Source organism: Lentzea sp. NPDC020367 (genome assembly GCF_044387305.1).
Lineage (GTDB): Bacteria > Actinomycetota > Actinomycetes > Mycobacteriales > Pseudonocardiaceae > Lentzea.
Map to the genome: position 1 here is coordinate 567,449 of NZ_JBIRVV010000002.1, position 461,373 is coordinate 1,028,821.

Below are 461,373 nucleotides of genomic sequence, written 5' to 3' on the forward strand. Positions count from 1 at the left end.
AACCCGACAGCTCGCACCCAGGGTTTCAACAGCTTTCAGCCGAAGACGCTGCCGCAGGTGATGTTGACCTGCGATCCGGTGAGGGTGCGTCCCCAGTCCGAGGCCACGAACACCGCCGTCCGCCCGACGTCCTCCAGGGTCGCGGCCCTGCCGAGCAGCGTGTCGCCGACGATGTCCTGCTCGATCGGCGCCCGGTGCTCCGGCGGAACCGACTCGGGGATGCCGCCGGTCTGCAGCGTCACCACCCGGACACCCCGCGGACCGAGCTCGGCCGCGAGCTGGCGGCGCATGGACTCGACCGCGTCGAACGCCGCGAGCAGGCCGCCGAGCTGCCACTTCCGGTGCGCCGACGGCTCGCCGGTGCCGCCGAAGAACAGGATGACGCCCTCGCCCTGCCTGGTCATGTGCCGGGCCGCCGCCCGCGCGGTGAGGAACTTCGACCGGACCGCCGACACGACCGGGCTGAGGTAGTCCTCGACGCTCATCTCGATCATGGGCGTGCCCTGGACGTCGTTGTCGGTGGTGACGTTGACGGAGATGTCGATCCGGTCGAACGTGGCGGCGTGCCGGTCCACGGCCTCCTCGTCCAGCGCGTCGACCACGGCGTAGTGGGCGTGGAGCTCGTCGGCCTTCGCCTTGAGCGTCGCCTCGGTGCGGCCGGCCAGGTGCACGTCGGCACCGGCCTGTTTGAACGCCGCCGCGATCGCGCCGCCCACGTTGCCCGCGCCGCCGTAGATGACTGCGGTCTTCCCGTTGAGGTTCATCGGTTCGCCGGTCATGGCGTCGAGGATAGTGGTGTGGCTCGAAACGTTGCCGTGCGAATTCGCGGTCAGGCGGGTGCATCGCGGCGCCGCCCCCACGCCCCCATACTGGATGTATGGGGGCGTGGGGGCGGCGCCGCGAGGTGCCCTGCTGAGCGTGAATTCACCGCCAACGTTTCGAGCCACACCACTAGCTCCGGAGAGCTGTGACCGCCTCTTGCGCGACCGCCTCGGCCACGGCGTTCAGCGCCGGCGAGTCGAGCTTCCACTGCTGCCAGTACAGCGGCACGGAGATGGTGCGGCCCGGCGCGAGGTCGACCAGGCCGTCCTGAAGCTGTTGCGGCGGCACCATTCCCCAGCCGATGCCCGCCACGATCGTCCGCACGTACACCTCGGACGACGGCACGAAGTGGCGGTGCTCCGAGGCGCCGCGGCCGCGGGTCAGCGTGCGCACGAACCGGTCCTGCAGTTCGTCGTTGCGGTCGAACACGACCACCGGCGCGTCCGGCAGCCACGACTTCAGCGGTCCGTCCTCGTGCCTGTCCACGTACGGCCGCGATGCCATTGCCGCGTAACGGATCTCCCCCAGCTTCGTGACCGAGCACCCCGCGACCGGCTCGCGCGAGGACGTCACCGCCGCCATCACCAGCCCCTGCCGCAGCAACGCCGTCGTGTGGTCCTGGTCCTCGCGGTGCAGGTCGAAGGAGATCCTGAGCGACGGCGAAACCCGTTGCAGGGCAGGCAGGAACCACGTGGCGAGCGAGTCGGCGTTCACCGCGATCGGCACCCGCACGACGGCGTCCTCGCCCAGCGCCGCGTCCAGGTCCTGGTCCAGCGCGAGCAGTTGCCGACCGTAGCGCACGATCACCTCACCGGACGGCGTCAGCCGCACCGGCCGCGCCCGCACCAGCAACACGCGTCCGGTTCGTTGTTCGAGGGCCTTGATGCGTTGCGAGACAGCGGAAGGCGTGACGTGCAACGCGGCGGCGGCAGCGTCGAACGTGCCCGCGTCCACGACGGCGAGCAGCGTGCGCACCAGGTCCAGATCCATCACGTCCGCTAATGATACGTAAGAATCTGTAGCTGGTCTCATCAAGAAGGCGACAATAGCGTGGACCGCGTGACTGACCTGCTGCTCGGCTTCGGCACCATGATGACCCTGATCGTCGCGATCGGCGCGCAGAACGCTTTCGTGCTGCGCCAAGGCCTTCGCAAGCACGCGGTCGCCAAGGTCGTCGCCGTCTGCGCCCTCTCGGACGCGATCCTGGTCGCGGCAGGAGTCGCCGGGTTCGGCGCGATCGTGAAGAAGTTCCCTCAGGCGATCACGGTCGCGGCGATCGCGGGCGGCCTTTTCCTGCTGGGCTACGGATTCCTGGCGGCGCGCCGGGCCTTCCACCCCTCAGCGCTTCGGGCGGGCGAGGACACGAACACCCGCCCCGTCCTGACCGCGCTGGCGCTGACGTGGCTCAACCCGCACGTCTACCTCGACACGCTCCTGCTGCTCGGCTCGATCGCGGCCGGCCGCTGGCTGTTCGGCGTCGGCGCGGTCACCGCGAGCATCACGTGGTTCGTCGCGCTCGGGTACGGCGCGCGCCTGCTGGGCCCGTTGTTCGCGAAGCCCCGCGCGTGGCGGGTGCTGGACGGCCTGATCGCGGCCGTGATGATCACCCTCGGGGTGACCCTGATCGCCGGGTCGTGATCAGGACCCGAGCTTCACGGCCTTCGGGAGGCCTGCCTGGTCCCCCACCGGCCACGCCAGCGGATCCGGCCCCAGCTTCACCAGTTCGGCGACCTGTAGCCGCGACCACGGCGAGACCGCGCGCGTCCCGTCCAGCACACCGGACGCGTAGTCCGCCCACGCCACCCGTTCGGTCGAGTCGACCTCGTCCGGGTTCGGCACCGGCTCGTCGTCGGAGAGCACGCGGAACACCGGGCACATCTCGTTCTCGACGACGCCGTCCATCTCCGCGCGGTAGCGGAAGGCCGGCAACAGGAGCTCGGGCTCGGGCGTCTTCATGCCGAGTTCGTCCCACAGGCGGCGCAACACGGCCTGGGCCATGTCCTCTTCCGGCAGGGGGTGGCCGCAGCAGGTGTTGGTCCACAGGCCCGGGAAGGTCTTCTTGTGCAGGGCACGGCGGGTGAGGATCGTGTTGCCCGCCGAGTCGAAGACGTAGCTGGAGAACGCCAGGTGCAGCGGGGTGGCCGCGTGGTGCACCACCGCCTTGTCCTCGACGCCGATGGCCGAACCGTCCTCGGCCAGGAGGACCACCTGTTCCACAGTCACGGGCACCACGTAATCACACGCGGGCCAAGATCGGGAACCACGCGGACGAGTGAGCTTGAGCGTAGAGATAGCCGGACCATAGGTGTCCCAGGTCACCCTGGGGGCATGACTTCCCCGTTCGCTCAGGCTCACACCATGTTCCTGGTGCTGGTCAGCCCGGCGGGCCAGTACTCGATCTGGCCCGCGGTGCTGCAGGTGCCCGCAGGGTGGCAGGTCGTCCACGGAGTCGCCTGCCGCCAGTCCTGCGAGGACTACGTCCAGGCTCTCCGCAACGACCTTCCCCTGGCTGCCTAGCAAGTCAGCCGGGCGTCACCCCACACAGCGTTGTCGAGGCTCGTGCCGTCGCCGCCGTCGGTCACCCGCAGCGTCAACGCCTTCACCCCACCGACATCCACGCTGATGGGCAGCGCCGGGTCCACCGACCGGCGCAGCGGGCTCGCGTGCAGCACGCGGCCGTCGCCCAGCACCTCGAACGTCACCGTGCCGCCAACGCCGGCCGCGCGGTCCACCCGGCCGTCCACCTCGTCGTCCACGCCCACGGTCGCGTCGAACCGGGAGCACGTCCCGAGTTCGACGGTCCTGTCCGCGGGCGTCGTGCCGATGCCCTTGCCGAACCGCACGCCGCCGGTGGTCAGCGTCCTGCCCTCGACGGAACGGTCGTTGCCGGCCACGTAGATCTGTCCGGCGGGCAACGGTTTCCACACGTGTGCGCGCGTCGCCTTCTCTGCCTCGGCACCGGCGAACCGCGCCACCAACGGCACGTCTGTCAGGCCCACAACAGGATTCGCGCCGACACGGACGGTCCACCTACCGTGCACCGACTCCCCCGGCGCGACCCGCAACGCCCTCACCGCCGAGGAAGCACTCCACCCGGACGGCACGCGCGGCGCGAACGTCACGCCGTACAACGGCCGGTCCGAGGTGTTGGTGAACGTGCCGATCATCTCGAACGCCTCCCCCGGCCGCACCGACACCTCCGCAGGCGTGACAGCGACGGAAGTCGACGGGACGCCGTGAACAGGCCGTGCGCAGGTGTCGCGTGCAGGACGGCAGACCAGCGCGACGAACCCGCCGTCCCGCGCCACCGGAATGGTCAGCTTCCCCGAAGTGACGTGGGTTTCCTCGACCAGCCCGGCGGCACCGTCGCGCACGACCTCGACCAGCCACCGACCCGACCCCAACGCGGGCAGGTCCAGGACACGGGCCTCCCCCGCCACCGTCCCGCCGACGAACCACCGGTCACCCGAACGCCGCGCCATCACCACGCTTTCCGTCGGACGCCCGGACAACAGCCGCGTCTCGTCCCACGCCGCCGGCGCCTGCTCCAGGAACCAGCGCGCCAACGGGCGGGCGTCGTAGGAGTCCGGGCGCCCGGCCAGGTTCTGGACGCCCGACTCGTACAGCACCGACAACGCCAGTTCGCCACCATCGGTGTTGGCACGAGTCCGATGGAAGCCGCCGGGCGTGTAGTCCATGCCGCCGACGACGTTGCGGGTGAACGGCAGTGCGGTGAGGTGAGAAGTGGTGAGGCCGCTGGACTTCTCGGCGCCGTGCACGGCCTCGGTCGTCATGACGTGCGGCCAGGTGCGGTGGATGCCGTGCGGCAGCGTGGCGCCGTGGAAGTTGACCAGGAAGTGCATTCGGGCGGTCTCGGGCAGGATCTCGTCGTACCAGCGGTAGCGCTCCTGGCCGTCGGAGTCCATGAAGTCGATCTTCAGGCCCCGTACACCCCACCGGTGCAGCCACGGCAGGTAGTCCGCGCGCTTCTCGGCGGTGTCGACGCTGCTGAACCGCACCCACGTGTGGATGCCGACGCCCCGCGCCGACGCGTACCGGACGAGTTCGGGGATGAAGCTGGTCTGGCGCCAGTTCGGGTCGTCGTACCAGCCCGCGTCGACCACGACGTACGGCCAGCCGCGCGCGGCCGCGTAGTCCACGAACTCCTTCTGCCGCACCAGGTCCTGTTGCACGGGACGGCCACCGGCGAGCCAGGACCACACCGCGGGGCCTGGCTCGATCCACGACGTGTCGCGCACCCGCGAGGCCGGCGCGAGGTCGTCCACCAGCGTCGACTCCACCACGGTGGCCAGCGAACCGACGATCATCGTGCGCCACGGCGTCTTCAGCGCGCCGGTCACCGCGACGGCGGAGTCCCACAGCTTGACCTGGTACCGGCCGCCGCCGACGTGCACGAGGTGACCGCCGGAGTAGCGTCCGTCCACATCGGACTCGGTGATCAGCGCGTACGAACCGCCGACCTCGAACAGCGCCGGGTGCATGTACTCGGTCTGCTCGGCGGAACCGGCGGTGGTCTGGAGGAACGGGTTCTCGTAGTCACGCCGGAACTTCGCGAGCCACGCCACCGAATCGGCGGGCAGCACGAAGGCGGAGGCCTCACCGGTGACCGCGCCGAAGTTCCGCGGCAGCTCGTACCGGTACGCGACGCCGTCGGGAGATTCGCGCACCACGAAGCCGAGCTCACCAGCGGAGGACGTGAACCGGTAGGTGGTCTCGGTGGCGCGCACGACCCGGTCCCGCTTCTTGCCGGACGTCGTGCGGTAGCGCTCGAAGATCGCCCGGCGTGACTTGCCGGTCAACGCAAGGCCGGAGGTGAAATCAGCGCGCTCGGTCGTGATCCCGACCGGCGACGGCCGCACGACGGTCCTGCCCCGATGCGTCACGGCCAGCGTGACGGCCCCACCGGCAACGTCGACAACGGCCCGCGGGCCCTCAACACCCGCCTGAGCAGGTGGTACGACCAGCCCCACGCCAGCGCGACGACAGCAAGCGTTCTCACCGCCACGGACACTCCCCTCGTGAACCGGGGCGGCGGTCACCGGAGGTACATCCCTCGACCCGGACGTTATGCCGGGCATTTCGACCGAGTCAAGGGATGTAACAACCATGACAAGCGTTGACTAGAGCAGAGTGATGTACCCGTGCGAAGAGGCCCCACCGTGCTCGTTGTCGCCCGCGTACGAGGCCGTGAAGCCCTGCAGCAGGGTGGACAGGCCGACCAGCAACGCCACGTTCGCGTCGCAGGTGGCCTTGCCGGACGAGTTGGTCGTCGCGGTGCAGAGCGGGTTGCCCTTCACCGTGCGGAAGACGACCGACCGGCCGGCGATCGGCGCCCCGGTGTGCTTGTCGGTCAGCGTCGCGTCGAGCGAGCGGACCGTGAACCCGAGGAGCCGCAGTTGCAACTGCGCGGAGCCGGACACGAGCTTCGACGCGGCGGGCGGCACGAAGTTGATCGCGATGCCCACCGGGCGCTGGCCCACGGCGATGGTGCCGGTGACCGTGTTGGACGCCGTGTCGATGACCGACACCGTGTTGCTGTTGAAGTTCGTCACGTAGGCCGAGGCCCCGTCCGGCGTGAGGGCCACGCTGATCGGGCGGTCACCGACGAAGATCTTCTGCAGCTCGGTCATCGTCGTGAGGTCCACGACGGACACCGAGTCGAACTCGCTGTTCGTCACGTACGCGCGGGTTCCGTTGGGCGCCAACGCGATGCCGTGCGGCGTGAAGCCGACGGACGCGGTGCCGACGACGGTGCGCGAGGCCACGTCGATGGCGGAGACGCTGTCCGAACCCTTGTTCACCACGTACATCCGCGTGCCGTCCGCCGACGCCGCGATGGCGGTCGCCGCGTTGCCGACGGCGATAGTGGTGACGACCGCGTTGGACGTCGTGTCGATGACCGAGACCTTGCCCGGCCCGGGAACGTCGTGCGTGACGTAGACGGACTTGCCGTCCTTCGTGACGACGACGCCGTCGGCGTTCGAGCCGACCGTGACGGTCGCGGTGACCGTCAGCGTGGCCGTGTCGACCACGGACACCGTGCCGTCCAGATAGTTGGTGACGTAGACGAAGCCGCCACCGGGGGCGACCGCGACACCCGCCGGGTGGGACCCGACGGGGATGGACTTGTCGACCGTGTTGGTCGGCGTGTCGATGACCGTGAGCGTGTTCTGCACGGAGTTCGTGACGTAGCCACGGGTTCCGTCGAACGCGACCGCTGCCATGTAGGGCGAGTTACCGCCGCTGTCGGCGATCGTCGTGGACACCGCGTTCGTGGCCGTGTCGATCACCGACACCCCGCCGCCGTTGTTGGCGACGTATCCGAGCACCCGGCCGGCGGGAGCCGCCGAGGCCGGGGTCACCACCAGTGCCGTGGTGATGGCAGCCGCCATCACCAGTGGACGCAACCGCATGTTCAATGCCTCCTGGCGCGAGTCATCCCGACCCTTCAGGACATCGCGACCGGATGAGCGGACGTTAGCCTCTTCTCGAACCAGTGGTCGGAGTATTCGGCTGCGTTGTACGGAGCAATCTCGACGAACCCGTGCTTGGCGTACAGGCTCCTTGCCTCCACGAGATCTTTGCGGGTGTCGAGCCGCAACGACGTGATGCCGCGCTTGATCGCTTCGGCCTCCATCGCGACGAGCAACGCCGACGCGGCGCCCTGTCCGCGGAACGGCGTGCGCACGAACATGCGCGTCAGCTCGCCGACACCGTTGTCGAGGAAGCGCATGCCCAGACAGCCGACATCGTTGCCATCGCGGGACACCACGAGGAAGACGGGCACGTCGTGGTCCTGCTCGTCACGTTCGTAGGCGTCGATCTCGGCGTCGTTCGTCGGACGGCCCCAGTAGCGGCTGATCATCTCGGCGTTGTACTCGCGGTTGAGCGGCGAGCGCGCGGCGTCGACGGCCGTCACGGTCCAGTTGGTCATGTCACCATCATCGAAAGCCCGTCCACTGTGATTCAGGTCACTGCAACACTGGACCCGCGAGAAGCCAACTGGGGGCGTGATGTTCGCGGAGCTGTTCGACGAGCACGCCCAACCGTTACACAGATATCTGGCGCGACGGGTGGGCACGGACGTGGCTGACGACCTCGTCAGCGAGACGTTCCTCGCCGCCATGCGCGGCGAGGAGAGCTACGACCCGGAGAAGGGCAGCGTCGTCGGCTGGCTCTACGGCATCGCCACGAACCTGTTGCGCGGCCACGCCAAACGCGAGACCCGCCTGTTGCGCACCGCCGAACGGTATGGCGTCGACCTCGGTGTCGCCGAGTCGCTGGAGCACACCGTGGTCACCCGCGTCGACGCCCGCTCGCACCTGCGGCGGATCGCCCGCGAGCTGGCGCGGATGTCCCAGGACGACCGCGACCTGGTGCTGCTCGTGTCGCTGGCCGGGCTGACCGTGCAGGAGACGGCGGAAGCCCTCGGCCTCAACCCCGGAACCGCCCGGTCCCGTCTGCACCGGCTGCGCGCGAAGCTGAAGGAAGTGGAACATGCGTGACCTGCTGGACGACGACCTCGCCGAGCTGTACCCGGTGCGGGGCGACGACGACGTGCGGCTGGCCCGGTTGCGCGAACGGCTCTTCGCCGAGAAGCCGGAACGCCGTTCGCGACGCTGGGCCGGCATCGCGGCGGCCTCCGTCACGGTGGTGCTGATCGCCGGGCTGGTAGTGCTGCTGCGGCCCGCCTCGCGCGACTCGGCCGCGACGATGCCGGTCGCGCCCGCCACCTCGCTGGCGGAGGCCGCGGCACTGCTGGAGCGGGCCGAGCAGCCGTCCGCGAAGTACCGGCACGTCAGGTACGCGGTGTGGCAGACGATGTCCATCGGGGGCGAGTCCACCTCGTTCGGCGCCACCGCCCTCGAGTACCAGATCGACGCGTGGGTGCCCGCCGCGAAGGGCGAGATGGTCGTCATCTACCGCCGGTTCACCGGGAACAAGCGCGCGGTCACCGGCGTCCAGGAGCCGCTCGACCGCCTCACGGCCATCGAGTACAAGGGCCCTCAGCTGTGGAGCACGTTCTGCACCTCCACGCCCTGCAAGGAGTCGAGCCTCGGACTGCCGCTGCCGGTCGACCCCACGCAGAAGCTGGAGGGCGCCTCGTCGCGCCTGCTGTCGCCGTACACGACCAACGAGGAGAAGGCCGCGACCTACCGGGAGCTCGCCGCCTCCCCGGAGGTCCACTGGAACGACGGGGCGCTGTCGGTCGACGGCGGCCTGACCTCGTTCCGCATCGACCCGGAGACGGGTGAGGTCGCCGGCACGGAGGTGGCGGCGCCCGCAGGCAGCAAGCTGCCGCCGGGCACGCCGATCCTGACGGTCTCCCTGACCTACGAGTGGACCGATCAGCGCCCGTCGTAGCTGCGCGGCAGGTACCAGGCCAGGGCGGCGCGCAGCTCGGCGACGTCGCGCTCGCGCCGCCGCCTGGTGCGCTCGTGGGCGATCGGGAACACCCGCACACCGCCGTGGTGCGCGCCGAAGAAGCGACGCGGCGCAGGATCCTTCAGCCAGACGACGACCCACGGCCGTTTCTTGTGCGGCACCACGCGCACCCGTGCGAGCTCGTACCACCAGTACTGGTGGAACTTGCCGTTGCGCGTGGTGGCGATGCCCTCGCGGCTGATCTCGATGACGACCTTGCGGCGGGCGGCGGCGCTGAAGTACCGCACCGCGCGCACGACGAGCACGCAGAACGCGGCCAGGGCCAGCAGCTGCGTGGCGCCGTTGGCCTGCGCGGCCGGGTCGGCGATCGCGGCGGCGAGCAGGGCCACGGCGAGGTTCAGCCCGCCCCACGCCATCGGCACGAACCGCGACGTCGAGAACGTCGCGGCGGCGGGCGTCATCGGCGCGGGGAGCTTGCTGGTCGGTGCCTTCGGCGTCACGACCTGGCTGAGCAGGCGCGTCACCTCGGCCGGTTCGGGACGCTTGGCCGGGTCGCGGTGCATGCACTTCTGCACCAACGGACGCAACGGCTTGGGCACGCCGTCGATGTCCGGCTCGCCGTGCGCCGCCTTGTAGAGCAACGTGGCCGTCGGGCCCTCACCGAACGGGCCCTTGCCCGTCGCCGCGTACACGAGCACGGCACCAAGGGCGAACACGTCCGAAGGTGACGCGACCTCCTGGCCGGTGATCTGCTCGGGCGAGAGGAAGCCGGGCGTGCCGAAGACCATGCCGGTCTCGGTCAGCGCGGTGTGCTCCATCGCGCGCGAGATGCCGAAGTCGATGACACGAGGACCGTCGGCGCCCAGCAGCACGTTGGACGGCTTGAGGTCGCGGTGCACGAGGCCGGCCCGGTGGATCGCGGTGAGCGCCTCGGCCAGACCTTCCGCGAGGCGTCTCAAATGGTGCTCCGGCAACGGACCGTGCCGTTCGATGGCCTCTTGCAGCGTCGGCCCGGGCACGTACTCCGTCGCCATCCACGGCCGGGGCGCGCGCGTGTCGGCGTCCACGACGGCCGCCGTGCCGGCGCTGCCGACCGCTCGGGCCATCTGGACCTCGCGGCGGAACCGCTCGCGGAAGCGCGGGTCGTCGGCGAGCTCCGCGCGGGCCACCTTGACGGCGACCTGGCGTCCGTCGCTGCCTTGTCCCAGGTAGACCGTTCCCATGGCACCACGACCAAGCCTGCCCAAGAGCAGGTAGTCCCCAATGCGCTGTGGTTGGTCCACCTTCACCGGATCGAGGGTAGCGGGAACTCGGGCCGAAACCTCACATCTGAGTAGATCTACGTATCGTTGTCGCCCATGGGTAGGACCCGCTTGTACCGCAACGGCGAACTCGTGGACAGGGACTTCCCGGTCTCCGAGATCGCGGAGCACGTCAAAGATCACTCCGCCGTCGTGTGGTTCGACCTCTGCGCGCCGTCTCAGGACGAGATAGGTCTGTTGCGCGACGAACTGGGCTTGCACGAGCTCGCGATCGAGGACGCGTTCACCGAGCGGCAACGCCCGAAGGTCGACCGCTACCCCACCCACCTGTTCATGAGCGTCTACGCGGTCGAGTACGTCGAACACGAGATCAAGGCGTGCGAGGTCGACGTGTTCGTGGGCAAGAACGTGCTCGTGACGGTGCGCGAGAGTGAGGACTACTCCCTCGCCGGCGTGGAGCGCAGATGGGACAGCGCGCCGACGCTGGCCACCTCGGGCGTCGGGTTCCTGCTGCACGGCCTGCTCGACGACGTCGTGGACGGCCACTACGCGGCGGCCCAGAAGCTCGACGACGACATCGAGGCCCTGGAAGACCGCATCTACCAGGAGAAGCCGCACGTCGGACGCAAGGCGTTGCAGCTGCGGCGCGCGTTGGTGCAGCTCAGGCGGGTCGCGTTGCCGATGCGTGAGGTGCTGGGGTCGCTGTTGCACCGCGAGCACGACCTCGTGGACGACGCGATGATGCCGTACTACCTGGACGTGAAGGACCACACGCTGTTCACGGCCGAGCTGACCGAGTCGATGCGGGAGCTCGTCACGAACCTGCGCGAGGCCGAGGTCGCGGTGCAGGGCAACCGCCTCAACTCGATCATGAAGAAGGTCACCAGCTGGGCGGCGATCATCGCCGTGCCGACGGCGATATCCGGCTATTACGGCATGAACGTCCCTTACCCCGGGTTTGAGCAGAAATGGGGCTTTTGGGTGGCCACGCTGGGTATCTTCGGCCTCTCCTACTTCCTGTACCTGATGTTCAAGCGCCGCGATTGGCTGTGAGCCTGTGAAGATCCACCTGACCCGCCGTGACGAGCTCGCGATCATCACGATCGACGCGCCGCCGCTCAACCTGTACTCCCTCGACCTCGACGCCGAGTTCCACGAGGCCCTGGACGAACTGGGTGACGCGCGGGCGTTGCTGGTCAACGCCACGGGAAAGGTCGTGTCGGGCGGTGTCGACGTGTCGCTGTTCGCCGCGCAGGAGTACCGCGACGAGGCGCAGCAGCTGTTCGACCGCATGCTGGTCCTGCCGCAACGCCTCGCCGCGCTGCCGATCCCGACCGTCTTCGCCGCGCACGCGTTGTGTCTGACCTGGGCTTTCGAGCTGGCGGTGGCGTGCGACCTGATCCTGGCGTCCGAGCGTGCCCGGTTCGGGCTGGTCGAGAAGGTCGTGGGCCTGACGCCGACGATGGGCGGCACGCAGCGGCTGGCGGCGCGTGCGGGCGTGGGTCGCGCGAAGGAGTTCGTGATGACCGGCGACCTTTACGACGCCGCCACGCTGGAACGGTGGAATGTCGTTAACCGGGTGTTCCCCGACGAAGGTTTCGCTTTGGCGGCGGAGCAGTTCGCACTGAGTCTCGCGACCGGTCCGACGCAGGCACACTTTGCGACCAAACAGGTCCTCGCGCATTTCGAGAACGGGGGCGTCCCGGAGGCCGACGCTCACGTCACGACGATCGCGTCGGCGTTGTTCGAGACCGAGGACCTGCCACGCGCTGTGCACAGCTTCCTCACGGACGGTCCCGGTCGCGCGACATTCACGGGTCGCTGATCTCACACATCAAGGAATCATATGGCTCGGTGATAAAACCGTGATCTACCTGCTCACACGGATGGAGCATTCCCCACCAGGCGGAAGATGATGTTGCGCCGCAAGGAGATCCGCTTGACTCCTCCGGTTCTGCCGTGCAGTGTGCTGACCGTTCAACGGCCCCGTACGAAACTTCGTCGCACGAGTTTTGTACACATTCCGCAACGGCCGACGACACAATCAGCGAGTTCACGGTCCCCCGTCGTGAGCGCGCGTGGAGGTAGAACCAGCCGTGAGACCCAGATTGGCCCTGCTGCTGACCGGTGGTGTCATCGTGTTGGCCGCCTGTTCCCCGACGAAGGCGGCCCAGCCGACACCCGTGGCGGAAAGCTCCAGTGCCACCTCGACCAGCATTCCCAGCAGTTCCTCGGAGGCCCCGAGTAGCAGTTCGGCGGCCCCCAGCTCGACGACCACCAAGTCCGCCACCAACGGCCCCGTGAAGCCCCCGGCGAACTCCCCCGCCCCGGCAGGCTCCCCTGGCTGGAAGCTCACCCAGGCCAACACGGGCCTCGCCGCCCACGGCCTGAACTGCGACTCGCTGCCGCTCTACACCGGTCCCGGCGCCCCCGCCGCGGGCACCGTGATCTCCGGCAAGCGCGTCGAACAGGCCCTGACGCTGTTCGCGGGCAACATCACCATCGAGAAGTCCTGCATCCGCCCGAAGAACCTCGGTGAGACCGCCCCGCTGATCACCACGAACGGCCCGTGCGGCAGCAACTCCTGCCAGGTCACCGGCGCCCCCGTGACGATCCGCGACTCGAACATCGACGGCTCCGCCCTGTCGGCCAAGACCATCGCGGGCTCCTGCGCGTTCCTCGGCGTCGGCACCCTGCAGCGCAACTACATCAGCGGCATGGGCTCCGGCATCTGCTTCTACAACACCGGCAGCTCCCTGAGCGGCCTCGCCGAGGGCAACTACGTCCGCGGCCTGCGCTCGGACGGCGAGTCCCACAACGACGGCGCCACCGTCCGCGACTTCCCGCTCGACAAGAACGCGGGCCGCACCCTGACGTTCCGCAACAACCGCATCGACTGCTCGACCGGCAACGACACCGGCGCCCTGTTCATCCAGACCTACGGCGGCGACATCGACAACGTCACCGTCGAGGGCAACCTGCTGGAGGGCGGCGGCTACCAGCTCGGCCTGGAGTCGGGCTTCGACAACCTCTACGGCCGCAACATGAAGTCCATCAACAACCGCTTCAGCGGCACCGGATGGGGCGCGGCCTACGTGAGCCAGAAGGGCGCCTCGTACAAGTGGGCGGTGTGGCAGGACAACTACCTGCACGACGCCAACGCGCCGGACGCCAAGGGCAAGCCCGCGGGCACCCCGTAGTCCACCGATCGCCTTCGCCGCCGAGCCCCCGCCGGCGGCGAAGGCGGTGCGTGGGCTCGGTCAGGCGGTGCCGGAACGGCGCTCGGCCTCGGCGAGGCGTTCCTCGAGGGCCCGGATGCGGTCGTAGAGATCGACCAGGGTCACGCCGTCGGCCACCACGCCGGGGCGCTGCCAATGCCTGCGCACGAAGTCCTCCCGGCTCTCCTGCGGCGACTGCTGGAACCCGGAGAAAGGCGCGGCACCGGGTTCCGGCGCCGGAGTGGAAGCGCCCAGCGCGCGGAACAAGGACTTCTGCAGCTTCATGATGATGAACCCGACGAGCACGATCCCCACGAGAGCGGTGACGGGGATCAGCAAACCCCAAGCGTCCGACATGAGAAACCCCCTGATCCTCGGACAGCGGAGATCGACACTACCGGCCGCGGCACCCGCTCAGCCGTTGTCGCGGAACTTCAGCCAGCGCCCGCTGAGCGAGTCCCAGATCTCCTGGTAGCGCTCGAACATCTCCCGCACCCGCTCGGGGTCCACTTCGGCGGCCGGTGTGGACGCCACGTAGTAGGCGAGGTCGTCCTCCAGCCGGTGGAACTTGTAGCTGGCCTCCTCCATCAGCACCCAGAGCGAGCGCCACGCGAAGAACGGCTCCAAAGCGGACACCACGGTCACCACCGCCACCAGCGAGAACGCCGTTCCCGTCCAGGGGTCCAGGTTCTGCAGGCCGAGGATGATCGTCGACACCGCCGAAAGCACCAAAGTGGTCAGTCGGACAGTTACGGACTTCCACCTGAACCGCTGCTTGCGGGAACGGGCGTACGCGTGCCCGCGTTCGATCTGCCCGAGCAGGTGCTGTGCTAGTTCGTGCGGCTTCAGGCCGGACGGCAAGTCGGTCACCGGCAAGACAATAGTTTCGGGGTAACTTCCCCGCGTGCAGTTCGATGGACCGAGAACCTTGCTGGCCGTCCACGCTCACCCCGACGACGAGTCGCGGTCGACCGGAGGAATCCTGGCCCACTACGCCCGTCAGGGTGTCCGGATCGTCCTCGTCACCTGTACCAGTGGCGAGCTGGGTGACATGCCCGGCGGCATCAAGCCCGGCGAGCTGAACCACCACCCGCAGGCGGTGGCGGCGCGCAGACGGGCGCAGCTCAACGCCGCGTGCGATGTGCTCGGCATCACAGACCTGGAACTGTTGGGGTATCACGACTCCGGCGAGACCGGTGAGGTACCGCCCGGCGCGTTCTGCTCGATCCCGGTCGAGACCGCCGCGGGACGGGTGGCCGCGCTCATCGAACACTTCCGGCCGCAGGTGGTCGTGACGCACGACCACCACAATCCACATCAGCACCGCGATCACGTCCACGCCGCGCGGGTCGCGCAGCACGCGGTCAAGGAGACCGGGATCCCGGCGAAGCTGTACCTGGAGGCCCACGACAGCCTCGCCACGACCACAGTCGACACTTCCGCGGTCGCCGACGTGAAGCGCAAGGCGCTGTACTGCTACGAGAGCCAGTCGCTCATCGGGAAGCTGACGGCGCAGCAACGGTTCGCGGCCGAGTCGTACATCCGCGCGATCGACACGACCGGCGCGCCGCTGCCGGAGACCGATCTGTTCGCCGGCATCACGCACCACGGGCCGGATCTGCCGCGCTGGTGAAATGCCGAGGGGCGTTCGCCGTGAAGACGAACGCCCCTTCGAGACTAGAGCGGGAGTGCGGACAGCAGGCTGCTCGCGAGGTCGCTCGCCTGAGCCAGCAGGCCAGAAGCCTGGTGCACGATTCCGTTGACCATGTCCATGAGTCCAGCCACGGCGAGAACCTCCCCGACCAACCCCGGTGGGCCAGTCCCACCGGGTGTTGCCGGGAATCAAAGCGCTAGCACGACAAGCTCGCTCGCCCTGTCACACCATTGAGCTAAATGGACAGTCTCAAGTGGACTAGCGGCGCCCCAGTGACGTGCAGGTCAGGCCGGCACGGCGAAGAACGTCCGGGTCCAGCAGGTTCCGCGTGTCGACGACGACGGGCTGCCGCACGGTCTCGGCCAGACGCGCCCAGTCCAAGGACCTGAACTCCGGCCACTCGGTCAGCACGACCAGGGCGTCGACGTCCTTCGCCGCCAGGTACGGATCGTCCACAACGGACACCGGGCCGAGGTCCGTGCCGCCGGCCAGAGCGGGGTCGTAGCCGACGAGCTCGGCTCCCGCCTGCTTCAGCAACGCCGCCACCGCGAGGGCCGGGGAGTCGCGCAGGTCGTCCGTGCCTGCCTTGAACGTCAGGCCCAGCAGGCCCAGCCGCACGTGCGACAGCGAGCCGCCGCGCTTGCCGGTGACGGCGAGGCGAACCTTCTCGACCATCCGCTGGCGCTGGCGCTCGTTGGTGTCGATCGTGGCGCGCAGCAGGCGGAACTCGAAGTCGGCGGCGTCCGCGACCTGGAGCATCGCGTGCGTGTCCTTGGGCAGGCACGAGCCGCCCCAGCCGGGGCCGGGGTTGAGGAACGCCTGACCGATGCGCTTGTCGTAGCCCATGCCCTCGGTGACGTCGGTGATGTTCGCGCCGAGCCGCTCGCACAGCTCCGCGACCGCGTTGACGTACGAGAGCTTCATCGCCAGGAAGCAGTTCGCCGCGTACTTGACCATCTCGGCCGAGGCCGCGTCGGTCAGCACCGTGGGCGCGCCGAGGCGTGCGTACAGGGCGGCCACGCGCTCGGCCGCGTCCTGCTGGTCGCAGCCGACGACGATGCGGTCGGGGTTCAGGAAGTCGTGCACGGCCGAGCCCTCGCGCAGGAACTCGGGGTTCGAGACGACGGCGACGTCGTCGCGGCGCAGCAGTTCGGCGGTGCGGATCGAGGTTCCGACCGGCACCGTGGACTTGTTGACGATCACCGTTCCGGACGGCAGCAGGTCGCGCGTCTCGTCCACAACGGACTCGACCGCGGCCAGGTCCGCGATGCCGCCGACACCCATGGGCGTCGGCACGCACAGGAACACGACCTCGGCGTCGGCCACCGCGGCCGACGCGCCCAGTACGAACGTGAGGCGACCGGAAGCCAAACCCTCGGCGACCAGCTCGGCGAGGCGCGGTTCGAGGATGTCGACCTCACCGCGCGAAAGCCGCTCGACCTTCGAGGCGTCGACGTCCGCGCACACCACGCGGTGACCCAGCGAGGCGAGACAGGCACCCGTGGTCAGACCGACGTAGCCGGTGCCGACGACAGCGATCCTTCTGACGAACATCATTCTCCCGTTCGGGTCACGGCGAACGCGCGGAGCACGGCGTCGTCGCTCACGTCGATCATCTTGTTGCCCCACTGGTCAGTGCCGGCACCGAGCTCGGGCCTGCCGTCGGGGAACGGGCCGCGCGAGGCGAAGCCGGTGAGCCCGTCGAACACGGCCACGTAGTTCTCGGCCTGCGGGCGCCAGTCGAGCACGGCCTCACAGCGGCGACGGCCCTCGAAGCCGAGGCGCGCACGGCGTTCCGCGTCGTCGAGCAGGTCGAGCAGCGACGTCGTGAACGCCTCGACGTCACCCGGTTCGACCAGCACGGCGCACTCGCCGGCGGACACCACGGTCTCCTGCAACCGGTACGTGACGACCGGCAGCGCGTAGGCCATGTACTCCATGGTCTTGTTCATAGTGGACACGTCGTTCAAAGGCGACAACGGATCCGGGCCCAGTCCGACGGACGAAGTCGACAGGTAACGGGTGATCTGTTCGGGCCCAACCCGTCCGGTGAACTCCACGTACGGATCGAGTCCCCAGGCCGTGGCCTGCTTCTTCAGGTCTTCGAGGCAGTCGCCGAAGCCCAGCAGCGCGAAGCGGACGTCGGTGCGCCCGCGGTCGAAAACAACTCTCCGTGCGACTTCCAGGACGCCGTCGACGCCGTCCTGCGGTCCCATGATTCCGAGATAGGCAACCAAGTGTTTGCCGCCGCGTCGGAGTTCGTCCACGCCCTCGACAGGCCGCATCACGGTGGTGTCCGGGCCGGAGCGCACGACGGTGGTGTGCTCGGGCGGCACGTTGCCCCGCGTCCACGCGATCTTCTGGTACGAGGTGTTGGTCGACGTCACCCGGTTGGCCGTGCGGAACGTCCGGCGCTCCAGCCACTTCAGGATCCGGTACTGCAGCTTGCCCGCGAAACCCTTGGGCTCACCGAAACGAGACAGGAACACCTCGGGGTTGAGGTCGTGGTGGTCGAAGACGAACTTCACGCCACCGAGCCGCCACAGCAGCGCGAGCGCCCAGTACGTGTCCGGCGGGTTGCACGCCTGCATGACGTCGAACCGCCTGCGGGCACGCACCTTCACGCTCAGCAACGCCGTGCGCACCCAGCAGTACAGGAACTCCCACGCGTAGCCCAGCGCGCCTTCGGCCTGGGGCGGCGGAGCGTACTTGTACAGGTGCACTCCGTCGAGGAGTTGGTAGGCGGGGTCACCCGGACCCTTGGGGCAGATCACCGAAACCTCGTACCCGGCGGCGGTCAGGGCGCGGCATTCCAGCCACACCCGCCGGTCCAGCGGCACGGGGAGGTTCTGCACGATGATCAACACGTGAGGCGATGACGTCACGCTCTGGTTCTCGTTTTGGAGGGCAAAACGGTTACACATGGCGCGAATCTCGTAACGGAGGTTGCAAAACACTCGATGTAGCGCGCAGAGGCCCCAAAGCGAGGAGCGGTTGTGGAGCGGTCACCTGTCGCGGTGGTCATCGTCACGTACCAGAGCGAACAGGTCATCGAGGGATGCCTGAACTCGTTGCCCGACGGTGTGAAAGTGATCGTCGTCGACAACGCTTCCACCGACGGCACTGTGGCCTCCGCCACTCGGCCAGGCGTGCAAATCGTGCGAAACCCGGTTAATGCGGGATTCGCGGCCGGTGTGAATGCGGGCATCAAAGCCGCCGAGGGTTACGACGTTCTCGTCCTGAACGCCGACATCCGGTTGCACCCCGGAGCCGTGGAGACACTCCGCGCCGCCGACCGGCCGATCGTCGTGCCGCGCCTGGTGGACGATTCCGGTGAGCTTTCCCACTCGCTGCGCCGCAAGCCGCGCGCCGCCGGAGCGTTCGCGGAAGCCCTCATCGGTGGCGGCCGCGCCGGGCGGATCGGCCTGGGCGAGACGGTCACCAACACCGTGGCGTACCAGGGCGCGCACGCCGCCGACTGGGCGACGGGCTGCGCGTGGCTGATCAAGCGGGAAGTCATCGAGCGACACGGCCTTTTGGACGAACGCTACTTCCTCTATTCGGAGGAAACCGACTACATGCTGCGCGCCGGCGGCGTCTGGTTCGAGCCGCGCGCGACGGCCACCCACATCGGCGGCGAGGTCTCCACGAACGCCCGGCTGTGGTCGATGCTCACGCAGAACAAGGTCCGCCTGCACCGCGAGCTGCACGGCCGGTTCGCCGCGCTGTTCATGTGGCTCGCCATGGTCGTGAACGAAGGGCTTCGCGCGCGTTCGCCGAAGCACCGCACCGCGTTGAAGGGGCTTTTCCGCATGCGCCGCTGGCCGGAGGAAGTGGCCTCCGAGGGCCCGAGCTACCTGTGCTTCTCGGCGCAGGACTGGTGGTACCACAACCGCGCCCACTCGGACTTCCAGCTGCTGCGCCGCGTCGCGAAGCACCGCAAGGTGTTGCTGGTCAACAGCATCGGCCTGCGGATGCCGTCGCCCGGCAAGAGCACGCAGTTCCTGCGCCGGATCTTCCGTAAGGCCAAGAGCGTCGCGATGCTGGTCCGCCAGCCGATCCCCGAGACGCCGAACTTCTACGTGATGACGCCCGCTCCCCTGCCGTTCTACGGCAAGCCGTGGCTGCGCAAGCTGAACTCGGTCCTCGTCCGCGCGCAGGTCAAGGCCGTGTGCTTCTTCCTCCGGATGGGCACGCCCGTCGTGGTCGCCACGATCCCCACCGCGTGGGACGTCGTGAAGCCCATGAAGACCAAGGGCCTGGTGTTCAACCGCTCCGACCGGCACTCGGCGTTCCCCGAGGCCGACCAGGGCACCATCGCCGGGCTGGAGAACCAGCTGCTGTCCAATTCGGACTCCGTGCTCTACGTGTCGCGAGCCCTCCAGGAGGAGGAGTCCGCGCTGACCGGTGACCGGGCGCACTTCCTCGACCACGGCGTGGACGTCGACCACTTCACCCGCCGCACCGAACTGCCCGCGGACATCGCGAGCGTTCCCGGGCCGCGCATCGGGTTCTTCGGCAGCCTCGACGACTACCTCGTCGACTTCGACCTGATCGAGAAGGTCGCGCAGGAGTTCCCCGAGGCGTCGGTCGTGCTGATCGGTGACGCGACCTGCTCGATGGAGCGCTACGACAAGTACCCGAACGTTCACTGGCTGGACTTCCGGTCCTACGACCAGATCCCCGGCTACGGCTCGGGCTTCGACGTGGCGCTGATGCCGTGGCTGGACAACGACTGGATCAAGCACGCGAACCCGATCAAGATGAAGGAGTACCTGGCCCTGGGCCTGGCCGTCGTGTCGACGGACTTCCCCGAGGTCGAGCGGTACGGCGACGTCATCCGGATCGCCCAGGGCGAGGCCGACTTCATCGACCAGATCCGGCTCACGCTCAAGGACGGCGGCCTGAAGACCCCCGCCGAACGCCGTGCGGCCGTGCTCACCGCCTCCTGGGACTCCCGTGCCCGCGAGCTCATGCAGATCTCTGAAAAATCCTTTTCTGGGGAGCGCTAGACGTGTGCGGTATCGCAGGCATCAGACGGTTCGACGGCGCTCCCGTCTCCCGTGAGCTGCTCGCCGAGATGGCGAAGCGGCTGCACCACCGCGGCCCCGACGACAGCGGCTTCTGGTCGGACGGCTCGATCGGCTTCGCGCACACCCGGTTGTCGATCATCGACCTGGCCGGCTCGCCGCAGCCGATGGCGGGCGCGTCCGGCACCACGCAGATCGCGTTCAACGGCGAGATCCTGAACTACCGGCAGCTGCGCGAGACCCTGAGCTACCCGTTCCGCACGAACGGCGACACCGAGGTCCTGCTGGCGCTGTACGAGCAGCACGGACCGGCCGCCGTCGCCCAGCTGCGCGGCCAGTTCGCCTACGCGATCCACGACGCCCACACCGGCGACACGCACCTGTTCCGCGACCGGCTCGGCATCCTGCCGCTGTACTACTACGCGGACTCGAAGATGTTCGCGTTCGCGTCCGAGATCAAGGCGCTGCTGCCCGCGATCGGCGCGGCCGAGGTCGACCACGAGTCGCTGCACGACTACCTGGCGCACCGCTCGGTGCCCGCGCCGTACACGCTGGTCCGCGGCGTCCGGAAAGTGCCGCAGGGCCACCACCTGGTCGTGAAGGCGAACGGCGAGGTGCGGACCGAGGCGTACTGGGAACTGCCGCGCGAGTCGGAGATCAGGCAGGTCACCCCCGAGGAGGCCGTGCGGCTCGTGGACGAGGCGCTGACGGCGTCCGTGCGCGACGCTCTGGTCGCGGACGTGCCGGTCGGCGCCTACCTGTCCGGCGGCGTGGATTCCTCGCTCATCACGGCTCTGGTGGCGCGGGAACGGGGTGACGCGGAGCTGCACACGTTCTCCGCGGGCTTCGGCGACCCGCGCGTGGACGAGATCCACCACGCCGAGAAGGTCGCCAAGCTCGTCGGCAGCCGCCACCACAACGTGATCGTCACGGCCGACGACTTCCGCGACAGCTGGGCCAAGCTCTCCTGGCACCGCGACGCGCCGCTGTCCGAACCGGCCGACGTGGCCGTGTTTCGGCTGGCCGAACTGGCCCGCAGGGACGTGAAGGTCGTGCTGTCCGGCGAGGGCAGCGACGAACTGTTCGGCGGCTACCCGAAGTACCGCTTCGCCCAGGCCACCCGCCTGGCCGCCGCCGCGCCGTCGTTCGCGCTGAAGCGCCTGGAGAAGGTGCTGCCGGCCTCCAAGGCACGGCTGGGCATCGCCCTGCGCGCCATCGCCGAGCCCTCCTACGCCGAACGCATGCGCGGCTGGTTCGCGCCCTTCACGGTGTCCGAACGGGCAGCGTTGCTGGGCGGTCCCGCCACCCGGTCCGTGCTGGCCCCGTACGAGAACGGGCGCGGGGACGCGTTGCGGCGCATGCTGTACGCCGACTCGCACACCTGGCTCGCGGACAACCTCCTCGAGCGCGGCGACCGCATGTCGATGGCCGCCTCGCTGGAGCTCAGGCCTCCGTTCCTCGACCACCGCGTCGCCGAGCTGGCGTTCTCGCTGCCCAGCAACGTGAAGGTGCGCGGCGGCACGACCAAGTGGGTCGTGAAGGAGGTGGCGCGCCAGCACCTGCCGGCCGACATCGTCGACCGGCCGAAGTCGGGCTTCAAGGTGCCGCTCGACGCCTGGTTCCGCGACGGCCTGCGGGACATGGCCTACGACCTGCTGACCGGGCCCACGTCCTTCGTGGGCAAGACCTTCGACCGAGCGGCCGTGCGCTCACTGCTCGACGACCACGATTCCGGTGACCGCAACGAGCAGCCGCGCATCTGGACGCTGCTGTCCCTCGAGGTGTGGCACCAAACGCTCAGCTGGTAGGACGGTCCATGAACAGGGATTTCGTTTCCGGGGCAGGTGGGTGACCCGATGTACGTCGCCTCCTCCCGTCCGTCCAAGACGGACTTCCGCAAGCGGTTGCCGGGCACGGTGTTCGCGCTCGGCACGGTCAGCCTGCTGACCGACGTCTCCGCCGAGATGATCACCGCGTTCCTGCCGGTGTACCTGCTCTTCACGCTGCACCTCGGCTACGCGCAGTTCGGCCTGCTGGACGGCATCTACACCGGTGCCACGGCCCTGCTGCGCCTCGTCGGCGGCAGCGTCTCGGACAAGTTCCGCAGACCCAAGGCCGTCGCGGCCGCGGGCTACGGGCTCTCGGCGCTCACCAAGGTGTTCTTCCCGCTGGTCGGCGCCTCCCCGTTCGGGATCGGCGCGTTGATGGCGGCGGACCGGGCGGGCAAGGGCATCCGGACCGCGCCGCGCGACGCGATGATCTCCCTGGCCACGCCGGAGGATCGGCTCGGCGCGGCGTTCGGCGTGCACCGGAGCATGGACACGTTCGGCGCGCTTCTGGGCCCGCTCATCACGTTCCTGCTGCTCACACAGATCGGGATGGTGCCGGGGCCGATCTTCGCGGTGTCCGCGGCGTTCGCGGTCATCGGCCTGATCGTGCTCGTCTCGTTCGTGCGGGAGAAGCCGGCCACCGAGAAGCCGAAGGGGCCGCGGCCGTCGTTCCGGGCGGGGCTCAACCTGCTCACCGACAAGCACTTCCGCCGCACGACCATCTCGGCCGGGATGCTGGGCCTCGCGACGGTGTCGGACGCGTTCGTCTACGTCCTGGTGCAGAAGGCCACGAACATCTCGCTCGGCTACTTGCCGCTGCTGCCGCTCGGCACCGCCGTCGTGTTCCTGGCCGCCGCCGCGCCGCTCGGCAGGCTGTCCGACAAGATCGGGCGCTGGCGGATGTTCCTCGCCGGCCACGGACTGCTGCTCGGCGTGTACGCGCTGCTGTTCATCCCCGAGGGCGGCATGGGGGTCGCGATCGCGGCTCTGCTGCTGCACGGCCTGTTCTACGCGGCCACGGACGGCGTGCTGTCGGCCAAGGTGAGCGAGTCGGCGCCGGAGTCACTGCGGGCCTCCGGGCTTTCCGTCGTGCAGACCGGGCAGGCGCTGGGCCGTCTCGTTTCGTCCGTCGCGTTCGGACTGCTGCTGCAGTACTCCAGCTTCGGAACGAGCATCACGGTGGCGCTAGGAGCACTCACCGTGACGCTCATCGCTGCTTACGGAATCAACCGCGAGCAGCCAGCTTCTGCTTGATCTTCTCGAAGCCACCCTTGCCGAGCACCTTCATGGCCGCGTTCTTCGCGGCCACGCGTCCGGAGTCGCGCATGAACCGCACCGGCTGGTCCACCAGCCGGTCCTGCGCCACGGCGAGCGAGCCCGGCGCCGCCACGTCGTCCAGCGAGTCCCCGAACGACGCCTTGTACGGCTCGGGCGAGACCAGCCGGCCGCGTGTGCGGTTCGACACGTTGCCGCCGTGCACGACCTGCAGCCAGCCCGGCGCCCCGTCCAGTTCCACGACGGGGAAGTGCAGGTGCATGTGGTTGTGCCAGTGCGCCCAGCACGTGACCGGCTCGTCCCAGGACTCCCGCACCGAGACGAACGCGTTGTGCCGGTCGACCCGGTGGTACAGGCCGCCCGGCGACTTGATCAGGCCGTTGACCAGGTAGTACGCGGCGGTCGTGGTGGGGCGGGGAGCGGCGCAGAGGCGTTCCACGAAGTCGACGGCGAGACCGTCGTCGTTGTCGAGGTTCGTGGTGATGAGCTCGGAGCCGACCTGACCGTAAAGCGACCGGATGTCCGATCTCAGTTCTTCCCGCGACACTTCCGGACGGTAGACGGGCGTGTACGCGTCACCGTGTGAGGCGATTTTGTCCTTGAGCCATTGCGGTGATTCGGGGTCGAAATAGATGAGCCAACGCGTCCGTTCGTCCGTCTGCGCGAGCACCGATGGCAGGCAGTAGCGCTCGAACAGCGCAACGCGTTCGGTCAGCCACCCTTCCTTTGCCCGGACGTAACTTTCGGCACCCTTTGAAGGCAGGTTGAAGCGCGTCAGGATGACGTGGTCGGCCATGACTCCCCTTACTCCGGTCATCCCTACATCGCCTGATGGGCCCAAAACGTTGCGGGGCTAACGAATGCGCATCCACACCGATAGTGAGGTTGTGCCAACGCTTCCCACAGTGGACGTCGTGATCCCCTGTTACAACTACGCCCACTTCCTACCGGCCTGCGTCCGCAGCGTCCTGGACCAGCCAGGCGTGGACGTGCGGGTGCTTGTGATCGACGACACGTCATCGGACAACACCCCCGAGGTGATGGCCGAGCTGATGGCCGCCGACAAGCGCGTCGAGGGCTACCGGCACGAGGTGAACAAGGGACACATCGCCACCTACAACGAGGGTCTGCTGGACTGGGCGAGCGCCGACTACACGGTGCTGCTGTCCGCGGACGACCTGCTGGCGCCGGGAGCACTCCAGCGCGCCGCCGAGGTCTTCGAGCAGAACCCCGAAGTGGGCATGGTCTACGGCCGCGTCGTCTACTACAGCGACCACGACGCGTTGCCGAGGGTCACTCAGCTTCCGACCAGCTCGAAGGTCTGGCGCGGCGAGGACTGGATCGAGAACCGCTTCCGCAGCAGCCGCAACGTGATCTCCTCGCCGGAGGTCGTGGTGCGCACCAAGATCCAGCAGAAGGTCGGCGGCTACCGCTCGGACCTCCCCCACGCGGGTGATCTGGAGATGTGGCTGCGCATCGCCGCGGTGTCCGACATCGGGTACGTCAGCGGCAAGCCCGGCGCGTACTACCGGGTGCACGAGAACTCCATGATGCGCACGACGTTCAAGTCGGTGTTCGCCGACCTGGAGCAACGCCGTGACGTGTTCGACCTGGTGCTGGAGCAGAACCCGAGCCTGCCGGCGCGACTGAAGACGCTGGCGCACAAAGCGATCGCGGCCGACGCGCTGTGGCGCGCGGTCCGGCTGCACGACCGCGACCAGCTCGACGGCACCGAGCAGGAACTCCTCGACTTCGCCCGCGAGACCTACCCGCGGCTCGAAGAGTTGCCGGAGTACAAAGCGTTGCAGCGGCGCAAGAAGTTCAGCCCGCGTTTCCTGAGCCGCACTCAGTTGTTCCTCGCACCCCACGCCGTCAAGCGCGCGAAGCTGTGGATCGGCACGCAGCGCTGGAAGTGGCGGGGCGAGTGGTGAGCACGGACACCGGCCGGCTCGAAGGCAAGGTCTCCTCGGCGATCCGCTGGAGCGCCATCAACTCACTGCTGCAACGACTCGCCGCGGTCGGCATCAGCGTCCTGCTCGCGCGCCTGATCGCGCCCGAGCAGTTCGGTGTCTTCGCGGTCGCCCTGGTCGTGCTCAACATCGTGCTGAGCGTGTCCGAACTCGGTGTCAGCGCCGCCCTGGTCCGTCACAACGGCCCCATCGACGAGATGGCGCCGACCGTCACGACCCTGTCGCTCGCGTCCGGCACGCTGCTGGCGTTGATCTGCGCGGTCGGCGCGCCGTGGTTCTCCAACGCCATGGACGCGCCGGAGGCCGCCGGGGTCATCCAGCTCATGTCGATCGCCCTGATCGTCGCGGGCGCGACCGCGGTGCCCGGCGCGATGATGCAGCGCAACTTCCGGCAGGACCACAAGTTCTACGCCGACACCGCCGCGTTCGTGGCGGGCACGGCCGTCGCGGTCGTGCTGGCGCTCATGGGCTTCGGCGCGTGGAGCCTCGCGTGGCAGCGGATCGCGCAGAACGTCTCCGCGGCGATCATCATGTTCTGGCTCACCAAGGAGCGGTTCCGGCCCGGCTGGAATCCGGTCCAGGCCAAGGAACTGCTCGCGTTCGGCCTGCCGCTGGCCGGATCGAGCCTGCTGATCTTCGGCGTGATGAACGTCGACTACATCGTCGCCGGCGCGATGCTCGGCACCGTCCAGCTCGGCTTCTACCTGCTGGCGTTCAACCTCGCGAGCTGGCCGGTGGCGGCGTTCAGCGCCCCGGTCAGAAGCGTGTCGCTGGCCGCCTTCTCCAAGGTCCGCGAGGATCCCGAGCTGTTCCAGAAGGCGTTCGGCCGCGCGCTGGGCCTGCTGGCGCTCGTCACGGTACCCGCGTGCGTGCTGCTGGCCGCCCTGGCCGAACCGCTGATCCGCGTCGTCTACGGCGAGCGCTGGTCCCCCGCGGCGACGGCGCTCGCGTTGCTGGTGCTGCTCGGCGCGGTCAGGGTCGCCCTCGAACTCGGCTACGACTTCCTCGCCTCGGCCGGCCGCTCGCGAGCGATCCTCGTGATCCACGTCGTCTGGCTGGGCGCGCTGGTGCCGCTGCTGGCGCTGGGCGCGCACCTCGACGGCATCCGGGGCGTCGCGGCGGCCCACGTGATCGTCGCGGTCCTGATCATCACGCCCGCGTACCTCGTCACGTTCAAGCCCTACGGCATCCGGGCCGGCGCGCTCGGCACCAGGCTGCTGCGGCCGTTCCTCGGCGGTGTGCTGATGGTCGCGGTCGTGCTCGTTGTCCGGAACATGATCGACAGCGAACTGCTGCAGATCCTCGTCGGCGGCGCGCTGTCGTGCCTCGCCTACCTGCTCGTGGTGTTCCCGATGAGACACGAGATCCTTGCGGTGCTGAAGAAGAGGGCCGACGCGTGAGGCGACTGAGGCAGGTCACGAAGATCGTCCGCGAGCAGGGCGCGAAGCAGCTCGGCGTCCGCCTGCTCACCGCCGCGACCCGCAGACTCGGTGCCGAGGGCGAAGAACTGCCCGTGCGCCTGGACGACGTCCGCAGGGCCGACGTCGAGCAGCGCAAGCCCGTGGTGATCCCGCCGATCCCCCAGGACGGCAAGCTCGTGATCAACTGGGTCACCACTCCCCCGTCCAGGGGCTCCGGCGGCCACACCACCATGTTCCGGCTCATCCGGCACCTGGAGTCGCTCGGGCACGAGTGCCGGCTCTACCTGTACGACACGTTCGGCAACACCGTCGCCGACCTCGAACCCGGTGTCAGGGAAGCGTTCCCGTTCTTCCGGGGCTCGATCCACGACGTGACGGACGGCATGGCCGACGCGCACGCCGTCTTCTCGACGGCGTGGATCACCGCGTACCCGGCGTTCAACGATCCTTGCGCGGGCAAGAGGTTCTACCTCGTGCAGGACTACGAACCGTGGTTCTACCCGTCCGGCGGCCTTTACGCGCTGGCGGAGAACACGTACCGGATGGGCATGCACGGCTTCACCGCCGGACGCTTCCTCGCCGACAAGGTCCGCGACGAGCACGGCATGCCGGCGGACTACTTCGACTTCGGCTGCGACGCCGACCGGTACAGGCTCGGCGACGAGAAGCGCGACGGCATCGTCTTCTACGCCCGGCGCAAGGCACCGCGCAGGGCGTTCGAGCTCGGCGTGCTCGCGCTGGAGGTCTTCGCCGAGAAGCACCCGGACCTCAAGATCCACGTCTACGGCGAGAAGATCGGGCAGCTCGGGCCGCAGTTCCACGACCACGGCCTGGTCACGCCCGACGACCTCAACGCCATCTACAACCGTTGTTTCGCCGGGTTGTCGCTGTCGATGACCAACGTGTCCCTCGTGCCGCACGAGATGCTCGCGGCCGGATGCATCCCCGTGGTGAACGACGCGCACTTCAACCGCGTAGTCCTGGACAACGACCACGTCCGGTACGCGACACCCACCCCGCACTCACTGGCGCGTGCTTTGTCCGAAGTGGTCACATCGCCGGACTTCGACGCGGTCGCCCGTGCGGCCGCGTCCAGTGTGGAGGGACGTTCTTGGGATGCGGCAGGACATGAGCTGGAAAAGGTGCTCCGCCGCGAACTCGCTACGTGACGGGAGACGGCGACGTGGCGTCCTGGATGAGCACCCTGGCGTCCTGCGATCCGTCGGCGGGCACCACGTGAACCGCGGGCAGCTTGGCGTCCTTGGGCACCGCGGCGAACGCGAGTTCCGTGCCGGTGAGCCACGTCGCCTGGTCGTCGATGCCGGCCGTGCCGGGCAGCCGCTTCTCGGTGTTCGTCGCGAGGTCGAGCACCGCGAGGTCCCACGGCCCGAGGCGGCCGATGCGCTTCTTGTACGCGACCTTCGTACCGTCCGGCGACAGCGACGGGCATTCCGCGTCACGGCGCAACGACGTCACGGACTTGCTCACCAGATCGCCCTTCACCAGCCACGTGTAACCGCCGCTGGCGAGCGTCGCGTAGAAGGTCAGGTCGTTGGACCCCACCGTCAGACCCCAGTAGTTGACGTCACTCGCGGTGAGCGGAGCACCCTCCACAGTGGCGGCGAAGTGTTCGAGCGACTCGACGGTCTCGCCGGTGCGCACGTCGAAGTAGCCGGTGCGGGTCGAGAAGCCGCCGGGCACCGAGTACGAGTCGCCGGTGACGAAACTCGTCCAGGACACCACGTTCCCGGACTGCGAGACCTTCGCGCGGCTCGGGATGCCCGGCAGCGGAACGGTCTTGATCGGCTTGCCGTCGCGGCTCACCTCGGCCGCGTAGGTCGGGCCGGGACCGGAGAGCTTGAGGCACACGCTGGTACCCGCTGCGGCGTAAAACCGCTGGCAGGCGAGTTCCGTCTGGGTGCGGGCGCCGCCGTCGGCGAGCTTCTCGACCCGGTTCTGGCCGCCGGCGAGATCGACGAAGAGAAGATCACCGACCTTGGCCTGAGTCACCTGTTCGGTACCACCCGACTGCTTGGCGTCGGTGGCCGCGGTGACGACGTAAGCCGTTGTCCCGCCGATGACCACGAGAATGGCCGCGACGGTCACGGTCAGACGTCCTGCACGCATGCTGCCTCCTGGTTTCCACCTGTTCATCGCCGATCAGCTACGGCCTGTAACAGTTGGCAGCTCACCCCGATTTTCAAAGCAGGCGATACCCTACGAACATTGCGTTCGCAATACCGAGCCGCGGATCGGGGATTTTGATGGACTTCTGGGGAACCGTACGAGTGCTGCGGCGGCGGTGGTACATCGCCCTCCCCGCAGTGCTGCTCACGGGCATCCTCGCGCTGTACGTCTACATCTCCGTGCCCACCCGCTACGAGTCGAGCGGCGTGCTGGTCCTCACCTCCCCCGCGGCAGGTGGCCGGTACACGGCGAACACCAAGCCCGAGGACGTCGTCAGGGTCAACCCGCTGCTGCAGTTCGACGGCAGCCTCACGACCACCGCGCAGATCCTCACCCAGGTCCTCGGCGATCCGAAGACGGCGGAGGAACTGGCGGGCAAGGGCTCGACGTCCGTCTACACCGCGAACACCGGCCCGGTCGGCGGCCCGCTGCTGTTCATCACGACCGAGTCGGACTCGGCCGAGTCGGCGGAAGGCCTCGTCGGCAAGGTGCTCGAGAAGACCGTCGCCGAGCTCGCGGCGCAGCAGAAGGCGTTGAACGCGCCCGAACAGACGTTCATCACCGCGCAGATCCTCGTGAAGCCGACGACGGCGTCGGCCAAGATCGGCGGCAAGGTCCGGTACGTCGGCGCGGCCACCGTCGTGTTGCTGCTGCTGACGCTCGCCTCGACGTTCGCCGCCGACTCGATCATGCTGAAGGCCAAGCGCCGCAAGGACAAAGAGGCCAAGGACGGCAAGGACGCGAAGGACCCGGCACCGTCCGAAAAGGAGACGACGCCGCAGCCCGTTCCGCCGGTCCGGCCGAATCCGCATCCGCAGAGCAACGGCAACGGAGCCCCGCCGCAGCGGCCAATGCCCCAGGGCGTGCCGAACGCGCACCAGAAGACCGTCATCATCGCCGCACCCAAGCCAGACCCCGCATGGCCGACGAAAGACGACTGACCGCCCAGCGAGCCGACGGCGCCACTCTGCTCATCTTCTACATGGTGGCGCTGCTCGTCGTCCCCGCCCGGTTCACCATCGCGTTCGTCCCGATCACGCTGCCGCCGGCGTTGTTCGTGGCGATGTGCCTGGCCGTCGTGTGGTTCGCCGCGCACCTCGTCGACCACCTCGGCATGGCCAAGGGCCGCAACGCCGTCCGCACGATCCTCGCGATCTACGTGATGCTGCACCTGATGACGTACGCCCTCGCGACGCGGCGCTACCTGCCGATCGACGAGCTGTCGGTGTCGGACTCGGCGCTGATCCGGGTCGTGTCGATGGCGGCGCTCGCGGTGTTCGTGTGCGACGCGGTCCGCAGCGGTGAACGCCTGAGCCGCGCGCTGCGGGTGATGGTGGCCTGCCTGACGGTCAGCGCGTTCGTCGGCCTGTTCCAGTTCGGCCTGGGCCTCGACCTCGCCTCGTACATCACGCTGCCGGGCCTGCGCGTGCAGGACAACGGCTACTCGGCGCTGGAGTCCCGGTCGATCTTCTTCCGCCCGGCCGGCACCGTGAACCACCCGATCGAGTTCGGTCTGGTCTGCGTGCTGGGCGTGCCGTTCGCGGCGCACTTCGTGTTCCGGGCCAAGGACAAGGGCGAACCCGTCGGCCGCTGGTGGATGGCGCTGTCGCTGCTGGCGCTGATGGCGATCCTGTCGCTGTCCCGCACGGCGATCATCGGCCTCGTCGTGACGGGCATCGTGATGGCGATCCTGCTCCCCCGCGAACGAGGGCTGCCGCTTCTGGGCGTCGGCGCGGTGTTCCTCGGCGGCGCCTCCGTCGTCGTGCCGGGCCTGTTCGGCACGGTCACCTCGATGTTCTCCAACATCGAGGACGACCCGTCGTTCCAGGGCCGCACCAAGGACTACGACGGCGCGTGGCTGGAGATCGCCAAACACCCGTTCCTGGGCCGAGGATTCGGCACGTTCCTGCCCTCGAAGTACACGATCCTCGACAACCAGTACCTGCTGACGATGATCGAGAACGGCTACCTGGGCCTGATCGCGTTCGTGCTGCTGTTCCTCGGCGGCATCTTCGCGGCGCTGCGGGCCCGCGCGCTGTCCCGCGACGAGGGCGTGCGCGGCATCGCCATGTGCCTGGTGGCCGCGATGCTGACGTCCGCGCTGGGCGCCGCCACGTTCGACGAACTCGCGTTCAGCGTCGCCACCGGCATGACGTTCATGCTGATCGGCGTGTCCGGGGCGTTGCTGCGCATAGCCAGACAGGAGGCCGCCGAACGCAAGGCGGCCGAGGTCAGCCCAGCCAGCTGAGCAGGCTCTGCCAGGCAGGGGCGGAGAACGCGAGGACGTCGCCGCTCGCGTTCTTCGAGTCCCGCACCAACGCGTCCTGGGTCAGCGAGACCTCGACGCAGTTGCTGTCGGTCGTGTTGCCGCTGTAGCTGCTCTTACGCCAAGTCTGTTCCGTGGCCATGAAGATCCTCTCGAAGACCGCTGACGTACGCCGCCAGCATGCTCCGAGATTCTTCCGCATTCAGGGCTACCGCATCCAACCGCTCGAACAGCTTCCTGCTCTCCGTGATGGCGGCGGCATCCTGCGCGAACACGTTGGCCAGGTCGGTCTCCGTGTATGCAAGAGGCGATGCCTTGCCGAACTCGAACAGGCTGAGCGGCTTCTTGAGCGCGAAGCTGACAGCGTTCGCCGGCACGATCCGGACGAAATCCGCGTTGAAGAGCAGGCGCAGGTACTGGTCTTCCATCGTCCGCGCATCGCCGACCTGCAACCGTAGCGCCAGTTCGTGCACGTAGAACACGCACTCGGGGCGGTAAGGCCGCCGCCAGATGCACTGCCGCTCCATCCGCTTCTCGACGCCTTTCTCGATGGCTTCGAGCGTTTCGAGGCCTGCATCCATGAACAAGGCGCGCGCGTAGGTCTCCGTCTGCAACAGTCCGGGGATCAACAAGATCTCGTAGGCGAAGATCTTCGTCGCCATGTTCTCGACCATGGTGAGCGTGCGCAGGTTGTTGCTCGGGGCCTGGGCGAAGTACAGATCGAAAGCGTGCCGGTACCGATCGGTGAAGTCCTGCAGAAATTCGATGCCCTTCCCGCACGTCGCCAGGTACTGGGCCAGGTCGACCTCGGTGGGGCGGGCCTTGCCGGTCTCGATGTTCGACACCTTGCTCGGGTCCCAGCCGAGCTGGACGGCCATGGATCGGCCTCCGAAACTGGTGTTGTCCTCGCGCAACCTGCGGAGTTCGTCGCCCAGATCCCGGCTGTACGCGGTGGAAAGGAATGCAGTCATGCCCTTGGACCGTAACTGTTGAAGTAACTCCAAAGAACGGCTCGTTCGGGTGAAAACGGACAGCTCTAAACGGCGATGACGTGCTTGCCCAGCACGCCTCCGCGTTCGAAGGCCTCGTGCGCGGCCGCGATGTCGGTCAGCGGGTACACGCCGTGCACCACCGGGCGGAGCGCGCCGGACGTGACGTGGTCGGCGAGGTCGTCCAGCACGGCGTAACCGGGGTTGGCGCTGAACGTGCGGATGCGGCGGGAGCCGTGGACGCTCGACATCGCGATCGCGGCCAGGGCGGGGCCGGAGAGCGCGATGGTGACCATGCGGCCGCCCTTGGCGAGCCTGCGGCGATAGCGCGGCAACTCGGAGCCCACGGTGTCGACGATGACGTCGAACGGACCGATCTGATCCGGGGTGGTGGTGCTGTGGTCCAGGACCACGTCGGCCCCCAGGCCGCGGAGTGCGTCGGCGTGCCGGTCGCGGGCCAGTGCGGTGACGTGGCCGCCCATCGCGTGGGCCAGTTGCACGGCCGCGGTGCCCACGCCACCGGCCGCGCCCCGGACCAGTACCCGCTCGCCCTCGGCCAGTTCCACGCTGTCGCGCAACGCGATCAGCGCCGTGCTGCCCGCGACGACCAGGGACGCCGCCTCGACCGCCGACACACCCGCCGGGGCGGGACTGACGCGGTCGGCGGCGACCACGACGTACTCGGCCGCTCCCGCGACGGTGTGTCGTTGGCGGGGATGCACCATGCCCCACACACGGTCCTCGGCGCGGTAGCTCTCGACGCCGGAGCCGGTCGTGACGACGACGCCGGTGAAGTCGAGGCCGACACCGATCGGGAAAGCGCGGCCCGACACCATCTTCAGCCCGCCCGACCGCACGATCGCGTCGTGTCCGTTCACGCTGGCGGCCTCGACCCGCACCAGGATCTCGCCGGCGCCGGGAGAGGGCCGGTCGACCTCGACGACCCGCAGGACGTCCGGTGCTCCGAAGCTCGTGATCTGTGCGGCCTTCATGTCGAGTTCCTCCTGTGATCGGCTGATGTCACCGATCCTGGGCTCCCCTCGCGTGATCTCGGTCGTTCGCCTTGTCCTGGGTCTGGCGGACCCACCCTCGCCGGTCGGACCGTGGGCATACTGGGCCGATGACCGACGATCCCCGCCGTGAGCTGGCCGAGTTCCTGCGGACCCGGCGAACCAGGGTGCGGCCGCAGGACGTCGGGCTGGAGCCGGGTCCGCGGCGGCGCGTCGCGGGGCTGCGCCGGGAGGAACTGGCCCTGCTGGCCGGGGTGAGCCCGGACTACTACCAGCGCATGGAGCAGGGCCGTGACGTGCGGCCGTCCGACCAGGTGCTCGACGCGATCGCCGGGGCGCTGAACTTCTCCGCGGAGGAGTCCCGGCACCTGCACAGCCTCGCGGCCGCCGCGCGCACCCCCGCCAGGGCTCGCCGGTACCCGCCGGAGGAGGTGCCGCCGACCACCCTGCGGCTGATGAACGCCACGACCTCGCCCGCGCTGGTCGTGGGGCGCTTCCTCGACGTGCTGGCCTGGAACCCGCTGGCCGGCGCCCTGCTCGGAGCGTTCGCCGAGGCGCCTCAACGGAACCTGCTCGCCCTGCTGCTGCACCCGGACTCAGACCAGGCGTGCCCGGACCGCGCGGCCACGGTCGCCGAACTGACCGGGATGCTGCGGGCCCAGGTCTCCGCCGAGCCGGGACACCCGCGCGCGACGGAGCTGGTGGCGGACCTGGAGGCGCGCAGCGGCGAGTTCGCGGCGCTGTGGTCCCGTCACGACGTCGAGGGCACGACCCGCGGCCGCATGCGCGTCGACCACCCGCTGGTCGGCGAGCTGAACCTGGACTGGGACGCCTACCCGATCCCCGGCGCGCCGGGCCCCGTGCTCATCGTCTACACCGCCGAGCCGGGCAGCCGGGACGACGACCGCCTCCGCCTGCTCGCCGCGGAAAATGAGTGTGCGCCCACCCCGGCACGGTGATAGACAGCGCCCGTGCACAACAACCTGGCGTTCCCCGACCTTCTGCGACTGATCGAGGAGCGGACCGCCGCCTTCACCACCGCCATCGCCGCCGCCCCCGATCTGGACGCACCGGTGCCGTCGTGCCCCGGCTGGACGCTGTACGACCTGGTCCAGCACCTGGGCGACGGCCGCCGCAAGTGGGCGGAGATCGTCGCCGCCGGCCCGTCCGACGCTCCCCCGGTCCGCACGCCCGTCGAGGCACCGCGCGAGGACCTCGTGGCGTGGATGACCGAGTCGTCGCGGCTGCTGGTCGACGCGCTGAAGGAGTCCGGCCCCGACCGCGAGTGCTGGGCGTGGTGGAGCGACTTCCAGTCGCCGCGCAACACCGGTACCGCGGCCCGCCACCAGCTCCAGGAGATCGCGGTCCACACCTACGACGCCCAGCTCACCATCGGTGCCCCGCAGCCGTTGCCGACCGAGGTCGCGCTCGACGGCGTGGAGGAGTTCCAGACGACCTGCGTCGCGACGAGGTCCCGGTGGCCGCACGAGCCCGTGCTCGTCGACTACCACGCCTCCGAGGGCCGTTCCTGGCGCGTGACGCTCGACGGCGACGGCGCCCGGCTCGGTGACGTCCCTGGCACGGCCGACGCGTCGTTCAGCGGCACGGCGAGCGACCTGGTGTTGTCCTTCTACGGCCGCAAGACCGCGGACGCGCTGAAGGGCGAGGGCGACTACCTGCGCACCTTCGACCGCCTCGTGGCCTGGGAGCCCGAATAAGCACTCAGGCGGTTCCGTGCTCCAGTCCCACGGTGAAGAGCATGTCCTCGAAGTCGCCGGAGTAGTAGGTGACCATGCCCGCGCCGTTGTGGTGCCCGACGGTTTCGAGGCCGCCCACGGGCCAGGGACGCCACCAGTACACGCGTGAGCTGAGCTGGTAGGCGCTGTTCGCGTGGCACTCGGCGGTGAGCCGCCCGACCTCGTCCAGCGCCGCCAGCACGCCCGCGGTGTCCTGGTCCCGGATGACGGAGAAGACGAACTGGTCGCGGGCGGGCATCGCGACCAGTGCGCCGTGCGGCGCGTCGGCCACCCCGGTCACGGCCTCGATCACCCACGGGATGATCAGCACCAGGGAGCCGACGTAGTCCGAGCCCTGCAGGTAGTAGACGCCGTCGGCCTCGAGGAACCGGTCCGGCAGTTCCCTCGCCAGGTTCTCGGCGCCGGCGTCGCAGAGCTGGTCGTACCCGTGCCGGAGCACGTCCTCGTCCTTCATGACCACGATGGAGTCGGGCCGGTCGAAGGCGAGCACCCTGAGCAGGCCGGGCGTGATCTCCTCCGCGTAGGACGCGACCTCCGAAACGCCGCTGTCCGAGGTGGCCAGGCGCAGGTAGGTGCTCTGGAGCACGACGTCGGCCGGCCCTTCGAGGTCGGCACCGTCCGCCGTGCCGAGAGCGATGGCCCGCCGGAAGTGCTCGTCGACCAGGTCCGGCCAGTCGCCGGACGGAGTGCCCGCCAGTGCCGCTGACAGCGACTCGAAGCCGAGTTCGAGCGGCTCCGGATGGCTGATCTCGACGTGGTCGGTGTGGACGACGATCCGCATGCCGATGAACGCCGGGCTGCGACGGGCCAGGTGCCGCATCCGGTCCTGTTGCGCGGTGGTGAGCAAATGCACCGCCGGGACGCTACAAGGCCCGCGGCGGCACGTCCGGGTTTTGCGCGAAAGGCCGCCGAAGCACTTGCTCCGGCGGCCTCGAACGCTTGCTCAGACGGCTTTCAGGCCGTCCGGGGTCTCCTCGTGCCGGATGCCGCACTCGGGACACGAGAGATCGTCTGAGAGCCGCACGCCGCACGCGCAGACCCAGCCCTTCACGACCGCCGGGTTGCCCGCCACGAAAGCGTGCGCGGGCACCGACTTCGTGATGACCGCACCGGCCGCGGCGAACGCGTGCTCGCCGATCTCGGTGCCGCACACGACGATCGCACCGGCGCCGAGCGTCGCGCCCCGGCGCACCAGGGTGGTCTCCAGCGCGTCGCCGGTCTTCTTGACGTGGGCGCGCGGGCGGAGGTCGTTGGTGAAGAGCACGTTCGGGCCGAGGAACACGTCGTCCTCGCACGTGACGCCGTCGAAGACCAACGTGCCGTTCTTGACCGTCACGTTGTTGCCCAGCACCGCGCGTGACTCGACGAACGCGCCGTCGCAGATGTTGCAGTCACGGCCGATGCGCGCGCCCGGCAGCACGTGCGCGAACGCCCACACGCGCGTGCCGTCGCCCACGTCCTCGGACTCGCACAAACCCTTGGGGTGCACACGAACGCCGGTCATCGCAGCGCCTCCTTCAGTGCCTCGGCCACGCGGGTCTGCTGGGCCTCGGTGATCTCCGGGAACAGCGGCAGCGACAGCAGTTCCGCGGCGGAGGTCTCCGCGATCGGGAACGAGCCGTCCAGGTGCGCGAACGCGCCCGTCTTGTGCAGCGGCGTCGGGTAGTGGATGCCGGCGCCGATTCCCGCGGCGTGCAGAGCGGACAGCACGCGGTCGCGGTCCGGCACGCGGACGACGTAGAGGTGCCAGACGGGCAGGTTGCCGTCGAGCACGACCGGCACGCGCACCCGTTCGACGTCGGCGAGCAGTTCGGTGTAGCGCTGGGCGGCGGCGCGGCGGGCCTGGTTCCAGCCCTCCAGGCGGCGCAGCTTCGCGGACAGCACGACGGCCTGCAGCGTGTCGAGGCGGCTGTTGAAGCCGAGCACCGGGTGCTCGTACTTGCGCGGCGAACCGTGCTCGCGCAACAGCTTCACCGACTCGGCGATCGCGTCGGACGTCGTCAGCACCGCGCCGCCGTCGCCGTACGCGCCGAGGTTCTTGCCGGGGTAGAACGAGGTCGCGGCGGCGACACCGAGGCCACCGACCGCGACGCCGTTGCGGCGCGCGCCCTGGGCCTGCGCGGCGTCCTCGACGACCGGAAGTCCGAGCGGCAGCAGTTCGACCGGCGCGGCCTGGCCGTAGAGGTGAACGGGCACAACGGCCTTGGTGCGCGAAGTGACCACAGAGGACACCTGGTCGACGTCGATCAGCAGCGTGTCGTCCACGCAGTCCACGAGCACGGGCGTCGCACCGGCCCGGGCGACGGCCTCGGCGGTGGCGATGAAGGTGTTGGCGGGCAGCACGACCTCGTCGCCGTGACCGACGCCCAGCGCGCGCAACGCCAGTTCGATGGCGTCGGTGCCGTTGCCGACACCGATGGCGTGCGCGACTTCCTGGTAGGCGGCGAACTCCGACTCGAACCGGGCGACCTGGGGGCCGTTGATGAAGGCCGTCGTCTTGAGCACCTCGGCCCAGCCGTCGGCCACCTCGTCGGCCACCTGCTCGTGCTGGGCACGCAGGTCCACCAGTGGAATCTCGATCACGCGCTCTCCCCACGCAACGGGCGGGCCGGCACACCGGCCCACGTCTCTCCTGCGGGAACGTCCCGCAGGACAACGGCTCCCATGCCGATGACGGCACCGGCGCCGATCTTCACGCCCTCGCGCACCAGGGCTCCCTGTCCCAGGTACGCGGCCTCCCCGACGTGCACAGAACCCGCGAGCGACGCGCGGCCGGCGAACGTGACGCCGTCCGAGACCTCGTCGTCGTGGGTGATCAGCACCTGGGGCATGGCCACCACGTGCCGGCCGATCGACAGCGGGGTCGTGATGACGACACCCGCGAGCAGAATCGTTCCGGCGCCCACAGAAGCACCGGAGGTGACAGCCGCCGGGTGCACGATGGTCGCCCACCGCTCGTCCGGCAGATCGAGCCTCCTGGCCACGTCCAGCCGGACCAGCGACCGCCGCGCACTCGCGATGCAGAGCACGACGGCCGCGTCCGGATGATCGGCCAGGGTGTCGAGCCCGCCCAGCACGGGCACCCCGTCCATCAGGGTGCCGTGCAGGGCGGTGGAGTCGTCGAGAGCCCCGATCGGGTCCCACGTCTCCGGGAGGAGGCGGACCGCCGCGAGAGTCTCGCGAGTCAGTCCACCTGCCCCGAGGAACAGCAGTGGCCGAGCAGTCACAGGCGCATCACTGGAACATCACGTCCACCCAGTAGTTGCCACCGTTGTAGGTCGAGGTCGGGAACCCGGACCCGGCGGTGAACACACCGGCGGACGGCGTGGCACCCAGCGGCGGCGACGTCACCGTGCCGAAGTAGCCCTCGTTCACCGCGTAGCGACCGACGGTGGTCGTGTACGAGGCGGTGTACGTGGTGTTGGCGGTGATCGACACCGGCGACGAGAACGTCAGCGTCTGCCAGCCCGACTCGGTCTCGTTCGAGAACGTGCCGGTGGCCAGGCGCTGGCCGTCCGCGGACCAGAGCGACCCGGTGTGGGTGCCCGTGTTGCCCGTGCCCTTGTAGAACTTCACGCCGGTGATCTGCCCGTTCGTGCTCGACGTGAACTTGACGCCCAGCTCGTACGCGCCGTTGTCATCAGCCGAAGTTACCGTCGGAACGGTCGCCGCGCTGAACAACGAACACGGGCAGGTCTGCGTCGTCGTCGTGGTGAACGACCACGTGACCGGGTTGGCCATCATGTTGCCGAACGTGTCCGCGGCCTTCACGGTCACCGAGTACACAGTGGACGCCGCGAACCTGGCGGCAGGCGTGAACGTGATCATCCTGCTGTCCGGCGAGAGCGCCCGCGTGCCGGCGATCTTCGCGCCACCGGGGTCGGTGACGTCGAACTGCGCCGAGTTGAGATCCACGGGCTCGTCGAACGACACGGTGACCGTCGAGTTCAGGGCCACGTCACTCGCGCCGGTCAGCGGCGTGTGCGACTGCGGCACCGGAGCGACGTTGTCGGCGTTGGGCTGGTACAGCACGTCGACCCAGTAGTTGCCGGAACCGTAGGTCATGGTCGGGAACCCGTTGCCGGGCACGAACACGCCGTTGGTCTCCTGCGGTGCCGACAGCGGACCGGAGTTGACCGGACCCGTGCCGAAGTACCCGGCGTTCACCGCGTAGTGCCCGGTGGTCGTCGTGTACGAGGCGGTGTAGGTCTGGCCGGAGCTCACGACCACCGGCTGCGAGAACGTCAGCGTCTGCCAGCCCGTCGCGGTCTCACCCGTGAAGGTGCCCGTCGCGAGGCGCTGACCGTTGGCGTTCCAGAGGCTGCCGGTGTGCGTGCCGGTGTTGCCGGTCCCCTTGTAGAAGCGGACGCCGGTGATCTGCCCCGACTGGGTCGGGGTGAGCCGGACACCGAGCTCGTACGCGCCGGAGTCGTCGGCCGACGTCTCCGTCGGCACCGTCGCCGTGCTGAACAGCGAACACGGACAGGTCGCGGTGGTCGTGGTCGTGAAGGTCCACTCCGCGGCCGCCGGCATCGCGATGCCGTTGACGTCCGCGATGCCCACGTGCGCCTTGTACTGCGTGCCGGACACGAGCTTGCCGGACGGCGTCCAGGTGACCGTCTTCTGGTCGCCGGACAGCGACACCGAGCCGGACAGCTTGGCGCCCTTCGGGTCCGTCAGCCAGATCTGCGCCGACGCGGGGTCGACCGCCTCGCTGAACGTCGCCGTCAACGCGCTCTGCAGGCCCACGTTCGTCGCGTTCACGGCCGGTGTGCGGGTCGTGATCGTCGGCGGCGTGGTGTCACCGTTGAGACCGTTGCGGTAGATGACGTCGACCCAGTAGTTCGTGGCGTTGTACGACGAGTTCGGGAACCCGCCACCACTTCCGTACTTGTAGACGCCGTTGCCGCCGTCGGTGCCGTTCTGCAACGCGTGCAGCGACTGGTAGCTCGCCTCCTGGCCGTTGAAGTAGCCGGAGCTGACCGAGTACCGGCCGTTCGGGGCGTAGTACGAGACGACGTAGGTCGTGTTCGCCTGCACCTGGACCGGCGAGTTGAACATCAGCTTCTGCCAGCCGGACGTGGTCTCCGCGGTGAACGTGCCAGTCGCGAGCAGCAGACCCGTGGAGGTCCACAGCGAGCCGGTGTGCGTGCCCGTGTTGCCGGTGCCCTTGTAGAAGCGGACGCCGAGCACCTCGCCCTTGCCGTCGAAGCGGACCTTGGTGCCGACCTCGACCTGGCTGGTGTCACCGGCATCGATCACGGCCGGTGCCGCGAAGTCGTCCCAGATCGTGCACGGGCAGGCAGCCGGGCGCGGCGAGCCTGTCGTGAACGTCCAGTTCGACTGCGTGGACAGGTTTCCCGCCGCGTCCGCCGCCCTCATCGTGACGGTGTAGGCGGTTGCCGCCGCCAGTGGAGCGGACGGCGTGAACGTGATCGTGCGGGCGTCGTTCGAGATCGTCTTGGTGCCCGTGACCGCACCCGCCGGGCCGGTCACCGTGACCTGCGCCGAGTTGAGGGTCACGTTCTCGTCGAACGTGCCGGACACCGTGGTGTTGAGCGCGACCGAACCGGCGTTGGTCACCGGCGAGTTCGCGTTCTGGATCGGCGCGCGGGTGTCGGGACCGGGGTCCGTCGCCCACACCACGTCGACCCAGTAGTTCGTGTTGTCGAACGTCTGGTTCGGGAAGCCGGCGCCGAAGCGGAAGATCCCGTTCGGTCCGTCCACACCGGACTGCAGGCCGGTGATCGGCTGCATGTACGCCTGTTGCTGGTAGAACCCGCCGGTGTCGTAGGCGAAGTGCCCCGTCGGCGTGTAGTACGACACGATGTAGGTCGTGTTCGCGTTCACCGCGATCGGCGACGGGAAGAGCAGCGTCTGCCAGCCCGTGGCGCTCTCGTTGACGAACGTGCCGGTGGCGAGCAGGTCACCGGTGGAGGACCACAGGCTGCCGGTGTGCGTGCCGGTGTTGCCGGTGCCCTTGTAGAACTTCACGCCCCGGACGTAGCCGTTGCTCGCGGCCTTCCACTTCACGCCGAGCTCCAGCTGCGAGCTGTCGTCGGCGGACGTGACCTTCGGGACCTCCGTGCCGGCGAACATGCCGCACGGGCAGGTCTTGGCGGTGACGTTCGGCGTCGCGCTCACCGGTGCGGAGAGGTTCAGCGAGTCGTCGACCGCGCGGACCCTGATCTGCGCCGTACCGGACTGGTTCGGCGTGTAGGTGTAACTCCACGACGTCTGGCCGGCTTGCCAGGTCGCGTAGTGCCAGCGGTTGCCGCCGTCGGTCGAGACCTCGACGCCCGCGACCTTGCCCGCGGCGTCGATCACGGTGCCGCTGAAGGTGTAGGCCTGGCCGACCGTGGACTGCGCGGGCAGCGTCGTGATCTGCACGCCGGGTGCCGCGTTGTCGTTGATGGCACCGGAGATCGTCAGCTGGTCCGCGCCCCACAGCTGGTAGGGCTGCACGCCCATGTCCGCGAGGAAGTTGACCGTCGCCTGCTTGATCCGCTTGTCCGACGTCGGCGTGTTGGTCGGGAACGCGTGTTCGTCATCGACGCCCCACGCCCACTGCACCGTGCCGGCACCGAACACCAGCGCACCGGAAGGCGCGCGGTAGTAAGTGATCGCGTGCGTCTCGGGACCGCCTCCGTACTCGTCGCCGTAGTTCTTCAGGCCGTAGTAGCCCTCGAGGTTCACCGTCGTGCGGGACATCTGCGCGACACCGGCGGGCTGGAAGCCGTTGTCGTAGACGGTGTTCCACTCGTAGCCCAGCGTGCCGGGCTGGAACGTGTACGTCGTGCCCGCGGCGAGGTTCACCAGGTCGGTGTTGCGCCAGAGCCGCATCTTGCCGTACGCGGCCGGGACCTGCAGCGCGTCGTCACGCCGGCCGTTGACGGTGAACATGTTGCCGAGCAACGCGTTCTCGGGTCTGCCGCCATCCTGGGGTGGACTGTAGCGAGGGTCTCGCCAGGTGCCGGTCCAGGTGTTCGTGCCGTCGTTCTGGGTGCCCTTCGTCTCCTTGAAGCAGACGATGGTGCGCCAGTCGGTCTGGGAGGAGTCCATGCTCTTCTCCCACTTGGTCTTCCAGAAGATCTCGTTGCCGGTCAGGAACGCCATGTGCACGCCCGCGTCACGGGCGGCCATCACGTTGTTCCACTGCTCGTTCGACCAGTACTCGTCGTGGCCGACCGCCATGAAGACCTTGTGGTTCTTGATCAGGTTGCCGCGGCGCGCGGAGTCGACGTCGGTCGTGTAGCTCATGTCGTACCCGTTGCGCTCCATGAATCTGAGCATCGGGTACTCGGCGTTGAAGATGAAGTTCTCGTCGCCGTCGCCGCCGGTGTACGGGCGGTTGTAGCTGACCTTGTACGAGCTGCCGCCCTGACCGGGGCCGTCACCGAAGTAGAGGCTGTTGCCGCCGTAGCGGTTGTAGGCGACCCAGGTGGCGTCGGAGGTCTGGAAGAACACCTTCGAGGTGGAGGCGTCGTCGCGGACGACGAACGCCATCTCGTTCTCGGCACCGGTGTCGTTGCGCGTCATGCGCACGTAGTAGATGCCGGAGACCGCGGTGGAGGGGATGTTCCAGGTGACCGACACGGCCCAGTTGCCGCAGTCGATGAGCGCGGTCGGCGCGTCCCGCAGACATGGTGGCTGGTTCTGCGGGGTGTTGCGGTTGACCGTGCCCATGTACCGGGCGCCCTTGCCGCCGTACCAGCCCATCCGGTAGATGTCGAGCTTGTACGAGGAGGCCGACGTCAGCATCTTGAAGCTGACGGTCTGGCCGATGTTGTAGCTGATGTCCGTTGTGTACCCGAGGATCGTGTCGTCCCGGTACTGCGCCTGCCAGTCATCAGCACCGGTCTGCGTGTTCTCGCACGCGACCTTGTTGGTGACCGGGAAGTCACACGGAGCAGCGTTGGCGTTGGGGGCGTTGAAGACCCCCATCACGAACATCGTCGATGCGATTAATGCCGTGATCACAAGCACCCGCACGAGACGCGACTGCTGAGCCACCATTGGGTTTCACCTCTCGGACGGAGTTACCGTGTGTGATCCGCGCACTACGCTGGACAGCACAGGGCTGCTACTCCGAACGTCGGCGATCTCGTTAGAACTGTTACGTGTCAACACAAAAATGTTCCGCTGCTGGCTCAATCTTTATTTTTCAACCACGTACGGTCAGCTGGAATGTGTGGAGAGTTTCCGACAACGCTGACACGACCGTGTCCTGTTCGGACTCCGTCATGTCGTGGAAGAGCGGAAGGATCAGCGTCCTGGCCGTGAAGGCCTCCGTCACCGGCAACGCGACGCCGGGATGACCCTCGTAGGCGGGTTCGAGGTGTGACGCCATGATTCCGCGCCGTGCACTCACGCCGCGTTCGGCAAGGCCCGCAAGGACTTCCTGACGGTCCGCGCCTTCCGGCAGCCAGACCCAGAACGACTGGTAGTTCGTCGTTCCGTACTCAGGGTCACGAACGGTCTCGACGACGCCGTCGAGCAGCTGGTGGTAGCGGGCGGCCAGCTCACGGCGACGGGCGATGATCGCGTCCAGTTTGGACAGCTGCACCAGGCCGACCGCGGCCTGGATGTCGGTCATCCGGTAGTTGAACGCCGTCTCCAGGTACTGCTCGATGACGGCGCTTCCGCCGTTGTGGCGGTCGGCCGCGGAGACGCTCATCCCGTGCTCGCGCAGACGCTTGAGCCGGACGGCCCACTCGGGGTCGTCGGTGGTGACCATGCCGCCCTCACCGGTGGTGAGGAGCTTGCGCGGGTGGAACGACCAGGCGGCCAGCAGCGCGTCCGTGCCGACCGGCTTGCCCTTGTAGGTGGAACCCGCCGCGCAGGCCGCGTCCTCGATGACCGCGATGCCGCGCGGTTCGCACAACGCCTTGAGGGCGTCGACGTCCGCAGGCACGCCGGCCTGGTGCACGACCATGACCGCGCGTGTTCGTTCGGTGAGCACGGGTTCCACTGTGGACGCGCTCAGGTTGCCGGTCTCCACCTCGACGTCGGCGAAGACGGGGGTGGCGCCGGTGTAGCGCACGGCGTTGGCGGTGGCGATGAACGACAGCGACGGCACGACTACCTCGTCGCCGGGGCCGATGCCCAGCACGTGCACGGCGAGGTGCAGACCCGTTGTGCAGGAGGACACCGCGACACCGTGCTGCGCGCCGACCGAGGCGGCGAACGCTTCTTCGAACTCCCGGACGCGAGGACCCTGGGCCACCCAGCCGGACCGGACGGCCTCGGCGGCGGCGAGCGCCTCTTCTTCGCCGAGCAACGGCCGCATAACCGGAATCAAAGCTCTACCTCTTCGCTGGCGGAGTTGGTGTCCGCGGCCGTCGCTCTGCTCGACGGCGGGTGGAGCAGAGCGACGACCGCGGAAGGGGTGCGGACGCGGCGGACCTGGGGGTGTCGGCCGCGCCCGCGGTCTGTGTTGTTGTGGTGCGGGCTCGTCCGCGGCGCTTTCCTGCTCGGGCACCGGCGAACGTTCGTGCGGAGTGCGGGCGCGGCGGGCCTGACCGGCTGCCGTGTTCGCGGTCTTGCGGGTGCGGGCGCGGCATCCAGGAGAGGCCGCCGCGCCCGCGGTCCGAGTGGATCAGGCGTTCTCGGCCGCGTTCTGCTCGGCGGCGGCCTTCTCGGCACGCCACCACGCGACGAGGTCGCGCAGACCGCCGTCCATCCCGATCTCGGGCTTCCACCCGAGTTCGGTGGCCGCGAGGCTGATGTCGGCGAGCCGGCGCGTCACGCCGTTCACCTTGCGCTCGGGGCCGTGCTCCAGCGGCAGGTCGGAGTCCATCGCGGCAAGCAACGCGAGGGCGAGCTCCTTGAGCGATGTCTCCTGGGAGGACGCGATGTTGTACACCGTGTCCGTGACCGGCGCCTTGGCCGCGAGGATGTTGGCGCGTGCGATGTCGTGCACGTGCACGAAGTCCATCGTCTGGGCGCCGTCACCGAAGATGAGCGGCGACTTGCCGTCGACGATGCGCTCCATCCAGCGGATGAGCACCTCGGTGTACAGACCGTGGACGTCCATCCGCGGGCCGTACACGTTGAAGTAGCGCAGCGCCACGTAGTCGAGGTCGTACATGGCCTTGAAGCTGCGCAGCATGCCTTCGTTGAACGCCTTCGCGGCGCCGTAGAAGGTGTCGTTGTTGTACGGGTGGTGCCGTTCGTTGGTGGGGAACGACTCCGCGAGCCCGTAGATCGACGCCGACGACGACGCGATGACCTTCTTCACCCCGGCGGCCGCGGCGGCCTCCAGGATCGTGAACGTCCCGTCGACCAGGCACTCCAGCGCGAGCCGCGGTTCCTCGGCGCACTGGGTGATGCGGATGGCGGCGAGGTGGAAGACGAGGTCCATGCCCTCGGTCAGCTCGCGCACCAGCGCCTTGTCGTTGATGTCGCCCTCGACGACGCGGACGACACCGGACTCCAGCGCGGCAGCCAGGTTCTCGCGGCGGCCGCGCACGAAGTTGTCCAGCACGACGATCTCGGCCGCACCGGCCTCGACGAGCTGGTCCACCACCGAGGATCCGATCGTGCCCGCACCACCGGTGACGAGAGCGCGCTGCCCCGAAATGGGCTGTGCGGACATTCAGGACACCTTGCCTTCAACTTGTTGAACAGGAACGAAAACTCCGCCGGTGCGCAGCGACTCCGACGCCGCCTCCAGCACCGCCAGCACGCGCAGACCCGCGCGGCCGTCGGTCAGGGGCGCCCGCTTCTCGGTGATGGACGCGGCGAACTCCGCCATCATCGTGCGCAACGCCTCGCGTTCCACCAACGCCGGCGCGACCATGTCGCCGGTGCGGTAGGAGATCTTCTGCTGCTCCGGGGACTTGTCGACGCCCCGGTCGTAAATGGACAGTCGCTGTGCGGGATTGTTGTCGTCCCACACGACCGTGCGCTGCGAACCGCCGATGACCATCGTGCGAATCTTCGTCGGCGACAGCCAGTTCACGTGCACGTGCGTGATTGCCCCGTTGGACAGCCGCACCGTGAGGTGGCCGACGCACGCGACGCCCGCGCCGATCGGGTCGGAGCCGTGGGCCGCGACCTCCACCGGGTGGACGTCGTCGGGCAGGATCGCCTCGAAGATCGACAGGTCGTGCGGCGCGAGGTCCCACAGCACGTCGACGTCCGGCTGCACCAGACCGAGGTTGATGCGCACCGAGTCGATGTACTGGATGTCACCGAGCTCGCCACCGCGGATGATCTTGCGCAGGTGCTGCACCGACGAGGTGTACGCGAAGGTGTGGTCCAGCATCAGCGTGAGGCCGCGCTGTTCGGCGGTCTCCACGAGCTTGAGGCCGTCCTCGAAGTTGGCCGCGAGCGGCTTCTCCACGAGGACGTGCTTGCCGGCCTCCAGCGCCGCCAGTGCGACGGGCAGGTGGGTGGCGGCGGGGGTGGCGATGGCGACCGCGTGGACATCGGGGTCGGCGAGGACCTCGTCCAGCGACGCCGTGGCGCGCACGGTCGAGTACTGGCCCAGCACGCGCTGGGCCTTCTCAACGTCGAGGTCGCACAGGTAACGCAGGTGGAGCTCGGGAGTGGCCTGGGCGTTGCGAACGAGGTTCGGCCCCCAGTACCCGGCTCCGATGACAGCAAGGCCAATCACGTCTTGGTTCCCCATCAGTAGGCCCCCTGGCCGCCGAAGACGGCGCGGAAGGTCTTCCACATGATCACGAGGTCGAGGGCGAGCGACCAGTCCTCGACGTAGCGCAGGTCGAGCCGGATCGACTCCTCCCACGAGAGATCGCTCCGTCCGCTCACCTGCCACAGGCCGGTCAGTCCGGGCTTCACCAACAGGCGGCGCCGCACGTCCGAGGAGTACTTCGCGGTCTCCTCCGGCAGCGGCGGGCGCGGGCCGACGAGCGACATGCTGCCCGCGAGGACGTTGAACAGCTGCGGAAGCTCGTCGATCGAGTACCGGCGCAGGAACGTGCCGACCTTGGTGATGCGCGGGTCCTTCTTCATCTTGAACAGCACGCCGTTGCCTTCGTCGACACTGGCGAGCCTGGCGCGCAACGCGTCGGCGTTGGTCACCATCGTGCGGAACTTGATGATCGTGAACGGCACGCCGGTCTTGCCGACCCGCTTCTGGCGGTAGAAGACGGGACCACGGCTGTCGATCATCACGAACGCGGCGACGGCGAACATGAGCGGTGCCAGCAGGACGAGGATGAGGAACGCTCCGACGCGATCCACGACTTCCTTGACCAGACGGCGGAATCCGCTCAGTGCCGGTTCGCTCACGCGCAGCAGCGGCATGCCGAGCACGGCGCTCATGTGCAGTCGCGGGCCGGCGACCTCCATGAGACCGGGCGACACGACCATTTCGGCACCGGAGCCCTCGAGTGCCCACGCGAGCTGCTGGAGACGGCGAGGTGTCCAGTAGGCGTCGGGCGTGACGGCGACGATGCGGTACCCACCGCGACGGACGTGCTCGGCGAGCTCGCGCAGCTGGCCGACGACGGGAACGCCGTCGACGTCGGTGCCGGAGCGGCCGCGGCCGTCGATCGTGCAGATCGCGTCCACGCGCCAGCCGAGGTGGGCGACGCGCTTGGTGCGGAGGATGAGGTCCTCGACGGTGTCGAGGTTGCCGGCGGCGAGGACCGAGAGCAGGAAACGTCCTTCACTGCGGCCGCGGTGCAGCGGGCGGCGCAGGAGGTAACGCATGGGAAACGCGACCAGGGCGATCGCGGGAACCACGACGAAGATCCACAGGCGGGCGCCGGGGATGTCGACGGCGAGCGCTCCGAGTCCGAGCGCCACGACGGCACCGAACAAACCCCGGCCGAGTCTTCGGAACTCCTCAGCTCCTTGACCCAGAACGGTCGGCGTCCACACGCGGTTGATCGCGAGCGAACCGACGACGAGGACTACTGTGAGTATGTCCAGCAGTGCAAGGGAAAGCGGGCCGAAAGCGGCGTGTCTGATGCTCATGACGGCACCGACGGCGACGACGACCAGGGCAACGGTCACCACGTCGGCGGTGATCACGGCATAGCGGTAGCGGCTTTCCCAGCGGGCAACGGGTGGGTGCGTCTGTCTGTGTTCTGACAGAGGATTGAGCGTGGAGCGCACCCCGTCGACGTCACGGGCAGCGACGTCACGGGCAGCGCGGACCTGCTCACTCATCGTTCTGATCTCCCCGGCTCAGCGGCGATTCGGACGTACACGAACGCAGGTCACCCCGAGGACCTTGGAATCTGGCGGACTTCGCGATCTTCGGCCACGCCGCAAACTGGATCGGCAGCCGAAGCTCGCAACCGGTGATTCGTATGTTCTGGCATCCGCGTTACAGACCCTGGAAAAAAGTTTCCCGGAGTCCGAATACCGGACGTGACGCGCGTCTCACCACGTTGAAAACCGTGGCGACGTAACACGTTTCCAGATGTCCACAAGGGACATAAAGAGCACGTATGGCGCGAGGTAATGGCCCAGAACAGGTCTTCAGGCCCTAGTCTGATCGTCTGCGAATGTGCATGCACTTACCGCTGAACGGAGTAATGGGCTACGGCCGAACAGAAATGCGCACTTCGTCACTCTCGACGACCACCACGTCACCGTGCCGCAACTGTGCGCCACGCCTCAGCTCCACAGCGCCGTTGACGTGGACTTCCCCGTCCTCGATGAGCTCCTTGGCGTGTCCGCCGTCCTGAGCCAGCTGCGCCAGCTTGAGGAACTGTCCTAGCCTGATCGGCTCTTCGGAGATCTCGACCGTCCGCATGAGTCCCATCATCCCAGTAGGGCGTTCCCCACTGCTCGCTCGGGGGCTCACACCAGCGCGTTCGAGTGAACGCGTTGACAGGCTTGAAGTATGAAAACTTCTTGGGGGTACGCCGCCTGGTTGGCGGTGTCGGGATTCGTCTGCGTCGCGATAACGATCTTCGCCGCGAGCGCGTACGTGACTTTGGACATGGATCAAGCGAGACCGCCGTTGCACGGACCGGTCCACTACGGGCTCCTGGTGGCCCACATCTTCACCGGAACGGTCGCGGTCCTGGCGGGTGTCTCTCAGTTCTGGCCGCGGCTGCGCGGCCGGCACCCGAGGGTTCACCGGGTCATGGGGCGCGTCTACTTCGCGGCGGTCCTGCCGTCGTCGTTGCTCGGCGTCGTGTGCGCCCAGCTGTCGCTCGCGGGGCTGGCCTCGTCCGCGCCGCTGACGGTGCTGTCGGTGCTCTGGTTCGTGACGGCGCTCTACGGCCTGAAGACGGCACGGCGGCGCCAGTTCGGCGAGCACCGCATCTGGATGATCCGCGGTTTCGCACTCACTGGCGCCGCCGTGACGGGTCGCCTTTGGGGGCTTGCTCTCGGCGCTGTGATGCCCGACGGGGACGGGCTGCTCATCTTCGCCACCGCGAACTGGCTGTCGTTCGTGGTGAACCTGCTGGTGGCCGAGTGGTGGATCCAGTCGCGGGGTTACACCCGGACCTTGCCCTCCGTGGCGCTCAAGCCGAGCATTTCCAGCAGGTCAGCGCAGTCGAGCGCGTCCGTGGCGTGACAGGCCACGGTGCGTGCCGCCTTGCTGTTCTGAATCGTGCTGTGCTCCTTCTCCAGAGCCTTGGCCTCGGCGAAGGTGCCGGTTTCGGGCTCGGCGATCGCGGGACGCGCCCAAGTCATCTCGTGCCTGCTTCCGCATCGGGGGATGTGGTCATCATGGCAACTGGGTGACGGAAACACCAGAACCGGTGCTTACCGTAATCGATCACCCACGCTGCGTGTTAACCGTGGGAGCGCTTTCTTCGAACCAGCCCCTGATCATTTCTGCCAGGATTCGACATTACCTGCCGTACCTGAGCACCGATTCCACTTCGGTCACAAATGCGACCAGCCGTTCGTCGTCCACATCGTCCGGCGTGGGGCCGTCCACCGCGAGTCGTTGCAGCGCAACGGAAGTGGTGGCGCTCTCCCGCGCCAGGCGGCGGAACCCGAACGTCGCCTCGTACAGCGACAGCGCGGTGCCCAGCGCGGCGAGAACCGTTGCCACGAAACCCCACATGGCCCTGCGCGGCCCGTCCGCCATGCCCACGGCCGCGGCGGCCGCGGCGGCGATGAAGAACGCGGCCGCGAGCGCGACCGTCCACGTGCGAGCGCGGGAGTAGCGCTTGCGGGCGCGTTCGAAGTGGTCGAGGCGGTCCTGGAAGCGGTGGCGCAGATAGGCTTCCACGAACTGGGCCTGGCGCTGCTTGTCGCTCATGTCCGTACCACCTCGTGCTTGCGGTTGCTGACCGCGGCTTCCAGATCCGCCACCTTGTCCAGGCGCTCTTCCTCCGTGGCCGGGGCGACGGAGGCGAGGTGCGCGAAGTACAGCGCCCGCAGGCGTTCCGCGCGCGACCGGGCGGTGAGGTACTTGTCGAGCGACTCCCGCTTGCGCGCCACGATCGTGATGGCCGCTGCGAACGCGCCACCCGCCACGACGAGCACTCCCGGCCACGGCGTGTCCTTGAGCCAGGTCTGCAGCCCGGCGAACACCGTCGTGGTGAGGCCGCCCGCGATCGCGAGCACGGCCGTGAGCCGGTAGCGGTTCTGCTCGACCTCGGCCTCGGCGTCGAGCTCCTGGAACGCCGGCGCGACGACCTGGTTCGCGTCGTGGATGGCGTCGGCGAGCGTCGGATAGGCCACGACGAAGCCGGGGTCGACGAGCGGGCGCGGTTCCGGCGCCCGGTACCGGACCTTGGGCAGGATCCGCGGCGGCTTGACGGGCTTCTCCTTGCCCAGCAGCCGTTCCAGCGCGGTGACGGCCTTACCGGCACCCTCGTCCACGTGGATGATGAAGATCTTGCCGCTGCGCACGAGCACCGCGAGGTCGCCGGTGAGGTCGCCCGTCGCGATGCGGTCCGCGAGGCCACCGGTGCCGGCGAGCACCAGCAACGGGTTGTCCCCGCTGAGGTGGTCGATCACCTCCCGCTCGTTCTCGCCTCCGACGACGAGAGCGACCACGGGCTTCTTGTTGCGCACCGCGTCGATCGTGCGGAACAGCACCGGTGTCGAGTCCGTCCACTCCGAACCGGGCACGATGACGGCGATGCTGTGGTTGGGTTCCAGCGCGACCTGACCGTTGGTGGAGCTCTCGGTGAGGTCGTGCACCTTGCTGCTGGGCGCGACACCGATCACGACGGGCCAGCGTTGCTCGCACGCCTGCAAAGCCATGCCCAGCAAGTGGACAACGCCTCTGTCGGTGCCTTCGGTGACGAACACGGCGCCGTTGCGCGCCGCCGTCACGACCACGGATCTGAGCACCGGCAACAACTTCGCGGCGAGATCCGTCTCAATGTCCTGGGTAGAGCCGAAGACCGAGATCACCGTGCGGCCTCGGGGAAGTCCGAGGGCCTTCGGTTTGATGTCGGCGTCCGGCTGGGACAGCCGTTTGACTGTCGGGCCGCCTGCTGTGGGCATGCCGCGCACCATAACGCCGTGATCGACCGTCGGCCAGGGCCGTTCAGACCCGTCTCAGGTGGCCCACACGCTCCTGGCCAGCCGCGACAGGTCGCTCAGGTCGTCGATCACGATCTGGGCTCCAGCTTGGTGGAGATCCTGTCTCGAACTGCGCCCGGTGGCCACGGCGACGAGCCGCACGCCCGCTTTCGTCGCCGCGTAGACGTCGTGCGGGGTGTCGCCGATGAGCACCACCTCGTCGTGTGTGAACGGCCGGATCCGTTGTGCGCGTTCACGGGCGAACGTCACGAGCTCGGCGCGGTCGGCGTGGTCGTCGCCGAACGCGCTCGCGTCCCAGTCGACGAGGTGCGCCAGCCCGAACTCCTCCAGCTTGATCCTCGCCACGCTGCGGAGGTTCGCGGTCAGAACGCCCTGGTGCACCCGCGGGTCGTCCGCGAAGTGTTCGAGCGCCTGGAGCGCGCCGGGCAGGACCTCGCCGTGGCCCGGAAGTTCGGCGCGGCGCGTCTCGAAGGAGTCCGCCAGCGCGTCGGCCAGCAGTTGCGACGCCTCCTCGGTGTGCTCGATGCCGTGCTGCCGCAGGGTCTCCTCGATGATGTCCAGCTCGGTGCGCCCGCCGAGGTCGACGGGGCCCTCCAGCTCCCGGCCGAACGCGGTCCGGAACGCCTCGCGGTACATCAGTCCGCCGAAACCGCGCGCCGCGATCAGCGTGTTGTCGATGTCCCACAGCACCAGCAGTTCGGGCCCGGTCATCCCGAGCACCCCCTCACCCCGTAAAATGCCTGCTCATGACCTCGATCGACCCCGCAGAGCTGGAAGTCTGCCTGCGCGTGCTTGCCCAGGTCGAGGACCTGCCGGCGGAACACGACGACGCCGTGCGCGTCCGCCGGGCCACCGCGAAGATCTTCAAGGCCGCGAAGAAGTTCCGGAAGACCGAGCGCAAGGCCGCCATCACGGCCAACGACCGCGCTGTGACGGCGCTGACGGCCACCGGGTCGCCGGACCGCATCGACGACGAGACGCAGGGCCTCCCCCTCGTGTCGAACGCCGTCGGCGCTTCCGCCGGCACGTTGCTGCGCGCGCGTTCCTGCTACACGTGCCGCAAGAGGTTCGTCGAGGTGGACGCCTTCTACCACAACCTCTGCCCCGAGTGCGCCGCGTTCAACCACGGCAAGCGCGACGCCCGCACGGACCTGACCGGCCGCAACGCGCTGCTGACCGGCGGCCGCGCGAAGATCGGCATGTACATCGCGCTGCGCCTGCTGCGTGACGGCGCGCACACCACGATCACCACCCGGTTCCCCAAGGACGCCGCCCGCCGGTTCGCCACGATGCCGGACGCCGCCGACTGGATCGACCGGCTCAAGATCGTCGGCATCGACCTGCGCGACCCGTCCCAGGTGCTGGCGCTGGCCGACGAGGTGGCGTCGCGCGGCCCGCTGGACGTGCTGATCAACAACGCCGCCCAGACCGTGCGCCGTTCCGCCAACGCCTACACGCCGCTCGCGCACGCCGAGCACGAGGAGCTGACCGGGGACGCCCGCCGTCCCGAGCTGATCTCGTTCGGCGGGCACGGCCAGCTGGCGTTGCCCGGCACCGCCGTGCCCGAGGCGCACTCGGTGACGACGCTGGCGTTGATGGCGGGGTCCAAGGACATCGACGCGGGCGGCCTCGTGCCGGACACCGCGCCGGTCAACTCGTGGATCCAGAACGTCGACGAGGTCGACCCGGTGGAGCTGCTGGAGGTGCAGCTCTGCAACTCGACGGCGCCGTTCCTGCTGATCTCGCGGCTGCGGTCGTCGATGGCGAAGTCCTCGTACCGCCGCAAGTACGTGGTGAACGTGTCGGCGATGGAGGGCCAGTTCTCCCGCGCCTACAAGGGTTCCGGGCACCCGCACACGAACATGGCGAAGGCCGCGCTGAACATGTTGACGCGCACCAGCGCCGAGGAGATGCTGCAGGCCGACGGCATCCTGATGACCGCCGTCGACACGGGCTGGATCACCGACGAGCGGCCGCACCCGATGAAGCTGCGGCTCGCGGAGGAGGGCTTCCACGCCCCGCTGGACCTGGTCGACGGCGCGGCGCGGGTGTACGACCCGATCGTGCGCGGCGAGGCCGGCGAGGACCTGTACGGCTGCTTCCTCAAGGACTACGCGCCTTCGCCCTGGTAGGCCTTCGGAGTGACTTTCGTCGGAAACACGCGTCCGAGGCACCTGTCGGACGCGTCCGAACGAGGCCTTTCATCAGGCGTTATGCTTAGTTGAACACCTGTTCGAGTACTCATTTGTCATGAGAACTGTGTGGCGGGGAGCACTTCGGTTCGGGATGTCGACGATGACGGTGCGGCTGGTGTCGGCCGCCACCGAACATCGCAGCAAGGTGCACCTGGTGCACCGCGAGGACAGCGGCCGCGTCCGCCACCAACAGGTGTGCGGCGAGTGCTCGCTGCGGCTGACGCCGGAGGACATCGGGCGCGGCTACGAGCTCGACGACGGCCGGATCGTGCAGATCGATCCGGGCGACCTGCCGGCGCCGGAGGACGGCGTGATCGACGTGCAGCAGTTCGCGCCGCAGGTCGACCTGGACCCGGTCGCGTTGCACCGCAGCTACTACGTGGAGCCGGACGACCTGGCCGTGCGGTCGTACGTGCTGCTGCGGGAGACGCTGGAGCGCACCAAGGCCGCGGCGATCGTGAAGTTCGCCTTGCGGGGCAAGGAAACGCTGGCGGCGCTGCGCCCACAGCACGGCGTCCTGGTGCTGCACACGCTGCTGTGGCCGGACGAGGTGCGGGAGCCGCACTTCGCGTTCCTGCACCGGGACACCGAGGTGCGGACCGGCGAACTGGCCGCGGCGGCGGCGTTGGTGCGGGCGCAGACGCGTCCGTTCCGGCCGCACGACTACCCGAACACGCACCACGAGGCCCTGCTGCACCTGGTGGAGGCGAACGTCTGACCGGGCTCCTGATGGTGCGGGTGCGCGACCCGCGAGTCGGGGATGAACGCGGGTCGCGCGCCCGTTCTGTCAGGGGTCGGCACTAGCATCGGCAGCCATGCTCGCCAGCCCGTCCGATCTCGTCGACCTGCTCGAATGCGAGCACCGCAGCTTCCTCGCTCGTGACGAACGGCGTGGCGACCCCTCCGAACTGCACCGCCGGGCCGCCCAGACGGCTGCCGAGATGCGTTCGGGAGCGGACCTGGTCGAGGACGCGGTCTTCTTCGACGGCGTGTTCCACTGCTCGGCGCAGACCCTCGTGCGCACTCCCGAGGGCTACGAGCCGTGCGACGAGGCGACGGACGCCACTCCCCTGGCCGTGTTGTCGCTGGTCGCGGCTGCCGAGGCGCTGGGGGCCGCGCGGGCGCACCTGATCGTCGACGGGCGGCGGACCTCGTTCCGCGTCGCCGACTTCCTGCCGTTGCTGGGGCGGCTGCGGACCCGGCTCGCGAAGCCGTCACCCGCGCCGAAGCGGTCGTGGGGTGATGTGCGGGCGGCCTGCGTCGGGTGCCGGTTCGCTCGTCACTGCGTTTCTGGTCGTGAGGAGGCGCGGGACCTGTCGCTGGTGGCCGGGCTGCGCACCGATCAGCGGCGGAAGCTGGTTTCAGCCGGCATTGACACGATCGACGCGCTTGCGGCGACCGAGGAGCGGCCCGCCACGCTGTCGCCGGCGAGTTTCACCGCGTTGACCGCGCAGGCCCGGCTTCAGGTGCGGCAGGAACGCACCGGCGTGATCACCTACGAGGTGGTGGCGCCCGAGGCGTTGGCGAACCTGCCGGAGCCTGCCGAGGACGACGTGTTCCTGGAGGTCGACGGCGACACGTTCCGCACGCCGGGGTGGGAGGGGACGTTCGCGGAGTTCGTGGACCGCACGCCGGAGGGCACGGTCTACCACTTCACGCCGCACGACCTCGCCGGGCGGGCCGCGCGGACGGCCACCAGGGAGTCCGAAGTGGACGAACTGGTGCGCAGGTGCGTCGATCTGGGCGCGTTGACGCGGCGGGTGTTGCGGGTGTCCACGAGGGAGTACACGCTGCCGGCGTTGAAGCCGTTGCTGGACGACGAGATTCCGACTCGTGGGCTGCGGGATCTGTTGCACGCCATCAAACTTGAGCGCGAGATCGAGACCGCGCCGCCGCAGGAGCAGGACGAGGCGGCTCGCGAGAAGGCGGCCGAGCGGGCGCGCCGGATTGCGGCGCTGACCGAGCCGTTGCTCGCCGAGGGGCACGACCTGTTCGCGGCGACCGTCGGCTACCACCGGCGTGAGTCGAGCCCGGCGTGGGGCGACTTCTTCCGGCAGGCCCTCGCGCCCATTTCCGACCTGGAGACCGATTCCCACTGCGCGGTGCCGATCACGCTCAGGGCCGAGGACTGGGTGCCGCCGGCCGGACGGGTCCGGACGCACAAGCGGCAGGTGCACGCGCGGATCGACCCGGAGCGGCCGCACCCGTTCGGCGCGAACGAGTCCGTCCGGCTGCTGTATCCCGGCAACGTGACGCGCAACGCGGTCGTGGCGGACGACAACCCGTACGAGCTGGTGCTGACCGAGAGCAACTCGCAGGAGCATTCCGAGCTGCCGATCGCGGTGCTGCCGGGCAGTCCGGTGCCCGCGTCGCCGAAGGACGAGGCCGTCGCGGAGCTCGCCGAGCAGGCCGTCGGCCTGTTGCCGCTGCTCCCCCGCAACCCCGGCATCGACCTGTTGCTGCGCACACCGCCCGCGCAACCGTTGCCGCAGCACGACGACGTGGTGCAGGCCGTGATCAAGGCCGTCGACCAGCTCGACGGCGGCACGCTCGCAGTGCAGGGACCGCCCGGCGCCGGCAAGACGTACCTCGCGACCAAGCTCGTGCGGCACCTGATCGACCAGGGCAAGACCGTCGCGGTCACCTCGACGTCGCACAAGGCCGTGGAGAACGTGCTGTCGAGCGTCGATCCGGACATCCCGATGGCCAAGCGCCCCAAGGAGAAGAAGCCCGAGGAGGGCCTGCCGTGGGACCAGCCGAAGACCAACGGCGCGCTGGCCCAGTGGCGTGAGGAGCACCCGCAGGGCCACCTGGTCGGCGGCACGGCTTGGACCTTCTCCAACGCCGTGATCAAGGCGCAGCCGTTCGACGTGATGATCATCGACGAGGCCGGGCAGTTCGCCCTGGCCGACGCGGTGGCGGTGGCGACGGCGGCGCGCAACCTCGTGCTGCTGGGCGATCCCCAGCAGCTGCCGCAGGTCGTGCAGGGCGTGCACCCGCCCGGTTCGGACGCCTCCGCGCTGGGCCATCTGCTCGGCGACGCGGACGTGATCCCCGCGCATCTGGGCTACTTCCTCGCCGAGACGAGGCGAATGCATCCGGCGGTGTGCCGTCCGGTGTCCGAACTGTCGTACGCGGGACTGCTCCATTCGCACGAAACGGCCGCGCATCGCGCTATCGCGGGCATCGAGCCCGGCATCTACCTGCACGAGGTCGACCACCGCCACAACATCACGTCGTCGACCGAGGAAGCCGACGCCGTGGTGGACACAGTGCGCGCGATCGTCGGTCGTACGTGGACGGACAACGGCAAAACGCGCGAACTGACCGATGCGGACATTCTCGTGGTGGCGCCCTACAACCTGCAGGTGCGGGTGATCCGCCGGCGGCTGGCCGATGCGGGATTCGGCGAAACTCGGGTGGGCACTGTGGACCGCTTCCAAGGCCAGGAGGCACCCGCCGTCATCATGTCCATGACGTCGTCGTCCACCGTGGACCTGCCGCGTGGCCTGGACTTTCTTTTGTCACGCAACAGGTTGAACGTGGCCCTGTCGCGTGCCCAGACGCTCGCCGTGATGATCTGCTCGCCCCGGCTGCTGGACGCCGACGTGCGCGGCGTGGAGCAGATGCGGTTGGTCGCGGGCATGATCGGCCTAACAGAAAACATGAGGATCTATCCGTGGTGACACCGTAGCGTTGTCATACGGTGACCTTCCGACCCCGCTCGGTTGCTAGCGTGGCCCGGTTCACCCGGTCGGGTGATTCAGATCATGAATGTGTGCTCGACCCCGCCACGCATCAAGCAAGAGCAGGAGAGATTCGTTGGCACGTAGAGTTCTCGGCGCGTTCGCGGTGACCGCCACCGCTGTACTCGCCACGTTGGCGCTGTCGACGCCTGCCAGCGCCCACACCCCGAAGTGGACCGCGTCCTGCGACAAGGGCGCCAAGGTCACCAAGGTCTCGGTCAACCTGACCCAGTACAACAAGAAGGCCAAGAACACCGTCACCGTCCTGGACGGTGAGACGAAGCTGCCGATCGACAAGCCCGAGTTCCAGGAGTCCTTCTCGAAGGAGTGGACCAACCTCGACGCTTCGGTCAAGCACGTGTTCAAGCTCGTCGTGACCGCGTCGGACGGTTACAACTACGAGGACACGAAGACGGTCGAGGCGTGCGTGGACAAGGCGCCGCCGACCAAGCCGACCAAGCCGACGGAGACCAAGCCCACCGAGCCGACCTCGTCGGCTCCGGAGGTGCCCTCGTCCTCCGCCGAGGTCCCGCCGTCGTCCACCCCGGCCGCTCCTGGTGGAAGCGCTCCCGAGCCGCCCCTCGCGGCCACCGGTGCGTCCCCGCTGTGGCTGCTGCTCTCGGGTCTGGGCCTCGTGGGCGCCGGTGCCGGCACCCTGCTGTTCCTGCGCCGCCGTCAGAGCGCCTGAGTCAGCTGATCCAAAAGAAGAGCGGGGCGGTCCGAAATGGACCGCCCCGCTCTTTTCGTTGCTAGAGGTCCAGTTCGGTCGCCAGCCCGTGGCCCTCGCGGATGAACCACTCCGTGGCGAACGCGTGCGCGAACGTGGGTTCGTCCAGCGACAGGAAGAACGACTGCTCGGGGATCTGCGAGGCGTGCGCGCGCATCGCCTTTCGCTTGACCTCCAGGTACTTCGTGACGTCGACACCGACGTTGATCTCCGACTCGGGCACCGCGCCCTCGCCCAGCGGCGGCGGTTCCTCGATCCCGGCCATCCGGAACGCCTCGCGGAACTCCGACTCCCGCACCATCCCCTGGTAGACGGCCGGCGTGCCCGCGAGCTCCGCGGCCCGCATGCCCACCCGGTGCGCCTGGATGTGGTCGGGGTGGCCGTAGCCGCCGAAGCTGTCGTAGGTGGTGAACACCTTCGCGTCCTCTTCGACGAGGATCGCCGCGAGCTTCTGGGCGGCCTCCTCGACGTCCGCGGTCCAGAACGACCCGGGCTGCCCGTTGAGCTCGTCGCCCATCATCCCGGAGTCGCGGTACCCCAGGAACTCCACGCGCGCGACCCCCAGCAGGTCCGCGGACGCGTGCGTCTCCACGACGCGGCGCTGCCAGAGTTCCTCGCCCTCCGCCAGGTCGTCCGGGATCTCTCCGGCCTCTCCGCGCGTCGCGACGACGAGCACGACCCGGTGTCCCTCCTCGAACGCCTTGCGCATCACGCCACCCGTGACGATGCACTCGTCGTCGGGGTGGGCGTGGAACGTCACCAATGTCGCCATGACCGCGACGTTACCTGTGAATGGAACTTCGCCATTCCCCCACGCCCCCGCCTCTCCCTAAGGTGGGGAACAAACCCTCGGCCGCGGGGAGGACGCCGTGCGCGTGCTGTGCACAGTCGCGTTCTCGGCCGCTCACGCCAGGGCCACCCTGCCGCTGGTCGCGATGCTCACCTCGCTCGGCCACGAGGTGCTGGTGGCGGGCCCTCCGTCGGTGCTGCGCGGCTTCGCGGACGAGCCGGTGCGCGTCGCCGCCGTGTTCCCCGAGGTCGCCGACCAGCTCGCGGACCTGTTGCAGGGCGAGGTCCTGACGCTCCCGCCGGACTACGACCCGTTCTCCGACGAGATGATCGTCGAGTTCGCGGCGGGCCCGCACATCGCCGCGGCCGTCCAGGCGCTGTTACCGGTCGCCACCGAGTTCCGGCCCGAAATCGTGCTGCGCGGCGGGATCGAGTTCGCGGGCCTGCTCGTCGCCGAGCACCTGGGCGTGCCGCACGTGACCACGCCGACCGGTGTCGGCCAGTACATGGACCGCCTGACGCTGCTGAACGCCCTGAACGAACGCCGCTCGGAACTGCGCACGCCGCTGCACGAGTCCCTCGACTCGGCGCACCGGTACGGCCGGTTGGACGCGGTCCCGCCGGGCTACTCGTTCGCCCGCCAGCCGATGCCTCCCGCGTTCGCCTTCCAGCAGCCTCCGCACCACAGCGCCGGGGAACGGCTGCCGCAGTGGCTCGCGGACCTGGACCCGACGCGGCCGCTGGTGGTGGCGTCGACCTCCACCTCCGGCGGGGTGTTCGAGTCCGAGTCGTCGCTGGAGCTGTTCGACTTCGACGCGTTGCCCGCGCAGGCCCTGGACCGCTCGCCGCTGGCCCACCTGGAGGCGATGGTGGCCGGACTGTCCTCCGTGGACTGCGAGGCGGTGGTGCTGACGGGCGGGTTGCCGGTGGAGGCCCCGGCGGCGCACGTGCACCTGGTCGAGTCGCTGCCTCAGGCGTTGTTGTTGCAGAGCGCGGACCTGCTGGTGTCGCACGGCGGGTACAACTCGGTTCGCGAGGCGATGCGGGCCGGCGTGCCGTCGGCCGTGCTGCCGGTTCTGCACGATCAGATGCACAACGCTCATCGGGTCAGCGATCTCCAACTGGGCGTGCGGGTGCAGGACTTCTGCGGCGACGCGGTCGCGCAGGCGTGTGAGCGCGCGCTGGCGGACGACGGGATCCGGGCGGGTGTGCGGCGGGCTCAGCGGCACGTGCTCGGGCTGCCGTCGATCCGCGACGTCGCCGACTACCTGGAACGGATCGTGCACCGCAACCGGAAGCTCGTGCGCATGTGAAAAGGGCGGCGCCTCCCCCAGGACTCCGGGATGGAAGGCACCGCCCCTCGGCGAACTCGTGGAGCTATCGCAGGGTCAGGTTCCAGGAGTTGATGTACCCGGTGTCACCGGAGTACACGTCCTGGACCCGCAGCTTCCACGTGCCCGCCGCGACCTCGGACGAGGCGTTGACCGTGTAGGTCGCCACCACGTTGGCGGTGCTGTCCGAAGTGGACGAGTTCTTCAGCCGGTAGGCGGTGCCGTCCGGCGCGATCAGGTCGATCACCAGGTCACCGCGGTAGCTGTGGACGATGTCCACACCGACCTTGGTGGCGGAGGAGGCGTTGCCCGTCACAGTGGAGGTGATGGACGAGGTGACCGCGGCACCGCGGTCCGGGATGGCGACGTCGGTCGTGTTCTCCAGGCCACCGGACGGCGGCGGAGTCGTGTCGACGGCGTTCACGGTCTTGGTGGCGTCCGCGAGGCCCGCGCCACAGCCACCGGAGCAGGTGCCGGGAAGCGGCCGGGCGTTGGTCTTGATCAGGTCCTTGACCTGCGCCGGCGTGAGCGACGGCTTCTTCGCGACCAGCAGCGCCGCGAGGCCCGCGATGTGCGGGGCGGCCATCGACGTGCCCTGGTAGGGCTTGTAGTTCTCGGCACCGGGGGTGGTGGCGCCCGCGTTCAGCGTCGACCAGATGCCGTTCTCCGGCGTGGTGATGGTGCCGGGGGTGTCGGTGCCGCGACGGGTCTCGCCGCCGGGCGCCGCGATGTCGATGCGGGTGCCGAAGTTCGAGTAGAACGCCTTGTTGCCCTCACGGCCGGTCGCCGCGACGGTGATGACACCGGAGCAGTTGGCCGGGGTGAAGTTGGCGGCGTTCGCGTTCGAGTTGCCGGCCGCGACGACGACCGTGGTGCCGCGGTTGATGGCACCGTTGATCGCGTTCTGGTAGGTCGTCGAGCAGGACGACTGACCACCCAGCGACATGTTGATGACCTTGGCGACGTTCTGGTTCGCGGGAACGCCGCTCACCGTGCCGCCGGACGCCCAGGTGATCGCGTCGGCGATGTCCGAGGTGGCGCCACCGCACTTGGCGAGCACGCGCAACGGCTGGATCTTGGCGTCGTAGGCGATGCCCGCGACACCCTTGCCGTTGTTGGTGGCCGCGGCGATGGTGCCGGCGACGTGCGTGCCGTGCCAGGACGAACCCTGGTCGGCGGGCGGAACCGGCTGGCCGTTGGCGTCCGTGCCGCACTCACCGCGTGCGGTCCAGTCGCCCTCGTCGGCCGGGTTGGAGTCACGGCCGTTGTTGTCACGGGCACGAGCGGAATCGGAAACGAAGTCGTACCCCGCGACGACCTTGGATGCCAGATCGCTGTGCGCGACGTAGCCGGTGTCGATGACCGCGACGGTCACACCGGCGCCGGTGCTGCTGGACCACGCACCGGGCACGTTCATGCCCGCGGTGGCCTCGAAGAGGTCCCACTGCCGGGAGTACTCGGTGTCGTTCGGGTCGGCGAACGGCTGCATCAGCAGGTCCGGCTCGACGTAGGCGACCTTCGGGTCGCTCTTGAACGCCTGGATCGTGCTGTCGGCGTTCGTGGTCTTCGAACCGAGGTCGACGACGACCGCGCCACTCGCCGTGCGGCGGTGCAGGGACTTGCCCTTCTTGCGGGCGTCGTCCGAGGCAGCGGTGTCGGACGAGGCTTCGGCGGTGCCGGGCTTGTAGCCGACGATCAGCCGCTCGAACGGTCGGTTCACCTGAGTCGAGTCCGGCTGGGACTGGATCTGGCTTGGAGCGGCGTTGACGGGTGAGGCAACGCTGAACACGGCGGCGGAAACTGCCGCGGCGCACAGGGTCGTGCGTCGCAATCCGTTCACGTGAGGTCCTTCCACGCAGGGCCTTCGCGTGCCGTTGAGGGCGTCAGTGTTCTGAACCGGCTGCGGAGGTGGAGGGACCGTAAGCCGGGTCACAGCTGCGAAAACAGGTCTAGCGGAGGCCGTTTGACGACACTGGCGTGTTCACGACAGGGGTACTGCGCTGAATGGCGCACAATGTGGCCGTGTTGGGACACCTGGGCGTCAACGCGGAACAGACCGCTGTTTACGAGCTTCTGGTAACGGGCGGCAGCCGCACGACCGACGAGATCGGCGCGTCCACCGCCCTGCTGGAGTCGATGCGGGAGCTCGGCATGGTCCGGCACCTGCCCGGCGACGTGTGGCAGGCCGTCCCGCCCGACCTCGCCGTGGAGGCCCTGATCGCGGCCCGCGAGGAGGCCAACCGCCGGGCCCGCGCGGACGTCGGCCCGTTGATGGAGCTGTACCTGCGCAACCGCGACGAGGAGCTGGCGGACAACGCGTTCGTCGAGGTCGTGTCCGGAAAGGACGCAGTGCGCGATCTGTGGCGCACGCTGCTGGGCGGCGCCCGCGAGGAGGTCTGCGTCCTCGACCAGCCGCCGTACCTGTCTCCGCAGGAGGAGCACGCCGAGCTGGAGGACTCGACGCGGCAGCGGGACGTGCAGTGGCGCGTGGTCTACGACAGGTCCGCCGTCGACCTGCCGGGCCGCGTCACCGAGATCATCGAACTGGTCGCGGCCGGCGAACGGGCCCGCGTCACGCCGACGCTGCCGTTCAAGCTCGCCGTGATCGACGCGCACGCGGCGGTGCTGCCGGTGGCGTCCGGCGACGTGATCGACAAGGTGCTGCTGATCCGGCCGTCCGCGTTGCTGGACGTGCTGCGCTCGACGTTCGAGCTGTACTGGGACAAGGGAATCCCGTTCAGCCCCGGCGGCATCTACGCGGCGGCGTCCGATGTGGACCCGAACCTGCTCGGGCTGCTCGCCGCCGGGCTGACCGACGAGTCGATCGCGCGGCAGCTCGGGCTCGCGCCGCGCACGGTGCAGCGGCGGGTGCGGCAGCTGATGGACCGGTGCGGGGCGCAGACGCGGTTCCAGGCTGGTGTGCAGGCGATGCGGCGGGGCTGGCTCTAGGAACGATCTTGAATGCAACCTCCGGTGATCTTGCGGCGTCTTCTTCTTCGCAAGCGAACGATCACCAGGGGGATTCATGCGCATGCGCAACGTGATGGCGGCTGCCCTGACGGGCCTCGCACTGCTCGGTCTCGCGGGCACGGCGTCCGCTCAGACCGGCCTGACGTGGCCGCCGAAGGACGTCACGCCGGTCCACAAGACCAAGGCGGAACTGCAGAAGCAGGCGGACGCGTTCTCCGCCCAGCAGCAGCGGACCTACCCGCGGGCCTTCCGCGGCGCGCAGAACGTCTCGCCCGGCAACTGGGGTGGCGAGGCCGAGGGCGTGTTCGACGACATGCAGTACATGGGCAACACGGTGACGTTCTCCTACCAGGGTCAGAACGTCCGGACGTACACGCAGGTCAACGCTCCTGGCCAGCACGCGTGGTCGCCGGAGGAGTACTGCGAGCAGCCGTGGGCGCACTGCACCGGCCAGGTCAGCGACCACCGGGGCGGCGTGACCGTGTTCTCGAAGAACGAGCAGTTCGGCATCACGGAGGCCCGCAACTTCCGCCGCAACGGTGAGGTGGTCTGGGTCCAGGCCTGGACTCCGGGCACCGAGGCGCAGCTGGCGGTTCTGGCCTCCGACCGCGCGCTCACCTTCACGAGGTAGTTCCTGAGAGAGCGGGCGCTTCCGGTCATGGAGTCACCGGAAGCGCCCGCTCGATCAGCTGGCGACCTTGCGCGCGGCCACCAGCTGCCCGTCCGCGAAGCCCTCGACGCGCACCTCGCGCCCGGTCGCGGTCAACGTCGCGGTGTGCGCGCCGTCGGTCACGTCCAGCGAGGTCATCGGGCGGCCGTCGACGTAGACGTCCACCCGGTCGAGGTTCACGGTGTCCAGGGAGACGGTCGTTCCCTCGACCGCCACTCCGAGCCGCCGCACCGGCAGCGCCTTCAACAGCTCCCCCGCCCGGGCGAGCAGATCCACGTTGCCCTGCAACAGGTCCGCGCGCGTGACCTTGTGCTGGTGCGTCGGACGCACCCCCAGGTCCTCCACCGGCGTGCCGGCGAGCTTGCCGACGCGCAACGTGCGGCGGATCGACACGCGCATGTTCGCCTTGTTGGGCAACGCCTTGTACGGCGACTCGGCGTCGCCCGGCGCCGGGATCGTCAGCAACGTCTTCAGCAGCCCGTGCGTCCACACGTTCGCGCCGCCCGCGCCGGTGTTGTCGTCCACGCCGAGGATCGGGCCCAGTTCGTGGTCGGCCCAGCCCGCCGCGAAGATGTCCGTGGCCGAGTAGCAGCGCGCGTCGGTGATCAGCAGGACCGGGCCGTGATACGTCTGGCCCACCGCGTTCGCGCCGTCGACCGGCGTGATCGTGTGCGAGCAGGAGAACGCCTGGCCGGTCTCCGTCGAGCTGTCGAGCGACGGGAACCACGGGCCGAGGTCGATCTGCCCGGTCGGGTCCTCCGCGTGCCGGCGGCAGATCCGCAGGTTCAGCGGCGTGCTCAGGAACTGCACGGGCTCCGGCTGCACGGGCCGCGGCGTCATCGTCTGCAGCAGGAACTCCGAGGCGAAGATGTGACCGCCGCCGTTGTCCCGGACGTCGACGATGAGTCCGTTCTGCGGCAACAGGTTCGCGAGCCGGACGAACTCGGCGAGGAACGCGTCCGGGTCGTCGACGCTGAACGTGAAGATCCGCAGGTGCCCGAACGTGCCGGACGGCGTGGTGACCGGACGCGCCCGGAACACGCCGGGCATCGTCGTCGCCACGTCCTGCGACGCCATCGCGACCGCGCCGCCGGCGGCCTCGGCCTGCACGACCTTGGGCGCGTGCAACAACTTCTTGGCGCGCGCCTTCTCGTCGGAGTCCAGGTCGACGCCCTGGGCGGCCGCGGCCGGACTCAGCGCGTCGACGTCGGTCATCGGGGGAAGGTTCTCCGTGACCTGCCACTCGACGCGGATGTCGTCGGCGGCGCCGGTCTCGTCGCGGTAGCTGACGACGACCCAGTCCTCGTCGGGCGGGAGCTGGATCACCAAGGGGCGCAACGTGAGCGACTCGAGGCCGCGGGCCAGGTTCGCGGCGGTGTTGCTGCCGGCGAAGATCGCGCCGTTCAGCGCGACCGCGCGGGCGATCGGCGTGCCGTTCCAGTGCGTCACCTCGGCGCCGACCGCGAGGCCGTTGAAGTTCGCGACCGTGCGGGCGACGAGGTACTGCTCGGTGCCGTCGGCGGCGAAGCAACGCTCCAGCTGGAACGGCAGGAAGGCGATCTTGCCCGCGAACGGCGCGGGCAACAGGTAGTTCGTGTGCAGGTCGCGCACCGAGTGGAAGGTGCTCGACAGCTCGCGGTGGAACTGCCACTCCGGCTCGGCGGTGGCATCGGTCTGCCGTTCGAGTCTGGCTCGGAGAACTCTGAGTCTTTGCACAGGATTCACCGCGTGCATGGCGACCTTGAGTGGGAGGTGCGCGTAGTTCTGCTCCAGCAGGATCAGCGCCTGGTCGACGATGAGCTTGCGCTGCGCCAGGGTGAGGGTGCCCGCCGTCGCGTGGAACTCGGCGAGTCCGACGGAGTTTGCGACGTTCGGGTGAGCGGTTGTGGTCATGGTGGGGCCTCCTTGTCCAGTAGAGGCTTTCCAGGGCGTCTGGATACACCTGTTTCACCCGTTCGGCCGCTAACTGGAGCAGTTTCCTGGACGACAACTGGAGTAAAGGGGAGGCCGGTCATGCACCCACGGGTCCTGGAACTGCGCATCCACGGGGTCAACAACACACCCCCTGACGCGATGCTGGCCCTTCCCGAGCACGCCGTCGAACAGTTCCGCGGCGACCGGTTCGGCAGCTTCTGGCGGCCGAAGCCGGACAAGCTCGCCGAGCTGCCACCGGATCACCCCGGACAGGTGCCCGCGGCCGCGCGGCGCGAGGCGTACTCGTGGGGCGGCATGGCGCGCAGCAGTCCTGGCGTGCCGGGCAGCGGGGTGCCGTCGGTGCTCGCGAACGTGCTGGGACGCATCGGCTGGGCGCTGCTGCTGCCGTTCGGGCTGGCGAACGTCGCCTACTGGTCCCGGAAGCTCCCCGACGACTCGACGCCGACGACGAAGCACATGGCCTGGTGGAACGCCGGGCGCGGCGCGGCGTCGACGCGGCTCTTCGGGCTGGGGCTGACGGTGTTGCTGGTGCTCGCGGTGTGCGAGGTCGCGATCGACGTCTACGCGATCCAGTGCTCGCTGCCCGGCACCACGTGCAAGCGGCTGCCGGACTTCCTGGACGTGCTCGGCGATCCCGCGCGGCACGTCCGGGTGCTCGCCGCGTCCGTCGTGCCGGTGTTGCTGTTGCTCGGGCTGGTGGCGCTGACCTCGTTGTCGCGCAGCAGGTACGAGCAGGCGGCGATGCGGCGCAAGCCCGTGCGGCGGCCGGGCGTGATGCTCAGCAGGGCGTCGATGTGGGAGGGCAGCCCGCGGATCCGCCGGCTCACCCGCCTGCACATCTCGGCGGGGTGCTGCGTGGTCGTGCTCGTGACGAGCGTGGAGTTGTGGCGGCACGCGTTCTTCCTGGTGCTGACCGTGCTCGCGGCCGGGGTGCTGGCGGTCGTGATGGCGCGCGTGGTGGTGACGGCGACCGACTGCCCGGACGTGCCGTCGACCGAGAAGGGCGGCCTGTGGTCGTGGCTGCTGATGATCTCGGCGGTGCTCGTGCTGGTGGCGCACGGGTTCGGCCTGTACGCGATCGAGCCGGTGTTCGACGGGCCGTTGTGGCTGACGTCGTGGGGGCCGCCGGTCGTCACGGTCGCGCTGCTCGGGTCCGTGCTGGCGGCGTGGTCGTGGCGGCGCAACGACGCCAAGGGTCCGTTGGTCCTGCTCGTGCTGTTCGTCGCGTTCATGGTTGCCACGTACTGGGTTCCGCTCGCCTGGATCGGCGCGGTCGTGGCCGGCGGGGCGCTGGCGTGGCGGGCCCGGCCGCGTGATGGTGACCAGTGGCAGGCCTGGCGGGGCGCCGGTCCCGGTGTGCTGCTGGGGTTGTCGCTGACGTCGTCGGTGACGATGGCGACCGTGCTGGTGCTGACGTTCCGGGGCTGGGTCGGCACCGGGCTCCAGGCGCCGCCGTTCTACTCGTGGTTCAGCGCCGCGTTCGCCGTCGCGCTGGTCCCGCTGGTGCTGCTGGTGCTCGCGCAGGCCGTCGTGCTGCTGTCGCGGGTGGCCAGGCCCGCCGTGCTCGACGACGAGGCTGAGGTGCTCGTCGTGCGGGTGCGGCACGTGGTCGCGGTGACGCACCGGGCGGAGAACGTGGCGGGCGTGCTGTCGACGCTGGGCGTGCTCGCGTTGCTGCTGACCTGCTACCTGGCGTTCGCCTCGCCCTCGTGGTCGCAGTGGTGGGGTGTGACGTGGGTGGTGGGCAAGGGCGACTGGGTCACCGGGCTCGCCGGGGTCGCGGTGATCGGGTCGTTCGTCGGAGCCGGGATGCTGACCAACCGGCGCCCGCTCGGCCTGGTGTGGGACCTGATGTGCTTCCTGCCGCGCACCGCCCACCCGTTCGCGCCGCCCTGCTACGCGGAACGCGCGGTGCCGGAGATCGCGGACAGGTCTCGCGAGTTCCTGGACGAGTCGCCTGATCACCGGGTGGTGGTGTCCGCGCACAGCCTGGGTGCCGTGCTAGCGGTGGCGGCGCTGTTCGCGTTGCCGGAGGGCTATCTCCAGCGCGTGCGGCTGCTCACCTACGGCGTGCAGCTGCGGCCGTACTTCGGGCGGATCTTCCCCGAACTGCTGGGTCCTTCGGTCCTGGGCACGCCGGAAGTTCGTGCGGGCGCGATGTTCTCGTGCGATCCGTGGCGCCGAAACCCCGGCGACACACCGGAACGCGGGCTCACCAGGTTGATGGGCAAGAACTGGATCAACCTGTGGCGCCGCACCGACTACCTGGGTTTCCCCGTGCACGGCTGGGAACCGAACGACCTCGACCGCCGCGCGGGCGAGACGAACGGGTCACCGGACAAAGTGGAGACTCACGGCGACTATCACCTGTGCACGGCCTATCGAGACGCGCTCACGGAGCTCGTCGCACGCTGATCTGAACCAGTCACCCGATCGTGGACGTGAAGGGGATGGGAACCTGGAACGCAGCTGACTCAAGGAGAAACATGCGCACGACTGTGGCGACCCTCGCGGGAGCCGTACTGCTCACCGGAGGGCTGACCGCCTGTTCGAGCGAGCCCGCGCCCGCACCGCAGGCCCAGGCCGTGCAACTGGTAGCGGAGACCGACGTGGCGGCGCCTGTGGCGTCCGGCGACCAACCGAAGGGCATCACCTACGACGTGGCGCGGATCCCGTTGGGCGCCAAGCTCTCCACCGGCTCGTCCATCGCGAATGGACAGACGACGGTGGAGCTGAAGGTGTCCGGCCTGCTGCCGAACACGAAGTACGGCTCGCACGTGCACACCAAGCCGTGCGGCGCCAAACCGGCCGACTCGGGCCCGCACTACCAGAACGAGAAGGACCCGGTGTCGCCGAGCGTCGACCCGAAGTACGCCAACGCGCAGAACGAGATCTGGCTGGACTTCACCACCGACGCGCAGGGTGCCGCGACCGGCACGGCGACGGTCGGCTGGGAGTTCCGCAAGGGCGAGGCGAACGCCGTCATCGTGCACGCCACGCACTCCAGCACCGAGCACGGCAAGGCGGGCACCGCCGGTGACCGCCTCGCGTGCCTGACCGCCGCGTTCTAGCAGGGTCCGGTCAGGGCCACCCCTCCCGCGAGGTGTGGTCCTGACACCGGTTCCAGCACCGCCGCCCGCACGAGGTTCAGCACCTCGTGCCGGGGTCCGATGCGACGAACGAGCCCGCGCACGCACAGTTCCCGCAGGGACCGGCCGTGCCCGGCGTCCTCCCCCTCCGCCATGCGCACCAGCAGCTCCCGCCCCTCGTCGTCCAATGTGGACAGCGAGCGGCGCAGGGAGTCGCGCAGGTGTGCCGAGGTCGGGTCGAGCGGGTTGGTCCGCAGCCGGTCCAGCAGGTGCTGCGGCGAGTAGACCATGAACCACCCGGCCGCGAACTCCAGCGCGGACGGCAGGCCGTCCAGTTCGTGCACGAGTCCCATGAGCGCGGCCTGGTTGGCCGGCTCCGGCTTGAACGCGGGCCGCACCCGGTGCACGTGCGTGAGCAGCACCCGCATCGCGGCGTCGTCGGCCAGCGCTCCCAGCGGGAACACGTGCTCGTCGGCCAGGCCGGTCGGCGCGAGTGCCGTGACGACGATCCGCAGCCTCGGGTGGGCCTCCAGCAGGCGCGGGTCCGGCAGGTGGTCGGTGACGAGGACGGTGTCCTGGCCGTCGACGACGGACGGGCTCGCCTGCGTGGGATGCCACAGGACCGACCAGCCGTGCCGGAAGTGCAGCTCTCCCGCGACCTCCAGGGCGAGCCGGGTCTTGCCGACGCCGCTCACGCCGGTGATGGTGACCAGCCGCCGCGACTCGTAGCCGCCCGCCTCCGGGCGTCCCTCCGTCAGCAACGCGGCCAGCGCCGCCGCCTCCGCCTCCCGTCCCACGATCAGCCCCGCGGGCCCGGCCGGTGCGGGCGGTGCCACGGCGGTGCGGCCCGCGGACCGGCCTCCCGCCTGTTGCAGGTCCGCGCGGCTGCCGTCGTCGAGCCGCAGCCCGTCGGCGAGCAGGCGCACCGTCTCGGCCCGCGGTGAGCGGGTGCGGCCGCATTCCAGGTCGCGGATGGCCCGCACGCTCACCATCGCGAAGTCAGCCAGCTGTTGCTGGGTGAGGCCCGCGCCGATGCGGTGCGTGCGCAGCAGTTCTCCGAACTCCCTCATCCCGTTCCCCTCCCTCGGACATCGAGTCTCGGGTGAATCGGCCGCCGAAACATGGGTGGCGATCCCCCATATTCACGACCGCCCGCAAATCTGGGGGGTTGGTCCCCATGTGCCGCCCGCCCGCGCGTGCGAGGTTGGCCCGGTGACCTCCGCGGCCGAGACCAGCACCGGCGAGAGCTGGACAGCGGCTTTCGCGCACGCCCTGCGCCCGCTGATCGACGCGTCCCGCACGGAGGTCGCGCCGCCGTTCGACGCGGCGTTCGCCGAACAGCTCGGCCGCCGGCTGGTGGCCATCGCGGCGCGGACGCTCGTGCTGGAGCTGCACACCGCCCGGGACACCCTGACCGCGCCCAGCAGCTCCGAGCGGTTCACCGAGTTCACCCGGACCCTGAGCCTGTCATCGGTCTTCAACCGCTACCCGGTGCTGGCGCGACTGCTCGCGCAGGCCTGCGAGCAGGCCGTTTCGACTCACCACGAGCTGTCGTCGCGGTTCACCCGCGACCGCGGGGAGATCATCCGGACGATCTTCGAGAACGACGATCCCGGCGCGTTGATCTCCATCGAGATGGGCCAGGGCGACGCTCATCGGCAGGGCCGGACCGTGGCGATCCTGACCTTCGAAACCGGCCGACGGCTGATCTACCGGCCTCGGCCGGTCGGGCTGCACGCGCGGTTCCAGGAACAGCTCGACTGGCTTTCCCGGCGAACCGGAATGGAGTTCCGCACCCCGCGACTCCTCCCCCGCGACGGCTACGGCTGGCTGGAACACATCCCGTACGTGCCGTGCGCGGACGTGGCCGGGGTCGCCGAGTTCTACAAGAGGCTCGGCGCGCTGCTCGCGTTGCTCTACGCGGTCGACGGCACCGACATGCACTACGAGAACCTCATCGCGTGCGGCGACCAGCCGGTGCTCGTGGACGTCGAGACGCTGTTCCACCCCACGCTCACGCCGGACACCGATCCCGCGACGCTCGCACTGGTGCGTTCAGTGCACCGCACGGCCCTGCTCCCCCACGTGCTGCTGGGCGACAACGGGGTCGCGGACGTCTCCGGGGTCGGCGGCGATCACGGCGTGCTGTCGCCGTTGGACGCGGTCGACTGGGCCGACGCGGGAACCGACCGGATGCGGCTGGTCCGGCGCCCCAAGACGTCGTCGGGGGCGCTGAACCGGCCCCTGCTGCACGGCGAACCCGCCGAACCGGCCGACTACCAGGACTCGCTTCTGGCCGGGTTCCGCGCGGGCTACGACGCGATCGTGGCGCATCGCGACGAGCTGCTGCGGCTCGTGCGAGCGTGCGTCAACGAAGAAGTGCGGTTCGTGGCACGCGCGACACGGCAGTACGCGCGGTTGCTGGACGAGTCGACGCATCCGTCCGTGCTGGCCGACGCGCTCGACCGCGACCTGGCGTTCGGCGTGCTGGTGGTCGACGATCCGCTGCTCGACCGGCTGGTGCCGTTCGAGGTCTCCGATCTGTGGCGCGGTGACGTGCCGCTGTTCACGTGCCGGCCCGGGTCTACCGACCTGTGGACCGCGTCCGGGCTCCGGCTTCCGGGGATGCTGCCGGAGCCCGGACTGCACGCCGTGACGCGCAAGATCCTGGCGATGAGCGAGGTCGACCGGCACGACCAACAGTGGGTGATCACGGCCCTGCTGGCGTCGCGGCCGCGGCCGGTGTCGCACCACAGCGGCGTCGCGGTGTCCGGGCACGTCGCCCCGGTCGATCCGGATCCGGCACGGCTGCTGGTCGCCGCGTGCGGGCTCGCCGACCAGATCCTCGCGCACGCCGTCACCGGCAGGGACCGCGTCAACTGGCTCGGGCTCGAACTGGTCGACGACCGGCACTGGACGGTGCAGCCGCTCGGCGCCGGTTTGTCGAACGGCTACACGGGCGTGGCGCTGTTCCTGGCCGAACTGGGCGCGCTGACCGGGGCCGCGCGCTACGAGGAGTTCGCGCGCGACGCCCTGCGGCCGTTGCCCGCGCTGCTGGAGATGTTCGCAGAGGAGCCGGAGCTCGTCACCGCGGTCGGCGGCGGAGTCCACGGCCTGGGCGGCATTTGCTACGGCCTCGCGCGTCTCACTTCGTTGCTCGGCCTCGATCCTCAACTGTTGACGCAGGCCGTGCGACTGATGCCTCGAGAAGATTCGTCGCTCACCGTCGTGGACGGAGTAGCGGGCTCGTTGGCCGCCATGCTCGCCGTGGGCACGCCGGAATCACTCGCGCTGGCCGAGCACTACGCATCTACTCTGCGTGGTGCTATTTGCCCCGCGAATGGTTTCGCCCGTGGCCATGCGGGAATCGGATGGGCGCTGAAGCGTTACGCGGCAACGTTTCATGACAGGTTGTCCGACGTGACCGCACGATCGTTCCTGGAGAGCGACGCCATCGACCCGACCGACACCGGCTGGTGCACCGGTCTGGCCGGTGCCGCGCTCGCCCGTGACGACGAGCGCCTGGCCGGCCTGCTGGCGTCCAGGAAACCGTTGCGGGACATGAGTCTCTGCCACGGTGAACTGGGCGTCGTCGAAGCACTGGCCGCGCACCACCCCAGCGCGGCGACCCGTCGCACGGCGTTGTTGCTGGGAGCACTGGAGGAACACGGCGCGCACTGCGCCACCCCGGGCGGAGTGCCGTCACCAGGCCTGTTCACAGGCCTGGCCGGCATCGGTCACGGCCTGCTGCGCCAAGGGTTCCCGATCCCGTCAGTCCTGCTGCTGGAACCGTCACCTGACCAAGAGGAGTGCACCTGATGAACGAGTCCCTGCACCGCACCGCCGACCAGCCCGAACCGGCCGAGCACGCGATCGGGGAGATGGAGCTCGCACCGAGGACCTTCGCGGGTGCGCGGGCGCGGGCGTTGATGGGCGTGACCATGGCGATGAGCGCGTTCGTGGCCATCACACCCGCGATCTCGGACACCACGGTGAGCGACAAGTAGGAAACTTTCACCCCTAATACGCCTGGGCAGCCGATACGGAGAACTGCACAGGACCGTTAGGGTCCAGACATGCAGACCCGAGCGCCTCACGTGGTCGGCCGTGATCGCGAGGTCACGGCCATCACGGGGGCACTCGAACACACGCGCGAGTCCCGTGGCGGCGCCGTCTTCCTCACCGGGGAGGCGGGGATCGGCAAGTCCAGGCTCGCCCGGTACGCGGCGGGGCACGCGTACGACGAGGGCATGCGGGTGCTCAAAGGACGCGGCACGACGATCGGGCCGATGGTGCCGTTTCGTCCAATCGCGGAAGCACTTCTGGGTCTGTTCCGCGGCGAACCGCCGGACGACTCCGCTCTGGGACCGTACAAACCCGTGCTGGGCACGCTGATCCCGGAGTGGCACGACCACCGGTCCACGACGGAATCCGTCGTGGTTCTGGCAGAGGCGGTGCTCCGGCTGCTCGCGTCCGTCGCGCGCAAGACGCCGTGCCTGCTCGTGCTCGAAGACCTGCACGAGGCGGACGCGGAGACGCTCGCCGTCGTGGAATACCTCGCGGACAACCTGGAGGACCAGCCGGTCCTGCTGCTCGCCACGATCCGCACCGAACCCGGTCACGCGCTGGAACTCGTGCACCGGATGGGGCGACGCGGGTCCGGCAGTCTGGTGGAGCTGCAGCGGCTCTCGCAGGACGAGGTCGGGCAGATGACGGCCGCCTGTCTGGAGAGCGAGCTGGTACCGGCGGAGCTCGTCGATCGCTTGTGGACGGACAGCGCCGGAAACCCGTTCGTCATCGAGGAACTGCTGCACGGCATGGTCAGCGGCGGCCTGCTCGTCGCGGGGGCGCACGGCTGGCAGGTGCTGGGCGAGCTGAAACTGCCGGTGCCGGCGGCGTTCGTGCGCAGCGTCGCGCACCGCACGGACAGGCTGGGACCGCAGGGCCGCGAGGTGTTGTCCATCGCGGCGGTGCTGGGCCACCGGTTCCCGCTCTCGGTGGTGCAGAAGGTGACCGGTACCGACGACCGCGCGTTGCTGAGTCACCTGCACGCCGGGGTGGCCGCGCAGCTCGTGACGCCGGACGAGCCCGCGCCGGACTGGTACGCGTTCCGGCACCCGCTCACCGCGGACGCGTTGCTGGCCCACCTGACCCCGGCCGAACGCGTGAACCTGTCGTGGCGCACGGCCGACGCGATCGAGGACCTGCACGCGGGCCTGCCCGGCGACTGGTGCCCGCTCGTCGCGCAGCTGCGCTTCGACGCCGGATCGCCCACCAGGGCAGGACTTCTGTTCGCCGAGGCGGGCAAACGGGCGCTGGCGGGTGGTGCCGCGGAGTCGGCCGTTACGTTGCTCGACCGCGCGCAGGGCCTGCTCACCGACGAGGCGGCCGCCCGCGCCGACGTGCTGGACACGCTGCTGCCGGCGCTGGCCGAGACGGGCGACTTCGAACGCGCCTTCGCCCTGGAGATGAACGACCTCCAGGGGCTGGACGGCGCCCGGCGCGCGAAGCTCCACACGCGACTGGCGCGCGTCGCCTATCTCGCAGGCTGGTTCACCGAAGGCGTGGAACAGGTGCGCGTCGCGAGGACCTTGCTCGGGCCGGACGCGCCCGACGAACTGGTCGCGCAGCTGGACGTCAACTCCGCCTACCTCACGCTGAACATCCCGAGCGCCGACCGGATCTCCTCGGCCGCGGGTCTCGCCCGCCAGGCGGCACTGGCGGCCGACCGGGCGCAGCTGCCGATGGTGGCGTGCGAGGCTTGGCAGCTGCTCGGGATCATCGCGCGCGAGCAGGACATCGACGAGGCGAACACCTGTTTCAGCAAGGCACTCGCGCTCGCGGACGCGCACCAGATGCCGATCCAGCACGTCTACGCGCTGGTTCGCCTGGCGGGCAACGACTGGCTGCAACACGGCGCCACCGCGTCGCTCGGCCGCACGCACGCCGAGGCGTGCCGGGCGGGCGCGATCACCGTGGCGCACAACGTGGACGCGATCCTGGCGTTGCAGTCCGTGCTGACCGGGGACTACGCGGTGGCGGCCGAGGAGATCGCCCGCTGTCTGCGCACGACGACCCGCCTGCGCTTCCACGCGCTGACCCGCTATCTGTTGATGGCGAAGGCGACGCTGGCCGCGCACCGGGGCGACCGCGCCGGGACGGACGACGCCATCAGCGAGTTCGAGGCGGTCGCGAAGAACGGGGCGCAGGAGTACCCGCTGTGCTTCGGGCTCGCCCGCGCGTTCTGCGCCCTGCTGGAGGAGAACCACCCGCTGGCGATGGCGGAGCTCGACCGCGCGCTCGCGCTGGAATCGCAGAACCCCACCACGTTCCACCTTTCCGGCACACACGGAATGCGGGTGCTGCTCGGCGTGCTCGACGGCCGGTTCGGCTGGTCCGACTACTGGGAGCTGACCGCGGCCTCCGCCTCGGGAATGCGGTGGAACCGGCAGTTCACCGAACTGGCACACGCCGTGCTCCTCGGTCGCGACAACCGGTTCGCCGAGGCGCTGGAGGCGTTCCAGCTCGCCCAGAAAGCCTCGGAGCTGTATCCGCTGGCGCGGCATCTGGGCCGGCGGCTGATCGCGGCGGAGGCGGCTTCGTGGGGCGATCCGGTGTCCTGGCTACGTTCGGCCGAGGAGTACTTCCACCAGGCCACGATTCCTGCGGTGGCGTCGGCGTGCCGCGGCCTGCTGCGCCAGGCCGGTGCGCCGGTCCAGCAACGCCGCAACGGCACGGAACAGGTGCCTCGGCAGTTGCGCGGGCACGGCGTGACGGTGCGCGAGTTCGAGGTGTTCGTGCTGCTGGCCGACCGAATGGGCAACAAGGCGATCGGGACCCGGCTGCACATCTCGCCGCGTACGGTGGAAAAGCACGTCGCCTCGCTGATCGCGAAGACCGGCCAGCCGGACCGTGAAGCGCTTTCCACCTACGCGGCCGCGTTGAGCCGCTAGTTTCGATCTGGGCCGAAACGTCGAGGGGCATCGGCCGAAAGACTGATGCAACCTCCGGGACCTATCGGGTGTCCTTATCGGTAGGTTGGTCGAAACGACATGGGGGACGTTCGTGCGCAAAATTGTTCTCGCGCCGCTGTGCGCGCTGGTCACGGTGAGCGTGGCTGCGTGCAGTCCGTCAGGTCCGGACCAGACCAATCCGGAGCTGGCACCGCGCGGCACGGCGATGACCAAGGTCAAGCCCACCAGGCAGGACCTGACCACCAAGATCAGCATCACCGGCAAGGTCGAGATGAACCCGACGTTCGGGCTCGTCGCGCCGGTCGCGGGTGAGGTGCGGTACTTCGACGTCCCGGCGCCGAACGGCACGCCGACCAGGCCCATCCGGGTCGCCACGGTGTGGAAGGACCAGACGCCGAACTACGTCGAGGCGCCTCCGGGTTCCACGTTCAGCGGCCGGCTCGTCGACGACAAGGCGACGGTGACGGCGGGCATGCCGATCGCGTCGGCCAAGCACGTCGGTTACGCGATCGTCGGCGACATCGACGGCCAGCAGGCGTACAAGATCAACGGCGCGCTCACCGACGTGGTGGTGCAGATCAAGAACGGCCCCGGCCCGTTCCCGTGCACGGTGCTCGGCACGATCGCCGCGCTGCCGCAGGGCACGATCCCGGAGAAGCCGCCGGTCACGCCGGACACCAAGGACGACAAGAAGGACCAGCCGCAGCAGACCCAGCCCAAGGACCAGCCGCAGCAGCCGAGCACCTCAACCGGCCTGCGCATCGTGTGCACCGCGCCGGCGGACGTGCAGATGATCAACGGCGCCAGCGCGTCGATCGAGGTCACCACCGGCAAGTCGGCGCAGGCACTGGTCGTTCCGGTCGAGGCCGTCGCGGGTGCGCAGGGCAAGGGCAAGGTCGACGTCATCGCGGGTGACGGTTCGCGCCGCACCACCGACGTGACGCTGGGGCTGACCGACGGCAAGGTCATCGAGGTCAAGTCGGGTCTCACCGGCGACGAGGAACTGGCCGTGCCGGGCCCGAACCTGCCAGAGGGTCAGCAGCAGGGCGGCGACCAGACCAAGCCGACGGGTCCGTGATGACGCAGTCATTCGATCAACCCACGGTTCAGGTGCAGGCACCGCTGCTGCAGCTCAACGGCATCACCAAGGTCCTGAAGGGGCAAGGGGAACCGCGCACGATCCTGTCCGGCGTGGACTTCACCGTCCATCCTGGACAGAGCGTGGCGATCCTCGGCCGGTCCGGCTCCGGCAAGTCGACGCTGCTGTCGCTGATCGGGCTGTTCGACCGCGCCGACGAGGGCCAGTACTTCCTGCACGGCAACGACATCACGAAGCTGCCCGAGCGCAGGGCCGCGGCGTTGCGCAGCGCGGAGTTCGGGTTCGTGTTCCAGCGCTTCTTCCTGCTCAAGCACCTCACCGCGGCGCAGAACGTGGCGATGGCGCTGGTCAACGGCCAGGGCTGGTCGGCGCGGCGCAAGCGCAGGCAGCAGGTGATGGAGGCGCTGGAGCAGGTCGGCATCGCGCACCTCGCGAAGTCCAAGCCCACCAGGCTTTCCGGTGGTGAGCAGCAGCGCGTGGCGATCGCCCGCGCACTCGTGCGGCAGCCGCGGATCATCCTCGCCGACGAGCCCACGGGCGCGCTCGACACCGAGACGGGCAACCTCGTCGTCGAGGTGCTGCTCAACACGACCAGGCAGGGCTGTGGCCTCGTGCTGGTGACGCACGACCACGACCACGCGCGCAAGATGGGCCGCGTGATGGAGCTCCGCGACGGGCGGTTCAACTGATGCTTTCCGGCAAGTTCCGGTCCGCCCTGGTCATCGGCGGACAGGGCATCCGCGCCCGAAAACTGCGCACGTTCCTCTCGATGGTCTCGCTGTTCCTGGGTGTTCTCGCCGTCGTCGCCGTGCAGGCGGGGTCCGAGATCGCCGAACGCGCGATGCTCACCGACGTCGAACTGCAGTCGGGCAAGGACGGCACGATCCGGGGTTACGTCCCCGGCGAGAAGGGCGCGCCGGGCATCGTCGAGTCGACGTTCAAGGGCCGCACCGACGCCGTCGCGATGATCAGCTCGCAGGCGATCATCGGCGAGCCGGGCGTGCGGCCGATCAACGAGGGCGGCGCGCCGTTCGAGTACGCCGGCCAGGGCAGGGGCTACTACGGCCCGAGGATGATCTGCGACTCCAACGGCACGTGCCAGGAGCAGAAGGAGCCGGAGAAGAAGCCGGACGGCCAGGCCATCGAGGTCAGCATGGTCGCGCTGACCGGCGACATCCGCCCGTTCAAGCCGTTCCGCCCGGTCTCGGGCAGCTGGCTCGACTTCGGGACCGCGCCGTCGCTCGCTCCCCGGATCGTGCTGAACGAGGAGGCCGCCAAGGGCCTGCGGCAGTACCGCATCCCCGGCGAGATGACGATCGAGGGCGCCACCCACCACGTGACGCCGCAGATCATCGGGGTGGTGCAGGACGGCGACATGCAGCCGCGCATCTACATGCGGCTCGACGAGCTGCGCACGTGGATGCCGGCGGCCTCCGAGACCAGCAACGCCAACCAGTTCCGCGGCGGCGGCACGAGCCTCGAGCTGTTCATGCAGCCGGGCACGGACGACCTGCAGCAGATGCTCAAGGCGAAGCTCGTCGGCGCGGGCCTGCCTCAGGAGCAGATGCAGTTCCAGGCGGTGAAGTCCAAGGAGCGCATGGAGTCCGAGCTCCGGATCATGCGACTGATCTTCCTCGGCATGGCGTTCCTGGTGCTGCTGATCGGTGTCGCGGGCATCCTGAACGTCGGCCTCGCCACGGTCGGCGAGCGCGTCGAGGAGTTCGCACTGCGCCGCGCGGTCGGCATGTCCCGGCTGCTGCTCGCGGGCATCGTGCTCGCGGAGACGTTGCTGACCGGTCTGCTGACCGCCGCGCTCGCGATCGGCGCGGGCGCCGCCGGGTTGCAGATCGCGCTGATGATGTTCGGCAGCCGCTTCCCGTCGCTGCAGGGCACCGCCTTCCCGTGGGAGGCGGGTGTCGCCGGTGTGATCGCGGGCCTCGTCGCCGGTGTGCTGGGTGGACTCATCCCGGCCATCCGGGCGGCGCGGATCCCGATCGCCACAGTCATGCGGGCCTGAGGCGGCCCGTTGCCGACGAAGCCCCGGACCGCGATCATGCGGGCCGGGGCTTCGTATTTCGTCAACTAGTTGAGCTCGTCCGGGTTCGGGCCGATGCGGCCGCCACGGTCCAGAGTGGACAGCGCCTCGATCTCGGCGTCCGGCAGCTCGAAGCCGAACACGTCGAAGTTCTCCCGGATCCGGGACGGCGTCACGGACTTCGGGATCACGACGTTGCCGATCTGCAGGTGCCAGCGCAGCACGATCTGCGCGGCGGACTTGCCGTGCGCCAGCGCGATCTTCTGCACGACCGGGTCGCTCAGCAGCTCGCCGCCCTGGCCGAGCGGCGACCAGGCCTCGGTCTGGATGCCGTGCTCGGCGTTGAACGCGCGCACGTCGGCCTGCTGGAAGTACGGGTGCACCTCGATCTGGTTGACCGCCGGCACGACGCCGGTCTCGTCGATCAGCCTGCGCAGGTGCTCGGGCTGGAAGTTGGAGACGCCGATCGCGCGGACCCGGCCCTCCTTCTGCAGCTCGACGAACGCCTTCCAGGTGTCGACGTAGTTGTCGCGGGCCGGGGTCGGCCAGTGGATCAGGTACAGGTCGAGGACGTCCAGGCCGAGCTTGCCCAGCGACACGTCGAACGCGCGCTTCGCCGAGTCGTAGCCGTGGTCGGCGTTCCAGAGCTTGGTGGTGACGAAGACGTCGTCACGGTCCACACCGGACTGGGCGATGGCGGCACCCGTGCCGGCCTCGTTGCCGTAGGCCGCGGCCGTGTCGATGCTGCGGTACCCGGCCTTCAGGGCCTCCGCGACGGCGGGGGTGGCCTCCGCGTCCGGCACCTGCCAGACGCCGAAACCGAGCTGGGGCATGGTGACGCCGTTGTTGAGCTTCACGGTGTTCAAAGCGGAATCCTCACGTGGTTACGACTGTGTTCGATCAAGGGAGCAGCGTCGGAGCGGTGCCGCCGTCGACGCGCAACGCGGCTCCGGTCGTCGCGGACGACAGGTCCGACGCGACGTAGGTGATGAGGTTCGCGACCTCGTGGGGGCGGATCAGGCGGCCCAGCAACAGGGTGGGGCGTTCGGTGCGGACGAACTCCGCCTCGCCGCCGTCGCCGACGCGTTCGCGGATGAACTCCTCGACGCCGGGCGTGAGAGTCGGGCCGGGCAGCACCGAGTTCACGGTGACGCCGGTGCCCTTGACCTCCTGGGCCATGCCGCGCGAGATGGCGATCTGCGCGGTCTTGGTCATGCCGTAATGCACCATCTCGGTCGGCGTGAAGACGCCGGACTCGCTGCTCACGAAGATGACCCGGCCCCAGCCGCGTTCGACCATGCGGGGCGTGTAGTGCCGCGCGAGCCGGACGCCGGACATGACGTTGGTGTCGAAGAACCGCTGCCACTCGGCGTCGTCGATCTCGAAGACCGGCTTCGCGCCGTAGATGCCCAGGTTGTTGACGAGCACGTCCACGTCGGGCACTTGGCCGGTCAGTTCGGCCGCGCCCTCGGCGGTCGCGAGGTCCGCCGCGACACCGCGCACGTCACCGTGGGCGCTGAGCTTGCCGACCGCCTCGGCCACGCGGTCCTCGGCGCGGCCGGTGATGACGACGGCGGCACCTGCCTTGAGCAGGCCTTCCGCGGTGGCGAAGCCGATGCCCGCGGTGGAGCCCGTCACAAGTGCCGTGCGTCCCGACAGATCCATGTCTCTCCCCGGTAGACTTGTTGAAGACGATTACAAGCGTACGCAATAGTTGCACACGCTGTCTATTCGAGAAGGGTTGACCTATGTCACTGGACGACGACGCCGTCCAGGCGCGCGCGCAGGGCTGGCGCACGCTCGCGGCGCTGCACGCGCGCATCGAGGACCGCCTCGAGAGAGCGCTGCAGAAGGCGCACGGTCTCTCCGTCAGCGAGTACACCGTTCTGGACGTCCTCAATCGCCAGGACGGTTTCCACCTTCGGATGAACCAGCTCTCCAACGCCGTGGTGCTCAGCCAGTCAGCCACAACGCGCCTGGTCACGCGACTCGAGGACCGCGGCCTGCTCGCGCGCTACCTCTGCCCCACCGACCGGCGCGGCATCTACACCGAGGTCACCGAGAAGGGCCACGAGCTGCTCGCGCTCGCTCGTCCCACGCACGACGAGGTGCTGTCCGAGTCGCTGTCGGAAGCCGGGGACGTTCCCGAGCTGAAGCCACTCGTTGAGGCGCTCGCCAAGCTGTAACCGCTGGAGCAAGATCGCGCGCATGGATCTCCACGCCCTGATCCGCGCCGAGGCGCCGGTGGCCGAGCAGCAGCGCGCCCTCACCGACCCGGTGCTGGCCGCGCTCGTCGACCACGGCGTGCACCGCCTGATCGCCCCGAAGCGCTACGGCGGCGCCGAACTCGGCCTGCCGCAGTGGAGCCGGGAGGTCCAGGAGCTGTCGCGGTCCGACGCCTCGACCGGCTGGACCGCGATGACGACCACCATCTCGTCGTCGCTGGCCTGGTACCTGCCTGTCGACGCCGCCGACGAGGTGTTCGGCGACCCGCGCGCGTTGATCGCGGGCACCGCCGCGCCGTTGGGCAAGGCCGTGGAGACCGACGGCGGCTATCGCGTGACCGGCCGTTGGGGCTGGGGTAGCGCTGTCACTCATTCCTCGTGGGTCATCGGTGGCACTCTCACGCCCGTGGGCCCGCGTCTGGCCGTGTACCCGCGTGAGGACGTGACGATCCACGACACGTGGCACGCCGCCGGCCTGCGCGCGACCAGTTCGCACGAGTTCTCTCTCACGGACGCCTTCCTGCCGTCACGCCGTGCGGTGTGGCCGATCGGCATCACCCCCGGCATCGAGGGCCCGATCACGGTGTTCCCCTACTTCAGCTTCCTGGCCGTGGGTGTCGCGTCCGTGTGCCTGGGCGTGGCCCGCCGCGCGATCGACGAGATCGAGGCGCTGGCCGTCGAGAAGGTGCCGCAGTACGCGACGTCCCGCCTCGCGGAGCAGACCGGCGTGCAGATCGAGCTCGCGACGATGGAGGCACGGCTGTCGGCGGCGACCGCGTTCCTGCACGAGGCGTTGAGCGCGGCCTGGGACCACGCGGTCAGCGGCTCGCAGACACCCGATCCGGTGAAGGCGCGGCTGCGGCTGGCCTGCTCGTTCGCCTCGGGCGAGGCGACGGACGTGACGCAGAAGGCGTTCGCGGCGGGTGGCGGCAGTTCGGTGTTCGAGTCTTCTCCGCTGCAACGCTGCCTGCGCGACGTGCACGTCGCCGCGCAGCACACGGTGGTGTCGCGCCGGATGCTGGAGACGTACTCGATGCTCAAGCTGGGGCTCGCGCCGGACATGACGAGGTTCTGATGGACGCGCTCGAGGCGATCATGACGACGCGGGCGATCCGCCGGTTCACCGACGAGCCCGTCTCCGAGGACGACGTGTGGACGTGTCTGCGCGCGGCCCAGCAGGGACCGTCCGGCGGCAACGTCCAGCCCACGCGGTACCTGGTCGTCACCGATCCGGACGTGCGCGCCGAGGTGGGCAGGCTGTACCGCAGCGCGTTCACCCGCTACGCCGAGATGGCGCCGGACCGCACGGACGCCGTCGGCCTGCGCATCGGCCGGTCCGCGAACCACCTCGCCGACACCCTCGCGTCAGTGCCGGTGATCGTGTTCTTCCTCATGCCGCGCCTGCCGTCGCTGGTGAAGGGCATCGACATCGGACCGGTGCACGCGTCGGTCTACCCGGCCGTGCAGAACTTCTGCCTGGCCGCACGCGCGTTGGGGCTCGGCACCACGCTGACCACGGTGATCAGGGTGCATCAGACCGAGGCGCTGGACCTGCTCGGCGTGCCGGACAGGTGGGAGATCGCCGCGATGGTGCCGCTCGGCCACCCCGCCGAGCAGTTCTTCGTCGCCGTGCGACGCGACGTGGCGGAGGTGACGTCGTTCGACCGCTGGAGTTAGTTAGGGTGCATTCATGCCCGACACGCAGTACGAAGACCTGCTCCGCCACGTCCTGAAAGAGGGCGTGCGCAAGGAGGACCGCACCGGCACCGGCACGCGGTCGATCTTCGGCCACCAGCTGCGCTACCCGCTCGCCGCCGGCTTTCCGCTGATCACGACGAAGCGCGTGCACTTCAAGTCGATCGCGTACGAGCTGCTGTGGTTCCTGCGCGGCGACAGCAACGTTCGCTGGCTCCAGGAACACGGTGTGTCCATCTGGGACGAGTGGGCCTCCCCCGAGGGCGAGCTGGGCCCGGTCTACGGCGTGCAGTGGCGGTCGTGGCCGACCCCCGACGGCGGGCACGTCGACCAGATCGCCGAAGTGCTGAAGACGTTGAGGACGAACCCGGACTCGCGCCGGATCATCGTCTCCGCCTGGAACGTCGGCGAGATCCCGAACATGGCGCTGCCGCCGTGCCACGCGTTCTTCCAGTTCTACGTGGCGGACGGCAAGCTCTCCTGCCAGCTCTACCAGCGCAGCGCGGACCTGTTCCTCGGCGTGCCGTTCAACATCGCCTCCTACGCGCTGCTGACGCACATGATCGCCGCGCAGACCGGCCTCGGCGTCGGCGACTTCATCTGGACCGGCGGTGACTGCCACATCTACGACAACCACGTCGAGCAGGTCGAGCTGCAGCTCAGCCGGGACGCGCGCGAGTTCCCGACGCTGAAGGTGGCGGACTCCCCCAGTCTGTTCGATTACAAGTACGAGGACTTCACGATCGAGGGCTACGACCCGCATCCCGGCATCAAGGCCCCGGTGGCGGTGTGATCGGGCTGATCTGGGCCCAGGCCGCGAACGGCGTGATCGGCCGCGACAACGCGATCCCCTGGCGCATCCCCGAGGACATGAAGCACTTCCGGGAGATCACCGCGGGCTCGGCCGTCCTCATGGGACGCCGCACGTGGGAGTCGCTGCCGTCGCGCTTCCGGCCGCTGCCTGGGCGCCGCAACCTGGTGCTGTCGCGCACCGGACAAGAAGGCGCGGAGACGTTCGACAGCCTGGAGAAGGCCCTGGCCGACGTCACCGGCGACCTGTGGGTGATCGGCGGGTCCGCGGTGTACGCCGCGACGCTGCCGTTCGCGGACCGCGTCGAGGTGACCGAGATCCGCGAGACGTTCGAGGGCGACACCTTCGCACCGGCCGTGGAGCGGGAGCCGGTCAGCGTCGGTGAGTGGCTGGAGTCCGGCTCAGGCCTGCACTACAGGTTCATCAGCTACTAATCGACAGCCCAGACTGTTCAGTCTAGGCTGTCTATTGTGACCGAACCCGCCGCCATCAACCAGCAGCTGCGCGTCTTCGTCGGACGACTGAGGCGCAAGCTGCAGGACGAGTCGTCGGTGGACGACCTGAGCGCACCGCAGGCCTCCGCACTGGCCCGGTTGCTGCTGCTCGACGAGCCGTCGACCGCCAGCCAGCTCGCGGGCGCGGAACGCGTGAAGCCGCAGTCCATGGCCAAGACGCTGACTTCTCTGCACGAGCAGGGCCTGATCGAACGCGCGGCCGACCCCGCCGACGGACGCCGTCAGCTGATCACGCTCACCGCCGAGGGCCGCGCGGCCGCCCAGGGCGCGCGGGCGACCCGCATCGAGTGGCTGACCGAGGCGTTGACCCGGCAGTTCACCGAGTCCGAGCGGCAGGTGATCGCCGAGGCGCTGACGCTGCTGGAGCGCGTGGTGGACGAATGACCACCGCCACCGGGTTCGACCGACGCCTGATCACCCCACTGGTGGCCGGCGCGGTGCTGAACCCGATCAACACCACGATCCTGTCCGTCGCGCTGGTGCCGATCGGGGCGTCGTTCGGCGAACCGCCCTCGGCGACGGCGTGGCTGATCACCTCGCTGTACGTGGCCACCGCGATCGGGCAACCGGTGGCGGGCCGCCTGATCGACACCTACGGGCCGCGCAGGCTGTTCCTCCCCGCCACCGCACTCGTCGGGATCGCGGGCGTGCTGGGTGCCCTCGCACCGAACCTGGCCGTGCTCGTCGTGGCACGCGTGCTGCTCGGCCTCGGCACGTGCGCCGGCTACCCCGCCGCGATGCGCCTGCTCCGGGACGAGGCCGACCGCACGGGCGAGGACAGCCCCGGCGGCATCCTCACGATCCTGGCGATCGCCACCCAGACCGTCTCCGTGATCGGCCCGCCGCTGGGCGGCCTGCTCGTCGACTTCGGCGGCTGGCGCACGACCCTCGCGATCAACGTCCCGCTCGCCCTGGCCGCGTTCGCGCTGGGGTGGCGCTACTTCCCGCGTGCGCGGCCGGAAGCCGGGGAACGCAGGCCCCTGTTCGACCTCAGCGGCCTGAACACGCCGTTGATGATCACCTACGGCCGCGCGCTGCTCGCGTACCTGGTGTCGTACAGCTTCGTCTACGGCTTCACGCAGTGGCTGGAGGCGGGGCGCGGGCTCAGCGCGGGCCAGGCGGGCCTCGTGATGCTGCCGATGTTCGGCGTCGGCATCGTCGTGTCGGCGATCACCGGACGCAGCCAGGCGTTGCGCGGCAAGCTGATCGTCGCGTCGATCGCCCAGATCGCGGCCTGCGTGCTGCTGCTCCTGCTGCACCCTTCGAGTCCACTGTGGATTCTCGTGGTGGTCGTCGTGATCACCGGTGTGCCCCAGGGCCTCAACAGCCTGGCGCTGCAGAACGCCGTGTACCGCCAGGCGGATCCTGCCGCCGTCGGCGCCTCGGCCGGACTGCTGCGCACGTTCGGCTACCTCGGCGCCATCGTCTCGTCCACCGTGCAGGGACTCGTGTTCGGCGACACCGCCGACACCGACGGCCTGCACGAGCTCGCGGTGTTCCTCGTCGTCGCGGGAGTCGTGTACCTGCTCGTCAACGTGTTCGACCGCTCCCTGAAAGGCACGACATGACCACCGCACTGCTCGTCATGGACTTCCAGACCGGCATCGTCGGCCGCATCCCCGGCGCGGAGGCGTTGCTGGGCAACGTCGCCACCGCCGTCGACACCGTGCGCGGCCAGGGTGGTCACGTCGGGTGGGTGCGTGTGGCGTTCGAGGACGCCGACTTCGCCGCGATCCCGTCCACGAGCGTCATGGCCGGCATGGTGACGTCCGAGCTGCGTGACGCGATGCACGCCGACTCCCCCGCCACCCAGATCCACGCCCAGCTGACTCCGCTCGCGGACGACATCGTGGTGCGCAAGACCCGCGTCGGAGCGTTCACCACCACTGACCTCGATGCGCAACTGACCGACCGTGGCGTCACCAAGCTCGTCCTGGCCGGTATCAGCACCAGCGGCGTCGTGCTCAGCACCGTGCGCGAGGCGATGGACCGCGACTACGCGATCACCGTGCTCGCCGACGCGTGCGCCGACCCGGATCCGGCCACCCACGAGTTCCTCATCGGCACGCTGTTCCCCCGGCACACGACCGTGAGCAGCGTCCGGGACCTCTAACGCCGGCCGCCGGGCTCCCACTCGTGCACCTCGACGGCGTCGTAGCGGTCCGCGGTCAGGACTGAGGCCGGGTCGGCCGACCTGACCAGCGCCGCCGTCCCCAGCCACGCCGTGCCGTCGTCGGACAGCAACGGCCCGTACGCGATCAGCTCCTCGGGGCGTGCGGGCACGAGGTCCGCAGCCTCTCCGGAACCGAACCCGAGCACCAGGTGACCACTGCCCCGGGGCGAGTCCCACATCGTGCGACCGAGCACGTTGCGCCACCGGCGCACCAGCACGTCCCGGTAGCCACCGGCCTGGTAGACGGGCTCGTCGAACGCGAACGCACGGGCCGCCGCCGCGTCCGGCACGTCGACGACGTGCACGCTGCCGGTGAGCACACCGTCCGCGAACGTCGGGCCGCGGGCGATGAGCTCGAAGCCGTCCATGTAGGACCAGTGCTCCTCGATCAGGGCCGAGCGCAACGGCATCGAGCCGGGCCGGTCCCGGTGGTAGCAGAGGAACTCCACCTAGAGCCCGACCTCCGTGGCCCACACGGGAAGGACGTACCCCTCGGCCGTCTCCGGCCGGACGTTCGCGAGGTAGGCACCGACGACGTCCTCCAGCTTCGCGTCCGGATCGATCTTCGAACCGAACGGCAGCGCGTCCTTCTTCGCCGAGGTCGTCGAACACCTCAGGTGTCCTGCCTGCACGTCGAACCAGACGTAGAACGTCGCGGTCCGCTCCATCAGCGTCACGCGCTCACCGAGGCGTCGCGCGGTGTCCTCGAACGCGGCGACCACCTCCGCCGCCACGGGTGTCTCGTCCCTGGCCTGACCCAGCGACCAGGTGTTCTCCTCGGCCTGGGCCTGGAGGTCACCCGTCAGCTGCAACGGCTCGTCCGCGACCTCGCGGATCCACTTCGTCAGCGTCACCGGCGCCGTGCCCTCGCGTGCCACGCTTCCACGATCAACTCCTCCAGCTCCCCCACGTCGATGTGCTCCAGCCGCACCAGGATCGCGGGATACCCGTTGAAGTGCGGCGTCGTGAAGTAGACCGAGTGGTCCGAGGCGAGCAACGCCTCCTTGGCCCCCAGGTCCGGCACGCGGGCGGCCAGGATCGGTCCGGACGGGGCCGCCGCGCCCAGCGCTGAAAGATCGGTCTTGCGCAGCGGCCGTTCCCAGACGAACAGCTTGTCCTTGACCCTCCAGTCGACGACGCCCTCGCGCACCCGCTCCGTGACATCGGGCATGGAGGTGGCGATCCGGTGCACGTCGTCCCAGGTGGCCATCACAAGCTCCTACAGGTGGTCCGGCGGACGCTGCTGCTCGGCCAGGAACCGTTCGAACTCGGCCCCCAGTTCGTCCGCGCTGGGGAGGTCGGTGGTGCCCACAGTCTGGATGAACGCGTCGTACTGCCGCTCGAGCGCTTCCACCACCTGGGCGACCTCCTCGGACTCCGCGACCTGCCGGTGGATCTCGGCGTCGGCGGCCTGCGCGGCCTCGACCAGCGAGCCGATGGGCAGCGCGAGGCCCGTGGCGCGGGCGAGGGCGTCGAGCAGGGTCACGGCGGCGGTCGGGTACTGCGACTGCGCCAGGTAGTGCGGCACCTGGGCGGCGAAGCCCATCGCGTCGTGACCGGCCTGGCCGAGGCGGAACTCCAGCAGCCCGGACACGTTGCCGGGCACCTGCACGCGGTTGAAGAACGGCTGGTACTCCGACACGAGCTCAGGGCGCGTGGCGTGGCCGATGACGTTCAACGGCCGTGTGTGCGGCACGCCCATCGGGATGCCGTGGAAGCCCACGGTCAGACGCACGCCCCAGCGGTCGATCAGCGAGCGCACGGCCTGGATGAACGCCTCCCAGCCGCGGTCCGGCTCGGGGCCGGTGAGCAGCAGGAACGGGTGGCCCGCACTGTCCCACAGCAGGTGCACGACCAGTTCCGGGGCGGCGTAGTCCTCCCAGTGGTCGGTCGCGTAGGTCATCAGCGGGCGGCGCGACCGGTAGTCGATCAGGCCGTCGATGTCGAAGCGCGCGACGACACGGCTTTCGAGGGTCTCCAGCAGGTGCTCGGTGAGCAGGCGGCCCGCGGCACCGGCGTCCATGAAGCCCTCGAAGTGGTGCAGCAGCACCGCACCCGTGAGGTCCGGGACCTCCGAGTCCACCTCGTACAGGTTCTCCGGGTCCACCGCACGCCTCCTGAACTGTCGCTCTCGTCTCGTCCAAGCCAACCACGTGGACACGGAACTGATTCCGCTCGGGTCGATTAGCCCATACGGACCGTGTGCGCGCATCACCTCACGGGTACTCCATCGCGGTGTATAGGCGCTGGGTGACGCGTGGAGCATTGGTCGCGGCCGTCCTCATTCTCCTCGGAGCGGCGGTCTTCGGCTTCGCACAAATAAAACCTTTCGGTGACGAATCGATCGATCGCAGCCAGCCCGCGATGCTGAAGTCGGTGCGGGACCTGAGCCAGTACCACGCCGCTGCGGGCGAGTTCCAGGTCGTGCTGGACATCGAGAACGACGTGAAGTGGGTGCCGGACGCGCTGGCGGGCGAACGCACGTTGTTCGTCGCGGCCGGGTCGGTCAACGCCTTCGTGGACCTGGGGACTTTGAAGGACGACGGGCTGATCCTGTCCCCTGACGGCAAGACCGTCGAGCTGCGCGTGCCGAAACCGCAGCTGGACAAACCGAACCTGCACCACGACAGGTCGTACGTGTTCAGCCAGGAACGCGGCCTGATCAACGACCTGCAGGCGCTGGCGGGACCTCCTGACCAGCAACGGTTCTACGTCGCCGCGGAGGCCAAGCTCACCGAGGCCGCGCAGAAGTCCGAGATCCTCCGGCGCGCCGAGGACAACACCAGGGTGATGCTGACGGGAATGTTGCAGGCACTGGGATTCCAGGTGAAGGTCGTCGGCGACTGAGGCGAACCTCAGGTGCCTTTCCGGACGAACGTTCAGCGGTGACCCACTCGCTCCGGGATAGGATCCGCCGGTGGAAGACGATCTGATGGCCTGGGCGCCCGCGCAGGGTGCTGCGCAGGCGCCGGAGATCGCGTTGCCCGGCTACAGCGGCTTCCGCGTGATCGCGCAGGGCGGCGAGGGCACGATCTACCGCGCACGTCAGGACGGCCTGGGCCGCGACGTCGCGGTCAAGGTGCTGCAGGTGACGGACCCGGCCACGGTGACGCGGTTCCGCCGCGAACTGGCCATCACCGTCGAGCTCGGCCGCCAGCACCCGCACATCGTCACGGTGCTGGACACGGGCACGCTCCCGGACGGCCGCCCGTGCATCGTCATGGAGTTCTACGAACGCGGCTCGCTACACGACCGGTTGCGCGCCATGGGCCCGTTGCCCGTGCAGGACGTGGTGGCGGCGGGCATCGCGGTGGCGGACGCGCTGGCGTTCGCGCACGGCCAGAGCATCCTGCACCGGGACGTGAAGCCGCAGAACGTCCTGGTGCTCCCGACTTCGTACGTGCTGGCCGATTTCGGCATCGCGCGCGGCGCTGACGCGGGACATTCCGCGTCACTGCAGATGGTCAGCTACCGGCACGCCGCGCCGCAGATGCTGGAGGGCGCCGCGCCGTCGTTCGCCGACGACATCTGGTCGCTCGGCTCGACGCTGTTCACGTTGCTGGAGGGCAAACCGCCGTTTGCCTCGGACAACCCGGACGAGGACACGCTGCTCTCCTACGTCGGCCGGGTCGGCAGCGGCGAACCGCGGTCGCTCACCCGGTTCGACGTGCCGGCGTCGCTCATCGCCGTGATCGGGCGCTGCCTGCGCAAGGACCGGGCCGAGCGCTTCGGATCGGCGCTGGAGCTGCGCGACGCGTTGATGGCGGTGCACTCCGGCACCTCGCTGTCCACTGTGGACCCCGATGCGACCGCGATGCTGGGCGAACGCCCCGACTACTACCCGGAGGGCCCGACCGAGGCGCCCGGCTTCGGCCCGCGCGGCTTCAGGCCAGAGCCGGAACCGGAACCCGAACCGGAACAAGAGCGCGACGACTCGTGGCAGGGCCGGCTCGAGGACCTGACCTACCGGCAGCACGACTTCATCCCGCCGCCACCTCCCCGCCCCCAGCCGGTCGCGGTGCTACCGACAGTAGATCTGCCTCCCGTCGAACCGATGACCGCGCCGGTCCGCAAGAGCAAACGCGGTGCGGTGCTGGCGTTGCTGGCCGTGATCGCGGTGACCGGCGGGCTCGCCGCTGGCATCTTCCTGAACCGGGGCGACGACCGTCAGCAGGCCCAACCACCTGTGACGACAACGACACCGCCCGTGCCGACGTCGGACTCCGCCGACGCGGGACCGTCGCCGAACACCGACCCGAGGTTCGTCCCGGTCCTCAAGCGCGCCGAGTACCAGGGCAGGGCGATCGAGCTGGAGTGGAGCGATCCCAGCGACGGCAAGGCCGAGTTCGTGGTGGTCGACGTGACCGGCGCCAAGCCGAACGCCGTGACGCGGGTGACGGGCGGTGGCACGAAGTACGTCATCGAGGACGGTGGCGGCGACCGCCGGTGCTTCCAGATCGCGGCCTTCGGCTACAACGGCGAACGGGGCAGCTCCGCAAAGGTCTGTGCCAACAAGAACTAACTGTTTCACGACCGTTGTTGTTGCGCGTACACGTACTGGCGTAGGTTGCCCCGGTGCAAAGCGCTCGTTATGCCGGCCCACCGATGTTCGCTCGACAACGAAAACGCCGCATTCTCATTGTGTGGGCGGTCATTCCACTCGTGGTCGGCATCGGGATCGGCATGCTGATCGGTGGCAACCTCCAGCCGGAGTCCCACCAGAACACCGGTGCGTCGCCCACTTCTCCGGCTGTGCCCGATCAGCTCGAATACACGGACATGCCGTGCGACCCGGGCTCGTCCGTCCTCGTGCTGCACTCGCTGGAAGGCGCGATGCCGCAGTCCGAAGTCCAGGTGCTGCTGGACTACGAGACGATGTGGGTGAAGCATCGTGAGAGCGCGAACCCGGCACTGCGCGGCCAAACCGCGCTGCTGACCAGACGCGACGACGTGTGCCCTGTCATCGTCCCGGACGACCCGCGGTTCACGCAGTTCATCTGGCTCGGCCCGTTCCCGTCCGACACGGCGCCAGGGCTGTGCGAGGCGCTGTTCAAGGTCATCGGGAAGAACTGCATTCCCGCCCAGGTGGTGCGCTGATCCGTCAGTGCAGGAACAACGTCAGCGCCGGAACAACGGCCGCGGGTCGATCGCCCACACCACCCGGCGCCACCAGGAAGCCTTGCGCCGCACCGCTTTCTTCACCTGACGGGCCAGCCGCCAGCTGTTCTCGCCCACGACCGGCTGCGGTGCGAACGCGGCCTGGTCGACCAGGACCGCGAGCTGCGCGCCCGCTTCTCCCCACTCCCTCGCGACGTCCGGGACGGTCCGGCTCGGCTTCGGCCGCAGTCCCGCGAGTTGCAGCGCGTCGAGCACCTCGTGCCACGCTCCCACCGGCCCGGCCGCGCGCAGCCGGACGCGCCGCGAAGTCCGTGCCACGTACAGGCCGACGAGCAGCAGCACTGGCGTGAACACCCAGAACGGGAATCCCTTCGGGGCCTCGGGCGCGGCCACCTGGTCGCCCTGCACCGCGGTCGGCTGCACCAGCGGCGGCACCGACGGCAACGAGGTCGGCGTCGGCTTCGCGGTGGTCGACGCGAGCCGGTTCAGCACCTCGCGCTTCGACGCGGCGCTGGGCCCGCTTCCGTTGCCGGACACGGGATCGAACGCGACCCAGCCCCACCCGCTGAAGTACACCTCGGGCCACGCGGTCGCGTCGGCGGCGCGCACGATCCGTTCACCGTTCTGTTCGGGCACCGGCTGGAACCCGACCACCACCCGCGTCGGAAGACCGACGGCCCGCGCGAGCACCGCGTAGGCCGACGCGAACTGCTCCGCCGTCCCCGCTCCCGCGCCGGACTCGCCCGGCGCGCCGAACAGGAACGTCTCCAGCCGCGCGTAGGACGACCCGACCGGCGCCTCGGCGTCCGGTCTGCGGTTGAGCCGCACGACCTGTTCCAGGGCGACGGCCTTCTCGTACGGCGTGCGCGCGTTCTGCGTCGCCTGCCGCGCGTAGTCCGCGAGCGTGAACGGCAGCCGCGGCAACGCCGTGTACTTCGTTGCGCTGGAAGGAACCTGGGCCTCGGCGAGATCGGTGTCGGCCGGCGTCTCGACGACGCCGCGCACCGTGTAGCTCAGCCCGGTCTTGAGTCCTTCGGCCACGACCAGAGACCCGGTGTCCGGATCCACCATGGCGTCGCTCAGGGACACCGCCTGCGGCTTCCCGACGCCCGGCAGCCACTCCCCCTTCAGCCCGGTGATCTGCAGATCGACGCTGGCGTCCTGGAACTTCCCGCCGGTCGGCAGATCCGGCGCGTCCACCACGCCGAGCGGCCCGTAGGTCGACGCGGCCTCCCACGACGCTCCCGAGTACCGGCTCAGCGTCACGAGTCGCACCGGCACCTCGGGCCCGCGCATGCGGAACAGCTCCGTCTCCCCCTGCGCGGCCCACGAGGCGAGCTGCGGCAACGGGTTCGAGAGGGCGAGGTCGGTGACGGGTGGCGTGACGAGCTTGCGCGGCTCGAACCCGTTGGTGGGCAACACGAAAGTCAGCAACGTCAGCGCGGCCAGCGTGGTGGCGAGCACCGCGGGCGGTACCACGGGCCCGCGCCGGTCGATGATCAGCCATCCCAGCGCGAGCACCACGACCAGCGTCAGCGCCACCAGCCCGTAGCGGTCCGCACGGCCGGTGGTGAGCAGCGCCGCCGACACGTACAGGGTGGCTGCGCCGAGGGCCGGCACGAACAACGCCGTGCCGCGCTTGGTCACCGACAGCACCATTCCCGTGGAGACGCCGACGATCAGCAGCAGTCCGGGCACGAGCAGTTCGGGCGTCGCCGGTGCGGGCCGGGCGGCGGTGAGCAGCCTCGGCACGGTGTCGAGCAGCACCCACGCCGGGTCGCGGTCCGGGGACGCGCCGCGGGCCAGGAAGAACCCGCCCGTCATCGCGAGCACCATCACCGCGAGGGCGGCGAGGCCTGCCGGGACGAGTCGTTTCAGGGCCAGGGCGAGGAATCCGGCGAACGCGGCGAGTCCGAAGTAGACGAACGCGCCGTCCCACGCCTGGGCGAGCTGGAGCGACCCGACCAGCAGAACGGCGGCGACCCACGCGAACTTCATCGGGCCACCACCGCGTTCCACGAGTCGACCAGGTCCTCCGCACGTGCCCCGCTGATCACCAGCACCGAACCCGCCGCGCCGACCGGCCGCTTCTCGTCCACCACGAGCACCGCGCCGAACGCGGCCCGCCCGGCCTCCAGCACCAGCGCCGGAACGGACCTGCCGCTGATCACGGCGACCACGTCGAGGTCGCGCACCGGCACGGTCGGACGGCCGTCGACGTCCCGCAGTTCCAGGTCCGCCAAGGCGGACAGGATCGGCGCCGAGTCCTGCTGTTCCTCCATGTCGGTGCCACCCGACGACGTGAGCAGCCGCACCGGGTGTCCCTGCTCCAGGGCCGACGTTACGAGCGACGCCGCCACCTCGACGGCCTCCTCGAAGCGCTGTTCCTCGGCGTACGAGGAGGCGTTGTCGTCCAGCAGCACCGCCAGGTGCGGGCGGGCCGGGTCGGCGTCCTCGCGGATCATCAGCGTGCCGGTGCGCGCGGACGTCGCCCAGTGCAGGCGCCGCAGGTCGTCCCCCGGTACGTACTCGCGCAGTCCCACCAGGTCCGTGCCGCCGCGCTCGACGCGTTCGTCGGCGCCGACCTGACCTCGGCGGGCACCGGACGGGAGACCGCGAATCGGCAGCACGCGGGGCACGACCCGCACCTGGACGACCTCGCCCAGCACGGTGCGCGCCTGCGCCAGGCCGGCCAGACCCTTGCGCCGCAACGTCAACGGGCCCACGTCGAACACGCCGCGGCGTTCGGTGGGGATCGCGTAGTCGACGGCCTCGACCGCGCCGGGTGCCAGCAGCGGCACGTCGACGTCCATCGGCGAGCCCGCCACCATGTCGACGGCGTCCAGCGCCACCGGCCAGCGCCCGGTCGCGGACAGCTCCAGGCGACCGTTGCACCGGGCCAGGCGGGGCACGGTGCGCGGGCGGACGGTGCGCGAGACCGACAGCGGCGAGGCGACCAGCACGGAGACGATCGAGGCGATGACCAGCGCGGTCAGCGCCAGGCCGAACGCCGCCATCCCCGCGTACCGCCACCACAGCCCGACACCGAGCATCAGCAGGCCCAGCACCGCTGTCCCGGTGCCGCGCACGGTGAGTCTCATTGCGCCGCGGGCTTGGGCACCGCCACGCGCGACAGCACGTCGGACAGCACCTCGGCCGTCGTCACGCCCGACAGGACGCTCTCCCGCGTCAGCACCAGGCGGTGGGCCAGCACCGGCTCGGCGATGTCCTGAACGTCCTGCGGCACGACGAAATGCCGCCCCTTCGACGCCGCGTAGACCTGCGCGCAGCGCACGAGGGTCCGCAGACCACGCGTCGAGGTGCCGAGCCGCAACCGTTCGTCGGTACGGGTACCGGTGCCCACCGACGAGATGTACTGCAGGATCGGGTCGGCGACGTGCAGCAGCTGCAACCGTCCGCTGAACGAGCTGATCTCGCGCGGCGACGACACCGTGCGCACGTCGGCGATCCGGCCCGCGCCGCTGCCGGGACGCAGCACGTCCAGCTCGTCCTCGACCGACGGGTAGCCGATCGAGGTGCGCAGCATGAACCTGTCGAGCTGCGCCTCGGGCAGCCGGTAGGTGCCGTCGAGGTCGATCGGGTTCTGCGTCGCCACCACGAGGAACGGGTCCGGCACCGCGTGCCCGATGCCGTCGATCGTGACGGTGCGCTCCTCCATGACCTCGAGCAGCGCGGACTGCGTCTTGGCGGCCGCGCGGTTGATCTCGTCGGCCAGCACGATGTTCGCGAACACCGGACCCGGCCGGAACCGGATCTGGCCCGTCTGCGGGTCGTAGACCGAGGTGCCCGTGACGTCGGACGGCAGCAGGTCGGGCGTGAACTGCACGCGCCGCGACAGACCACCCAACGCGCCGGCGACGGCACGCGCCAGCGTCGTCTTCCCCGTACCGGGCACGTCCTCCAGCAGCACGTGGCCGCCCGCGAACATCGCCACCAGCACCAGGTCGATCACGTCGCGCTTGCCGCGCACCGCGCTCTCGACCGCGTCGCCGAGGCGGGTGTGCAGGTCGCGGAAGGCGGAAACCTCACCGGTGTCGATCACTTTTCCTCATCTCCACGACGAACACCGATGCGCAGCAGGAACGCACACGCCAGCAGACCCAGACCGCCCGCACCCATCGGGGCGGTGCCGGCTCCCGCCGGTGCCATCCGCGGGACGCAGCCGGGCTTGCCCCCGCACTCGTCCAGGATCAGCGTCGCGTTCTTGCCCGCCGACTCGACCTGGCCACCCCCGGTCGCCGCGTAAGCGCGCACGACGATGCGGTTCGGACCTTCCTCCAGCGAGATGCGGACACTGGTGGCGCTGCACGCGATGCCGACGGCGTACTCCCACGTCGTGTTGACGACCTCGCAGCGACCGTTGTGGCTCGCCCAGTCCGCCGGCGGCGCCATGTTCACCGTGCGCGACGGAATCCGCGGACCGCCGGTGATGGAGGTGATCACCACGGCACCCGCGGTCGGCAACGACGGCGGAGGCGGAGGTGGCGGCGGCGTGGTGGTGGTCGTGGTCGGCGGCGGGGTGTTGGGCGGAGGCGTGTTCGGGGGCGGGGTGTTCGGCGGGGGCGTGTTGGGCGGCGGGGTGTTCGCGGGCGGCGTCACGGTGAACGCGGCCATGCCCGCGGCACCGGCCGTCGACGCCGTCGAGGCCCGCACCGTCACGTCGAGCCTGCCGCTCGTGCAGAACGTGGAACCCGTGCACGGCACAGACAGATCAGTGGACGTACCAGCCGACTGAGCCGACACCGAGCCACCGCTGAACGAGCCGGAACCCGACACGGTGTACCCCACGACCGGATCGGTCGACGCGGCGGCGGTCCAGCTCACCGTCACGACGAGCGCGGAGGAGTTGCGCGACTTCTCCCGCACGGTCACCCCGGCGGGCGCGGCCGGAGCCGTGCCACCGGCCGACGGCGGGGTGGAAACAGGGGTCGACGGCGGAGGCTGCACCTCGGTCGTCGGACCGTTGTTCAGGCCGGGGTTGCGCGGCGGCTTCGTCGGCTCGTTCGGGTTCGGCGGCGGAGGCGGCGGCACGGACGGCGGCGGCGAGCGGTCCGGGTCCTTCACCGGGACCTCGGGACTGCGGATCGTCAGCGACCGCGTCGCGCCGTCCGCGTCGACCAGCACACCCGTGGACGAACCGGGCACGTTGACGAACAACCGGCCGTCGTCGAACACGAGCTCGGGGTCGGAACCGCCGGACGTGCGCACGTCGTCGCCACCGCGGTTGCCGCCGCGGTCGAGGATGATGACCTTGCCGGATCCCTTGCAGGGCACGTAGACCTTGTCGCGGAACACCGCGGGCCGTCCGGGGTTCGGGCACCCCATCGCGCCGACGTCGACGCGGAGGACCTCACGGCCGACGACCAGCACCACGACCGAGGACGACGGCACCGACGCGGGCACCAGGTCCAGCGGCGAGGTCTGCGCGGCGATCACCTCGGCGTCCGAGCGGTCGGTGGACGAGTCCACGTCCTCACCCGTGCCGTCGCGCACCACGACACCGCCGTCGAGGCCGATGAGGGTGACGCCCTGGTCGTGCGGCACCAGCACGGTGCGGGGCCCGGCACCGGTGACCTGGCGCTGCGAGCGCTCCTGGAACCGCTCCTCGTCGTCCGACCAGTCCAGGGACCGCAACGTGCCACCGTGATCGACCAGCCACAGCACCCCGCGCTCGTCCACGACGGCGTCGGCCAGGGGCTGCCCTGCCTGCCAGGTCTGCCCGATGTCGGCCAGCGACAACGGGTCGGCGGTGTGCACGGTGCCGGCCGCGCGGTCGACGACGAACACGAGCCCGTTCGCCACCAGCACCTTGCTCGTCGCGCCGGGCGGCGCCTGCCGGCGGCCGGAGGCGAGCAGCGTCGCGAGGTCGATGACGGTGATCTCGCCGGTGCGCCGGTTCAGGACGATCAGCCGGCCGTCCTCCTGCGCGATCTCGAGCTGCGAGTCGGGACCGCTGATCTGCAACCGCGTCTGCGGCTTGCCCGACACCGGGTTGACCTGCACGACCTCGCCGCGCTGGTCATCGCCCAGCCAGGTGAGCCCGTCCGACACCGCGACCGACGTGCGCGAGATGCCCTGCCCGAGCGCGGCGCCCGCGAGCACCAGAACACCCAGCAGTGCCGCGACGAAACTCGCCGATTCCCGCCCTCCACCGGAGATAATGCGTCTGATCCGGTGCCACCAAGACATAACGCGCCCTCCCTCGCCCGCCGGGGATGCTAACCCCCGGCTCTGACAACTTCGGGCGGCGCATGGTTCCCGGTTCGCCTGGTCAGCCGACTGGCAGACATCGGGAATGGTGATGGATGCCGACCGGCAGTTTTGAAAACCGAATGGCGTTACCCCGAATCGACCAACGCGTAAGGCAGAGTGGACGCATGGAAATCCCCGGCATGGGACTTGCCAAGCAGGCGCTCAACACCGCCCTCGACACGACAGTGGCCGTCGCGGCCGTTCCGGCCCGCGTGCTGAGCCTGATCGGCGAGGTCGAACAGCTCGTCCGCAAGGTCAACGGCACGATCGACGCCGTCGACGGCATCGTCGCCAAAGCTGGCGACCTGGTCGACCGCACGGCCAATGTCGTGGCCGACGCGGAGAAGGCCGTCGACGAGGTCCGCGCGATCACGGCGAGCGCGAGCGACGTCGCCGAACGGGCCGGGCTGGTCGTCACGACGGCGGGCCACACCGCGCACACGGCCAACGAGCTGATCGGCATGTTCGAGCCGATCGCCAAGAAGGCCCAGCCGCTCGCGCAGCGGTTCGTGGACGAGCTCTCGCCGCACGAGGTCGAGGCCGCGATCAAGCTCGTGGACGAGCTGCCGGTGCTGACGGAGCACCTGACCAGCGACATCCTGCCGATCCTCGCGACCCTCGACAAGGTCGGTCCCGAGGTGCACCAGCTGCTGGAGGTCACCAGCGACATGCGCCAGGCGATCCTCGGCATCCCCGGCTTCGGGTTCATGCGCCGCCGCGGCGAGAAAAAAGAAGAGGAAGAAGGTGTGAGGGAGCTCGAAAACGGGTAGCCCACCCGCATGAGCGCTCTCACACGTGAAGATCAACTGACCTGGTGGCTGCTGACCAGCGTGTTCGGCCTGCTCGCGGCGATCAACGTCGCACTGGCCGTGACGGAGAGAACGACCTGGCCCTACGCGCTCGCGGCGTTACTTCTCGCCGCGAGCGCGTGGAGTGCCAGACAGGCGGTCAGGCCTTCCCCGTCGTCTGGTGCGTCAGGTTCGACGGTGACCCGAACCGGAACGCCCGCACCCGATAGGTCGCGGTTTTCTCGTCTGGAAGTGTGATCACCCCGTACGAGGTGGTGTCCGGGTCGAGCTGCACGGCGACGCGGTAGTCCGCCGCGCCCGCCGGCCTGACCTCGATCAGGTACCCGTCCTCGTCGGACGCGCGGTCCTCCCAGGTGAACAGGATCCCGTTGGCGTGCTTCACCTCCGCCTTCAGGCCCGTCGCCGCCGCCTCGGGTGAGGTCACGGGTTTCGCGCCCCCGCCCTTGCGCACCGGCGCGGTCCAGTCCGGCCCCTCGATCTCCGGCACGTCGTCACCAGGGGGCAGCGCGACGTCCACAGTGGCCGAAGCGGGTCCGACGAACGGCCGGACCCGGTAGTAGAACTGGGTTTCCGGGATCAGGTCAGGATGCGTGTAGGTGTCCTTCGCCGGTGGCGCGAACTCCAGGATCGTGTACTCGCCGTCGGCCGCGTTCGCGTACTCGACGACCTGCCCGGCCGACCCCGCCTCCGGACGCCACTTCAGCGTCACGTCGATCGGCGAGGTCAGCTCGGACGTCAGCACGGGGTCCTGCTGTTCCTGGCCACAGGCAGCCAAGAACAGCAGGAGCACCAAAGCAGTCGTGCGTCGGATCACTTGCGCCAGAACTTGATGTTGCTCCAGACGACCGTGGCAGGTCCTTGACCGCTGGACGTCCTGTACGCGCCGAACTTGTCGTAGAAGCTCGTACCCGAACTCGCGTAGGTGTGCGCACGCGAGCCGTTGATGTACGTGCGGTGTTCCGTGGCCGTGTTGTGCACGGTGTTCACGCGCACGGTCGCCCCCACGGTCGCGCCGGTGGCGATGGTGTCGCCCCCGTGCACGGCGTAAAGCCGGCCGCCGCGTTCCACGGCGAGCATCCAGAACGGTCCGGCGCTGGGAGCTTCCCGGAACGTCTGCTTGAGACTGATGCGGGTGCCGCCGAGACTCGTGATCCGGAAGCTCCCCTCGAACTGGCGCGTGCCGCCGGTGTAAGTGGCGTAACGCCGCTCGGCACGCTGGTCACCGCTCGCGGTCGAGCAGGTGAGCTGGAACGTGAGGTTGTTGACGTTGCCGCAGCCGCGTTCCTGAACGGTGAACGACGGCGAGTAGCTGGTCCAGGGACCCGTCTCGACCTGTGCCCGCGCCGGTGAGACCGACACGAGCAGACCGGCTGCCAGCGCGATCCCCGCGACGGTGCGGAGTCGTTTGGACATACCGATACCTCCTCAAAGCGTGCTGAGGACAGCACGTTTTCTCAGGGGGCGGTATCGCGAGAGTAGCCGATACTGATCGAATGTTCGACCTCCATCGTCTGCGACTGCTGCGTGAACTTTCCCAAAGGGGGACGCTCGCCGCCGTCGCGCAGGCGCTGAACTACAGCCCGTCGTCGGTGTCGCAGCAGCTCTCCCTGCTGGAATCCGAGGTCGGCGTGCCCCTGCTGGAACCGGTCGGCAGGCGGGTGAAGCTCACGCCGCAGGCCGAGATCCTGGTTCGGCACACCGAAGAGGTGCTCGCGCGGCTGGACCAGGCCGAGTCCGAGGTGGCCGCGTCGCTGCACGAGATCACCGGCACGCTGCGGGTCGCGACGTTCCAGACCGCGGCACTGGCGCTGATCCCGGCGACGTTGGCACGCATGAGAGACGAGCATCCGTCACTTCGGATCGAGTTCCAGGTGCTCGACCCCGCGGAAGCGCTTTCCGCGTTGAACGCCAGGGACTTCGACCTCGTCTTCGTGGAGGAGTGGCCGGACCAGCCGGAGGCCCGGTTCACCGGCCTCGAGTACCGGGAACTGTGCCGGGACCCGATCCGGCTGGCCGTCCCACGTGGACTGCCGGTCGACGAGATCGGCTCCTACCCGTGGATCATGGAGACCGAGGGCTTCCCGCAACGGATCTTCAACGTGAACTGGTGTCGCCACAACGGCTTCGAGCCGGACGTCCGCTTCTCCTCCACCGACGTGCTGGTGAAGCTGCGGTTCGTGGAACGGGGTCTGGCGGTCGCGTTGCTGCCGGACCTCATCTGGTACGACCGCGAGGTCGCCGTCGACCTGCACGAACTGCCGGTGCCGATGTCTCGGCTGCTGTTCACTGCGGCACGGGCAGGACGAGGTCAGCATCCGGCCGTTCGGGCGTTCCGGGAGGCGCTGGCGCTTTCCGTAGCGCCGCTCCAACACCTGCCGTGATCACCAGGGCGATGCCGCACAACGAGATCACGCTCAGGTGCTGGCCGAGCAGCAACGCGCCTGCCAGCGCGGCCGCGGCGGGTTCGAGCGCGAGCACCACGCCGAACGTGCTGGGCTGCAACGTCTTGAGCGCCCTGATCTCCAGGGTGTACGGGATAGCGGACGCGAGCAGTGCCACCAGCGTGCCGAGCAGCAGGATCTTGGGCTCGAACAACGTGGCGCCGGCCGTCGACAGCCCGTACGGCAGGGTGAGCGCCGCCGCGATCAGGCTCGCCCCCGCGAGACCGCCGGTGCCGAGCCCTGCCGTCGCGAGCTTGCGGCCGGCCAGCACGTAGCAGGCCCAGAACGCGGCCGCGAACAACGCGAGCACCACGCCGATGAGGTCAAGCTTCGCGCCCGTGTACTCGTGCACGCCCAGGACGACGACACCGGCGAGCGCCAGCACGACCCACACGAAGTCCCTGGGGCGCCGGCTCAGCGCCGCCGCGAGCCCGAGCGGTCCGAGGAACTCGATCGTCACCGCGACGCCGAGCGGAATCCGGTCGATCGCGAGGTAGAACGTGCCGTTCATGCCGGCCATGGTCATCCCGAGCACGAGCGTCTCCTGGCGGAACTTCGGCCGCACGACCACGGCCAGCATCAACGCCGCGATGCCGAGCCGCAGGGCCGTGGCGCCGGGAGCGCCGATCTGGCCGAAGAGCTGGTTCGCGAACGCCGCGCCGAACTGCAGTGAGACGACCGAGCCGAGGACGAGGAAGACCGACATGTGTTCAGTCTTGTTTCCGCCGTCCCTTCAGTACAGCGAATGTTTGCGAGCGATATCGTTCGGTTTTCCCGAACATTTAGACTGGCCGGTGCGATGAGACGCAAACCCTCCTCCCCTCTCCCCCAGCGCAACGGCCTGGACGCGGCGCGGTTGAAGCTGCCGCCGGAAGGCCCTTGGCTGTCCCTGCGCGAACACCTCGTGGAACGTCTGCCGCGGGTGGCGGTCGAGCGCATCGACGAGATGCTGGCCGAGGAACGGATCTGGAGCGTCTCCGGCCCGTTGGGAGTGGACGCGCCGTTCGTGCCCGACTCCTACATCTGGTTCCACCGCGACCTGCCCGTCGAGGTGCCGGTGCCGTTCGAGGTCGGCGTCGTCCACCAGGACGACGACATCGTGGTGGCGGACAAGCCGCACTTCCTCGCGACGATCCCGCGCGGTCAGCACATCATGCAGACCGCGCTGGTGAAGCTGCGCGACTCGCTGGGCCTGCCGGAGCTCTCGCCCGCGCACCGGCTGGACCGCGTCACGGCCGGGCTCGTGCTGTTCGTGGTGCGCCGGGAGCTGCGCGGCAAGTACCAGACGATGTTCCGCGATCGCGTGGTGCGCAAGGAGTACGAGGCGATCGCCCCGTACGACCCGGCGCTGGAGCTGCCCCGCGTGGTGCGGTCGCGGATCATCAAGGAACGCGGCATCATCACCGCGTTCGAGGAGGACGGCGAGCCGAACGCCGAGACCCACGTGTCCCTTGTGGAGCATCGCGGTTCCCTCGGCCGCTACCACCTCAAGCCGGTGACCGGCCGCACCCACCAGCTGCGGCTGCACATGTCCGGGCTCGGCGTGCCGATCGTGAACGACGACTTCTACCCCGTGTTGCAAGAACGTCCGCTGGACGACTTCTCGTCACCCCTTCAACTCCTCGCCCGCACGTTGTCCTTTGTGGATCCCGTTTCGGGCGTCGACCGGTCGTTCACCTCGGGGCTGAAGCTGTCCGCCTGGTCATGAGATGTGCGTGCGGCGGGCGTCGATCGGCTGCGGCTCCCAGACCTGGCCCATCCGGTCGAGCAACCGCTGCGCGAGCGCACTCGTCTCCGGGTGGGTCTCGGTGAACGTCGCCACGACCTTCGCCCGGAACATCAGCCGGCCGCGCGCCGTGGTGCTGTACCAGAACCAGTCCTCGTCGACGACCCTGGCGAGGTGGTCGGTGCCGTCCCGCTCGGCGCGCTGCACCAGCGCGTCGCCGTTGACGAGCCACCGCACGCACGCGTCTTCGAGCCCGGCGGTGAAGCCGCGTTCCTCGAAGTAGGCCTGCTCGGCGGCCTCCCGCAGCTCCCGGGGCGTCTCGCTGACGGTCGCGCAGGTCGGGAAGCCGATGCGGAGGTAGACGACCTCGGTCAGCCCGTCCCCCAGCGCCGCGCCCTCGAAGTCGACGAACCTCGCGCCCCGCGGTGAGTACATGTCGTTGCCGGGGCACGGGTCGCCGTGCAGCAGGTCGAACTTCCCGGAGTCCTCGAACACCAGCTCGTTCTCGGCGCCCCCGATCTCGACCTCCAGCGCCCGCACGAACCGCAGGAACGGGGCGGGGTCCGGGACCGCCTGGCGGGGCAGCAGCCCGGCGTGCTCCGGTCCGGTGGCCCTGTGGAGGCGGGCGAGGCCGCGGGCGTAGTCGATCACCCAGTCCTCCCCGAACGGGTCGGAGCGCAAGCGTTCGAGCACCACGGTCCGCTCCTCGTGGTCGACGTCGAGGACGCGCGGCACCACGCCGGTGTGCTCGGCGAGCCTGAGCGCGGTGACCTCGCGCTCGAACGCCACCTGGTCGCCGACCACCTGCTTGACGATCCGGTCCCCGTCCGCCCAGACGCGGGACCGGACACCGCTCTTGAGTCGCTCCACATGCGAATCCTATTCCCTGCCCATAACGAATACATTGCCGTTCACTGGGCGACTCAGAGTAGAATTGTTCCGCTGTTCGGACCACCGTGTAACAACGCTCCAAAAGGCCGCGAATCCACCGGCGTGCAGAACCACGGGGCGGCAGAGAATCTGGGGCGATTGCCTTCGCTGACCGGGATGAGATTCATCGCGGCGTTCATCGTGTTCGGATTCCACATCAGCACGGCAGGGTTGTGGCCGTATCTGGACGTGCCCTTCCGCCAGGGTGCGACGGGGGTCAGTTTCTTCTTCATCCTGTCCGGATTCGTGCTCACCTGGTCCGCCAGGCCGGGCACCGCGCCGGCGACCGTCTGGCGGCGCCGAGCGGCGAAGATCTTCCCCAACCACGTCGCGACCTGGCTCGTCGTGCTGGTCGCCGCCGCCGCGGTGACCCCTGCGACGGCACTGGCGAACCTGTCGCTGATCCAGGCGTGGTTTCCCGCCGAGAGCGTCTACTTCAGCCTCAACACCCCGGCATGGTCATTGTCGTGCGAATTGGCGTTCTATCTGGCGTTCCCGCTGCTGATCAAATGGCGGATGCGCAAGCCGTGGCTGATCGCAAGTGCGGCGGTGTTCACAATTTTGACAGTTCCGATCGTCGCACTGTCAATGCCGGGCCACGTCGAATACTGGTTCGTATTCGTCTTCCCGCCGGTGCGCGCATTGGAGTTCGTGCTCGGCATGGCGATGGCGCGGGTCGTGCAGCAGGGGAAGTGGATCGGTCTCGGGTTGTGGCCCGCGAGCGCGCTGTTCGTGGCCGCGTACGTCGGGTCGTGGTACCTGCCGGCGTCGTTCCCGTACGTCGCGGGCACCGTCATCCCGCTCGCGCTGTTGATCCCGGCCGCGGCGGTCGCCGACCTCACCGGCAAGTCATCGCCGTGGCGCTCGAAGCCGATGGTGTGGCTGGGGACCGTGTCGTTCGCGTTCTACATGGTCCACCAGATCGTCATCCGGATCAGCGAGAAGCTCCTCGACGTCCACGCGTTCCCGCTGGTGGCGGCACTCGGGATGTTCGTGGTGTCGATGCTCGCCGCCTGGCTGCTGTACCGGCTGGTCGAGGTGCCCGCGGAACGGTTCATCAAGCGGGCACCCCGGCCAGCACTGGTCACGCCAGCGTCAGCGCGTACAGCTCCACCCGCGGATCGTCGGGCAGCGTGACCGAACGGACCGTCTTCGCGGCGTCCAGCCTCAGCGACTGACCGAACAACCGGACCGGCGGCCCGTCGACGCCCTGCCCCGCCTTGATGCGGTGCGGCATCTCCAGCACGGTCGGGCCGCCGCCCGCCCAGTCCGCCACCGAGGCCACGACCTCGGCCGAGGTGCCGTCGGTGTACCAGACGGTGAAGGCGGTCGACACCGGTCCGTTGTGCGACGAGCCCACGACGTGCAGCCACGAGAACTGGCCGGTGGGCAGCAGGAGCCCCTGCCCGCGTGCCTCCACGAAGTTCGGCTTCGTCCCGGTGGGGTCAGGCGCCTGGTAGGTGATGCCGCCCCACGTGACGGGCCCGGCCGGGGGCAGCAGGGCCGCGTCGTAGCTCCAGCCGCCGCCGTCGAAGTTCCCGGACGCGGAGTCGGCGACCGTCGCCGTGCCGTCGTGGTTGAGCTCCGGCGTCACGTCCACCGAACACGTCGAGAACGCGCACAGCGCGGCCGGTTTGACCTCCACCACCACCTTCAGCGCCACGGACTCCACCTGCACCGGGACCTCGTACGAGCCAGGAGCCACCCCGGCGGGCACGGTCAGCGTCAACGGCACCGTCTTCTGCGTCGGCAGGTGCCGCGACACGATCACGAACGGCTTGGCACCGCTCACCTTCCAGCCCGCGGGCACGGTGGCGACCGGCCGCACGGTCGTGGCCCCCGGCGACTGGGCCAGCACGTCGAGCTGCACCGTCAAAGACTGCGCGGACTCCGAAGTCGGCAGCACGATCTCGGAGTTGCGCAACGACGCGGACAGCGCACGACGCGAGTCCTCGTTGCCGTCGTTGAGCGAAGGCGGTTCGTCACCCCGTCCGGTTCCCCACGACGAGGGCTTCGACGACACCTGGTGGGCGAGCTTTCCGCCGCGCTGCAACGAAGACCAGGACAGCCAGGTCTTGCGGACGTCACGACCACCGAACGACACGCTCTTGACGTACCGGTTGGTGTCCGAGACCCCTGGCGCCGTCACGGTCAGCGTCCCGCCCTGCGAACCGTACTGTCCGATTCGGACGGTCGCGGACTCGAACTGCGGCGAGGACAACGCGACGAAGTCCGCGCCGTTGAACGTCGGGTAGATGCCCAGCGACGAGAAGACGTACCAGGCCGACATCGTGCCCAGGTCGTCGTTGCCCGTCATGCCGTCCGGGCCGGTGGTGAACAACGTCATCGCCGCCCGCACGACCGTCGCGGTCTTCGACGGCGTGCCCGACCACAGGTACATGTACGGCGCGAGCAGGTCCGGTTCGTTGTTCGGGTTGTAGGTGGGCTTGCCGTAGTAGTCGTACGGCTCGGTGATCCAGTCGTGCCGTGCGGTGCCGGCCGGGTCGGCGAGCAGCTTCTCGTAGGCGAAGAACGAGTCGAGCCGCTTCTCGGTCTCCTTGCGCCCGCCCATCAGCGACACCAGTCCGGCCGGGTCCTGCGGCACCAGCCACTGGTACTGGTAGGCGCCGCCCTCGTGGAACTGGTGCGAGGCGTCGACCGGGTTGTACGGCGTCAGCCACGTGCCCGCGGCGGTGCGCGGCCGGAACTGGCCGATCGAGGCGTCCCACAAATTGCGGTACCACTGGCCGCGGTCGGCGAACAGGCGCGCGTCGGCCTTCTTGCCCAGCCCCTTGGCCATCAACGCGAGTGACGCGTCGGCGGCCGAGTACTCCAGGGTCGCGGAGGCCGGGTGCACGCAGTCGTTGTCGCCGCCCTTGTGCGCGCAGTCCTTGCCCAGCTCCAGGCCGGACGGGATGTAACCGCGGTCGTTGTAGTAGGTGACACCCGATCGCCCGTTGTACGGCGATTCGGCCGGAGGCAACGACGTGGCGTTGGCGCGCAACAGCTTGTACGTCTCCTCCTCGTAGCCCTTCAGCAGTCCCTTCGACCAGGCCTCGACGAGGAACGGCGTCACCGGGTCACCGGTCATGATGTTGGTCTCGGACGACGCCAGAGCCCAGCGCGGCAACCATCCGCCATCCCGTCCACTGGCCACGACGGACAGTGCGACGTCACGGGCGACCTTCGGTTCCAGGATCTGCAGGAGCTGGTTCTGTGGTCTGTACGTGTCCCACAGCGAGAAGTTCTGGTACGGCGTGTAGCCCGAGGCCGTCCGCACCTTGCCGTCGAAGCCCATGTACTTGCCGTCGACGTCACCGGCGAGGTTCGGGTGCAGCACCGAGTGGTAGAGCGCGGTGTAGAACGCGACCTGCCGGTCCCGTGGCCCACCGGAGATCCGCACCGCGTCCAGCTGCTTCTTCCAGACGTCCTTGGCGGCCGCGACCGCGCCGTCGAAGTCGCTGGAAGGAGCCTCCGCCGCGAGGTTCTTCCGCGCGCCCTCGATGCCGGTGTAGGACAGGCCGAGCTTCAGCACGACGTCCCGGTCGGCGGTGGCGTCGAACGTGACCCAGGCGCCGTTGCCACCGGTGCCGGTCGCGTCCCGGACGCCCGGCGTGGGAGCGCTCCCCCGCCACGCGCCGAAGGACGCGAACGGGCGGTCGAACGTGGCCGTGAAGTACACGGTGTGCTCGTCCTTGCCCGCGCAGAACCGGCCGTTGCGCACCCGGCCCTCGATCGTCCGGTCACCGACGACGTGGATCTCCGAGTCCAGCACCGTCTGGTTGGACCGTCCGGTGTTGAACAGGACGTTCGCCGCGCCACTCGAAGGGAACGTGTAGCGCTGCCACCCGGTCCGCTGCGTGGCCGTGAGCTCGGCGTTCACTCCGTAGCGAGGCAGCCGGACGCGGTAGTACCCGGGCTGCGCGGTCTCGTCCGAATGACTGAAATCGGACTTGTAAGCGTTGATGTCAACGTTGTCAACGGACCCGACCGTCGGCATGACCGGCAGCTCGCCCATGACGCCGCAGCCCACGCCCGACAGGTGTGTCTGCGAGAAGCCGTAGATGGAGGTGGCCTTGTAGTCGTACCCGCCCTGACCTCCCGTATCAGGGCTGACCTGCACCATCCCGAACGGCACCGAGGCACCCGGGAAGGTGTTGCCGAAGTTCTGCGTGCCCACGAAGGGATTCACCAACGACGAAGGATCCTCGTCCGCCTGTGCCGCTTGAGCAGGGACTGTTAACCCCAGTAACAGCCCGACTACAACCAGTGTCCGCATGGGAGGCAGTATTGTCTGATCGTCGCCGCCCCGACACCCATCGGAGGTCGGCGATGCGCGCATTGGCCGCAACGCTGCTGCTTCTTGTCGCGTTTTGTCATCCGGCGCAGGCCGCGCCCACTCTCGACACGGTCACCACGGCGAGCGTCTACGGGTGCCTGCGCACCAACGGCGCGGGCGTGTACGACGCCACGGCCGGCAAGACGTTCGTGACGTACTCGGGGTCCAAGCACGACATCTACGTCAAGGCGTTCGACCACGCCGCGAACTCGTGGTCGGCGGCGGTCAAGGTCGCCACGCTGAACCTGACGCACGACAACGCCTATCACGACTACCCGGTGCTCACGCAGCTCGGCGACGGCAGGCTCGCGATCTTCCGGGCCACGCACACGACGTCGATGCAGCTCTACACCGCACCCACGCCGCGGTCGATCACGGGCACGTGGACCGCGCGGACGATCAGCACGGACAAGAACACCTACCCCGAACCGATCGTCACCGGGAACACGATCCACCTGTTCTACAGCCACAACACGGATCTGTCGTACCCGTACCGCACGTACAAGGTGATCAAGTCGACGGACAACGGCAAGACGTGGTCCGCACCGCGCACGATCATCGACTCCGGGCGCACGGCCGACAAGTACGCCGAGGTGTACGCGTTCGGCGTGACGCACCGCAACGGCCGCGTGTACCTGACCTGGTCGCTGCACGGCGGACCCAAGGGCCACAACGGCGGCGGCAAGAACATCTACGTCGCCTACTTCGACACGGCGTCCGGCAACCTGTTCACGGTCGGCGGCGCGTCGCTCGGCACGGTGATCGACTCCTCGGACACCGACAAGGCCAGGGTCGTCACGACGAACCCGACCGATCTCCCCGGCGGCAAGGACCTTCCCGAGGAGAACCCGGTGACGGTGCCGTTGAACGACGGCTCGCTCGTGCTGGGCTACGGCGTGCACACCAGCACCAGCGCCAAGATCGTGCTCGCGCGTTTCGCCGGTGGCGCCTGGACTTCCACGACGGTCGACACCTCGACGTCGTTGTTCAAGGACCTCGCCGCGACCGGCAACGGCGTCGACTTCTCCTACGCCAGCGCGGATCGCAAGCGGTTGCTGGTGAAGTCGTGGACGCCGGGCGGGTCTGTGACGGCGAAGCACGACCTGACGGTGCCGTACTCGGCCGGTGCCGACACGACGTTCTACGCGAACTTCGTGGAGAACCGGCCGAGCGACCTGGTGGCCAACACCATCGACTACGAGACCCGCAAGACCAACCACACGGGCACGTGGCCGGTGTTCTCGATTCGCGGCTAGTCAGCAGCGCTTGCTGGAGAACGCGGTGAAGTTGTCGTCCTGCTGGACGCTGACCATGCCGTAGGCGGCAGTGCACTGGGACAGGGTGGAGGCCGGCTTGCCCCACAGCTCGACGGGGGCGAACTGGCTGCTGTTGCCGCCCTTGTAGGAGTTCGGCGTGCTGTCGCCGGCACTGCTGTAGACGGCGATCGCGGTCTGCGTTCCCCAGTAACGACCGGTGGCGCGGAAGCTTTCCCAGACGTAGACGTAGGAGTAGTTCGACCCGCACCCGGCGAACTGCTTCACGGACGCGATGTTGTTGCCACGCCACTTGATGTACCCGGTCGACCCGATCTGCGCGGCGCTGGCGCAACCGGGCGGCGTCTCCGCGTTGGCGACACCGGGAGAGACGAAACCGAGCAGCACGAACGCGGCGGCGATGATGGCCCTCTTCATGCGGGTGATCATCGCCGTTCGCGCTGACAACTCCCTGACACCCGAGTAAGCAGGAGGCATGCCCGTACAGCTCAACCACACCATCGTCCACGTCAGCGACCAGAACGTCTCCGCCCGGTTCCTCACCGAACTGCTCGGCCTGCCCGACCCGGTGCGCTACGGCCCGTTCCTCGTCGTCGAGGTCGCGAACGGCGTCTCGCTCGACTACATGACCGTGTCCGGCCCGATCACCGGGCAGCACTACGCGTTCCTGGTGACCGAGGAGGAGTTCGACCAGATCTTCGGCCGCGTCCAGGAACGCGGCCTCGAGTACTGGGCCGACCCGTTCCACTCCCAGCCCCAGCAGATCAACCGCAACGACGGCGGGCGCGGCGTCTACTGGAACGACCCGGACGGCCACGCGCTGGAGATCATCACCAGGCCCTACGGCTCCGGTTCCTGACGAACCGGTTCACGTATCTAAAAGGTATAGACCACCTCTTGTGCTCGGAGTTCTTGCCTGCCACCGTGAGAGCGGTAACACGCAGTGGCCGCCCTGACACTCCGAGGAGTTGGTCCCATGCTCAGGACCCGCGCCGCCGCCCTGTTCGTCGCGCTGATCGGCGTCTTCACGTTCGTTCAGCCGGCGACGGCAGCGCAGTTCATCATCACCGAGACGCAGTTCAAGAACATGTTCCCGACCCCGCAACGCGACGCCTTCTACACCTACAGCGGCCTGAAGAACGCGATGGCCACGTTCGGCTCGTTCGCGAACCAGGGCAGCGACACGGTGAAGAAGCAGGAGCTCGCGGCGTTCCTGGCCAACGTCTCGCACGAGACCGGAGGTCTCCACTACATCCGCGAGATCAACCAGAACGGCGACTACTGCGACGAGACCCGGCCCTACGGCTGTCCCTCGCCCCAGAAGTACTACGGCCGCGGCCCGATCCAGCTGTCGTGGAACTTCAACTACAAGGCGGCCGGCGACTACCTCGGCATCAACCTGCTCAACAACCCCGAGCGGGTGGCCACGGACGCGACCGTCTCCTGGCGGACCGCGATCTGGTACTGGATGACGCAGAACGGGCCTGGCACCATGACCCCGCACAACGCGATGGTCAACTCGCGCGGCTTCGGCCAGACGATCCGCAGCATCAACGGATCCCTGGAGTGCGACGGCCGCAACCCCGGCACGGTGGAGAGCCGCGTCTCGAAGTACCGCTCCTTCACCTCGATCATCGGTGTCGCAACGGGATCGAACCTGTACTGCTAGTGACAAAACAGGTCTAGACCCTTGACTGGTCTGGACCATTGGTGCCAATCTCAGCGCTGTTCACATACCTGATCCTCCGGGCGCAAGACTCCAGGAGTGAGTGACCTTGCTGAGAAAACGAATTCTGGCGTCTCTCGCGGCGGTGGTGATGGCGGCGACCGTGGCCGTCATCGCACCGACCGCGTCATCCCAGGCGGAAGTGTCCGCACAGGCCTGCACGGCCACCGACTGGGTTGCCGGCAAGCAGTACTACACCGGCAACATCGTGCGCTTCAACGGTTCCTACTACATCGCCGAGCACGACAACCCCGGCTACGACCCGACCATCTCCACCTGGTTCTGGGACCCGACCAGCTGTGACGGCGGTGGAGGTGGCGGCGGTACCTGCACCAGCGCCACGGACTGGGTCGCGGGCCGGCAGTACTACACGGGCAACATCGTGCGGTTCAACGGTTCCTACTACATCGCCGAGCACGACAACCCCGGCTACGACCCGACCATCTCCACGTGGTTCTGGGAACCCCACAACTGCAATGGTGGCGGGGGCGGTGGTGGCGGCAGCTTCGTCGTCAGCGAAGCCCAGTTCAACCAGATGTTCCAAGGCACCCGCGACCCGTTCTACACCTACGGCGGTCTCGTCGAGGCCATGAGCGCGTACCCCGCCTTCGCGAAGACCGGTGGCGACACGGTCTCGAAGCAGGAAGCGGCGGCGTTCCTCGCGAACGTCTCGCACGAGACCGGCGGCCTCAGGTACATCAGGGAGATCACGCCGGGCGTCTACTGCGACTGGGGCAGGCCCTACGGCTGCCCTGCGGGCGAACGGAACTACTACGGCCGCGGCCCGATCCAGCTGTCGTGGAACTTCAACTACAAGGCGGCCGGCGACGCGCTCGGTCTCGACCTGCTGACCCACCCGGAATGGGTCGAGCAGCAGGCGCCGATCGCGTGGAAGACGGGCCTCTGGTACTGGAACACGCAGTCCGGTCCCGGCTCGATGACCGGACACGCGGCCATGACCAACGGCTCCGGGTTCGGACAGTCGATCCGCAGCATCAACGGTTCACTGGAGTGCGACGGCCGCAACCCGGCGCAGGTCCAGAGCCGCGTCGACAGCTACACGCGGTTCACGCAGATCCTCGGTGTGCCGACGGGCGGCGGCCTCTACTGCTAGTGGTCGCCCTGACTAGGACTTGAGTGGTCCTGGTTCGGTCGTAGCTTCAATGAATGACCATGGAGCTCAACGACCTGTTGCACGAGCTGAACGATCAGCGCAGGACCTTCCGCGTCACAGTGCAGGGTCTCACCGCCGAAGAAGCGGTGAAGCGCACGACCGTCAGCGAGCTCACGCTGGGTGGGTTGCTCAAGCATCTCACCTGGTGTGAGCGCGGCTGGACCCACATCCTGACCGAACAGCCCGGCACTCCGCCCGGCATGCTCGACTGGGATCAGTACACCTGGACCGGCGACGACCTCGACGCGTTGCTGGAGTCCTACGACGAAGCGGTGCGCACGACCGATGAGGCCGTGCGCACCGCTTCGCTCGACAAGCTGGTGCCGCTGCCGTCCGCACCCTGGGACCAGAACCCGCAGCCGATGTCCATCAGGCGAATCGTGCTGCACCTGATCCGGGAGACCGCGCAGCACGCGGGCCACGCGGACATCATCCGGGAGACGCTCGACGGTCAGTCGACCACCGCGTTCCTCTACGAGTAGTTACGCGGCGAGCTGTTCCTTCACCTGCGCCAGCGACGGGTTCGTGAGCGCCGCGCCGTTCGGGAAGTGGACGGTCGGCACCGTGCGGTTGCCGCCGTTCACCTCCATCACGAAGTCGGCCGCGCCCGGCGTCTCCTCGATGTTGATCTCGACGTACTCGATGCCTTCGCGGTCGAGCGAGCTCTTCAGGATCCGGCAGTAGCCGCACCATGAGGTCGAGTAGACGGTCAGCTGGTCGGGAGCCATCAGGCGCACTCCTCGTCGAGGTTGGACTGTGTCGTCAGTGTCAACGCTCGGCCGGGAGCGCTTCTTCCCGGGGTGCCGCTGTGCCGCGCGCCACTCGGACGGCGCAGCCACCGGCGATCGTCAGACAATCGTCAGGTCAATTCCCTGCACGGTGAGTGAACATAGTTCGCGCACGGCCGAAGATTTCGGTCGTGCAATTCGTCGTGAATTCATCCTGGCATTGACGATCAATTCAGTCACCCATTCGGCGGCCCGTCACCACGCAGGGTTTCCGATATCGTCTGAATTCCGCCGCCGCTACCGCAGTCATGTTTGGAAAGGCTGACCATGCTGAAAACGGTGGCGGCTGCTGCCCTCGCGCTGTCCGCGGTCCTGACCGCGCCGGTCGCGAACGCAGCACCCGATGTTCCTGATTTCGTGACGATCGACGTCGTCACCGTGAACGGTTCCGGCTGTCCCGCCGGCACCGCCGCCGTCGCGGCCGCGGACGACCGCACGGCTTTCACGGTCACGTACAGCCAGTACCTGGCCCAGGCCGGACAGGGCTCAGGCCCCACCGACTTCCGGAAGAACTGCCAGCTCAACATCAGAGTGAGCTACCCGCAGGGCTTCACGTTCGGCATCGCCCAGGCCGACTACCGCGGATTCGCCAACCTGCAGCAGGGCGCCACGGGCACGGAGAAGGGGAACTACTACTTCCAGGGCATGTCGCAGACCGCGAGCCGCACCCACACGTTCACCGGCCCGAAGAGCGACAACTGGCAGGCCACCGACCGCGCGACGGTGTCGGAAATCATCTACGCGCCGTGCGGGGAAGTCCGCCACCTGAACATCAACACCGAACTGCGCGTGAACGCCGGAACCGCGTCGAAGTTGAACAGCTTCATGACGATGGATTCCACGGACAGCAGTGTGAGCACGAAGTACCAGTTCTCCTGGAAGCGTTGCTGATCCAGGCACCGATTGCCGCCGCCCGTTCATTTCGTTGAACCCCAGACGGAAAGGTGCCCCATGCTCACCACACTCGCCGCGGCCGCGCTCGCGATGTCGACGATCATCATTCCCCCCGGTGGCGCCCCCGGCGACACGCCCCCGCCGGAGAACATCACCATCGACGTCGTGACCATCAACGGTTCAGGCTGCCGGGCGGGAACGGCCGCCGTCGCCGTGAGCCCGGACAACAAGGCGTTCACCGTCACCTACAGCGAGTTCATGGCGCAGGTCGGCCCTCAGGCCCTGCCCACCGACTTCCGCAAGAACTGCCAGCTGAACCTGCGCGTCAACGTGCCGTCCGGCTTCACCTACGGCATCGCGTCCACCGACTACCGCGGCTTCGCGCACCTCGAACGCGGCGCCACGGCCCTGGAGAAGGCCAACTACTACTTCCAGGGCATGTCGCAGACCGAGTACAAGCAGCACAACTACAAGGGCCCGCTCAGCGACGACTGGCAGGCGACGGACACGACCGACGTGGCCGCCATCGTCTACCACCCCTGTGGCGAGAAGCGGAACTTCAACATCAACACGGAGCTGCGGGTCATGGCGGGCACGTCCGACCCGAAGAAGGTCACCAGCTTCATCGCGATGGACTCGACCGACGGGTCCATCGAGACGACCTACCACTTCGCCTGGAAGGTCTGTCCGCCCAAGCCGTAGTACCCGACCAGGTGCCGGGCATTCCGCGAACCGGGGTGCCCGGCACGCCCCTGTCCTGAGAGGATCGTCCCCTGCCGACGTCTGGGGGGACGAAGATGCACGCAGGAACGGAAGCGGAGCTCGGTCCGGAGTTCCGCGCGATGGTGAACGCGATCGCCGGCACGGCACCGCATACAGGCCGGACGCTGCTTCCGGCAGACCTGGAGAACTCCACCGCGCGACTGGATCTGGTGCGGCTGGCCGTGGTCGTGGCGCTGGAACGGGCGGGCGAACAGGTCGAGGTCCTTCCCACAGCTCCGCGCAGGGGATGGCTGGCCAGGCTCAAGAAAGCTGTTTCCCAGAAACGTCAGCCTGGACGCCCGGTGACCATCGCGGAGGACGGCGACGGGCTCGTGCGCGTCACGATCGGCGAGGAGCGGTTCGAGTTCCGGCCACCGTCCGAACAGGAGTGCCGGCGGTTGCTGGAGCCCGGGGCACGCGGCACCGTGCTGCGGTTCCCGGTCTTCCCCAGCCAGAAACCGTTCCTCCTCGCGCGTGGTCACCGGCCTGACGAGGTGGTGCTGTGGGAGCCTGACGCACCGATGACCAAGGTCCGGCTCCCCGGCCCCGTGCTCGCCGCAACCTACGTGTCCAGAACGGGCCTGCACGCGCTCATCGAGGTCGACGGCGAACTGTTCGTGCACTACGAGGACGACCACGACACGATCATGCGCAACCTGCGCGTTCCGATCGACTTCAGCGTGGCCGACGAGGCCGGGCGCGATCTGTCGCCGCTCTACCTCCACGCGGTGGAGTGCTGGGACTACCGCGTCTACTTCCGCCGCGCCGGACTGTGGTGGCGGTTCAGCTGGTCTCCCGGCCACGTGACACTCGAACCGTCGACCTCCAAGGTGCACCAGCCCGAGAGCTATCCCTTCCACACCGTTCTCGACGCCGCGGGCGTGTCGCTGTTCGCACCGAGCCGCAACACCGCCGCGCGACGCGACAGCGGCTGGGTGACGTGGGGGTTCGGGCGGGACGGCGAGATCATCTCCGTGCCACCGGCCGAGGAGGTCCTCGGGCTGACCGAGTTCGACGATCGACCGGCGCTGCTGACCCGCGAGGGCGCCGTCGTCCGGGCGCGGACGCTGGAGGACGTGCGCACGGTCGTCGAGTTCGACGGTCCCGTGCTCCGCCACCACGGACTGCCGTGGGTGGCGGTCCAGCGCTCGGCCTACCTGGTCGAGATCATCGACGTCGCGACCGGCGCCGTGCTGCACCGCGTGAGCACGGCCTAGATCAGGAAGCGGTACGCCGTCGACCCCGGCTCCACGTGCTGGATCTTGAGCGGGGACTCCTTCATCCGCCCCCACAGCAGGTCGTAGTCCTCGCGGCGACTCAGTTCGATGCACACCAGCGCGGCCCCGGTCTCCCGGTTGTCCCGCTTCATGTACTCGAACTGGACGATGTCGTCGTCCTTGCCGAGCACGTCGTCGAGGAACCGGCGCAGCGCGCCCGGCTCCTGCGGGAACTCGACCAGGAACCAGTGCTTCAAGCCGCGGTGGATCATGGACCGCTCGACGATCTCGGCGTAGCGCGAGACGTCGTTGTTGCCGCCCGAGAGCAGGCACACGACCGTGGAGTCCGGCGCGACGGAGATCTCCTCCAGCAGCGCGGCCGAGGCCAGCGCGCCCGCGGGCTCCGCGACGATGCCGTCGATCTGGTACAGCTCCAGCATCTCCGTGCAGACCGCGCCCTCGGACACGGTGAGGAGCTCGGCGCCGCTGTCGCGCACCATCGGGAACGTCACCTCACCGGCGCGGCGGACCGCGGCGCCGTCGACGAACGAGTCCACCTCGGGCAGCGTCACGGGGCCGCCTGCCTGGATCGCGGCGATCATGCTCGCGGCACCGGCCGGCTCCACGCCGATGATCCGGGTGCGCGGGAAGCGCTCCCTGAACCACGTGCCGACGCCGGAGAGCAGGCCACCGCCGCCGACGGGCACCACGATCACGTCGGGCGCGCCGCCGAGCTGCTGGACGATCTCCAGGCCGACGGTGCCCTGGCCCGCGACCGTGCGGCGGTCGTCGAAGGCCGGGACGAGGGTCGCGCCGGTCTGCTGCGCGTACTCCTTCGCCAGCGCGGCCGCGTCGTCGTAGGTGTCGCCGTCCACGACCAGCTGGACCATGCCCTGCCCGAGGGCGTGGATGCGGTCGCGTTTCTGGCGCGGCGTGGTCCGCGGGACGTGCACGCGGCCCTCGATGCCGAGGCGGCGGCAGGCGTACGCCATGCCCTGGCCGTGGTTGCCGGCCGACGCGCAGACCGCTCCACCGAACGCGAACTCGGTCTGGCAGAGCAGGTTGAAGGCGCCACGCAGCTTGTAGGAGCGGCCGACCTGAAGGTCCTCGCGCTTGAACCACACGCGCGCCCCGGTCCTCTCGGACAACCGCTGGTTGACCTCGAGCGGCGTCGTGCGTGCGACACCGCCGAGCCGGGCTGCGGCCGCGGACACCTCATCAGCGAAGGACATGTCAATACATCTTCCGTGAACGACTCGGGTCTGGCACGCGTACCCCTAGAAGGAAGGGGAGGTGCCTGTGTTTCGCCTTTTGGGCGTGCTATCGCTGCTCATGATGCTCTCCGTGGTTCCCGCGCACGCCCATGGCGCGCCCACTGACCCCGCGAGCAGGGCTTTCCTGTGTTCGCCAGGTCAGCCCACAGCATCATCCCCGCTCTGCCGCAGCGCCATCGCGGCGGGGTTGCCGTCCAAGGAGTGGGACAACATCCGGCTCCCGAACGTGCGCGGCCAGGACGAGGCCAAGGTTCCCGACGGCAAGCTGTGCAGCGCCGGGCTCGCGAAGTACGGCGGGCTGGACACGCCGTCCGCGGACTGGCCGGTGACGAAGCTGAAGAGCACGGGCTTCACGTACAAGGCGACGATCCCGCACCAGGGCTCGTTCCGGTTCTACGTGACCCGCGACGGCTACTCCCCCGCCGCGCCGCTGCGGTGGGCGGACCTCGACCAGTTCCTGAACGTGCCCTCTCCCCCGTTGGTCAACGGCTCCTACGAGTTCAAGGTGCAGCTGCCGAAGGACCGGACCGGGCGTCACCTCATCTACACGGTCTGGCAGAACACGGACACGCCCGACACCTACTACTCGTGCACGGACGTCGAGATCGCCGCGGCCGTGAAGCCCGCGCCACCGGCGGCCCAGCCCGCACCCGCACCCGCCGCCGCACCCCCGGTGCGGGCCACACCCCCGAGCTCCGCGGCGCCGTCCACCAAGCCGTCCGCGCCGAAGTCGAGCATCCCCCGGCCCGTTCCCGTTGCGTCGAGTGCCGAACAACCTCCTTCCAACGCAACGAGGTTCGGCATATCGGCCGTGGTGGCCGCGCTCGGAGGGCTCGCGGTACTCGGCGGGATCATGTTGTGGCGCAAAAGAATTCTGTGAACGTCCCGGTCCCCAACAGGTCTAGACCTTCTCTACGATGATCTTCGGGCGCGCAACCCCTGCTACACGAAGGTGTGTACCCGAATGGCTCGAAAACTGTTGGCGTTGCTGGCAATGCTCGCCGCCACCCTCGTCCCGGTTTCGCTCTCGGCAACGAGCACGGCACAAGCGGCCCCGTTCAAGGTCCTGGCTTTCTACAACGGAACCTGGGACGCGGCGCACATCGCGTTCGTGAACGAGGCGAACCCGTGGCTGACCCGCGCGGGGCAGGAGAACGGCTTCACCTACGAGTCGACCCGTGACTGGAACCGGCTCAACACCCTCACCCCGGCCCAGGCGCAGGTCGTGATCTTCCTCGACGACGCGCCCACCGGGGCGGCCGCGCGCACCGGCTTCCAGCGCTACATCGAGGCCGGTGGCGGGTTCTTCGGCTTCCACGTCAGCGCGTTCACCCAGAACGCGAGCGAATGGCCGTGGTACCACAACACGTTCCTGGCCAAGGGGAACTTCGTCAGCAACACCTGGGGCCCGACGACCGCGGTGCTGAAGGTCGAGACCCGCACGCACCCGTCGACCCTGCGGTTGCCGGAGAAGTTCACCTCCGCGGTCAGCGAGTGGTACAGCTGGGACAAGGACCTGCGCCAGAACCCGAACATCCAGATCCTGGCGAGCGTCGACCCGTCGAGCTTCCCGCTCGGCACCGACCCGAACCAGCAGTGGCGCAGCGGCTACTACCCGATCATGTGGACCAACAAGAACTACAAGATGATCTACGCGAACTTCGGCCACAACGCCATGGACTACGCGGCGAACAAGCCGCTGTCGTCCACGTTCGCGAGCGCCACCCAGAACAACTTCCTCATCGACAGCCTGCTGTGGCTGGGCGGTGGCGGCACCCCGCCGTCGCAGGGTGAGTGGAAGACGGTCGTCAACCGCGGCAACGGCAAGTGCGTCGACGCCGCGGCCGCCGGTCTCAACAACGGCACCGTCATCCAGCAGTACGCGTGCAACGGCACCACCGCGCAGAACTACCGCGTGGTGGCGACGACCGACGACTACTCGCGCGTGGAGTACCGCAACGACTCGACCAAGGCGCTGGACGTGAGCAACGTGTCCACCGCCGACAACGCGGGCATCCACCTCTGGACCTACGGTGGCGGCACCAACCAGCAGTGGCGGGTCACCACCGGCTCCGACGGCTACTCGACGCTGACGGCACGCCACTCCGGCAAGTGCCTGTCCGCGCCGGCCGGGTCCGCTGACGGCGTTCAGCTGATCCAGGCGACCTGCAACGGGTCGGCGGCGCAGAGCTTCAAGATCGGTTAGTTCCCAGAGTGCGAAACACGTTCAACCGGCCGGGTCCCGGCCGGTTGGATGTGCACATGACGACACGACGCGGAACCGTGGCCTGGCTCGTCGGGGCCCTCATGCTGGGTCTCACCTCGGCGAGCGCCGCCGGCACGGAGGCCGCCTCCCCCGGTGAGCAGTACAAGCGCACGGAGCTCTACTTCGGCGGCAACCTGCAGAACGGCACGCCCATCACCCCGGCGCAGTTCGAGACGTTCCTGGACCGGGAGGTGACCCCGGCCTTCCCCGACGGGCTGACGTGGTTGCAGGCGCACGGCCAGTGGAAGGGCGGCAAGGAGGACTCCTACGTCCTGATCCTGCTGTACCCGCTCTCCGACCGCGGCGCGAACCGCGAGATCGAGGAGATCCGCCGCGACTACAAGTCCCAGTTCGGCCAGGAGTCGGTGCTGCGCGCCGACAGCACGGACAAGGTGTCGTTCTGATCGGCTAGGACGACCGTGAGCGGTTCTGGTCGTCGAGGCGGCCGGAACCACTCACGACCACCCGTTCCCCTGGCAGCGGGTCCGTCGGGTGAGGTGCCCCGAGAAACCCGTACATGTCGTTGAGCTGGTGCAACGCCTGCACGGCGTCCCGCCACACCGGGCAGGGCCACGCGCGGTGCCGTCCGTACCAGGCGTGACACGACTTGCACCGGTGCCGCTCGTTCGGCTCGTGCATCCGCAGCAGGCCCCGCCACCAGGGCAGGGCAGCGCGAAGCTGCTCCCGCAGTTCGAACACCTCGTTGGGCGAGTCCGTCTGCGCGAGCTGGTTCATGGTCTTGTAGACGACGTCGATCACCGAGCGGTGAAACGACCCTTGTCGTTCAGCAAGCGCCATGTCCGGAGAACCTCCGCGAAGTGGCGATCGGGTGGGCTGACATGACTGTCCCGGACCGCGCGGACACCCTCCGCAGTTGAGGCAGACACGGGGGGAGTCTATGTTGGGTGTCGGAGGGCTTTCAACTGGTGAAAATCCCGTCACCCAGATAGCCCTTTCCATGGGTGGAGAAACTCACTGCGCGCGACGGGGGAGGCGGCATGGCGGTGCAACGGTCCCTGGCGGACAAGCTCAACCACCTCTTCGCCCGGCACACCGCCAGGTCAGGCCAGGAGTACAGCAACGAGCAGGTCGCGGCGGCCATCGCCGACACCGGCGTGACCATCTCCCAGAGCTACATCTGGCAGCTGCGCAAGGCCAAGAAGGACAACCCGACGTTCAAGCACTTGCAGGCACTGGCAGGCTTCTTCGGTGTGCCCGTGAGCTACTTCTTCGACGACGAGGTGACCGACCGCGTCGACGAGCAGCTGAAGTCGTTGCAGGACGAGCAGTCGCGCCTCAACGAGATCGCCTCGGGCAGCGACGCGCAGCTCATGGCGATGCGCGCGGGGGAACTGTCGCCGGACCGCCGCCGCCTGGTCATGGAACTGCTCGACGTCGTCTACCGACAGGAACAGGCCGAGCGCGGCGAAGGATGACTCGTGGCCGAACGAGATTTGCGCAAGCGGTGCCGCCGCCTGCTGAACGAGCTGGACATCCAGCCCCCGCTCGACGTCGGCGAGCTCTGCCGCCGGGTCGGTGACCAGCGCGGCAAGCCCATCCGGCTGATCGCGCACCCGATCCCGGTGCCCGGCCCGTACGGCGTGTGGATCGCCACCGCCAAGGCCGACTACATCCTGTACCAGCAGGAGACGTCGAAGGCGCACCAGAACCACATCATCCTGCACGAGCTCGGCCACCTGCTGGCCGGTCACACCAGCGACGAGCAGGACGACGACCTGCTCGCGGGCCTGTACCCCGACCTCGAACCGGACGCGGTGCGGCGCGCGTTGCGGCGCACGTCCTACGACTCGGCGCACGAACGCGAGGCCGAGACGGTCGCGACGATCATCCTGGAGTGGGCGTCGGTGCTGGACAAGGTGGCGCCGCGGGCGTCGGAGGGTCCCGCCCGCCGCATGTCGAAGTCGCTCGCGGACCGCCTGGGGTGGTTGTAGGTGGAGTACCTCAAGGAGACCCAGGGCATCGTCGCGTTCTCGGCGCTCGCGGTGGTGCTGTACCTGCTGGTGCGGCGCCCGCACGACCCGCGACTGCGTTCGGTGACGGGCCTGGTGGCCGGCTGGGCGATCGGCTACCCGTTCGGGCGGGCGGCGGCCGGCGGGCGGTGGTTCCTCGGCCTCGACCCGATGGTCTGCCAGCTGATCCAGCACTCGATGCTGCAGGTCGGCGTGTACGGCCTGATCTGCTTCTTCATCTTCTCGGCGCTGGACGACGAGAAAGCGCGCAAGCACGCTCTCCTGCAGCTGGTCCCGCTCGCCCTGTGCATCAGCTTCATGACGTGGGCGGTGCTCGCGATCCCGGACGACCTGCGGGTGGCGGCGGCCCGCGTGCCGAACTCGCTCGGCGGCGGCCCCACCGGCGTCCTCGCCATCACGGTGTTCTACGCGCTGGGCAACGGCTACCTGCTCTACGGCTTCGCGGCGATGTTCGTGTGGGCCCGCCGTTACGCCCGCGGCGCCGAACCCAGGCTGCGGCGCGGCCTGCGGATCACCTCGACGGGCCTCGCGCTGCTGGTGCCCGCGGACGCGATCTTCGTGTCGTCGAACGTCTCCCGCTACTTCGGTGAGCCGCTCCCCCGCTGGCTGCTGACGGTGGCCGTGTGGTTCCTGCTGCCCGGTGTGCTGCTGTGCGTGGTCGGCGTGATCTACCCGATCGCCGCGATGCGGTTCGCGGCGACTCGTCTGTGGCTGCGGCACTTGCGCGCGTACCACCGGCTCTCTCCACTGTGGACGTTGCTGAACCAGTCGTTCCCCGAGGACGCCCTGCACCGCGTGCCGTCCAGGCGCGACTCGTTGTCGTTGCGGGGCGTGCACCGGCGCTACTACCGGCGGGTGATCGAGTGCCGCGACGGGCTGGTGCGGATCAGCCCGTACGTCGCCGAGACGCCGGACGAGCTGCCGTTGTCCGAACGGCTGCGGGCCGGGCTGGAGACGCGCAGGTCGGGGGCGGTCACGATGCGGCGGCCGATCGCGCTCGCGATCCCGGAGGACGACGGCATGGACGCGGACGTGCGGGAGCTCGAAAAGCTCGCGGTGGCGTTGCGCTGAGCTTATGGTCCCCTGGTGGACCTGCCCGTGATGCCGCCGGTGAAGCCGATGCTCGCGAAGTCCGTTCCCGCGCTCCCACGCGGGGACGGACTCGCGTACGAGCCGAAGTGGGACGGCTTCCGCTGCATCGTGTTCCGCGACGGCGACGAGGTCGAGCTGGGGTCGCGCAACGACAAGCCGCTGACCCGGTACTTCCCCGAGGTCGTCGAGCTGCTGCGGGAGGCGCTGCCGCCGCGGTGCGTGGTGGACGGCGAGATCGTGCTGGTCACGCCGGACGGGCTGAGCTTCGACACGCTCCAGCTGCGGCTGCACCCGGCGGCGTCGCGCGTCCGCAAGCTGTCGGTGGAGACGCCGGCGAGCTTCGTGGCGTTCGACCTGCTGGCGTGCGGGGACTCCGATGTCACCGGACTGTCGCTGGCCGAGCGGCGCGCGATGCTGGAGGAGATCGTCACCGAGGTGCCCGGCGTCTACCTGACACCGTCCACAGCGGACCCGGACGTGGCGCAGGACTGGTTCACCCGGTTCGAGGGCGCGGGGTTCGACGGTGTGATGGTGAAGGCTCTGGACGGCGTCTACGAGCCGGACAAGCGCGTGATGTTCAAGGTGAAGCACGAACGGACCGCCGACTGCGTGGTCGCGGGCTACCGGTGGCACAAGGACGGCGAGACGGTCGGGTCGCTGGTGCTCGGGCTCTACCAGGACGGCGAGCTGCACAACGTCGGCGTGGCCAGCAGTTTCACCGCGGCGCGGCGGCGGGAGCTGGTCGAGGAGCTCAAGCCGTTGCTGGGTCCCGCCGAGCATCCGTGGAGCGCGTGGGCGACGTACGAGGGTCCTGGCATGAACAGCCGGTGGAACCCCGAGAAGCAGCTTCAGATCGTGCTGCTCGAACCGACGCGGGTCGCCGAGGTGCGGTACGAGCACGTGCAGGGTGGACGGTTCCGGCACACCGCGCGGTTGGTGCGGTTCCGCGAGGACAAGACGCCCGCGGAGTGCACGTACGAGCAGCTCGAAGAGGTGGCGCCGGCCGAGCTGGACGCCCTGTTCGGTGAGGCCGAACAACGCAGGCGGACAATCGAACCGTGAAGGTGATCAAGCGGGACGGCACGCACGAGATCGAGATCCAACGGTCGCGGTTCCTGTGCCACGTCGCCCGCGTCACCTCCGATGCCGCGGCTTCTGAGTTCTTCGCGCGCATCCGCAAGGAGCACTGGCAGGCCTCGCACAACTGCACGGCTTTTCGCACTGTGGACACCCAACGGTCCTCTGATGACGGCGAACCCGCGGGCACCGCCGGTGTGCCGATGCTGGAAGTGCTGACGCGCCGGGATCTCGTGGACACCGCTGTCGTCGTCACCCGCTACTACGGCGGGATCAAGCTCGGTGCCGGCGGCCTGGTCCGGGCGTACGGACGGGCCGTGTCGGAGGCCATCGACTCGTTGGGCACTCTCACCCGTGAACGGCACGAGAGCGTGCTTCTGGCCGTGGACCACGATCAGGCGGGGAAGCTGGAGAACGGGTTGCGCGCGGCCGGGTACCACGTCGCGGACACCGAATACGGTCATGACGTCACCTTCACCGTTCTCACGAAGGACCCGGACGACTTCGAGGTCTGGCTCGCCGCTCAGACCGGCGGTTCCGTGACCGCGATCAGGGGCGAGCCCGTGGACCTCGACAGTTAGAACTCGCCCAGATCAGAACTTCGCGGCCCAGTTCAGGGCGTAGTCGGCGACCTCTTCCCAGCCCTGCACGCCCAGGACGAAGTGCGGGCGGTTCGGGAACTCCTTGATCTCGGTGATCGCGGGGCCCTTGTAGCGGCGGGCGTTCTCGCGGTTCATCGACGCGGGCACGACGTTGTCACCCTCGCTCGCGATGAACAGCAGCGGCGCGCGGTTCGGGTTCTTCAGGTCGACCTTGGTCGCATTGTGGGTGGTGAAGTTCGCGGTCGCGGCCTGCCACAGCGGGCGTCCGGGCGCGGTGATGGCGAACTGCTGCCGCAGCGACTCGGCCTCGTCCTTCGGCAGGGTGTTGGTGAAGGCGAAGTGCCACTCCTCCGGCGACAGCTCGACGTTGCCCTTGACGTTCGCCGGGTTCTTGAGCACCGGGAACGCGGCCTTGAGCGCCGAGAACGGCAGGCCGAGCGTGCCCTTGGCGGGCGCCGAGTGGAACGCGACACCGGCCTTGCCCAGGCCCCGGTCCAGCAGCTTCTGCGTGATCAGGCCGCCGAACGAGTGGCCCATGATGATCGCGTCCTCCGCGTGGTGCTCGCGGATGAACTTCTCGACGTGGTCGGTGATCTCGACGACGCCCAGGCCGTTCGCGACCTCGGGGTGCGCCCGCATCTGCGCGACCTCGCCGTAGCCGGGCCAGGTCGGGGTGAGCACCTCGTGGCCGGCCGCCTCGAACCGCTCGGCGACGTTCTTCCAGCTGGCGGAGGTGAGCCACAGTCCGTGAACCAGCACGATCTTCGACATTTCCGTCTCCCTCGGTGGCGGAGAACGCTCGTTCTCCGGTGTGTTTGCTACAGTAGAGAACGAGCGTTCTCCACGGCAAGGGGTAGACAAGGTGACTGCGACCACATCAGGGGACACAGAGACCCGAGAGAGGGTTCTGCAGGCTGCTGACCGGCTGTTCTACGCGAAAAGCGCGCACGCGGTCGGCATGGACGAGCTGCGCGCTGAAGCCGGTGTCTCGTTGAAGAAGCTCTACAGCCTCTTCGACGGCAAGGAGGCGCTGGTCGAGGAGGTGCTGCGCCGGCGGGAGGAGGCCATCACCGCCGAGACCATGAAGTACGTGCTGCGCGCGTCGACGCCCGAGGAGCAGATCCTGGCGGTCTTCGACTGGATGGCGGACTCGTCCGGCACGACGGACTTCCGCGGGTGCGCGTTCATCAACTCCTACGCGGAGCTGGGGCCGTCCTCGGATCGTGTGACGGCGGTGGTGCGCCACCAGAAGACCGGCGTGCGGGGCGCGATCGCGGCGATGGTCGCGGCGACCGGGCGGCCGGAGTGGGTGGCGGACTCGATCTTCCTGCTGTTCGAGGGCGCGATGACGAACACGGCGATCACGGTGTCGTCGGAACCGGCCCGACAGGCGCGGAAAGCGGCGCGCTTCCTGCTGGACAAGACAGCCTGAAGCGCGCCGCGTTCTACCCGTTAGTGCTTACGTACAAGGCAAAGCGTCTGGATCGGCGCCCGCCTTGGGCACCCACCGGATGTTCGCGAACGAGGCCTGGAACGCGCCGTCGGTGTAGACGAGGAACGGCGTGTTGACGCTCTCCAGGTCCAGTCCCTTGTTGGAGAAGCAGGAGACCGGGATCTTGACGGTCGCCTTCTGTCCGATGGGGAGGTTGCGGAACGCCTGCGTGGCATCGATCTCCGCCATGCACGGGTACTGGCAGTGCGAGCTGATGACCGTGCGGTTGGCCGGGGCCTGGTGCACGATCACGTCGAACTGGATGGCCGCGTTGGCGTTGCCGTAGCCGCGGAGGTCGCTGACCGCCGCGCTCTGCAGGTACACCTGGCCGGGGCCGGTGCCGGTCCACGTCGTCTTGAGCGCGTCCTGCTGGACGTTGACGTCGGACTGCACGACGTTGAGCTCGGCGTGCGAGGCCTGGCCGTCGGGGCCGATCACGGTGCCGCCCCAGTTCTCGGCGGACCCGATCATCGACTGGTACGGCGCGATGTCCGTGCGGTTGAAGATCTCCAGGTCCTCGGTCGCCGTGCCACCGCCACCACCGGAGCACAGGACGCCGGGGCTGGTCTCGTCGAGCGTGCCGACGCGGCCGGTCTCCCAGTCGCGCAGGCCGTAGCCGAGCTTGAACAGCGGCTTCTTGGCGGGCTCACCGGGCAGCGCCGGGCAGGCCTCGCCGGGCCACGAGTAGGACAGCTTGCCGCTGAACCCGTTGTGCCGGCCCCTGATCAGCAGGTCGGCGATGCCGCCGCCCTCGGTGCCGGGCAGCCAGGCGGCCACGAACGCGTCGGAGCGGTTGATCTCCTTGTTCATGTACAGCGCGCGGCCGCCGACGTAGACGGTGATGACCGGCTTGCCCTTGCCGGACACCTTGTCCAGCACGGCGAGGTCCTGCGGCTGCAGGCGCGCGGACTCGAACGACCGCTTGCCGAGGTCGCCCACGCCCTCCGCGTACGGCGTCTCACCGATCACGGCGATGACGGCGTCGAACTGCGCCGGGTCGACGCCGTCCGCGGTCTCGGAGAACGTGACGTTGGCCGTGCCCAGGGTGTCCTGGATGCCCTTGAGGATGCTGGTGGCGTTCGGGAAGTCGGCGTTGGTGTTGCCGGTGCCCTGCCAGGACAGCGTCCAGCCACCGGTCTGGTTGCCGATGTTGTCGGCGGTCTTGCCGACGACGAGAACCTTGCTGCGCTTGGACAACGGCAGCACGCGCTTCTCGTTCTTCAGCAGCACGGCGGACTCGCGCACGGCCTCGCGGGCGAGTTCCTTGTGCTGCAACGCCTTCGCGTCACCGGCGTGCTCACGCAGCGACGGCTTCTTGGCCTCGAACACACCGGCGCGCAGCTTGACGCGCAGGATGCGGGTGACCGCGTCGTCGATCCGCGCGATCGGGATCTCACCGGCGTTGACCTGGGCGATCGTGTTGGTGATGAGCGCCTTCCAGTCGTTCGGCACCATGAGGATGTCCAGGCCGGCGTTGATCGCCGCCGCACAGCTGCCGTTCGTGCAGCCCGGAACCTGGCCGTGGCCGTTCCAGTCGCCGACGAGCAGGCCGTCGAAACCCATCTTCTCCTTGAGGATGCCGGTCTGCACGTACTTGGACCCGTGCACCTTGCCCTCGTTGATGACGTCGTTCGTCCAGCTGTTGAACGAGATCATCACGGTCTGGGCACCGGCGGCGAGAGCGCCGTAGTAGCCCTGGCCGTGCAGGTTGATCATGTCCTTCTCGGAGAAGGCGTTGACGCCCTGGTCCTTGCCGCCGGTCGTACCGCCGTCACCGAGGAAGTGCTTGGCGGTGGCGATCACGCCGTCGGAGCTGATGCGCTTCTTGGCGTTGTCCTGAAGGCCACGCACGGCTTCGTAACCGTAGGCGCGCGTGATGCGCGGGTCCTCGGAGAAGCCCTCGTACGTGCGGCCCCACCGGTCGTCCTGCACGACGGCGAGCGTCGGCGAGAACGCCCAGTCCTGGCCGGTCGCGCGGATCTGCTCGGCCGTGGCCTCGTTGATGTCGCGGATGAGGCACGGGTCCTGCGTCGCGCCGAGACCGATGTTGTGCGGGAAGACGGTCGCACCGAAGACGTTGTTGTTGCCGTGCACCGCGTCGATGCCCCAGATGGCGGGGATCTTGGTGCGCGACTGCTTCGAGGCCTCGAAGAACGTGTCGGCGAGCGCCAGCCACTCCTGCGGCGTGGCGTTCTTCTTGGCGCCGGGCCAGCTGCCACCACCGTTGAGGATGGAGCCGAACCCGTAGTTCGTGACGTCCGCTGCCGTGATCGCGTTGATCTCGGGCTGCGTCATCTGACCGACCTTCTCGGCCAGCGTCATGTCCTTGAGGATCGCCTTGATCCGAGCCTCGTCCTTGCGATCGCCGTCGAGCTGGCTCTCGACCTTCGGCCAGTCCTTGAGCGTCGGCAGGGACTTCTCGATGCGAGCACAACCGTGCTCCGTCTTCGGCTGCCCGATGACCGTCTGCTTCGGCGGCCAGTGCTGCGCGTCCTGCGCGCCGGCCGCCGAGGTCGCGCTGGCGGCGAGCGTCAGCCCCAGCACTGCGGCGAGAGTGCTTCTCCAATGCATGCCGCGATCCTCAACGGCGTGTTACGTCCACGTCAATGGGAACGCTCTCACGACTTTGTTCCGGAAACTTTCAGGACGAAGTTCCCATACCGGGCCGGGAGTTCGTTCAGAGGACGCGAAGGTCCCGCCGGGACGTGTTCCAGGCGACCCGATCGGCCGCCGCGGGAGCGGTGAAGGCCAGCACCGATTCGTCAAGCCGATGGAACTCCAGCCCGCCCGTTCCCGTCTCGTGCAGCTCGCCCGCCATCAACAACAACGGCCGTCCACCGACCACCAGGAGCACCTCGGCGAGCACGTCGTGCTCGGCGTACGCGGTCACCTCGTCTATCGATCCGACCGGCAACTCGCTCAACGCACGCCAGCGGGTGCAGTCACCGGGCTCGTCCCACAGACCCGAGTCCTGCAGCTTGGCCTCGAATCCCTCGTGCCGGTTGCGCCACAACCCGCTCACGGTTTCCTCGTCGAACGTGCAGATGCTGAACAGCCCGTCACCGAGCACCGCCTGCAGTCCCCACAGCTGCAGGCAGGGCACCTCCGGGTCGTGGAACTGGGGCCCGCTGCCCGGCACGTCCTCACGCAGCGCCCACTCCACACCGACCCACGACTCGACACGACGGCCACGCAACGCCGTGAACTCACGAGCGCACGCAGCCAGTTCACTCTCCCCCGTCATGCCAGCAGTATGTGGGCGGACACGACGGATCTCCGCCCGATCAAGCGAACGGCCCCCGATTCCCGTAGGAACCAGGGGCCGTCGAGCGCCTGTCAGCCGGCCAGCGCGCGCACCCGGCGCAGCACCTCGTCCGCACCCAGCGTGCGGGCCACGGCGTGCAGGTCCGGGCTCGCCTTCGACCCCGTCAGCGCCACGCGGATGAGCTGCGCGGCCTCGCGGATCGAGCCGGGGTACGCGTCCGGGTTCTTCTTGAGCTCCTTGGGGTTCGGCGCGAACCCGTGCTTCGCGGCGAGCTCGCGGATCTGGCCGAACCACTCCTGGCCGTCCTCGAGGTCCGCGTAGCCGTCGGCGAAGTCCGCGGCGAACGCGGAGATCAGCTCGGGCGACAGGCCCCCGAGGCGCTCGTCGGTCCGGTCGGACACCAGCGGGAACAACGACGGGAAGAAGAAGCCGTAGGCGGTGCGGAAGTCCGCCCACTTGCGGAGGTCCTTGCGCGGGTTCGCGACCTCCGGGCCGCGCTCGACCTTCAGAGCCGCCAGCGCCGCGTCACGCTCGGAGGCCAGCACCGTGACCAACTCGGGGTCGTAGGTGGCCGCCCACTCGGACACCAGCGAGATGATCTCCTCGCCGGAGAGGGTGGCCACGTGGTCGGCGCAGATGTCGTCGAGCTTCACCAGGTCGACCAACGGGCCCGCGACGCCGCACTCGGCCAGCGAGATCGGGGTCTGCAGGGCCTCGGCCAGCGGCAGCTCGGCCAGGCGGGCGTTGACCAGGCCGCGCAGGTAGTACTGGACGGCCGGGGCCGGGAAGCCCGCCTCGATGAAGAACTCGACGGACGCCTCGGGGTCCTTGCGCTTCGAGAGCTTGCGGCGGGAGCCGCCCTGCTGCTTCATCAGCGGCGCGATGTGGGCGTACTCGACGCGGTCGAAGCCCAGGGCGTCGAACAGCTGCAGGTGGGTCGGGACCGAGGAGATCCACTCCTCGCCGCGGATCACCAGGTTCACGCGCATCAGGTGGTCGTCGACGGCGTGCGCGAAGTGGTACGTGGGCAGGCGCGGCGACTGGTCGGACGCCTTGAGGATCACCACGTCGTTGCGGTTCGCGTCGTGCTCCAGCGGGCCCCGGATCGCGTCGACGAACGACGTCCGCTCCCCCGCCTTGCCCGGCGAACGGAAGCGCACGACGTACGGGCGACCGGCCTCCAGCGCCTCGGCGACGTCCTCGGCGGTCTTGTCGCGCCAGATCGCCCAGCGGCCGTAGTAGCCGGTCGGCAGCTTGGTGGCCTGCTGGCGGGCGGTGATGTCCGCGAGCTCTTCCTTCGTCGCGAAGCACAGGTACGCGTGACCGGAACGCACCAGCTCACGCACGTACGTCAGGTAGACCTGCTCGCGCTGCGACTGGTGGTACGGGCCGTACGCGCCCACGGCGTCGGCCTCGTCGGGCTCGATGCCGAAGTACTTGAACGCCTGGTTGAACTGCTCGACGGCGCCGGCGACCTCACGCGCCTGGTCGGTGTCCTCGACGCGCACGATGTACGAGCCACCGGAGTGGGACGCGAGGTCGCGGTCGATCATGCCGACGTACAGGCCGCCGATGTGCAGGAACCCGGTCGGTGACGGCCCCAGTCGGGTGACCTTCGCGCCTTCGCCCAGCCCGCGGGGCGGGTACTGCTCCTCCCAGTGGGCCGGCTCGGGCAGGTCCGAGGGGAACAGGGCGTCGACGACGGCACGGTCGAGCATCGCTAGGGGTCTCCAAACCAGGGAAAGAAGTAGCCCCAGGTTAGCAACGTGCGCGAGCCGAAATGCTGGCCCCTCGGTGATCGGCCTAAGCTCACCGGCCATGGCCAAGTACCTCGACGTCCACCCGGTCAACCCGCAGAAGCGCGCCATCGACCAGGCCGTGAAGATCCTGCGGGAGGACGGCCTGATCGCCTACCCGACCGACTCCTGCTACGCGCTGGGCTGCCGGCTGGGCAACAAGGACGGCATCGACCGCATCCGCGAGATCCGCAAGCTCGACGACAAGCACCACTTCACGCTGATGTGCGAGAACTTCGCCCAGCTCGGCCAGTTCGTGGTCGTGGACAACGCGGTGTTCCGCGCGATCAAGTCCTCCACGCCGGGCAACTACACGTTCATCCTGCCCGCGACGAAGGAGGTGCCGCGCCGCATGATGCACGCGAAGAAGAAGACGGTCGGCGCGCGCATCCCGGACCACGTCGTGACGCAGGCCCTGCTGGAGGCGATGGGCGAGCCGCTGCTCACCAGCACCCTGCTGCTGCCGGACGAGGCCGAGCCGCTGGTGCAGGGCTGGGAGATCAAGGAACGCCTCGACCACGTGGTGGACGCGGTGATCGACTCCGGGGAGTGCGGCACCACGCCCACCACGGTGGTGGACTTCTCGAGCGGCGAGGCCGAGATCATCCGCTACGGCGCGGGTGACGCGACCAGGTTCGAATAACTACGACACGACCAGCGCGTAGTCGGCGTCGGTCGCGGCCGTCTCGACGTGACCGTCCACGTTGACCGAGGTCGCGATCACCTCGACCGTCCAGTTGCCCACGGCGGGCGTCTGGACCAGGACGTTCTCCACGGTGTCGACGGTGTTCGCGACGCCGCCGGACGTGGACCAGTTGCCGGCCAGCAGGCCGTTGTTGCCCCAGTAGACGGTGCCGTCGGGGGCGGTGACCTTCAGCGTCAGGTCGTTGACGGTCGCCTTGGCCGCGGTCGGCGAACCGGCCGGGTCGGTGTAGGCCAGCGTCGCGCGCAGCGGCGTCTGGCCGTTGGACGCCACGGTGTACTTGCGCGACTGACCGGTGGCCAGCAGATCGGTCTCGTTCACCAGCACCGGCAGCTTCCAGCCGCCCGCCTTCGCGCGGTCGTAGAGGTTGCGGACCGACGCCGTGCCCCAGCCCTGGTGCGTGCGGGTCTGGTCGTGGGTGGTGCCGGAGAACGTGAACTGGTTGGCGGTGTTGATCAGCAGCGCCTTGGCGGTCGCCGCGTGCGGGCGGGACGTGAACACGTCACGGCCCTTGCCGGGCGCGCCGTCGAACACGCCGTCGGCCCACATCTGGAACAGCAGACCGGCGTTGCCGCAGGTGATCGGCGTCGCGCCGGACGTGCCGCCGAACGACGTCGTGTAGGCGGTGTCGCTGGTGGACGTCGTGGTGTCGATGCGGTCGTAGTAGTTCGAGATCTCCGGCTTGATGCGGCCGTCGGCGGCGGGGCCGATCGACGCTCCGCCGTTCCACTTGTCGTCCGCGCGGTCGAGGGTGTTGTAGTGGTACTGGCCGCCGACCGACAGCACGTTCTTCGCCCACGCCTGCGGACGCGAGCTTCTGGTGCCCGCGTTGCTCTGCGACTGGCAGATCAGCAGGTCGGTGTCGAACACGATCCGGTCCATCTGCTGCGAGATCGCCGTGTAGGACGTGGTGAGCGAGTCACCCCAGCTGTTGGACTGGAAGACCGCCCGGTACTGGCCTGCCGGGTCGACGAGCTGCTTGGTGTGCGCGTAGCGGTCGCCGGTGTTGTAGACGGCCGTGATGCCCTGGGCCTCCGGCAGCAGGCCGCGGTGCGCGGACGAGACGCCGGACGCGAAGATCTGCCCGTACGTCGAGGTGCCGTGCGAGGTGTTCGTGGTGTTGGCGGTGTGCTGCAACGCCGGCCGGGCGCGGAACTCCTGGTGCGTCAGGCGGAACCCGCCGTCCATCACCTCGCCGCGCACGCCCTGGCCCTTGTAGCCGCCGACGCTCTCGATGTAGTTGGCACCGGACGACTCGCGCGAGATCGCCATGTCGGTCTCCGGCGCGGACACCGGGTCGATCGCGATCACGGCCGGCAGCTTCGCGAGCTGCGCGGCCTGCCCGGCGTCCAAGGTGGCCATGATGTGCTCACGGCTCGCGGAGATGACGTTCACCTTGCCGCCCAAGGACTTCACCTTGGCGGCGACGGCTTTCTGGTCGCGCTCGTCCTGCTCGACGAGCGTGATCAGGTAGTCGGAAGCACCGCCCAGCGCCATGATCTGCGGCTGGGCCTGGAACGGGCGCACGTCGGCCACGTAGCTCAGCCGCGAGACGCGCGCGGTGCTCGTCATGCGGGCGAGGTAGGTGCCGTCCTGGACGAACGCGCCGAGCCGCACGCCGAGGCCCTGGAGCTGGTGGCGCTGGCCGTCGTTCAGGGTGGTGCGGAACTGCAGCAGGTAGGCGCTCTCAGCCGGTGCAGCAACGGCAGGAACGCCGCTGACCAGCGAGAACACGGCGGCGACGGACAATATTGTGCGCAGCACGAAGACAACCTCCATCGGCAGGGGTGGCGGCGACCGGAGGGAGTCACCGCCCGTGACCAGCACGTTACCGCTCAGGACCAGGTCAGGACATCAGTCGTTCGGCGGTGATCATCTAGCGGGACGATGTAGAAGAATCCGTTCGGCCGCCCGCATTCGTTCACCCGGATGGTGCATCCGGAGTAACGTCCGATCGGGTAAGCCCGACATGCCCGGCAAAGCATTTCCGCGCGGAGGACGGATGCCAGTCTCACCTGAGCAGCTGATGGAAGAACTGCGCACCCTGTGCCGTGGGCGCGGTGTGCAGACTCCCGGTATCGACTTGCACGTCGGACCGGCTCTTCGGCAGGTGTGCGGCATCGTCGAGACGGACGGCGCGGAAGCCGTGCGGACGAAACTGCGCGACTGGGTCCTGAACGCGACGCGCGGTTTCCCGGTCGAGGTCCGCAACGCCGTTCTGGCGCCGCTCGGACTGCACGACGACGCGCAGTTCCGGTTCCTCAACGAACGCATCGAGTGGCTCGCGAAGCAACAGGACCGCGGGGCGCGCACGGTGCGCAGACGGATGGACGCCGGACTGCAGCGCCTGGTGGAGGTGGCGCTGCAGCCGGCTCCTTCGACGACGCACGTGGCGCCGTCGGAACTGTGGCACGTCAAGGAGTTCGACGCGCTGCTGAAGCTGGACGGTCCGACGCCCGCGTGCACGGAGCGCCGGACCGTGGTGGCCGACACCGATGGTGTCAATGAGATCGCGTGGTCGATCACGATCCCCTCCCCCACGCCCGAAGGTGCTCCAGGTGACCTGGACGTGGAGGTGTTGCACGGGGTCGAGCTCATCGGCCACGAACGTCCGTCCCCGCGACGCTTCCTGATGAAGCTGCGGTTGCCCCGACCCCTCAACGCGGGACAAACACATCAGTTCGCGCTCGAAGTGCGCGTGCCGCGGGGACAATCGATGCGTCCGACCTACGTGTTCTGGCCGGAGCGGATGTGCGAGTCGTTCCGGTTGCGGGTGCGGTTCGACCGGGACGACCTGCCTGATGCGGTGTGGCGCGTCGAAGAGGCTCTGGCACGCGACACCGACGACCTGACGCCTTGGCCGCAGGCGCTGCCGCTGGACGAGATCGGGGAGATCGACGTGCAGTTCCCCCATCCCCGCCAGGGCCGCGGCTACGGCGTGCAGTGGACGCCACGCTAGAAGCCGTGCGGGTTCAGATCATGTCGATGCAGAAGTGCGGTTCCACGGCTGACACCTCCCTTTGATGGCCAGGGAGAACCGCAGTCCGAAACGAAGTCAGATCACCGTTGCGATGAAGACGCTTCCTGCCATGAATCCAAGGAAAAGGCAGACAGCGGCAACCTTCATGACGGTGGCGAGTGAGCAGATCATTCTCATCGAAGAATTCACCTTCTCATTCTGACTGGCTTTCGGGCTGTTGTTCTCGCCGATGCACCAAGAGTGGCTTTTCGCCAGTCGAATGAGAACGGGTTTCCTGTTTCCAGCGAAATGAGGAAACCCTGGGGAATGCTATTTCTGGGTCGTGCGGCGCAACGCCATCACGAGCAGCGCGTGCGAACTGCCGGCGTGCGGGAGCATGCCCTGCCGGACGAGGTCGAGCGCGTGGCAGAACGGCATCGTCCGCACGCGCAGGTCCGCCTCACCGGGCTCGAGCGCCGCCTCGCCCTGGGTGAGGTCGGTGGCGAGGAAGATGTGGTCGACGTGGTTGCTCAGGCTGTCCGCGCCGTGGATCTGGCCGAGCCGTTCCCACTTCGCCGCCCGCAGCCCGGTCTCCTCCGCGAGCTCACGACGTGCCGCGGCCAGCGGATCAGCGTCCGAGTCGTCGACGGCGCCGCCGGGCAGCCGCCACTCGGTGCCGCCGTGCGTGTAGATCCACTGCCGGGTCAGCACGACCTCGTCGTCGTCCTGGATCGCGAGGATCGTGACCGATCCCGGCGCCACGACGTGCGTGTAGGTGCCATGTCCGCCATCGGGTCTGACGACGCTGTCAGAGCGCACCTCGAACCACTGCGACCGGTGGACCACGTTGGTCGCCAAGCGCTGCCAGACCATCACCACACCAGCCGCCTCGTCGAGCCGCGTCATCACCATGACTCACATGGAACCATCGCCGACCGTTCCAGATAGCCCCAGTTGATCGTCAATCAACGGCCAATAAGTGGACATTCGGCATTCGGGTGTTTGGCGACGTACACACTTCCGGGGGGAGGGGGGTGAAGCCGTTGTCGCCCACGTTCGCCCAGGAGGTTCGCCGCCTGCGCAACGAGCGCGGGCTCTCACTCAGTCAGATGACCGGCCTCGTACCGTACAGCAAGGGACACCTCAGCAAGATCGAGAACGGCCAGGTTCACCCGAACCCCGAAATGGCCAGGCTCTTCGACAACGTCCTTCAGGCTGACGGTCACCTGATCGAACTAGCGGACGCGCCGGCCCGCCCGATTCCCAGTGACCACACCACTCTTCTCACCTTCGACTCGATGTTCGACCACCACCGCGCGCTGGGCCACCGGCTGAGCCCCGAGGTGGTGTTGTCCAGTCTCCGCCCCCAGGTGGACGCGCTGAGTTCGATGGCCCGCTCGGCCGACGACCCCGGTCTCGGCCGCGGCCTCTGGTTGCTGGCCGCGCGCTACGCCGAGTACGCGGGCTGGATGGAACAGGAACGCGGCGACGACGCCTCGGCGGCCGAACTCACCCGGCGCGCCGTCCAGTACGCCGCGCGAGGCGGTGACCCGGACCTGGAGGCCTACGCCTACGTCAGGGCCTCGGAGTTCGCCCTGTACCGCGGCGACGCCCACGCCACCGTCAACTTCGCCCGCAAAGCGGGCAAATCCCGTTCCACCGCGGTGAAAGCCGTGGCCGCCCAACGCGAAGCCCAGGGCTACGCGCTGGCAGGTGCCGCGGACCGCTGCCAGGCCGCCCTCGACCGCGCCGCGGAACTCCAGGGAGCGCTGGGTGAAACCCGTTACGGCACAACGAGCCTCGTCGACCAGGTAGCCATCGCCCGCGCCTGGTCGTTCCACGACCTGGGCCGCCACGCCGAGGCCGCCGTCATCCTCGACGACCAGATGCCGCTGATCGCCCCCACCGCCCTGCGCGCCCGCACCCGCTTCGGCCTGCGCCGGGCCCTGGCCCACGCCGCGGCGGGCGACGTCGACCACGCCTGCGACCTGGTGGTCGACCTGCTCGACGACATCCGGCAGGTGCAGTCCGCGACCGTCCACATCGACCTGACCGCGTTCAGCAAGTTGTTGTCCCGCTTGAGACCCGCGGCGGGGCGCGAGGTGGCGGGCGAGATCGGCGAGATCCTGTTCGAGTCCTAGACGGCGGCCCGGTCCTCGCGTTCCAGCGCCTCGGCCATCTCCACCCAGGCCTCCGCGACCCCGCGAGCCATGTCCGCCACCAGTTCCCGGCAGTGCGAAGGCACCCCGGACACCACGGTGGCCCACTCCCCCGACGACACCGCGTGCGCCTCCAGCCACCGCAGCACCAGCCGCCCGTGCTCGTTGAACCGCAACGACGGGTCCCGCCGCAGAATCGGCAGGGTGGCGTCGGGATCGCGGACGTCGGCACGTCCGGCGGGCAGCGCCTCGCCGGCCCGCTCGGAGGCGCGCATCCGTTCGGGCACCGGATCCAGCCCCGCGCTGAGCCGGCGGCGGACGTCCCGGACGGTGCCCGGCGACACCCCGGAGGCACGGGCGATGTCGCGCAACGAGGCGTCGGGCCGTTCGGTCACCAGCCGCCCGGCGAGCCTGCGCCCGGCGGCCGAGTTGACCGGCCTGACCTTGCCGTCGCGCCCCACCCGCACCGGGGCCTGACCGCCCACGGCGCGCCGCAGCACGCCGACGGACTTGGCGGCGAGGCCGGTGGAGGCCGCGATCGCGCGGTCCGAGCACTGCGGGTGCGACCGCAGCAGGCGCCGGGCCGCGGCCTCGCGGTCCGCGGTCGACAGCGTCGCCAGGTTCAGCGACACCGACAGCCCGAACAGGTCCTCGACGGGTCCGTCGACGTACTCGACCTCGACGGAACGGCAGCCGCGCAGCACGGCGGCCTTCAGGCGGTGGGTGCCGTCGACGACCCTCATCGTCGGGCGGTGCACCACGATCGGTGGCAGTGAGGCGCCGGACGACGCCAGCGAACGAACGAAGTCGTCGCTGCAGCCGCGAAGCCGCGGCGATTCGGCGGACCGCAACGCGGTGATGTCGACGAGCATGCGAAATCAAGCCCCCCAGGCTGATTGTCTCCAGAACCCCCAGGTGTCCGGACGACCAGGCCAGGTTAGCTAGTCGTTCAACGGGAGCGCCACTCGATCGCGGGACACACGTCCATCACCATGCGCAGGCCGGCCTCGCGAGCGCGCGCGTACGCCGCGTCGTCCACCACGCCGAGCTGGAACCACACGGCCTTGGCGCCGATCTCCGCGGCCTCGTCCGCGAACTGGCCGGCGTCCTCCGAGCGGCGGAACACGTCCACGACGTCGACCGCGAACGGGATGTCCGCCAGGGTCGCGTAGCCCTGCTCACCGTGCACGGTCTCGGCGGACGGGTGCACCGGCACGATCTTCTTGCCGCGCTGCTGGAGGAAGCGGGCGACGCCGTGGGCCGCGCGGGACGGGTTGTCCGAGAGCCCGACGATGGCCCAGACCTGGCAGTTCTCGAGGATCCAGTCGACGTCTTCGCGCATGCTTCCCACAGTAACCCTGTGACGCCGGTCACAATTGGTGGAAGCCGGTCGAAACGGCGGGGTCCCCGATCGACGCCTGGGTAGAAACGCACCAGACACCAGGCAGAGGAGACCCGAGATGCGCTTCATGGTCATCGTCAAGTCCACCCCGGAGACCGAGCAGGGCGTGATGCCGACGTCCGAGGAGCTCGCCGCCATGGGCAACTTCAACGAGGAGCTCGTCAAGGCCGGCGTGATGCTCGCGGGCGACGGCCTCTACTCGAGCGACAAGGGCGCGCGGGTCCGGTTCGACGGCAAGGGCGCGACGACGGTCATCGACGGTCCGTTCACCGAGTCCAAGGAGCTGATCGCGGGCTTCTGGATCTGGGAGCTGCCGAGCCTGCAGGACGCCGTCGAGTGGCTGAAGAAGGCGCCGTTCCAGGAGGGCGAGGTCGAGATCCGCCAGGTCCACGGCGACGAGGTGTTCGGTGACGCGCTGACGCCCGAGATCAAGGCGCAGGAGGACCGGCTGCGCGAGCAGATCGCGGCTCAGACCGGTCAGTGAGTGCGCGGAAGCGGCACTTCCGGCGCTGAGTGCGCGGTCAGCGCGACGCTCAGGGTCAGCAACGCACGCGGCGAGGTCGGACGGCAGCCCGTGAGCCGTTCGATCAGCCGCAGGCGGTGGTCGAGCGTGCTGCGGTGGATGTCCAGCCGCCGCGCCGCCGCCGCACGGTTGCCGTCCTCGTCGATGAACGCCCGCAACGCGTCCAGCAACGGCTGTTGAGCCACCACGGGTTCGATTACGCGAACCAGCCGTTCGGCGACGTGCGGCTGGCGCAGCACCGCGAAGTCCGCGAGGACGTTGCGCAGCTCGTAGACGCCCGGCGCGCGGCGGGAAGCGATCCGCAGGACGTCCTCCGCCGTCGCGCGGGCGGCCGCGAGGTCGCGCCGGGGCGCCCAGGCGACGCCCATCCACACGTCGGCGCCGAGCCGTTCGTACAGGTCACGAGCCAACGCGAGCTGGCCGTCCTGGGCGCACGGCAGCAGCACGTATCCGCCCTGGACGCCGTCGAGCACCAGGGCGTCGGGGTTGTCCCGCAACGACTCCAGCACGCGAGCGGCATCGTCCTCAGTGGACGCGCAGAACGCGATCACCGCGTACGCGAGCGCCAGTCCGTCGAAGGAACCGTTGTCACGGCCGGAGAGCAGGGTTCTGGCGAGCTGCCGGCGGGTCGCCACGTCCTCGACCGGGGGAAGGCCGAACGGACGGAGGATGTCACGCAGCACGTCTCCCAGCAGCCTGCTGTCCAGCACGGTGGTCACGCGTCGCCTCCTTGAGGTGGCCTGCGGTGTCGCACCGAACGGTAGGGAACTGTCGACAGTTGGCACAGACGGCTTGAGGGAGGCTTGACGTTCACCCCGGCGAGCTGAATCCGTTCAGCCCCAGGCGTTCGCGCGGCTCATCCCGATCGCCGTGCCCAGAACCGCGAGGTCACGCGGGTTGACGGGGCTCAGCCCGGTGAGCTCCTCGATCTGCCACAACCGGTAGTCGATGGTGCTGCGGTGGATGAACAGCTTCCTGACAGCTACCGCCCGGTTGCCGTCGGCTTCCAGCAGCGCCAGCACGGTCTCCACCAGAACGGGGTTCGCCAGCAGCGGCGCGACGACCTTGTCCAGTTCGTCGCGGACCTCCGGCGTCTGGACCATCGCGCTCTCGAACAGCACGTCGTCGATCCGGTAGACACCGGGCGGCCGGCCGAGCGACGACACGAGCGCGTCGATCTCGTCCACCTCCCTGCGCGCCAGGGGAACGCGCGCGGCGGGCCGTTCCGCGACGCACAGCCACATCTCGCCGCCGAGCTCCAGGCACACCTCCCGGCACAACGCCAGCGCGGCCCCTTCGGAGACCGGCAACAGCAGATGACCGGACGACGCGCACAGCACGGTCCCACGTCGACGGAAAGCGTTTACCACGCGGTCCACCAACGCACCGCGCACCGAGACGACGGTGTAGAACGCGGCGGCACCATCGGGTGCGCCACCGCCGAGCACCGCGTCCGCCAGCCCGTCGTCGGCGGCGCAGAACGACGCCATCAGCTCGGCGGCCAGCGCGGTTCCGGCGGCGGCCAGCGCGCGGGCGTCACCGCCGTCGTCCAGCATGGCCTCGGTCAGCAGCCTGTCCGTGGACCGCAGGGCCACGACCACGTGCGCAACCGGGACCTTCGCCGAACGCAGCCGTGAGCCGACGCGGTGCGCCACCGTCACGGCGGCGTCCTCCCAGCCGTCGGCGTCAGCGGCGGCGGCCCGGTAGACGGCGAGGAACTCCTCGTGCAGCAGGCGACCGACGTCGAAGAGCACGGGTCCCTCCCATCTTTCGCACCGCTGAAGGATTTCAGCGCGGGCAGTGGGGAAACCCCCAGCGTTCTCCAGCGGTACGCCAGTGCCCGCGACCCTAACGTCGGGTGCATGGCACCTCAGCTGCTCGCCCCGGCGCGGCCGCCGATCCTCACGCCTTCGCAGGAGGCCTGGCGCCAGTTCGCGCAGGCCCTCGCCCCCGTCGAGTTCGGCCGCGGCGACGTGCTGCTACGGCTCGGTGTCCCCGCCGACGACCTGATCGTCATCCGGTCGGGCAAGGCGAAGACGTGCTGCACCTCCACCGACGGCCGCGAGCTGGTGCTGGACTTCCACTGCGCCGGCGATCTCCTGGTGGAGCCGACGCTGTTCGACGCGGCGCCGTCGGTGTCGACGACGGTCGCGATCACCGACGTGCGGGCGGGCCGGATCTCACGGGCGGACCTGACGCAGTGGCTCGCGCTGTGCCCGGAGATCACCGAACGGCTGCTCGGCCAGATCGCCCGCCGGCAGCGCGAGTCGCACCAGATGCGGATGGACCTGGTGCAGATGGACGCCCCCGCACGCCTCGCGAAGGCGTTGCTGCGCCTGGCAGGACGGTTCGGCACCGACCGCCGCGGCGGGTTGCTGATGATCGAGGACCTCACCCAGGAAGAACTCGGCCAGTACGTCGGGTCGCGCCGCGACACCGTCAACAAGACGCTCTCGGACTTCGCCCAGCGCGGCTGGATCTCGATCGAGCGCAAGAGCATCTTCCTCACCGACCCGGCCCAGCTGTCCCGCCGGGTCCGCGTGGGCATGCCCGCCGTGCCCGCGCAGCGCTGATCCGACAACGCAGGGAGATCCTCAGGTGACAACAGAAACCAAGGCCGGCACGGGCAAGGTCGTGCTGGGAGTCGTGGCCGCGATCGTGGTGGCGTCGATCGGCAACGCCGTCGTGTCGTACCTGGCGCAGGCGCTCGGCGCCGACCCGAACGCCGTCGAGGGCCTGAAACCCCAGGGCTACGTCGTGCTGACCGCGCTGGGCGTGATCATCGCCGCGATCGCGTGGGCGACGATCCGCAAGCGCGCCAAGGATCCCGCGCGCACGCTCGGCAAACTCGTCCCGATCGTGGTCGTGGTGTCGTTCCTCGCCGACGTCCCGGTCTTCTTCCTGCCGGGCGCCAGCGTCGTCGGCGTGCTCGCGCTGATGGTCATGCACGTCGTCGTGGCCGCGGTGTCCGTGCCGATCTTCCGCCGCGTGCTTCCGGTTTAGCAACAGGAAGAACGGCCGGGAGGTGCGTCCTCCCGGCCGTTCTCGCGTTCACTCAGACAGATCGAGCTCCGGCCACACCAGCGTCGTGGCTCCCCACGTGAGGCCGCCGCCGAACGCCGTGAGCAGTACCTTCTGCCCCGCCGCCAGCTCCCCCGACCGCACGCCGTGCGCGAGCGCCAGCGGGATCGAGGCGGCGGAGGTGTTGCCGACGTCGGTGATGTTGGAGACGAACTTGTCGCGTGGCACCCCGAGCTCCGCCGACACCGCGTCCAGGATCCGGGTGTTGGCCTGGTGGGCGATGACCCTGTCCACATCGGACGCGACCCAGCCCTGCCGCTTGATCGCGTTGCGCGACGCGGCGGACATGCGCGCGACCGCGTTCGCGAAGACCTCGCGGCCCTCCATCTGGAAGAACTTGTCGCCGTGCGGCACGATGTCGCGCGACGACCGCTGCCGCGACCCACCGGCCGGGACGGTGATCAGGTCGGACAGCTCGCCGTCCGAACCGAGGTCGAACGGCCCGAGCGCGCCCGGCTCGTCCGGGGATCCCGCCCGCAGCACCACCGCTCCCGCGCCGTCGCCGAAGATGACGGACGTGGTGCGGTCCTGCGGGTTGAGGATCGTCGAGTAGGCGTCTCCGCCGATCATGATGAGGCTGTCCACGATGCCGGCCGTGATCAGCCCGGCGCCGACGCCCAGCCCGTACACGAATCCCGTGCACACGGCCGCGATGTCGAACGCGGGGACGTCGATCAGTCCCAGCCGCGACGCGATCTCCGGAGCCGTTGCGGGACAGGGCCTGTCGGGTGTCGTCGTCGCGAGGATCACCGCTCCCGCGCCCGGCACGCCCGCCGAGCGCAGTGCCCGCCGCGCCGCCTCGACCGACAGGTCCGAGGTCGCCATACCGGGTTCGACCACATGTCGTGTGGCGACCCCGATCCGCGACCGGATCCACTCGTCGGTCGTGTCCAGCCTGGCTGTCAGTTCGTCGTTGGTGACCACTCGCGGCGGGAGCCATGACCCGAGTCCCGCGACCACCGCTGCGCGCATTCTCCGACCTTCCTCACCGTTCGTCAGCCAGGACTTCCGGGAGGAAGTGGCTGGGAAACCCTTGGAACACCACGGGACGCTGGAACCGTTCGACGGCTCGTACGCCCACCGAGGTGTGGAACGGCGACGTGGTCGCGGGCCAGGGACCGCCGTGGTGCATGGCCGGGGTCGTCGCGATGTCGTTGGGCCACTGGTTCCACACGATCCGCCCGGCACGCCCGGTCAGTTCGCTGACCAGCTCGGGCAGAAGGTCGTCGTCCTCGCCGTGCACGGTCGCCGTCAGCTGTCCCGGCAACGCGGCGGCGAGCTCCAGCAGTTCGTTGCTGTCGCGGTAGGTCACCACGACGGACACGGGCCCGAAGCACTCGCTGAGCACGTCGTCGTGGCCGTTCAGGACGTCGGCGGCGGTGGTGCGCAACAACGTGGGCGCGTGCCCGCCCGCGCCGGAGCCGCCCTCGACGAGCACGTCGAGGAACTCCGTCAACGCCTCCACGCCGGTCTCGAACCGCTTGGCCACGAGCTTGTTGAACAACGGCTCCGCCCGCAACGCGCGCACCTCGGCGGCGACGTCGTCGGCGAAAGCCTCTGGTACGACGAGAAGTCCGGGCTTCGTGCAGAGCTGCCCGCTCTGCTGAGCCAGTGCCTGAGCGAATCCGCGCGCGATCTCCTGGCCGCGCCTGCGAACGGCCCGAGCGGTCACGAACACCGGGTTCACGCTGCCGAACCCGCCGTAGAACGGGATCGGCTCGGGCCGGGTCGAGGCGAGGTGGTGCAGTTCGCGGCCCACGCGGCTGCTGCCGATGAACGCGACGGCCTTGATCCGCGGGTCGAGCACGAGCTGACGGGCCCGGCGCTGCCCGTGCACGAGCGCGAACACGCCCTTGGGCAGCACCGCCTCGACGATCTCGGCCGTGCGGTCGGCGAGGTCGGGATAGCTGTGGCTCGCCTTGACCACGACCGGGCACCCGGCGGCCAGCGCCGACGCGGTGTCGCTGCCGGCCACGGAGAACGCGAACGGGTACGAGGTGGAGCCGAAGACGGCGACCGGTCCGAGCGGGACCAGCACGCGGCGCAGGTCCGGCCTCGGCCCGGCGGGCCACGCCGGGTCCTCGCGGTCGACGACGACCCCGTTGACCGCGCCCGAGCGCAGGTACTCGGCGAACGAGCGCAGCTGGAAGGTCGTGCGGGCGACCTCCGCGCGCAGGCCCTCGCCGGGGAGCCTGCACTCCCACTCGGCCAGCGCGACCAGGTCTTCGGTCTCGTGGTCGAGCGCCTCGGCGACGGCGTCCAGTGCCGCCGCCCGCTCGTCCGGCCGGGTCGTGCCCCACTCACGGGCGGCGTCGGTCGCCCGGTCGAGGATCTCCTCCACGACGGCCTACTTGATGTAGTCGGCGGAGACCCGGGGCGGCCAGCTGGCGACGCTGAGCACGCCGAGGCTGTAGGCGCGCGAGACGAGGGCGGCGCGGTTGGGGGCCTTGAGCTTCTTGAGCATCGTGCCGACGTGGTACTCGACGCCCTGGCGCGACAGGAACAGCCGCGACGCGAGGCGCACGGTCGACTCGCCGGTGGCGATGCCCTCGAGGATGCGGGCGTCGAGCTCGGTGAGGATGCGGTTGCGGTCGACCACGACGGCGTTGGGCTGCTCGCCCTTCTCCGGGTTCACGACGACGACGAACTGCACCAGGCCGCCGTGCACGTCGTGGACGGCGATGCCGGTGATGTCGCCGGTGAAGACGGCGTGCCGCGGGCCGATGCCGGCGAGGTGCTCCACGAAGCGCTGGCGGCGTCCCTCGACGAGGCGGTCGAACTGCTTGCGCATCGGGCCGTGCACGCCGGGGTGCAGCAGCTCGTAGAAGCTGCGGCCGAGCAGTGACTCGCGGGAGTGACCGAACTGGGTCACGAAGTCGTCGTTGGCCTCGACCACGCGCAGCTGCAGGTCGAGACGGGCGAGGCAGAGACCGGAGCGTTCGAGCAGTGAGCGGAACACGTCCGCGTCCGGAACGGCGATCTGGTCGGTTGCGAGAGAACCAGCGGCAACAGTGTGCATCAGAGAGAATCCCTCTCGTGCAGAAGTGAAACTTGAGGCGGCCACAAGGCGATCTAGAACTATTTCCCGATTCTCACCTTGACACGTTGAATCGTAGGAAGATCTGCCGAACCCGGTCAACGAGGTGTGAGGGGTGGCCCCTAATGTTGTGGTAGGGGTGGGCCGGGGGTTCGGGGAGGCGTCCGCGTATTTCGGTAGGCCGTTTCGGCTGCGTCTCACCTGATGGCGCGTTACGGCCCTGAACTGCGAGGATGCCCGCGCGACCGATCGAGACGCCACCGCGCGGTAACTGAGGCACAGCTCAACTGTGCGGCACATGCGCACAAGAAATTCGTAGATGTGTCGCCGGTGTTACGCGTGGGGCGGGTAGGCCCTGGCGAGTGCGCCGGGCAGTTCCGTGCGCCGGCGGATGCCGAGCTTGCGAAACGAGTTCGTGAGGTGCTTTTCGATCGCCCGCGAGGTCACGGCGAGTTCGTCCGCTATTTCCGCGTTGGTGAGACCGCGGACCACGAGTCCGGCGACTTTGAACTCGGCGCGGGTCAGCGCCACGACGATGCCGGGTGAATTACCGTCGAGTTCCTTCGCGATTCTTTGAGCCAGTCTTTCGGCACCGCTGTCCACCGCGAGCTGATACGCGTCGCTGAGACGGCGTTGCGCCTGAGGGTCGCCGTCGGCGCGTTCGCGCGCGCCGAGGTGCAGCAGCGTCTTGGCCCGTTCGAACGGGTTGGCGTGCAGGACCTCCACGGCCTCACGCAGCATTTCGAGGCCCTGACCGCCGGGCGTGTAGCGGCCGAGCACGGTGAGGGCCCGCCCGATGCCGAGCGGCGCGCCCCACTCGACCGCGCGGTCCCAGCCGGCCATCGCGGCTTCTCTCGCGGCCGCGAAGTCGCCGAGCTGGGCATGCAGCCGTGCGACGTGCACGCACCAGGGCAGCAGCACGGGATTGCGCCACCCCGCGGCGTCGAACACGCGACCGCAGTCCTGGAGGCGTTCGAGCGCCTGCGCGTGCTCCCCCGCCAACGCCTCGCCCATCGCGTGCAGCATGCGGTATACGGCCTCCACACCGGCGGGCTCGTCGCGATCGGGCCGGGAAGCGAGGAGTTTCGCGATCAGGGCGGGGTCACGCAGGTCCACGGCGACGGCGATGAGCCCGATCGCGGCGGTCGTGGTGTCGCCGCGCCAGTCCAGCACGGCGAGGTCGACGGCGTGTTCGGCGGCCGCCCGCGCCTCCCCCGGTTTGCCCAGGTGCATGAGGACGAACGACTGCTGGGCGCGGATCAGGGCCTGCTCGACGGTGGTCGTCGCCTGCCCGAACGCCTGGTCGAGCCACGGCACGGCCTCGTGCGCGGCGTCGGCGGCGGCGAGGACCTTGATGAGCAACGGCAGGGCGGTGTGCACGTGCGTGGGGTGCGGCGGTTCCTGTCTCAGCACGGTCCGTGCGATGGCCGCGACCTCGTGCGCGGGCAGGCGGGCCGTGAGCATGGCGGCGTCGAGCAGCACGATCTGCAGTTCACGTTCGCCGGGGGTGGCACCGCTGATCTGCTGGAGGCGTTGCGCGGAGTCGGCGAGCAACGCGGGATCGGCGTGCCACGCATACCGTTGCCGAGCCTCGAGCCGGTACGCGAGCTCCTGGTTGTGGGCGAGGCCGGCGGCGACGTGGTCGATGAGGTCGCGCACGGGCCGGGGCGCGGAGCCGAGGGCGGTCGGCGCGATCCGCACGAGCGCGGCCGCCCGTTCCTCGACCTCGCGGAACAACGGCACCGCGTAGGAGATGTGCCGGACCGACGCGGCGGGGTCGAAGAGGCGTTCGGCGGTGGCGAGGTCGACGAGCAGCCGGGCGCGTTGCTCGGAGTCCCTTGCCACGTACCGCAACGCGCGGCGCAGGTAGCGGGCGGCGACCTCGGGCGCGCCCCTGCGCAACGCGGTCGCGGCCGCCTCGCCGAGCGCCTCGATCGCCCACGGCCCCTGCGCGGCGGTGACGGTGAGCAGCCGGGCCGCGACCTGTTCGGCGGGCCTGCCGTTGTCGTGCAACAGCTTCACGGCCTTCGCCTGCCAGTCGTCGCGTTCGCCGACGGGCATCGACTCCTCGATCGCGTCCCTGATCACCGGTCTGCCGAGGACGAGACCGGCCTGGTCGAGGACGCGCTGGGCCTCGACCGCCTGCCGGTCGGTGAGCCCGGCGAGCCTGCCGACGAGCTCGTCCTCCCCGAGCACGGCCGCGGCCTTGGCGAAGTCCTGGGCGAAGAACGGCTGGGTGGCGAGGTCGCGCACGAGCCGTTCCCGCAGCCGCGCTGGCCGCAGCTCCCGGACGTGCGGGACCTGGTCTGCGGTGGGGCTGGTGACGTGGTGCAGCACCGCGCACAGGAACATCGGGTTGCCGCCGGTCACGGCGTGGCACGCGGCGACGAAGTCCTCGTCGGGGCGCAGGCCGGTGCGGTGTTCGACGAGTTCCGCGACCGCCCGCGGCGACAGCGGTTCCGGGCGGATCTCGGTGCTCCCGGGCAGTCCGCGCGTGCTGTCCCTGGTGGCCGCGACGAGCAGCACCGGCTCGTTCTCCAACACCGCGGCGACCGTCACCAGCCAGTGCAGCGACGGGTCGTCGGCCCACTGGAGGTCGTCGATCAGCAGCAGCACCGGCTGCTCCGCGCCGATCGCCCGCAGCAGCGCGGTGAGTCCGCTGATCGCCGCCTCCTGCACGGCGAACACCGAGTCGACCGGCGTGTCCTCCTCGAACACCGGTCTCGCGAGGCCCGCCGGGCCGCTGAGCAGGCGAGCGCCGTCCTGAGCCAGCACGGGGTCCAGCAGTTGGCGGGCGACGCCGAACGCGAAGTCCCGCTCCAGCGCGGAACAGGTGGCCGTGAGCACGCGGAAGCCGGTGGCCCGCGCCCGCAGCGCGTCCAGCAGCGCGGACTTGCCGCAGCCGAGCGGTCCGGTGACGACGATCCGGCCGCCGCTTCCCCGGCGGGCGCGGTCCAGCGCCTCGGTCAGCCGGCGCAGTTCGCCGGTGCGTTCGAGCAGGATCATCACGAGGCCAGGTAGTCCGCCAGCTCCGCACGGCTGGAGATCCCGAGTTTGCGGTAGGCGCGGGTCAGGTGCACCTCGACGGTCCGCAGCGTGACGAACAGGTGGTCGGCGATCTCCCGGTTCGTGACGCCGGCCGCCGCCAGGTCCACGACCTTGCGCTCGCTGGCCGTCAGCACCGCCAGGCCGTCCACAGTGGACGGCGCGCGCATCCGTCCGCCGACGCCGAGCAGCAACGTCCTGGCCGAGTCCGCGAGCGCCCTGCTGCCGGCCCGCAACGCCAGCCCGACGGCGGCCCGCAGGTGCGCCCGCGCCTGCCGGGGATCGCCCGCGCCGGACCACCGCTGACCCAGCAGCAGTTCGGTCCGCGCCTGCTGGATGAGCGACGGCACCGCGGCGAACCCGTCCGCGGCGGCCCTGGCCATGTCCATCGCGCCGGGCCCGATCGTCGTGTAGGCGCGTGCCAGCAACGAGAACGCGGCCGACTCCCTGGTCGGCCAGGTCCTGGCCAGCCGGTCCGCCTCCCGCGTGGCGACGGTGGCGTCCCGTCCGGCCAGGGTCATCACCTGCACGACGTCGATCCACGTGGGCAGGGCGCCGGGGTCGCTGAGCCCGACCGCGGACATCACCGCCTGGCAGGCCGCCATCCGTTCGGCCGCCAGCGGGACGTCGTCCTGCACGAAGGCGAGCCAGCCGGACGCGCGCAGGTACTCGCGGTGCACGGGGGTGAGGTGCCGGACGTCGTCCTCGTCGACCTCGTCGAGCAGCTTCTCCGCGAGCGGGGTGTTGCCGGTCTGCAACGAAAGCCAGGCCAGCAGGACGATCGCGCGCGGCAGCCGCCAGCCGCCGTCGCGCATCGCGTGGACCGCCGTCGCCGCGTCCTGGGTGGCACGCGGGAGATCGCCCAGCGACATGTGGACGAGCGCGCGCTGCACGAGCGATCGGCAGCGGGCGAGCGAGTCCCCGTTGCCCGCGAAGGCGTCCACGGCCCGGTCGAGCACGGAAAGCGCTTCCCCAGCATGGCCCGCCACGCGCAGAACCGTTGCGGCGGACAGCATCGACCAGTCGGTGAGCGCCTCGGAGTCGACGAGGGCGGCCCGCGCGTACCCGACGGCGGCGTCCATCGCTCCCCCGCCGCGCATGACGGCCTCCGCGACGACGCCGAGCAGACAGCGTTGTGCCGTCGTGTCTCCCGCCGGAGGTGGCGTGGCCCTGGCGACGGCCGTCGCGACCACGCGGGCGTCGTCGAGGTCGATCGACAGCTGCACGGCGTCGAGCAGCGTCACCAGGTCCGCGGACAGCGCGGGATCCCTGGCCAGCCGCAGGAACGTGCGGGTGCGCCCGGTCAGCGCGTGCTTCACGGCGAGCGCGGCCCGCAGCTCCGGGTCGGTGGTGCGGTGGAACGCGGCGGCGAGGTGTTCGCACGCCTGCGTTGGGTCGTGCCGGGACAGCTCGGTCGCGAGGTTGACCCGCAGCTCGACGTCGTCGGGGCTGAGCTCGACGAGACGGCGCAGGTAGCGGGACGCGTCCCGGGGCTGCCCGCCCGCGGCCGCCTCGTGCAGCACCTGCGACATCCAGGGCGCGTCGACGGCGGGCAGGTGGACGAGCTGGTCGGCCACGGCGCCCGCGTCGTGCCCGAACTCGTCCAGCACGACGGCCGCGCGGTGCCGCAGTTCGGCGGCCTCGGCCGGGCCGAGCACGTCGAGCACGCCCGCCCGGTACCACGCGCGGACGTGGTCGGGCAGGCCCTCGCCGAGCAGGTGGTGACGGCGCAGCGCGGAGATCCCGTTCTCGGCCACCCGCGCGGACACCCCGGCGAGCGGCCCGACGAGTTCCTCCCGGTCGACGACCACGAGCGCGGTGGCGATGGCGCGCAGGTGTTCCGGCTCGTCGCGCAGCCGGCGCGCCGCGACGAGTTCGACGGACTCCTGCCGCAACGCCCGCGCGGCGCGGATGTCCGCGAGCACGGTCGTGAGGTGGCTCGGCACGCCACCGGACAGGCGCAGGCACAGGTTCGTGAACACCGCGTCCGGCGGGAAGTGCAGGGTCGTGGAGATCATGTCGGCGACCTGCGGCGTGGTGAGCGGCTGCAGGTCGACCACGTGCGCACGGGCCAGATCGACGTGCAGCGGCGAGTTCTGCGACAGCACCAGGCTGACCGGTTCGGCGCCGAGCCTGCGCAGTACGAAGTCCACCCAGCGCACGGTCGCGTCGTCGCACGCGTCGAGGTCGTCGAGGACGAGACAGACGGGCGACTGCCGCGCCAGCGCCACGACATCACGCCACATGCACCGGTACACGCGGTAGAGGGAGGCGGCGGACGTGTCCGGCAGTTCCGGAACTCCTATACCTGCCTGAGCGAGCATCCGGCGGGCGACGGTGAGCGGCAGGCGTTCACCACGTCCGCCCGCGCTCAGCACCGTCGTCCCGGCACGGGTCTCGGTCCCGGTGGCCAGGCGCAGGACGGCGGACTTGCCGGAGCCACGGCCGCCGCGCACGAGCACGGCCTGCGCGCCCCTGCCACGACGGGCCTCGGTCGTGTGGTGCGCCACCGCGGTGAGCACGCTCTCACGACCGAAGAGCTCCGACTGGTCGTCCACCGCCTACCGCCTCAGGCTCGAAGAGTGACCCTGCGCTGAGGATAATTGCCCCAGGTGACCGGACCGCAAACTCCGCGAGGCAAGTGTCAAAGTCTGGCACGGTGATTCCGCATTGTGCGGGTGGCGAATCCACCGCCGGTTCCAGTCAGTGAACTAATACGCCACAACGCGGCCGGGCACAACCCGGTAGAGGCTCGGTTTCTCCGGGAGGAACGCGAGCCCGAAGCGGGTGAGGAACTCGCCGAAGGCCGCGTCCACGAAGTCGTCGTCCGGCAGGCCGTCCCACGTCTCGGCGGCGGCCCGCGCGACGTCGACGGCGGTGCTGTCGTAGACGACGAGGTCCGGCAGGTCGCCCGCGAAGTAGCCGCGTGCCAGCGAGATCGGCGACGAGCTGTCGTCGAGGAACCCCACCACGTCCCACCTGCCCTCGGTCGCCTCGCTCAGCGCGAGACGGGCGGCGACCTCGGACGAGGTGGCGTAGGTGACGCGGTAGCCGCGGCGCACCAGTTCCTCGATCACCGCGAGCGCCGGTAGTGCCTGGCCCTGCGCGGGGTTGGCGAAGATCGCCACGTGCCGCCGTCGGGTGCCGACCTCCTCGGCCATCGTTGATGACCACCTCTCTGCGAACGACGTGCTGCCTGATGCCGTTGTACGGCATTCAATGCCAGGGGAATGCCTCACTTTCCTTTGTTCCCGAGCCGGAATCCGCTGCCCGTTTTCTGCCCGAGGTGACCGGAGGCGACGAGCCGCCGCAGTTCCTCCGCGGGCGCGGGTTCTCCGGTGGGAGAGGCCGCGCTCAGCGTCTCCAGAATGGCGAGCGAGATGTCGAGCCCAATGGTGTCGAGGAGGGTGAAGGGGCCCATCGGGTGGTGGAACGCGGTCACGATCGCGGTGTCGATCTCGTCGACCGTGACGTCGGTGCGGCCGAGCATGCGAATGGCGTCGTTCAGGTACGGGAACAGCACGTGGTTCACGATGAACCCGACGCGGTCCGCGCAGTCCACTCCGGTCTTGCGCAGCCACTTCACCAGTGCGTGGGCGGTGGCGTGCACGTCGTCGGCGGTGTGGCTGGTGCGGACGATCTCGACGAGCTTCATGACCGGTGCGGGGTTGAAGAAGTGCAGCCCGATGACGTCCCGCGGGCGGCTTGTCGCGTTCGCGCAGTCGGTGACGGAAAGGCTCGACGTGGTGGTGGCGATGATGGCACCGGGTTTGACGGCGGCGTCGATGCCTTGCAGCACAGCGCTTTTCACGGCCATGTCCTCGGCGACGGCCTCGATCACGATGTCCGCGTCGGCCAGGGCCTCGTAGCCCGTGCCGGCGGTGAGCCTCGCGAGGACGTCCTCACGGTCCTGTTCGGACATCCTGCCCTTCTGCACGAGTCTGGTCAGGGACGAGCAGATCTGCTGCCGCGCTGCCTCGGCCTTGTCCGGGGTGCGCGCGACGAGCGTGGTGGGAATGCCCGCCACGATCAGGACTTCCGCGATGCCGCGGCCCATCAGTCCGGCGCCGACGACACCGGCACGGCGGATCTCGCGTGGTTCGCCGTCGCTGACGCGGTTGCGGGGCGGGGGCTGGATCTCGCCGCGGCCGTCGTACCGGTGGAAGCCCCTGCCCGTTTTCCGCCCGAGGTGCCCTTCCTCGACCTTGCGGTCCAGCAGCGGGGACGGGACGTAGTCGGCGGAGCCGGTGCTGTCGTGGAGGTGGTGGAGAGCGTTGCGGACGGTGTCCAGTCCGATCAGGTCGAGCAGGTGCAACGGGCCGAACTTGAGGCCGCAGCCCAGTTTCAGGGCGGCGTCGAGGTCCTCGACGGTCGCGTAGCCCTCGTCGGCGAGGTTCATCGTGCGGTTCATGCACGCGTACAACAGCGCGGTGGCGGCCTCGACGGGCCGGCAGCCGAGACTCACGATCTCGGTGCCCGCCAGCCGGACTGCCTTGCGTGCCAGGTGGAACGCCTCCGGGGAGACCATGGACGTGCCGATCAGGCTCGCGTGCCGCCCGTACGGCGGCGGGATGGAGTAGCGCAGCCCGACGACGCGGTCCGGTGCGCCGGACGCGATGGCGAGTTTCGCCACGGACAGCGTCGACGTGGCGGTGAGGAAGACCGTGCCCGGCGCGCACTGGTCGGCGAGCTGCCGCAGCACGGTCTCCTTGACGCCGAAGTCCTCCGGCAGCGCCTCGATGACGAGGTCGGCCCGCTTGAGGTCGACCAGTTCCGTCGCGAGGCCCAGCCGGGGACCGCCGAGCCTGTCCTGGACGCGCGCCAGCACCTCGAGATCGCTGTCCACGCCGATCACCTCGGCCCCGTTCGCGAGCAGGACCTGCGCGAGGCCCTCCCCGAGGCTGCCGAGCCCCACCACACCGATCACGAGCATGTCCGTCTCCTAGCCTAGAGACCGAGTTCTTCGTCGAGCATCGCGAACATCTCGTCGTCCGAAGCCGACTCGAAGTCCTTCTCGGTGCTGGTGTTCTTGGCCCACTTGGTGCGCAGCACGTCGAGTCGTCCGGCGATCTGCTGGTGCAGCGCGGGATCCACGCTGGCCGCGGCGAGTGCCTTCTCGAACGCGTCGAGGTCGGCGAGCACGCTCGGCAGCCCGGCGGCCGGCGCGTCGGCCAGCAGCTCGGTCCTGAGGTGTGCCACCAGGTCGTTCGGCGTCGGGTAGTCGAACACCAGCGTGGCGGGCAGCCGCAGCCCCGTCGCGCCGCCGAGCCGGTTGCGCAGTTCGACCGCGGTGAGCGAGTCGAAGCCGAGCTCCTGGAACTGGCGGTCGCCCTCGATCTGCTCGTTCTCGCCGTGGCCGAGCACCTCGGCGACCTGGCCTCGCACCAGGTCCAGCAACGCGTCGGTGCGTCCCTGGTCGGTGAGCGCGGTCAGGCGGGTGATCAGCGAGTCCGCCGTTTCCTGGCCTGCCACGGCCTTCTTCGACCTGGTGCGCACGAGTCCGCGCAGCAGCGGTGCGACCTCGTGGTTGCGCAGGACCGCGAAGTCCAGCTTGACCGGAAGTGTTGCAGCGGCACCGGTTTCGAGCGCCTCGTCGAAGAGGGTGACGCCGAGTTCCTTCGTGATCGCCGGCATGCCGGAGCGGGCCATGCGTTCGGCGTCCTGGGCGCTGAGCATGCCGGTGTCCCAGGCACCCCAGGCCATGCTCGTCGCCTTCTTGTTGTGCGCCTTGCGAAGCGCGGCGAGAGCGTCGAGGAAGGCGTTGGCCGCCGCGTAGTTGGCCTGACCCGCGTTGCCGAACGTGCCGGCGACGCTGCTGAACAGGATCAGGGTGGCGTCCGGTGCCAGTTCGTGCAGGTACCAGGCGGCGTCGACCTTCGGCTGGAGCACCGGGTCGATGCGGTCCAGCGTCAGGGAGTCGATGGTGGCGTCGTCGAGAACGCCCGCCGCGTGGACGATCGTCGCCGGGTTGTGCGCCTTGAGCAGCGCGGCGAGATCGTCGCGGTCACTGACGTCGCAGGCGGCCACCGTGACGTTCGCCTCGAGGTCACTGACGTCTGCCTGGCCGGTGCGGCTCGCGAGGACGAGGGCCTGGACGCCGTGGTTCTCGACGAGGTGCTTCGCGATGATCCGGCCGAGACCGCCCGTGCCACCGGTGATGAGCACCTTGCCGTGGTCGATGGTCGTCTCGCCGCGTTCCGCCCTGGCGAGACGGCCGCCGAGGATCTCGCCGTCGCGGACGACGATCTGCGGTTCCTCGGCCTGGATCGCCTGCCGCAGCACGGCGAGGCTGGAGCGCTGGTCGTCGATGTCGAGCAGCCCGAACGTGCCGGGGTGCTCGGACTGCGCGGCCCTGACGAGTCCCCAGACCGCCGCCGCGACGGGATCCGGTGCTTCGCCGGTGGTCGCCGCGATGGCGTTCTTCGTGACGAACCAGAGCCTTCCGGGCCTGTTCGCCGTGATCCACTGCTGGACGTTGACCAGGGCGTCGCTCACGGCGGCGTGCGTGGACTCCACGACGTCGTCCGAGAGCGCCTTGACCTCGGTGAGGACGACCTCGGCGTCGGCGGTCCCGATGGTGTCGTAGACGCGTCCGGCGACGAAGTGGTCGACCAGTTCGAAGTGGTCCTCGCCCGCGATGGCCACGGTGGCGTTGACGGGTTCGGTGGCGTTGATCGGCGTCCAGCCGAGCGTGAACAGGGCGTCGCGGGTGGTGTTCTCGTTGAGCTGCCCCGTGGTGACGGCGCGGACCACGAGCGACCGGACCTCGGCGACCGGGTTGCCCTGCGGGTCGGCGACGACGATGTGCATCGCACCGCTGTCGTTCCTGGTCATCCTGACCCGGACCGCTGCCGCACCGGTGGCGTGGATCTTCACGCCCTCCCAGCTGAACGGCAGCCCCGCTCCCCCGTCGCCTTCCTGCAGCAGCGCGGTGTGCAGCGTGGCGTCGAGCAGCGCCGGGTGGAGCCCGAACGCGCCGGGTTCGACGCCGTCGGGCAGCGCGACCTCCGCGAGGACGGCACCTTCGTGGCGCCACGCGTTCCTGAGGCCCTGGAACGTGTCCCCGTAGGCGAACCCGATCTCGGCGAACTTGTCGTAGACGCCGTCCAGTTCGATCGGCTCCCCTTGCGGCCACTCGGTCAGCGCGGTGCCTCGACTCTCGCTGGTGCTGAGGGTGCCGCCGGCGTTCTCGGTCCACGGCAGGTCCGTGTCCTCGGGCCTGCTGTAGATCGTGACCGCGCGCCTGTCGTTCTCCTCGGCGCCGATCGCGACCTGGATCTGCACGCCGCCCTGCTCGGGCAGCAACAGCGGTGCCGCGATCGTGAGCTCCTCCAGCGTGTCGAGCCCGAGTTCCTCACCGGCCTTGAGCGCGACCTCGACCAGCGCCGCACCGGGCACGAGCGCCCGTCCCATGATCACGTGGTCGGCGAGCCAGGCGTGCGTCCGCAGCGAGATCCGGCTGGTGAACAGGTGCCCGTCCTGCCCGGCGAGCTGCACCGCCGCGCCGAGCAACGGGTGCCCGACACTGCCCAGGCCAGCCGCCTTCACATCGCTCGCGCCCTCCACGACCTTCGGCCAGTACGACTGCCGGCGGAACGCGTAGGTGGGCAGGTCGATCTTCTTGGCCTGGCCGAGCAACGGCGTCCAGTCGACCTTGACGCCCTCGACGTGAGCCTGGCCGAGCGCGGTGAGGAACCGCGTGACCTCGTTCTCGTTCCGCCTGATCGTCGGAATCGCTCCGTCGACCAGCGGGGTGAGCGCCGCGTCGGGCCCGATCTCCAGGAACGTCTTGTCGCCCAGCGCGGTCACGTTGTCGTGGAACCGCACGGCGTCCCGGACGTGGCCGACCCAGTAGTCGATCGTCGTCGGGTCACCGCTGGTCTGGAACGCGATCGCCGGTTCGCTGAAGGTGATCTCGCCGATCGCCTCCCGGAAGTCCGGCAGCATCGGCTCCATCAACGGCGAGTGGAACGCGTGACTCACCTTGAGCTGCTTGTACTTCCACTGCTTGGCGATCTTGAGGACCTCGTCCTCCTCGCCCGCCAGCACCACGGTCCGCGGCCCGTTGACGGCCGCGATCGACACGTTGCCCGTCAGGTACGGCGTCACCTCCTCCTCCGAGGCGATGACTGACACCATCGCGCCGCCCTGAGGCAACGCCTGCATGAGCGCGGCCCGCGCCGTGATGAGCTGACAAGCGTCTTCCAGGCTCAGCACCCCGGCGACGTGCGCCGCCGCGACCTCACCGATCGAGTGCCCGGCAACGTGATCCGGCCTGACCCCGAACGACTCGACCAGCCGGTACAGCGCGACCTCGACGGCGAACAGCGCCGGCTGCGCGAACCCGGTCTGGTTCAACGCCTCCTGGTCCTCACCCCACATGACTTCTTTCAGTGCGGGATCGAGGTGCTGCAACGCGTCGTCGAGCGCCTCAGCGAACACGGGATACGCCTCGTACAGCTCACTCCCCATGCCGATCCGCTGCGAGCCCTGCCCGCTGAACAGGAACGCCACCGGCTTCCTGCTCGCCGCCCCACGAGCGACGACCTCACCGCCGAGCACCACGGCCCGATGGTCGAACAACGTCCTGGCCGTCAGCAACGAGTAGGCGACGTCCTCGGCAGCTCCTCGGGCCTGCCTGATCCGCTCGACCTGGCCGTCCAGCGCCGCCTCGCTCCGAGCCGAGACGATCCACGGCACCAGGCTGCCTCCAAGGGCCGAATCGCCCCCGAGCGCCGAGTTGTCCACAGCCGCCGAGTTGTCCACAGATTCCCGCGCGGCCCCCTGACCAGCATTTTCATCGCGTACGCTGGAAATTGGGGGGATCCCCAAGCCTCCCGGCGCTTCCAAGATCACGTGCGCGTTCGTGCCGCTGATGCCGAACGACGACACCGCCGCCCGCCGCGCCCGCTCCACCGCAGGCCACACGGTGTTCTCCTGCACCAGCTCGACCGCGCCCTCGCTCCAGTCGACGTGCGACGAAGGCGTCGAAGCGTGCAACGTCCGCGGCAGCACCCCGTGCCGCATCGCCTGCACCATCTTGATGATGCCCGCGACACCGGCCGCCGCCTGCGTGTGCCCGATGTTCGACTTGATGCCACCGAGCAGCAGCGGCACGTCCCGATCCTGCCCGTACGTCGCCATCAGCGCCTGCGCCTCGATGGGGTCGCCCAAAGAAGTACCGGTGCCATGCGCCTCGACGGCATCGACATCTGCAGCAGACAACCCGGCAGACGCCAACGCCTGCCGAATCACCCTCTGCTGCGACGGCCCGTTAGGCGCCGTCAAACCGTTGGACGCACCGTCCTGGTTGATCGCAGAACCACGCACGACCGCAAGAACCGTGTGCCCCAAACGCACCGCGTCAGACTGACGCTCCAACACGAGCAGACCAACACCCTCAGACCAACCAACGCCATCAGCCGTGTCCGAGAACGCCTTGCACCGCCCGTCCTCCGACAGACCACGCTGACGGGAGAACCCGACGAACGACCCAGGCGTCGACATCACGGTCACACCACCGGCCAACGCCAACGAGCACTCACCGGCCCGAAGAGCCTGCATGGCCCAGTGCAGCGCCACCAACGACGACGAGCACGCGGTGTCGATCGACACCGACGGCCCCTCAAGCCCCAGCGCATAGGACACACGCCCAGAGATCACCGAAGGCGACGCACCGGTCGAACCGAACCCCTCGGTGTCCGCACCGCCGATGAGCTGCGTGTAGTCGTTGTACATGACACCGGCGAACACACCGGTGGAGCTGCCACGCAACGATGCCGGCGCAATCCCGGAACGCTCCAACGCCTCCCACGCGGTCTCCAGCATGAGCCGCTGCTGCGAGTCCGTAGCGACGGCCTCACGCGGTGACATCCCGAAGAACTCCGGATCGAACTGATCCGCGTCGTGCAGGAAGCCACCGGCCCGCACGTACGACGTGCCGGGGTGGTCGGGGTCCGGGTGGAACAGCGTGTCCAGATCCCAGCCGCGGTTCGTCGGGAACGGCGTGATCGCGTCGACACCGGAAGCCACCAGATCCCACAGGTCCTCCGGCGACGACACTCCACCGGGGTAACGGCAGGCCATGCCGACGATCACGATCGGATCGTCCGAAGTGGACACCAGCGCGGGCAGGTCCGAGACGTCCGTGACCGCTCCGAGCAGTTCGTCCTTCAGATACCCGGCCAGTTGCGCGGACGACGGGTAGTCGAACACCACGGTCGCCGGCAGCTTGAGCCCGGTGACCGCCGTGAGCCGGTTGCGCAGTTCGACCGCGGTCAGCGAGTCGAACCCGAGCTCCTGGAACGCCCGCGCCGGGTCGACCGCCGCGATCGTGTCGTAGCCGAGCACGGCCGCGACCTCGCCACGAACCAGGTCCACCAGCGCTTCGCCCCGTCCAGCTTCGTCCAGAACGGACAGTCGCTGCACCAGCCCGGACGCCGTCTCCGACCCGGCGACCTTGCGCCGCGCCTTGACCCGGATCAGTCCTCGCAGCAACGGTTTCACGTCGCCGTTCTGCTTCAACGCCGCCAGGTCGAGCCGCACCGGAACCACCGCGGGTTCCGCTCCGGCGACCGCCGCGTCGAACAACCGCAGCCCCAGCTCGGACGAGATGGCCGGCATGCCGGAGCGCTGCATCCGTTCGGCGTCCTCGCCAGACACCATGCCGGTGTCCCAGGAGCCCCACGCCAGCGACACACCGGGCAGCCCGTTGAGCCGCCGGTGCGCGGCCAAAGCGTCGAGGAACGCGTTGCCGGCGGCGTAGTTGCCCTGCCCGGCGTTGCCGAACACTCCGGCAGCCGACGAGAACACCACGAACTTCGACGCCTCACCGGCGAGATCGTGCAGGTTCAGCGCCGCATCCACCTTGGCGCGCAACACGGAATCAACCCGCTCCGGCGTGAGCGACTCGATCACACCGTCGTCCAGCACACCGGCCGCGTGCACGACACCGCGAACCTTGTGCTGCTTCAGCACCTCCCACAACGCGGCCCGGTCAGCGGCGTCACAGGCGACAACAGAAACCCTCGCACCCAACGCTTCCAGCTCACTCACGTCGCCAGAACCGCTGCGACTCACCAGCACCAGCTCGGTGACCCCGTGCGTCTCCACCAGGTGCCGGGCCACGATCCGCCCGAGCCCGCCAGTGCCACCCGTGATCAGCACCGGGCTCTCCCAGCCGGCGTCCTCAGTCCCGCCCGCGACCCGTCCAAGACGCGCCGCCCGAGCCTCACCGTCCCGCACGACCAGTTGCGGCTCGTCCAGGTCCAGCACCCCGAGCAGCGTCGTGAGCGACGACTCCTCGGCGTCCAGGTCGATCAGCCCGAACCGGTCAGGGTGCTCGGTCTGCGCGGTCCGCAGCAGTCCCCACACCGCCGCACCGGCCAGGTCATCACCCTCGACCGCACCGCGCGTGACGAACACCAGCCGCCCGTCGCGGTCCTCGCGAATCCATTCTTGGACCAGCTCCAACGCCCGGTGCGTCACCGCCCGCACCGACTCCGCGTTCTGCTCCCCCGCGACCGGCACGAGCACGACGTCCGTGTCCGCCAGGGAAAGCAGGCCCTCGACCCGTCCGACGGACAGCCCGAGCACGTCCGGCCCGAGCACGCTGACCGTCTTGCCCGCCTCGGCCGGCGGCACCGCGACAGGCGTCCACCGCACCGCGAACAACGCGTCCAGCTCAGCCGGCTGCTCGGCCGCGACGGCCCGCATCACCAGCGACTCAACGGACGCCACCGGGTTGCCGGCGGGGTCGGCGAGCGCGATCCGCAACCCGTTGCCGTCGCGCGTCATCTTGACCCGCAACGCCGTCGCGGCCGTCGCGTGCAGCGACACGTTCTCCCACGCGAACGGCAGCCCGGCCGACCCGCTCTCGTCGAGCAGCGAGGCGTGCAACGCGGCGTCGAGCAACGCCGGGTGCAACCCGAACGGCTTGACGTTGACGTCGTCCGGCAACGCCACCTCGGCGTACGTGGTGTCGCCGTCCCGCCAGGCCGCCCGCAACCCCTGGAACATCCCGCCGTAAGCGAACCCGGCCTCCGCGAACTTCTCGTAACATCCTTCCACGTCTACGACTTCAGCCTTCGGCGGCCACACCGAGGCGTCGAACTCGACGCGCTGCTCACCCTTGGCCAGCACACCGCTGACCACCTGGGTCCACGGCGCGTCGGCCACCTCGTCAGGCCGCGCGTGGATGGTGAACGTCCGTCGGTCATCGCCTGCCGACACCTTCATCTGCAACGCGAGCCCGCCGTGCTCCGGCAGGACCACCGGCGCCGACAACGTCAGTTCCTCCAGCCGGTCCAGCCCGACCTCGTCCCCGGCCCGCATCGCGAGCTCGACGAGCGCCGCACCCGGCACCATCACGCGTCCCATGATCGTGTGGTGGCGAATCCACGGATGCGTGCGCGCCGCCAGCCTGCTCGTGAACAGGAACCCTTCCCCGTCAGCGAGTTCCGCCGACGCGATCAGCAAGGGGTGCCCGACCGCGACCATGCCGATGCCGGACGCGTCGTCCCCGCCGATCCGCACCGCGGGCCAGTACCGCTGGTGGTCGAACGCGTAGGTGGGCAGGTCGATCTTCCTGCCGCCGACGTGGAACCCACTCCAGTCGACCTTCACCCCTTCAACGTGCAGACGGGCCAACGCCGTCACGGCCGCAACGCGCTCATCCTTGTCCTTGCGCAGCAGGGGAATCGCGTCCTCGACCAGAGCACTGAGCACCCCGTCCGGCCCGACCTCGACGAACGTGGTCGCGCCACCATCCCTAAGGCGTTGCACATTGTCCGTGAACCGAACCGCGTCCCGGACATGGTTCACCCAGTAGTCAACGGTGGTGACGTCCCCACTGGCCACCACAGGAATGCCAGGCTGGTGAAGCGTGATCTCCGCGAGCGACTCCCGGAAGTCGTCCAGCATCGGCTCCATCAACGGCGAGTGGAACGCGTGCGACACCTTGAGCCGCTTGCTCTTCCACCGCTCAGCGATCGCCAGCACGTCCTCTTCCGCACCCGCGATCACCACAGACCGGGGCCCGTTGACCGCCGCGATCGACACGCGAGCCGTGAGATGCGGCAGAACCTCGTCCTCAGAGGCCTGAACCGACACCATCGCGCCGCCCTCAGGCAATGCCTGCATGAGCGCAGACCGAGCCGTGACGAGCAGACACGCGTCCTCAACGCTCAACACACCGGCAACGTGCGCCGCCGCGATCTCGCCGATCGAATGCCCGGCAACCTGGTCGGCCTTGACACCCCAAGACTCCAGCAACCGGTACAGCGCCACCTCAACGGCGAACAACGCCGGCTGCGCCACCCCGGTCTGGTTCAACGCCTCCTGGTCATCGCCCCACATCACGTCCCGAACGGCAGGGTCGAGGTACATCAACACCGCGTCGAGCGCCTCCGCGAACACCGGGAACGCCTCGTACAACTCACGCCCCATACCAACCCGCTGCGACCCCTGCCCGGAGAACAACACCGCGACCGACCGCTGCGACAACGCGACCCCGGACGCCAGCACCTCACCCCCGAGCACCACGGCCCGGTGGTCAAACCGCGCCCGAGTGCTCAACAACGAGTACGCCACGTCCTCAGGCGCTCCCACAGCAGTCCTGGCCCGCTCAACCTGCCCAGGCAACGCCTCCGCAGTCCTGGCCGACACCACGAACGGCACCAGCCCGCCCCCGAGCGCCGAGTCGCCCGCGAACACCGAGTTGTCCACAGCCGCCGAGTTATCCACAGATTCCTGTGCGGCCCCCTGACCAGCATTTTCATCGCGTACGCTGGAAATTGGGGGGATCCCCAACGCTCCCGGCGCTTCCAAGATCACGTGCGCGTTGGTGCCTGAGAGCCCGAACGACGAAACGCCGGCTCGGCGCGGTCGCGACACCGCAGGCCACGGCGTCGCCTCGGTGACGAGCTCGACCGCCCCCTCACTCCAGTCGACGTGCGACGAAGGCGAAGTCACGTGCAGGGTCGGCGGCACAACACCGTTCCGCATGGCCTGCACCATCTTGATCACGCCCGCCACACCCGCGGCCGCCTGCGTGTGCCCGATGTTCGACTTGATGCCGCCCAGCAGCAGCGGCACCTCCCGATCCTGCCCGTAGGTCGCCAGCAACGCCTGCGCCTCGATCGGGTCACCCAAAGTCGTACCCGTGCCGTGCGCCTCAACCGTGTCGACATCAGCAACAGACAACCCCGCAGACGCCAACGCCTGCCGAATCACCCTCTGCTGCGACGGCCCGTTAGGCGCCGTCAGCCCGTTAGACGCACCATCCTGGTTGATCGCAGAACCACGCACGACCGCCAGAACCGTGTGGCCAAGTCGCACCGCATCCGACTGACGCTCCAACACGAGCAGACCAACACCCTCGGACCACCCGACACCATCAGCGGAATCGGAGAACGCCTTGCACCGCCCGTCCTCCGACAATCCGCGCTGACGCGAGAACCCGACGAACGCACCCGGCGTCGACATCACCGTCACACCACCGGCCAACGCCAACGAGCACTCACCGGCCCGAAGTGCCTGCGCCGCAAGGTGCATCGCGACCAGCGACGACGAGCACGCGGTGTCGATCGACACCGACGGCCCCTCGAACCCGAACGTGTAGGACACCCGGCCCGACACCACCGAGGGCGACGTCCCGGCCCCCTGGTGCCCTTCGGAATCGGACTCCAGGATCTGCGCGTAGTCCGAGTACATGACACCGGCGAACACACCGGTCCGGCTGCCGCGCAACGACTGCGGGTCGATCCCGGCCCGTTCCAGCGCCTCCCAGGTCGTCTCCAGCAGGATGCGCTGCTGCCCGTCCGTGCCGAGCGCCTCCCGCGGCGACATCCCGAAGAACGCCGGATCGAACTGGTCCGCGTCGTGCAGGAAGCCACCGGCACGCGCATAGGACGTGCCGAGGTGGTCGGGGTCCGGGTGGAACAGCGAGTCCAGGTCCCAGCCGCGGTTCGCCGGGAACGGCGTGATCGCGTCCGTGCCCGACGCCACCAGGTCCCACAACGTCTCCGGCGACGTCACGCCACCGGGGAACCGGCAGGCCATGCCGACGATCACGATCGGATCATCCGAAGTGGACACCAGCGCGGGCAGATCCGCCACCACGTCGGCCGAACCGAACAGCTCGGCGTGCAGGTGGTCGGCCAGCGCGATCGCCGTCGGGTAGTCGAACACCAGCGTCGCCGGCAGCCGGAGCCCGGTCGCCTCGGTCAGCTGGTTGCGCAGCTCGACCGCCGTCAGCGAGTCGAATCCGAGATCCTGGAACGCCCGCGTCGCGTCCACCGCGTCGATCGAGGCATGGCCCAGCACCGAGGACACCTGCGTGCGCACCAGGTCGATGAGAGCCGAGTGCCGGTCGGCGACGTCCATCGCGCCGAGCTTCTGCACCAGCCCGGAAGCGGTGGCGGATCCCGCCGCCGCACGCCGCGCCCTGACCCGGATCAGCCCCTGCAGCAACGGCGCCACCGCGCCCCGTGCCCGCAGCGTCGCGAGGTCGAGCCGCACCGGAACGGTCAGCGCCGCCCCGCTCGTCACGGCCGCGTCGAACAGCTCCAGCCCCTGCTCGACCGTGATCGGCGGCATGCCGGCGGCGGTCATCCGCGCGGCCTCGGCCTCGGTCAGCTCGCCGGTCATCCCGCTGACACCGGCCCACACACCCCACGCCATCGACGTCGCGGGAAGCCCAGATGCCCTGCGGTGCGCGGAAAGCGCGTCGAGGAACGCGTTGCCCGCCGCGTAGTTCGCCTGCCCGGCGTTGCCGAACACACCAGCGGCCGACGAGAACACCACGAACGCCGTGAGGTCCTTGGCCAACTCATGCAGGTGCCAGGCGGCATCAGCCTTGGGCTTGAGCACGTTCGTGACGCGCTCCGGCGTCATCGACTCGATCACGCCGTCGTCCAGCACACCCGCGGCGTGCACGACACCTCGGATCTCGTGCTGGGCAAGGAGTTCCGCCACAGCAACCCGATCGGTCACGTCACACGCGGCGACGGTGACCTGTGCTCCCAACGCTTCCAACTCCGCAGTGTCGGCCTGACCACGACGGCTCACGAGCAGCAGCTCCCGAACACCGTGCGCCTCAACGAGATGCTTCGCCACGACCGCACCCAGTCCACCGGTACCGCCGGTGACCAGGACCTTGCCTTCCCACCGGACCTCGGACTCACCGGTGACCCGCGCCAGCCGCGCGGCCAGCACCTCGCCGTCACGCACCACCAGCTGCGGCTCGTCGACCCCGAACGCCACTGAAACCATTGCGGTGGAGAGGTTGTTGCCGCACAGGTCGATCAGCCCGAACCGCTCCGGGTGCTCGGACTGCGCCGACCGCACCAGTCCCCAGACCGCCGCGGCTCCCATGTCCTCGCCGGTGGTCGCACCGCGCGTGACGAACGTGAGCCTGCCGTCCTGGCCGCTGCTGATCCACTCCTGCACCAGCCCCAGCACGCGCGACGTGTTGCGATGCGTGCTGCCGAGCACGTCCTCCGATCCCACGATCGGCACCAGCACAAGCCCCGCGTCGGTCTCGGCGATCGTGTCGGCGACCGGGAATCCGAGGTCGAGCACGTCCGGCCCGAGCACCACGACCGACGCGGGCGCGGCGACGTCCTCCTGCGTGACCGGCACCCACTCGAGCCCGAACAGCTCGCTCTGCCTGGCCTCCCCGAGCTGCTCGACGTTCACGGCCCGCACGATCACGGCCTCGACCGTGGCGACCGGCGCACCCGTGACGTCGGCCAGCGCGATCGTCCTGCGCATCCCGCTCTCGTCGCGGGTCAGCTTGACGCGCAGTTCGCTCGCCCCGGTGGCGTGCAGCGACACGCCCTCCCACGAGAACGGCAGACCCGCGTCGAGCGTCTCGTCCAGCAACGCGGCGTGCAGCGCCGAGTCGAGCAACGCCGGATGCAGCCCGTACGCGGCACCGTCGACGTCCTCCGGCAACGCGAGCTCGGCGTAGATCTCCCCGCCGACCCGCCAGGCCGCCTTGAGGTTCTGGAACGCGTGCCCGTAGGCGAACCCGGCACTCGCGAACCGTTCGTAGCACTCCTCGTAGTCCATCGCCACGGCCCCGGCAGGCGGCCAGACGGCGGCGTCGAAGTCGCTACCGCTCGTGCCACTGGCCAGGAAACCGGTCGCGTGCTGCGTCCACGGCAAGTCCGGCGCGTCCTCAGGCCGTGAGTGGATCGCGTACTGCCGACGACCGTTGCTCTCCGCACCGACCTTCAACTGCACCTGCACGGCGCCGCGCTCCGGCAGAACGAGCGGCGCGGCCAGCGTGAGGTCGTCGACCCGGTCGAGTCCGACCTCGTCCCCCGCCCGCATCGCGAGCTCGATCAGGACGGCGGCCGGCACCAGGGTGCGCCCCATGATCACGTGGTCCGCGAGCCACGGGTGCGTGCTCAGCGACACCCGGCTGGTGAACACGACGCCTTCGCCCTCGGCCAGCTCCACCGACGCGCCGAGCAACGGGTGCCCGACGCTGACCAGCCCGAGCCCGGACGCGTCCGACGCCTTCCCGGCACTCGCCGGCCAGTAACGCTGCCGGTTGAACGGGTAGGTGGGCAGCTCGACGCGCTTGCCACCACCGTAGAACCGCGTCCAATCAACATTGATTCCGTCAACATGTACTTGACTGAGTGCAGTCAACATTGACTCAACATCAGACTTGACCCGCGTCAACGTCGGAATCAACCCGTCAACCATCGCCGTCAACTGCGCATCCGGCCCGACCTCGACCAGCGCCACGTCACCCAACGCCGTCACGTTGTCGTGGAAGCGCACCGCGTCCCGAACGTGGTTCACCCAGTAGTCGACGGTCGTGACATCGCCGGATGTCGACATTCCTACAACCGGCGCATGGAACGTCAGCCCACTGATCGCCTCCCGGAAGTCGTCCAGCATCGGCTCCATGAGCGGCGAGTGGAACGCGTGCGACACCTTCAGCCGCTTGCTCTTCCACCGCTCCGCGACTGCCAGCACCTCCGCCTCAACACCGGCGATCACCACAGACCGCGGCCCGTTGACAGCGGCAATGGACACACCGTCCGTCAGGTGCTCACGCACCTCGTCCTCGGACGCGATGACGGACACCATCGCGCCACCGGCCGGCAACGCCTGCATGAGCGCGGAACGCGCCGTCACCAGCAGGCACGCGTCGTTCAGGCTCAGCACACCCGCGACGTGCGCGGCGGCGATCTCCCCGATCGAATGCCCGGCGAGCTGCGAGGGCCGCACCCCGAACGACTCCAGCAACCGGAACAACGCCACCTCGACCGCGAAGATCGCAGGCTGCGCGTACCCGGTCTGGTTGAGAGCCTCCTGGTCGTCGCCCCACATGACCTCGCGCAACGCGGGGTCGAGGTTGACCAATGCGGCGTCCAACGCCTCGGCGAACACCGGGAACGCGTCGTACAGCTCACGCCCCATGCCAACGCGCTGCGCCCCCTGCCCGGAGAACACGAACGCGAGCGGCCGGTTCCGCACCACACCACTGGCAAGCTCGACGCCGTTCCACACCACCGCCCGGTGGTCGAACAACGCCCGCGTGGTCACCAACGAGAACCCGGCGTCCACAGCGGACACACCACTCGCCACGAGCGCGCCGACCTGCTCGACCTGCGCCCGCAACGACGCCGCCGACTTGGCCGACACCGCCAGCGGCGCCCCCACGACCTGAATCGATCCCGGCTGGCCGGCCCCCAGGGGGCTCGAAGCCCCCATCTCAATCATCTCAGGCAGGTCTGACAATTCCTGAGCGTCCGGAGCTTCCAAGATCACGTGTGCGTTAGTGCCGGAAACACCGAACGACGACACGGCGGCGCGACGGGCACGAGAGACCTCGGGCCACGAGGCGTTGCCGGTCAGCAGCTGGACCGACCCCGCCTCCCAGTCCACGTGGGACGACGGCGCGTCAATGTGCAGCGTCTGCGGCACGACACCGTGCCGCAGCGCCTGCACCATCTTGATCACGCCGGCGACACCGGCCGCGGCCTGGGTGTGACCGATGTTGGACTTGATCGAACCGAGCAGCAGCGGCGACGGACGGTCCTGCCCGTAGGTCGCGAGCAACGCCTGCGCCTCGATCGGGTCACCCAGAGACGTGCCGGTGCCGTGCGCTTCGACCACGTCGACGTCCGCAGTGGACAGACCGGCGGACGCCAGCGCCTGCCGGATCACCCGCTGCTGCGACGGACCGTTGGGTGCGGTCAAGCCGTTGGAAGCGCCGTCCTGGTTGACCGCCGAGCCGCGCACGACAGCCAACACGTTGTGGCCGTTGCGAACGGCGTCAGACAGCCGCTCCAGCACCACCACACCGACCCCCTCGGACCAGCCGACGCCATCGGCGGAGTCGGAGAACGCCTTGCAGCGGCCGTCCGGCGACAGCCCGCGCTGCCGCGAGAATCCGATGAACGCGCCAGGAGAAGCCAGCACGGTCACACCGCCGGCCAGCGCCAGCGAGCACTCACCGGCACGAAGAGCCTGCATCGCCCAGTGCATCGCGACCAACGACGACGAGCACGCCGTGTCGAGCGTGACCGCGGGCCCCTCGAAGCCGAACGTGTAGGAGACACGGCCCGACACTACCGAAGGCGAACCGCCGGTCGTCTGGTAGCCCTCGGAATCGCCTTCGAGCAGCAGCGAGTAGTCGTTGTACATGACACCGGCGAACACACCGGTCGGGCTGCCCTTCAGCGCGACGGGGTCGATCCCCGACCGCTCCAAGGCCTCCCACGACGCCTCGAGCAGCAGACGTTGCTGCGCGTCGGTCGACACCGCCTCCCGCGGCGACATGCCGAAGAACTCGGGGTCGAACTGGTCGGCGTCGTGCAGGAAGCCACCGGACTTCGTGTACGAGGTGCCGACGTGGTCGGGGTCCGGGTGGTAGAGCGAGTCGAGGTCCCAGCCGCGGTTGGACGGGAACTCCGTGATGGCGTCGCGGCCGTCGACCACGAGGTCCCACAACTGTTCCGGCGAGGCGACGCCGCCGGGGTAGCGGCAGGCCATGCCGACGATCACGATCGGATCGTCCGAAGTGGACGTCAGCGCGGGCAGCTCCGGCAGCGCGTCCGAGGCGCCGAACAGTTCGTCGCGCAGGAAACCGGCGAGCACCGCGGACGTCGGGTAGTCGAAGATCAGCGTGCTCGGCAGGCGCAGGCCGGTGACACCGGTCAGGCGGTTGCGCAGGTCGACCGCGGTCAGCGAGTCGAAACCGAGGTCCTGGAACGCCTTCGCCGGGTCCACCGCGGCGATGCCGTCGTGGCCGAGCACCGCGGCGACCTCGGTGCGCACCAGGTCGAGCAGGGCGGTGAGCCGCGCCTCCGGTGCCATCGCGGTGAGGCGCTGCACCAGTCCTGAGTCGGCCTGGGCCGCCGCGCGCCGGGCCTTCGTGCGGATCAGTCCGCGCAGCAGCGGGCGGATCTCGTGGTGGCCGCGCAACGTCGCGAGGTCCAGGCGCAACGGCAGCAGCACCGCGTCCTCACCGGCGATCGCCGCGTCGAACAGCGCGAGCCCCTGCTCCACCGACAGCGGCGGAGTTCCGCCCCGTGCCATGCGTTCGGCGTCGGCCTCGGACAGCATGCCGGTCTGGTCCCAAGCGCCCCACGCCAGCGACACCGCTGGCAGCCCGGCCGAACGCCGCTGCTGCGCCAGCGCGTCGAGGAACGCGTTGCCCGCCGCGTAGTTCGCCTGCCCCGCCGCGCCGAACGTGCCGGCGGCGCTGGAGAAGAGGACGAAGTTGTCGAGGTTCTTGATGAGCTCGTGCAGGTTCCAGGCGGCGTCGACCTTGGGCTTGAGCACGGCCGACAGCCGCTCCGGCGTGAGTGACTCGATCACACCGTCGTCCAGCACGCCGGCGGTGTGCACGACGCTGCGGACCTTGTGCTTCTTCAACACTTTCTGCAACGCCCTGCGATCACTGACATCGCACGCGACAACAGTCACCTTCGCGTCCAAATCGGACACATCCGCCTTGCCGGTGCGGCTGGCCAGGACCAGTTCCTGGACGCCGTACCGTTCGACGAGATGCTTCGCGATCACCCGTCCCAGCCCGCCGGTACCGCCGGTGATCAGCACCGGCCCGGTGAACTCACCCGGCTCCGCCGCCTCGGCCCGCGCGAGCCGTGCCACGGACACCTGACCGTCGCGCACCCGCAGTTGTGGTTCGTCGATCGCGAGAATCTGCTCGGACACCTCGGCATCGGTGTCGATGAGAGTGAACCGGCCGGGGTGCTCGTTCTGCGCGGCACGGACCAGACCATGCACCGCGCTCGCGGCCAGATCGTCCTGGCGCGTCACGAACACGAGCCGTTCAGCGCGCTCCTCGGCGATCCAGCGCTGCACCAACTCCAGCGCACGGGCAGCGAGAGCGTGCGTCTGCGCGACGACGTCCCCGTCGCCAACGAACTCCTCCACACACACGGCGGCCGCACCGGCTTTGGGCAGCGACACCGGCACCCAGTCGAGCCGGAACAACGAGTCGCGATCCACCGCGCTCACCTGCTGCCCGGACACCGCCCGCGTCACCAGCGACCCGATCGTCGCGACCGGAGCGCCCGTCGTGTCGGCGACCGCGATCACCCACGCGTCCCCGTCGCGCCGCAGCCTCACCCGGACCGACGCCGCGCCGGTGGCGTGCAGCGACACGCCTTCCCACGAGAACGGCAGCCCCGCCTCGGCCCCGTCGAAGAACCCGCCGGCGTGCAGCGTGGCGTCGAGCAGCGCCGGGTGCAGCCCGAACGCCGCCCCGTCCACGTACTCGGGCAACGCGACCTCGGCGAACACCTCGCCATCCCGGCGCCACACCGCTCGCAGTCCCTGGAACACCGGCCCGTACTCGAAGCCGTTCTCCGCGAACCGCTCGTAAGCTCCTTCGACGTCAACGCTCTCCGCGTCCGGCGGCCAGGCGGTCGCATCGAAGTCACTGGCAGTCGTGCCACTCGCCAGGAAACCGGTGGCGTGCTGCGTCCACGGCGCGTTCTCGCCATCCGGCCGTGAGAAGACTCCGACCGTGCGACGCCCGTTCTCCTCCTCGCCCACCGCGACCTGAACCCGCACCGCACCCTGCTCGGGCAGCACGAGCGGCGCGGCCAGCGTCAACTCGTCGACGCGATCGAGCCCGACCTCATCACCCGCGCGAACCGCGAGTTCCAGGAACGCGGTGCCCGGCAACAACACCTGCCCGAACACGCGGTGATCCGCGAGCCACGGGTGCGAGCCCAGCGACAACCGGCTCGTGAACAGCACTCCGTCCGCACCGGCGACGTCGACCGCCGCCCCGAGCAACGGGTGCTCCACCCGCGTGAGTCCGAGCGCACCGACGTCACCGGCCCTGCGCACCGCCTTCGGCCAGAACATCTGGTGCTCGAACGCGTAAGTGGGCAGGTCGACCTTCCGTCCACCTGTGTACAGCGACGTCCAGTCAACATTGATTCCGTCAACATGTACTTGACCGAGTGCAGTCAACATTGACGCGACTTCACCGCGGTCACGCCTCAACACGGCCGTCGCGCCGTCCACCATCGCGCTCAACTGGGCGTCCGGCCCGACCTCGACCAGCGTGACGTCACCCAGCCGGGTGACGTTCTCGTGGAACCGCACCGCGTCCCGAACGTGGTTCACCCAGTAGTCGACGGTCGTGACATCACCGGATGTCGACATTCCGACAACGGGCTCGCGGAACTCGATCCCGCCGATCGCCTCACGGAAGTCGTCCAGCATCGGCTCCATCAACGGCGAGTGGAACGCGTGCGACACCTTCAGCCGCTTGCTCTTCCACTCGGCCGCGACAGCCAGCACCTCGTCTTCAACACCGGCGATCACGACCGTGCGCGGCCCGTTGACCGCCGCGATCGACACGCCGGCGGTGAGGTGCGGGGTGACCTCGGCTTCAGAGGCGATGACGGACACCATCGCGCCACCAGCCGGCAACGCCTGCATGAGAGCCGCCCGCGCCGTCACCAACAAGCACGCGTCCTCGAGGCTCAACACACCCGCGACGTGCGCCGCCGCGATCTCCCCGACCGAGTGCCCGACCAGGTGGTCCGGCCGCACCCCGAACGACTCGATCAACCGGTACAGCGCCACCTCGACGGCGAACAACGCCGGCTGCGCGACCCCGGTCTGGTTCAGCGCCTCCTGGTCGTCGCCCCACATGACCTCGCGCAGCGCGGGGTCGAGGTTGACCAGCGCGGCGTCCAATGCCTCCGCGAACACCGGGAACGCCTCGTACAGCTCACGCCCGACCCCGATCCGCTGCGCCCCCTGCCCGGAGAACAGGAACGCCAACGGCCTGCCCGCCGCCACACCTTCCGCGACGACCTCACCGCCGAGCACCACGGCCCGATGGTCGAACAACGCCCGCGTGGTAGCCAGCGAGAACCCGACGTCCACAGCGGACACACCACTGCCCACCAACGCCGTGATCCGCTCAACCTGCGCCCGCAACGCCGCCGCCGACTTGGCCGACACCACCAACGGCACCGCTTCGAACAACGGCACAGCGCCGACCCGCGGAATCGATTCGGACTGGCCGGCCCCCAGGGGGTCGCGAGCCCCCATCCCAATCATCTCAGGCAGGTCTGACAATTCCGGAGCGTCAGGAGCCTCCAAGATCACGTGCGCATTGGTGCCAGAAACGCCGAACGACGAAACGCCAGCGCGACGTGCGCGCGACACCGAAGGCCACGTGCGGGACGAGGTCAGCACCTCGACGGCGCCGGACTCCCAGTCCACCTGCGTGGTCGGCGTGCCGACGTGCAGCGTCTCGGGCAGCACGCCGTGGCGCAGCGCCTGCACCATCTTGATCACGCCCGCGACACCGGCGGCCGCCTGCGTGTGGCCGATGTTCGACTTGATCGAGCCCAGGTAGAGCGGCTCGGCGCGGTCCTGCCCGTACACCGCCAGCAGCGCCTGCGCCTCGATCGGGTCGCCGAGTTTGGTAGCGGTGCCATGCGCCTCGACCGCGTCGACGTCCGCCGGCGACAACCCGGCCGAAGCCAGCGCGGAACGGATCACGCGTTGCTGCGACGGACCGTTCGGCGCGGTCAAGCCGTTGGACGCGCCGTCCTGGTTGACCGCCGAGCCGCGCACGACCGCCAGCACCGTGTGGCCGTTGCGAACAGCATCAGACTGACGTTCCAGCACCAGCAGACCGACGCCCTCGCCCCAGCCGGTGCCGTCAGCGTCGTCGGAGAACGCCTTGCACCGTCCGTCCACGGAAAGCCCGCGCTGACGGGAGAACTCGACGTAGGTGGTCGGCGTCGACATCACCGTCACGCCGCCGGCCACGGCCAGCGAGCACTCCCCCGAGCGCAGCGCCTGCGAAGCCAGATGCAGTGCCACCAAAGACGAAGAGCACGCGGTGTCGACGGTGACGGCCGGGCCCTCGAAACCGAACGTGTAGGAGACGCGACCCGAAGCGATCGAACCCGCGCTGCCCTGGCCCTGGTGTCCCTCGAACTCGCCACCGTCCAGAATGGACGCGTAGTCGTTGTACATGACACCGGTGAACACGCCGGTCGCACTGCCGCGCAACGAGGCCGGGTCGATCCCGGAACGCTCCAGCGCCTCCCAGGTGGTCTCGAGCAGCAGGCGCTGCTGCGAGTCCGTGGCCAGGGCCTCGCGCGGCGACATCCCGAAGAACGCCGGGTCGAACGCCCCCGCCTCGTGCAGGAAGCCACCGGCGATCGAGTAGGTCGTACCCGCGTGGTCGGGGTCCGGGTGGTAGATGCCGTCGACGTCCCAGCCGCGGTTGACCGGGAACTCCGTGATCGCGTCGACGCCCTCGGCCACGAGCCGCCACAGGTCCTCCGGCGACGACACGCCTCCGGGATAGCGGCAGGACATGCCGACGATCACGATCGGATCGTCCGAAGTGGACACCAGAGCGGGCAGAGACGACGCCTCGTCCGAGGCCCCGAACAGCTCGTCCTTCAGGAAACCGGCAAGCACGGCGGCGGTCGGGTAGTCGAACGTCAGCGTCGCGGGCAGGCGCAGCCCGGTGACCTCACCGAGGCGATTGCGCAGTTCGACCGCGGTCAACGAGTCGAAGCCCAGCGACTGGAAGGCGCGCGACGGGTCGATCGTTTCGCCGCCGCTGTGTCCGAGCACCGCGCCGACCTCGGCCCGGACCAGGTCCAGCAACGCCTCCAGACGGCCGGTGTCCTCGAGGCCGGTCAGCTTCCGCACCAGCGACGACGAGGTGCCGGACGCCGCCACCCGACGAGCGCGGACCTTCACCAGCCCCTGCAGCACGGCCGGAACCTCGCCGCGCGCACGGAACACCGGCAGATCCAGCCGCAGCGGCAACACGAGCGCGGCACCCGAAGACAGTGCGGCGTCGAAGAGTTCGACGCCTTCCGCGGGCGTGATCGGCGGCATGCCCGACTTGGCGAGCCGCTCGGCATCAGCGCCGGACAACATGCCCGTCTCCGCCCACGCGCCCCACGCCAGCGACACGCCCGGCAGGCCCAGCGAACGCCGGTGCTCGACCAACGCGTCGAGGAACGTGTTGCCCGCCGCGTAGTTGCCCTGGCCCGACGAACCGAAGATGCCCGCACCGGACGAGTAGACGACGAACGCCGAAACATCGCCGGCAAGCTCGTGCAGGTTCCACGCGGCATCTACCTTGGGGCGCAACACGTTTGACAGACGCTCTGGCGTCAGCGTCTCGATGACGCCGTCGTCCAGGACGCCCGCGGTGTGCACGATGGAACGGATTCGATGCCCCGCAAGGAGGTTCGCGACGGCGTGCCGGTCAGCGACGTCGCAGGCCGCGACCGTGACCGACGCGTCCAGCTCCGCCACCCAGTCCGGCGTCTCACCGCGACGGCTGACCAGCACCAGTTCACGAACACCATGTGCGGCCACGAGATGCCGCGCCACGACCTGGCCGAGCCCACCGGTACCGCCGGTGATCAGCACAGGTCCTTCCAGCACAACGTTCTCGCCGGCGGTGACACGAGCGACGCGCGGCACGAACACCTCGCCGCCCCGCACCCGCAACTGCGGCTCGGCACTCGCGAGCGCCGCGTCCGGCAGGTCACCGTCGGTCTCGATCAACGCGAACCGGCCGGGGTGCTCCGACTGCGCGGCCCGCACGAGCCCCCAGACCGCCGACGTGCCCAAATCACCTTGCCGTGTCACGAAAACGAGCTTCTCGGCACGTTCGGCCGCGATCCACTCCTGGATCTTCGCGAGCGCCTGAGCCGTCACCGCGTGCGCGGCCTCGACCGGAGACCCTTCCGTCTCGACGCGTTCGACGACGTGGGCCGCCGGAACCGCCTCGGTGAGCGTGATCGGCACCCAGTCCAGCCCGAACAACGCGTCCTGCGCGGCGCTGAGCCGCGGTGCCGACACGGCCCGCGTGACGAGCGAGCCGACCGTCGCGACCGGCGTACCGGCGGCGTCGGCGAGGGCGATCTCCATGGAGCTGGCGCTCGTGGTCCGCAGCCGCACCCGCAGCGACGTGGCGCCGACCGCGTGCAGCGCGACGCCTTCCCACGAGAACGGCACCGCGCCCTCGGTCCGCTGGTCGGCGAACGCGACCGCGTGCAGCGCCGCGTCCAGCAGCGCCGGGTGGATGCCGAAGCCGGTGGCGGTGACGTCCTCGGGAAGCGCGACCTCGGCGAACACCTGGTCGCCCAGCTTCCACGCGGCCCGCAGACCCTGGAACGCGTGCCCGTAGTCGAACCCGAGCTCCGCGAACCGCTCGTACGCGCCGTCGATCTGCACGGCCTCCGCGCCCGTAGGCGGCCACGTCGAGGTGTCGAAGTCCACGGTCGTGGCGCCGGACGTCAGGAAGCCGGACGCGTGCTCGGTCCACGGCAGGTCGCTGTCCTCTGGACGGCTGTGGATCGCCACCGCCCGCCGGCCACCGTCCCCGCCGACCCGGATCTGCACCTGAACGGCACCGGACTCTGGCAGCACGAGCGGCGCCGCGATCGTCAGCTCGTCCACTCGATCGAGGCCCACCTCGTCCGCAGCCCGCAGCGCGAGTTCGACGAGTGCCGCGCCGGGCACGAGGACCGTGCCGTGCAGCGAGTGGTCCCGCAGCCACGGGTGGGTGCGCAGCGACAGCCTGCTCGTGAACAGCAGACCTTCTCCCCCGGCGAGCTCGACGGCGGCACCGAGCAGCGGGTGCTCCACCGCGCCGAGACCGGCCGACCGGACATCCGAGCGCGTGGACACCTCCGGCCAGAACGTTCGCTGCTCGAACGCATAGGTCGGCAGGTCGATCTTCCGGCCATGTTGACAGAACCGGTTCCAATCAACATTGACGCCGTCAACATTGATTCGACTCAATGCCGTCAACATTGACTTGACCTCGTCAACGTTGCGCCGCACCGCGGGCACGCAGCCGTCCACCATCGCGGACAGCACGCCGTCCGGCCCGATCTCCACGAACTTCACATCACCCAACGCGGTGACGTTGTCGTGGAAGCGGACCGTGTCGCGGACGTGGTTCACCCAGTAGTCGACGGTGGCGACATCGCCGGATGTCGACATTCCTACAACCGGCTGGTGGAACGTCAGCCCGCTGATGGCCTCGCGGAAGTCGTCCAGCATCGGCTCCATCAACGGCGAGTGGAACGCGTGACTGACCTTCAGCCGCTTGTTCTTCCACTTCTGCGCGATGGCGAGCACTTCTTCTTCGACGCCGGCGATCACCACGGACCGAGGCCCGTTGACCACCGCGATGGACACGCCATCGGTCAGGTATTCGCGCACCTTCTTCTCGGAGGCGACCACGGACACCATGGCGCCACCGGCGGGCAACGCCTGCATGAGCGACGCACGCGCCGTCACGAGCTGACAGGCGTCTTCGAGGCTGAACACGCCAGCGACGTGCGCGGCGGCGATCTCGCCGATGGAGTGGCCCGCGATGTGGCGCGGCTTCACGCCGTAGAACTCGAACAGCCGATACAGCGCGACCTGGAACGCGAACAGCGCAGGCTGCGCGACCCCTGTCTGGTTGAGCGCGGCCTGGTCGTCGCCCCACATGACCTCGCGGACGGCCGGGTCGAGGTTGGCCAGCACCGCGTCGAGCGCCTCGGCGAACACGGGGAACGCCTCGTACAGCTCACGCCCCATGCCGATCCGCTGCGACCCCTGCCCGCTGAACAGGAACGCCATCTCGCCAGCCTTGGCGACGCCAGTCGCCAGCACCTCGCCGTCCAGCACCACGGCCCGGTGGTCGAACAACGCGCGCGTGGTCAGCAACGAGAACGCGATGTCCGCCGCGTCCCCCGGCCACGCCTTGATCCGCTCGACCTGCCCGGCCAACGCGTCCGCCGAGCGCGCCGACACCACGTAGGGCACAAGGCCCTGCTGAATCGATCCCGGTTGACTGGCCCCCAGGGGGCCGCGAGCCCCCATCTCAATCATCTCAGGCAGGTCTGACAGTTCCGGCGCACTCGGCGCTTCCAAGATCACGTGCGCGTTCGTGCCCGAGACGCCGAACGACGAGACGCCGGCGCGACGCGGGCGGGAGACGGAAGGCCACGTCGTCGCGGCCGTGACCAGGGAGACCTCGCCCGCGGTCCAGTCGATGTGGGTCGACGGCTGGTCGACGTGCAGCGTCGCGGGCACGACGCCGTGGCGCATCGCGTGGACCATCTTGATGATGCCGGCGACACCGGCGGCGGCCTGGGTGTGGCCGATGTTCGACTTGATGGAGCCGAGCAACAGCGGCGACGGCCGGTCCTGGCCGTACACGGCGAGCAGCGCCTGCGCCTCGATCGGGTCGCCCAGAGTCGTGCCCGTGCCGTGCGCTTCGACGACGTCGACGTCGGTCACGGAGAGCCCGGCCGAAGCCAGCGCGGAGCGGATCACGCGTTGCTGCGACGGGCCGTTCGGCGCGGTCAAGCCGTTCGAGGCGCCGTCCTGGTTGACCGCCGAGCCGCGCACGACCGCCAACACGGTGTGGCCGTTCCTGACAGCGTCGGACTGGCGTTCCAGCACCAGCAGACCGACGCCCTCGCCCCAGCCGGTGCCGTCGGCGGCGTCGGCGAAGGACTTGCAGCGGCCGTCCATCGCGAGGCCGCGCTGCTTCGAGAAGGCGACGAACGAACCCGGCGTCGACATCACGGTCACGCCGCCGGCGAGTGCCAGCGAGCATTCGCCGTTGCGCAGAGCCGAAGACGCGAGGTGCAGTGCCACCAAAGAGGAAGAGCAAGCCGTGTCGACGGTGACGGCAGGGCCTTCGAGTCCGAAGGTGTAGGCGACGCGGCCGGACAGCACGCTCTGCGCGGTGCCGGTGCCCTGGTAGCCCTCGAAGATGTCGTCGGACACCAAAGTCGAGTAGTCGTTGGACATCACACCCGCGAACACGCCCGTTTTGGAGCCACGAACGGAAGCCGGGTCGATGCCCGCACGCTCGAAGGCCTCCCACGCGGTCCGCAGCAGCAGCCGGTGCTGCACGTCCGTGGCGAGCGCCTCGCGCGGGGACATGCCGAAGAAGTCCGGGTCGAACGACGGGGCGTCGTGCAGGAACCCGCCCTGCATCACGTGGGTCTTGCCGGCGGCGTCCGGGTCCGGGTCGAAGAGCCCGTCGAGGTCCCAGCCGCGGTTCGACGGGAAGCCCGTGACGCCGTCGCGTTCCTCGAACACCAGGCGCCACAGGTCTTCCGGCGACGCCACGCCGCCCGGATAGTGGCAGGCCATGCCGACGATCACGATCGGGTCGTCGGAAACGGCTCCAGCGACCACTTCCGGCACGAAGACGTCCGCGCCGAACAGCTCGTCCACCAGGTAGGAGGCGAGAGCGCCTGCGGTCGGGTAGTCGAAGATCAGGGCCGCGGGCAGGCGGATGCCGGTCGACGCGGTCAGGCGGTTGCGCAGCTCGACGGCGGTCAGCGAGTCGAACCCGAGTCCCTGGAACGTACGGGTGCGGTCCACTTCGGACGCGCTGCCGTGGCCGAGCACGGCGGCGACCTCGGTGGCGACCAGTCCCAGCACCGCTTCCAGCCGGGCGTCGGAACCGAGCCTCGACAGTTCGGCGACAAGCCCTTCCGCGGCAACGGACTGGGCGGCTGCGCGGCGCTTCGGGGTCCTGATCAGGCCGCGCAGCAACGGCGGCGGCGTGCCCTGGGCGCGCAACGCGGGAAGATCCAGGCGAAGCGGCAGCAGGAAAGCGTCCGATCCTGCCGCACCGGCGTCGAACAAGGCCAGGCCCTCCGCGACCTTCAGCGGAGGCATACCGGACCGGGCGATGCGCTGCATGTCGGCGTCCGACATCGTGGCGGTCATGCCCGAGGTCTGTTCCCAAGCACCCCATGCCAGCGCGACGGCGTGTTGCCCGGATGCGCGGCGGACACGAGCGAGAGCATCGACGAACGCGTTGGCAGCGGCGTAGTTCGCCTGTCCGGCGCCACCGAACGTGCCCGCGGCCGACGAGAACAGCACGAAAGGCACGTCGGGCAGCAGTTCGTGCAGGTGCAGAGCCGCGTCCGCCTTCGGGCCCAGGACAACGGCGATGCGCTCCGGCGTCAACGATTCAACGACACCGTCGTCCAGCACCGCGGCCGTGTGCACTACGCCGCCGACGGAGTGCCGCGCCAGCAACGATTCCAGCGCCGAACGGTCGGAGACGTCACACGCCTCGACGATCACGTCCGCGCCCAGCTCCCGCAACGCCGAGACGTCAGCGGAGCCGCTGCGCGAGACCAGCAACAGCTCACGAACACCGTGCTCCGCAACGAGATGCCGCGCCACCAGCTGACCGAGTCCGCCGGTGCCACCGGTGATGAGCACGCGACCCGACCAGGACAGCTGCGAGGTGGGCAGCGCGGCACGGGCGAGGCGGGCGGCCAGAACGACACCGTCGCGGATCGCCAGCACCGGCTCGTCAGTCGTCAACGCGTGCAGCACCGCACCCACGGAGGCGTCGGAGAAGTCCAGGTCCACCAGCACGAACCGGCCGGGGTGCTCGGACTGCGCCGACCGCACCAGTCCACGGGCGGCGGCCGCGGCGAGATCGTCGCCGTCCACCGCGCCGCGCGTCACGAACGCAAGCCTGCCCTCAGGCCGCGTCACGAACTCCTGGATCAGCGCCAACACCCGCGCGCACGTCTCGCGAACATCCGTGCCGACCACAGGAACCAGCGTCAGGTCGGCATCGGTCAACTCGGAGACGACCGGACCGGCGGCCAGCGACAGCACGTCCGGCCCGAGCACCGCGACGGTCTGCTCCGCGAACCCGGCCGGCAACTCGACAGGCGCCCACTCGATGCGGAACAACGAGTCGCGCTCGACCCCGGACCCCAGCTCGTCAACGGGAACCGGCCGCGTCTGCAGAGCCTCCACGGACGCGACAGGAGCGCCGGTCGCGTCGGCGACAGCGATCTCCATCGAGCCGTCCTCGCCGCGCGACAGCCGCACCCGCACAGCGGAAGCGCCCGACGCGTGCAGCGATACGCCCTGCCAGGAGAACGGCAGTCCACCGCGGCTGATCGAGCCGAGGTCACCGAACCCGGCGGCGTGCATGCCGGCGTCCAGCAACGCCGGATGCAGCCCGAACGCGCCGCCATCAACGCCCTCGGGCAGCGACACCTCGGCGTAGACGACGCCGTCGCCGCCACGCCAGACCGCTTGCAGGCCCTGGAAAACCGGGCCGTAGTCGAAGCCCATGTCGGTGAAGCGCTCGTACGACCCGGCGATGTCGACGGACTCGGCACCGGCGGGCGGCCACACCGAGGCGTCGAACGACACCGCGTTGGGGCCCGAGCCGAGCACGCCGGAAGCGTGCTGAAGCCAAGGCGTGTCAACGGAACCCTCGGTTCGCGAGAAGATCGCGACGCTGCGCTTGCCCTCGGCGCCGACCGCGCCGACGGAGACCTGCACCTGGGCGGCGGTTCCCGGCGTCAGCACGAGGGGCGCGGCGAGCGTGAGTTCCTCCACGCGGTCGCAGCCGACCTCGTCCGCCGCGCGAACAGCGAGCTCCAGGAATGCGGTGCCGGCGAACAGAACCCGGCCCATCACGACGTGATCCGCGAGCCACGGGTGCGTCGCCAGCGACAACCGGGACGTGAACAGGTGCCCCGACGAGCCGGCCAGTTCGACGGCCGCGCCGAGCAGCGGGTGACCGACCGAGCCGAGGCCCGCGCCCCGTACGTCGCCGGACTGCGTCTTCGGGCGCGGCCAGAACCGCTGCCGCTGGAACGCGTACGTCGGCAGGTCCGCCTTCTGCGCCCCGGAACCCTCGAACAGCCGGGTCCAGTCCACCGGAACACCCGCGACGTGCAGCCGCGCCAGCGCCGTCACGAACGCCAGCTCCTCGCCGCGGTCCTTGCGCGCGGTCGGGATCGCGTCGTCGACCATCGCGGCGAGCACGCCGTCCGGGCCGACCTCGACGAACGTCTTGTCGCCCAGCGCGGTCACGGTGTCGTGGAACCGCACGGCGTCGCGCACGTGCCGAACCCAGTACTCAGGTTGTTCAACAATCCCACGACCCAACAAAGGAATTGAGGGATTGTTGAACGAAATGCCGGAGATCGCCGCGCGGAAGTCGTCCAGCATCGGCTCCATCAGCGGCGAGTGGAACGCGTGGCTGACCTGCAGCTGCTTGACCTTGCGCGGCGCGGCGCCGGACGTAGGATCGTTGAGTTGTTCAACAATCCTACGTGCCTCTTGTTCAACACCGGCGATGACCAGCGACGCCGGGCCGTTGATCGCGGCGATCGAGACGCCGTCGGTGAGGAGCGGGAGGACCTCGTCCTCCGTGGCCTGCACGGCGATCATCACGCCACCGGCCGGCAGCGCCTGCATGAGCGAGGCGCGCGCGGTCACCAGCGCGCAGGCGTCCTCCAGCGAGAACACCCCGGCGACGTGCGCGGCTGCGATCTCACCGATCGAGTGGCCGGCCACCTGCTCCGGCACGAGTCCGAACGACTCCAGCAACCGGAACATGGCGACTTCGAAGACGAACAACGCGGGCTGCGTGTAGCGGGTCTGCTCCAGCGCGGCGGCGTCATCGCCCCACATCACCGAACGCAGAGCAGGGTCGAGGTGTTCGAGAGCGGCGTCGAACGCGGCGGCGAACACGGGGAACCGGGCGTGCAGCTCACGTCCCATGCCGAGGCGCTGCGATCCCTGTCCGGAGAACAGGAACGCGAGCGTGGTCTCGTCGGCGGCCACGCCACGGGCGAGCTCGGTGCCGTCCGGCAGCACCACGGCACGCTGTTCGAACGACGCCCGCGCCGTCGCCAGCGTGAACGCGATGTCCAGCGGCGACAGGGAGTCCACGACCGCTTGCAGCCGATCCCGTTGCGCGTCCAGGGCGGCCGCGGTGCGACCGGACAGAACCCACGGCAGCACAGCGGGAGCGGACACGACCGGAGCGCCCTCGACGACCAGCGCAGGAGCCTGCTCGAGGATCACGTGCGCGTTCGTGCCCGACACACCGAACGCGGACACACCGGCGCGCAGCGGGCGGTCGACCGAGGGCCACGGCCGGGCGTCGTGCAGCAGCGACACGTTGCCCTTGGTCCAGTCGACCTGGGTCGAGGGCGTGCCGAGGTGCAAAGACTTGGGCAGCAGTCCGTTCTGCAGCGCCATGACGACCTTGATCACACCGGCGACACCCGCGGCGCCCTGGGGGTGACCGATGTTGGACTTGATCGACCCGAGGTAGAGCGGCTCGGCGCGGTCCTGCCCGTACACCGAGAGGATGGCCTGCGCCTCGATCGGGTCGCCAAGGGTGGTTCCGGTGCCGTGCGCCTCGACGGCGTCCACATCGGACGGTGCGAGGCCGCCGTTCTGCAGTGCCTGACGGATGACGCGCTGCTGCGAGGGCCCGTTCGGCGCGGTCAGGCCGTTGGAGGCGCCGTCCTGGTTGACGGCGGAACCGCGCACCACGGCGAGGATCTTGTCGCCGGCACGCTGCGCGTCGGACAGACGCTTGAGCACCAGCACGCCGACGCCCTCGGACCAGCCGGTGCCGTCCGCGTCGTCCGAGAACGCCTTGCAGCGCCCGTTTCCGGCGAGCCCACCCTGCGAGGTGAAGGCGGCGAACCCGGCGGGCGTCGTCATGACCGCGACACCACCGGCCAACGCCAGGTCGCACTCACCGGCGCGCAGCGCGGACGAAGCCAGGTGCAGTGCCACCAAAGAAGAAGAGCAGGCGGTGTCGACGGTGACGGCGGGACCTTCCAGTCCCAGCAGGTAGGAGATGCGGCCGGAGAGGACGGAAGCAGCGAACGCGGTCGTGGCGTACAGGCCGACGTCCTCGCCCGAGCGCGAGAGCAGGTCGGCGTAGTCCTGCGAGGTCGTGCCCATGAACACGCCGGTCTTGGTGCCGCGCAACGACTGCGCGTTCACGCCCGCGCGTTCCAGGGCCTCCCAGGCGGTTTCGAGCAGTAGGCGCTGCTGCGGGTCCATGACGACGGCTTCGCGGGGCGAGATGCCGAAGAACCCGGCGTCGAACGACGCCGGGTCTTCGAGGAAACCACCTTCGATGGTGGCGGAGTTGAGGTCGGTGACGTCCCAGCCACGATCGGCGGGGAATCCGCCGATCACGTCCCTGCCTTCCGCGACGACCTGCCAGAGCTCCTCGGGCGAGGCCACCCCGCCTGGGTACCGGCAGCCGATGCCCACGATCGCGATCGGTTCCACCGCTGCGGCGATCAGCTGCTGGTTCTGCTTGCGCAGCCGGTCGATCTCCTTCAGTGACGACCGCAGAGCCTCGACGTACTGGTTAGCAGAGGTGGTCATCGCGCTTCCTTCTCGGATCGCCCGCTAGTCCATGGCGTCCCCGATCGCCAGACGCAGGAGGGCTTCGCCGTCCATGTCGTCGATCGATTCCGCCTCGGCTGCAAGCACAACATCTCCGGCGCTGTTGTTTTCCCCACTGTCCTGAGCAAGTTGGAGCACCAGGTCCAGCAGTCCCGCCTGCCGCAGACGGCTGATCGGGATGGCCGCGAGCGCGTCCCTGATCGGCGCGTCGGGGTCGTTGGCGGTGGTCGCGGCCTCACCGAGCAGTTCCGTGCGGATGAACTGGGCCAGCGCGGCGGGGGTCGGGTAGTCGAACACCAGCGTCGCGGGCAGCGCCACGCCGGTGACCACCTTGAGCCGGTTGCGCAGATCGACCGCCGTCACCGAGTCGAAGCCGACGTCGCGGAACGCCCTGGTCGGCCCGAACGCCTCCGCGCCGTCGAAGCCCAGTGTCGCCGCGGCCTCCGTGCGGACGAGGTCGAGCAGTGTGCGTGCGCGTTCCGCCTCGGGCAACGCCAGCAGCCGTTCCCTGAGCCCTGAGTCCGTCGTTTCGGGCTCTTCCAGGGCTTCCCGGACCGTCGGGATGCCCATCAGCAACGGGCTCGGCCTCGACGCCGTGAAGCTCGGCGCGAACTTCTCCCAGTCCATGTTGGTGATCGTCAGCGACGTGTGGCCGTCCTCGACCGCCTGCCGCAGCGCGGTGATCGCGAGTTCGGGTTTCATCGTGTGCACACCGCGGCGGCGCAGCTGTTCGGCGCCTTCCTCGTTCTCCGACGCCATTCCGGAGTCCGCCCAGGCACCCCACGCGATCGACGTCGCCTTGAGGCCCTGGGACGCCCGGAAGTGCGCGAGGCCGTCGAGGTAGGCGTTCGAGGCGGCGTACGCGGGTTGCGCGCCGCTGCCCCAGCTCGCCGCACCGGACGAGAACAGGATGAACGCGTCCAGGTCGCTCGTCAGTTCGTGCAGCAGCCAGGCCGACGTCATCTTGGCCTTGAGCAAGCGATCCAGCTGATCGATGCCCACCGCGTCGGTGGTCGCGTTGCCTTCGACGATGCCGGCCGCGTGCACCACGGCTCGCAGGTCGGGCACCGAGTCGATCACCGACTTCAAGCTCTGCCGATCCGACGCGTCGCAGGCCGCGATGGTGACGCGCGCTCCCAGCGCTTCCAGTTCCTCGCGCAGTTCCGCGGCCCCTGGTGCCTGATCACCGCGACGGCTGGTGAGCAGCACGTGCTCGGCGCCGCGCTCGGCGACCCAGCGGGCGACGTGGCCGCCCAGCGAGCCGGTGCCGCCGGTGATCAGGACCGTGCCGCGCGGGATCCACTCCGTGGACCGGGGCGCGCGCTGGGCCGGGATGAGCCTGCGGCCGTAGACGCCGGTGTCGCGGACCGCCAGCTGGTCCTCGCCGCCGCCGTTCGTGATGGCGGCGACCAGGCCCTGTTCGATCTGGCCGTCGATGATCTCCGGCAGGTCGACCAGGCCACCCCAGTGCCGCGGCAGGTCGAGCGCCGCGACCCTGCCGAGGCCCCACAACGCCACCTGCTCGGGGTGGTGCACGGGATCGGTCGCGCCGGTCGAGATCGCCTGCTTCGTGACCGCCCAGAACGGCGCGGTGCTGCCGGCGTCACCGAGTGCCTGCAGGAGCAGGACGTTCAGCGCGAGACCGAGCGGTGTCGCGGTGAACTCGTGGTGCGGCGCGTTCTCCGTGCCGAGCAACGAGATCACGCCGACCGGTTCGATGCCGATCAGCTCGGTGGCGAGCAGCGCGCGTTCGGCGTTGGCGCGGACCGTGATCCGCACGAGGTCGCTGCCGAACGCCCGCAGCACCGCCTCGGTCCACTCGTCGACGTGCTCGGGAACGGCCGCGAGCCAGGTGCCGTTGATGCCGGTGGCCTGGACGCCGCGCAGGAGCTGCCACGAGTCGCGGTAACGCCAGCCGTCCACAGTGGACTGCGTCTGCTGCTTCGCACGCCATTCCCTGAGCGCGGGCAGCACGTTCTCCGCGTCGACGCCGAGAGCGCCGGTGAGCTCGCCGTTGTCGACGAGCTGCCAGAACGCGCTGTCCTCGGCGTTGACGACCTTGGCACCGGCCTTGGGCCAGAACCTGCTGCGGCTGAACGGATACGTCGGCAGGTCGATCCTGCGGCCGTCGCACTTCCACCGCACGTCGAGGCCCGCGACCCACGCCTCGGCGAGCGACGTGGTGAACCGGTGGCCGCCGCCCTGGTCGCGGCGCAACGAGCCGACCGTGACCAGTTCCGCGCCGTCCGCTTCGGCCGTGGCCTGCGCGGACATCGTGAGCACCGGATGCGGGCTCGCCTCGACGACCACGCGGTAGCCGTCCTCGATCAGCTTCCTGGTGACCGCGACGAACTCGATGGGGCGGCGCGCGTTCTCGTACCAGTAGTCGGCGTCGAGGGTCGCGGTGTCGACGCGTTCGGCTTTGACCGTCGAGTAGAACGCGATGTCGGTCGCGCGTGGCGTGATCGTGCCGAGGAGGCTCATCAGTTTCTCGCGCAACGGTTCGACCTGCGGACCGTGCGAGGCCACCGTCGACGCGACGACCCGTGCCCGGATCTCCCTGGCCTGGCACAGTTCCACGAACTCGTCGAGCTCCCGCAGGGCACCGGCGACCGTGCAGGCGTTGGGGCTGTTGATGCCCGCGATGGACAGCACCGGCCACTGCTCGATGAGCTGGCGCGCTTCCTCGACCGGCAACGCGACGCTTGCCACCGCGCCGTTTCCGACGAGCTCGTCGGCGAACAGCTGCGACCGCAACACGACGATCTTGGCCGCTTCGTCGAGGCTGAGCGCCCCGGCGACGTAGGCGGCGGCGATCTCTCCCTGCGAGTGGCCGACGACCGCGGCGGGCTCGACGCCGTTCGCGCGCCAGGTCTGGGCGAGCGACACCATGACCGCGAACAGCGTCGGCTGGAGCACCTCGATGCGTTCGAGGAGTGCGGCCTCACCGCGCAGCACGTCGATCACCGACCAGCCGACGAGCCTGCCGATCGCCGCGTCGCATTCGGTGATCCAGTGCGCGAACGTCTCGTCCTCGTCCAGCAGCGCGACCGCCATGCCGTGCCACTGACTGCCCTGTCCGGGGAAGATGAACACCGGCGCACTCTCTTGCGCGACGCCCTGGACCACTTCGTCCCCGATGAGCACCGCACGGTGGTCGAACACCGACCTGGTCGTCAGTAACGAGAACGCCAGATCCTGCGCATCGCTTTCCAGCGCGCGCACTTGCTCGATGCGCGCCTTCAACGAGGCCGGCGACTTCGCCGACACGACCAGCGGCACCACGCCGCGCTGCTGAATCGATCCCGGCTGGCCGGCCCCCAGGGGGCTTTCATCCCCCATCCCAATCATCTCAGGCAGGTCTGACAATTCCGGCCGACTGGCCTGAGCTGGGGCTTCTTCGAGGATCATGTGTGCGTTGGTGCCGGAGATGCCGAACGCGGAGACGCCCGCGCGGCGCGGGTGGCCGTTGGTCTCCCACTCGCGGGCCGACGTCAGCAGCTCGACCGTGCCCTCGGACCAGTCGACGTGCGAGGACGGCGCGGCGACGTGCAGCGTTTGCGGGAGAAGGTTGTGGCGCAGCGCCAGCACCATCTTGATCACGCCCGCGACACCCGCGGCCGCCTGCGTGTGGCCGATGTTCGACTTCACCGAACCCAGCCACAGCGGCGACGACCGGTCCGCGCCGTAGGTGTTGATCAGGGCCTGGGCCTCGATCGGGTCGCCCAGAGCCGTACCGGTGCCGTGCGCCTCGACGACGTCGACATCGCCCACGGACAGACCGGCGTTCGCGAGAGCAGCACGGATCACACGCTGCTGCGAGGGGCCGTTGGGCGCGGTCAGGCCGTTGGACGCGCCGTCCTGGTTGACCGCCGAACCGCGGATCACCGCGAGCACCTGATGCCCGTTGCGCACCGCGTCGGACAGCCGCTCCATCACGACCATGCCGACGCCCTCGGACCAACCGGCCCCATCGGCGTCGTCGGAGAACGCCTTGGACCTGCCGTTCGCCGCGAGAGCACCCTGCCGGGTCAGCTCGGCGAAGGCGAACGGCGTGGTCATGATCGTCGCACCGCCGGACACGGCCAACGAACACTCACCGCCGCGTAGCGCCTGCACCGCGAGATGCATCGCGACGAGAGAAGCGGAACATGCCGTGTCGACGGTGACCGCCGGCCCCTCGAAGCCGAACGTGTAGGACAGGCGACCCGAGATCACCGATGCCGCGAGACCCGTGGCCGCGTGCCCCTCGGTGTCCTCGGCCGACGACGTCAGCAACGTCGCGTAGTCCTGGCCGTTCGTGCCGACGAAGACACCGGTCTGCGACCCCCGCAACGACAGCGGATCGACGCCGACCCGTTCCAGCGCCTCCCACGTGGTCTCCAGCAGGAACCGCTGCTGCGGATCCATCGCCATCGCCTCACGCGGCGAGATCCCGAAGAACGCCGGGTCGAAGTCCGCGGTCCCGGCGAGGAATCCGGCCTCGCGCGTCACCGACGTGGACAGCACCGACTCCACGTCCCAGTCGCGGTCGACCGGGAACGCGCCCATGCCGTCCCGCCCGTCGACCAGCAGCTGCCACAGCTGTTCCGGCGTGGTGACGTCGCCGGGGAAGCGGCAGGCCATGCCGACGATCGCGATCGGTTCGTCGCCCCGCACAACGACGTTCTCCTGCGACTCGGCCGCTCCCCCGCGCAGGTGGTCGGCGAGCCGGCGCGGCGTCGGGTAGTCGTAGACGAGCGACGCGGGCAACGTCCGGCCGGTCGCCGCCGACAGCTGGTTGCGCAGCTCGACCGCGGTCAGCGAGTCGAACCCGAGGTCGCGGAACTCCTTGTCCACGCCCACCGCGTGCGGTCCGGCATAGCCGAGCACCGACGCGACGGCCGTGCGGACGACCTCAAGCACGTCACCGCTGACCTCGATCTTCTTGCGTGCCTTGGGTTTCTTGTCCGGCAGGATCGCGATGGCGACGGTCGGCGCGTCCTCCGCGACGGCCCGCCACATCGACTCCACCGCCAGGTCGGGCCGCATCGTGATCGCGCTCAGGTCGGCGCCGACCCCGTCCGCCATCCCGGAACCCGCCCACGCGCCCCACGCGATCGACGTCGCTTTGAGCCCCTGCGCGCGCCGGTCCCGTGCGATGGCGTCGAGCACGGCGTTGGCGGCCGCGTAGTTGGCCTGACCGGGGTTGCCGAGAGCGCCCGCGACCGACGAGAACAGCACGAACGCGTCCAGTTCACGATCACGCGTCAGCTCGTCGAGCACCAGGGCCGAGGCGACCTTCGACCGGAACACGTCCGCGAACCGTTCCGGCGCAAGGCCTTCCAGCACGCCGTCGCTCAAAACGCCGGCGGTGTGCACGATGGCGTTCGGCGAGTAGGTGTTCAGCAGGTCGGCAACGGCCGTTCGGTCCGCGACGTCGCACGCGACGATCTCCGCGCCCAGTTCCTCCTGGAGTTGCGCAGCTCCCGGTGCGTCGAGACCGCGCCTGCTGACCAGCACGATCTTCTCGACCCCGCGCTGCTTGAGGTCACGGGCGACGTGCGTGCCGAGCGCGCCCGTGCCACCGGTGACGATGACGGTGCCGTGCGGCTCCCACATCGCATCGGTGGGCTGTGCCGCGTCGTACCGCCTCGCGAACACACCGTCCGCCCGGATCTCGACCTCGGCCTCGTCGCCGGCGAGCACCGCTGCCAGCTCGGCGACGTCGCCGGTGACGTCGACCAGACCGCCCCACTGAGCGGGCAACTCCAGCGCGGCGACTCGCCCGAGGCCCCAGACCGCGCTCTGCGTCGCGCTGGTCGCGGCACCTCGCGTGACCGCCCAGACCGGAGCGCTCACACCCTTGCGCGCCAACGACTGGATCAGGTCCATCGTCGCGATCACGCCGCGCGGCACGCCGTTCTCGTCGGCCTCGCCGTCCAACGCGAGCAGCGACACGATCCCGTCGAACGGCATCTCCGGTAGTTCCTGCACCACCGTGCCGTTGACGGCCGACGCGACCTCGCGAGCGAAGTCGTCCTCAGCGCCGAGCACCAGCCACGTCCCGGAGACGTGGCCACGCGGGTTGATCCGCTCCCACGACTCGCGGTGCCGCCACGAATCCACAGTGGACTTGGTGCGGTCGACCGGTGCGGTGTTGAGCACGGTCGGCCAGTAGCGCTCGTGCTGGAACGCGTACGTCGGCAGGGCGACCCGTCGCGCGCCGGTGCCCTCGAACAACGCGCTCCAGTTCACGGTCGCGCCGCTGACGTGCAGACGGGCAAGTCCGGCGACGAACGACTGTTCCTCGCCGCGGTCCTTGCGCATCAACGGGATTCCGCTGACCATCGCCGACAGCACGCCGTCCGGTCCGATCTCCAGGAACGTGCTGCCGTCGAGCGCGCGCACCGTGTCATGGAAGCGCACGGTCTCCCGCACGTGCCGCACCCAGTACTCAGATTGTTGAACAATTCCACCAGTCAACAACGGGATCGTCGGATTGTTGAACGAAATCCCGGCGATGGCGGCGCGGAAGTCGTCCAGCATCGGCTCCATCAGCGGCGAGTGGAACGCATGACTGACCTGCAGCTGCTTGACCTTGCGCGGCCCAGTGCCAGACGCGGCACCGGACGTAGAATCGTTGAGTTGTTCAACAATCCTACGTGCCTCTTGTTCAACACCCGCGATGACCACGGCGTTCGGGCCGTTCACGGCGGCGATCGACACGCCCTCGGTGAGCAGCGGAGCGATCTCCTCCTCGCCGGCCTCGATCGCGAACATCGCGCCACCGGTCGGCAGCGCCTGCATCAGCGAGGCGCGCGCGGAGATCAGCGTGCACGCGTCTTCGATGCTGAACACGCCGGCGACGTGCGCGGCCGCGATCTCGCCGATCGAGTGCCCCGCGAGCCGGTCGGCCTTGATGCCGAACGACTCCGCGAGCCGGTACAGCGCCACTTCCAGCGCGAAGATCGCGGGCTGGGCGTTGCCGGTCTGGTTCAGCGCGTCCGCGTCGTCGCCCCACATGATCGATCGCAGCGCGGGGTCGAGGTGCGCGAGCACGGCGTCGAAGGCGTCCGCGAACACCGGGAACCGCTCGTACAGGTCCCGGCCCATGCCGAGTCGCTGAGAACCCTGTCCCGTGAACAGCAACGCCAGATCGCGCTCGCCCGCCTCTCCCCTGGCGATCTCCACGCCGTCCACCAGCACGACCCGGTGCTCGAAGGCACTGCGCGACACCGCCAGCGAATAGGCCAGGTCGAGTTGCGAGGCTTCGACTGAGCCGAGGCCCGCGAGCTGATCGGCCAGCGCCTCCTCGGACCGTCCCGACACCACGAGCGGCACCACCGAAGCGGTCGCCGTGACCTCGGGAACCGCGGACGCGAACTCCGGCGCCTCTTCGATGATCACGTGCGCGTTCGTGCCGGAGACACCGAACGACGAGACACCGGCACGGCGCGCGTGGCCGTTCGCGGGCCAATCCCGGCGTTCCGTGAGCAGCTCGACGTTGCCGGTCTGCCATTCGACGTTGGACGACGGCGCGTCGACGTGCAGCGTCTGAGGCAGCACACCGTTGCGCAGCGCCATGATCATCTTGATCACACCGGCAACACCGCCGGCGGACTGCGGGTGGCCGAGGTTCGACTTGATGGAGCCGAGCAGCAGCGGGGTCTCCCGGTTCTGCCCGTACGTCGCGAGCACGGCCTGCGCCTCGATCGGGTCGCCCAGGGTCGTACCCGTGCCGTGTGCTTCGACGGCGTCCACTTCGGACGGTTCCAGTCCGGCGTTCGCCAGCGCCTGGCGGATCACGCGCTGCTGCGACGGTCCGTTCGGCGCGGTCAGGCCGTTCGAGGCGCCGTCCTGGTTGACCGCCGAGCCACGCAGCACGGCGAGCACCTCGTGACCGTGGCGGCGCGCGTCCGACAAGCGTTCCAGCAACACCACACCGGCGCCTTCGGACCAACCGGTGCCGTCGGCGGACTCGGCGAACGCCTTGCAGCGGCCGTCCGGCGCGAGTCCACCGGCCGCCGTGAACGCCGAGTAGGCGTTCGGCGTGGTCATCACCGCGACGCCACCGGCCAGTGCCAGGTCGCATTCGCCGTTGCGCAGAGCCTGCGCGGCCCAGTGCATCGCGACCAGTGACGACGAGCAGGCCGTGTCGATCGTGACGGCCGGACCCTCGAGGCCGAGCAGGTAGGAGATGCGGCCGGACAGCACCGACGCGGAGAACGCCGTCGTCGCGTACGGGCCGGTCTCCTCCAGCGAGCGGTTGAGCAGCGACTCGTAGTCCTGGCCGGTGGTGCCGACGAAGACGCCGGTCAGGCTGCCCTTCAACGACGTCGGGTCGATGCCCGCTCGTTCCAACGCCTCCCACGAGGTCTCCAGGAGCAGGCGCTGCTGCGGGTCCATCACGACGGCCTCGCGCGGCGAGATGCCGAAGAAGCCCGCGTCGAAGTCGGCGACGGCGTCGAGGAAACCGCCCTCGAACGTCGAGCTGGCCAGTCGTTCCAGGTCCCAGCCTCGATCGGTGGGGAACCGCGAGATCACGTCCCGTCCCTCGAAGACCAGTTCCCACAACGCTTCCGGCGTCGTCACGCCGCCGGGATACCGGCAACCGATGCCGACGACCGCGATCGGGTCGTCGGTGGCGATCGTGGCCGCGCGGACCTCGATCTGTTGCGCGCCGCCGAACAGTTCGTCGCGCAGGTGCTGGGAGAGCGTCGTCGCGGTCGGGTAGTCGAAGACGAGCGTCGCGGGCAGGGCGAGTCCGGTCGCGGTCTTCAGCCGGTTGCGCATCTCGACCGCGGTGACCGAGTCGAAGCCGAGCTCCCGGAACGCGCGGGCCACCGGAACCTGGTCGCTTTCCTGGTAGCCCAACGTCTTCGCGGCCTCAGCGCGCACGAGGTCGAGCAGTGCGCGGTCGCGTTCGGCCTCGGTCAACCGGGTGAGGCGCTGCTTGAGCTCCGACTCCTCCACGACCTCGTCGGCCAGCGCCGCGCGCACCTCGGCGATGCCGCTGAGCAGCGGGCTCGGGCGTTCGGCGGTGAAGCTCGGCGCGAACCTGGCCCAGTCGATGTTGGTGACGGTGAGCTGGGTCTGGTCGTCGGCGACGGCTTGGCGCAGCACCTTCATCGCGAGTTCCGGGGGCATCGCGCCGATGCCGATCCGTTGCAGCGCCTCGTACATGCCGTGATCGGCCGCCATGCCGGCGTCCGCCCACGCGCCCCACGCGATCGACGTCGCCGGGATGCCCTGCGACCGGCGCAAGTGCGCGAGCCCGTCGAGGTAGGCGTTGGCCGAGCCGTACGCGGGCTGGCCACCGCTGCCCCAGCTCGCAGCACCCGACGAGAACAGGATGAAACGGGCCTGTGGCGCGAGTTCGTGCAGGTGACGGGCCGCGGTGATCTTCGTGTCGAGCAGCGCGGTGACGTCCTCGTACCGAATCTCGTCGATCGGGGCGTCGCCGGTGCCGATGCCCGCGGCGTGCACGACCGTCGTGAGGTCGTCGATGTCCGCGAGCAGGGCTGCCAGTGCGTCCCGGTCCGCCGCGTCGCAGGCCGCGATCGTGACGCGGGTGGTCGTTTCGAGTTCCGCCTTGAGTTCGGCCGCACCGGGTGCGTCGAGGCCGCGGCGGCTGGTGAGCACCAGTTGCTCGGCGCCGGCCTCGGCCATCCAACGGGCGACGTGGCCACCGAGCGCGCCCGTGCCGCCGGTGATCAGCACCGTGCCGGACGCTTGGAAGTCCGGGCTGTGGTGGGCGTTCGTGCGGACGAGCCGGCGGGCGAACACGCCGTTGTCGCGGATCGCGACCTGGTCCTCGCCGCCGGTCAACACGGCCGCGAACCGTTGCGCGGCCTTGTCGTCCAGCGTGCCGGGCAGGTCGATCAGGCCGCCCCAGCGGCGGGGCAGGTCGAGCGCGGCGACACGGCCGAGGCCCCAGATCGCGGTCTGCGCCGGGTCGACCTCCTCGCCGCCGACGGCGACGGCGTTGCGGGTGACGGCCCAGATCGGCGCGCTGACACCGGCTTCCGCCAGTGCCTGGACCAGCGTGATCGTCGCCTGCAGGCCGGTCATCGCGATGACGCCGTCGATCGTCTCGGGCAGGCGCGCGGTGAGGTCCGCGTGGGTGATCTGCTCGTCGACGTCGAGGTGAACGGCGTTGAGCGCGTCGATCACGTCCTGAGCAGCTGTGCCGGACGTGACGACCAGCCAGGAACCAGCCGGGGTTCCGCTGACGGTGACCGGCGTCCACTGGTCACGATACCGCCAGGTGTCCATTGTGGATTCGGACTTGCGCCGGTTGCGCCACTGCGCGAGCGTGTGCGCGACGCCCTGCCCGACGCCCATGTCCTCCAGGCCGCCGTTGTCGACGAGTTCCCAGAACTCGGCGTCGACCGGGTCGGAGGTGTCCTTGACGAGCGGTTCGGGCCAGAACCTCTGGTGGTCGAACGGGTAGGTCGGCAGCGCGACGCTCCGGCCGCCGGGGTACTGCCACCGGACGTCGAGGCCCGCGACCCACGCCTCGGCGAGCGAGGTCGTGAACCGGTGACTGCCTCCCTGGTCGCGGCGCAGCGAGCCGATCGCGGCAATCTCGGTGCCGATCGCCTCCGCGGTCTGCTGCGCGGGCAGCATCAGCACCGGGTGCGCGCTCGACTCGATCAGCACGCGGTGGCCGTCCGCGACTAGCTTCTCGACCACCTTCGCGAAGCTGACGGGCTGCCGGGCGTTCTGGAACCAGTACTCGGCGTCGAGGGTGGTGGTGTCGATGCGCTCGGCGGTGACGGTCGAGTAGAACGGCACGGCGCCGGGCTGCGGCGTGATGTCCGCGAACAGGTCCAGGATCTGGTCGCGAAGACGGTCGACCTGCGCGCAGTGCGAGGCGACGGTCGAACCGATCACGCGGGCCCGGATGTCCTGGGCCACACAGCTTTCCACGAACTTCTCGAGCGCGGGAACGGCGCCGGCGACCGTGCAGGCGTGCGGGCTGTTGACGCCCGCGATCGCCAGCTCCGGCGGCAGCAGCTTCTCGACTTCCGGTGCGGGCAACGCGATGCTCGCGACGGCGCCGTTGCCGACGAGTTCGTCCGCGAACAGCTGCGACCGCTTGACCACGATCTGCGCGGCCTGGTCGAGGGTGAGCGCACCGGCGATGTAGGCGGCGGCGATCTCCCCCTGCGAGTGGCCGACGACCGCGGCGGGTTCGACGCCGTTCGCGCGCCACGTCTGGGCGAGCGAGATCATGATCGCGAACAGGGCGGGCTGCAGGACCTCGATGCGCTGAAGCAGCTCGGCGTCGCCGCGCAGCACGTCGATGACCGACCAGCCGACGTGTCCGGCGATCGCCCGGTCGGCCTCGGCCATCCACCGCGCGAACGTCTCGTCCTCGTCGAGCAGCGCGACCGCCATGCCGTGCCACTGGCTGCCCTGGCCGGGGAACACGAACACCGGCCCCGGACCGGCATCCGCGACCGCGCCTTCGACGACCTCATCGCCGAGGATCACCGCACGCTGGTCGAATCGGCTGCGCGCGGCCAGCGAGAACCCGACGTCGATCGGCTCCTGGCCACCGGCCACGAGCGCCTTGATCCGCTCGACCTGCGCCCGCAGCGAACCCGCCGACTTCGCCGACACCGCGAGCGGCACCGCGCCGACCTGCCGAATCGATCCCGCCTGGCCGGCCCCCAGGGGGCTGCGAGCCCCCATCCCAATCATCTCAGGGAGGTCTGACAATTCCGGAGCCTCGAGGATGACGTGGGCGTTCGTGCCGCTGATGCCGAACGACGACACACCGCCGCGACGCGGCCGGTCGACCTCGGGCCAGTCGCGGGACGAGGTGAGCAGCTCGACGGCGCCCGCGTCCCACTCGATGTGCGACGACGGCGCGGACACGTGCAGCGTCTGAGGCAGCACGCCGTGGCGCAGCGCCATGATCATCTTGATCACGCCGGCGACACCGGCCGCCGACTGGGTGTGGCCGATGTTCGACTTGATCGAACCCAGGTAGAGGGGCTCGGCGCGGTCCTGCCCGTAGACGGCGAGCAGCGCCTGCGCCTCGATCGGGTCGCCCAGCGAGGTGCCCGTGCCGTGCGCTTCGACGGCATCGACGTCCAGCGGGGTCAAGCCCGCGGACGTGAGCGCCGCGCGGATCACCCGCTGCTGCGACGGGCCGTTCGGCGCGGTCAGGCCGTTGGACGCACCGTCCTGGTTGACGGCGGTGCCCTTCAAGACCGCGAGGACGTTGTGGCCGTTGCGCAGAGCGTCTGACTGGCGTTCCAGCACGAGCAGGCCGACGCCCTCGGAGAACCCGGTGCCGTCCGCGCCCTCGGAGAACGCCTTGCAGCGGCCGTCCGACGAGACGCCGCGCTGCCGAGAGATCTCGATGAACGTCGCCGGCGTCGACATCACCGCGACACCACCGGCGAGCGCCAGCGACGACTCCCCCGTCCGCAGCGACTGCGCCGCGAGATGCATTGCGACCAAAGAGGAAGAGCACGCTGTGTCGATCGTGACGGCCGGGCCTTCCAGACCGAGCACATAGGACACTCGGCCGGACGCGACCGACGGCGAGGAGCCGGTGCCGTGGTGGCCCTCGAACTCACCGCCGAGCAGCTGCGCGTAGTCGTTGTACATGACACCCGCGAACACTCCGGTGTCACTGCCGCGCAACGAGACCGGGTCGATTCCAGCGCGTTCGAACGCCTCCCACGCGGTCTCCAGCAGCAGGCGCTGCTGCGAGTCCGTCGCGAGGGCTTCTCGCGGTGACATGCCGAAGAACGCCGGGTCGAACTCGCCCGCGTCGTGCAGGAAGCCGCCGAGCCGCGTCGAGGAGGTGCCGATGTCGTTGCCGGAGAACAGGGTGTCGAGGTCCCAGCCGCGGTCGGACGGGAACTCGGAGATCGCGTCCGTGCCGTCCAGCACGAGCCGCCACAGGTCCTCGGGCGTGCTGACCCCGCCGGGGAACCGGCAGGCCATGCCGACGACGACGATCGGGTCGTCGTCCGACACCGTGCGCGTCGCGACGACATCGCCGCCGTCCGCGCCGAACAGCTCGTCCCGCAGGAACGTCGCGAGCACGTGCGCGGTCGGGTAGTCGAACACCAGGGTCGCGGGCAGCCGCAGCCCGGTGACCGCGGTGAGGCGGTTGCGCAGGTCGACGGCGGTCAGCGAGTCGAACCCGAGGTCGCGGAACGCCCGCGAGGCGTCGAAGTTCTCCAACGCCAGCACAGCGCTGACCTGCGCGCGGATCAGATCGAGCAACGCGTCGAGGCGCTCGGCGTCGCCCAGCGGGCGCAGCTTCGCGGCCAGACCGGTCGCCGCGTCCGAACCGGCGACCGTGCGGCGGGCGCGCGTCCGGATCAGGCCGCGCAGCAACGAGGGAACCTCGCCCTGTGCCCGCAACGTCGCGAAGTCGAGGCGTGCGGGCAGCAGCACCGCCTCTCCTGAAGCGATCGCCGCGTCGAACAACGCGGTGCCCTGCGCCGGCGTGATCGGCGGCATTCCGGCGCGCACCAGGCGTTCCCGGTCGGCGTCGGTCAGCGAACCGGTGAGGCCGACCGTCGCCTCCCACGTGCCCCAGGCCAGCGAGACGGCGTTGCCGCGGTGCTCGGCGAGCGCGTCGAGGAACGCGTTGCCCGCCGCGTAGTTGCCCTGGCCCGCGCCGCCGAGAATGCCTGCGGCGGAGGAGAAGAACACGATCCTGGCGTCGGGCAACAGCTCGTGCAGGTGCCACGCGGCGTCGACCTTGGGCCGCAACACCGTGTCGAACTGCTCGGGCGTGAGCGACTCGATCACGCCGTCGTCCAGCACGCCGGCGGTGTGCACGACCGACCTGACCGTGTGCTTCTTCAGCAGCCGCTGCAACGCCTTGCGGTCACTGACATCGCATTTGACGACCTTGACGGCCGCGTCGACCTCCCAGTCGGGCTTGCGGCCGCTCCTGCTGGCCAGGATCAGCTCCGTGACGCCGTGTTCGGCGACGAGGTGCTGGGCGATCACGCCACCGAGCCCGCCCGCGCCGGTGATCAGAACCGGGCTCTCCCAGACGGTCTCCTCGGTCGCCGCGGCGCGCTGCAGCCGTGGCGCGAAGAGCTGCCCCCGCCGGATGCGCACCTGCGGTTCGTCCGCGGCAAGCGCTTGCGGCAGAACGGCTTCGTCGTCGACGTCGGCCAGCACGAACCGGCTGGGGTGCTCGGTCTGCGCCGACCGCACCAGGCCCCACACAGCCTGCCCGGCCAGATCCCCTTCGCGGGTCACGAACGCCAGGCGCTCGGTGCGTTCGCCGGAGATCCACTCCTGGAGCTTGGCGAGCACGCGGGTCGTCAGCGTGCGCGTCGACTCGATGACGTTGCCGTCGCCTGCGACGTGCTCGATGACGACGTTCTCGGCCGCGTCGGACGGCAACGCGACGGGGGTCCACTCGACACGGAACAGCGAGTCGCGGTCGACCTCGTTGCGCGGCAACGCGACGGGCCGCACGACGAGCGACTCGACCGTGGCGACGGGCTGACCGGTGGTGTCGGCGAGCGCGATTTCCATCGCGTCACCGTGGGAACGTAGCCGGACCCGCAGCTCCGTTGCGCCGGTGGCGTGCAGTGACACGCCTTCCCACGAGAACGGCAGTCCGGCGCCGTCCTTCGCGAGCAACGCGGCGTGCAGCGCGGAGTCCAGCAACGCCGGGTGCAGGCCGAAGCCTGCGGTCTCCTCCGACGTGGTGACCTCGGCGTACACGTCGTCGCCGGAGCGCCACACCGCCCGCAGGCCCTGGAACGCGGGCCCGTACTCGAAGCCCATGTCCGCGAAGCGCTCGTAAGCTCCTTCGACGTCAACACTTTCGGCTTGAGGCGGCCACGCGGTCGCGTCGAAGTCGCTGGTAGCGCTGCCGGTCGACACCGTGCCGGACGCGTGCTGGGTCCACGGCGCGTCGTTGTCGGTGCGCGAGTAGATCGCGATCTGGCGATGTCCGCTCGCGTCCTCGGCCTTCACCGCGACCTGCAGCTGCACTGGTCCGTCGAGGACGAGCGGCGCGGAGATGGTGAGCTCGTCGAGGCTCTCGCAGCCGACCTCGTCGCCGGCGCGGACCGCGAGTTCGACGAAAGCCGTCCCGGGCAACAGAACCGTGCCGCGGACGGCATGATCCGCGAGCCACGGGTGGGAATGCGCCGACAGCCTCGACGTGAACAGCACGTCCTCGCTGCCCGCGACGCTGACCGCCGCGCCGAGCAGCGGATGTTCGCCGTGCCGTGCCTGCCCGGACGGCCAGAACCGCCGTCGCTGGAACGCGTACGTGGGCAGGTCGATCAGCTTGCCGCCGGGGAAGTCCCACCGGACGTCGAGCCCTCGCACGTGAGCCTGCGCAAGCGCGGTGAGCAGATGCCCGCCTTCGTTGCGCCGCAACGTTCCGAGCACCACAGCCTCAGCGTCGAACTGCTCGACGGTCTGCTCGACGCCGAACGTCAGCACCGGGTGAGCGCTCGGCTCGACGAAGAACCGGAACCCGTCGCGCAGCAGGGCGCTGGTGGCGTTCTGGAACTCGACGGTCTGGCGCAGGTTCGTGAACCAGTAGCCGGCGTCCATGATCGCGGTGTCGATCGGTTCGCCGGTCACCGTGGAGTACAACGGAATCGTGCCGGTGCGCGGCCGCACCTCTGCCAGGTCAGCCAGCACCCGCTCGCGAATCGCCTCGACCTGCGGGGTGTGCGAGGCGTAGTCGACCGCGATCATGCGCGCCCGGATGCCCTGCGTCTCGCACTCCAGCACGATCTCGGCGAGCGCCTCGACCTCGCCCGCGACGACCGTGGCGCGAGGCCCGTTGACGGCGGCGACCGCGACTCGGTCCTCGAACCGCGCGATCCGCGGCCGCACCTCGTCCACCGGCAACGGCACCGACAGCATGCCGCCCTTGCGCGACAACGCCTCGTCGACGGCCTGCGAGCGCAGCGCGACCACACGGGCTGCGTCGTCGAGGCTGAGTGCCCCGGCGACCGCGGCCGCCGCGATCTCACCCTGCGAGTGCCCGACGACCGCCTGCGGCTCGACGCCGTGCGAACGCCAGACCTCGGCCAGCGACACCATGACCGCCCACAGCACGGGCTGCACGACGTCGACCTGGTCCAGCGGGAGTTCGTCGCGAAGGACCTCGATCAACGACCAGTTCACGAACGGCCGCAACGCCGCGTCGCACTCGGCGATCTTCCGCGCGAACACCTCGTTGGTGGCGAGCAGTTCGCTGCCCATGCCGACCCACTGCGAGCCCTGGCCGGGGAACACGAACACGGTCTTGCCCGCGGTCGTGACCTGGCCGGTGACGACGTCCTCGCCGATGACGACCGCGCGGTGGTCGAACGCCGTCCGAGCGGCCAGCGTGAACCCGACGTCGACCGGGTTCGCCTCGACCGCCCGGATCCGTTCGACCTGGGCTTCCAGCGCTTCCGCGGTTTTCGCCGACACCAGCATCGGAACCGGACCGGTCTGCGGTTCCGACTGGGTTTCGGGAAGGCTCGGCGCTTCCAGGATCACGTGCGCGTTCGTACCGGAGACGCCGAACGACGAGACGCCGGCGCGACGCGGGCGGGAGACGGACGGCCACTCGCGCGTCGAGGTCAGCAGTTCGACGGCGCCGGCCTCCCAGTCGACGTGCGACGACGGCTCGGTGATGTGCAGGGTGCGCGGCAGCACGCCGTGGTGCAGCGCCTGCACCATCTTGATCACCGACGCGACACCGGCTGCGGCCTGCGAGTGGCCGATGTTCGACTTGACGGAGCCGAGCAGCAGCGGTTCGTCGCGGTCCTGGCCGTAGACGGCGAGCAGCGCCTGCGCCTCGATCGGGTCGCCTAGCGGCGTTCCGGTGCCGTGCGCCTCGACGGCGTCGACATCGGTGACCGTGAGACCGGCGGACGCCAGGGCCGCGCGGATGACTCGTTGCTGTGAAGGGCCGTTCGGGGCGGTCAGGCCGTTGGACGCGCCGTCCTGGTTGACCGCGGAACCACGGACGACCGCGAGGATGCGGTGGCCGTTGCGCAGCGCGTCGGACTGGCGTTCCAGCACGACCTGGCCGATGCCCTCGGCCCAGCCCACACCGTCCGCCGAGTCGGAGAACGCCTTCGAGCGCCCGTCCTCGGAAACTCCGCGCTGCCGGGAGAACTCGATGAACGTCGACGGCGTGGACATCACCGTCACGCCGCCGGCCAGCGCGAGCGAGCACTCCCCCGACCGCAGCGACTGGATCGCCCAGTGCATCGCGACCAGCGACGACGAGCACGCCGTGTCGACCGTGACGGCAGGGCCTTCCAGCCCGAACACGTAGGACACGCGGCCCGAGGCGACGCTGCCCGCGCTGCCCTGGCCCTGGTGTCCTTCCATGTCGCCGCCACCGACGACGGACTGGTAGTCGTTGTACATCAGGCCGGTGAACACACCGGTCGCGCTGCCCCGCAACGACGACGGGTCGATTCCCGCGCGCTCCAGGGCTTCCCAGGCGGTCTCCAGCAGCAGGCGCTGCTGGGTGTCGGTCGCCAGCGCCTCCCGCGGCGACATGCCGAAGAACGACGGATCGAACTCGGCCGCGTCGTGCAGGAACCCGCCGGACCGCGTGTAGGAGGTGCCGATGTGGTCGGGATCCGGGTGGTAGAGGCCTTCGAGGTCCCAGCCGCGATCGGACGGGAACCCGGTGACGGCGTCGACCTCGTCCATCACCAGCTGCCACAGCTCTTCCGGCGTCGTGACGCCACCGGGATAGCGGCAGGCCATGCCGACGATCACGATCGGATCGTCCGAAGTGGACGTCGGCGCGGGCAGGTTCGGCGTGTTGGCAACGGCTCCGAGCAGCTCGTCGCGCAGGTAGGAGGCCAGCGCGCCGGACGTCGGGTAGTCGAAGATCAGTGTCGCGGGCAGGCGGATGCCGGTCGACGCGGTGAGGCGGTTGCGCAGTTCGACGGCGGTCAGCGAGTCGAAGCCGAGGTCGCGGAACTGCTGCGCCGGGTCGATCACCTGGGCGTTGACGTGGCCGAGAACCCCGGCGACCTCCACGCGGACGACGTCGAGCAGCGCTTCGAGCCGGTCGGTCTCGGAGAGCGCGGACAGCCGGGAGACGAGCGTGACCGCGGTGTCCGAGCCGGCGACCGAACGCTTCGAGCGCGTCCGGACCAGGCCTCGCAGTACCGGCGCCACCTCGCCCTTGGCCCGCAGCACGGCGAGGTCGAGCCGGAACGGCGCCAGCGCGCCGGCACCGTGCGCGATGGCCGCGTCGAACAGCTCGACGCCCTGCTCCACCGAGATCGGGGGCATGCCGGCGCGGTGCATGCGTTCGACGTCCACTTCGGACAGATGCCCGGCCATGCCGCCTTCCCAGGCACCCCAGGCAAGCGAGACGGTGTTAGGCCGGTGCGCGGCGAGCGCGTCTAGGAACGCGTTGGCCGCGGCGTAGTTGCCTTGGCCCGCGCTGCCGAGCGTGCCGGCAACGGACGAGAACAGCACGAACCTGTCGAGGTCGCCCGCCAGCTCGTGCAGGTGCCACGCGGCGTCGACCTTGGGCTTGAGCACGGTCGCGAGGCGCTCCGGCGTGAGCGACTCGATCACGCCGTCGTCCAGCACCCCGGCGGCGTGCACGATCGACCGGACCGGGTGCTTCTTCAGCAGCTTCTGCACGGCCTTGCGGTCCGACACATCGCACTTCGCGACGGTGACGCGCGCGTCCAGGTCGGCGACCCAGGCGGGCTTCTCGCCGCGTCGGCTGACCAGCACGAGGTCCTCGACGCCCTGCGCGACAAGGTGTTTCGCGATGACGCCGCCCAGTCCACCGGTGCCGCCGGTGATCAGCACCGGCCCTTGCCAGATGACCTCGCTCCGCGCGTTGTCCGCTCGCGCGAGCCTGGCGGCCTTCACCACGCCGTCGCGGATGATCAGCTCGGGCTCGTCGATGCCGGATGCCCGTGCGACGAGTTCGCCGGAGTCGGTGTCGATGATGCCGAACCGGCCGGGGTGCTCGGTCTGCGCCGATCGCACGAGGCCTCGCACCGCCGCGCCCGCCAGGCAGCCCTTGCCGGTGACGAACACGAGCTTCTCGGGCCGCTCGTCCGCGATCCACTCCTGAAGCCGCTGGAGCGCTTGCGCCACGAGTGTGTGAGTTGCCTGGACGACTTCGCCCTCGGCGACGACGTGCTCCACCACGACGTCTGCGGCGGACTCGGCGGGCAGGCCGACCTCGACCCAGTCCAGGCGGAACAGCGAGTCGCGGTCGGTCGTGCTGAGCTGCTCGGCCGAGACGGCGCGCACCACGAGCGCGTCCACCGACGCGACCGGTGCGCCGGTGGTGTCGGCGAGCGCGATGGCGAGGCTGCCGCCGGTGCGGGTCAGCTTCACGCGCAACGCCGTCGCGCCCGTGGCGTGCAGCTGGACGCCCTCCCACGAGAACGGGAGCCCGGCGCCGTCGTCCACGAGCAGCGCGGCGTGCAGTGCGGAGTCGAGCAGCGCGGGGTGCAGCCCGAAGCCGTTCACCGACACGCCCTCGGGCAACGCGACCTCGGCGAACACGGTGTCGCCGCTCCGCCACGCCGCCCGCAGCCCCTGGAACGCGGGCCCGTACTCGAACCCGCTCTCCGCGAACCGCTCGTAGGCGTCCGCGACGTCGATCGCCTCGGCGTTCGGTGGCCATTCGCCGACCTCGTCGACGGTCCCACCGGACCCGAGCACACCGGTGGCGTGCTCCGTCCACGGCTCGTCGACCGCGGCCTCGGCCCGTGAGTAGACGGTGATCGAGCGGCGGCCGTTCTCCTCGACGCCCACGATCAGCTGCACCTGGACGCCGCCGCTCTCCGGCAGCACCAGCGGCGCGGCGAGCGTGAGCTCCTCGACGCGATCCAGCCCGACCTCGTCCGCCGCCCGGACCGCCAGCTCGACCAGCGCCGCGCCCGGCACGAGCACCGCACCGTGCACGGCGTGATCGGCGAGCCAGGACCGGCGTGACAGCCGCGCCGTGAACAGGTAGCCGGCGCCACCCGCGAGCTCGACCGCGGCACCGAGCAGCGGGTGCTCCACCGCACCGAGCCCGGCCGACCTGACGTCGGACTTCGCGGTGCTCTCCGGCCAGTACGACTGGTGCTCGAACGCGTACGTCGGCACGTCGACCCGTCGACCGCCGGTGTACAGCTGCGCCCAGTCAACATTGATTCCGTCGACATGTACTTGACTCAGTGCAGTCAACATTGACTCAACATCGGACTTGACCCGCGTCAACGTCGGAATCAACCCGTCAACCATCGACGTCAACTGCGCGTCGGGTCCGATCTCGACCAGCGTGACGTCGCCCAGCCGCGTGACGTTGTCGTGGAAGCGGACGGTGTCGCGGACGTGGTCGACCCAGTAGCCGACCGTGGTGACATCTCCGGATGTCGACATTCCAATGGCCGGTGTGTGGAACGTCAGCCCGCTGATCGCCTCGCGGAAGTCGTCCAGCATCGGCTCCATGAGCGGCGAGTGGAACGCATGGCTGACGCGGAGTCGCTTGTGCTTCCAGCTCTCCGCGAGGGCGAGGACCTCCGCTTCCACACCGGCGATGACCACGGACCGCGGCCCGTTGACGGCGGCAATGGACACGCCCTCGGTCAGCTGGGCGCGCACTTCCTCCTCGGACGCGATCACCGACACCATCGCGCCACCGGCCGGCAACGCCTGCATGAGCGCCGCCCGCGTCTGGACGAGCTTGGCAGCGTCTTGCAGGCTGAACACTCCGGCGACGTGCGCGGCGGCGATCTCGCCGATGGAATGCCCGGCGACCTGGCCGGGCCGTACGCCGAACGACTCCAGCAACCGGTACAGCGCCACTTCGACCGCAAAGATCGCGGGCTGTGCGTACCCGGTCTGGTTCAGGGCCTCGGCGTCGTTGCCCCACATGACCTCGCGGACGCCTTGGAGGTGCTCCAACACCTCGTCCAACGCCTGCGCGAACGCCGGGAACGCCTCGTACAGCTCACGTCCCATGCCCAGCCGTTGCGAACCCTGTCCGGAGAAGACGAACGCGAGCGGCTTCCCACTCACCGCACCCTGGGCGACGACCTGCCCGCCCAGCACCACGGCCCGGTGGTCGAAGGTCGTCTTCAGCGCGAGCGAGTACCCGATGTCCCGCGCATCACCCTCCAGCGCGAGCACCCGCTCGACCTGCCCGTCCAGCGACGCCGCAGACTTAGCCGAGAGCAACCACGGCACCGCGCCACCCCGCGGAATCGATTCCGACTGGCCGGCCCCCAGGGGGCTCGAGACCCCCATCTCAATCATCTCAGGCAGGTCTGACAGTTCTGGAGCACTCGGCGCTTCCAAGATCACGTGCGCATTCGTGCCCGAGACGCCGAACGACGAGACACCGGCGCGACGCGGGCGTGAGGCGGCCGGCCACTCGGTGGACGTCGTGACCAGGGTGATGTCGCCGGCCTCCCAGTCCACGTGGGTGGAGGGTTCGTCCGCGTGCAGCGTGGCCGGGACGAGGCCGTGGTGCATCGCGTGCACCATCTTGATCACGCCCGCGACGCCCGCGGCGGCCTGGGAGTGGCCGATGTTCGACTTGATGGAGCCGAGCAGGAGCGGTTCGGCGCGGTCCTGGCCGTACGTGGCGAGGAGCGCCTGGGCCTCGATCGGGTCGCCCAGAGTCGTGCCGGTGCCGTGCGCTTCGACCACGTCGACGTCGACGACCGTCAGGCCCGCGGAGGCCAGGGCCGAGCGGATGACGCGTTGCTGGGAGGGGCCATTCGGTGCGGTCAGGCCGTTCGAGGCGCCGTCCTGGTTGATGGCCGAGCCACGCACGACCGCCAGCACGGTGTGGCCGTTGCGGATCGCGTCGGACTGGCGTTCCAGCACGAGGAGGCCGACGCCCTCGGACCAGCCCACGCCGTCCGCGGTGTCGGAGAAGGACTTGCAGCGGCCGTCGGCGGACAGTCCGCGCTGGCGGGAGAACTCGATGAACGTGGACGGCGTCGACATCACCGTGACGCCGCCGGCGAGTGCGAGGGTGCACTCGCCGTTGCGCAGGGCCTGTGAGGCCAGGTGCAGTGCCACCAAAGAAGAAGAGCAAGCCGTGTCGACCGTGACGGCCGGGCCCTCGAAGCCAAAGGTGTAGGAGACGCGGCCGGACGCGAACGTTCCGGCGCTGCCCATGCTCTGGTAGCCCTCGAACTCGCTGCCGCTGATCACGACCGAGTAGTCCGTGTACATGACGCCCGCGAAGACGCCGGTCGCGCTGCCGCGCAACGAAACCGGGTCGATGCCGGCGCGTTCCAGGGATTCCCAGGCGGTCTCGAGCAGCAGGCGCTGCTGCGAGTCGGTCGCGAGGGCTTCGCGCGGGGACATCCCGAAGAACGCCGGGTCGAACAGCGGTGCGTCGTGCAAGAAGCCGCCGGAGCGGGTGTAGGAGGTGCCGATGTGGTCGGGGTCCGGGTGGTAGAGCGCGCCGACGTCCCAGCCGCGGTTGGTCGGCATGTCGGTGACGGCGTCGACGCCGTCCACCACCAGGCGCCACAGGTCTTCCGGCGACGACACGCCTCCGGGGTAGCGGCAGGCCATGCCGACGATGACGATCGGGTCGTCGGAGATCGCGGAACGCGCCTGCGCCACCGGAACGACCGTGTCGGCGCCGAAGAGTTCGTCGCGCAGGAAGGAGGCGAGCACGCCGGCGTTCGGGTAGTCGAAGATCAGGGTCGCGGGCAGGCGCAGGCCCGTGACGGCGGTGAGCTGGTTGCGGAGTTCGACGGCCGTGAGTGAGTCGAAACCGAGTGACTGGAAGGCGCGACCGGGGTCGATCTCGTCGGTGCCCGCGTGGCCGAGGACGGTGGCGACCTGGCCACGCACGAGGTCCAGCAACGCTTCCAGGCGTGCGGTGGCGTCGAGCGACGCCAGGCGGCCGGTGAGCGAGACGGCGGTGTCCGAGCCCGCCACGACGCGGCGCGGGCGGGTCTTGATCAGGCCACGCAACATCGGCGGGATGTCGCCGCGGCCGCGCAGCACGGGCAGGTCGAGGCGCACGGGAACGGCGTTGCCGGCGGTGATGGCCGCGTCGAAGAGCTCGACGCCCTGCTCGACGGTGATGCCGGGGATTCCGGTGCGCGCCATGCGTTCCGCGTCGGCGCCGGACAGCATGCCCGCGATCCACGGGCCCCACGCGAGCGACGTGCCGGGCAGGCCGTTCGCGCGGCGGTGCTCGATGAGGCCGTCGAGGAACGCGTTGGCGGCGGCGTAGTTGCCCTGGCCGGCCGTGCCGATCGTGCCCGCGACCGAGGAGAACACGACGAAGGCATCGAGGTCAGTCGCGAGCTCGTGCAGGTGCCAGGCGGCGTCCACCTTGGGGCGCAACACGGTGCCGACGCGGTCGGGCGTCAGAGACTCCACGGTGCCGTCGTCGAGGACACCAGCGGTGTGCACGATCGCGCGAACCTCGTGACGTGCCAACAGGTCGGCGACGGCGGCGCGGTCGGAGACGTCGCACGCCTCGACGGTGACCTGTGCGCCCAACGCTTCCAGTTCCGTGACGTCGGCCTCGCCGCGCCGGGAGACGAGCAGCAGGTCGCGGACGCCGTGCGTGGCGACGAGGTGACGTGCGATCACCAGGCCGAGTCCGCCGGTGCCGCCGGTGATGAGAACCTTGCCCTGCCAGGAGAACTCGCCGGCCGGGGTCAGGCGGGCCAGCCGAGGCACGAACACCTCGTTGCCGCGCAACCGGATCTGCGGCTCGTCCAGCGCGAAGATCTCCGCCGGAACGTCGCCATCCGCCTCCACCAGCACGAAACGGCCCGGGTGTTCGGTCTGCGCCGACCGCACCAGGCCCCACACCGCCGCCGCACCCAGGTCGCCGGGACGCGTGACGAACGCCAGGCGGTCCTGCCGTTCGTCGGCGATCCACTGCTGCAGGCGGGCGAGCACCTGCGACGTCAGGGCGTGCGCGGACTCGATCGGGGAGCCTTCGGAAACGACGTGCTCGATCTCGACCGCGGCGGTCTCGGTGGGGAGGGCGACGGGGGTCCAGTCGACGTGGAACAGGGCTTCGCGCGCGATTCCGGAGCCGTCGGCGGGGATCGGGCGGGTGACGAGCGAGTCGATCGAGATGACCGGAGTGCCGTGAGGGTCGGTTGCGGTGATCGCGAACGACTCGCCCTGAGGCCGGATCCGCACGCGCAGCGCGGACGCACCGGTCGCGTGCAGCGAGACGCCTTGCCACGCGAAGGGCATACCGCCCTCGGACGTGCTGAGGTCGGCGGCGTGCAGGGCGGCGTCCAGCAGAGCGGGGTGCAGGCCGTAGCGATCGGTCTCGTCCGCGATGGCGACCTCGGCGTAGACGTCGTCGCCGACGCGCCAGGCCGCTTGCAGGCCTTGGAACGCCGGTCCGTACGCGAAGCCGTTGTCCGCGAGGCGCTCGTAGAACCCTTCGAGGGAAACGGGTTCCGCTCCTCGCGGCGGCCACACCGCGGTGTCCAGGACTGTCGCGGTGCCGGACGCGAGATAACCGGTGCAGTGTTCGAGCCACGGCGTGTCCGGGTCGAGCCGGGAGTACACGGTGATGGAGCGGCGTCCTGCCGTGTCCTGAGCACCGACCGCGACCTGGAGCTGCACCTGGTCGCCCAGCACGAGCGGTGTGGAGAGGGTCAGTTCGTCCAGCCGGTCGAGGCCGAGTTCGTCGGCGGCGCGCAACGCGAGTTCGACGAAAGCGGTGCCGGGGAACAAGGTTCGGCCGCCGACGACGTGGTCCGCGAGCCACGGCTGGGTGGCGGCCGAGAGCCTGCTGGTGAACACGACTCCCTGGCCGTCGGCCAGTTCCACCGCCGCGCCGAGCAGGGGGTGGGAGACGGCGGTGAGGCCGAGTCCGGACGCGTCGGCGTTTTTCGCGGTGGACGGCCAGAAACGCTGGCGCTGGAACGCGTACGTCGGCAGGTCGGTCCTGGTGGCGCCTTCGTAGAACGGCGTCCAGTCGACGTCGGTGCCCGCGACGTGAAGGCGGGCGAGCGCGGTGATCAGGGTCTGAGTTTCGGGGCGGTCCTTGCGCAGGGAGGGGACGCCGTCGACCAACGCGGACAACACACCGTCCGGGCCGATCTCCAGGAACCTCTTGTCGCCCAGGGCCTGCACGGTGTCGTGGAAGCGAACCGTGGCGCGGACATGACGGACCCAGTAGTCGGCGTTCGCGACGTCGCCGAGGCCCGGGATGGTGGGGGCGTGGAAGGTCAGATGCCCGATGGCGGCGCGGAAGTCGTCCAGCATCGGGTCCATCAGCGGCGAGTGGAACGCGTGGCTGACCTGGAGCTGCTTCGACTTGCGGCCCTCGAACCGGGCGACGACCGCGCGGGCTTCGTCTTCCGCACCGGCGACGACGAGCGAGTCCGGGCCGTTGATCGCGGCGATCGACACGCCCGCGGTGAGGTGCGGGGTCACCTCGGCCTCGGTGGCCTGGAGCGCGATCATCACGCCGCCGGTGGGCAGGGCCTGCATGAGCCGGGCTCGGGCCTCGATGAGCGTGCAGGCGTCTTCGAGGCTGAACACGCCCGCGACGTGTGCGGCGGCGATCTCGCCGATCGAGTGGCCGGCGACGTGGTCGGTTTTGACGCCGAATCCCTCCAGCAGGCGGTACAGCGCGACCTGCAGCGCGAAGATCGCGGGTTGCGCGGTGCCGGTCTGGTCGAGGGCCTCGGCGTCGTCGCCCCACATCGCGCTCACGTCGAGGTGCTGGGCGACCTCGTCGAACGCGGCGCGGAACGCCGGGAACGCCTTGTACAGCTCGCGCCCCATGCCGAGACGCTGGGAGCCCTGACCGCTGAACAGCATCGCGAGCTGCTTCTCGCCGGCGGTGCCGCGCGCGATCTCCGCACCGTCGAGCAGAACCGCGCGGTGCTCGAACAGCGTGCGCGATGCCAGAGCGTGGCCGACGTCTTTCGCCTCCGCCGTGATGTCGCGCAGTTGGGCGATCTGAGCGGTGAGCGCTGCCTCGGACTTGGCCGAGACGAGCCACGGAATCGATTCCGACTGGCCGGCCCCCAGGGGGCGTGAGGCCCCCATCTCTATCGTCTCAGGCAGGTCTGACAATTCCGGTGCGGGCAATTCCGGTGCGGGCGGCGCTTCCAGGATCAGGTGGGAGTTCGTGCCCGAGACGCCGAACGACGAGATGCCGATGCGGCGCGGCCGGTCGACGGACGGCCACGAGGTCGCGGAGGTCAGCAGCGAGACCGAGCCCGCCGTCCAGTCCACGTGGGACGAAGGTTCGGTGACGTGCAGGGTGCGTGGCAGGACGCCGTGCCGCATCGCCTGGACGACCTTGATCACCGAGGCGACGCCCGCCGCCGCCTGCGTGTGACCGATGTTGGACTTGATGGAGCCGATGTAGAGCGGGACGGCGCGGTCCTGGCCGTAGGTGGCGATCAGGGCGGCTGCCTCGATCGGGTCGCCCAGGGTGGTGCCGGTGCCGTGCGCCTCCACGGCGTCGACGTCGGTGGGCGCCAAGCCGGCGGAGGCCAGCGCGGCGCGGATCACGCGTTGCTGTGACGGGCCGTTCGGCGCGGTCAGACCGTTGGAGGCACCGTCCTGGTTGACGGCCGAACCGCGCAGCAGACCCAGAACGTGGTGGCCCGCGGCCACGGCGTCCGACAAGCGCTCCAAGACCAGCATGCCGGCGCCCTCGGCCCAGCCGACGCCGTCGGCCGAGTCGGAGAAGGCCTTGCAGCGGCCGTCGGAGGCTAGGCCGCGTTGCAGGGTGAACTCGATGAACGAGCTCGGCGTCGCCATGATCGTCACGCCGCCGGCCAGCGCCAGCGAGCACTCACCGCCACGCAGAGCCTGCATCGCGAGGTGCATGGCGACAGAAGAAGAGGAGCAGGCTGTGTCGACGGAGACCGCCGGGCCCTCGAAGCCGAACGTGTAGGAGAGACGGCCCGACAGCACGGACGCGATGAGGCCGGTGGAGGCGTGCCCGTCGCCGTCCACCGACACCAGGTCCGCGTAGTCCTGGCCGTTCGTGCCCACGAAGACACCGGTCTGCGAGCCGCGCAACGACGAAGGATCCAGACCCGCGCGCTCCAGGGCTTCCCACGTCAGCTCCAGCATCATGCGCTGCTGCGGGTCCATGCCCAGGGCCTCGCGCGGCGAGATGCCGAAGAAGTCCGCGTCGAACGAGGCCAGGTCGGTCAGGAACCCGCCCTCCTGCGCCAGCGACTGGTCGCGCAACGAGGACAGGTCCCAGCCGCGGTCGACCGGGAACGGGGAGACCAGGTCACGTTCGGCGACAACGGCTTCCCACAGCTGCTCGGGTGTGGTCACCCCGCCGGGGAAGCGGCACGACATGCCCACGATCGCGATGGGCTCGCTGTGCTTCTGCTCCAGTTCGAGGACGCGTTCGCGAGACCGGCGCAACTCGACCGTGACTCGCCTCAGGTAGTCGGCAACCTTGTCCTGCTGCTCTTCCTGCACTGGTCCGTCCTCATTTCGTGCGGGCAAACACTGCTTCTACGAGAGGTCGAGCAACTCGTCATCGATGATGTTCAGGAGGTCCTCGACGGAGACGTTGCGGATGTCGTCGTCCGAAGTGGACACCGGCTTCTTCAGGCGCCCGAGCAGCTTCTCCAGGCGCTCGCGGATCGCGTCGTGATCGGCGGGCGACGACGCCACCGCGGCCTCGAACCGGGTCAGCTCGGCCAGCGCGGAGCCGTCCGTCGCGGCGGACAGGCCGGTGAGCAGGTGCTCGGCGACCAGGCGCGGCGTCGGGTAGTCGAACACCAGCGCCGACGGCACGGGCAGACCCGTCGCGGACTTCAGGCGGTCGCGCATCTCCACGGCGGTCAGCGAGTCGAAACCCTGGTCGCGGAACGCCTTCTCGGCATGGATCGACTCGACACCGGAGTAGCCGAGCACCGCGGCGGCCTCCGAGCGCACCAGGTCCAGCAGCACCCGCGAGCGATCGGCCTCCGACAGGCCCGCGAGCTTCTCCTGCAACGCCACCTCGGCGCCGGCCACGTCGGCCTCGGGCGTCAGTGCCGCGACGACCTCGGGAATCGAGGAGATCAACGGCGACGGACGCGACGCGGTGAAGCCAGGGGCGAACCGAGCCCAGTCGGTGTTCGTGACGGTCAGGACGGTCTCCCCGTCGGACACCGCCTGCAGCAGCGCGGTCAGCGCCAGGTCGGGATCCATCGGCAGCACGCCGTGGCGGCGCAGCTGGTCGTAGGCGTGCGGGTCGGTCGCCATGCCGGCCTCGGCCCACGCGCCCCACTGCACGGACGTCGCCGCCAAGCCCTGACCGCGCCGGAACTGCGCGAGTCCGTCCAGGTAGGCGTTCGCGGCCGAGTAGGCGGGCTGGCCACCGCTGCCCCACGCCGCCGCACCGGACGAGAACAGCACGAACGCGTCGAGACGTCCGGTCAGCTCGTGCAGGTTGCGTGCCGCCACCATCTTGGCGCGCAACAGGTCCCCGAGCTGGCCGGCGGACAACTCCAGGAGCGGCGCGTCGCCACTGTCGATTCCGGCGCAGTGCACGACAGCCCTCAGATCAGGCAGACCGTCCAGCAGTTCCTTGAGAGCGGCGCGATCGGCGACGTCGCAGGCCTCGACGGAGACCTCGGCGCCGAAGCCTTCGAGCTGCGCCACCAGGTGCTCGATCCCCGGGGTGAGCGAGCCACGACGGGAGGTCAGCACGATGCGCGAAGCACCCCGCGCGGCAACGGAACGGGCTACGAACCCGCCCAGCGCCCCGGTGCCACCGGTGATCAGGACCGTGCCAGACGGCGCCCAGTCCTCGCCGTGCTCACCGCGCGGCGCGGGCACCAGTCGGCGGGCGAACACACCGTTCCCGCGTACCGCGATCTGGTCCTCGCCGAGCGAGTTCCTCAGCGCGGCCTGCAGACCCTGCGCGATCTGGTTGTCCACGCCGCCCGGCAGGTCGATCAGGCCTCCCCACCGGCGCGGCATCTCGAGCGCGGCGACCCGGCCCATGCCCCACAACGCGGCCTGCACCGGCGACGTCACGATGTCCCCGTGCCCGGTCGACACGGCGCCGCGCGTCACAGTCCACAACGGAGCCTCGATGCCCTCGAGGGCCTTCAGCAGCTCCACAGTTCCGGCCAGCGGATAAGGCACGTCACCCGAGTCGTCCGCGACGCCGAGCAGCGACACGACGCCCGTGAACTCCCGGCCGGCCAGCCCCGAGACCTTGTCCAGCGGCACGGCGACACCACCGAGGATCTCCACGACGTCCCGCGTCCAGGTGTCCTGCTCCCCCGGCGGCACGACGACCAGCCACGCGCCGGAGAAGGCACCGGACAGCGAGAGCCGGTCCCACGACTCCCTGAACCGCCAGGAATCCACAATGGACTGCGACCGCTGCCGTGTCCGCCACGACGACAGGGCCGGCACGACGGCCGCCGCGACGTCGGGATCCAGCTCCAGCACGGACGCCAGCTCGTCGTTCTCCACCAGCTGCCAGAACGCCGCGTCGAGCGGATCGGCCCTGCCGACCTCGGCCTCGGGTTCCGGCCAGAAACGAGAACGCTGGAACGCGTAGGTCGGCAGGTCGACGCGCACCGCGCCGGTGCCGTCGAACAGCACGGACCAGTCGACTGGCACTCCCACGACGTGCAGGCGTGCCAACGCCGACACCGCGGAGGACTCCTCCGGCCGTTCGCGGCGCAGCATCGGCACGACGGCGGTGTCCAGCGGCACCGCGCCCGTCTCGGTCATCTCCGCCACCAGCGCCGACAGCACGCCATCAGGGCCGAGTTCGAGGAACGCCGACACACCCTGGCGCCCCAACGCGCGCACGCCGTCGGAGAACCGCACGGCCTCACGCACGTGCCGCACCCAGTACTCCGGCGAGGTCAGCTGTTCGCGCAGGGCGAGTTGCCCGGTCACGTTCGACACGACCGGGATCTTCGGCTCGGAGAACGACAGTCCCTCGACGACCGCGCGGAAGTCGTCCAGCATCGGGTTCATCAAGGGCGAGTGAAACGCATGGCTGACCGGGAGACGCTTAGTCTTGCGATCGGCGAACCGGGCCACGACCGCCTCGACGCCGTCCTCGGCGCCCGCGATGACGACAGAACGCGGCCCGTTCACCGCCGCGATCGACACGTCGGAACCCAGCAGCGGCAGCAGTTCCTCCTCCGTGGCCTGCACCGCGACCATCGCCCCGCCCGAAGGCAGCGCCTGCATCAGCCGCGACCGCGCGTCGACCAGCCGGCACGCGTCCTCCAGTGAGAGCACACCGGCGACGTGCGCGGCGGCGATCTCGCCGATCGAGTGCCCGCCCACGAAGTCCGGCCGCACACCGAACGACTGGGCGAACCGGAACAGCGCCACCTCGATCGCGAACAACGCGGGCTGGGTGTACCGGGTCTCGTTCAACGTGCCGAAGTCGTGGCCCCACATGACGTCGCGCAGCGTGCCGTCCAGGTGTTCCAGCACCGCGTCGAACGCCGCGGCGAACACGGGGAACCGCTCGTACAGCTCGCGTCCCATGCCGAGCCGCTGCGAACCCTGCCCGGAGAACAGCACCGCCAGCGGACGCTCCGAGGCCACGCCACGGGCGATCTCCATGCCGTCCACGACCACGGCGCGGTGCTCCAGCTGCGTCCGCGTCGACACCAGCGACGCCGCGACGTCCAGAACGGGAGCCTGCACCGACCGGAACCGCTCCAGCTGCGCGTCCAACGCGGCGGAGTTCTTGGCCGACACCACCCACGGCACCACCGAGAGCACCGACGACGGCTCCTCCGCCGTCACCTCGACCTCGGGTGCCTCCTCCAGGATCACGTGCGCGTTCGTGCCGGAGACACCGAAACCCGACACGGCGGCCCGGCGTTCCCGTGACACCGACGGCCAGGGCTGCTCCGAGGTCAGCAGCTCGACCCGGCCACTGCTCCACTCCACGTGGGCTGTCGGCGAAGTCACGTGCAGGGTGCGCGGCAACGTGCCGTGCCGCAACGCCATCACCATCTTGATCACGCCCGCGACGCCGGCCGCGGCCTGCGTGTGGCCGATGTTCGACTTCACCGATCCCAGCCACAGCGGCCCGGAGGAATCGGTGCGGTTCTGGCCGTAGGTCGCGAGCAACGCCTGCGCCTCGATCGGGTCGCCCAGAGTCGTGCCGGTGCCGTGCGCCTCCACCGCGTCGACGTCCGAAGTGGACAATCCGGCGGACGCAAGCGCTTGCCGGATCACGCGCTGCTGCGACGGACCGTTCGGCGCGGTCAGGCCGTTCGACGCGCCGTCCTGGTTGATCGCCGAACCGCGCAGCACCGCGAGAACGGTGTGACCGTGGCGGCGGGCGTCGGACAACCGCTCCAGCACCACGAGACCGGCGCCTTCCGACCAGCCCGTGCCGTCAGCGGAGTCGGAGAAGGCCTTGCAGCGGCCGTCCGCCGACAGTCCGCCCTGCCGGGAGAACTCCACGAACGTCTGCGGCGTCGACATGATCGTCACACCGCCGGCCAGCGCGATCGACGACTCGCCCGACCGCAGCGACTGCGCGGCCCAGTGCAACGCGACCAGCGACGACGAACACGCGGTGTCGACGGTGACGGCCGGTCCCTGCAGCCCCAGGGTGTAGGCGACGCGACCGGACACGACGCTGCCCGCGGTGCCGGTCGTCCAGTACCCCTCGGTCCCGGCGGGCGCGTCCAGCAGCCCGGCGCCGTAGTCGTGGTACATGACGCCCGCGAACACACCGCCGTTGGTGCCGCGCAGCGAGGCGGGGTCGATGCCCGCGCGTTCCAGGGCCTCCCACGAGACTTCGAGCAGCAGCCGCTGCTGCGGGTCCATCGCCAGCGCCTCGCGCGGCGAGATCCCGAAGAACTCGGCGTCGAAGTCGGCGGCGTCGTGCAGGAACCCGCCGCTGCGCGTGTGCGAGGCGCCGTCGAGCAGCTTCTCCAGGTCCCAGTTGCGGTCCGCCGGGAACGGCGACACGACGTCGCCGCCCGCCATCACCAGCCGCCACAGGTCCTCCGGCGAGGACACCCCACCGGGATAGCGGCAGGCCATGCCGACGATCGCGATCGGCTCGTCCGGCGCCGACCGCGCCATCTCCAGCGGCAGGACGGAAGCCCGTTCGCCCAGCAGCTCCGCCCGCAGATGCCGGGCCAGCACGGCCGGGGTCGGGTAGTCGAACGCGACCGGCGCGGACAGGTGTAAACCGGTCGCGGCGGTCAGTCTGTTGCGCAGGTCGACCGCGGTCACCGAGGTCAGGCCGAGCTCGCGGAACGTCTTCTTCGACTCGGCGCGCTCGGCGCCGGTCAGCCCGAGCACGCCCGCGACCTCGGTGCGCACCAGGTTGAGCAGGAAGATGTCCTGCTCCTCCGGTGACATCGCGACCAGGCGCTGGCGTAAGGCGGAGAGGTCACGCTCGTCCGGGGTGGCGAGCCGCGCGGAGACGTCGATCAGGCCGCGCAGCAACGCCGGGACCTCGGTCGACGACGTCTGCTCGCGCAGCGCCGCGCTGTTGATCCGCATGATCACGGCCTGCGCGAGCCCCGCCGAGGTCGCAACGTCGAACATCGCGGAGAACTCGTGCGCCGACAGTTCACCCACGCGCGACGCCGTGGTCGGCGCGTCCGTCGACCCGACCGCGAGGAACGTCGCGGCCAGTTCGCGCTTGCGGCGGTAGCGGGCCAGCGCGTCGAGGAACGAGTTCGCCGCCGCCTGCTCGCCGGAACCGACCAGGCCCAGCGCGCCGGCGACCGTGCAGAGCATCACGAACGCGGTGACGTCGCCGCTCTTCGTGAGCTGGTGCAGGTTCACCGCACCGTCCACAACGGACCGGAACACGTCGGAGCGCGGCACGTTCGCCATCGGTTTCGCGGGATGCTCGCCCTCGCCGTGGATGACCGCGGTGATCGGCCGTTTGAGCTTGCCGAGCACCTCGGCCAGCGCAGCGCGGTCCGCCACGTCGCAGGCCGCGACCGCGACCTTCGCGCCCAGCGCGGACAGTTCCGACTCGAGCTGTGCGGTCGCCTCGTCGGCGCGGCCGCGCGGGCTGATCAGCAGCAGGTGGCGCGCGCCGTACGCGGCGACGAGATGCCGGGTCAGCGCGGCGCCCATCGTGCCGTCCGCACCGGTCACGACCACGGTGCGCTTGGGATCGATGCGCAGCACCTCGTCGCTGTCGACCGACGCCGAGACGCGCTTCAGCCGCGGCATCAACGCGATGCCCGAGCGGATCGCGAGCTGCGGTTCACCGGCGGCGACCGCGAGCGGCAGCATGACGGTGGACGGCTCCAGGTCGTCGATGTCGATCAGCGTGAACCGGTTCGGGAACTCGACCTGCAACGACCGCAGCAGTCCCCACACCGGCGCGTGCACGAGGTCGCGCACGTCCTCGACGCCGGCGGCGACCGCGCCGCGGGTCAGCACGACCAGGCGGGAGTGCGCGAACCAGTCGTCGTTCACCCACGTCCGCAGCACACCACCGACCTTGCGCAACGCCTCCTGCGCAGCCGTCGTGAGCTTGCCGCCGGTGTCCATGTCGTCGGGACAGCACAGCACCGCGACGTCCGGAGCGGGCTCTCCGTCCACAACGGACACGTGCAGCGACGCCGCGTCGAGATGCGTGGCGACGTGCACACCGGCGGACGCCAGCGACGCGGTCAGCCCGAACACGTCCGGGCCGACGACCGCCCAGCGCTTGGCCAGCTCCAGGCTGTTGGTCCGCACGGACGGCATCGGCGCCCAGTCCATGCGCAGCAACGACTCGTGCTGCCCGCCGCTCGCGGCCCGCAGCCTGGCCGGGCGGTCGAGCAGCACGTGCCGGGTGATCTTGCCCGAGGTCGTGCGCGGGATGTGGTCGATCTCGTACAGCTCTTCCGGCACCTTGAAGTTCGACAGCTGCTCGCGGCAGGCGTCGTACAGGCGCACCGGGTCGAGACCCTCCTTGCCGGGCACGACGAACGCGATCGGCACCTCGCCGAGGATGTCGTGCGGCTTGCCGACCACCGCGGCGTCGGCGACACCGGGAACCTTGAGCAGCACCTCCTCCACCTCGCCGGGGTGGATGTTCTCGCCGCCGCGGATGATGAGCTCCTTGACGCGGCCGGTGATCGTGACGTAGCCGTACAGGTCGCGGCGGGCCAGGTCGCCGGTGCGGTACCAGCCGTTCGGCATCGCCTGCGCCGTCGCCTCCGGCTGGTTGTGGTAGCCCGCCATGAGACTCGGTCCGCGCACCCACACCTCACCCTCGGCCTCGACGTCCACGTCGACGTGGGTGTCCGGGTCGACCAGCCGCACCGCGAGGCCCGGCACCGGCAGGCCGACCGACCCCGGAACCCTGGTGCCCTGCGGCCAGTTCACCGTGATCAGGCCACACGTCTCGGTGCTGCCGTAGCCGTCGAGCAGCGCGACGCCGAACAGGGCCTCGAACTCGACGCGCAACGCCGGCGGGCACGCGGCACCCGCGGTCAGGCAGCGCTGCACCGTGCCCGCGGAGACCTCGCGCGTGCGGGCGACTTCCAGAAGATGGTGGTACATGGCGGGAACACCGCACATGAACGTGTAGTCGTCGCTTTCCAGCGCGGCCAGCACCTCGTCCGCGGCGAACCCGTCGAGGATGCGGGCCGAGGCACCGACCGCCGTGACGCCGACGACGCACAGCACGTGAGCGAGGGAGTGGTGCAGCGGCAACGGCCACAGCACCTTGTCCTCGCGACTCAGGCCGATGACCGGGGCGTAGCAGGCGGCGACCGACCACAGGCAGCTGCGCTGGGTCGACAGCACGCCCTTCGGTTTGCCGGTGGTGCCGGAGGTGTAGAGCATGAACGCCACGTCGTCGAGGCCCTGGTCGTCCCGCGCGGGAACGACCGGATCCGTCGAGGTCAGTTCCTGGTACGACACAACGGAACCGCCGCGCGGGAGCGGTTCGTCGCCGCTCACCACCACCTGGAGGTAGGGGCGGCCCGGCAGGAGCTTGCGGACCTGGTCGAGGTGCGCGAAGTCGGTGATCACGACGCGGGCACCGCTGTCGTCCAGCACGTAGGCGAGCTCGGCGTCGGCGGAGTGCGGGTTGAACGGCACCGCGACCGCGTTCGCACGCGTGACGCCCAGGTAGCTCTCGATGATGTCGACGCTGTTGCCCAGGAAGATCAGCGCGCGGTCACCCGGCTGCAGCCGCAGGCCGGCGAGATGCCCGCCGAGCCGCCGGGTGCGCAGTTCCAGGTCCGCGTACGTGACCGCACGGCGCGAGTCCGCGAACGCGACCTTCTCCGGCTGGTTCGCGGCGTGGTGGCGCAGCAGTTCGGACAACGGCCGGATCAGTTCGGTTCGAAACATCCCGACGTCGCTCCCTATTTACTGGCTTACTGGAGACGTGGCCTGCACCTCGAGCGATGCTAGCCTCGGCCTCATCTCGCCGGTAAGTAGGAAATCCCCTAGCACCCCCCTAGGACCCCCCTATCATCCGGCCGAAAGTGCTTTCTCCTGGCGCAGCCGTTTTGCGGAGCCCGCCCGGTGGCTAATCTTTGATCACCGGCCCGGAAGAGCAGCCGGAAACAATAATTCGGCTTCACTTCGCAAAATTCTTTACCTACTCCTCGGAGGGGCATTCCAATGACTCAGGCGCAGCAGAAGGTGAACCTTCCCGGCTCGGTGTTCACCGGCCTGACCGAAGTCAGCCACGTCGCGGCCACCGGAAACGTTCTCGGCGTTGTCAACTACACGACCGAGTGCACCGACCCGCGCGTCGAGAATGGCCTCCTCACCCTCGACCTGCACATGGCGAGCGACCTCGGCGAGGCATTCGCGGAGGTGTGGACGACCACCGGCACCGTCGAGACCGGCGAGCACCACGGCGTCGTTTACGCCCACGACGGCGAGTACCTCCTCGTCGCCGGGCGGATCGCCCCGACGGGCCGCTACACCGAGGACACCCGCGCCGCCTACGTCGCCGCGCTCGACCTGATGGACGGCCTCGGCTACAAGAACTGCTTCCGCATGTGGAACTTCCTCAACGACATCAACGGCGACAACGCCGAGGGCCTGGAGATCTACCGGGACTTCTGCAAGGGCCGCGCCGAGGCGTTCGAACTCTTCCACTTCGGCGACAAGGAGGTCCCGAGCGCGACCGGAATCGGGTCGCAGGGCGGCGGGATCGCGTTCTACTTCCTCGCCTCCCGCTCCGCCGCGCTGACGTCGGTGGAGAACTCCAAGCAGATGGCCGCCTACCACTACCCGCGGCAGTACGGCCCGCGCCCGCCCAAGTTCGCGCGGGCCACCTATCTCGCCGCCACGCACACCGACCGCAGGTCAGGGCAGATCTACGTGGCCGGCACCGCCAGCATCCGCGGCCACGAGACCCTGCACGACGGCGACATCGTGGCGCAGGTGACGTTGTCGCTCGACAACATCGAGCACCTCGTCTCCGACGAGAACCTGGCGGACTACGAGATCAAGCAGGGCAATTCCTTGCTGAACCTCGACAACATCAAGGTGTACGTCCGCCACCGCTCCGACATCCCCACGGTCCGCAGGATGTGCGAGGAGCGTTTCTCCCCGAACGCCCGCGTCCAGTACCTGAACGTCGACGTCTGCCGCGCCGATCTCCTCGTGGAGATCGAGGGCGTCATCGCCTGACTCGTCCGGCCGAACCAGAGACAGGAGCGAGAACAATGCCTCAGACGGTGAAGCTGACCGAGTTCACGCAGACGCAGACGGCGGCCCCGTGGATGACGTTGCCGGCGACGCAGCAGCCGCACTGGCACCACCACCCCGACTACGACCTGATCGAAGCCGAACTGTCCGGCGCGCTCCCCCTGGTCGCGCATTCCGAAATTCGCGAGGCGAAACGTGCCCTGGGTCTCGCCGCGCTCGGTGAGGCGCGTGTCCTGCAGCTCGGCGACTGCGCGGAATCGTTTTCGGACGCCGACCCGGTGACAACTTCCCGAAAGGTGCGCAACATCGGTCGCATCGCGTCTCGGCTGGCGGAACGAACCGGGCAGCAAGTGGCTCGTTTCGGACGCATGGCCGGGCAGTACGCCAAGCCCCGCTCGAGCAACTTCGAAACGATCGACGGAGTCGATCTGCCGTCGTTCCGCGGTGAGCTGGTCAATTCGTCCGAGCCCGGCGTTTTCGCCCGCAGGCACGATCCGGAGCGAATGTTGCAGGCCTACGACGCGTCGGCCGCCGTCATCCGAGAAGTGCGCGCCCACTGGTCGGGAAGTGTCGAGGAACTGTCCGGTGGCCCGTGGGTAGCTCATGAGGCATTGGTGCTGGATTACGAGAACGCGCTCATTCGCACCGACGAGCGCACCGGCGAGCAGTTCCTCACCTCGACGCACTTCCCGTGGATCGGTGAGCGCACCCGCCAGCTCGAGAACGCGCACGTCAGCATGTTCTCGGCGATCGCGAACCCGATCGGTGTGAAGGTCGGCCCGACCGCCGACCCCGAGACCGTCGTGCGGCTGTGCCAGCTGCTCGACCCGCACCACACGCCCGGCCGTCTGACGCTCATCGTCCGCATGGGCCGTGAGGACGTCCACGTCGCCCTGCCGCCGATCGTGCGCGCCGTGCGGCGCGCCGGGCACCCCGTCGTCTGGATCTCAGACCCCATGCACGGCAACACGGTCGCCGCCGAATCTGGGCGAAAGACTCGACATGTCACCCATATCATCGAGGAGGCCACGGCGTTCCGGCACATCCTCGAGACCGAGGGCGCGCACGCGGCCGGCTTGCACCTGGAAGTGGCCGCGACGGACGTGACGGAGTGCGTCGGCGGGTCCGTCCCCGACGAGAACGCTCTCTCCGCGCGCTACGAGACCCTCTGCGACCCGCGGCTGAACCCCGAACAGGCGCTCGGAGTGATCGACTCGGTGTTCTGATTCCCCCAGGCAGACAGGGAAACTGATGAAGTCACACACCGCCGACGTCGCGGTAGTCGGCTGCGGCCCGGTCGGCCTCGTTCTGTCCATCCTCCTCGCGCACAAGGGATGGCGGGTCGTCCTGCTGGAGAAGTACCGCGGCCAGTACCCCTTCCCGCGCGTGGTCGCGTTCGACGGTGAGACCGCCCGCTCGTTCGCCTCGGCCGGCATCGGCGCCGACCTGATGGAACTCGGCGAACCCCTGGGGCAGTACATGTTCCAGAACGCCGAGGGCCGCGAACTGTTCAGCTTCGAGGCACCGTACGAGCCCGGCCGCGACGGCTGGCCGATCGCGACCGTGATGCACCAGCCGACGTTCGAACGGGCGTTGCGCGAACACGTGCTGACCTTGCCGAACATCACGACGTTGTTCGGGCACAAGGTGGAGGCGGTGCAGGACCACGGCTCGCACGTGTCGATCACCGCGCCCGGCCCGGACCACGAGGGTGACGTCACGGCGTCCTTTGTGATCGGGTGCGATGGCGCCAACAGCTTCGTCCGCGACGTCATGGGCTCGCGGATGATCGACCTGAACTTCAAGCACGACTGGCTGCTGGTCGACGTCGTCTTCCACGAGAAGCGCGCGTTCCGGCCGAACGACGTGCAGGTGTGCGACCCGGCCCGGCCGACGACGATCGTCGCGTCCGGCCGCGGGCACCGGCGCTGGGAGTTCATGCGGCTGCCCGGCGAGTCGATCGAAGAGATGTCCACCGTGGAGCGCATGTGGGAGCTCCTGGCGCCCTATGACGTGACCCCCGCGAACGCCGACCTGACGCGCAACATCGTCTACACGTTCCAGGCGGCGATGGCGGACAAGTGGCGCAACGGCAGGATGTTGCTGGCCGGGGACTCCGCGCACCTGATGCCGCCGTTCGCCGGCCAGGGCATGTGTTCCGGCATCCGCGACTCGGTGAACCTGGCGTGGAAGCTCGACCTGGTGCTGCGGGACCTGGCCTCTGACTCCCTGCTCGACGCGTACCAGGCCGAACGCGCTCTGCAGGTGCGGCACACGATCGAGATGTCCATCGAGGTGGGCAAGATCGTGTCCGAACTGGACCCGGTGGCCGCCGCGCGGCGGGACGCGTTCCTGATCGCCATGCAGGCCAAGCCCGAAGGTGTGGACCTCGCGCCGTCCGCCTACGCGCTGGAGGACGGCATCGTCCGGCGCACCCCGGACATCACCCTGCCGCACGGCGAACTCTCGCCCCAGGGCGTGGTGGCGCGGGGAACCCAGCGGGACCGGTTCGACGACGTCGTCGGACGCGGGTGGCAGCTGATCACGACGCTCGACCCGTACGAGGCGCTGGGCGAGGACGAGCTGGAGTTCCTGAAGTCGCTGGGGACGCACCTGGTGCGGGTGATGCCGGCCGGGATTCCACCGAAGATCGCTCGGGCGCACGAGGTCGTGGACGTCGAGCGGCTCTACCTGCCCTGGCTGGCCGGGTACAGGAAGGTCGCGGCGCTGGTGCGGCCCGACTACTACGTGTTCGGGTTCGCCGCGGACCGGGCCGACCTGCCCGCACTGGTGAACGACCTGAAGGCGCAGTTGCCACTGGTGCGCTAGACCAAGGCCGGGGCCGGGCGAGAACGCGGTGGCGGCAACACCCAGCTCGGCACCAACGTGCTGGGGCTGTCGGTGTGTCTCGTCTTGGGGTTTTCGTCATCGAGGTCGTGGAGCACGTTGCGGCGGGCGGCACGGTCTGGATCCAGCCAGCCCGGTGGGTGGAACCGCGGCAGGCCCTGCACCATCCTGATCTCCCACTCGCTGTGGTGGATCAGGCGGTGGTGGTTGCGGCACAGCAGCACGGCGTTGCCGACGGAGGTCTCGCCTCCGTTGGACCAGAACCGGACGTGGTGGGCGTCGCAGTGTTTCGGCGGGCGCTCGCAGCCGGGGAAGGCGCAGCCCTGGTCGCGGGCCACCAGCACGCGGCGGATCGCGGCGGGGAAGGTGCGGGCCTTGCGGCCGATGTCCATCGGCTGGGAGCGCTCGCCCAGGACCAGCGGGATGATGCCGGCGTTACAGGCGAGCTGACGGGCCTCGGCGGCCGGGATGCGCTCGCGGTTGTCGAGCATCGCCTGACCCTCCTGGCTCACCAGGTCCTCGTAGCGCATCGTCAGGGTGAGGCTGACCGGTTCGCCGCCGTGCTCGGGCAGCTGGTCGGCGCGCAGCACCAGGTCGACGAGCTCGGCCAGCGCGTCACCCTCGCGTTCGGAGCGCGTGCGGAGGTCCGGGCCTTCCTCGGGCGTCTCCGGGCGCGGCTTGGCCAGCGGGTCCATCAGAGCCTCGTACTTCGCGCCGGTGATCTTGTCGAGCTTCGCCCAGATCTCCAGGCACTCGCCCTTCCAGCGCATCACGTGCTGGTTCGTCGGCGGCGCGGGCTCGGTGTCGCGGGGCTCCGGGTCGTCCTGGTACAGGCGGTAGGCCAGTTCCCTGCCGAAGGAGCGGACCGCGCTCGGCTCATGAGCCTGCGCGAACTCCACCACCGGGGCCTCGGCCGCGGCGGGAAGCTTCTTCATCACCTCGGCGACGGCGGAGATGTGGTCGGCGGAGAGCGTGCCGTCCGCGACCGCGGCGGCGGTCACCGGGAGTTCCGGCTCCAGCCTGCTGCCCGTCGGGGTGATGTCGTGGCTCAGAGCGTGCGCGTTCGCGAGCCACTGCCGGGCGGTCTTCAGGTCCCAGCGGACCGCGTGCCGCAGCACCTGCGGCAGGTCCTTGTACCCGAGCTCGGCGGCCGCGCCGCGACGGTCCAGTTCAGCGAGCTTCCGCAGCACCGCGTGCTCACGAACCCTGATCTCCACGACCTCGCTGACGACGCTGTTCAGCAGCTCGTCAGTCGAGAGGAGACACGGGTCCGGTTCGCTCATATGTTCGACGCTACCGCAAGATCACGTTTTGATAACGGGCGAGAGCGGACACGATCGAGTGAAAGCGCGGCGTCCTCAGTGGAGGATCAGGCCGTGCTGGGCAGGTACGAGTGCAGATCCGCGGGGAGATCCTTGCGGTACTTGACGTTCAGCTTCCGGTACACCCTGGTCAGGTGCTGCTCGATGGTCGACGGCGTGATGTAGAGCTTCGACGCGATCTCCCTGTTCGTGTAGCCCACCGCGGCCAAGGCGGCCACCCGCCGTTCCGCGTCGGTCAGCGTCGCGATCGGATCGGCCGGCTTCTCCTCGGCCGGCGCGTCCTCGCCGTCGGCCTTTCCCCGCGAGGGCAGCAACTCCTCGCACAACTCGGCGGCGTCGCAGACGTTCGCCACGTGCCACGCCCGCCGGGCCACGGTCCACGCGCGCCGGTGTTCCCTCAAGGCCTGGTGTGCCTTGGACAGGTCGGCCAACGCGCGGGCCAGCTCGTACTGGTCGCCGTACTCCTCCAGGATCACCACGGCGTCCTGCAGCAGCTGCGGCCTGTTGTGCGGCTGGTTGGTGGCGGCCAGCAACCGCAACGCCACTCCTCGGGTGCGCGAGGCCTCCGGGCCCAGCCGGGCGAGCTGCTCGTTGATCAGCCGCTTGGCCTCGTCCCGGTTCGCCCCGTGCTGCAGCCACGCCTCCGCGGCCGACGTCCGCCACGCCACCACCCCTGGCTGGTCCACGCCCCAGGACGTCATCAGCTCGCCGCAGGACAGGAAGTCCGCGAGCGCCGCGTAGTGCCGGGACGTCGCCAGGTAGTGGTGGCCGCGCGCGTACAGGTAGTGCAACCCGTACCGCGACTGGAACATCGCCTCGGGCACCGGCTGTTCCAGGAACGAAGCCGCGTCCTCGTGCCTCCCCATCTTGGTGGCCGCGTTGATGAGGATCCCCAGCGGCATGCCCAGCGCCACGCCCCACCCACCGGCGGGCATGAGGTCCAGGGCGTTCTGGGCGTGCTCGAACGCCGTGGTCAGGTCGCCGCGCCGCAGCGACACCTCGGCCCGCACACAGGAGAAGAATGCGCGCGCGACCGCGAGGTTCTTGGTCCGCGCCTCGTCCAGCAGCTTGTCGCACCACTGCGCCGCCACGTCGAGCCGGTCCGCGTAGACCAGGGCCTGCAACGCCAGCATCGCCGACTCCGGGCCCCACCAGCCGCTGTCGGACGGCCGCGCGGCCTGCAGCACGTGCTCGGCGTCGGTGGCCGAAGCGTCGTTGTTGCCGTACGTCAGCACGTTCGCCAGGGAGGTGACGGCCTTCAGCATCGGTCCGGAGGTCAGACTCACCGTCCGGGTCTTCACGGCCTCCGGGGTGGACGTCGCCCGGCGGGCCAGGGTCGGGTGCGAGCAGGCGAGCCACAGTTCCATGGCGCGCAGGCCGTTGCTCGACGTGGTGGTGCGCCGGACCCGGTCCATCGCCTCGGTGGCCTCGTCGACCTGGCAGTTCCACAGCATCGGCTGCACCAGCGACGTCACGTCCCGGTCGGAGAGCTGCCCGGCCCGCATCGCCGGGATCACCGTGCCGAGCCTTCTTCCGGCCGCGGACGGGTTGCCCCGCCACTCCACCCGCACCAGCTTCGCCGCGATCGCCGCGCGCCCGTGCACCTCGACGCACGCCCGATGAGCCAGTTCCAGGTAGCGCAACGCCGTGTCGATCTGCTCGTCGCGCAGGGCGTGCTCGGCGGCCTCCACGAAGACCGGCACCATCCACGGGTTCTCGGAGTGGTCGGCCATCACCAGGTAGGGAGCGACCTCGGTGGCGGGCGCGCCCTCGTCGTGCAGCAGCAACGCCGCGCCGAGGTACATCTCCTTGCGGTCCTGAGTGGACAGATCGTCCAGCACGGCTCCCCGAGCGGCCGGGTCGCGGAACCAGCCGTCGCACAGCAGCCCGGCCTCGTTCATCACGTCCAGCGCGGACGCCACGGTCTCGGTGTCGGCGCGGGCCAGGCGCCCCAACGACTCCCGCGTCGCCTGCTCCCCCGTCACGGCCAGCGCCCGCGCGACGGGCAGCACGTGGTGGTCGCTGCGGTGCAGACAGCTGACCAGCGCGCGCCGGTAGCTGGGGCCGATCACCAGGCCGCCGTCGTCGCGCGGCTTGCAGAGCCGTTGGTCGTCGAGCAACGACCGCACCAGCAACGGATTCCCGCCGGACAACGCCATCGCGTCCACGGCGTGCACCGGTGCCTCGAACAGCTCGTCCAACGACCCCAGCGGCGCCAGTTGGACGTCGCGGCAATGCGGGTGGCGCAACAGTTCGGTGTGCAGCGCGGTGTGCGCGGCGCGTGGCGAGGCGGTCTCGCTGAGCATCAGCAGCACCTTCGCCTGGCCTATCCGGCGGATCAGGTACAGCAGCCAGTGCAGCGAGGACGAGTCGGCGTGCTGCACGTCGTCGATGCCGATCACCAGTGGTGTCTCGGCCGTGAGATCCAGCAGCGCCAGGCACAACGCGTGCAGTTGGCGCGCGGTCGGCCCGTCAGCACTGCGGGCGGCGGCGTCGAGCAGTTCGCCGACCTCGTCCGGCGCGTCCAGGGGGTGGAAGATCTGACTCGCCACCCCGAACGGCAGATCCCGCTCGAACGCCGAGCAGGTGGCCTTGACGAAGCCGGCTCCCGAAGCCTCCCCGAACGCGTGCAGCAACTCGGTCTTCCCCGACGCGACAGGGCCGGTGAGCAGAGCGACCCTTCCAGATCCTGACAGGGAGTCCGCCAACAACGTCTCCAAGGTGGCCCACTGGTCGTCCCGCTCGATCAGGCCGGCGAGCCTCGCCTTGGTCATGCTGTTGTCAGACGTCCCGGTCATGATGATGTACCTCTCGCCAGGAAAGCCGTCGTGCCGCAGCGCGGTGTGTGCTGATGAGGCACCACCACGTTCCCCCAGCAGCGCGGGCATGACGGGTCGGCACCGAGCGTCGCAGGCGAACGCATCCCCCTCAAATCGATACGCGCCGGTTCTAGGTGTTCTCCTGGAGTACCGGTGCTTTCGAACACTAGGTCTTCTTCTCGAGAAGCCTGCCGCCCTGGGACAGGGCACCACGAGGTCCGGCAGGCTCGCGGTCATCAGGCGTCAGTCCGAAGGGTGAAGTCCATGAGCCAGCGGCCGATCCTGTTCGTCAGTCTGCCGGAGAGCGGCCTGCTGAACCCGATGCTCGTGCTAGCGGAGGAGCTGTCGCGCCGCGGTGTCGGGAACCTGTGGTTCGCCACCGACGACAAGGCTCGCGAGGAGGTCGAGGCGGCGGCGGTCGGCTCGCCGATCGAGTTCTTCTCGCTGGGGGACGTGATCCCGGAGATGTCCTCGGTCACCTGGCCGGACGACGTCTACGCGAAGGTGACGCAGCGGTCGCGGTTCAAGGCGCGCAAGGCCGTCATCGAGCAGACGAACCGGCCGGAGCAGCGGATTCCCAAGTACCGCGCGCTTGCGGAGCTGGTGGACAGGATCGAACCGGCGCTGATGATCGTCGAGTCGATGTGCATGTTCGGCTACGAGGTCGCGATCACCAAGGGAATCCCGTACGTGATCAGCAACCCGTTCGTCGCGTCGAACCTCGTGACGTCCGCGATCCCGATCGGTCCGACCTACACGCCGAAGGACTTCCCGCGCCCGCACACCGGTCTGCCCGCTGACATGTCCTGGACACAACGGTGGGCCAACAGGTTCTTCGGCTGGCGCACGCTCGCGACCGCGTTCACCAAGGACAACAAGGACCGCAACGCGCGCAACGCCAAGGTGATCGCCGAGCTGGACATCTCCCCCAAGGCGTTCGGCCAGTTCGCGCGGGTCGAGCAGGCCGAGATGGTGCTGTGCTACTCGATCCCGGAGATGGACTACCCGTTCGACGTGCCGGAGAAGATCCGTACGGTCGGCGCGCTGGTGCCCCCGCTCCCCCAGGCGGAGCCCGGTGAGCTGGGCACGTGGCTGGACGCGCAGAAGTCCGTGGTCTACATGGGGTTCGGCACGATCACGCGGCTGACCCGGGACCAGGTCGAGGCGTTCGTCCAGGTCGCCCACAGGCTCGACGGCCGGCACTCGGTCCTGTGGAAGCTGCCGCGCGACCAGCAGGAGTTCCTGCCCGCCACGCTTCCCGGCAACCTGCGCATCGAGACGTGGGTGCCGTCGCAGCTGGACGTGCTGGCGCACCCGAACGTCAAGCTCTTCTTCACGCACGCGGGTGGAAACGCCTACACCGAAAGCATTTACTTCGGCAAGCCGATGGTGTCGCGGCCGTTGTGGGTCGACTGCTACGACCAGGCGATCCGCGCCACGAGCTTCGGTGTCGGGCTGACGCTGGACCAGCCGCACACCGTCGACCCGGACGACGTCGCAGACAAGCTGACCCGCGTCCTGGACGACCCGTCGTTCACCGAGAACGCCGAACGTCTCGCGGCGCTGCAGCACTCCGCCGGGGGCCGCAAGACGGCCGCCGACCTGATCCTCTCTCTGCCCGCACTGGCCTCGAAGTGAGTTGACGATGAGCTACCGCTATCCCGTCTCGATGCCTTCGTTGCGCGGCAACGAGCTCGAGTACACGACGAAGGCCGTGACGGACGGCTGGATCTCCTCGCAGGGTCCGTACGTGCCGCAGTTCGAGGAGGCCTTCGCCGCCTACAACGACGTCAGGTACGGCGTCGCCTGTTCTTCTGGCACAACGGCTTTGACGCTCGCGCTGAGGGCTCTGGGCGTCGGTCCCGGCGACGAGGTGATCGTGCCCGAGTTCACGATGATCGCCTCGGCGTGGGCCGTGACCTACACCGGCGCCACCCCGGTCTTCGTGGACTGCGCGGACGACCTCAACATCGACGTCACGAAGATCGAGGAGAAGATCACCCCGCGCACGAAGGTGATCATGCCGGTGCACATCTACGGCCGGCGGTGCGACATGGAGCCGATCCTCGAACTGGCCTACGAGTACAACCTGCGCGTGGTCGAGGACTCGGCCGAGGCGCACGGCGTCAAGCCGACCGGGGACATCGCCGCGTTCTCGTTGTTCGCCAACAAGGTCATCACCTCGGGTGAGGGCGGTGTCTGCGTCACGAACGACCCGCACCTGGCGCGGCAGATGGCACACCTGCGCGGCATGGCGTTCACCCGCGACCACAGCTTCCTGCACAAGAAGCTCGCCTACAACTTCCGGATGACCAACCTGCAGGCCGCGGTCGCGCTCGCGCAGACCGAACGCCTCGACGAGATCATCGCGACGCGCGCGCAGATCGAGAAGCGGTACGACGAGGGTCTTCGCGGCATCGCCGGCATCACCCTCATGCCGCCGCGCGACGTGTTGTGGATGTACGACCTGCGCGCGGAACGCCGGGAGGAGCTCAGGACCTTCCTGGCGGACAACGGCATCGAGACCCGTCTGTTCTTCAAGCCGATGAGCAGGCAGCCCGGCTATCTCGACCCGGTGTGGCCGACGCTGAACGCGAACCGGTTCGCCGAGGACGGGTTGTACCTCCCCACCCACGCCGAGCTGACCGAGGACGACCAGGACCACATCGTGGCGCAGGTCCGCCGGTTCTACGAGGGATGAGACATGACGAGCACTGACCTGGTCCCGTTCATGATGCGCCGCCCCGGCGTGCCGTTCCCTCCTCCCGAGTACGAGGGGTTCCGCACGAAACCCGGCCTGACGAAGGCCGCGTTGCCGTCCGGCGAGACGGTGTGGCTGGTGACCAGGCACGAGGAGGTGCGCGCGGTCCTCACCGATCCGCGCATCAGTTCCAACCCGACGCACGAGGGTTTTCCGCGGCCGTCGCGCACCGTGGGCGCGCCGTCCGCGGACGACGTGCCGGGCTGGTTCGTGTCGCTGGACCCGCCGGACCACAACAGGTTCCGCAAGGCGCTGATCCCCGAGTTCACGGTGCGCCGCATCAGGGCGTTGCGGCCGGCGGTCGAGCAGATCGTCGACCACGCCATCGACCAGATGCTGGCCAAGGGCACCACGGCGGAACTCGTCGAGGACTTCTCGCTGACGGTGCCGTCGCTGGTGATCTCCGCGCTGCTGGGCGTACCGAAGGTGGACCGCGACTTCTTCGAGGAGAAGACGAAGGTCCTGGTGACGCTGACGTCGACCGACGAGCAGCGGGACAAGGCGTCCGAGCACCTGCTGCGCTACATCAACCGGCTGATCACGATCAAGTCCAAGCGTCCCGGCGACGACCTGATCAGCAAGCTGCTGCAGGGCGGTCTGCTGACGCCGCAGGAGCTCTCGGGTGTCTCGATGCTGCTGCTGATCGCGGGCCACGAGACGACGGCGAACAACATCTCGCTCGGTGTCGTCACCTTGTTGCAGCAGAAGCAGTGGATCGACGACGACCGCATGATCGAGGAACTGCTGCGCTACCACTCGGTGGCGGACCTGGTGGCGTTGCGCGTGGCGATCGAGGACGTCGAGATCGGCGGCCAGCTGGTCCGGGCGGGCGAGGGCATCGTGCCGCTCGTGGCCGGCGCGAACCACGACCCGGAGATGTTCGAGCGGCCGGACGAGTTCGACCCGTCCCGTTCGGCGACCGGGCACGTGGCGTTCGGGTACGGCGTGCACCAGTGCCTCGGGCAGAACCTGGTGCGGCTGGAGATGGACGTCGCCTACCGCGGCCTGTTCCGGCGCATTCCGACGCTGGAGCTCGGCGTCGCGCTGGACGAGCTGCGGTTCAAGTACGACGGAGTCCTCTTCGGACTCCACGAGCTACCTGTGCGTTGGTGAGAGGATCGTCATGGCTCGGATCAGTGTGGACACCGGCAAGTGCATCGGCTCGGCTCAGTGCGTGCTGGCCGCGCCGGACGTGTTCGACCAGGACGACGACGGGTTCGTCACGGTGCTCGACGCCGCCCCGTCGGGCGACGCGGAGTCGGCCGCGCGGACGGCCAGGGGCATCTGCCCCGCCCAGGCCATCACCGTGCACGACTGAGGTTCAGCGACCGCGACGGGGTTTCGCGCGCTTGGCGGGCTGCTTCTTCTGCGCGGGCGCGGGGCCCCGGCGCGGCTGTTGCTGCTTGGGCGCCTGCTTCTTCTTCTCGGGCTCCGGCGCGGGACCGCGGGTGCTGTTGACCGTGCGGCCGCGGACGATGCCGATCATGTGCTCGATCAGCTCGGGGTTCTCGTCGCGGATCGGGAACGACAGCGCCACGCGGGACTGCGGCGCGTCCGAGAGCGGCACGTACTTGAGGTCCTTGCGGTGGTGCAGGCGCGCCAGTGACTGCGGCACGACCAGCATGCCGACACCGGCGGCCACGATCTGGATGGCGTCCGCGGTGGTCTCCGGCCGTTCGACGGGCGGCTGACCTGGCTGGGAGTCCCAGTCGAGCGGGTCGTCGAGCGGCTGCCACAGGACGTGCCCCGCCAGGTCCTCGACGGACAGTTCGTCGGCGGCGGCGAACTCGTGGTCCTTCGGGAACACGACGACGCTGGTCTCGGTGTAGAGCGGGATCGCGTGCAGGTCCTCGCGGTCGCCGGGCAGCCGCAGCAGCGCGGCGTCGGCCTCACCGGACCGCACCTTCGCCCCTGCTTCGGCGGTGGTCACCTGGACGAGGGTCAGCGGGGTCTCCGGCAGGCGTTCCTCCCAGACCCGTGCCCACTTGCCCGGCGTCACACCTGGGACGTACGCGAGCGTGAAAGAGCCGGTCACGCGCTGAGGCTACCGGACGCAGCGGTTACTCTTTGCGCATGAAGTCGCAGCAGACCATGAAGCCAGCCACCGCCGCCAAGAAGCTCGGCGTGTACCTCGAGGCCACCCCCGAGGAGTTCCAGGCCGGCGTCGTGTCGCGCGACGAGCTGAACGAGCTGCAGGCCAACCCGCCGGAGTGGCTGGCGAACCTGCGCAGCAACGGCCCGCACCCCAAGCAGCTCATCGCGCAGAAGCTCGGTATCTCGGCGTCGGGCCTGGTGCGCGCCGGCATCACCGAGGCGCTCACCACCGACCAGATCACCGCGATCAAGGACGAGAACCCCGATTGGCTGGTGCGCGAGCGCGCCACCTACAAGGAGTTCAAGGCCGAAGAGGCGCGCCTGGCGGAGAAGGCGCGCCTCGAGGAAGAAGCGGAGTGACCCCGCTCACCAGGTGACGGGAAACTTCTCCAGACCGCCCGCGAGCCGTCCACCGGGGTGGGATTCGAGCTCCGACTCCGGCACGGCGAGCCGCAGCCCCGGCAGGCGTTCGAACAGGGTCGTGTAGGCGACGGCGAGGATGATCCGCACGAGCGGGGCGCCGGTGCAGTGCCGCATGCCGTGACCGAACGTGAAGTGGTGGTTCGGCGAGCGGGTGACGTCGAAGTCGTGCGGGTTCTCGAACGCGCGCGGGTCGAAGTTCGCGAGGCTGAAGTCGAGCATCACGAGGTCGCCCTCCTTGATCGTGACGCCCCCGATCTCGATGTCCTCGCTGGCGTAGCGGGGCAGGACGGGTGAGCTGATCGTGGCGCGCATGACCTCGTCGACGGCGCGGGCCATGATCTCCGGGTCGGCCATGGCCTTCGCGCGCTGCTCGGGGTTGCGCAGGAACAGCAGCACGCCGAAGTCGAGGTGGCTCGCGAGGCCCGCGAGGCCGGTGAACAGCAGCGTGACGACGTGGAGGCCGATCTCCTCGTTGGTCAGGCCGGTCTCGATGAACCGCGAGATGACGTCGTCGCCGAGCTCTGACCTGCGACGTTCGCCGATGTCGGCGGCGAAGGAGAACAGCGGGTCCATGCCGGCCTCTGCGGACTCCTGGTCGGAGGCGCCGACGGTGTCCATCATCTCCAGCAGCTTGGCGCGGTCCTCGACGGGGATGCCGACCATGTCGCACAGCGCCTGCTGCGAGTAGTCCATCGAGTAGGCGTCGTGCAGGTCGGCGGGCTGCCCTGCGGCGATGATCGCGTCGATCTTGTCGTTCGCGATGCCGATGACGCGCTCGCGGCGTTCGATGACGCGGCGGGCGGCGAAGCTCTTGGTGTAGAGGACGCGCTTCTTCTCGTGGCGCTCCTTCTCGACCTCGATGTCGTCGGCGGTGATGAGCATGTCGAGCATCGGGTTGCGGAAGTAGCGCGGCGCGTTGGCGGGGTCCTTGTGGCTGCGGCCGAGCTTCTGGTTCTGCAGCAGCGACTTCACCTCGGCGTGGCGGGTGACGAGCCAGCCCTCGTCGCCCGCGGGCGTCCGGATGCGGCACACCGGCGCCTGTTCCTGCAACCGCAGCCGGAGTTCGCTGAACGTCAGGATCGACGGCAGTTCGACCCCGATCAGGGGCAGTTCCTGCGATGTGGTCATCGGACGCCTTCCAGTTTCTCGATACGGGTGCTGAGCCAGTCCTCCATGACGTCCGCGACGACGCCCGCGTCCTCCTTGACCATCGCCATGTGGTCGGTGGCGACGACGCGGATCTCGTCGGCGGGCACGTCGACGTCCTGGTTCGTCGTGACGAGGTCGGTGCCCTTGACCTCGTTGGCGCAGCGGATGAGCAGCTTCGGGACCGTCGTGTGGAGGCCGGTGTCGATGATGAGCGGGAACCAGTGCGCCATCGCGGACAGGCGGGTGCTGTTCATGTTCACCGCGGGCGAGTCCATGGTGTTGAAGTAGTTCGCGGTGACGGCGCCGAAGTCCATGCCCTCGCTGGAGTTGTAGTTCATGCTCAGGGTGTCGAGCATGATCACCGCTTCCGGGGTGATCCCCCAGGTCTCCTCGAGCACGGCGGCCGCGAAGTAGGCGAGGGTGCCGCCGGAGGAGTGTCCGACCAGGACGAACGGGTCGCCGTCGGTGCCGTTGAGGATGCTCTCCGCGACGAACCTGGCGGCGGCCTCCGTGGTGCGCGGTAACGCTTCGCCTTCGTTGAAGCCGATGAGCGGGAGCGCGGAGACGTGGCGTTTGCCGCGCAGGTGGGCGGCGAGCCGCGCGTACATGTGCACGCCGGCGGTGGCGCCGGGTGCGCTGACGCAGACCAGTTTCGGCAGTTTCGGGCCGTCGGCGAGGGTGACGGGGACGGGCAGGTCCTCCAGTTCGGCCGGGCTGTCGAACATCGGGCGCAGGTTCGCGACGGCCTTGAGCAATCTGAGGCCCTCGACGACCTTGCCTCCGCTGACGCTGTCCATGAACAGCCCGAACACCGTGTCGTGCGCGCTGACCGCCAGGCCGTTGCTGGTGGCGGGCCCGGCGATGGTGCCCAGCTCGGCGTCGACCCGCGCGGCGAGCGCGGCCGGGGTGCCGCTGTCGAACACGGCGCTGCCGGGGAGTTTGAGGTTGAGCATGTCGTTGAGCTGGTTGCGCAGTTCGACGGCGATGAGGCTGTCAAAGCCCAGTTCCAGGAAGTTCTTCTCGGGGTCCACTTTGGACGAATCATTGTGGCCGAGCAGTGCGGCGCACGTGCCGACGACCAGTTCGCGGACCTGGCTGACGCGGTCGTCGCCGTCGAGGGTGCGCAGCCGGTCGAGGACCGTCACGGCCGCCATCTGGCTCTGCTGCGGGAGGAGCTGCTCGTCGACGATGTCGCGCAGCAGCGGGGCGACGCGCTGCTGGTTGCGGTTGACGTGCATGGGGACGACGACGCGCCTGTTCTCGGCGAGTGCGGCGTCGAACAGCGCGAGGCCCTGTTCGGCGGCCAGCGGCGGCATGCCGGAACGGGTGATGCGATCCATGGCGGCGTCGCTCAGGCCCGCGGTCATGCCGCTGTCCTGCGCCCACGGGCCCCAGGCGAGGCTGATGGTGTTCTCGCGGCTCTGGGCGAGGGCGTCGAGGTAGGAGTTGGCGGCGGCGTAGTTGCCCTGGCCGGGCGCGCCCATGACGTTGGAGACGGAGCTGTAGAGCACGAGCAGCTTGAGGTCGTGCTGGGCGAGCAGGTGCGCGGCGTCGACCTTGGGCGTGAGGACCGCTCGGAGACGGTCCGGGGTGAGCGCGTCGACCAGGGCGTCGTCCAGCACGCCCGCCGTGTGGATGACGGTGGTGAGCGGGCGTTCCGTGGCGGCGAACAGGGTCTGGACGTCGTTGGGGTTCGAGACGTCAGCGGCCGCGATGGTGACGGTGGCGCCCTTGTTCTCCAGTTCCTGCTTGACGTTCTGCGCGCCGGGTGCCTCCTCACCGCGGCGGCTGGCGAGCAGGAGGTGCTTCACGCCGTGCCTGGTGACAAGGTGTTTCGCCAGTTCGGCGCCGAGACCGCCGGTGCCACCGGTGATCAGGACGGTGTCGTCCTCGCTCCACTCGTACGTGGCGTCGGGGTTCTCGGGCAGTTCCTTGAGGCGGGCGACCTCGACCTTGCCCGCGCGGACGACGACCTGCGGTTCGTCGCCGTTGACGAGGGAGGTGAGCAGGGCGCCGGAAACGTCGAGGCCGTCGCTGTCGACGAGCAGGAACCGGCCGGGGTTCTCGGCCTGGGCGGTGCGGACCAGGCCCCACACGGCCGCCGCGGCCAGGTCCTCGCCCGCCGCGGCACCGCGGCTGACGAAGACGACGCGGGAGTTCTCAAACTTCAGCGCCTCCTGGAGGATGCTCAGCGCTCGCTGGGTCTGCGCGTGGGTTGTCTCTGGCGTGTTGTCGCCCGTGACGGCCACGACGAACACGTCCGGCGTCGTGTTCTGGGCGGCCTCGGTGAGGGTCTCGCCGTAGCCGCTGACGGACTGGCCCGCCGCGTACAGGACGTGGGCGAGGTCGAACTCGTCGCCGCCGATGATCGCCCAGCGCGCGCCCGTGATGGCCGGTGCGTCCACTGTGGACTTCACCCAGTTCAGCTCGTAGAGCGCGGGGCGGCTGGCGTTCGGCTGGGCGCCGGGGGCCATGGTGCTGCGCGGCCAGAACCGCTCGGTGTCGAACGGGTAGGTGGGCAGCGCCGTCTTCTTGCCCTGTTTCGGCCAGCTGATCTTGGCGCCGACCGTATAGAGCTTGGCCAGCGCCGTGATGAACGCCGTGACCTCGTCCCTGTCTTTGCGCATCGTCGGGATGGCGCGGTCCACCAGGGCGGCCAGGACGGCGCTAGGGCCGATCTCGACGTGGGTGGCTTCCCCGATTCGGCTGACGTTGCCGGCGAAGCGGACGGTGTCGCGGACGTGGCTGACCCAATACTCGGGGTTCGTGACGTCGCCGGTGGCGCTGAACGGGATCTTCGGCGGGTTCAGCGCGATGGTGCTGATGGCGGCGCGGAAGTCGTCGAGCATCGGCTCCATCAGCGGTGAGTGGAACGCGTGGCTGACTTTCAGCTGCTTGGTCTTGCGGTCGCCGAACCGCGCGGCCACCTCTCGCGCTTCTTCTTCGACACCGGCGATGACGACCGAGTCCTCGGCGTTGACGGCGGCCAGGGAGACGCCCGCGGTGAGGTGCGGTGTGACCTCGGCTTCGGTGGCCTGGAGCGCGATCATCACGCCATCCGCCGGGAGGTTCTGCATGAGGCTCGCCCTGGCCGTGACGAGCTTCGCGGCGTCTTCGAGGCTCAGGACGCCGGCGATGTGCGCGGCGGCGATCTCGCCGATGGAGTGGCCCGCAACGTGGTCGGCTTTGAAGCCGTAGCTCTCCAGCAGCCGGTACAGCGCGACCTCGAACGCGAACAGCGCGGGCTGGGTGTGGCCGGTCTGGTCGAGGCGGGTCTCGTCCTCCCACATGATCTCCTTGAGGCCTGCGGGGAGGTGGCGGAGTGCGGCGTCGAGGGCCTCCTGGAAGGCGGGGAACGCCTCGTACAGCTCCTTGCCCATGCCGACGCGCTGGGCGCCCTGGCCGGAGAACAGCGCGGCGAACGGCTTGCGCTGCACGGTCCCGGTCGCGATGACGTCGCCGCCGAGGAGGACCGCGCGGTGGTCGAACGTCGTCGGCCGCGTGGTGAGCAGCGAGTACGCGATGTCTGCCGGTTCGCCTTCCAGCGCCTTGATCTGCTCGACGCGGGCCTTCAGGGCGTTCGCCGACTTCGCCGAGACGACGAGCGGATGCCGGCCCACCAGCCCCTGAATCGATTCCGGCTGGCCGGCCCCCAGGGGGTCGCGAGCCCCCATCCCAATCATCTCAGGCAGGTCTGACAGTTCTGGCGCCTCTTGGATGATCACGTGGGCGTTGGTGCCGCTCACCCCGAACGACGAGATACCGGCGCGGCGCGGTTTGTCACCCCGCGGCCAGGCGGTGGGTTCCGTCAGAAGCGACACGCTGCCCGCCGACCAGTCGACGTGCGACGAGGGTTCGCTGACGTGCAGGGTCGGCGGGAGGGTGTCGTGGCGCAGCGCCTCCACGATCTTGATGACGCCCGCGACGCCGGCCGCGGCCTGGGTGTGGCCGATGTTGGACTTGATCGCGCCGAGCCGCAGCGGCGTCGCGCGGTCTTGGCCGTAGGTGGCCAGCAGCGCCTCGGCCTCGATCGGATCTCCCAGCACCGTGCCGGTTCCGTGGGCCTCGACGGCGTCCACGTCGGACGCGGACAGGCCCGCCGAGGTCAGCGCGGCCTTGATCACCTCGCGCTGCGCAGGGCCGTTCGGGGCGGAGAGGCCGTTGGAGGCGCCGTCCTGGTTGATCGCGCTGCCGGCGACGACGGCGAGCACCGGGTGGCCGTGGCGCTGGGCGTCGGAGAGCTTCTCCACCAGCAGCACGCCGATGCCCTCGGCCCAGCCGGTGCCGTCCGCGTCGTCCGAGAACGCCTTGCACCGGCCCGAGGTCGCGAGACCGCCCTGCCGGGTGAATCCGGCGAAGTTCGACGACGTCGCCATGACGGTGACGCCACCGGCCAGCGCGAGGGAGCACTCGCCGTTGCGCAGCGCCTGAGAGGCCAGGTGCAGGGCCACCAAGGACGAGGAGCACGCGGTGTCGACGGTGACGGCCGGGCCCTCGAAGCCGAACGTGTAGGAGATGCGGCCGGAGATGACGCTGGCCGCGGTGCCCATGCCGGCGTGCCCCTCGACGTCCTCCTGGGAGGCGATCAGGACGTGGCCGTAGTCCTGGCCGTTGGTGCCGACGAACACGCCGGTCCGCGAGCCGCGCAGCGACGTCGGGTCGATGCCCGCGCGTTCGACGGCCTCCCACGTGGTCTGCAGCAGGAGTCGCTGCTGCGGGTCCATCGCCAGGGCCTCGCGCGGCGAGATGCCGAAGAAGCCGGGGTCGAAGTCGGCGGCGTCGTAGAGGAACCCGCCCTGCAACGTCGCGCTGGTGCCGCCGGCCAGCGTGCCCAGGTCCCAGCCGCGGTCCGTCGGGAACCCGGTGATGGCGTCACGGCCCTGCACGACCAGTTCCCACAGGTCTTCCGACGAGCGGACGTCGCCGGGGAAGCGGCAGGCGATGCCCACGATCGCGACCGGTTCGTGCCTGCCGGACTCGACCTCCTCCAGGCGCTTGCGGGTCTGGGCGAGATCGGCGGTGACCCACTTCAGGTACTCAACGAGCTTCTCTTCGTTCGGCATCGCCGGAAACCTTCCGTCCGCGTGGTGGGGTCAGCGCTCGGTGCGTCGGCCGAGTTCGTTGTCGATGAAGGCGAACACGTCGTCCACGGTCGCCGAGTTGATGCGGTCGTTCACGGCTTCCTCGGACTTCGCCCCGCCGTACTGGGCGAGCAGCGTGCGCAGGCGGGCGGCGATTCCGGCCCTGTCCTCGTCGGGGCTCGCGGCCAGCACGGCCTCGAACCTGTCGAGTTCGGTCGCGAGCGACGGCCCGGTGTCGTCGCCGAGCAGTTCGCCCGCGAGGTAAGCGGCGAGTTCGTCAGGTGTCGGGTAGTCGAAGACGAGGCCCGCGGGCAGTTTCAGGCCCGTCGCGGACGCGAGGCTGTTGCGCAGCTCCACGGCGGTCAGCGAGTCGAAGCCGAGGTCGCGGAACTGCTTGTCGTTGTCGATCGCCGCGGGCGTCGCGTGCCCGAGGACACCTGCCGCGTGGCCGCGCACGAGGTCGACCAGGTACTTCGCCCGGTCCTCCACCGGCACGCCTTCGAGCGTGGCCGCGAAGTCCACAGTGGACGTGTCACCGGCACCGGCCGCGCGCTTTCCGCCGCGCACCAGGCCGCGCAGCACCGCCGCGACCGGGCCGTTCGTGCGGCCGGTGGCGATGCGGGCGGGGATGAGCACGGCGTCCTCGCGTGAGGTCGCGTCGTCGAACAGCGCCATGCCCTGCCGGACGGACAGGGGCGGCATGCCGGTGCGGCCGATGCGGTCCATCGCGCCGTCCTGCAGATGTGCTGTCATGCCAGCGGTTTGCGCCCACGGACCCCACGCCAGCGACGTCGCCGGCAGGCCCTGCGCGCGGCGGTGTTCGGCCAGTGCGTCGAGGAACGCGTTGGCCGCGGCGTAGTTGCCCTGCCCGGCGCTGCCGAGCACGCCGGACACCGACGAGTACAGCACGAACGCCTGGAGCTTCTGCTTCTTCGTGGCCTCGTGGAGGTTCCAGGCGCCGTCGACCTTGGGCTTGAAGACGGTGGCGAGCCGCTCCGGGGTGAGCGAGCCGATGATGCCGTCGTCGAGCACACCGGCGGTGTGGATGACGGCCGTCAGCTTGACGCCCTTGACCACCTTCTTCACCGCCTTGAGGTCGGCGGTGTCGCAAGCTGCGATCGTGACGTCCGCGCCGTGGGCCGTGAGTTCCGCTTGCAACGCAACGGCTTCCGGCGCTTCCGGGCCCCGCCGGGAGATGAGCAGGAGGCGCGTGATGTTGCGTTCGGAGACGAGGTGACGGGCCAGTTCCGCGCCCAGACCGCCGGTGCCGCCGGTGATCAGGACGGTGCCTTCCGGGTCCCACTCGGTCGTTGCGACCGTGTCGGTGACGCGGGCGAGACGAGCGACGAAGGCGTTACCGTCGCGGACGCGGACCTGGGTCTCCCCCGCGTCGAGCAGTCCGGTGGGCAGCGGGGTGCTGCCGTCGGTGTCGACGAGCAGGAAGCGCCCTGGGTTCTCCGTCTGGGCCGTGCGGACCAGGCCTTCGACGGTCGCGCTCGCCAGGCCGCTCGTCACGAACGCCAGCCGCTCCTCGGACTGTTGGAGAAGCTCCAACGCCTTCGCGGCCAGTTCATGCGCCTGGTCGACGCTCTCCCCGGCGAACCTCACCTCGCGCACGTCCGCGGCGGGCTGGGTCTCGGGTGCGGGCACCCATTCCAGGCGGAACAGCGAGTCCTGGTGGTGCTGGGCCGCTAGCGGCGCGCCGAAGACGACGTTCCGCGCCGACACGACCGGCGAACCGCTGGTGTCGACGGCGGCGAACTCTCCGTCGCGCAGCCTGACCCGCACCGTGTCGGCGCCGACCGCGTGCAGGCTGACGCCGTGCCACTCCAGCGGCACCCGCGTGTCCTCGGTGATCCGGATCGCGCAGTCGAGCAGTGCCGGGTGAACGCCGTAGAACTGGGCGTCCGCAACGCCTTCCGGCAGCGTGACCTCGGCGTAGACGGCGTCACCGGACTGCCAGATCTGCTCACCGATCGCCGTCGCGCCCTTCGGCGGCCACTCGCTGACCGTGAACCCGGCCCGGTACTCGCCTTCCGCGAGGGTTCCGCTCGCGATCCTGCTGAACGGCTGCTCGTCGTTCGGTCGCGTGTAGACGGTGAGGGAGCGCTTTCCGTTGTCCGGCGCGCCGATCCACACCTGCAGCACGCCGGGTGTGAGCGGCCCGGTGACGGTGAGCTCCTCGACCGTGCCGTAGCCGACCTGGTCCGCGGCCCGGAACGCGATCTCCGCGAACGCCGTCTCCGGGAACGCCACCGCGAGCCGGTTGGTGAACACCACCGCGTCTTCCTGGGCGACGCTCATCGCGGCGCCGAGCAGCGGGTGGTCGGCCGGTCCGAGGCCGAGCCCGGAGGCGTCGGCGGACTGGGCCATCGGCGTCGGCCAGTAGTGGTCGTGGTCGAACGCGTAGGTGGGGAGGTCGACGCGCCGGGCGCCGGTGCCCTCGAAGGCTTCCGCCCAGTCGACGTTGGTGCCCGTGACGTGGAGCCGTGCGAGCGCGGTGAGCCAGGCCGTGGTCTCGTCGCGGTCCTTGCGCAGCGCGGGGATCGCTCCGTCCACCAGCGCCGACAGCACACCGTCCGGCCCGATCTCCAGGAACGTGGTGACTCCCGCGGCTTCGAGCGCCGCGACGCCGTCGGCGAACCGCACCGCTTCCCGGACGTGCCGCACCCAGTACTCCGGCTCGGTGAGCTCGGCACCCGCCACGGCGCCGGTGAGGTTGGAGACGACGGGGATGCGGGGCGCGGCGAGATCCAGCGCCGTGACCACGGCGCGGAAGTCGTCCAGCATCGGCTCCATCAACGGCGAGTGAAACGCATGGCTGACCGGCAAACGCTTAGTCTTGCGCCCCAACGCGGTGAACCCGTCAGCGATCTGTTGGACCGCTTGGTCCTCGCCCGCGAGCACCAGCGACCTGGGCCCGTTGATGGCCGCGATCGACACCTGCTCGGTCGTCGTGACCTCGTCCTCGGTGGCCTCGACCGCGATCATGGCTCCCCCGGCCGGGAGTGCCTGCATGAGTGCGGCACGCGCGTTGACGAGCTTCGCGGCGTCTTCGAGGCTGAACACTCCGGCAACGTGCGCGGCCGCGATCTCACCAACGGAGTGGCCGCCGACGTAGTCGGGCTCGATGCCGAACTTCTCGGCGAGCCGGAACAGCGCGACCTCGATCGCGAACAGCGCGCGCTGCGTGTTCCCGGTCTGGTCGAGCGCCGCGTCGTCGCCCCACATGACATCGCGGACATCGACGTGCTCGAACACCTCGTCGAGCGCCTTCGCGAACGCCGGGAACCGCTCGTACAGCTCACGCCCCATGCCGAGCCGCTGCGAGCCCTGCCCGGAGAACAGCACGGCGAGCTTGCGCCTTCCCGCCTGCCCCTGAGCAACCTCCACTCCGTCGAGCAGCACCGCGCGGTGCTCGAACCGCGAGCGCTTCAGCAGCGAGAACCCGATGTCGAACGCGTCAGCCTCAACAGCGCTGACCCGCTCGATCTGAGCGCGCAGCGAAGCGGGGGACTTCGCCGAAAAAACGAGAGGCGCCCCCTTGGGGGGACGCGAGGTCCCCTTTCCAATCATCTCAAGTGGGTCTGACAATTCCGGAACGGCCGGCGCGGCCTCCAAGATCACGTGCGCGTTGGTGCCCGAGATGCCGAACGACGAGACGCCAGCGCGACGCACCCTGTCCGCGGCGGGCCACGGGGTGTTCTCCCGCAGCAACGACACCGAGCCGGCAGTCCAGTCGACGTGCGACGAAGGCGCGGTGAAGTTGATCGTGCGCGGCAGCAGGCCGTGGCGGAGCGCCATCACCATCTTGATCACGCCCGCGGCACCGGCGGCGGCCTGCGTGTGGCCGATGTTGGACTTGATCGAGCCGAGCAACAGCGGCTCCGAGCGGTCCTGGCCGTAGGTCGCGAGCAACGCCTGTGCCTCGATCGGGTCGCCCAGGGTCGTGCCCGTGCCGTGCGCCTCGACCGCGTCGACGTCGGCGAACTTCAAGCCCGCCGAGGCCAAGGCCTGCCTGATCACCCGCTGCTGCGAGGGTCCGTTGGGCGCGGTCAGGCCGTTGGACGCACCGTCCTGGTTGACCGCCGAACCACGCACGACCGCGAGCACGTCATGCCCAGCCGCGACCGCGTCGGACAGACGCTCCACCACGAGCACACCGATGCCCTCGGACCATGCCGTGCCATCGGCGGTGTCGGAGAACGGCTTGCATCGGCCGTCCCGCGCGAGGCCGTCCTGCAACGAGAACTCCATGAACGCACCCGGCGCCGACATCACCTGCACACCGCCCGCCAGCGCCAGCGAACACTCACCGTTGCGCAGTGCCTGAACCGCCAGGTGCAACGCGACCAGCGCCGACGAGCACGCCGTGTCGATCGTCATCGACGGGCCTTCCAGCCCCAGCGCGTACGACACCCGGCCGGCGATCACGCTCGGCGAGGTCCCGGTGCCCGAATACCCCTCCAGCGCCTGCTCGGACGCGAGCATCAGGTGCGCGTAGTCCTGCCCGGACGCGCCCACGTAGACGCCGGTCCGCGAGCCGCGCAACGCCAGCGGGTCGATTCCCGTACGTTCCAACGCCTCCCACGACGTCTCCAGCACGAGCCGCTGGTGCGGGTCCATCGACACGGCCTCGCGCGGCGAGATCCCGAAGAACGCCGGGTCGAACGACGCGATGCCGTCGACGAACCCGCCCTGCCGGGTGACGGACTGCCCGGCGCCGTCGCCGACGAGGTTCTCGTCCCAGCCGCGGTCGGCCGGGAACCCGCCGATCGCGTCCCGCCCGCCCAGCACCAGCTCCCACAACTCCTCAGGCGACGACACACCACCGGGGAACCTGCAGGCGATACCCACGATCGCGATGGCCTCGTCCGACACGCGAACCGAGTCCTCGACCTCGGTGGTTCCGCCGAACAGCTCGGCGAGGAGGTGTTCGGCCAGCGCCTGCGGGGTCGGATAGTCGAACACGAGTGTCGCGGGCAACGTCAGCCCCGTCGCGGTGCCGAGCCGGTTGCGCAGCTCCACCGACGTCAACGAGTCGAAGCCGAGCTGCCGGAACTCGCGGTCGCCGTCGATCGCGTCGGCCGAGGCGTGTCCCAGCACCGCGGCGGCCTCGCCGCGCACCAGGTCCACGAGCGTGCGGACCCGCTCGGCCGGGCGAACGTCCTGCAACCCCTGCAAGGCAACGGTTCCCTGCGCACGCGCCGCGGTTCGGCGGCCGCCGCGCAGGAGGTTGCGCAGCAGCGGCGGCACCATCGTCGTACCGGCACCGGTGATGATCCGCGCGGGCACGACGAGCGGCTCGTCCACGCCGATCGCCGCGTCGAACAACGCCAGTCCGTGCTCCAGCGAGATCGGCGGCATGGACGACTTCTCCAGCCGTTCCAACGCGGCCGCGTCCATTGTTTTCGTCATGCCGACCTCGGACGTCCACGCGCCCCATGCCAGCGACACCGCGGGCAGTCCCAGCGAACGCCGGTGATGCGCGAGCGCGTCGAGGAACGCGTTGCCCGCCGCGTAGTTGCCCTGACCGGCGGTGCCGAGCACGCCGGACACCGACGAGTACAGGACGAAGTGCGCGTCCGGCACCAGCGAGTGCAGGTTCCAGGCCGCGTCCACCTTGGGCCGCAACACCTTCTCCAGACGCTCCGGCGTCATCGACGCGATCACACCGTCGTCCAGCACACCGGCCGTGTGCACGACAGCGGTCACGTCGTGTCCACTGAGGACAGCGGCCAACGCCTCCCGGTCGGCGACGTCGCACGCGGCGATGGTGACGTCCGCGTTCAGCGTCAGCAGCTCTTCCGCGCCCGGCGAGTCGAGGCCACGACGACTGAGCAGCAACAGTTTCCTCGTGCCCTGTGCGACGAGGTGCCGGACGAGTTCCGCGCCCAGGCCACCGGTGCCGCCGGTGATCACGACGGTGCCGTCCGGGTCCCAGCCCGCCGGCACGGTGATCACGATCTTGCCGATGTGCTGGGCGCGACTCATGAACCGGAACGCGTCGCGCGCCCGCCGCACGTCCCAGGCCGCGATCGGCAGCGTGGTCAGGACACCTCGCTGGAACAGTTCCACGAGCGTGACGAGCATGCGCTGAACGTGGTCCGGGTGCGCCTCGCCGAGGTCGAACGGCCGGTAGAAGATGCCCGGCACGTCCTCCCGCAGGTCGGTCTTGCCCATCTCCAGGAACCGCCCGCCCTCGCCGAGCAGCCGCAGCGAGGCGTCGATGAACTCGCCGGTCAACGCGTTCAGCACCACGTCGACCTGCGGGAACTTGCTCTCGAATCCGGTGTCGCGGGAGTTGCCGATGTGGTCGTCGTCGAGGCCGAGGCCGCGCAGCACGTCCCACTTGCCCTCACTGGCGGTGGCGAACACCTCCGCGCCGAGGTGCCGGGCGACCTGGACCGCCGCCATGCCCACGCCACCGGCGCCGGCGTGGACGAGGACCTTCTCCCCCGGCCGCACGTTCCCGAGCTCGATCAAAGCGTAGTAGGCGGTGAGGAACACCAGCGGCACCGACGCGCCCTGCTCGAACGTCCAGCCGTCCGGAAGCCTGGTCAGGTAGGGCTCTTCGATGACGCCGACCGGTCCCATGCCGCCGAACAGCATGCCGAACACCGAGTCGCCGACCTTCAGTTCCTCGACTTCGGGCCCGATCTCCGCGACCACACCGGCGGCCTCGGCGCCGAACGAGCCCGCCTCGCCCGGATACATGCCGAGCGCGTTCAGCACGTCGCGGAAGTTGAGCCCGGCCGCCCGGATCGCGACACGAACCTGCTTGCCCTGCAACGGCTCCGGCGTCCACGGCGCCAGGACGAGGTTGTCCAGGCTGCCCTTCGCGGTCGTGTCGAGCCGCCAAGGCGTTCCGGTCGGCGGCACCAGCGTCGGCCCGGTCTGCAGACGCGCCAACCGTCCAGCGTGGACAGTGCCGCCGCGCACGATCAGCTGCTGCTCCTCGGTGACGAGCATGCCGGGTGTCAGTTCGCTGTGCTCGTCCAGGTCGACGAGCAGGAACTGGCCCGGATTCTCCGCCTGGGCGGACCTGACGAGTCCCCAGGCCGCCGCCGCACCGAGCTGGCTGATCGGTTCGTCCCCGATCGCCGCGGCGCCGCGCGTCACGAACACGACGCGTTCTTCGGCGCTCTGCAGGATCTCCAGCACGCGCTGGGTCGTCTCGTGCACGGACTCGCCGTTGATCTCCACGACCCGCGCGCTGATCTCGGTCGCCTCGCCGACCTCCACGGGCACCCAGTCGACGCGGAACAGCGAGTCCTGCACAGGATTGCTCGGCGCGGCGGCCGCAGGCGTCCTGACCACCAGCGACTTCACCGACAGCACCGGCGCGCCCTCGACGTCGACCGCGGTGACCTCGACCGCGTCGCCGCCGGTGTGCTTCAGCCGCACGCGCAGCCGCGACGGCCCGATGGCGTGCAGCGACACGCCGTTCCACTCGAACGGCAGCCCCTGCCCGGCGCCCTCCACGAACGTGATGGCGTGCAGCGCGGAGTCGAGCAGCGCCGGGTGCACGCCGAACGTCGCCGCGTCGTCGACGCTGTCCGGCAGCGCGACCTCGACGAGCACCTCGTCGCCGTTGCGCCAGGCCTGTTGCGCGCCTTGGAAGATCGGCCCGTACGTCAGTCCGCCTTCCGCGAGCGTCTCGTAGAAGCGTTCGAGGTCAAGACTTTCGGCGTTCTCCGGCGGCCAGTCGCTCGTGTCGAACTCGGCCTGGTGCGGTCCTTCGGCGAGGGTGCCGCCGGCGTGCTGGATCCACTCGTCCGCACCGGGGTGCTGCGAGTGGACGCTGACGAGCCGGCGCCCGTGCTCGTCCGGCGCGCCGACCCGCACCTGGACCGCGACGGCCTCCCGCTCGGGCAGCACCAGCGGGACGACGATCGTGAGCCCGTCGACGCGGTCGCAGCCGACCATGTCTCCCGCGCGGATCGCGAAGTCGAGGAATCCGGTGCCCGGGAAGAGCACCGCTCCACCGACGACATGATCGGCGATCCACGGGTGCGTCGCGAGGCTGAGGCGGCCGCTGAGCACGAGCTCGTCGGTGCCCGCGACGGCGATCGCCGCACTGAGCAATGGGTGCCCACCGGACCTGAGCCCGTACGCGGTGGGGTCTCCCGCGCGACCGCCGACCGTGGCCTTGGGCCAGAACCGCTCGTGGTCGAACGGGTAGGTCGGCAACGCGATGAGCCGCCCGCCCTGCAGCCACGGCGTCCAGTCGACGTCGATTCCGGCGACGTGCAGCTGACCGAGTGCGGTGGCCAGGGCGACCTGCTCGGTCTTGTTCTTCCTAAGAGTCGGGATCGCGCCGTCGACGAGCGCCGACAGCACCCCGTCCGGGCCGATCTCCAGGAACTTGGTCGCCGGGATCTTCGCGACGTTGTCGGTGAACCGGACCGCGTCGCGGACGTGGCTGACCCAGTACTCGGGGTCGGTGACGTCGCCGGTCGTGCTGATCGGGACCTTCGGCGCGTGGAAGGTGAGGGTGCTGATGGCGTCGCGGAAGTCGCCGAGCATCGGCTCCATCAACGGTGAGTGGAACGCGTGGCTGACTTTGAGCCGCTTCGTCTTCGCGAACCGGGCCGCGATGGCTTCGACCTCGGCCTCGTCGCCCGCGATGACGACACTGGCCGGCCCGTTGACGGCCGCGATCGACACGTTGCTCGTGAGGTGCGCGCTCACCTCTTCTTCGGTCGCCTGCACGGCAACCATCGCGCCGTTGCGCGGCAACGCCTGCATGAGACTCGCGCGCGCACTGACCAGCTTCGCCGCGTCCTCCAGGCTGAGCACGCCCGCGACGTGTGCCGCCGCGATCTCGCCGATCGAGTGCCCGGCGAGGTGGGCGGTCTTGATCCCGAAGGCCTGCAGCAACCGGTAGAGCGCCGTCTGGAACGCGAACAACGCCGGCTGCGTGTAGCCGGTCTGGTTGAGCTTCTCCTCGTCGTCGCCCCAGATCACGCTCTTGAGCTGCGGATCGAGGTGCGCCAGCACGTCGTCGAACGCGTCCGCGAACCGCGGGAACCGCGCGTACAACTCGCGGCCCATGCCGAGCCGCTGCGACCCCTGCCCGGAGAACAGCACGGCCAGCGTGTGCTCCCCCGCTACCCCGCTGGCGATCTCGGCGCCGTCCAGCAACACGGCGCGGTACTCGAACAACGCCCGCGACTTCACCAGCGAGTACGCGACGTCGACCGGCGCCGCCTCGACCGCGCGGATCCGCTCGACCTGCGCCGCCAACGCCGCCGCGGACTTCGCCGACACTGCGAGCGGCACCACGCCGGCCGACGGAATCGATTCGGATTGCCCGGCCCCCAGGGGGCTGCGAGCCCCCATCTCAATCATCTCAGGCAGGTCTGACAGTTCTGGAGCACTCGGCGACTCCAAGATCACGTGCGCGTTCGTGCCGCTGATGCCGAACGACGACACGCCCGCGCGCCACGGCCGGTCCACCGAAGGCCAGGCGGTGTTCTCCGTCAGCAGCGAGACCGCGCCCGTCGACCAGTCGATGTGCGACGAAGGGGCGGTCACGTGCAGGGTCCGCGGTAGCAGGCCGTGCTGGAACGCCATCACCATCTTGATCACGCCCGCCGCGCCCGCCGCCGCCTGCGTGTGGCCGAGGTTCGACTTCACCGAACCCAGCCTCAGGGGCTCGGCGCGGTCCTGCCCGTACACGGTCAGCAGGGCCTGTGCCTCGATCGGGTCGCCCAGCACGGTTCCGGTGCCGTGCGCTTCGACGGCGTCCACATCGGACGGTGCCAGCCCGCCGGACGCAAGCGCTTGCCGGATGACTCGTTGCTGCGACGGGCCGTTCGGCGCGGTCAGGCCGTTGGACGCGCCGTCCTGGTTGAACGCCGAACCACGCACGACCGCCAGCACCGGGTGCCCGGCGGCGACCGCGTCGGAAAGCCTTTCCACGACGAGGATGCCGACGCCCTCGGACCAGCCGGTGCCGTCCGCGGACTCGGAGAACGCCTTGCACAGCCCGTCCGGCGCGAGCCCGCCCTGCCGGGAGAAGCCGGAGAACGACGTCGGCGTCGCCATCACCGTGACGCCACCGGCCAGCGCCAGCGAACACTCACCGCCGCGCAACGCCTGTGCCGCGAGGTGCAGCGCTACCAGGGCCGACGAGCACGCCGTGTCGATCGTGACCGCGGGCCCCTCCAGCCCCAGCGCGTAGGAGATGCGGCCGGAGATCACCGACGCCGCGAGGCCGGTTCCGGCGTGGCCTTCCAGGTCTTCGTTGGAGGCCATGACGACGTGCTGGTAGTCCTGCCCGTTCGTGCCGACGAACACGCCGGTCCGCGAGCCGCGCAACGAGGCGGGGTCGACGCCGGCGCGTTCGACGGCCTCCCAGGAGGTTTCCAGCAGCAGGCGCTGCTGCGGGTCCATCGCCAGTGCCTCGCGCGGCGAGATCCCGAAGAACGCCGGGTCGAAGTCCGCGACACCGGTCAGGAAGCCACCGCGCAACGTCGAGCTCTGCAACGACGCCAGGTCCCAGCCGCGGTCGGCCGGGAAGTCCGACATCGCGTCATTGCCCTCGACCAGCAGGCGCCACAGGTCTTCCGGCGAGTCGATGTCACCGGGGAAGTGACACGCCATGCCGACGATCGCGATGTCGTCGGTGGTCTGCACGACCGACACGTCGTCGACGTCGGCGCCCTCGCCGAGCAACGACGCCAGCAGGTGCTCGGCCAGCACGCGCGGCGACGGGTAGTCGAACACCAGACCTGCGGGCAGCGCGAGCCCGGTGATCTCGGTGAGCTGGTTGCGCAGTTCGACGGCGGTCAGCGAGTCGAACCCGATGTCGCGGAACGCCTTGTCACTCGCCACCGCCTCCTTGCCGGAGTGGCCGAGCACCTGCGCGGCGCGCACCCTGACCAGTTCCAGGACGGGCTCGATCCGTTCCGCGGCAGGCAGTTCACGCAGCTCGCGACGTAACTCCGCGGCAGCCGACTCGCTGTCGCGGCGCGCGGCCGCCAGTTCGTCCAGCACCTCGCGGGCGCCCGGCAGCTCAGCCAGCACGGGCGAGGGACGCAGGCTCAGCAACGCGCCGAGCAGCTGCGGGTGGTGGATGTCCGCGATCACCACGGTCGGCGCGGCCTCCGCCACCACGCCTCGCATCGCCGCGACCGCGAGCTCCGGGTCCAAAGTGGACGCGCCGACCGACTTGATCGTCCGTGCGACGCGTTCGTCGCCCGCCATGCCGTCGCCGGTCCAGGCGCCCCAGGCGATCGACGTCGCGGGCAGGCCCAGTTCACGGCGCTGCGTGGCGATGGCGTCCAGAACGGCGTTGGCGGCCGCGTAGTTGGCCTGGCCGGGGTTGCCGATCGCGCCCGCGACCGACGAGAACAGGATGAACGCGTCCAGCTCCCGTTCGCGGGTCAGTTCGTCGAGCAGGAACGCCGAGGTGACCTTCGCCTGGAACACGTCGGTGAACCGCTCCGGCGTGAGCCCCTCGAGCACACCGTCGTCCAGCACACCGGCCGCGTGCACGACGGCTTTGACGTCGTCCGTCAGCACCGCGGCCAGCTCCGCGCGGTTGGCGACGTCGCACTTCACGACCTTGACACCCAGCTCGGCCACGATCTCCGCCGCGCCCGGCGCGTCCAGGCCTCGGCGGCTCAGCAGCACGACCTTCTCCGCGCCACGAGCGACGAGGTCCCGCGCGACGTGCTTGCCGAGCGCGCCCGTGCCGCCGGTGATCACGACGGTTCCGCGCGGCTGCCACTCGCCCGATGCCCGCGGTACCACCAGAATCCGCCGACCGAACACACCTGACGCCCGCACCGCGACCTGGTCCTCGTCGCTGCTCAGCACCGCCGCGACCCGCTGCGCCGCCCGCTCGTCCAGTTCGGCGGGCAGGTCGATCAGGCCGCCCCAGCGGTTCGGGTGCTCCAGCGCGGCGACCCGGCCGAGCCCCCACACACCGGCCTGCCAGGGGTCGGTGACGGCGTCCGCGCGCCCGGTCGACACCGCGCCGCGCGTCACCACCCACAGCGGTGCCATGACTCCGACATCACCGAGCGCCTGGATCAGCGCGGTCGTGCTGAGAACCGGTTCGTGTGCCACCAACGCCACGACACCGGTGAACGGGACCTGCGCGACCTCGGCCAGTCGCCCGGCCATCTGCTCCCGCTCCTGCTCGGCAGCCAGCACCGTCACGTCCCCGAGCGCGCTCAGGAGCAACTCGTCGGCCTCACCGACCACCAGCCACCTGCCCGGCTTCGCGGTAAGGCCAGCGATCGGCTGCCAGTTCTCCCTGTGCAACCAGGAGTCCACAGTGGACTGAGCCTGCCGCTTGCCCCGCCACGCCGACAACGCCGGCAGCACTCCGGCGAGCGTCTCGCCGTCGAGGTCGAGCGTGGCGGCCAGCGAGGCGACGTCCTCCTGCTCGACGGCCGTCCAGAACGCCGCGTCGGCCGGATCCGCCGCCACCGCCGCGGTCGCCGCCTCTGGCCAGAACCGCTCGTGCTGGAACGGGTACGTGGGCAGTCCGATCGCGCGCCCGCCCTCGTAGAAGCCGGACCAGTCGACGTCGGTGCCGCTGACGTGCAGCCGCGCGAGTGCCGTCACGAACGCCCTGTGCTCGCCGCGGTCCTTGCGCAGCACCGGAATCGCTCCGTCGACGAGCGCGGCCAGCACCCCGTCCGGGCCGATCTCCAGGAACGCGCTCGCGCCCTGTTCCCTGAGCCTGCCGACGTTCTCGGCGAAGCGGACCGTGTCTCGCACGTGGCCGACCCAGTACTCGGGGTCGGCGACATCGCCCGTGGACGCGAGCGGAATGCCCGGCTGGTTGAACGTGAGCCCGCTGATCGCCTCGCGGAACTCGCTGAGCATCGGCTCCATCAACGGCGAGTGGAACGCGTGACTGACTTTCAGCTGCTTACTCTTGCGGCCCTCGAACCGGGCCACGACCGCGCGGGCTTCGTCCTCGACTCCCGCGATGACCAGCGAGTCGGACGCGTTGATCGCCGCGATGGACACACCCGAGGTCAGATGCGGTGCCACTTCGGCCTCGGTCGCCTGCAGCGCGATCATCACGCCGCCCTGTGGCATCGCCTGCATGAGCCGCGCGCGTGCCCGGACGAGCGTCGCCGCGTCCTCGAGGCTGAACACCCCGGCGACGTGCGCGGCCGCGATCTCGCCGATCGAGTGCCCGGCGAGCAGCCGCGGGGCGACCCCGAACGACTCCACCAGCCGGTACAGCGCCACCTCGACCGCGAACAGCGCGGGCTGCGTGCTGCCGGTCTGGTTCAGCGCCTCGGCGTCGTCCCCCCACATGACGTCGCGAACGTCCTCGAGGTGCTCCAGCACCGCGTCCAGCGCCTGGGCGAACACGGGGAACGCCTCGTACAGCTCACGGCCCATGCCGAGCCGCTGCGCACCCTGCCCGGAGAACACCATGGCGAGCGTCTTCCCCGCCGCCTCACCGCTGGCCAGCACCTCGCCGTCCAGCAGCACGGCCCGATGCTCGAACAACGCGCGCGTGGCCGCCAACGAGTACCCGACATCGACCGGCGCCGCCTCGACCGCGCGGATCCGCTCGACCTGCGCCGCCAACGCCGCCGCCGACTTCGCCGACACCGCGAGCGGCACCCCGCCGACCAGCTGAATCGATCCCGGTTGGCTGGCCCCCAGGGGGCCGCGAGCCCCCATCTCAATCATCTCAGGCAGGTCTGACAGTTCTGGAGCGCTCGGCGCTTCCAAGATCACGTGCGCGTTCGTGCCGGAGAGCCCGAACGACGACACGCCAGCGCGGGCCGGGCGATCCACGGCGGGCCACGGGGTGTTCGTCGTGAGCAGCGAGACGGCGCCCGCGGACCAGTCGACGTGCGAGGACGGTTCGGTGACGTGCAGGGTTCGCGGCAGCAGGCCGTGCTGGAAGGCCAGCACCATCTTGATCACGCCGGCGACGCCCGCGGCGGCCTGGGTGTGGCCCAGGTTCGACTTGATCGCGCCCAGGTGGAGCGGTGCTCCAGCGCGGTCGCGGCCGTAGGTGGCGAGCAGTGCCTGGGCTTCGATCGGGTCGCCCAGGCGCGTGCCGGTGCCGTGGGCCTCGACGGCGTCGACGTCCGAAGTGGACAGATCGGCGTTGGCGAGGGCCTGGCGGATCACGCGTTGCTGGGCGGGGCCGTTCGGTGCGGTCAAGCCGTTCGAGGCGCCGTCCTGGTTGACCGCGGAGCCGCGGACCACGGACAGAACGGTGTGGCCGTGGCGCAGCGCGTCCGACTGGCGTTCGACGACCAGCACGCCGACGCCTTCGGCCCAGCCGGTGCCGTCGGCGTTGTCGGAGAAGGCCCGGCAGCGCGCGTCCGCCGCGAGGCCGCCCTGGGCGTTGAAGCCGGCGAAGTTCATCGGCGTGGACATCACCGTCACGCCGCCGACGAGCGCCAGCGACGACTCACCCGAGCGCAGTGACTGCGCGGCCAGGTGCAGTGCCACCAAAGAAGAAGAGCAGGCGGTGTCGATCGTGAGCGCGGGTCCCTCGAAGCCGAAGGTGTAGGACAGGCGGCCGGAGATCACCGCCGCGGCGAGGCCGGTCGACGCGTGGCCCTCGATGTCGCCACGCGCCCGGAGCACGAGGTTCGTGTAGTCCTGACCGTTCGTGCCGACGAACACACCGGTCTTCGAGCCGCGCAACGTCGCCGCGTTGATGCCCGCGCGTTCGACGGCCTCCCAGGAGACTTCGAGAAGCTGACGTTGCTGCGGGTCCATCGCGAGTGCTTCGCGAGGTGAGATGCCGAAGAACGCCGGATCGAACTCCGTTGCGCCGTAGAGGAAACCGCCCTCGACGGTGCCGCCGGCGGCCAGCGCGTCCTGCTCCCAGCCGCGGTCGGTCGGGAAGCTCGCGATCGCGTCGGTGCCGTCGGCCAGCAGGCGCCACAGGTCCTCGGGAGTCGAGACGCCACCGGGGAACCGGCAGGCCATGCCGACGATCACGATCGGGTCGTCCGCGTCGGCGATCGCCTGCGCGGTGATGTCGAGGTCCGCGCCCTCGCCGGTCAGTTCGGCGAGCAGGTGCTCGGCCAGCACGAGCGGCGTCGGGTAGTCGAAGATCAACGTCGCGGGCAGCGTCAGGCCGGTGGCCGTGGCGAGGGCGTTGCGCAGTTCGATCGCGGTCAGCGAGTCGAACCCGAGCGCGCGGAACTCCTTCTCCGTTCCCACCGCGTCGGCGTTGGCGTAACCGATGACCTTCGCGGCCTCCGCCCGCACGACGTCGACGACGGCCCGCACGCGGTCAGGACCGGCCAGTTTCGCGAGCAGTCCGCCGGCCACGATCTCGCGCGCGGCCGTGCGCCGGCCTGCTCGCACCAGGCCGCGCATGATCGCGGGAACGTCACCCTGCGCAGCACCACCGGTTGCCAGTGGCACGAGCAGGGACTCGCCGGAGGTGACGGCCGCGTCGAAGAGCGCAAGCCCCTGCTCGACCGACAGCATCGGCATCCGGCGCAGGTCGCCTTCGTCCAAAGTGGACGTCATGCCGGTGTCCCAGGCGCCCCAGGCCAGCGACAACGCGGGGAGGCCGAGGCTGTGACGGTGAGCGGCGAGGGCGTCGAGGAACGCGTTGGCGGCGGCGTAGTTGCCCTGGCCGGCCGCACCCATCACGCCGGACACCGACGAGTACAGGACGAGCCGCGCGTCGCCGGCGAGTTCGTGGAGGTGCCAGGCAGCGTCGACCTTCGGCCGCAGCACAGCGGAAAGCCGTTCGGGCGTCAGCGAACCGATCACGCCGTCGTCCAGCACGCCCGCCGTGTGGATGACGGCCGTGAACCGCTCGCGCAGCAGGTCCGAGACGGCGGCGCGTTCCGTGACGTCGCAGGCCTTCACCTCGATCTCGGCGCCCAACGCCGTGAGTTCGTCACGCAGGTCGGCGGCGCCGGGGGCGTCCAGACCGCGGCGGCTGACCAGCAGCAGCCGGCGCTGGCCACGCGACACGAGGTGGCGGGCGAGGACGGCGCCGAGCCCGCCCGTGCCGCCGGTGATGAGCACCTTGCCGCTGGAATCCCAGTCGCCCGCGACGATGTCGGTGGCGCGTGCCAGCCGGCCCGCGAACACCTCACCCGCGCGGACGACGACCTGGGTCTCCCCGGCGTCGATCAGTCCGCCGAGTCCGGGCAGCAGCGCTTCGGACTCGGGCGCGTCGTCGAGGTCCACGAGCAGGAAGCGGCCGGGGTCCTCGGTCTGCGCGGACCGCACCAGGCCCCAGACGGTCGCGGCCGCGACGTCGTCCCCGGTCACGGCTCCGCGCGTGACGAAGACCAGTTTTCCGGTCGCCTGCTGGAGTGCGTCGAGTGCGGCCGCGGCCAGGGCGTGTGCGGACTCCGGCGTCTGCTCACCGGCGAAGTGCGCGACGGTGACATTGGCGGGCGTGTAGGTGACGGGCACCCAGTCGAGGCGGAACAGCGAGTCGACACCGGTTCGGGCGGTCAGTTCGCCCAGCGGCTCGATGCTCACGGCGTCCGCGGACAGCACCGGGTCTCCGGCCACGTCGACGGCGGCCAGTTTCACGCCGCCGTCCACAACGGACAGCTTTACCCGAACGACCTCCGCGCCGTTCGCGTGCAGCGACACACCCTGCCAGTTCGCGGGAACGCCTTCGAGACCGAGGAACGTGGCGGCGTGCGTGGCGGCGTCGAGCAGTGCGGGGTGGACACCGAAACCCTTTGCGTCAAAAGGCAAAGCGACCTCGGCGAACACCTCCTGCCCGCGCCTCCAGGCCGCACGCAGCCCTTGGAACGCTTCCCCGTATGGGGTTTCGTCGTAGAAGCCGTCGAGATCGACAACCGTCGCGCCTTTCGGTGGCCACTCGCCCTCCCTGGCCGGCGCGGGAACTCCCTGCCCCAGCAGGCCGGTCGCGTGCTCTACCCAGTCCGCGTCACCGCGTCGCGAGTGGAACCGGAACGCGCCGTCGCGTCCGACCTGGAACTGCACCTGAACGGCGCCGCTGTCCGGCAACACGAGCGGTGCGACCTGCGTGAGCTGTTCGACGCGCTCGTGACCCGCGAGGTCGGCGGCGCGGAACGCCAGTTCCAGCACGCCCGCGGTCGGGAACACGACGTGGTCGGCGAGCCAGCCCGTCCTGCTCAGCGTGCCGGTGAGGATCAGTTCGCCGGAGCCCGCGACGGTCATCGCGGCGCCGAGCAGCGGGTGGTCCGCCGGGGACAGGCCGAGTCCGGTGGCGTCGCCCGCGCTCACCGACACCGACGGCCAGTAGCGGTCGTGCTGGAACGCGTAGGTGGGAACGTCGACGCGTTTGCCGTTGGGGTAGAACGGTTTCCAGTCGACTGCGACGCCCGCGACGTGCAGCCGGGCGAGTGCGGTGATGAACGCGGTGCGCTCGTCGCGGTCCCTGCGCTGGGTGGGGATCGCGTCGACGAGCGCGGACAGCACGCCGTCCGGGCCTACTTCGAGCAGCGTCCTGTCGCCCAGGCCGGTGACGGCGTCGTGAAAGCGGACGGCGTCGCGGACGTGGCGGACCCAGTACTCGGGGTTGGTGACGTCGCCGGTCATCGGAATCGCCGGGCTGTGGAACGTGATGCCGCCGATGGCTTCGCGGAAGGCGTTGAGCATCGGGTCCATCAGCGGCGAGTGGAACGCGTGGCTGACGGCGAGTTGTTTGCTCTTGCGGCCTTCGAACCGCGCGACGATCGCGCGGACTTCGCTCTCGACGCCCGCGATGACCAGGGAATCCGGTCCGTTGATCGCCGCGATGGAGGCGCCGGGGATGAGGGTGATCTCGTCCTCGGTGGCCTGGAGCGCGATCATGACGCCGCCGGCCGGCAGCGCCTGCATGAGGCTCGCGCGCGCCCCGACGAGCGTGGCGGCGTCTTCGAGGCTGAACACGCCCGCGATGTGCGCGGCGGCGATCTCGCCGATCGAGTGGCCGGTGACGTGCGCGGCGGTGACGCCGAACGACTCCAGCAGCCGGTAGAGGGCGACCTCGAACGCGAACAGCGCGGGCTGCGTGTTGCCCGTCTGGTTCAGCGCCTCCTCGTCGCCCCACATGACGTCGCGCAGCACTGGGTCGAGGTGCTGCAACACCTCGTCGAACGCCTCACGGAAGACCGCGAACTCGGCGTACAGCTCCTTGCCCATGCCGACGCGCTGCGCACCCTGCCCGGAGAACAGCATCGCCAGTTCGGTCCGCCGTGCCAGACCGTGCGCGACTTCGGTTCCGTCCAGCAGCACGGCCCTGTGCTCGAACAACGCGCGCGTGGTCGCCAACGAGAACCCGACGTCCACCGGGTCGGCATCGAGCGCGCGCACCCGTTCGATCTGCGCCGCGAGCGAGGCCTCCGACTTCGCCGACACGAGCCACGGCACCGCACTCGGCGGGCTCTTCGGGATCGATTCGGACTGGCCGGCCCCCAGGGGGTCGCGAGCCCCCATCTCAATCATCTCAGGCAGGTCTGACAGTTCTGGAGCACTCGGCGCTTCCAAGATCACGTGCGCGTTCGTGCCCGAGACGCCGAACGACGACACGGCGGCACGAGCGGCGCGACCGGTGGAAGGCCAGGCCACGGCCGAGGTAGCGAGCTCGACGGAGCCGGTGGTCCAGTCGACGTGCGTGGACGGGCGGGAGACGTGCAGCGTGGCGGGCACGACGCCGTGCCGCATCGCCTGCACCATCTTGATGATGCCCGCGACACCGGCGGCGGCCTGGGTGTGGCCGATGTTCGACTTCACCGACCCCAGCAGCAGCGGCGAAGGACGATCGGCCCCGTAAGCCGCGAGCAGGCTGCGGGCCTCGATCGGGTCGCCGAGCGGCGTGCCGGTGCCGTGAGCCTCGACGACGTCCACATCGGACGGACCTAGACCGGCTCGGTCGAGAGCGGCGCGGATGACGCGTTGCTGGGCGCGGCCGTTCGGGGCGGTGAAGCCGTTGGAGGCGCCGTCGGAGTTGACAGCCGAGCCGCGCACCACGGCCAAAACCGGGTAGCCCGAAGCCTGCGCGTCCGACAAACGGGCCAGGGCCAGCACGCCGACGCCCTCCGACCAGCCCGTGCCGTCCGCGTCGTCGGAGAAGGCCTTGCATCGGCCGTTGGACGCGAGTCCGCCCTGACGCGAGAACTCCACCAACGAACCCGGCGTGCACATGACGTTGACGCCGCCCGCGAGAGCCAGTGAGCACTCCCCCGCGCGCAAGGCGTGCACGGCCAGATGCAGTGCGACCAAAGAAGAGGAACATGCCGTGTCGACGGTCAAAGTCGGGCCTTCGAGGCCCAGGGCGTAGGAGATGCGACCGGACTCGGCGGACGCCGCGATACCCGTGCCGACGTCGCCGGTCGCGTCGTCAAGGCCGCGGATCAGCAGGTGCTCGTAGTCCTGGCCGTTGGTGCCGACGAAAACACCAGTGCGGGAACCGCGCAAAGAAGAAGGGTCGATGCCGGAGCGTTCGAGCGCTTCCCAGGACGTCTCCAGCAACAGGCGCTGCTGGGGGTCCATCGTCACGGCCTCGCGCGGGGAGATGCCGAAGAACGCCGGGTCGAAGTCCGCGATGCCGTGCAGGAAGCCGCCCTGCACCGACACGCTGTGGCCGCGTTCGTCGACACCGCCCCCGAGCAGCGCGTCGATGTCCCAGCCGCGGTCCGCCGGGAAGCCGGTGATCGCGTCACGTCCGGACGACACCAGCTCCCACAAGTCCTCCGGCGAGCTGATGCCGCCGGGAAAGCGGCAGGCCATCCCGATGATCGCGATCGGTTCGGTGGCGGCGGCGACGAGCTGCCGGTTCTGCTTGCGCAGCCGCTCCGCCTCCTTCATCGCGGCGCGGAGGGCCTCGACCACCTTCTCGCTGGAGGTACTCATTCATCAGCTCCGTCAGTCCAGCCGGACACGGTCATCCCGCCAGCAATTGGAGCAGCGGAAGCGGTAGCGAATTCCTCAGAAAAACCGGCGGCCGGTCACCCCTGGGGAAGTGACCGGCCGCCGGGAGTGCCGGGTCAGTCGGTGTGGCCGTCCAGTGCGGCCTGAATGAGGTCGTCGACGCTCATCTCGTCGATGTCCTCGTCCGTCTGAGCCGTTCCCTTGCCGATGAGCTGCAGCAACGGCTCCAGCACGCCGATCTCGCGCAACTGGGTGAGCGGCACCCGTGCCAGCAGACCGCGGATCTCCGATTCCTCCGTGTCGACCGCGGCCGCGTCCGGGATCAGCTCGGTCAGCACGTGCGTCGCGAGCTCCTCCGGTGACGGGTGGTCGAACACCAGCGTGGACGCCAGGGCCAGGCCTGTGGCGGCGTTGAGCTGGTTGCGCAGCTCCACCACCGCGAGAGAGTCGAACCCGAGGTCGCGGAACGGCCGATCGGGGCGCACGGCATCGACGTCGGCCTGTCCGAGCACCTCGGCCGCACGCGTCCGCACCAGTTCCAGCACCTCGTCGAACCGCTTCGCCGCGGGCAGCGCCAGCAGCTTCTCCCGGAACGCGCCCTCCGCGACCGGCGCCTCGACCGCGGCCTCGGTGGCCAGCTCACGCAGCAGCGGGTTCGGCCTGAACCCACCGGAGAACCTGCCCTTGTCGACCGCCGCCACGACCGCCGTGGCCAGGCCCTCGCCGACGAGCTGCCGCAGAGCGACACACGCCAGCACCGGGTCCATCGAGGCGATACCGGCGCGTTTGGCGTTGGCCAGCGCGTCCTCGGTGTCGGCCATGCCGCCGCCACCCCACGCACCCCACGCGATCGACGTCGCCGCGAGACCCTGGCCCCGCCGGCGATCCGCCAGCGCGTCGAGCATCGCGTTGGCCGCCGCGTAGTTCGACTGGCCGGGGCTGCCGACCGACGACGAAGCGGAGGAGAACAGCACGAACGCGTCGAGGTTCTCGGTGAGCTCGTCCAGCAGCAGTGCCGAGGTGACCTTGCTGCGGAACACCGCCTCGAACCGTTCCGGCGTCATCTTGTCCAGCACGCCGTCGTCGATGATGCCGGCGGTGTGCACGACGCCCGTCAACGGCTGCGGGATTGCGGAAAGCACTGCCTGCAACGACTTCCGGTCGGCCACGTCGCACGCGGCGATCGTGACGTCGACGCCCAGGCCGACGAGTTCCGAGCGCAACTCGTCCGCCCCAGGCGCGTTCAGCCCGCTGCGGCTGACCAGAACCAGGTGCTCGGCGCCGTTCTGCGCGAGCATCCGGGCGACGTGGCCGCCGAGCGCACCGGTGCCGCCGGTGATCAGGACCGTGCCGCGTGGCTGCCACTCCTGTGCCGGCACAGGTGCCGGTGCGGCGACCAGGCGACGGCCGAACAACCCGTTGGCCCGCACCGCGACCTGGTCCTCGCCGTCGAGTCCGGAAAGGACGGACGTGAGCCCGTTCGCGACCCTGTCGTCGACGACGGAAGGCAGGTCGATCAGGCCGCCCCAGCGTTCGGGGTGTTCCAGCGTGACGACCCGGCCAAGGCCGTGGATCGCGGCCTGCGTCAGGTCTTCGAGAGCCGTTCCGTTGACGGCGGCTCCGTCGCGGGTCGCGCACCACAGCGGTGCGTTGATGCCCGCGTCGCCGAGTGCCTGGATCAGCGCGGCGGTCAGCAGCACCCCGGCGGGCGCGCTGCCCTCACCGGCGTCCGCGCGTCCGAGCAACGACAGCACGCCGGTGAACGTCGTGCCGAGCGAGCGCAGTTCGTCCGCGATGGCCTCGCGATCCGGGGCCGTGACGTCGATCCGCACGACACTCACGCCGAGCGCGTCGACGACCGCGTCGCTCCAGTCGTCCTGGCCTGCTGTCACCGCGAGCCACGTGCCGGTCAGTTCACCAGACCTGGTGGTGTCCAACGGCTTCCAGGTGATCCGGTGCCGCCAGCTGTCGACGAGCGCGTGGTCCGTGCGCTGCTTGCGCCAGTCGAGCAACGCCGGCAGCACCTGCGACAACGCGTCGGTGTCGACGCTCAGAACGTTCTGCAGCGACCCGAAGTCCTCGCCCTCGACCGCGGCCCAGAACGCCGTGTCGTCGCTGGCGGGCGCGGCGGGCTTCGCGGAGCTGGCCATGGTCGACGGCCAGAACCGCTGGTGCTGGAACGCGTAGGTCGGCAGCGTGATCTTCTGTCCGGCCCCGAAGAACCCGGCCCAGTCGACCTTCACGCCACGGGTGTGCAGGCGGGCGAGCGCGCCGACGATCGACTGCTCCTCGTCGCGGTCCTTGCGCAGCAGCGGAATCCCCTCGACCAGACCGGCCAACGTGGCGTCTGGCCCGAGCTCGACGAACGTCGTGACGCCGCGTTCGCGGAGGGTTTGGACGTTGTCCGCGAACCGCACCGCTTCTCGCACGTGCCGCACCCAGTACTCGGGGTCGGTCACATCGCCTTCCGCCACCACGGGGATCCGCGGCTGCTGGAACGTCAGCGACTCCACAGTGGACCGGAACTCGTCCAGCATCGGGTCCATCAGCGGCGAGTGGAAGGCGTGCGAGACGCGCAAGCGCTTGGCCTTCCAGCGTTCCGCGATCGCGACGACGGCGTCTTCCGGTCCGGCGATCACGACCGACTCGGGGCCGTTGACCGCCGCGATCACCACGCCGTCGGTGAGGTGCGGCAGCACGACGTCCTCACTGGCCTGCACCGCGACCATCGCGCCGCCCTCGGGCAGCGCCTGCATCAGTGCCGACCGCACGGTCACGAGCTTCGCCGCGTCCTCGAGGCTGAGCACTCCGGCGACGTGCGCGGCCGCGATCTCGCCGATCGAGTGGCCCGCCAGGAAGTCCGGCTTGAGGCCCCACGACTCGGCGAGGCGGAACAGCGCGACCTCAACGGCGAACAACGCGGGCTGCGTGGTGCCGGTGAGGTTGAGCGCGTCCTGGTCGTCGCCCCAGACGATGTCCTTCAGGCCGGGGTCGAGGTGGCTCAGGACCCCGTCGAACGCGGCCGCGAACACCGGGAACCGGGCGTGCAGGTCCCGGCCCATGCCGAGGCGCTGCGAGCCCTGCCCGGCGAACAGGAACGCGAGCTTGCCGGAGCGCGCCACCTCGTCGCGGACGACCAGGGGGTTGCGGACGTCGGACGCCAGCGCGGCCAGCGCGCCGGTCAGGTCCTCGCGGCTGCTCGCCAGCACGACCGCGCGCTGGTCGAACGAGGCGCGCGTGGTGGCCGCCGAACGGGCGATGTCGATCAGGTCGGCGTCGATGTCGAGCAGGCGCGCGGCCTGGTCGCGCAGGGCCGACGGCGTCCGTCCGGACACCAGCACCGGCAGCACGTCGAAGTTATCCACAGATCGCCCAGCGGCCCCTTGACCAGCACTTTCATCCGGTACGCTGGAAATTGGGGGGATCCCCAACGCTCCCGGCGCTTCCAAGATCACGTGCGCGTTGGTGCCGCTCGCCCCGAAGGATGACACGGCAGCGCGCCGTGCGCGGTCGACGGTGGGCCACGCCGTGCGTTCCTGGAGCAGCTGCACCGCGCCGGCGGTCCAGTCGACGTGCGAGGACGGCGTCTCGGCGTGCAGGGTGCGGGGCAGTTCGCCCGCCCGCATCGCCATCACCATCTTGATCACGCCCGCCACACCGGACGCCGCCTGCGTGTGGCCGATGTTCGACTTGACCGCACCGAGCAGCAGCGGCGCCGACCGGTCCTGCCCGTAGACGCCGATCAGCGCCTGCGCCTCGATCGGGTCGCCGAGCTTCGTGCCGGTGCCGTGCGCCTCGACGGCGTCCACATCGGACGGACGCAGACCAGATGCCGCCAGCGCCTGCCGGATGACCCGTTGCTGGGCCGGTCCGGACGGGGCGGTCAGGCCGTTCGACGCGCCGTCGGAGTTGATCGCCGAGCCGCGCACGACCGCGAGCACCTCGTGGCCGTTGCGCTGAGCGTCCGACAGCCGCTCCAGCACCAGCATGCCGACACCTTCGGCCCAGCCCGTGCCGTCGGCGTTGTCGGAGAACGCCTTGCAGCGGCCGTCCTCCGACAGTGCGCCCTGAGCGCTGAACTCGATGAACCCGACCGGCGTGGACATCACGCACACACCGCCGGCCAGCGCCATCTCGCACTCACCGGTGCGCAGCGCCTGGGCCGCGAGGTGCAGCGAGACCAGCGACGACGAACACGCGGTGTCGACCGAGACCGTCGGCCCCTGCAGGCCGAACGTGTAGGCGAGGCGGCCGGACAGCAGCGACGCGGACTGCGCGGTCTGCCACTCCAGGCCGGTCTCCTCTGGCGACGGCCGGTACTCGCCGCTGCCACCGCCGACGAACACACCGGTGACGCTGCCGCGGATCGTGGCCGGGTCGACGCCCGCCCGTTCCAGTGCCTCCCAGGCGGTTTCGAGCACGATGCGCTGCTGCGGGTCCATGACCATCGCCTCACGCGGCGAGATCGAGAAGAAGTCCGGGTCGAAGTTCGGCACGTCGTAGAGGAAACCGCCGCTGCGGGTGACGCTCTGTCCACTGTAGAGGGTGGCGAGGTCCCAGCCGCGGTCGGCGGGGAACTCTCCGATCGCATCGACGCCGTCGAGCAGCAGCGTCCACAGGTCTTCCGGCGACCTCACGTCACCGGGGTAGCGGCAGGCCATGCCGACGATGGCGATCGGGTCGTCGGTCACGGTCCTGGTGACGAACTCGATCTCGTCCGCGCCGCCGAGGAGTTCGGTGAGCAGGTGCTCGGCGAGCTCGTTCGGCGTCGGGTAGTCGAACACCAGCGCGGCGCTGAGCTGCAGGCCCGCCTCGGTCTGGATCTGGTTGCGCAGGTCGACGGCGGTGAGCGAGTCGAAACCGAGGTCGCGGAACGGCACGTCCGGCTCGATCGCGTCGGTTCCGTTGTGGCCGAGGACCAGTGCCGCCTTCTCGCGGACGAGGGTGAGCAGCGTGCCGTGCCGTTCGTACTCGGGCAGCCGTTCGATCACCTGCTTGAGAACCGGCTCGACGACCGCCTTCTCCTGCACGAACCCGCTGAACAGCTTGTTGGGCTGCTGGAACGTGCTCCAGTCGACGTTCGCGACCACGACGTTCGTCCGTCCACTCGCGACGGCGCTGTGCAGTGCCGCGATGGCGTTCGGGGCGTCGAGGATCGGGATGCCGCTCATCCGCAGGTGCGCGGTCATGCTCTGGTCGGTCGTGCCCTCCCACGGCGAGTACGCGATGGAGGTCGCCTTGAGGCCACGGGCTTTCCGCTGTCGAGCGAAGTCCTCGACGATCGCGCTGTGGGCGGCCTGCTGGGCCTGGCCGCGGAAACCCCAGGTCCCGGCGACGGAACCGAAGACCACGAACGCTTCCAGGTCACGGTCGCCCAGCTGCTCGTCGAGCTGCCGCAGGGAGTCTGCGCCGCCGAGGTGGATCACCGCGGTGACGTCGTCGGTCAGGGTGTCGGTGGTGTTGTCCAACGCCCTGAGCTGCTCGCCCATCGGACCTTCGGCCCCGACGAGCAGGATCTTGCCGGTCGGAGTCCACGGGGTGGTGGCCTCGATGCGGCGCAGTCGTGGCACGAACGCGCCTTCGGCGTGGAAGGCGACTTCCTGCTCCTGCAACGGAACCGCCCACGTGTCGGTCTCGACGCGGATCAGGCCGCCCCAGCGTTCCGGCTGTTCCAGCGCGGCGACGCGGCCTTCGCCCCAGACAGCGGGTTCGTCGCTGACACACCACAGCGGGGCCGTGATGTTGTTCTCGGCCAGGGTGTTCAGGATCTCGAACGGGCTGGTGCTGCCCGTCGCGATCACGCCGGCGTAGTCGCCGGGCACGAGGTCCGTGACGGTGTCGCCCGCGAACCCCGTGGTGTCACCGATCGCGAGCCAGGTGCCGTCAGTCGTGGTCCTGACCTGGTGCTGCTCCCACACGACCTCGTACAGCCAGTCGTCGGTGACCGACTTTGGCGTCGTGGTGGGCCAGAAGCGTTCGCGCTGGAACGCGTAGGTGGGCAGCGGGACACGTTTCGCGTCGGTGCCCGCGAAGTACTGCGACCAGTCGACTTCGGCGCCGCGGACGTGCAGCGTGCCGAGGGCGAGTGCGAACGCGCTGAGCTCGTCGCGGTCCTTGCGTTGCGTGGCAACGGCTCCTTCGACCATCGCGGCGAGCACGCCGTCCGGGCCGATCTCGACGAACGTGTCGACTGCCTGCAGACTCTGGACGTTGTCGTGGAAGCGGACCGTGTCGCGGACGTGGTTCACCCAGTAGTCGACGGTCGTGACGTCGCCGGTGGTGGCCATCGGGATGCGCGGCGGGGTGAACGTGATGCCTGTGATCGCCGCGCGGAAGTCGTCCAGCATCGGGTCCATCAGCGGCGAGTGGAACGCGTGACTGACGGTGAGCTGCTTGGTCTTCTCGAACTTCTTGGCGATCTTCTGGACCTGGGTCTTGTCGCCGGCGATGACGACGCTGTTCGGGCCGTTGACCGCGGCGATCGACACCTTCTTCGACTTGCCGAGTTGCTTGCGGACCTCGGCCTCGGTGGCGAGGATCGAGACCATCGCGCCGCCGGCCGGGAGCGCCTGCATGAGTGCGGCGCGGGCGGTGACGAGCTTCGCGGCGTCTTCGAGGGTCAGCACGCCGGCGATGTGCGCGGCGGCGATCTCGCCGATGGAGTGGCCGGCGACGTGGTCGGGCAGAATGCCGAGGCTCTGCACGAGCCGGGCGAGCGCGACCTCGATCGCGAACAGCGCGGGCTGGGTGGTGCCGGTCTGGTCGAGCTGCTCCTCGTCCTCGCCCCAGATGATGTTCTTCAGTTCCGGGTCGAGGTGGGCCAGCACCTCGTCGAGTGCGTCCCGGAACGTGTCGAACCGCTCGTAGAGCTCACGCCCCATGCCGAGGCGCTGCGAGCCCTGGCCGGTGAACAGGAACGCCACCGTGCCCGCCTTGCGCGCCACACCGCTCGTGACTTCGACACCGTCGATCAGCAACGCACGGTGCGCGAACTGCGCCCGCGTCGTGGCCGCCGAGAACGCGAGGTCGAACTGGTCGGCGTCGATCGCGCGGATCTGGTCGACCTGAGCGCGCAGCGAAGCGGAGGACTTCGCCGAAACAACGACGGGAGCCCCCTTGGGGGGACGCGAAGTCCCCACTCCAATCATCTCATCGGGGTCTGACAATTCCTGAGCGGTCGGCGCCTCCAAGATCACGTGGGCGTTGGTGCCGGAGAGGCCGAACGCCGAGATTCCGGCGCGACGCGGGCGGCCGGCGGCAGGCCAGGCCGTGTTCTCCGTGAGCAGCGAGACCGGGCCCGAAGTCCAGTCGACGTGCGAGGTCGGTGCGTCGACGTGGAGCGTGCGGGGCAGTACGCCGTGGCGCATCGCCTCGACCATCTTGATCACGCCCGCGACGCCCGCCGCCGCCTGCGAGTGGCCGATGTTCGACTTCACCGAGCCCAGGTAGAGCGGCTCGGAGCGGTCGGCGAACGTCGCGAGGAGCGCCTGCGCCTCGATCGGGTCGCCCAACGTCGTGCCGGTGCCGTGCGCTTCCACGGCGTCGATGTCGCTCACGGACAGACCGGCGTCCGCGAGAGCGCGACGGATGACGCGCTGCTGCGAGGGGCCGTTCGGGGCGGTGAGGCCGTTGGAGGCGCCGTCGGAGTTGACGGCCGAGCCGCGCACGATGGCCAGTACCTCGTGACCAGCAGCGATGGCGTCGGACAGGCGTTGCAGCACGAGGATGCCCGCGCCCTCGGACCACGCCGTGCCGTCGGCGCCGTCGGCGAAGGCCTTGCAGCGGCCGTCCGGGGCGAGTCCGCCCTGGGTGGTGAACTCGACGAACGAGTCAGGGCTCGACATGACGCTGACACCGCCGGCGAGCGCGAGAGAGCACTCACCGGAGCGGAGCGCGCGCATCGCCCAGTGCATGGCGACCAACGACGACGAGCAGGCCGTGTCGATGGTGACTGCGGGTCCTTCGAGTCCGAGAACGTAGGACAGGCGGCCGGACATCACCGACGCCGTGTTGCCGGTGGCGAGGTAGCCCTGGATGTCCGGGTCGAGCGAGCGGCGCAGGACGTTCTCGTAGTCCTGGCCGTTGGTGCCGACGAACACGCCGGTCGCGCTGCCCTTCAACGACAGCGGATCGATGCCGGTCCGTTCCAGCGCTTCCCAGGCGGTTTCCAGCACCAAACGTTGCTGCGGGTCCATCGCGAGCGCTTCCCGCGGCGAGATGCCGAAGAAGTGCGCGTCGAAGTCCGCGACACCGTTCAGGAAACCGGCTTCCAGCGACGCCGACGCACCGGCGCCCAGCGCGGCCAGGTCCCAGCCGCGGTCGGACGGGAACGAGCTGATGCCGTCGCCACCGGAGGAAACCAGGTCCCAGAACGCTTCCGGCGACGTCACGCCGCCGGGGAAGCGGCAGCCGATGCCGACGATCGCGATCGGGTCGCCGTCGACGCGACTGACCACCACCTCGGCCGGGACGTCGCCGACCTCGCCCGACAGGAAGTCCGCCAGGTCGTAGGGGGTCGGGTAGTCGTAGAGCAGCGACGCGGGCAACGTCAGCTCGGTCGCGACCTGGAGGCGGTTGCGGAGTTCCAGCGTCGTCAGGGAATCGAAGCCGAGATCGAGGAACGCGCGGTCCGGGTCGACGTCGGAAGCGTTGCCGTGGCCCAGAACCGCGGCGATCTGGCCGCGCACGAGGTCCAGCACGGCGCGGTTGCGTTCGGCCTTCGACAGGCCCGCCAACGCCTTGCGGAACTGCGGCTGCTCGTTCTCGACGACCTTTTCCGTGGTGTGGAAGCGTTTGACCTCGGGCAGGTCGCCGACCAGCGGTGCCGGACGCAGACCGGCGAGCGCGGGCAGGAACCGTTCCCAGTCGATCTCGGCGACCAGCACGGACGCGTCACCGTGTTCGATGGCTTTTTGGAGTGCCTGCAACGCGAGTGCGGGCTCCATCGGCGTGAACCCGCCGCGCTTCAGACGTTCCGCGACGCCGCCCGCGACCGCCATGCCGGCTCCGCCCCATGGTCCCCACGCCACCGAGGTGGCCGGAAGTCCTTGCAGGCGGCGGTGTTCGGCGAAGGTGTCGAGGAAGGCGTTGGCCGCGGCGTAGTTGCCCTGGCCCGCGCCGCCGATGACGCCCGCGGTCGACGCGAAGAGCACGAACGCGTCGAGGTTCTCGGTGAGCTCGTGCAGGTTGCGGGTCGCGTGGACCTTGGCGCGCAACAGGTTCGTGAACGACTTGGCGTCCATCGACTCGACGAGGCCGTCCTCGACGACTCCCGCCGCGTGGAAGACCGACGTGACCGGGTGCTCGGCGAGGAGTGCCGCCAGTGCGTCGCGGTCGGCGACGTCGCAGGCCTTGACGATCACGCGCGGGTCGTCGAAGTCCGCGGCTCCGGTGCGGCTGACGAGGACGACCTGTTCGGCGTCGTGGTCGAGCAGCCACTGCGCGACCTGCTTGCCGATCGCGCCCGTGCCGCCGGTGACGAGCACGCGGCCCGGCCGGTAGTCGCGGCGCAGCGCGCTCGGGGTGCTGCGGATGAGGCGGCGGCCGTAGACGCCGGACGGCCGCACGGCGACCTGGTCCTCGCCCGTGCCGGCCAGCACACCGGGGATGCGGCGCGCGGTGTTCCAGTCGAGCTGTGCGGGCAGGTCGATCAGGCCGCCCCAGCGCGTCGGGTGCTCCAGCGCGATGACGCGGCCGAGGCCCCAGACCGTCGCGCTGTCCGGGTTCGCGATCTGCTCGCCGCCGCCGACCGACACCGCGCCGCGCGTCGCCACCCACAGCGGGGCGTCCTGACCGGCGTCGCCGAGTGCTTGCACGACAACGGAAGTGCGGACCAGCGCGTCCTCGGCTTCGGCGTTGATCGCGAGCAGCGACAGCACGCCGGCGTAGTCGCCGCGGACCTGTTCGGCGAGTTCTGTTCGCGTGGTGGCGTTGAGGGTGACGGTCTCGACGCCCAGTGCCTCGATCAGCTCGGACGCGTCGTGGTCGGTGATGACCAGCCACGGACCGGTGAGGGTCGTGGACGTCGTGATCGGCTTCCAGGTGACCGCGTAGCGCCAAGAGTCCACAGTGGACTGCTGCTTGCGCGAACGCCATTGCGCCAGTGCGGTGAAGTCCTCGCGTTCGACGGCGGCCCAGAAGTCGTCGTCGACGAAGTCTCCGTCGGTGGCGGCCGCGGTGACGGGCTCCGGCCAGAAACGCTGGTGCTGGAACGGATATGTCGGCAGCTCGACCTCGGCCGTGGCGCCGGCGAAGTACGCGGACCAGTCGACGGTGGTGCCGCGCACGTGCAGGCCCGCGAGTGCGGTCAGCAGCGTGGCGACCTCGTCGCGGTCGCGGCGCAGGGCGGGGACCAGCACCGCCTCTTCGGTGAGCGACTCCTGCGCCATGCCGGTGAGCACGCCGTCGGGGCCGAGTTCCAGGAACGCCCGCACGCCCTTGGTTTCGAGCTGCGTGACGACGTCGGCGAACCGGACGGCGTCGCGGACGTGCCGGACCCAATGGTCGGATTGTTGAACAATCCCACCAGTCAACAACGGGATCGTCGGATTGTTGAACGAAAGCCCGTCGACGACGGCGCGGAACTCGTCGAGCATTGGCTCCATCAGCGGCGAGTGGAACGCGTGGCTGACCTTGAGCCGCTTGGTCTTCTCGAACCGGCCCGCGATCGCTTCAGCTTCGGCCTCGTCGCCGGCGATCACGATGCTGGTGGGCCCGTTGACGGCGGCGATCGAGACGCGCTCGGTGAGCAGCGGCGTGATGTCGCTTTCCGTCGCCTGGACGGCGATCATCGCGCCACCGGTCGGCAACGCCTGCATGAGACGGGCACGGGCGGAGATCAGCGCGCACGCGTCGTCCAGGCTGAGGACGCCCGCGACGTGCGCGGCGGCGATCTCGCCGATGGAGTGGCCGGCCAGGTAGTCCGCCGTGACGCCCCACGACTCGACGAGCCGGTAGAGGGCGACCTCGACCGCGAAGATCGCGGGCTGGGCGTAGCCGGTCTGGTCGAGCTCGGCTTCGTCCTCGCCCCACATGACGTCGCGCAGCGGCCGGTCGAGGTCCGCGTCGAGGTAGGCGCAGACGGCGTCGAGAGCGTCGGCGAACACCGGGTAGCGCTCGTACAGTTCACGGCCCATGCCGAGACGCTGCGAGCCCTGGCCGGTGAACAGGAACGCGGTGCGGCCGCGCGTGGCCTGCCCGCGCACGACCGCGCTGGACGGCTGGTCGTCGCGCAACGCCGTCAAGCCACGCACCAGTTCGTCGCGGTCGCTCGCGATGACGACGGCGCGCCGTTCGAACGTGGACCGCTTGGTGGCGAGCGAGGCGGCCAGATCGCCGAGGTCCGCGCCCACGTCGATGAGGCGGCCGGCGACCTGCTTGAGCGCGTCGTCCGCGCGCGCCGACAGCAGGACGGGCACTGCTCCGTTCGGCGGAATCGATTCCGATTGGCCGGCCCCCTGGGGGGAAACACCCCCCATCCCAATCATCTCAGGCAGGTCTGACAATTCCTGCTGACCAGCCTGGGCTGGGGCTTCTTCGAGCACCACGTGGGCGTTCGTGCCGGAGAGGCCGAACGACGAGACGCCGGCGCGCTTCGGGTGGCCGGTCTGCGGCCACGACTCCTCGGTGGCGAGGAGCTTGATGGAGCCCGAGGACCAGTCGACCTTCGTCGAGGGCTGGTCGACGTGGAGGGTTCTGGGCAGCACGCCTGCCCGCAACGCGAGCACCATCTTGATGATGGACGCGACGCCCGAGGCCATCTGGGTGTGGCCGATGTTCGACTTCATGGAGCCGAGCAGCAATGGTTGCGCGCGGTTCTGGCCGTAGGTGGCGAGCAGGGCCTGGGCCTCGATCGGGTCGCCCAGTGCGGTGCCGGTGCCGTGGCCGTCGACAGCGTCCACTTCGGACGGTTCAAGGCGCGCGTTGGCCAGGGCCTGGCGGATGACTCGTTGCTGTGACGGGCCGTTCGGGGCGGTGAGGCCGTTGGAGGCGCCGTCCTGGTTCACCGCGGAACCGCGCACCACCGCCAGGATGCGGTGGCCGTTGCGGACCGCGTCGGACACCCGTTCCAGCAGCACCAGGCCCACGCCCTCGGCGAGGGTCATGCCGTCAGCCGCGTCGGAGTAGGCCTTGCAGCGGCCGTCCTTGGCCAGCGCGCGCTGCCGGCTGAAGCCTACGAACGCGCCGGGGGTCGCCATCACCGAGACGCCGCCTGCCAGCGCCAGAGACGACTCGCCGTCGCGCAGTGACTGGCAGGCCAGGTGGAGTGCGACCAGGGACGACGAGCAGGCCGTGTCGAGGGTGACGGCGGGGCCTTCGAGGCCGAACAGGTAGGAGACGCGGCCCGACAGCACGCTGGAGAGCGTGCCGGTGATCATGTGGCCCTCGTCGCCGGGCTGGTCGGAGCCGCCCGCCGAGTAGTCCTGGTAGGAGGCGCCGATGAACGCGCCGGTCAGGGTTCCCTTGAGCGACTGCGGGTCGATGCCGGCGCGTTCGATGGACTCCCAGGCGGTTTCGAGCAGGAGGCGTTGCTGCGGGTCCATCGACAGGGCCTCGCGCGGGCTGATGCCGAAGAAGCCGGGGTCGAAGTTCGCGACGTCGTGCAGGAAGCCGCCCTGCACCGAGTAGGCGCCGCCGGGGGCGTCCGGGTCGGGGTTGTAGAGGGAGTCGCCGTCCCAGCCCCGGTCGGCGGGGAAGCCGGAGATCGCGTCGACGCCGTTCATCACGACGTTCCACAGGTCTTCCGGTGTGGCAACGCCTCCGGGGTAGCGGCAGGCCATGCCGATGATCGCGATCGGCTCGTCGGACGCGGCCGAGGCGATCACCGGAGCGGTCGACGGGGTGTCGGCGCCGAGGAGTTCGCCGAGCAGGAACTCGGTCAGCGCGAGCGGGCTCGGGTGGTCGAACACCATGGTCGTGGGCAGGGTCAGACCCGTTGCGGCGGCGAGCTTGTTGCGCAGGTCGACGGCGGTGATCGAGTCGAAGCCGACCTCGCGGAACGCCCGGTGCTCGGTCAGCGCGTCGGTCGAGGTCATGCCCAGCACGGACGCGGCTTCGGCGCGGACGAGTTCCAGCAGCTGCTGCTCGCGTTCGGCGGGCGGCAGGGTCCTGAGCTTGGCCGCGAGGTCGCTGTCGGAGTTGGTGGCCTGCTCCGCGGCGACGGCGAGAGCGCGCACCTCCGGCAGCTCCTCGAAGAGCGTGCTCGGGCGCATCGCCGTGAAGACCGGGTGGTAGCGGTCCCACGCGATGTTCGCGATGGCGATCTCGGTCTCGTCGTCCTCGATCGCGCGCTGCAGGCCGGCGAGCGCCAGGCGTGCCTTCATGAACTCCAGGCCGCTGCGGCGGATCTGGTCCGTGTCGACGCGGCCGAGACCGATGTCGTCGGACCAGATGCCCCACGAGACCGAGGTGCAGCGCAGGCCACGCGCACGGCGGTTGGCGGCCAACGAGTTCAGGTAGGCGTTACCGGCCACATAGGACGCGTGGTTGCCCGAGCCCCACATGCCGGAGATGGACGAGAACAGCACGAACGCGTCGAGGTCCTCGGTCAGCAACGCGTCCAGGTGGGCTGCGCCGTCGACCTTGGCGGCGAGGATCTCGCTCAGACCCTCCACAGTGGAGCCGTCGATGGAGTGCAGGCCGATCACCGCGGCGGTGTGGACTACCGAGCGGATCTCGCGGCCTTCCGCGCGCAGGTCGTTCAGCATGCGTTCGACGTCGTCGCGCTTTGCGATGTCGCAGGAGACGACGGTGGTGGGGGTGCCGAGTTCTTCCAGTTCCGCGACGAGTTCACGGGCGCCGGGAGCGTCGAGGCCACGGCGGCTGGTCAGCACCAGGTGTTCGGCGCCCTTGTGCGCGAAGAACCTCGCGACGTGCGGGCCGAGCGTTCCGGTGCCGCCGGTGATGATCGTGGTGCCGCGCGGGGTCCAGTCGCTCTCGGCCGGCCTGGACGGGGCGCGGACGACGCGGCGGGCGAGGGTGCCGGACGCGCGGATCGCGAGCTGGTCCTCGTCGCCGGCGTTGACCAGTGCCGCGACGAACCGTTGCGCCGCGCGCTGGTCGAGCTGTTCCGGCAGGTCCATGGAGCCGCCCCAGCGTTGCGGGTGCTCCAGTGCGGCGGTCCAGCCGATGCCGATCGCCTGCACCTGCGCCGGGTGGTCGACGGTGTCCGCGCGGCCGGTGGAGAGGGCGTTGCGGGAGATGTTCCAGACCGGGGCGTTGACGCCGGCGTCGCCGAGGGCGTTGATCAGGTGGACGGTCAGCAGCAAACCTGTTGGCAGGCCTAGGGTTCCGGGGCGTTCGTCGGTGGGCAGCAGCGAGACGATGCGATCCGTCTCAGTGAGCTTGACCGCGATCGAGGCGCGGTCGTCGTCGGCGCTCAGGACGACGCGCTGCACGTCGCCGAGCGCGGTGACCACGTCGGTGTCGTCGATGGCGTCGGTGGTGACGACGGTCGTGGTGCCGGTGAGCTTGCCGTTGTCGAGTCCGCGCAACGGCTTCCACGTCGTGCGGTAACGCCATGAGTCCGTTGTGGACTGATCACGGCTGCTCTGGCGCCAGGTGTTCAGGGCGGGCAGGACGGCGGCGAGTGTGGCCTCGTCGAGGTGCAGGCTCTGGGTGAGGGTGGCGAGGTCGGACTGTTCGACGGCCTGCCAGAACGCGCTGTCCGCCGGGTCCGAGTCGGGTGCCGCGACGGGGTGCTGCGGCGGTCCGATCCAGAAGCGTTCGTGCTGGAACGGGTAGGTGGGCAGGTCGACGCGGGTGCCGTCGAGGTGCCACTTGACCGGGTAGCCGCGGACCCAGACCTCGGCCAGTGACTGCAGAACGCGTTGCTGGCCACCGATGTCGCGGCGCAGCGTGCCGGTGACGACGCCGCGCTTGCCTTCGAGCGCGTCCTGGACGCCCGGCGTGAGGACCGGGTGCGAGCTGACCTCCACGAACACCTGGTGTCCGGTTCCGATCAGCTGCTCGACGGCCTCGTGGAGGTGCACGGTCTGGCGGAGGTTCGTGAACCAGTACCCGGCGTCGGTGTTCGCGTCGTTCCACTCGCCGGTGACGGTGGAGAGGAACTTCGTGTGCGGGGTGAGCGGGGTGATGGTGGCGAGGTCGTTGACGACGTCCTCGCGGATGTCCTCGACCTGGGCCGAGTGCGAGGCGTAGTCGACCTCGATGCGGCGGACCCGCACGCCCTGCTCGACCAGCTTGCCGCACAACGCGTCCAGCGCCTCCAGGTCGCCCGAGACGGCGACGCTGTGCGGTCCGTTGGTGGCGGCGAGGCTGAGGCGGTCGCCCCATTCGTCGAGGTGTGGCTGGACTTCTGCTGCCGAGAGGCCGATGGACACGATGCTGCCGCGGCCCGACATGACGCGCCCGATGGCCTGGCTGCGCAGCGCGACGACCTTGGCGGCGTCTTCGAGACTGAGGGCGCCGCTGACCGCCGCGGCGGCGATCTCGCCCTGGGAGTGGCCGATGACGGCGTCCGGGGTGACGCCGTGGTGCTGCCAGACCTCGGCGAGCGACACCATCATCGCCCAGCTCGCGGGCTGGACGACGTCGACGCGGTCGAGGCTGCCCGCGTTGCGGATGACGTCGAGGAGGTTCCAGTCGACGTGGGGCTGCAGGGCGGCGGCGCACTCGGCCATGCGGGCGGCGAAGATCGGCGACTCGTCGAGCAGTTGCGCGCCCATGCCGACCCACTGCGAGCCCTGGCCGGGGAAGATGAACGCGACCTTGCGCTCCAGGTCGGCGATGCCCCTGGTGTCGGCGCCGTCGATCAGGACGGCGCGGTGGTCGAAGTGGGGGCGGCGGCTGAGGCTGTAGGCGATGTCGGCGGGGGTGGCGTTGACGGCGCGGATGCCTTCGAGTTGTGCGCGCAGAGCGGAATCCGACTTGGCCGACACGAGCCACGGCGCCGCTCCGCCCAGCCCAGACGCTGCTCCGTTCGGCGGAATCGATTCCGACTGGCCGGCCCCCTGGGGGGAACCACCCCCCATCCCAATCATCTCAGGCAGGTCTGACAATTCTGGCGCCGTCGCCACCTGCTCCAAGATCACGTGGGCGTTCGTGCCGCTGATGCCGAACGATGAGACGGCGCAACGGCGGGCGCGCCCGGTCTCGGGCCATGCCGTGGTGTCCTGCAGCAGCGAGATGGTGCCGGGGCTCCAGTCGACGTGCGTGGACGGCTCGGCGGCGTGCAGCGTGCGGGGCAGGACGCCGTGCTGCAGCGCCATGACCATCTTGATGACGGACGCGACGCCCGCGGCGGACTGGGTGTGGCCGATGTTCGACTTCACCGAGCCCAGCAGCAGCGGGCGGTCGGCGTCGCGGTCGCGGCCGTAGGTGTTGAACAGCGCCTGGGCCTCGATCGGGTCGCCCAGGGACGTGCCGGTGCCGTGCGCGTCCAGGGCGTCGATGTCGGCTGTGGTCACGCCGGAGTTGGCGAGGGCCTGCAGGATGACGCGCTGCTGCGACGGGCCGTTCGGGGCGGACAGGCCGTTTGAGGCGCCGTCCTGGTTCACGGCCGAGCCGCGGATCACGGCCAGGACGCGGTGCCCGGCGGCGAGGGCGTCGGACTGGCGCATCAGCAGGAGCATGCCGATGCCCTCGGACAGGGTCATGCCGTCCGCGGTGTCGGAGAACGACTTGCAGCGGCCGTCCTTCGCCAGGGCGCGCTGGCGGGAGAACGCGATCAACGGCTTCGGGTTCGGCATGATCGTCGCGCCACCGGCGACGGCGAACGCCGACTCGCCCGTGCGCAGCGACTGGCACGCCAGATGCATTGCCACCAAAGAAGAGGAGCACGCGGTGTCGACGGTGACGGCCGGGCCTTCGAAGCCGAACACGTAGGCGACGCGGCCCGACAGCACCGACGGCGAGCTGCCGGTGACCTGGTAGCCCTCGGAACCGCCGTCACCGCCGCCGTACTCGATGTACGAGGAGCCGATGAACGCGCCGACCTTCTTGCCGCGCAACGCCGCCGGGTCGATGCCCGCGCGTTCGACGGCCTCCCAGGTGGTCTCGAGCAGGAGACGCTGCTGCGGGTCCATGCCGGTGGCCTCGCGGGGCGAGATGCCGAAGAACGCCGGGTCGAAGTCGCCCGCGTCCGGCAGGTAGCCGCCGGCGGTGGTGTAGGTGGTGCCGGGGCGGTCCGGGTCCGGGTCGTACAGCTGTGCCATGTCGAAGCCGCGGTCCGCCGGGAACTCCGTGATCGCGTCGGTGCCGGCGAGCACCATCTCCCAGAACGCCTCGGGGGTGTTCGCGTCGCCGGGGAAGCGGCAGCTCATGCCGACGATCGCGATCGGCTCGTCCGAGTCGACGTTCGCCGTGTAGGTCAGCGCCTCCTCCGCCGAGCCGAGGAGTTCGGCCAGCAGGTGCTCGGCGAGCACGATCGGGGTCGGGTAGTCGAAGACCAGGGTCGCGGGCAACGGCAGACCGGTGGCGTCGGACAGCTTCTTGCGCAGTTCGACGGCGGTCAGCGAGTCGAACCCGATGTCGCGGAACGCCCGGTTCTCCCCCACCTCCTCGACCGAGCTGTGGCCGAGGGTCGCGGCGGCTTCGGCGCGCACGAGTTCGACGAGCTTGCGCTTCTGGTCCTCTTCGGACAGTGAACGGAGGTTCTTCGCGAACTCCGAGTCGTCGCGCTTGACCTCCTCCACGACCGCGAGGGCCTTGACCTCGGGCAGGTCGGAAAGCAGCGGCGCCGGGCGGACCGAGGTGAACAGCGGGAAGTAGGTGTCCCAGTTGATGTCCACGACGGTCACGCACGTGTCGTCGTGCATGACGGCGCGGTTCAGTTCCACGACGGCCTGGTCGGGCTTGAGGAACGTGAGGCCGCGGCGCGCCAGGTTGTCGGACATGGCCTCGTGCGTGGCCATGCCGACCTCGGCCCACGGGCCCCACGCGATCGACGTCGCGCGCAGACCACGGGCACGGCGCGCTTCGGCGAGCGCGTCGCAGTAGGCGTTCGCGGCACCGTAGGCGGCCTGGCCGCCACTGCCCCACACGCCGGCGATCGAGCCGAACAGCACGAAGAAGTCGACCTCGCCGACCAGCGCGTCGAGGTTCGCGGCGCCGATCACCTTGGCGGACAACACGTTCGCGAAGTCCGGCAGTTCGGTCAGTTCGAGCGGGGCGTGCTGCGCGGCACCGGCGGTGTGCACGACACCGGACAGGTCCGCGATGTCGTTGACGACGGCGGCCAGGGCGTCTCGGTCGGCGACGTCACAGGCCACAATGGACACGCACGGACCGAGTTCTTCCAGCGCTGCCTTGAGTTCGGCGGCGCCGGGGGCGTCCATGCCACGACGGGACGTGAGCACGAGGTTCTGAACGCCGCGCTCCGCCAGCCACTTCGCGGTCGTGGCACCCAGGCCGCCAGTTCCGCCGGTGATCAGCACGGTGCCGTGCGCGGTGTAGTCGGACGGCAGCGCGTCGACGGGGCGATGCGCGAGCCGGCGTCCCAGGACACCGGACGAGCGGACGGCCAACTGGTCCTCGCCGTCGAGTCCGGCGACGCAGGACACGAAGCGGCGCAACGCGTTCTCGTCGGGTGCCGCGGGCATGTCGATCAGACCGGCCCAGCGCTGCGGGAGTTCGAGGGCGGCGGCGCGGCCGAAGCCCCAGACCGCGGCCTGCGCGGCGGACCGCACCTCGTCGGAGGTCTCGGCGGCGACCGCGCCGGACGTGACCGTCCAGACCGGCGTCCCAACGGACTTGACCAGCAGGATCGACTGCTCCAGGCCGGTCGCGAGGACGTCCGACGGCGACTCGTCCAGCGCCACCAGCGACACGATCAGGTCGCACTCGGGCACGTCGTCGATCGAAGTGACGACCGTGACCTCGGCGCCGTGCGCGGCGAGGACCGCACGGTACGGCTCGGCGTCGACGGCCGGGGTCGTCAGGACGGCGATGTGACCGGACAGGACCGGCGTGCCCGTGACGCGGACCGGCGCCCACAGCACGCGGTAGCGCCACGAGTCGAGCAGCGACTTCTCCTGGTTGCCCGCGCGCCACGACGACAGCGCCGGGATCAGGGAGCCCAGCGACGCGCTCTGCTCCTCACCGAGCCGGAGCAGCGCGGCGAGTTCGCGGGCGTCGCCGCGTTCGATGGCCGCCCACAGCTTGGCGTCGGCCGGATCGGCGTCCGTGTCCGTCACGGCCGGGGCGGTGGAACCCAGCGGCCAGTAGTACTCGTGCTGGAACGCGTAGGTCGGCAGCGCCACCCGCGTTGCCGGGCCGAAGAAGGTCTTCCAGTCCACGGACACGCCCGACGCGTACAGGCGTCCCAGGGCCAGCGCGACCGACGCCTCTTCCGAACGGTCCTTGCGCAGCACCGGAATCGCGCCGTCGACGAGCGCCGACAGCGCACCCTCGGGGCCGATCTCCACGAACGTCGTCACGCCGGCGCCGCGCGCCGCCTCGACCGCGTCGTGGAAGCGGACGGCCTCGCGGACGTGGCGCACCCAGTAGTCGGATTGTTGAACAATCTCCGTGTGGGATTGTTGAACGATCGAGTCATTGGATTGTTGAGCAATCCCACCAGTGAACAGGGGGATCGTCGGATTGTTGAACGAAAGGCCCTCGACGACGGCGCGGAACTCGTCGAGCATCGGCTCCATCAGCGGCGAGTGGAAGGCGTGCGAGACGTCGAGCCGCTTGGACTTGCGATCGTCGAATTGTTCAACGGTCCTACGAACCTCGTCGTCCACGCCGGCGATCGTCACCGAGTTCGGGCTGTTGATCGCGGCGATGGAGACGCCGGCCGTCAGCAGCGGCGTGACCTCGGCTTCCGTCGCCTGAAGGGCCACCATCGCGCCACCGGCCGGCAGCGCCTGCATCAGGCGCGCACGGGCCGACACGAGGGTGCAGGCGTCGTTCAGCGACAACACACCGGCGACGTGCGCGGCGGCGACCTCGCCGATCGAGTGCCCGACCACGGCGTTGACCTTCACGCCCCACGACCGCACGAGCCGGAACAGCGCGACCTCGAAGGCGAACAGGGCGAGCTGGGCGTTGCCGGTCTGCCGCAGGTCCTCCTCGGAGGAACCCCACATCACGTCACGAACGGGAAGCCGGTCCAGCACCTCGTCCAGAGCGGCGGCGAACACCGGGTAGCGGGCGTGGAGCTCACGACCCATGCCCAGGCGCTGCGATCCCTGTCCGGAGAACAGGAACGCCACCTTGCCCGGCACGACCTCGCCCTCGACCACGGCGGCGTCGGGGTGCTCCGTCGCCAGGGCACCCAACGCCCGCAGCAGCGACTCACGATCAGAAGCCACCACGGCGGCGCGCTGTTCGAACGCCGAACGCGTCGTCGCCAGCGAGAAAGCCAAGTCGTGCAACGAAACGTCAGACGACTCGACGTAGGAACGCAGGCGCGCGGCCTGTCCCCGCACGGCACGACGAGTGCGGCCGGACAGCACCACAGGTACGACGACCGAAGACGGCTCGGACGGCTCGGCTTCAGCGGTCGGCGGCTGCTCGATGATGATGTGCGCGTTGGTCCCCGAGATGCCGAACGACGAGACACCGGCACGGCGCGGACGTTCCACGGAGGGCCACGAACGCGACGAGGTCAGCAGCTCGACGGCGCCCTCGGTCCAGTCGACGTGCGAGGAAGCCTGAGTGACGTGGAGAGTCTGCGGCAGCACGCCGTGGCGCATCGCCTGCACCATCTTGATCACGCCCGCCACACCGGCGGCGGCCTGCGTGTGGCCCATGTTCGACTTCACCGAGCCGAGCAGCAGGGGTTCCGTGCGGTTCTGGCCGTAGGTGGCCAGCAGGGCCTGCGCCTCGATCGGGTCGCCCAGGGTGGTGCCGGTGCCGTGCGCCTCGACGACGTCCACATCGGACGTCGCCAGGCCGGCGTTCGCCAGTGCGGCACGGATCACGCGCTGCTGAGCAGGCCCGTTCGGGGCCATCAGGCCGTTCGAGGCGCCGTCCTGGTTCACGGCCGAGCCGCGGATCACGGCGAGCACGGGGTGTCCGTTGCGCACCGCGTCGGAAAGGCGTTCCAGCACCACGACACCGGCGCCCTCGGACCAGCCGACGCCGTCGGCCGAGTCGGAGAACGCCTTGCAGCGGCCGTCCGGCGAGAGGCCGCGCTGCCGGGAGAACTCGACCAGCGCGGTCGGCGTCGACATGACCGTCACACCGCCGGCCAGCGCCAGCGAGCACTCCCCCGCACGCAGGGCCTGCATCGCCCAGTGCATCGCCACCAGCGACGACGAGCACGCCGTGTCGACGGTGACCGCGGGGCCTTCCAGTCCGAGCGTGTAGGACACGCGACCGGACACAATGGACGGTGAGGTGCCGGAGCCCTGGAAGCCCTCGAAGTCACCGCCGGCCAGGCGCGCGCCGTAGTCGTTGTACATGACGCCCGCGAACACGCCGGTCTGCGTGCCGCGCAACGAGACCGGGTCGATCCCGGCGTGTTCGATCGCCTCCCACACGACCTCGAGCAGGATGCGCTGCTGCGAGTCCGTGCCGAGGGCCTCGCGGGGCGACATGCCGAAGAACCCGGCGTCGAACTCGCCCGCGTCGTGCAGGAAGCCACCGGAGCGCGAGTACGTCGTGCCGGGGTGGTCGGGGTCGGGGTGGTAGAGGTTCTCGAGGTCCCAGCCGCGGTTCGACGGCAGGCCCGACACGGCGTCGCCGCCCTCGGACACCATCCGCCACAGGTCGTCGGCCGAGCCGATGCCGTCCGGGTAGCGGCAGCCCATGCCGACGATCACGATCGGGTCGTCCGCGTTGGCGGCACGCACCTGTTCCGGCACAACGACGTCCGTGTCGCCGGCGAACAGCTCGTCCAGCAGGTGGGCGGACAGCGCGTCGGGCGTCGGGTAGTCGAACACCATCGTCGCGGGCAGGCGCAGGCCCGTCACCGCGGTCAGCTGGTTGCGCAGCTCGACGGCGGTCAGCGAGTCGAAGCCCAGGTCCTGGAACTGACGGGACGGCTCGATCTCGTCACCGGAAGCGTGGCCGAGCACGGCCGCGACCTGCCCGCGAACGAGCTCCAGCACGGCGTCCGAGCGCTCCTCCGCGCCCAGCACCGACAGGCGGCGGATCAACGTGTCCGCGGTCTCCGAACCCGAGGCCGCACGACGGTTGCGCACGCGGATCAGGCCGCGCAGCAACGGCGGCACCTCGCCGCGCTGCCGCAACGTCGCCAGGTCCAGGCGCGCCGGCACCAGCACCGGCACCGAGGAGGCGACGCCGCGGTCGAACAGGCCGAGGCCCTGCTCGACGGTCAGCGGCGGCATTCCGGTGCGTGCCATGCGTTCGGCGTCCGTGTCGGACAGCATGCCCTCGACGGCCCACGCGCCCCACGCCAGCGAGACGGTATTGGGGCGGAACTCCGCCAAAGCGTCGAGGAAGTGGTTGCCGGCGGCGTAGTTCGCCTGGCCGGCCGTGCCCCAGGTGCCGGCGAGCGACGAGAACAGCACCAGCGGCACTGAAGGCAGCGCCTGCGCCAGGTTCCAGGCGGCGTCGACCTTCGGGCGCAGCACCGTGTGCAGGCGCTCCGGGGTCAGCGACGAGATCACGCCGTCGTCCAGCACGCCTGCGCTGTGCACGACCGACGAAATCTTGTGCTCGGCAACGAGAGTGGCGAGCGCTTCGGCGTCCGCGACGTCGCAGGCGACGACGGAGACGTTGGCACCCAATGCTTCCAACTCTGACACGTCACCTGTGCCGCGACGGCTGACCAGCAGGAGGTTCCGGACGCCGTGTTCGGCGACCAGGTGCCGCGCGATGACCTTGCCCAGGCCGCCGGTGCCACCGGTGATCAGGACCTGCCGGCCCCAGTCGATCGGCGTTTCCTCGATCTCGGCGCGGGCCAGGCGCGGCGCGTAGACCTCGCCGTCGCGCAACGCCAGCTGCGGCTCGTCGGACCCGGCGGCCGCGGCGAGAGCGGCCTGGGAGGCATCCGTGCCGTCCAGCTCGATCAACGAGAAGCGGCCCGGCGATTCGGACTGCGCCGAACGCACCAAGCCCCATACCGCGGCGGACGCGAGGTCCGAGCTGCTCGTCACGAACACGACGCGTTCGTCGCGCTCTTCCTGCAGAAGAACGAGAACGCGCTCCGTCAGTTCGCGCACCGATGCGACGACGTCCTCGTTCCCTTGCAGGGGAACGATCAGGACGTCCGCGTCCACATCGGCCGCGGGCACCGTCACCGGCACCCAGTCGACCTTGAACAGCGAGTCGCGATCCACAGTGGACTCTGCCGCGACCGGTCGCACCACCAGGGAGTCGACCGAGGCGACCGGCGCGCCGGCACCGTCGACAGCGGCGATGGCGTAGGCGTTGTCGCCGGAACGGGTCAGGCGGACGCGCAGCGAGGAGGCGCCGGTCGCGTGCAGCGACACGCCCTCCCACGAGAACGGCAGCCCGGCCTCGCCCTCGCCGGAGATGATCGCGGCGTGCAGGGCGGCGTCCAGCAGTGCCGGGTGCAGGCCGAACCCGGCCGGGTCGACGCCTTCCGGCAACGCGACCTCGGCGTAGACGACGCCGTCCTCACCGCGCCAGGCGTGCCGCAGTCCCTGGAAGACGGGCCCGTACTCGAAGCCCATCGCGGCGAAGTTCTCGTAGCAGCCCTCGGTGTCCAGCGCGGTGACGCCGGCGGGCGGCCACTCGGTCGTGTCGAAGGCGAGCTCCCTTGCAGGGGCTCCAAGAACACCGATCGCGTGCTGCGTCCAGGGTTCGTCGTCGGAGCCCTCCGCGCGCGAGTAGATCTTGACGGTGCGGCGGCCGTTCGCGTCGGCGTTGCCGATCCACAGCTGCACCTGGACGCCGCCGCGTTCAGGGACGAGCAACGGCGCGGTCAGCGTGAGTTCCTCGACGCGGTCGCAGCCGACCTCGTCACCGGCGCGGATCGCCAGCTCCAGGTAGGCCGTGCCGGGCAACAGGACCGCGCCGCGCACGGCGTGGTCGACCAGCCACGGGTGGGTCTGGCGGGTCAGGCGGCCGGTGAGCAGCGCGCCGTCCTGGTCGGCGAACGAGACGGTGGCGGTGAGCAGCGGGTGTTGTGCGGCACCGAGTCCGGCGGCGCGCGGGTCGTGGAAACCGCCGCCGCCCTTGGGCCAGTAGCGCTTGGCCTGGAACGCGTACGTCGGCAGGTCGACGCGCTTCGCGTTCGTTCGGGCGAAGTAGGCGTTCCAGTCGACCTTGGTGCCGCGGACGTGCAGACCGGCCAGTGCCGTGGTGATGGCTTCGATCTCGTCGCGGCCCTTGCGCAGCAACGGGATGGCGCCGTCCTCGACCAGCGCGGACAGGACGCCGTCGGGGCCGATCTCCAGGAAGTGCGCGACGCCGTGGGTTTTCAGCCAGCTGATGCCGTCGGCGAACCTCACGGCCTCGCGGACGTGGGAGACCCAGTAGTCGGCCGTGGTGATCTGCTCGACGCGGGCCTGTTCGCCGGTGACGTTGGAGATCAGCGGGATGATCGGTGCTGCGAAGGTGATGGTTTGTATTGCCGCCCGGAACTCTTCGAGCATCGGCTCCATCAGCGGCGAGTGGAACGCGTGGGAGACGCTGAGCTGCTTGGTCTTGCGGTCTTCGAAGTGCTTCGCGACCGCGCGGGTCTCTGCTTCGGTGCCCGCGATGACGATGCTGGCCGGACCGTTGATCGCGGCGATGGAGACGTTCGCGGTCAGGTGCGGGGTGACCTCGTCCTCGGTGGCCTGGAGCGCGATCATCACGCCGCCGGGCGGGAGGTTCTGCATGAGGCCTGCGCGCGCTGTGACCAGCTTGGCGGCGTCTTCGAGGCTGAACACGCCGGCGATGTGGGCGGCGGCGATCTCGCCGATGGAGTGGCCGGCTACGAAGTCCGGCTTCAGGCCCCAGGACTCGGTGAGGCGGTAGAGGGCGACCTCGATGGCGAACAGCGCGGGCTGGGTGTTCTTGGTCTGGTTGAGGGCTTCCTCGTCGTCGCCCCAGATGACTGCCTTGAGGGTCGGGTCCAGGTGGCTGAGGACCTCGTCGAACGCCTCGGCGAAGACCGGGAAGCGGGTGTGGAGGTCGCGGCCCATGTTCAGGCGCTGGGCGCCCTGGCCCGTGAAGAGGAAGGCCTGCTTGGCTCGGGCGGCGGTGCCCTGGACGAGGCCGGGGGCGGGGGTGCCGTCCAGGAGGGCTTCGAGGCCGGTGCGGAGGTCGCCGACGATGGCGGCGCGGTGGTCGAAGGACGCGCGGGTGGTGGCGAGGGAGTAGGCGAGGTCGAGGGCGCGCTCAGGGGCGAGTGGCTGGGCGGTGGCTGTGGCGAGCAGGCGCTCGGCCTGGGCGCGCAACGCCTCGCGGGAGCGGCCCGAGACCAGGAACGGCACGGCTCCAGCGCTCGGCACCGGCAGGGCTTCGGCCTGGTCAGCCGCGGCGGCCCCGTTCGGAATCGATACGGATTCACCGGCCCCCTGGGGGGATCCACCCCCCATCCCAATCATCTCAGGGAGGTCTGACAATTCCGGGGCGGGCGCTTCCTCGATGATCGTGTGCGCGTTGGTGCCGGACAGGCCGAACGACGACACGGCGGCACGGCGCGGCTGACCGGTGGCGGGCCACGGGGTGTTCGAGGTGACCAGCCGAACGGCGCCCGCCTCCCAGTCCACGTGGGTGGACGGCGCGTCGACGCCCAGGGTCTGGGGCACGACGCCCGCGCGGATGGCCATGATCATCTTGATCACGCCGGCCACGCCCGCCGCGGCCTGGGTGTGGCTGATGTTCGACTTCACCGAGCCCAGCAGCAGGGGCTGTTCAGGAGACCGGTTGCGGCCGTAGGTGGCCAGCAGTGCCTGTGCCTCCACCGGGTCGCCCAGGACGGTGCCGGTGCCGTGCGCCTCGACCACGTCGATCTGGTCGCTGGTCAGGCGGGCGTTCACCAGCGCGGACTTGATGACTCGCTGCTGCGACGGGCCGTTCGGGGCGGTCAGGCCGTTCGAGGCGCCGTCCTGGTTGACGGCGGAACCGCGCAACACCGCCAGGACCTCGTGGCCGTTCGCGCGGGCGTCGGACAGGCGCTCCAGCACGAGCATGCCGACGCCCTCGGACCAACCCGTGCCGTCTGCCGCGTCGGCGAACGAGCGGCAGCGGCCGTCCGAGGACAGGCCGCCCTGGCGCGAGAACTCCACGAACGTCGCGGGGTTCGCCATGACGGTGACGCCGCCGGCCAGGGCCAGAGTGGACTCACCGGCGCGCAGCGACTGCATCGCCAGGTGCATTGCCACCAAAGAAGAAGAGCAGGCCGTGTCCAGGGTGACGGACGGGCCTACGAAGCCGAGGGTGTAGGAGATGCGGCCCGAGATGACCGAGTTCGACGAGCCGAGCAGGACCATGCCCTCGCCGCCCTCGCCGGGGCCGAGCTGGTAGTCCTGGTTCATGGCGCCCGCGAAGACCGCGGTGGAAGAACCCTTCAGCGCGTGCGGGTCGATGCCCGCGCGTTCCAGGGCCTCCCAGGTGACCTCCAGCAGCACGCGCTGCTGCGGGTTCATGCCCAGGGCCTCGCGGGGGGAGATGCCGAAGAAGTCGGCGTCGAAGTCGCCCGCGCCCTCGAGGAAACCGCCCTGGTCGCTCGACGAGAGGGCGAGCATCTCGGGATCCCAGCCGCGGTCGTCGGGGAACGAGCGGATGCCGTGTTCTCCGTCGACGACCATCCGCCACAGATCTTCGGGACCGCGCACCCCACCGGGGAAACGACAGCCGATGCCGACCACGGCGATCGGTTCCGCCGCGGCAGCCTCGATGTCCTGCAGGCGCCTCTTGGTGCGCTGAAGGTCCGTGCTTGCCCGGCGGAGGTAGTCCCGGAGCTTCTGTTCGTTGTCCATCCCTCAACCCATCTCGAGACGCGACCTGTCAGGAATCCTCGCGTCCGGGCGCCTGGCATACCCCTAGAAACGGACAGGGGCACCCCTACCGCGAGGGGTGCCCCTGAACAGCGAAGCTCTTACCAGGTAACGGGAAGCTCCCGCAGCGAGTAGACGATCGCGCCGTCGCGGAACCGGAGCTCCTCCGCCGGCTTGGCCAGCGCCAAGGTGGGAATGCGGGTGATCAGCGTCAGCAGGGCCACCTGAAGTTCCACGCGGGACAGGAACTTCGCGATGCAGCTGTGGATGCCGTGCCCGAACGCCAGCGGCGTCGAGTCCTGGCGCGTGATGTCGAGCTTGTCGGCATCCGAGTACACGCTCTCATCGCGGTCCGCGGACGAGAGCAGGGCGATGATCCCCTCCCCCGCCTTGATCTGCTGGCCGGCGATCTCCAGGTCCACCCTGGCCACTCGGCCGACACCGCACTGCATCACGTTCTGGTGCCGCAGCAGTTCCTCGACGGCGCCGACGACGAGGTCCGGGTTCTCGCGCAGCTTCACGAGCTGTTCCGGGTGTTCCAGCAACGTCAGGATGCTCAGCGCGATCGACGACGCCGTGGTGTCGTAGCCGGCCGAGAGGAGCATCATGCCGATCACGACGGCCTCTTCGCGTTTCAGCTCACCCGCGGCCATCTGGTTCACGACCAACCGGCCGAGCACGTCGTCGGTCGGCTCTTTCTCCTTCTGCGCCACCAGCTTCGTCAGGTAGCCGAACAACGCGCCCGCCGCGGCGTTGCGGTGGGCCTGTGACGACGTCGTCTCGACGAGGGTGTTGATCCAGCGGCCGAACGCGAGGCGGTCCTTGTAGGGGACGCCGAGCAGCTCGCACACGACGGTCAACGGGATCGGACGTGCGAAGTGCGTGACCAGGTCGACCGGTTGCGGGCCCTTCAGCAGCGCGTCGATGCGCTCGTCCACCAGCTTCTGCACCGCGGGACGCACTTCCTCGGCCCGCTTCTTGGTGAACATCGACATGATCATGCGCCGGTAGCGGGTGTGGTCCGGCGGGTCGACGGTGACGAACGCGCCCGGCTGCGGGTCGACCGGGAACAGGTAGCGCGGATAGCCGGGATTCATCACCTCGGCGGAGAACCGTTCTGTGTCAGCGAGAAGGGCACGCACGTCCGCGTACCTCGCCACGAGCCACGCCGTGTCGCCCGCCGGTGTCGTCACCTTCTGCACCGGCCGGTCGGCGCGCAGCCGGGCGTACTCCGGTGGCAGGTCGAGCGGGTTCTGCGGATCACGGGCGAAGGGGAACGGGCACGCCGAGGCCGGCGCGATTACTTCTTCCGTCATAGCGGGAACCTTCACTAAGAGGAGCGGAATCGGTTGATCGCGTCGATGTTTCTGCCGCGCAGCTCGTGGTCCAGCACGCCGAGACCCTCGGACGGCGCCAGGCACAGCACTCCGACCTTGCCCTGGTGGGCGTTGCGGTGAACGTCGTGCGCGGCCTGCCCCGTCTCGTCGAGCGAGTACACCCTGGACAGTGTCGGGTGGATCTTCCCCTTGGCCACCAACCGGTTCGCCTCCCACGCCTCGCGGTAGTTCGCGAAGTGCGAGGAGATGATGCTCTTCAGGTTCATCCACAGGTAGCGGTTGTCGTACTGGTGCAGGTATCCCGACGTGGAGGCGCAGGTAACGATCTTGCCGCCCTTGCGCGCCACGAACACGGAGGCGCCGAACGTCTCCCGGCCGGGGTGCTCGAACACGATGTCCGGGTCCTCGCCACCGGTCAGCTCACGGATGCGCGCACCGAATCTCTTCCACTCGCGCGGGTCCTGCTCGTGCTCGTCCTTCCAGAAGCGATACCCCTCGGCGGAGCGGTCGATGATCAGCTCCGCGCCCATGGACCGGCAGATCTCCGCCTTGTCCGGCGAGGACACGACGCAGACAGGGGTCGCGCCGCCGTTCAACGCGAACTGCGTGGCGTACGAACCGAGTCCGCCGGAAGCGCCCCAGATCAGGACCGTGTCGCCCTGCTTCATGTTGCCGCCGTTGACGGACACGAGCTGGCGGTACGCGGTGGAGTTGACCAGACCGGGCGAGGCGGCCTCCTCCCACGTCAGGTGCTCGGGCTTCGGCATCAGCTGGTTCGCCTTGACCAGCGCGAGATCTGCCAGGCCGCCGAAGTTCGTCTCGAAGCCCCAGATCCGCTGCTGCGGGTCCAGCATCGTGTCGTTGTGGCCGTCCGGGCGCTCCAACGGCACGTCCAGGCAGTGCGCGACCACGCGGTCGCCCGGCTTCCACACGGAGACACCGGCGCCGACGCGCAGCACGACGCCGGCGAGGTCGGAGCCCACGACGTGGTACGGCAGGTGGTGCTTGCCGCCCAGGCGGCGAAGGAACCCGAACGTCGACACCGGTTCGAAGATCGACGTCCAGACGGTGTTGTAGTTGATCGCGGACGCCATCACGGCGACCAACGCCTCACCGGGCGCCAGCTCCGGTGTCGCGACCTCGCGGACCTTCAGCGACCGCCGCGGGTCCTTCTCCCAGGTCGGGAGGTCCGCGAACATGTCGGCGTCGCTCTCCTCGACCACCACGGCGCGATAGCTCTCCGGCACCGGTAGCGCCTCGAAGTCCCGCGCCACCGCGTCGTCAGATTCGATGGCGCTCAGGATTTCGCTCATGCACCTCAAGGTAGGAGGACCGGCCCTAGGGAATGCCCGAGAGAAACGAGCCCTGCAAGTCTAGGGATTGCCGGTGCGTCCGCTGAGGTGTGCTGGGTCGTGTGCTCGCCCGATTCCTGAACCACCACCTCCGGCCGTACCGGGGAACACTCGTGCTCCTGGTGGTGCTCCAGCTGGTCCAGACCGCCGCGACCCTGCTGCTGCCCACGCTCAACGCGCAGATCATCGACAACGGCGTGCTCCTCGGCGACGCCGGCTACATCTGGGGCACCGGCCTCATGATGCTCGGGGTCGCGGCCGTGCAGATCCTCACCGCGAGCGGCGCGATGCTGCTCAGCTCCCGCATGTCCGCGGGCCTCGGCCGGGACCTGCGCGACAAGGTGTTCCGCAAGGTCATGGCCCTGTCGGCGCGGGAGGTCGACCAGATCGGCGCGCCGTCGCTGATCACCAGGACCGTCAACGACGTCGGGCAGGTCCAGAGCATCGTGCTCACGACCGCCGACGTGGCGGTGTCGGCGATCATCATGTGCGTCGGCGGCGTCGCGCTGGCGCTGGTGCAGGACGTTCCGGTGTCGATGATCCTGATCGCGCTGGTCGTCATCGTGATCGCCGGTCTGACGTTGATGCTCAAGCGGCTGTCGCCGTTCTACAAGGCCATGCAGAGCTATCTCGACCGCATCAACCACCTGCTGCGCGAGCAGATCATCGGTGTTCGAGTCATCCGCGCGTTCGTCCGCGACCAGCACGAACGCGGCCGGTTCGACGCCACCAACGGTGATCTTCACGGAACATCGCGCCGGGTCGGGCGGATCATGGCGACGATGCCGGTGATGGTCATGACCGTGATGAACGTGCTGACGATCGGCATCATCTGGTTCTCCGGTCATCGGATCGAAGACGGCACCATGCAACTCGGCGCACTGCTCGCGTTGCTGTCCTACGTCACGTTGATCATCGTCGCGATCATCATGGCGATGCTCGTGTTCACCGAGGCTCCGCGCGCCGCCGTGTCCGCGAACCGCGTGAACGAGGTCCTGCAGGCCGAGTCGAGCATCGCCAAGCCGACAACGCCCGTCACGAAGATGGCCACGCGCGGGCATCTGGAACTGCGCGGCGCCACGTTCGGCTACCCCGGCGCGGAGAAACCGGTGCTGCGGGACGTCAGCCTCACCGCCCGGCCGGGCGAGACGGTCGCGATCCTCGGCAGCACCGGCAGCGGCAAGTCGACGCTGTTGTCGCTGGCTCTGCGGCTCTACGACGTCACCGGCGGCCAGGTGCTGATCAACGACACCGACATCCGCGACCTGGACCCGGTGGCGCTGCACCGGATCGTCGGGTACGTACCGCAGAAGGCGCACCTGTTCAGCGGCACGATCGCGTCGAACCTCCGGTACGGCAAGGAGGACGCGACCGACGAGGAGCTGTGGCACGCGCTGGAGATCGCGCAGGCCGCCGAGTTCGTCCGGCCGCTCGGGCTCGACGCGCCGATCTCGCAGGGCGGGTCGACCGTCTCGGGTGGACAGAGGCAACGCCTCGCCATCGCGCGGGCACTGGTGCGGCGGCCGGAGATCTACCTGCTCGACGACTGCTTCTCCGCGCTCGACCTCGGCACCGAGGCCCGGCTGCGCGCGGCGCTGGACCGCGAGCTGCACGACGCGACGATCCTGCTGGTCACCCAGCGGATCAGCACCGTCGAGGCGGCGTCGCGCGTCATCGTGCTGGAGGACGGCCAGGTCGTCGGCTCCGGCACGCACGCCGAGCTGATCGGCACCAACCAGACCTACCGGGAGATCGCCCTCTCCCAGCCAGTCGGAGGGACCGTCCGATGACCCTGCTCGCCGATCCCGAAGTCCGGTCCGAGGTCGCAGAACCGGAGAAACCCAGCACCACCAGGCGACTGTTCGGGCTGCTGGTGCCGTACCGGGGCAAGCTCGTGATCATCGGACTGCTCGCGGTCGTGACGATCGGGCTCAACCTGCTCGGCCCGATCCTGCTCGGCCGCGCCACCGACCTCATCTTCACCGGCCTGGTCAGCCGCGGCCTGCCCGCGGGCGCCACCGAGGAGCAGGTCCTCGCCCAGCTGCGGGCCGAGGGCAAGGACACGCTCGCGAACGTCATCAGCACCGTCGACTTCGTGCCCGGCCAGGGCGTCGACTTCGACACGCTCGGCAAGTTGCTGCTGCTGATCCTGGGTCTCTACCTCATCGGATCGGTGTCGATGCTGATGCAGGGCCGGGTGGTCAACACCATCGTGCAGCACGCGGTCTTCAAGCTGCGCGAGGAGATCGACGCGAAGCTGACCCGGCTCCCGCTGGCCTACTTCGACCGCAACCCACGCGGCGAGATCCTCTCCCGCGTCTCCAACGACGTCGACAACCTCCAACGAACCGTGCAACTGTCGATCGGGCAGATGCTCACATCGGTGATCTCGGTGTTCGGCGTGCTGGCGATCATGCTGATGATCTCCGTGCAACTCGCCGTGCTGGTGCTGATCTGCGTGCCGATCGCGCTGGTGCTGGCCGCGTGGATCTCCAGGCGCGCCATGCCGAAGTTCGCCGAGCAGTGGCAGTCGACGGGAGCGTTGAACGCGCACGTCGAGGAGATGTACAGCGGCCACTCGCTGATCACCGCGTTCGGCCGTCAGGAGCAGGCCGCGCGGGAGTTCGCCGGGCGCAACGAGACGATGTACCGATCATCGTTCAGCGCGCAGGCCATCTCCGGGTTGATCGGACCCGCGACCCGGTTCATCACCGACCTCAACTACGTGCTGGTCGCCGTCGTCGGCGCGCTGCGGGTCGCGTCGGGCTCGGTGTCGATCGGTGATGTGCAGGCGTTCATCCAGTACTCCGGCATGTTCTCCCGGCCGATCATCGACGTCGCGAACTTCTCCGGGCAGCTGCAGTCCGGCATCGCCTCGGCCGAGCGCGTGTTCGAGCTGCTGGACGAGCCGGAGCAGTCGCCCGCGCCCGCCAGGCCCGCGACCGTCTCGCCGGTGCGCGGGCACGTCGAGTTCTCCCGCGTCTCCTTCCGCTACACGCCCGACAAGCCGTTGATCGACGACCTGTCGCTGGTTGCGGCGCCCGGCCGGCTCGTCGCCATCGTCGGGCCGACCGGCGCCGGCAAGACCACGCTGGGCAACCTGCTGCTGCGGTTCTACGAGCTCGACGGCGGCCGGATCCTGCTGGACGGCACGGACATCACGTCGCTGACCCGCGAGGGGCTCCGCTCGGCCATCGGGCTGGTCTCGCAGGACACCTGGCTGTTCGAGGGCACGATCGCCGAGAACATCGCCTACGGACGGCCCGGCGCGACGCGGGACGAGGTCGTCGAGGCCGCGAAGGCCATGTGCGTGGACCGGTTCGTGCGGTCTCTGCCGGACGGCTACGACACGGTGCTCGACGAGGAGCACGGCGGGTTGTCCGCGGGCGAACGGCAGCTGATCACGCTGGCGCGCGCGTTCCTCGCCCAGCCCGCGATCCTGCTGCTGGACGAGGCCACGTCGTCCATCGACACCCGCACGGAGGTCCTGATCCAGCAGGCGATGACGTCGCTGCGGGCGGGCCGGACGAGCTTCGTGATCGCGCACCGGCTGTCCACGATCCGGGGCGCCGACCTGATCGTCGTCATGGACCAGGGCGCCGTCGTGGAACGCGGCACGCACGAGGAACTGATGGCCGCCCAGGGTTTCTACGCCCGGCTGTACTCAGCCTAGGACGAACGGGATCGCCAGGTCCCCCAGTTCGGCGCGCTCCGCCTCGGTCGGGGCGCGCCGTCCCGTTCCCACCAGCAGCACGTCCTCGTCCGGCCACGAGGCCGGGAAGGCGCCGGCGATCTGTTCGAGGATCTCCCGGCACCGGGCGAGCGACTCCGCGGCGGGCCTGCGGGCGTGCGGCAGGTGCGCGACCAGGTCCAGGTGGTGCAGCGTCCACTCCCAGACGTAGGCGCCCAGGTAGTCGGCCGCGGTCAGGACCATGTCCTGGGTGGAGACGCAGGCCGAGGGCGCGGCGAGCCGACCGGCGCGCAACGCCGCCTGGCCCACGTCGTCGACGTGGAACTTGAGCATCCACGGTTCGCCGTACGCGGCCGCCAGCCGGACGATCAACGCCGACAGCGGGTCGTCAGCGGGCTCGTGAGCGACCCTCCAGTACGTCACAGCGTCGTGCGTGGGCGCCTCGGACGACGGCGTCACGAGGGTGATCAGCACGTCCTGCGAGTCGATCACGAAGTGGCACACCAGGTCCCGCACCAGCCAGCCCGCACATCCGGACGGCTGCGTGAAATCGTCGTCCGTGAGCTGGCCGACCGCCTCGAGCAGCTCCCCCAGGGAACGCGAAAAAAGATCCACAGCCGCAAACTACAGCGGCTGTGGATCCCGGGAGGGTGGTTCCCTACCAGCTCGCGGCGGCCAGCAGCTCGCCGTACTGGTGCTCGGTGGCGACGTGCTTGAGGTCGGCCTCGACCATCATCTTCATCAGCGCCGAGAAGTCGACCTCGGGCTTCCAGCCGAGCTCGCCGCGCACGCGGCTGGTGTCGGCGCACAGGATCTCGACCTCGGCCGGGCGGACCAGCACCGGGTCGATGTAGACGTAGTCCTCCCAGTTGAGGCCCACGTGCTCGAACGCGAGGCGCACGGCGTCGCGCACCGAGTGCATCTCGCCGGTGCCGACGACGTAGTCGGTGGGCTCCTCCTGCTGCAGCATCAGGTGCATCGCGCGGACGTAGTCGCCGGCGAAACCCCAGTCGCGCAACGCGTCCAGGTTGCCCAGGGCCAGCTTGTCCTGCAGGCCCTGCCTGATCTTCGCGACGCCGAGGGAGATCTTGCGGGTCACGAACTCCGCGCCGCGGCGCGGGGACTCGTGGTTGAACAGGATGCCGCCGACCGCGTACATGCCGAACGACTCGCGGTAGTTGCGCGTGATGAAGTGCCCATAGGCCTTCGCCACGCCGTAGGGGCTGCGGGGGTGGAAGATCGTGGTCTCGCGCTGCGGCGTCTCGGCGGCCTTGCCGTACATCTCCGACGACGACGCCTGGTAGAAGCGGATGTTCTTGGCCGAGGCGCCGTTGTGGCGGCTGCTGGACAGGCCCGAGACGATGCGGATCGCCTCCAGCACGCGCAGCACGCCCATGGCGTTGACCTCGGTGACGAGCTCGGCCTGCTGCCACGACATCGGCACGAACGAGATGGCGCCCAGGTTGTAGACCTCGTCCGGCTGCACCAGGTCCACAGCGGACACCAGCGAGGCCTGGTCCATCAGGTCACCGTCCACGAAGGACAGTTCCGACATGAGCCGCGACACCCGCATCTTGTGCGGGTTCGCCTGTCCCCTGACGAGTCCCCACACGTCGTAGCCCTGCCTGAGCAGGTGCTCCGCGAGGTACGACCCGTCCTGACCGGTGATCCCGGTGATCAGTGCCCGCTTGGCCATCCCGTTTCCTCTCATCGCCTGACAGCTTGGTCCGACACGGGACGGACCTGAATCCCTTGCAAAATTAGGGGTTCAGGCACTAGGGGATTCGCCGGAAACGAAGTCCGCGACCGCGCTTCTGTTGTCGGACAGAAAGAAATGGCCGCCGGAGAACACCTCGAGCGCGAAATGACCGGTCGTGCGTTCGCGCCACTGCCCCACCTCGTCCACCGACGCCTTCGGGTCGGCGTCGCCGGTCAGCGCCGTGAGCGGGCATCGGAGCGCCGGGCCCGGCCGGTAGCGGTAGGTCTCGGCGGCCCGGTAGTCGGCGCGGATCGCGGGCAGCACCATCCGGACGAGTTCCTCGTCGTCGAACACCCGTGCGTTCGTGCCCGCCAGCGTGCGGACCTCGGCGATCAGGCCGGCGTCGTCGCGTTGGTGCACGCGGTCGTCGCGGACGAGCTGCGGTGCGCGGCGGCCGGAGACGAACAGGTGGTCCGGTTCGTGCCTCAGCGCCACCTCGAACGCGATCATCGCGCCCATGCTGTGCCCGAACAGGTGCAGCGGGCGGTCGCCGGGCAGCCGCGGCGCGATCTGGTCGGCCAGCGCCCGGATGTCGTCGATCAACGGCTCTGACCTGCGGTCCTGCCGTCCCGGGTACTGGACCGCGACCAGTTCGGCCCGTCCTTCGAAGTGCCGCGCGAACGGCTGGTACCAGCTCGCCGAGCCTCCCGCGTGCGGGAAGCACACCAGGCGAGGCGCCCCGGGAGGTGCCTCGGAGAGTCGCCGGAACCAGAGATCGGTGTCGAGTGTGGAGGCCACGGGGTCGATGCAAGCACCGTTTGCACTGAGGAAACGCCTCGGAAGAGTTAGGTTGGACGGCATGGGCAAGTCCCCGGCTGTGGAGCTCGAGGTGGAGGACCGCGTCGTGCGGATCTCCAACCCCGACCGCGTCTGCTTTCCCGCGCGCGGCGAGACGAAACTGGATCTCGCGAACTACTACCTGTCCGTCGGTGACGGAATCGTCCGCGCGCTGCGGGAACGGCCGTGCATGCTGCACCGGTTCCCCGAGGGCGTCACGGGCGAGAAAGTGCACCAGAAAAGGCTTCCGAACGGCGCGCCACCGTGGGTGCGGACCGTGCGGGTGCATTTTCCGCGCTACAACCGGCACGCCGACGAACTGTGCGTCACGCACATCGCCGACGTCATCTGGGCGGTGCAGATGTCCACTGTGGAGTTCCACCCGTGGAACTCGCGCGCTGCGGACACCGAGAAGCCCGACGAGTGGCGCATCGACCTCGACCCCGGTCCGACGTGCACGTTCGACCGGGTGCGGCGGGTGGCGCTGGTCGTGCAGGAGGTGCTGGCCGACCTGGGGGCGACGGGGTTCCCGAAGACGTCCGGGTCGAAGGGCCTGCACATCTACGTGCGGATCAAGCCGGACTTCGGGTTCCAGGACGTGCGCAAGGCGGCGCTGGCGTTCGCGCACGAGGTCGAACGACGCGCGCCGGACGACGTCGAGACCACGTGGTGGCGCAAGGACCGGGACCCGTCGCTGGTGTTCGTGGACTACAACCAGAACACGCGCGACCGGACGATCGCCAGCGCCTACTCGGTGCGCGGCTATCCGGAGGCGACGGTGTCGACGCCGATCCGCTGGGACGAGATCCCGGACGTCGACCCGCACGACTTCACCATCGCCACCGTGCCGAAGCGCTATGCCGAACTGGGCGACCTGCACGCCGGGATCGACGACGCGGTGTGGTCGATCGAACCGCTGCTGGAGTGGGCCGCCCGCGACGAACTCGAGGTCCCCGATGAGCAGTAGCCCGCTGAAGTTCTCGTCGCTCGACCAGCCGCTGTTCGGCGGGCTGCTCAAGGGCGACCTGGTGGAGTACCTGGACTTCGTGGCGGACAGGTTCGTGCCGGTGCTGGCCGGGCGGCAGCTGTCGGTGTGGCGGATCCTGCGCGGCCAGGACCCGTTCATGCAGAAGAACGTCCCCAAGTACACGCCCTCGTACGTGAAGACGGTCGAGGTCTGGGCCGAGGCGTCGCATCGCAAGATCAAGTACGCGATCTGCGACGACGTGCAGACGCTGATGTGGTTCGCGAACCAGCGCGCGGTCGAGTACCACGTGCCGCTGTACCTCGGCGATCACTTCGGCGAGGACCACGTGCAGACCCACATGGTGCTCGACGTCGACCCGCCGGAGGGCGCCGGTTTCGACGTCGTGGTCGGGTCGGCGTTGCTGATCCGCCAGGCGCTGGTCGACGCCGGTCTGGAAAGCATCGTGAAGACGAGCGGCGCCAAGGGCGTGCACATCTTCGTGCCGTTGGAGGAGCACTCTCCCGACGACGTGGCCGCGGCGACGCGCGCGGTGGCGGTGCGGGCGGAGAAGCTCGATCCGTCGCTCGCGACCACCGCGTACATCCGGGAGGAGCGCGGCGGGAAGGTGTTCCTGGACTCGACGCGTGCCTGGGGTGCCACGGTCGCCGCCGCCTACAGTCCCCGGTTGCGCGACGGTCTGCCGATCTCGTTCCCCGTGCCGTGGGAGTCTCTCGGCGACGTCACGCCCGCCGACTTCACGATCAAGACCCGGTTCGAGGGCGACCCGTGGGCGGCGCTGATGCCGAAGCCGCAACGCCTGCCCGACGACCTGGTCGCCGAAGGGCACACGATCCCGGTCGCCCGCGTCGTCGCGATGCACGAGGGCAAGCGGCGCAAGGCTCAGCGGGAGCGCGAGAAGTAGGCGACGAGCGCGGCCGCCAGCGGCAACGTCACGTGGGCGACGCTGGTGAACGACGGCTCGTTGGCGGACACGTAGTCGTTGGCGCGCACCAGCAGTCCGGCCGCGATGGTGACGTAGGCGGCCAGTCTGGCCGGGCCGGTGGTCAGTGCCGCGACCAGCGGGATCACGACCAGGCCCGCCAGGCTCGCGTGCGTGACGAACAGCGGGACTTCCGCCGTCAGGGTGATGATCGCGTCCAGCAGGAACAGGGCCGGGGCGATCGCGCTCAGCCACTGCCGGTCGCGCCATTGGCGGTAGGCAGCGAGGCAGACGAGGGCGGCCGCTACCGCGAACAGCGTCAGCTCCTCGCCGTCGTCGTTGATCGGCGTCAGATCGTGGCCCGCGTACGCGACCACGTAGACACCCAACGCCCCCAACGCGCCTCCTGCCGCCGCCAGCCACCACGGGGTCGTCGCGCACGCGACGGCCAGGGCCGTGGCCGCCAGCGCGAACGGGATCCAGGTGAGCGTGGTGTCGCCACCGGTGAACAGGCCTGTCGTGCCGGCCAGCAGGCCCAGCGCGGCACCCGGCGCCCACGGGTGGTCGCGGCACGTGATCACGAACAGCGCCGCTACCAGCGCCCACGGCCAGATCGCGGCGAAGACGAAGGTGTTGGGGCCGGTGTCCAGGACTCTGAGGATGCCGCCGGGGATCTCCATCAGGCCTGCGACCAGGAGCACCAGGGCAACGCCTGCGGCGAGGCGGGGCAGGACGGTCGTGACGGTGGCGAGCGGGAGGGGCTTGGAGTTGGCGGCTGCGGAGTCGGCGGTCGCGGCGGTGTTCGCTGCGGAGTCGGCAGTCGCGGTGGTCTCCGCTGCGGAGCTGGCAGGTGCGGTGTCCGGTATCCGCCGGGGAGTCGACGTGGAGGCGGACGGGCCCGAGCCGGACGTGACCGACGTAGGGGTCGACGAGCCTGAGCCGGACGCGGTGAGCATGGTCCGCCTCTTCGGAATCGATCCCGACTGGTCCCCTCCCGGGGAGGCAGAAGTCCCCACTCCCATCGTCTCAGGCGGCACCGACAGTTTTCGCGCGGTGACGTCGTCCCTGGTGGGCAGCTTCGAGGTTGGCGCGGGCGCGGTGGTCGCCGGTGCTGGGGCCGCCGATGCCGAAGCCGCCGGTGTGGCACCCGGAGTTGGTGCGGTAGTCGGCGAGGACGCCCTAGCCGTGGCGGATGCAGGGCCCGGAGTTGACGCGGGGGCCGCAGCGGGCGCGGGGGTCGAAGGCGCGAGGGCCGGAGCGGACGCAAGGGACGGCGGCACTGCGGCCGGCACGGGCTTCTCCCCCAGCGCCTCGCGGGCCGCCGACGCCACCATGCGGCTGTCGTCCTCCAGCAGCCCGCGCAACGCGAGCCGGGCCGCCAGCGCCCGCCCCTCGTGCGCGACCGACAGCATCCGCCGCAGTTCCGGCACCGCACCCGCCCGCACGCCCGGCAGCGAGTGGTCGATCGCGTCCCGCAGCTCGGAGGGCAGCGGGGCCGGCACGGTGACCGGGCGGGCTCGGCGGGCTATGCGCAGGTCGCCTCGCACGTCGAGCATCCACTTGCCGGGAGTTTGGTGCGGGGTCACTCGGCGGACTCGGTCGTAGACGTACTCGTAGAGTTCGTCCAGGCCCACGTGGCCGTCCTGGTCGCGGTCGGCGTCGCCGGATTCCAGGCCCTCCACCAGGGCCGAGGTGAAGACCGAGGGTTCGCCCTCGGACGAGTCGGCGACCGCGGCGCCCTCGAAGGCGTACTCCATCGCCGATGAGGCCGTGATGACGGCTCGGCCGCTGCCGCCGAACTGTTCCTCCAGGCCGATGGCGCCGCCCGCGCGGGCGACCATACCGCGGCCGAACGCGCCGGAGTAGCAGCAGTCCAGGAGCAGCACGATGCGGCGCGAGCGGGAGCGGTTCATGCGGCGGGCCACGAAGTCCGCGCCGACCGCGGTGCCCGCCAGGCGGGAGAGTTTGGTGCTCGACGTGGCGAAGTGGAGTTCGCCCGCCTCGTCCTTCACGCCGTGGCCGGAGAAGTGCAGGACCAGGAGGTCGTCGGGCTCGCGGTCGGCGAAGAAGTCCTCCACGGCCTCGTTGACCTCGCTGGCCCGGGAGTTGATCAGGGTGCGAACGTGGAAGCCGCCGATGCGCGGGTCGGCCAGCACCTCGCCCAGGCGGGCGGCGTCGTGGGCGGGGGCGCGCAGCGACGACAGACCGGGGTCGGCGAACTCGTGGCTCGCGATGATCAGGGCGTAGCGGTGGAGGTGGCGGCCGAGCCACGCGGAACGTTCCGCCAGCTCCGCCTTCGTCGGCGCGCCGGTGAGTTCCAGGGCCTCGCCGTCCGCCTCGACCGTCACCGAACGCTCGCGGCGCTGGCCCAGCCACGACGAGACGGCGTTGATCAGCGCGGCCAGGACCGTGGACTGGGAGATCGTGGTCAGCAGCGTGCCGAGTTCGGCCACGTCGAGGGCTTTGGCGCCCGAAGGGGCCTCGCCGGGAACACCGGAGACCGCGACGACTTCACGCAGCTCGGACCGCAGGAAGGCGGTCAGCTGCTCGATGCGTTCGTCGTCGGCCCCGTCCTCGTGGACGCGCAGTGTGACGTCGGTCATAGCAGCCTCCTACCGGGAGGTCGCTCACCGGGCACAAAGCATTACGAGGGGTCGGACCCCCGGAAGGCGCCCCACCACAGGCCGAGCACCCCGGCGATCACGGTGGCGGTGAGCCAGCCGGTGAACCCGCTGCCGTCCAGGTAGGCCCAGAACAAGCCGACGACCGGCGCGGGCACCATGAACACCGCGTCAGCGCGCAGCTGGGCGGACAGGCCACGAGGTGCACGAGTCTCCGGATCGGGCTGCGCGGGGTTGTCGAGGCGACGGCCGCGCGGGTGCTTGGTCACCGGGCGGCCGGACGGGTAGACGGTCACGCCGTCGATGACGGCGACACGTCCCCCGCGCAGCTCGACGGAGGTCGGCGACGGCAGCGTCACGAGCACGGGGTCGTAGTAGACGGGCAGCCAGCGCTCGACCGGTCCGTCGATCTCCAGCCACGATCGCACCATGAGCCCCGATTGCAGCCGGATCCGCCGCACGGACACCGATTCAGACGCGGAACGCGCCGTGCGCACCGCGAGCAGCACCCGCACCGCACCGGCCAGGACCACCAGCAGCGCCACCGCGACGGAGAACGTCACGCCGCCCAGCGCCCGGTCGGTCTCCAGGAACAGGTCGGAGCCCGGGATCACGGCACGCGACGGGTCCGCCGGGTCGAACGCGACCTGCGTCTGCTTCCCGACGATCCGCGCCCCGTTCTCGTACGCGACGCTGGCGGTCCCGGACGGCCAGCGCACCTCGACCGCACCGTCCGAAAAGGACACCACGGAGCCCGTGTCACGAGCCGTCAGCGACGCCAGCACCGCGCGATCGTCCGAATAGGACAGCCACGAGAACAGCGCGACGACGAAGCACACGACCAGCACGACCGCCGTGGCGAGAAGACCATGGCGCAGCGCGCGAACCCGGGAACGCAGCAAGACCAGCTCCAAACAGAAAGAAACGGCCCGGCGGAAGGACCCGCCGGGCCGTTCGACAGCTCACTACATCATCACTCGGTGAAGCCCATGTGGATGTAGTCGTACGGACGGTTCGCGTACGCGACGGCACCGAAGTTGGCGACGTTGCTCTTCACCGCGACCGCGCCGGGCAGCTGGTAGAGCGGCAGCTGGGCGCCCAGCTCCCAGATCTTCTTGTCCGCCTCGTTGGCGAGCTCCAGGCGCTTGGTGTCGTCGAGCTCACCGTTGGCCTGCTCCAGCAGCTTGTTGACCTCTTCGGAGCCGATCCGGCCGTAGTTCTGGTTGGTGCTGGCCGGGTCGAGCGTGTAGATGCCCTTGCTGTCCGAGATCGGCGTGGCCGAGGCCAGCCAGCGGAAGCCGGTCATGTCGAAGTTGCCGACGTTCACGAACTGCTTGAAGAAGTCGGTCGACGGCACGGCCTGGATGTCGACCTTGGCGCCGACCTCCTTCAGCTGCGTCTGCACGAGCTTCGCGATGCTGTCCGAGACGGGGTTCGGCGTCGGGATGACGTACCGGATGACCAGTTCCTTGCCATCCTTCTTGCGGGTCTCGCCCTCGAGCTTCCAGCCCAGCTCGTCGAGCTGCTTCTTCGCGGCTTCCTTGTCGAACGCCGCGACGGCCGAGTTGTCCTTGTAGCCGGCGGAACCGAGCAGGAAGAAGTGGTTACCCGTGACCTGCGCGTCACCCTTCAGCATCTGACCGAGCAGAGCCGTGGTGATGACCTTGGTGTCGATGCCCTTCATCAGGGCGACGCGGAGCTTCGCGTCCTTCAGGATCGACGAGTCGGCGCCGTTGAAGGTGATGTGCGAGTAGTCCGGCGTGATCGCCTGACGGATGGTGACGCCCTGGATCGTCTTCGCCTTGGCGAAGTTGTCGATGCTGGAGCCGATGTCGAAGAAGTCGATCTGGCCGTTGGAGAGCGCGTCCGCGAGCGCGGGGCGGTCGACCTGACGGAAGGTGATCTTCTCGAGCTTGGGCTTGTCGCCCCACCAGTTGCTGTCGCGCACGACCGTGACGGTCTTGGCGGTGCGGTCGATCGTGCCGATCTTGAACGGACCGCCGGTGATCTTCGGCGCGTCGGCCCAGCCCTTGTTGAACTCCTCAGCCGAGGAGGACATGGACTTCGGGTAGAGCGGCGAGAACAGGCCACCCTTCCACTCGGCGAACTTCTTCTTGAACGTCACCTTGACGTCGAGGTCGGTCGCGCCCTTCTCGACCTTCTCGACGTCCTCGTAGCCGGTGGTGCCGGCGACCTCGTAGGCCTTGTCGGTCCCGTTGAGGGACTTCCACTGCGCCTCGAAGTCCTGCCAGGACAGCGCGGTGCCGTCCGACCACTTGGCCTTCGAGCTGATCTTGAACTCGAGGACCTGCGGGTCGGAGGAGGCGAGCTTCGCGTCGTCGAGGAAGTCCTTGTTGACCTCGATCGTCGAGTCGGCCTTCTGCTTGAACAGGTTCGGCATGACCGTGTCGATCATGCGACGACCGTCGGCGTTGGTGCCGTCGAGCTGGTTGTAGTTCCAGTTGTCCGGCAACTGGTCGACGGGCCAGCGGAACTCGCCGCCGTCCTTGACCTTGGACGCGTCCTGCGGGTTGATGTCCGCTTGGCCGATCGCGTTGTCCGCGCCCTTGAGCCCGGAGTCGGTCTTGCTGGGCCCCCCACACGCGGTAAGCGTGAGGGCGACGACGGCCAGCGCGGTCACACCCACCTTGGTACGTCGACTCACTGTCGTGAACCTCCCTCGTGCCCGGACACCAGTTGCCGGGGACACTGTTCCTTCGTGCTCGCAGGGCTTCTGAGGCGACGGATGCATCAGAGCACCTGACGGACTTGGGCGAAGTGGCAGGCGGCCTCGTGGTCGGGGGCCTGGACTTCGCGCGGCGGTTCGACCTCGATGCACTTGCGCTGCTGCTCGGGCGGCAGCGACGCGTGCAGGAAGCACCGCGTGCGGAAACGGCAGCCGGACGGCGGGTTCGCCGGGCTCGGCAGGTCGCCGGTGAGGATGATCCTCTCCCGCTGACGTTCCTTGACGGGGTCGGGAATCGGGATCGCGGACAGCAGTGCCTGCGTGTACGGGTGGCGCGGCGCGTCGAACACCGAGTCCACCTCGCCGATCTCGATGATCTTCCCGAGGTACATCACGGCCACCCGGTCCGCGATGTGGCGCACCACCGACAGGTCGTGGGCCACGAACAGGTAGGCCAGGCCCAGCTTGGACTTGAGCTCCTCCAGCAGGTTGATGACACCCGCCTGGATGGAGACGTCCAGCGCCGACACCGGCTCGTCGAGCACGACGAGCTTCGGTTCGAGCGCGAGCGCCCGCGCGATGCCGATGCGCTGCCGCTGACCGCCGGAGAACTCACCGGGGTAGCGCGACAGCTGCTCGGGACGCAGGCCGACGAGCCGCATGAGCTCCGGCACGCGCCGGTTGATCTCGTCCTTGGTGTAGCCGTGCACCTGCATCGGCTCGGCGATGCAGTCGTGGATCGTGATGCGCGGGTCGAGCGACGCCATCGGGTCCTGGAAGACCACCGACATGTCGCGGCGGATCGCGAAGCGGCGCTTGGCGTCCACTTCGGACGACTTCGTGCCGAGCACGGAGATCTCGCCGCCCATGGGCTTCTGGAGGTTGAGGATCTCCATCAGCGTCGTGGTCTTGCCGCAGCCCGACTCGCCGACGAGGCCCAGGGTCTCGCCCTCGCGGACGTCGAACGTGATGCCCGCGACCGCGTGCACGGTGCCGACCTGGCGCTTGAACACCACGCCCTTGTTGACCGGGTACTCCTTGACGAGGTTGTCGAGCCCCAGCACGACTTCGCGCTGCTCGCGCGGGATCTTCGCGACCTCGGGCTCGGGGGCCACCTCGGCACCGAAGATCTCGACGGCGGCCTCGGCGCCCTCGGCGTCGGCCGCGGCGATCTCGTTGGTGCGGATGCACGCGGCGCTGTGCTCGGCCGAACCGTCGACGTCCACCAGCGGCGGTTCGACGGTGTGGCAGGCGTCGACGACCATCGGGCAGCGCGGCGCGAACGGGCAGCCGTCCGGCAGGTCCGTGAGCGACGGCGGCTGGCCCTTGATCGGCACGAGCGCCTGCTTCTCGCTGACGTCGAGACGCGGGATCGAGCCGAGCAGGCCGAGCGTGTACGGCATGCGCGGCCGCTGGTAGATCTCGTCGACGTGGCCCTTTTCGACGGCGCGGCCCGCGTACATGACCATCAGCCGATCCGCGAACCCGGCGACGACGCCGAGGTCGTGGGTGATGATCACGATGCCCGCGCCGGTGACCTCCTGCGCGGTCTCCATCAGCTGCAGCACCTGCGCCTGCACCGTCACGTCGAGCGCGGTGGTCGGCTCGTCGGCGATGATCAGGTCGGGGTCGTTGGCGATCGCCATCGCGATCACCGCGCGCTGCCGCATGCCGCCGGAGAACTCGTGCGGGAACGCCTTGGCGCGCTCGACGGCGTTCGGGATGCCGACGAGGTCGAGCAGCTCGACCGCGCGCTTGGCCGCAACGGACTTGGACACCTTGCGGTGCACCAGGATCGCCTCGGCGATCTGGTCGCCGACGGTGTAGACCGGCGTCAACGCGGACAGCGGGTCCTGGAACACCATCGAGATGCGGCGGCCGCGGATCTTCGACAGCTCGCCGTCGTTCTGGCCGATCAGCTCGCGGCCCTGGAACTTGATGGAACCGGAGATGCGCGCCGAGGACGGCAGCAGGCCCATGACGGCGAGCGACGACACGGACTTGCCCGAGCCGGACTCGCCGACGATGCCGAGGACCTCACCGGGCGAGACGTGGTAGCTCAGGCCGCGCACGGCGTGGACGCGTCCGGACTCGCTGGGGAAGGACACGTGAAGGTCCTCGACCTGCAGAACCGGGCCGGTGGCGACCGGGTCGGCCGGAGTGTCGAACTGAAGCTCCGAGGTGGTCATCAGGCGGCCTTCTCCTTGGTGTCCTTCTTCTCCTTGCGGCGCACGCGCGTGGAGGTGGGGTCGAGCGCGTCGCGAAGCCCGTCGCCGACCCAGTTCACCGCCAGCACGAACACGACGAGGAAGCCCGCCGGGAACAGGAACAGCCAGGGGAAGGTCGTCGCGGACTCGGCGTTGAGTCCGATCAGGGTGCCGAGCGAGACGTCGGGCGACTGGACGCCGAACCCGAAGTAGCTCAGGCCCGTCTCGGCGAGCACGGCGGAACCGACGTTGATCGTCGCGTCGATGATGAGCAACGACGCCATGTTCGGCACGATGTGCTTCGCGATGATCTTGCGTGCGGGCTGGCCCATGAACTTGGCCGCCTTCACGAACTCGCGTTCCTTCAGCGTCAGCGTCATGCCGCGCACGATGCGGGCGGTGATCATCCACTGGAACGCCGCGAGCATCAGCACCAGCAGGAACCACGACTTGCCGCGGAACCACGGGCTCAGGATCGCGATGATCAGGAACGACGGCAGCACCAGCAGCAGGTCGACGACCCACATGAGCGCCTTGTCGGCGGCACCGAGGAAGTAGCCGGCGGCGGCACCGACGATCGCGGCGACGGTCGTCGAGATCAGCGCCACGAGCAGGCCGATGATCAACGACTTCTGCAGCCCGCGCATCGTCAGCGCGAAGATGTCGGTACCGATCTTGTCGGTGCCGAAGATGTGCTCGGAGTAAGGGGGCTCCAGGAACGCGGTGTAGTCCTGGGTGTCGTAGGACCACTTCGTCAGGAACGGGCCCACGAACGCCATCAGGTACATGCCGACGATGAGCACCAGGCCGACCAGAGCCAGCTTGTTGCGCATGAATCGGATGAGCACGAGCCTGCCGCGCGTCATCGCCTTGCCCGGTTCGGGCGCCGCGTCGACGGGGCCACCGGAGGCGGCACCGGTGGTTCCGGCGGCGTCGCCCTCGTTGAGGATCACGGTCACGTCGTCGTCACCTTGCCTAGTTCACGCGGATTCGGGGGTCGAGCGCGGCGTACAGCACGTCGGCGAGCCAGCCGGAGAACAGCACGCACACCGCGACGAAGAGCGTCACCGTGGCGGTGATGTTCGTGTCCTGCGCCGAGATGCCGGTGACGAGCCAGTCACCCATGCCGAACCAGCCGAAGATCCGCTCGGTGAACGTGCCACCGACGACGAGCAGGCCGAAACCGAACGCGAACAGGGTCGCCATCGGGATCAGCGCGGTGCGCAGGCCGTGCTTGAACAGCGCCTTGCGGCGGGTCAGCCCCTTGGCCTGGGCGGTGCGCAGGAAGTCGCTGCCGAGCACGTCGAGCATCGACGAACGCTGGTAGCGGCTGTAGTAGGCGATCTGGCCGAGAGCGATCGCGAGCGTCGGCACGATCAGGTGCTGCAGCCGGTCGCCGAGGTGCTCGAACCAGTTGCCCTGGAATCCGGGTGTCGTCTCACCGACGAAGATCAGCACGTTCGTGCCGATGGAGTCGTTGATCCCCTGAGCGCCCATCTTGAGCAGCGTGCCCAGCACGAACACCGGCGTGGACAGCAGTATGAAGCTGAACAGGGTCGCGAAGTAGTCGCTGAACTTGTACTGCCGGATCGCGCTCACCACACCGAGCAGCACGCCGAACAGGATGCCGATGGTGATGCCCAGCAGGAACAACCTCAAGCTCACGCCGATGCGCCTGCCGAGCTCGTCGGTGATCGGGCGATCGGTGATCGTGCGGCCGAAGTCGCCCTGCACCACCCCGCCCATCCACGTGACGAACCGCTGCGGGATCGGCTGGTCGAGGTGCAGGTCTCGTTTCTTCGCCTCGATCGACGCCGCCGGTGGCGGTGGGTTGCGTTGTTGCAGCACCCCGATCGGGTCAAAGGTGGCGGAGGCCAACGTGAACGCGAGGAACGTCGCCACAAGGGCTAGCACCACGTAGTTGACCAACCGCCGCAACAGAAATCCGGCCACCCGTGTTCAGTCCTCTCCCCGGTGGTTGCGACATCGGCACACTGGATTGCAGTGGACGAGTTGCAAGAGATTAACCGCCGATCTGGCGGACCGCTGCCCACCCCCACCATTACGCGGGGGCCCACTGACCGGGCCATAGTCACCCATGCGTGGAGGAAAGGTCGGCCGAACTGCCACATCAACAGTTGACTCTCGCCAATTGTGTGCCGAAGCGTGACCATTGTGCGGCCGGATCGCCGTATTCACCGTGAAGTTCTGTCTCACCACGGATGGATGTGACGCATCTGGGTGAATGCATTGACCAGAAGATGTGGGACAAGCAGCGCAATGTGATCAGAAACCGGGCATCACGCTGTGGAGCCCCTTGTGACTGCAGGGTTACTGCATCGATCAGGAGCAGGTCAGGCCTCCGTCCAGCGGACCGGGAGCTGGACCACCCCGCCCACCAGCTGTTCCGTCCTCCTGCTCAGTGCGGCGAGGTCTCCGGCTAGGCCGAACGTCGTGAAGCGCGTCACAAGGGCTTCGAGGGTCTCGGTCAGTTCGACCCTGGCGAGCGGCGCCCCGACGCAGAACCGGAAGCCGTGCCCGAACGACAGGTGCGGGTTGGGGACGCGCGGGAGGAAGGCGGCGGGGTCGGGGAAGCGGTGCTCGTCGCGGTTGGCCTGGTCGATGCCGAGCAACACCAGGTCGCCGGCCGGGATGGTCGTTCCCTCGACCTCGACGTCGGCCATCGCGTACCGGGGCAGCCCGGAGTCCTCCGAGCGGGTCGACACGGGTGAGCGGTGGCGCAGCACCTCCTCGACGGTGGCGGGGATGCTCTCCGGATTTCGTTTGAGCACGTCCCACTGGCCGGGGTGGAGGCCGAGCAACATCACCGCGCGGTCGATCGCGGAGACCGTCGTCTCGTGGCCCGCGAACAGCAGACCGGCGCTGAGCTGGGCTATTTCCTGTTCACGGGCGCCTGGATTCTGCTCGATCATGCGAGTTATGACGTCGTCGCCCGGATTTGCCTTCTTCAGCGCGACGAGTTCGCTCATGTATCCCCAGAGCTTCGCATAACCCCGCAGCGACTTCTGCTCGTCGTTCAGCGTGCTCATGGCCTCTGACCAGTGGCGGAACTCTTCCCGGTCCTCCGCGGGGACACCCAGGAGTTCGCAGATCACCAGCACCGGCAGCGAGAACGACACCGCCTCGTGGAAATCGGCGGGCTGGTCCTGTTCCACCAGGTCGTCGAGCAGGTCGTGCAGCAGCTGACGCACCCGTGGGCGCATCGCCTCCATGCGCTTCGCGGAGAACTCCGGCGCGAGCATTCCGCGCATCCACGCGTGCCGCTCGTTCTCCTCCTCCGCGGTGGCCTTCTGCGGCCTGCCGAGGATCGCGGAGGTGGTGAACCTCGGCGCGTTGTCCGGGTCGGCGTGGCCGCGGCCGAGCCTGCGGTCCGCGAGCAGGGCCTTGACCTGGTCGTAGCCGGTGATCAGCCAGGCCTCGTCACCGGCGGGGGTGGGTACGCGCTTGATCGCCATCGGTCTCCCCTTAATCCGTCGCATACGACGCGTCGCATGCAACGTACCCCTAGACTGGCCGTTGTGGCTGAGGTTTTCGAGGACGCGGAGTCGGTGATGGCGCACCTGCGCGCGTTGCGGCAGGAGCTGCTGACGACGGCCGTCGACCCGTCCAGCGACCAGGCGCGCAAGGGACTGACCGCACCTCAGGTCGAGCTGATCAGATCGCTGGTGGTGGAGGGCTCGGCGACGGTCACCGAGCTGGCGCGGCGGCTGAGCCTGTCGCACTCCACGACGTCCGGGATCGTCGACCGGCTGCAGGCGCGCGGACTCGTGACGCGGGAACCCGATCCGCACGACCGCCGGTACACGCGGATCGAGGTGACCGAACCGGTGCGGGGCTACACGCGCGAGATCTCCGAAGGGCCGTACGGGCGGCTGGCCCGAGCACTGGACGCGGCCTCCCCCGCGGAGCGCAAGGCCGTGCTGGACGGACTGGAGACGTTGCGGGCCTTGCTCTCTAGGTGAGGCGCCACAGCCGGCCGCCGGCGATCACGAACACCTGGTCGCCGACCTTCTCCGCCGCCACCACCTTGCCGGACGGGCCCTTCGCCGGGCGTTCGTCCTTTTCGGACACCAGCTTGACGCCGCCGTGGTCCACGAGCAGCGTCGGCGTGCCGTTGACGTCGACCGGGGCCGCCAGGGTGTCGTCGTCGCCGACCGGGACGTCCGGCGTGGTCAGCTTCTTCCAGTCCGGGCCCGACCACCAGGCGAGCTTGCCCTTGCTCCGCCCCACGACGTGACAGGTGCCGTCCCAGCAACGGGCGGCCAGCGCGGCGTCGCCGTCGGGGAGGGTCGAGGTGGTCCAGGTGGTGCCGTCGAACCGCCAGACCGCGGCGCTCACCACGCCCTTCGCGATCTGCCAGCCCACGACCAGGGCGCCGTCGCCGTCGGGGGTGACGGCCAGCGGGAACCGGAGGAGTTCCTGCGAGCTCTCCAGCACGGTGCCGGCGGACGGCTGCCGGGTCCAGGTGTCGTCCGCGAAGGTCCAGGCCGCGAGGTCGAGGCCGGCCTTGTCGCTCTGCCAGGTGCCGATGATCAACGGACCCTTGGCGGTGCGCACCGGGCCGATCAGCTCTCCCGCGCCGTAGCCGCCGAACGTGCTGAAGGCCTGCGGTTTCTCGTTGATGGCACGGGTGTCGCCGGTCCAGGCGCTCCAGCGGACGTTGCCGTGCGCGCCGCCGCGTTCGCCGCCGACGCCGGTGATCGTGGTGCCGTCGGAGGTGATGCCGTACCAGTGCGCTTCCTTGCCGTACGGGGTCGCCGGGGTCAGCCTGGAGTTGCTCAGCGCGCCGTCTTTGGTCCGCGTCACGAGTTCCGGGTGGTCGGACGGACGGGTGCCGATGACCAGCATGTCGCCGTGCGTCGCCAACGCTTCGGGCGTGGCCGTGAGGTCGACCGCCGTGAAGCCGACCGTGTTGTCCGCACCGCCTGACGAGCAGCCGGCGAGGACCAGCAAAACCGCGAGCGTCAACCTCCGCATGCGGGTCAGTATCGACCACATGCGCCCCGAACCAGGTCAGGTCCTGCACTTCTCCGAAGATCCGTCGATCACCCGGTTCGTCCCGCACCTGGCGGCGACCGCGCGGCAGCCCGGTGAGTACGTGTGGGCCGTGGACGCTCGGCGCTCCCCCGACTACTGGTTTCCCCGGCAGTGCCCGCGGGTGATGACGTGGACCGCCACGAGCAGGGTGCACGCGATCGAGTACGGGTGGCTGGAACGGATGCGGACCGTCGAGCTGTACGCGTACCGGTTCGACGCGAGCGCGTTCACGCCGTTCGGCGAGGACGGCCCCGGCGGTGGGCACGCCCACGTCGCGACCGAACCGGTGGTGCCGCTGGGTCCGGCCGACGCGTCGGCGACCTGTTCGCGCTGCACGAGGAGGCGGGGATCGAACTGCGCCTGCTGGCCAACCTCTGGCCGTTCTGCGACGAGGTCACCGGCAGCGGGCAGGAGTTCAGCGGCATCCGGCTGCGCAACGCCCTGCCTCGTTCAATGGAATGATCAGCGCCCATGCGGGTGCTGCTGGTGGAGGACGACGAGCCGATCGCGGAATCGCTCACGCGAGGGCTGTCCCGCTACGGGTTCGAGGTCCGGTGGGTGCGCACGGGCGCGGAGGCGCTGACGGCCGGAGACTTCGCCCTCGTGCTCGTCGATCTGGGGCTGCCCGACATGGACGGCCTCGACGTCTGCCGTGAGCTGCGGGCGCGCGGGGACGTGCCGATCATCGTGATCAGCGCACGGTCCGACGAGGTCGACCGGGTGGTCGGGCTGGAGATCGGCGCCGACGACTACGTCACCAAACCGTTCGGGGTGCGCGAGGTCGTCGCACGAATGCGTGCGGTTCTCCGGCGCGCGCAGCCTGCTCAACGCGAACCCGACACCCACGGGCGGGTGCGCATCGACCGGCGCGGACGTCGGGTGCACCTCGACGGTGGCGAGGTCGAGCTGACGCCGAAGGAGTTCGACCTGCTGGCGTTCCTGGCCGAGGAACCGGGCGCGGTGTTCACCCGCGAGCAGATCATGGAGGCGGTGTGGGACGAGAACTGGTTCGGCCCCACCAAGACGCTCGACGTGCACGTCGGAGTGCTGCGCCGCAAGCTCGGTGACGCGGCCTCGCTGGAAACCGTGCGGGGCGTGGGATTCCGGCTGGTGCTCTCGTGATCCGCCAGCTCGCCTGGAGCTACGTGCTGCTGGTGGCGGTGGCGATCGCCGCGTTCACGGTGCCGGTGGCGTTCACGCTGAACAGCCAGATCTACGGCGACGCCGTGAACACCGCACGCCGCGAGGCCGACACCGCCGCGTTGCTGCTCGCCTCGGGCGACACCAGGTCGTTGAACGCCTTGGTGGACGCCTACGAACGCCAGACGCCCGGCCAGATCGACGTGCTGGAGCCCCAAGGGGAATCGACGGTCTGGGACGACGAGGGGCTGAAGCTCACGGTGCCGGCGAAGGCACCGGACGGCAAGGTCGTCGGTGCGATCCGGCTGTCCTATCCGGACGGTCCGATCACGCAACGGCTGTGGCAGATCTGGGGTTTCCGGGCCGCACTCGCCGTGGGTGTGCTGATCCTGGCTGCGTTCCTGGGCCTGTGGCTGGCGCGCAGGGTCACCCGGCCGTTGCGCGAGCTGAACGCGATGGCGGGCCGGCTGCGCGACGGCGACCTGTCCGCGCGGGCCGAGGAGACCGGACCGCCGGAGACCCGCACCCTGGCCAGGACGCTGAACACCGCCACCGAGACGATCGGCACGCTGGTCGGCTCGCAACGGGCGTTCATCGGCGACGCCTCCCACCAGCTCCGCACGCCGCTGACCGCGCTGCGGCTCTCGCTCGACAACGTGGCCGACGGCGTCGACGACCCGGTGGTCCGCGAGGACGTCGAGATGGCGACGGCCGAGGTCGTGCGGATGTCCCGGCTGGTCAACGGGTTGCTGGCGCTGGCACGGGCGGAGGCGGACGTCCCCCACCCCGAACCGGTGCAGGTGCTCGACGTCGTCGCGGAACGGTTCACCGCGTGGCGCGCCGCCGCCGACGAACGCTCGATCTCCCTGGTCAGCGAGGGTTTCGACATCCGCGTCCTCGCGACGCCCGGCCACCTCGAGCAGGTGCTGGACAACGTGCTGTCCAACGCGCTGGAGGTGTCCCCGGACGGCGCCGCGATCCTCATCCGCACCACCCGGCCGGGCCTGGTGGAGATCATCGACGCCGGCCCCGGCCTGCCGGAGGCCGACCGGGCGCGGGCGTTCGACCGGTTCTGGCGCGGTCAGGGCCTCACCGGCAAGGGCGGCTCCGGCCTCGGCCTCGCGATCGTCAAGCAGCTCGTCACCGACGACGGCGGCGCGGTGTCGCTGGAGGCCTCGTCCAGCGGCGGGTTGTGCGTGCGGATCAGACTTGCTCCGGCATCGCCGACGAGTGGTGGTTCACGATGAGCCACTTCCCGCCGATCTTCTCGTAGACGAACGTGTAGCGGGCGTCCACGGTCGACGCCTTGCCGTCCTTGGTGAGCGCGAACCGGTAGGTGCCCGCGTCGATCGCGTCGTCGGCGTCCAGGACGGCGACGTGCGAGTCGAGGATCTCCCCGCTCGGCTTGTTCAGCAGGAAGTGCTCGAAGTAGTCGACGATCTCGGCCCGCGTGGACCGCACCTGGTTCGACACCGTGGGCAGCAGGACCGCGTTCGGAGCGTAGCGATCGGCCACCTTCTGGGCGTCCCCCGTGGCGAGGGCGTTGTTCCAGTCGGCGAACAACGCCTTGACCTGCTCGGTCGTCGGCGCCACGTCCGTTCCAGCGGCGGTTTGTGCTGGGGCGCTGGAACATCCGACGAGCAGGGCGGTGACCCCGGTCAGTCCGGCGGCGCCGATGAGGTGCTTGCGCATCGTGTCGTTCTCCCCGATCGAGTGGCTGTTGAGATCCACTTTCGGGGTACGACGGGAAGCGCTCGGACAGGAGAAGCCCAGCACCGGGACAAGGTTTCGGAAAGCCTGGTAAACGTGGACGTATGGGACTTCTCAGCGGAATGATGGGGAACGCGTCGAAGCTCGACCCGCGGGACGCCGCGAAGGAGTTCGGGCGGCTGCTGGCGCAGGGGGAGCAGATCCACGCGGCGTACCAGCTGGTGCGGGACTCGTTCCTGTTCACCGACCGGAGGCTGATCCTGGTCGACAAGCAGGGCATGACGGGCAAGAAGGTCGAGTACCACTCCGTGCCGTACAAGGCGATCACGCAGTTCTCGGTCGAGACCGCCGGCCACTTCGACATGGACGCGGAGCTGAAGATCTGGATCTCCAGCGCCGACGCCCCGATCTCCAAGCAGTTCGGCAAGGGCGTCGACGTCTACGAGGTGCAGGCACTGCTGGCCACGTTCACGGCCCGGTAGGGGCTAGCGGGCCTGCAGCATCGGGCGGAACTTGTCGCGGTACGCCCACGCCAGTCCGATCTCGGCGGCGACCACGAACAGGGCCATGCCGATGCCCGACGGCTCCAGGAAGACGTGGAACAGGAAGATGTTCACGACCATCGGAGCCAGCAACGCGAGCGCCAGCGGGACGAACCGGCCGGCGACCAGCAGGACACCGGCGACGACCTGCACACCGGACGCCAGCTGCAACATGTAGCCGGTCGCGTAGAGCGCCGCGCTGAACGCCACCCCGGCGGGTGCCATCGTGCTCGGATCCGGTGCGGGCATGAAGTTCAGGAACCCGTTCAGGCCGGTGACGGTGAACAGCAGACCGGTCAGCACGCGGGTCACGAGCGTCGCGTGCCGGGCGGCGGCGGACCTGCGAACGACAACGGCGGGGGTGGTGATCGTGGCGGTCATGTCGAGTTCCTCCTGGGGTGTCGTGTCCTTCCACTGATGCGTCGAACGGGCACCAGTCCGGATCGACACGACAACCCAGAAAATCTTCGAAAATCTTGTCCGCGCTGGTCAGGCGTCTGCCTTGGCGGCGCGCACGTGCTCGGCGACCGGGCTGAGCTTGAGCCAGTCCGGCAGGCCGCGCACCACCCAGCGCGTCCCGGTCAGCTCGATCGTGCCCGCGCGCACCGCGTCGAGCAGGCCGACCTCGCCCTCCCACATCCGGTAGAGCGTCGCGATGTCGGACGCCAGCACGGCGTCGACCTCCAGGCCGGGGTCGGTGTAGCAGATCGAGGCGTCGCCGGGTTCGACGACGAGCCAGAACGTGCGGCGCCGGTCGTTGATGCGGACCTCGATGTTCGCGCGCTTGGTCAGCGTGCCGGTGTCGACGCGGCCGTGCATCCACCACATCAGCACCTCGGGGTCGAGCTCGTCGGCCCGCGGATCGCCGAACGCGTACCGGGCGCCCCAGTCGGCGAGACCGAACACCAAGGGGCGCAACGCCAATCCCGGTGGCGTCAGCGTGTAGCCGTCACCGTTGCGTTGCACCAGACCGGCGTTCGCGAGCTGCCGCAGCCGTCGTGACAGCAGGGCCCGCGAGAGTCCCGGCAGGCCGCGGGACAGCTCGTTGAAGCGCGAGGCACCGATGAGCATGTCCCGCACGATCAGCAACGTCCACCGGTCGCCCAGCACCTCGACGGCGCGGACGATCGGGCAGTACTGCGCATACGTCCTCACAGGGAAAGTCTCCGTCGCCGGCGGCGATTCGTTACCGCCGTCCGGTTCACTTTCAGAACTACCTGCGGGGCTTGCGCGTTCTTACGTTTGTCGCATGACAACACTTGAGACACCGCGGGTGACCAGCACGTTCCCCACCGTGACCAGAGACGACGACGCGAAGTTCACGGACATGGCCGCGCGCATCGGCGCGATCGCGGCGGCCCACGCGTCCGAGCACGACCGCGACGCCACGTTCGTGAGCGAGGCGTACGAGGCCATGCGCGAGGAGGGCTACCTGGCGTTGGCCGTACCCGAGGAACTGGGCGGGCTCGGCGCCACGATGCGCCAGGTCTGCTACGCCCAGGCCGAGCTCGCCCGGCACGACGGCGCCACCGCGCTGGCCGTCACCATGCACCTGTACCTGACGCTGATGCAGGGATATCGCCGGCGCAAGGGCGCCCCGGACGCGGAGGGCGTGCTGCGGCGCGTGGCCGCGGAAGGCCTGGTCATCGCGACCAGCGGCGGCTCGGACTGGCTGTGGCCCACGACGACGGCGACGCCGGTGGACGGCGGTTTCCTGGTGAACGGCCGCAAGGCGTTCTGCAGCCAGTCGCCGCGCGCGAACGTCGTGGCCACGTCCGCTGTTCTCGGTGACGAGGTGCTGCACTTCAGCGCGCCGCTGAACGCGGACGGCGTGCGCGTCGAGGAAACGTGGGACACGCTCGGCATGCGCGGCACGGCCAGCCACGACGTGGTGCTGGAGGACGTGTTCATCCCGGCGGAGAAGATCGCCGCCCGCCGGCCGTACGGCGAGTTCGGCGCACCCCTGTTCGCCGCGGTCGTCCACTTCGCACCGGTGTGCGGGGCGACTTACTTCGGCATCGCGTCGGGCGCGCGGGACGTGGCCGTGCGGACGACGTCGAAGAACGCCACCCGGCAGATCGGGTTGATGGACTACAAGCTGCGCACCGCGTGGTGGTCGCTGATGGGCTCGGTCGAGGAACTCGGCGACGACTACACGGCCAACGCCGAGTCGACCATCACCGTGATGCTGGCCAAGCGGCAGGCCGTCGTGGAGGCCATCGAGGTCGTCGACCTCGCGATGGAGGTCCTGGGTGGACGGTCGTTCTTCAAGCGGTCGCCGCTGGAGCGGGCCTACCGCGACGTGCGCGCCGGAACGTTCCACCCGCTCACGCCCGAGGCCACACTCATGTACGCGGGCAAGGTCGCACAGGGTGACTCCGGTGTTACTGAATAACTTCAAGTTGTAGGTGTACCAAGGGTTTGCGAGGATGCGGGTCCGTCTCATCTGAAGGAGCGATTCCGGTGGCCACTCGCCTCAACCCGTACATCAGCTTCGACGGTCAAGCCCGCCAGGCGATGGAGTTCTACCACTCGGTCTTCGGCGGCGAACTGAAGATCAACACCTTCGGCGAGTTCGGCATGCAGGACACGCCGCAGGCCGACCAGATCATGCACGCGCAGCTGGAGACCGACCTCGGCTACACGATCATGGCCGCCGACACGCCTCCCGGCATGGAGTACAGGTCCGGTTCCAGCATCACGGTGTCGCTGTCGGGCGACGAAGAGGTGCTGCGCGACTACTTCAACGCCCTCGCCGAGGGCGGCAAGGTCGGTACGCCGCTGGAGAAGCAGATGTGGGGCGACGAGTACGGCGACCTCGTCGACAAGTTCGGCGTCAGCTGGATGGTCAACCTGGGCGGCCTGGGCTGACCACCGCGGCACTCGATCACTTCGGGCCGGGGCTGCGGAAGTAGCCCCGCCCGCCGTGCTGACGCATCATGTGGACCATGAGCGAGCGTCTGCGGGGTGTGGTCGGCCAACTCGCGATCCGGCCGGGTGACCGGGTGCTGGAGATCGGCTGCGGTCAGGGCGTGGCCGCCACCCTGGTGTGCGAACTGCTGTCCACCGGCACGCTCACCGCGATCGACCGCTCCACCAAGATGATCGAGGCCGCGACCCGCCGCAACGCCCCGTACGTGGCGTCGGGCAAGGCCGAGTTCCTCATCGCGTCGCTGGAGGACATGAACCTCGGCGACCGGCGGTTCGACCTGGTGTTCGCGGTGCGGGTCGGGCTGTTCCACCGCGATCCCGGCCGCGCGAACGCCCTGCTGGAACCGTGGCTGGCGCCCGGTGCGCGGGTGCTCTCGTTCTTCGACGTGCCGGTCTAGATCCGGCCGAACAGGTCGGTGATCAGCTTCTTCGACGGCTCGACGCCCGCCGGGGACATCACTTCGATCTGGGTCTTGCCCTTGCGGGCGGCGACCGTGTGCTGCGCGGTCTCGGCGCCGCCGGCCGTGGCCTCGTAGGCCTCGTCGAACAGGCCCTCGAGCGCCTTGGCCTTCTCCGGCTTGCCCTTGGCGAACGTCGTGGCGGTCGCGTTGGCCGTGAACCGCACCTCGACCGGCATGCCCGCGCCCACGTAACGGCAGGTCGTGACCGCCTTGTCGACGGTCTCCTGCTGGCCTTGCAGCCGCAGTCCGAGCGCCTTGCCCACGACGGAGGAGTTGGCGTTCGCGCAGTTCGGGCCGTTGCCGGCGGCCTGCTCGACGGTCGTCGGGGCGGGCGGCACCTGGGACGGCGCGGCCTCCGGGGTGGAGGTGCAGGCGGCGAGCAGGAACGCGGCGGCGGCGAGAAGGGTGATGCGCACATCCCTTCATCGGGCCTGCCGCCGCCGCGTTACCCCGTTCAGGCGCGGCCGGCGAGCCTCACCCGGCCGTCGTACCCCGGTCAGGGGCGTCCAGGGTCTGCCGGAGGATCTCGTCGACACGGGCGTCCCAGTCCACCTCGGCGACCGCGCCGCCGAGCACGGACACCGCTGCCAGCGTCACCGTTCCCTCGACGTCGGCGGTCAGCACCGGGACCTGCGCCGTGGTGGTGAACGCCGTGCCCTGCGGCGCGGTCCGCGACTCCTCGCCGGTCCAGCCCCGCACGCCGACCAGCGGTGACGGCAGGTCCGTGGCCCAGCCGGTGAGTTCGGCCCTCGTGCCGGGCGGTGCGCCGATCACGCGGTGGATCCGCAGTTCCTGGTCGTCCCAGACGGCCGTGACGCTCTCGATCCGCAGGCCCGGCACCATGGGCTGGTTCGCGTCGAACACCGGGCGGTGCCAGGACGCGGCCCAGTTGTCCGCCGCTCCCAGCGGGTGGATCCGCCTGCGCACGCTGCGATCACCCCGGACGACCAGGCTGAGGTGGTTGTCGGCGAGGTTGTGCTTCGCGGTCGGGCCGCTGGCCGTCGAGTAGGCGAAGCGGCTGTAGAGCGGGTCGTCCTCGGTCGCGTGCTCGCCCTCGAACGGCCGGACGTGGTCGCTGCCGTGGTTGTGCAGCCGCGTCACGCCGTTGTGCCGTTGGATCAGGAAACCCGGTCCCGGCAACGCAAGCGTTCGGTCCTCGTCCTGGCTCTCCTGCGGTGCCGTCCACAGTGGATGATCGGGACCGGCCAGCAGGCAGACGAACGCCTTCGACGCCCAGTACGGCGAGGCCGGTCCGGAGTAGGGCTGGAGACTCGCCTCGTGCGGGCCGTGCCAGCCGAGGCTGAGCAGGCCGTCGGACAGCGAGCCCCGGTCGAGGAAGTACCGGAGGGTCCGGCCGATGAGGTGGCGGGAGTGGCCGGGGCTCAGCGGTGTCTCGCCGGTGACCGCGCCCAGCGCCACGGCCGACGCGGCGGCGAAGCGGTAGGTGAGCGACCGTCCGAAGTAGAGCGGGGCGCCGTCCGCGCCGAACAGCAGGGGGAAGCTCTTCAGGTGCTCGCGCAGGTGGGTGGTGATCGGCCGGCCGTTCAGGTGCGCGTCCAGTGCCGGGTAGAGGTGCAGCGCCCAGCCGTTGTAGTGGTCGAACGCGCGTCCGTCGCCGTCGGAGTACCAGCCGTCGCCGACGTACCAGCCCTCCAACAGTTCCATCGCACGGTCCTGCGCCTGGCGGGTCTCGTCGTCACCGCGGCCGGCCGACTCCAGGAACGACGCCACGGTGTACGGGAAGAAGTACCAGTTGTTGGCGGCGGGAACGTGCCGCAGTGCCTCCCGCAGCCAGGCCTCCGCCCGGTCCTGCACCGCCTCGGGCAGCTTGTCCCACAGCCACGGTTTGGTGAGGCGCAGGCCCAGCGCGACCGAGGCCGACTCGACCATGGGCTGGCCGACGTCGACGATCGCGGGCCACTCCCCCGCCGTGCCCGCGGTCAGGCCCGCGGCGTAGCGCTCCAGCAGGTTGTGCGGGTCGTCGCCGTGCGCGGTGCGGAAGGCGGCGGCGAGGAACGTGCGCGCGTAGCCCTCCAGGCCGTCCGACCGGACACCGCTGCGGGAGGGGCGGCCCGGGAGGTCGAGGAAGGCCTGGTCGGGGGACGCGTACCGCCAGGCGGCGGCGAGCAGGTCGTCGGCGGTCGCCACCCAGTGGTCGCGGGTGAGGTCGGGGGTGTGGAGTTTCACGCGGTGGGTTCCCTTCGCTCGGCCTGGAGTCTCATGCGATCCACTCTCTTCGTTCCGGCGGCACCGGTGTCTCGAACCCCTCCCCCGCCACCCATCGGCGGACCTCGGCCAGCGCGTGCAGGCCGAGGCGGTCCCACTCGTTGCCCTGCGACCCGGCCAGGTGAGGGGTGATGAGCACGTTGTCGTTGCGCCACAACGGGTGGTCCGCCGGCAGAACCTCGGGATCGGTCACGTCCAGCACCGCCCGGATCCGGCCGGCCTCGCCCGCCAGTGCGTCCTGGTCGACGACGGCGCCGCGGGCGGTGTTGATCAGCACCGCGTCGTCGCGCAGCAGGCCGAGCAGCTCACCGCTCACCAGTCCCCTGGTCTGCGGCAGCAACGGCGTGTGCACGCTGACCACGTCGCTGCGTTCGAACAGCTCGGCGAGGCTCACGGACTCGGCACCGTCCACTTCGGTCACGAACGGATCGTGCACCAGCACCTGGAAATCGTAGGGCGCCAGCAGCTCGATCACCCGCCGGCCGATCATCGACGCGGACAGGATGCCGACCGTGGCGCCGAAGTTGCCGACGGACGGCGAGACCCCGTACACCGACATCCGCTTGGTCTCGCGGTACTCGCGGGCGCGTTCGAGCACCCGCTTGCCGGTCAGCAGGATCATCGCGACGGTGTACTCGGCGACCGGCAGCGCGTTGGCCTGGGCGGCCGACGACACCGCGATGCCGCGGTCCCAGCAGGCGTCGGTGACGAAGCCCTTGACCGACCCGGCGGTGTGCACGATCGCCTTCAGGCTCGGCAGCCGGTCGAGCACCTCGGCGGTGATCGGCGGGCAGCCCCAGCCCGTGACGAGCAGGTCGACGTCGGGCACCCCGGCGAAGTCCTCGCTGACGCCCTCGAAGTCGCACAACGCCTTCAGGTCGTGGAGCACGGGCGCGAGGACGGCGGCGGCGGCCTCCTCCGACATCACGCCCGCGGCCCTCACTTGACGGCTCCCGCGGTCATGCCGGCCTTCCAGAACCGTTGCAGCAACATGAACGCGAGAATCAGCGGCAGCACCGCGAAGAGAGATCCCATGATCACCACCGGGTAGTACTCGGGAGACACCGTGGCCGAACTGTTCCACTGGTAGAGGCCAAGGCTGACGGGGTAGAGCTTCTGGTCGGACAGCATCACCATGGGCAGGAAGAAGTTGTTCCAGATCGTGGTGAGCTGGAACAGGAACAGCGTCACCATGCCCGGCCCGAGCATCCGCAGCGCGACCTTGAAGTACGTGGCGAGATCGCCCGCGCCGTCGATGCGCGCGGCCTCCAGCACCTCGTCGGGCACGTAGCCCTGCGCGAAGATCCGGCCGAGGTAGACGCCGAACGGGTTGAACAGCGCCGGGATGAACACCGCCCAGAACGTGTTCACCAGGCCCGCCCCGGACGCCATCAGGTACAGCGGCAGCGCGAGCACGGTCTGCGGCACCATGACCGCCGCGAGGACGAGCCCGAAGAGCTTCTCCTTGTGGCGGAAGGAGTACTTGTCGAACGCGTACCCGGAGGCGATCGAGATGAACGCGCTGACGGCGGCACCGATCACCGCGTACAGGAGGCTGTTGAGGTACCAGCGCCCGTACAGGCCCTTGTCCATCGCGAACAGGTTCTTGACGTTCTCCACCAGCGAGAAGCCGCCGAACAGGTCGCTGTTGAACAGTGCGTCGACGTTCTTCGTGGCGGCGAGCACCAGCCACATCACCGGCAGCAGGGTGTAGAGCACCGAGACGCCGATGACCACGTTCACCGTGGTCCGGCCGAGGAGGGTCATCAGGCGGCCTTCCTGTTCGTCCAGCGGGTGACGCCGAAGGACAGCGCGACCGTGAAGGCCAGCAGGATCACGGACGCGGCCGCGGCGAGGCCGTAGTTGTTGCGGGTGAAGGCCGCGTCGTAGATGTACATGCTCGGCGAGAACCGGGCGCTGATCATCGGGGTGGACTGGCTGAGCAGCACGGGTTCGGTGAACAGCTGCAGCGCCCAGATGAGCGTGAAGATGCCGACCGTGACGATCGCGCCGCGCACCAGCGGCGCCTTGATCCGCAGCGCCTGCTTGACCGGGCCCGCTCCGTCCACGACGGACGCTTCCAGGACTTCGCGCGGCACGGCCTGCAACGCCGCGTAGAAGATCACCATGTTGTAGCCGAGGTTGCTCCACAGGGCGATGTTCACGATCGACGGCAGCACGGTGTTGATGCCGAGGAAGTTGATCTGGATGTCGGCCTTGGCGAACAGGTCGATGATCGGGCTCAGGCCCGGTGTGTAGAGGTAGAGCCAGATCAGGGCGGCGATGATGCCCGGCACGGCGTGCGGCAGGTAGAGGCCCATCTGCATCCAGCTGCGCAGCTTCGCCACGCCGGAGTCCAGCAGCAGCGCGAGGGTGAGCGCGCCGACGACCATCAACGGGATGTAGAGCAGGCAGTACAGGACCACGGTCAGCAGCCCGTTGAGGAACGTCGGGTCGCTCAGCACGGCGACGTAGCTGCGCAGGCCGACGAACACCGTGCTCTCCGGGCCGAAGCCCAGTCCCGGCTGGTCGGCGGCGAAGAAGCTGAGCCAGATCGCCGTTCCGGTCGGGATGAGGAACACCGTGACCAGCAACAGGAAGAAGGGCGCCATCAGGACGGCGCAGGCGAGTCTGCTCTTCACCGCGCACCCTCCTCAGTGGACAGACCGAGGGCCTTCAGATCGGGCATCGTGCCGCTCTGGGCCGTCCGCACCGCGTCGATCAGCGTGCCCTCGCCGGCGCCCGCCTTGGCGAACCCGTCCTGCATCACCTTCAGGGTGGCGGTCATCCGCGGTCCCCACACCCAGCCGTCGCGGACCTTGTTCGCCTCCTGCTCGAAGAGCCGGTAGATGTCCTGGCCGCCGTAGTACTCGCCGGGAAACGCCTTGGCGCCCGCCTCGACCAGGCCGGGCGCGACCGGGTACTGGCTGCTGGTGCCGCTCTTCAACCGAGCCGTCAGCGCGTCCGGGTGGGTGCACTGCCACTCGATGAACTCCATCGCGGCCTCGGGTTCCCGGGAGTCCTTGGTGATCGCGAACGTCGAACCGCCGTGCGTGCCGACGACCTGTTCGTCCCAGATCGGCATGGCGGCGATGCGCCACTTGCCCTTCTGCGCCGGCCTCGCCCGCATCTGCGCGCCCGCGTCCCAGGCGCCGCTGAGCCTCGTGATCACGCGGTCCTGGCCGATCTGGGCGTCGTGCTGCTTGCTGTCGCCGGCGTTGCGGAACACCAGGTCCTCGTCGACGAGCTTCTGCCAGTAGGCCGCGACCTTCCGGGTGGGCTCGTCGGCGAGGGAGACGCGCCACTTGCCGCCGCTGGTGTCGAACCACTGCGCGCCGGCCTGCCAGGCGTGGCAGGCGAACTGCGTGCCGCCATCCGTCGGGAAGATCGTGAGCCTCTTGTCCGGGAACCTGCCCCGCACGGTGCGAGCGAGATCGGCGAACTCGTCCCACGTCGTCGGGATCTCGAAACCGTTGGCCTGGAACAGGTCCGCGCGGTAGTGCAGGACCATCGGCTCGATGTCGAGCGGGACGCTGAACACGCGGTTGTCGAAGGTCGTGAGCTTGAGCGCCTGCGGCAGGAGCTTCTGCTTCAGGCGGTCGGTCACGAGGTCGGTGATGTCCCTGGCGACGCCGTCGATCGCGTACCCCGGCACCTGCGGGTACTCGATCGTGGCGACGTCCGGTGCGTTGCCCGCACGAGCCGCGTTGCTGAGCTTGGCGTAGCCGCCCTGCCCACCGGAGGGGATCTGCTGGAAGACCACCCTGATGCGGTTCTGCGAGGAGTTGAACGCGTCGACGACCTGCTGACTACCTCGCAGGGCCGACCAGAACGTGATCTCTACCGGACCTCCGGCACCGCGGCGTTGCGGAGTGGAGCAGGCCGCCAATGGTGCCGTGAGACCCGCCGCGAGAAGTGTGCGACGACTCAGGCGCATGGAGCGCATCCTGATCGCCTGATCGGTTTTTCGTCAAGAAACGGTCAAACGCTCAGTCGATGAGCGGATCTTCAACGCGGGCAGCAGCTCGATCCGTTCGGGGGCCGTGACCTCGCCTTTCAGCTTCCGCAGCAGCAGCTCTGCGGCGACCCGGCCGACCTCGGTCTTCGGCGGCGCGACGGCCGTGAGCGGGATGCTGCCGAGCGACGCGACCACGTCGTCGTAGGACACCACCGAGCACATCCGCGGCACCTCCATCCCGGCGTGCATCATCTGCTGGACCAGCATCAACGCGTCCTCGTCGCCGTGCAGGACCGCCGCCGTCGCCCGATGCCTCCGCAGCACGTTCACCAGCCCGGTGTCCGGTGAGCTCCGCACCGTGACGGCGTCCTCCAGGTTCGCCGAGATCTCCTGGAACGCCCTGCGCAGCACCCGTGCCGTGGGGCTGTCGTCGCGTGCGGCCAGCACGATCCGACGGTGCCCGAGGTCGGTCAGGTGCTTCACGGCCAGATGCATGCCGTACCAGTGGTCCGAGCACACGGAGTTCATCGCCCGCAGGCCACCGCTCGGGCGGCGCTCCATGAGGACGGTCGGCACGCCGGTGTTCGCGAGCCAGTCGTCCTCGGCCTCCTCCTCGAACGTGCGCCAGCGCGGCGCCATCAGCATCCCCTGCACCTGCTCGGTCAGCGCCTTCTCGACGATGGGCCGTTCCGCGCCCCTGACCTGCGGCGCGATGTGCAGGACGACCCGCATTCCGGCCTCTTCGAGCGTCTTGCGGGCGCCGTTCATCGTCTCGTACAGGTACGTGTGGCGCTCTGGCACGACCAGCGCGATCGCCCCGTTCGTGGCCTGCTTCGGCGCCGGCTGCTCGACCGGCGTCAACGAGCGCGCGACCCCGTGCCCGCGGCGCAGCCTGCCTAGCCTGGCGAGCTCCTCGACGTCCCGTCTGATCGTGACGATCGAAACGTCCAGCTCCTCGGCCAGATCGCTCACCTTGACCGTGCCCCGCGACGCTGTGACGGCCAGGATCCGCTGCCGCCGCGCTTCGCTGGACTCCCGCATGACCGACCGCCTGTTCGTTTGAGCGTTTTGCCGGAGCATAGCTGAAACACCTCTCAGCGACCGGCGGCTAGCGTCGGCACCGAGGGGGACGACCAGACATGAAGATCGTGATTCCAGGCGGTACCGGACAGGTCGGCGGCGTGCTGACCCGCGCTTTCAGGGCGGCGGGCCACGACGTGGTGATCATCGGCCGCAACACCGCCGTGCGGTGGGACGGCCACACGCTGGGCAGGTGGGCCGACGAGATCGACGGGGCCGACGTCGTCGTCAACCTGGCCGGGCGGAGCGTGAGCTGCCGCTACACGGCGGAGAACCTCCAGCAGATGATGCGGTCGCGGATCGACTCCGCGCGGGTCGTCGGCGAGGCCATCGCGAAGGCCGACAACCCGCCCGCCGTCTGGCTGCAGATGAGCACCGCGACGATCTACGCCCACCGGTTCGACGCGGCCAACGACGAGGAGACCGGGGTGCTCGGCGGGCGCGAGCCGGACGTGCCGGGCTACTGGACGTACAGCGTCGAGATCGCCAAGCGCTGGGAGGCCGAACTGGACGAGGCCCACACGCCGGGCACCCGCAAGGTCGCGCTGCGGTCCGCGATGGTGATGAGCCCGGACCGGGCCGGCGTGTTCGACTACCTGTCCTGGCTGGCACGGCTCGGCCTGGGCGGCCCGGTGGCGGGCGGCCGCCAGTACGTCTCGTGGATCCACGACGACGACTTCGTGCGGGCGATCGCGCTGCTGATCAGGGAACCGATCGCGGGACCGGTCAACCTGGCGGCGCCGAACCCGCTGCCGCAACGGGAGTTCATGCACGACCTCCGCCAGGCCTGGAAGGTGCCCGTGGGACTGCCCGCGACCCGCTGGATGGCCGGGCTGGGCGCGTTCGCGCTGCGCACCGACACCGAGCTGCTGCTCAAGAGCCGCCGGGTCGTCCCGGGCAGGCTGCGCGACGCCGGATTCGAGTTCCACTTCCCGAACTGGCGGGAGGCGGCGCAGAATCTGGCTGAGCGCAGGAGGTGACATGCCGAGGACCAACGACGTCGGTGGCCTCGACGGCTTCGGGCCGATCGAGGAGGAACTGGACGAGCCGCCGTTCCACGCGGACTGGGAGGCGCACGTCATGGCCATGAACCGGGCGTTGATCGGACGCGGGATCTACAACCTGGACCAGTTCCGCGACGCGGTCGAACGCACGATGTCCCACGAGTCCTCGTACTACGAGAACTGGTTCCGCGCGATCCAGACGCTGCTGAAGGAGCGGGGCGTTGTCTGAGCGCTTCCGCACCGGGGACCGCGTCCGGACGTCCACTGTGGACCCGGACCACCACACCAGACTGCCGCACTACGCCCGCGGCCGGGTCGGCACGGTGATCGGCCAGGACGGCGTGCACCCACTCGCGGACCTGAGCGCGCAGGGAATCCAGCAGCCACAACAGGTCTACCACGTGCGGTTCTCCGCGCACGAACTGTTCGGGCACGGCGACCACGACGTGACGCTGTCCCTCTGGGAGGACTACCTCAGCGATGAGTGACGACCACGACGACTCCCCGATCGCCGCACGCGTCCGTGAGCTGGAAGCGATCCTGGAGGAGAAAGGCCTGCTGGACGCGCAGGAACTCGACCGCGCACTAGAGGCGTTCACGCACAAGGCCTCGCCCGCCAACGGTTTCCGGGTCGTGGCACGCGCCTGGACCGACGACGGCTTCCGGACACGCCTGCTGAACGACGCGAACGAGGCGCTGCCCGAACTCGGCCTGTCGATGGGCGGTGGCCTGCAGGTGCAACAGCTGCACGTCGTCGAGAACACCGAGAACGTGCACAACGTCATCGTCTGCACGCTCTGCAGCTGCTACCCGCTCTCGCTGCTCGGCCCGTCCCCCACCTGGTACAAGAGCCCGGCCTACCGGTCCAGGGTGGTCAGCCACCCGCGCGAGGTACTGGAGCAGTTCGGTCTCACGCTGCCCGAGACCACCAGGATCGAGGTCTGGGACGCGAACGCCGAGTCGCGGTACATGGTGCTACCACGCCGTCCGTCGGGCACAGAGGACCTCACCGAGGCCGAACTGGCGCAACGGGTGACGCGCAACGGGCTGATCGGCACCGCGGCCGTGTGACCGCGGTGCCGCACCAGACCTAGAGGTTCTTCATGATGGTGTCGATCGCCTTGCCGAGCTGCGCGTACTTCTGCGTGTACAGAACGGGGTACACGCCGGGCGGGTCGGCCGGGCGGTTCGCATCGACGTAGTCGGTGCCCAGGTTGCAGAACACGACCACGATGTAGTTGCGGTTGTCCTTGCCCCGCAACGACTTCACGATGCCCGCGTCGGAACCGGTCGTGTCGACCCAGCCCGTCTTGTGCGCGAACGTCACCTCGGCGGCGTCGTTGCACGGGCGGACGTCACGGTCGTAGACCGCGTCGCCGACGGTCACGGTGCCGTCCGGCTTGATCCAGCGCGCCGGCACCTGCTGCGGGATGCCCTGCACCGGGTAGTCGCGGCCGCACCAGTTCGGCGTGGACAGCATCTCGTTGTGGCCCTGGCCCGCCAGCGTCTCCTGGAAGAACTTCCGCGACGAGGCCGAGAGTTCGTTGCGGGTGACGGGCTTGCCGCTGTCGGTCGTCCACAGCACACCCGCGCCGCCGTTGACCAGCAGCAGGAGCTTCGCGGTGTCGAGGCCGCTCATGTTGGAGCCGATCCACTGGCCGCCGTTGCCGGGCAGGGTGCCGGTGACCCGCAGGGTCGGCATGCCCAGGTCGACGAACGACTGGTTGACCGCGTCCCACGCGTTGTGGTCGTGGATCAGCTTGATCAGCGAGCAGGTGGACTCGTTCTGCGACTTCGTGATCATCTCGTCGAAGTGCTGCCGGATCTTCTTCACCGACGGCCCGCCGCACGCCGGGCGCACCGGGCTCGGGTCGTAGACGTAGTCGGCGTCGAGATCGATCTTGCCCTGGTCGGCCAGGCGCAGGACGCCGAAGCCCACCATCAGCTTCAGCACCGACGCCGGGTACGGCGAGGAGAAGTCGATCGCCGCGTTCTCCCGGCCGGGCAGCACGTCGACGGTGCCCTTGCCGCCGTTGACGTCCCACTCGGTGTCGTCCCACCAGCGGTAGCGCACCTGGTCGGTGGACAGCCCCTTGTGCTTGACCGGCACGACCACGCCGTTCGGGTACTGCGGGCTGAGCAGCACGTTCGCCACGGACTTCGGGCGTCCGAGGACGTCGAGCTCGATGATCGCCGCGTCCATGTTCGGCGTCTGGTGCAACGGCTTGCCCGCCGCCGCCGCAGTCAACGACCGGGCCTTGTCCATCAGTTCGGCGGGTGAGGCGTCGTACTTCTCCCGCTTGCCCGCCGACCGGGCACCGGGCTCCGGCGGAGTCAGGTCGATGACGTCCTTGAAGTTCTGCGCGACGATCGCCTCGCGCAGCCGGTCGGCCAGCGGGCGGTGGTACTCGTCGGCCGACGCCGCCGGCGCGAAGGTCGCGGCGGTGAGTGCGAGAACCGTGCCCAGCACGGCGAAACGCTTGATTTTCATTCAGTTCCCCAGTGTGAAGTGGATCCAGCGCGGTCGAACTGTATCGGCTACTGATGATCACCGCGCATCCGTTCACGAAGACGCGGTGCACACCTGTCACGTTGCACGGATCAGCGAACGGGTTCCGGCGCGGTCTCCAGCGACCGCACGGACCGGGAAGCGAGCGTCCCGGCGGTCGCGAGCAGGTAGATCGCCGCGCACCCGAGCAGGGCAGCCGACGTCCCGAACGCGTGCGACACCGGCCCGATCGCGAGCTGGGCCAGCGGAATCGCCACGAACGACCCGAGCATGTCGTAGGAGTACACGCGGGCGAGCCGGTCAGCGGGCACGTGGTGCTGCAGCGCCACCTCCCACGCCACCCCGAACTGCTCAAGGCCCAGACCGCACGCGAACGAGGTCAGGATCAGCAGCCACGGCGCCGGGTGCACGACCATGACCACCGGCAGCAGCGCGAACCCCGCCACGCACGCAACCCCGAGCAACAGCGGGCGCCGCACCTTGACGCGCATCACGACGAACGCGCCGGCGACCATGCCCGCGGTCTGCGCGGCCAGGACCAGGCCCCACATCTCCCGCCCGAACGTGGTGTCGGCCAGCACCGGGCCGAGCACCATCACGCCGCCGACGAGGGCCGCGTTGACGAACGTGAAGGCCACGACCACGACCCAGACCCATTGCCGTGACACGAACTCCGTCCAGCCGACCTTCAGCTCGGCCAGCACCGACGGCTTGTGCTCGGCGGCGACCTGGGCGGCGGGCACCCGCACGAACGCGAAGAACACGCCTGCCAGTGCGAACGAGAGCGCGTCCACGGCGAGGCCCCAGCCGGGACCGGTGAAGGCGATCAGCAGTCCGCCCAGCGCCGCGCCACCGATGCGCGCGGAGTTCAGCCCCAGCCGCAGCAACGCGTTGGCCTGCAGGCGCAGGCCGGCGGGCACGGTCTGCGGCACCAGCGCGGCGGAGGCCGGCAGGGAGAACGCGCTCGACATCCCGTTGACCGCCGACAGCACGACGAACCAGGTCACCGACGCCGTCCCGGTCAGCACGAGCACGGCGATCAGGGCCTGGCTGGCGAAGCTGACCGCGCACGACCCGGCGAGCACGAGGTGGCGCGGCAGCCGGTCCGCGACCACACCGCCCCACAGCAGGAACACGACGTTGGTCAGCGATCGCGCGGCGACGACGACGCCCAGCGACGTGATCGACGAGGTGAGGTCGAGCACGGCGAACGCCAGCGCGATCGGTGCCATGGCGTTGCCGGCGATGGTGGTGAAACGACCTGCGAGAAGCCAGCGGAAAGCCGGATGCGCCAACGGCGCCAGTGATGCCCCCATCAGGAAAACCTATAACGACGGGAACCGCCCGACCCCGAGGATCGAGCGGCTCCCGGTCATCGCACCCTCGGGTGCGATGAGGCGATGACCACCGCGGCGGCGACGGTCACCAGGTTCTTCAGGATGTACTGGGCTTCGAACGACGCCTGCAGCGGACCGGCCCACATCTCGCCGGGGAACAACACCAGCGGTGTCGACACCAGCACGACGTGGCCGACGAGCAGGACCGCGCAGAACCGCGGTGCGCGGAAGCTCAGCAGAACCAGTGCGATCCCGATCTCGGTGATCGCGGCACTCACTCGGGCGAAATCCCCGTGGATGATCCCGAACGTCAGCGCGGACACCGTGCGTTCGACGAGATCCTGGGCAGGGCTGCCACCGGGAAAGAGCTTCAGCACGCCGAACCAGAGGTACACGACCCCCAGTCCAATGCGCAGCAGAGGAATTCCGGACTCTCGCGCAAAACGAGTCAGGCGTTCTTCCGTGCTTTCACGGCGTGTGGTTTCCGGACGAGACATGATCTCCCTCTCCTGTCTGACTGCCACCACCCAGCCAGACAGGAGGAGCGAGGAAAGATCAGCTGACTGGATCTCCGAGCGGGTTCAGCAGGTCGGCCTTGCCCTCGAACGCGAACAGCAGCAGGTCGACCATCCGGAACGTGCTGGAGTCCGGGCCGAGCGTGGGCCGCCAGTACGGCGAGCGCACGATCGAGATCCGGCTGCCCTCCATCGCGCGGTGGAAGACCTCCGCGGTGATCCGGCCGCCGACCGGGCCCATCCGCCCGTTGCCGACCTCGGCCTCGCGCAAGATGTAGAACCACAGCGGGGTGGCTTCGACCAGCCGCGCCTTCTGCTCCTCGGACAGGCCGTCGAGGACCGCGCCGCCGTTGCCGGTGAGGATCTCCTCGGCGGTGAGCGGCTCGACCTCGAACAGCTCGGCGATCTGCTGACCGGTGGCGAGCTCCATCATCGAGGCCCTGGTCAGGTTCCGGAACGCGAGGTTGCGCTCGATCTCCCGGAACTGCGTGCCGCGGCCGCCGAACGTGCCGGCCGGCAGCTGCGTCAGCGGGTCGACCAGCAGCGTGTCGATCCGCTTGGTGACGTTGCCGCCGTCGAACTCCGCCGGCGCGACCAGGTCGTCGCGGTCGGCCTCGGTGAAGTCGTAGAGCCTGCGGAAGTCCGCGATCCAGTTGCTGGGCAACGTGAAGAAGTCGCCCCTGGTCACGTCGTCGAGGTCGGCAGGAAGCGCCGACGACGGGTCGAAGTTGCCGCTCACCCCGGTGAAGGTGAACAGCTGGAACAACGACGCCGGCGCGCCCACCGGGCCGCCGCTGCGGAACACGCGGTTCCACTGGTACGCGCCGCGGACCTGGCTGTGCCCGAAGCGGTACGAGGCGACCGAGAACTCGATCGGCATCGTCGGCGAGTCGTGCCGGCTGCGGCCGGGCACCTCGAAGAACCTGCGGCCGTTGGTGAAGACGTCGTCCACGATCGCCGGGTCGATGATCCGCGGCAGGTGGTCGGTCTTCAGCATCCACTGGTAGTGCCGCACGACGAGTTCCTTGGCGGCGCGGAACAGCCGCTCGCCGGTGAGGCCGGTGAGCGCGAGCTCGTCGACCACGCGGTTGTGGAAGCGCAGGAACGCGAGGTGCGTCTGCGCCACCACGAGGTTCTCGTCGTTGCGGGCGTCCGGGATCAGCGGCAACCGCCGGTCCGCCGCCGTGCCGCCCGTCCCACCGCGGCGCGGCAGGTCGAAGCCCTCGAACGGGACGTTGGTGCCCTCGTCCGGGAACGGCACCGGCGTCGTGGTGCCGACCTTGAACTTCACGCCGTCCTGGGCGTAGAAGACCTGGTCGTCCTTGTCGCGCGGGCCGCGGCCGTAGACCGAGTCGAGGTCCAGCGCCGGCGAGCGGCCCTGCATCAGCTCGTCCAGGTTGACGTCCTGCCCGAGCTGCGACTCGGTGCGGTCCATGGTCAGGTCGTGGTCGACGAACTGGCCGAGGTAGGTGAACCCCGCCGGCACGGCCGGATCGGCCGAGTCGGGCTGCGGAACGTTCGCGGTGATCGCGGTCGCGAGGGCTACCCGCGTCTCCTCGTCCGTTCGCGGCCCTTTCGGACCCAGTCGCGAGAACCGGAACCTGCGCAACTCCTCCGCCGTGGAGGGCTGACGCGTGGTGGCCTCACCTTTGCCGTCGAATTCCAGCACACCTTCGCCCACGACGAAGAAACTGTCGCGCACGTGCCTCTTCATATTTCCCCCTGTTTTCCCTGTGTCAGGCGACCTGTTCTCCCCAACAAGCACCTGCCCCACCACCAGTCTCCAGACGGTCTAAATTACCGTCGAAGCTTTTGGCCAAAACCAAAATGTGGTCACACAGCGGATACGAGGTGGTCCGGAATATTCGTGAATTCCTCGAGATCGGCGATCTTGGCGGCCAGGTTCTCAGCGGCGTCGTGATAAGTCCTCGTGTTCAGCACGTGCTGGATCCGTTCGGCCAGGACGTCGGCGGTCAGCCCTTTCACGTCCACGCGAACGCCCGCATTCAGATCTTGAATTCGTCCGGCGTTGCGCGGCTGGTCGGCGAACAACGGCACCGCGACCATCGGCACGCCCGCGGTGAGCGCCTCCCGCACGTCGCTGTGGCCCGCGTCCGTCACGACCACCTTCGCGGTGGCGGGGAGCCCGCCGAGCGCCTCCGCCACGACGTGCGGCAACCGCGAGCCGGGCGGCAGGTGGGCGCCGAACGACGCGACGGCCCCGCGGTCGACCGGCACGCGGAAGTGGTGCTGGGCCGGATGCCAGAGCGCCGGTGTCAGGCCCGCGGTGAAGACCGGTTCGGTCGCCCCGACCCCGAACCTCGCGCGAACCTTGTCCATGAGCTCGTCGAGCAGCGGGATCTCCAGCGGCGCGAACGGGGCCGTGTCGAGCAGCGCGTGCGGGATGCCCAGCACCTCGGCGGCGATCTGGCCGCCGTACTCGTTCGTCTCGCGCAGGATGACGTCGGGGCGCCAGGTGCGGGCGAAGTCGAGGACGTTCGCGGCCGTCGCGACCACCAGCTCCGCCGACCAGAACGGCGACTTCAGCACGCCGTCGCGTTCGGGGAGCCACGACGGCGAAGGACTCAGGTCGTACGGCGCCGTCACGACCACAGCGTCGTGCCCCCGCTCCCGGAACGCTTTCGCGAGCGGCACCACCGGTTCCGGGCGAGAGCGACTGAGCGACGACGTCAGCAGAACACGCATGCGAACCAGTTTCGCGACCGCCACCACCGGGTACAGCTGCGAAATGCTCGAAGTCACGGTGACCGAGTCGTCGCCTGCCTCCACCCTCGTCGCGGTCTCCGGTGAACTCGCCGGTCCTGGCTCGAAGAGACTGCTCGCGAAGCTCGACCGCTTCCTGGACCAGGGCCACCGCTACGTGGTGCTGGACCTGACAGCCGTCACGTTCTGCGACTCCAGCGGCGTCAGCGCTTTGGTGCGCGGGCACGCCCGCGCGTCGGCCGCGGCGGGCGGGCTGAAGCTCTCCGCCGCGTCCGACCAGGTGACACGCGTGCTCGAGGTGACGGGCCTGGCCAGGATGCTCGGCCTTCCGTCCACAGTAGACAGCTAGGAGCAGGCGGGGCGCATCGCTTCGGCCAGCGCGTTCTCGTGCAACCGGTCGAGGCGGTGCAGCACCACCGCGGACCGTTCGGCGATGGTCGCGTGGATCTCGCACCTCAGGGTCGGGCGGCGGAGCTGTTCGGTGTCCTTGAGTTCGGCCAGGATCTCGGTCGTCAGCCGGTCGAGGATCGGGCGGACCTCCGTGGCCAGATCAGGCCTGTGGTGCGGAACCTCTTCCGGGTGCTCGGTCCAGCGGGCGTACAGGCCGCGCTGCACGAGCTTGTTCGCCTCGATCTGGGCGCGGAAGAACGTGGCCGCGTTCTCCGGGTCGAGCCGCAGGTCCACGGCCTTGGCGCGCACGCCGTCGAGCACCTGCTGTTCGCGCACGGGATCGTCGATCGGCTGCGTCGTGCCGAACTTGGCCGCGGCCACCAGGTCGGCGACCTGGACGCGCTGCACGGCGAGACCGGTGAGCTCACCGAGCGGGCCGACGGGGGTGAGCGACGCGGCGAGGGTCAGTGCGACCGCCAGAAGCCTCATGATCTCCGAGAGTGCCATGATGGCGGGGTGGAGTCCACGCGCATCGACCGCTGGCTGTGGGCGGTCCGGCTGACGAAGACCCGCCCGGACGCCGCCCAGGCGTGCAAGGGCGGCCACGTGCGCATCAACGACAAGCCCGCGAAGGCCTCGGCCACCGTCGTGCCCGGAGACAGGGTCCGCGCCCGCGTCAACGACAAGACCTGGACCGTCGAGGTCGTGCGGGTGATCCAGAAACGGGTCGGCGCGGCGGACGCGGCCACGTGCTTCCTCGACCGCACTCCCCCGCCACCGGTGGAGGCTCCGATCGCGCGGCGCGACCGGGGTGCCGGGCGTCCGACGAAGCGGGAGCGGCGCGTGCTGGACCAGTTCCGCGCGCAGAACTAGTCGAGAGCGGACAGCCTCATCGTCTCCAGGTGCCCGACCTCGCCGTGGTCCAGCACGGACTCCAGCAGCATCGCGAGCGAGGAACCGAGGACCGGGACGTCCTGCGGGTGGTCACCGGACCGGAAGATCACCCAGTGGGTCCGGCTGGTGGGGAAGTCGGTGATCTCGCCGGCGATCCGCCCGTCCGCGAGGTCGAACACGGACTGGACGTGGTGGCGGCCGAGCCGTTCACCCCCTCCCTCGTCGTAGGCGCGCACCCGCCAGGTGCCGTCGTGCAGCGACGCGGTTCCGACGCGCTGGTAGAGCGCGATCAGCTCACCGCCACCCTGCACGGGGTGCCGCAACGTCATCCTGTGCCCGCGCAGTTCCACCTCTTCCTCGGTCGGCCGCGGTGGAGTCCACTCGTGCTCGGCGACCAGGCGGTCCAGCACCCTCGCGATGTCCGGTGGCCAGGGCAGCACCGCCCAGCCCGCCACCGGTTCCAGCGCGCCGTCCTCGTGCTGGGTCACGCCGACCAGGCCCGCGTCCAGCGCCACCGCGCTGATGTCGAGCCGGTCGTTCACGTTGATGACCGCGCGGCAGAGGGTGGCGGGCACGCTGTCCGTGCTGACGGAAGGACTGGTGCCGTCCCGCGGTTCGCCGATCGGGAGGTCCAGCATCGGATTCGGCACGTTCGCGTCCCTGAGGAAGTCCAGGTACGGGTAGAAACGCGTGACCCAGCCAGTGACGTGGTCGCCTCCGTAGGCGTCGACCGGGTTGTAGATCCGCTGCCAGAACTCCTGGTCGGCGTCGCCTTCCGCGGCGCGCACGAACTCGTCGGTGATCGGTCGCAGCGAGCGGCACCAGTGCTCCAGGCCGAACCTGGGCAGGTCGTCGATCCTGGCGCGGATCCTGCGCCAGTCGTCCGTCGTGCCGGTCAGCGTGATCGACGGGATGCCGCAGACCGCGATCATCCAGTACCCGTAGTAGGGCGAGTAGGCGTCCATCATGGCGACGCGGCCCGCGAGGCGTTCGACGGCGGTGCTGGTGCTGAAGTCGCACTCGAAGATCGAGTCACCTACCTGCTTCGCCAGCCCCTCGACGACGGAGTCCCAGGTGTCGGCCGGGCCGTGGTCCACCGTCAGTGTCGCCTTGCCCTCGTGACCCACCAGGACCGGCCGCAGTTCCTCGGCGTGGAGCTTCACGTGGTCGGAGATGCCTCGCGCGATGGTCAGCCACACCGCGTCCGGGGAGAGGATCAACGGCCGGTGCTCCGCGAACGCCTTGCCGACCGCGTGCAGCAGCGGGTGCACGCCGTTGGGCTTCAGCACCCGCGCGTTGCTTCCCGTGGCGAGCGCTCCGGGGAAGAGTTCAGTGATCGAGAGGGTGGGCAGTGCTTCGGTCACCGACGTGACGTCATCGACCGAAAAGGTCCGCATTCCTTACCCTACAACGACTTCAGCCAGCTCCGTGAGCGATTTTCCGAGCGGCAGGTCGATCCGCAGCGACGCGTGGGGATCGCCGCGCGTCTCACCCCGGTTGATGATCACGACGGGGATGCCGGAGGTCGCGGCGCGGCGCACGAACCGCAGACCGGACATGACAGTCAGCGAAGAGCCGAGGACGAGCAACGACCGTGCGTTGTCCACGAGTTCGTAGCACTGCTCGACGCGCGGGCGCGGCACGTTCTCGCCGAAGAACACGACGTCCGGCTTGAGCACGCCGCCGCACTCCGCGCACGGCACGACCACGAAGTCCTTCACGGTCTCCTCCGGCAGGAAGACGTCGCCGTCCGGGTTGACCTCGTCCGTCGTCGCGTGGAAGTCCGGGTTCGCCTCGCGCAGGCGGCGGTCGAGGTCGATGCGCGGCGAGAGCAGCTTGCAGTCGAGGCAGATCACGCGGTCGAGGCCGCCGTGCAGTTCCACGACGTCCGGTGAACCCGCGGCCTGGTGCAGGCCGTCGACGTTCTGGGTGATGACGCCGGAGAGTTTGCTGGAGAGCCTGGTGACGGCGTGGTGGCCCGCGTTCGGGTGCGCGCGGGCGATGGTGCGCCAGCCGACGTGGCTGCGTGCCCAGTAGCGCTGCCGGCCGGCCTGGCTGGTGGTGAACTCGTCGTAGGTCATCGGGGTGTGCTTGCGCAGCGACCCGCCCTCGCCGCGGTAGTCCGGGATGCCGGACTCCGTGGAGAGGCCCGCACCGCTGAGCACCAGCACCCCACCCTCCGCGACGATCGGCACGACGTCGGTGAGGGTGGAGGCGCGCGGCAGTGACGGGCCCGGGTTCGACCAGCTCAGAGTGGGCCTAGTTCGCACTTCACCAGCTTACGTACCACTGTCGAATCTCGGCCTCCGCCGCCGCGACGTTGCCGCCGGACGGGGCCGTGACCAGCGCGAACTGCCGTCCCTGGCCTCCCTGTAGCAGCAGCTTGTCGCCGTTGACGGACGACGGCACCGAGCTGATCACCAACGGCGAGCGCAGCGCCTCCGGCAGGTGCAGTTCGGTCGGCGCGCTGCCTCCGTTCGAGTCCCAGACGAGCAGGGCGAACGGGGCCGAGCCGACGAGGTTGCGGACGTTGGTCAGCGGGATCTGCTGCCAGGTCTGGTAGGCGCGGTCCTCGTAGGTGAACGCGAGCGTGGTGCCCGCGACGGCCTGCGGGTAGACGCGGTCGACGATCGCCCGGTCGACGTTGAGAACCGCGTTGCCGTTCGCGTCGAGCTTGACCGCCGAGAAGTGCTCGTCGTTCATCGCGTCGCCGTCGGTCTTGACCTTGCCCGGGTTGTCGTTCATCAGTTCGCGGTGACGGCCGTAGTTGGTGTCCCAGTGCCATTGGCTGCCCGAGATCACGGTCCCGCGCGGCGCCGACCACCAGCGCGCGCCCGGCGCCGTCGAGTCGAGGCCCTGGTAGATCGCCTTGAGCACGGACGGCGTCTTGTCGGAGGTGAAGCCCGAGACGGGGTGGCCGAACTCGGAGACGATCGCGGTGGTGCCGAGTGCCTTGGCGCGGTCGCGGATCGTGCCGAACGCCTGGGTGTACTGGCCGTCCGCCGCCTTGCCCGGCATCAGGACTCCGGACTGCGCCTTGCCGTCGTAGAAGTGCGCGTTGAACACGAACCGTTCGCCGAGGGCCGGCACGAGCGTGAGGCCGCCGGGTTCGGCGAAGAAGTCGACGTTCTGGTTCCAGAACACCAGCGGCTCCACGAACGCGGGCTTGGTCGTCCAGCCCGCCTCGTCCATCTCGGCGCGGAAGCGCTGGTAGAACGGCATCAGGAGGTCGCGCTCCCACTGCTGGGAGGTCTGGCCCGTGTCGTACTTGCCGGCGTAGGGCTCGTTGAGCGGGTCGACGCCGACGACGAGCTTGAACTCGTTGGCGGGCAAGGCTTCCTTGACGTGCTTGAGCGCCTCGCCGGCCGCGTTCACGAACGAGTCCTGCACACCGTTGCGGTTGTGCCAGAAGTCGTAGGTGGCCGCGGTGACGGCGTTGTTGTTCTTCATGTTCTGGCCCCAGTGCACGCAGATCCCGCACGACTCCTTGGGGTACCCGCTCGCCGCCCACGCCGGCGCGCCGTCGCCGGTGTACCAGCTGTCCTTGTTGAACAGGTGGCGCGAGTACAGGTCCTGGTGGAAGTCGAGGTAGACGCGGATGCCGAGGTCGGTGAAGGCCCTCAGCTGTTCGGTCACGCCGTTGAGGTAGGTGTGGTCGATCTGGCCGCGCTGCGGTTCGATCCACGCCCACGTGAGCAGGAACCGCACGGCGTTCGCGCCGGTCAGCTGCTTCATGGCCTGCGCGGACCTGCGCGCGTCCGCGGTGTTCACGAACGGAAGCCCGCGATTCTCCGCGAGTTTCGCCGTGCCGGAGACGTTGAAGCCGCGCAACACCACCTCACGGCCGTGTTCGTCGCGGAAGACCCCGCCGGACACCCGCAGCTCGGAGCCGTCGAACGACTCCGCGCGCACAGGTGTGACCACCAGGGAGAAGAGGAAGAGAACCACCAGCAGAACCGCTCGCCGCATCGCCGCCGCCTTTGGGAACGTGAACGAGATTCGCATTGAACCGTAGCCGGTCGTTCCGCGTTCGACTAGCGTTTCGACTGCGAAAGGGGATCGCATGGCCGACTTGATCAGCCGCGCCGACGTTGCGGTGCTGGAGCACACGGTCGCCGACGAGCTCACCGCGATGAGCGAGGCGTGGGACTGGTTCGAGAACCTCGTGGGCCTCAAGGGACGCAGGATGTTCGCCCGAGTGGACGAGACGGCCGGCACCTACACCGTCTGCACGCCCTTGAAGCCCGCGGACTCGTTCTCACTCACGGTCGGGGTGCTGCCGGGCGGGCGGTACCGGCGCACGGTGCTGGAGGGTGAGCCGCCCGCGTTGTACGGGCGGATCGGACCGGCCATGGAGGAGCTCAAAGCACTGGGGCCCTGGGACTCCTCCAGGCCGCTCGTCGAGTTCTACCGGCGGCACACCGTGATCGAACTCTGGGTGCCGGTCAGCTGAACTGCGCCGCCACCAGTTCGGCGGTCTTGGCCAGCAGCGGTTCGTCGGCCCCGCCCTTCGGGGTGTCCTTCTTCGTCGACAGCACGGCGATCACGATCGGCGCGCGGCCGGGCGGGAACGCGATGCCGGCGTCGTTGGTGGTGCTGTAGTCGCCGGTGCCGGTCTTGTCACCCCAGCCCCACGCCGCCGGAAGGCCCGCGCGGACGCGGTTGCCGCCGGTCGTGTTGGCCAGCAACCACTTCGTGAGCTGGTCGGAGTCGTTCGAGTTGAGGGCGTGGCCCAGCGTCAGGCGCGCGTAGCTCTGGCCGATGGCGCGGGGCGACGTCGTGTCCGTGACGCGGCCGGGTTCCGCCGAGTTCAGCTCCGGCTCGAAGCGGTCCAGGCGCGTGACCGGGTCGCCGATCGAGCGGCTGAAGCGGCTGATGGCCGTGGGGCCGCCGAGCTCCTTGAGCAGCAGGTTCGCCGCGCAGTTGTCGCTGTAGGTGATGGTCGCCTCGCACAGGGCCGAGACCTTCATGCCGTTCGCGAGGTTCTCCGGTTTGCCGGTGATCGGCCCGTAGCCCGACTTGTCCACATCGGACTTCGTGTAGGTGATCACCTTGTTCAGCAACGATCCGTCGCGGTCCTTGCGCAGGATCGCCGCCGCCGCGATGGTCTTGAAGGTCGAGCACATCGGGAAGAGCTCGTCCGCCCGGTGTAGCACCGTGCGACCGGAGCCGGTGTCCGTCGCGAACACGCCGAGGCGCGCGTTGTGCTGCTTCTCGAGCTCACGCAGCTTGCCGGTGACCGTCGAGGCCTGTGCTGTGGCGGGCACGGCCACGGCCAGCGCCGCTCCGGCGCCCAGTGCCAGCACGGCACGTCGGTTAACGCTCAACGTCCTGTCCCCTTCTTCGGAAACCTCTCCACAGGACAGGACGCGCGAGAGATCAACTGGTTGTCACGCGATTCGGCGCCAGCACGCGAGATAGGTCAGCGCGGCGATCAGCGACCCGGCCGAGGCGAACGAGCCGGCACCGAGGTAGATGACCCACTCGTCGGCGTTCAGACCCTCCTGGGCCAGCGGAAATCCCCACAGGATCCCGCCCAGCGCGAGGGTGACCACCGCGATGGCGGACCAGAACACCACCAGCACGACCCGGCCGACGCGCCGCGGTCCGGTGTAGGGCTCCAGGGATCCCTTGCGCTGCAACCACCACGCCGCCAGCGCCGCGATGGCGAGCGCGATGCCGTCGGCCGCGAGCGTGTCACTGAGACGGTGCCACTTCGCGGTCAGCGTGTACTGACCGATCGCGGTCGCCCACGGCAGCACGAAGAAAAGCATGACGCCGCGCCACTTCCACGGCACCACGATGATCGCCGCGAACAGCACGGTCATCGCGATCGTCGTATGTCCACTCGGGAGGCTGTTGTGCGCGTAGTCGCCGGTGACCTCGACCAGCGCCGGCCGCGGCAGGACGAACCGCTTGAGCGCCTGCACGACGGCCTGACCCGCGACGATCACGCCCACGGCCGCGATCGTGAGGTCCCAGCGCTTTCTGAGCACACCGACGAGGGCGACCGCCACGACCGCCGCGGCCAGCGAGTAGATCGTGATCTGTCCGAGCGCGGTCCAGGCGGCGTCCGATTCGGACACGTTGTCCTGGTCTGCGCCGCGCAGGGCCGCGTTCTCGATGGTCTGGCCGGCCTTCGTCAGCACCGCGAGCACGTACACGAGCGCCGCGAAGACGAACCCCGCCGCCGCGACCACGGGCCACCGTCGATAGTTCACGCCCGGGAGTCTGCCGCCGTTCGGGTCACTCCGCTCCTTGAAGATCAATGCGGTGCAGCACGGCGGTGATCGCGAGGTCCACCGTGTACTCGAACTCGGTCTGGCGGTCGTACTTCGCGAGATGCGGCGCGGTCGCGACCACCGAGGTCAGCCCGGCGGCCTCCAGCACTTCCCGGCGGGCCCCGTCGTCGCCACCGAACGTCGGCGCGGCCGACACCTCGCGCAGCAGCGTGCCGATCAACGTGGCGAGCAACATCCGCAGCAGGTGCACGGACTCCTCGACGGACGCCCCCGCGGCCAGCAGGACGGTGAGCACCGCGTCCACCGGCGCGAGGCCCTCCAGCGACGACAACTGCCGGGTCAGCACGAGTGGCGCGGCACCGGGGTGGGCCAGGGCGCGGGCGCGGAACGCGTCGGCGATCGCGTGCAGGTCGCGGCGCGCGTCGCCGGTGGGCCGCGGCAGGACCAGACCGCCCAGCAGGTGTTCGGCGACGGCGTCGAGCAGGCCGTCCTTGCCGTCGACGTGGTTGTAGAGGCTCTTCGCGTCGACCCCGAGCGCCCGCGCGACGGAGCGCATGCCCACGGCTGCGACGCCGTCCACGTCGATGACCTGCAGCGTCGCCGCGACGATCGACTCGCGGGACAGCAGTGGCGTGCGCGGACGCCCTCGGCGCGGTTCAGTCACCCGGCCATTGTGCCTTGCGGATATCCACGCCGTGGGTTTAACCTCCCAATTAACCCACAGTGTGGGTATTGGAGGGGATGATGAGCTTCACCAGGATCGACACGCTCGAGGGAATGGACGTCGAGGGCGGGCCGGGCGCGCGGCTGCGGGTCGTGCGCGAGCGCGGCGAGGCGTTCCGGCGCGAGTTCGCCTCCACCGGCACGCCGGGCAGCATCGTCACGCGCGACCTGGTGACACTGCCGTACCCGACGCGGTTCGGGCTGTTCAGGGCGTCGCGGGCGATCGCGCCGTTCCTATCGATCACGAACCGCATGCTGGTGATCCGCTGGCACGAGGGCGACCGCGAGCGGATCCTGCTGTTCGAGCCGAGCGACCACGAGTACGGCCGGTACACGCCGTACTTCGAGGACCTGTCGGGCCGGACGCCGGACGTCATCGAGCGGCGCATGGTCAAGGTCCACGGCACCGTGCCCGGCCATCTCGAACGGCTCGGCATCGCGCCGGAGGACGTCGACTACCTGATGTTCGACCACCTGCACACCCAGGACCTGCGGCGCTGGATCGGCGCCACGCCGTACTTCCCGAACGCCAAGGTGATCGTGCAACGCGACGAGCTGGCGGCGCTGACCGAGCTGCACCCGTTGCAGAAGCCCTGGTACCAGCCGGACACCTACCGCGACCTGCCGCCGGAGGCGTTCCTGCCGATCGACGGCTCGGTCGTGCTGGGGCCGGGCGTCGCGGTGATCAAGACCCCCGGCCACGTGTTCGGCAACCAGAGCCTCGTCGTCAACACCTCGACCGGCATCTGGGTGAGCAGCGAGAACGTGATCGCGGCCGAGGCGCTGACACCCGAGCACTCGAAGCTGCCCGGCCTCGCGTCGTGGACGCACCGGTGGCAGCAGGAGGTCGTGCTCAACGCGAACACCGTCGAGACGACCGCCGACCAGTACAACTCGATCATCCTGGAGAAGACGCTCGCCGACCGCAGTCAGGCCGACCCGCGGTTCGTGCAGTTCTTCCCCTCCAGCGAACTCACCGGCGCCTGGACGAACCCCGGCACCAAGCCGACGTTCAGCCACCGCCAGATCGTCCACTGAGGAGCTTTCGATGTCCGACCGCTTCACCCTGCCGTCCAGGGAAGTCCTGCAGGCCAGGGAAAAGCTCGTGCTGGACCACTTCCGCGACGAGGTGGCGCACGACTGGGACGCCACGCTCTCGACGTTCCCGCACCCGCACTACGAGGTCATCGCGCAGATGGTCGTGCACGACGGCGACGAGGCGGTGCGGCAGTACTACACCGACACGCGCGTGGCGTTCCCCGACCAGCACCACGAGCTGATCTCGTTCCGGCACAGCGTCGACGCCGTGATCGTGGAGTTCTGGCTGCTGGGCACGCACCTCGGGCCGTTGGGCAAGATCCCGGCGACCGGCGGCAAGCACCGCACGCGCATGAACGCGTACTTCATCTTCGACGCCGACGAGAACCTCGTCACCGAGCGGATCTACTTCGACCAGCTGTCCGTGCTGAAGCAGGTGATCGGCGGGATCGACCGCAAGAAGCCGAGCGGGCTGCGCAAGCTGCTGCAGGTGTTGCGGGGCGTGCTCGCGATGTCGGGCAGCCGGCCGGACGCGCGCCTGACCAACACCACGCCTCCCGACCTCGCTGCTCCGAACGAGTAGTACTTCGAAGCCCCCGAAACGCCCCGGCGCGCGCGATCGACGAACGTCCTGATCGCACCGCGCACGGAGGAAGGGGCTTGTGGGTCGATGATCCGCTTCGAGGACAACGACGGCACCGAGTGGCGTCTCGACGAGAACGCCCCGATCGGGGACCGGGGCGGAATGGGCCAGGTGTTCGCGGGTCTCGCGGCCGACGGCACGTCCGTCGCCGTCAAGAAGATCTCCCTGCCCCACCCCACCGAGGGCAGGAAGCGGCAACGCGAGCGTGAGATCGAGATCGTCGAACGCCTGTTGCGCGCGAACCGGTCCGGCCACGACACGAGCCACCTGGTGCTGCCCCACGGCTACCGCTTCCTGGACGACGACCTGCTGATCGTCATGCCCCGCGCGGAGAAGTCGCTGAAGGCCGCTCTGGAGGACGAACCGTTCGCCACGGCCGCCGGCGTCGACGTGGTGCGCCAGGTCGCACTGGGCCTCCAGCAGCTCTCGCGGCAGAGCATCGTGCACCGCGATCTCAAGCCCGCCAACGTCCTGAAGTTCGGCCCGGTCTGGAAGATCGCCGACTTCGGCCTGTCCAGGGACCTCTCGGAGGCGACCGGGACCTACACCCTCGCGGACTGGGGAACGGCGCCCTACACGGCCCCCGAACTGTGGCTCAACCACCCGGCGGACGCCATGTCGGACCTGTACGCGCTGGGCGTGCTGGCCTTCGAGGTCCTCACCGGCGCGCTGCCGTTCCCCGGCCCGGAGGACCACTACCGGCGCCAGCACCTGCGGGACGCCCCGCCCTCCCTCGACGGCCTCTCCCCCAAGATCGCCCGCCAGGTCCTGCGCCTGCTGCACAAGCTGCCGGCCGAACGCCCCCAGGACGCCCGCGCGGTGTACGACGCCCTCGCGCCCTACGCCCTGACACCGCAGCAGGACTCGCTCGTCAGCGCGGCACTGGGCGTCGAGCAACGCCTCATGGCCCGGCAGACCTCGGCCTCGGCCGCCGAGGCGGACACCGAGCGGCAGCGCGACCTGCGCCGCCGGGCACTGGCGGACCTGGACGAGATCCTCGCCGACGCCCACGACGACCTCCGCGAGGCACTGCCGGACGTGCGGATCGACGCCGTGGCGCGGACGGTCTCGCTGGGCGATCTCGTGGTCGTGTTCGAGACGTTCGAACCACTCCGTCTGTCCACTCACGACACCGCGGGCAAGGCCGTGCTCCTGGGCGTCGTCCGCGAGCGCACCCGAGACGAACGACCGCAGAACGGCGCGGTGCACGCACACCTCAAGTACGGGCCGGACGCCGAACTGCGGCTGCGCTGGACCTTCACCGGCCCCACGCCGGCGGACGTGCACCAGCGGCGACTCGACGCGAGCGCCGTGCTCGACCTGCTGCACACCGCGATGGAGTCGCACGCGGGACGCTAGAGCCGGATCAGCTTGCGTTCCACCGCCGTCGTCACGGCCGCCGTCCTGGTCTCGACGCCGAGCTTCGCGAAGATCCGCACCAGGTGGGTCTTCACGGTGGCCTGGCTGATGAACAGCTCCTTCGCGATCTCCCGGTTCGCGAGGCCCTTGGCCAGGCTCTCGAGGATCTGGATCTCGCGTTTGCTGAGCTTGGGCGCGGGGTCGCGAACCTGGCCCAGCAGCCGTTGCGCGATGTCCGGGGAGAGCACGGTCTGGCCCGTCGCGGCCGTGCGCACGGCTCTGGCGAGTTCTTCCGGGGCGCAGTCCTTGAGCAGGTAGCCGATCGCGCCCGCCTCGACCGCGCGCACGATGTCGGCGTCCGAGTCGTACGTCGTCAGGATCACGACCTGCGGCCCGTTCTCCAGCGCGCGGATCCGCCTGGTGGCCTCCACGCCGTCGATTCCCCCGCCCAGCTGGAGATCCATCAGCACGACGTCCACAGTGGACGCGAGTGGCACGGACTCCTCGCCGGTCGCGGCCTCGATCACCTCGAAGTCGCGCGACAGCAGGCCGGCGAGTCCGAACCGGACCACCGGGTGGTCGTCGACCACCAGCACCCTCATGGCGTCGGCACCGTCACGGCCACCGCGGTTCCCTCCCCCGGCGCGCTCTCCACGGACACGGTGCCGCCCAGTTCGGCGATGCGGCCGCGGATGGACGCCAGGCCGTAGCCGCGGCCGTCCGCGGTCCGGACGGCCGACGGGTCGAAGCCGCGGCCGTCGTCCACGACGTCCATCGTGACCGCGTCTCCCAGGTAGGACAACGTGATCGCCACCCGGCCGGCCTCCGCGTGCTCGGCCACGTTGGCCACCGCGCCCTGCGCTACCCGCAGCAACGCCACCTCGGTCTGCACGCTCAGGGCGTACGGGTCGCCGTCCACCTCCACGTGCGGGACCAGCCGGTGCAGCGCGTCGATCAGCGTGCCCTGGATCGGCGACAGGTCGCGGACGAACCGGCGTGCCTCGCCCAGGTTCTCGCGCGCGACCTCGGCGGCCCGCTCGGACTCCCCCAGCGACAGCAGCAGGTTGATGCTGGAGAAGCCCTGGGCGAGGGTGTCGTGGATCTCGCGGGCGAGGCGCTGGCGTTCCTCCAGCACGCCTGCCTCGTGCAGGAGCCGGGCGCGGTCGAAGAACACCGCCGCCGTCAGCACCGCGACACCGACCGGGCCGAGCACCAGCGACCAGTCGAACGTCGCCGCCAGCCTGATCTGGGCCAGCACCACGGCCGCCGTGAGCACGGCCGCGATCGGCAGCGCCACCCGCGGCCTGAGCTGGCGCAGGCACTGGAAGAACAACGGGATCGCGCACCAGCCGAAGCTCGGCGCCAGCCACACCAGCACCAGCCACACGGCGAGCACGACCGGCAACGCCCGCGTCCACCGCACGCTCGCCGGATAGACCAGGGCAAGAGCGAGCGCGAGGCCGAGCACCACGAGATCGGCGCCGTGGTACGCGACGTACCGCGCCGCCGACGCCGTCAGCAGCACGTAGAAGCCCGCGTGCATCGCTCTGTGCAGCCACACATCGGCGACCTTAGGCGAGCGGCACACCCCGGCGGGTCAACCGATGGGTTGAACCGAGGTTCAACCGTCACCACCAGGGAAAACCCCGCTGGTCAGCGCATCGTTGGTGCCATGGACCTCAAGAAGATCGCAGTCGCCACCCTCGTCGTGCTGAGCATCGGCGGCGGCTACGCGGCGGCCGACCAGCACACCACCACCCGCACCGAGAAGGTGCTGACCATCGACGCGGCCGTCAGGGCGGCTCAGGCCACCCTCGACGCGGCCGAGAAGGAGAACCAGCGCGTCACCGTGGCCGTCGTCGACCGCAGCGGCGACCTCGTGGTGCTGCTGGCCGGGGACGGCGCGGGCCCGCAGACCGAGGAGTCGGCGCGGCGCAAGGCGTTCACCGCGGTGTCGTTCAACGCGCCGACCTCGGAGCTCGCCGGCCGCGTCACGGGCCAGGGCGCGACGCTGCGGGACATCCCCGGCACGTTGTTCCTGGCCGGCGGCGTGCCGGTGGCGGTCGACGGGACGTCGGTCGCGGGCATCGGTGTCGGCGGCGCGCCCAGCGGTGACCTGGACGAGAAGTTCGCGAAGGCCGGTCTCGCGACCCTGCGGTGAGTCAGCGGCGCCGTTCGGTCGCGCCCCAGCCGGGATTGATCCGGTCGGTCGCCTCGGGGTCGATGGCGTGCCTGGCGACGTGCTTGCCGGGCTTCGGCTTCTTGCTCATCAGCATGAGCGCGACGGCCACGATCAGCCCGATCGTGGCCAGACCGGTGGCGACGGCGCGGGCGGCCGGGTGTTCGAGGACCAGCGTGCTGATCGTCAGGGCCAGCACGAGCGCGGCGATCGGGCCGATGACGGCGATGTCCGAGCGTTCCTCGGGCTCCTGGGCGGGCTCCGGCGGGGGCGTGACCTGCACGACCGGCGCGTACACCTCGATCGTCTCGAAGTTCCCGCGCGGCTGCTCGTAGGGCGGGGGCCGTAAGCCGGGAGGGACCGTCACCTCCGTCATGCTGCCCGAGGAAGGCGCGCCGCCGCAAACCTCGCCTTTCACATGAGGTACGTGTTCCCATGTAACGCCTGGTTATAGGGAGGTTCGTCATGTGCCGGTGGCTCGCGTACTCCGGTTCTCCGGTCCTGTTGGAGGAACTGCTCTACGCGCCGGAGAACTCGCTCGTCATGCAGTCCAAGCACGCCCGGCTGGGCGCGACGGCGGTGAACGGTGACGGGTTCGGCATCGGCTGGTACGGCAGCACGAGCACTCCCGGCCTCTTCCTGAGCACCGAACCGGCGTGGAACGACCGCAACCTGCGGGAACTGTCCGCGCAGATCACCGTCGACCGGGTGTTCGCGCACGTGCGGGCCTCCACGGGCGGCGCGGTGCAGCGGTCGAACTGCCACCCGTTCCGGCACGACAACTGGTTGTGGATGCACAACGGGCTGATCGCCAAGTTCCCGCTGGTGCGGCGCGAGCTGATGCTGGCGATCGACCCCGTGCTGTTCCCGCTGATCGAGGGGTCGACGGACTCGGAGGTCATGTTCTACCTGGCCATCAGCTTCGGCATGGAGCAGGACCCGCCGGCCGGGATGGCCCGCATGGTTGAGTTCGTCGAGGACGTCGGCAGGCGCGCGGGCGTCGAGTACCCGATCCAGATGACGGTCGCGGTCACCGACGGCTCCACGACCTGGGCGTTCCGCTACTCGAGCCGCGGCAAGTCGCGGAGCCTCTTCCACAGCACCGACGTGTCGACGTTGCGCCGCCAGTACCCGGACAACCCGGCGCTGCACCACCTCACCGACGACTCGCGGCTCGTCGTGTCCGAACCGCTGGCCGACCTGGTGGGGGCGTGGCAGGAGGTGCCGGAGTCGACGTGCGTGGTGGTCAGGACCGGCGTCGAGGAGGAACTCGTGCCGTTCAAGCCGTGAATCGTCAGGTGACCGTCAGTTGACGAACCGCGATTCGTCATAGCGTCTGGTGCTGCCGCCGCCACGGACCCCTCGGAGGTTCCACATGCTCACCACGGCAGCGGCAGCACTCATCGCCCTATCCGCCCTCGCACCCGTAGAAGAAGCCCCGGCACCCGTCCTGGAGGTCGTGACCGTCAACGGCTCGGGGTGCCCGGCGGGCGACGCCGACGTCCAGACCGACGGCCGGACGTTCACGATCGGCTACCACACCTTCCTGGCACGGGCGGGCAACGACTCGTCCCCGCTCGACCAGCGCAAGAACTGCCAGGTCAACCTTCGGGTCAACGTGCCGGAGGGCTTCACCTACGGCCTGGCGAGAACCACCTACGAGGGCTACGCGCACCTCCAGGACGGCGCGACCGGGCTGAGCCGGGTCAGCACCTACCTGCAGGGCACCTCGCCCACCGCGACGGTGAGCCAGCAGTTCACCGGGCCGTTCAGCGACAGCTGGCAGACCCACTACCGGCCGGGTTCGGCCGAGATCCAGTGGGCGCCGTGCGGTGAACGGCGCAACATCAACATCAACGCCGAGGTCCGCGTCGCGCTCGGGTCGGCCGACCCCGACCGGCTCAACTTCGCGATCGTGGAGTCCAGTCGCGGCGCGGTCCGGGTGAAGCGCTGCTGAGCTCCCGCCTGGTGGCGGTGATCGCCGCCGCCGCCAGGCCGATGATCGCGACCCACGTGTACGCGTCGCCGTAGACGTGCTCCTGCCACGACCACAGCATCTCCTTGTCGCCGGTGCTCGGCAGCCACGTGAAAGGCTGCACCAGGAAGATCACCAGCAGCGCGCCGAGCGTCGGCCGCGCCCAGCGCCCGCGGGCGAAACCCAGCGCCAGGAACGCCGGAACGCACCAGACCCAGTGGTGCGACCACGACACCGGTGAGACGAGCAGCCCCGCCGTCGCGATCGCGGTCAGCGCGGCGACCTCGGTGCGGGCCCCGTGCGCGGCCACGACCGCGAGCGTCACGACGATCAGCGACAACCCGAGCCACAGCAACGACTCCGCGTGCTCGCCGGGGTTGATCCGGTGCAGCACACCGCGCAACGACTGGTTCGCCATGTACGCGAGACCACCGGCCCGACTCGGGTCGAGTAGCGCGTGGAACCAGAACTCGGCGGAGTCCTTGGCGGCGAACAGGAATCCCAGCGCCGCCATACCGGCGAACGCGACCGCCGACATCGCGGCCGCCCGCCACTCCCTGCGCACCAGGAAGTACAGCAGGAAGATCAGCGGGGTCAGCTTGATCGCGGCGGCCACGCCGACCAGCAGGCCGCGGAACCTCGAGTCGCGCACGGCCAGGCAGTCCACCACGACGAGGGCCATCAGCAGCAGGTTGATCTGTCCGAAGAGGAGCGTCGAGATCACCGGCTCCAGTGCCACCGCGAGGATCGCGACGGCGGGCCCGATAGTCCACACGACGTTCGAGCGCTGCGTGAGCCGTGAGGTGACGAGAACGCTCACCGCCGACAGGCACAGGAAGTTCACCACGACCACGAGCGAGTTCGCCGCCCACACCGGCAGCAACGTCAGGCCGCTGAAGAGCACCGCCGCGATCGGAGGGTAGGTGAACGGCAGCCGCGGGCCGTCCAGCGCGCCGGGGAAGTCGACGTAGAGCGCCTGTCCCTGCAGCCAGGCCACCCCGCCGGTGCGGTACACCTGCAGGTCGAGGAAGTAGAAACCCATGCCGATCAACGAGATCGGCAGCGCGGCCAGTGCCACGAACCACAGCACGCGCACGATCCCGCGTGCGGCCACCCAGCGGTGCCGGGTCAGCAGTCGTCTCCTGCCGGACTCGAACGCGCCGGCGGACATCGGCGGGACCTCGTCGGCGAGCCCTCTGATCAACAGCATCTCGTTCACGACTACTTCTTGGCCGGATCGCGGATCAGCGTTTCAGCAAGGGGGATGTGACAGTCCTCATGGGAACGCTCAGGGGGTGATCGACCAAGAGGGGACATGACCCACGAGCAGTTCCTTGCGCTGAAGCGCTTTCCCGCGCTGGACGGCGTGCGCGCCATCGCCGCGTTGATGGTCGTGTTCTTCCACTACGGCGGGCCGGGCTTCCTGCAGGGATGGCTCGGGGTCCAGATCTTCTTCGTGCTGTCCGGGTTCCTGATCACCACGTTGCTGCTGCGCGAGCAGGCGCGCGACGGCCGGATCGACCTGAAGGAGTTCTACCGCCGCAGGGCGTTCCGGATCCTGCCGGTCTACTTCGTGGTCCTGCTCGTGACGGCGGCGGGTCTGCTGGTCGCCGGGCAGTTCTGGCAGAACCCGCTCGGCCGCGACTTCCCGCTGTACCTGGTTTTCCTCAACGAGTTCGGGCACGGCGGCGCGTACGGGCAGTCGTGGTCCCTTGGCGTGGAACAGAAGTTCTACCTCGTGTGGCCGTTGCTGGCGTTCGCGCTGCTGCCCCGCTGGCGTCCGGCGGTGACCGTCGGACTGATGGCGCTCGCGTTGGCCGTGGTGCCGTTCACCGTTTCATCCGACCCCAAGGGCTGGTCGGTGCACTACTTCACGGTGCTCGTCGGGTGTGCACTGGCGTTGCTCATGAACAGCAAACGGGGGTTCGCGGTGATCAGGCCGTTCATGACGCCTTGGGTGATCTTGCTTTTCCTCGGCGTGCACCTGTCGGTGCCGTACATCTCCGGCGCGCTGGACGGCGCGATCCCCGGTTTCGTGTCGGTGGTGCCGATCTACGCGGTCGCCGTGGGGCTGATGCTGCCCGCGCTGCTGGCACCGGGGCCGGCGCAGCGGCTGCTGTCGGCTCGCCCGATGGTGTGGCTCGGCGAGCGGTCGTACTCGATCTACCTGGTGCAGTCGATCGCGCACTCGATCGTGCTGCTCACGGGCGCATCGGGCCTGGTCGTGGCAGTGTCGACGTCGGTGGTGGCGATCGGGATCGCCGATCTGACCTACCGGTTCGTCGAGCTGCCGATGATCAGGCGAGGCAGGTCACACCGTCCGGCCGGGAATGCGTTGGCACCGATCGGCCAATAGTTTCCGTGAGCACCGAGACCGCGCCACCGGCGCGAACAGGAGGGCCGGGGGTGACGAAGCCTCTGGACAGGGACGCCTGGGTCGAGCTGTACGACCGGCACGCCCGCGACCTGCACCGCTATCTGGCGCTGCGGGTGGACGCCGCGATCGCGGACGACCTGGTGTCCGAGGCGTTCCTCATCGCCTGGGAACGCCGTGAGAGCTTCGACCCGGCCCGCGCGAGCGTCAAGGCGTGGCTGTTCGGGATCGGGACGAACCTGCTGCGCCAGCACGTGCGCTCCGAGGGCAGACGCCTGCGGGCCTGGGCGCGCGACCACGGCAGGCGCGCGGTGGCCGACCACGTCGACGAGCGCACGGCGTCGGTGGTGGACGCCAAGTCGCTGCTGAGCGACCTCGGCGAGACGCTCGCGGACCTGCGGCCGGAGGAACGGGACGTGCTGCTGATGGTGGCGTGGGCCGATCTGAGCGCGGCCGAGGTCGCCGAGGTGACCGAGACGCCGGTGGCGACGGTGCGGACCCGGTTGTTCCGGGCGCGGGCCAAGCTGCGGGCGAAGATCAACGGACAGGAGGGTGACGACGATGCGTGACGTGACGCGTCAGGTCGAGGACGAGACGGTCAAGTGGGCGATGTCGGACGTCGCCCCGATGAGCGACGAGGCGTTCGACCGCGGCCGTGCCGCCCTGCTCACGCGCATCGACGCCGAGGGGTCCGGCGAGGTCGTCGCACTGGCACCTCGTCGCCGGCGCCGGATCCCGGTGGTGGCCGCGGCCGCCGCGATGGTCGTGATCGCGGGCGCGGCGCTGATCGCCCCGTCGATGATGTCGCGCGACAAGGGCCCGAGCGTGGGCGGCGCCGCCGCGGCCGAGCTGCTCAACCAGGCCGCGAACCTCACCGGAGACGCGCAGCTCCAGCCCGGCCAGTACCTCTACGTCTTGCAGAACGCGCGGTGGTCGATGACCGAGTACGACCACAGGTGGATGTACCTGCAGGACTTCGAACTGCAGACGTGGATCCCCGCCGACCGCAGGGGCACCTGGCTCTACAAGCACGACTCGGTGGGCGACCGGCAGTACCTGATCGGCTCGGTGGAGGACCTCTCGCCCGCCGACCGCACGTCGCACCTGGACGGCAGCAAGGAGTACCGGTCCGAGGGCGGTCCGGCGCTGCACGACAAGATCAAGTCCGGCTTTCGCGACCCGTCACCGGAGTACCTCGCCTCGCTGCCGGCCGACCCGAAGGCGCTGTACCGGAAGCTCCGCGACGAGGTGTCGGGTGACGAGGGCCTGGGCTTCCTGCAGATGGTCAACGACGGCCTGGACACCGGCGTGTACCCGGCGGCCGTGCGATCGGCGGTCTACCAGGCGCTGAGCTTCCTGCCGAAGCTGGAGATCGTCGAGAAGGCGGCCGTGATCGGCGACCGCTCGGGCACCGCGCTCGGCGTCACCGAGAACGAGACGACCGAGCAGATCGTCATCGACCAGGCGACCGGCGAGTACCTCGGGTCCCGCACGGTGCTGGCGAAGGACGCGTGGGGCCTGAAACGGGGTCAGGTCATCGGCACCACGTCGGTGACGACGAAGGTGGTGGCGGGGCTGGGACTCGCTTCCTGACGTCGTTGCGCCCTGGTAGGAACGTGCGTGTGGAAGATCGGTTCGCGACGGTGGTGCGGCGGTTCCGGCTGCGGGCGGGACTCACCCAGGACGAGCTGGCGCGGCGGTCCGGCGTCTCGGTCAGCACGATCCGCGGCATGGAGACCGGCAAGCGCCGCAACCCGCAACTCACGTCGGTGCGGCAGCTCGCGGCCGCGCTCGGGCTGGCCGACGGCGAGCAGGACGAGCTGCTGGCGGCCGCCGCCGGGCGTCCGGTGGTGGCGACGCCCGTGCCGCGCCAGCTGCCCGCGCCGCCGTCGCCGTTCGCGGGACGGCAGGACGTGCTCGACCGGCTCGGCACCTCGGGCATCTCCGTCATCTCGGGTGCGGGCGGCATCGGCAAGTCCTGGCTCGCGTCGCACTGGGCGCACCGCAACGCCGCACGGTTCCCCGACGGTCAGCTCTTCGTCGACCTGCGCGGGTTCAGCCCCGGCAGCGCACCGATGGATCCCGCGGCCGCCGTGCGGGGGTTCCTCGACGCGCTGGGCGTCGAACCGAGCCGCCTCCCGGCCGACCCGCACGCGCAGGCGGCGATGTTCCGCGGCCTGGTCGCGGACCGCCGCGTGCTGCTGGTGCTGGACAACGCCGCCGACACCGCCCAGGTCGTGCCGCTGCTGCCGGGCGCCGGCACGTGCGCGGTCGTCGTCACCAGCCGCAGCACGCTCACCGGGCTGATCACCGGGCACGGCGCGCACCACATGTCCGTCGGCACGCTCACCGCGGACGAGGCCGCCAGCGTGCTGACGGCCCGGCTCGGGTCCGCACGGGTCGAGGCGGAGCCGGACGCCGCCGCCGAGTTGATCGGTCTGTGCGGCGGTTTCCCGCTGGCGCTGAGCATCGTCGCGGGCCGGGCGTGCGTGCAGCCGCACCTGGCGCTGGCCGCGCTCGCCCTCGAACTGCGCGAGAGCACCCTGGACGCGCTCGACGACATCGACCCGGCCGCGAGCCTGCCCGCCGTGCTCTCGTCCTCGCACCGCGCACTGACCGCCGAGCAGGCCGAGGTGTTCTCGTTGCTCGCGATCGCGCCGGGCCCGGACATCAGCCTGCCCGCGGCGGTCAGCCTGACCGGTTTCGGCGAGCACCGCACCCGGACCGTGCTGCGCGCCCTGACGCAGGCCTCGCTCGTCGTCCAGGACGCGGACGGCCGCTACCGCATGCACGACCTGATCCGCCGCTACGCCACCGACCTGGCCGGCGACACCTCCGTTGCGCTGCAACGGCTGCTGGGCTTCTACGCACACACCGCTGCCGCCGCCGACGCCGTCGTGGAGACCCACCGCCACCTCATCGAGCTGGCCCCTTCGGACACCACCACGCTGCCGATGCCCGACATCGGCACGGCCATGGCGTGGTTCACCGCCGAGCACGCCACCCTGCTGGCCGCGCAACGCGTCGCGGCAGAACGCTCCTGCCACGCGAGGGCGTGGGAGATCGCCTGGGCGCTCAACAACTTCCACTACCGCCAGGGACACCGGCACGACCAGCTGTCCGTCTGGCGCACCGGCGCCGCCGCCGCGGCCCACCTGAACGACCCGATCTCCCTGGCGCTCGCGCTGCGCCTGCTGGGCCGCGCACTGGTCGTGCTCGGCCACAACGAGGAGGCGATCACGCACATGCGACGCGCCCTCGAACTGGCGGAGGAACAGGACGACGCGGCACACCAGGGCCACGCCCACTACACCCTCGCCTCCGCGTGGGAACGCGAAGGCGACGACCGCACAGCACTGGACCACGCCCGGCAGGCCCTCACGTTCTACCGCACTGTCGGCGAACCGGCCTGGGAAGGCAACGCGCTCAACGCCGTCGGCTGGTACCACGCTCGCCTAGGCGAACACGACGCCGCGCTGGAACACTGCCACACCGCCCTCGCGTTGTACCGGCGAGTCGAGGACGTGGCCGGCCAGGCGCAGACGCTGGACAGCCTCGGGTTCACCGAACACCAGCGCGGCACGTACGCCGAGGCCATCGGCCACTACCGGGAATCCATCGCGCTGTACCGGGTTCTCGGCAACCTCGTCGAGACGGCCGACACCCTCGAACGGCTCGGCGACTCGCACTTCGCCTCGGGGGAACGTGCTGAGGCGCGTTCGGTGTGGGAGGAAGCGGTGGAGTTGTACCGGCAGCAGGGACGCACCGACGAAGCGTCGTTGCTGGAGAAACGCCTGGCCTGACAAGAGGAAGAGGACGGCGCCTGGGGCTTTTGCGCCGTCCTCTTCCGTTTCGCGGTCAGGGGGTTAGAACATCGCCCACCCCTTGCCGTTGCCCTGGTGGATCAGGCCGTCGGAGGTCTCGTACTTGCCGCCTGGGCCCATGTCGGCGGCGCTGTTCACGGACTTGCCGTTCTTGTCGTAGAAGTTGTTCTTGCCCTTGTTCTTCATCGTCGGCTTGCCGGTGCCGAGGCCTGTCTTGGAGTACTTCGTCTCGTGCTTCTTGGCCTTGACCCCCTGGTACTTCGCCTCCTGGTTGTGCTGGGCGTGACTGCCGACGTGAAACGCCGTGGTGACGGCGGCCGAAGTGCCGCCGTACGCCTCGACCGCCGCGTGCGAACCCTTTCCGAGGGCTTTGGCGACGGTGCCTGCACCGCCACCGACCACCCCCACCGCGGCGAGCGCGGCGCTGCCGTACTCGCCCTTCCCGAGCGCGATGCCGGTGTCGATGGCGGCAATGCCGACCGAGACACCGATCATCACGCCGGCGATCACTCCACACGGCGGACAGGCCACAGCCGCGACGAACGGGGCGATGAAGCCGGCGACACCGGCAGCCGCGCTGACCCACTCCCACCACAGGCCGGTCGGGTCGAACTTCGTGATCGGGTCGTTGCCCGAGTAGGAGTAGCCGTGCATCTGCTGGGGGCTGGCGATGTCCAGCACCGGATCCACGGACAGGAACCTGCCCAGTGTCACGTCGTAGGCACGCGCGCCGATCTGGGTCAGTACGGCCGTGCCGTCGACCGTGCCGCCGACGAACCCCTTCTCACCGGGGAACGAAGTCGCGGGACCACGGGCACCACCGAACGGCAGCTGCCGCCGCTTGGTCACGGTCAGATCGCCGATGTCGACGGCGATCTGCGAGGTCCCCTGATGATCACCGGTCAGCCACGACATGCCCTTGCCGTCGCGCACCGCCACGACGTCGCCGCCGTGCTCGTAGTACCGCGTCGGTTCGAGCTTGCCGGTCGCCTTGACGAGCCGGAGCTCCTGTCCGTCCAGGTACAGCGTGATCGACGTGGCGTCACGCCGGATCAGCCGCCCGCCGTTCACGCCGTGGACGAACTCCGTCACCTTGGCGCCCTCGGTGATCTTGACGAGGTTGCCCTCCGCATCCCAGTCGAGAGCCTGTCCGGAGCGCTGCGTCGTGTTGCCCGTGGCGTCGTAGGCGTACGTCTCGGTCTTGGTGCTGGAAGGCGTCTTCGTGGTAACCGACTTCACCTGGTGCGCACCACCGGCAGGTGGGAACGCGCCGGTGCGCACCGTGTCACCTCCAGAGGCGTGCTGGGTCTCGCTGAGGCGGTTGCCCGTCTTGTCGTAGGTGTAGGAGTGCCAGTAGGGAGCCGGTCCGGACAACGTCGCGGTGCTCGGGTCTGCCCCGCATCCACCCGAGGACGTCCAGGCCTCGGTGAGACGTTGGAGCGCGTCGTTGCGGAAGCACTGCACGTCGTCACGATCGGCGATGGACGTGATGCCGCCGAGGTCGTTGTACGAGTACCTGGTGTCGGCCTGCATCGGGTTCGGGACCTCGGCATCGACGATGGTCCGTTCCAGCCTGCGCAGGTTGCTGTCGTAGTAGCGCGACAGCCACACGCGCTTTCCGGTCGTGCCGAGCTGAGTGCGGGCGAGTTCGCCGTACCTGGTGTAGTCGGTCGCGGTGACGAGGTCTTCAGTCTCGCCGCCGGCCTCCGAGTTGGTCTTGCTGATCTTGCCCAGGTCGTCGTGCTCGTGCTTCACCGTCTGGGCCGGCAGGTCACCGATCGCCGCGAAAGTCGTTCCGGACAGGCTTCCGTCCGGGCCGTACCGCCGCTGGGACGTGTACGTGCCCGCCAGGGTCTGTTCCGCGGCCGGAATCGTGACCGTGGTGCCGAGGGACTGGCTCAGCGCGTTGTACCCGGTCGTCTCGGTCTTGTACGCGTTGCCCGCGACGAAGTGCGTCTCGGCGGCGATGAAGCCCTTGCCGTACGGGGCGGTGTCGTAGGTCCGCTCCGACAGGACGGTCTCGCCCTGGCGGGTCTTCGTGCGGCGGCCCAGGGCGTCGTTCTCGTGCGTCACCGCGACGCCACGCGCGTCGACGGTGCCGATCAGCCTTCCCTCGTCGTCGTAGGACATCTGCGTGGTGCCGCGGTCCGGGGACTCCTCCTTCACCTTGCGGCCGCGCAGGTCGTAGGTCCACCGCCACACGCTGCCGGCCGGGTCGGTGACGGTCGCCAGTTCGCCGGACGGCGTGTAGGTGTACTTGGTGGTGTCGTTGGCCTGCTTGCTTTCCACGACCTCGTCGCGGGCGTTGGTGACGGTTTCGCGCACCGTGCCACCCGCCGGTGGGGTGACCACCGCGCGGTTGCCGAAATAGGCCGTGCGGGTGCTCCACCTGTCGGCGGCGCCGGCCTTGGTGGTGACCTCGGTCGGACGGCCCGCGCCGTCGTACTTCGTCACCTCCTGCGAGGGGATGTCCACGTCGCTCGCCACCCACAGCTTGTCGTCTACCGCGCTGTCGGTGAAGTACGGCCTGGTGGTCCTGGCCTTGCGGCCCTGCGAGTCGTAGCGGGTGTCGGTGATCAGGCGGCCGCCGCCGTGCGCGGGTGACTGCACCTGGCGCAGGCGCAGGAGGCCGTCGTAGATCTCGTTGGTGTCGATCGGGGTGCCGTTGGCGCCGATCCTGGACGTGGACACGACGGTGGGCGCGTCCTTGCGGTGCTGGTAGCCGAACTTGACGGTGCCACGGGTGCCGGACGAGCGGTCGCGGTTGGGGAGCCACACCTCGGTGCGGCGGCCCAGTGCGTCGTAGGTCGTCTCGGTCCTGCGGTCGTTGGCGTCGACGCTCGCGGTCTCCTGACCGAAGAACGGTTCCGTCGTCACGGTCGTCTTGTGTCCCAACGGATTGGTGACCACCGTGTCCTTGGCGATGCCGGCGGACGGCGAGAACGCCGTTGTGGTGATCTTGCCCAGGGCGTCGCCCGACGACGTGACACGTCCGTACGTGTCGTAGCCGGCGGTGGAGGACAGCGCCCACACCGGGCCGGCGGCCGGGCGTTCCCGTGCGACCTCGACCCTGGTGACGTCACCGGCCGTCGGTGCCTCCCCGAAAGCCTTGCCGTCGAACGCGTTGCGCGTGTCGCTGATCGCGTCGGCGGGGAACTGCGCGGCGGCGGTGCACGCCGCCGAGACCACCTCGACGCGCGACACCGGGGTGAGCAACCACTTGTCGGTGTTGCGGGCGTAGGTGTTCCGCGTGCACTTGTCGTCGTCCGCCGTCGACGTGTCGCCGAGGTCGTTCACCGACACCAGCTGTGCACGGTCGTCGTAGGCGCGTTCCGTGCGCGTGACCCGCCGGGGAGCTCCCGTGATGGTCGTGAACACGGATTCGTTGCCCTGCTGCACGATGTACGCCTTGCGCGCACCACGGGCGGCGGTCGGGCCCTGCACCGCGAACGTCCTGGTCGCCTTCTCGACGAGCGCCTCGGTGTCGCCGAGCCGCGTCTGCGACTCGTACTCCTGGCCGCGCAACCACTCGTCGTCGCTGCGGATCATGCTCTCCGAGTCGGTGAACCTGCCGCCCATGCCGCGGTGAAAGCGCTTCTCGGTCAGCGTGACCGGGCCGTACGGGTCGTCGGCCCTGCCGTGCCGGATCTGGACCCTGCCGAAGCCGCGGAACTGGTTCCAGGTCCGCCACTCCTCCTTGATCACCTCCGAGTCGTCGAGCGCCCACGCGGCGCCGTCGAGATAGCTGTAACGGCTCACCATCTCGGTGTTGGCCGAGATGCGGTCGGACCTCGTGACCTCCTCGACGACGTACTTGTGGAAGTAGTCGGTCCGTTCGGCGACCGTCCTGCTCTGCCACCTGGCCGGGAAGCAGCGCAAGGTGTTCGTCTCGGCTTTGGCCGGGTCCGCCTTGCAGTCCGGCTCGGCGTACTTGATCGTCGTGACGCCACCGCTGTCGGATACGATGCCGGTGAGCCGGTAGCGCAGCAGCGGCCCGACGCCGTCGACCTTCATGACGCGGTTGGGCATCCGAGTGCCCTCGAACGTCACCTGCGGCAGCGGAACGGGCGTGCCGGCAAGGCCGGTGTGCGTGATGCCCTTGAGCCACAACGCGGCTTTCTCGCCGGCACCGACGCCGGTGCCGGGATAGAGCTGCTCGAGCTGCCAGCGGTCGGCGTCACTCCAGCCGGTGCCGTTCCACACCTTGGTGGTGATCTTGTCGAGCCGCTTGGTGGACCAGAACGTCGGCGCGTGCTTGTCCTTGCACGTCCCCGTGTCGCACTTGTCGTCCCACGGCACGTCCGGCCAGTTGTCCTTCTTGTCGGGCGTGCAGTTGCTGCCCGGGACGCACCGGTCGGCCGTGGCGAACTCGACGCGGCCGGTCGCCTGCTGACCGTCGCGATTGCCGTACTCGACCGACTTCAGGGTGCCGCCGCGCACGTAGGGGACGGCGGTGTCCTTGTTGTTGGCGCCGTAGGAGTTCGTCTCCGGCGTGTAGGTGTAGGTGATCACGTTGCCGTGCCGGTCGATCACCTTGTCGAGGTTCCACCGCCAGACCTGGGTGCAGGACGACGCCGCGAAACTGGCGCCGTGGCACGGTTCCCGGTCGTCGTCGCCGTACACCGGCACGGTCCAGGCCGAGTCCTTGCGCGTGCCGAACAGGTACTGCGTCCCGTCCGGCGTGGTGATGCGCCAGTTCTCGCCGTCGTCGTCCCCGTTGTCGGCGTCGGTGAGGCGGTCGACGCGGGAGCCGTTGTCCTCACGCAGCCGGAAGCCGCCCGAGGTGTCGTCCCTGATCAGCTCGCCGAACGACGACATCGCGTTGTCGGTGCGCCAGCACAGGTCGCCGGACTCCTTCGGAGGCGTGGTGCCACCGGTCTTGTCGTCGGCGCACGCGCCGTAGGCCCGCTCGACGAAGCCCGCGGACAGGTCCCAGCCGTCGCCCACCCAGGACGCCTGGTTGTTCGTCGCGCTCGTTCGTCCGTCCACACTGGACGACGAGTACCTCAGCGCGAGCTCCGGCTCGAACCCGCCGGGTGCCGGCGGCACGCGCAACGGGTAGCTCCAGCCGAACTCACCGGTGTTCGGTGTGACGTCCCAGGAACCCGACGGCGCCAAAGGCGTCGCGGTGGGCGTGCCACCACCTTCCGGCGCGGCACCCCCGCTCTGGTCGCCGTTCAACGCCTCGCGACTGGCCTGGTCCTGCGCCCGCCCGTCCATCTTCTGCTCGGTGACCGGCGCGGACGCCGTCCCCGGCAGCGGCACGGACGGACCGGCGGCCAGTGCCACCCCGGTGACCGTCGTGGTGAACACCGTCGCCGCCACCAGGACAGCCGATGTTCTGGTGAACAAACGCTTTCTCACTCTTCCCCCGTTCATTCGAACACCGCCGTCACGGCCGGGACCTCGGTCGGCACGAAGCCGATCGACTGGGACGGGAACCCCTCGCAGTCGTCGAAGTTGGACACCATGGAGTCGCCGTCACCGCCGGGCAGCAGGCAGCGCCGCAGCTCGCGGTTCGCCACCCCCTGCGGTGCCGCGGTCCAGATCGAGCCGAGCGCGCCGAGCACCGTCTTGCCCTCGCAGGCGGAGTCGGTGGAGACGAACTGGTCGTAGGCACCGTTGCGGCAGCTGAACAACGGCCGCGTGCCCGGCTGCTCGGTGACCGCGAGCAGGCCGTGCGAGCCCTCGTAGCGGTAACCCGGTGCCGCACCGTCGGTGAGGCTCGCGTGCTCGTAGTACTCCAGCAGATACCGGCCGAAGTCGGTGTAGGCCACCGAATAGCCGAGCAGCCCGTCCACCGCGGCACCACCACAGGTCGCGTCCCGGGAGTCGAACCGGTCGGCACCCTGACGGCACCGGTACAGCGCCGCGGTCGGCACGTTCTTCGGCTGGACCGTGTAGATCAGGCCGACGTCCCCGAGTTTCTCCGCGCCCTCACAGGAGTCCGCGGTGAACGCGTCGGCTCCGGAACGGCAGGCGTACACCATCTTCGTGTTGTCACCGGGTGCTGCCGGCAGGCCCAGCGCCCGTTCCAGGTGATAGCCCTCCACCACCGCATCGGTGCGACCGGTGAACCGGTCCCCCGCGGCGTTGACGAACCGGCCGAGCTGACCGCGTTCCGGCTTGGCGAACGTCGCCCGCTCGGCGATGCCCGGCTCGGTCGCGACGCCCTGGCCGTACCGGACCTCGTCGACCGCGCCGGGGAAGAACCCGGACGGCTGCCCGTTGGTCCTGTCCCTGCCCAGCACGATCTTGCCGGTCGGCTGCCACAGCACCACGTTGTTCCTGGTACCGGCCAGCTTTCCGTCGACGTACAAGCGCAGCTGCCTGCCCGCGTAGTCGTAGACGCCGTTGACGTGCGTCCACTCCCCCACCACCGGCGGGACGAGCGAGGCGGCGTAGGTCAGCGGGGCGCTGTCGGTGTCCGACGCCGCCGCACCGAAGATCCACCGCTTGAGGTCCGGCCGGTACTGCAGCACGAACCCGCTCATCCGGTCGCCGTCCTGGCTGACGATCGTCGCGACCTTGTCGTCACGGCTGAGCTTCGCCCACCCGGCGACCGAGAAGCTGTCCCTCATGGACAGTCCGTACGGCGTGACCGCGTGGCCGTTGACGCCGTCGAGCTGCAGCGCCTTTCCACTGGGACCGGCACCGAAGCTCGTGCCGCCGTTGAGCGTCGCCTGGGCCTTGCGCCACGTGATGTCCTTGGCCGTGCCCTCGTCGAACCGGTAGAAGGCGAGGTCGCGGTCGGGGATGTCGTCGTGGATCCGGCGCGCCTCCCCGTCGCTGACGGCCTTCGAGAACACCCGAAGGTCGTCCACGCTGCCCTGGAAGAACGCGCCCTGCTTCGTCCTGGCCACCGTGAGCGGGCCGGACGACGGCAGCACCGTCACCCCGGTCTGCGCGCCGGACAGCAGGCCGTTGACGTACAGCCGCAGCTGCTTGAGGTTCGCGTCGTAGGACAGCGTCAGGTGCGTCCACTCGGCCACCAGCGCAGGCTCTCCGGACGTGAGCACCTGCGCCGGCGCGTTGTCCGTGTCGGCGGTCGGTGCGAACACCGCCCACTTCTTCGAGGCGCCCTGGTAGCCGAGCGCGAACGCGCTGCGCCGGGCCGCGTCCTGCGCGACGACGGTCCGGTCCGAGGTGCCCGCGTCGGTCAGGAAGGCCCACGCCGACACCGAGAAGCTCTGGCCGGTGTCGACCACCCGAGCGGCCGTCCCGCCGAAGCCCGAGGTGCCGTCGAACGCCGCCGCCTCACTGGCCGGGCCACCGCCCCAGCTCGCTCCGCCGGAGAACGTGACGCCCTGGCCGCGACCGCTGCTGTCGTCGCCGTTGCCGTTGAACCTCCAGTGCCCGGAGTCGGCCACCGGCAACGTGGTCGCGCCCTGCTCCGCCGGGTAGGCGCGGTGCAGCGCGGTGACGCGCTCCTTGTCGAGCTGCCCGGTGAAGAGCCGGACGTCGTCGACGTCGCCGCGCCAGAACTCCGCGGGGGCACCGGCGACCTTGCCGCGGCCGATGACGAGCCCACCGGTGGCGTGCCACGCGTTGCGCAGCGTGCCGTCACCGACGCGCACTCCGTCCACGTACAGCCACATCTTCCTGACCGCAGGGTTGTAGACGCCGACCAGGAAGGTCCACTTGCCGACCTCGGAGGGCAGCACCGACACCGCGGCCTTGGTGATCTCCGGCTGGGCGACGTCGGACTCCGGCATCTCGAACGTCCACGCGCCGAGCTGGTTGTTGTCGTCGTCGATCACGTGGCCGAGCCGGAACTTGCTGGTCTGCTTCTCGCCGTCGATCGTGACCGCGTCGGTGCGGCACACCCGCAGCGACGGCTTGCACTCCTTGGCGGGCAGGCGAACCCACGCCGAGACCGTGAACGCCTGGTCCGTGCGCACGTCCGTGCCCGTCGTGACGGCGGCACCGTTCGTGCCGTCGAACGCCGCGCCGTTGCCGACCCGGCCGGGAGCGAACGCCGCCCCGCCCGAGAGCGTCGCACCGCGGGAACCCACGGCGTCGGCGGCGTTCCTGCCGCTCGACTCGTCCAGCGCGTAGTGGTGCACGAGCGTCAGATCACGCCCGGCCATGGCCTGCACGTCGCCCGCGAACAGGGCCCGCGAGTAGACGCTGACGTCGTCGATCGACCCCTTGAAGTACTCGACCGGCGTCCGCCACAGCGCACGGCCGATCTGCAGGCCGCCGCCCGCGTTCCAGGACTGGGTGTGCGCGACCGAACCGGCCAGCACACCGTTGACGTAAAGCAGGATCTGCTTCGCGCCGGCGTCGTACACGCCGGCCAGGTGCGTCCACTGTCCAACTTGGACAGAGCCGCCGACCGCCTCCGCCACCGACGCGGTGTCGGGGTTGTCGGCGCCGGCCAGTGCCATGCTCCACTTGCCGTCCTTGGCGCGCAGCTTGAACGCGCTCGCCTTGGCGCCGTCCTGCGACACCACCGTGGCGAGGCCCGTCGTCTGGTCGGCCCGCGCCCACGCCGTGACCGAGAAGCTCCGGTCGGTGTCGATCGCGTGACCGGCGCCGACCGAGGCCGCGCCGTCGAGCCGCAACGCCAGGTCGGCGGGGTCCGGCATGCTGGACTGACCGCCCGCGTAGGCGATCGAGCCCGCCGCCGTGCCGTGCGAGCCACGGGGCGAGGAGTCCTGGGTGTTGCCGTCGAACTTCCAGTTGCCCGCGGTCACGTTGTCCCTGCCGACGATGCCGCGGACCTCCTCCTGCGCCACCGCCCGGCTGAACACGCGGACCTCGTCGACGCCGCCGCGCCACTCGTGACCGACGTTGCCGTGCCACTTGCCGCGGCCGACGAGCAGCGGACCGGTGGCGTTGAAGCCCTTCTCGCGCGGAGCGCTCGCCTCCAGCTCACCGTTGACGTACAGGCGGATCTGCCTGGCCTGCGCGTCGTAGACCCCGGTCAGGTGCGTCCACGTGCCGATCTGCGCACGGGAGGTGCTCCAGGTGCCGTCGGCCGGCTTGTCCTTCGCGTCCTCGCTGGGAAGCACGAACTCCCAGTTGCCACCGCCGTCCATGCGCTGGCGGTAGCCGAGGTAGAAGCCGCTCATCACGGCGCCGTCCTGGGAGACGGCCGCGTCGGGATGGCCGGGCTCCAGTTCCCTGTCCTGCCTGACCCACGCCGACACGGTGAAGCTCTGGTCGGTGCGCACGGCCGGTGCGCCGGTCGACACGAAGTCGCCGAGTTCGTCCAGCTGTAGGTACCCGTTGACCGCGCCGTTCTGCACGAACCGCCCGTTGCCCTGCAGGACACCGGAACTGCCGCCCGGCACCGAGTTCGCCGCGGTCCTGCCGTCGGCCTCGTCGAACTTCCAGTAGCCCACCTGGACGTTGTCCCGGCTGACCGCGGACCTGATCTCCGGCTCGGCCAGGATCCGGTCGTAGACCTTGACCTCGTCGACGGCGCCGCCGAAGTAGTCCAGACCGGGGTGGTTGTCCCACATCGTGCGGCCGACACGCACCTGCCCCGTGGAGTCGACCGCCGGTGACGTCTTCGTCTTGGTGCCGGACAGCACACCGTTGACGTAGAGCCGCAACTGGTTCGTGGGCGCGTCGAACACCGCCGTCAGGTGCGTCCAGACCCCGATCTGCGCCGGGGACGACGACCACGCGGCGTCCGCCCAGATCTCCGTCGCGGCCTTGTTCTGGGCGGCGAACACCCAGCGGCCACCGTCGTCCGGCCGGTACCAGAGGGTGAAGCCGGCGAACTTGTCGCCGTCCTGGCTCACGATCGCCCGCGCGCCGGTCGCCTGGTCCACCTTCGCCCAGGCGGACACGGTGAAGCTCGCGTCCGTGCGAATGGTGTTGGGAGCGCTGACATAGCCCGTGCTGCCGTCCAGCGCGAGGGACGAACCGACCGCACCGGGGACGTAGCTCGCGTTGCCGCTCAGCGTGCCGTGGCGGTCGCCGAGGAACGCGCTGTCCTGCGCGTTGCCGTCGAAGGACCACTGCGCCAGCGGACCGTTGCCCGCGCGCACGTTGATGTGCAGCTTCTTGGCAGGACTGCGATGTCCCGCCCGGTCGACGCTCTGCACGTACAGGTCGCGCGGGCCGTCACCGGGCGGCGCGATGTCCAGCACCGCCTTGCCGCCGAGCTCGTCCGCATCGACCTGGGTCGAGGGCGGGTCGGACCAGCCGTAGAGGTAGTGGTCCACATCGGACACTCCGGCGGCGTCGAACGTGAACCTGCCGGGCACGCCGACTCCGCCGTGCCAGCGGTTGTCGTCCCGGTAGAGGACGCTGGACACGTCCGGCGCCTTGTCGATGCCGACGCGGTCGACGATGAAACCGGGGCCGTTGCGCCAGTCGCCGCCGTCCGGGCCGTCGTCGCCCCACAGCGTCCAGCTCACCCGCTGGCCGTCGCGCGCTCGCAGGTCGAGCGTGTGGCTGAAGACGTTGCCGGAGTGCAGGGTCGGTCCCCGCCGGTTGTAGGCCGCGCCGCCGTAGACGTCCCAGACCGCTTCCAGCTGCTCGTTCTCCGCGTCGGTCAGCTTGCCCTGCAACCGGATGGAGTCGTCGCCCGCGTACGGGACGCCGTCACACCACTTGCAGGCCCGCAGCGGCGGGTCCGTGGTGAGGCCGGTGGGCGCGTCCGGCCGGGTGTTGTACTGGACGTCGATCCGCACCGTGGCCAGGTCGTACTTGCGCCACGCCCGGTTGTCGCCCTCGTTGGCCGCCCGCAGCGAGTACACCGACCAGCCGTTGGGGTTGATGGACTGACCGATCGCGAACCCGGCCGGCGCGGGCCCCTTGCAGGCGGTCCCCACGGCGCCGGTGGAGACGTAGTCGGCCGCCGGCTGGTTGTTCCACGCCAGGTCGGACCCGATGGTGGCGTTCGCGATCCAGAGCTGGTGATCACGCGTGCTCGCGCAGTCGGGGCTGTAGACGGCGGACGCGCTCAGGCTCGCCTGCATGACCTGCTTGCCGCGCAGGAAGTCCGTGTTGAACTGGAAGTACGTCCGGGTGGTGCCGATGTCGTAGTCGCCGGTGCAGTTCGTGAGCCCGGAACACGTGCCGACCTTGACCCAGCCGTCGTCCAGTCCGCCGTACCAGGCCTTGGTGTTCGGCTTGTTCTTGAAGACCTTCGCCCAGTCCTTGCGGGAGTTGGCCCACCAGTCGGGGTCGACGGTCACCGGGAACCTCGCCGCCGGATCGGTCAGCAGCTTCGTGTCCGGCTTCAGCGTCAGCGACGTGGCGTCGGCCTCGACCCCGACCGGCGCACGCCGTTCCTCGCTCGCGTCCCACATCTCGGCGGGCGGCGTGGCGAAGGCGACCTCGCCCTTGTCGTCCACCGCCTCGATCCGGTTGCCCTCGGCGACGCGAACCGTCAGCCCCTCCGCGCTGAGCCCGAACTTCACCGACGCCAACGGCTGCGGCTTGTGCACCAGCAGGCGTTGCGTCACGCCACCCCCGCTCTGCGCCGTCAGCACGAGGTCGACGTCGGGCAGGACGCCGCGGTAGGTGGCCGTGGCGCCGTCGAGCACCGGTGCCGGCAGCTCCGCGGGCCAGGTCATCGTCACCGACCGGCCTGGCGTGCCGAACCGGAGCAACGGCGTCTTGCCGCCACCCGAGAACACCAGGCCGGTGTCCACCGCCTTCGGCACGACGGCGCCGTCCGGTGCCGTTTCCAGCGTCGCGTCGAGCCCGGTCCACCTGCCGTTCTTCAGCGTCCGGACCGGAGCGGCGTTGAGCTGCGCCTTGAGACTGCCGTCCGGCAACGCGGAGACGAGCCGGGTCGGCGTCGTCTGGTCGGTCACGACGACCGGCTGCCGCTGCCGCCGGGCGGCCTGCAGCGCGGTCCCGGTGTTCTCCGCCTCGGTGACGTTCGCCACCGGCGGTGGTTCCCCGTCCCACTTCGGCAACGACACGACGGTGATCGCCGTTGCCCCCAGTACGGCCACGAGCACGGCGGACAGCCGTCTCAGACCGGTTCTCCCTCGATCCACTTCGTCCGAACCCCCTCAGTTCAGCGCCGCCCGTCCCCAGGGCGGACCGCGCACCATGGTCGGCGGGGAGTGATCACCGCGAACAGTTCACGAACCGGTCATCTGTGACCTGCCGGCGACGTTTCGACTCACCCCGAAACCCGCGCGCAAGATCGTGATCACCTGGTACGAAATGTCCGTGACTGATGAGTTCGCCGGGGCCGTCCGGCGTTTCCGGCTCCGTGCGGGCCTCACCCAGGAGGCCCTCGCGGAACGGTCGGGGATCTCGGTCAGCACCATCCGCGGCATGGAGACCGGCAAGCGCCGCAACCCGCAGCTCGCCTCCGTCCGGCAACTCGCGGACGCGCTGGCGCTGCGGCCTCAGGAGCAGGAGGACCTGCTCTCCGCCGCCGGCGCCGAACCCACGCCGGCGCCGCGCCAGTTGCCGCCCGAACTCGCGGGCTTCGTCGGCCGCGGCGACGCGCTCGACCGGCTCGACGCGGTCCTGGACGGCGGCGCGGCGTCGACCGTCGTGATCAGCGCGATCTCCGGGACGGCCGGGATCGGCAAGACGACCCTCGCGCTGCGCTGGGCACACCGGGTGGCCGGCCGCTTCCCCGACGGGCAGCTCTACGCGGACCTGCGCGGCTTCGACCCCAGCGGCACGGTCATGGCGCCCGGCGAGGCGCTACGGGCGTTCCTGGAGGCGCTGAACGTGCCCGCCCGAAGCGTTCCCGACGACGTGGAGGCGCAGGCCGCGAAGTTCCGGACCCTGATGGCGGGCCGCGCGATGCTGGTCGTGCTCGACAACGCCCGCGACGCCGCCCAGGTCCGTCCCCTGCTGCCGGGCACTCCGGGCAGCCTCGTGGTCGTCACGAGCCGCCACGACCTCACCGGGCTGATCGCGACGACCAACGCCCGCAGCCTGCCGCTCGCGTTGCTGAGCCGGGAGGAGGCGCACGCGCTGCTGGCCGACCGCCTCGGCGCGGAGCGGGTGAACGCGGAGCCGGCCGCCGTGGCGGAGATCATCGACCGGTGCGGCGGGCTGCCGCTGGCGCTGGCCGTGGTGGCCGCCCGCGCCGCGCACACGTCGTTCTCGCTGACGGCCTACGCCGAGGAACTGGGTGGCCTGGACGGGTTCGGCAGCGGGGACGAGGCGACGGACCTGCGGGCCGTGTTCGCCTGCTCCTACCTGGCGCTGAGCCCGGCGGCGGCCAGGGCGTTCCGGCTGCTGGGCCTGCACCCCGGCACGGAGATCTCCCTCGCGGCGGTCGCCAGCGTGACGGGGCTGACGTCGGCGCGGCGGGTGATGCAGGAGCTCACCCGAGCCCACCTGATCGTGGAACGCACGCCGGGGCGGTTCGCGTTCCACGATCTGTTGCGCGCCTATGCGGCCGAGCAGGTCCAGCCGGACGAACGGCAGGATGCGCTCTATCGGCTCGTGGCGCACTACCGGTACAACGCGGAGCGCGCCCATTTCGTGGACCGCCCTGGCATCCTGGCGGAACCGTCGGCACCGGACGGAGTGGCGGCGGTCCCCTTCGCCGACGTCACCGCCGCCAAGTCGTGGCTGAAGACCGAGACGTCCGCCCTGCTCGCGATCGTGCGGTCCGATCACGAATTCCCGCAGGACGTGGTCGCGACGGTCCGCGCCATCTCGAACTTCCTCGACATCAACGGGCGGTTGTCCGCCAACGTCGACATCCTGCACCGGGCGCTGACGCTCACCTCGGACCAGAAGATGCTCGTCGTCCTGTGGAAGCTGCTCGCGCGGGTGCACACCAGAGCGGGCCGGCACGCCGAGGCGCGGGCGTTGCTGGACCGGACCCTGGAGATCGACCTCGCGTCCGGCGACACCGACGCGCTCGGCTACACGTACTTCGGCCTGGCCCGGCTCATCGGCGGGCAGGGCGGCCACGGCGAGGCGCTGGACCTCGCGTCGAAAGCGGTCACGTGCTTCCGCGAGTCAGGCAACCGGAACGCGGAGGCGGACGCGTTGAACGGCGTGGCCTGGTGTTTCGCGATGCTCGGCGAGTTCGACGAAGCGCTGGTGCGGGCCGAGCAGGCGGTCGCGACCGGAGAGATCGCCAGCGCCGGCAGCTTGGACACGCTGGGGTACGTCGAGCACCACCGCGGCAACCACGCCAAGGCGGTGAAGCACTTCCAGGAGGCGGTCGGCGTCGCCGAGGACGCGGGCGACCGGTACATGCTCGCCGAGACGTTGACCCACCTCGGCGACACCCACGAGGCCATGGGCAATCACGCCGAGGCGCGCGAGACGTGGGAGCAAGCCGTCGAGGAGTGGGACGCGCTGCACTCACCGGAGGCGGACGCGCTGCGCGCCAGGCTCGGTCCCTAGGCGCTGTCACAGATCGGCGGCCTGTCCGGTCTTTGTTCTCATGAGCCACGAACACGCGCACCAGCTGGACAACCCCGACAAGAGCGGTCCGCCGCCGAAGATCGAGGTCATCGGCACCGTGCCGGGAGCACCGCAGATCCCGGACGGCGCCGAGGCCATGACCATCCTCGTGACGCTGCCGCCGTCGAGTCCGGGAGCGCCGCCGCACCGCCATTCCGGTCCCGCGTACGGCTACGTCGTCAAGGGCGCCATCGTCTTCGAGCTGGAAGGCGAGCCGGAACGGGTCGTCCGCGCGGGCGGGACGTTCTGGGAGCCGGGCGGCGACGTCATCCACTACCAGGACGGCAACCACCTGGCCGACGAGGAGTCCGCTTTCGTCGTCACGATGTTCTGCGCGCCCGGCCAGCCGATGCTGACGGTCGTGGAGGCGGACGAACTGGAGGCGCGCAAGCACCTCAGGGCACCGCGGCCGTGAAGACGTCACTGGCCGCGTTGGCGCGCGATCATCTCGGGCTGGCGCGCGAGGCGTCGAGCGGCAGGAGTGCCGAGACCGTCCACGGTGGACACGAGCAGGCGCTGCGGCAGACCGTGATGGCGTTGCGCGCGGGTGAGCACATGCACGAGCACGAGCATCCCGGCGAGGTGACCGTGCAGGTGTTGCTCGGCCACGTGCGCCTGGTGGCCGGGCCGCAGTCGTGGGAGGCGCGGCCGGGCGACCTGCTGACGATGCCGGAGAGGCGGCACCGGGTGGAAGCGCTGGAGGACAGCGTCTTCCTGTTCACCACGGCGTTGCGGCTGCCGTGACTGGGGCGAGGGGCGGGGATGGCTCCCCGCCCCTCGTTCCTCACTCGACCAGCTTGCCCGCGGTGTCGACGTCCCTCATGAGTGCCGTGATCTCGGCCGGCACCGGAGGGATCTCCTCCCGTTCGACCTGGCCCGGACCCGCCCAGACGAGGTTGACCTGTTGCGCGGGATCGATGTCCGGGAAGTCCGAGCGGTTGTGGCAGCCGCGGGTCTCCCGGCGTTCGAGGGCGCACTCCAGGGTCGCGCGGGCGGAGAGCGCCGACGCTTTCAGGTCGAAGGCGTGCGCGAGGTCCTGGAAACCGGCGAGGTCTGGGTGCACGCCGACGTTGCGGATGCGTTCCTCCAGGTCGTCCAGTTCCGCGAGTCCCTTGCGCAGCCCGGCTTCGTCGCGGACGACACCCGCGTGCTCGGTCATCGTGTTGCGCAGCGCCCGTTGCAGGGCGCGGACGTTCTCCGGTCCGTCGGCGGCGAGCAGTCCGTCCACTTCGGATCGTGCCTCGCCGAGAGCGGCACGTGAACGTTGTTGCGCGTCCAGGGAAGCCGAGTACTCGGCCGCCGCCTCGCCGACGATCCGGCCGTACACCAGGAGTTCGATGAGCGAGTTGCCGCCGAGCCGGTTCGCGCCGTGCAGGCCGCTGGACGCCTCGCCGATCGCGTAGAGGCCCTCGACTCCCGTCGAGTGGTCCGCGGGCGACACCCACACGCCGCCCATCGAGTAGTGCGCGGTCGGTGCGATCTCGACGGCTTCCTGGGTGATGTCCTTCATCTGCAGTTCGAGCAGCGTCTGGTAGACCCTGGGCAGCCGTTGCATGATCTGCTCGCGCGGCAGGTGCGACACGTCCAGCCACACGCCGCCGTTCGGGGTGCCACGGCCTTCCTTGATCTCGGTGTACGCGGCCAGCGCCACCCTGTCCCGTGTGGACAGTTCCATCCGCCGCGGGTCGTAGCGGGCCATGAACCGCTCACCGGCCGCGTTGGTGAGGATGCCGCCCTCACCTCGGGCGGCCTCCGACACCAGCGTGCCGGCCGCGTTCTCCGGTTCGAGCAGGCCGGACGGGTGGAACTGCACCAGTTCGGGATCGCGGATCCGGCCGCCCGCGAGCACGGCCAGGCGGAACGAGTCGCCGGTGTTCTCGTCGCGGCGGCTCGACGTGCGGCGCCAGATCCGGGTGTGCCCGCCCGCCGCGAGGATGACGACGTCCGCGTGGAACACGTATCGCTTGCCGGTGTTCAGGTCGAACCCGTACGCGCCGAACACCACGTTGTCACGCACGAGGATCCGCGTGATGTAGCAGGAGTCGTGGATGGGGATGTCGAGCTGTGTGGCCCGGTTCACCAGCGTGCGCTGGATCTCCAGCCCGGTGTAGTCGCCGGCGAACGACGTGCGGCGGAACGTGTGCGCGCCGAAGAACCGCTGCGAGATGCGGCCGTCGGTCTCCCGCGCGAACGGCATTCCCCAGCGTTCGAGGTCCTCGATGCCGCGCGGCGCCTGCTCAGCCACGACCCGCACGATCTCCGGGTTGGCCAGGAGATAGCTCTCCTTGATGGTGTCCGCCGCGTGCTGCTGCCACGTGTCGGCGGGGTCCATCGTCGCCAGCGCCGCGTTGATGCCGCCCGCCGCCAGAGCCGTGTGCGCGTCGTTCTTCGGTCGTTTGCCGACGACCAGCACGTCGACCCCGCGTTCGGCGAGTTCGATGGCGGCGCGCAACCCCGCACCACCGCTTCCGATCACCAGCACTGACGTTGCGATCTGCTGTTCGGTCATCACGGCCTCCGTTGCCCGTCTCTTCCATTAAGTAGGACCGGGCAGCGCTTCTGCTTGTGACTGTTAGCTGCGTGACAGTGCGTCCGTGGACACATCACTAAGCTTGGTGGTGTGTTCGTGAAGCTCTGTGGTCTGCGTACCGAGTCCGATGTCGCCGTGGCGCTCGAGGCCGGGGCTGACGCCGTCGGTTTCGTGCTGACGAGCAGTCCCCGCCAGATCGACGTCGACCTGGCGTCCCGGCTCGTGGCGGAGGTGTCCGCTGAGGTCCTGACCGTCGCGGTGGTGCGTGGGATCAGTGCTGCGGAAGCCGGTGAGCTGGCGCTGAAGACGGGCGTGCGCGCGTTGCAGTTGCACGGCGATTACCCGCGTGAGGCCTTCGACGAGCTGGCGGACCTGCCGTTCGGGCTGGTTCGGGCGACGGCGCTCGGACCGGACACCGACGTGCGCACCGGGGCGTTCGGCGAGGAGCTGCTGCTGATCGACTCCCCCGTCGCCGGATCGGGTGAGCAGTGGGACATCACACGGCTCGCTTCGAACCCGCCCACCGGAAAATGGGTGCTGGCGGGCGGGTTGTCGCCGGAGACGGTGGCCGGGGCGATCAGCGTCGCCCGGCCGTGGGGTGTGGACGTGTCCAGCGGCATCGAGTCGAGCCGTGGTGTCAAGGACCACGGCCGGATGCGCGAGTTCGTACTCGCCGCTCGCGGTTAGACCACGCGTTCGCCGTTGCGGTACACCGCGCGCACATCGAGCAACGCGCTGAGGTCCTGCAACGGATTGCCTGCCACCGCTAGAAGATCGGCGTCGTGGCCGGGCGCGATCCTGCCCTTGCGGTCGCCGATCCCGCACGCCCGCGCGGCCACGCTCGTGGCGGACGCGAGGGCGTCGGCGGTGCTGAAACCGAGCAGCTCGCCGAACTCGATGACGCCGTGCGGCAACGAGTCGAAGCGTTTGAACGGGCCGATGCCCGCGTCCGACGAGCACACCAGCCGCACGCCGCGTTCGCGCATCCGGCCGAAGTTCTCGCGCAGGGTCAGGCTGACCGGGGTCGCCGGTTCGGCGGTCGGACGGCGTGCGGTCGTGGTGCTGACGTAGATCTCCTTGCGCACCAACGTGTCCACTGTGTCCCAGTCGACCGCGAGGCCGCCGGGCGCGAGGAAGAAGGCGTGCTCGATCGAGTCGACACCCGCGTCCACCGCCGCCTTGATGCCGGTGGACGCGTGCGCGTGGACCGTGACCGGGATGCCCGCGGCGTGCGCGATCTCGACGGCCGCGCGCAGTTCCTCGGTCGTGTACTGCTGGTCGAACGGCGACGAGCCGGGCGTGATCGACCCGCCGGTCGCCATGATCTTGACGACGTCGACGCCGCGCTCGACCCGTTCGGTGACGGCGGCCCGCACGCCGTCCAGCCCGTCCGCCTCGCCGCCGAGGAACCAGCAGTGGCCACCGGTCGTCGTGACGGGCGGGCCGGAGACCAGCACCTCCGGACCGGCGTCGCGGGCCTGGAGCGTCAGGTAGCCGCGGTCACCGAGGTCGCGCACGGTCGTGATGCCCGCTTGGAGCGCCTCCAAGGCGTTGGCGCGAATCCGGGCGAGCACCACGTCGTCGGGATCGGTCTGGTCGGTCGCCACGCCGAACGGGTCGAAGGCCAGGTGCACGTGCGAGTCGACCAGCCCCGGCAGCAGCGTGACGTCTCCCAGATCGAGCACCGGCAGGCCTGCCGGGTCCGCGGAAACGATCTTGCCGTCCGCGACCACGACGACCGGTTCGCCGGTGATCTCCCTTTCGCCGTCGAAGATCCGCGCTGCCCGAATGGCCTGTTTCACGTTGTCCCCCAACACATGTGACTGGGGTCCAGGCTAGGCCGCGAGGTATCCCGGGATGTCCTCGACCCGGTGGTAGACGGGCAGTCCGCGCTCGCGGGCGATCCGCACGTCCTCGTCCGCGCCGGTCGACTCGCCGGGCAGCCGCAGCACCGCCTCGCACCGTTCCAGCAGCCGTTGCGCGGTCGGGTACATGATCTCGGACGCGATCGGGTCGGTCGGCGAACTTCCCCCGGCGCCGCGCAGCACGGGCAGCGCGACCCACTCGCCGATCATCGGCACGTGGCCGCTGCGGAAGATCGGCCACGCCGCCTCCTCCAGCCGTTCGAGGTTGCGCGCCATCAGGGCGGGGTCGTCCCCGGTGCCGGATCGGTAGGGCCCTGCGATCAGAATCAGCATGCGACCGACCATAATGTGCAAGACTCGGCAAAAACAAGGAGAAACGTGCATGTTGGCTGCCCAACGCCGTGACCTGCTGCTCGAACGACTGCGCACCGACGGCCGGATCGTCGCCAAGGACCTCGCCGCCGAAGTCGGCCTCTCCGAGGACACGATCCGCCGCGACCTGCGCGACATGGCGGCGGCGGGGCTCTGCCAACGCGTGTACGGCGGCGCACTGCCCGTATCCCCCGCCATCGCCGACTACGCCACGCGTCAGGGCGTGCAGGTCGATGGCAAGCAACGGGTCGCACGAGCGGCAGCCGCGTTGATCGAACCGGGCAGCACCGTGATCCTCGACGGCGGCACGACCACGCTTGCCGTCGTGCGCGCGCTACCGCTCGATCTGCAGGCCACGGTCGTCACGCACAGTCCGACGATCGCGAGCGCGTTGGAGGAGCACCGGGACGTGGAGGTCTACGTCATCGGCGGACGGCTCTTCAAGCATTCGATGGTCGCGTGCGGTGCGGCTGCCGTGGAGGCCGCACGAGGTGTGCACGCCGACCTCTTCTTCGTCGGCGTCACGGGCGTGCACCCCGAAGCAGGCCTCACGACCGGCGACGCGGACGAGGCCGCGATGAAGCGCGCGCTCGCCCACCAGGCCGCGGACACCTACGTGCTGGCCAGTTCGGAGAAGATCGGCACGGCGTCGCGGTTCTCCGTCCTGCCGTTCGCCGAGGTCGCCGGCGTGATCACGGACGCGGACAACGAGACCGTGCGCGCGTTGGAGGTGCCGGTCATCCGCGCCTAGCTGATGACCTGCAGGTAGCCCTTGGGAGAGCCGTGCGTGCGGCCGCACTCGGTCAGCGCGAGCACGCCGTGCCCCTCGACGTCGCCCTCGAAGTAGCTCGGGTTGACCGACAGCTCCTCGGCGACCTCGGTGGCCCAGATGTCGTCGAGGTCGTCGTTCTCGTCACTGGTGTCGTGCGGCAGGCCACGGCCGTCCTCCACGTCGAGCTCACCGACCTGGTCGTCGGGCTTGAACGCGTCGTAGTAGCGGACGATCTCGCCCTGTTCCGCGACGCACCACGCCGTCCAGCCGTCGCCGCAGCTCATGCCGTAGTAGTGCGCTTCGCCGAACACGGCGCTCAGCACCGCGCAGATCTCGGTCACCGGACGGGTCGCGTGCTCGAACGGCTCCCCGAACACCAGCGTCCAGCCGTCCCACGAGCCCGTGACGTACACCCTGGCGCACCGGACGTGCTCGTCGGCCTTGGACCACGCGTGGTGGTCGTTGTTCCAGGCCTGCGCGCCCAGCACCTTGGTCACCGGCACCGCGTCCCGCAACCCGCAGACCTCCAGCACGGCCGCCTGGTTCTCGGTCCTGATGGCGTACCAGCCGCCGCAGAGGTGCATCTCGTCGACGCTGTACATGTCGTCTTCGAGCTTGTGCTGGATGAACCGGTCGACCACCGCGCGGTCCTCCGGCGTGAACGCGTCCGGGCCGGCGACCTCCGCGATGCCGATCAACGCGCCCCTGCGCAACGCACCCTTGGCCGTGCGTCGGGTTTCCTGCAGCAACGGCAACACGTCCGGTCCCATGGTCCCGAACGCCCACAGCGCTTCCCGTTGCACGTAGTGGTCCTCGTCGGCGAGCACGGGCAGCAGTCGTGCCGCGTGCTTGAGCGCCTCCTCGCCCCGGAACATGCTCGCGGCCGCCCGGCGGATGCCGTGGTGCGGGTGCCGCAGCGCGTCGAGGTAGGTCTCGTCATCCGCCCTCACCAGCGAGAACACCCGGTAGCCCTGCCGGATGACCTGACCGTCCTGCGACGTGGTGATCAGCTCTATCAGGCCGTCGAACGTCGTGATCCCCTGCTCGCGCACGAAGTCCTCGGCCTCGCGTCTGAAGCGGTCGTCGTCCATGCGGTCGAGCAGCGCCCGGATCTCCATGGCGCGGCACCCTAGCGCGTCGTCCCAAGTGGACTTCCGGTTCCGCCATACGGCCGAGACCTTGACTCGCAGCGGCGTACTGGGCACGCTGCGAACCGTGACGAGCCTGGCTGAGGAGCACGTCAAACCGGCGGTGCGCTGGAGCATCGGCCACGCCCTGCCGCGTGCCGTGCTGCGCCTGGCCGCCCGCCGCGGCGACCTGCAGGGCCGCATCACCGTCGAGGCCTCCACCGGCGCCGACCTGACGGGCCTGTTCGACGAGATCCGTGCGGCGGGCCCGCTCGCCGCCACGAAGGTCGGCCACACGACCACCCGGCACGAGGTCGTCAAGGCGATCCTGTCCGACGACGCGTTCGTGACGGCCCGCCCGCGCTTCGGCGCCGGCATCCTCGGCAAGCTCGCCGCGTGGTCCGCCACCGAGGTGATGCACCCGGTCCAACCGCCGTCGCTGCTGGCCGTCGAACCGCCCGCGCACACCCGCTACCGCAAGCTCGTCACCCGCGTCTTCACCGCCCGCGCCGTCGAACAGCTGCGCGTCCGCACCCAGCAGATCGCCGACGACCTGCTCGACGACCTCGACCCGGCCAACCCGGTCGACCTGATCGAGACCTACTGCGGCCTGCTGCCGGTCACCGTGATCAGCGAGATCCTCGGCGTGCCACCAAGAGAGCGCTCCACCGTGCTCGCCCTCGGCGCGGCCGCCGCCCCGAGCCTCGACCTCGGCCTGTCGTGGCGCGTGTTCCGCGATGTCGAGACCGGCCTGAACACGTTCGACGCCTGGCTCTCCCGCCACCTCGACGCCCTGCGCGCCAACCCCGGCGACAACCTGCTCAGCCGCCTGATCACCGCCCGCGAGGACGGCGAAGGCCTCACCGAACGCGAGCTGAAGGCCACCGCGGGTCTGGTGCTGGCCGCCGGTTTCGAGACCACGGTGAACCTCCTCGGCAACGGAATCTCGTTGCTCAGCAAGAATCCCGCGCAACTCGAGACGCTGCGCACCAACCCGGAGCTGTGGGGCAACGCCGTCGACGAGGTGCTGCGGCACGACCCGCCGGTGCTGCTGACCGGCCGCATGTGCGCCCGCGACACAACGGTCGCCGGCGTCCCCGTGCGCCGCGGCCAGCTCGTCACGACCGTGCTCGCCGGAGCCAACCGCGACCCGTCCGTCTTCGAGAACCCGGCGGCGTTCGACGTCGCCCGCCCGAACGCCCGCGACCACGTGTCGTTCGGCGCCGGCCGCCACTACTGCCTCGGCGCCCAGCTCGCGCGCATGGAGGGCGAGATCGGCCTGCGCACGATCTTCGACCGCTTCCCGGACCTCGCCACGTTGCCGGGCGCGCGCCGCCGTCCGACCCGCATCCTGCGCGGCTTCGAACGCCTGCCGACGGCCCTAGGCTCGACGGGTGAGCACTGATTCGGCCGGACGCATCCTCGACGCCGTCCTGACCCTGTTGTCCCAGCACGGCATCGGCGGCGTGAGCATGCGCGCCGTGGCAAGGGAAGCCGGCGTCGCCCTCGGCCTGGTCAACTACCACTACGACGACAAGACGAGCCTGATCTGCGCGGCCCTGCGCCGCATCGAGGACCAGGACATAGCCCTGGTGGCGCCGGATCCGTCGTTGCCTCCCGCCGAACGGCTGCGGGTCGCGTTGCGGCGGGTGGCCGACCCCGAGTTCCTGACGACCGAGTACCTGTCGCTGCGCCTTCAGCTCTGGTCGCTGGCGCAGGCCGGTGAGGAGTTCGAGCGCATCAACACCGAGGCGCAGGGCCGGTACCGCGCCGGGCTGGCGCGGCTGATCCGCGCGGCCCGGCCCGACCTGTCCCGCTACGAGTGCGCGAAGCGGGCGGCGGACGTCGACGTGATCCAGAACGGCATGTGGCTCACCGCGTTGCTCGGCCTCGACCGCGCGTCACTGCGCCGGGCCGTCGCGCTGTGCGAGGACATCGCGCTCTCTTGAACGACCGTTCAATCCGTTCTACGTTGGGAGACATGAAGGTCACGGCGGAGGACGTTCGTCGCATCGCTACCGGCTACCACCCCGATCCCGCGCGCTCGATGTCGTTGCGCGCCGAGGCGTACGTCGAACCGCTGTGGGCCGGTTTCGAGGACCGCGCGGTCTTCTCCCGTACGTGGCAATGGATCTGCCACGTCGAGCAGCTGACCGAACCCGGCAGCTACGTCACGTCGACCGTGGCGGGCATGCCGATCGTGGTGGTGCGCGACCGGACCGGGACCCTCCGCGCGTTCTACAACGTCTGCAAGCACCGCGCGCACGAACTCCTGACCGGCAGCGGCATCACCCGCAACATCGTCTGCCCGTACCACGCCTGGACGTACGACCTGAGCGGCGGCTTGAAGGCCGCACGGCGCGCCGACCGCATGGAGACCTTCGACAAGTCGTCCGTATGCCTAGACCAGGTGCAGGTGGAGAAGTTCGGCGGCTTCGTCTACGTCAACCTCGACCCCACGGCGGCAGAGCTGGCCGTCCAGGCCCCGGACCTGGCCGCGGAGATCGACTTCTGGGCACCGGACGTCGCCAAGCTGACCCACGCCCGCCGGCTCACCTACACGATCGACTCCAACTGGAAGAACGTCGTCGACAACTTCCTGGAGTGCTACCACTGCCACATCGCGCACCCGGAGTTCGTGGACCTCGTCGACATGGGCACCTACGACGTGAAGACGCACGGCATCTGGTCCAGTCACTTCGCCGAGGCCGGCAAAAAGGCGAACAGCGCGTACGACGTCTCCGGCGCGACGGTCAACCAGCACGCCGTGTGGTGGCTGTGGCCCAACACGTGCCTGCTGCGCTACCCCGGCAGGTCCAACTTCATGGTGCTGCGGATCCTCCCGGACGGCCCGGACCGCACGCACGAGACGTGGGACTTCTACTTCGAGACCACCGAACTGACCGCCGCGGAACTGGACGGCGTGCGGTACATCGACGAGGTGTTGCAGCAACAGGACATCGGCATCGTGGAGAGCGTGCAACGCGGGATGCGCACGCCGGCGTTCGATCAGGGGCGGATCGTCTACGACCCGGCCGGGACCGGGTTGTCCGAGCACGGCGTGCACCACTTCCACGGCCTGCTGCTGGAGGCCTACCGCGCCGCCGTGGACTAGTGACGGGCGAGGTGGTCGCGCAGCCGCTCGTGGCGGAACTGATAGTTCGCGCCGGACTGCCGCAGCACGCCGAGCTCGTAGGCGTCCTCGAGGAACGCGATCATCGCCCACGGCATCCGCCCGGTCACGGGCCACCAGAAGCGGGCCAGGATCAGCCACTGGCCCCACGCGGTGAACGTGACCAGGTACCCGAGCGCACCGACGCAACCGCTGATGGCGCCGATCGCGAGGAGGGCGAGGAACTGCCACTCCAGGACGCTGATCACCCCCTCGATCAGCACGATGACCAGGAGGCTGCTGAGCACGAACAGGAGAGCGACCGCCGGAACCAGCGCCGCGGCCTGACGCAGGGCGGTCACGCGGTTCTCGACCAGGAGGCTGACGGGGTCGAAGGCCTTCCTGATGTCGAGCGGCGACTCGAGAGCCGCCGCGAGGCCGAGCACAGCGCCACCCGCGACGGCGAAGATCACGCCCCAGGCGATCGAGTTGACGCCCGTCATCACGAGCACGTCGGCGCTGGTCACCTCTTCTGGGACGGCTCCGAACAACTCGCCGAAGAACACGCGCAACAGGGTGGTCACCACGCCGTAGCCGATTCCCAGCCCGAATCCTCCGCTCAGGCCGAGGGCGATCGAGCCGCGCAGTGACCGTCCCGTGCGAGGGCCGCGCAGCCGCAGTCGCACCCGCGACGGCCTGACGACGTGGCCTCGCATCGTGATCACGCCGTAGATCAGGCCGAACACGATGCCGGCGGCAGGTGCGAAGAACATGCCCTCCACCAACGCCGTGCGCACGCCCTTCGCCATGCCCGACTCGGCCGAGTACACCGGCATGTAGATCATCCAGTCGAAGAGCGCGGTCAGCACTGACACCGCCACCACGACGGAGGCGATCCGCCGGAAACGGCTCATCGCGCCGCCGAGCTCCCACCACGCCAGATCCCGCTCACCGAGCCGGGCCAGGTGCCCGAGCCACCGGCGGGCGTCGTCGGGATCCCACCGGCGGCAGTCGCGGTAGGCGGCCGGGACGAACCCGCCGAGCAGGTGTTCCTCGGTGGCGGCCTCGTCCGGGAACCGCTTCGCGTCCAGCAACGCGGAGGGGCTCTCGGCGCCGCTGTGGACCTTTCGCGCGAGGGACGCCATCAGCGGTGTCCGCAGCACCTTGGCGAGGCGGCCCTCCGGATGGGCTTCGATCTCCGCGAGCACCGGCGCCCACTCACCGGTGTCCGGCAGGTAGGCGGCGAGGTCGGCCGCGGTGACGCCGGACAGTTCGATGGCCGCCGATCTGCCGAGCGGGCGGCTCGCCTCCTCGTACTCGCCGAGCCTGCTGGTCAGCAACCACGGGAGCTTCGAGCAGCTCAGCACCTCCAGTGCCCTGTCGTGCAGACCGGACGCGATCTCGTCGAAGCCGTCGAGCACCGGCAGGATCCAGCCGTCCTCGACCAGTTCGGCGGCGAGGCTCGTGCCGCCGGGAACCTGCGCGTCCATGCCCGTGTGGTCGCGCAGCAACCGTTCGATCAGCCAGTCGCGCAGGCCGAGGCGCGCCGGGTCCCACGAGGCGAGGCTGAAGATCACCGGCACCGGGTCCGAGGCGGCGCGGTCGTGCACGAACTCCTGCACGAACCGGATCGTCAGCATCGTCTTGCCGGAGCCGGGCCCGCCGAGCACGACCAGCCGTCCGTCGGGGAGGTTCCGGTAGACGTCCGCGATCGTGCCGCCCTCCTGTCCGAGGCCGGTCCGCGCCCGCCATCGGACGGTCAGCGGGCCGGGGTCGTAAAGGCCGTGGTTCTCCTCCTCCCGGTGGCAGCGGCGGCTCATGGTTTCCGCGAGTTTCTCCGCCTGCGAATTCAGCCGGCCGTTTCTTCGCCGCCGTGCCGCACCCAGTTTCAGCACCGAGCGGAATCCCGTGTTCGTTGCCAGGATCGGGAACTGCTTCGGCGGCTCGGTCATGGCGTCAGGGTCCCGGAATGCGGCTCGGCGTGTCCACCCGGCCACCGATGGCCGGTCGGTGGCCTGGCCACCGAGCAGGCACAACGCCATGATCGGCGTGCTGGAAATCAACCGAAGGGGGAATTCCATGTCGATTCGATTTCGCACCGCGCGAAAACGCGGAACGTGTTTGTTCGCGGTGCTGACCGCCGCACTGGCGTTGTCCAGTCCCGAGGCGAAAGCCGCCGAGGCGGCGCCACCGCAATTCACCGACGGGTTCGGGCTCACCGTGACGAGTCAGCCGCGGTGGGTCGACGAGAACCACCGCACGTTCCTCTTCAGCGTGTCCACGAACCAGGTGCCGGCACCGACGCTGCTCGAAGGCCAGGAACCCGGCAGGCACGCCATCGTCGTCACGCTGCCCGACGACTACAACGCGACGACCAAGAGCTACCCGGTCCAGTACTACCTGCACGGCCACCCGGACCGGCCCGACGCCGCCTGGAACCAGCGGGTGGTCGAGAAGGCGACGGCGGGCAAGGACCTGATCACCGTGCAGCCCAACGGAAGCGGCCGCGGCTGGTACTCGAACTGGGTCAACCCCGGCGCCGCGGGGCCGCAGAACTGGGAGACGTTCCACCTGGACCAGGTGATCCCGTTCGTGGACGCCAACCTGCGCACGAACGCCACCAAGGCGAGCAGGGCGATCGTCGGGCACTCGATGGGCGGGTTCGGGGCGCTGCACTACGCCGAGCACCGGCCCGACCTGTTCAGCTACGCGGGCAGCTTCTCCGGTGGCCTCGACCTGCGGAACTCCGAGTTGCGCGCGGCGATCACGGCCACGTTGGTCAACCCGGCCAGCGGCACGCCGACCGTGAACGCCGACGCGATCTTCGGGCCGCCGTTCTGGCCGTTCGACGGCGTCTGGAACGCGCAGAGTCCGGCACAGAACGTCGGAAGCCTGCGGGACGTGGGCGTGGCGCTGTACACGGGCAACGGTGGTGACCTGACGGTCAACCCGATCCAGGCCGTGTTCGAGAACCGGGCCAGGGAGACGGCGCTGGTCACGGCCGCGAACCTGCGGGCCGCGAACATCCCGTTCCACTTCGCCGACTACGGCGACGGCAGCACGTGGGCGCCGGGCTGCACGGGCAAGCACGCCGACGAAGCGTGCGTGCAGGCCGACATGAACCACTTCGTCGGGCTGGTCACGGGACACGCCTGACGTGCGACGTTCGTCGTGAGCCGAACGGGGCATTTCTGGAACCCCGCGTCCCGAATGCCGTCCCACCTCCTCTAATGAGTCTGACGGGCCCCTGCACCCGCGCGAAGTGCGCGGGCGACGCCCGCTTAGGAGTTGGAGGAATCGTGTTCCTGGGTTCACGATCACGCCTGCGGACCGCGGTCATCGCCGCGGCCGTGGGCGCCGGTGTGCTGACGGCGGCCACCCCCGCCGCGGCGGCACCCGCCGCAGGTACGCGTGCCTATCTGGTCATCACGGCTCCCGGTGCCACCGCCGGTGCCGCGACGGCTGTGAGCAGCAACGGTGGCACGGTGTGGACGAGCTACGACGCCATCGGTGTCATCGTCGCGCACTCGGGTGCCGCTGACTTCGCCACCAAGATGCGCGGCATCAGCGGTGTGCAGAAGGTCGGTGCCACGCGCACCAGCGACGTCCCCGCCGAGGCGGCGAACCCGCCGATCCCTGCCTCGCCGCCGCAGACCACCCCGGCGGCCGGTGAGCCGGTGCGCGCGGACATGACCCAGATCGGCGCCGACAAGGCGTGGGCGGCCAACCCGGGCTCGTCCAGCGTCACGGTCGGTGTGCTCGACACGGGCGTCGACGACCAGCACGCCGACCTCAAGCCGAACTTCGACGCGGCCAACTCCGCTTCCTGCGCCTACGGCAAGCTCGACACCCGCACCGGTTCATGGCGCGCCAACACCGCCACCAGCCCCATCAGCTCCCACGGCACGCACGTGGCCGGCACGATCGCGGCGGCCAAGAACAACCTCGGCATGGTCGGTGTCGCTCCTGGCGTGAAGATCGCCTCGGTGCGCGTCTCCGAGGGGGCGAAGGACTTCTTCTTCCCCGAGAACACCATCTGCGCCATGGTCTTCTCCGGTGACCGCGGCTTCGAGGTGACCAACAACAGCTACTACACCGACCCGTGGCTGTTCAACTGCCCGGACAACGCCGACCAGGACGCGATCCTCGAAGGCGTGAAGCGCGCGGTGGCCTACGCCGAGGGCAAGGGCGTGCTCAGCGTCGCCGCGGCGGGCAACGAGAACTACAACCTCGCGAGCAAGTCCAGTGACGCGACCAGCCCCAACGACTCCACGCCGGCGACGCGCACCGTCACCAACGCCTGCCTGAGCCTCCCGACCGAGGTCTCCGGCGTCGTCAGCGTCGCGTCGATCACCTCGGGCAACGCCAAGTCGACCTTCTCGAACTTCGGCACCGACAAGATCCACATCTCGGCGCCCGGTGACAACGTCTACTCCACGGTCCCCGGCGGCGGCTACGGCACCAAGTCCGGCACGTCGATGGCCTCCCCGCACGTCGCGGGCGTCGCCGCGCTGCTCAAGTCGACCAACCCCACCGCCACCCCGGCCCAGCTGCGCGCGCTCCTGGCGACCCAGGCGGACGACCTGAGCTGCTCCGACAGCCGGTGCAGCGGCACCACGGCGAAGAACAACTTCTTCGGTGAGGGCCGCGTCGACGCGTTCGCCGCGGTCAACACCGGCACGCCTCCCGGCAACTCGTTCGAGAACACCGCCGACGTGGCCATCCCGGACGCCGGCGCGGCCGTGACCAGTTCCATCACGGTCTCGGGCGTCACCGGCAACGCCCCGGCGACGTTGAAGGTCGACGTCAACATCGTGCACACCTACCGAGGTGACCTGGTCATCGACCTGATCGCCCCGGACGGCACCGCGTACCGGCTCAAGGCTTCGAGCAGCAACGACAGTGCCGACAACGTCGTGGCGACCTACCCGGTCAACGCGTCGAGCGAGGTCGCGAACGGCACCTGGAAGCTGCAGGTCAAGGACGTCGCGGCGCAGGACACCGGCTACCTCAACTCCTGGAAGCTGACCTTCTAGAACGGCATTCGGACGAACCTCGGCGGCCACGGCTAACTAACGTCCCTGCCTGCAGCGATAGCAGTGACGTGGAACCCGATCTGTGGTCGTCGGCCGCCGAGGCCCTCGACGAGCACGAACACGCCCTCGTGATGGCCCGGCTGGCCGGCACCGTCGTCGGCCCCGGCCAGACCGAGCGGCTCGCCAGGGGTGAGCGCGACGTCGTGTTCCTGCTGCCCGACCGGCTGGTGCTCGTGCGGCCGGAGCCGTTCTGGACGGGTTCCTACGACCGCGGGCAGATAGTGCGCATCATGCTCGCCGCCGGGCACGTCCAGTTCGACGTGACCGGCGGCGACAGCGTCGAGTTCTGGATCGACACCGAGCTGTCGCCCGCCGAGCCCTTCGTGGAACAGGCCGAGATCTGGCTGGCCCCGCGCAAGAGCTCCACCAGCGGCGCGGTCATCGGGTTCGGGCTCGCGATCGTCCTCGCGCTGCTGTTCGTCCTCGGGCCGCTCGACCTGATGCCGTCGGACGACCGGCTGACCGTCAAGTCCAGCTGCGGCGACTTCCTGCGCGCGGGCCTCGACGAACAGGTCGAGCTGCTCAGACGGTTGTTCGGGCAGGTCGGCAGACCCGACGAGGCGACCAAGCCGATGACGCTCGACGCCTCCCGGCGGCACTGCGGTGAGCACAACGGCGCGACGCTGGACTCGCTCGTCACCGGCAAGTGAGGCTTACAGTGCGGAAATGTTCGACACCCGCCAGCTCGAGGTCTTCGCGACGGTAGCGCGAACCGGATCGTTCAGCGCCGCCGCTCGACTGCTGCACTGCACCCAGCCCGCCGTCAGCCAGCAGATGCGGGCGCTGGAACGGCAGGTGGGCGGGCCGCTGTTCGTGCGGACGGGTCGCGGGCTGCACCTCACCGAGGCCGGGCGGATCCTGGCGGAACGCGGGTCGGACCTGCTCGACCAGCTCGCGACGACGCATCAGCAGGTCAGCGCTATCGCGACGCACGACATCGGCACGATCCGGATCTGCGCCTTCCCCAGCGCCAACGTGTCGCTGGTGCCCGCGGCGGCGGCGATCCTGGCAGAGGAACGGCCTCAGCTGCGGCTCGAGCTCGTCGAGGAGGAGCCGCCGGACTCGTTCGCGCTGCTGCGGCGCGGTGAGGTCGACGTGGTGCTGAGCTTCAGCTACCTGGACGAACCGCAGGACGAGGCCACGGTCAACGGCATGCTGAGCGTGCCGTTGCTGCGCGAACCGCTCGCGTTGCTCGTGCCCTCGGGGCATCGGCTCGCCGGCCGTGAGCGCGTGTCGTTGTCCGAGGCGGCTGAGGAACGCTGGATCGCCGGTTGTGTGCGGTGCCAGCGCGCGTTGCACCTGGCGTGCGGGGCGGCCGGGTTCGTCCCGGACATCACCTGCTCGACGGACGACAACCTGGCCATCCAGAGTCTCGTCACCGCAGGTCTGGGCGTCGCGCTGGTGCCGAGGCTGCTGTTGTCGTTCCTGAAGCACCCCGGTCTGACGGTGGTCGAGGTGGCCTCGGCGGCACAACGGCTCACCTCGCTCTACACGTGGCCGGACCTGATCAAACTGCCGATCATGCGCGCGACCGTGGACGCGTTGATCTCCGCGTCGGCGAAGGCATAAGCGCGCCTTATACGCCCCCAACAAATGGCCATCTACTGCGCATAGCTCGCACTGGTCATGGTTGGTCGCATGGGCATTGTCAGGACCACTCCGCGCACGACCGACTCGGTGCTGCCCGGCCTGACCCTGGTCGCGGGCGGTGTCGCGGTCGCGATGGTGGTGTCCTGGCTGCAGCCTTCGGTCAGCGCGCTCACGGTCGCGGTGCTGCTCGGTGCCGTCGTGGCCAACGTCGTGACGCTGCCGCGGTCGGTCACTCCGGGAGTGAAGCTCGCCGGACGCCGTCTGCTGCGTCTCGGTGTCGTGCTGCTCGGGCTCAAGCTGGTCTTCCAGGACGTGTTGAAGCTCGGGTACGAGATCCTGCTGCTCGCGGTCGTCGCCGTGGTCGTCACGTTCGTCGTGACGCGGTGGCTCGGCCGGGTGCTCGGGGTGAGCGAGGGCCTGTCGCTGCTGATCGCGACCGGGTTCTCGATCTGCGGTGCCTCCGCGGTCGCCGCGATGAACAGCGTGCGCGAGCAGGACGAGGACGACGTCGCGAAGGCGCTCGGCCTGGTCACGCTCTTCGGCACGGTCGCGATGTTCAGCCTGCCCGCGTTGTTCCCGCTCACCGGCCTCACCCCCGCGCAGTACGGGGTGTGGGCGGGCGGCAGCGTGCACGAGGTCGCGCAGGTCGTGGCCGCGGCCGGACCGGTCACCGGCGCGCTGGCCATCGCCGTCGCGGTGAAGCTGACGCGGGTCGTGCTGCTCGCGCCGATGCTCGCCGCCGTGAGCTTCGCCGAACGCCTCAAGTACCCGACATCCGGGCAGCGACCGCCGATCGTGCCGTTGTTCGTGCTCGGATTCCTGGCCATGGCGGCGATCCGCGCCACCGGCCTGCTGCCCGACGTCGTGCTGTCGGCGGCGACGTTCGTGGACAACGTGCTGCTGGCGGCGGGCATGTTCGCCCTCGGCACGGCGGTGCGCCTGCGTTCCCTGATCCGCTCCGGCCCCGCGGTGCTGCTGCTGGGCCTGCTCTCGACCACGGTGATCGTCGTCCTCGTGCTGACGGGCACGGTGCTGATCGGCTGATCTCCCCGTTCCTCGAAGGAGGACCCGCTCATGACGCACAGCCTGCTCTCCCCCACGGCCACGCTTCTGGTGGGCTCGCTCCGGGCCGCGATCGCGGGCGGTGGTGACGACGCGGCCGTCGCCGCACGGGTGTCCAGGACGCTCGAAGGCCACCTCACCGACCCGTTCCTGCTGAGCGCGGCGCAACGGGAACCCGACCCGAACGCGTACCGCCAGCACGTCCTGCACGTCGAGCCGGACGGCACCTTCTCCGTCGTCGCGCTGGTCTGGTTGCCGGGCCAGGAAACGTGCATCCACGACCACGTCTCGTGGTGCGTCGTCGGCACCTACGTCGGCGAAGAAGAAGAGACCACCTACCGGCTGCGCGGCGATCGGCTGATCCCGTTGCGCGTCAACAAGACCCCGGAGGGCGTGGCGTCCTACCTGGTGCCGCCGGGCGACATCCACAAGGTGTGCAACAACTCCAGCTCCGTGGCGATCTCGATCCACGTCTACGGGGCCGACGTCAGCATCCTGGGCACGAGCATCCGGCGGCGTTACGACCAGCTCGTCAGCGGGCGATGACGCCCCGTTCGATCGCACCGGTGGCGAACTCGATCAGCTGAGCCGGCTTGACCCGGTTGATCCGCGCGCCCTGCAGCAGCAGGTCGTCCGCGAGGCCGATCAGCGAGTCCCACACCCAGTGCGGCAGCGCGGGATCGTCGATCAGCTGCTGGCCGCAGGCGTCGGCGGTCTCGGTCAGCGCCTTCGCGAGCGCCTTGAGCGTCTTGCGGTAGTCCTGGGCCGATCCGGCGACCTCCTTGCCCCTGCGGCCGCCGGAGAGCACCTTGGCCTCCCACTGCGCCGCCGAACGGCCGAAGCGCCGCCACAGCTCGGTGATCTGGGGCTCGATCTCCTTGAGCACGCCCGCGATCCCGAGGCTCCGGTCGACGTTCGCCAGGGTGCGTTGCAGGTCGTCCAGGCGGCGTTCCATCAACGCCGCGAAGACGTCCTCCTTGCCGGAGAAGTACTGGTAGACGGTGCCGGAGCTGACGCCTGCGCCGACCGCGATCGCGCGCATGGTCAGGCCCGCGTAGCCCTGCTCCTCGAGGATCAGCTCGGCGGACGACAGGATGTCGCGCCGTCTGCCCTCCGCGTCCCCCCAGGCCGTTTGCTCGGTGCTCACGATCCGCAGCTTACTTTGAACAACGTTCAGAAGCATATTGAACGTTGTTCGGTTTGGTCGCTACTCTCGGGGCGTGGACCACCTCGACCAGTTGGAAGCCGACAGCATCGACATCTTCCGCGAGGCCGTGGCGGAGGGTGAGCGGCCGGTGCTGCTGTACTCGATCGGCAAGGACAGCTCGGTGCTGCTTCACCTGGCGCGCAAGGCCTTCTACCCGTCCAGGCCGCCGTTCCCCTTGCTGCACGTCGACACCACGTGGAAGTTCCGGGAGATGATCGCGTTCCGGGACGCCACGGTCGCCGAGCTGGGTCTGGACCTGATCGTGCACCGCAACCCGGACTGCGTGGCGCAGGGCATCAACCCGTTCGACCACGGTTCCGCGCGGCACACCGACCTGTGGAAGACCCAGGGTCTGCGGCAGGCGCTGGACGAGCACCGGTTCGACGTGGCGTTCGGTGGCGCCCGGCGCGACGAGGAAGCCTCGCGTGCCAAGGAAAGGGTGTTCTCGTTCCGCACCGCGCAGCACCAGTGGGATCCGAAGAACCAGCGGCCAGAGCTGTGGCGGCTCTACAACACGCGGGTCGCGCCCGGCGAGAGCATCAGGGTGTTCCCGCTGTCGAACTGGACCGAGCTGGACGTGTGGCGGTACGTCGAACGCGAGCGGATTCCCGTTGTGCCGCTGTACTTCGCGGCACGGCGGCCCGTGGTCGACCGCGACGGCGCGCTGATCATGGTCGACGACGACCGGATGCCGTTGCACGAGGAACCACGCCACGAACTCGTCCGGTTCCGGACGCTGGGCTGCTATCCGCTGACGGGCGCGGTGCGCAGCGAGGCCCGCACGGTCGCGGAGATCGTCGAGGAGATGCGCACCGCGACGACGTCGGAGCGGCAGGGACGGGTGATCGACCACGACCAGAGCGGGTCGATGGAGCGCAAGAAGCGGGAGGGGTACTTCTGATGGAGCTTCTGCGGTTCATCACCTGCGGCAGCGTGGACGACGGGAAGAGCACGCTGATCGGGCGCCTGCTCTACGAGTCGAAGCTGCTGTACGCCGATCACCTCGCGGCCTTGGAGGCGGACTCGAAACGGGTCGGCACGCGCGGCGGTGAGCTGGACTTCGCGCTGCTGGTCGACGGGCTGGCCGCCGAACGCGAGCAGGGCATCACGATCGACGTCGCCTACCGGTTCTTCGTGACCGAAGCGCGGCGGTTCATCGTCGCGGACACCCCGGGACACGAGCAGTACACCCGCAACATGGTCACCGGCGCGTCGACCGCCGATGCCGCGGTGATCCTGCTCGACGCGCGCAAGGGCGTGCTCAGTCAGACGCGCCGGCACGCGCGCATCGCTTCGTTGCTCGGAGTTCGGCACGTCGTGGCGGCCGTGAACAAGCTCGACCTCCTCGGGTACTCGCGGGAGGTGTTCGACGAGGTCAGCGCGTCGTTCGCCGAGTGGGCCGGGGAGCTGGACTTCGACGAGATCACCTGCGTGCCGATGTCGGCCACCGAGGGCGTCAACGTGGTCGGGCGCAGCGAGCTCACGCCCTGGTACGACGGGCCGACCCTGTTGCAGTGGCTGGAAACGGTCGAGCCCCGTGCGCGACGGGCCGGTCCGTCGCGGTTCCTCGTGCAGTGGGTCAACCGGCCGGACGCGACGTTCCGCGGCCTGTCCGGGCGCGTGCTGGGCGGGACGTTGAGGCGAGACGAGACCGTCCGTCTCGGCAACCGGACCACCACCGTGGCCCGGATCGTCACGATGGACGGCGATCTGGACGAGGCGCCGACGGGAGCGTCGGTCACCGTCGTGCTCGCGGACGACGTGGACGCGAGCCGGGGCGACGTCCTGGGCGCCGCGCAGGATCCACCGGGCATCGCGGACTCGTTCCAGGCACGACTGGTCTGGCTGCACGAGAACGGGTTGCTGCCCGGCCGGCAGTACCTGGCGAAGATCGGCGCGCGGACCGTCGGGTTCACCGCGTCCAAGGCGTTGGGGCTCAACGAGATCGGCATCGACACCGTGCACTTCGACGCGCCCGTGCCGTTCGAGAGCTATCGGGCGAACCGCGATCTCGGCTCGTTCGTCGTGCTCGACCGGCTGTCCAACGCCACCGTCGGCGCCGGGATGATCGACTTCGCGCTGAGCCCGTCGAACGTGCGCTGGCAGACGCTCACCGTCGACAAACAGGCCAGGATCGCGCGCAACGGGCACCGGCCGTGCGTGGTGTGGCTGACCGGGCTGTCCGGCGCGGGCAAGTCCACGATCGCGGACCTGGTCGAGAAGGCGCTGCACGCCGAGGGCAGGCACACGTTCCTGCTCGACGGCGACAACGTCCGGCACGGCCTCAACTCCGACCTCGGGTTCACCGACGCCGACCGCGTCGAGAACATCCGGCGGATCGCCGAGGTCGCCGCGCTGATGGTCGAGGCCGGGCTGATCGTGCTGGTCTCGTTCATCTCGCCGTTCCTGGCCGAGCGGGCGCTGGCACGGGAACTCGTCGGCGGGGACGAGTTCTGCGAGGTCTTCGTCGACACACCGCTGGCCGTGGCGGAGCAGCGCGACCCGAAAGGCCTGTACCGCAAGGCCCGCAGGGGTGAGCTGGCGAACTTCACGGGCATCGACTCCCCCTACGAACCGCCACTGGAACCCGAGATCCGGCTCGACACGACGACGTTGAGCCCGCAGGCCGCGGCCGACGCCGTGGTGGCCCGGCTTCGTGCGCTCGGCGTCTGTTGAACGTTGTCCAAAATCGTGTACGTTCAGCTAGAACACGTTCTAAATTCGGGAGGAAGTCGTGCCGGATCAGGCGTGGTCCCAGTTCTGCCGGGCGTTGGAGAAGGCCGGTGAGGTGATCCTCTCCGACCAGGCACCGGACACTCCGCTCGACCGGGCGGAGGGCTACCGGTACCTCGCGCGGCTCACCCGCGAGATGCTCTACTCCTGCCTGGACAACGCCGATCCCGACTTCCCTCGCTTCCACGAGCTCGACCTCGTGAAGATCGGCGCGGACAACCCGGACAACGTCTACCTGTCCGCGAACGTCCGCGGCGACCGCACGTACCGGATCACCGGGACGCGCGGCAGCATCGCGTACTTCAGCATCGGTTCGAAGGCCAACCGGTACGCCAAGGACGGCACGATGGCGTCGACCGGCGAGCTCTCCGACGCGGACCTGACGATCGCGCCGGACGGCACGGTGGAGATCATCGCGAGCGCCGAGCCGCAGACCGGGAACTGGCTGCCGCTCGCCCCCGACTCGACTGGCCTGGTGGTGCGGCAGACCTATCTCGACCGAAGCTCCGAAAAGCCTGGCCAGTGGCACATCGAGCAGGTCGGCGGGCCCGCCGAACCGGCCGCACTAACGCCCGAGTTCCTGGCGAAAGCGTTGCAGCGGGCGGCTTTGTCGGTGCACGGCACCGCGGCGACGTTCGCGCACTGGACGCGCACGTTCATGGCGCGTCCCAACGAACTGCCCGACTTCGGCCAGGAGATGTTCCAGCGGGCCGGCGGTGACCCGGAGATCTTCTACCTGCACGGGTACTGGGTGCTGGGGCCCGGCGAGGCGTGGGTGATCGAGACCGACGTGCCGGACTGCCCGTACTGGAACTTCCAGCTGGACAACTGGTGGATGGAGTCGCTCGACCACCGCCGCAAGATCACGGTCAACAAGCACACGGCGTCGTTGTCCGAGGGGCGCTTAACGATCGTGGTCGCCGCCGAGGATCCCGGTGTCGGCAACTGGATCGACACCTGCGGCCACAGTTCCGGCACCGCGTTGCTGCGCTGGCTCGGCGCGAGCGCCCACCCGATCCCGAAGTGCCGCGTGGTGCCCCTGGAGGAGGTTCGATGACGGTCACGACCGCGCTGAACGTGCCGGAGTTGCTGGAGAAGGCGACCGCGAAGACCGGGCTCTCGGACTTCGGCGACGACTGGTTCCGCGAGCCGCTGGACGTGCTCGTGCGCAGCCTCAACACCGAGGCCGCGTTGTCCCCGCTGGGTTTCGAGCTGACCAGGCACCGGCTGACCGCGCTGCTGTCCGACCGGTTGCGGCTGCGGGCGTTGCAGCGGGCGAACCCCGGGGTGCTGGACGTCGAGGTCCGGGTGGCCGCCGAGATCTGTGGCCTGCCGCGCACCGGTTCCACGCTGCTGCACCGGCTGCTGGCGGCGTCGCCCCAGGTCACGTCCACGCTGTCGTGGGAGGTCGCCTACCCGCTGCCGTTCCCCGGCGAAAGCCCCGACGCCGAGCAGCGCAAACGTCGTGCCCAGGAACGCATGGAGATGTTCTCGCAGCTCTCCCCCGATTTCGGCGACCTGCACACCGTGGTGTGGGACGGGCCGGAGGAGGACGTGATCCTGCTGGACCGGACGTTCGTGTCGATGAGCTTCGACTCGTTCTACTGGGTGCCTTCCTACGGCGACTGGCTGCGGTCCGCCGACCAGCGCCCGGCCTACCGCGAGCTGCGCGAGTGGTTGCAGGTGTTGCAGTGGCAGAACACTTCCCGCTCGCTGCCCTGGGTGCTCAAGTCGCCGCACCACCTGACCGCCGTCGACACGGTGCTGGACGAGTTCGCCGACTGCAAGATCGTGATGACGCACCGCTCGCCGGTCAGCGCGGTGCCGTCGTACGCGTCGATGGTGCGCGCGATGTCCTCGCAGTACAGCGAGAACATCGATCCGGTCCGAATTGGACGGTACTGGTCCCGCCGGTTCGCCCAGACGTTGCGGGACTTCGCCACCGCCCGGTCCGCGCGCCCGGACCGGTTCGTGGACGTGCGGTTCGCCGACACCGTCAGCAAACCGCTCGAAGTCGCCCGCGAAGTGCTGGACGCGCTCGGCCTGCCGGCCGGTCCCGCCGACTCCGCGGCGTTCGAGACCTACCTGGCGCGCAACCGCACCGAACGGCACGGCTCGCACTCCTACACGCCAGAGGACTTCGGGCTGTCCGAGGACCAGCTGCGCCGTGACTTCGCCTTCTACTCGGAGGTCTACCTGTGATGCTGCAAGACGAGGTCGTGGTGATCACCGGCGTCGGCCCCGGCCTGGGTTCGAAGCTCGCCGTCCGCGCCGCCGCCGAGGGCGCGAAGGTCGTGATGGCCGCCCGCTCCGGCGACGTGATGAAGCAGGCGGAGAAGGACATCGTCGCCGCCGGTGGCGAGGCCGTGGGTGTGCAGTGCGACGTGCGCAAGCCCGAGCAGGTGGCGGAACTGGTCGAGACGGCCGTGGCGCGGTTCGGCACCATCACCGGCCTGGTCAACTCGGCGTTCGGGCATCCGGGCTGGTTCGACCTGCTGGAGACGCCGGAGAAGGCGGTCCGCCGGTCGATGGACATCATCCTGTTCGGCGCGCTGAACGTGACCCGCGCGGTCGTGCCGCACATGAAGGCGGCCGGGCGCGGGTCGATCGTCAACGTGGGCACGATGACGACCCGCAAACCGATGCGCGGCGAGGGCGGCTACGCCGTGGCGAAGGCCGCGATGGCGACCGCGACCCAGTTCCTCGCACTGGAACTGGGCGAGCACGGCATCCGCGCGAACCAGGCCGTGATGGGCTGGCTGGACGGACCGGGCGTGCGCTTCTACCTCAAGTTCACCGCGGAGGCGCGCGGGATCACCGAGCAGGACGTCTACGACGAGATCGCCGCCCGCAACCCGCTGGGCCGCATCCCGACCGACGACGCCTGCGCCGGCGCGGTGCTGTACCTGTTGTCCCGGCACGCTTCCGAGGTCACCGGCGCGGTGCTGGACGTCAACGGCGGGGAGTACATGCCGGCATGACTCACCTCATCGAATCCGTGGTCGTCGAGATCGACGCGCCTGCCTCGTTCGTGTGGGAAGTGCTTCTCGACTACCCGCACTATCCACAGTGGAATCCCTACACGCTGGCGGTCGCCACGACGCTGGAGATCGACTCGCCGATCGACCTCACCCTGCCACGCCCGGACGGCGGCGAGGGGACGTTCATCAGCCGCGAGTACATCCGCGAGGTCGAGCCGCCGCGGTTGCTGCGCTACGACACCGGCGACACGTTCCCAGGCCTCCTCGGCACGCGGGACCAGCTGATCACGCCGCTCGGGCCGCGGCGGTGCAGCTACCGCACCTTCGAGACGTTCACCGGCAGGTACGCCGACGCGGTCTTCGAGGCACAGCGGACGTACGTGAAGAACGGCTTCGACTCCGTCGCCCACGCGTTGCGCGACCGGGTCGTGTCGCTGCTCAGAGTGTGAGCAGCTCGTCGATCGCCGCCTCGTCACCGCTGTGGGCGAGGTGCGCGATGGCGAGCATCGGCGCGATCGCCTGACTCCAGGCGAACAACCGGTCTCCGTCGAGCCCGCACGCCGTCGCCACGGCCTCACACCGGGCTCGCACCCCCTCCTGCCCGGCCCCGGCCAGCACCAGGTCGACCACGTCGAAGCACGGATCACCCAGGCACGCCTTGGGATCGATGGCCATCAGCCCGCGTTCCCCGCCGTCGAGGACGTTGCCCGGGTGCAGGTCGCCGTGCAGCAACACCGGCGACGTGTCCGTGTCGAGCAGCTTCTCGCACCGAGCTCGTGCCCTGTCCCAAAGAGCTCGGCTGATCCGCGCCCCGATCACCGGTTCGGCCAGCCGCCGCCCGATCCGCGCGAAGGACTCCTCGCACCGGTCGCGCAACAACCCCACCGGCCGCGCGGGCACACCGTGCAACGCCGCCAGCAGATCGGCCCACCGGCCGGGCAGCGAGGCGAACGACAGGTCCTCGGCGAGCGTGCCCGGCAACACCTCCTCGAGCACGACGGCGTCGCCCTCTGCGGCCAGCACCGCCGGAACCCGTCCCGAGGAGGCGAACAGCGCGAGCATCTCGCTCTGCGCGGCCAGCAACTCCGCGTCCGGGCTGAGCTTCAGCACCGCCGGCGTGCCGTCGGGCCACCGGCACCGCAGCACCACCGACACCGCACCGGGTTCCAGCGCCTCCCCCGGCACGAGCCCCCACCGCGCGCTCACCCGCTCCACCAGCGCCGGCACGTCGGCGCACCAGCCGGCGACCTCCGGTCCGAACCGCCGTGCCAGCCGCGCCGTCATGTCCGCCTGATCTTCCACCGGCCCGACGCTACCCGGCTGAGTAGTTGTACCGATGCCCGTCGCGGGAACCCTCGGCACTCTCGACGTGTGACCGAAATCGACCGTGGCCGCCTCGCCGCTCTGGCCGGGTTCGCCACCACCGCGGTGCTGCTCGTGCTGACCGTCGTCGCCTTCCAGACCGACGCCCTGGAGTCGTTCGGCTGGCAGGGCGGCGAATACGCCTACTCGTTCGTCTGGATCGCGCTCGGGTCCGCCATCGCGGGTCTCGTCGTGAAGGTGGCCGCGCCCGCTCCGTGGCGTTCGGCCGGAACGGGACTGGCGCTGGCCGGCACGGTCGGCGTGGTCGTCGTCATCACGCTGATCGTCGTGTTCGTGTGGGCCCTGTCGAATCTGCAGGTGTAGCCGTGCCCGCAACAGACCGCGACCGACGCCCTGCTCGTGCTGACGGTCGTCTCTCTGGTGACGGACGCACTCCAGCCGCTCGGCTGGCAGGGGATCGAGTACGTCCTGTTCTTCTTCATCGCGCTCGGCGGGCCTGATCGGAGTGGGGATCTCCGTCGCGCTCGTGGTGGCGGTCTACTGGGGGCTCTCGCAGCAGCTACAACATCCGTGACAGGCCGCGCAGCGCCGTGGCGATCTGCTCGCGGTGCCCGTCCAGCGTCTCCCTGGTGACACCGTCGGCCGCGGCCGTCGCGACGTCGTCCGTGGCGATCTTGAGCACCGCGCTCATGGCGGCGGCCTGCACGCGGACCTCGATGGCGTCACGCGGCATGCCCGCGCGCACGGCGAGCACCTCCGCGAGCGCGTTCTCCGCCCGTTCGCGCAGCATCAGGTAGGCGGCGCGCAACGCCCGTTCGCCGTGGGTGAGCCGCACGACGGCGAGCACGGCCTCGATGTCCTCGTCGGTGGCCGCGTCCAGCAACGGGCTGTAGGCCTCGCGCAGGTGGTCGATCAGTTCGAGCTCGCGCGGCCAGTCGTGCAGCACCGCGCAGAAGGCGTCGACCATCTTGGTGAGCAGCGGTTCGACGCAGCTCTCCTTGTGCGGGAAGTAGCGCCAGAACGTGCGTTCGGAGACGCCCGCGGCCTGCGCGATCTGCTCGCCGGACGTGGCGGCGACGCCCTGGTCGACGAAGAGGCGGACCGCGTGGCGTGAGATGTCGAGGCGCTGACGTTGACGCTGCTCGTCGCTGACCGGCGGCCTGCCCCGGCGAGGCTTTTCTGTCACAACGTCCGTCATCGGGCGATTTAAGCACGTCGCCCGACCGGGAACATTTATTGGCACCATCTGCCAATAAGCGCTACGGTCGGTGCATGAGCATTGACGCAGAGCGCCTGAAGCTGCCGCTGGCCAGGCCGAACGTCCTCGATCTCGCTCCGCTCTACGAGGTGCTGCGACGCGAGGCGCCGATCGCGCCCGTGACGACACCGGCCGGCGACCCCGCCTGGCTCGTGACGCGGTACGAGGAGGTCCGCCTCCTGCTGGGCGACAAGCGCTTCGGCCGGTCGCACCCGGAACCGGAGAAGGCGTCCCGCATCTCGACCTCCGCCGTGCAGGACGGTCCGACGGGCGAGTACGCGACGGAGGAGGCCGACCACACGCGCATGCGCCGTCTGCTGACGCCGGCGTTCTCGGCCAAGCGGATGCGGATGCTGGGCGAGAACATGGAGAGGCTGGTCGACGGCTGCATCGACCAGCTGACCGCCGAGCACGAGAAGACCGGCGTGGTCGACCTGCACCGCGGCCTCGCGTTCCCGTTGCCCGTCGCGATGATCTGCGGGCTGCTCGGCGTGCCGGAGGAGGACAACGAGCTGTTCGCGTCGCTGTCCGAGCGCATGGCGAGCACCGAGATCGGCGAGGCGGCCCACGAGGCGCGCGAGGAGTTCTTCCGCTACATGGTCGGGCTCGTCGAGGGCAAGCGGGGGAACCTCGGTGAAGACGTGATCTCCGACCTCGTCCGCGCCCAGGCCGAGGACCCGTCGTTCGACTACGTGCAGATGGTCCGGCTCTGCGTCGGACTGTTGTTCGCGGGCCACGAGACCACCGTCAACCGCATCGGCCTCGGCGTGCTGTTCCTGCTCACCGACCGTTCTCGCTGGGACGCGCTCGTCGCCGACCCGGACGGCCGCGTCGACGCGGTGGTCGAGGAGGTCATGCGCCTCGGCGCGCCCGGCGACCTCGGCCTGCTGCGGTACGCGAAGGAGGACGTCGACATCGCGGGCGTGACCATCAAGGCCGGTGACGCGCTGGTCATCTCGGTCAACGCGGCCAACCGCGACGCCTCGGTGTACTCCGAGGCCGAGGAGTTCAACCCGGACCGTCCGGAAAGGACACACCTCGGCTTCGGCCACGGCGCCCACTTCTGCATCGGCGCCTCCCTGGCCCGCACCGAACTGCGCGTGGTGTTCGCCGCGCTGGCCAAGCGCCTGCCGTCGATGAGGCTCGCCAAGGACCTCGACCAGCTGCAGGTCCGCGCGACGCTCACCGGTGGCGTCGCCGAGCTGCCCATCACCTGGAGGTAGGCCGTGAAGGTAGTGGTGGATCAGGGGAAGTGCGTCGGCGCCGGGCAGTGCGTGCTGGCCGCGGACGACGTGTTCGACCAGCGCGACGACGACGGTCTGGTGGACCTGCTGGACGCCAGCCCGCCGGCGGAGCGCCTCGCTGACGTGCGGCACGCGGCGGCCGTGTGCCCGGCTTCGGCGATCGTGGTCGAGGACTAGTCCTTCATGAGCGGCTCGGTCAGCTTCGCGCCGTCCGCCTTGCCGACGAAGCAGTAGATGAGACGGCTGGAACTGCGGTAACCGTTCTCCGTCTTGACCTTCCAGGCCTCGGCGGTCGGGATGATGACCCAGTACCGCAGGGTCTTCTCCTTGTCCTGACCGCCGACCTTGGCCGACAGGAACGTGCGCGTGCACCCGGTGCCACCGGTCTTGGTGAGCTGCTCGGCGCCGGGGTACGCCACGTCCTTCTCCATCTCGGTGCTGGCGAGGACGGTGTCGAGCAGTTCGACGTCGTGCTCGGCGTAGCAGCCGACGCGATCCTTGGTCTGGATCTTCGGGGCGTCCTTGGCGGGCAGCCAGGTGAGGCACGAGTTGCGGAACGCCATCAGGTTCTCGCCCTTGATGTCGCCGTCCGGGCCGAGGGTCAGGACGGGCTGCATCGCGGCCGTGCTCGCGGGGCCGTCGGTCACGCCCAGGCCCATGTTCGTGAACATCGGCTTGAACACGGTGAAGTACAACAGGACCATCGCGCCGACGAGGAACAGCGGGATCAGCGTCGCCGAGAAGATCAGTCCGACCGGGCGTTTCCGGCGTGGGGGAACGTAGATGGACGGGGCCGGGGCGAACTGGCCGATGACCACCGGGCCGGACGTGGGTGGAGGAGGCGGGACCTGCACCCTCAGCGTCGGACCGTCCACGGGCGGCTTCGGCTCCCCGACTACGAGCGCGCGTTCGATCAGCCGATGTGCTTGCGCCACACCGATTCTGCGGGCGGGGTCGGGTTCCATCAGGCCGGTGATCAGCTCGCCGAGCGGGCCCGCGATCCGGGGCACCGGGCGTTCGCTCATCACCGCGAGGATCGTCGCCGAGGTGGTCGCGCGGTCGAACGCGCCGCGGCCCTCCACCGCGAAGAACAGCGTCGCCCCCAGCGCCCACAGGTCCCAGGCGGGCGAGGCCTCGCCGCCCGCCAGGCGTTCCGGGGACATGTAGGCGGGCGACCCGATCAGCGTGCCGGTCGCCGTCAGCCGGGGATCGTCCACGGACTGGGCGATGCCGAAGTCGGTGAGCTTCGCAGTGCCCCTGCCGGGCACCATCACGTTGCCGGGCTTGACGTCCCGGTGCACGACGCCGGATCCGTGCGCCGCCTCCAGCGCGTTCAGCAGCTGGCCCGCGAGCGTCGCCGCCGCGCGGGCGCTGAGCGGTCCGGAGCTCTCGACCAGGAACTCCAGCGTCGGAGCGTTGATCAGCTCCATCACGATGAACGTCTGGTCGTCCTCGGAGATGAGGTCGTAGACGGTGACGACCGCCGGGTCCTGGAGTTGCGAGGCGATGCGTGCCTCGCGCAGCACGCGTTCCTGGTACACGGCGCGTTCCTCAGCCGGTACGCCCACGGGCAGCAGCAGTTCCTTCACGGCGACGTCGCGGCCGAGGACGGTGTCCTTTCCGAGCCACACTGCCCCCATGCCACCCCGGCCCAGCTCACGTTCCAGCCGGTAGCGTCTGTTGCCCACCTCGCGCATGCGCGGCAGTCTTTCACCCGGTCCAGTGACGTACACGAGCAGCGTCACCTGACGGGCGCGACGGGCTGAAGGCCCCGCTTAACGTCGCGCGGCGTGAGACGACTGACGAAGCTGTTGGCAACAACACTGCTCCTGACCGGGCTGGCGCCACTCGCGCCGGCGTCGGCGAGCACCCCGAACTGCACGACGGTCGCGGTCACCGCCCCGGCCGGTGCGAAGATCGAGTCCGTGGACGCCGTGAGCCGTCCCGAGCACTGCGAGATCACCGTGACGCTCACGCACGCCGACGACCACGTGAAGGTCGTCGTCGGTCTCCCGCTGACCGGCTGGACGGGCCGGCTGCAGGGTGTCGGCGGCAGCGCTTACGCCGCGGGTGACACCGGAGCGCCGTTCGCCCAGGCCGTGAAGGACGGCTACGCGGCCGTGACGACCGACGCGGGCGTACTGGACGGCCTGAACACCAGCTGGGCGCTCAAGAACGGCGAGATCGACCGCACGCTGCTCACCAACTTCGCCACGCGTTCGGTGCACGAGGCGGCCGTGATCGCGAAGCAGGTCGTGCGCAAGCACTACCAGCGATCGGTCAGCTACTCCTACTGGAACGGCTGCTCGACCGGCGGCCGCCAGGGTTACGCGGAGGCGCAGCGGTTCCCGGACGACTACGACGGCGTCCTCGCCAACGCGCCCGCCGTGAACTGGTCCCAGTTCGCCGTCGCGACGCTGTGGCCGCAGGTCGTGCAGGGCAACGACGGACACGTCGTCGGCAACTGCGTGCTGGAGGCGTTCCGCAAGGCCGCCGTCGAGGCGTGCGACGCGCAGGACGGTGTCACGAACGGCATCGTCGACCGCCCGGACCGGTGCAGCTACGACCCGCGTCAGCTCGTCGGCGCGAAGATCCTGTGCGAGGGCAACGAGGTCACGGTGTCGAAGGCCGACGCCGACGTCATGCGCAAGATCTGGGACGGCCCCACCGACGAACGCGGCCGCAGCCTCTGGTCAGGTCTGCCGAAGGGCGCCGACCCGGTCTGGCTGGCGGGCACGATTCCCGGCTTCCCCGGCCCCGGTTTCCCCGTGGCCGCGCAGTGGGTGCAGAGCTTCCTGCTCAAGCAGCCCGGTTTCGACACCTCGAAGCTCAGCTACGCCCAGTACCGCGACCTGTTCCGGCAGTCGGTCCGCGAGTTCGACGGCGTCATCGGCACCTCGGACCCCGACCTGTCCGCGTTCCGGCGCTCGGGCGGCAGGCTGATCACGTTCGTCGGCACCAACGACCAGCTGATCCCGCCCGGCGGCACGCTGAAGTACCGCGACGCGGTCGAGCGGCGGATGGGGTACGTGAACGACTTCTACCGCCTGTTCACCGCACCCGGTGTCGACCACTGCTTCGGCGGCAACGGCCCGCAGCCCACGAACGCCCTGGGGCAGTTGGTCGACTGGGTCGAGCGCGGCAAGGCTCCCGCGACGCTGACCGCCGCCACGGCCGACTCGACCCGCAACCTGTGCCCGTACCCGCGGACCTCGCGGTACGTCCACGGCGACCCGAAGGCGGCTTCCAGCTACCTCTGCGTCTGAGTCGCAGGGTGGGTTCGCTCGGAGTTCGTCATCGGACTCCGAGCGAACCGCCGCAACTCATCGCGTCGGTCGGCGCAGCTTCGCCGTGAGTGCGCACGAGATGCGCCTCACCCCACACACGGACTCCTTCGACGACGGGCAGAACCGTTTCCCCGTAAGGCGTGAGCCGGTAGATGACCGGTGCCGGAACCGGTCCGGTCTCCACGCGTTCGACGAGCCCGTCGGCTTCGAGCTCGCGCAGTTGCTCGGCCAGCACCTTGGGCGTGATGGGCGCGCCGCGGCGGCGCAGGCCGGCGAAGTGGGACTCCCCGTGGGCGAGCCAGTAGAGCAGGGTCAGCTTCCACTTCCCGCCGATCGCGGCGAACGCGGCGGCCATCGGACAGCCGGGCAACGGGTTGGGGCGCGAGGGGTTACCCGCAGGTGCCTTCTTGTCCATGGCCGCACTCCGCTCGGATAGTCAGGCCATGACCTTGCCACACAAGCGAATCCTGATCGCGGTCCTGTCGTTCCTGATGGTGGCCGGCACGACCGCGTCCGCCTCCGAGCCCCAGACCTCCAACGGTCAGCGCGACTTCGACTGGGAGATCGGCAACTGGCGCACCAGCGTGCGCGTGCTCGCCGAACCGCTGTCGGAATCTCCCGACGAATGGCTCCAGTTCACCGGCACCAGCCTCGTGCGTCCCCTCATGGACCGGCGGGCGAACGTCGTCGAGCTCAAGGTCGCGGGCGACAGCGGCCGGATCGAGGGCATGAACCTGCGGCTGTTCGAACCGCAGGCGAACCGGTGGAGCCTGAGCTTCGTCAGCCTGCGCGACGGGCTGCTGACCCCGGCGGTGTTCGGCGGGTTCCGCGACGGCGCGGGCGAGTTCTACGGCGACGACCAGCTCGGCGGCCGCCCGATCAAGGTGCGTTTCCTCGTCTTCCGCCAGGGCCAGGACAAGGCCCGGTTCGAGCAGGCCTTCTCCGGCGACGGCGGAACGACGTGGGAGACGAACTGGATCGCGGTCGACCGCCGGATCTGATCTTCAGGCGAGCTTCTCCCCCAGCCACTTCCGCGCCACCGTCCACGCGTGACCGTCGGGTTCGATGACGCTGAAGTGGTCGCCGCCGGGCGATTCCACGAACTCCGCCAGGGCGTGCGACTTCGCGTAGGTGCGGCTGAACTCCGCCGGAATCACCTCGTCGGCGGCACCGTGGATCGCGAGCACCGGCACGCCGCCGTCCGCCATCTCCACCGGTGACGTGACGGCGTACAGATCGGGGTCCTCCACCGCCGAGGCCCCGAGCAGCAGCCGCGTCATGCCGTTCCCGACCCCGGCCGCCACGATCGGCCAGGCGTCGGGCTCGGACGGGCCGGGCGCACCGCTGGGCGGCTCGCCGTCGAGGTCGGCGAGTTCGGTGCCGAGCCGGGCGTTGTCGGCGGAGACCAGGTCGAGCACGCCGGCGATCGACACCGCGCCCACCAGCCGAACTCGGGGACGCGCGCCGACGACGCCGTCGGGAAGGGTGGCCCGGTGCGCGGTCCACGTCGCGAGGTGACCGCCGGCCGAGTGCCCCACGACGGCCACCCGTTGCAGGTCCAGGGGCGCTTTCAGCTCCGCCACCAGGTCGACGGCACGGGCGACGTCCTCGAACGTGCCTGGCCAGCCGCCACCGGGCTCGCCGACGCGGCGGTATTCGATGCTCCACACCGCGTAGCCCTGATCGACGAGGTCGGCGATCAGCGGCTGCACGGCCGTGTCGTCCCACATCGCGGCCCACCAGCCACCGTGGATCATCACCACGACCGGGAACGGGCCGTCACCGGACGGCAGGTGCAGCACGCCGTACTGGGACGGTTCGGTGCCGTAAGCGATCTTCTGCGTCCTCGGGATGGTCATGCGGAGAGCTCGCCTTCCTCTGCCGTGACGAGCGCGTCGATCGCGTCGAAGAACGCCTTGATGCCGGGCAGGTTCGGGCCCTTCTCGCTGGACGCGGCGTAGTCCTCCGAGGAACGCCATTCGACGATGTCGAGCCATTCGTCGTTCGGCAGCCGCACGAGCCGGGCGCCGAGGAACCCCTCCCGGTCGGCCTCGAAGTCGGCGATCATGGCCGGTCGGGCGGCGAGCAGCGCCTCGACCTTCTCGGGCGCGACGCGGAAGCGGGTCAGTTCGACCGAAGTAGTCATGAACTCATGATAGTCATGATTCATGACTAAATCCAGGAGTCAGTCCTGTGAGGACCGACCCACCAGGCGCTGGTGTTCGGTGATGTCGACCAGCATGCGCTTGAAGCGCGTGTACTCGCCCTTGCCGACGCGTTCGGCGTGCCGCTCCTGCATGGCGGCCATGATGTGGTCCGCCGCCTGCATCTGCGCGAGGCCGCGGCCGGTCGGGCAGATCAGCTTCGCCCTGCGGTCGCTCGGATCCGGCCGCCGTTCGACGTAGCCGAGCGCCTCCAGCTCGTCGATCAGCGTGCCGATGATCTGCTTGTGCTGCCCGGAAAGCTGCGCGAGGTCCGTCGCGCGCACCCCGTCCGGGTCCAGATAGGCCAGCACCGCGCCGTGGCGGTGCTTCAGGTCGCCGAACCCCAGCTCGGCGAGGGTCTGGAAGAGTTCGCGCTGCACCGCGAACAGCAGCCGGCCCGACAGGACTCCGAGATCGGGGTTCGAGGCGTTGCGTTCCGCGCGGGTGACCATCGGAACACCCTAGCGACGGACCAGTTCGCGCCCGAGGACCTCCCTGAGGTGGACCTCGATGAAGACCCGCAGGTAACGGTCGTGGGCCAGCTCGTCGAACGCGGCCGCGAGCGCGGGATCCCACTGCTCGGTCAGGTTCACGATCCGCCACAGGTTCAGCGGATCCTCCTCACAGCCGCCCACCGAGTGCTCGACGTGGAAGATCGGCTGCCCGGTCCCCGCCGTGAACACGCGGCCGTCCGGAGCCTCGAACCGCGCGTCGCCCACGAAGAACGCGCGGCGGTTCTCGTGGTCGAGCCGCACGTGCTCGATGATCAGCGCAGTACTCGCCCTGTCGACCCAGAGGCGTTGTTCGGACACCCGCGTGAACTCCTCGACCTGGCCGCGCCAGACGCTCGGGAACTTCTCGGCACCCGGCAGGACCACGGTCGGGATGAACACGTCCGGCGCCTTGGCCTTGCGAACCTCCATGTCCCAGAGCCGCGCGCCCGTGTACTCGAACGGCGGAGACACCACATAACGCTCGCGCAGCACCTCGTTGACCCGCACCGGCGGCAGGTCCGCCGTCGTGGCACCGGCCGCGGCCCAGGCCTGCTCGAAGACCGCCTCGTGGTCGAGCGTGGTGATCATCACGCCTCCCAACTAGTAATTTCTAGTGATAGTCACTATACCTTACTACATTGAGGAGTAGCTTCCGAAGGCGACACAGGACGGAGAAACGACATGCCCACGATCACCACCCCCGACGGCGTCGAGATCTTCTACCAGGACTGGGGCACCGGACAGCCGATCGTGTTCAGCCACGGCTGGCCGCTGTCGTCGGACGACTGGGACGCCCAGATGCTGTTCTTCGTGCGGCAGGGCTTCCGGGTCATCGCGCACGACCGCCGCGGCCACGGCCGTTCGTCCCACGTCGCCACCGGCCACGACATGGACCACTACGCCGCCGACCTGGCCGCACTCACCGAACACCTCGACCTGCACGACGCCGTCCACATCGGACACTCGACGGGCGGCGGCGAGGTCGTGCACTACATCGCCCAGCACGGCGAGTCCCGGGTGGCGAAGGCGGCGCTGCTCGCCGCCGTGCCGCCGTTGATGGTGCAGACCCCTGCCAATCCTGGTGGGCTGCCGCTCGCTGTGTTCGAGGGGTTGCAGGCCCAGTTGGCTGCCAACCGGTCGGAGTTCTATCTGGCGTTGCCGTCCGGGCCGTTCTACGGGTTCAACCGTGATGGGGTTTCGGCTCGTGAGGGGTTGATCCGGAACTGGTGGCGGCAGGGGATGATGGGGTCTGCGCTTGCCCATTACGAGGGGATTGTCGCGTTCTCGCAGACTGACTTCACGGAGGATCTGCGGAGGATCACCGTGCCTGTGCTGGTGATGCACGGGGATGACGATCAGATCGTGCCGATCGCTGACTCTGCGTTGTTGTCGGCGCCGTTGTTGAAGAACGGGACGTTGAAGGTTTACGAGGGGTTCCCGCACGGGATGCCGACCACGCATGCGGACGTGATCAACGCTGACTTGTTGGAGTTCATCCGGTCCTGATTGCGGGCGGGTCTTGTTGCGTGCGGGCCGTTGCTGTTCCAGCGGGGTTGGTCGCGTTCCTGACATTCCGTCACCTTGCGAGGGTGGTCCATCAGGCAGTGACGAAGAGCGGGGTTGCGATTGGGGCTTGACCTTGAGCCTCTAGCTGGGCGCGTAGTCGGCCTCACAAGCCGGGGTGAAAAGCGCCCCGGCCGAGCCCAGACAGGGTGGCACCCAGCCCCTCAAGGTCAAGCCCCAATCGCCATGAGCGGGGCTCACCGCTACCCAGGCGGCAGAGGTTCACACGGCTCGCCTTCGGCATCGCGCCGCCAGGCTTCGTACGTGGTTGCCTTGCGAGGGGCCGCGCCTGGTGGCACCGCGCGCCGGGCCCTCGTACGTGGTCGCCTTGCGTTGGCGAGTGCAGGTGGCAGCGTGCGGGGCGTCACCTGCCGTGCGGCCGTCAGATGCGCTGCAACGCCTTCGGGTACAGCCAGCTGCCGGGCGTGCCTTCCGCCGGGTTCGTGTAGTAGTCCTGGACGGCGGTGACGTACTCCTGCACGCTGATGGCGCCGTCACCGTCGGTGTCCAGGTGCGTGAACGCCGTCAGGCAGTCGGCCTCGGCCAGGCCACGGGCCTTCAGCAGCACGCCGAACTCGGCGGAGTCCACGCGGCCGTCGCCGTTCGTGTCCATGATGACCAGGAGGGATTGGACGACCTCGAGGAAGTCCATGGCGATCGGGCCGCCCTCCACGAACGCCTCGATCATGGCCTCGCGGTACTCCTCCGGGCCGATTCGGCCGTCCCGGTCGGTGTCGCAGTGGTCGGCCAGCATCTCCCAGAAGCGGTCGTAGGCCTCGATGAGTTCGCGGCCGCGTTCTGACGATGCCGGTTCGCCGTATGCCTGGAGCAGGCGGTTGGCCAGGGCGTAGATGTCCGCTAGTTCGATGACGCCGTTGCGGTTGACGTCGTAGTGGGCGAAGGTCGAGTCGATCCTGTGCTGCAACACCTGCTTCATGACCAGGCACTGTGGTGACGCCGGGCCGCCGGCGCAACGCGCGTCCCCCTCCTGGGTGGTGTTGTTCAGCCGGTTCCGCGAAGCCGGTATAGTTATACCGGCACCCGCTGATGGAGGAACACGTTGATCGAGCTCAAGTCGCCCGCGGAGATCGAGCGCATGCATGTCACCGGCCAGTTCATCGCGGAGGTGCTCGACGAGCTCTCCGCCAGGGCCGCGGTGGGTGTGAACCTGCTCGACCTCGAGCACCACGCGCGTCACATGATCGAGGAGCGCGGCGCCGTGTCCTGTTACTGGGACTACTCGCCGTCGTTCGGGCGTGGGCCGTTCCGCAACGTGACCTGCCTGGCCGTCAACGACGCGGTGCTGCACGGGCTGCCCAAGAGCTACGTGCTCGAGGACGGTGACGTGCTGACCATGGACATCGCCGTCACCGTCGACGGGTGGGCGGCGGACTCGGCGCTGACCGTGGTCGTCGGCACGCCGCGCGAGGAGGACCTGCGGCTGGTCAAGGCCACTGAGGTTGCCCTCGCGGCCGCCATCGAGGTGGCGCAGGTCGGCAATCGCATCGGGGACATCTCCGCGGCGATCGGCGAGGTCTGCACTGGGCTCGGGTACACGCCCAACCTGGAGTTCGGCGGGCACGGCATCGGGCGCACCATGCACGAGGCGCCGCACGTGGCCAACAACGGGCGCCGCCGGCACGGCATGAAGCTCAAGCCCGGGCTGACCATCGCCATCGAGCCGTGGCTCGCGGCCACTACCGACCAGATCATCTACGACGAGGACGGCTGGACGCTGCGTTCGGCCGACGGGTCGCGGACGGCGCACTCCGAGCACACCGTCGCGATCACCGAGGACGGGCCGTTGGTGCTGACCCGCCGCAAGAGCGAGCTGAGGCCTCAGGCCGAGCCCGAGGCCTCCGAGTCGACTCAGGCGCGGTTGCCGTAGTCCACGAGTTCCACCAGCAGGCCCGTCGACGGCCCGAGGTGCGCGAACGCGACTCGCAGCCCGGGCCGTCCGCCCTGGCACGGCTTCTCGTCGACCAGGATCGCGCCGCGGTCCTGCAGCGCCGCGAGGTCCGCGTCGATGTCGTCCACCTCGAACGCCACGTGGTTCAGGCCGGGGCCGAGCCGCGCGAGGTGTCCGTGGACGGCGGCGTCGGGGCGCACCGGGGCGACCAGTTCGATCGACGTGGTGTCGCCGGGGCACTGCCAGAACGAGGTCGCCACGCCGTAGACGTCGACGTCGTCCTCGTAGGTGCACTTCAGGTCCATCAGGCCCATGCCGGACGCTGCGGCCTTGATGTCGTTGGTGACCACGCCGACGTGGTCGATGCGCAGGATCATCCCGACTTCTCCTGTGCGCTCGACACGGCGGCGACGAGGCTGCCGACGTCCTTGATCGCGAAGTACTCCTGCAGGTCCAGGCGCACCGCGAACTTCTGCTCGATGCCGGTGAGCAGGCGCAACGCGTCGTAGCTCGTCCAGTTGGCGAGCGCGTCGAACCGGGCGTCGGCCGAGATGTCCTCGGCCGGCAGGTCCGTCACCTGGCCCACGAGGTCCGCGACCTCCACGAAAACCTCAGACATCGGCCGACTCCCTTTCCACGACGAGGTTCGTCCACTCAGGACTGATCTGCGGCCGCGGCTGCAGCGGCAGTGCGAAACGGCCTTCCGCCAGGCGTTCGAAGCCGGCGTCCGGGTAGAACGCGGCCGCGGCCTTGTTGCGATCGGTGGCCGTGAAGTCGGCCTCCAGCCGCAAGGCACCTGAGGACGCGGCGCGGTCGGCGATGTGCTGCACGACGGTGTGCTCGACGCCGCGGGTGAAGACACGGCAGCTCATCACGAAGTTCTCGACGAGCCAGTGGTCGTGGTGCTTCGACACCCAGACACCGCCCACGATTCCCTCGGCGCCGAACCGGTCCGCTACCTCGAAGACCAGCACGACGTGGTCGTCGGACGCGGCCATCTCGCGAGTGCGGGACTCGGCGTGCGAGGTGCCGATCATGTTGAACTGGTTGGTGCGCTGGCCGAGCTGGACCAGCCGGGGCAGGCTGAACTCGTCGGCCTCGCGGACCGAGACCTGGATCTCCAGGCTGCGCAGGTAGTCCTGCACCGAGCTGAACGAGCCAGCGAACTCGGTGCGTTCGGCACGGGCCTTGTAGAGCTGGGTGCGGTCGCGGTCGGTCGCCGTGGTGGTCAGGACGTCGAACGAACCGTTGCGCTGCAAGGCCGTCACGTGGTCGGCCGGGTCGCCGTTGAGGTGCACGACGGTGACCTCGGGGATGGAGCCGCGGACGAGTTGCGTCTCGAACGTGCTGTCGTCGGCGAAGACGAAGCTGTCCAGGCCGAGGTTGAGGCGGCTCGCGAGCCCGCGGATGTTGTGGTCCTTGGGCTGCCAGTCGACCGCGCTCGCCGCGATGTCGGCGGGGCGGATCACCATGTCCGGGTGGTCGTTCAGGACCTCGTCGACGATCGCGGCCTCGTTCTTGCTGGCCAGCGCCAGAACGACGCCCTGCTTGCGGAGCTGCACGGCGCGGCGCTGCATCTCGCGGAACGCGTTGCCGGGGTACATCGGGCCGATCTGGATGCCGCTCGGGCCGTCGTCGCCGACGACACCGCCCCACAACGTGTTGTCCAGGTCGAGCACCAGGACCTTCTTGGCCAGGCCGAGGAACGCGCGGCAGAAGTTCGCGGCCTCCGTCGCGTAGACCTGCTCGACCTCGGGGGTCCAGGCCGCGCTGGCGAACCGGTACAGCCGTTCGTCGCGCAGCCGGGCCGGGGCGTCGACCAGGTACGCCTCCAGGTCCAGCGCGTGCACCTGGTCGTGGCGCAGGGCCATGCCGAGCAGGTCGCTGTTCAGGTCGCGCCAGGCCCTGCCCAGCGCGGCCCTGCCGTCGAACGCCACGACGCCGCGCATCTCCACCGGCGACAACGGCACGGTGTGCACGAGAACAGCGCTGCCGGAGCGTTCGGTGAAGGAGCGGACCAGGTTGTCGAACATCGACCAGCGGCCGCGGACGTTGTTGTCGAACGACTCCACGTCGTCCCATTCCGCCGGGACGAACCAGTCGTCGTGCAGCAGGCACAGGGTCACCTGCGGTGCGAACGATGCCAGCGGCGAGTCGGGGCTGCTCAGGTCGACGGCCAGCTGGTCGAAGCCGGACACGTGGATCTCCGGCGTGATCCCCTTGCCCAGCAACGCGACCCGCAGCAGCGGCGCGACCCCGGACGCGGTGAACGTGCCGGTGATCGCGATCTTCACCGGCTTCAGCTCGCCGAGCAGGCCCGCCGGTACCTTGGCGAGCAGCCGTCCGGCTTCCAGCAACGCCGGAATGTCCGTCAGCTGCTGGAGATCGTTCAACAGAGCCGGATCGGCGGCCGCGTCGGGCTTGGTCAACTGGCGGATCCGCGCCAGGATCTCTTTGGTCTCCACGGTGTTTCTCCCCCTCAGATCGCCAGAAGCGTGCACAGCCAGTGCATGCCGCTGGCCGTGCTGGTCAGTGCCACGACGTCGCCCTCGGTGAGCTCCTCCGTCGTGAGGTAGTGCTCCAGCGACATCAGCTGGTCGGCGCACCCGACATGTCCGTACGTCTGGGACACCTCGGTGTTCGTCCACTCAGGACCCTGGTCGAGGTCCTTGGCCAGCAGCGTCATCGCCGGCACGCTGTCGTGCAGGTGCAGCAGCTTGCGCAGGTCGCCGGGCGTGATGCCGGCCCGCTTGCAGGCCCGGCGCACGACCTCGTGGTTGTTCGTGCGGATCGTCGAGACGAACTCGAACATCTTGCGGATGTCGCCCGCGAAGAACTCCTCGAGCCGCTTCTGCGGGCTCTTCACGCCCACGTCCTGCTGCCCGGCGTAGGGCCGAGCTGCGGCACCGACGTCCATCATCATGAAGTCGGCGTACCGGCCGTCGCTGATGATCTCGGTGTTCAGCCACCGGTTGCGCGGGTGGTCGCGCTGGACCACGGCCGCCGCGGCGCCGTCGGAGAAGATGCTGGTGTTGATCTCCATCCGGTTCCAGTACGGCTCGCACACCCGGTTGGCGCCGATGATCAGCGCCGTGCGGTAGTCCGGGTGAGTGGCGAACTTGCCGGCCACGACGTCGAACGCGGCCACTCCCCCGCCGCACGCCTGGGTCAGCAGCACGTTCTCCGAGCCGTGCGCGCCGATCTTGGCCTGGGTGGCGCCCGCGGCGTCCCAGTACAGGTGCTCGGACAGGTCGGACATCGCGAGCACGATCAGGTCGACCTCGTGCGGCTGCACGCCCGCGTTGCTCAGCGCCTTCGCACCGGCCTCGGCGGCCAGGTCGGTGAGCCCGACGCCGTCCTTGGCCCGGTGGAAGGTCCGGTAACCCCAACTCAGCACGCGGTCGACGTCGTCGGTGTAATCAGCGGCAGCGGATGCCACGTCGACGGGATCGCCGAGCACGTGGCCGAGCGACAGGATTCCGAAGTGGACGGTCACGGGATCTCCTCGATTCTGGCCCCGGCGTCCGTCAGGAATCCGGCGGTGATCTGGTTGTGCGGGGTGCGGCGGTGCCGGAAGGCGATGTCGCCGTGTTCTTCGCGCAGTCGTTGGAGCACGACGTCCTCGACTCCCTTGCCGAGCACGACGCAGGACAGCGAGAACACGTCCACGACGCCGTCACGGGTGATGCCAACGGCACCGCTGACGCCGTACGAGCCGAACTTGTCGCTGACGCGCACCGCGAACACCTCGCGGTCCTCGGACAGGTCGAGCTTCTCGGTGCCGAGCGTGAAGTCCTTGGCCCTGGACACGACCTCGACGACCTTGGCGGCCGAGTCGGGTCCCACGGGCTGGAGGTCGACCTCGACGTTCAGGCCCGCCATGAAGTCGTCCAGCGAGACCGTCTCCCTGGTGGTGCGCCGAACGCGCTGGACGGCGGTGGACGGGGCGGGGAGGCGGTCCAGCAGCCCGGACCGGACGAGCTCGCCCCGCCACGCGTCGGGCTTGGCGTCCAGCCGCAGAAGGACCGCGGACTCGGCGGGAACACCGGCTGCCACGGCCAGTGCCGCGACCTCCTCCGTGCCCGTCCGCACCACCACCCTGGCGCCGGACTCGCGCAGCAGGGTCACCGGCTCGGCGAACGCGGCGACCGAGTCCTGGTCCACCACGACGACCCGCGGCGTCAGCCCGTACACGGCCCGGAGCACGCCGGCGAGCTGGGCTCCCAGCTCACCGAACACCGCCTCGGTGTACGGGATCTTGGCGAACTTGAACATCGCGGCGTGGTGGGCCTTGTCCGTGCCGACCGCGCGGATCGCCTGCTCGGCGTCCACCACCCAGGCGTCCGGACGGCCTGCCAGCTCGGCCCGGATCGCCTCCCTGGCCTCGTGGGCCGCGGCGGCCGTGCCCGCCGCCCGCCCGTCGTCGAGATGCCCGAACGCCCGTTCCTCCGGCACCGCGGGCAGCACGACGACCAGGAACGACTTCCAGCGCCGTGCCGCCGACAGCGCGGCGTCGACCGCGGTCTGCAGCTCGTCTCCCAGCTCCTCGAACCGGGGAGCCACGACGAGCACGTCCGGCCTAGCCAGTGCCATCGCCGACGTGTCGTCCAGGCACTGCCGCACGATCTGGTTGAACGGCGCGGTGCTGAACGAGACCGGCAGCCCGGCGTCGTGCAGTGCGACGCCGACGTACGGCATCAGCGGGTCGATCGTGTAGCTCGCCAGCAGCCCCACGCTCACGACAGGGCTGACATCGGTCTTCGCGATCTCCTGCCAGCGCAGACGCACGTCCATCAGACCTCGACCCCCTTGGCCCGCAGCACTTCCCGGACGTCCCGGACGGTGCGCGCGTCGGCGATCTCCTCGTAGTCGAACGAGAGCCCGTAGGCCTCCTCCAGCATCACGATCAGCTGGATGTGCCGCATGCTGGTCCAGCTCGCCAGCGTGTCCTGGCCGGCGTCGTCGGTGACGTGCGCGGGATCGACGTCCAGCGCTCCGGCCACCACATCGGTGAACGTCATGACCGTCCTCTCAGGCTGAGCGGGCGCATGTCCGTCCACACGCGACCGATGTGCGCGAGGCACTCGTCCTTCGTCCCGCTGACCCCGGCGTCACGCCAGCCGGGCGCGTTGTCCTTGTGCGCGGGCCAGAGCGAGTACTGCTCTTCGTCGTTGATGACGACTCGATGAGTCATGTCGGCTCCTCAGTCGGCCAGCGCGGGCTGGCGGTCGAGCGGCTTGGCTTCCGGCTCCGGCTCGTGGTCGGGGACGAGGGTCTCGACCTCGCGGACGTTGCGGCTGAGGAAGCCCGCGACACCGACACCCGCGCCGAGCACGCCGACGACCACGAACAGCAGCCCGATGCCCGAGCCCGGTCCGGTGCCGACCAGCCAGCCGAACGTGTCGGCCAGTGCCGTGTCCCCGCGCATCGCCGGTTCCAGCACCTTGTCCACCAGCGGACCCGCCGCCGCGAAACCGATCGGGACCGACAGGTTCTCGAAGAAGTTGCGCGCCGCGAAGACGCGGCCCTGCACTGCGGGGTCGACCTTCTCCTGCCAGATGGTCTGCGCGAGACCGTCGATGAACGGGATGGTCAGCTCGACGAAGAACATCGCCGCGGCCCACGCGATCAGGCCGTCACCGACGCCGTAGAGGATCCGGCCGACGATGCTGAACACCAGGATCGCGCCGAGCACCACCAGCATCTTGCGGCGCGGCGGCCGCATGAAGGCGAGCAGGGTGCCACCGAGCACACCGCCGACCGCGCCGATGCTCTGCACCAGACCCAACGTGCCCTCGTCGCCCAGCGTGCGGGCCAGCACCAGCGGCACGATCAACGCCCACGCCAGCGCGGCCAGGAGGCTGATGGAGAACAGCACGATCTGCACGGCCAGCAGCGGCGGGCGTTCGACGATGTAGCGGAACCCGAACACGCAGTCCTGCCAGAAGGTGGTCTTCTCGCGGTCCTGCCCCGGCACCCGCGGGATGGTCACCACGAGCACCGTGATGATCGCGGCCACGTAGGTGAGCCCGTCGATCAACAGGATCAGCTTGATGCCGGTGAGTCCGAGCAGGGTCGCGGCGAACGCCGGCGCGAAGATCACCGGGAAGCTCTTGACGGACCACATCATCGCGTTGGCCCGCAGGAACTTCCCCTTCTCCATCATCAGCGCGATGGTGGCCCCGAACGCCGGCCCCTGGATCGCGAGCAACGCGCCGGTCAGCACGTTGACCAGGTAGAGGTGCCACAGCTGGGTCGAGTCCGTGAGGAAGAGCGCCAGCAGGATGAACGTGACGGCGATCGACCCGATCTCGCTGACGATGATCGACGTCTTGCGGCTCCACTTGTCGATCAGGCTGCCCGCGATCGGGCTGAACAGGACCGTCGAACCGAAGCCGCAGAACATCATCAGCGCCATCGCGGTGGCCGAACCGGTGTGCTGCCACACCCAGATGCTGAGCGCGAAGTTCGTCATGCGGGTGCCGAGCGCGGACAGCAGCTGTCCTACCCACATGATCGTGAACGCGCCGAATCCCGAAGGCTTGGGCATTACCTCATCCTGTTCTGGTCAACGAGCCGGCGAAGCAGCTCTTCGATGTCGCCGAGCATCCGGTGCGCGGTCTCGGGCAGGTACATCTCGGTGCCGTAGTTCATCTCGACGCGGATCCGGCCGTCGACGAGCGATCCGACGACGTCGATCCGGCCGGGCCACACGGTTCCCTTGTCCTGGAGGACACCGAGTTCGGACTGGCACAGGTCGAACAGCTCGTCGGCGCTGGAGAGGTCGGTGAACCCGAACGCGCCGGCGTAGTTGACGGTCAGCTGCGGGTTCGGCGTCTCCAGGCGTTGCCGCACAGCGGGATCCGGGTGGTTGTAGCGGAGCAGGCCGTAGCCGATGCCGTTGACCGGCACCTGCTTGAGCTGGTCCGCGAGCGAGACGATCGCGGCCGTGTCGCTCGCGTCGGGCAGCGTGAGCCGGACCGGGTACATGACCTGGAACCAGCCGACCGTGCGGGACAGGTCGAGGCCGTCGAACAACGCCTCCCGGCCGTGTCCAGTGGTCGCGATCGTCCATTCAGGACTTCCGAACCGATCCGCGGCCATCCGCACGGACGCCCAGACCAGCAGGTCGCTCACACCGACCTGATGTGCCTTGGCCAGCTCGCGCAAACGCGTGGTGGTCTCGGCGTCGATGGTCGTGTGGATGTCCTGCATGACGCCGAACGTGTTGCGGCCGGGCAGGTCGGCGGTGATCTCCTCGGTTTCCGGCGCCTGCCGCTCCCAGTACGCCAGCTCCTGCACCGGCTTCGGTCCGCGGGCGTACTCGTCGATCTTCAGCGCCCAGTCCCGGAACGCCGTCGTCTTCGGCCCGAGGTCGACCTTCCGACCCGCGAGGACCTGGCGCAGCGCGTTCTGGAAGTCCTCCAGGATCAGGCTGCGGGAGATGCCGTCGGTGACCAGGTGGTGGCAGATGACCATCACGCGGTCGGGCTCGTGCCCACCGAGTCCGAAGTGGACGACCTTGGCCAGTGGGCCGTCCGTGATGTCGAGCGTCGGGTGGACCTCGTTGAGGTGGTCCTCGATGGCCTGCTCGCGGTCGGCGGCGGCGGAGACGTCGAACGACACGAACGGCATCGCGCCCTCGACCGGGCCGTGCGAGGCGTGCCAGTCGACACCCTCGCGGCGGAACCGCAACCGCATTCCGTCGTGGTGGGTGACCAACGCGTTCGTGGCCTGCTCCAACTGCTCCGGCGTGGCCGGGACGCGCAGCTGGAGGTAATACGGGTGGTTGAAGTGGGCCGGAGCGACCATCGACGTCGCCAGGGCCTCGAAGAACCAGCGCTGGGCACCGGTGGCCGGAAAGTCACCCTCCACCGGTCCCTGGTCGGCAACCTGCTGCGGTGCGGCCGAAGCGCACAGCTCGGCGATCGTCCGCTTGGCGGTCAGCTGGGCCGGCGTGAACTTGATGCCCGCCTGGTTCGCGAGCCACACCACCTGGATCGCGGTCATCGAGTCGCCGCCGAGTGCGAAGAAGTCGTCGTGCGGCCCGACCTCCTCCAGCTTCAGCACCTCGCGCCACACGGCCGCAAGCGCTTGCTGCTCCTCGGACATCGGCACCCGCAGCAGCTCGGCGATCGTGCGTTTCGCGGTGAGCTGGGCCGGGGTGAACTTGATCCCGGCCTGGTTCGCGAGCCACACCACCTGAATGGCGGTCATCGAGTCGCCGCCCAGCGCGAAGAAGTCGTCGTGCACGCCGACCTCGGACAGCTTCAGCACGTCCTGCCAGACAGCTGCGAGCGCGCGTTCCTCGTCGGTGCGCGGGGCTTCGGTCGTGCTCGTCTCCTCCGGCAGTTCGCCCGAGTGCACGAGCCTGGCAAGCGCAGTGCCCAGCACGACGTCCTGGTTGCCCTCGGCCATCAGCAGATCGACGACGGACACCGCGGGGAAGCGCCGGGCGAGGCGGTCGGCCGCGTGCCCGAACACGCCGGGCCACGGCTTCTCGTCGCGTTCGGACGTGGCCAGCACCGCCAGACCCGAGCCCGTGCGGCCGGTCCACCGCTCGATCGCCGAGCACAGCCGGGCGAAGGCGTTCTCGAACTCGCCGACGCCACCGTCGAACAGGTCCTCCCAGCGCAGCACCAGCGCGGTCGTCTCGCGTTCCACGCCGTCGAGCCCGGCCTCCGGGTCCAGCAGCGGACGCAGGACCTGACCGGCCGGCGCGGTGCGGACCGTCATCGGCAGGTCGAGCTTGTCCGCCCACGACGACAGCACCGGCAGCACGCCGTCGAGCGGCCGCGACGACACGATGCTCATCGGGCAACCGTCCACAGCGGACTCGGTGCGCTCGACGACGATCTGCGCGTCCGGTGCCTCGACCAGTTCGGTGAGCTGCGCGACGAACGACTCCAGCAACTCGTCCGCTGCGCAGGGGGTGAGCAGGTCGGCGCTGTACTCCAGGGTCGCGGCCAGCTCGCCGTGCTCGGTCGTCAGCGTGAGGAACAGGTCGAAGTCGAGGCTGGTGACCGGCACCTCCAAGGGCACGAGGTCGAGCCCCGGCCACGACATGGCCTCGTCGGGCAGGTCCGCGTAGTTGAACGCGCACTGGTAGACCGGGTGCCGCCCCTTCTGCCGCGGCAGGACGTGGGCGACGCTGGAGAACGGCACGTCGGCGTGCTGGTAGCCGTCGACCATCGAGCGGTGCACCCGCTGCAGGATCTGCCGGAACGTGAGGCGCCCTGCCAGGTCGACGCGGATCGGCAGCAGGTCGGTGAAGCAGCCGATCAGGTGCTCGACCTCGGGGCGCGGCCTGCCCTGCTGCGGCACGCTCAGCACGACGTCCGGCTGCGCGCTGCGGCGGTAGAGCACCACCGCGTACGCCGCCAGCAACGTCGCGAACGGTGTGCTGCCCTCGGCGCGGGCCAGGTCCTTGAGCGCTTCCGCGACCTTGCCCGGTACCTCGTTCGACGTGCGGCGCGTCTCGTTGCGCTCGGGCCGTTCCGCGGGCAGTTCCAGCTGTGACGGGGCGTCGGCGAGGTACGAGCGCCAGTGGTTCAGGTGCGGTTCGAGCGCGTCCTCGGTGAGGAGTTCCTGTTGCCAGGCCGCGTAGTCCGCGTACTGGACCGCCAGCTCGGGCAGGTCGCCCTGGGCGTAGCAGGCGGACAGCTCGGCGAGCAGCACGCCCCAGGACGTGTTGTCGCAGACGATGTGGTGCATGCCGAGCAGCAGGTGGTGCTCGTTCGCACCGGTTCGCACCAGCCGTACGCGCAGCAGCGGCCCGTTCTCCAGGTCGTACACGTGGTTCGTGTGCTCGACCAGGAACTCTTCCGGCGAGCCGACGGACTCGGGCAGCCAGCAGTCCATTTCGGACCGCACGACCATGACCGGCCGGCCGTCCCGCTCGGCGAACGTGGTGCGCAGGATCTCGTGCCTGCGCACGACCTCCGCGACCGCGCCGCGCAGCGCCGGCACGTCCAGCGAGCCGCGCAGCAGGACCGCGAACGTCGTGTTCATCCGGGTCGTGGTGGTGTCGAGCTGGGTCGCCGCCCACATGCGTTGCTGGATCGCCGACAGTTCGAGGGCGCTGGTGCGGGAGACCGGCGACAGCGGATGCCCGGTCTCCTGCGGCTCGTCGACGAGCGCGGCCAGTGCCTCGACGGTCGGGTGGGTGAACAGCGCGTGCAGCGACACGTCTACGCCGAACTCGGCGAACACCTTCGACAGCAGCTGCGTCGCGAGCAACGAGTGGCCGCCCAGCGCGAAGAAGTCGTGCGTCACGCCGACCTCGTCGAGCTTGAGCACTTCCCGCCACACCCTGGCGAGCCGCTCCTCGGTCTTCGTGCGCGGTGCCACCGGAGGCGTGTCGATCGCGACGGCCCTGATGGCGGGCGCGGCCCGGTCGGCCAGCGACGCCGGGTCGCCGAGCGCGGTCTCCAGCAGGTGCAGGCGATCCGCCGCGGGATGCAGCTTGCGGGTCAGCAGGATCGCCAGGGCGGCGAACATCTCCTGCGTGTACGGGACGTGGCCGAGCTTGTCGGCCTGCGGGTCGAACGTGCCGCTGACCGGCAGCGCCTTGGCCCAGTCCGCGAACCACACGGCGTGCACGCCCTCGGTCTGGTCCGCGAGCACGGCCAGCCGGTCGTCGAGGTGGCCGAACGTCTGCTCGGACGGGCACACGACGAGGAACAGCGGCGCCTCCGACCGTTGCCGGTACGCGGTGACGGCGGTCTCCAGGTCCTGCCAGTTCGCCTCGACGGCGTCGCCGTGCCGCAGCCAGTCCTCCCAGCGCAGCAGCACGACGTCCGCGAGCCTGCCACCGTCGCCGGCGAGCAGGTGCCGCACGATCTGCTGGTAGGGAGCCAGTTCGACGTCGATCGGCAGGCGCAGCACGCCGTTGAGCACGTCGAGGGGTTCGCGCACGGGGTCCGCGGTGAACGTGGCCGCGATCGAGATCCGGTCCCTGCGCCGCAGCGGCGCTCCTGACACCAGCCCGGTCAGCACGGTGAGGAACTGCTCGCCGAGGTCGCGCACGGTCTCGTCGAGGTAGAGGTCCGCGTTGTAGCCGAGAACGCCGCGCAGCTCGCCGTCCACTCTGGACAGCACGACGAACAGGTCGAAGTCGGTGAGGCCGTTGTCGACCTCGAACGGGCTGAACTCGACCCCGTCCGCCACCCGTGCGGCCGGCGCCTCGGTGAGGCTGAGCATGGCCTGGAACAACGGGTTCTGGCTCGGGTCGCGCGGCGGGTCGACGGCCTCCACCACCCGTGCGTAGGGCGCGTCCTGGTGCGAGTAGGCCTCGCTGATGGCCCGATGCGTGCCCCGGATGGCCTCGTCCGCGTCACCGTCCAGGTCGACTCGGAGCACCAGCATGTTCGCCAGCGAGCCGATCATCGACTCCAGCTCGGGCCGGCCGCGGCCGCTGACGGGCATGCCGAGCAGCACCCGTTCCTGGCCGATCAACGCCGCGAACCCGCTGAGCACCACGGCGTTCAGCGACACCCCGAGCTCACGGGCCCGCGCCGCGAGCCGTTCGGTCAGGTCCTTCGGGACGACGAAGTGGTGCCGTCCCCCGGTGTGCGTCTGGACGGCCGGGCGCGGCAGGTCGGACGGCACGGTGGACCGGGCCGGGCTGTCGGCGAGCTTCTCCCGCCAGTACGCGAGGTGCTCGTCCATCACCTCGTCGGTCAGCCTGCGTCGTTCGGCCGCGGCCTGCCGGCCGAACGACGTGGTCAGCTCGAGCAGCGTCGCGCCTCCGTAGAACGCGACGAGGTCGGCGCCGAACACCTCGGCCGACGCCGCGTCGAACACGATGTGGTGCGCGGTCACCAGCAGGAGGTGCTCCTGCTCGCCGAGCACCACGAGCCGGAACGCCACCAGCGGGCCGGCACTCAGGTCGAACACGTGCCGGGCGTGCTCCAGCGCGATCTCCTGGGCCCGCTCGGGGTGCTCCGACAGGTCGGTGACCTCGATGGCGATCGACACGTTGTCGCGAACCCGTTGGCGCAGCTCGCCATCGCGCTCGAAGAACGTCGTGCGCAAGGCGGAGTGCCGGTCCACGACCCGGCTGACGGCCAGTTCGAGGGCGGTGCGGTCGAGCGGCCCGGTGAGCTTGAGCCCGAACGGGATCGCGTAGGCGGGGTTGCCGGGGTCGAGGCGGTCGAGGAACCAGAGCTGTTCCTGGGTGAACGACACCGGCTGCGAACGGTCTGCGTTGCGCAGCCGCAGGGCGAGGAGTTGTCGCTGCTCTTCTGTCAGCGAGCTGGTCAGGTGGTCTGTCATGACTGGGAGATCTCCTGGGAATCCCGCTCGCGGTCCAGTTCGGCCCGCAGCTCTTCCGGTGACATGTCGCGGATCTCGGCGAGCAGCCGGGCGAACTCGTCGTCCTGCGCCGGCTGTTCTTCTGCTCGCAGCAGGTCGATCCGCGCCGCGAGCTTCCTGGGAGTCGGTGCCTCGAAGATCGCGGCCGCGGGCAGCGCGACGCCGAGCTCCGCCGTGATCCGCGCGAGGATCTGCGTGGCCAGCAGCGAATGCCCGCCCAGCTCGAAGTAGTCGTCGTTCGGGCCGATGCGCGCGATGCCGAGCAGCTCCTGCCAGATCCCGGTGATCACGGCCAGGTCGCCGTCCACCGCGATGTCGGCGGCCTGGGGCAGCACCTCGATGACCTCGATCTCGCGCGGTGCCGTACCGGGAAGATCGACCCAGTGGCGTGCCCGCTCGAACGAGTACTGCGGCAACGGGACCCGGCGCCTGCGCTCGTCCGACGTCAGCGCCCCGAGGTCCACCTCGGCACCGGCGATCCACAGCCTTCCGGCCGCGGCCAGCATCGTGTCGAGGTCGTGCTTGTCCTCGCGAGGGTGCCTCAGCGACCCGAACGCCTTGGCGCCGCCCAGATCGTGCTGACAGGCCAGCGTGGTCAGGACGTTGCCGGGCCCGACCTCCAGCACGGTGACCGGACCGGTGAGCATCTCCTGCAGTCCCTCGCTGAACCGCACCGCCGCACGGGCGTGCCGCGCCCAGTAGCCGGGCTCGGTCGCCTCCTCCGCGGTGATCCACGTGCCGGACACGTTGGAGATGAAGGGAATCCGCGGTTCGTGCAGCTCGACCTGGCTCACCAGCGCGGCGAACTCGCCGAGCATCGGGTCGATCATCGACGAGTGGAACGCGTGCGAGGTGTGCAGCCGACGACTGGTGACGCCCAGCTCCGCCTCGAACCGCTCGATCGCCTCGAACGTGCCCGCGACCGTGCTCATGTTCGGCGCGTTGCTCGCCGCCAGGCACACGTCCCGCGGCAGCACCAGATCATCGGCACCCAGCGGCACCGACAACATGGCGCCCGCGGGCAACGCGTCCATCAGCTCACCGCGTGCCGTGACCAGCTTCAGCGCGTCCGCCAGGGAGAACACCCCGGCCAGACAGGCTGCCACGTACTCGCCGACGCTGTGCCCGAGCATCGCGCTCGGCCGCACACCCCAGTGCTCCCAGAGCATCGCGAGCGAGTACTCGACCGCGAACAACGCGGGCTGGGTGTACTTCGTGCGGGTCAACCGATCCGCGTCGGCGAGCACCTCGTCCAGGTCGAACGGCAGCAGCGCGGCGCACTCGTCCAGCGCCGCTCGGAACACCGGTTCCTCGTCCGCGAGCGGGGAGGCCATGCCCGCGTACTGGGAACCCTGGCCGGGGAACAGGAAAACGGTGTCGCGTCGGTCAGCGGATCCGGTCCACGCTTCGGAGAGCGCGGTGGCGGCAGCGTTGGAGGATGCGGCGGAGGTGGAGGCGGCTGCCGTGCTCTCCTCGCCGCCCACCACAGCGGCCATCCGGTGCCGCAGCACCCGCCGCCCCGTCCTCAAGGTGTGCGAGACGTCCGCGAGCTCCTGGCCTCCGGCGGCGAGGTGTTCGGCGAGCCGCTGACGGCTCTCCTCCAACGACTTCTCGCTCGCGGCCGACAGCACCACCAGGTGCCGCGACCTGCCCGACGGCATCGGGTCGGGCGACGGCGGCTCCTCCAGCACGGCGTGCGCGTTCGTGCCGCCCATGCCGAACCCGCTGACCCCGGCCCGGCGCGGCCCTGATCCTGGCCACGGCATCGCCTCGCGGTTGACGAAGAACGGGCTGTTCTCCAGCCCGGTCTCGGGGTTGGGCGCGGTGAAGTACGGGCTCGGCGGCACCACACCGTTCTGGACGGCGAGCGCGGCCTTGACGAACCCGGCGACACCGGCCGCCGCGTCCAGGTGCCCGATCAGCGCCTTGACCGAGCCCAGCGCACAGGCCTCCGGCGGGCTGACGAACGCCTGGGTCAGCGCGGCCACCTCGATCGGGTCGCCGAGCGGCGTGGCGGTGCCGTGCGCCTCGACGTAGCCGATCGTCGATGAGTCCACTTCGGACAGGTCGTGCGCCGCCCTGATCACCCGGGCCTGGCCGTTCACGCTGGGAGCGGTGAAGCCGACCTTGTCCGCGCCGTCGTTGTTGACCGCGGTGCCCTTGACGACGGCGTAGATCGTGTCGCCGTCCGCCATCGCGTCCTCCAGGCGGCGCAGCACCACGGCGGCGACGCCGTTGCCCGCGACCACGCCGTGCGCGTCGACGTCGAACGGGAGGCAGCGCCCGTCGGCGGCGAGGATGCCGCCCTCGGTGTGCTGGTAGCCCTCGTGCACCGGCGGCCTGATCGAGACGCCACCAGCGAGCGCGATGTCGCAGTCGCGGCCCAGCAACGCCTGGCAGGCCACGTGGATCGTCACCAGCGACGACGAGCACGCCGTCTGCACGGTGATCGCCGGCCCGGTCAGGTCGAGGTGGTAGGCGACGCGGCTGGCGAGCGTGTCCTTGTCGTTGGCCAGCAGCAGGTCGAGCGGCTGCAACCCGCCCGGCACCGCGGGATTGTTCCACAGGTGCCGCAACAGGTACGTGTCGATGCTCGCCGACGCGTAGACGCCGACATCCTGCCCGCCGCCGAGGTGCCCGGCGTGTTCGAGCGCGTGCCAGGCGCACTCCAGGAACACCCGTTGCTGCGGGTCCAGCACGGCCGCGTCACGCGGGCTGTAGCCGAACAGCTTGGCGTCGAAGAACTCGATGCCGTCCAGCGCGCCGCCCATCGGTACGAAACTCGGGTCCGCGCGCCTTTCCACGGATACGCCCGCGGCGTCGAGCTCCTCGTCGGTGAAGCGGCGCACGCCGGCCTCACCGGCGAGCACGTTCGCCCAGAATTCATCCACAGTGGACGATCCGGGGAAGCGGCCGGCCATGCCGACGACCGCGATCTCCAGTCCGGTGTACTCGGTCACTTTCTCCCCCTTGCCAGCAAAGCCTTCCGACCGCCGACGGACCGCGTCTCCACCTGGCCGCCGCCGTCGAAGTGAGCCGCGAGCGCTCGAACAGTCGGGTAGGTGAACAACGTGACCGTCGGTACCTCGCGTGCGAACAACTCGGCCAACCTGCTCCGCGCCTTGACCAGCAGCACGGAGTTGCCGCCCAGGTCGAAGAAGTTGTCGTCGGCCCCGACCCGGTCCATCCGCAGGACCTCGCGCCAGACGTCGGAGATCGCGCGCTCGGTCTGGTTGCCGGCGGGCACGACGACCCGTTCGGTCCGCACCGACTCCGGCTTCGGCAACGCCCGGTGGTCGAGCTTCCCGTTGGGGTTGCGCGGAATCGTCGGCACCTCGACGAACGCCGAGGGCACCATGTACTCGGGCAGCCCGCGCCGCAGATGCGCCCGCAGCTCCGCACCGTCGATCCGGCACCCGTCCGCGGCCACCGCGTAGGCGACCAGCCGCACGTCACCCGGCACGTCCTCGCGAGCGATGACCACCGCCGCGCGTACCGAGGGGTGCTGGCTCACGGCGGTCTGGATCTCGCCCAGCTCGATCCGGTAGCCGCGCAGCTTGATCTGGTCGTCCATCCGCCGCAGGAACTCGACCTGTCCGTCCGGCAGGAACCGCGCGAGGTCACCGGTCCGGTACAGACGCCCATCGCCGAACGGGTCGGACACGAACCGCTCCGCCGTGAGCTCCGGCCGGTTCAGGTAGCCGCGGGCGACCTGCACTCCGCCGAGGTACAGCTCCCCCGGCACTCCGACGGGCAACGGCTCCCGGTTCTCGTCCAGCACGTAGGCCGTGTTGCCCGTGATCGGACGGCCGATCGGCAACGGGCTCTCCGTGCCGTCGCACTCCGAGGAGGTGATCCAGATGCTGGCCTCGGTCGGCCCGTAGATGTTGACGAACCGGCGGCCCGGCGCCCACGCGGCAGCGACCTCGTCCGGGCAGGCCTCGCCACCGGCCATCAGCGTGCGCAGGCCGGGCACCAGCGCAGGATCGGTCAGCCGCAGCACGGTCGGCGGCAGGCAGGCCATGTCGACGCGTTGCGAGTTGATCGTGCGGGCCAGGTCGGGGCCGGGCTGCAGGTCGTGCTGCGCGGCCAGCACCACGGTGGCGCCTGAGCGCAGCGTCACCATGATGTCGGCGACGGACACGTCGAAGCTGAACGACGCGAACTGCAGCATCCTGTTGCCCGGCCCGATGCCGAGCATCCTCGCCAGCTCGTCGGCGAGGTTCACCACGCCCCGATGCGGCAGCATGGCGCCCTTCGGCTTGCCGGTGGACCCGGACGTGTAGATCACGTACGCGAGGTCGTCCGGCTCGACGGTCCGCCGCAGGCGCGCAGCCGGAACACCCGCGAAGTCGTTCTCGTCCAACGGAAGCGTCGCCACACCGGGAAAGCGCTCGGCCAGTGCCGCCAGCGTCACGACGACGCGCAGGCCCGAGTCGGCGACCATGTACGCCAGCCGATCCGCCGGGTACTCCGGGTCGAGCGGCACGTAGGCCGCTCCGGACTTGAGCACACCCTGTTGCGCCACCACGAGGTCCAGCGACCTCGGCAGGCTGATGCCGACGAAGTCGCCGCGCCCGATGCCGCGCGACCGCAGCAGGTGCGCGAGCCGGTTCGCCCGCTCGTCGAGCTCGCGGTAGGTGAGCTGCTGGTCCTCGAACACCAGCGCCACGGCGTCGGGCGTGCGGTCGGCGGAGGCCTCGGCCAGTTCGTGCACCAGCACGCCGTCCAGCCGTGCGGAGGCCGCCGGGTTCCACTCCTCGACGATCTGCGTGCGCTCGGCGGCGGTGATCATCGTCAGCCGGCCGATCGGGCACGACGGGTCGGCGAGACCGGAGCTGAGCAGCATCTCCAGGTGGCCGAGCAGGCGACGCGCGGTCGCGGGTTCGTACAACGCGCTGTCGAACTCCAGCAGGCCGGTGATCCCGCCCTCGGTGGACGTGACGCCCAGCTCCAGGTCCCACTTCGCGGTTCCGGAGTGCGACGCGACCCGGTCGACGGTGACACCGGGCAGCGTGAAGATCTCGTGCTGGCTGTCCTCCATGCCGACGATCGTCTGGATCACCGGCTGGTGCGCGGTGCTGCGCGGCGGGGCGAGGGCCTCGACGACCCGTTCGAACGGCAGTTCCTGGTGCTGCTGCGCGGCCAGCGTCGTGTCCCGCACCTGGTGCAACAACGACCGGAAGCTCGCGGCGGAGTCCACACTGGACCGAATGGCGACGGTGTTGACGAAGAAGCCGAGCGCGTTCTCGATCTCGGCCCTGCGGTTGCCCACGTTGGTGCCGACCACGATGTCGTCGGCGCCGGAGTACCGGTGCAGCAGGACGTTCCACGCGGTCAGCAGCACCATGAACGGCGTGACGCGCTCAGCCAGGCAGAACGAGTCGAGCCGCTCCTTCACCGAAGCCGGCCAGGCGAACTCGACGGCACCGCCCCGCATCTTCATCACGGCCGGGCGCGGGTGGTCCGCCGGCAGTTCCAGCACCGGCGGCACCCCGGCGAGCTGTGCCGTCCAGTACTCCAGCAACCTGGTGCCGTCCGGACCTCCGAGCCACTCGGTCTGCCAGCGGCTGAAGTCCAGGTACTGCGTCGGCGCCGGGCCGAGGTCACGAGACTCGTACGCGGCCCGCCACTCGGCGAACAGCAGCTGGGTGCTCCAGCCGTCGCAGACGATGTGGTGCATCGAGACGAGCAGCAACGCGTCGGTCTCGTCGAACACGACCAGCTCCGCGCGCAGCAAAGGCCCGTCCGCCAACGAGAACGGCTCCTGGGCGGCCTCCGCCGCACGTGCCGCCGCGAAGGCATCACGATCGTCGGCCTCTGCACGCGTGACCACGAGCGAGAACTGCGGCTCCGGCAGGATCACCTGGCGCGGGTCGCCGTCGAGGTCGAGGAACACGGTGCGCAGCACCTCGTGCCGCCGGCCGATCTCCAGCAGCGCGGCGGCCAGAGCGTCGCTGTCCACGGTTCCGCGCAGCCGGAAGGCGTACGGCACGTTGTAGACGGCGCTGCCGGGGTGCAGCTGGTCGACCAGCCACAACCGGCGCTGCCCGGACGACACCGGGTACACGCCGAAGTCCTCACCCCGTTCGGCGAGCTGCGCGAACACGGCCGCGCGCTTGTCGGGATCCAGCGCTTTCAAGCGCTGCAACACGTCCTGCACGATTTCCCCCTCTTTCACAGATCGAGCAGGTCGGCGACGGAGAGCGAGGACCTGGCCTCGGCTCGGATCGCCCCGACGGAGACGGGTGTGGTGTCACGCAGGCGATCGACCTCGGTGGCGATGCCGGCGACGGTCGGGTGGTCGAACAGGGACCGCATCGGGAGCCGGACCCCCAGTTCGCTCTCGATGCGCGAGAGGATCCGGGCGGCCTTCAGCGAATGACCGCCGAGGTCGAAGAAGTCGCTGTCCCGGCCGATCGACTCCGCGCCGAGCACCTGCCGCCACAGGTTCGCGACGGCGACCTCGGTGAGCGTCTGCGGCTCTTCCAGCACCTCGGCGACGATCTCCGGGTCCGGCAGCGCGCGCAGGTCGAGCTTTCCGTTGCGGGTCAACGGCAACACGTCCAGCGGCACCAAGGCGGACGGCACCAGGTAGGCGGGCAGCGCGTCCCGGACGTGCTGCATCAGCTCGTCGAGGTGCTCGTCCCCCGCCTTCTCCAGCACGACGTAGCCGACCAGGCTCACGTCACCAGCGGCGTCCTCTCGCGGTACCACGACCGCCTGACGCACCAGTCCCGACGAGTGCAGGCAGGCCTCGATCTCGCCCGGCTCGATCCGGAACCCGCGGATCTTGACCTGCCGGTCGGCCCGCCCCAGGTACTCGAACGTCCCGTCGGGCAACAAACGTGCCAGGTCACCGGTCCGGTACAGGCGCGCGCCGAGCTTGCCGCCCACGTGGTCGGGCACGAACTTCTCGGCGGTCAGCGCGGGATTGCCGACGTAACCGCGGCCGACGCCGTCACCGCCGATGCACAGCTCGCCCACGGCCATCGGCGGCACCGGCTCCAGGTACTGGTCCAGCACGTAGAGCTGCGTGTTGCTCAGCGCGCGCCCCAACGGGATGCGGCCTTCCGCGCGCTCGCACTCGTGACTGGACGCGAAGGTCGTGGTCTCGGTCGGGCCGTACCCGTTCACGACGTGCCGCGGTCCGCCGGGATGTGCGATCAGGGTGGCGATCGCGTGCTCGTCCGGCTGTTCGCCGCCGAACACGAAGTAGCGCAACCCCGACAACGCGCCGGGCAGCTCGCGGGCCACGTGCATGGCGACCGAGGTGGTGAGGAACAGCGTGTCGATCTCGTTGGCCCGCAACCACTCCCCCAGCGCCGCCGGGTCGAGCGCGACGTCCTTGGGCAGCCCGATCAGCCGGCCGCCGTTCAGCAACGCGCCCCAGATCTCGAACGTCGCCGCGTCGAACGTGGTGGTGGACGCCTGCGCGACCCGGTCACCGGGCGCGAAGTCGACGTAGTTCGTGTCGCGGACCAGCCGGACGACGTTGCGGTGGCTGACGCACACGCCCTTCGGCATGCCGGTCGAACCGGACGTGTACATCACGTAAGCGAGGTCGTCCGCGACCAGAGTCCGCTGTGGACGGTCGGCGGGGCAGGTGAGCACCATGGCCGACAGGTCGACCAGCTCGACACCGGACAGCTCGACGGACCGGTCCGCGACGACGACAGCGGCGGAAGCGTCGGCGCACAACGCCTGCAGGCGGTCGAGCGGGTACTCCGGGTCGAGCGGCAGGTAGGCGCCACCGGCCTTGAGCACGGCGATCGCGGCGACGATCCAGTCCACGCCGCGGTCCATCAGGATGCCGACGGGCGTTCCCGTGCCCACCCCGAGCGTGCCGAGGTGCGCGGCGAGGCGGTTGGCCCGCAGGTCCAGTTCCGCGTAGGTGAGCCGCACGCCGCCGAACTCGACGGCGACGTCGGCGGAGTACCGGTCGACGGTCTGCTCGAACAGCTCGACGAGCGTCGCGTCCGCCGGGTACGCGGTCGCGTTCGCGTTGAGGTCGCGGACGATCCGGCCGCGTTCGTCGGACGAGAGCAGCGAGAGGTTCGACAGCCGCACGTCGGGCGTGGTCGTGAGCTGGCCGAGCACGGTGGCGAAACGCTCGGTCAGGTCGACGACGTCGGCACGCCGGTAGAGCGCGGTGCGGTACTTGACCCAGCCGCGCATCCCGCCGCTGCCGGAGTCGGGCAGCTGCAGTTCGAGGTCGTAGATCCCCTGGTCGCTGGTGCCCTGGGTGAACGTGAAGACGCAGCCGCCGGCGGCCAGCGGCCCGGCCAGCGGCGGCGGGGACGCGAAGACCACCTGGAAGATCGGGTGCCGGTCCACGTCACCGGTCTGCCCGAGCGCCTCGCAGACCTGGTGGAACGGCGCGTCGCGGTGGTCGAGCGCGTCCAGCACGGTGTCGCGGACGACGTCCATCGCCTCGCGGTACGTCGGGTCGGACCCGAGCCGCACGCGCAGCGCCAGCATGTTGACGAAGTAGCCGACCAGGTCGTGGGTGTCGGCGTGCTCGCGTCCAGCGGACGGCGAGCCGACCACGATGTCCGACGAGCCGGTCAACCGGTGCAGCAGCACCGAGAACGCGCTCAGCAGCACCATGAACGACGACGACCGGTGCGTGCTCGCCGCGCGCCGCACCGCGTTCGCCAGCTCCTCCGGCACGACCAGCGGCAGTGCCTCGGCGGCGAAGTCGGGCTGGGCCGGGCGGGTGCGGATGCCCGGCAGCTCCAGCGGTTCCGGTAGATCGGCCAGTTCCGAACGCCAGTGCCCGACCTCTCCCGCGAGCGGCGCGATGTCGCGGAACGCGACCGAAGGCCGGGGCAGCGAGACGTCCGCACCGTCCACTGCGGACTGGTAACAGCGCGGCAGCTCGTCCTGGATCACCGCGACCGACGCGCCGTCGATCGCGATGTGGTGCACCAGCAGGACGAGCTGGTGACGGTCGTCCTCCAGGCGCAGCAGCACGATGCGCAACGGCAGCCCGCTGGAGACGTCGACGCGGCGGGCGAGTTCGGCCGCCACCAACGCCTCCGCGCGCGCCGAGCGCTCGGCGGGAGGGAGATCACGCAGGTCGCGCGTCGCGATCGACGCGTGCGCTTCCAGCGCGATCTCCGGTACGAGCTCGGTGCCGTCCAGGCGATAGCTGGTGCGCAACGGTTCGTGCCGGTTCACCACCGCGGTCAGCGCGGCGGCGAGCGCGTAGGTGTCCAGCTCGCCGGTGATCTCCACGTACACCGGCACGGTGTTGAACGTGGCGTCCGGCGCGAGCTGGTCGGAGAACCAGATCTGCTGCTGACCGCGGGTGGCCGCGGGGTGCTGCTGGGTCACTGCACACCTTCCCTGGCGGTCGCCGAACGCAGGACGCTCGTCACCGCTGCCGGATCGTCTTTGAGGTAGAAGTGGCCGCCGGGCCGGACCACGAGGTCGAAGCCGGCGACGGTGTGGTGCTGCCAGGCGGCGACGTCGGCCACGGTCGCGAGCGGGTCGTCGGTGGCGGCGAACGCGGTGACGGGCACGTCGATCACGTCCCGCACGCCGTGGAAACCGGCGCACACGGTCAGGTCGGCGCGCAGCGTCGGCAGAAGCAGGCCGAGCATCTCCTTGTGCGCCAGCAGATCCGCGGGCACGCCGCCGAGCGTGGTCATCCAGTCGAGCAGACCGTCGTCGTCGAGCAGGTGCGGCTCGCCACCGAACGCCAGGTGCGGAGCCTTGGCCGCGGACACGAACAGGTGCTCGACCTGGTCGCCGAGCCGGCGCGCGACGTCGAACGCGAGCAGCCCGCCCATGCTGTGGCCGAACAACACCAGCGGTGTCCCGATCTCCCGGCGGATCGCCTCCGCCAGTGGCGCGGCGATCAACGCGGCGTCGGTGACCGCGGGTTCGCCGAACCGCCGTTCCCTGCCCGGCAGCACCGCGCTCCATAGTTCGACCGAGTCGCCCAGCAGGTCCGGCCAGTCCCAGAAGGCCGACGCACCACCGCCGGCGTACGGAACGCACACCACCCGCAGCGCCGCCTCCGGCCGAGGCCGAGGACAGATCAGCCAGCTACTCCCCATCCGTGACACCCCCGTGTTCCACCACTCCGAGAAAGCTAGAAACCGCCCCTTAGCGCAGCCTTCGGGAAACGTGATGGTGGCCTTACAGACCAAAGAAAGCGCAGCTCAGCCCGCCCGAAGAACTCCAGAAGGCCTGTCACCGAACAGATCCGGCTCGGTGGGCAGGACGCCGATCTCGCGCATCTGCTCCAGGTAGACCTGATACCGCCGGCGCGCCTCGCCGTGCCGTCCGGCCGCCCTGAGCGCCTTCACCAGCCGGACGTGCGCGCCCTCGTCGTAGCGGTCGAGTTCGAGCATCCGGACCAGGTACCCGACCTGCTGGTCGGGATCCCGCACGAGCTGCACCAACGCGCGCAGCACGGCGGTGTACCTGCCCCGCACCTCCTCGCGCACCTGGATCGCCCACTGCTCGTACGGTTCCTCGGCCAGGAACTCGCCGAGGTAGAGCTCGTCGGCGGCGATCAGCAACGGCAACGCGGCCTGATCGCCCCGCCGGTGCGCCACCAGCGAGGTGCTCGCGGCGCCGAGGAACGCCGCCACGTCCAGGTCCACCAGGGACAGGTCGAGCGACACCGTGTTCCGGTCGGCGACCAGCGGTTCGGCGTCGGCGGGCAGACCCGGCACGCACAGCACGGTCCGCAACGTCGACAGCAGCACGGAGAGCCGGTTCGCCGTGCGGTCCGACAGGTCGTCCGGCCACAACAGCTCCACCAGTTGCGGCCGTGGCATCGGCCGCCCGCTGTTGCCCGCCAGGATCTTCAGCAGATCCCTCGCCTTCTTCGACTGCCACAGCGCGGACGGCACCGGGACGCCGTCGCGCAGCACCTGGAACCCGCCGAGCGTCCGCACGACGATCCGCGCGCTCCTCGGTGCGCCAGCGCCGAGCACGTCGGCCATCGAGGCGTCGGTGCGCACTCCCTGTGCCTGCAACGCGTTCTCGAACCGGGCCACGTCCACCCCGGTCAGCCGGGCCACCGCGAGTTCCGCGGTCGCCGCGCCCACCGGATCGTCCGCCGCCTTCCACACCATCACGGCCTCGGCCAGCAACGCCTTCCGATCGGCCGAGGTCGCCGCCGCCAGTTGCAACGCGTCCGCGAGTCCCGCCTTGTCGCCGCGACGGCCCGCCAGTGCCCGCGCGGTGGCCGCGTCCGCCCGCGCCGTCTCCCGATCGCCTGCCAGGACAGCGACCCAGCCGCGGGCGAGCAACGCGGGCACCTCCCGCAACCGCAGGACCTGGCTCGTGGCAACGGCTTGCTCCGCGAGCTGTCGGGCCCTGTCCGGGTCCTCGCCCGCCACGACCCTGGCGAGCGTCGCGCAGACGAGCGGATCGGTACCCGGCAACGCCATCGCCTCGTCCAGCAACGCCTGCGCCTGGCCGGGCTCGCCCCGCCGGCGGTGCACCTCGGCCCTGATCACCAGGTGGCGCGGGCACTGGCCAGCGTCGTGCAGAGCCTCGTCGAACCTCCCCAGCCTGACCGCGGCGAGCGCCCGGATACCCAGGCAGTCCGGTTCGTGGCCGGTGAGACCCGCCTGCCTGCCGAAGACCAGCACTTCGTCGATCTCGGCCAGCGCCTGCGCCGGACCGGCCTCGCCCGCCAGGAACCACGCCCGCTCGGACCGGATCGTCAGCTCCAGCATCCGGCAGCCCGCCCGTCGCGCCCGGTCCACGGCCTGCCGGTAGTGCATCTCGAACGCCGCCCGGTCGCCGTCGAACCCGGCGAGCAGCCCGCAAGCCCTGCTGCTCCAGGCGAACGCGGCGTGGCCACCGCACCGGCGGGCCGTCTCGGCGCACCTGCCGGCCAGTTCCCGTGCCTTCTCGTGCCGGCCGGTCTCGCGGAACCAGCGCACGGCCAGTGACAGCAGCCGCACCTCGTCCAGCGACGCGACGTCGTCGAACACCGTGCGCTCGAACACTTCGACGGCCTTGTCGGTCTGTCCGGTGAGGGCGTGCAGCTGCCCCATCCGCCACGACGACCTCACGGTGCGTTCGCCCGCCTGTTCGTAGCAGTGCAGCGACCCGAGCCAGTCGCCCTTGTGCTGCAAGGCGAAACCCCACACCAGGTACAGGCGGGAGTCGTTGATCTCCAGCTGTTCCAGGGCCGCGAGCACCGCGTCGGTGTCACCGCCCGCGACGATCCGCTCGTCCCTGCGCAGCAGCAGTTGTGCGACCAGGTCCCACTTCCGTGCCGCTACCAGGTGTCTGAGGGCTTCGGCGTGCGCACCGGTGCGTTCGCAGAACACGGCGGCCTTGACGCGGATCTCCGGGTCCTCGGTGTCGCTCAGCAACTCCGCGACCGGTTCGAGGACGGTCCAGTCCGGGCCGGTCAGCAGACCGCGCCGGGCGAGTCCCCGGAGCGTCTCCCGGACGTCGGTGAACCCGAGCGCCACGCACAGCGCCGTGCTCACCCGGCCGAGCGTTGCGATGGCGCGCAACAGTTCCCGGTTCTCCTCGGGCTCGGCGGCCAGCACGGACGCCGCGAGTTCGTCCTCGCGGTGGCCCTCGCCGGTCAGCACCACGGCCGGTCCGGGATCGAACCCCAGCTCGCCGCGGGTCAGCAGCACCACGCTGAGGAGTTCCGGGCCGCGCAGGCACAACGACTCGATCAACCGGGCCGAGTCACCGCCCTCCGGCAGCACCCCGGCGTCGTCGACCACCAGCACGACGGGCTCGTCGAGGTGCGCGTCCAGCAGTCCGCGGATCAGGCTCGCGACCGTGCCGGCGCCCTGGGCGGTGGTCGTGATCAGTTCTGCGGGAAGGCGCGGTAATCGCTGCCGCAGGGCGCGCAACAGGCCGTGCGACAGGCGTTCGAGCGAGGTGCCCGCGTCGGCCGCGTTCAGCCAGCAGGCACCTCGCGTCGCCGCCCACTCGGCGACCGAAGTCGTTTTCCCCCAACCAGGTCCCGCCTTCACCACGACCACCTTGTGGGCGGACGCGGCGTCGAGCGTCGCGGGCAACGCGGACTGCAGCATCTTCGAGCACCACTTCCTCGCCGTACAACCTGTCGGGAAGGAGTGCATCAACGCCTTGCATCCGTGCCGCATCGACGACCGATGCACGGATGTCGTGCCTGGTCAGCCCACTGACGCGATCTCGCGCACGACCGTCAGCGCCCTCGGTGCCTCCTGGCCGCAGACACAGCGCATGCACTCCGCGCCGGCATCACCCAGGTGTGCGCGAGGGTTCTCCGCGTCCACGGCACCGGCCGGGTACAGCGCGACCGCCCGCTCCCAGTGCGTGCGAGCCCAGTCGGGATCTCCCCGCCGGGCCGCGACGTGGGCGAGTCCCTCGTGGGCACGCGCTCGCACCATCGGCAACGCGCCGGCCATCGCCAGTTCCTCGGCGTCCCACAGCAACGCCTCCGCCTCGCGCAACCGCCCGGCCGCGAGGCAGGTCTCCGCGAGTCCGTTCAGCGCGTCGCCCTCCGGTTCCCTCAGGTCCATGCGCCGCGCCGACTCCAGCGCCTCCCTGCCCACGGCCAGGGCGTCCGCGATCCGGCCCTGCCTCCGGTACGTGACTCCCAGCCACGCCAAGGCGATCCCCTCACCGCGGCTCATGCCGATCTCCCTGCTCAGCCGCACGGCCCGTTCCAACGCGACGACCGCCTCGGCGTCGCGCCCCCGCAGCTGGGCCAGCCAGCCGATGTTGATCAGCACGACCACCTCGCCGCCGACGTAGCCGCCCAGCTGGTGCATCGCGAGCGCGTCGCGGAACCGGGCGTCGGCCTCGCGGTACCGGCCGAGGTTGCAGTCCACGAACCCGAGGTCGATGGTCGAGTTCACCTCGGCCCGCTGGTCGTCGATCGACCGCGCGAGCGCGACCGCCTCGGCGAAGCTGGCCGCCGCGTCGTCGAGCATGCCCGCCTGCACCTGGGACGCGCCCAGGTCGCGCAGGCCGCCGACCGCCGCGGGCAGGTCGCCGAGCTCGCGGCTGATCGCGATGGCCCGGTCGAGGAACTCCAGCACCTCGCCGTGCCGACCGGCTTCCCGCAGCGCGAACGCGATGTTCGTCAGGGCCATGGACTCGCCGCACCGATCGCCCAGCGCCTGCGCGGACTTCAAGGCGTTGCGGGACAGTTCGAGCACGCCGGAACGCAGTCCGACGCGGGTCAGGTACGGCGTGAGCAGGCACGGCAACTGCCACGCGTGCACGTGCCAGCCGTGCGCGCTCGCGTAGTCGGCCACCGCCACCATGTTCTTGTACTCGGCCCGGAGCTGCCGGACGTCGTCCTCTTCGGACGCCGAGGCGGGTAGTTCCGGCTCCCACGTGAGGCCGGTCTCGAAGCCGCGCCGGCCCGGCAGGCTGCGCCGGCCGCGCACGTCCGCCAGGTGCAGGTAGTAGTCGAACAACCGGCGGCGCGCGGTGTCCAGTTCGGACGGTGCGTCCGCCGCGTCGGCCAGGTCACGGGCGCAGTCGCGCACGAGGTCGTGCAGGCAGTAGCGGTCGGACCGGCGCTGCATCAGCAGGTTGCACTCGACCAGTTCCTCCAGCACGTCCTGCGCGTCGTGGACCGGCACCCCCGCGAGCGCGGCCGCCGCGTACGCGTCGAAGTCGGCGCCGGGCACCAGGGCCAGCAACCGGAACAGCTCCTGCCTGTCCGCGGTGAGGTGGTGGTACGACAGCGCGAGCACGCCGGCCACGCTCAGGTCGTTCGCGGTGAACGCGCGGGCGCGGCGTTGCCGGTCACGCAGCTGCTCGGCGAGGTGGGCGACGCTCCACGGTCTTCGGCAGAACCGGGAGGCGGCGATTCTGATCGCCAGGGGAAGCCTGCCGCACAACGAGATCACGTCCGCGACCGCCTCCGGTTCCGCGTCCGCCCGCTCGGCACCGGCGATCCGGCGGAACAGCGCCACCGCGTCGGCGGCCGGGAGCACGTCCAGCGACACCGGGACGGCGCCCTCGATCGCCATGAGGTGGCACCGGCTCACGATCAGCACCACCGCGCCGGGCGCACCGGGCAGCAGCGGCCTGACCTGACCGGCGTCGGCCGCGTTGTCCAGCACCACCAGCACCCGCCGGTGCGCCATCTCGGCCAGCCAGAGGTCGCGGCGCGCGGCCGGATCCACCGGGATCACCTCCGGTGACACGCCGATCTGGCGCAGCAGCGACTCGAGCGCCGCACCCGCGGCCATCGGTGGCGTGTCCGCGGTGAACCCGCGCAGGTCGACGTAGCAACGCCCGTCCGGGAAGCGGCCTTCCAGCCGGTGCGCCACGTGCACGGCCAGCGCGGTCTTGCCGATGCCGCCCATGCCCTCGATGGTGACGATCGCGGGCGTCCGCGTGCCGATCGCCTCAATCAGGCAGTCCACTTCGGACTCGCGGCCGGTGAAGTCGGGGATGTCGAACGGAAGCGACGAGCGACTGACCCGCGCCACCGGTCGTTCCGGTTCCCGCCTCGGTTCGGCGCGGAGGAGTTCGGCGTGCAGGCTGCGGAGTTCGGGACCGGGATCCGCGCCCAGTTCCGCGGCCAATGCCCGCCGTCCCTGCTCGAACACCGTCAGCGCGTCGCCCCGGCGTCCTGCGCGGTCCAGCGCGCGCATCAGCGTGGCGCGCAACGACTCCCGCAGCGGGTGCTCGGCCACCTGGCCCGTGAGCTCGCCCAGCAGCGAGGCGACCTCACCCAGTTCCAGACGCAGTTCCGCGAGTCGTTCGACGGCCTGGAGCCGTTGTTCGCGCAGTCCTTCCGCCGCCGCGTCGATCGACGCCGAGCCGAGCCCGGCCAGCACGGGTCCTCGCCACAGGTCGAGCGCGCTTTGCAGCAGCGCCACCGCCTGTGCCGGTGTGCCCTCCCGTGCGGCCACCTCGGCGGCGCGGACCTGGGCCTGGAACAGGTCCGCGTCGAGGCGCCCGTCCGGCAGGTCGAGGCGGTACCCGTGGGTGCTGGTGGTCAGCCGGCCGCCGCCCCTGGTGACGACGCGGCGCACCGCGGCCGCCGCGTTGCAGACCTGACGGCGTGCGGTCTGCGGCGGGTCCTCCCACAGTTCGTCGATCAGCCGGTCGAAGGACACGACGGTGCCCGTGCCGAGCAGCAGGAGCGCCAGCAGCTTCTGCTGACGTTCTCCGCCGAGCGCGACGGGGCGCCCTGCGGACCGCAGTTCCAGCGGGCCCAAAATGCGATAATCCATTCGGACGCACGCTTCCATCTCGGAGTACGACGGTGGAGCTGGCGGAGACACCAGTGGCACCGCAGCAGTGATATGAGATATCACCTTTAAGAGTCGGCATGAGGCGGAAAGATACGCCCGATTCCCTGTACCGATTCAGTGTCAGGTGGAATCACGCAGAGCAGCCGGTCGCACACGCCCCGTTACCAGTTGACGAAGTGGACAAACGCTGCCATATTCCCTCCGCAGTGACGAGGAAGGGAGGTTCCTCGTCGCATCCAGGAGGGGATCAAGAAAGATGAGACGGGCCGGTTTTTTTGGCGCGCTATTGACTGCCGTGGCACTTGTCGCAGTGACCATCGCGAGTTCCGCGTCGGACGTTCAACCCACTGATTCAGGAAACAGGACAGCACTCATCATCGGGCCTTGTACGACGGGCGAGTGCTGACCGACCGGGATATCCGGTCCGATGTCCGCTGAAATGGATTCCCAGGCCCGTGCCGCGAAAGGCATGGCCTTCACCGGTGCCGCACTCGGAGTACTTCTCCTCGCGACCACGGCCGCCCAGCTGCCCGCCGATGTCGTCGGGCAACGAACAGCCGCCCAGCGGGAGATCTTCCGGTTGTTCTGGCCGCAGGGAATGAAGCTGTTCACCAATGCGGCGGGGCGTGAGTTCACGGTCGCGTACCACCACGACGAATCCGCCGGCACGTTCGTCCCGATCACCCGGACCGCGGGTGACCGGGACTACCTGGCGGGTCTCGGCCGGGGGTCGTACGCCGACCTGGCCCGGCTGCTGGCCACCGTGGACGAGCTTCCCGGCGAGCACTGGCAGGACTGCGCGGCGGCGACCGTCTCCGGCTGCGCCGCCGTTGTCTCCCGGGCCCCGAGAGTGACCTTGACCAGCTATTTCTCCGCCGGGACGCCCTGCGGTCCGACGGTGTTCGCGATCGAGCGCCCCAGCAGGGACACCTCGTCGCGGCACGTCGTCCGCGTCGCCGCCGTGGACCTCACGTGCGCACCCTGGTAGCCCGCGCGCTGGCGTTCGAACCCAGGACGCCGGCGTTCGGCATCGCCCGTTCGCTGGTCGCGATCGCCGAGTTGACCGTACTCGTGTTCACCTCGGACACCGACCTATTCCCCGTTGTGCCGAATGGACCAACAGGTCCTCGCTGCGATGGCCTGCGCGCCCTTTCGCTCTGGTGCTTCGACTCGTCGGCGGCCGCTCTGACAATGTCCCGGTTCGTGACGATCGCCGCACTCGTGCTCGCCGCATCGGGTTACCGGCCGCGCTGGACGTGCATTCCGCACTGGTACGCCACCTTCAGCCTGGCCGCCGCGATCCACGTGCCCAACGGCGGCGAGAACGTGGCGCGGTTCCTCACTCTGCTGCTGATCCCGATGTGTCTCGCCGACGATCGGATCTGGCATTGGAGACGCCCCGCCACCCCCTTGCCGGAGTGGTCGCGAGGCAGCGCCTACGTCACGCATCTGACAATCCGACTGCAGGTCGTGATCGTCTACGGACAGGCGGTCTGGATCAAAGTCGTGGAGCCCGAATGGCGTGACGGCAGCGCGATGCACCATGTGATGCAGGACGCGTATTTCGGAGTCACTTCCGAACTCGCGGGGTTTCTGGAATGGAACGTTCTGACAACGTCGGTCACGTGGGGCACGATCCTGCTCGAATCGGCGATCGTGGTCTGCGTCGTCGGAAATTCGAGACTGCGCCGCATCGGCCTGGCACTCGCCGTTGTGCTGCACGGCGGCATCGTCCTCGCGCTCGGCCTCGTGAGCTTCGGACTGGTGATGATCAGTCTCGTGGCAGCGGCGAGCAGTGGCCGTTCGGAGTTCCCAGAGCCCGCACCGCCGCGGCGATGAGCTCCGACGGCGACCCGGTGCCGTACGGGGACGGGATCTCCCGCAACGCGGCCCGATGCCCCTCCACGTCGTCCAGCCACGCCAGCACCGAGTCGCCCACCAGCGGGCCGGGAGGAACGAGCGTGCCGAACGTGCCCTCGATCTCCGGCCGTTCGGTGCTGCGCCGCACTACCACGACGGGCCGCTTCAGCACGCTCACCTCCTCCTGGATGCCGCCCGAGTCCGAGACGATCACCGCGGATCCGTGCGCCAGGGCCAGGAAGGTCCGGTACGGCTGTGGTTCGATCACCTGCAGGCCGTGCAGCAGGCGGTCGAGGCCGAACGCGGCGATGCGCTGCGCGGTGCGCGGGTGCAGCGGCAGCACGACCGGCAGCGGCAACTGGCCGAGCTCGCGCAGGATGGTCTCCAGGTTGCCCGCGTCGTCCACGTTCTCCGGGCGGTGGATCGTGGCGAGGACGTAGCGGTCGGGCTTGAGGCCGAGGTCGCCCAGGACCACGTCCTCCTCGTCCGCGGACGGCAACGCGTGCGCCAGCGCCTCCACGACGGTGTTGCCGGTGACGGCGATGCGGCCGTCGGCGACGCCTTCGGCCAAGAGGTTGTTGCGGTTCAACGACGTCGGCGCACAGCAGAGGTCGGAGAGGTGGTCGATGAGCACGCGGTTGTGCTCTTCCGGCATCGCGCGGTCGTAGCTGCGCAGGCCCGCCTCCACGTGCACCAGCGGCACGTCGCAGGCGTTGGCCGCCAGCGCCCCGGCGAGCGCGGAGGTCGTGTCGCCCTGCACGATCACGGCGGCAGGGCGTTGCGCGGCCAGCACCTCGTCCACGGCCGAGACGGCACGGCCGAGCTGGTCGCCCCGGCGCAGGCCGCCCAGCCGCAGTTCGTGGAAGCCGCCCGGTTCCGGCACATCGCGGCGGATGAGCGAGTACATCGAGCGGTCGTAGTGCTGGCCGGTGTAGATCATGGTGCACGCGCTGCCGAAGTGTTCGACGAGCGGCGCGAGTTTGATCAGTTCCGGCCTGGTGCCGCAGACGATCGTCACGATGTTCGTTTCCCGCACCGCGGCAAGGTACTTCATCGATCTTGACGAATCCGGGCGAATCTCGCACACGTTCACCCGAAAGAGTTGCCTGGGATATCGCTCGAAAGTGTTGCCGCACAAGCGTGTCGTAGTGTCCGCGCTCATGTCCGGTCATCTGGCACTTGCGGTGTCCACCGTGCTCTACGGCCTGGGGATAGTCGCGCAGACCGTCGCCGCGAAGAGGGCCGACGAGCGTCCCGGCGCCGGCCTCGGGCTGCTCGCCCGCCTCGCCTCGGATCGCTTGTACCTGCTGGGTTTCACCGGTCAGGTCGGCGGTTTCCTGTTCGCGTTCCTGGCTCGCGGGGAGCTGCCCCTCTACCTGGTGCAGGCGGGGTCGTCGTGCGCGGTAGGCCTGGCCACCGTGATCGGCGTGCTGCTGCTCGGCTGGCGGATCCGGCGCGTCGAGATCGCGGTGCTGGTGGTGATGGGGTGCGGTCTTCTGCTGCTGACGGGTGCGGCGGCGCCGTCCACGGCCCGTGAGCTTCCGCTGGTGCCGGCGTTGGTCGTGCTGGGACTGCTGACGCTGGCGGTGCTTCCGCTGGCCAGGGCGTTCAGGAGCATGACGCCGGTGCTCGCCGGCATCGCGTTCGCCGTGGTCGCGGTGGCCGCGCGCAACGTCGCCGGCAAGCCGGTGCTCGACCTGGTGCTGCACCCGCTGACCTGGCTGATGGTGATCGCCGCGTTCGTCGGGCAGGCCTGTCTCGCCACGGCGTTGCAACGTGTTTCGGCCACGTCCGCGGTGGCGTCGATGGACGCGACCACCGTGGTGATCGGTTCGGTGGCCGGGCTCGCGCTGATGGGCGACCAGATCGCGGCCGGGCGTGAGTGGTGGGTCGTGCTGGGCGTGCTGCTGGTGGTGTCCGGCGTGCTGGTGCTCGGCCGTGCCTCGAAGCCCGCTGCCGAACTGGTCTCCGCCAGAGGCGAGCGATGAAGCCCGTCGCCAGTGTCTCGCTGGACCTCGACAACCTCTGGGCGTATCTGCGCACGCACGGCGACTCGCGGTGGGAGAGCAGGCCGAGTTTCCTGCCGTCCGCGGTGCCGCGTCTGCTGGACGTCTTCGGCGAACACCGGTTGACCACCACGGTCTTCGTGGTCGGCGCGGACGCGGAACGCGACGACGGCGCCGAGGCGGTCGCGTCGATCACCGCGGCCGGGCACGAGATCGCGAACCACTCGTTCTGGCACCAGCCCTGGCTGCACCGGTTCTCCGACGAGGAGGTCGAGAAGGAGGTCCTGCGCGCCGAGGAGGCGATCATGACCGCCGGTGCGCCGAAGCCGATCGGGTTCCGCGGGCCCGGGTACAGCGTCACGCCCGCGTTGCTCGACGTGCTCGCGCGGCGCGGTTATCGGTACGACGCCAGCGTTCTGCCGACGTGGATCGGGCCGCTGGCCCGCGCTTACCACAACCGGACGGCGGGCTCGACCGACGGCGGCGAGGACCTGTTCGGTGGCTTCGGCAAGGTTCGCGCGCCCAACACCGCGTACCGCTGGCGGGGCAACGGGATGATCGAGCTGCCGGTGACGACGATGCCGTTGCTGCGGGTGCCGATCCACGGCGCGTACCTGTTGCAGCTGCACCAGATCTCGCCCCGGCTGGCCCGCGGGTACTTCCGCACGGCGTTGCGGTTGTGCCTGGCGCGCAACGTCTCCCCGTCGTTGCTGCTGCATCCGACGGACGTGCTCTCGGGCGCCGAGGCGCCCGGGATGGAGTTCTTCCCCGGCATGGCCCTGCCGGGGGCGGCGAAGGTCGAGCTGCTGGGCTGGGTGTTGTCGTTGCTGCGCAAGCACTTCGACGTGGTCGGCACCGGCGAGCACGTCGAGCGGGTCGCGGGGTCCCGGCTGCGCGAACGGGATCCGGTCGCATGTGGCTGACCGGCCTGCTTCGCGTCCTCGCCTGCGGGACGGTGGCGCTGGCTCCGTTGGAGGGCTACCTGCTTCAGGTGCACGGGCAGTCGGCCAAGGTCGTGCCCGCGCTGCTGATCGGTGTGTGGCTGTTCTCGCTCTACCGGCAACGGCGGCTGCCCGCGCCGCATCCGCTGCACCTGCTGATCGCGTTGCTGGCGGTGGTGCTGCTGGCCACGTCCGCGGTGCACGAGGCCGAGCCGTTCACGCTGGAGTACCTGGTGCGGTGGGTGCCGTTCCTGGTGATGACGGTGGTGCTCGCCGACGTGGCCGCGCGGGAGGTGCCGGTCCGCGCGCTGCTCGCGGCGACGGTCGCCGGTGCGGTCGTGGCGGCGGCGGGTGGGTTGGTCAGCGTCGTCGGCGGCTCGTTGCGCGCCACCGGGCCGTTGGAGGACCCCAACGACCTGGCGTTCTTCCTCGTTGCGGCGCTGCCGTTGCTGGTCGCGCTGCCCGCCAAGGGCCGGTCTCGGATCGTGTTGTTGTTGCTGGGCGCGGTGTTGCTGGCCGGTGCCGCGGCGACGTTCTCCCGTGGCGGCGGGATCGCACTGGCCTGTGCGCTGGTGTGGCTGATCGCGCGGCGCGGGCTGCCGGTCCGCGCGGTGGTCGTCACCGCGGCGGTCACCGGTGTGGCGGCGCTGGTGTTCGCGTCGACGGCGCAGGCCGAGCTGTCGCGGGCGTTCCAGGAGAAGAGCCACATCGCGGGCACCAACGCGGACACCAGGATGCTGCGCTGGCAGGCGGCGTCGCGGATGCTCGCGGACAACCCGGTGCTCGGCGTCGGCCCCGGCGGGTTCCGCCAGGAGTACGCGGCGGCCGGGCACAACGCGGAGATCGACGAGCAGACCCCGGTGGCGCACAACCTGTTCCTCGAAGTCGCCGCTGAGCTCGGGGTTCCCGGGTTCGCGTTGCTGATCGGGCTGATCGCGGTCGGTTTCGTGTCCAGTGAACGGGCGTTGCGGCGGGTGGCGGACCGGCGTGAGGCCGTGGCCGTGCAGGCGGCGCTGATCGCCGTGCTGGTCGCCTCGATCTTCCTGTCCGAGCAGTACTACCTGCCCCTGTGGTCGCTCGTCGCCATCGCGGTCGCGATCGAGCGGCGTTCTCTTGAGGAGAGTCGATGCGCGTCCTCCACGTGATCAGCGAGATGGGTGCGGGCGGCGCGGAGGCGCTCGTGGCCGGCATGGCGCTCGCGGGCGGTGACGTCGGCTGGGAGTCCGCGGTGGCCAGCGGTGGCGGGTTCCGCGTCGACGCGTTGCGTGCCGCCGAGATCCCTGTCTTCGACGTGCCGGTGGCGCGCCGTTCTGCGTTGGGTGTGCTGCGCGCGGCGCGGGCGGTGCGGGCGGCCGTGCGCCGGTTCCGGCCGGATGTCGTGCTGGCGCACAACGTCTCCGCGTCGCTCGTCGCTCGCCTTGCTTCGCCGCGACGGCCGGTCGTGACGGTGTTCCACGGGGTGGCCTCGGCTGACGTGCCTGGTGCCGTGCGGGTGTTGCGGCGGGTGTCGACCGTCGTCGTGACCGTCACCTCGGCCCACCGGTTGTCCGGCCTCTCCGTGGTCGTGATCCCGAACGCGGCCTTCCCGTCGGTGCCTTCGGCGGACCGGGCGACCGTGCGGGCCCGGCTCGGCACGCCGCTCGACGTGCCCGTCGCGTTGTGCCCGGCCCGCCTGGAACCGCAGAAGCGGCACGACGTGCTGCTCGAAGCGTGGGCCCAGGTCCCCGGCGACGCCGAACTGTGGCTGGCGGGCGACGGCAGCCTGCGTTCGTCACTGGAGGCCTCGGCCCCTGCTCGCGTCCGCTTCCTGGGCACCCGCACCGACGTCCGCGACCTGCTCGAGGCGGCGGACGTCACCGTGCTCACCAGCGACTGGGAGGGCATGCCGATCGCGCTCCTCGAGTCGCTGGCGGCGGGCCGCCCGATCGTCGCGTCCGATGTGGACGGAGTGCGCGAGGTCCTGTCCGGCGGCGGCGGAGTCCTGGTGCCGCGCCGAAACCCGGCGCAGACCGCGAAAGCGTTGCGCGGCCTGCTCCACTCCCCCGCCGCGCGTTCGGTGGCCGCCTCTCACGACGGCTCGGCCGACGCGCACACGTTGATGAAGTCCTACGACGAACTGCTTCGTACCGTCCTGGAGGGACGATGAAGGCTCCGAGAGCTGCACTAGAGGGCCTGCTGGCCGCCGTTGTGGTCGGCGCCGCCGTCCTGCTGGCCGTCGCCCTGCGCGACGGCGTGACCGAGGGCAGACTCACCCTGCTCGCCACCCCGTCCGCCACCGACAGCGCCCAGTTCGGCGAGGTCACCTCCCTCGCCACCCCGGCCGTCGTACAGCTGGTCCGCAGCCCGTCCGTGCTGGACGTCGCCGCTGCCGCAGCGGGCACGACCCCGAACCGCCTGTCCGACGCCATCGCAGTCGAACTGGTCCCCGCCTCCGGCGTCGCCCGGATCTCGGTGCGCGCCGACTCAGCCGCCCACGCCTCAGCCGCCGTCACCGCCGTCGCGCAGGCCGTGATCGAAGCCGACCTGCTGGCGCCCGCCGCCAAGTTCCGGCTCCTCGACCCGCGCCCCGAGACCACCCAGGTGACGCCGGACTGGCGCCTCGCCACGGGCCTCGCCCTGGTGGCGGCGGTGATCGCCGGGGTGGCCGTCGTGGCGTTGCGCCGGTTGCGCGGCAACACCGTGCGGGTCGCGCTCGCTGGTGCGGGCGTCACGCACCCGGTCGTCGTCGCTACCGGCGATGATCCCGTTTTGGTCGAGCGTCTGACGGCGTTGTGCGTGGCGGCGGCTCGGCCCGTGCGCGTGCTGGCGGTGAGCCCGTCGTTGGTGGAGCGTGCCGAGGCGCTCGCGCGGGCGTTGCCGGACAAGGCTTCCGAGCCCGGGGACGGGACGGCGGTGATCGCGGTCGCGTCGGAGGATCGGGCGCGGCGCCACGACCTGGCCACGGCCCTCGCGGTGCTGCCCGCCTCGTCGGTGCTGGTGGCGGTGGTGCTGGCGTGATCGCGACGTCCAAGGACACGGCGCTGGACGCCGGCTCGGCGGCATCAGCCGTTCCGGAATTGTCAGACCCGCCTGAGACGATAGGAGTGGGGGCCGAATCCCCCCTGGGGGCCGGTCAGTCCGAATCGATCCGGTTCGCGACCGTGCTCACGGTGGCGGGGCTTGCCGCGCTGGCGGCGTTGGCCGCGGTCGCGGCGGTGGCGGCCACGTCGGTCGTGCTGGCGGTGGTGCCGGAATGAGCAACAACCGCCCGCAGCCTTCCCGCCGAGTCCACCGGCCTGACCTCGTACTCGGCCCTGGTGGCGGAGTGAAGAACAACTGTCCGCCGCGCCGCCTTTCCGCTGAGACCACGGGCCTGGGCGCAACCGCAGTCGTAGCGGTGGTGCCGGAATGACGAACTCACCCCGCTGGAGCGCCCTCTTGCGCCGCAACGACCTCCCGGCCGCGCTCACCGCGGTGGCCCGCCTCACCTCACTGGCCGCGCTCGCCGCCCTGGCCGCGACCTCGGTCGTGCTGGAGGCGGCGCGATGATCACCACCACCAACCGGGCCGGGCTCGCCAAGACCATCGGCGTCGCCCTCGTCGCCCTCGCCGGTGTCCTCAGCGCGGTCCGTGCGCTCAGGCCGTCGTGGGAAGTGCCGCTGCCCACCGAGGCGAACCTGCCGGAAGAACGCATGCAGGACTTCCGGGACGCGCTGTACTTCCCCATCCGCGAGTTCCTCAACGGCGGCAACCCGTACGACCCCGCGGTGATGTTCGAGCACTGGCCGGTGCGGCAGAACTTCAACCTCTACCAGCCCTATCACCTGATCCTGCACCTGCCGTTCGCGCTGCCGGAGTACCGGGTGGGCGCGGTGGCGTTCGCGCTGGCGTGCCTGATGCTTCTCATCGGCCTCGCGGTCATGGCCGCAGGCAGGGCACGGCTGCCGATCGTCGCCGGCACCGTCGTGATCAGCACGCTGCTGGTGACTAGCCAGGTCGGCAAGGCGCAGATGTACGTCGGGCAGGTCAACCCGCTGATCGCGGTCGGTGCGGCCGGGGCGTTGCTGCTGCGCACCAGGAGTCCGGGGTGGGCCTCCGCGGCGCTGGCGCTGGCCTGGTTGAAGCCGCAGTTCGGGCTTCCGCTGGCGTTGTTGCTGTTCGTGCGGGGTGATCGGAAGGTCGCGCTCCTGGGTACGGCGGTCGCCGCGCTGGCCAGCTTGTCGGTGGCCGGGTTGCTCGTCGCCAAAGGCGGGGTCGGCGAGTTCCTCGACGTCATCAAACGGAACCTGGACTGGGCCAGCAGCACCGGCTACGGCGCGGTCGACTCCATGACGGCGCAACGGGTCGACCTGCCGGCGGTGTTCTTCCGCACCACCGGGTGGTTGCCACCCGCGGCGGAACTGCTGGCGCTGTGCGGAGTGCTCGCCGCAACGGCGCTGCTGGCGCGCAAGCTCGACCGCACCGAGAACGGGGCTGAGGCGGCCGATCTGCTCACCTGTCTGGGCATTGTGGTCGCGCTCGTGCACCAGCCGGGCGACGTGTTGATCGCGGTCCCGGCGATGGTGGCGTTGGCCGTCGTGTGCTGGCGGCGGAGGAAGGACAGCCACTGGCGGTGGGCCGGGGTTGCGACGCTGCTGCTCGCGGTTCCGTTCGCGCACCTGTACTTCGTCGACACGGTCATCAAGAACACGCTGGGAGCACGGGCAAGCGTGACGCTGGACGGGGTTGCGGTCGTGGCGGCTTGGGTGGTCCTCACCGCGTTCGCGATACGACACGTGCGGCGCGGCGCATGACCGACGTGGCGGTGCGGGGGTCGTTGTGGCTCTTCGCGGTCAACCTGGTGAGCAAGAGCAGCCAGATCGTCGTGACCCTCGCGCTCGCCCTGTTCCTCACGGAAGCCGACCTGGGCGCGGTGGCGCTGGTCGTGTCGGTCGTCAACATCGGCCAGGTCATCCAGGCGATGGGCGTCTACGACATCGTCAGCCGCACCGCCCTTGACCCGCGAAGGACGGCGGGGACCGTGCTCACGATGAGCATCGCGGCCGGAGTCGCGCTCGCCGCGATCATCGTCCTCGCCGCCGACCCGATCGCCGGCGCGCTGGGGGCGCCGGAGGCCGCCGGGATGCTGCGGCTCGCGGCGCTCACCCTGCCGTTCACCGCGGCGGGCGGCGTGCAGATGGCGTTGATGCACCGCAACCTCGACTTCCGGCGCCGCATGCTCCCCGACGCGGGCGGCATGCTCATCGGCGCCGTCGTCACGGTCAGCCTGGCGGCCAACGGAACCGGGCCCACGGCGCTGGTCCTCGGTCTGCTCTGCACCGCGATCGCCCAACCGGTGCTCGCCGCCGTCGCCGGAGCGCGGATCCGGCCTGGCTGGGACCGCGAGGCCGCGACGGAGGCGGCGAAGTGGCTCGCGGTCGTCGGGCCCGGCGCGTTGATCGCGGTGTTGCTGATCAACGTCGACTACCTCGCGATCGGGCACGTCCTCGGGCCAGAGGCGGTCGGCGGGTACAGCCTCGCCTTCCGCATCGCCTGGGTGCCGTACATCATGATCGCGGTCGTGCTGGGCGGCGTGCTGTTCCCGATCTACGCCGAGCTGGTCCGAAATGGACAGAGCGCACAACTCGCGGCGACGCTCAGAAGATTCACCATCGCGACCCTCGTCATCACCGGCGGCCTGTACGTCGTCACGGCACTGTCCGCGCACGGCATCGTGGTCCTCGGCGAGCAGTGGACCGACGCGGCACACATCCTGGTCCTGCTGTGCGGCTACGGACTCGGCCTGAGCCTGCTGCACGTCTGGTACCAGGTGATCAGGGCCGCCGGACACGCCCGCCAGTACCTCGCCCTCGAAGCCACCCATCTCGTCGCCCTGCTCACGGCGCTCGCGTTCACCACCGAACTCGGCCCCCAGGCGGTCGCCCTCACCCAACTCGCCGTGGTCTGGCTGCTGGTACCGGTGACCTGGCTCGTCCTGGCCCGCAACGGCCTCGCGTTCCCCTTCCCGCTCCGCGCGACAGCGAGTGTCATCGGCGCAGCGGCACTGTGCCTGGCCATCAGCACCCTCCTGCCGGAGAGCAAGAACATCGCGGGACTCGTCGCCACCGGCCTGGTCCTGCTCGCCACCTACTGCGCGATCACCCTCCCCCTGAACCGCACCGTCCTCATCGGACTGAAGGAGCGCGCGTGAAGATCGTCCACGTGACGCAACCGGTCGAGGCCGGAGTCGCCGTCGTGGTCCTGAACCTCGCCCAGGCCCAGCGTCAACGAGGCTGGGACGTCAGCATCGCCTGCCCGGGCCAAGGCTGGCTCGCCCGAGAAGCGACCAGAGCCGGAATCCCGCTCCACCCCTGGCAGGCGACCCGCACGCCAGGACCGAGCACCGCCGCAGAACTCCGAAACCTCCGCAAGATCCTGCGAGACCGGAACCCGGACGTCGTCCACCTGCACAGCTCCAAGGCCGGCCTGGCCAGGCTCGTCCTGCGTGGCCGCACCCCGACGATCTTCCAGCCCCACCTGTGGTCGTTCCGCGTCGCCACCGGCCTGCTCAGCCGAGCCTGCCGGTTCTGGGAGGCAACGGCTTCACGCTGGACGACCGTGCTCCTGTGCGTCAGCGACGACGAGCTGAAAGCCGGCCGCGCGGCAGGAGTGACCGCACGGGCCGAGGTCGTCTGCAACGGCGTCGACACCCAACGCCTGACCCCCCACCAGAAAACCCACGACACCCCCACGGCGGTGTGCGTAGGACGACTGGCCCACCAGAAGGGCCAGGACCTGCTGCTCGAAGCCTGGCCCGACGTGCTGAAGAAAGTCCCGGACGCCGAACTCCTGATAGTCGGCGACGGCCCGATGGCAACCCAACTCCAAGCCACCCCGACCCCGAACACCCGCTGGCACGGCCACAGCGACGAGGTCGAGGACTTCTACGCCGAAGCCGACGTTGTGGTCCTGCCGTCCCGCGCCGAGGGCATGGCGCTGGTGCCACTGGAAGCCATGGCCTGTGGACGCTCGGTGGTCGCGTTCGACGTCGAAGGCGTCGAGCAAAGCCTCGGCGACGCGGGCGAGGTCGTCCAGGCCGGTGACGTGAAAGCCCTGGCGCAAGCGATTGCGCTCCGGCTGGCCGACCCGGAACTCGCGGCCGCGGAAGGAAAGCGCGGCAGGCAGAGGGCCGAGACCCTGTTCGACCGCGACCGCATGGCGGACCAGATCGTGACGCTCACCGAGACCCTGGTCTCCGAGGAAGGACGACGATGACACGGATCGCCTACCTGCTCACCCAGGACAGCGGTGGCCCGGTGGACGTGACGGTGCGCCTGGCCGCCGCACTGGCCAAGTCGGGTGACGCCGAGGTGCGCGTGTTCGGCCCACGCCCCCGGCGTGGCGCGGAGCTGATCGACCCGTTCTTCGAAGAGACCCTGGTGATGCGCAAGGGGGACATGGCCGCCGCACGGCAGGCACGTGCCGCCCTCAAGGCCTGGCGCCCGGACGTCGTGCACGCACAGGATCGCCGGTCCGGACTGGTCAGCGCCGCGCTCGCCACCACCGGCACCAAGATCGTGCACACCTACCACGGCGTGCCCGACGACGTGGCCGAGCCGTGGTTCCGCAACGTCCGGGGCGCGACCCCTCCCCCGCCCTACACCAGGGCGGTGCTGGCCGCCGACGCCGCCGTCGCCCGCGTGGTGCACCGGACCGTCGTCCCCGCCAGGGAGATGGGCCGGTTCCTGCGCGAACGGCTCTACGTGCCCCCGCACCGCATGACCCACATCGACAACTGCGTCGAGGTCGGCACCGCGAACCCGCCCACGAAGCCCGTGCGCAAACTGGTGTTCGTGGGCCTGCTCGTCGAACGCAAGGGTCTGCTGAACCTGTTGGACGCCCTGGAAACCACCATGCCGGAGGACGCGACGCTGACGGTCGTCGGCGACGGCCCGCTCCGGCTCCAGGCAGAGGGCAGGGTGACGCGCCGGGGCCTCGCGGACCGGGTCGAGTTCCTGGGATTCCGCAGTGACGTCCCCGAACTGCTGCTGGAGCACGACGCCCTGGTGCTGCCGTCCACAATGGAACAGCAGCCGCTCGTGGTGGCGGAGGCGATGGCGGCAGGCAAACCTGTGGTCGCCACCGACACCGGCGGCGTCGCGGACATGCTGGGCGTCCCCGGCGACGACTGCCCGAAGCCCGGCGACGTGCCCGCACTCGCCGCACGACTACAAGAACTGTTCGCCGACCCCGACCCCGCGAGCACCGGACAGCGGCTCGCCACGAGGGCACGGGAGCGGTTCACCGCCGAGGTCTGCGCGCGGCGGCACCTCGACCTCTACCGCAAGCTCACCGCTTCGGACCGTTGACCAGCACCACGGCGTCGGCCGACGGCAGATCGAGCCGGTCGGGCACCACTTCGCCCTTGAGCGTCACGAGACCCGGCGGAGGAGTGAGGAGCACGGAGGTCTTCGTCGGGTTCACGGCCACCCAGCCGCCCGAGTAGCGCCGGTTCCACACCCCGCTCGGCAGGCGGTTGGCCGTCTCGACCGCCTCGCCGAGCCGCGCGTCCTGGTACAGCGACCAGTACGGGTTCTTGTAGTCCGGCTCGGCCCTGGTCCAGCACGTGTGGGGGCTCGCGAGGAGCGCGGCGGTGGCGTACCCGACGCGTTCCTCCTTGTCCGACTTCGTGTGCGTGATCAGCAGCAGCCAGGACTCGCCGAGCGCGGCCTGGGCGCGCTGCTCCTTGAACTGGTTGCCCTGGAACGTGATCAGCTCGCCGGTGCCGTCGTCGCCCTGCAGGCCGAAGTTCTCCTCCATCGCGCCCGCGTACCGGGAGTGCGCCGACCACCGGCCCGGTGTCAGCTGCGACTCCGACACGTTGGGGATGAGCATCTTCCCGGACTTCTCCAGGGCGTCACCGGTGAGCTGGAGCATGCCGTCGAGGCCGTCGCGCAGCAGCCGGTCCGACCCCGCGGCGTCGGCGGTGCCGGCGATGATCGACTGCGAGTAGTACCGCAGCGAGCTGAAGTCGTTGTCCGCCAGCACGCCGTCCCAGCCCTCGCGCAGCACCTCGCCGACCACGGCGTCCGCCCACGCCTTCTGGTAGGCCGGGTCCCACACCGTCATCTGCCAGTGCTTCGGGTAGCCGTCCCACTCGATGCGCTGGCCGAGCGTGCTGATCGCGAACCACCCCGGCTGCTTCTGCTCCGCAGCGACGTAGCCGACGCCGGTGGGCAGGTACCGGGCGTCGCGGTCGCCCTCGACCGCGCCGTAGTAGTTGCGGGTGCTGGAGAAGTCCTTGTACACCAGCACTTTGACCCTGGGGTTCAGCTCGTGCAGCTTGCGCATGGCCGAGGTCTCCCACGCGTTGAGCACGACGACGTCGTAGTGCTTCGCGGCGGCCCGGATCTCCCACGACGAGGGCGAGTCACCGATGCCGTACCACCACGCGCAGGGCGCCAGCGGCTTCGGCACCGGCCCGGTGATGATCGGGTCCGACTCGGCGGCACTGACCGCACATGCACTCGAAAGAAGTACGAGGGCAACAGCGGCGAATCGACGTATCAGCGATTTCTCCGACAACACAACTCACCCGCTGTCATCAGTAGAATCCTCAGGTCGAGCCACAACGACCAATTCGCGATGTAGTAGTTGTCGTATCGAGACCTGTCGGCGATTGAAGTGTCACCTCGCAGACCGTGCACCTGGGCTAGTCCAGTCAAGCCGGTCGGGACGCGATGGCGCGCCCAATATAGCTCGTGAATAGCGGAAAACTCGCGAACGAAACCAGGACGCTCCGGGCGTGGCCCGACAACGCACATGTCGCCGCGTAGGACGTTCCACAACTGGGGCAGCTCGTCGAGCGACGTCCTGCGCAGGAAGCGGCCGACCGGCCCGACCCGCGAGTCGCCGACGACGGACCACTTGACCTGCGAGTCGTCCTCGCCGGACTGCCGGACGCTGCGGATCTTGTAGAGGGTGAACGTGCGGTCGTCCATGCCGACGCGGACCTGCCGGAAGAACAGCGGCCGGCCGCTCTCGACCAGCACCGCGAGCGCGCACAGCCCGATCACCGGCGACAGCACGACCAGGGCGAACGCCGCCAGCAGCAGGTCGGCGGCGCGCTTGATCCACCAGGTCGGCCTGCTGGTCGGCGCGGTGCCCAGGCGCATCAGCGGGTAGCTGCGCAGCCGTTCGATGCCGGGGCCGTCCGGGTGCAGTTCGTACATCCGGGGCACCACGAGCGTCGAGCAACCGAGCCGGTGGGCGGTGATCGCGGCCTCGACCAGCGGCGAGTCGCGGGTGTGGGAGAACGCGAGCACGACGGTGCCCGCCTTGAGCCGGACGATCGCGTCGGCGAGATCGCCCTCGACGACCTCCAGCAGTGGCGGCTGCCGGTCCGGGTCGGGGCCGGAGTCGGCGAACGCGACGGGCCGCAGACCGAACTGGGGGTGCTCCAGCATGGTCCGCGCGAGGTTCACGCCGACCTCGCCCGCGCCGACGATGATCGTGCGGTCGCACCGGTCGAACTTGCGGCGGCACCACCGGCCGAACGCGAAGACGCACCACCGCACCGGCTCGATGACCAGCGCGAACACGATCATCGCCCACTGGGCCGCGGCGAGGTCGGCCGCGTCGGAGCCGCTGACCAGGCCGATGCCGGACAGCAGCGCGAACGCCAGCGCCGTGCTCGCCGCGGACCGGGGCAGGTCCTGCAGCCACGACAGCCACAGCCGCCGCCGGTAGAGCCGCCAGGCTCCCCTGATCGTGACCACGGAGGCCACGACCGCGCTGCTCCAGCCCCAGCCGAGACCTCGGTGCACGCACACCGCGGCGAGCGTCACGGCGTCGGCGAGGACGAGCAGGACGGCGACCGCGTTCACCCGGCTGAGCAGGTCCCGGCGGACCGACGACGGTTTGAGGGGGCGCTGCGAGGGGCGTCTGTGCTCAGCCTCGCGCGCGGGGAGGGGAGCTGCTGGAACGGCAACCGCCGAGAATCGCCTCATTGGAAGATCATCCGATCGAAGGAGTTTTGGCCGCAGGAGTGCACGAAAGAGTGAATGAACGCTGAGAAATCATCTCTTCGGGTATCAATATCCCTCTTCTGTGTCCCGCGTGAACGCAGTTGGTGAGGTTTCGACGTTGTTCCTGCCCTGAACTCACCCAGGGCCGCCTCAAAGCTTTAGCACGCCGTGTCAATAATTCACGCCACCAACCACGAGCCACCGAAGAGGGGGCATTGAGCGTGAGAGTCGACGAACACGGCATCCGGCATTCCGCCGGCGAACCGGTCGCGATCGTGCAGAAGCCGATCCGCACGTGCGGCGATGTGCACGTCGTCCTGCCCGCCTACAACGAGGCGGTGGCGCTCCCGTCGCTGCTGGCGCGCATCGCCGGCACCGATCTGGCCGACCGGATCACCGTGTGGGTGGTCGACGACGGTTCGTCCGACGGCACCGGCGCCTGCGTGGCCGACGTCCGCGGGCTCGACGTCCGCCTGGTGACCCACCCGGTCAACCTCGGGCTCGGCCAGGCCGTCCAGTCGGGACTGCGGGCGGTGCTCGCCGAGGCCTCGCCGGACCACGTCCTGATCGTCATGGACGCCGACGACACCCACGACCCCGGCGTGTTCCCCGCGATGCTGGCCGAGATCAAGGCCGGCGCGGACGTCGTCATCTGCTCCCGGTTCGTCTCGGGCGGCGACGACTCGACGGCACCGCAGTGGCGCAGGCTGCTCTCGCGCGGCGCCCGCGTCGTGTTCGGCAAGATCCTGCACTTCGACGACGTCCGCGACTTCACCAGCGGCTTCCGCGCCTACCGGGTGAGCCTGCTGCGCCGCGCCACCGCGCACTGGGGCGAGCGCCTCGTCGAGGAACGCGGATTCGCCTGCATGGTCGAGCTCCTGCTCAAGCTGCGGCACTGCGGGCCGATCGTCAGCGAGATCCCGCTGCACCTGCGCTACGACCGCAAGCCCGGCGCCAGCAAGCTCCGGCTCGGCCGCACGCTCAAGCAGTACCTGCTCCTGCTCACGCGTGACCGCCTCGCGCCCGTTCCGTTCCGGAAGCTCTGATGGCCGCGCGGGTCGTCGTGATCGGCGGAGGCATCTGCGGCCTCGCCACCGCGCACCGCCTCGCCCGCGAGGGCATGGCCGTGACGCTGCTCGAGGCCAGTGACCAGCTCGGTGGCCTCGGCACGTTCTTCACCTCGCAGGGCCGGTCGGTGGAACGCTTCTACCACTGCGTGATGCCGACGGACGCGGCGTTGCTGGCGCTGCTGGACGAGGTCGGCCTGCGCGAGAGCGTCGGCTGGAACCCGACCACGATGGGCATGATCGTCGAGGGCGAGCACCGCTCGTTCAACTCGGCGCTGGACCTGCTGCGGTTCCGGCCGCTCAGCCTGGTGAACCGGATCCGCTTCGGCGTGGTCTCGTTGCTGCTGCGCAGGCTCGGCAAGGGCAAGGACCTCGACAACATGCGCACCGAGGACTGGTTGCGCGGCCTGTACGGCGACAAGATCTGGACGATGCTGCTGGCGCCGATGTTCGGCGCCAAGTTCGGCTCCGCGTTCGGGGACGTGCCCGCGCTGTACGTGTGGCAGCGCCTGGGCCGCGAGAGCAACGAGGCGGTGCGCGGCTACCCGGCGGGTGGCTACAAGAGCGTGATCGACGCGCTGAGGGCCTCCATCGAGGCGCACGGCGGCGAGGTTCGCGTCTCGGCTCCCGTCGGCAGGCTGGAAGCCTCGGCCGACCGGGTGGTCGTGACGCTGGCCGACGGCGAGACGATCGAGGCGGACCACGCGGTCTCCACGGTCCCGCTGCCGGCGTTGCGGGCCATCGCCGACGCCGAGCTGGCGCCGCGGCTGCCCGAGGTCCGGCTGCCGTACCAGGGCGTCGTCAACACGTTGTTCTTCCTGCGCAAGCCGTTGTCCGGGCACTACTGGGCGCCGGTGCTGCGCTGCGGCACGGACTTCGACGGCGTGATCGAGATGACCCCGCTGACGGGTTCGGAGCGCTACGGCGACCGGCATCTCGTGTACGTCATGCACTACACCGACCGCGAGTCCGCGCTGTACCGCGAGGAGTCGGACAGCATCGCCCGCCGCTGGACCGAGCAGCTGCTGAGCATCCACAAAGGACTCACGGCGGACGACGTCGACGAGGTGCGCGTGTTCAAGGCGCCGTTCGTCGAACCGGTGTACCCGCTGGGGTATCTCACGAAGCGGCCGGCCGTCGAGGTGCCCGGCACGCGGCTGCTGCTCGCCACCACGGCCCACGTCTACCCCAACGTCACGAGCTGGAACTCCAGCGTCGAGCTCTCCAACTCCGTGACGGACACGCTCCTGCGCGCCGCCAGGAGCTCCTCGACCCAGGAGAACGCCGCATGGTCAGCAGAATCGGCGCGGTGATCGCAGCACTCACGATCACCGCGGTCAACCTCGTCTCCTCGCAGCACGTCCAGGCCGATCCCGCGCCGCTGCTGCCCGATCTCCGCCAGGCGCCCATCGGCTGCCCCGGTGGCCACGACGGCTCCCCGTTGCTGTGCCGCGACTGGGACGTGTGCCTGGTGGAGGACGCCTCGGCGGCACGGGGCAAGTGCATGTACCGCGGCGGCACCGCCCAGGCCGTCCGCCTGCGGTTCACCACCTCGATCGACAACGTCGGCGACGGCCCGTTGTTGCTGCACGCGCACCGCGACAGCACCTCCACGCCGACGATGAACGTGCGCCAGGCCATTCAGTCCGGTGTGGACGGTTCGATCGCCGGCTCGTACAACGAGGCGCGGCGCGAGACGAACTCCAGTGCGTACTACGAGCCCGCTCCCACGCACACGCACTGGCACCTGCTCAACTTCGAGTACTTCCAGCTGCGCACCCCGGACGGCGGCGTGGTCGTGACCGACCGCAAGAACGGGTTCTGCATCGGCGACCGCTACACGGTCTCCGACGACCTCGAGCACCGGCCGGCGGACCCGGACAGCCCGGCGGGCAGGCTCGCGGACCGCCTGGACGGTCACATGTGCGAGCACCACAACCCGTCCGCCGTGGACGTCCTGTTCGGCATCTCGGTCGGCTCCGGCGACGACTACAAGCACGACGTCGACTTCCAGTGGCTGGACCTCACCCACGTGAAGTCCGGAATCTACGACGTGGTCAACGTCGTGAACTCCGACCGCGCGCTGCTCGAGAAGAACTACGACAACAACTCGGCGTCGATCGCGATCTCCGTGCAGTGGCCGGACGGCGCGGCGAACCCGCCCGACAGGATCGACGAGGCACCTTCCGTGCGGATGATCCGGAGTTGTCCCGGTAAAGCGCAGTGCGCGAAGACGCAAGGCTGAGAAGTTTCGGTACAAGCCCCGAACGGGGGTGTTCCGCACTGCGGACACCCCCGTTTTTCTTTTGTACCGAGACAAACGGGCCGCAAACGAACGCAATACCACGACGCCCGCGATTAGCACAATCCTTCACTCTGCGACACCATTGGCGATCACGCATAGCACACTCATACCCACAGACACAATTGCGCATGACGACAGCAGTGAGCGGTCAAGTCAATAGACCGAGCGGTGCAATCTTGATCACAGCCGAGAGTGTCGCACGCAACCCCCTTGGCTCTTGACCTGGGCATGTGGCTGGTTGAGAGAATTCACGTTGCGATTCCACCCCGTCAGGATTGCAACCGACCGGATTACCGGCCCGATCAGGAGTGCCCCATCTTGAGCGCGCCAGCAGTCTCACTGCACGATTTCGCCATTGGACAACTACGCGACCTCCTTCGCGCCGTCGGTTTAGCGAACTCGGCGCAAAGCGCGACAAAACTGCTGGGTGAGGCATTAGGCCCCGGTTGCAGGCTGCCCCTCTCCGCCGTTCCCCATTGGACCTCCAATGTCGCGGACGACCACACCCCGGTCGAATTCTCGGTGGCTTTGGCCCAAAACGAACGCCCCGTCATCCGCATGATCGTCGAACCGCTCGCCGAACAGCCCGGCCCGCGCGCCAACCTCGCCGCGGCGCTCGGCGTGCTCGACGGGCTCGCGCAGCGGCACGGACTGAACCTCGGGCAGCTCGACCGGGTGCGCGACCTGTTCCTGCCGGACGACCCGCAGGGCGCGTTCGCGTTCTGGTACTCGCTGATCGTCGGGCCGGACGCGCCGCCCTCGATCAAGGTCTACCTCAACCCCGACGTGCGCGGCCGTGAGAGCGCGACCGCCCTCGTGAGCGAAGGACTGTCCCGGCTCGGCCTGAGCGCGGCGCTCCCGGCCATCTCGGAGCACGGGCTGCGGCGCGACGGGCTGGACCGGTTCTCCTTCTTCGCCCTCGACCTCCTGGACGAGAACCGGGCACGCGTGAAGACCTACGTGTCCCACGACGACGCGGTGATCACGGACGTGGTGGCGGCAGCGGCGGCGGTCCCCGACGTCGACCCGGTGCTCCTGGCGAACGTCTGCGAGCTCGCCTGCGGCGGCGCGGGCCCGTTCTCCCGGCGTCCGCTGATGTCGAGCTACACCTTCCTGTCCGGCGACACCGAGCGGCCCAGCGGCTACTCCCTCTACATCCCGGTGCGCGACTACGTGCAGGACGACCTCGAAGCCTGCGAGCGCGTCCTGGCGATCATGGCGAGGTGCGGGTTCGACCCCGCGCCGTTCGTCATGGCGCTCGCGAGTCTCGTCCAGCGCCCGCTCGGTGACGGCGTGGGTCTGATCGCCCACGTGTCGCTGCGGCTGGGCCTGCCGAAACCGGGTGTCTCGGTCTACCTGTCGTCCGAGGCGTACGACGTCACCCCACCCCGCACCACAGCACTACTGGTTTAGCCGCCGCAGGAAGAAAGGCCCGTCGTGGAGCCGTACCGCATCAAGGTCGTAGAGCCCATTCCCATCACCACCCGCGAGTTCCGGGAACGTCGCTACGCCGAGGCCGGGTACAACCAGTTCAACCTCACGGCGGAAGACGTCACGATCGACCTGCTGAGCGACTCCGGCACCGGCGCGCTGTCGGCGGAGCAGCAAGCCGCGGGAATGCGCGGCGACGAGACCTACGCGGGTTCCCGGTCCTGGTTCCGGTTCCGCGAGGTGACCGAGGAACTCACGGGATACGAGCACATCCTCCCCGTGCACCAAGGGCGGGCCGCGGAACGGATCCTGTTCGGCACGCTGCTGAAGCCGGGACAGATCTCGGTCAGCAACACGCACTTCGACACGACCCGTGCGAACGTCGAACTGGCGGGCGGCGTGGTGCGGGACCTCCCGTCGCCCGCCTTCGCGGACCTCGACAGCGACGAGCCGTTCAAGGGCAACATCGACCTCGTCGCGCTCGAGGAGTTGCTGGAGGGGCCCGAGGACGTCGGCCTGGTGCTCATGACGATCACCAACAACGGCGGCGGCGGGCAGCCGGTGTCGATGGCGAACCTCAAGGCCGTGAAGAAGTTGTGCCGCAAGCACGGCGTGCCGTTCATCCTCGACGCCGCCCGGTTCGCCGAGAACGCGTGGCTCGTGACGCAGCGGGAGGAGAAGTACCGCGACCACACTCCCCGCGAGGTGGCGAAGAAGGCGTTCCGGCTCGCCGACGGGTGCGTGCTGAGCCTGAAGAAGGACGGCATCGTCCACATCGGAGGGATGCTCGCGCTCCAGGACCAGGATCTGGCCAAGCAGTGCGAACTCCTGCTGATCGCGACCGAGGGGTTCAGCACGTACGGCGGGCTTTCCGGCCGTGACCTGGACATGTGCGCGCAGGGCCTGATCGAGGTCACCGACCCGCTGTACCTGCGCGAGCGGGCCGAGGCCACCGCGTACCTCGCCGACTGCGCGCGAGAGGCCGGTGTGGACAGTGTGCGGCCGGCCGGCGTGCACGCGGTCTACCTCAACGCGGGCAGGCTGCTGCCGCACATCCCGCCGAGCAGGTTCACCGGGCACGCGCTCGCGTCGGAGCTGTACCTCGCGGGCGGAATCCGTTGTGCCGAGGTGGGTTCGCTCTACCTCGGCGAGATCGACGAGGCCGGCGACCTGATCACGCCGGCGCCGTTCGAACTGGTGCGGCTCGCGATTCCGCGCCGCGTCTACACCCGCAGCCACCTCGAGTACGTGGCGGAAACGCTGGCGGGGATCGCCAAGAACCCCGAACAGGTGCCCGGCTACCGGCTCACCGAGGTACCGCCGATCCTGCGGCCGTTCCGCTGCCGGCTGAAGCAGATCAGGCCGTAACAACAGCTGAAGCCCTTGGCGCACAACGCCAAGGGCTTCAACGGAGGTTCAGGTCAGGCCATCACGTCGAGCCGGTTCATCGCGTGTTCGATCACGCGGACCAGCACCGCCTTGCACGACTCGCGGTCGCGGGCGTCGCACAGCACCAACGGCACGGTGTCCGCGACGTCCAGCGCCACGCGCATCTCCTCCGCGGTGTAGGAGTGGCTGCCCTGGAAGCAGTTCACCGCCACGACGAACGGGATCTGCCTGCGCTCGAAGAAGTCGATCGCGCCGAAGCCCGCGTCGAGCCTGCGGGTGTCGACCAGGACGACCGCGCCGATCGAGCCGATGGCGAGCTCGTCCCACAGGAACCAGAAGCGGTCCTGGCCCGGTGTGCCGAACAGGTAGAGCACCAGTTCGGGGTTGATCGTGATGCGGCCGAAGTCCAGGGCGACCGTGGTCGTGGTCTTGCCCTCGACGCCGTAGAGGTCGTCGATCTCCTCGCCGGCCTCGGTGAGCAGCTCCTCGGTCCGCAGCGGGGTGATCTCGCTGACCGCGCCGACCATCGTGGTCTTGCCGACGCCGAAACCGCCGGCGACGACGATCTTGACGGAGGAGGGGATGGTGAGTTCCTCACGCCCCTGCTCAGATTGCACGGACACCATCGAGCACCTTCTGGAGTAGGTTCATGTCGACCGGGACCACCGTGGTGGCCGGGCCGCTGGTGATGACGTCTCCGCGCTGGATGAGGTCGCTCAGCAACACCTTCACCACGACGAGCGGTGCGTGCAGGTAGGCAGCGACCTCCGCGACGGAAAGCGGTTTCCGGCAGAGCTTGATGATCTCCAGGTGCTCTACCGACAGCGTGCCCTGGTCGGTCGTCGTGCGCAGCGCCCGGACCTGGGTCGTGAGGGTCAGGTCCTCACCCGCGGGCTTGGGCCTGGTGCGGCCGCTCACCATCGCGTACGGGCGGACCATGGGGCCCGCCGCCTCGTCGTACCACCAGTCGGAGGAGTTGCTCATGACAACCCGAGGGGGTTGGGCATCCTGGGCGATGCCAGTGTTCTGGGTGCCGACGAGAGGTAGGCGCCGACGCGCTTCACGAGCATGTTCATCTCGTACGCGATCATGCCCATGTCGGCGTCCTCGTCGCCCACCACCGCGAGACAGGCTCCCTGCCCCGCCGCGGTGACGAACAGGTGCGCGCGCTCCATCTCCACGATGGTCTGGCGGACCTGGCCACCACCGAAGTGGCGGCCGGTTCCGCGAGCGAGGCTCTGGAACGCCGACGCCATCGCCGAGAGGTGGTCGGAGTCGTCCTTGGAGAGCTCGGGAGAGTGGGCGAGCAGCAGGCCGTCCGCGGAGAGCACCACCGCGTGCCGGGCACCGACCACTCTCGCGACGAGGTCCTCCAGCAGCCAGTTGAGCTCGGGGTGCCCGCCGGTCAGGTCGTCCACGGAAATAGCCCTTTCAGTTTCGTGATCACGGTTCCACGACGTCGTCGGCCTGGCGGGCGTTGCGCGTGCCCTGCTGGAAGGCGGACATTCCGTCGCGGGTGCGTTCCGCCCGTTCCTCGGGGTTGAACTCCGCGAGTTCGGGCATCGGCCGGGGTTCGTCGTTGGCCAGCTGAGGTACGAGGTGCTGCTGCCGCCTCCGGCGCGGCAGCTCCGGCCGGGTGTTCTGACGCGTCGTCGCCTCACCTTCCGCCGGGTCGTCTGTCGGCCAGACGCCGCCCAGGCGGTCTTCCCGGGGCAGTTCGATCTGCCCGCTGCTGCTGTCCAGGTCCCGTTCCGGGCCTGGGCTCAGGTCGTTTCCCACTGCCCTCCCGGCCCAGAACTCGTCCAGGTGGAAGGTCTCGGTGGGACGCTCGCCGGGCCGGGGGTCGCGCGTCAGGTCGCCCTGCATCGGGACCGCGGCCTCGAGGGCCTCCGGTGACCGCGAGGCCTGCTGGAGCGTCTGCTGGCGGAACGTCGGCTTGGGCATCTGGACCGAGTCCGCGGGGTCCACCGCGCCCGCCTCGCCGACGATCAGCTCGGACGGGATGAGCACCAGCGCGATGGTGCCGCCGGAGGGGCAGTCGCGCAGCTCGACGTGGATGTGGCGGCGGGCGGCCAGCCGGGCGACGACGAACAGGCCCAGGCGGGACTCGCCGCGCAGCCTCATCGCCTCGAAGTCGGGCGGCGCTTCCAGCATCTTGTTGTGCAGTTCGCGGTCCTCGGGCTTGATGCCGAGGCCGTGGTCCTCGATCTCGATGACGAGACCCTGCGGCACCTCGCTGCTGTGGATCTCGACCTGCGAGCGGGGCGAGGAGAACGAGGTCGCGTTGTCGACGAGCTCGGCGATGAGGTGGATGGTGTCCGCGACGGCGGCGCCGACCAGCGCGACCTCGGGCACCGGGTGGACCTTCACGCGGGCGTACTGCTCGGTCTCGGCGACGGCGGCGCGCACGACGTCGAGCATGCGCACGGGCTTGCGCCACTGCCGGCCCGGCTGCTCGCCGGTCAGGATGATCAGGTTCTCGGCGTTGCGGCGCGCGCGGGTGGCGAGGTGGTCGAGCTGGAAGAACGCGTCGAGGTGGTCGGGGTTCTCCTCCTCGCGCTCCAGCTTGTCGAGGATCTTGAGCTGGCGGTGCACCAGGCCCTGGTTGCGGCGCGCGATGTCGAGGAAGACCCGGTTCACGCCTTCACGGGTCTGCGACTCCTTCACGGCCGCGGCGACGGCGGTGTACTGCGCGGCGTTGAACGCGTCGGCCACCTGCCCGATCTCGTCGTTGCCGTAGTCGAGCGCGGGGACCTCGGCGGCGACGTCGACGTGCTTGCCCTCGCGCAGCCGCTCGACGATGTTCGGCAGTCGTTCGTGCGCGAGCTTGAGCGAGTCGCTCTTCAGGGCGATGAGGCGGACGATCAACGCCTTGTTGACGAGGCGGTTCGAGACGCGCACCGCGACGAAGATGCCGGCGATGACCGCGATGAGGGCGATGAGGCTGCCGATCAGGACGGTGGTGAACTTGTCCTTGCCGTTGGCCATGGCGATGTTGACCGCGCCGGTGGACTGCTCCTGCACCATCGTCGTCAGCTCGGTGGACACCGCACGGGTGGCGTTCTCGTAGTCCGCCAGGGCGACCTGCTGCCCGACCGGCCGCTCCGAGTTCTGCAGCAGGCGGTTCTCCAGGGTCACCAGCTGCTGGTACGGCGCGCTGCCGGTGAGCTGCTTGAAGTGTTCACGCACGTCCGGCAGAGCCGTGGGCTCGATGACGTTGAGCGTGAAGTGGTAGGCGCCGACGAGGTTCGCGAACTCGCGGTGCTCCTCCGGCGTGAACTTGCCCGTCGCCAGCGCGCCCGCGGCGACCGAGCTGGACCGCGACATCGCGTCGGAGGCCTGGAAGTACTGCAGCGCACCGAGTGCGCCCTGCACGGTCTCGGCGTCGGGCACGATGCGGGCCTGCGTGCCGAACAGCGAACCACCGGCGTCGAGCACGCTGTTGTAGTAGCGGTAGATCTCGTCCTTGGACGCGTTGCCGGACTCGAGGCGCTCGCGCTGGTCCGGCAGCTGGTCGAGCAGCCCGTTGAGCTTGTTGATGCCGTCGACGATCTCCTGCGGCGCCTGGGAAGCGAGCTCGGCGAACGCCGACTTCATCTTCTCGACGTCCTTGTCGGTGTCCTGCTGCTGCTTGACCAACGCCGACGTGCTGGATCCGGTGCGGCTCAGGCTCGTCATGCTGAGCTCGCGTTCCTTCTGCAGCGACGCGAACGACTGGACCGCGGGGATCGAGGCGTCCCGCGCGCCGGAGGCGACCAGCTGGAGGTAGAGACCCTCGAACACCGTGTAGGACGAGAACAGCGCCCACATGGCGAGAAGGACGACGCTGGGAACCACCACGACACCAGTGAGCCGCGAACGAATTGTCTTGTAATTCGTCTCAGGCACGTTCTTCAGCTTCACAACGCTCCACGACCACCCGAATTGGCGACGGAAAGATAACACCACATGATCAACATGACCAACAGCGATGATCTTGAGGGGGTGAGTGCAGAGTACTCAGTCAGATGCGCAACGCAACACCCCCGTTCTCAGGTTCGATCCCCAGCTGTTGCAGTGATGTGCACGCTCTCGTGAGGAGACCGCGCGGTCGTGACCGAGTGGGCGAAAGGACGCGAGCTGGGCTTTCGCTAACTGAACAGTGGAAACGCCGCGCCTATTGCCCTGAACTTGACAGCGGCGTGCGGCATCTTCTAAGCGAGAGCGGAGCGCAACCAATCGTCGCTTTCCGTCACCAGCTCTTATTCGTCAATTCGCATGCAGATCACCGCCCGGAGTCGTGATCAACACAGGTCATTCCCCAGGCGTGATCACGAGTTCAGCCGCTCGCCGCCGTCAAGAACGCGCTAATACCGCTGGTCATCGCCATGAGGGCGAGAGCACCGCGAGGAACCGCCGATGCCGGCCAATCCGGCGGCGACCCACTCATCCGAGCAGGAGACCGGCGATCGCCATCGCAGTGGCCTGGGCCACACTTGTCCGGACGACTAGGGATCCGGCTCAGTCCGGCCAATCCATAGGCGCGGTAAGTATCCGCATGTTTCTGCCTGATTTCTGCCCGCACTCCGTTCCACGACAGTTTTGTTGTATCGGCATCTGTATCAAGTGTCTGCCGGGAACCAAAAAGGCTCTCGCCCGGTTCGAAGGTCTCCGGAAGTCCTACGACGACGGTGAGGCTCAGCCGCCGAAAACGGTGCCCCGGGAGTGCGTTCAAGGGGACGCGGCCGCGCGTCCGTGCAACTGCACGACGACACGGTGGATCATCCCGCGACGGACGGTGCGACTGCCGCTACGGTGGGTAGGTGCTTGCAGCGTGGGGGCTGACCAAGGCCTACGAGGGTCGCGTCGTCGTCGATCAGGTGGGGTTCGAGCTCCAACCCGGTACGGTGACCGCCTTTCTGGGGCCGAACGGCGCGGGCAAGTCGACGACGTTGCGCATGATCACCGGACTGACCCGGCCCGATCGCGGCCAGGCGACGATCGCGGGGCGCGCGTTCACCGCGTGGCCCAACCCCTCCCACGTGGCGGGCGTGCTGCTGGACGCGGCTGCGGTCCATCCCGGACGGAGCGGCAGGGGTCATCTGCGGATGGCCGCGACACTGTCCGGTGTGCCCGTTCGCAGGGCCGACGAGGTGCTGGAGCTGCTGGGGCTGGCCGACGCCGCCACCCGCAAGATCGGCAAGTACAGCCTCGGCATGCGGCAGCGACTGGGCATCGCGCACGCGTTGCTCACCGATCCGCCGTTGCTCGTGCTCGACGAGCCCATCAACGGGCTCGACCCCGAAGGCATCCGCGCGGTGCGCAACCTGTTGCGGGGGCACGCTTCCCGCGGCGGCACCGTGCTGCTGTCCAGCCACGTGCTGTCCGAGGTGGACCAGACCGCCGACCGCGTGCTGGTGATCGGCGGCGGGCGCATCGTGGCGGACGGGCCGCTGGCGAGCCTGACCACGTCGTCCCGCTCCCTGGTGCGCGCCAAGGACATGAACCGCCTGGCGGAGTCGCTGCAGCGGGGCGGGATCGCCGTCCAGCCCGCGCCGGACGGCTTCCTGGCCGCGCACGCGCCGGTCGAGCAGGTCTCGTCCGTCACGTTCGCCGCGGGAATCCCGTTGCTGGGACTGCGTGAGGAGCAGATGAGCCTGGAAGACCTGTTCTTCCGCCTGACCAGTGGAGGAAGGTCATGACCGTCGGACATCCGGCAGCGTGGCAGCAGCAGGCCGCGCCCGCACCGGCACCCGGCCCGTGGGCCGCCCGCGCCTCCCGGTCGTCGTCGTTCTGGCGGTTGGTGGCGGTGGAGGCGCGCAAGCTCGTCGGCACGCGGTCGGACAAGATCGTGATGGCCTGCGCGCCGGTGTTCCTGATCGGACTGATGGCGCTGTTCACGTTGCCGCAGACCAACCTCGCGAGTGCGGGCAGGCAGCTCCAGCCGATGCTCCTGGTGATCCAGCTCGGCCTGCTGCTGGTCTTCGCGACCGTGATCAAGCTCGTCGCGGGTGAGTGGCAGTACAAGAGCGTGCAGCCCACGCTCCTGGTGCAGCCCTCGCGCATGCGCTACCTGCTGGCGCAGGGCACCGTGCTCGCCGGCGTGTGGCTGGCGTGCTCGCTGGTCACGTTCGTCCTGTACCCGCTGATGATCAAGAGCGCGGCGGAGGGGCTGCACCACAACTACCTGCTCGGCTCACGGCCCGGCTGGGTGCTCGGCGTGACGATGCTGGCCACCGCGCAGGTGCTGCTCACGGCGTTGATCGTCTCGCTGCTCATCCCGAACACGGGCGGCTCGCTGACGGTGTTCTTCGTCGTCGTGCCGATGCTGGCGGTGGCCCGGCTCGCGCTGCCGGAGGTGTTCAGCCTGGTCTACCCGCTCGAAGCGGCCTGGCACCTGGCCGGTGACGGCGCGGGGTGGCCGCAGACGATCTCGTCGCTGGTGGTGTGGCTGACGCTGCTCGTCGTGTCGCTCGTGGTGCTCAGCAGGCGCGACGCGGGCTGACGCTCAGCGCGCCCGGCTGCCGCCGTCCTCGTCGATCAGCGGCAGCAGCTTCTCCGCCGCCTCCTTGGCCCTCGGGCAGAAGTCGCGCAACGCGCGGTCGATCGGCTGGTCGACGTCCTGGGCCGACAGGGCGATGCTCTCGTCGAAGTCCATCGAGGCCGTGACCTCGAACGGCCGCTCGGAGCCGGTGTCGACGGTGACCGTGCAGTTGTCGTTGACCGATCCGGCGATCTTGGTGATCGCGTAGTAGCGGTCCAGCAGGATCGACCGCTGGAAGTAGCCGCCCCCGCCGAGGTCGCCGTTCCAGGCGTCGGAGAAGTACTGGGCCTTCGACTTGCGGTTCGACATCGGGCTGAACAGGTGGATCGAGAGGTTCCCCCACGGCTCCCGCGCGTTGCAGCCGCCACCCATGCCGTCGGCGGGCTTCGACTCGAGCCCGAGCAACGACCCGAGGTCGCGGGGAAGGGTGCCGCACTTGTTGTCGAAGACCGCCGGCCGTGACTTCACGAAGTCCAGGTTGTCGTAGTTGACCGCCTGCGGGTCCAGCTCCGGTCCCGGCGAGGCCACCGGCGGTTCGGGCGGCGCGGTGCAGGCCGTGAGAGCCGCGATGCAGGCCGCCAGTGCGATGTAACGGATCGTGCGCGTGCCCATGCCGGTAGTTCAGCACATCCATGATCTTCCGGCGCGGATTCGGCGCAGTTGACCGGGTGCACGACCGGGTGACGCGTGGTCAGGAGGGCGCGCCCGTCCAGTCCCTGTTCATCCTTCTCCCCGCTTGATTTGTGGCGGCAGGACTGAGCCCCCAGCCCCGGCCTGCCGCCACAACCCCCAGAAACAGAACGACGTCTTGCCTGCCGTCCGGAATCAGCATGTCCCGCAACGGCTTCCAGTGG

General features: G+C 69.7%; 315 protein-coding genes and 2 pseudogenes. 157 read left to right on the plus strand and 160 right to left on the minus strand.

All coding sequences use genetic code 11. The features are described from left to right. Window positions 1-35: 35 nt before the first annotated feature. Window positions 36-764, minus strand: a complete 729-nt coding sequence (locus ACH413_RS09815) for an SDR family oxidoreductase (protein WP_360033805.1) — start codon at window positions 762-764, stop codon at window positions 36-38. A gap of 187 nt (window positions 765-951) precedes the next feature. Further along, a complete protein-coding gene (locus ACH413_RS09820; RefSeq protein ID WP_360031261.1) occupies window positions 952-1,812 on the minus strand; it encodes a LysR family transcriptional regulator ArgP in 861 nt (286 codons plus the stop codon). A 99-nt stretch (window positions 1,813-1,911) separates the two neighbouring features. Between ACH413_RS09820 and ACH413_RS09825 the strand changes: the two genes are divergently transcribed. After that, on the plus strand, window positions 1,912-2,460 hold the full coding sequence (locus ACH413_RS09825; RefSeq protein ID WP_360031263.1) for a LysE family transporter: 549 nt from the start codon (window positions 1,912-1,914) through the stop codon (window positions 2,458-2,460). Here ACH413_RS09825 and idi read toward each other — a convergent pair whose 3' ends face one another. Next, entirely contained in the window at window positions 2,461-3,039 is a 579-nt protein-coding gene (idi, locus tag ACH413_RS09830; RefSeq protein WP_360031265.1) for an isopentenyl-diphosphate Delta-isomerase, read from the minus strand. It abuts the gene before it with no gap. 111 nt (window positions 3,040-3,150) lie between these two features. Here idi and ACH413_RS09835 point away from each other — a divergent pair, with 111 nt between their 5' ends. After that, window positions 3,151-3,339 carry an MbtH family protein gene (locus ACH413_RS09835; protein ID WP_330277491.1) on the plus strand — a complete coding sequence of 63 codons (189 nt, stop codon included), beginning with the start codon at window positions 3,151-3,153 and terminating at the stop codon, window positions 3,337-3,339. On the opposite strand, the gene ACH413_RS09840 is transcribed toward ACH413_RS09835, so the two are convergent. The 4 genes from ACH413_RS09840 to ACH413_RS09855 all read right to left on the minus strand — a co-directional run bounded on the left by ACH413_RS09840 (window position 3,336) and on the right by ACH413_RS09855 (window position 7,777). Beyond that, complete coding sequence (locus ACH413_RS09840; RefSeq protein ID WP_360030390.1) at window positions 3,336-5,726, minus strand: glycoside hydrolase family 97 catalytic domain-containing protein; 2,391 nt, start codon at window positions 5,724-5,726, stop codon at window positions 3,336-3,338. The two genes, ACH413_RS09835 and ACH413_RS09840, sit on opposite strands and share 4 nt — an antisense overlap. After that, window positions 5,723-5,848 (minus strand): hypothetical protein, encoded by a 126-nt coding sequence (locus ACH413_RS09845; RefSeq protein ID WP_360030392.1) that lies wholly within the window; start codon window positions 5,846-5,848, stop codon window positions 5,723-5,725. Before ACH413_RS09845 ends, ACH413_RS09840 begins: the two co-directional genes overlap by 4 nt. Window positions 5,849-5,963: 115 nt before the next feature. Next, the gene (locus ACH413_RS09850; protein WP_360030394.1) at window positions 5,964-7,256 is read right to left on the minus strand and encodes a beta-propeller fold lactonase family protein; all 1,293 of its coding nucleotides are present in this window, start codon (window positions 7,254-7,256) and stop codon (window positions 5,964-5,966) included. 35 nt (window positions 7,257-7,291) lie between these two features. Continuing rightward, window positions 7,292-7,777 carry a GNAT family N-acetyltransferase gene (locus ACH413_RS09855; RefSeq protein WP_360030397.1) on the minus strand — a complete coding sequence of 162 codons (486 nt, stop codon included), beginning with the start codon at window positions 7,775-7,777 and terminating at the stop codon, window positions 7,292-7,294. Window positions 7,778-7,856: 79 nt separating this feature from the next. Between ACH413_RS09855 and ACH413_RS09860 the strand changes: the two genes are divergently transcribed. Next, window positions 7,857-8,348: a sigma-70 family RNA polymerase sigma factor gene (locus tag ACH413_RS09860; RefSeq protein ID WP_360030400.1), complete on the plus strand. Its 492-nt coding sequence runs from the start codon at window positions 7,857-7,859 to the stop codon at window positions 8,346-8,348. Next, window positions 8,341-9,207 (plus strand): hypothetical protein, encoded by an 867-nt coding sequence (locus ACH413_RS09865; RefSeq protein WP_360030402.1) that lies wholly within the window; start codon window positions 8,341-8,343, stop codon window positions 9,205-9,207. Before ACH413_RS09860 ends, ACH413_RS09865 begins: the two co-directional genes overlap by 8 nt. Here ACH413_RS09865 and ACH413_RS09870 read toward each other — a convergent pair. Then, the gene (locus ACH413_RS09870; RefSeq protein ID WP_360030405.1) at window positions 9,192-10,517 is read right to left on the minus strand and encodes a serine/threonine-protein kinase; all 1,326 of its coding nucleotides are present in this window, start codon (window positions 10,515-10,517) and stop codon (window positions 9,192-9,194) included. The genes ACH413_RS09865 and ACH413_RS09870 overlap by 16 nt on opposite strands. 69 nt (window positions 10,518-10,586) lie before the next feature. On the opposite strand from ACH413_RS09870, the gene ACH413_RS09875 reads away from it, so the two are divergent. Continuing rightward, window positions 10,587-11,543 (plus strand): magnesium transporter CorA family protein, encoded by a 957-nt coding sequence (locus ACH413_RS09875; RefSeq protein ID WP_360030408.1) that lies wholly within the window; start codon window positions 10,587-10,589, stop codon window positions 11,541-11,543. Between the two features lie 4 nt (window positions 11,544-11,547). Then, complete coding sequence (locus ACH413_RS09880) at window positions 11,548-12,315, plus strand: enoyl-CoA hydratase/isomerase family protein (protein ID WP_360030410.1); 768 nt, start codon at window positions 11,548-11,550, stop codon at window positions 12,313-12,315. Window positions 12,316-12,543: 228 nt separating this feature from the next. Here ACH413_RS09880 and ACH413_RS09885 read toward each other — a convergent pair whose 3' ends face one another. Then, window positions 12,544-12,780: a hypothetical protein gene (locus ACH413_RS09885; protein ID WP_360030412.1), complete on the minus strand. Its 237-nt coding sequence runs from the start codon at window positions 12,778-12,780 to the stop codon at window positions 12,544-12,546. Between the two features lie 10 nt (window positions 12,781-12,790). Between ACH413_RS09885 and ACH413_RS09890 the strand changes: the two genes are divergently transcribed. Then, window positions 12,791-13,690, plus strand: coding sequence for a hypothetical protein (locus tag ACH413_RS09890; protein ID WP_360030414.1), 900 nt, complete (start codon window positions 12,791-12,793; stop codon window positions 13,688-13,690). Window positions 13,691-13,750: 60 nt separating this feature from the next. Here ACH413_RS09890 and ACH413_RS09895 read toward each other — a convergent pair whose 3' ends face one another. Together ACH413_RS09895 and ACH413_RS09900 are read right to left on the minus strand one after the other, a co-directional pair. After that, window positions 13,751-14,065 carry a hypothetical protein gene (locus ACH413_RS09895; RefSeq protein ID WP_360030416.1) on the minus strand — a complete coding sequence of 105 codons (315 nt, stop codon included), beginning with the start codon at window positions 14,063-14,065 and terminating at the stop codon, window positions 13,751-13,753. A 57-nt stretch (window positions 14,066-14,122) separates the two neighbouring features. Next, window positions 14,123-14,578, minus strand: coding sequence for an SLATT domain-containing protein (locus tag ACH413_RS09900; protein ID WP_360030418.1), 456 nt, complete (start codon window positions 14,576-14,578; stop codon window positions 14,123-14,125). A 34-nt stretch (window positions 14,579-14,612) separates the two neighbouring features. Here ACH413_RS09900 and ACH413_RS09905 point away from each other — a divergent pair, with 34 nt between their 5' ends. Next, window positions 14,613-15,341 carry a PIG-L deacetylase family protein gene (locus ACH413_RS09905; protein ID WP_360030419.1) on the plus strand — a complete coding sequence of 243 codons (729 nt, stop codon included), beginning with the start codon at window positions 14,613-14,615 and terminating at the stop codon, window positions 15,339-15,341. 279 nt (window positions 15,342-15,620) lie between these two features. Here ACH413_RS09905 and ACH413_RS09910 read toward each other — a convergent pair whose 3' ends face one another. Continuing rightward, complete coding sequence (locus ACH413_RS09910) at window positions 15,621-16,916, minus strand: UDP-glucose/GDP-mannose dehydrogenase family protein (RefSeq protein ID WP_360030421.1); 1,296 nt, start codon at window positions 16,914-16,916, stop codon at window positions 15,621-15,623. Then, window positions 16,916-18,247, minus strand: coding sequence for a glycosyltransferase family 4 protein (locus ACH413_RS09915; RefSeq protein ID WP_360030423.1), 1,332 nt, complete (start codon window positions 18,245-18,247; stop codon window positions 16,916-16,918). The genes ACH413_RS09910 and ACH413_RS09915 overlap by 1 nt, the downstream gene beginning before the upstream one ends. A 111-nt stretch (window positions 18,248-18,358) precedes the next feature. On the opposite strand from ACH413_RS09915, the gene ACH413_RS09920 reads away from it, so the two are divergent. The 3 genes from ACH413_RS09920 to ACH413_RS09930 are packed head-to-tail and all read left to right on the plus strand — an operon-like array spanning window position 18,359 to window position 23,475. Continuing rightward, on the plus strand, window positions 18,359-20,374 hold the full coding sequence (locus tag ACH413_RS09920; RefSeq protein ID WP_360030425.1) for a glycosyltransferase: 2,016 nt from the start codon (window positions 18,359-18,361) through the stop codon (window positions 20,372-20,374). Window positions 20,375-20,376: 2 nt separating this feature from the next. Then, a complete protein-coding gene (asnB, locus tag ACH413_RS09925; RefSeq protein ID WP_360030427.1) occupies window positions 20,377-22,200 on the plus strand; it encodes an asparagine synthase (glutamine-hydrolyzing) in 1,824 nt (607 codons plus the stop codon). Window positions 22,201-22,248: 48 nt separating this feature from the next. Then, window positions 22,249-23,475: an MFS transporter gene (locus ACH413_RS09930; protein ID WP_360030429.1), complete on the plus strand. Its 1,227-nt coding sequence runs from the start codon at window positions 22,249-22,251 to the stop codon at window positions 23,473-23,475. On the opposite strand, the gene ACH413_RS09935 is transcribed toward ACH413_RS09930, so the two are convergent. Further along, on the minus strand, window positions 23,447-24,292 hold the full coding sequence (locus ACH413_RS09935) for a glycosyltransferase (protein ID WP_360030431.1): 846 nt from the start codon (window positions 24,290-24,292) through the stop codon (window positions 23,447-23,449). The two genes, ACH413_RS09930 and ACH413_RS09935, sit on opposite strands and share 29 nt — an antisense overlap. 109 nt (window positions 24,293-24,401) lie before the next feature. On the opposite strand from ACH413_RS09935, the gene ACH413_RS09940 reads away from it, so the two are divergent. Genes ACH413_RS09940 through ACH413_RS09950 form a run of 3 tightly spaced genes read left to right on the plus strand, consistent with a single transcriptional unit; the run spans window position 24,402 to window position 28,056 of the window. Continuing rightward, the gene (locus tag ACH413_RS09940; protein ID WP_360030433.1) at window positions 24,402-25,427 is read left to right on the plus strand and encodes a glycosyltransferase; all 1,026 of its coding nucleotides are present in this window, start codon (window positions 24,402-24,404) and stop codon (window positions 25,425-25,427) included. After that, window positions 25,424-26,866 (plus strand): lipopolysaccharide biosynthesis protein, encoded by a 1,443-nt coding sequence (locus ACH413_RS09945; protein WP_360030435.1) that lies wholly within the window; start codon window positions 25,424-25,426, stop codon window positions 26,864-26,866. The genes ACH413_RS09940 and ACH413_RS09945 overlap by 4 nt, the downstream gene beginning before the upstream one ends. Then, on the plus strand, window positions 26,863-28,056 hold the full coding sequence (locus ACH413_RS09950; RefSeq protein WP_360030437.1) for a glycosyltransferase family 1 protein: 1,194 nt from the start codon (window positions 26,863-26,865) through the stop codon (window positions 28,054-28,056). The genes ACH413_RS09945 and ACH413_RS09950 overlap by 4 nt, the downstream gene beginning before the upstream one ends. On the opposite strand, the gene ACH413_RS09955 is transcribed toward ACH413_RS09950, so the two are convergent. After that, window positions 28,049-29,014, minus strand: a complete 966-nt coding sequence (locus ACH413_RS09955; protein ID WP_360030439.1) for a hypothetical protein — start codon at window positions 29,012-29,014, stop codon at window positions 28,049-28,051. The two genes, ACH413_RS09950 and ACH413_RS09955, sit on opposite strands and share 8 nt — an antisense overlap. A gap of 137 nt (window positions 29,015-29,151) precedes the next feature. Here ACH413_RS09955 and ACH413_RS09960 point away from each other — a divergent pair, with 137 nt between their 5' ends. Both ACH413_RS09960 and ACH413_RS09965 read left to right on the plus strand, forming a co-directional pair. Then, window positions 29,152-30,015, plus strand: coding sequence for a hypothetical protein (locus ACH413_RS09960; RefSeq protein WP_360030441.1), 864 nt, complete (start codon window positions 29,152-29,154; stop codon window positions 30,013-30,015). Beyond that, window positions 29,994-31,322, plus strand: coding sequence for an O-antigen ligase family protein (locus ACH413_RS09965; RefSeq protein ID WP_360030443.1), 1,329 nt, complete (start codon window positions 29,994-29,996; stop codon window positions 31,320-31,322). The genes ACH413_RS09960 and ACH413_RS09965 overlap by 22 nt, the downstream gene beginning before the upstream one ends. On the opposite strand, the gene ACH413_RS09970 is transcribed toward ACH413_RS09965, so the two are convergent. From ACH413_RS09970 to ACH413_RS09980, 3 genes are all read right to left on the minus strand, one after another. Beyond that, window positions 31,306-31,482: a DUF397 domain-containing protein gene (locus ACH413_RS09970; protein ID WP_360030445.1), complete on the minus strand. Its 177-nt coding sequence runs from the start codon at window positions 31,480-31,482 to the stop codon at window positions 31,306-31,308. The genes ACH413_RS09965 and ACH413_RS09970 overlap by 17 nt on opposite strands. After that, entirely contained in the window at window positions 31,457-32,311 is an 855-nt protein-coding gene (locus ACH413_RS09975; protein WP_360030447.1) for a helix-turn-helix transcriptional regulator, read from the minus strand. Before ACH413_RS09975 ends, ACH413_RS09970 begins: the two co-directional genes overlap by 26 nt. Before the next feature lie 65 nt (window positions 32,312-32,376). Beyond that, on the minus strand, window positions 32,377-33,321 hold the full coding sequence (locus ACH413_RS09980) for an NADP-dependent oxidoreductase (protein ID WP_360030449.1): 945 nt from the start codon (window positions 33,319-33,321) through the stop codon (window positions 32,377-32,379). 128 nt (window positions 33,322-33,449) lie between these two features. Here ACH413_RS09980 and ACH413_RS09985 point away from each other — a divergent pair, with 128 nt between their 5' ends. Next, window positions 33,450-34,298 carry a helix-turn-helix transcriptional regulator gene (locus ACH413_RS09985; RefSeq protein ID WP_360030451.1) on the plus strand — a complete coding sequence of 283 codons (849 nt, stop codon included), beginning with the start codon at window positions 33,450-33,452 and terminating at the stop codon, window positions 34,296-34,298. Between the two features lie 12 nt (window positions 34,299-34,310). Next, window positions 34,311-35,057, plus strand: coding sequence for a maleylpyruvate isomerase family mycothiol-dependent enzyme (locus ACH413_RS09990; protein ID WP_360030453.1), 747 nt, complete (start codon window positions 34,311-34,313; stop codon window positions 35,055-35,057). 4 nt (window positions 35,058-35,061) lie between these two features. Here ACH413_RS09990 and ACH413_RS09995 read toward each other — a convergent pair whose 3' ends face one another. The 10 genes from ACH413_RS09995 to ACH413_RS10040 form a co-directional block, all read right to left on the minus strand. After that, on the minus strand, window positions 35,062-35,949 hold the full coding sequence (locus ACH413_RS09995; protein ID WP_360030455.1) for a hypothetical protein: 888 nt from the start codon (window positions 35,947-35,949) through the stop codon (window positions 35,062-35,064). A 90-nt stretch (window positions 35,950-36,039) separates the two neighbouring features. Then, entirely contained in the window at window positions 36,040-36,600 is a 561-nt protein-coding gene (locus ACH413_RS10000; protein WP_319973335.1) for an acyltransferase, read from the minus strand. After that, entirely contained in the window at window positions 36,597-37,679 is a 1,083-nt protein-coding gene (locus ACH413_RS10005; protein WP_360030457.1) for a DegT/DnrJ/EryC1/StrS family aminotransferase, read from the minus strand. Before ACH413_RS10005 ends, ACH413_RS10000 begins: the two co-directional genes overlap by 4 nt. Further along, a complete protein-coding gene (locus ACH413_RS10010; RefSeq protein WP_330277520.1) occupies window positions 37,676-38,323 on the minus strand; it encodes a NeuD/PglB/VioB family sugar acetyltransferase in 648 nt (215 codons plus the stop codon). The genes ACH413_RS10005 and ACH413_RS10010 overlap by 4 nt, the downstream gene beginning before the upstream one ends. Before the next feature lie 7 nt (window positions 38,324-38,330). Further along, on the minus strand, window positions 38,331-43,040 hold the full coding sequence (locus ACH413_RS10015; protein WP_360030459.1) for a DUF4082 domain-containing protein: 4,710 nt from the start codon (window positions 43,038-43,040) through the stop codon (window positions 38,331-38,333). A 220-nt stretch (window positions 43,041-43,260) separates the two neighbouring features. Continuing rightward, a complete protein-coding gene (locus ACH413_RS10020; RefSeq protein ID WP_360030461.1) occupies window positions 43,261-44,385 on the minus strand; it encodes a DegT/DnrJ/EryC1/StrS family aminotransferase in 1,125 nt (374 codons plus the stop codon). A gap of 309 nt (window positions 44,386-44,694) precedes the next feature. Then, window positions 44,695-45,693 carry an NAD-dependent epimerase/dehydratase family protein gene (locus ACH413_RS10025; protein WP_360030463.1) on the minus strand — a complete coding sequence of 333 codons (999 nt, stop codon included), beginning with the start codon at window positions 45,691-45,693 and terminating at the stop codon, window positions 44,695-44,697. Further along, on the minus strand, window positions 45,694-46,716 hold the full coding sequence (locus ACH413_RS10030) for a Gfo/Idh/MocA family oxidoreductase (protein ID WP_360030465.1): 1,023 nt from the start codon (window positions 46,714-46,716) through the stop codon (window positions 45,694-45,696). A gap of 14 nt (window positions 46,717-46,730) precedes the next feature. Then, window positions 46,731-48,239 (minus strand): sugar transferase, encoded by a 1,509-nt coding sequence (locus ACH413_RS10035; RefSeq protein WP_360030467.1) that lies wholly within the window; start codon window positions 48,237-48,239, stop codon window positions 46,731-46,733. Between the two features lie 376 nt (window positions 48,240-48,615). Further along, window positions 48,616-48,831 carry an RNA-binding S4 domain-containing protein gene (locus tag ACH413_RS10040; protein WP_360030469.1) on the minus strand — a complete coding sequence of 72 codons (216 nt, stop codon included), beginning with the start codon at window positions 48,829-48,831 and terminating at the stop codon, window positions 48,616-48,618. Between the two features lie 189 nt (window positions 48,832-49,020). Here ACH413_RS10040 and ACH413_RS10045 point away from each other — a divergent pair, with 189 nt between their 5' ends. Beyond that, window positions 49,021-49,605 carry a DUF2306 domain-containing protein gene (locus tag ACH413_RS10045; protein ID WP_360030471.1) on the plus strand — a complete coding sequence of 195 codons (585 nt, stop codon included), beginning with the start codon at window positions 49,021-49,023 and terminating at the stop codon, window positions 49,603-49,605. Window positions 49,606-49,884: 279 nt separating this feature from the next. Here the strand turns inward: ACH413_RS10045 and ACH413_RS10050 are convergent, their stop codons facing one another. Genes ACH413_RS10050 through ACH413_RS10060 form a run of 3 tightly spaced genes read right to left on the minus strand, consistent with a single transcriptional unit; the run spans window position 49,885 to window position 52,250 of the window. Then, window positions 49,885-50,301, minus strand: coding sequence for an SLATT domain-containing protein (locus tag ACH413_RS10050; RefSeq protein WP_360030473.1), 417 nt, complete (start codon window positions 50,299-50,301; stop codon window positions 49,885-49,887). After that, on the minus strand, window positions 50,298-51,500 hold the full coding sequence (locus ACH413_RS10055; protein ID WP_360030474.1) for a DUF4231 domain-containing protein: 1,203 nt from the start codon (window positions 51,498-51,500) through the stop codon (window positions 50,298-50,300). The genes ACH413_RS10050 and ACH413_RS10055 overlap by 4 nt, the downstream gene beginning before the upstream one ends. A gap of 54 nt (window positions 51,501-51,554) precedes the next feature. Beyond that, on the minus strand, window positions 51,555-52,250 hold the full coding sequence (locus tag ACH413_RS10060; RefSeq protein ID WP_360030476.1) for a haloacid dehalogenase-like hydrolase: 696 nt from the start codon (window positions 52,248-52,250) through the stop codon (window positions 51,555-51,557). A 35-nt stretch (window positions 52,251-52,285) separates the two neighbouring features. On the opposite strand from ACH413_RS10060, the gene ACH413_RS10065 reads away from it, so the two are divergent. The 4 genes from ACH413_RS10065 (at window position 52,286) to ACH413_RS10080 (ending at window position 58,168) form a co-directional block, all read left to right on the plus strand. Next, window positions 52,286-53,671 (plus strand): SDR family NAD(P)-dependent oxidoreductase, encoded by a 1,386-nt coding sequence (locus tag ACH413_RS10065; protein ID WP_360030478.1) that lies wholly within the window; start codon window positions 52,286-52,288, stop codon window positions 53,669-53,671. 118 nt (window positions 53,672-53,789) lie between these two features. Then, window positions 53,790-54,452, plus strand: coding sequence for a Ku protein (locus ACH413_RS10070; RefSeq protein WP_360030480.1), 663 nt, complete (start codon window positions 53,790-53,792; stop codon window positions 54,450-54,452). Window positions 54,453-54,549: 97 nt separating this feature from the next. Next, a complete protein-coding gene (locus tag ACH413_RS10075; RefSeq protein ID WP_360030482.1) occupies window positions 54,550-57,420 on the plus strand; it encodes an AAA domain-containing protein in 2,871 nt (956 codons plus the stop codon). A 136-nt stretch (window positions 57,421-57,556) separates the two neighbouring features. Next, on the plus strand, window positions 57,557-58,168 hold the full coding sequence (locus ACH413_RS10080; RefSeq protein ID WP_360030484.1) for an LPXTG cell wall anchor domain-containing protein: 612 nt from the start codon (window positions 57,557-57,559) through the stop codon (window positions 58,166-58,168). A gap of 61 nt (window positions 58,169-58,229) precedes the next feature. Here the strand turns inward: ACH413_RS10080 and ACH413_RS10085 are convergent, their stop codons facing one another. Further along, window positions 58,230-58,979: a PIG-L family deacetylase gene (locus ACH413_RS10085; RefSeq protein ID WP_360030486.1), complete on the minus strand. Its 750-nt coding sequence runs from the start codon at window positions 58,977-58,979 to the stop codon at window positions 58,230-58,232. Between the two features lie 97 nt (window positions 58,980-59,076). Between ACH413_RS10085 and ACH413_RS10090 the strand changes: the two genes are divergently transcribed. Beyond that, complete coding sequence (locus ACH413_RS10090) at window positions 59,077-60,309, plus strand: glycosyltransferase (RefSeq protein WP_360030487.1); 1,233 nt, start codon at window positions 59,077-59,079, stop codon at window positions 60,307-60,309. A 64-nt stretch (window positions 60,310-60,373) separates the two neighbouring features. Here ACH413_RS10090 and ACH413_RS10095 read toward each other — a convergent pair whose 3' ends face one another. Continuing rightward, window positions 60,374-62,167 carry a S8 family serine peptidase gene (locus ACH413_RS10095; protein ID WP_360030489.1) on the minus strand — a complete coding sequence of 598 codons (1,794 nt, stop codon included), beginning with the start codon at window positions 62,165-62,167 and terminating at the stop codon, window positions 60,374-60,376. A 182-nt stretch (window positions 62,168-62,349) separates the two neighbouring features. Between ACH413_RS10095 and ACH413_RS10100 the strand changes: the two genes are divergently transcribed. Then, window positions 62,350-63,276 (plus strand): LuxR C-terminal-related transcriptional regulator, encoded by a 927-nt coding sequence (locus ACH413_RS10100; protein WP_360030491.1) that lies wholly within the window; start codon window positions 62,350-62,352, stop codon window positions 63,274-63,276. A gap of 76 nt (window positions 63,277-63,352) precedes the next feature. Beyond that, window positions 63,353-63,928: a hypothetical protein gene (locus ACH413_RS10105; RefSeq protein ID WP_360030493.1), complete on the plus strand. Its 576-nt coding sequence runs from the start codon at window positions 63,353-63,355 to the stop codon at window positions 63,926-63,928. A 54-nt stretch (window positions 63,929-63,982) separates the two neighbouring features. Here ACH413_RS10105 and ACH413_RS10110 read toward each other — a convergent pair whose 3' ends face one another. Beyond that, window positions 63,983-65,860, minus strand: a complete 1,878-nt coding sequence (locus tag ACH413_RS10110; protein ID WP_360030495.1) for a S41 family peptidase — start codon at window positions 65,858-65,860, stop codon at window positions 63,983-63,985. Between the two features lie 120 nt (window positions 65,861-65,980). Here ACH413_RS10110 and ACH413_RS10115 point away from each other — a divergent pair, with 120 nt between their 5' ends. Together ACH413_RS10115 and ACH413_RS10120 are read left to right on the plus strand one after the other, a co-directional pair. Further along, entirely contained in the window at window positions 65,981-68,317 is a 2,337-nt protein-coding gene (locus ACH413_RS10115) for a hypothetical protein (protein WP_360030497.1), read from the plus strand. Window positions 68,318-68,388: 71 nt separating this feature from the next. Continuing rightward, window positions 68,389-68,973, plus strand: coding sequence for a superoxide dismutase family protein (locus ACH413_RS10120; RefSeq protein WP_360030499.1), 585 nt, complete (start codon window positions 68,389-68,391; stop codon window positions 68,971-68,973). On the opposite strand, the gene ACH413_RS10125 is transcribed toward ACH413_RS10120, so the two are convergent. After that, window positions 68,970-70,061 (minus strand): helix-turn-helix domain-containing protein, encoded by a 1,092-nt coding sequence (locus ACH413_RS10125; protein ID WP_360030501.1) that lies wholly within the window; start codon window positions 70,059-70,061, stop codon window positions 68,970-68,972. The two genes, ACH413_RS10120 and ACH413_RS10125, sit on opposite strands and share 4 nt — an antisense overlap. Window positions 70,062-70,203: 142 nt before the next feature. Between ACH413_RS10125 and ACH413_RS10130 the strand changes: the two genes are divergently transcribed. The 6 genes from ACH413_RS10130 to ACH413_RS10155 all read left to right on the plus strand — a co-directional run bounded on the left by ACH413_RS10130 (window position 70,204) and on the right by ACH413_RS10155 (window position 79,081). After that, a complete protein-coding gene (locus tag ACH413_RS10130; protein WP_360030503.1) occupies window positions 70,204-72,810 on the plus strand; it encodes a type 2 lanthipeptide synthetase LanM family protein in 2,607 nt (868 codons plus the stop codon). Beyond that, window positions 72,810-72,998, plus strand: coding sequence for a hypothetical protein (locus ACH413_RS10135; protein WP_330277548.1), 189 nt, complete (start codon window positions 72,810-72,812; stop codon window positions 72,996-72,998). Before ACH413_RS10130 ends, ACH413_RS10135 begins: the two co-directional genes overlap by 1 nt. Window positions 72,999-73,067: 69 nt before the next feature. Then, entirely contained in the window at window positions 73,068-75,944 is a 2,877-nt protein-coding gene (locus ACH413_RS10140; RefSeq protein WP_360030505.1) for an AAA family ATPase, read from the plus strand. A 112-nt stretch (window positions 75,945-76,056) separates the two neighbouring features. Then, a complete protein-coding gene (locus ACH413_RS10145; protein ID WP_360030507.1) occupies window positions 76,057-77,043 on the plus strand; it encodes an efflux RND transporter periplasmic adaptor subunit in 987 nt (328 codons plus the stop codon). Further along, on the plus strand, window positions 77,043-77,753 hold the full coding sequence (locus ACH413_RS10150) for an ABC transporter ATP-binding protein (protein WP_360030509.1): 711 nt from the start codon (window positions 77,043-77,045) through the stop codon (window positions 77,751-77,753). The genes ACH413_RS10145 and ACH413_RS10150 overlap by 1 nt, the downstream gene beginning before the upstream one ends. Next, a complete protein-coding gene (locus ACH413_RS10155; RefSeq protein ID WP_360030511.1) occupies window positions 77,753-79,081 on the plus strand; it encodes an ABC transporter permease in 1,329 nt (442 codons plus the stop codon). Before ACH413_RS10150 ends, ACH413_RS10155 begins: the two co-directional genes overlap by 1 nt. Window positions 79,082-79,146: 65 nt before the next feature. Here the strand turns inward: ACH413_RS10155 and ACH413_RS10160 are convergent, their stop codons facing one another. Next, complete coding sequence (locus ACH413_RS10160) at window positions 79,147-79,932, minus strand: aldo/keto reductase (RefSeq protein ID WP_360031267.1); 786 nt, start codon at window positions 79,930-79,932, stop codon at window positions 79,147-79,149. Window positions 79,933-79,999: 67 nt separating this feature from the next. Continuing rightward, window positions 80,000-80,764, minus strand: coding sequence for an SDR family oxidoreductase (locus ACH413_RS10165; RefSeq protein ID WP_360030513.1), 765 nt, complete (start codon window positions 80,762-80,764; stop codon window positions 80,000-80,002). A gap of 83 nt (window positions 80,765-80,847) precedes the next feature. Between ACH413_RS10165 and ACH413_RS10170 the strand changes: the two genes are divergently transcribed. From ACH413_RS10170 to ACH413_RS10205, 8 genes are read left to right on the plus strand one after another with little or no spacing between them, the layout of a single operon-like run. Beyond that, the gene (locus ACH413_RS10170) at window positions 80,848-81,285 is read left to right on the plus strand and encodes a MarR family transcriptional regulator (protein WP_360030514.1); all 438 of its coding nucleotides are present in this window, start codon (window positions 80,848-80,850) and stop codon (window positions 81,283-81,285) included. A 22-nt stretch (window positions 81,286-81,307) separates the two neighbouring features. Then, a complete protein-coding gene (locus ACH413_RS10175) occupies window positions 81,308-82,399 on the plus strand; it encodes an acyl-CoA dehydrogenase family protein (RefSeq protein ID WP_360030516.1) in 1,092 nt (363 codons plus the stop codon). Beyond that, window positions 82,399-83,001, plus strand: coding sequence for a nitroreductase family protein (locus tag ACH413_RS10180; protein ID WP_360030518.1), 603 nt, complete (start codon window positions 82,399-82,401; stop codon window positions 82,999-83,001). Before ACH413_RS10175 ends, ACH413_RS10180 begins: the two co-directional genes overlap by 1 nt. 13 nt (window positions 83,002-83,014) lie before the next feature. Beyond that, window positions 83,015-83,812, plus strand: a complete 798-nt coding sequence (locus ACH413_RS10185) for a thymidylate synthase (protein WP_360030520.1) — start codon at window positions 83,015-83,017, stop codon at window positions 83,810-83,812. Further along, window positions 83,809-84,264 carry a dihydrofolate reductase gene (locus tag ACH413_RS10190; protein WP_360030521.1) on the plus strand — a complete coding sequence of 152 codons (456 nt, stop codon included), beginning with the start codon at window positions 83,809-83,811 and terminating at the stop codon, window positions 84,262-84,264. Before ACH413_RS10185 ends, ACH413_RS10190 begins: the two co-directional genes overlap by 4 nt. 36 nt (window positions 84,265-84,300) lie before the next feature. Beyond that, on the plus strand, window positions 84,301-84,729 hold the full coding sequence (locus ACH413_RS10195; RefSeq protein ID WP_360030523.1) for a MarR family transcriptional regulator: 429 nt from the start codon (window positions 84,301-84,303) through the stop codon (window positions 84,727-84,729). After that, window positions 84,726-85,913 carry an MFS transporter gene (locus tag ACH413_RS10200; RefSeq protein ID WP_360030525.1) on the plus strand — a complete coding sequence of 396 codons (1,188 nt, stop codon included), beginning with the start codon at window positions 84,726-84,728 and terminating at the stop codon, window positions 85,911-85,913. The genes ACH413_RS10195 and ACH413_RS10200 overlap by 4 nt, the downstream gene beginning before the upstream one ends. After that, window positions 85,910-86,458, plus strand: coding sequence for a cysteine hydrolase (locus ACH413_RS10205; RefSeq protein WP_360030527.1), 549 nt, complete (start codon window positions 85,910-85,912; stop codon window positions 86,456-86,458). The genes ACH413_RS10200 and ACH413_RS10205 overlap by 4 nt, the downstream gene beginning before the upstream one ends. Here the strand turns inward: ACH413_RS10205 and ACH413_RS10210 are convergent. The 4 genes from ACH413_RS10210 to ACH413_RS10225 are packed head-to-tail and all read right to left on the minus strand — an operon-like array spanning window position 86,455 to window position 88,625. After that, on the minus strand, window positions 86,455-86,967 hold the full coding sequence (locus ACH413_RS10210; RefSeq protein WP_360030529.1) for a YciI family protein: 513 nt from the start codon (window positions 86,965-86,967) through the stop codon (window positions 86,455-86,457). The genes ACH413_RS10205 and ACH413_RS10210 overlap by 4 nt on opposite strands. Beyond that, window positions 86,968-87,396 (minus strand): hypothetical protein, encoded by a 429-nt coding sequence (locus ACH413_RS10215; protein WP_360030531.1) that lies wholly within the window; start codon window positions 87,394-87,396, stop codon window positions 86,968-86,970. Continuing rightward, window positions 87,369-87,728, minus strand: a complete 360-nt coding sequence (locus ACH413_RS10220; RefSeq protein WP_360030533.1) for an MmcQ/YjbR family DNA-binding protein — start codon at window positions 87,726-87,728, stop codon at window positions 87,369-87,371. The genes ACH413_RS10215 and ACH413_RS10220 overlap by 28 nt, the downstream gene beginning before the upstream one ends. A 9-nt stretch (window positions 87,729-87,737) precedes the next feature. After that, a complete protein-coding gene (locus tag ACH413_RS10225; RefSeq protein WP_360030535.1) occupies window positions 87,738-88,625 on the minus strand; it encodes a PAC2 family protein in 888 nt (295 codons plus the stop codon). A 257-nt stretch (window positions 88,626-88,882) separates the two neighbouring features. Here ACH413_RS10225 and ACH413_RS10230 point away from each other — a divergent pair, with 257 nt between their 5' ends. From ACH413_RS10230 to ACH413_RS10240, 3 genes are all read left to right on the plus strand, one after another. Continuing rightward, window positions 88,883-89,365: a DUF4230 domain-containing protein gene (locus ACH413_RS10230; RefSeq protein ID WP_360030537.1), complete on the plus strand. Its 483-nt coding sequence runs from the start codon at window positions 88,883-88,885 to the stop codon at window positions 89,363-89,365. A gap of 70 nt (window positions 89,366-89,435) precedes the next feature. After that, window positions 89,436-91,040, plus strand: coding sequence for a serine/threonine-protein kinase (locus ACH413_RS10235; protein ID WP_360030539.1), 1,605 nt, complete (start codon window positions 89,436-89,438; stop codon window positions 91,038-91,040). Between the two features lie 140 nt (window positions 91,041-91,180). Next, a complete protein-coding gene (locus tag ACH413_RS10240; protein WP_360030541.1) occupies window positions 91,181-91,615 on the plus strand; it encodes a hypothetical protein in 435 nt (144 codons plus the stop codon). Window positions 91,616-91,636: 21 nt separating this feature from the next. Here ACH413_RS10240 and ACH413_RS10245 read toward each other — a convergent pair whose 3' ends face one another. The 4 genes from ACH413_RS10245 to ACH413_RS10260 are packed head-to-tail and all read right to left on the minus strand — an operon-like array spanning window position 91,637 to window position 97,846. Then, window positions 91,637-93,634 carry a transglutaminase domain-containing protein gene (locus ACH413_RS10245; protein ID WP_360030543.1) on the minus strand — a complete coding sequence of 666 codons (1,998 nt, stop codon included), beginning with the start codon at window positions 93,632-93,634 and terminating at the stop codon, window positions 91,637-91,639. Next, on the minus strand, window positions 93,631-94,725 hold the full coding sequence (locus ACH413_RS10250) for a DUF58 domain-containing protein (protein ID WP_360030545.1): 1,095 nt from the start codon (window positions 94,723-94,725) through the stop codon (window positions 93,631-93,633). Before ACH413_RS10250 ends, ACH413_RS10245 begins: the two co-directional genes overlap by 4 nt. An 8-nt stretch (window positions 94,726-94,733) precedes the next feature. Continuing rightward, window positions 94,734-95,699: a MoxR family ATPase gene (locus ACH413_RS10255; protein WP_218164304.1), complete on the minus strand. Its 966-nt coding sequence runs from the start codon at window positions 95,697-95,699 to the stop codon at window positions 94,734-94,736. Further along, window positions 95,696-97,846 (minus strand): hypothetical protein, encoded by a 2,151-nt coding sequence (locus ACH413_RS10260; protein ID WP_360030547.1) that lies wholly within the window; start codon window positions 97,844-97,846, stop codon window positions 95,696-95,698. The genes ACH413_RS10255 and ACH413_RS10260 overlap by 4 nt, the downstream gene beginning before the upstream one ends. A gap of 188 nt (window positions 97,847-98,034) precedes the next feature. Between ACH413_RS10260 and ACH413_RS10265 the strand changes: the two genes are divergently transcribed. Then, complete coding sequence (locus ACH413_RS10265) at window positions 98,035-98,679, plus strand: hypothetical protein (protein ID WP_360030549.1); 645 nt, start codon at window positions 98,035-98,037, stop codon at window positions 98,677-98,679. 178 nt (window positions 98,680-98,857) lie between these two features. Here ACH413_RS10265 and ACH413_RS10270 read toward each other — a convergent pair whose 3' ends face one another. Together ACH413_RS10270 and ACH413_RS10275 are read right to left on the minus strand one after the other, a co-directional pair. Further along, a complete protein-coding gene (locus ACH413_RS10270; protein ID WP_396424940.1) occupies window positions 98,858-99,532 on the minus strand; it encodes a fibronectin type III domain-containing protein in 675 nt (224 codons plus the stop codon). Continuing rightward, on the minus strand, window positions 99,529-100,131 hold the full coding sequence (locus tag ACH413_RS10275) for a hypothetical protein (protein WP_360030553.1): 603 nt from the start codon (window positions 100,129-100,131) through the stop codon (window positions 99,529-99,531). Before ACH413_RS10275 ends, ACH413_RS10270 begins: the two co-directional genes overlap by 4 nt. 80 nt (window positions 100,132-100,211) lie before the next feature. Between ACH413_RS10275 and ACH413_RS10280 the strand changes: the two genes are divergently transcribed. Beyond that, the gene (locus ACH413_RS10280) at window positions 100,212-101,099 is read left to right on the plus strand and encodes a LysR substrate-binding domain-containing protein (RefSeq protein WP_360030555.1); all 888 of its coding nucleotides are present in this window, start codon (window positions 100,212-100,214) and stop codon (window positions 101,097-101,099) included. Here the strand turns inward: ACH413_RS10280 and ACH413_RS10285 are convergent. Further along, window positions 101,002-101,865 (minus strand): EamA family transporter, encoded by an 864-nt coding sequence (locus ACH413_RS10285; protein WP_360030557.1) that lies wholly within the window; start codon window positions 101,863-101,865, stop codon window positions 101,002-101,004. The genes ACH413_RS10280 and ACH413_RS10285 overlap by 98 nt on opposite strands. Before the next feature lie 93 nt (window positions 101,866-101,958). Here ACH413_RS10285 and ACH413_RS10290 point away from each other — a divergent pair, with 93 nt between their 5' ends. Then, window positions 101,959-102,867 carry an RluA family pseudouridine synthase gene (locus ACH413_RS10290; protein WP_360030559.1) on the plus strand — a complete coding sequence of 303 codons (909 nt, stop codon included), beginning with the start codon at window positions 101,959-101,961 and terminating at the stop codon, window positions 102,865-102,867. Here the strand turns inward: ACH413_RS10290 and ACH413_RS10295 are convergent. Next, window positions 102,862-103,755 carry a hypothetical protein gene (locus tag ACH413_RS10295; RefSeq protein ID WP_360030560.1) on the minus strand — a complete coding sequence of 298 codons (894 nt, stop codon included), beginning with the start codon at window positions 103,753-103,755 and terminating at the stop codon, window positions 102,862-102,864. The genes ACH413_RS10290 and ACH413_RS10295 overlap by 6 nt on opposite strands. 177 nt (window positions 103,756-103,932) lie before the next feature. On the opposite strand from ACH413_RS10295, the gene ACH413_RS10300 reads away from it, so the two are divergent. Beyond that, entirely contained in the window at window positions 103,933-104,952 is a 1,020-nt protein-coding gene (locus tag ACH413_RS10300) for an acyltransferase (protein WP_360030562.1), read from the plus strand. Here the strand turns inward: ACH413_RS10300 and ACH413_RS10305 are convergent. After that, window positions 104,900-108,094, minus strand: a complete 3,195-nt coding sequence (locus ACH413_RS10305) for a GH92 family glycosyl hydrolase (protein WP_396424942.1) — start codon at window positions 108,092-108,094, stop codon at window positions 104,900-104,902. The two genes, ACH413_RS10300 and ACH413_RS10305, sit on opposite strands and share 53 nt — an antisense overlap. Before the next feature lie 53 nt (window positions 108,095-108,147). Between ACH413_RS10305 and ACH413_RS10310 the strand changes: the two genes are divergently transcribed. Then, a complete protein-coding gene (locus tag ACH413_RS10310) occupies window positions 108,148-109,410 on the plus strand; it encodes a BNR-4 repeat-containing protein (RefSeq protein WP_360030566.1) in 1,263 nt (420 codons plus the stop codon). Here ACH413_RS10310 and ACH413_RS10315 read toward each other — a convergent pair whose 3' ends face one another. After that, entirely contained in the window at window positions 109,411-109,845 is a 435-nt protein-coding gene (locus tag ACH413_RS10315) for a hypothetical protein (RefSeq protein WP_360030568.1), read from the minus strand. A 58-nt stretch (window positions 109,846-109,903) separates the two neighbouring features. Here ACH413_RS10315 and ACH413_RS10320 point away from each other — a divergent pair, with 58 nt between their 5' ends. The 4 genes from ACH413_RS10320 (at window position 109,904) to ACH413_RS10335 (ending at window position 112,810) form a co-directional block, all read left to right on the plus strand. Further along, window positions 109,904-110,287 (plus strand): VOC family protein, encoded by a 384-nt coding sequence (locus tag ACH413_RS10320; RefSeq protein ID WP_360030570.1) that lies wholly within the window; start codon window positions 109,904-109,906, stop codon window positions 110,285-110,287. Window positions 110,288-110,404: 117 nt separating this feature from the next. Beyond that, entirely contained in the window at window positions 110,405-111,097 is a 693-nt protein-coding gene (locus ACH413_RS10325; RefSeq protein WP_360030571.1) for a chitinase, read from the plus strand. A 106-nt stretch (window positions 111,098-111,203) separates the two neighbouring features. Continuing rightward, window positions 111,204-112,268: a chitinase gene (locus ACH413_RS10330; protein WP_360031269.1), complete on the plus strand. Its 1,065-nt coding sequence runs from the start codon at window positions 111,204-111,206 to the stop codon at window positions 112,266-112,268. Window positions 112,269-112,321: 53 nt separating this feature from the next. Further along, window positions 112,322-112,810 (plus strand): DinB family protein, encoded by a 489-nt coding sequence (locus ACH413_RS10335; protein ID WP_360030573.1) that lies wholly within the window; start codon window positions 112,322-112,324, stop codon window positions 112,808-112,810. On the opposite strand, the gene ACH413_RS10340 is transcribed toward ACH413_RS10335, so the two are convergent. Further along, entirely contained in the window at window positions 112,811-113,056 is a 246-nt protein-coding gene (locus ACH413_RS10340; RefSeq protein WP_090069138.1) for a mycoredoxin, read from the minus strand. It abuts the gene before it with no gap. A 327-nt stretch (window positions 113,057-113,383) separates the two neighbouring features. Between ACH413_RS10340 and ACH413_RS10345 the strand changes: the two genes are divergently transcribed. From ACH413_RS10345 to ACH413_RS10355, 3 genes are all read left to right on the plus strand, one after another. Then, window positions 113,384-114,007 carry a DUF4360 domain-containing protein gene (locus ACH413_RS10345; RefSeq protein ID WP_360030575.1) on the plus strand — a complete coding sequence of 208 codons (624 nt, stop codon included), beginning with the start codon at window positions 113,384-113,386 and terminating at the stop codon, window positions 114,005-114,007. 93 nt (window positions 114,008-114,100) lie between these two features. Continuing rightward, entirely contained in the window at window positions 114,101-114,712 is a 612-nt protein-coding gene (locus ACH413_RS10350) for a DUF4360 domain-containing protein (RefSeq protein ID WP_396424967.1), read from the plus strand. Between the two features lie 95 nt (window positions 114,713-114,807). Then, the gene (locus tag ACH413_RS10355; protein WP_360030577.1) at window positions 114,808-115,989 is read left to right on the plus strand and encodes a hypothetical protein; all 1,182 of its coding nucleotides are present in this window, start codon (window positions 114,808-114,810) and stop codon (window positions 115,987-115,989) included. Here ACH413_RS10355 and ilvA read toward each other — a convergent pair. Next, window positions 115,986-117,221, minus strand: a complete 1,236-nt coding sequence (ilvA, locus tag ACH413_RS10360; RefSeq protein WP_360030579.1) for a threonine ammonia-lyase IlvA — start codon at window positions 117,219-117,221, stop codon at window positions 115,986-115,988. The genes ACH413_RS10355 and ilvA overlap by 4 nt on opposite strands. A gap of 85 nt (window positions 117,222-117,306) precedes the next feature. On the opposite strand from ilvA, the gene ACH413_RS10365 reads away from it, so the two are divergent. From ACH413_RS10365 to ACH413_RS10375, 3 genes are all read left to right on the plus strand, one after another. Beyond that, window positions 117,307-118,143, plus strand: coding sequence for a lytic polysaccharide monooxygenase (locus tag ACH413_RS10365; RefSeq protein ID WP_360030581.1), 837 nt, complete (start codon window positions 117,307-117,309; stop codon window positions 118,141-118,143). Window positions 118,144-118,227: 84 nt separating this feature from the next. After that, complete coding sequence (locus tag ACH413_RS10370; RefSeq protein ID WP_360030582.1) at window positions 118,228-119,469, plus strand: ThuA domain-containing protein; 1,242 nt, start codon at window positions 118,228-118,230, stop codon at window positions 119,467-119,469. Between the two features lie 56 nt (window positions 119,470-119,525). Beyond that, entirely contained in the window at window positions 119,526-119,933 is a 408-nt protein-coding gene (locus ACH413_RS10375; RefSeq protein ID WP_360030584.1) for a DUF3574 domain-containing protein, read from the plus strand. Window positions 119,934-119,937: 4 nt separating this feature from the next. On the opposite strand, the gene ACH413_RS10380 is transcribed toward ACH413_RS10375, so the two are convergent. Continuing rightward, complete coding sequence (locus ACH413_RS10380; RefSeq protein WP_360030586.1) at window positions 119,938-120,327, minus strand: hypothetical protein; 390 nt, start codon at window positions 120,325-120,327, stop codon at window positions 119,938-119,940. 200 nt (window positions 120,328-120,527) lie between these two features. Here ACH413_RS10380 and ACH413_RS10385 point away from each other — a divergent pair, with 200 nt between their 5' ends. From ACH413_RS10385 to ACH413_RS10405, 5 genes are read left to right on the plus strand one after another with little or no spacing between them, the layout of a single operon-like run. Continuing rightward, window positions 120,528-120,965: a helix-turn-helix domain-containing protein gene (locus ACH413_RS10385; RefSeq protein ID WP_360030588.1), complete on the plus strand. Its 438-nt coding sequence runs from the start codon at window positions 120,528-120,530 to the stop codon at window positions 120,963-120,965. Between the two features lie 3 nt (window positions 120,966-120,968). Next, window positions 120,969-121,481, plus strand: coding sequence for a hypothetical protein (locus tag ACH413_RS10390; protein WP_360030590.1), 513 nt, complete (start codon window positions 120,969-120,971; stop codon window positions 121,479-121,481). Continuing rightward, window positions 121,482-122,591 (plus strand): MAB_1171c family putative transporter, encoded by a 1,110-nt coding sequence (locus tag ACH413_RS10395; RefSeq protein WP_360030592.1) that lies wholly within the window; start codon window positions 121,482-121,484, stop codon window positions 122,589-122,591. Between the two features lie 15 nt (window positions 122,592-122,606). Further along, a complete protein-coding gene (locus ACH413_RS10400; protein ID WP_360030594.1) occupies window positions 122,607-123,674 on the plus strand; it encodes an ATP-dependent DNA ligase in 1,068 nt (355 codons plus the stop codon). Next, a complete protein-coding gene (locus ACH413_RS10405; RefSeq protein ID WP_360030596.1) occupies window positions 123,671-124,270 on the plus strand; it encodes a YigZ family protein in 600 nt (199 codons plus the stop codon). The genes ACH413_RS10400 and ACH413_RS10405 overlap by 4 nt, the downstream gene beginning before the upstream one ends. A 12-nt stretch (window positions 124,271-124,282) precedes the next feature. Here ACH413_RS10405 and ACH413_RS10410 read toward each other — a convergent pair whose 3' ends face one another. Beyond that, on the minus strand, window positions 124,283-125,062 hold the full coding sequence (locus ACH413_RS10410; protein WP_360030598.1) for an alpha/beta hydrolase: 780 nt from the start codon (window positions 125,060-125,062) through the stop codon (window positions 124,283-124,285). A gap of 91 nt (window positions 125,063-125,153) precedes the next feature. Here ACH413_RS10410 and ACH413_RS10415 point away from each other — a divergent pair, with 91 nt between their 5' ends. Beyond that, a complete protein-coding gene (locus ACH413_RS10415) occupies window positions 125,154-125,723 on the plus strand; it encodes a TetR/AcrR family transcriptional regulator (protein WP_360030600.1) in 570 nt (189 codons plus the stop codon). Window positions 125,724-125,750: 27 nt separating this feature from the next. On the opposite strand, the gene ACH413_RS10420 is transcribed toward ACH413_RS10415, so the two are convergent. The 3 genes from ACH413_RS10420 to ACH413_RS10430 all read right to left on the minus strand — a co-directional run bounded on the left by ACH413_RS10420 (window position 125,751) and on the right by ACH413_RS10430 (window position 130,766). Continuing rightward, a complete protein-coding gene (locus tag ACH413_RS10420; RefSeq protein ID WP_360030602.1) occupies window positions 125,751-128,354 on the minus strand; it encodes an exo 1,3/1,4-beta-D-glucan glucohydrolase in 2,604 nt (867 codons plus the stop codon). A gap of 106 nt (window positions 128,355-128,460) precedes the next feature. Continuing rightward, on the minus strand, window positions 128,461-129,027 hold the full coding sequence (locus tag ACH413_RS10425; protein WP_360030604.1) for a hypothetical protein: 567 nt from the start codon (window positions 129,025-129,027) through the stop codon (window positions 128,461-128,463). A 92-nt stretch (window positions 129,028-129,119) separates the two neighbouring features. Then, window positions 129,120-130,766 (minus strand): glutamate--tRNA ligase family protein, encoded by a 1,647-nt coding sequence (locus ACH413_RS10430; protein ID WP_360030606.1) that lies wholly within the window; start codon window positions 130,764-130,766, stop codon window positions 129,120-129,122. A gap of 100 nt (window positions 130,767-130,866) precedes the next feature. Between ACH413_RS10430 and ACH413_RS10435 the strand changes: the two genes are divergently transcribed. Continuing rightward, window positions 130,867-131,487, plus strand: coding sequence for an L-threonylcarbamoyladenylate synthase (locus ACH413_RS10435; RefSeq protein WP_360030608.1), 621 nt, complete (start codon window positions 130,867-130,869; stop codon window positions 131,485-131,487). Here the strand turns inward: ACH413_RS10435 and ACH413_RS10440 are convergent, their stop codons facing one another. Beyond that, complete coding sequence (locus ACH413_RS10440) at window positions 131,488-133,311, minus strand: S8 family serine peptidase (RefSeq protein ID WP_360030610.1); 1,824 nt, start codon at window positions 133,309-133,311, stop codon at window positions 131,488-131,490. Between the two features lie 238 nt (window positions 133,312-133,549). On the opposite strand from ACH413_RS10440, the gene ACH413_RS10445 reads away from it, so the two are divergent. After that, complete coding sequence (locus tag ACH413_RS10445) at window positions 133,550-134,506, plus strand: hypothetical protein (RefSeq protein WP_360030612.1); 957 nt, start codon at window positions 133,550-133,552, stop codon at window positions 134,504-134,506. A 330-nt stretch (window positions 134,507-134,836) separates the two neighbouring features. On the opposite strand, the gene ACH413_RS10450 is transcribed toward ACH413_RS10445, so the two are convergent. After that, window positions 134,837-135,418: an NUDIX hydrolase gene (locus tag ACH413_RS10450; protein ID WP_360030614.1), complete on the minus strand. Its 582-nt coding sequence runs from the start codon at window positions 135,416-135,418 to the stop codon at window positions 134,837-134,839. A 122-nt stretch (window positions 135,419-135,540) separates the two neighbouring features. Here ACH413_RS10450 and ACH413_RS10455 point away from each other — a divergent pair, with 122 nt between their 5' ends. Continuing rightward, window positions 135,541-136,647, plus strand: coding sequence for a helix-turn-helix transcriptional regulator (locus tag ACH413_RS10455; RefSeq protein WP_360030616.1), 1,107 nt, complete (start codon window positions 135,541-135,543; stop codon window positions 136,645-136,647). On the opposite strand, the gene ACH413_RS10460 is transcribed toward ACH413_RS10455, so the two are convergent. Further along, a complete protein-coding gene (locus ACH413_RS10460; RefSeq protein WP_360030618.1) occupies window positions 136,644-137,537 on the minus strand; it encodes a ParB N-terminal domain-containing protein in 894 nt (297 codons plus the stop codon). The two genes, ACH413_RS10455 and ACH413_RS10460, sit on opposite strands and share 4 nt — an antisense overlap. Window positions 137,538-137,614: 77 nt before the next feature. Further along, a complete protein-coding gene (locus tag ACH413_RS10465) occupies window positions 137,615-138,007 on the minus strand; it encodes a CoA-binding protein (protein ID WP_319973421.1) in 393 nt (130 codons plus the stop codon). Between the two features lie 118 nt (window positions 138,008-138,125). Between ACH413_RS10465 and ACH413_RS10470 the strand changes: the two genes are divergently transcribed. Next, the gene (locus ACH413_RS10470; RefSeq protein WP_360030620.1) at window positions 138,126-138,551 is read left to right on the plus strand and encodes a YciI family protein; all 426 of its coding nucleotides are present in this window, start codon (window positions 138,126-138,128) and stop codon (window positions 138,549-138,551) included. Here ACH413_RS10470 and ACH413_RS10475 read toward each other — a convergent pair. Together ACH413_RS10475 and ACH413_RS10480 are read right to left on the minus strand one after the other, a co-directional pair. Next, window positions 138,545-139,309 (minus strand): helix-turn-helix domain-containing protein, encoded by a 765-nt coding sequence (locus ACH413_RS10475; RefSeq protein WP_360030622.1) that lies wholly within the window; start codon window positions 139,307-139,309, stop codon window positions 138,545-138,547. The two genes, ACH413_RS10470 and ACH413_RS10475, sit on opposite strands and share 7 nt — an antisense overlap. Before the next feature lie 114 nt (window positions 139,310-139,423). Next, entirely contained in the window at window positions 139,424-140,344 is a 921-nt protein-coding gene (locus tag ACH413_RS10480; RefSeq protein WP_360030624.1) for a helix-turn-helix domain-containing protein, read from the minus strand. A gap of 108 nt (window positions 140,345-140,452) precedes the next feature. Here ACH413_RS10480 and ACH413_RS10485 point away from each other — a divergent pair, with 108 nt between their 5' ends. Continuing rightward, complete coding sequence (locus ACH413_RS10485) at window positions 140,453-141,163, plus strand: Crp/Fnr family transcriptional regulator (protein ID WP_360030626.1); 711 nt, start codon at window positions 140,453-140,455, stop codon at window positions 141,161-141,163. Window positions 141,164-141,188: 25 nt separating this feature from the next. Next, window positions 141,189-141,593, plus strand: a complete 405-nt coding sequence (locus tag ACH413_RS10490; RefSeq protein ID WP_360030628.1) for a DUF6069 family protein — start codon at window positions 141,189-141,191, stop codon at window positions 141,591-141,593. Between the two features lie 48 nt (window positions 141,594-141,641). Here the strand turns inward: ACH413_RS10490 and ACH413_RS10495 are convergent, their stop codons facing one another. The 10 genes from ACH413_RS10495 to ACH413_RS10540 form a co-directional block, all read right to left on the minus strand. Beyond that, window positions 141,642-142,643: a beta-ketoacyl-ACP synthase III gene (locus ACH413_RS10495; RefSeq protein WP_360030630.1), complete on the minus strand. Its 1,002-nt coding sequence runs from the start codon at window positions 142,641-142,643 to the stop codon at window positions 141,642-141,644. A gap of 13 nt (window positions 142,644-142,656) precedes the next feature. Next, window positions 142,657-144,012, minus strand: a complete 1,356-nt coding sequence (locus ACH413_RS10500; RefSeq protein WP_360030632.1) for an aldehyde dehydrogenase family protein — start codon at window positions 144,010-144,012, stop codon at window positions 142,657-142,659. Window positions 144,013-144,018: 6 nt separating this feature from the next. Continuing rightward, window positions 144,019-144,690, minus strand: coding sequence for a PAS domain-containing protein (locus ACH413_RS10505; RefSeq protein WP_319973429.1), 672 nt, complete (start codon window positions 144,688-144,690; stop codon window positions 144,019-144,021). Window positions 144,691-145,041: 351 nt separating this feature from the next. Then, complete coding sequence (locus tag ACH413_RS10510; protein WP_360030634.1) at window positions 145,042-147,714, minus strand: AAA family ATPase; 2,673 nt, start codon at window positions 147,712-147,714, stop codon at window positions 145,042-145,044. Further along, window positions 147,714-150,311, minus strand: a complete 2,598-nt coding sequence (locus tag ACH413_RS10515) for a LuxR C-terminal-related transcriptional regulator (RefSeq protein ID WP_360030636.1) — start codon at window positions 150,309-150,311, stop codon at window positions 147,714-147,716. The genes ACH413_RS10510 and ACH413_RS10515 overlap by 1 nt, the downstream gene beginning before the upstream one ends. A gap of 153 nt (window positions 150,312-150,464) precedes the next feature. Further along, window positions 150,465-150,914, minus strand: coding sequence for a hypothetical protein (locus ACH413_RS10520; protein WP_360030638.1), 450 nt, complete (start codon window positions 150,912-150,914; stop codon window positions 150,465-150,467). Between the two features lie 74 nt (window positions 150,915-150,988). Continuing rightward, window positions 150,989-152,686 carry a 3-hydroxyacyl-CoA dehydrogenase NAD-binding domain-containing protein gene (locus ACH413_RS10525; protein WP_360030640.1) on the minus strand — a complete coding sequence of 566 codons (1,698 nt, stop codon included), beginning with the start codon at window positions 152,684-152,686 and terminating at the stop codon, window positions 150,989-150,991. Between the two features lie 14 nt (window positions 152,687-152,700). Continuing rightward, window positions 152,701-182,475 (minus strand): SDR family NAD(P)-dependent oxidoreductase, encoded by a 29,775-nt coding sequence (locus tag ACH413_RS10530; RefSeq protein ID WP_360030642.1) that lies wholly within the window; start codon window positions 182,473-182,475, stop codon window positions 152,701-152,703. A 24-nt stretch (window positions 182,476-182,499) separates the two neighbouring features. Beyond that, window positions 182,500-209,901, minus strand: a complete 27,402-nt coding sequence (locus tag ACH413_RS10535; protein WP_360030644.1) for a type I polyketide synthase — start codon at window positions 209,899-209,901, stop codon at window positions 182,500-182,502. Between the two features lie 36 nt (window positions 209,902-209,937). Next, window positions 209,938-217,737 (minus strand): type I polyketide synthase, encoded by a 7,800-nt coding sequence (locus tag ACH413_RS10540; RefSeq protein ID WP_360030646.1) that lies wholly within the window; start codon window positions 217,735-217,737, stop codon window positions 209,938-209,940. 276 nt (window positions 217,738-218,013) lie between these two features. On the opposite strand from ACH413_RS10540, the gene ACH413_RS10545 reads away from it, so the two are divergent. From ACH413_RS10545 to ACH413_RS10555, 3 genes are read left to right on the plus strand one after another with little or no spacing between them, the layout of a single operon-like run. Then, complete coding sequence (locus ACH413_RS10545) at window positions 218,014-219,036, plus strand: FkbO/Hyg5 family chorismatase (protein ID WP_360030648.1); 1,023 nt, start codon at window positions 218,014-218,016, stop codon at window positions 219,034-219,036. Window positions 219,037-219,071: 35 nt separating this feature from the next. Continuing rightward, window positions 219,072-220,280, plus strand: coding sequence for a 3-deoxy-7-phosphoheptulonate synthase (locus ACH413_RS10550; RefSeq protein ID WP_360030650.1), 1,209 nt, complete (start codon window positions 219,072-219,074; stop codon window positions 220,278-220,280). Window positions 220,281-220,305: 25 nt separating this feature from the next. Continuing rightward, window positions 220,306-221,883 (plus strand): bifunctional 3-(3-hydroxy-phenyl)propionate/3-hydroxycinnamic acid hydroxylase, encoded by a 1,578-nt coding sequence (locus ACH413_RS10555; RefSeq protein ID WP_360030652.1) that lies wholly within the window; start codon window positions 220,306-220,308, stop codon window positions 221,881-221,883. Here the strand turns inward: ACH413_RS10555 and ACH413_RS10560 are convergent. Beyond that, a complete protein-coding gene (locus tag ACH413_RS10560; RefSeq protein ID WP_360030654.1) occupies window positions 221,880-223,184 on the minus strand; it encodes a DUF222 domain-containing protein in 1,305 nt (434 codons plus the stop codon). The two genes, ACH413_RS10555 and ACH413_RS10560, sit on opposite strands and share 4 nt — an antisense overlap. An 86-nt stretch (window positions 223,185-223,270) precedes the next feature. Next, complete coding sequence (locus tag ACH413_RS10565; RefSeq protein WP_360030656.1) at window positions 223,271-226,021, minus strand: AAA family ATPase; 2,751 nt, start codon at window positions 226,019-226,021, stop codon at window positions 223,271-223,273. Between the two features lie 285 nt (window positions 226,022-226,306). Between ACH413_RS10565 and ACH413_RS10570 the strand changes: the two genes are divergently transcribed. Genes ACH413_RS10570 through ACH413_RS10585 form a run of 4 tightly spaced genes read left to right on the plus strand, consistent with a single transcriptional unit; the run spans window position 226,307 to window position 230,121 of the window. Then, window positions 226,307-227,680: a glycosyltransferase gene (locus tag ACH413_RS10570; protein ID WP_360030658.1), complete on the plus strand. Its 1,374-nt coding sequence runs from the start codon at window positions 226,307-226,309 to the stop codon at window positions 227,678-227,680. A gap of 7 nt (window positions 227,681-227,687) precedes the next feature. After that, the gene (locus ACH413_RS10575; protein ID WP_360030660.1) at window positions 227,688-228,743 is read left to right on the plus strand and encodes a DegT/DnrJ/EryC1/StrS family aminotransferase; all 1,056 of its coding nucleotides are present in this window, start codon (window positions 227,688-227,690) and stop codon (window positions 228,741-228,743) included. Window positions 228,744-228,746: 3 nt separating this feature from the next. Further along, complete coding sequence (locus tag ACH413_RS10580; RefSeq protein ID WP_360030662.1) at window positions 228,747-229,916, plus strand: cytochrome P450; 1,170 nt, start codon at window positions 228,747-228,749, stop codon at window positions 229,914-229,916. Between the two features lie 10 nt (window positions 229,917-229,926). Next, window positions 229,927-230,121: a ferredoxin gene (locus ACH413_RS10585; protein WP_360030664.1), complete on the plus strand. Its 195-nt coding sequence runs from the start codon at window positions 229,927-229,929 to the stop codon at window positions 230,119-230,121. 3 nt (window positions 230,122-230,124) lie between these two features. Here the strand turns inward: ACH413_RS10585 and ACH413_RS10590 are convergent, their stop codons facing one another. Beyond that, on the minus strand, window positions 230,125-230,838 hold the full coding sequence (locus ACH413_RS10590; RefSeq protein WP_360030666.1) for a LysR family substrate-binding domain-containing protein: 714 nt from the start codon (window positions 230,836-230,838) through the stop codon (window positions 230,125-230,127). Window positions 230,839-230,894: 56 nt separating this feature from the next. On the opposite strand from ACH413_RS10590, the gene ACH413_RS10595 reads away from it, so the two are divergent. Next, window positions 230,895-231,257: a DUF5997 family protein gene (locus ACH413_RS10595; RefSeq protein ID WP_360031271.1), complete on the plus strand. Its 363-nt coding sequence runs from the start codon at window positions 230,895-230,897 to the stop codon at window positions 231,255-231,257. A 6-nt stretch (window positions 231,258-231,263) separates the two neighbouring features. Here the strand turns inward: ACH413_RS10595 and ACH413_RS10600 are convergent, their stop codons facing one another. The 6 genes and pseudogenes from ACH413_RS10600 to ccrA form a co-directional block, all read right to left on the minus strand. Next, window positions 231,264-232,448, minus strand: coding sequence for a cytochrome P450 (locus tag ACH413_RS10600; protein ID WP_360030668.1), 1,185 nt, complete (start codon window positions 232,446-232,448; stop codon window positions 231,264-231,266). Further along, a pseudogene (locus tag ACH413_RS10605) lies at window positions 232,445-237,532 on the minus strand (type I polyketide synthase); the annotation flags it as partial. The gene ACH413_RS10600 and the pseudogene ACH413_RS10605, both read right to left, overlap by 4 nt. A gap of 30 nt (window positions 237,533-237,562) precedes the next feature. Then, window positions 237,563-257,368 carry a type I polyketide synthase gene (locus ACH413_RS10610; protein WP_360030672.1) on the minus strand — a complete coding sequence of 6,602 codons (19,806 nt, stop codon included), beginning with the start codon at window positions 257,366-257,368 and terminating at the stop codon, window positions 237,563-237,565. Between the two features lie 134 nt (window positions 257,369-257,502). Next, a complete protein-coding gene (locus ACH413_RS10615; RefSeq protein ID WP_360030674.1) occupies window positions 257,503-284,196 on the minus strand; it encodes a type I polyketide synthase in 26,694 nt (8,897 codons plus the stop codon). A gap of 119 nt (window positions 284,197-284,315) precedes the next feature. Then, window positions 284,316-285,530: a cytochrome P450 gene (locus tag ACH413_RS10620; RefSeq protein WP_360030676.1), complete on the minus strand. Its 1,215-nt coding sequence runs from the start codon at window positions 285,528-285,530 to the stop codon at window positions 284,316-284,318. 14 nt (window positions 285,531-285,544) lie between these two features. After that, a complete protein-coding gene (gene ccrA / locus ACH413_RS10625; protein ID WP_360030678.1) occupies window positions 285,545-286,864 on the minus strand; it encodes a crotonyl-CoA carboxylase/reductase in 1,320 nt (439 codons plus the stop codon). 101 nt (window positions 286,865-286,965) lie between these two features. Between ccrA and ACH413_RS10630 the strand changes: the two genes are divergently transcribed. Further along, window positions 286,966-288,693, plus strand: a complete 1,728-nt coding sequence (locus tag ACH413_RS10630) for an ABC transporter ATP-binding protein (RefSeq protein ID WP_360030680.1) — start codon at window positions 286,966-286,968, stop codon at window positions 288,691-288,693. Then, window positions 288,690-290,576 (plus strand): ABC transporter ATP-binding protein, encoded by a 1,887-nt coding sequence (locus ACH413_RS10635; protein WP_360030682.1) that lies wholly within the window; start codon window positions 288,690-288,692, stop codon window positions 290,574-290,576. Before ACH413_RS10630 ends, ACH413_RS10635 begins: the two co-directional genes overlap by 4 nt. On the opposite strand, the gene ACH413_RS10640 is transcribed toward ACH413_RS10635, so the two are convergent. The 3 genes from ACH413_RS10640 to ACH413_RS10650 form a co-directional block, all read right to left on the minus strand. After that, window positions 290,568-291,209: a maleylpyruvate isomerase N-terminal domain-containing protein gene (locus ACH413_RS10640; protein ID WP_360030684.1), complete on the minus strand. Its 642-nt coding sequence runs from the start codon at window positions 291,207-291,209 to the stop codon at window positions 290,568-290,570. The two genes, ACH413_RS10635 and ACH413_RS10640, sit on opposite strands and share 9 nt — an antisense overlap. Window positions 291,210-291,252: 43 nt before the next feature. Beyond that, a complete protein-coding gene (locus ACH413_RS10645; RefSeq protein ID WP_360030685.1) occupies window positions 291,253-292,290 on the minus strand; it encodes a GDP-mannose 4,6-dehydratase in 1,038 nt (345 codons plus the stop codon). Window positions 292,291-292,362: 72 nt separating this feature from the next. Continuing rightward, the gene (locus ACH413_RS10650) at window positions 292,363-293,091 is read right to left on the minus strand and encodes an alpha/beta fold hydrolase (protein ID WP_360030687.1); all 729 of its coding nucleotides are present in this window, start codon (window positions 293,089-293,091) and stop codon (window positions 292,363-292,365) included. Window positions 293,092-293,152: 61 nt separating this feature from the next. Here ACH413_RS10650 and ligD point away from each other — a divergent pair, with 61 nt between their 5' ends. Next, window positions 293,153-294,097 carry a non-homologous end-joining DNA ligase gene (ligD, locus tag ACH413_RS10655; RefSeq protein WP_360030688.1) on the plus strand — a complete coding sequence of 315 codons (945 nt, stop codon included), beginning with the start codon at window positions 293,153-293,155 and terminating at the stop codon, window positions 294,095-294,097. Then, the gene (locus ACH413_RS10660) at window positions 294,087-295,019 is read left to right on the plus strand and encodes an ATP-dependent DNA ligase (protein ID WP_360030690.1); all 933 of its coding nucleotides are present in this window, start codon (window positions 294,087-294,089) and stop codon (window positions 295,017-295,019) included. The genes ligD and ACH413_RS10660 overlap by 11 nt, the downstream gene beginning before the upstream one ends. Here ACH413_RS10660 and ACH413_RS10665 read toward each other — a convergent pair. From ACH413_RS10665 to ACH413_RS10695, 7 genes are all read right to left on the minus strand, one after another. Next, on the minus strand, window positions 294,998-297,640 hold the full coding sequence (locus tag ACH413_RS10665) for a caspase family protein (protein WP_360030692.1): 2,643 nt from the start codon (window positions 297,638-297,640) through the stop codon (window positions 294,998-295,000). The genes ACH413_RS10660 and ACH413_RS10665 overlap by 22 nt on opposite strands. Window positions 297,641-297,681: 41 nt before the next feature. After that, window positions 297,682-298,560: a hypothetical protein gene (locus tag ACH413_RS10670; RefSeq protein ID WP_360030694.1), complete on the minus strand. Its 879-nt coding sequence runs from the start codon at window positions 298,558-298,560 to the stop codon at window positions 297,682-297,684. A gap of 71 nt (window positions 298,561-298,631) precedes the next feature. Then, entirely contained in the window at window positions 298,632-300,323 is a 1,692-nt protein-coding gene (locus tag ACH413_RS10675) for an ABC transporter family substrate-binding protein (RefSeq protein ID WP_360030696.1), read from the minus strand. 86 nt (window positions 300,324-300,409) lie between these two features. After that, the gene (locus tag ACH413_RS10680) at window positions 300,410-302,533 is read right to left on the minus strand and encodes an ABC transporter ATP-binding protein (protein ID WP_360030698.1); all 2,124 of its coding nucleotides are present in this window, start codon (window positions 302,531-302,533) and stop codon (window positions 300,410-300,412) included. Continuing rightward, window positions 302,533-303,510: an ABC transporter permease gene (locus ACH413_RS10685; protein WP_360030700.1), complete on the minus strand. Its 978-nt coding sequence runs from the start codon at window positions 303,508-303,510 to the stop codon at window positions 302,533-302,535. Before ACH413_RS10685 ends, ACH413_RS10680 begins: the two co-directional genes overlap by 1 nt. A gap of 16 nt (window positions 303,511-303,526) precedes the next feature. Beyond that, window positions 303,527-304,504 (minus strand): ABC transporter permease, encoded by a 978-nt coding sequence (locus ACH413_RS10690; protein ID WP_090068720.1) that lies wholly within the window; start codon window positions 304,502-304,504, stop codon window positions 303,527-303,529. A gap of 401 nt (window positions 304,505-304,905) precedes the next feature. Next, on the minus strand, window positions 304,906-306,027 hold the full coding sequence (locus ACH413_RS10695; RefSeq protein ID WP_360030703.1) for a cytochrome P450: 1,122 nt from the start codon (window positions 306,025-306,027) through the stop codon (window positions 304,906-304,908). A gap of 63 nt (window positions 306,028-306,090) precedes the next feature. Here ACH413_RS10695 and ACH413_RS10700 point away from each other — a divergent pair, with 63 nt between their 5' ends. Next, complete coding sequence (locus ACH413_RS10700) at window positions 306,091-306,534, plus strand: MarR family transcriptional regulator (RefSeq protein ID WP_360030705.1); 444 nt, start codon at window positions 306,091-306,093, stop codon at window positions 306,532-306,534. Here ACH413_RS10700 and ACH413_RS10705 read toward each other — a convergent pair. After that, window positions 306,527-307,549: a hypothetical protein gene (locus tag ACH413_RS10705; RefSeq protein ID WP_360030707.1), complete on the minus strand. Its 1,023-nt coding sequence runs from the start codon at window positions 307,547-307,549 to the stop codon at window positions 306,527-306,529. The genes ACH413_RS10700 and ACH413_RS10705 overlap by 8 nt on opposite strands. A 19-nt stretch (window positions 307,550-307,568) precedes the next feature. Between ACH413_RS10705 and ACH413_RS10710 the strand changes: the two are divergent. The 4 genes and pseudogenes from ACH413_RS10710 to ACH413_RS10725 form a co-directional block, all read left to right on the plus strand. Continuing rightward, window positions 307,569-307,853 (plus strand): annotated as a pseudogene (locus ACH413_RS10710) (DUF6886 family protein); the annotation flags it as partial. Next, the gene (locus tag ACH413_RS10715; RefSeq protein ID WP_360030708.1) at window positions 307,778-308,071 is read left to right on the plus strand and encodes a DUF6886 family protein; all 294 of its coding nucleotides are present in this window, start codon (window positions 307,778-307,780) and stop codon (window positions 308,069-308,071) included. The pseudogene ACH413_RS10710 and the gene ACH413_RS10715, both read left to right, overlap by 76 nt. 9 nt (window positions 308,072-308,080) lie before the next feature. Continuing rightward, a complete protein-coding gene (locus ACH413_RS10720) occupies window positions 308,081-308,731 on the plus strand; it encodes a response regulator transcription factor (RefSeq protein ID WP_360030710.1) in 651 nt (216 codons plus the stop codon). Then, window positions 308,728-309,996 carry a HAMP domain-containing sensor histidine kinase gene (locus ACH413_RS10725; RefSeq protein ID WP_360030712.1) on the plus strand — a complete coding sequence of 423 codons (1,269 nt, stop codon included), beginning with the start codon at window positions 308,728-308,730 and terminating at the stop codon, window positions 309,994-309,996. Before ACH413_RS10720 ends, ACH413_RS10725 begins: the two co-directional genes overlap by 4 nt. On the opposite strand, the gene ACH413_RS10730 is transcribed toward ACH413_RS10725, so the two are convergent. Next, window positions 309,953-310,441 (minus strand): SgcJ/EcaC family oxidoreductase, encoded by a 489-nt coding sequence (locus ACH413_RS10730; RefSeq protein WP_360030714.1) that lies wholly within the window; start codon window positions 310,439-310,441, stop codon window positions 309,953-309,955. The two genes, ACH413_RS10725 and ACH413_RS10730, sit on opposite strands and share 44 nt — an antisense overlap. A 122-nt stretch (window positions 310,442-310,563) precedes the next feature. On the opposite strand from ACH413_RS10730, the gene ACH413_RS10735 reads away from it, so the two are divergent. Beyond that, entirely contained in the window at window positions 310,564-310,941 is a 378-nt protein-coding gene (locus tag ACH413_RS10735) for a PH domain-containing protein (RefSeq protein WP_360030716.1), read from the plus strand. 3 nt (window positions 310,942-310,944) lie between these two features. Here the strand turns inward: ACH413_RS10735 and ACH413_RS10740 are convergent, their stop codons facing one another. Further along, a complete protein-coding gene (locus tag ACH413_RS10740) occupies window positions 310,945-311,382 on the minus strand; it encodes a DoxX family membrane protein (protein ID WP_360030718.1) in 438 nt (145 codons plus the stop codon). A 108-nt stretch (window positions 311,383-311,490) separates the two neighbouring features. Next, window positions 311,491-312,156, minus strand: a complete 666-nt coding sequence (locus tag ACH413_RS10745; protein WP_360030720.1) for a helix-turn-helix domain-containing protein — start codon at window positions 312,154-312,156, stop codon at window positions 311,491-311,493. Between the two features lie 94 nt (window positions 312,157-312,250). Here ACH413_RS10745 and ACH413_RS10750 point away from each other — a divergent pair, with 94 nt between their 5' ends. The 3 genes from ACH413_RS10750 (at window position 312,251) to ACH413_RS10760 (ending at window position 314,330) form a co-directional block, all read left to right on the plus strand. Next, complete coding sequence (locus ACH413_RS10750; protein ID WP_360030722.1) at window positions 312,251-313,396, plus strand: acyl-CoA dehydrogenase family protein; 1,146 nt, start codon at window positions 312,251-312,253, stop codon at window positions 313,394-313,396. Window positions 313,397-313,464: 68 nt separating this feature from the next. Further along, a complete protein-coding gene (locus ACH413_RS10755; RefSeq protein ID WP_360030724.1) occupies window positions 313,465-313,872 on the plus strand; it encodes a VOC family protein in 408 nt (135 codons plus the stop codon). A gap of 77 nt (window positions 313,873-313,949) precedes the next feature. Continuing rightward, window positions 313,950-314,330 (plus strand): class I SAM-dependent methyltransferase, encoded by a 381-nt coding sequence (locus ACH413_RS10760; protein WP_177320260.1) that lies wholly within the window; start codon window positions 313,950-313,952, stop codon window positions 314,328-314,330. On the opposite strand, the gene ACH413_RS10765 is transcribed toward ACH413_RS10760, so the two are convergent. Genes ACH413_RS10765 through ACH413_RS10795 form a run of 7 tightly spaced genes read right to left on the minus strand, consistent with a single transcriptional unit; the run spans window position 314,327 to window position 321,618 of the window. Continuing rightward, the gene (locus ACH413_RS10765; RefSeq protein WP_360030726.1) at window positions 314,327-314,809 is read right to left on the minus strand and encodes a hypothetical protein; all 483 of its coding nucleotides are present in this window, start codon (window positions 314,807-314,809) and stop codon (window positions 314,327-314,329) included. The two genes, ACH413_RS10760 and ACH413_RS10765, sit on opposite strands and share 4 nt — an antisense overlap. 58 nt (window positions 314,810-314,867) lie before the next feature. Continuing rightward, window positions 314,868-316,580 carry a DUF2264 domain-containing protein gene (locus ACH413_RS10770; RefSeq protein WP_360030728.1) on the minus strand — a complete coding sequence of 571 codons (1,713 nt, stop codon included), beginning with the start codon at window positions 316,578-316,580 and terminating at the stop codon, window positions 314,868-314,870. 31 nt (window positions 316,581-316,611) lie between these two features. Then, window positions 316,612-317,562, minus strand: a complete 951-nt coding sequence (locus ACH413_RS10775; protein ID WP_360030730.1) for a hydroxyacid dehydrogenase — start codon at window positions 317,560-317,562, stop codon at window positions 316,612-316,614. Then, the gene (locus ACH413_RS10780) at window positions 317,559-318,386 is read right to left on the minus strand and encodes a carbohydrate ABC transporter permease (protein ID WP_360030732.1); all 828 of its coding nucleotides are present in this window, start codon (window positions 318,384-318,386) and stop codon (window positions 317,559-317,561) included. Before ACH413_RS10780 ends, ACH413_RS10775 begins: the two co-directional genes overlap by 4 nt. Beyond that, entirely contained in the window at window positions 318,386-319,261 is an 876-nt protein-coding gene (locus ACH413_RS10785; RefSeq protein WP_360030734.1) for a sugar ABC transporter permease, read from the minus strand. Before ACH413_RS10785 ends, ACH413_RS10780 begins: the two co-directional genes overlap by 1 nt. Next, a complete protein-coding gene (locus ACH413_RS10790) occupies window positions 319,258-320,556 on the minus strand; it encodes an extracellular solute-binding protein (RefSeq protein ID WP_360030736.1) in 1,299 nt (432 codons plus the stop codon). Before ACH413_RS10790 ends, ACH413_RS10785 begins: the two co-directional genes overlap by 4 nt. 33 nt (window positions 320,557-320,589) lie before the next feature. After that, a complete protein-coding gene (locus ACH413_RS10795) occupies window positions 320,590-321,618 on the minus strand; it encodes a substrate-binding domain-containing protein (protein ID WP_360030738.1) in 1,029 nt (342 codons plus the stop codon). A gap of 98 nt (window positions 321,619-321,716) precedes the next feature. On the opposite strand from ACH413_RS10795, the gene ACH413_RS10800 reads away from it, so the two are divergent. From ACH413_RS10800 to ACH413_RS10815, 4 genes are read left to right on the plus strand one after another with little or no spacing between them, the layout of a single operon-like run. Then, window positions 321,717-322,637: a DUF1731 domain-containing protein gene (locus ACH413_RS10800; RefSeq protein WP_360030740.1), complete on the plus strand. Its 921-nt coding sequence runs from the start codon at window positions 321,717-321,719 to the stop codon at window positions 322,635-322,637. Window position 322,638: 1 nt separating this feature from the next. Continuing rightward, window positions 322,639-322,890 carry a hypothetical protein gene (locus ACH413_RS10805; RefSeq protein ID WP_360030742.1) on the plus strand — a complete coding sequence of 84 codons (252 nt, stop codon included), beginning with the start codon at window positions 322,639-322,641 and terminating at the stop codon, window positions 322,888-322,890. After that, window positions 322,883-323,149: an SH3-like domain-containing protein gene (locus ACH413_RS10810; RefSeq protein WP_360030744.1), complete on the plus strand. Its 267-nt coding sequence runs from the start codon at window positions 322,883-322,885 to the stop codon at window positions 323,147-323,149. The genes ACH413_RS10805 and ACH413_RS10810 overlap by 8 nt, the downstream gene beginning before the upstream one ends. Further along, window positions 323,142-323,732, plus strand: coding sequence for a nitrile hydratase subunit alpha (locus ACH413_RS10815; protein WP_360030746.1), 591 nt, complete (start codon window positions 323,142-323,144; stop codon window positions 323,730-323,732). The genes ACH413_RS10810 and ACH413_RS10815 overlap by 8 nt, the downstream gene beginning before the upstream one ends. 19 nt (window positions 323,733-323,751) lie before the next feature. Here ACH413_RS10815 and ACH413_RS10820 read toward each other — a convergent pair whose 3' ends face one another. The 5 genes from ACH413_RS10820 to ACH413_RS10840 form a co-directional block, all read right to left on the minus strand. Continuing rightward, entirely contained in the window at window positions 323,752-325,152 is a 1,401-nt protein-coding gene (locus tag ACH413_RS10820; protein WP_360030748.1) for a serine hydrolase, read from the minus strand. A 110-nt stretch (window positions 325,153-325,262) separates the two neighbouring features. Further along, window positions 325,263-326,486 carry an MFS transporter gene (locus tag ACH413_RS10825; protein ID WP_360030750.1) on the minus strand — a complete coding sequence of 408 codons (1,224 nt, stop codon included), beginning with the start codon at window positions 326,484-326,486 and terminating at the stop codon, window positions 325,263-325,265. A gap of 56 nt (window positions 326,487-326,542) precedes the next feature. Continuing rightward, a complete protein-coding gene (locus tag ACH413_RS10830; protein ID WP_360030752.1) occupies window positions 326,543-327,004 on the minus strand; it encodes a DoxX family protein in 462 nt (153 codons plus the stop codon). 58 nt (window positions 327,005-327,062) lie between these two features. Further along, on the minus strand, window positions 327,063-328,724 hold the full coding sequence (locus tag ACH413_RS10835; RefSeq protein WP_360030753.1) for a heme peroxidase family protein: 1,662 nt from the start codon (window positions 328,722-328,724) through the stop codon (window positions 327,063-327,065). A 131-nt stretch (window positions 328,725-328,855) separates the two neighbouring features. Next, a complete protein-coding gene (locus ACH413_RS10840) occupies window positions 328,856-329,728 on the minus strand; it encodes a nucleotide disphospho-sugar-binding domain-containing protein (protein WP_360030755.1) in 873 nt (290 codons plus the stop codon). Between ACH413_RS10840 and ACH413_RS10845 the strand changes: the two genes are divergently transcribed. Then, the gene (locus tag ACH413_RS10845) at window positions 329,727-330,095 is read left to right on the plus strand and encodes an STAS domain-containing protein (protein WP_360030757.1); all 369 of its coding nucleotides are present in this window, start codon (window positions 329,727-329,729) and stop codon (window positions 330,093-330,095) included. The genes ACH413_RS10840 and ACH413_RS10845 overlap by 2 nt on opposite strands. Here the strand turns inward: ACH413_RS10845 and ACH413_RS10850 are convergent. Further along, window positions 330,092-330,643 carry a chorismate mutase gene (locus tag ACH413_RS10850; RefSeq protein WP_360030759.1) on the minus strand — a complete coding sequence of 184 codons (552 nt, stop codon included), beginning with the start codon at window positions 330,641-330,643 and terminating at the stop codon, window positions 330,092-330,094. The genes ACH413_RS10845 and ACH413_RS10850 overlap by 4 nt on opposite strands. Before the next feature lie 9 nt (window positions 330,644-330,652). On the opposite strand from ACH413_RS10850, the gene ACH413_RS10855 reads away from it, so the two are divergent. Further along, a complete protein-coding gene (locus tag ACH413_RS10855; RefSeq protein WP_360030761.1) occupies window positions 330,653-331,009 on the plus strand; it encodes an RNA-binding S4 domain-containing protein in 357 nt (118 codons plus the stop codon). Here the strand turns inward: ACH413_RS10855 and ACH413_RS10860 are convergent. From ACH413_RS10860 to ACH413_RS10870, 3 genes are read right to left on the minus strand one after another with little or no spacing between them, the layout of a single operon-like run. Further along, window positions 331,006-332,394, minus strand: coding sequence for a DUF4419 domain-containing protein (locus tag ACH413_RS10860; RefSeq protein ID WP_360030763.1), 1,389 nt, complete (start codon window positions 332,392-332,394; stop codon window positions 331,006-331,008). The two genes, ACH413_RS10855 and ACH413_RS10860, sit on opposite strands and share 4 nt — an antisense overlap. A 36-nt stretch (window positions 332,395-332,430) precedes the next feature. Continuing rightward, window positions 332,431-333,300: an NAD-dependent protein deacetylase gene (locus tag ACH413_RS10865; protein ID WP_360030765.1), complete on the minus strand. Its 870-nt coding sequence runs from the start codon at window positions 333,298-333,300 to the stop codon at window positions 332,431-332,433. A 1-nt stretch (window position 333,301) separates the two neighbouring features. Beyond that, on the minus strand, window positions 333,302-334,999 hold the full coding sequence (locus ACH413_RS10870) for a cellulase family glycosylhydrolase (protein ID WP_396424951.1): 1,698 nt from the start codon (window positions 334,997-334,999) through the stop codon (window positions 333,302-333,304). Window positions 335,000-335,093: 94 nt separating this feature from the next. Between ACH413_RS10870 and ACH413_RS10875 the strand changes: the two genes are divergently transcribed. Next, entirely contained in the window at window positions 335,094-335,483 is a 390-nt protein-coding gene (locus ACH413_RS10875; protein ID WP_360030769.1) for a GyrI-like domain-containing protein, read from the plus strand. Here the strand turns inward: ACH413_RS10875 and bla are convergent. From bla to ACH413_RS10890, 3 genes are all read right to left on the minus strand, one after another. Further along, window positions 335,476-336,357: a class A beta-lactamase gene (gene bla, locus ACH413_RS10880; protein ID WP_360030771.1), complete on the minus strand. Its 882-nt coding sequence runs from the start codon at window positions 336,355-336,357 to the stop codon at window positions 335,476-335,478. The genes ACH413_RS10875 and bla overlap by 8 nt on opposite strands. Window positions 336,358-336,420: 63 nt before the next feature. Then, window positions 336,421-337,251: a phosphatase PAP2 family protein gene (locus ACH413_RS10885; RefSeq protein ID WP_360030773.1), complete on the minus strand. Its 831-nt coding sequence runs from the start codon at window positions 337,249-337,251 to the stop codon at window positions 336,421-336,423. A 25-nt stretch (window positions 337,252-337,276) separates the two neighbouring features. Further along, window positions 337,277-337,936, minus strand: coding sequence for a TetR family transcriptional regulator (locus ACH413_RS10890; protein ID WP_360030775.1), 660 nt, complete (start codon window positions 337,934-337,936; stop codon window positions 337,277-337,279). Between the two features lie 80 nt (window positions 337,937-338,016). On the opposite strand from ACH413_RS10890, the gene ACH413_RS10895 reads away from it, so the two are divergent. The 3 genes from ACH413_RS10895 to ACH413_RS10905 all read left to right on the plus strand — a co-directional run bounded on the left by ACH413_RS10895 (window position 338,017) and on the right by ACH413_RS10905 (window position 341,035). Continuing rightward, a complete protein-coding gene (locus ACH413_RS10895) occupies window positions 338,017-339,033 on the plus strand; it encodes a hypothetical protein (RefSeq protein WP_360030777.1) in 1,017 nt (338 codons plus the stop codon). Window positions 339,034-339,043: 10 nt separating this feature from the next. After that, window positions 339,044-339,616 carry an ester cyclase gene (locus tag ACH413_RS10900; RefSeq protein ID WP_360030779.1) on the plus strand — a complete coding sequence of 191 codons (573 nt, stop codon included), beginning with the start codon at window positions 339,044-339,046 and terminating at the stop codon, window positions 339,614-339,616. Window positions 339,617-339,703: 87 nt separating this feature from the next. Continuing rightward, entirely contained in the window at window positions 339,704-341,035 is a 1,332-nt protein-coding gene (locus tag ACH413_RS10905; protein ID WP_360030781.1) for a protein kinase, read from the plus strand. Here ACH413_RS10905 and ACH413_RS10910 read toward each other — a convergent pair. Together ACH413_RS10910 and ACH413_RS10915 are read right to left on the minus strand one after the other, a co-directional pair. Next, on the minus strand, window positions 341,032-341,637 hold the full coding sequence (locus tag ACH413_RS10910) for a response regulator transcription factor (protein ID WP_360030783.1): 606 nt from the start codon (window positions 341,635-341,637) through the stop codon (window positions 341,032-341,034). The genes ACH413_RS10905 and ACH413_RS10910 overlap by 4 nt on opposite strands. Beyond that, a complete protein-coding gene (locus tag ACH413_RS10915; protein ID WP_360030785.1) occupies window positions 341,634-342,596 on the minus strand; it encodes a sensor histidine kinase in 963 nt (320 codons plus the stop codon). Before ACH413_RS10915 ends, ACH413_RS10910 begins: the two co-directional genes overlap by 4 nt. A gap of 111 nt (window positions 342,597-342,707) precedes the next feature. Between ACH413_RS10915 and ACH413_RS10920 the strand changes: the two genes are divergently transcribed. Continuing rightward, on the plus strand, window positions 342,708-343,196 hold the full coding sequence (locus ACH413_RS10920; RefSeq protein WP_360030787.1) for a heme-binding protein: 489 nt from the start codon (window positions 342,708-342,710) through the stop codon (window positions 343,194-343,196). Between the two features lies 1 nt (window position 343,197). Here the strand turns inward: ACH413_RS10920 and ACH413_RS10925 are convergent, their stop codons facing one another. Then, the gene (locus ACH413_RS10925; protein ID WP_360030789.1) at window positions 343,198-343,581 is read right to left on the minus strand and encodes a hypothetical protein; all 384 of its coding nucleotides are present in this window, start codon (window positions 343,579-343,581) and stop codon (window positions 343,198-343,200) included. Window positions 343,582-343,679: 98 nt separating this feature from the next. Here ACH413_RS10925 and ACH413_RS10930 point away from each other — a divergent pair, with 98 nt between their 5' ends. Together ACH413_RS10930 and ACH413_RS10935 are read left to right on the plus strand one after the other, a co-directional pair. Next, window positions 343,680-344,504: a class II glutamine amidotransferase gene (locus tag ACH413_RS10930; RefSeq protein ID WP_360030791.1), complete on the plus strand. Its 825-nt coding sequence runs from the start codon at window positions 343,680-343,682 to the stop codon at window positions 344,502-344,504. Window positions 344,505-344,589: 85 nt separating this feature from the next. Beyond that, window positions 344,590-345,171: a DUF4360 domain-containing protein gene (locus ACH413_RS10935; protein WP_360030793.1), complete on the plus strand. Its 582-nt coding sequence runs from the start codon at window positions 344,590-344,592 to the stop codon at window positions 345,169-345,171. Here ACH413_RS10935 and ACH413_RS10940 read toward each other — a convergent pair. Beyond that, entirely contained in the window at window positions 345,116-346,399 is a 1,284-nt protein-coding gene (locus ACH413_RS10940; RefSeq protein WP_360031273.1) for a glycosyltransferase 87 family protein, read from the minus strand. The two genes, ACH413_RS10935 and ACH413_RS10940, sit on opposite strands and share 56 nt — an antisense overlap. 105 nt (window positions 346,400-346,504) lie before the next feature. Between ACH413_RS10940 and ACH413_RS10945 the strand changes: the two genes are divergently transcribed. Genes ACH413_RS10945 through ACH413_RS10960 form a run of 4 tightly spaced genes read left to right on the plus strand, consistent with a single transcriptional unit; the run spans window position 346,505 to window position 351,366 of the window. Further along, entirely contained in the window at window positions 346,505-347,545 is a 1,041-nt protein-coding gene (locus tag ACH413_RS10945) for an acyltransferase (protein WP_360030795.1), read from the plus strand. Between the two features lie 50 nt (window positions 347,546-347,595). Next, the gene (locus tag ACH413_RS10950; RefSeq protein ID WP_360030796.1) at window positions 347,596-348,132 is read left to right on the plus strand and encodes an RNA polymerase sigma factor; all 537 of its coding nucleotides are present in this window, start codon (window positions 347,596-347,598) and stop codon (window positions 348,130-348,132) included. After that, the gene (locus ACH413_RS10955; protein ID WP_360030798.1) at window positions 348,125-349,156 is read left to right on the plus strand and encodes a CU044_5270 family protein; all 1,032 of its coding nucleotides are present in this window, start codon (window positions 348,125-348,127) and stop codon (window positions 349,154-349,156) included. The genes ACH413_RS10950 and ACH413_RS10955 overlap by 8 nt, the downstream gene beginning before the upstream one ends. Window positions 349,157-349,179: 23 nt before the next feature. Then, window positions 349,180-351,366, plus strand: a complete 2,187-nt coding sequence (locus ACH413_RS10960) for a tetratricopeptide repeat protein (protein ID WP_360030800.1) — start codon at window positions 349,180-349,182, stop codon at window positions 351,364-351,366. Window positions 351,367-351,429: 63 nt separating this feature from the next. Here ACH413_RS10960 and ACH413_RS10965 read toward each other — a convergent pair whose 3' ends face one another. Both ACH413_RS10965 and ACH413_RS10970 read right to left on the minus strand, forming a co-directional pair. After that, window positions 351,430-356,751, minus strand: coding sequence for an RHS repeat-associated core domain-containing protein (locus ACH413_RS10965; RefSeq protein ID WP_360030802.1), 5,322 nt, complete (start codon window positions 356,749-356,751; stop codon window positions 351,430-351,432). Window positions 356,752-356,762: 11 nt separating this feature from the next. Continuing rightward, the gene (locus tag ACH413_RS10970; RefSeq protein WP_360030804.1) at window positions 356,763-363,359 is read right to left on the minus strand and encodes a LamG domain-containing protein; all 6,597 of its coding nucleotides are present in this window, start codon (window positions 363,357-363,359) and stop codon (window positions 356,763-356,765) included. 178 nt (window positions 363,360-363,537) lie between these two features. Between ACH413_RS10970 and ACH413_RS10975 the strand changes: the two genes are divergently transcribed. Genes ACH413_RS10975 through ACH413_RS10985 form a run of 3 tightly spaced genes read left to right on the plus strand, consistent with a single transcriptional unit; the run spans window position 363,538 to window position 366,501 of the window. Further along, window positions 363,538-365,697, plus strand: a complete 2,160-nt coding sequence (locus tag ACH413_RS10975; RefSeq protein ID WP_360030806.1) for a tetratricopeptide repeat protein — start codon at window positions 363,538-363,540, stop codon at window positions 365,695-365,697. Between the two features lie 40 nt (window positions 365,698-365,737). Next, window positions 365,738-366,172 carry a cupin domain-containing protein gene (locus ACH413_RS10980; protein ID WP_360030807.1) on the plus strand — a complete coding sequence of 145 codons (435 nt, stop codon included), beginning with the start codon at window positions 365,738-365,740 and terminating at the stop codon, window positions 366,170-366,172. Continuing rightward, window positions 366,169-366,501 carry a cupin domain-containing protein gene (locus ACH413_RS10985; protein ID WP_360030809.1) on the plus strand — a complete coding sequence of 111 codons (333 nt, stop codon included), beginning with the start codon at window positions 366,169-366,171 and terminating at the stop codon, window positions 366,499-366,501. Before ACH413_RS10980 ends, ACH413_RS10985 begins: the two co-directional genes overlap by 4 nt. A 40-nt stretch (window positions 366,502-366,541) precedes the next feature. Here the strand turns inward: ACH413_RS10985 and ACH413_RS10990 are convergent, their stop codons facing one another. Continuing rightward, window positions 366,542-368,266 (minus strand): FAD-dependent oxidoreductase, encoded by a 1,725-nt coding sequence (locus ACH413_RS10990; RefSeq protein WP_360030811.1) that lies wholly within the window; start codon window positions 368,264-368,266, stop codon window positions 366,542-366,544. A gap of 117 nt (window positions 368,267-368,383) precedes the next feature. Here ACH413_RS10990 and ACH413_RS10995 point away from each other — a divergent pair, with 117 nt between their 5' ends. Continuing rightward, window positions 368,384-368,974 carry a phosphoribosylanthranilate isomerase gene (locus ACH413_RS10995; protein ID WP_360030813.1) on the plus strand — a complete coding sequence of 197 codons (591 nt, stop codon included), beginning with the start codon at window positions 368,384-368,386 and terminating at the stop codon, window positions 368,972-368,974. Here the strand turns inward: ACH413_RS10995 and ACH413_RS11000 are convergent. Together ACH413_RS11000 and ACH413_RS11005 are read right to left on the minus strand one after the other, a co-directional pair. After that, complete coding sequence (locus tag ACH413_RS11000) at window positions 368,971-370,089, minus strand: amidohydrolase family protein (RefSeq protein ID WP_360030814.1); 1,119 nt, start codon at window positions 370,087-370,089, stop codon at window positions 368,971-368,973. The two genes, ACH413_RS10995 and ACH413_RS11000, sit on opposite strands and share 4 nt — an antisense overlap. Before the next feature lie 33 nt (window positions 370,090-370,122). Further along, window positions 370,123-370,485, minus strand: a complete 363-nt coding sequence (locus ACH413_RS11005) for a DUF4406 domain-containing protein (protein ID WP_360030816.1) — start codon at window positions 370,483-370,485, stop codon at window positions 370,123-370,125. Window positions 370,486-370,534: 49 nt separating this feature from the next. Here ACH413_RS11005 and ACH413_RS11010 point away from each other — a divergent pair, with 49 nt between their 5' ends. Next, window positions 370,535-371,275 carry a DeoR/GlpR family DNA-binding transcription regulator gene (locus ACH413_RS11010; RefSeq protein ID WP_360030818.1) on the plus strand — a complete coding sequence of 247 codons (741 nt, stop codon included), beginning with the start codon at window positions 370,535-370,537 and terminating at the stop codon, window positions 371,273-371,275. On the opposite strand, the gene ACH413_RS11015 is transcribed toward ACH413_RS11010, so the two are convergent. Beyond that, a complete protein-coding gene (locus ACH413_RS11015; RefSeq protein WP_360030820.1) occupies window positions 371,272-372,414 on the minus strand; it encodes a HEAT repeat domain-containing protein in 1,143 nt (380 codons plus the stop codon). The genes ACH413_RS11010 and ACH413_RS11015 overlap by 4 nt on opposite strands. Before the next feature lie 97 nt (window positions 372,415-372,511). On the opposite strand from ACH413_RS11015, the gene ACH413_RS11020 reads away from it, so the two are divergent. The 3 genes from ACH413_RS11020 to ACH413_RS11030 are packed head-to-tail and all read left to right on the plus strand — an operon-like array spanning window position 372,512 to window position 375,538. Then, complete coding sequence (locus ACH413_RS11020; protein ID WP_360030822.1) at window positions 372,512-373,828, plus strand: cytochrome P450; 1,317 nt, start codon at window positions 372,512-372,514, stop codon at window positions 373,826-373,828. Next, window positions 373,818-374,372 carry a TetR/AcrR family transcriptional regulator gene (locus tag ACH413_RS11025; protein ID WP_360030824.1) on the plus strand — a complete coding sequence of 185 codons (555 nt, stop codon included), beginning with the start codon at window positions 373,818-373,820 and terminating at the stop codon, window positions 374,370-374,372. The genes ACH413_RS11020 and ACH413_RS11025 overlap by 11 nt, the downstream gene beginning before the upstream one ends. 32 nt (window positions 374,373-374,404) lie before the next feature. Continuing rightward, window positions 374,405-375,538, plus strand: coding sequence for a ring-hydroxylating oxygenase subunit alpha (locus ACH413_RS11030; protein ID WP_360030825.1), 1,134 nt, complete (start codon window positions 374,405-374,407; stop codon window positions 375,536-375,538). On the opposite strand, the gene ACH413_RS11035 is transcribed toward ACH413_RS11030, so the two are convergent. After that, window positions 375,535-377,616, minus strand: coding sequence for an NACHT domain-containing protein (locus ACH413_RS11035; protein WP_396424955.1), 2,082 nt, complete (start codon window positions 377,614-377,616; stop codon window positions 375,535-375,537). The two genes, ACH413_RS11030 and ACH413_RS11035, sit on opposite strands and share 4 nt — an antisense overlap. Between ACH413_RS11035 and ACH413_RS11040 the strand changes: the two genes are divergently transcribed. From ACH413_RS11040 to ACH413_RS11065, 6 genes are all read left to right on the plus strand, one after another. Continuing rightward, window positions 377,615-378,691, plus strand: a complete 1,077-nt coding sequence (locus ACH413_RS11040; protein ID WP_360030829.1) for an alpha/beta hydrolase family protein — start codon at window positions 377,615-377,617, stop codon at window positions 378,689-378,691. The two genes, ACH413_RS11035 and ACH413_RS11040, sit on opposite strands and share 2 nt — an antisense overlap. A gap of 143 nt (window positions 378,692-378,834) precedes the next feature. Then, the gene (locus ACH413_RS11045) at window positions 378,835-380,571 is read left to right on the plus strand and encodes a S8 family serine peptidase (RefSeq protein ID WP_360030831.1); all 1,737 of its coding nucleotides are present in this window, start codon (window positions 378,835-378,837) and stop codon (window positions 380,569-380,571) included. Window positions 380,572-380,639: 68 nt separating this feature from the next. Continuing rightward, complete coding sequence (locus tag ACH413_RS11050; RefSeq protein WP_360030833.1) at window positions 380,640-381,281, plus strand: hypothetical protein; 642 nt, start codon at window positions 380,640-380,642, stop codon at window positions 381,279-381,281. Between the two features lie 16 nt (window positions 381,282-381,297). Further along, complete coding sequence (locus tag ACH413_RS11055) at window positions 381,298-382,200, plus strand: LysR family transcriptional regulator (RefSeq protein ID WP_360030835.1); 903 nt, start codon at window positions 381,298-381,300, stop codon at window positions 382,198-382,200. Window positions 382,201-382,269: 69 nt separating this feature from the next. Continuing rightward, a complete protein-coding gene (locus ACH413_RS11060) occupies window positions 382,270-383,265 on the plus strand; it encodes a putative sulfate exporter family transporter (protein WP_360030837.1) in 996 nt (331 codons plus the stop codon). A 30-nt stretch (window positions 383,266-383,295) separates the two neighbouring features. Further along, window positions 383,296-383,829 (plus strand): cysteine dioxygenase family protein, encoded by a 534-nt coding sequence (locus ACH413_RS11065; RefSeq protein WP_360030839.1) that lies wholly within the window; start codon window positions 383,296-383,298, stop codon window positions 383,827-383,829. On the opposite strand, the gene ACH413_RS11070 is transcribed toward ACH413_RS11065, so the two are convergent. After that, a complete protein-coding gene (locus tag ACH413_RS11070; RefSeq protein ID WP_360030841.1) occupies window positions 383,816-384,430 on the minus strand; it encodes a TetR/AcrR family transcriptional regulator in 615 nt (204 codons plus the stop codon). The two genes, ACH413_RS11065 and ACH413_RS11070, sit on opposite strands and share 14 nt — an antisense overlap. A gap of 73 nt (window positions 384,431-384,503) precedes the next feature. Between ACH413_RS11070 and cysD the strand changes: the two genes are divergently transcribed. The 6 genes from cysD to ACH413_RS11100 are packed head-to-tail and all read left to right on the plus strand — an operon-like array spanning window position 384,504 to window position 390,653. Then, window positions 384,504-385,391, plus strand: coding sequence for a sulfate adenylyltransferase subunit CysD (cysD, locus tag ACH413_RS11075; protein ID WP_360030843.1), 888 nt, complete (start codon window positions 384,504-384,506; stop codon window positions 385,389-385,391). Beyond that, window positions 385,391-387,166, plus strand: a complete 1,776-nt coding sequence (gene cysC, locus ACH413_RS11080; protein ID WP_360030845.1) for an adenylyl-sulfate kinase — start codon at window positions 385,391-385,393, stop codon at window positions 387,164-387,166. The genes cysD and cysC overlap by 1 nt, the downstream gene beginning before the upstream one ends. A gap of 58 nt (window positions 387,167-387,224) precedes the next feature. After that, entirely contained in the window at window positions 387,225-388,280 is a 1,056-nt protein-coding gene (locus ACH413_RS11085) for a DUF1214 domain-containing protein (protein ID WP_360030847.1), read from the plus strand. Further along, window positions 388,277-389,425, plus strand: a complete 1,149-nt coding sequence (locus ACH413_RS11090; protein ID WP_360030849.1) for a sulfotransferase — start codon at window positions 388,277-388,279, stop codon at window positions 389,423-389,425. The genes ACH413_RS11085 and ACH413_RS11090 overlap by 4 nt, the downstream gene beginning before the upstream one ends. Next, window positions 389,425-390,204, plus strand: coding sequence for an SDR family oxidoreductase (locus tag ACH413_RS11095; RefSeq protein ID WP_360030851.1), 780 nt, complete (start codon window positions 389,425-389,427; stop codon window positions 390,202-390,204). The genes ACH413_RS11090 and ACH413_RS11095 overlap by 1 nt, the downstream gene beginning before the upstream one ends. Continuing rightward, window positions 390,201-390,653: an SRPBCC domain-containing protein gene (locus ACH413_RS11100; protein WP_360030853.1), complete on the plus strand. Its 453-nt coding sequence runs from the start codon at window positions 390,201-390,203 to the stop codon at window positions 390,651-390,653. The genes ACH413_RS11095 and ACH413_RS11100 overlap by 4 nt, the downstream gene beginning before the upstream one ends. Here ACH413_RS11100 and ACH413_RS11105 read toward each other — a convergent pair. Beyond that, entirely contained in the window at window positions 390,643-391,506 is an 864-nt protein-coding gene (locus ACH413_RS11105; protein WP_360030855.1) for an aminoglycoside phosphotransferase family protein, read from the minus strand. The genes ACH413_RS11100 and ACH413_RS11105 overlap by 11 nt on opposite strands. Before the next feature lie 69 nt (window positions 391,507-391,575). On the opposite strand from ACH413_RS11105, the gene ACH413_RS11110 reads away from it, so the two are divergent. Then, entirely contained in the window at window positions 391,576-391,890 is a 315-nt protein-coding gene (locus ACH413_RS11110; protein ID WP_360030857.1) for a hypothetical protein, read from the plus strand. A gap of 196 nt (window positions 391,891-392,086) precedes the next feature. Here ACH413_RS11110 and ACH413_RS11115 read toward each other — a convergent pair whose 3' ends face one another. Continuing rightward, a complete protein-coding gene (locus tag ACH413_RS11115) occupies window positions 392,087-392,725 on the minus strand; it encodes a TetR family transcriptional regulator (protein WP_360030859.1) in 639 nt (212 codons plus the stop codon). A gap of 74 nt (window positions 392,726-392,799) precedes the next feature. On the opposite strand from ACH413_RS11115, the gene ACH413_RS11120 reads away from it, so the two are divergent. Next, on the plus strand, window positions 392,800-394,008 hold the full coding sequence (locus ACH413_RS11120) for a cytochrome P450 (RefSeq protein WP_360030861.1): 1,209 nt from the start codon (window positions 392,800-392,802) through the stop codon (window positions 394,006-394,008). A gap of 3 nt (window positions 394,009-394,011) precedes the next feature. Next, window positions 394,012-394,206, plus strand: coding sequence for a ferredoxin (locus ACH413_RS11125; protein WP_360030863.1), 195 nt, complete (start codon window positions 394,012-394,014; stop codon window positions 394,204-394,206). On the opposite strand, the gene ACH413_RS11130 is transcribed toward ACH413_RS11125, so the two are convergent. After that, a complete protein-coding gene (locus ACH413_RS11130; RefSeq protein WP_360030865.1) occupies window positions 394,203-395,726 on the minus strand; it encodes a serine/threonine-protein kinase in 1,524 nt (507 codons plus the stop codon). The genes ACH413_RS11125 and ACH413_RS11130 overlap by 4 nt on opposite strands. 93 nt (window positions 395,727-395,819) lie before the next feature. On the opposite strand from ACH413_RS11130, the gene ACH413_RS11135 reads away from it, so the two are divergent. After that, window positions 395,820-397,295 carry a tannase/feruloyl esterase family alpha/beta hydrolase gene (locus tag ACH413_RS11135; RefSeq protein ID WP_360030867.1) on the plus strand — a complete coding sequence of 492 codons (1,476 nt, stop codon included), beginning with the start codon at window positions 395,820-395,822 and terminating at the stop codon, window positions 397,293-397,295. A 28-nt stretch (window positions 397,296-397,323) separates the two neighbouring features. On the opposite strand, the gene ACH413_RS11140 is transcribed toward ACH413_RS11135, so the two are convergent. Further along, window positions 397,324-397,731, minus strand: a complete 408-nt coding sequence (locus ACH413_RS11140) for a helix-turn-helix domain-containing protein (protein WP_360030869.1) — start codon at window positions 397,729-397,731, stop codon at window positions 397,324-397,326. Window positions 397,732-397,759: 28 nt separating this feature from the next. Here ACH413_RS11140 and ACH413_RS11145 point away from each other — a divergent pair, with 28 nt between their 5' ends. Beyond that, window positions 397,760-398,317 (plus strand): hypothetical protein, encoded by a 558-nt coding sequence (locus tag ACH413_RS11145; RefSeq protein ID WP_360030871.1) that lies wholly within the window; start codon window positions 397,760-397,762, stop codon window positions 398,315-398,317. 3 nt (window positions 398,318-398,320) lie between these two features. Here the strand turns inward: ACH413_RS11145 and ACH413_RS11150 are convergent, their stop codons facing one another. From ACH413_RS11150 to ACH413_RS11165, 4 genes are read right to left on the minus strand one after another with little or no spacing between them, the layout of a single operon-like run. Beyond that, entirely contained in the window at window positions 398,321-399,175 is an 855-nt protein-coding gene (locus ACH413_RS11150) for an alpha/beta hydrolase (RefSeq protein ID WP_360030873.1), read from the minus strand. Continuing rightward, the gene (locus ACH413_RS11155) at window positions 399,172-399,462 is read right to left on the minus strand and encodes an antibiotic biosynthesis monooxygenase (RefSeq protein ID WP_360030874.1); all 291 of its coding nucleotides are present in this window, start codon (window positions 399,460-399,462) and stop codon (window positions 399,172-399,174) included. The genes ACH413_RS11150 and ACH413_RS11155 overlap by 4 nt, the downstream gene beginning before the upstream one ends. A 39-nt stretch (window positions 399,463-399,501) precedes the next feature. Continuing rightward, the gene (locus ACH413_RS11160; protein WP_360030876.1) at window positions 399,502-399,972 is read right to left on the minus strand and encodes a MarR family transcriptional regulator; all 471 of its coding nucleotides are present in this window, start codon (window positions 399,970-399,972) and stop codon (window positions 399,502-399,504) included. A gap of 9 nt (window positions 399,973-399,981) precedes the next feature. After that, the gene (locus ACH413_RS11165) at window positions 399,982-400,602 is read right to left on the minus strand and encodes a hypothetical protein (RefSeq protein WP_360030878.1); all 621 of its coding nucleotides are present in this window, start codon (window positions 400,600-400,602) and stop codon (window positions 399,982-399,984) included. 93 nt (window positions 400,603-400,695) lie between these two features. Between ACH413_RS11165 and ACH413_RS11170 the strand changes: the two genes are divergently transcribed. Then, entirely contained in the window at window positions 400,696-401,520 is an 825-nt protein-coding gene (locus ACH413_RS11170) for an alpha/beta hydrolase (RefSeq protein WP_360030879.1), read from the plus strand. Window positions 401,521-401,959: 439 nt separating this feature from the next. On the opposite strand, the gene ACH413_RS11175 is transcribed toward ACH413_RS11170, so the two are convergent. Further along, window positions 401,960-402,514 (minus strand): EF-hand domain-containing protein, encoded by a 555-nt coding sequence (locus tag ACH413_RS11175; protein ID WP_360030881.1) that lies wholly within the window; start codon window positions 402,512-402,514, stop codon window positions 401,960-401,962. Between the two features lie 123 nt (window positions 402,515-402,637). Here ACH413_RS11175 and map point away from each other — a divergent pair, with 123 nt between their 5' ends. Then, window positions 402,638-403,465 (plus strand): type I methionyl aminopeptidase, encoded by an 828-nt coding sequence (gene map, locus ACH413_RS11180; RefSeq protein WP_360030883.1) that lies wholly within the window; start codon window positions 402,638-402,640, stop codon window positions 403,463-403,465. On the opposite strand, the gene ACH413_RS11185 is transcribed toward map, so the two are convergent. From ACH413_RS11185 to ACH413_RS11255, 15 genes are all read right to left on the minus strand, one after another. Next, window positions 403,447-403,863, minus strand: coding sequence for a VOC family protein (locus tag ACH413_RS11185; protein WP_093588358.1), 417 nt, complete (start codon window positions 403,861-403,863; stop codon window positions 403,447-403,449). The two genes, map and ACH413_RS11185, sit on opposite strands and share 19 nt — an antisense overlap. Then, window positions 403,860-404,105 (minus strand): acyl carrier protein, encoded by a 246-nt coding sequence (locus tag ACH413_RS11190; RefSeq protein WP_093588359.1) that lies wholly within the window; start codon window positions 404,103-404,105, stop codon window positions 403,860-403,862. The genes ACH413_RS11185 and ACH413_RS11190 overlap by 4 nt, the downstream gene beginning before the upstream one ends. Continuing rightward, window positions 404,098-405,951, minus strand: coding sequence for an HAD-IIIC family phosphatase (locus tag ACH413_RS11195; protein ID WP_360030885.1), 1,854 nt, complete (start codon window positions 405,949-405,951; stop codon window positions 404,098-404,100). The genes ACH413_RS11190 and ACH413_RS11195 overlap by 8 nt, the downstream gene beginning before the upstream one ends. A gap of 14 nt (window positions 405,952-405,965) precedes the next feature. Continuing rightward, on the minus strand, window positions 405,966-406,982 hold the full coding sequence (locus tag ACH413_RS11200) for a 3-oxoacyl-[acyl-carrier-protein] synthase III C-terminal domain-containing protein (protein WP_360030887.1): 1,017 nt from the start codon (window positions 406,980-406,982) through the stop codon (window positions 405,966-405,968). After that, window positions 406,979-408,280, minus strand: coding sequence for a hypothetical protein (locus ACH413_RS11205; RefSeq protein ID WP_360030889.1), 1,302 nt, complete (start codon window positions 408,278-408,280; stop codon window positions 406,979-406,981). Before ACH413_RS11205 ends, ACH413_RS11200 begins: the two co-directional genes overlap by 4 nt. Further along, window positions 408,280-408,507 carry an acyl carrier protein gene (locus tag ACH413_RS11210; RefSeq protein WP_319973562.1) on the minus strand — a complete coding sequence of 76 codons (228 nt, stop codon included), beginning with the start codon at window positions 408,505-408,507 and terminating at the stop codon, window positions 408,280-408,282. The genes ACH413_RS11205 and ACH413_RS11210 overlap by 1 nt, the downstream gene beginning before the upstream one ends. Further along, the gene (locus ACH413_RS11215; RefSeq protein WP_093588364.1) at window positions 408,504-408,680 is read right to left on the minus strand and encodes an MbtH family protein; all 177 of its coding nucleotides are present in this window, start codon (window positions 408,678-408,680) and stop codon (window positions 408,504-408,506) included. The genes ACH413_RS11210 and ACH413_RS11215 overlap by 4 nt, the downstream gene beginning before the upstream one ends. Before the next feature lie 9 nt (window positions 408,681-408,689). Further along, a complete protein-coding gene (locus ACH413_RS11220) occupies window positions 408,690-410,036 on the minus strand; it encodes an MFS transporter (protein WP_360030891.1) in 1,347 nt (448 codons plus the stop codon). Then, window positions 410,036-415,762 (minus strand): condensation domain-containing protein, encoded by a 5,727-nt coding sequence (locus tag ACH413_RS11225; protein WP_396424959.1) that lies wholly within the window; start codon window positions 415,760-415,762, stop codon window positions 410,036-410,038. The genes ACH413_RS11220 and ACH413_RS11225 overlap by 1 nt, the downstream gene beginning before the upstream one ends. Beyond that, complete coding sequence (locus tag ACH413_RS11230) at window positions 415,759-418,761, minus strand: type I polyketide synthase (protein WP_360030895.1); 3,003 nt, start codon at window positions 418,759-418,761, stop codon at window positions 415,759-415,761. The genes ACH413_RS11225 and ACH413_RS11230 overlap by 4 nt, the downstream gene beginning before the upstream one ends. Further along, the gene (locus tag ACH413_RS11235) at window positions 418,758-421,964 is read right to left on the minus strand and encodes an amino acid adenylation domain-containing protein (RefSeq protein ID WP_360030897.1); all 3,207 of its coding nucleotides are present in this window, start codon (window positions 421,962-421,964) and stop codon (window positions 418,758-418,760) included. The genes ACH413_RS11230 and ACH413_RS11235 overlap by 4 nt, the downstream gene beginning before the upstream one ends. Before the next feature lie 14 nt (window positions 421,965-421,978). Further along, window positions 421,979-425,140: an amino acid adenylation domain-containing protein gene (locus tag ACH413_RS11240; RefSeq protein ID WP_360030899.1), complete on the minus strand. Its 3,162-nt coding sequence runs from the start codon at window positions 425,138-425,140 to the stop codon at window positions 421,979-421,981. Next, window positions 425,137-425,868, minus strand: a complete 732-nt coding sequence (locus tag ACH413_RS11245; protein WP_360030900.1) for an alpha/beta fold hydrolase — start codon at window positions 425,866-425,868, stop codon at window positions 425,137-425,139. Before ACH413_RS11245 ends, ACH413_RS11240 begins: the two co-directional genes overlap by 4 nt. Window positions 425,869-425,973: 105 nt before the next feature. Then, entirely contained in the window at window positions 425,974-428,838 is a 2,865-nt protein-coding gene (locus ACH413_RS11250) for a BTAD domain-containing putative transcriptional regulator (protein ID WP_360030902.1), read from the minus strand. Window positions 428,839-428,940: 102 nt separating this feature from the next. Next, window positions 428,941-431,991: a BTAD domain-containing putative transcriptional regulator gene (locus ACH413_RS11255; RefSeq protein ID WP_360030904.1), complete on the minus strand. Its 3,051-nt coding sequence runs from the start codon at window positions 431,989-431,991 to the stop codon at window positions 428,941-428,943. Window positions 431,992-432,439: 448 nt separating this feature from the next. On the opposite strand from ACH413_RS11255, the gene ACH413_RS11260 reads away from it, so the two are divergent. Further along, window positions 432,440-433,000 (plus strand): hypothetical protein, encoded by a 561-nt coding sequence (locus ACH413_RS11260; protein WP_360030906.1) that lies wholly within the window; start codon window positions 432,440-432,442, stop codon window positions 432,998-433,000. Beyond that, on the plus strand, window positions 432,985-433,851 hold the full coding sequence (locus ACH413_RS11265) for a sporulation-delaying protein SdpB family protein (RefSeq protein ID WP_360030908.1): 867 nt from the start codon (window positions 432,985-432,987) through the stop codon (window positions 433,849-433,851). Before ACH413_RS11260 ends, ACH413_RS11265 begins: the two co-directional genes overlap by 16 nt. Here ACH413_RS11265 and wecB read toward each other — a convergent pair. Continuing rightward, window positions 433,784-434,908, minus strand: a complete 1,125-nt coding sequence (gene wecB, locus ACH413_RS11270; protein ID WP_360030910.1) for a non-hydrolyzing UDP-N-acetylglucosamine 2-epimerase — start codon at window positions 434,906-434,908, stop codon at window positions 433,784-433,786. The two genes, ACH413_RS11265 and wecB, sit on opposite strands and share 68 nt — an antisense overlap. 124 nt (window positions 434,909-435,032) lie before the next feature. On the opposite strand from wecB, the gene ACH413_RS11275 reads away from it, so the two are divergent. The 11 genes from ACH413_RS11275 to ACH413_RS11325 all read left to right on the plus strand — a co-directional run bounded on the left by ACH413_RS11275 (window position 435,033) and on the right by ACH413_RS11325 (window position 445,146). Then, window positions 435,033-435,860 carry a hypothetical protein gene (locus ACH413_RS11275; RefSeq protein WP_360030912.1) on the plus strand — a complete coding sequence of 276 codons (828 nt, stop codon included), beginning with the start codon at window positions 435,033-435,035 and terminating at the stop codon, window positions 435,858-435,860. Then, on the plus strand, window positions 435,857-436,801 hold the full coding sequence (locus ACH413_RS11280; RefSeq protein ID WP_360030914.1) for a polysaccharide deacetylase family protein: 945 nt from the start codon (window positions 435,857-435,859) through the stop codon (window positions 436,799-436,801). The genes ACH413_RS11275 and ACH413_RS11280 overlap by 4 nt, the downstream gene beginning before the upstream one ends. Next, window positions 436,792-437,964 (plus strand): O-antigen ligase family protein, encoded by a 1,173-nt coding sequence (locus ACH413_RS11285; protein ID WP_360030916.1) that lies wholly within the window; start codon window positions 436,792-436,794, stop codon window positions 437,962-437,964. Before ACH413_RS11280 ends, ACH413_RS11285 begins: the two co-directional genes overlap by 10 nt. After that, window positions 437,946-438,965 carry a glycosyltransferase gene (locus ACH413_RS11290; RefSeq protein ID WP_360030918.1) on the plus strand — a complete coding sequence of 340 codons (1,020 nt, stop codon included), beginning with the start codon at window positions 437,946-437,948 and terminating at the stop codon, window positions 438,963-438,965. The genes ACH413_RS11285 and ACH413_RS11290 overlap by 19 nt, the downstream gene beginning before the upstream one ends. Beyond that, window positions 438,962-439,816, plus strand: a complete 855-nt coding sequence (locus ACH413_RS11295) for a hypothetical protein (protein WP_360030920.1) — start codon at window positions 438,962-438,964, stop codon at window positions 439,814-439,816. The genes ACH413_RS11290 and ACH413_RS11295 overlap by 4 nt, the downstream gene beginning before the upstream one ends. Beyond that, window positions 439,813-440,055, plus strand: coding sequence for a hypothetical protein (locus tag ACH413_RS11300; RefSeq protein WP_360030922.1), 243 nt, complete (start codon window positions 439,813-439,815; stop codon window positions 440,053-440,055). Before ACH413_RS11295 ends, ACH413_RS11300 begins: the two co-directional genes overlap by 4 nt. A gap of 151 nt (window positions 440,056-440,206) precedes the next feature. After that, window positions 440,207-440,347, plus strand: coding sequence for a hypothetical protein (locus tag ACH413_RS11305; protein WP_360030924.1), 141 nt, complete (start codon window positions 440,207-440,209; stop codon window positions 440,345-440,347). Continuing rightward, on the plus strand, window positions 440,344-441,591 hold the full coding sequence (locus ACH413_RS11310) for a glycosyltransferase family 87 protein (protein WP_360030925.1): 1,248 nt from the start codon (window positions 440,344-440,346) through the stop codon (window positions 441,589-441,591). Before ACH413_RS11305 ends, ACH413_RS11310 begins: the two co-directional genes overlap by 4 nt. Further along, on the plus strand, window positions 441,588-442,988 hold the full coding sequence (locus ACH413_RS11315; protein ID WP_360030927.1) for an oligosaccharide flippase family protein: 1,401 nt from the start codon (window positions 441,588-441,590) through the stop codon (window positions 442,986-442,988). The genes ACH413_RS11310 and ACH413_RS11315 overlap by 4 nt, the downstream gene beginning before the upstream one ends. Further along, window positions 442,985-444,052 carry a glycosyltransferase gene (locus tag ACH413_RS11320; RefSeq protein ID WP_360030929.1) on the plus strand — a complete coding sequence of 356 codons (1,068 nt, stop codon included), beginning with the start codon at window positions 442,985-442,987 and terminating at the stop codon, window positions 444,050-444,052. Before ACH413_RS11315 ends, ACH413_RS11320 begins: the two co-directional genes overlap by 4 nt. Then, window positions 444,049-445,146: a glycosyltransferase family 4 protein gene (locus ACH413_RS11325; protein WP_360030931.1), complete on the plus strand. Its 1,098-nt coding sequence runs from the start codon at window positions 444,049-444,051 to the stop codon at window positions 445,144-445,146. The genes ACH413_RS11320 and ACH413_RS11325 overlap by 4 nt, the downstream gene beginning before the upstream one ends. Here ACH413_RS11325 and ACH413_RS11330 read toward each other — a convergent pair. Together ACH413_RS11330 and ACH413_RS11335 are read right to left on the minus strand one after the other, a co-directional pair. Then, complete coding sequence (locus tag ACH413_RS11330; RefSeq protein WP_360030932.1) at window positions 445,127-446,254, minus strand: putative glycoside hydrolase family 15 protein; 1,128 nt, start codon at window positions 446,252-446,254, stop codon at window positions 445,127-445,129. The two genes, ACH413_RS11325 and ACH413_RS11330, sit on opposite strands and share 20 nt — an antisense overlap. An 89-nt stretch (window positions 446,255-446,343) precedes the next feature. Continuing rightward, on the minus strand, window positions 446,344-447,663 hold the full coding sequence (locus ACH413_RS11335; protein ID WP_360030934.1) for a sugar transferase: 1,320 nt from the start codon (window positions 447,661-447,663) through the stop codon (window positions 446,344-446,346). A gap of 362 nt (window positions 447,664-448,025) precedes the next feature. Between ACH413_RS11335 and ACH413_RS11340 the strand changes: the two genes are divergently transcribed. The 5 genes from ACH413_RS11340 (at window position 448,026) to ACH413_RS11360 (ending at window position 453,975) form a co-directional block, all read left to right on the plus strand. Beyond that, window positions 448,026-448,850: a glycosyltransferase gene (locus tag ACH413_RS11340; protein WP_360030936.1), complete on the plus strand. Its 825-nt coding sequence runs from the start codon at window positions 448,026-448,028 to the stop codon at window positions 448,848-448,850. Beyond that, window positions 448,850-450,184, plus strand: coding sequence for an NAD(P)/FAD-dependent oxidoreductase (locus ACH413_RS11345; protein WP_360030938.1), 1,335 nt, complete (start codon window positions 448,850-448,852; stop codon window positions 450,182-450,184). Before ACH413_RS11340 ends, ACH413_RS11345 begins: the two co-directional genes overlap by 1 nt. Next, a complete protein-coding gene (locus ACH413_RS11350) occupies window positions 450,160-451,116 on the plus strand; it encodes a lysyl oxidase family protein (protein WP_360030940.1) in 957 nt (318 codons plus the stop codon). The genes ACH413_RS11345 and ACH413_RS11350 overlap by 25 nt, the downstream gene beginning before the upstream one ends. Before the next feature lie 288 nt (window positions 451,117-451,404). Beyond that, the gene (locus ACH413_RS11355) at window positions 451,405-452,589 is read left to right on the plus strand and encodes a tryptophan dimethylallyltransferase family protein (protein ID WP_360030941.1); all 1,185 of its coding nucleotides are present in this window, start codon (window positions 451,405-451,407) and stop codon (window positions 452,587-452,589) included. Between the two features lie 24 nt (window positions 452,590-452,613). After that, window positions 452,614-453,975, plus strand: coding sequence for a tryptophanase (locus tag ACH413_RS11360; protein ID WP_360030943.1), 1,362 nt, complete (start codon window positions 452,614-452,616; stop codon window positions 453,973-453,975). 53 nt (window positions 453,976-454,028) lie between these two features. Here ACH413_RS11360 and ACH413_RS11365 read toward each other — a convergent pair whose 3' ends face one another. The 4 genes from ACH413_RS11365 to ACH413_RS11380 are packed head-to-tail and all read right to left on the minus strand — an operon-like array spanning window position 454,029 to window position 457,836. Continuing rightward, complete coding sequence (locus ACH413_RS11365) at window positions 454,029-454,622, minus strand: ATP/GTP-binding protein (protein WP_360030945.1); 594 nt, start codon at window positions 454,620-454,622, stop codon at window positions 454,029-454,031. Beyond that, window positions 454,603-454,980, minus strand: coding sequence for a DUF742 domain-containing protein (locus tag ACH413_RS11370; RefSeq protein WP_319973592.1), 378 nt, complete (start codon window positions 454,978-454,980; stop codon window positions 454,603-454,605). The genes ACH413_RS11365 and ACH413_RS11370 overlap by 20 nt, the downstream gene beginning before the upstream one ends. Then, window positions 454,977-455,414: a roadblock/LC7 domain-containing protein gene (locus ACH413_RS11375; protein WP_030475700.1), complete on the minus strand. Its 438-nt coding sequence runs from the start codon at window positions 455,412-455,414 to the stop codon at window positions 454,977-454,979. The genes ACH413_RS11370 and ACH413_RS11375 overlap by 4 nt, the downstream gene beginning before the upstream one ends. Before the next feature lie 25 nt (window positions 455,415-455,439). Further along, window positions 455,440-457,836, minus strand: a complete 2,397-nt coding sequence (locus ACH413_RS11380) for a nitrate- and nitrite sensing domain-containing protein (protein ID WP_396424960.1) — start codon at window positions 457,834-457,836, stop codon at window positions 455,440-455,442. A gap of 962 nt (window positions 457,837-458,798) precedes the next feature. Between ACH413_RS11380 and ACH413_RS11385 the strand changes: the two genes are divergently transcribed. Together ACH413_RS11385 and ACH413_RS11390 are read left to right on the plus strand one after the other, a co-directional pair. Next, the gene (locus ACH413_RS11385) at window positions 458,799-459,677 is read left to right on the plus strand and encodes an ATP-binding cassette domain-containing protein (RefSeq protein WP_360030949.1); all 879 of its coding nucleotides are present in this window, start codon (window positions 458,799-458,801) and stop codon (window positions 459,675-459,677) included. After that, window positions 459,674-460,480: a hypothetical protein gene (locus ACH413_RS11390; protein ID WP_360030951.1), complete on the plus strand. Its 807-nt coding sequence runs from the start codon at window positions 459,674-459,676 to the stop codon at window positions 460,478-460,480. The genes ACH413_RS11385 and ACH413_RS11390 overlap by 4 nt, the downstream gene beginning before the upstream one ends. Window positions 460,481-460,483: 3 nt before the next feature. Here ACH413_RS11390 and ACH413_RS11395 read toward each other — a convergent pair whose 3' ends face one another. Continuing rightward, entirely contained in the window at window positions 460,484-461,131 is a 648-nt protein-coding gene (locus ACH413_RS11395; protein ID WP_360030953.1) for a hypothetical protein, read from the minus strand. Between the last annotated feature and the right edge of the window lie 242 nt (window positions 461,132-461,373).

Coding starts and splice junctions, on each gene's coding strand:
- ACH413_RS09815 (WP_360033805.1), bottom strand. CDS start 764: ATGAACCTCAACGGGAAGACCGCAGTCATCTACGGCGGCGCGGGCAAC.
- ACH413_RS09820 (WP_360031261.1), bottom strand. CDS start 1,812: ATGGATCTGGACCTGGTGCGCACGCTGCTCGCCGTCGTGGACGCGGGC.
- ACH413_RS09825 (WP_360031263.1), top strand. CDS start 1,912: ATGATGACCCTGATCGTCGCGATCGGCGCGCAGAACGCTTTCGTGCTG.
- ACH413_RS09835 (WP_330277491.1), top strand. CDS start 3,151: ATGACTTCCCCGTTCGCTCAGGCTCACACCATGTTCCTGGTGCTGGTC.
- ACH413_RS09850 (WP_360030394.1), bottom strand. CDS start 7,256: ATGCGGTTGCGTCCACTGGTGATGGCGGCTGCCATCACCACGGCACTG.
- ACH413_RS09855 (WP_360030397.1), bottom strand. CDS start 7,777: ATGACCAACTGGACCGTGACGGCCGTCGACGCCGCGCGCTCGCCGCTC.
- ACH413_RS09860 (WP_360030400.1), top strand. CDS start 7,857: ATGTTCGCGGAGCTGTTCGACGAGCACGCCCAACCGTTACACAGATAT.
- ACH413_RS09865 (WP_360030402.1), top strand. CDS start 8,341: ATGCGTGACCTGCTGGACGACGACCTCGCCGAGCTGTACCCGGTGCGG.
- ACH413_RS09875 (WP_360030408.1), top strand. CDS start 10,587: ATGGGTAGGACCCGCTTGTACCGCAACGGCGAACTCGTGGACAGGGAC.
- ACH413_RS09895 (WP_360030416.1), bottom strand. CDS start 14,065: ATGTCGGACGCTTGGGGTTTGCTGATCCCCGTCACCGCTCTCGTGGGG.
- ACH413_RS09910 (WP_360030421.1), bottom strand. CDS start 16,916: ATGTTCGTCAGAAGGATCGCTGTCGTCGGCACCGGCTACGTCGGTCTG.
- ACH413_RS09930 (WP_360030429.1), top strand. CDS start 22,249: ATGTACGTCGCCTCCTCCCGTCCGTCCAAGACGGACTTCCGCAAGCGG.
- ACH413_RS09935 (WP_360030431.1), bottom strand. CDS start 24,292: ATGGCCGACCACGTCATCCTGACGCGCTTCAACCTGCCTTCAAAGGGT.
- ACH413_RS09955 (WP_360030439.1), bottom strand. CDS start 29,014: ATGCGTGCAGGACGTCTGACCGTGACCGTCGCGGCCATTCTCGTGGTC.
- ACH413_RS09960 (WP_360030441.1), top strand. CDS start 29,152: ATGGACTTCTGGGGAACCGTACGAGTGCTGCGGCGGCGGTGGTACATC.
- ACH413_RS09965 (WP_360030443.1), top strand. CDS start 29,994: ATGGCCGACGAAAGACGACTGACCGCCCAGCGAGCCGACGGCGCCACT.
- ACH413_RS09970 (WP_360030445.1), bottom strand. CDS start 31,482: ATGGCCACGGAACAGACTTGGCGTAAGAGCAGCTACAGCGGCAACACG.
- ACH413_RS09975 (WP_360030447.1), bottom strand. CDS start 32,311: ATGACTGCATTCCTTTCCACCGCGTACAGCCGGGATCTGGGCGACGAA.
- ACH413_RS09980 (WP_360030449.1), bottom strand. CDS start 33,321: ATGAAGGCCGCACAGATCACGAGCTTCGGAGCACCGGACGTCCTGCGG.
- ACH413_RS09985 (WP_360030451.1), top strand. CDS start 33,450: ATGACCGACGATCCCCGCCGTGAGCTGGCCGAGTTCCTGCGGACCCGG.
- ACH413_RS10000 (WP_319973335.1), bottom strand. CDS start 36,600: ATGACCGGCGTTCGTGTGCACCCCAAGGGTTTGTGCGAGTCCGAGGAC.
- ACH413_RS10015 (WP_360030459.1), bottom strand. CDS start 43,040: ATGGGGGTCTTCAACGCCCCCAACGCCAACGCTGCTCCGTGTGACTTC.
- ACH413_RS10020 (WP_360030461.1), bottom strand. CDS start 44,385: ATGCGGCCGTTGCTCGGCGAAGAAGAGGCGCTCGCCGCCGCCGAGGCC.
- ACH413_RS10025 (WP_360030463.1), bottom strand. CDS start 45,693: ATGTCCGCACAGCCCATTTCGGGGCAGCGCGCTCTCGTCACCGGTGGT.
- ACH413_RS10035 (WP_360030467.1), bottom strand. CDS start 48,239: ATGAGTGAGCAGGTCCGCGCTGCCCGTGACGTCGCTGCCCGTGACGTC.
- ACH413_RS10040 (WP_360030469.1), bottom strand. CDS start 48,831: ATGCGGACGGTCGAGATCTCCGAAGAGCCGATCAGGCTAGGACAGTTC.
- ACH413_RS10045 (WP_360030471.1), top strand. CDS start 49,021: ATGGATCAAGCGAGACCGCCGTTGCACGGACCGGTCCACTACGGGCTC.
- ACH413_RS10050 (WP_360030473.1), bottom strand. CDS start 50,301: ATGAGCGACAAGCAGCGCCAGGCCCAGTTCGTGGAAGCCTATCTGCGC.
- ACH413_RS10055 (WP_360030474.1), bottom strand. CDS start 51,500: ATGCCCACAGCAGGCGGCCCGACAGTCAAACGGCTGTCCCAGCCGGAC.
- ACH413_RS10060 (WP_360030476.1), bottom strand. CDS start 52,250: ATGACCGGGCCCGAACTGCTGGTGCTGTGGGACATCGACAACACGCTG.
- ACH413_RS10065 (WP_360030478.1), top strand. CDS start 52,286: ATGACCTCGATCGACCCCGCAGAGCTGGAAGTCTGCCTGCGCGTGCTT.
- ACH413_RS10070 (WP_360030480.1), top strand. CDS start 53,790: ATGAGAACTGTGTGGCGGGGAGCACTTCGGTTCGGGATGTCGACGATG.
- ACH413_RS10075 (WP_360030482.1), top strand. CDS start 54,550: ATGCTCGCCAGCCCGTCCGATCTCGTCGACCTGCTCGAATGCGAGCAC.
- ACH413_RS10085 (WP_360030486.1), bottom strand. CDS start 58,979: ATGGCGACATTGGTGACGTTCCACGCCCACCCCGACGACGAGTGCATC.
- ACH413_RS10105 (WP_360030493.1), top strand. CDS start 63,353: ATGCGCATGCGCAACGTGATGGCGGCTGCCCTGACGGGCCTCGCACTG.
- ACH413_RS10110 (WP_360030495.1), bottom strand. CDS start 65,860: ATGACCACAACCGCTCACCCGAACGTCGCAAACTCCGTCGGACTCGCC.
- ACH413_RS10115 (WP_360030497.1), top strand. CDS start 65,981: ATGCACCCACGGGTCCTGGAACTGCGCATCCACGGGGTCAACAACACA.
- ACH413_RS10120 (WP_360030499.1), top strand. CDS start 68,389: ATGCGCACGACTGTGGCGACCCTCGCGGGAGCCGTACTGCTCACCGGA.
- ACH413_RS10125 (WP_360030501.1), bottom strand. CDS start 70,061: ATGAGGGAGTTCGGAGAACTGCTGCGCACGCACCGCATCGGCGCGGGC.
- ACH413_RS10135 (WP_330277548.1), top strand. CDS start 72,810: ATGAACGAGTCCCTGCACCGCACCGCCGACCAGCCCGAACCGGCCGAG.
- ACH413_RS10140 (WP_360030505.1), top strand. CDS start 73,068: ATGCAGACCCGAGCGCCTCACGTGGTCGGCCGTGATCGCGAGGTCACG.
- ACH413_RS10150 (WP_360030509.1), top strand. CDS start 77,043: ATGACGCAGTCATTCGATCAACCCACGGTTCAGGTGCAGGCACCGCTG.
- ACH413_RS10155 (WP_360030511.1), top strand. CDS start 77,753: ATGCTTTCCGGCAAGTTCCGGTCCGCCCTGGTCATCGGCGGACAGGGC.
- ACH413_RS10160 (WP_360031267.1), bottom strand. CDS start 79,932: ATGCCCCAGCTCGGTTTCGGCGTCTGGCAGGTGCCGGACGCGGAGGCC.
- ACH413_RS10165 (WP_360030513.1), bottom strand. CDS start 80,764: ATGGATCTGTCGGGACGCACGGCACTTGTGACGGGCTCCACCGCGGGC.
- ACH413_RS10170 (WP_360030514.1), top strand. CDS start 80,848: ATGTCACTGGACGACGACGCCGTCCAGGCGCGCGCGCAGGGCTGGCGC.
- ACH413_RS10175 (WP_360030516.1), top strand. CDS start 81,308: ATGGATCTCCACGCCCTGATCCGCGCCGAGGCGCCGGTGGCCGAGCAG.
- ACH413_RS10180 (WP_360030518.1), top strand. CDS start 82,399: ATGGACGCGCTCGAGGCGATCATGACGACGCGGGCGATCCGCCGGTTC.
- ACH413_RS10185 (WP_360030520.1), top strand. CDS start 83,015: ATGCCCGACACGCAGTACGAAGACCTGCTCCGCCACGTCCTGAAAGAG.
- ACH413_RS10200 (WP_360030525.1), top strand. CDS start 84,726: ATGACCACCGCCACCGGGTTCGACCGACGCCTGATCACCCCACTGGTG.
- ACH413_RS10205 (WP_360030527.1), top strand. CDS start 85,910: ATGACCACCGCACTGCTCGTCATGGACTTCCAGACCGGCATCGTCGGC.
- ACH413_RS10220 (WP_360030533.1), bottom strand. CDS start 87,728: ATGGCCACCTGGGACGACGTGCACCGGATCGCCACCTCCATGCCCGAT.
- ACH413_RS10230 (WP_360030537.1), top strand. CDS start 88,883: ATGCTGAAGTCGGTGCGGGACCTGAGCCAGTACCACGCCGCTGCGGGC.
- ACH413_RS10245 (WP_360030543.1), bottom strand. CDS start 93,634: ATGAAGTTCGCGTGGGTCGCCGCCGTTCTGCTGGTCGGGTCGCTCCAG.
- ACH413_RS10260 (WP_360030547.1), bottom strand. CDS start 97,846: ATGTCTTGGTGGCACCGGATCAGACGCATTATCTCCGGTGGAGGGCGG.
- ACH413_RS10265 (WP_360030549.1), top strand. CDS start 98,035: ATGGAAATCCCCGGCATGGGACTTGCCAAGCAGGCGCTCAACACCGCC.
- ACH413_RS10275 (WP_360030553.1), bottom strand. CDS start 100,131: ATGTCCAAACGACTCCGCACCGTCGCGGGGATCGCGCTGGCAGCCGGT.
- ACH413_RS10280 (WP_360030555.1), top strand. CDS start 100,212: ATGTTCGACCTCCATCGTCTGCGACTGCTGCGTGAACTTTCCCAAAGG.
- ACH413_RS10285 (WP_360030557.1), bottom strand. CDS start 101,865: ATGTCGGTCTTCCTCGTCCTCGGCTCGGTCGTCTCACTGCAGTTCGGC.
- ACH413_RS10290 (WP_360030559.1), top strand. CDS start 101,959: ATGAGACGCAAACCCTCCTCCCCTCTCCCCCAGCGCAACGGCCTGGAC.
- ACH413_RS10300 (WP_360030562.1), top strand. CDS start 103,933: ATGAGATTCATCGCGGCGTTCATCGTGTTCGGATTCCACATCAGCACG.
- ACH413_RS10305 (WP_396424942.1), bottom strand. CDS start 108,094: ATGCGGACACTGGTTGTAGTCGGGCTGTTACTGGGGTTAACAGTCCCT.
- ACH413_RS10310 (WP_360030566.1), top strand. CDS start 108,148: ATGCGCGCATTGGCCGCAACGCTGCTGCTTCTTGTCGCGTTTTGTCAT.
- ACH413_RS10315 (WP_360030568.1), bottom strand. CDS start 109,845: ATGAAGAGGGCCATCATCGCCGCCGCGTTCGTGCTGCTCGGTTTCGTC.
- ACH413_RS10320 (WP_360030570.1), top strand. CDS start 109,904: ATGCCCGTACAGCTCAACCACACCATCGTCCACGTCAGCGACCAGAAC.
- ACH413_RS10325 (WP_360030571.1), top strand. CDS start 110,405: ATGCTCAGGACCCGCGCCGCCGCCCTGTTCGTCGCGCTGATCGGCGTC.
- ACH413_RS10335 (WP_360030573.1), top strand. CDS start 112,322: ATGACCATGGAGCTCAACGACCTGTTGCACGAGCTGAACGATCAGCGC.
- ACH413_RS10340 (WP_090069138.1), bottom strand. CDS start 113,056: ATGGCTCCCGACCAGCTGACCGTCTACTCGACCTCATGGTGCGGCTAC.
- ACH413_RS10345 (WP_360030575.1), top strand. CDS start 113,384: ATGCTGAAAACGGTGGCGGCTGCTGCCCTCGCGCTGTCCGCGGTCCTG.
- ACH413_RS10350 (WP_396424967.1), top strand. CDS start 114,101: ATGTCGACGATCATCATTCCCCCCGGTGGCGCCCCCGGCGACACGCCC.
- ACH413_RS10355 (WP_360030577.1), top strand. CDS start 114,808: ATGCACGCAGGAACGGAAGCGGAGCTCGGTCCGGAGTTCCGCGCGATG.
- ilvA (WP_360030579.1), bottom strand. CDS start 117,221: ATGTCCTTCGCTGATGAGGTGTCCGCGGCCGCAGCCCGGCTCGGCGGT.
- ACH413_RS10370 (WP_360030582.1), top strand. CDS start 118,228: ATGGCTCGAAAACTGTTGGCGTTGCTGGCAATGCTCGCCGCCACCCTC.
- ACH413_RS10375 (WP_360030584.1), top strand. CDS start 119,526: ATGACGACACGACGCGGAACCGTGGCCTGGCTCGTCGGGGCCCTCATG.
- ACH413_RS10380 (WP_360030586.1), bottom strand. CDS start 120,327: ATGGCGCTTGCTGAACGACAAGGGTCGTTTCACCGCTCGGTGATCGAC.
- ACH413_RS10385 (WP_360030588.1), top strand. CDS start 120,528: ATGGCGGTGCAACGGTCCCTGGCGGACAAGCTCAACCACCTCTTCGCC.
- ACH413_RS10410 (WP_360030598.1), bottom strand. CDS start 125,062: ATGTCGAAGATCGTGCTGGTTCACGGACTGTGGCTCACCTCCGCCAGC.
- ACH413_RS10420 (WP_360030602.1), bottom strand. CDS start 128,354: ATGCATTGGAGAAGCACTCTCGCCGCAGTGCTGGGGCTGACGCTCGCC.
- ACH413_RS10425 (WP_360030604.1), bottom strand. CDS start 129,027: ATGACGGGGGAGAGTGAACTGGCTGCGTGCGCTCGTGAGTTCACGGCG.
- ACH413_RS10430 (WP_360030606.1), bottom strand. CDS start 130,766: ATGCTCGACCGTGCCGTCGTCGACGCCCTGTTCCCCTCGGACCTGCCC.
- ACH413_RS10435 (WP_360030608.1), top strand. CDS start 130,867: ATGGCCAAGTACCTCGACGTCCACCCGGTCAACCCGCAGAAGCGCGCC.
- ACH413_RS10445 (WP_360030612.1), top strand. CDS start 133,550: ATGCCAGTCTCACCTGAGCAGCTGATGGAAGAACTGCGCACCCTGTGC.
- ACH413_RS10450 (WP_360030614.1), bottom strand. CDS start 135,418: ATGGTGATGACGCGGCTCGACGAGGCGGCTGGTGTGGTGATGGTCTGG.
- ACH413_RS10460 (WP_360030618.1), bottom strand. CDS start 137,537: ATGCTCGTCGACATCACCGCGTTGCGGTCCGCCGAATCGCCGCGGCTT.
- ACH413_RS10465 (WP_319973421.1), bottom strand. CDS start 138,007: ATGCGCGAAGACGTCGACTGGATCCTCGAGAACTGCCAGGTCTGGGCC.
- ACH413_RS10470 (WP_360030620.1), top strand. CDS start 138,126: ATGCGCTTCATGGTCATCGTCAAGTCCACCCCGGAGACCGAGCAGGGC.
- ACH413_RS10485 (WP_360030626.1), top strand. CDS start 140,453: ATGGCACCTCAGCTGCTCGCCCCGGCGCGGCCGCCGATCCTCACGCCT.
- ACH413_RS10495 (WP_360030630.1), bottom strand. CDS start 142,643: ATGCGCGCAGCGGTGGTCGCGGGACTCGGGTCATGGCTCCCGCCGCGA.
- ACH413_RS10505 (WP_319973429.1), bottom strand. CDS start 144,690: ATGCACACTGTTGCCGCTGGTTCTCTCGCAACCGACCAGATCGCCGTT.
- ACH413_RS10510 (WP_360030634.1), bottom strand. CDS start 147,714: ATGATCCTGCTCGAACGCACCGGCGAACTGCGCCGGCTGACCGAGGCG.
- ACH413_RS10520 (WP_360030638.1), bottom strand. CDS start 150,914: ATGGCCGAGGAGGTCGGCACCCGACGGCGGCACGTGGCGATCTTCGCC.
- ACH413_RS10525 (WP_360030640.1), bottom strand. CDS start 152,686: ATGCTCGTGATCGGTGTGGTGGGGCTCGGCAGCCTCGGGGAGGGCCTC.
- ACH413_RS10530 (WP_360030642.1), bottom strand. CDS start 182,475: ATGACCACCTCTGCTAACCAGTACGTCGAGGCTCTGCGGTCGTCACTG.
- ACH413_RS10540 (WP_360030646.1), bottom strand. CDS start 217,737: ATGTTTCGAACCGAACTGATCCGGCCGTTGTCCGAACTGCTGCGCCAC.
- ACH413_RS10545 (WP_360030648.1), top strand. CDS start 218,014: ATGACTCAGGCGCAGCAGAAGGTGAACCTTCCCGGCTCGGTGTTCACC.
- ACH413_RS10550 (WP_360030650.1), top strand. CDS start 219,072: ATGCCTCAGACGGTGAAGCTGACCGAGTTCACGCAGACGCAGACGGCG.
- ACH413_RS10555 (WP_360030652.1), top strand. CDS start 220,306: ATGAAGTCACACACCGCCGACGTCGCGGTAGTCGGCTGCGGCCCGGTC.
- ACH413_RS10560 (WP_360030654.1), bottom strand. CDS start 223,184: ATGAGCGAACCGGACCCGTGTCTCCTCTCGACTGACGAGCTGCTGAAC.
- ACH413_RS10565 (WP_360030656.1), bottom strand. CDS start 226,021: ATGACCGGGACGTCTGACAACAGCATGACCAAGGCGAGGCTCGCCGGC.
- ACH413_RS10570 (WP_360030658.1), top strand. CDS start 226,307: ATGAGCCAGCGGCCGATCCTGTTCGTCAGTCTGCCGGAGAGCGGCCTG.
- ACH413_RS10575 (WP_360030660.1), top strand. CDS start 227,688: ATGAGCTACCGCTATCCCGTCTCGATGCCTTCGTTGCGCGGCAACGAG.
- ACH413_RS10580 (WP_360030662.1), top strand. CDS start 228,747: ATGACGAGCACTGACCTGGTCCCGTTCATGATGCGCCGCCCCGGCGTG.
- ACH413_RS10585 (WP_360030664.1), top strand. CDS start 229,927: ATGGCTCGGATCAGTGTGGACACCGGCAAGTGCATCGGCTCGGCTCAG.
- ACH413_RS10595 (WP_360031271.1), top strand. CDS start 230,895: ATGAAGCCAGCCACCGCCGCCAAGAAGCTCGGCGTGTACCTCGAGGCC.
- ACH413_RS10600 (WP_360030668.1), bottom strand. CDS start 232,448: ATGACCACATCGCAGGAACTGCCCCTGATCGGGGTCGAACTGCCGTCG.
- ACH413_RS10610 (WP_360030672.1), bottom strand. CDS start 257,368: ATGAGTACCTCCAGCGAGAAGGTGGTCGAGGCCCTCCGCGCCGCGATG.
- ACH413_RS10615 (WP_360030674.1), bottom strand. CDS start 284,196: ATGGACAACGAACAGAAGCTCCGGGACTACCTCCGCCGGGCAAGCACG.
- ACH413_RS10620 (WP_360030676.1), bottom strand. CDS start 285,530: ATGACGGAAGAAGTAATCGCGCCGGCCTCGGCGTGCCCGTTCCCCTTC.
- ccrA (WP_360030678.1), bottom strand. CDS start 286,864: ATGAGCGAAATCCTGAGCGCCATCGAATCTGACGACGCGGTGGCGCGG.
- ACH413_RS10635 (WP_360030682.1), top strand. CDS start 288,690: ATGACCCTGCTCGCCGATCCCGAAGTCCGGTCCGAGGTCGCAGAACCG.
- ACH413_RS10645 (WP_360030685.1), bottom strand. CDS start 292,290: ATGGCCAAGCGGGCACTGATCACCGGGATCACCGGTCAGGACGGGTCG.
- ligD (WP_360030688.1), top strand. CDS start 293,153: ATGGGCAAGTCCCCGGCTGTGGAGCTCGAGGTGGAGGACCGCGTCGTG.
- ACH413_RS10660 (WP_360030690.1), top strand. CDS start 294,087: ATGAGCAGTAGCCCGCTGAAGTTCTCGTCGCTCGACCAGCCGCTGTTC.
- ACH413_RS10665 (WP_360030692.1), bottom strand. CDS start 297,640: ATGACCGACGTCACACTGCGCGTCCACGAGGACGGGGCCGACGACGAA.
- ACH413_RS10680 (WP_360030698.1), bottom strand. CDS start 302,533: ATGACCACCTCGGAGCTTCAGTTCGACACTCCGGCCGACCCGGTCGCC.
- ACH413_RS10695 (WP_360030703.1), bottom strand. CDS start 306,027: ATGGCGATCAAGCGCGTACCCACCCCCGCCGGTGACGAGGCCTGGCTG.
- ACH413_RS10705 (WP_360030707.1), bottom strand. CDS start 307,549: ATGCGGAGGTTGACGCTCGCGGTTTTGCTGGTCCTCGCCGGCTGCTCG.
- ACH413_RS10720 (WP_360030710.1), top strand. CDS start 308,081: ATGCGGGTGCTGCTGGTGGAGGACGACGAGCCGATCGCGGAATCGCTC.
- ACH413_RS10730 (WP_360030714.1), bottom strand. CDS start 310,441: ATGCGCAAGCACCTCATCGGCGCCGCCGGACTGACCGGGGTCACCGCC.
- ACH413_RS10735 (WP_360030716.1), top strand. CDS start 310,564: ATGGGACTTCTCAGCGGAATGATGGGGAACGCGTCGAAGCTCGACCCG.
- ACH413_RS10740 (WP_360030718.1), bottom strand. CDS start 311,382: ATGACCGCCACGATCACCACCCCCGCCGTTGTCGTTCGCAGGTCCGCC.
- ACH413_RS10750 (WP_360030722.1), top strand. CDS start 312,251: ATGACAACACTTGAGACACCGCGGGTGACCAGCACGTTCCCCACCGTG.
- ACH413_RS10760 (WP_177320260.1), top strand. CDS start 313,950: ATGAGCGAGCGTCTGCGGGGTGTGGTCGGCCAACTCGCGATCCGGCCG.
- ACH413_RS10780 (WP_360030732.1), bottom strand. CDS start 318,386: ATGACCCTCCTCGGCCGGACCACGGTGAACGTGGTCATCGGCGTCTCG.
- ACH413_RS10790 (WP_360030736.1), bottom strand. CDS start 320,556: ATGCGCCTGAGTCGTCGCACACTTCTCGCGGCGGGTCTCACGGCACCA.
- ACH413_RS10795 (WP_360030738.1), bottom strand. CDS start 321,618: ATGCGGGAGTCCAGCGAAGCGCGGCGGCAGCGGATCCTGGCCGTCACA.
- ACH413_RS10800 (WP_360030740.1), top strand. CDS start 321,717: ATGAAGATCGTGATTCCAGGCGGTACCGGACAGGTCGGCGGCGTGCTG.
- ACH413_RS10805 (WP_360030742.1), top strand. CDS start 322,639: ATGCCGAGGACCAACGACGTCGGTGGCCTCGACGGCTTCGGGCCGATC.
- ACH413_RS10815 (WP_360030746.1), top strand. CDS start 323,142: ATGAGTGACGACCACGACGACTCCCCGATCGCCGCACGCGTCCGTGAG.
- ACH413_RS10820 (WP_360030748.1), bottom strand. CDS start 325,152: ATGAAAATCAAGCGTTTCGCCGTGCTGGGCACGGTTCTCGCACTCACC.
- ACH413_RS10825 (WP_360030750.1), bottom strand. CDS start 326,486: ATGGGGGCATCACTGGCGCCGTTGGCGCATCCGGCTTTCCGCTGGCTT.
- ACH413_RS10830 (WP_360030752.1), bottom strand. CDS start 327,004: ATGTCTCGTCCGGAAACCACACGCCGTGAAAGCACGGAAGAACGCCTG.
- ACH413_RS10845 (WP_360030757.1), top strand. CDS start 329,727: ATGCGAACCAGTTTCGCGACCGCCACCACCGGGTACAGCTGCGAAATG.
- ACH413_RS10840 (WP_360030755.1), bottom strand. CDS start 329,728: ATGCGTGTTCTGCTGACGTCGTCGCTCAGTCGCTCTCGCCCGGAACCG.
- ACH413_RS10850 (WP_360030759.1), bottom strand. CDS start 330,643: ATGGCACTCTCGGAGATCATGAGGCTTCTGGCGGTCGCACTGACCCTC.
- ACH413_RS10870 (WP_396424951.1), bottom strand. CDS start 334,999: ATGCGGCGAGCGGTTCTGCTGGTGGTTCTCTTCCTCTTCTCCCTGGTG.
- ACH413_RS10875 (WP_360030769.1), top strand. CDS start 335,094: ATGGCCGACTTGATCAGCCGCGCCGACGTTGCGGTGCTGGAGCACACG.
- ACH413_RS10895 (WP_360030777.1), top strand. CDS start 338,017: ATGAGCTTCACCAGGATCGACACGCTCGAGGGAATGGACGTCGAGGGC.
- ACH413_RS10900 (WP_360030779.1), top strand. CDS start 339,044: ATGTCCGACCGCTTCACCCTGCCGTCCAGGGAAGTCCTGCAGGCCAGG.
- ACH413_RS10905 (WP_360030781.1), top strand. CDS start 339,704: ATGATCCGCTTCGAGGACAACGACGGCACCGAGTGGCGTCTCGACGAG.
- ACH413_RS10910 (WP_360030783.1), bottom strand. CDS start 341,637: ATGAGGGTGCTGGTGGTCGACGACCACCCGGTGGTCCGGTTCGGACTC.
- ACH413_RS10920 (WP_360030787.1), top strand. CDS start 342,708: ATGGACCTCAAGAAGATCGCAGTCGCCACCCTCGTCGTGCTGAGCATC.
- ACH413_RS10930 (WP_360030791.1), top strand. CDS start 343,680: ATGTGCCGGTGGCTCGCGTACTCCGGTTCTCCGGTCCTGTTGGAGGAA.
- ACH413_RS10935 (WP_360030793.1), top strand. CDS start 344,590: ATGCTCACCACGGCAGCGGCAGCACTCATCGCCCTATCCGCCCTCGCA.
- ACH413_RS10940 (WP_360031273.1), bottom strand. CDS start 346,399: ATGCTGTTGATCAGAGGGCTCGCCGACGAGGTCCCGCCGATGTCCGCC.
- ACH413_RS10945 (WP_360030795.1), top strand. CDS start 346,505: ATGACCCACGAGCAGTTCCTTGCGCTGAAGCGCTTTCCCGCGCTGGAC.
- ACH413_RS10955 (WP_360030798.1), top strand. CDS start 348,125: ATGCGTGACGTGACGCGTCAGGTCGAGGACGAGACGGTCAAGTGGGCG.
- ACH413_RS10980 (WP_360030807.1), top strand. CDS start 365,738: ATGAGCCACGAACACGCGCACCAGCTGGACAACCCCGACAAGAGCGGT.
- ACH413_RS10990 (WP_360030811.1), bottom strand. CDS start 368,266: ATGACCGAACAGCAGATCGCAACGTCAGTGCTGGTGATCGGAAGCGGT.
- ACH413_RS11005 (WP_360030816.1), bottom strand. CDS start 370,485: ATGCTGATTCTGATCGCAGGGCCCTACCGATCCGGCACCGGGGACGAC.
- ACH413_RS11010 (WP_360030818.1), top strand. CDS start 370,535: ATGTTGGCTGCCCAACGCCGTGACCTGCTGCTCGAACGACTGCGCACC.
- ACH413_RS11015 (WP_360030820.1), bottom strand. CDS start 372,414: ATGGAGATCCGGGCGCTGCTCGACCGCATGGACGACGACCGCTTCAGA.
- ACH413_RS11030 (WP_360030825.1), top strand. CDS start 374,405: ATGAAGGTCACGGCGGAGGACGTTCGTCGCATCGCTACCGGCTACCAC.
- ACH413_RS11040 (WP_360030829.1), top strand. CDS start 377,615: ATGTCGATTCGATTTCGCACCGCGCGAAAACGCGGAACGTGTTTGTTC.
- ACH413_RS11035 (WP_396424955.1), bottom strand. CDS start 377,616: ATGGAATTCCCCCTTCGGTTGATTTCCAGCACGCCGATCATGGCGTTG.
- ACH413_RS11055 (WP_360030835.1), top strand. CDS start 381,298: ATGTTCGACACCCGCCAGCTCGAGGTCTTCGCGACGGTAGCGCGAACC.
- ACH413_RS11060 (WP_360030837.1), top strand. CDS start 382,270: ATGGGCATTGTCAGGACCACTCCGCGCACGACCGACTCGGTGCTGCCC.
- ACH413_RS11065 (WP_360030839.1), top strand. CDS start 383,296: ATGACGCACAGCCTGCTCTCCCCCACGGCCACGCTTCTGGTGGGCTCG.
- cysC (WP_360030845.1), top strand. CDS start 385,391: ATGGAGCTTCTGCGGTTCATCACCTGCGGCAGCGTGGACGACGGGAAG.
- ACH413_RS11090 (WP_360030849.1), top strand. CDS start 388,277: ATGACGGTCACGACCGCGCTGAACGTGCCGGAGTTGCTGGAGAAGGCG.
- ACH413_RS11095 (WP_360030851.1), top strand. CDS start 389,425: ATGCTGCAAGACGAGGTCGTGGTGATCACCGGCGTCGGCCCCGGCCTG.
- ACH413_RS11100 (WP_360030853.1), top strand. CDS start 390,201: ATGACTCACCTCATCGAATCCGTGGTCGTCGAGATCGACGCGCCTGCC.
- ACH413_RS11115 (WP_360030859.1), bottom strand. CDS start 392,725: ATGACGGACGTTGTGACAGAAAAGCCTCGCCGGGGCAGGCCGCCGGTC.
- ACH413_RS11120 (WP_360030861.1), top strand. CDS start 392,800: ATGAGCATTGACGCAGAGCGCCTGAAGCTGCCGCTGGCCAGGCCGAAC.
- ACH413_RS11130 (WP_360030865.1), bottom strand. CDS start 395,726: ATGCGCGAGGTGGGCAACAGACGCTACCGGCTGGAACGTGAGCTGGGC.
- ACH413_RS11140 (WP_360030869.1), bottom strand. CDS start 397,731: ATGGACAAGAAGGCACCTGCGGGTAACCCCTCGCGCCCCAACCCGTTG.
- ACH413_RS11145 (WP_360030871.1), top strand. CDS start 397,760: ATGACCTTGCCACACAAGCGAATCCTGATCGCGGTCCTGTCGTTCCTG.
- ACH413_RS11150 (WP_360030873.1), bottom strand. CDS start 399,175: ATGACCATCCCGAGGACGCAGAAGATCGCTTACGGCACCGAACCGTCC.
- ACH413_RS11155 (WP_360030874.1), bottom strand. CDS start 399,462: ATGACTACTTCGGTCGAACTGACCCGCTTCCGCGTCGCGCCCGAGAAG.
- ACH413_RS11160 (WP_360030876.1), bottom strand. CDS start 399,972: ATGGTCACCCGCGCGGAACGCAACGCCTCGAACCCCGATCTCGGAGTC.
- ACH413_RS11165 (WP_360030878.1), bottom strand. CDS start 400,602: ATGATCACCACGCTCGACCACGAGGCGGTCTTCGAGCAGGCCTGGGCC.
- ACH413_RS11170 (WP_360030879.1), top strand. CDS start 400,696: ATGCCCACGATCACCACCCCCGACGGCGTCGAGATCTTCTACCAGGAC.
- ACH413_RS11175 (WP_360030881.1), bottom strand. CDS start 402,514: ATGAAGCAGGTGTTGCAGCACAGGATCGACTCGACCTTCGCCCACTAC.
- ACH413_RS11185 (WP_093588358.1), bottom strand. CDS start 403,863: ATGATCCTGCGCATCGACCACGTCGGCGTGGTCACCAACGACATCAAG.
- ACH413_RS11190 (WP_093588359.1), bottom strand. CDS start 404,105: ATGTCTGAGGTTTTCGTGGAGGTCGCGGACCTCGTGGGCCAGGTGACG.
- ACH413_RS11205 (WP_360030889.1), bottom strand. CDS start 408,280: ATGGACGTGCGTCTGCGCTGGCAGGAGATCGCGAAGACCGATGTCAGC.
- ACH413_RS11210 (WP_319973562.1), bottom strand. CDS start 408,507: ATGACGTTCACCGATGTGGTGGCCGGAGCGCTGGACGTCGATCCCGCG.
- ACH413_RS11215 (WP_093588364.1), bottom strand. CDS start 408,680: ATGACTCATCGAGTCGTCATCAACGACGAAGAGCAGTACTCGCTCTGG.
- ACH413_RS11220 (WP_360030891.1), bottom strand. CDS start 410,036: ATGCCCAAGCCTTCGGGATTCGGCGCGTTCACGATCATGTGGGTAGGA.
- ACH413_RS11225 (WP_396424959.1), bottom strand. CDS start 415,762: ATGACAGACCACCTGACCAGCTCGCTGACAGAAGAGCAGCGACAACTC.
- ACH413_RS11245 (WP_360030900.1), bottom strand. CDS start 425,868: ATGGGGAGTAGCTGGCTGATCTGTCCTCGGCCTCGGCCGGAGGCGGCG.
- ACH413_RS11250 (WP_360030902.1), bottom strand. CDS start 428,838: ATGCTGCAGTCCGCGTTGCCCGCGACGCTCGACGCCGCGTCCGCCCAC.
- ACH413_RS11255 (WP_360030904.1), bottom strand. CDS start 431,991: ATGGATTATCGCATTTTGGGCCCGCTGGAACTGCGGTCCGCAGGGCGC.
- ACH413_RS11260 (WP_360030906.1), top strand. CDS start 432,440: ATGTCCGCTGAAATGGATTCCCAGGCCCGTGCCGCGAAAGGCATGGCC.
- ACH413_RS11275 (WP_360030912.1), top strand. CDS start 435,033: ATGTCCGGTCATCTGGCACTTGCGGTGTCCACCGTGCTCTACGGCCTG.
- ACH413_RS11280 (WP_360030914.1), top strand. CDS start 435,857: ATGAAGCCCGTCGCCAGTGTCTCGCTGGACCTCGACAACCTCTGGGCG.
- ACH413_RS11285 (WP_360030916.1), top strand. CDS start 436,792: ATGTGGCTGACCGGCCTGCTTCGCGTCCTCGCCTGCGGGACGGTGGCG.
- ACH413_RS11290 (WP_360030918.1), top strand. CDS start 437,946: ATGCGCGTCCTCCACGTGATCAGCGAGATGGGTGCGGGCGGCGCGGAG.
- ACH413_RS11295 (WP_360030920.1), top strand. CDS start 438,962: ATGAAGGCTCCGAGAGCTGCACTAGAGGGCCTGCTGGCCGCCGTTGTG.
- ACH413_RS11305 (WP_360030924.1), top strand. CDS start 440,207: ATGACGAACTCACCCCGCTGGAGCGCCCTCTTGCGCCGCAACGACCTC.
- ACH413_RS11310 (WP_360030925.1), top strand. CDS start 440,344: ATGATCACCACCACCAACCGGGCCGGGCTCGCCAAGACCATCGGCGTC.
- ACH413_RS11315 (WP_360030927.1), top strand. CDS start 441,588: ATGACCGACGTGGCGGTGCGGGGGTCGTTGTGGCTCTTCGCGGTCAAC.
- ACH413_RS11325 (WP_360030931.1), top strand. CDS start 444,049: ATGACACGGATCGCCTACCTGCTCACCCAGGACAGCGGTGGCCCGGTG.
- ACH413_RS11345 (WP_360030938.1), top strand. CDS start 448,850: ATGGCCGCGCGGGTCGTCGTGATCGGCGGAGGCATCTGCGGCCTCGCC.
- ACH413_RS11350 (WP_360030940.1), top strand. CDS start 450,160: ATGGTCAGCAGAATCGGCGCGGTGATCGCAGCACTCACGATCACCGCG.
- ACH413_RS11355 (WP_360030941.1), top strand. CDS start 451,405: ATGTGGCTGGTTGAGAGAATTCACGTTGCGATTCCACCCCGTCAGGAT.
- ACH413_RS11365 (WP_360030945.1), bottom strand. CDS start 454,622: ATGGTGTCCGTGCAATCTGAGCAGGGGCGTGAGGAACTCACCATCCCC.
- ACH413_RS11370 (WP_319973592.1), bottom strand. CDS start 454,980: ATGAGCAACTCCTCCGACTGGTGGTACGACGAGGCGGCGGGCCCCATG.
- ACH413_RS11390 (WP_360030951.1), top strand. CDS start 459,674: ATGACCGTCGGACATCCGGCAGCGTGGCAGCAGCAGGCCGCGCCCGCA.
- ACH413_RS11395 (WP_360030953.1), bottom strand. CDS start 461,131: ATGGGCACGCGCACGATCCGTTACATCGCACTGGCGGCCTGCATCGCG.